The organism is Peribacillus sp. FSL K6-5616, assembly GCF_038008245.1.
GTDB lineage: Bacteria > Bacillota > Bacilli > Bacillales > DSM-1321 > Peribacillus > Peribacillus frigoritolerans.
This window is the reverse complement of sequence record NZ_JBBOYT010000001.1, coordinates 3736375-4197747: the sequence shown is the minus strand read 5'-3', so window position 1 is coordinate 4197747 and position 461373 is coordinate 3736375. Positions and strand designations below refer to the sequence as shown.

Sequence of the window (461373 nt, the reverse complement as noted above, 5' to 3'; positions counted from 1 at the left end):
ATTTTTAAAGTTCATATGTGAAGTCTTCCTTGATAAGTATAGCCACATAGATGCAGTGGAACTGACAGCAACTGAAGTTCCCTTCGATCATGTACTCGTTCCAAAAGGGGAAGGACATGAAAATAGTGATGTTGTCTATCGATGTTCCAGAAATGAAAGGGCTACCACTACAATCGAAGTCAAAAGGACACCTACCGGAAGCAAAATCGTTAAGCATTCAAGTGGAATAGTCGATGTCCATTTAATCAAGGTTAAAGGAAGCTCTTTTTATGGATTTATTCAAGATGAATACACCACACTGCCAGAAGCTCAGGATCGTCCACTATTTATCTACTTGGATTTCGATTGGGAATATAGCCGCTGGGAGGATGGCACTGGAGCGGATCCAGAAAAATATGTAGCAGCGGAACAAATTTGTGATATTGCAAACACAGTGTTTCATGAACTGAATAACCGTTCGATTCAGCAGCTCATTTATCATATTGGCATTAGGATTCTGGAACGTTTCCCTCAGCTGGCGAATGTTCAATTTAAAACCAATAACCGTACCTGGGAAACCGTTGTGGAAACCATTCCGAATTCAGAAGGAAGTGTTTATCAGGAACCACGTCCTCCGTATGGCTTCCAAGGCTTTGTCGTTACGCAAGAAGACGTTAAACAAAAAAAGGCAGCTGATTCAACGGTAGGGGCTTCCCGATAATGGACAGTAAGCTGACCACACATGTTTTGGACCTGTCTAAAGGTCTGCCGGCAAAAGGGATGAAGATAGAACTTTGGGCCATAGCAGAACAGGGAGACCATTCTTTCATTAAAGAGGTCTGTACAAACAAAGATGGAAGAGTTGATGATCCGCTTCTTCAAGGGGATGATCTCAAACCAGGTGAGTATGAGCTTGTCTTTTATGTTGGGGAATATTTCAATGATGGAGCGAATGATCCCAATATAAGGCCATTTTTAAATAAGGTCCCACTTCGTTTTGGAATAAGAAGTAATGAAGAACATTATCATGTTCCTCTGCTTGTTGCTCCGGGAGGATATAGCACCTATCGAGGAAGCTAGTAAATCAGTAAGAGAGTTGGAGGGTTCAATTTGGCACATGAACGTACTGGTGCAGTGACTTTAGGCGGTAATCCAGTGACCTTGATTGGTCCCGAACTAAGAGTAGGGGATAAGGCACCTGACTTCGCACTATTAACAAATGACCGCCGTAAAGCACATTTAACAGACTATAAAAATAAGACATGCATCATCACGACTGTTCCTTCGCTTGATACTGGTGTATGTGATTTACAAACAAGGGTCTTAAATGAAGAAGCAAGCAAAATGGGTGATGATGTAGCGGTGTTGGCTATCAGCGCAGACCTTCCCTTTGCTCAAGCAAGATGGTGTAAAGAAAGTAATGTCGAAGCTATAACCATTCTCTCCGACCATTTTGATTTGTCATTTGGTACTGCATATGGAACGTATATGAAAGAACAACGATTGGAATGCAGGGCAGTATTTGTAATCAATCAAGAAGGAACCATTGAGTATGTGGAATATGTACCGGAAGTCACGGATCACGCAGATTATGAATCCGCATTGCAGGTAGCGAAGGAAGTGATAAATAAAGCTGGTGCAGCTAAATAAACATTTTCCCTTACGAAGGAAAGTAAAAGTACATTCCATTATCCGCAAGACCGTCCGATTTACAAAAAGCTGGACGGTCTTTTGGTGATACTGAATTAAATTAGTAGTTTTCCAGTGACTTATCCATGTCTCTTTCTAATGTAAAATATAATTACTAAAATTAAACATTAATTACTTTTATTTGAAGTAAAATCATGCTATAATGAAAGTCCAATAGCTTTATATAAGATAGAAGCGCTTCCTTATCAGAGGAAGCGCCCTTTTTATGTTTTCACTTACTAATTAACATAACAATGCTAGAAACACCTGAAATAGAAATAAGTATACGTGTAAACTCCTGAAATCCGTCATCTCTGCTCCTTCCACTTCAATTTCTTGATGATAAACAGCCCCTGCAATGATATTTTCTCCCCCAGCGAATGGTAAAATCTATCGAGGGTACTATTTTCTTTTTAAAACCAACTTTTCTGGTCATATCCATTCCCACTTAAGAATGAGCAGTGGTTTAATACAATAAAAGTTTAAAAGCCCTTGCCTTCTTTTATTTCTTGTTGAAAGTGAGAGCTTTACATTATTCCCATTTTATTTATCAATGTAAGCATCTTTAGCATCATATATACTCTACAAAAATCCCTTCAGAAAAAAATCTGAAGGTTCTTTTATGTTCATATAACCTATTGGAAGTTGAGGATTTTAAACTAATATCCTCGATTTTGCTTAAAAAGTTAGAGATGCAATCAACACTAGCATGACTGAGCCTTTTTAGCCTTTTTACTGATTCCCCCAAACACAGTGTTTAGAACATAAATTAACAGGGAGGAGTTTAATTTGAAGAATTTCCAAATTTTCAAAGGTATTCAAATTATTATGTCCTGAAATAATAAGAAAAAATGCAGGAGAGGCCAAATGAAAAACAATAAATTATATCATGTAATTATCGCTATTTTTATATTTGTCTTAATGGTCGATCAGTCGGTCTATGCAATGGAATGGGAAGATGAAGAAGGACCCATAAGCTTTAAAATTGAGATGTTACCTTGGGAGATTGTAAACAACATTATTCCTGATAAAACAAATTTCACCATAATCGATATTGAAACTGGTTTATCATTTAAGGTACAACGAAGAGCAGGTAGCCATCATGCCGATGTACAGCCATTAAGTAAAGAAGATACTCAAATCATGAAGAAAATTTATAATAATAAATGGAGTTGGAATAGAAGAGCCATTATTGTATTAATCAATAATCAAATGATTGCTGCATCTATGCACGGAATGCCACATGGTGCTGGCGCTCTTCCAAATGGTTTTTCAGGTCATTTTTGTGTCCATTTCTCTGGAAGTATTACGCATCGTTTGAAAAACGAAGATCTTTCTCATAAATTAATGATATTGAAAGCTGCTGGTAAGCTTGATGATTATATACAAACGGTAAATCCTTATGAACTTATACGTATTTTTACCATTGCCATTAATCAAGGAAATCAGGAATTATTAGCAATGACCTTATCAAATCCTAGTCACCCTAACCGTGTCAATAAACTTGTTAAAGATATTATATATTTTGGAGTAGTTGACCCTTTAAGACAACCGCCTGAACAGCTAAATGGTCTATTTCTCGTGGATGTACCCGTTCAAGTAGCTATACATAAGAAGAAAGATGGCAAAGAAATAAAGGTTATGCATTTTATGATCCGCAAGGAGAGTTTGTCCGATCGTTGGTTTATTGATCAAGATGCAATTTATGAAGATTTGAAGTGAAAATTGTGAATGTTCAAAGAAACTAACCCAGGAGGTGCATTCAATTGAGATTAACATGGATTGCCGGACTTTTGCTATTCGTTCAACCAGTGAATATTTCTGAAAGCTTATCGGTAACCCACCAAGGACAAACGATTGCCAGTGTAAACCATGCTGATATTACAATGCCCTACCTGGATAGTCCTATGGTGGACGTGGATAAATACAATCAATTTGTCGAAAAAATAGACCGGCAAGTTTACCAAAAACCTGTAAATGCCACAATGGACAAACAAGGTAATATTCTACCTGGGCGGGCAGGTTACAAGCTATACCATCAAGCCTTTAAAGAACAATTTCATTCCTTTTTTACAGTAATAGATCATACAAACTAGAAGTACCTTTGCTTGCTATTCATCCAAAGGTTGACAGCGAAATACTTGCGGAAATTCGTGAAAAAAAGATAGGTGAATATAGAACCTATTTTAATGTCAACAATAAAAATCGTTCAAATAATATCTCACTTGCCGCAGAAGCCATTAATAATTATGTCGTGTTTCCAGGAGAGGTCTTTTCTTTTAACCAAGCTGTTGGCAAGAGATCTGTAGAAAAAGGATATATGCTCGCTCGGGTTATCGTTAAAGGAGAGTTTTCTGAAGGGATTGGCGGAGGGATTTGCCAGGTTTCATCCACCTTGTTTAATGCTATCGACAATGCAGGGTTGCAAACGGTTCAACGCTATTCCCATACAAGGAGCGTTCCGTATGTTCCATCTGGCCGCGATGCTACAGTAAGCTGGTATGGGCCTGATTTTAGTTTTAAAAACAAGTATAATCAACCGGATCCTGATCCGTGCTACGATCCAAGGAGGAATGGTGAGTATCATGGTTTACTCTTCAGATATGATTAATTATAAAATACGAAAGATTCCCGATGCTTCAAAGCAGATATCCAAAGAACAGATTATTCGTTCGTAAAAGTACACGTATACGAATGGGGGCACCTTAGGCAAACTTGGTTATATATAGAGAAGATACTCGTAAAAAACGGCCTTTGCTCATTGGAGCAAGGGCTTGTTTAGAGATGGGGAGGAACCAGCTTTTTGATTACTTGAACAAGCCAATCAATGTCTATGCTACAATCATTACAAGCATGGCCATTAATATAAGTTGATGTTTGGGAGATCACTATGGGAAAAATAAAAATAGCTTTGCTGCACCTATTGCCCATCGCTGGTGATGTGGAGCATAACCAGAAACTAATTGAACAAGCCATTCATATTGCAGCAAATAATAATGCCGAATGGATTATAACACCCGAACTATGTGTCAGCGGACTTCAATTCAATCATAAGATTGGGACTGGATGGATTATCAAGCAACCTGATGCTTGGATGAATAATTTGAGCCGTAAACTAAAGAATTTGAAAAGCACTGTATTTTTGGGCTGCCCTGAAAAAGGCAGGAACGGAGAGTTGTATAATTCTGTGTTTGTCATAGATAAAAAAGGTCATTTAATAGGTAAACAGTGTAAAATCAGTGTTATTGATGATTGGTCAGCTCCAGGGGAAGTATTAGAGCCAATAAAAACAGACAATGTTGAGGTTGGTATTATGATTTGTGCAGATGCATATAACAAAGATATTGCTTGCACCTTATCTGAAAAAGGAGCAGAAATATTACTTGCACCGTCTTCCTGGGGTCCCGGATTACATGGTCCGGAGGGAGAATGGGAACAAAGGTCACTAGAAACAGGGCTGCCCGTAATAGTCTGTAATCGTACTGGCGAAGACGAAACGGTCCGTTTTTGGGATGCAGAAAGCATGATCATAAAAAATGGTGTACCCCTCTTGACTCATAAATCAAAACAATCAGCCATACTTACCTTTGAATGGGATTTACAAAGCATGGAATTACTATCCCCCTCATTTCGACATCGATTACATATAATGGGAACATACACGAACTCTTGTTGAAAGAAAGGGTGCGCTAGTGAAGAAACGGAGCTGTCATTAAGGCAGCTTTTTCTTATTGCTAGAGGCGGTTAGTTCAACAGTGCCGTTTGGACTTTGTTCTACAATCGGGACATTTTCTTGAAAAAGAAAAGGGTTTATTCGTAGGTAAATCGAAGTTAATCAAAGGAATATATGTTCAAACCACTTTTGATGAAATATTCACCTACACTGACATACTGTTGTCAGCATAGACGTTTACACTAGCTATCGGAACAGCAACTAGGAAATCACCCGGTGACCCTAAATATTGAAGTATAGTTACTTACTCAACATTGAGGAGGAAATCGATTATGAGCGAAACAAAGACATTAAGAGGACTCACCACCGTCAGTTTTTGGGCGGATGATCTAGTGGCGGCAAAGAAGTGGTACGCAGAGCTGCTGGGTACCGACCCATACTTCGAACGCCCGGGATATGCCGAGTTTCGCCTCGGGGACTACCAGCACGAACTGGGCCTAATCGATAGCCGCTACGCGCCCGGTGGTTCGTCGACCGGCGCGGCCGGTGGTGCTGTCGTGTACTGGCACGTCGACGATGTGACAGCAACTTTCGAGAAGCTGCTGTCCATGGGAGCGAAAGAACACGAGGCACCCACAGTTCGCGGTCAGGGGTTCATTACTGCATCCGTGGTTGATCCCTTTGGGAATATCCTAGGCATTATGTACAATCAGCACTATTTGGATGTTCTGGATTCGAACAGAAAAGCTTGATCCGCGCTGCCGGCATCCAAAGCATGTCCAGTTTGTACTGCTCGCATCACTAGTTTGTTTATACAATTTATAGAATCGTTACTGATCGCAGCTGTCATTTAAGGCAGCTTTTTCTCTTGGTTAAATGGATAGTACCCTTGCGTTATCTCCATCGAAAAAAAGCCTATCTCTTATGAGGGGCTTTTTGATTTGTAAGAGGAATATAAAGCTAAATAAATGTAAGCCGCATTCCTCCGATGAAAAATGCGGCTGTTTGAAATATTATTTAAGGGTTTAATACCCTCGATTCCGATCTACCATTCCACTTAAGGGTTGTTCACTTGAAAATCGCTTTAGATTTTCTATGAAAAAGTTGCTCACTTCGTTAATCGTACTTGGCCCTGACAGGTGGGAAGTGACAAACACATTGGGCATGGACCAGAAGGCATGTTCTTTTGGCAACGGTTCTGTCTCAAATACATCGAGGACTGCTCCCTGAAGATGTCCTTCCCTCATGACAGATAGTAAATCCCCTTCATCTATCAATGCACCGCGGCCAACGTTGATAAGGTAAGCGTTGGGTTTCATGGCTAAAAGAAGGTCCTGGTTAATGATATGATAAGTGGAATTTGTTAAAGGAAGGGTTAGGACCAAATAATCCAGATCTTTTACAAATTCACCCCATTGATCTGGAGTAAAGTGGAGATCCACGAGTGTTGCTTGTTTTCCACTAAAGCTTAACCCATGTACATACATATCAAATGCTCGAGCTTTACGTACAAGTTCAGCGCCAATCGATCCAAGTCCGGCGATCCCGATTGTTTTCCCTTTTAGGGTTTCAGAAATGAAAGGATCCCACCTCCGCTCCAATTGCGATTGTTTCATCCGAGGACCGTCTTTCACTATGTCCAAGAGAAACAAAAATACATATTCAGAGATGTAAGCACCAAATTGGTCCATAATTCGAGTTAATGTAATGTTTTGAGGTATCGATTGGTCTGCAATCAAATCATTGACCCCTGCTCCCATTGATTGAAACCAGCGAACGGATGAGGCAATTGGCTTACATAGTAATTGTGTCGGGAAATTCCACCCCAAAATAACTTCAGTGCCTGGTAAATATTTTTCTGCTTCCTCCAAAGTTTTCGCTGTCTTTACCGATATGAACCCACTATTGCGGATACGATCAGCATAAGCATCGACCTCTGTCTGAATAGGACTAAATACAAGAATGTTTGGTTTGTGTGTACCCCCCATTGGCTCTCTCCTTATTGATTCTTTAAATATAGTATAAATTCTTCCACCTGAGTCGTACATGGATAAAAAAGCAGTGCATTACTTTCGAGTATGCACTGCTTTTTAAAATTTCTCCAGAATCATTCGTTTTATTTATTTAACAAAATGGCTTCTGCGTTACCAGGCTGCAGAGCTGTTTGCAGTGTTCTTTTTTCTTCATCGTTTAAAGGGACCATTGGTAAGCGGACACCTCCAACATTTAATCCCCGCATATTTAATGCTGATTTTACTGGTGCCGGGCTTGGTGCAGCAAATAATGCTTTCATGATTGGAAGAAGGGTACGATGTGCAGCGGCAGCACCATGGACATCACCATTTTTAAAGCTATTGATCATTTCTTGCATTTCATTACCAATTATGTGTGAAGAAACCGAAACGATGCCTGCTCCACCGATGGCTAAAACCGGTAATGTTAACCCATCATCGCCGCTGTATAAAGTAAAATCACTAGTTGTTTTGCTTATGATTTGTGCCATGGCATCCAAGTCACCGCTTGCTTCTTTTACTGCCACGATATTGTTAATTTTTGAGAGACTAACAATCGTCTCCACTGACATGTTTACAACGCTTCGTCCTGGAATATTATATAGCATTACCGGTAATGATGTGGAATGGGCAATAGCGCTAAAGTGCTGAAATAATCCTTCTTGAGACGGCTTGTTATAGTAGGGGGTAACGAGCATGATTCCGTCGACTCCTGCTGCCTCCGCTTGCCTTGTTAAGCTGATGGAAGCTCTCGTGTTATTTGAGCCGGTTCCAGCTATGACTGGAACTCTTCCATCAACAACTTCTACAACAAATTTGAATAAATCCACTTTCTCTTCTTGAGTTAATGTAGGGGACTCTCCAGTAGTACCGGTTATTACTAATCCATCAGAACCATTAGCAATTAAATAGTTTACTAAAGTTCTCGTAGCATTAAAATCAACCTCTTCATTATGATTGAACGGGGTAACCATTGCGGTTAAAACTTGGCCAAAATTCATAACTTCACACCCTTTAGTATAATTTTTAAAAATATTCAGAGGTGGTTAGGGCCATTCAGGAGTAAACGCAAAAAAGCAACAACGAGGATTCGCTGCTGCAGTAGAAACAATATTTACCAAAAAAATGTTTCCGCGCATAAGATAGCCCTCCATATAGTTTCCTATATGACAGTCCTGTATTTATTCAATAGCAGAACCAGCTTCAAGAACATGAGATTCTTTCCGCTTCGGCAAATTCCCCTTTCCACAATAGTCATAGGATCTCATTCTCCTCAAAATGTGTACTAATGGTCTTTGCTCCTCTATCCTCACTTCAAAAGATTCCGAAGTAAGAAAATATTTAATTGATTGTAATATAACAGGGAATCCATTCTGTTGCAAGCCTAATTATGAAGTTTTTTAAGAATGCTAGAAATCTATGGAAATGGCTAGAGTATTGGGGTGGATTCATCTTTATTAGTTATTATGTAAAACTCAATATAATAGTTTTATAAAACAAACTGTATGAAAAGTTTTACCCTTTTATAGTCAGTTTTTACAATTGATATATCTTATAGAAGGAATTAGTATTTATCTTATGAATACCTAGAATAATGATCAAGGAGGAGGATAACATGACTAATGCAAAACTAACAAAGGATAGAAAAGATATGAAAATTCGTGATGTTTGGGAAGCAAGAAAACGAATAGCTTCAATTGTAAGTAGAACTCCATTGATTCAATCTACTATACTATCAGAAAAAACTGGCCGTCCTGTTTTCTTAAAGCTTGAAAATGTCCATGAGGTTGGAGCATTTAAAGTAAGGGGAGCTGCCAATAAGATACTCAGCTTGAGTGAAGAAGCAAAGAAACGTGGGGTTGCAACGTTTTCAACTGGAAACCATGGTATGGCTGTAGCATATGTAGCAAAAAAAATAGGGATTGATGCTGTTGTATGCATTTCAAATCGAGTACCAAAAGCAAAAGTTGATTCATTAAAAAGACTGGGAGCTCAAATTGAGATAGTTGGTGATAGCCAAGATGCCGCAGGAGAGCGTTGCTATGAGCTGGAAAGAGGGAAAGGATTAACGGTGATTCAACCATTTGATGATCCTCACGTCATAGCTGGACAAGGAACAATTGGCTTGGAATTGTTAGAGGATCTTCCTAATCTAACAGATGTAATTGTTCCCCTTTCAGGTGGTGGGCTTCTCTCCGGAATTGGCTTGGCATTAAAGTCATGTGATCGTGACATAAGAGTAACTGGTGTTTCAATGGAACAATCAGCCGTCATGTATGAAAGTTTGAAAGCTGGTAAACCAGTAAAACTAGAGGAAAGCGAGACACTCGCTGATAGTTTATTAGGTGGAATTGGCCTTGATAATCAATACACGTTTGAAATGGTCCGGCAATATATAGATGATGTGGTACTCATACCTGAAGATGAGATTGCATTTAGTATGGCTTTGATGATGGATAAACACCGAATCATTATGGAGGGCGCGGCAGCAACGGGAATTGCGGCTGTTTTAGGAAACAAAATTCCTCAGCAAGATGGTGATATCGCCGTTATTATAAGTGGACAAAACGTTGATCTTTCGATACTGCTTAAGTTAATCCAAAATTATACCTGTGAAAATAAAGGGTGAGCTTATCTCCAATAGCAGTGACATCAGTCTTGATAATTTGAAAATTAAAAGCGGTTTTTTAGGATTGAGAGAAGGGCCAGGGAAGCATAATATGGCATCCAAACATTACGTGCCATTGAACTTCTCTATTTACATGAAATCGATTCATGAGGAATTTAATTAAATCATAATCAAGTGATAAATGGCAGCAGCAATTACAGGGACATGGTAATTTCGATTGTTAAATCAGCAATGAATGGTACGAGTATTTCATTGGTGAACGAGTTGCCAAACTGGCGAAAGGGGATACATGCAATTAAGTTCTAACAGCCATGTAAATATGTACAATCAACTAGCGATGACCTTCTAACTGAGATCCATATTACAAACCCTAACCCCGAAAAATTACTACAGACGAAGCAAAAGATGCAGGCTGTATTTAAGAAAAACCACACCAATTCAATCATGTGATAAAAATGGGAGAGAACAAACTTCAAGACGCAATCCCTATCCGTCTTGGCCAAGAATTTGAAACACATAGACTTGTAGTAGAACGTAATTTTAAAAATATTACCTCAATAAAAAGCGGAGTACAGTAGACGGTATCCTGATAATATGGTTTCCTATAAATAGTAGTTTTTTATCTTTTTTAATCTTTAGATGGTCAGAGGGGGACAACATGAGATTAACTATAAAGGATGTTTTAAATTACGAGATTATGAAAAAGGCAAGAATTATAACTGGAAAAGACTTTGAAAACGAACGATATATTCAATGGATTTCTGTGATAGAGATGCCCGTGGAAAATTTTGTTCGTAAAAATGAGGTTGTACTAACGACTGCTATTGGATGTAACAACGATGTTGAAACATTAAAAACGTTTGTACAAGATGTTATAGACTCTGAAGCATCAGCACTGTTAATCGCAACGGGAAGGCATATATTCGATATTCCAAAAGAAGTAATTGATTTAGCAGAGAAGCATAATTTCATGATTATAGAACTCCCATGGGAACTCCGTTTTTCCAGGATTATTGAAAAGGTTATGAAAGAGATTAACGATATTCATTACAAAGAACGGGAAAAATCAGAGAAGGTACAGCAAGAGCTGTTGAAGTTAATTCTTAAAGAAACAGACCTTAACCATATTACAAAATTCATCCAAAGACTTATTGGCTGTTCAATCATCATTACCGACCGATCAGGATCAATTCAAGAAATAAGTAGCCATACTCAAAGCTTTATTAAAGAGTGGAAGAGTTATGTTTTACAGGGAATTCTTCCTTTAAGGAAAGAAACATACATAGAAACGCATGATCCTATGTTTCAGAAGTTTCAAATGATTGAAATAAAAGATCAGACAATACTACAGCTTCCAGTGCTGCAGGTTTTAGGGGATGCACAAGGCTATATATTTGTGTTGTTACCTCGTAAGACATCTGTAGATTCCTATTTAACCCAATATCGCGTGAATGTGTTAGAGCACTCAGCTACAACAATCGCTCTTTGGCTTTCAAGAAAAAATGCCGTTGAGGATACGAAAATGCGTCTTCGCAGTGATTTTGTACAAGAGCTTGCCAAAGGTGAATTTGTTTCAAGTGATCAGGCAAGTTCAAGAGCCAAATTACTCGGATACAATATAAAGCTGCCTTACGTTTCCATTGTAGGGTACCCTGAAAATCTAGAGGTGCTTTTTCGGAAGCGAAAACAAGATGATGATTCATTTGAGCATTGGCTTGAAAATATGATTCGCTATATTGAAGAAGAAATTTATTACGCAGCACAATCTCTTAAACGAGAAGTAATGATGACATACCAAGGGGAACAGCTCCTTATTTTTCTTGAAATCCCTAGCAAAACTGAAAATGAAAACGCTACAAATTTCTTAGACCTAGTAGAACGCCGCTTAGGAAATTTACTTCCAGAGGTTATCATATCTTGGGGAATAGGAAACTACAGTGAAGATTTTAATGGATTTGCAGAAAGCTATCAACATGCAAACGTTGCTTTAAATATTGGAAGACGTAAAAAGGGAACAGGGAATCGTATGATGTACGAGAAAACACGGGTTGACCGAGTGCTCTTAAATCTTGCTCAGAATAACGAAATGAAAGAAGTCATAATGTCAACGATTGAACCACTTGTTCAATATGACAATCAGCGTAATATGGATTTAATTGAGACCTTTAGTGTATATAATCAGTTTCAAGGTAATGTAAGCCAGACGGCAAGGTCATTGAATTTACATAGACAGTCCTTGTTGTACCGCCTAAGAAAGATTGAATCATTGACAGGACTTTCTCTTATAGATCCAGAGGATTTATTTTTATTGGATTTAAGTATTAAGACTTGGAAATTGGGTGTAACTGAAAAAATAACACAACAAAGATAAAATTCGGAGATAGAAACATACGGTAAGTAAAGGTCCTAATGTATAAAACCGGTAAGGTGAAATGCTAAAAGGTGACTCAATCAATGCTGAACAGGCAAAAATTGCTGAAGAATCAAGTACGGTAGCTGTATTGCACTAGAACGTGTACCGGCTGATGAAGAATATCATCTTGTTAAACGTAAATACGTTGTACCGTTTGTAGGTGGTTGGCGGACTGCTTCGATAATATTTCCTATTTTCAGACTCTCCCTTTGTCCAAAGCATAAATGCATACCCCATCACCGATACCCTTACCAAGATTATGAATTATTGTCTCAAAAGGGCTTTTTACAATCCTATGAATTTATTGAGATATTTACTTATTATTCACAGTATTTCCAGGAGGATGACCAGTAGTCTATTATTCTCAAGGATCCGAAAAAGTTAGACCGTCATGAAAATCTAGTAACAAAGATTTTCATGACGGTCTATTTTGTTTTTCTAGGTGAAGTAGTATTGGGACGAATAACCTAGTTTCATGATTAATCGTCTTTTTTGAACTTCGTAGTTAGAATGCATTCCTTATAAATAGAAAGTCTTGTTGAAAGGATAAAATGTATGGTTTTTTGGTCAGCTTTTTCGATTTTATTAAATTTTATAATTTGTCTACAAACTTGTTTGAATCTTCATACATTTTTGCGGATGATAGAATTTTCGTTCTACCATTATAATGAACCCATAGAGTTAAAAAAATTAAAAACTTAGTTGAACGAGGAGGGAATGTTCCATGTCATTTGGAACTGCAGAGTATAAAGAGAGAATTCGTAAAACAAAAGAGAGAATGGCATCAAAAGGGATTGAAGTATTACTTATTACAGATCCGGCAAATATGAACTATTTATCCGGTTATGACGGTTGGTCCTTCTATGTACATCAAATGTTAGTGATTATTAGTGACGAAGATCAACCGATTTGGATTGGAAGGGGGCAAGATGCAAACGGGGCCAAAGTAACAACATGGCTTTACCACGAAAACATCATTCCGTACCCAGACGATTATGTACAATCTGATACAAAGCACCCAATGGACTTTGTAGCCGATATTGTAAAACAAATTGGCCAAGATAAACGTTCCATCGGTGTTGAGATGGAAAACTATTATTTCACCGCAAAATGCTATGAACAGCTGAAAAAGGGACTACCAAATGCCTCGTTTCAAGATGCAACGCTTTTAGTAAACTGGGTTCGTAATGTGAAATCAGATCTAGAGATTGAGTACATGAAGCGTGCTGCAATAATTGTTGAAAAAGCAATGATGGATGGAATTGGACTAATCAATGAAGGTGTTCGTGAATGCGATGTAGCTGCAAAAATTTTCCATTCTCAAATCACTGGAACAGAAGAATTCGGTGGTGATTATCCAGCAATTATGCCACTGCTTCCATCAGGAGAGAAAACATCAACTCCACACTTAACGTGGACAGATGAACGCTATAAACAAGGAGATACAGTGATTCTAGAATTGGCTGGTTGCTATAAGCGCTATCACTCACCACTCGCAAGAACAGTGAATATCGGTCAACCTTCCGAAAAAATAAAAGCGCTTTCAGAAGTGGTTGTCGAGGGATTGAACACGTGTCTTGACATGATTAAGCCAGGCATTGCATGTGAAGAAATTGAAGAAACCTGGAGAAAATCAATCAAGAAAAGCGGGATCATAAAAGAGTCACGACTTGGATACGCAATGGGACTTAACTATCCTCCTGATTGGGGTGAGCATACGGCTAGTATCCGTAAAGGAGATAAAACGATTCTTCAGCCGAATATGACATTCCATCTCATTCCAGGGATTTGGTTAGATCAGTATGGATTTGAAGCGAGTGAATCATTTCGTGTAACAGAAACTGGCTGTGAAACATTTGCATCACTTCCAAGACATTTGTTCATCAAAGATGGAGTCCTTACAAAAAACTAGACACCATTAAAGGAGTTGAATCGGCACCATGCTTATATATACTGAGCAGGAGCTTAAACAATATGTGCCATTAAATCTTGAAGCAATCAGCATCGTAGAAGAAGGATTTTCTAAACTAGCCAAAAAAGAAGTGGAAATGCCACCGATTATGCGTGTTGATGTTCACGATCAAAATGGCGAAGTAGATGTAAAAACAGCATATGTCAAGGGCAAAGACATGTTTGCGATAAAGGTTTCTTCGGGATTCTTTAATAACTATAAGCTAGGTCTTCCTAGTGGGAATGGACTAATGATGTTGATTAGTACACAAACTGGTATTCCACAGTCGCTTCTTTTAGATAATGGCTATTTAACTGAGGTTAGAACTGCTGCAGCGGGAGCGATTGCTGCCAAGTACCTTTCACGGGAAAATATTGCAACAGTTGGCGTGATTGGCGCTGGAAGTCAAGCAAGATTCCAGGTTAGGGCTTTAAAATTGATACGCGATTTTAAGAAAATACTAGTGTATGCTCGTTCGACTGATCGTGCAAAAAAGTATGCAGAAGATATGGCAGCAGAAATAGGCATTGAAGTCCAAGTGATGGACAATGCTGAACAAGTTGTTCGGAACAGTGATTTGATTATAACCACAACCCCATCAAAAGAGCCGATTATCAAAGCCGAATGGCTGCATCCAGGCCTTCATATTACAGCAATGGGATCTGATGCTGAACATAAGCAAGAGTTAGAAGCTGAAGTGCTGGTACGAGCGGATAAGCTTGTGTGTGATACGAAAGCACAATGTTCCAGACTTGGAGAATTGCATCATGCGCTTGATAGTGGTTTGTTAACAAAAGAATCATCCATTATTGAACTTGGTCAATTAACATTGAAAGAGTTGAGAGGCCGTGAAAATGACGGAGAAATTACCGTTTGTGATTTAACGGGAACAGGAGTTCAAGATACAGCGATTGCACTTTTTGCTTATAACGAAATGGCGAAACGGAATTTAGGAATAAAGGTTGAAAATAAAACGTTATCATTAAAAAATTAATGAGGAGTGTTTATATGACAAACAATAACGCTAAATTGGGTACAAAAGCAGTATGGGGCGGGGAAAAAGAGTATTTAGTTCACGGAGCAACACAAGTACCGGTCGTGCTAAGCGTAGCTTACGGTTATGATGATATGGATGAATGGTATGATGTGGCAATCGGAAAGAAAAAAGGCCATATTTACGGACGTAACACAAATCCAACAGTTCAAGCATTTGAAGATAAACTGAAAATTCTAGAAGGTGCCGAAGCAGCAACAAGCTTTTCAACTGGAATGGCAGCTATTAGCAATACATTGTCCACCTTTTTATTGCCGGGTGATCGGATTGTGTCGATAAAAGATACTTACGGCGGTACGAATAAAATCTTTACAGAATTCCTTCCACGTCAACAAATAGAAGTTTCACTTTGCGAAACAGGAAACCATGAGCAAATTGAGGTGGAAGTTGCAAAAGGATGCAAAATCTTATACTTAGAAACACCGACAAACCCAACCGTGAAAATTACGGACATTGAGCGCATGGCAAAAGCGGGTCGTGATGCAGGTGCACTTGTGATTGTTGACAATACATTTGCGACGCCAATCAATCAGAACCCCCTCTCACTAGGTGTAGACTTGGTAATCCATAGTGCAACAAAATTCCTTGGTGGTCACGCAGATGCATTAGGTGGTGTTGTGTGCGGTTCTAAAGAGCTTGTTGAAAAAATCTATCACTTCCGTGAAATTAATGGGGCAACAATGGACCCAATGGCGGCATACCTAATGTTGCGCGGTATGAAAACACTTCACCTTCGCGTTCGTGAGCAATGTAAAAATGCAATGGCTCTTGCTAAATACTTACAATCAAAAGAAATGGTAGAGAACGTCTACTATCCAGGACTAGAATCGCATCCACATCACGATATTGCGAAAAAGCAAATGAAGGATTTTGGTGGAATGCTTAGTTTTGCAGTAAAAGGCGGAGTAGATACAGTAAGAGACCTTCTTCCGAAATTACAATTTGCAAACCGCGCTGCGAATCTCGGTGCTGTTGAAACAACAGTAGGACCTGCTCGTACTACAAGCCATGTTGAATGTACTCCAGAAGAGCGTGCAGCAATGGGAATTCCTGAAGGGTTAATTCGCGTTTCTTGTGGAATTGAAGATATTGAAGATTTAATTGCAGATTTTGAGCAAGCATTTAATCACGTTGAGAGCGTTTTGCAAGTCTAATAGATACCTAGTTTACTATAGGAGTTGAGAGGTGAATGTCAAATAATCATCCTATGGTTAAACAAGCTAATTACTTGTTTAACCAACTGATTGAATGGCGCCGCACGTTTCATCAACATCCCGAGCTTAGCTTTCAAGAGTTCGGGACCTCCCAATTGATTGCTGAAACGTTACAAAAAATCGACGGAATGAAAGTAGAAAGAGGAATTGCAGTTGAAACAAGCGTTGTCGGTATATTAACTTCTGGTGAAGGTCCGACGATTGCAATCAGGGCTGATATTGATGCTCTGCCCATTACAGAAGAAAATACTACAAGTTATTGCTCAAAAAATGATGGTATTATGCATGCATGCGGACATGACGCCCATACAGCTATTTTACTAGGTGTCGCTATCATACTTGCTGATCTCTTTAAAAAGGGTGAAGTAACAGGAACAGTTAAATTCATATTTCAGCCGGCAGAGGAAAGTACTGATGAAAGCGGACTTTCTGGATCGCCTTATATGGTGCAAGCAGGTGTTTATGACAAGGTAGATGCTGCTATCGCCCTTCATATGTGTCCATGGCTTCCAGTCGGTGACGTACAAATGAGTGATGGTTACAGTATGGCAAATGTCGATGTATTTGAAGCGAAGATTTATGGAACAGGTGGCCACGGAGCGTATCCTGAACTTGGAACTGATCCAATATGGATGCTCGGACCTGTTATGCAAGCGTTACACGGTATTGTTGCTCGCAAGATATCAGCATTGGATGCAGCGGTGATTAGCATAGGTCAAATCCATGCAGGAACAGCAAGTAATATCATCCCAACAGAGGTCTTAATTGAAGGTACGATTCGCAGTTATACACCCGAAACCCGAGATTTATTAGCTTTAGAATTAAAGAAAGCGATTTCAATTGTTGAACATCTAGGTGGGAGTTTTTCCTTGAATATCGAAAGAGGAGAACCAGCCTTAAATAATAGTGCTTTGGTCAATCAATTGATTACCGAAGTCATGCTTGAGATCTATCCTGAAATACAAATCACGAAACGTCCATTCGGACTAGGAGGAGAAGACTTCGGCTATGTGACACAAAAAATTCCGGGTTCTATGTTTTTTCTAGGATGTGCACAAAAAGAAGGAGTTCAAAGAGATTTGCACACACCGATTTTTGATATCGACGAAACATGCTTACCTATAGGAACAGCAATTCTCGCGCATACAGCTGTAAGGTTTTTAAATGGAGAGGTATACTTACCGATCAATCATAATTTGGAGGCGCAAAAACATGGCACATAAACTAGCATTTATTGGATTTGGTGTAGTTGGTCAAGGATTAGCTGAAATCCTGCGTGATAAAAAAGAAGAATTAAAACAAGGTGAAGGCTTTCAAGGTGTAATTGTCGCAATTTCGGATTTAATGAAAGGCTCAATCTATCATCCGAGCGGTCTTGACATCGATACAGCTTTACGAGTATTAAAAGAAACGGGAAGTCTAGAAAACTACCCAAAAACGCCAGGCCTTGTGACGGGGTGGGATAGCCTAAAAACGATTCGTGAAACAAATGCAGATACAATTATTGAGGTTTCATACACAGATGTAAAAACAGGTCAACCCGCCATTAACCATTGTAAGGCTGCATTTGAAAGTGGAAAAAATGTTGTCATGACAAATAAAGGTCCTGTTGCTCTAGCTTACAAATTGCTTTCTGAAATTGCTAGTAAACATGGCGTATACTGGGGATTTGAAGGAACGGTCATGAGCGGAACACCTGCTTTACGTATGCCAATTGCAACGTTGGCAGGAAATGATATCACCGAAATACGCGGAATTTTAAATGGTACAACAAACTACATTTTAACCAAAATGGAAGTAGAGGGTGTGTCTTATGAGGAAGCGTTAAAAGAGGCACAAGAGCTAGGGTTTGCAGAAGCAGATCCTACTAGTGATGTTGAAGGCTATGATGCAAGATATAAAATTGTCATTTTATCAAACTATGTCATGAACGCACCACTAACAGTGGAAGAAGTATCATGCAAAGGGATTACTGACATTACATTAAAAGATATTGAAGATGCGAAAACAGAAGGAAAGCGTTGGAAGCTATTAGCCAAGGCACGTAAAGAAGGCGACAAGGTCATTGCCTCAATTGCTCCAGAAAAAGTCGATGTTACAGATCCTCTTGCCTCAATCAGCGGTGCCACTAACGCGATTGCGTACGAATGTGATCTTTTAGGCACAGTGACTTTAAGCGGTGCAGGTGCCGGGAAAGTTGAAACAGGATTCTCCCTCTTAATAGACTTAATTACCATTGATCGTGAAAGGAAATTAGTAAATATCTAATCGAAGAAGGGTGGTAATGTTATGGCAACTCAAGTTGCTGGTCGAAAGATGTTTCTTGCGGGTGAATGGGTGAATAGTGACCGAATTATTGAAGTGAGGGATCCACAGGATAACAGTATTATTGATACAGTGCCTGCTGCTTCAGCCGAAGATATGCTTAAATGCATCGAGGCAGCGAAAGAAGGGGCAAAAATTGCTGCTGCTATGTCTGTACATGAACGAATGGAAGTCATTAATAAAGCAGCCGATTATATCGAAGCGAATAAAGAAAAATATGCAAGAACCATTGCGCAGGAAGGAAGTAAAACAATCCGTGAAGCGACAAAAGAAGTTGCAAGATGCATTCAGACACTTCGAATTAGTGGAGAAGAAGCAAGAAGGATTCATGGAGAGACGATACCATTTGATCAAATGCCAGGAAATGAGAATCGGGTCGGGTATTATTATCGAGTTCCAATCGGTATTATCGGCGCCATTACCCCTTTTAATGACCCATTAAACCTTGTTGCCCATAAAGTAGGGCCGGCGATTGCATCAGGAAATGCCATTATCGTAAAACCGGCAACTGTCACTCCATTAAGTGCTCTTTTACTTGCAGAAGCATTCGCTAAAGCGGGACTTCCTCCAAAAGTGTTAGCCGTGATAACTGGTTACGGACATGAGATTGGTGACGTTCTTGTGACACATCCAGCGATACGAATGATCTCATTTACAGGTGGGATTGAGGCAGGAGAAGGAATCGTTCGTAAAGCAGGATTGAAAAAAATCGGTATGGAGCTAGGTTCCAATTCCCCTGTTATCGTATTGGAGGATGCCGATGTAGAAGAAGCCGTAGAATCAACGGTTTCCGGTGCTTTTTGGGCAGCTGGTCAAAACTGCCTTGGTGTCCAGCGGATATACGTTCAAGAAGATATTATTAATCAATTTGAAGCAGCATTTGTGAAACGTACCAACCAATATAAGATTGGTGATAAACAATCAGAATCTACCGATATGGGGCCACTTATTACAGAAAAAGAAGCGATACGTGTCGAGAATCTGGTAAATGAAGCCCTTCAAAAAGGTGCTGTATTATTGACAGGCGGAACGCGTAACGGGGCATTCTATTCGCCGACCGTTTTGAAAAATATACCAGAAGATTCTACGATTGCAAAAGAGGAAATCTTCGGACCTGTTGTTTTGCTTTTCCCGGTTTCGAATCTTGATGAAGCAATTGAAAAATCAAATGGAGTAAATTACGGATTACAGGCAGGTATCTTTACAAAAAATATCGACAAAGCCCATAAAGCCATTGCAAAGATGGATGTTGGTGGCATTATGATTAATGACAGCAGTGACTACCGAATAGATGCGATGCCGTTCGGTGGTATGAAAAATTCAGGGCTAGGACGTGAAGGGATCAAATTTGCGATTCATGAAATGACAGAACCAAAACTTGTTTGTTATAAATTGTCGAACTCAACGTTCTCATCCTGAAAACAGACTGAAGCCTTTGGTAAGTAAATCAATAAGTTCAGCCATTATGCAATTCATCTATTAGAATAGACAGTTTAATAAATTTTAATAATGCTGAACAAGACCACTTATATAACATTCTATTATCATTTATGACAAGTTTTGAATCTGTGGTTGGGTGAAACATTGAAATAATTATCACGTTGAGTAATTACTAAAGGAGGTAATTTATGGATCATGAACAAAAGTTTAAAAAAGAGGATGTCACTGTTGTAGATACTAATATTGCTAAAAAAACCGTTTTTGCGACCTCGCTTGGTAACGCCATGGAATGGTTTGACTTTGGTATCTATGCATATTTAGCTGTTACGATTGGTAAAGTTTTTTTTTCAGAAATCGATCCTTCTCATCAGTTAATCTATTCTCTTGCGACTTTTGCTATTGCATTTATAGCACGTCCGATTGGCGGTCTGGTTTTTGGTATGATGGGAGATCGAATCGGGCGTAAGAAGATCCTATCTATAACATTAATAATGATGGCTATAGCTACTTTAAGCATCGGTCTCATTCCAAGCTACTCCTCTATCGGTATTTATGCTCCTATCTTGTTAATTATCGCTAGACTAATCCAAGGATTTTCAACAGGAGGAGAATATGCAGGTGCAATGACTTTTATCGCAGAATCAACCCCAGATAAAAAACGTGGTTTCATGGCGAGTGGTTTAGAAGTTGGAACGCTCGCAGGCTTCTCTGCTGGTGCTGGGTTAGTCACTTTTATCACATTCCTTCTCGGTCCTGAAAAGATGGTCGAATGGGGTTGGCGGATTCCATTTTTAATTGCTGGTCCTTTAGGATTTATCGGTTTATATTTTCGGACTCGCTTAGAAGAAACACCTGCCTTTGAAGCGATGATAAAAGAAGAAGAAAAAAAACACCATACTTCCCTTAAAGAAATTGTTATAAATCACTGGAAACCACTTTTAATTTGCATAGGTATAGTTCTCTTTTATAACACGATGTCCTATATGGTACTCACTTATATGCCAGCTTATTTAACGCAAGAACTTGGTTATGGTGAAACTAAAGGATTAGTTTTGATGATTATCGTTATGATTATCATGATGCCTATTATCTTAACAATGGGCCATTTGAGTGATCGTATTGGTCGTAATCGCATTATTAAGGGAGCTTTAATCGGTGTCATTTTACTCAGTGTACCAGCATTTATGATGATTGGTAACGGCAATAATTATATTGTCTTTTGCGGCTTGCTCCTTCTTAGTAGTCTACTCGCTGCTTTCCAAGGAGCACTTCCAGCAACGCTACCTTCATTATTTTTTACGAAAGTACGTTACGGGTCACTTGCGATTACCTATAATATTTCAACATCATTATTCGGAGGGACTACCCCCCTTGTAATCGCTTGGCTCGTTGGTATCACTAAGAATAGTATGTTCCCAGCTTATTACCTAATGACTGTTTGTCTATTCGGACTTATCATTGTTTCTTTATTTGTCAAAGAAACAGCTGGTAAATCGTTACGTGGATCTCCACCAGTTGTTAAGGAGCAAAGCGAAATCCAAGAATTATTGAAAAATCCAGATAAAGCACTATGGTGGAAAGAGGAAGTGCAAGAAATGAAAGAGAAGGGTATGAATAAGCAGGGCATAATTTAACCTATACAAAAATAAATATAGAAGGATCATACATATTAGGCAGGTTAATATGTATGATCCTTTATTTGTGTTATTAACACAAAGTAAGGATTAAAAAAGCGCAAAAATATAAAAGTTATAGCGAATGGGAAAAAAGTAACAAACAAAAATTATATATTCAGGAATAGACCCTCTTTTTCGGTATTGGCCTCGCCTATTTGACCATACTTGACACCTTGAGGTTTATTTTAATGTAACCGGATTTAGCTTGAAAAAATTCCGTAAATCAGAACAAATGATGCCAGAGTTCATATAAGGGAGAAATCGCTAAACAACTAGATTTATAGGTTCTAAACGAGGGAGTAGTAGAAAATACAACTCCCCTTTTATGATTCTTTTTTATTTATTCGATTAAAACTCAAATTACAGTTGGCCACTAATTTTAATCGGTAATTTCAACTAAGTATTCGTGCGTATAAAATCCTACCATTCGTTAATAATATCCATATCTTACAATCAAAGGAGTGGAGTCTATTGAAAAGATATTCATTCTTTAAAAAGCAAGAAAATCATAAATCTACAGACTTCACTGATGTACTCGAACATCTGCAAAAGTCCAAGGACTTCACAAGCTTTACACTCGATTTTGAAAATGAAATATACTGTGTATCTTTTTTTGATACATTAATTGATAAAGATATAATGCATAGGGACCTCCTTCCTTTTTTACATACAAATTCTTCAACTCTGGAAGAGCTTGTACACAACTTGCCAATAGAGGGGCTTGTTTTTACAAAAAATCCTGCTGAACTACAAAGTCAGCTGTTAATGGGTTATATAGCCATTACATTAAATAATCAATCTGATCAAGCAGTTTTAGTTAAAGCCGCAAATAACACTTCGAGGCAAGTTACACTGCCAGAGGTAGAGTTCAGTGTTGTCGGTCCGAAAGAGGCACTGGTCGAATCACTTGATACGAATTTATATTTAATCCGAAAACGGCTTCCAATTGCAGAACTTGCTGTTGAAGAAATTATTGTTGGGAAGTTATCCAAAACAAGAGTAGCTGTGATTCATATAGAAGGAATTGCAAATAGCGAGAATGTAGAAACCGTCATACAGCGCATATCTGATTTAAGGGTTAACCAAATAATTGATAGCTCCTATATTTCACAAATGATTGAAGATAATAAAAATTCTCCTTTTCCTCAATTTATCGATACGGAACGACCTGATCGATTGGCTGCAGTACTTGGAGAAGGCAAAGTAGTGATCTTGGTGGATGGAGCTCCACATGGCTTACTTGGGCCCTCTACATTCTTTGAATACTTTGCGGCATTCGAAGATTATTTTCTCAACTGGACAATTGCCTCATTCTTTAGGCTTATTCGTTTTTTTGCTGTATTGTTTTCCATCTTAATGACCCCCATATATGTCGCAGTTCTCACCTATCATTATGAGTTGATCCCAAAGGATTTAGTCAGTACGCTTGTGATTTCTCGTAGCGGAATTCCATTTCCACCGATTTTAGAAGCATTAATCTTGGAATTAGCCATCGAACTTCTCAGGGAGGCAGGAGCTAGACTGCCGACTAAAGTAGGTCAAACAATAGGTATCGTAGGTGGTATTGTTATTGGGACGGCATCTGTTGAAGCAGGGCTGACGAGTAATGTATTGTTAATTCTTGTTGCATTGTCGGCTCTTGGTTCTTTTACTACACCTGTTTATCAAATGGGTAATACCATTCGCTTAATTCGATTTCCTCTCCTACTTATGGCTTATTTTTTAGGATTATTGGGTATAGCTATCAGTTTTTGTTTTTTGCTTGTGCATTTACTGAGGATAACTTCCTTAGGGAGGCCATTTCTTGAACCGTTATATCCGCCAAGGATTTATGATATGCGGGATGCCTTGATTCGTTTACCATTTTTTCTTCAGGCTAAACGTCCAATTGAGGTTCAGACGGAAGACACTGTTAGGTTAGAACCCAAGGAGGATTCTAAAGAGTAAGTGAGAGTGGAGGTTTCTTACATGAACGATAAAAGTGATCAAATCTCGCCATTTCTAGTCTTTTTTTTAATCGTTAAAATTCAGGTGGGTGTAGGGGTCCTGGGATTTCAAAGGATAATTATTCAATCTGCTGGCCATGATGCTTGGATGGCGGTCATTATAAGTGGTGTAGTCTTTTCATTGGGTATTTGGGGTATGTACAACCTATTAAATCGGCACGATATGGACTTAATAGGCATACAGAAACGACTTTTTGGAAAGTGGCTTGGCGGTTTACTAAATATCATTTGGATACTGTATTGGCTGATGGTGGGTATTTCTGTTTTAAGATCCTATCTTGAAATCGTTCAATCATGGGTATTCCCCCAAATTAACACATGGTTGGTGACCTCCATATTTGCTTTATTAATTTATTATGTGGTTTTAGGTGGGTTTAGAGTGGTCGCCGGTTTTTGTTTTTTAGGGATCAGTATCCCTTCTTATTTAATTCTAACTTTTTATTTCCCGCTGGAATTTACACATTTTCGCAACCTATTACCCATATGGGATCATTCTCTTAAAGACATGGCCCTTGCATCTAAGCAAATGTCATATAGCTATTTAGGCGTTTCCACTTTAATGATGTATTATCCATTAGTTAAGCATCGTAAAAGTTCACAAAAGTGGGCGCAACTAGGAAATCTTACTTCTGTTTTCCTTTATTTATGCCTAACGATCCTGACAATAGGGTATTACAGTGAAGGCCAAATCAGTAGATATATTTGGGCAACTTTGTCCTTTTGGGGAATTGTACAAATGCCTTTTGTTGAACGGTTTGAGTACATAGGAATCGCTACATGGGTCTTAGTTTTAGTACCTAGTGTAAGTCTTTATATGTGGGTTTCGGCAAGGGGGATTTCACAATACTTTAAAATGAAGCAGAAAACAATTTATGCTCTACTATTAATTTTATTGGTTGTGATGACAAATCTAATTAAAGGCAGAGGAATGATTAATCAATTTGTGGATTACATTTCAAATTTAGGATTGATTTTGGAAATTCCTTATGTCTTATTTCTGGTTTGTTTATCTACTGTCATGTCAAATAAAAAGGAAGATAAAAAATGAGAATTTTATTCGCGAAATTGGCCCTGATACTTCTTTTAATTAGTGTTCTCTCAGGCTGCATAGGGGTGGAAAGCAAAGTTCTCGATGAAATAAATTTGGCAACAGCCATCGGATATGATTATGTCGATAAGACTCATTTCGAGGCTATCGCTGTAACACCTCTTTATTATCCTGATAAAACCATTAAAAATATTACCTTTAGTTCGAAATCATCACTTAGTAAAGACGTGCGAGATGAGATGAATCAGCAATCTGAAAGACCCATATTTAGTGGGAAATTAGAGGTGGTCTTATACGAAAAAAGGCTTGCGAAACAAGGAATATTCTATCTAATTGATACATTAATCAGAGACCCTTCAATTGGAACTACTTTAAAACTCGGCATTGTCGAAGGGAGTTCAAAGGGTGTGTTAAGCCCGCAGTTTGGCAACATAGATAAAGGAATTTATTTATCTAATACAATTGAACAAAATATAAAAATGGGTATGTTGCCTAAAACTAACCTCCATCTTTTTTTGTATGCTCATTACTCTGAAGGAATGGACCCATTCTTACCTATCGTAAAAGCATTGGATGGGAAAGTTTATATTAAAGGAAATGCCATGTTTAATAGTAAAGGGGAATACGTGTATCAGACTAAGAGCCGTGAAAATGTTATTTTCAAAATGTTATATGAAAATACAACAAGCAAGGAAGGGTTCTCTACAAAAATTGAAGGGAGAGAATTTGCTTCCGTCAACAATATAAAAACAAAAAGGTCTTATAAGATTTCAAAGCCGATGACAGATACCCCAATAACGATCAATCTCGAGATAAAGGCAATATTACGAGAATATACCGGTGATGAAGTAACTCCTAAAATGATTAAAATTATAGAAGATAAAATGTCCAAAGATGTGAAGGAACGCTCGGAAAATTTAGTGCGGAATTTTCAAAAACTACATGTTGATCCCCTGGGGATTGGCGAACAAGTACGAACGAGGACTAGAAGCTGGGATAAGAAAAAATGGGATGAAATTTATACTTCTATCCCGATAAATGTGGACGCTAAAGTTAAAATTTTAGAATCGGGCGTTGTAGAATAAGAGTAAACTGAGTTGTGGTTTATTAGGGGAAATAAAGCGGTAGGAGTTCATCTTAGGGAGTTGATTTTTAAAATATCAGCATCATTTACAGGATGCTTTTTTTGTGTTGAAAATTATTTTACTTTAGTATTAGTCTCAATTGAGCCTGAAAATGAACGTTCAAATTAAATTGTTTGGAACGAGTATCAAAAGTGTAGTCATACCATTCGAGGCAAGCTTTACATCAAGGAGATTTACAATCCCCCTGATGTTCTCTTTTTGCTATCATGTTTCTTATTTATTCCTTCATATTCTTCTCCATTCCAAGCAGGATAAAAAAAGGCAATTAATTTATTAATTGTCTCAGACTGTAGACAAACTCGATGAAAATCGAGTTTGTCTATTTTTATGGCTTGTACAATTTGAACGTTGATTTCCACTCCAGGCACTCTCTTTCCGCGGGCGGTCGGGGAGCCTCCTCGGCTTTCGCCTTGCGGGGTCTCCCCTAGACGCGCTTTTCCCGCAGGAGTCTCGTACCTTCCGTTCCAATCAACTTTGTCTTACCTTTTAGATAGAACACTTTTGCCTGGAGTCATGTTTGTTTTAAAATAGAAGTATTAAAACTTGAGGTGATGAGGATGCTTTCTAAACATGATTCTATTCAGCGAGATCAACTTGAAATGATTACTTTAGATCAATTGGTGCCACCGAACCATTTGGTTCGTAAAATGGAGGCTGCCATTGACTTCACTTTCATTTATGACTTGGTGAAAGATATGTATTCAGAGGTAGGACGCCCAAGTATTGATCCAGTTATTTTAGTTAAACTGACTTTCATTCAATATACCTTCGGTATTCGTTCCATGCGTAAAACGATTGAAGAAGTTGAAACCAATATGGCTTACCGTTGGTTCTTAGGCTATGGTTTCCATGATAAAGTACCTCATTTCTCTACGTTCGGGAAAAATTATGAGCGACGCTTCAAAGATACAGATCTGTTTGAACAGATTTTCTATCGCATTTTAATGACAGCTGCTAATAAAAAGTTAATAAGTGCTGAACACGTTTTCGTGGATTCCACACATGTGAAAGCCAGTGCGAATAAACGGAAATTTGAAAAGAAAATCGTTCGTAAAGAAACACGAGCGTATCAAGGACGTCTTCAAGAAGAAATCAATCAAGATCGTGAAAACCATGGAAAAAAGCCTTTTCCACCAGATAAATTTGATAAAGAAGAGACCAAAGAGATTAAAGAAAGTACAACGGATTCTGAGAGTGGCTACTATGTGAAAGATGAACGAACAAAACAGTTTGCCTATTCATTCCACGCGGCCGCAGACCGCAACGGTTTTGTATTGGGAACGATTGTAACACCTGGAAATACACATGACAGTCAGATCTTAGAGCCACTAGTTGAACAAGTGATTGAGAAAGTTGGAAAACCGGAAGCCGTTGCCGCAGATGCAGCTTATAAAACACCAGCGATTACAAGCTACCTATTTAACAAAGAAATCATACCGGCTTTACCTTATACACGTCCTCGCACCAAAGAAGGATTTTTCCGCAAACAGGACTATGTATACGATGAACATTTTGATTGTTACCTTTGCCCTTCGGGCGAAACTTTAAAGTACTCAACAACAAATAAAGAGGGCTATCGCGAGTACAAATCGCCAAAACAAATTTGTACAACATGCTCATTTTTATCTCGGTGTACAGAAAGCAAAGACTGTCAAAAAGTGGTGACACGGCATATCTGGCAAACACATGTGGAAGAAGCAGATCATCTGCGTCATCATCAAGATGTAAAACCTATATATGCAAAACGTAAAGAAACGATTGAGCGTGTATTCGCAGATGCAAAAGAAAAGCATGGTATGCGTTGGACTACTTTAAGGGGACTTAAAAAATTGTCGATGCAGGCGATGCTTACTTTCGCTGCCATTAATTTAAAGAAGATGGCCAATTGGACATGGCAAGGTCCAAAAATGGCCTAACATAGTGGGCTCGTAGAGCCCCAATCTCTAAACTTCAGGCGAAAATTCAAAGGGAATTTCAAAAGGGGTTCAGAATTTTTTAATTCCGAACCCCTTTTGTCTACAAACTGAGGCAATTAATTTATTAATTGTCTTTTTGCTGTTTTGTTAGTGTCATAAACGCACGCCCCCTACTTAGCCTGCTCCAGGGTCATTCAGAACTTCCTGACCCCCGTCTCCCATAGGGGAGTTTTTAATTTTTTCCCAATCCTCTATAAAGTCTTAAGCATTAAACATCGGTTGCGTTGTAGCGGGACAAATAGTTTTAACGGAACAAATAGATGAAAGGCTAATAGTGAAATTACCCATTGCTCTGTCAGTAACTATCACTTGTCCGGTAACAGCATCAAAACTGTGTAACTCTACAAATATAGGTTTAAATGGTTCAGCGGTTGTAGTGAATCCAATGATTGAACCTATGGTAGAATTTCTTAAAAACTCACTTATTTGTTGTCGGGTCTGACATGCTTGTCCAATTGGCGAAAATCTTTTTTGTTTATGCCCTTTGTCCTTTGCTTTATCACAGCAGATGAGTTATCATGGCTGGATGAATTATGACCGCAGAATGGATTATGACGGCATAAAAAATCATTACTTAAATTCATAAATATCACTCCTTTTTCTACTATATATAAGAAAAAACAAAACATACTTGTACAAATTTACTAAATTCCCTGCCTTTATCGGATCCGAGTGTTTCGTAATCGTTACAAAGTTGGAAAAGAGTTTGTGAAAGAATATCCTTAAACTAACGGGTGGATTTTGGAACAAACAGGAATTGTTTTACGTGTGATAGAAAGTCATATTAGGGAGGGATCCATAGATGTCAAACCTTGATAATGAAGAAATGCTAACAGGAGGGAATGTTTCTGATGTTTATCGTTCAGGAGATACTGTGCGACGGGAATTAAAGCCTGATAGTCCCAAAATTCATAAGCTATTGAAGCATTTGGAGAATAAAGGTTTCAGTTATGCACCAAAGTTTTTAGGTATTGATGAAAAAGGAAGAGAAATATTATCATTTATTGAAGGAGAAGCTGGTAATTATCCTTTAGAGGAATACATGCGGTCAGACGATGTCTTAATGGAAATAGCGAAAATGCTCCGTCTTTATCATGATTCTGTCAGTGATTTTTCATTTGATGACAGCTGGCAACCGATAGATAACACCCCACAACAACCTGAGGTGCTGTGCCATAATGATTTTGCCATGTACAACATTATTTTTAATCATAAAAAACCAATGGGTATTATTGATTTTGATGTTGCTGGACCTGGTCCAAGACTTTGGGACATAGCTTACACACTGTATACTTGCGTTCCCTTAAGCAGATTTCATCTTTCTGAAGCAGGTGAGAAAGTTTATTACCATTCATTACAGCATGGCACCCGTATAAAACAAAGAGTCAGATTGTTTCTTGAATCTTACGGTGAGGGAATAGAAGCAAACTATTTGGAAATGGTATTGCTGCGATTAGAAGGGTTATGTAAAACAATTACAAGAAAAGCCAGTGAAGGGGACATTGCTTTTCAAAAGATGATAAAGGAAGGGCATGTTGAACATTATCAAAACGATATTAATTTCATTCGGAAACATGGAGAGGATTGGATGTAAGGGTGGGCTATTGTTGAATTAACGGGTGCTTTACTTCAATAAGGGTTTTAATCACAAGAAAAGAATCCATTTCGATCAAACTTTTTTCAAAATGGATTCTTTTTATTTACGTTAATATGTGGTTCAGGAGAGGATTTTGATCAGTCTTGATTCTAAAATTACACATGGATCTTAATTAGTTCTAAATTTTTATAAATGGACTTATGATCATTAATCAGCACCTATATATTCAACTCTTAGGGGATTTTTCACCTGATAATTATCCTCATGATTCATCGCATCTTTGAAAACTTCATGCCTTTGCCCTTTCCTAGTTTCTTCAGAAAAGAGAGTTCGAGCTACAGAACCATATTCTCATATTTTCTTCATCCGTATCATATCTTTTTTGTGATACACACTTAAAACCAGACCAAACAAGAAGGCGTTGATCATCGCTGATAAAGCACCATAACTCATAAATGGCAGGGATACGCTTATTATTGGTAATAAGCCGAGAGACATTCCGATACTGACAGTTACCTGTGCAGTGAATATGGCAAAACTGCCAGAAACAAGCATTTTCCCAAATGGGTCTTTCACCGTTCGGAATATAAGGGAAATTCGCCAGATCATCCATAAAAACAGCAGACCAATGAACAATGCCCCGGTCCAGCCAAGCGTATAGGTAATGGTTACAAAGATGAAATCCGTCATCATTTCATTAGAAAAATCAAATGCTCCAAGGGAACCAAAATGGCCAAACCATCCGGCATCCTCAATTAGCCTTTCTAGTTTCAAATATATATACCCCGATGTCTCACTGAATTTTTCAGGCGTAACGAAGGCAAAAAGTCTCTCAAATTGATAGGCCCTTATATTTTTCAAGGATATAAGCAGAAGTGAAACACATGTAGTAAGCAGGACCGTTGCAGTGATAATGATTTTCCTTTTATTTAGTCCGCTCTTCCAGACCATGACAGCGACCATCAATGAATAAAGCGCCACCGCCTGCAAGTTGACTGTAACCATAAATAAAAAGGCGGAACAAATGTATAAAATGGCAGCCAAATAAACATTCATCTTTTTTGATTGCAGCATTCCGGCCCAGGCAAGCAGTAAAAGCGGCAGAACCACAATAGAATCGACCGAAAATAAACCCATAATATTAATACGAGGACTGCCGTTCACTAAAACATTGGAATAATGGAACTGAACAAGAATCAGACAACCTATCGTAAAGAAAGCCCAGCCCCATCTCTGAAGTTTCCGATAATCGAAAAAAAGAAGGACACAGGCCAAAATGACACTTCCTGTGATAGAATATACCTGCTTCAGCACGGAAAAGGAATGACCATTCTTAAATAAGAACCAAAACAAAAACAGACCCGAAGCTGACATGAATAGAAACATGCTCATTAGCTTCCAATCAATCTTCGGCCTGTGCAGCTTGTCCATCTTCTGTCCAATGACAGCGGGACTTCCCATTTTTCGGACAGCCAGTTCCTCTGCTTCATCCTCTGTATATCCTTTTTTGACCAGTTCAGTTTTAGCTTGATGCAAATGGGCCTTTAATTCAGCTTCTATATATTTTTTTGCTTCTTTTGATCGGATATATGACGAAACCTCATCTAAAAAATGATTGCTTCTCAATTGGTTCCTCCTCCTTCAAACGCTGTCCGCCAACGAGCAGAGGCGGAATCACTTTTAGATTCCTTTTTCTTTAGCCACTTTTTCGCACGTTCATCCAAGGAATAGAGCTTTCTTTCTTCCGTTTCCCAACAAGACTGGATCCAGCCTTCCTTCTCAAGCTCATGCAAGACAGCATATAAGGAGCCTTCGTTATTTTCAAATTTCCGGATGCCTTTCTGGTAAATAGATTCGTTAATCTGATAGCCACTTTTTTCCTCATCTAATGATCTAAAAATACCAATCAAAATGTCTTCCCTACTCACATCCTGCTTTTCTATAACAGTATGGATGGAGTGTCTATGGTTTTCCGTGAATTTTAAATCACGAAATGTATGCTTTTTCATAGCCGATTTCAAACGCGCTAATTTATCTTCCATCGGTGGATTCCTCCCAATAGGTTTTTAACCTTCTTTTCGCCTGGCGCATCCTGGTCTTTACCGTTCCAAGTTTGACTCCGGTAATTTCAGAAATTTCCTTGAGCTTCATTTCCTGAAAATAGTGGAGATAAATAAGCTCACGATACTGGATAGGCAGCTCCATAACTGCAACAGCAAGCTGCCTGTCTTCATCCTGCTGAATGACCTCTTCTTCCACATTATCGGTAGAAGTCCAATCTTGCTCCTCTTCCGCAGTCGAAACTTTTCGGAAGTACCAGCTTTTCCTATAATCCTTACAATGGTTAATAGCAATTCTCCAAAGCCACGTCCTTATATTTGATTGTTGGTTATACGTGGGCAGAGCCTTATAGCATTTGATGAAAATCTCCTGTGTCAGGTCCTCTGCAACAACTGCATCTTTTACATAGGAATAGACCAATTGCAGAATATCCTGGCCATAAAGGGACATCATTTCATCAAGTAAGGATTCGTCATCTTTCATTTGAGACCATTTCAACACAAACTCCTCCAAAACAGTTCACACTTCCTTCCCTAGATATATAGACGATAGTACTTATATGAAGGTTTTCTTTTTTTAAAAATTATCCCTTTGTTACTATGGAGTACAACTGAAAATCTTGAAAACATTTTAAGAATCAGAACAGGAATAGTAGAATATATCCTTCCCTGACAAAATGCAATCAGAAAAGTTAAACCATTTATAAACATGATAAATCGAAATCACTACTTTCTTGAATAGGAGAGAAGGGATTATTTGTAAGTGAGTCGAAGTTAATTACATTAAGGAGAAAGAAAATTATAAAGAAAGCGGGAGATCTATTGGATACAAAAGAGGTATTGGGGCGATTCGAACAGGTGTCTGCATACTATATTGAAGAGATAAGTAAATATTCGCTGGATGAGTTTACGAGAAAGCCTTCTGAGGATGAATGGTCATTAGGTCAAATGTACACTCATTTAATAAAGAGTACCCTTCATCTTCATTTGAAAGCCATTGAGCAATGTGTTAATGGCACTACTTCCGATGGCGGTGAAAAAACGGAAATAGGCGAATTGATTTTCAAAGAAGGGACGTTTCCTCCAATCAGGTTAAAAGGTCCAGATACACCGGATTTCACACCGCCAAATCCTACAGGAAAGGAAGAAGTAAAGGAAGGACTGCTTCAAATCGTTGAGAAAATGCAAGAGATAGAAAGAAAGCTCTCCGACATTCCGGCCAGCCAGAAAGTTCAGCACCGGAGAATGGGATATTTAAATGCAAAGGAATATTTTCAGCTAATCGAAATGCATTTCCGGCACCACTTCCGGCAAAAAGAACGTATCGATCAGTTTCTTTTAAAAGTAAGTAAGTAAGTAAGAGTAACGAAAAAAGCCCAATTTCTCAATTTTAATGCTGAGAAATTGGGCTTTTTAATATGTTTATTGAGAGGGGCAGGATAGTGGAATAAATATATCAAATATAAGTATTAGGGGGAGTTGAATGAAAATGAATGACGAAAAAATGGGTTCGGCCAGTGGAGTGGTTATCGCTGTAAGTAAAAGTGATAAACACACATTCAGTAAGGAAAATTGCAATAGCATAAAACTGTTGAAAGGTTTGGGCGTTGAAGGAGATGCCCATTTAGGTAAAACCGTTAAGCATCGTTCACGTGTAGCGGCTAACCCCAATCAACCTAATCTCAGGCAAGTTCACCTAATTCACTCAGAATTATTAGATGAATTAAAGGATAGGTTTAATGTTGCAGCTGGACAAATGGGTGAAAATATTACGACAAAAGGTATCGATCTGCTTGAATTACCGAAGGATTCGTTACTATATATTGGGGAAACGGCAGTTATTAAAGTAACAGGCCTGCGAAATCCTTGTGCCCAAATTGATCAATTTAAATCTGGACTAATGAACGCTGTTTTAGACCGGGATCAGCAGGGGAACTTGATACGTAAAGCAGGTATCAAGAGCATAGTTTTGGAAAGTGGTGAGGTTTACCCCGGAGACCAGGTTAGAATTCAATTACCGCCCTTACCTCATGCACCACTTGAGAGGGTTTAATGTTTTCTTATAAAACTGTTTTTATTTTATATAAAACCATTAGGGGGTTGAAGAGGCAGCCTTTTTCTTATGCCATTGAAAGTACGTAAGCGGCAATAAAATTCAACAAGAAATTCGTTTGAATTACAGGTAAATTATGGTATTGTGAAATTAGAGGTGATTATTTGAGGAAATGCTTTCTTTTTATAAGCCTATTTTTTGTTTTATTCTTTTTAAACGCTTGTTCATCAAATCCTTCTCTGGAACTAGTAGATGCGAAAGTTGATATTGTTAAAGATGAAAATTTGCTTGGGGCAATTGGGATAACTGAAGGGGAAAAAAAGGGAGATAAGCTGATCCCGACAGCTTTATTTTATGAATTCACCATTAAAAATACAGGTAATAAAACAGCAGGTATTGAAGAAGTTGATAAAGGAATTGAAATCAAGATTGAGCCTAAGGATAAATTAAAAGCAGTGTCAGAGGACGTCATGGGCTTCAATATTTATAATCCTGAAGATTATAACGGGAGTGGTGTAGGGTTCGGTCATTCTTTTTTCTCAGTTCTTAAGCCTGACGAAAAGGGTGAGTATACTCTTAACTATGATTTAGGTGTAAGCGAAAAAAATTCCCAAGTTCCATTGCTTGTACCTTCAAAAGAAGAATTAGAGAAACTAAGGGAGTATGCATTTGATGCTTTTTTAGTTGTAACAATTGAAAATGAAGAAATAGTAAGAGTCGACCTGAATAAATATAAAAACTAACAGGTGCTTTTTGAAGATCGGAGCTGTCTTTAAGATAGCTTTTTCTTTATGCAACTAAGAGAATGGAGGTTTTAGATGGACACTAAAATATTATATTATAAGAAATTTGAAGGTAGTGTAAAATCTATCGATTATGTTAATTGGGCTATTCATATGCTGGAGAAAGATTTTTCAACACAGTCTTTAAATGTTCTATCTTCCTTTAGGGAACCATTAAATGTTTTTGAAGTTGAAGATTACTTTTCGAGAATTATAAGGGAATTGAGTTTGCAGGAACCATTACACGAAGAATGTGCAAAGTATTATCTTTATGATTTATTAAGTAAAATAATAAATGGTGAAGAGGATGTTCTTGAAATTGCTTATGAGATATACTACGTAACCCGTGAACATTTCACTAATGAAGAATTATCGGTATGGTATGATATCAGTGAAAAAATTGATGACTATCGATATGGTGATAACATTACAAAAATAACCAAGGGCGATTTAATTACCGCAATCGTGTCAGAAGCTAAGAAACAATTAAATAGCAATTTGAATTTAAACTAACAAAAAAAGAATTTCCACTATACTTCAAAATTCATAATCAATCAATAACGAGTGCTTTATTTTCAATAAGGGAGTTGCTTTGGCAGCTCCTTTTCGTTTGTAACAAACGGGGGGAGTTAGATCAAGAAGGAACTATGGTAAAATAAAACAATATATTAGAAAACTATAAAAGCTTTAACACATGGGGGATTTTATTTTAATAGTCATAGTTGCAAAACTACAATACTAAAACCAATGAGGATTTATGCAAGAAACAATTAATCAATTTTTAGGAAGTGATTTCAATGGGCAATGTTATTTGGCAAGAAGACAGTGATTATTACAAATTAGCACCATTAACTGATGAGATGGTTAAAAAAGCAGAAGAAAAACTGAAAATAAAATTACCACAATCGTACATAAATATCCTCAAAGATCAGAACGGGGGATATATAAAATTCAACTCGTATCCTACTGACGTTCCAACATCGTGGGCTGATGACCATATTAACGTTGACCATATTTTTGGCATAAGTCAAGAAGACGGTATATTAAAAAGCGAATATTTTATAGAAGAATGGGAAATGCCACAAGGGCTGGTTTTGTTTAATGGTGATGGCCATACTTGGATTGCTTTTGACTATCGCCATGTTTCTTCTGAACCTCCGATTGTTTATATAGATAATGAAGAAGAAAAGATTATAAAAATAGCGAACCATTTTGATGAATTTTTAGAAGGACTATATACGGAAGAATCCGAACCGTTTGATGAGGTTGAGCCTCAGATGGAGGGATATAGCAAAGAGGATTTTGAAACCCTTATACAAAAAGATAATGTAGAGGAAATAAGTAGTGTAATTACATATCTGTCGCAATTTGAGTCTGATGTAGATTGGGTAAGTAAGCAATTTATGATATTGAGTAAACATCCTGATAAATACTTAAGAAGTGATATTGCTAACACTGTATGGAATTTTTTAACTTATCGGTTAGATAATGAAACAATCCATGAATTTATTGAGGTTTTCAAAAATGATACAGATATTGATGTGCGAATGTACGCTGAGATGATTATCGAAAAACTTAACTATTCATATGAAGATTTGAAAAAGGATTTAGGTTTTGATAATAGAGTCAGTTTTTCTTATCAAGACCACATTTATCACATTAATGATCATTCTGGCCAATGGCATCTCTCAGATTATGAATTCGATTTACAATCGTTTAGTACAACGGAGGAGCTTCTACAACAGGCAACATTGGATGGAAAGTCTTTAGAGGAAATATGGGGTAATGTGAAAATATTATAGTGTTGGCTAATTAACTGACAAGCTGGAAATCGGAGCTGTCTTTAGACAGCTTTTTTTAAAATTCAATAAGAATTGGAGTTTAATGATGTTTCAGATAAGTACATTTCTAGTTGAAATGAGTGATGGTGAAGAGCATTATATATCCTTAGATGACTCTTTGAAATTAAGAGGGATTTTTGAACATCGAAAATTTACTCCGGAGTATATTCACATGCATATAATGATTCAGTTTAATAATCAAATTGTTGTCGGAAATGATATTCCTAGTGGTTTAGATTTATGGAATGATTATATATTGGGTTTAGAGAAATTTTTAAACGGAGAAAACGTGGAAATACCTTATGGGATCGATCCATATCTTATGAAGTTAACCTCCATAAACAGCAATTCATTGGATTTTTCTATTGTGGGAGATTGGGAACCTGTTAAGGTGTTTGCAGAAGCTATATTACCGAAAAGAGAATTCTTTGAAGCCATTTTAGATGGAGCAGCACAATTTTGGAATACTTTGATTGATTATAAAGTATTTGAAGAAAAAGAGATAAAGGACACAACAGCTAAAGAATATCCGAAACTAATGATTAAAGAAATTGAAAAATTGAGTGGGAAGGTAAAAACTTTGTTCAAGTAACAGGAGTTTTACTAGAGCCAACCTTTTCAAGGGATATCTCGGCAGGTTAGTTAAAGAGGAAATTGCCAATTCATATAATTAAAAGGCTCTAAGACTCTGAAGGTAATAGAATGTATGGGGTGGACATGTTGAAAAAATGGGAAAATGTTGCTTGGGGTAGTACAATTTTTATTGTATTGACTTTCCTTCCTCCGTTTCTAGATATAATTGGTTTTTCATTTTGGCTTAAATCAGTATGTATATTGGCAGTACTTTTTGGAGTTCTTTCAATTGTATCTAAAATCAAAATCCTTCAGAAACAGATAACAAATAAAGTTTGCTGGTTGTCTTTGATATCAGCTTTCATTTTCGTAACTGTATTGTCTGAATTTATTCAATAAACATCGATAAGGAAGGTTGCTGAGGCAGCCTTTTTCTTATGGAACTATAGGTGCAGTTGAGTTGAATGAATATATCCTTCATAGTTAATGGCTCATTTCGTGTGTAACTCTACACTTGTTTTTTTATTTTATGTCTAACTTGCGTAGTATTTACAGAGAAGAAAGCTTTTCCTTTAAATATGTCCCCCGCCATTTCGATTTCGACCGAAAAAAACCGATTTGGAAAAATTCCAAATCGACTTTTTTAATAGGATTACTTTTTGGGTTTTTTATTTAAAATAGTGCGCAGTTCATTGATATCATCATCAGATAGGGTATCTTCGTGAATGAATTGGACAAGCATGGATTTCATGGTTCCACCATAGATACGTTTGATAAATGATTCGGTCTCGGCACGCTGGCACTCTTCCTGTGAATAGAGCGGGTAAAAGGTGTAAACTCTTTGATCTTTATTGACACCTACTACATCTTTTTGAACCAATCGATCGAGAAGGGTCCGTATGGTTTTCGGTTTCCAATCGGTACTTTCCTGTAAGGAAAGTATGATGTCATTCGCTGTTTGAGGGGCTTTATCCCAAAGTACGTTCATGATTTCCCATTCTGATTCTGATATACTAGGAATGTTTTTTTCCATATTTCTCCCCTTCATTTTCATTATAGATTCCTAACTCCTTTAAAATTGATAAAGTGATTTCTCCCGCTTTGCTTCCAGAAGAATCATCTTCATTTTGTATATTGGTAGCAAAGAAATAAGTGTTGTTCTTCGTCTCTACATACCCGATAAACCAACCATTGATGTTTTTTCCATTCACTGCTCCTGTGCCTGTTTTTCCTGATAGGCGAGCTTCTTCATTCTTTTCTAAGAGTAGTGCTTCCTTCACGGCTTGGATATGCCTTTCCTTATATCCAAATTGATTGTTATAAAAGGCTTGCAGCAGTTGGACTTGTTCGACAGGAGAAATTTTTAATGAGGATTCGTTCCAGAATTCACTAAATTCCCCGGATACATCGGAATTTCCATAGTTTATCTCTTGTAGATTGGATTGAATGGTTTTAAATCCTGTTCTACGATCTAATTCTTGAAAATACCAGTTTACAGATTTTTGTAAAGCAGATGAGACATCCTGATCCATATTCCAAGCTTCATAGGGTTGCTCCGTCCCATCCCATGAAAGTTTGGATTCTTCGGGTGATATCACATTTGATTCTAGAGCAAATAAGGCACTATAGATTTTGTATGTGGAATCAGGTGATATCCGCAAAGTGCTTTTCTCTTCATTATAAATGCGATATTGCTGTGCGTTATGATCATATAAAACAAAGCTTCCTTCATACCCTTTAAAGAATTGATGTAAATCCTCATGAACTACTCCGTCATTTTTAAAATAGTATCGGTCGTTTTCCGTCGCAAATGCGGAAACGAAAGGTAATTGGATTGTCAAAATGATACTGGCCAACACATAAATGAAGACGCTTTTTCTTATTGATTTTTTTGCGGAATGCTTATAGGCAGAAATTTGTTCAATTCGTTTTTTGATTTGAAGCTTCGAACCGTTTAATTGTGTCACCAACTGTAGATTACTTGATCGTTTTGAAAGATCCAAAAAATTAATGATAGTATTTCCATAATCACTAATGGAATGGTCATCCAGTAACTGTAAAACAGATGTATCACATGCGATTTCCCGATCCAATCTCATTTCTCTAAAAGCAAGCCAAACAAGGGGATTAAACCAATATATGATTTGATAGAACAATATCACGTAATTTGTCAGCAAATCCTTGTTTTTATAGTGATTCAGTTCATGAAGAAAGATATACTCGTAATTTTTCAAGCTAAGCCAGTTTTCATGCTGAGAAGGTAAGACGATATATGTTTGAAAAAGCCCGAATATCATTGGAGATTGGACTTTATTCGAAATAACAATCTCTATTGGTTTTTTTATCTGCAGTCTTTTCTTGCATTCTTCGAAAAGCACGAGAACTTCTTGATTGGAAAACGGAGAAGAATAATTCTTTATCCTTCTGATTGTGAGCCATCCACGAACCATAGTAAAGGTAAATAAAAGCATCCCTGACAACCATAAACCCATCACTCCCCTATTTAGTAAGGACAGGTCTGGCCGATTGACCGATACAGAAAAGTCTTGTATGAGGTGTAGGCCCTGTATCATATCAGTCCCAGTTTTTTTCATATTAGAGCTGGGTACATTAATCTGATTTATATCGCCGCTGCCAAAGAGAGAACTAAAATTATATAAATCAGTAGGTATGAATGGAAGTGCTAAAGCGATAAAAAGAAACATCCACAAATGATAGTGCCATTTTGCTGTTAATTGTCTTCCAAACCATTTTCGTATAAGCAGGATAACAGTAACGGAAAATGAAGACACCAATAGACCTAATATAAAGTAGGTTAAAAACATGTCCTTCAATACCACCTCTCTTGACTTTTAAATTAACAAAAACAGGTATATAGCAAATTTATAGTGGCTTGATGGTAAAAAAATAAAGAATTGACTTTGTTTGATTACATATGTAATACTATACTACAGATGTAATCAGACTACAAACGTAATCTGTTAAAACTCCTTTCATGAGGTTGTTTTTTCAATACGTACATAAGAGTCTAATCAAATAATTAGGAGGTTTACATTATGAACAAAAGATGGTTTTATCAAATACTGGCACCAATAGGCTTGGTGCTTATGGTTGCTGGCTGCTCAGATGAGGAAAAACAGGTTGTACAACAATCGGAAACAGAACAAACCGGGGGAACTAACCAAACATCGGAAAATATTACGGCAAAAGAAGCCACAATCAAGAAATTTGAACAACTTGAGAAGGAATATGATGCAAAGCTTGGGGTCTATGCCATTGATACAGGAACGAAAGAAACCGTGGAATTTCATGAGAACGAACGATTTGCGTTTACATCTACTCATAAGGCTCTGGCTGTAGGAGCACTTTTACAACAGAAATCAATAGAAGAACTTAATCAAAGAATTACCTATACAAGTGAGGATCTTGTTAATTATAATCCGATTACCGAAAAGCATGTTGATACGGGGATGACTCTTAAGGAGCTTTCTGATGCTTCGCTTCGATACAGTGACAATACTGCTGGAAACCTTATCCTTGAACAGCTGGGGGGACCGGCTGGATTTAAAAAAGTACTGGAGGGAATTGGAGATAATGTTACCAACCCTGAGCGAATTGAGCCAGATTTAAATGTAGTTAATCCTGGTGAAACGCATGATACGAGTACACCAATAGCACTTGCTACTAGTCTTCAGGCTTTTACATTGGGAGATGCACTTCCAACTGAGAAACGTGAACTTTTAATAGATTGGATGAAGAGAAATACTACTGGAGATGCGTTAATTCGTGCTGGAGTGCCGAAAGGTTGGGTAGTGGCTGATAAGACTGGAGCAGGATCATATGGTACGCGAAATGACATTGCGATCATTTGGCCATCAAAAGGAGATCCTATTGTTCTTGCTGTACTTTCAAGTCGTGATGAAAAAGAGGCTGATTATAACGACGAGCTTATTGCTGAGGCGACAGAAGAAGTAATTAAGGCCCTTAAAGTCAAAGGTAAATAGAATATGATTGTACTAAAAAAGGTTACGTTAAGTAGCCTTTTTTAGTGGATTAATTCCTATAATGAATACCCTTCTTCAACTCCCTTTAATGAACGAAAGCCTTTCATCATCTGTATTGCTATGAAGACATAACGAAGCGACGCTTTTTTATAGAGCTAAAGGGGCAGGATGGAGGAGGGAAATAATGGTATGATATGGTATGTAGACTAAGGAGGTTGTTATATGAGTTATAAGAACACACTTATTACCATTTCAGAGGATTCAAAAGTTTCTTCAGCAAAGGTACCTGTCATCAAAAACAGTAAACTCACTATTGCTTATATCGAGCATGATTTAATTAACAATAACCCCTATAAATTTACACAAGAAGACGTCCAATTCAAAACATATTTAATCAAAAATCAATTGGAATCGGAAAATGCAGCTGAACTTCGAGAACAGTTCTTTTCAAAATCCAAGGCTTGTTTCAGGGCTTCTCCTTTAGTGAAAAATTATGGTTGGGGAATTCATTATAATAATCAAGGGAAAGTTGCGATATATGATGTTAACAGTGAAATGTATAACCAGTTGCTTAAGCAAGATGACATTACAAAACTTAAAGGCATGCGCTCCAAAAGAAAATAGATGCAGGATCGTTCAAAACGTAGTGACTAGAAATATAAAACGATGAAGATGACGCAACCAAAAGATGTTGAAGCTAAGAAGGTATAGTCATTTTTAATCATTTTAATAATCAGTTTATTCTGATATCATAAAAGGGATAAAATGGGAGGAGGAAATAACATAAAAAACTTATTTTCAATCTTAAGTATGTTTGTGTTAGTTCTGGTAGGTGGAATGGTATTAGGTAATTCTTCTGCACAAGCAAGTGTTCCTCAGTATTCTTTTCAAACAGAAGATGGAAAATGGGATGGTGAAATTGGAAATCCTAACAGAGGTAGTGACTTACAGGTAGAACTGGTTTCCCCAATCTATTTAAAGACTTCTTCCGGTAGTAAGTTGTTGACTAATTATAGTAACATATGGTCCCGTCTCTGCAATGCCAGTACTGGAAAGTGCACAGGCTATCATAGCTTAGCTGGTGGAAAGACATTATTCACAGATATGAGAGTTGGTAAATTTTATGTAGATGTGAAAGATGGATACTCTTCTGGAAGAGTATCTGGAAAACTACAAATTGTTTTCAAATAATATGTAATACTAGCTACCCACTCTTAATGGGTAGCTTTTTATCATGAAAAAAATTGAGATCGGACTGAAGGGCTTTTGTGGATTGTTTGGTGGCAATATACAAAAAGGTACACTTTAAACTGAGTGCACCTTTTTGTTTTATGAATTATATATTTCTCTGTTCATATTCACAATATCTTTATTTGCGAGGGAGGTGAAGTTAGAAGCTGATAACTTCTCTATAACCTTATCCCGTAGGAATGGGGCTTTTTCTTTATTGGCTTTTTCCAATGCTTTTGTTAGTTCTTCTTTTGTTAGTTCTGTGCAGTATGCAGGAGTTCCCGGCTGTTGTCTCCACGAATCACTTAAAGAACCACTATCCACTGTGTCGAAGCCTAGCTGGTTTACTACATCCATGATTATTTGTTTTTGTGATACGTCATTACCAGCAATCGCCATGGCAATGCGTCCACTAGTACCTTCGGGGGTTCCCTCATTTTCTAAAGTATGGGCTAACAAGTTGTTGAAAGCTTTGATGATAGGTTTACCTAATTGATTGGAAACCCAAACACTTTCAATCATCCCGTTTTCAATTTCTGCAATTTTTTGGTCTCTGCTAGGGTAATAATTTGAAGTATCTACGATGATTACTTCCTCCCCAACTTGCTCGATAATATTCCGAATGCTTGGCAGTGCTGTTAAAGGGAGAGATATTATAAGAACTTCAATATTGGTCATTACATCTTCTATAAGGACAGGTGTTCCAGCAAGCTCTTTTCCTTCTAAATGTTCAATTCCTCGTGCATCTGCAATTTTGACATCATGTCCAGTCTTAACTAATTTTTTAGAAATAATCGACCCGATTGTTCCAGCACCTATAATTCCAAATTTCATCATTGCACCTCCTAAAGAATTTGTATATCAAAGATTCTGCTTAAAGTTAACAATGATATTTTTATCTGAATCAATATCACCACTTTATCAATCCGTAAACATATCTCATTAGATATAAAAAATATTGAGTGTTTTTATTACATATACTAGAATATAACCAATTCTCATTTTTTTGAAGAAGGCAATAAAAATTGCCATAGTACATTTTTTTGTACCTAATAGTAGAAAGCAGGTGAATGGGTGTCTAGAATATGTAAGGATGGATTTGACAAAAAGTGTATAAAGGAACAGAGAGAAGTATATGGCATTGCCTATACCCAAAACATACTATCTGGACGTTGGAAATATCTCATTCTTTGGTTTATAAAGTCCAAAGAGCGCCGTTATAGTGAAATCAAAGCTTTTTTAGGGGATATTTCACAAGGTTCTCTTACAAAGCAACTTCGAGAACTAGAAACAGCTGGTTTAATTAATCGCAAAATTTATCCAGAGGTTCCTCCTCGTGTTGAGTATTCATTATCCTCAAAAGGGGAAGAACTCATTCCTATTATTGATTTAATGGAAGAATTCGGGAAGAAGTTTGGGGAGCAGGTAGACTAACCAAAGCTAACACATCGTTAACCCCAGATTTCAAAAACTAAATTTGTAGATAAAGTAAAAGTTGCGGGAGAAATCGTTCTAACGCAGCTTTTTCTTTTACGATAAACATTTTGGGGAAATGTACTTAAAGTAACGGGTGCTTTGTTTCTTATGGAACTAAAGGGGTGGGATAGTTGAAGAGTGCTCTTTGCCTTTCTTCAACAAGAAGGATATTTTCTGTTTTTCGAGAATTGGAAGGTAAGAATACAGGATGGATATTGCAAAATAACAGGAACAAAGGAGGTATGAAATATGAAGATCCACAGAATAGATCATGTAGGTGTAATCGTAAATGATCTCTCTGCTGCTAAAGATTTTTTTCTCGATTTTGGACTAGAAGTGCAAGGGGAATGGGAGATGGAAGGAGAATTGATGGATAAGATGAGTGGGCTTAATGACGTTAAAGTAGCATGTGTAGGATTGGGGAAGCCAGACGGCCAGGCATGGATAGAGCTAATTAAATTTTATTCGCCGTCAGATGAAAAAGATAGTCAGCAACCTTTTGCAAATACCCTGGGTATCCGGCATATTGCATTTGCTGTTGAAGATATTGAAGCCCTTGTTGCCAAATTGAAAAAGAAAGGTACGGAAATCTTTAGTGAAATACAACAATATGAAGATAGTTATAAGTTATGCTACTGTCGTGGACCAGAGGGAATTATTTTAGAGTTGGCGGAGCAAATCAAATAAATTAAGGGTAATTAATGGTTGATGTGCTTATGAAATCATGCATAAATGGTAAAAAACGAACAGATGCCAAATCAATATCTGGATATATATGGCTATACATCACCCGGAATTGTTTCAATTTGCAACTGAAATTGAATGAATAAATAAGGACTTCTTTATTGCAAAGGGGGTCTATTTTTTGTTCATTTCTCTTGTTGAACTATGGGGCAGGTTAGTTCAGTTTAGTTCAGTAAGGGTTATGAAATGGTCTGTTACTAGTTAATTATTTCCCCGAATTAATTCACGCAATATACACTTACAATAACTAATTCGAAAGCTAGCGCCATTACTTCGTAATCAAAACGGTGCGGCTTCTTTAACTTACATAAAACAATTACGCTAAGAGTGAATAAGTATATTATTTACTTTCTTTGTTGACCATAGTTAAGAGTGTTAACAGTATTAGAATTTAGGAGGGCCCACATTTATGAAGGCTGTAACTTATCAAGGACCAAATCATGTACAGGTTAACCAAGTAGAGGATGCAAAATTAGAAAAAAAAGACGATATTATAGTTAAGATTACTTCTACTGCTATTTGTGGATCTGATTTGCATTTATATCAAGGTAACATGCCATTACCCCCAGGATATATTATTGGCCACGAACCAATGGGTATTGTAGAAGAAGTTGGACCTGAAGTAACAAAAGTAAAAAAGGGAGACCGTGTTGTCGTTCCCTTTAATGTTTCATGCGGCCATTGCTTTTATTGCCAACATGAAATGGAAAGCCAATGCGATAACTCAAACCCTCATTATGATTCTGGCGGATACTTTGGTTATACTGAGAAGTTCGGTAACCATCCAGGTGGTCAGGCTGAATATTTAAAAGTCCCTTTTGGAAACTTCACTCCCTTTGTTATCCCCGAGTCATGCGAATTGGAGGATGAGTCACTGCTCTTTTTATCGGATGTTCTGCCAACAGCTTATTGGAGTGTAAAAAATGCAGGTGTAAAATCAGGCGATACAGTTATTGTTCTTGGATGCGGACCTGTTGGGTTGATGGTACAAAAATTTGCCTGGATGGAAGGTGCAAAGCGTGTAATAGCAGTTGATTACTTGGATTACCGAATCAATCATGCGAAAAAGATGAACAATGTTGAGGTATTTGAGTTCACAAAATACCCTGATATGGGGGAACATTTAAAAGAGATCACACATGGTGGGGCAGATGTCGTCATCGATTGTGTAGGTATGGATGGAAAGAAATCACCCCTAGAGTTTCTGGAACAAAAATTCAAACTGCAGGGCGGAACCCTTGGGCCTATTCAAATTTCTACTAAAGCTGTCCGAAAGTATGGGACAGTGCAAATGACTGGTGTTTACGGAGGTAACTATAATCTATTTCCATTAGGTGCATTTTGGGTTAGAAATATTAATCTTAGAATGGGACAGGCTCCAGTCATTCATTTTATGCCAGAATTGTTTAAAAAAATAACAAATAACGAAATTGACCCAAGAGAAATTATCACACACAAAATGTCCCTTGAAGAAGCAAGTCATGGTTATCGAATTTTTAATAATCGTGAGGATGAATGTATAAAAGTCGTTTTAAAACCGTAATACTCTTCTCTTTCCAAAAAGACTTCATACTGTGTATGGAAGTCTTTTTTTCTGTAAAATTTTTTATGGATAGGCGAAAAGTGGAAGTCTGAGTCCCATCTTTGACATTGGCAGGAATCATTCATCATTAAGTAATCAATCTTTAAATAGGTGCAAATAAGGTAGGTTGCTGCTGCAACTCTTTTTCTTAATGAACGAACGGGGCAGTTAGTTGAACAATCGTCATTAGTCTGGTTCAACATTCGGGCCATTTATGGAGTAAGAGGTTGGATATTACTTCACTTTTTTATGTAGCTAACATTGTTCTAAAGTAGCCGAAAACGCTGATTTACCAGCGATGTATAGAATCCTACATAAAAAAGTTCCATTTACTCCTTGACTCCAAAATTCAACCTATATCACGACTTAATTAGTTATGATGCAGTTAATTATTCTTTCTATATTATTGATTTATTTAACAATACCATGTTGGATAATCTCCACATCTACCTTTGATTTGAATTTAACATCTTTAAAATAGTTTGTCTTATCTTTTTCTTTCCAGGTATCATGATGAAAAGCGATCAGTCTTCTTCCAATACCAAACGCATCACAGTTGGCTTCTTGTAGTTTTTTAATTACTTCTTCAGCATTATTAGTAAAGGTATTTGATAATTTATTGTTTAGTTGATCAACTTTATTAGGTACATTCCCTATAGGATATTCTTCTACTATTACTTTTAAATGTAAGTTTAAATTCACAAAAACTTCTCCTCTGTCATTCACAGAAACATTTAACTTCCGTTTAATATGATCGACATTCAGAGAAATAAAATTATTCATGTTTAATTCTTTATTTCCATTTACATATGTTGTGAAACGCGTATATTTACTTTGCTTATTATTTAGTAAAAGAAATAGAGTGGATTCTTCTTGGGATAGAGCTCCTGATAATTTCCTTTCATCAAATAATGCTACACCTGCCACATCTATAGTAGTACCATTACGACCTATCTTTAATAAGGGAAGGACAATATCTTCACCTGGATCAAGTATCTCTGAAGCCAGAGTCTGGATGCTTTCATCAGGAATGATTGTATTTGTTTCGGTACTTCGGATTAGATATAAGATGTTTTGACTAATGTTTGATTCTACTCTACTCTAGGTTGAATACTGAGTGTATCAAATGCTTTTCCTTTTACAACTGCTAATTTAGCACTTAAGGAACTTCGGGGATCGCGCCAAATTACATCTAAAGAAGGATAAATGTCACCTTTTGCAAATTGTTCACCGAATAATACAAGTTTATTTTTCGAAGAATCTAAATTACCGGGTATCTCTGTATTTAATTTCATGCGGCCTTCTCTTGGAGTATTTGCCACTGTAGATAAATTTTCACTATTAATAGCTTCAGTTTCTTGTCCTGAATCCATTGAGTTTCTATATATATTTGGTATTGCAAATCCTAATAAAAATTCCCCTTCATCAGTCTGATCAAAAGTTATAGTTTGTATTAAAGTAGCATCTTTCATTAAATTTTGATCCCAGCATCCTGTTATTAACAATAAACATATACTAATCATAAAAAACCTTTTGATTTTCATACATTATAATCTCCATGTCTTTTATTAGGAAGGAAAAATGAAAGCAAAAATAAACATAATGGTATGACCACAATAAAGCTAAAATGTGCAGGTTCCATAAGCTTATTAAATTTTTCAAGGTCAGTTTCATTGTCGGGAAGAAGAGCAATAATAAAAATAATCCCGGCAGTGTATGGAAGGAATGCAGCATGATTGGCACGTTCAAAAAGGTATTTAAGGCCATGTGAAGAAAGAAAAGCCAGGTAGCAATAGATGTAGCAACAGATATGATCCAGATAGATAAGAAAAATAAATCGATTCGTTCGATGATTTGAAAGGAATAGGCTTTGATCATATACAATAAAGGCTGTGGAGTAAGATATAGATCTTGCCTAGTTTCGAAAAAGACCAGACTAGCAAACACCAGATATGTATAAAATAGAGTTACGAAAAGATGGGCAGATGAAATCGCAATTAGTTTACGGGTATCAGATGCTTTTACATAAGGGTAGAGAAAAAGCATAAACTCAAACCCTAACATCGAAAATGTTGCTTCTTTAGAACCCTTTATCATATTTGATATGCCGGATTGACCAATTGGCAATAGATATAGAAAATTAGCATCTTTTAGCGAATATGTAATTAGACCAAATAGAATAATTAACATTGGAGTAACGAGGACATAAAAACGAGCCATGCTTCGTAAATTATCTTTCACAAGATATACGCAAACCCCTAACATTAATAAAATTAATATCCAGTTTGGCGTCCTTTGTAAAATCCATATATCGATGATTTGACTAAAACGGGATAAAACTAAACTGCCTGTAACAACAAAGTACAGGATGTAACATAAAATGATGGCCTTTCCTAGCCTTTTCCCTAGTACATGAGGGATGATTTCATAAATTGTTAAAGTTGGAAATCTTCTGCAAAGCCCCCATAAGACCAAAATAATGGCTTGGACGATTAGTCCTGCAATTAAAGTAGATATCCACCCATCATTCTTAGAAATTAACGAGACATCATGAGGTAATGATAAAATTCAAAAGCTGTGTTTTTGAAATACTACTTTCTTTTGTTATCATTGGATTTCCATCCCCTTGAAAGTTTTTGTTGTTTAATGTGTGTAGGATGTGAATCTAACGGTCGTGTATTCAATTTCCAAATTGGAAGACGCAAAAAAGTATCCTTGATGTCTTTTATTCTAAGTGGAGCAAGTGGAGCAAAGTAGGGTGTACCAAATGACTCTAACTTGCATAAATGAGCTAAAAGCACAATAAAACCAAAGACTATTCCAACGAATCCAAACGAGGCAGCCAGAAACATAAACGGATAACGTAACAATCGAACTGCGTCGCTCATTCCGTGTGATGGAACACAAAAAGAAGAAATAGCAGTTAAGGCAACAACGACAATCATTGTAGTCGAGATAAGCCCTGCTTGAACGATGGCGTCCCCAATAACAAGGCCTCCAACTATCCCAATTGTTTGGCCAATTCTTGAGGGAAGACGTATTCCAGCTTCGCGAATCAACTCAATGGTTAATTCCATCAGTAATGCTTCGATTAATGGAGGAAAAGGAATTTTATTAATTGAACTTCCGACAGGGTTTACAAGTTCGTCAGGCAGCACTTCAAAGTGAAATGCAATAACAGCAATATAAAAAGCTGGCAATAGAATCGAGATCAAAAAACTTGCATGTCGAATTGAACGGATAAACGTACCAATCATCCATCGAGAATTATAATCGTCAGGTGATTGATAAAAAGCAAAAAATGTAACCGGCAAAAGTAAAGCAGTTGGGTTTCCATCCATCAAGACAGCAACTCTGCCTTCATTTAAATGTCCAATTACACGATCTACTCTTTCAGTATTTAATAATTGAGGAAAAGGTGATATTGTAGAATCTTCTATTAATTCCTCCAAGAATCCAATATTTAAAACGTTATCCATCGAAATGGATTTTATTCTGCGTTCAAATTCATAGATTACTTCTTCATTTGCAAGATTATTTAAATACACAAGTGCTATTTTTGATTTAACTTGTATTCCGACTGGGAAATATTTCATGCTCAGATTAGGACTTTTCATTGTTTTTCTAAGTAAATGAAGGTTCGTTAAAAGGTTTTCAATAAATCCATCATGAGAACCCTGAACAATCTTTTCGTTTTCTGGTTCTGTAACAGAACGGTCCTTAGACATAGAGACATCAACCAAAAAAAGCTTTTCATAACCATCTAAACTCAAAACACAAGAGCCTTTTAAAAGTGCATCCTCGACCTGATTGAAAACTGTTGAAGCCTGAAAATTAGTATTAAGCATCTTTTGAATTGTTTCTGAATTCGATAGTAAACAAGGCTTCAAAGCGTCTCTTTGTATTTTTTCCTTATCTACCATAGTTTCGAGATAAATAAGTACACCTCGTACTGTTTCCGTTTTGAATTCCTTTACAACTAAATCTTCTGTGTTAGAAAAGATTTGTTTTATTGTGGAGATATTTTCATTAACTTTAGAGAAAACTTCTTTAGAGGGTTGAGGTACTTGCTTTGAAGGAAGATAGTCATTATTTACCTTGTTATATTTTAATAAATGTTTAATGAACTTCATTAAAGTTAAGCTCCTATATTTATTTATAGGATATTTTCTCCAATAATTATTAATGTATGTACCAAATAATAATATTGAATGAATAATCTAATTAAATATTATAAGGGCCTATTTTTATTAATTTTTACTCAAGGTAATAGCATTATTTGATTAAACTTTATTTTACAGATACAAATAAAACCCCTTGGCCATCAAGGGGTTTTATTTTTGTATAAGAGATCGCTTGCAAGTGTGTTAAACTTTTTGCACCACAACCTCTTTAATTAATTTTTCGGGGGACAACCTGGAGTAATTTTAAATAATTAGAATAAAATGTATCCTTCCGTCAAAAAGATTGTTTTTAAACCATTTAACTTTAAGATCCATTTCGGGAAATCTTTATTTACATAGAATTAAAACTCAATTCTAATTTTTTGCGCTTCGCTAATTTTTTTCTGGTCTTTATCAAATACATCACTTGTTGTTATTTCAATCCACTTAATGTCCTTTACTTCTTTATGATCTGACTCATTGTGCCCCTCTTTATGCGCATGATTACCTGTTGCATTTACAATAAAACCAAGGTTTCCAAACTTTGTACCGTTGCCTTCAATTTCACCGTTTAATTCTTCAAGGTAAATATCTTTCTGCCAATCAAAAGTTTCGCCTGTATTCGTTTCTAGTAATGCGATTGGTGCGAAATTCACTTTCTCTGAAGATTTATTTTTAATCTCAACGAAAACTTTAACAAAATCAAACTCCTCATCATGTGTTAATACATGAAAATAATCGATCATACCATAATCAGGTCTTAAGTGAATCAATTTCATCTCTCTTATTGTTAATTCGATCGATCCCATTTCATACGTTTTATTAACATTTTTAATCGCTTTTAAAGTGGCTTCCCCTTTTTGGTCTGTAAATGTTTGACCAACCTTTTGCAATGAACGGTCATCCGTTACTTGAGGATTAGGCTGATACTCGTCCATTTTGCTCTCACTTTGCTCCTGATTCTTTTGCTGTTTCGTTTCATCGTTTTTTTCGTTGGCGTTATTATCTGTTTGGTTTTCGTTCCCTGTATTTTTTTCATTGTTTTCAGGACTGGCATTTGATGAACAGCCAACAAGCAGCAAGATTAAAAAAAATATAGAAAGCGTCTTTTTCATGATGATTCCTCCGTATCATTCTATATTCAAAAAAAGTTCCCGTTGCTTGTACTATAGCAACGGGATACTTTTAGCTTGCCCATTTATTTCTTACTTATCTTGAATTTTAATATCGTAATCTAAGACATCAAAAACATTTTTTGCAATTTCAGTGTTGTCGATTTGTCCAGCAAATTTTTCACTTGATGGGCCGAATGCATACACAGGAACATCTTCACCTGTATGTCCGCCTGTTGTCCAACCAGTGTGAGACCGCTTATTGAAAATGTTCTCAATCGCATTATCGATATCAAGAACTTTCTTTGTTTTAGCTGCATCTTCAACTGATTGAATTTCTTTTTCTGTCAATGCTAGAATATTTTGATCAATATACTTTTTCAATGTTGCTTCAACTCCTGCGCCGTCAGCAATTTCTTGCGCCATGAAGTCAGGTGTACGCTTCGCAGCTTTGATTGGTTCGCTGAACCAGTTGTAAATACCGTCCGCACCAATCGAGTATCCGCCAGTTGAGTGGTCAGCTGTTGCTACAACTAATGTATGCTTGTCTTTTTTTGCAAACTCAATTGCTGCTTTATATGCTTGTTCAAAGTCATCCATCTCACTCATAGCGCCAACAATATCATTGTCATGTCCTGCCCAGTCAACCTGGCTTCCTTCTACCATTAGGAAGAACCCGTCTTTATCTTTGTTTAATTTTGAAAGAGCAGTGTTTGTCATTTCTTTTAATGAAGGAACTTCTTCTGTACGGTCAATTTTCTTTGGAAGTCCGCCATCAGCGAATAAACCAAGCACTTTGCCATTTTTATCTTTTAACATGTCTTCACGGTTTTCCACATAGCTGTATCCAGCTTTTTTGAATTCTTCTGTTAGATTGCGGTCTTTACGTTCGAAGTTGCTCTTACCGCCACCAAGAAGAACGTCAATTTTATGTTGGCCATTCACCATTTCATCAAAATAATCATCAGCAATTGAGTTCATGTTTTTACGGCTGTGATCATGTGATCCGAAAGAAGCGGGTGTTGCATGTGTAATTTCAGAAGTTGCAACAAGACCTGTTGCTTTTCCTTTTTCTCTAGCAGCTTCAAGAACCGTTTTTGCTTCTGAACCATCATTGTCAACTGCAATCGCGCTGTTATAAGTTTTAATACCTGCAGACATGGCAGTTGCTGCAGAAGCAGAGTCCGTTACATTTTGTTCAGGGTCTTCCGGATAAGTTGTTTGTTGACCAACAAGGTATTGATCAAAAGTCGTTGATTCTACAACTTTTGTTGATGGATCGTCTTTTAAATAGCGATGAGCAGAAGTATAAGAAACTCCCATGCCATCACCGATTAAAACAATGACGTTTTTGATTTCCCCATTATTCTTTGCTTTCTTATTCACAGAATCCTCTGCGCTTACATGCGAGAAACCACCAATTAAACCACTAAAGGCAACTGTCGAAAGAACAGCTACTGGTAATAACTTTTTCTTTAACGTCTTTTTGAACAATGTTGTTACCTCCAAATGTTGTCGTATCCTTACAAGGAGAATTATAGGGGGAGTATATTAATGTAATTTTAATTGGTTGTAAATTAAACGTTAAAAATACCAATATTTATTTTTACAAATAAGAAATAACCTCAATATTAACAAATAAGGATTATTATTCATGTAAATTTTTTGTAAACATTATTAGGAGGAAACTGATTTAATTCTAGGAATGTTAGAGTTTCGTATAAGAGGGAAACCATTGAAGATTTAAATCGATTTGGTGAAATTTCTATAATTAATGTCGATTCAAATGTGCGCCATAAAGGTGTTGTCCGGAGTTAATGGATTTTACCGAGAATTTAGCACCAAACATAAATATATAGATACATGGTTAGCTAGTGGAATAGGACTTAAAAATGAAGCACATCAATGTTATAAAGAATTGGGTTATGAAATAACAGGATTCCGTTTTGTGAACCTTTTCTAATAAACGCTACTAAGTTTTTACACCATACAACTGTTTTATCATTAAAGTTTCCTTAATAAACTATCGGGGCAGGATAGTTCATCAAGCATATTGTATTCGAACTATGCAATAAATACTAAACCATGAATAGAAAAATGATATTTAAATCTAATTATTTGGTTTTATGGTAAAATTATGTAAAAGAAATGGAGCAATTCCTTATAAAAAAAGAACATTGAAAATCAATATGAGAATGATGAGTATCAAGATGAAAACGAGGATAGTCATTTTATGCAAAGTATAGCTGTGTGATTCATATGGAACAAAAAGCAACCACCCATACAATATTAATAGAAAGAGAGGAATGCCTTATGAAAATTCGTAGTCAAATTACATTTGCAAGTCTTGCCCTTTTAATGGCTGGAAGTTCTCTGTTATACACAACACCAACCTCAATTATAAAAGCAGAGCCCACTCAAAATGTATCTAGTTCGTTACAAACAAGCACTCAACGAGGTCATAATTCCGTCAAGCAAGCAATGCGGGATACATTGCAACTTGGATTCCCAGGGATACTTGCTAAAACTTCCGAGGATGGAAAAACGTGGGGTTATGCCGCAGGGGTAGCGGATCTGAGAACCAAGAAACCAATGAAAACAGAATTTCGCTTTCGCATTGGCAGCGTGACGAAGACGTTCACCGCAACGGTTGTACTTCAATTAGCTGGAGAGAACCGCTTGAGTCTAGACGACTCCATCGAAAAATGGTTGCCTGGTGTCATTCAAGGAAACGGATATAATGATAAACAGATTACCATCCGGCAGATATTGAACCATACAAGTGGTATCGCTGAATACTCAAGGTCAAAAGACGCTAATTTTATGGATACAAAAAAATCGTATACGGCTGAAGAACTAGTGAAGATGGGGATTTCGCTGCCCCCAGACTTTGACCCTGGAAAGGGCTGGTCCTATTCAAACACAGGATACGTATTACTGGGTATTCTTATTGAAAAAGTAACCGGAAACAGCTACGCGGAAGAGATTGAAAATCGGATTATTGAACCGCTTGAATTGTCGGAGACATTCCTACCTGGAAATTCAAGCGTTATTCCAGGCACCAAGCACGCTCGGGGATATTCCCAACCAGACGAAGCAAGTGAGATAAAAGACGTTACCTATTATAACCCAAGTGCAGGTAGCTCGGCTGGAGATATGATTTCTACTGCTGACGACTTAAATAAATTCTTCTCTTCCTTGCTTGGTGGCAAATTACTGAAGGAACAGCAACTAAAGCAAATGCTTACTACAGTTCCTACAGGAAGAGCAGGAATTGATGGATATGGTCTTGGAATATTTGAAACCAAGCTTCCAAACGGTGTCTCGATATGGGGACACACAGGTGGCATTCTAGGGTTTTCTACTATTGCTGGAGGTACACTTGGAGGCAAGCATACGATGGTCGTCAGTTTGAACAGTTTGGGTAGGGATAACAGTCCTAATCCTTTTAAAAATATTTTACTTGCTGAATTTAGCAAGTAGGCAAAAATAAAAATACACCTCATCAACCATAGTGGTAAGCTTTGTTATTGACCTAACGGTTGCGTTAACTGAAGATCAGAGCTGTCTTTTAAGGCAGCTCTTTTCTTATGGCACTAACGGGGCAGGTTAGTTGCATAACGGTTCTGGAAAATATAGGTTAGTAAAGTTATACTCTTAAACATAAACTGAATTCATCGGAGGATTAATATGGAATTATTTGTTGGAATAGCTCTTATACTTATTGTATTTTTCTCTTCAAGTATTATTGAAAAAAGATTAAAGAATATAGAAAAACAAAACAATCGTGTAATAGAAATTTTAGAAGAAATTAGAGATAAGAAATAAACGTTCTTTAACTAACAGTTTTCTCTTATGGGACTAAAGGGGCAGGTTAGTGGTAGTAGAAGGTAATCAGGTGTTAATTAGAGAAAAAGGTAGTAATAAATATAAAATTAAATACTTGAGGAGAAAAGGATGGCTCATAATGGGATAGTTTTAGTAGTTAGTGTATCAATATTCAGAGATGATGAAGTCTTAATAATTAGAGAAAATAAACCAACTGCTATTGATAAGTGGAACTTTCCAAGTGGACGCATTGAATATGGTGAAGACATTCTCTATTCAGCTCGTAGGGAGGTAAAAGAGGAAACAGGCTTTGATGTAAAACTTAATGGTACAACGGGTGTATATAATTTTATCAGTAGTACAAACAATCAAGTTATTCTATTTCATTTTACTGGTGAGGTTAATGGTGGTTCATTAAATCTTGAAGAAGATGAAATTTTAGACAGTAGATGGATTAAGGTGAATGACCTTGTGAAATTTGATAATGAAGAACTACGTGAACCCAGGGTACTAAAGCAAATAATAGATAACTTATTAAAAGAGAAGGTACATTCAATTAGTATTTATAATGAACAACTAAGTAAATAATTCATATTAAGCTAACAGTCCTTTACTTCATTACCAGGAGCTGATCATCAGCTCCTTTTCTTATGGCACTAACGGGGCAGTTTAGTTTAATAACAATTGAATAAACCAGTATGAAATCCTTACTTCTATGCAGGAAGTAAGGGTTTTTTTGTTGAATGATTAAATTAGAATATTATGGAACATCTATATAATTGAGTAGGAGAGATTAAAATGTCTTTTAAGAAGGTTAAAAAAGAATTTAAGCTTGTTGGATTAAAAGGTAGTGGGGAGTTTGTTAACTTTGGTAATGAAGTCCCATTGCTTGCAAAGCAACTTTTAAGTCGCTCAAACGAAATCCTAAATTCAAAGGAAACTGAAATTGCATTATTTGAACCTAAAAAGAATGAGGAACATAGGATAGGTCATTATTATGTAGGGCTAGTCGTAAGTGAGAAATTAAATGAAGTACCATCAGGAATGGATTATATTGAAACGGTTAAAAGTTACGTAACAACAAGAGGAAATATTTCGAATTTGGGAGTACTTCATTTGAATTTATTGAATTGGGCAGAAGAACAAGATTATCAGAGAGATCTTGATTCTTATATAATAGAGACCTATCACCCTATGGTGGAAGGAGGAGAAGAGGTACAGATTTACTTACCAATTCAAGCTTAAAAGTGATAAATCAAAAACTTCTTCAACATAAAGAGAGTTTAGTTGAATAAAGTAGCATTAATAAAAACGGGAAATATGTATAAGGTATAGAAAGAAATAATGAAAGTTATTGAAGGGAGAAAAATAAGATGAGTGAAAAACTAATAAGAGTAGGAACTACTTATATCCCAGTCACCAATGTTGAACTTTCTACTGAATGGTATGTAATTAATTTAGGTGCTGAGTTAAGTTATATGGATGATGATAAAGCTATTCTTAACCTTGCAAATCAGAGCATCTTCTTAGTTAAATCAAATATGGGCCAAACCTCAAATTTCTATGATGTTTATGGTCAAGAACATTTCTTGATGACATTTGAAGTTAATGGATTAAGTGCATTAGAATCGTTACATAATGAATTTGTTAATAAAGAAATGAGAGTTGGAGAAATTGAAGATAGGGGACACTCAGGAAGGAACTTTGTTTTCTTCGATCTAGATGGAAACAAATTCGATGTTTGGAGTGAATTAAGTCCAAGTTTCAAAGACAAATCTTAATTGACCAATAAAAATATCTTGGCGGAATAATCAAAAAAGATTATTGCATTTTTTTCTTTTTATGGTGGTATTCCTATATTAATGGAAGTGAATTTAAAAGATAATTCTTTGAAACATTTCACTTAAGCTAACGGTTTTTTTTTTTAGGGTTGCTGCGGTAGCCTTTTTTCTTATGGCACTAACGGGGCAGCATTCCTGTAATAACTGAAAATGAGGTTTGAACGAAAAAAGACCTCTTGATAAGATGAATGTGTCCTGAGCTGGCCAGCTAAAAAGGACAAAAACATCTATCGGAGGCCTCACAATGAATTATAACCAAAATCATAAAATCACTCAAATTACTTCTGAAACCTTAATTGTCGGAGTTGACATCGCCAAACACAATCATGTCGCAAGAGCACAAGATTTTAGAGGGTTGGAACTGGGGAAAACGTGTTTCTTTGAAAATACGAAAGCAGGATTTCATTCGTTTCTAGATTGGATTACCCAACTTGTTAAAGGGTGTAAGTTAAATCAAGTGATTGTAGGCATGGAGCCAACCGGTCATTATTGGTTAAATCTAGCTCATCTTCTAAAAGAGAATAATATTAAGTTCGTATCTGTCAATCCACTACATGTTAAACGAAGTAAAGAATTAGACGATAATTCACCTACAAAGAATGATGTAAAGATGCAAAGGTCATCGCACAGTTAGTCAAGGACGGAAGATACGCCGAACCAACAATTCCATAAGGAATTTATGCAGAACTCCGAGTGGCAAAAAAACTTCGTGATCTTCTCAACGTTGACTTACAGGTCGTTCAGGGACAAGTTCATAACTGGCTTGATCGTTACTTTCCCGAATTTTTGACGGTGTTCAAAAGTTGGGAAGGCAAGGCAGCTATTCATTTTCTAAAGCTAGAAGCCTTGCCATATGAACTTGTTAAGTATACGGATGAAGAACTCTTACTTTCCTTAAGACAAGTGGTAAAACGCAGTATAGGCTTAAAGAAGATACGAGCACTTAAAGAAGCAGCCAATCGTTCGATTGGTATTCTTCAAGGGGCAGCTATGGCGAAATTAGAGTTGAGAGCTTTATTAGAGAAGTATGATTTTATTCAAATGAAATTCAAAGAATTAGACTATCAATTAGATCAGTTATTAGACCATATCCCAGGTGTCACACAAATGTTAGAGGTGTCAGGGATTGGTCGAGATACTGTAGCAGGGTTTTTCGCAGAGGTCGGCGACCTCAGAGACTATCAACATCCTCGCCAAATCGTAAAATTAGCAGGTTTAAGTTTAAAAGAAAACACATCAGGAAAGCACAAAGGTCAGACCAAGATTACCAAACGGGGACGAAAGAAATTGAGGGCCCTCTTATTCCGGGCAGCCATGATACTGGTGGCAAAGAACAAGGCTTTTAAAGCTCTTCATCTATATTACACAACACGTGCTCAGAATCCATTAAAAAAATGCAATCTCTGATAGCCTTGTGTAACAAGCTTATTCGAATTCTGTTTTTAATCGGTAAAAAACAATTTACGTTTCAAGAAGACAAGATGTTAAAGGATATCCCTCATATGGCAACATTTGTAGCACATGAAACAGTCGCATAGTTCATCGGATTTTTATGGTTACACGGTCATTTAATTAACACTCATTTAAAAGTGAAGCACGGATTAGTCGGCAAAGCAACTAACGTGAGGACTTAGATCCTGTGGGGCAGCGTGACCGACATCCACCTCATGGAAAGGTTGAACGAAGGAATGTAGGAGCATCGACTCTGTGAGATATGGGAGGGTTGACCTCCATGAGACATGTGGATATCCTAAAGTGCGATCATAACATTGCTTAAACCAATTTTTTCCTATGATTGGCTAGTTTAGCATACACTTTTTTCGATAAATCCCTATCCTAGAGGAGTAATGCCGAGCTTACATAGATAACGGTTAATGATATGACTATGAAATCCTAAGAATTTTAAAGCAATCGTGAGATTGTGTTTAGTTTATTGAGGGAGGTTAGTGGAATGAAAAATTTTCAAACGAAACCAAAATGAAAACCTTTAAATGGTAAAATTGAAAAAAATTCATTTTTATCATTAAGGAGGATATAATTTGAAGGAAATTTTTACTGTATTATTTTTAATGATGGTTTTAACAGCTTGTGGATCTAACAGCACTAACAAGGATTTTAATTCGGATACCACTAATTTGGAAACCACTAAAAAAGATACTAATTCGGAGGAAATGACTGAACATAATTATCAATTTACAGGAGAAAGCGAACATTGGGAAGCTGTATATTTTTATGAAGGAACTGAATTATGGGGAGAGAAAAACGAACAAACCACTCATTCTAGCAAAGATAGCTATGAACTTGTATTAAAATATAAGGGGGCTTTGAAAGAATTATCTTCCATGAAAAACCTGGAATACACTTATGAAATAACCACTTCAAGCGGAACTAAAACTGAGGCATACAAAGAACCACCTAGTGAAAAAGTATTTACAATTAGAGGTGGATCAGAAAATGGAGCAATAATAGGTGAAGGCGAAGTTATAAAAGTAAATGTAAAATGGGATGGTTCTGAAGAGTCATTTCAATTGCATAATAAGGCTAAGTGATTTTGTTGAACTAACGGGTGCATTACCAGGAGCTGTTCAGCAGCTCCTTTTCTTATTCAACAAACGAGTTGTTTGATTGAGTGCCGGCTCATGTTATAATGAATAACTTACGAAAATTACTATTTTTGAACGGATGCCTAGAAAAGCCTCCGCATAGCGATAAAATATGGAGGTGTATGAGAATGAATAAACAATGGACGATTGGTCAAATTAAAGAATTTGTTGAGAAGAATTCGGAAAGTAAGTTACTGACGACGGAATATCATGGTTTTTCTCAAAAGTTACTATTTAAATGTACATGTGGAAGCAACTTTGAAAAAACATTTAAGAAATTTAAAAATAATAACCAACGTAAATGTGATGTGTGCCAACCGCCTAAAGCGACTCGATAACGTATACAAAGAAACGAAGTGCTGAATCTCTATACTACCTTATCAGGAGCAAAAGATCAGGGTTAAAGGTGAAGCCACCCATTTGATCCAACAGACAAAAAGGTTGCTGAGGCAGCCTTTTTTTTATGGCACTAACAAGGCAGGTTGGCTGAAAAGGGACGAATTACCAGTACAAAAGTTTTGATATTTTGAGATAATCAATAAGCAACAAGTCTTTAATAGACTGGATTTGTTTAGAAAATATTATACAAGATTGGGTGGTAAACATTTCATGGGGAATGTACTACTGAGGCTGCCAATCGGAATATGTATTGCAGCCTATATAAGGCAATGCACAGATAAAATTATAAAAAAATGATAGGGTTCCATAAAATACATAGTTAAATAATTTTCTTATTGAACTAAAGGTCGGTTTAGTAGAAGATGGAGTCGCGACGAGAGCTCTTTTTTCCCGTAAAAGAACAGGCATGTTATAGTATAGTAGAACCGGATTATATAATATCTGTGGTAATCTTAATCATCAAAGGAGTTTATTCATAATGCATGTGCTACAAAAAACACAAAAAATAGTTCGCTATCAGAATCAACAGGGCAATATACATTACGGTATTGTTGAGGATGACATGATATTACAACTGTCTAGCAGTTTTGCTGAACTTGTCAACAAGGAAATAAAGTATGACGGGGTCGAGCTGAAATATAGTGACGTGAAAATCTTGGAACCTGTAAAACCTTCGAAAGTGGTTAATTTCGGCTGGACATATGCAGGTCATGCGAAGGAAACGGGTGGAGAGGCAAACCTTGTTGAACCATTCCTATTTTTAAAGCCATTATCTTCGCTTATTGCAGACAAGGAGAATATTATCCTTCCTCCAAACGAGCTATCCAATCAAGTGGAACTTGAAGGGGAAGTGGCCCTTGTCATTGGAAAGCGCGGAAAAAACATTAAAGAAGAAGATGCGCTTGATTATGTATTCGGCTGCACGATATTTAATGACGTGACAGCAAGAGATCTTACAAAAAAAGATCCACAGTTTACGCGGGGCAAAGGATTTGATACTTTCGGACCTTTGGGACCATGCATCGTTACCGGGGTAGATCCTACAAACTTAAGGATTGTGACCACTTTAAACGGCCGCGTTGTCCAAGACGGAAATACCAATGAAATGTCTCTGAGCATTCCATTTTTGATCAGCTGGCTTTCACAGGTAATGACACTGGAGCCCGGTGATATTTTGGCCACGGGTTCACCATCTGGCAGCTGCATGATCAAGTCGGGGGATGAAGTCGTTGTTGAAGTCGAGAATATCGGTCGGTTATGTAATGGTGTCCAGTAGGATTTGCTGGAATTCTTAATACGTTAAAAAAGATCAGAGCTGCCTTTAAGGCAGCTTTTTCTTATGCATCGGGCAGGTTAGTTTAATAAAGAATGGATAAAGTATCTATGTAGATAAACATTTGGGGTGTGATTGAGACGAATAACAGGCTATTAGAAATATAAGTGTTGGATGGGAAGATACACTAGATAATGACGACTGGTATTTTGGTAATTCGAAAAGTCTATTATTTCGATGAAGAGCCAAGTAATCCTTCATGTTAGCGGAATGCTTGACCCTTCAGTTTCGTTTACCTGCAAGCTCTTCTGGGAAAAGCAAAGAAGTCACGAGATTGTACTTATTTAGCATTGCGCGGGGGCTTATTAGTTGGATAAATTGCTTTTTCCAAGTCTTCTGCTGCAATCACGGGGTCTACTGTATTGCTTTTAGCCTTTCCCTTCTGAGCATTGCCTTTATCACGCTTTTGGCTCATGCCTAGAACCTCCCTCCATGTAGCTTCATTTGTTAAGATGGACTATTAGATGGCGACTTATTCACCAAACGAGTGAAGGGCCTCGTTTTGATTTGAAAACATCCATATAGCATTTAATATGTAATGGTGTCAGCTATTGTTGATAGACGATAATGAATATTAAAGTCCATACTTTGTTATCTTTTTATAAAGAGTAACTCTTGAAAAGCCTAATAAGGAGAAGCAAAGCAGCGGAACATATATGATGATTGTCCGGTTATGTATAATGAATTCATATCTTTCAAATGTGATCACACTGAAACCGAGATTTTATTTTGAAAGAAAGCCCTTTTTATCCTGTAGAAGTCTACTATGGCAATCTGTCTTAAAGTTGCCAATTCCGATTACTATGTCCTATTGGTGCTTTACGGCAATTAAAAATAAAAGCAGACGGTACAGCGGGAAGCTTAGAGATTTTCACTGTACCGTCTATAAAATTTCTTCAAGTTTTTTATTGTATATGAGAATTTTTTTTTGGATACGGCTGTATATAGAATCCATCCGTTTCTGACCATTCTCCATATAGGATATCCTCAATTTTTTTATAATTCCTCTTCTGAAGCCCTTCCAGAAGCCATTCTTTTGATTTTTTCACGGATCGAAGTTCTTCCTCTTTTATTTGGCCTTCTTCAATTACTAAGATAGAAGGTGCTTCATCCCTAGGATTGAGGTCAAGCATATCTGGTGTGACGCTTCCCGCCTTAGAATGAAGCTTTACACTGATGTCGCCGCCAGGCTCAAGATATAAATCTCGCACTTCCCGGAGAGTGAACACCCCCTGTTTCCGTAGCATGGTTCGAACCTGTTCAATTTCCAAGTGATTTTTTTTCATTTGTTTTATATCCAATTCGCCATTACGAATAATCAAAGAAGGATGTCCTTTGAGCAATTTTTTCATGCGATCACTTTTTTGAGCGCAAATCTCAATGATATAAACGGAAATCCCCCAAAGGCAAATGGCAAATAGAATCTGCCAAATCGACACTTTTTCATCGTAAATGCCTTCTTCTAAAATGCCGCCTAATACTAAAGCGTAAATAAAATCAAAAGGGGTCACTTGAGACATTTCTTTTTTTCCAAGAAGTCTTGTCACTGCCAGGAGTCCAGCCAGCCCAATCACCAGCTTCGTTGCTATTTCCAGATAAATCATTTTATCACCTCATCTTTTTTTCCCTTTCTCCCTTTTAACAATCATTTAAACCAAATTGTACCTGGTATTTATTTCACACGGCAGAGTAACGTTTTCTGCAATTCTATTAAATAAGAATACTCAACATCAGACCGCGGTATTGTCCTATTAAATAAAAGAAGACGGTACAGCGAGAATCTATAGAGATTTTCACCGTACCGCCTATTTTTAAATGAACATAAAGTTGTTAATCTGCCTATTCATTACCAATCATTTTTCAAAACAATTTTTCCTATCGCCTTGCCTGACTCCATGTATTCATGAGCTTTTGAGACTTCATCAAAGGTGAACATGTTTGGATCCACAAGCGGGCGCAGCTTACCTTCCTCAACCACCTTGGCAACCTTCTTCAAAATCTCTCCATATTGCTTATGCATGTCCTTATTTAATATCTTCAACAACATAAAGGTAACATGCAGAGAAAGTCCCTTTGAATGCACTTGGGAGAGGTCATGAGTTGAACGGGCTGCAATGGCAGCCACCGTTCCATGTACCGCAGCCGCCTCAAAAGAGCGATCAAGGTTTTCTCCCCCTACCGTGTCAAACACAACGTCAAATCCTTTTCCGTCTGTATATTTTTGTACATAGTCATGAACGCTTTCTTCCCGATAATTGATCGTTACATCTGCCCCAAGGTGCGTGCCAATCTCCAGCTTCTCTTGCGAAGAGGCAGTTGTATAGACTGTCGCGCCTTTCCATTTGGCTAGCTGAATGGCAATGTGGCCTACACCGCCGGTTGCTGCATGGATCAGTATATCTTGACCAGGGACTAGATGTGCCCGATTGAATAATGCTTCCCAAGCGGTAATGGCAACCAGTGGTAAAGCAGCGGCTTCTTCCATCGTCAAATTTTTCGGCTTGTGAGCAAGTAAATCAGCATCTGCAAGCATGAACTCTGCAAGTGCACCGCCAGTCCCTTTAAAACCACCCGCGCATCCAAACACTTCATCGCCAACTTTAAACTCAGTCACTCCTTCACCCACTGCAGATACCAAACCTGCGACATCACCATGTAAAACGGCTGGAAACTCGGGGGAAACGGCTGGAACTGCACCAGCACGGACTTTCGTATCAATAGGATTTACACTTGAAGCCTTGACTTGAATAAGTACATATCCAGGTTTTAATTCGGGTTTTGAAACCTCTTCAAGCTGAAATACGGATGGATCGCCAAAAGATTGAATGATTTGTGCTTTCACTTTAGTCACTCCTAGTTATTTTATGGGGAATTTTTCATTGCCTATGCCTGTTAAGGATTGCAGGGAATAGGATGAAATGTAAGAATATTTAGTCTTTGTAAAATCAATGATACTGTATCTACTATAAAATTAAAAGTTACACACATTTTTAAAAGGGAATTTAAGAGATGTCTCTTAAATCATTAAAATATTAATATGAGTAGGGGCTATCAAGGTATTTGGCGAAGGCGGAGCCATACTTACGTGCAGTTTTAAGCATTATATCTATATTGATTGAAGAGGGAGCTGCCATGAAGGCGGCTTATTTTTATTGATACAGACGGTTTTTAATCTTCATAAATGAGCTGAAAGTCCGATATAAATGGTGAGTGAATGTTAAAAATCTATAGATTTTAGGAGATTACAGAATTGAAAATTAAAACGAGGCTGATAACTACAGTATCCATTCTTATTGGAACCATTCTAATACTGGGGAGTTTTGCTGTTTATGTAATAGATGCATCATCTGAAAGGAATTCAATACTTCAGGATAAGTTGGAAATTCAAAAGATTGTTATTGGGATTCAGTATCACCTGGCAGGTTTATCGAATGATGAAAGGGCATTTATCATAACTGGGGATAAACAATTTGCCGAAGGGATGGAAGAAAAAGCAAATGATGTACATAAGAAAATCGAAAAAATCAAGGAGCTTAATAAGGAAAAGAAATACGGTGAGAATATAAATAAGCTAGAAGAGAACTTTAATGATTCTTGGGATATGAACCAGCAGGTGATTAGCATCTATAAGGAAGATCATGAAGGAGCTAAAGACTTGCACTTTGGAGAAGAAAGAACCCTTAGGAAAGAGGTGCTGGATCCTTCAGTAAATGAATTGGTGGAAGCCCTTCATACTGATGTTTCCAACATCCAATCGTTAAATGACCGCTATGCTCAGTTGAGCAGGGGAGCCTTTCTCTTCCTGGCTATTGCTACATCGATAGTTGGACTTGTGTTATGTATTTTGCTGTTAAGGTCAATTCTGCTGCCACTTGGAAAGTTAAACCGCCAATTAGAGGAAATAGCCACAGGTGATGCTGATTTAACTAAGCATATGGAGGTTACAGGCAATAATGAATTTGGTCAACTGGCTAAATCGTTCAATATCTTCGTGGACTCGCTTAGACAAATGATTTCGCAAATTGGCATATCATCTGAACAAGTGGCAGCTGCTTCTGAAGAACTTTCGGCCAGTACCGAACAGTCTATAGTAACATCGGATCACATCTCGGAAACGATGCAAGCGATAACCCAAAACAATAGTGAACAAAGCCGATTGACAGTTAATAGCCTTAAGGCGGTTACTGATTCACTAAACAGCATCATTTCGGTAGCTTCGAATACATCAAAGGTAGCAGAAGTTTCATCAAATATGAGAGGTCAAGCTGAAAGTGGTGAAAGCTCAGTAAATGAAATGCTCGAGCAGATGAAATCCATCAATCTGTCTGTTGACAGGGCGGATAAAGGAGTCACCTCATTAGTATTTAGCGCGACACAAATTAAAGAAATTTCCACTCTAATTACTGATATTTCAGGTCAGACGAATTTACTTGCATTAAACGCTGCAATCGAGGCTGCTAGAGCCGGGGAGCATGGCAAAGGATTCGCAGTTGTTGCAGAAGAGGTCAGGAAATTAGCCGATCAAACCAGTCAATCTGCAAATAATATCCATAAGCTTGTTTCAACCATCCAAAATGAATCAAACGAGACCGTTAATAATATTCAAATTGTAAGAGATAATGTGGACTCTGGAATAAAGCTTTCAGAAGAAACGGTTACAAACTTTGAAGAAATTTTAATTTTAATAGAGCAGGTAACATCCCAGATTCAAGAAGTGGCAGCAGCTACCCAGTTTATAAAGAATGGTTTTGAAGAACTGCAGCAAACCATAGAAATAATTGCTGAAGGGTCACAGGAAACACTTGCTGGCACTGAAACGGCAGCAGCTGCCAGTCAGCAGCAATTGGCCTCGATTGAGGAGGTTTCGAAAGCAACCATTTCCTTGACCAGATTGGCGGAGGAATTGCAGGAGATGATTTCTCGTTTCAAAGCTTAACTAAAAAAATGCCCCGAAGCGATTAGGCTTTGGGGCATTTTTAGATTCCATAGTCCAACTTTAAACTTTAATCTGAATAAAAATCGCTAAACCCATAGTTGAACAAAGACTGGAAGGGATAAGGTGAAAAAATCCTTTAGGTGGTTAAAAAATTGAAGTGGCAACATGTTGCCTACAGAATGACAATATTCAGTGTCATACTCTTTCTAAGTCCTTATCTTGATAGAATGGGTAACTCTTATTGGATTAATTTATTGTATATTGTCGTTCTAGTTTTGGGCATTGATTTTACTTTATCTAAAATCAAAATCCTTCAAAAATCTGTAACAAAAAAAGCAGGCTGGTCGATTTTAATCACAGGATGTATTTTCGTAGGTGTTTTACATAATTTAATATTTAGTTGAAAATCGGGCTGTCTTTAAGGCAGCTTTTTCTTTTTGCAAGGGGTAGGATAGTGAAAGTTGTTGAATCAGTATTTACCCTTGACATTTGTTTTGAAACAGATTAACATGAAATCAACTTCACATGAAGTTAACTTCATGTGAAGAAAACTTCACTCTATGTGAATAAGTTGGTTAGGAGAGGTATGATTGAAAAATCTATTCATACAGCGTTTTTTAGTCTCAACGGTGATAATAATATTGGGAATCATTCAAATAATTCTCGATACATCACAAAGATTTAATTTTGGCTATATCATAGTATTTCTGGGTGGAATTATTTGTTGTACTCAACAATTTCATACATAACATCCGGTAAGAATAAATCACTAGAAAAGGAACTATCGAAGGAGTACGACGAAAGAGATGCTTTAATTGATGGTAAAGTTGCTCGCTTTTCCTTGCAAATTCTGATGTGCGAAATTTTTATTCTTATGTTTATAACTAATTTTGTCGCTATCCCAACAAAAACTGCATTATTTGTTATCTTAGTCTCATTAATAATTAGCGAAATTGGGTCTAGAAAGTATTACAATATTTTCCTTTAATTCGGAGGATTTATGAAAAATAGAGTAAAAGAATTGCGAATAGAATATGGAATAACGCAACAAGAATTAGCTGATAAAGTAAGTGTATCTTCTAGAACTATCATCTCATTAGAAAAACAAAAGTATAATCCATCTGTGCTACTTGCGTATAAAATAGCTTCAGTTTTTAATTTATCAATTGAAGAAACTTTTATTTTTGATGAGGATGACAAATAGTATATTTCACAAAGATGCACATATTAAACAAACAACGGAGGAACATAAATGGTTAATGTATTATTTATTTTTGGGGCTGTTTTAATAGTTTGGGGTATTTATCGTATGAAAACAGATGATGGCTTATTTGGGAAAAACCGAAAAAGTAAAAACATATTCAATTTAATGCTAATGGGAGAAGCTTCAGGATTAGGGCAATTTTTGAGTGGAATTCTGTGTATTATTATAGCGATTATTGCAGTTATTATGAAGTGATGATCGGAGCTGCCTATAAGGCAGCTCTTTCTTTATGCATTGGGCAAGGATAGTTATAGAATGAATTACGTGAAAATGACCTTAATGATAAAATTAGTTAAATTGACTTTTACATCATTAAGGGGGGATAAGGATGGAAATACGTTCAGTGAAAGGGTCAGATTACTATGCCATATCACCGCTAATCAATGAATGGTGGGGAGGAAGGCCAATGTCTGATATGCTACCGAAATTATTCTTTGAACATTTTACAAATACAAGTTTCATAGCCGAAAAGGAAGGGGAAATAGTCGGTTTCCTAATAGGGATTTTATCTCAATCTCAGCCTGACGAGGCATATATTCACTTTGTCGGAGTGCATCCTGAATACAGAAAAAATGATATCGGCAGACAGTTATATAATCAATTTTTCGATGTCGTTAATCAAAATGGCCGTAATGTTGTCCGTTGTGTAACGTCTCCGGTCAACAAATCTTCAATCGCCTATCATACTAAGATGGGATTTGAAATGGAAGAGGGTGATACATTCATTGATGGTATTTCAGTCCACTCTGACTATGACGGACCTAATCAAGATAGAGTTTTATTCATTAAACAGTTATCAATGAACTAAGGTTGACCAGTAAAAATCCGGTCGCCCTTTTTTTTATAGAATCCACTAAGGCAGGACTGTCAGCTGAAGCGGGTTTTATTCATTGCTAATGCACCCTGGAATAGCATATTTCTCTTTAGAACCTCATAATTATCTAATCTGCTCATTGTATGCCCCCTTCATTTCTTCTTAAGCAGCACTTCTTTTATGGTCCTATAGGGACAGGATAGTTCAACAAGGATAAGATATAATTTGGATTAATATACTAAAATTTAATGAAAATAGAAAGGAAGCTTGAATATGACAGAAATGATACCACTGACATCGGAGAATTTGGAGCTATGCATCGAACTCTACATGAACGTTTTTAATCGTGAACCATGGAATGAAAGATGGACCTATGAAACGGCTAAAGAGAGACTTTCCGACTTATTGCATACACCTAAATTTCTTGGGTTTTTATTTCATATTGATCATAAACCAGTGGGTTTCATTGCCGGAAACAGTAAAGTGTCCGATCAAGGTTTAACGTATTATTTGGCAGAACTTTGTGTGAATAATCAAATGCAAGGCAAAGGGCATGGCTCAAAAATGCTTCGAGCTTTAGAAGCTGAACTGCAGAAGAGAGAGATTAAAAGTCTATATCTATTAACGGCCAATGACGGGCTTGCAGAAGCATTTTATCTGAAAAATGATTATGTTGTAAATGAAGATAGGGTGGTCATGAAGAAAAATTTTTTTGAAAAATAGTCAAGGGACGTGATGGAACATTGTCGAAATCTGTAAAGTTGTATCAATTAAGCCGAAAAGTACATAAATGGACTGGATTGATTTTATCCATCTTTTTCATGTTCATCGCAGTAACGGGCCTCGTGCTTGTTTATATGATACCCCTTGGAGTGGCTGATGAGTTAAGGACGGGGGAAGAGGCGAGTCCAGATCAAGCGATACCCATGGAGAAGGTCGTGTCCATTGCTGTGTCTCAGGATCTACCAGGTGCGGATTCGGTTGAAGATATCTTTAGAATCGAATATAGACCAAGTGCAAATGTGTACCAGGTTCGCTTTAATAACGGTCAAGGTGTTCAAATGGATGTGAGTACGGGAAAAGTGTTATCCACAAATCCAGATTACTCGACTTTCCTCATTACATTACATGATGGAACCTTCTTTGGTGATTGGTATAGATACAGTATCCTGACAATGACGGGTTTATCCTTAATCCTGCTGTCGTTTTCCGGGTATTACATGTTCGGGTATCCTCTCTATAAGCGTCTAATGGCGAATAAAAGGAAATCTTAATATGAGGTGGTAATGTGTCTATAAAAGGTTTGAATCACTTTTTATTTTCAGTTTCTGATTTAGACAGTTCCATAGAATTTTATCAAAAGGTTTTTGATGCGAAATTATTAGTTAAGGGCAGAACCACAGCCTATTTTGATTTGAATGGAATGTGGATTGCCCTGAATGAAGAAAAAGATATTCCCCGTAATGAAATAAGCCAATCATACACACATATCGCCTTTTCCATAGAAGAAGCCGGCTTCATGAACATGTATGAGAAACTGATCGGATTGAATGTAAACATTCTGTCAGGACGTCCAAGAGATGAAAAGGATAAGAAGTCCATTTATTTCACTGATCCAGATGGTCATAAGTTTGAGTTTCATACAGGGACTTTACAAAATAGAATAGATTACTATAAACAAGAAAAAGCACATATGGAGTTTTTCGACAAATAGTAAGCTATTTTCAAATGAAAAGGGGAATGTTCATGAAAACTATTGGCCTTATTGGCGGCATGAGCTGGGAGTCATCGTTGGAATATTATCGAATCATCAATGAAGAGGTAAAAGCCAAATTAGGAGGATTACATTCAGCCAAGTGCATTTTATATAGCGTGGACTTTGAGGAAATCGAACGCTGCCAAGCTGAAGGGGATTGGGAAAGCTCCGGCAAATTATTAGGCGATGCAGCTCTGTCTTTGGAAAAGGCAGGTGCCGAAATGATACTAATTTGTACAAATACGATGCATAAAGTGATTGGATATATTGAAGAAAAAGTCAGTTTACCGATTTTGCACATTGCTGATTCAACGGCAAAACAAATTCAAAAGTCCAAAATCAGTACGGTTGGTTTACTTGGCACTAAATATACGATGGAGCAAGACTTTTATAAAACACGAATTGAGACTAATGGTATCAAGGTCCTGATACCAAGCGAAGAGGATAGAAAAGTCATCAATAAAGTGATTTATGAAGAATTATGTTTAGGTGAAATTCAAAAATCATCAAGGGAATATTACAAAAACGTTATCAAGGGGTTAGTTGATGATGGAGCGGAAGGCATAATACTAGGCTGCACAGAAATTGGATTACTAGTAAAACCCGAGGATTCCGAAGTGCCATTATTCGATACAGCTGTCATACATGCCATCGAATCCGTCAATATGGCAATGGAAAAATGAATTGATCACATTGTGCTTTAAAAAGGAGGTTGCTGCGGCGGCCTTTTTCTTACGGAACTAACAGGGCAGGATAGTTCAAGAGTTCTATTTGAACTTTGTTCAACAATGGCGCCAGTTTGTTTAGGAACATTTTTTAATAATTTTAAGGTGTCACGAAAAGGTGACACCCTCATTATTTATACAGTTTTCATCATATTTTTTAAAATATCATAAACCAATGGGAAAGTAATGAAACCATCATCTTCTAGAAAATGACCACCCTTTTCAACAGGATAAAATGATGTATCCAATTGTTTTGATAAATTTTGACTTAATTGAAAAGGAACAATATAGTCATCTTTTGCAGAAATAACAGCACGTGAATTAGTTGCAGAAATTATTTTATTATAATCCACTTTTTTAACTGTAAAAGGATTTAGTGAAGGTAAGGATGATAATGGTTCAGAAAAGCCAGAAACAAGAATAAAGCCTCCAAAGCTTGGTAACGGATCTAATTGTTCTAGATAGTTCAATAGTGTGATAGACCCTAAGCTATGTGTTACAAAATAAGTGTTGTTATCTAAATTCTTTATTTTATTAGCTAATGTTTCCAACCATTCTTCTTTCTTGGGGTCAGACGAATTTGGCATGTGAAGAACCAAAACTTGATTATCATCTGCTATTAATTTTTCTTTTAACCATGGGAACCAATGATTGGCTGGTGAAGCTCCGTATCCATGGATAATATATACTTGTTTTCCCATTACTACACTCCCTTTCTTTTTTATAGATACAAAAACAGTATATTACTGACCCAAACCTATATGGTAGGAGAAACACTTGAAGAAGCTGCTATTCGAGCAGTAAGAGAAGAAATGGGCTTAGATGTAGAGATAGATGGTGTTTTTATGTAAGTGAAGCATTTTTCTAAGAAAGACATCATGCTATTTTCTTTACTTTTAGAGAGAAAATAATCGGTGGAAATTAATATTTCAATGCCAGAAGAAATTACTTGGAGGGATTCTCAGAAAGCAGAAGATTACATACATATAACCGATTCAAAGGGATTAATAAAAAGTAAATCATCAGTAACATATTTACTTAGAAAAAGAGTTATTCGTAAGTCCTAATTATTTTTTTTATGAAAACGGGTACTTTTATTTAATAATTATTGCTGATCTACCACGATCGGGCGCGATTCTTTAATAAGAAATGCTTTTCTTAATGAACTAACGGGGTAGGATAGTTCTACAAGCACAGTGTATTCGTACTCGCAGTAACCAATTAACCTGTTATAATAAAATTAGAATTATAATTAAAATCAAATTGGTGGTGTATAGGTTGAATAAAGTCCTTTTACATCTCTCCAAAATATTTTTAGGTTTTATCTTTCTTATTGCAGGTCTAAACGGTTATTTTGTCATTTTTGACTTTGAACCATTTATTGCTACTAGCCCTGAAGCAATGGCATTATTCAAATTTGAATATCTGTTAATATTTGAAAAGTTTTTAGAAATCGTTTGTGGAGTTTTACTTTTAAGTAATCGATTTGTCCCATTAGCACTTGCAATATTGTCTCCAATTATAGCCAACATTTTTTTACTTCATTTGTTCCTTGATCATTCGTTACTTGTTTTAGCAGTAATACTTGTAATCATGTATAGTTATTTGTTGTTTTGTTATAGAAAAAGCTTTAAAAGTATTTTGGAGAAAAAGCCTTCTAATTAATACTTCTTTGTGTTACACATTTTGCGTATGATCTTCCTTATAATTTCTTCGTACTGTGAATAACTGCATCCAACCTAATTTAGTTACATAGTAACGCATTTTTTCGATATGGATATTAAACAGCTTTTCGTATTTACTGCCATTTTGAAACTGAATACTTCACCTTGATACTTTTTTGAAATTTTCCGATGCCGATAATATCTCCCTTTATAAAACCATTTCATCAAATCACCTTCCTTCATAGTCTGTGTAACTCTGCGATTAGTCTTAATGAACTAACCGGTGCTTTACATTAATAACAGAGTTGCTGTGGCAGCTCTTTTTTGTATGAAAACACTTTAGTGAAAGGCCATACTTAAATAAGCCCACCATATTCTAATTTTTTTGAAGGACGTAAATGTACTATGTCGTTATTTTAACTGGTTATGCAGTTTGTTGTTCAGATGGATCGATTGTATAGCCTTTCTTTTTTAGGTATTCGATCATTTTTAACTCTTTGTTATTTTGTTTTTCTTCAAGGTAATTTGAGCCTAGTTCTTGATAGGGTTCCCCTGTTTTTAAGATGTTGTAAGCAATCGTTAGTAGTAAATGAGCAGAAGCGATTCGTCCCTTCATTTTTCCCTGCCTTTTGGTAATCCTTTTTCGATGTGAAGCAATTCGATTATTTTGCCTTGATGTCGCTAGTACACACTCTACAGCCATCGTTTTCAAAGCTTTGTTACCTTGTGTGGTTTTACTCGTTTTTTTTTACCAGCACTTTCGTAATTTCCAGGACTCACACCAGCCCAAGAGGCAAGATGTTTAGCTGACTTAAATACGGACATATCAACGCCCATCTCTGCAATAAAAGTAGCTGCGGCAGCTTTGTTCACACCAGGTATTCCATCCAATAATTCTACTTCCTTACGATAGGGGGACAGGAGTTGATCGATTTGTTTTTCCAATTCTTCTATGGCTTTTTCTAAATAACTCATATGCTCCCAATGGTAACGCAACATATCACGATGATGACGGCGAATACGACCATTAATTGCACTGGCAATGTCAGTAATACTTGCCTTTGTTCGCCAATCCACCATTTTTCGAAGACCATCGGTCTCTATTTTTTCACCGTTTAGAATCGCTTCAAGGATACGGCGTCCCGATACACCAAAAATGTCTGATAATACGGATGTTAGCTTGATATTAGCATCTTGAAGAATTTTGTGAATGCGATTCTGTTCTGATGTGCGATGATGAATCAATTTTTTTCGATAACGAGTAAGATCTCGTAAATCACGAATATCCTCCGGTGGTACAAAATTGCTTTCAATAAGTCCACATCTTAGAAGCTTGGCAAGCCATTCGGCATCTTTCACATCAGTTTTACGTCCTGGAACATTTTTGACATGTCTTGCATTGGCAAGAACAAGGTGAAAAGAACCTTCGAGTATATTCCATATTGGTTTCCAGTAGACTCCGGTACTTTCCATCACAACATCGGATACCTGAAGGGTAGCGAGCCAATCACTTAAAGCCAAGAGTCCTGTTGTTGTAGTTGAAAATGTTTCAATAGAGGTCTTTGGCTTTTGATCTAATGGACCAAATAATACACAGGCTACTACTGTTTCTTGGTGTACATCTAGGCCAGCACACCGTTCAATCATTGCTTCCATAGGAGAAATCACCTCAAAAAAAGATTAACAATACATATGACAGGAGATTTGTTACAAAAATTTTTGTATACGTACTAGCAGTACACTAAATGGTTCTTCCATACTGTCACAACCAGTTTCTTATACAGGGTATCTTCCTTAAGATCCACCAAAAAAAGTTCAGCCTGGTTGTATTGTTATCATCCATTATTGTCAAGGGGTTAATGGGTTAGACTCTATTTTGAGTTTAGATTTTCGTAGTAGATGGTGGCGGCGAGGAGCGCCGCCATAGAAGTTTCTTATGGAACAAATGGGGCGGGTAAGTTCAACAAGAGATTCCATAAAACCTCATTTTCCTATACAGCTCCTGGGCTTCTTTAGAAGCTTGTTTTTTATAAGTTGCCTTCCTATATGAATAAAGGCAGCTTTTCAGTTTCTTGCTGAAAGCTGCCTTGTTAATATTTTTATTTCACTATATAGGGATATATCTACATTAGTCTAACTATCATAGCTCTTTGCTTGGACTTTTCCGAGACCAAACAACTACAGGAATAAGCACTAGTGACAGAATGGCTCCAGAAAGTGATAATGCTGCAAAACTAGAATGAGCGACTACCATTCCTGATACCCCCCCACCAGCTGCTCCTGAAAGTGCAAATAGTACATCGACTGATCCTTGTGTTTTTGCACGCACAGATGGGTGTGTTGAATCTATAATGAGAGCAGTCCCGCTTATTAAACCAAAGTTCCAGCCCAAACCTAGCAGTACTAACGCCAGGGTAAGCAGTGGCATTGATCCTACCGGTGTAAAAGCTGCCACCAATCCAGAGGCTAGGAGTGTAGCACCAGAAGCAACAGCCATAGTAATACGGCCAAGCTTATCTACCAATATACCTGTCAATGGTGAAGGAAGGTACATAGCTGCTATATGGAAACCTATAACTAATCCTACTTCTCCCAAACCATGACCATGATGTCCCATATGAATTGGTGTCATTGTCATAATGGCTGCCATGACAAATTGAGTCAAAATCATAATTACAGCCCCAACAACAACACCCTTTTTGTTTATGGTAGCATTCTTAAAGTTTGTCCCTGTCTGTACGCTATCGTCTTTTTTCTTAGCATTCGCAATAGCTGTGGACACAACCAAAGGGTCTGGACGAAGTAAAATTAAGATAAATAATCCGGCAATAATAAAAGCAGCTGCTGACAAGATAAAGGGGCCAGCCAAGGTTGGAACACCAATTGAATCCGCAAATGCTCCCATTCTATTGACCAAGTTAGGACCAACAACAGCACCCAAGGTAGTGGAAACCATGGCCATGCTTGCAGCAGTTGCCCTTTGTTTATCTGTTGCAAGGTCTGTCCCTGCATAACGCGCTTGTAGATTAGACGCTGTACCAGCTCCATAAATAAAAAGAGAAATAAATAAAAGTGGGATGCTGTTGGTTAAGGCTGCAATTATAACACCAATAGCACCTAACCCACCTGCAAGGAAACCACCTGCAAGTCCTGCTCTACGGCCAAAACGTTGTGAAGACCGGCCTATAAGCAGGGCAGCTCCTGCAGAACCTAAAGTAAATAGGGCAGTTGGAATTCCAGCCGCATTTTCAGTCCCTAGCATGTCTTGTGCAAGAAGCGCTCCTACTGTTATACCGGCTCCAAGTCCTGCTCCCCCAAAGATTTGTGAAAGAATCAAAATTCTTAATGTTTTTTTATAAAGGTGTATTTGTCTTTCTGGTGAATCAATATATTCTTGCAGCCATATAGGCTGGTGTGTTGAGGCATTTGTATCTTTTGCTGACATTGTCATGAACTTTACCTCCTAACGAAATATCCTTGTAGCTTTTCATGTTTGGATGTCATCCTTGGAACATTTCATATCGTCATTAGAAGAAGCTCATAATTAAATTTCGATAATTATGAGCTTCTTTTATTTCTTATTTTTAAATAGGAACGTGACACTATTTGTCGGTGGTCATATTAAAATTTGTAGGATTCACCATCTTCTGGTACTGACATATTACTTGAGAATCCTTTTTCATTACTAAAGTTTTTTAATTCTTCTCTAGATAGTGTCCAATGGTTAACAGCTTCCATATGAACGGAAATAATCTTAGCATTAGGAGCCGCCTTGTGTACTTCATAGATGTCTTCTTTTCCCATAATGAGAGAACCATATTCTATCAATTGATTATCTCCGCCATTGACAACAATAATATCTGGTTTATGGGTATCCAATTCATCCTGTAAGCCTTCATACCAGACTGTATCACCAGCTACGTACAATGTTTTTTCACTTGGATGTTTAAAGACAACGCCACATACTTCCCCCATACGCTTTAATAGTTCTTCTCCTCTTCCATGCTCGCCTCTTGTTTTAACTAATTGGATGCCTTCAAAGACAGTGTCCTTTGTTAATACCTCTACATTCTGGAATCCTGTATTTTGGACTTCCTTTGCATCTTCTTCATTTTGAACGAACATTTTAATATCTTTTGGTAATAGTCTTTGCGCTGCCTCGTCAAAATGGTCTAAATGTAAATGAGTCACAATGACTGCATCAACTCCACTAATAATATCGTCAGCAGAGGTTGGTAAACTCACTGAAGGATTGTTTTGATCTTGCCTAATCGTACCAGGGAAAGACGGGTACGTACCTTTCTCTGCTAACATCGGATCAATTAAAAACTTTCTATTTGCATATTCTGCAACTATCGTTGCATTTCGAATTTGTGTAATCTTCATCTTTACAACTCCCTTTCTTTTCATGTGTTCCCTAACAGTGTTAAGTGTATAATATGAGCAGGATTCAAATACACAGATAAATTAAAGTATTTTAGGCGTTTGACTTTATTTTTGAAAGGAGTTGACGTTCAGATGGACCAAACAGATAAGCGAATTATAGAGGAGTTATGTAGCAATAGCCGGATTACGATGAAAGAATTAGGGGAGAGAGTTCACTTAACAGGACCGGCAGCCGCAGCTAGAGTGGAGAAATTAGAGGACAATGGGGTTATTGAGGGGTATAGCATTAAAGTGAATCAAGCGAAATTAGGGTGCTTTACGTATGCCTTTATCAATATCTATATAGAAGGTACACATCATCAACCTTATCTCTCATTTATCCAAACAAAAGAGGGGTATGTCATCAATAATTATAAAATCAGTGGAGATAGCTGTTATCTTTTGGAGTGCAGGTTTCCAAGTAATGAAGCGTTAAATCAATTTTTATTAGAGTTAAACAAGTATGCAAACTATAAATTATCGATCGTTATAAGTAAATAGGGCATGAATAAACATGGATGTTTGTGAATAGTCACATTTAAACTATAAGGTGCTTGAATTGAACAACGGAGGCAGCAGGGACACCTCTTTTTCTTATTCAGTATATGAAGAACTGTACTTAAACTAATGGGTGGTTTAGCTGAAGATCGGAGCTGTCTTTGAGGCAGCTTTTTCTTATGGAACCATAGGACAGGTTAGTTGAAGAAGAAAACGAATTGATTGGTGTTGAATTAAATGCCTAACTATATTTTTTATACAAAGATGTAACTGCTAGGCAGGAAAAATATTTAGACAGTTGGTCAGAATATATTGAATAAGGAAAAAGAGTCGGCAAAGCGACCCTCCTCTAAGATTCTCCGTATTTAACATATTAAGTATTTATTCAACGCTTGTTGTAAAGTTCCTAATGTTTGTGCTTTTTCATTTAATCTCATTCCTAAGCGTATCATATTGCTAGCCACTTCAGCTCTTAACCCGGTAATCACAGTGGTACATCCCATTAATGAAGTGCCGTCAATAATCCTCATTAAATGATCAATTACCTCAGTCTCCATTTCCATAATTCCAGATAAGTCCATAATCAATGTTTGAATACGTAATTTTCCAATCTCTATTAAAACTTTTTCCTCTAGAATATTCGTTCGGTAAAGATCCACCGCACCAATTAAAGGCAAAATACATATAGTGGGTGTTATTGGGATTATTGGCACAGAAAGATTTTCGACCAATTCTCTTTGAGCCGTTATCAATGAATCTTTGTATTGAGAATATGTGATAAAAAAAACATTTAAAAACCTGTCTACTTGATTATTTATTTGTTTTTCTACAGAAAAAAAGTCTTCATTTATAACGTGATTCGTTACCTCGTTATATCCTTGTAGGAACTTCCACAAAGTTCTTCGAATGGCTTGCACCCACTCTAATTTGAAAGTTAATGGTATCTCGTGTGTCGCCCAAGCTATACCTTCTTGTTTAGCAAATGATTGAAGCTCTTGTTCTTCACCCTCAATAATGTATCGAACCAGCTTACGGGCATTATTTATCAGGTCAATATTACCGACCATTAATATTTCTTCAATTTTGTCTTTCACATTAGATGCTTCGTTTAATAATGAATCTTCAAAATCCTCGTTATTTTCTTCGATGAATTTCATTAATTTATATATATCAAGTGACAAATCCATAATTTAATCTCCTTTTTTTAAATATGCCAAATCATAAATACCCTATTATTATAATTACTAAACCCATTTACACAAAAAACTTCTAATTTAAAGGAAAATGGATGATATTTATGTAAATTAATATTGTGAAGATTTCTACTTAAACTAACGGTGCTTTACTTCAATAAGGAAGGTTGCCGAGGCAGCCTTTTTCGTATGGCACTAACGGGGCAGGTTAGTTGAACAAGGGTAATTCATAATTTGTATAGAATATGTAGAGTGTAGATTCATTTGAGGATAATGAGGTGGCTATCATAAAGAAAATTCTTAGTTTATTGTTTTTGGTTGTATTGTTTATTAGTGCAGTTGCTTGTAACAAAGATGTGATCAAAGAAAACAGTGAAGAAAAACCCCTAAAAGAGGAAAATGTGGTCAAAGTAGAAGAGGCAGAAATACTATTTAATAACTATAGTAAAGAACTATATACTATTAAAGATCCATCCAATCCCCCAACTTTTGATGAAATCGCAGAAAAGATTAAATTATATTTAACAGAAGAACAATATAATGCTGAAATCGCTAACCGGAAATTTCAAATACCAGAATTGGTATCCAAACAAATTAATAAAAGTATAGAAGTACAAGATGTGAAACTTGAAGAACAAAGAAAAAATGGTGATGGCAAAATAGATTACTTATATACAACAACATTTAAAGTTTATGACGAGAATTCATCTAAAATTTATGAAAAAGAAGGAGAATTAACCATATCCACTACAAATAATGAATTAAAAATCGATCGTGAATGGAGTAGAGGGGTGAAAATTGACGGTTTAGATGGTGGCCTATAAGAGCTTATAAATGAAGAGTCATATTATGCAAGTGTGCTCTCGTTTTATTTAATTAAAGCGCCATGTTTGTTGAGGACTATAAAGATTTAACGCATTGGATTTTGCACTAAATCAATTCATTAAAGTAAGGAATGGAAAATTTATTTCATAATGGTTGTTGCAGTACATTTTCTCTATATTTTGCCATTCCAACAAATTCAATCGGAGCCTATGTTATCCTCGGATAGAGTTTCAGGTTCGCAGGTTTTACTTCAATCATGATAATCCGGAATCAAAAACGCTGTGACTATTTTTAGACTTGGCGTAATGTAACGTTTCTTCATGGTAAGTTTTATCATAGCTAAGCCTTGTAAGGATGCAAAATAATAAAATGCCATTTCCGAAGCATTTCCTTGTTTAAACTGGCCTAGGTTCTGACCTTTTTCGATTAATCGGGCAGTTTGGTTTAACATTGCTTCACTCTGTTCATTAAGATATTGAATTTGAAGAGATGGATGTTCCAGCGTTGAGGATTGGTTCATTAGCATGAGGAGTTCTGCAAATGCATCATCTTTTTCAAGATTATTCAATATTTCCAGAGTAAACTTTCGAATTAATTCAATTGGAGACTCATCGCTTTGAAACTTTTCCGCTATTTTTTCCAATCCTGTTGCAGCATAGGAAACTAGCTCATTAAATAAATCTTCTTTGGTTTTATAGTGTCGGTACATTAACCCGATGCTGATTCCTGCACCCTCTGCAATATCCTGAACATTTGTAGCTGCAAACCCTTTTTTTGCGAATAGTTTTATTGCAGCCGAATGAATTTTATTTTTCGTTGCAGTTCTCATTGCCTCATATTGTCCTTTTGTTCTCGGCAAGAATTCTTCCTCCATTTCGTTCTTTCCTTACTTTTTCATATACTTCAAAGACAAAAGATTATTGATTCCATTTTTCTTGGACATCTTTTCTGGAAGGGGCTTTCTTTTGTATTCTTCAAAACCCAACTTTTTATATAATTTCATCGCCGGAATATTCGTATCGGCAACCTCTTCAATGACGTAATCGTCATACGGCGTATTTTCAAAAATATGGTGGATGATTTGAGATGCTACACCCTGTCCTTTGAATTCGTGAGCAGTTCCGACAAATTCAATCGAGCCTGTATTTGAAGGGAAATTTTCATAAGGGGCTTCAAATTCCCTCTTTAAAAAGATCCCTGCCATGCTTCCCTTGAAGAAGCCTAAGTGCTTTCTCAGCTCTTTTTTATTTAATTTTACCGAGAAGGTTTTCCCATCCGTACATGCTGTCATGCCGGCAACTTTATCATTTGCTATAGCTACATAAAATTGATCTAAAACGAACATGTGGGCAAATGCCTTTGCAATGATGTTTTTATCCTTGGAAAAATAGCCAAGCCATTGTGTAAAGCCTTCAGCAAAAATTTCAGAAATTTGCATCCTTACATCCATATCAACTTTATCCGCTTTTGCAACTATAAACTTTAAACCTCCAGATTGCATATATCATTCCCTTTCCGGTTTTTAAATGAATATATTTTCATTATAAACTCCATAACAATGAATTGTAAAAATTTAGAATTAAGTACTTCATATTCTCTGAGGAAGGTGAACTTACGGGTTAGGATACTTGAATAAGGAAGCAGGTGATTTAATGTTGTTTTATACCTTAATGTCTCTTTAACGCAGAAAAAGTTTTACTCTCGTTTATGTTATAATTTCGATTGAAGAATATCGATTTATACTATGACTATTAGATTGGTTGTTGAAGATGAAAAGGAAAAAAAACAAGAAAAACGAATCAAATATAATTAATATGACATTTGGAAAGAATTCTTATGTTAAGGACGATGAAACAGATTTTATATTTGCGTGGTTACATCCTATTATTTCGTGTAGGTTATGTATCAAGTATTTTATAAAATGGATGACATCTGTGGATTCTTCTTTAGCACCTAATGTTCATCGTTACTACATTTTATTCTTTACATTGATATTGAGGTCATTTTTGTGGATTTATATTGGAATGGGAATTGGAGTAATCTCAAATGATAAGTCAGATGGCATGAGGTTAGTGACAGAGATTCCAATGGCTTTCGGGATGTCATTTTTATGTATATTTGGACTATTGTTGGTTTTACGGATTGTAATTTCTTTCTTTGAACTGATCAGACTATTTAAAAAAGATAACTTAATTTTGTATGGTTTGGGAGTTACCGTTGTATATGGATTTATTGGCATGGTTATGTTGGGAAGTGCAATGAGGTAGTATTATACAATGTTATTCTGCAGGTAACGGGTGCGTTTGCTGGAGATCGGAGCTGTCTTTAAGGCAGCTTTTTCTTATGGAATCTAGGGTAGGATATTTATAGAAGTAATTTCCATTTTTAATACAAATGAAAAGGTGCAAATGGTATGATTGTAAAAGAATTTAATTTTTAGGGGGAAATATATTTTTGAAAATGGTTAGAATTATTTTAGCGATAGTGGTTATTGTCCTATCAGGTTATAGTCTAATAGCTCAAACCTTGGAGTTAATGCCCTATTATATGTTTTTCCTTGGGGCATTTATGTTGGTGACAGGATTTGTCGAAATTCAAAAAGACAGAAAAGGATTTTGGGGGTATATGAATATTGTTATCTCTTTATTTCTCTTCTTTTTTTACATACCGTATTTCTTATAGAACTAACAGGTGCTTTAGCTGAAGATCGGAGCTGTCTTTAAAGGCAGCTTTTTCTTATGGAATCATCGGGGCAGGTTAGTTCCTTGATCTAACGAGGGCCTTATTTCTTAGACAACTGATAAACATCAGTTCTATAAAAACAAAAAGATCTCTAATCTAAACTTTTAGAGCTTTTTTTATGCAAAAACACAACTTTTATTTAGTTATTACGTCTAAGTATTGAAAATTTAAGAAAAGGAGGGGTGGAGACTTGTCGGAGTACAGAAAATTAGAAATTGCAGATTGGTATGACCAACATAGTAAATCCATTTTAAGCTTTATTTTATTGATGGTTAAGGATTATCAACAAGCAGAGGACTTGACCCACGATACCTTTGTAAAAGCGTACTTATATCATAATTCATTTAATCAGCATTCCAGTGAAAGAACATGGCTATTCAGTATCGCTCACAACTTAACGGTTGATTTTTTAAGAAAACGGAAACCCAGCAGGTTCTTTAAAGAAGTATTTCTTTTGCAAAAGGACAATACCTCATTGCCTGAAGAAATGATTCGAATAAAAGAGGAATCATCTGAACTATATAAAGCGTTAGGGGAAATCAAAGATACATATCGAATGGTGATCGTTTTAAGAAAAATCAAAGGTTTTTCCATTGAGGATACAGCAAAGATATTGAGTTGGTCTGAGAGTAAAGTTAAATCAACTCTTTTTAGAGCTATTCCAGCATTAAAAAAACAACTAATAAAGGAGGGGTATTTGGATGAAAAAACAATATGAAGATACTGATTTAGATATCTCCTTAAAGAAGTTAAATGCCGATCTAATGTGGAAAACAAAGCAAAAACAAGAACTGAAAAAACGAATCATTTCTGATATTGAAAAGTTGGAGTCCCAAGAGAGAAATAAGCACCCTATCAAATTAAGTTGGATCAGGAAGTTAACATACTCTGGTATCGCGTTGGTCATATTATTTAGTTTATTTATTGGCGCAGCTTTTATCTCCCCTGCAATGGCAGAGGTTATGTCAAAAATCCCTTATTTAAATAAAGTGTTACATACAAAAGATATTTTTATATCGATACAAGAAAGATTAGAGAACGAGGGTTATAAAACTAGAATAGGTACTAATGGAGATAACAAAATAGAAATAAGAGTAGATGGGTCAGAGGAATATTTTCAGGATGTACGTAAAGATGTAGAAGAAACTGCCTTGGAGGTATTAAGGTCGAGAGAATATGACGGTTATACAATCAAGGTAATTAAAAACAAGGTCATGGATGAAGAAAAACCAAGTCCAGAAACAATAAAGAAATATGAAGAAGCTTCAAAAGTTCAAAGAGCTTTGGATCAAGAATTGAAAAAACATAATTATCATGATGTTACTACCCAAGTGGGTACACTGAATAATTCAGGTGATTTAATTATTAATATTGGGATACCTACTACTGAAAAAGATGCTGAAAATATAAAAGAACTGGTTCAAAATGTAATAACGAAAGAAACGGATCAGAAATATACATTAAAGTTCAACAAAATTAACTTAAAAATAAGAGAGCAGGAGAATAGGTGGGGCAGAGTCATAAGTACAATTATTGATGGGCTGTATAGCAAAAAAGAATATCAGGTAAACGGTTTTTCTTTTTCAGCGCATCCTCAGCCGATGACCTTATATATTAAAACCACTATATCTTCTTCTAATCCGGATAGTAAACAACTTGGATCTAAAGTTGAAAATACAATTAGGGACTTTTTAGAATCGGAAGAGGTTAAAAAGACCATAAAAGATGATGAATATAAAATCATTGTCTATAGTAAAGATAAGCAGCAAATAAATTATTAACACCATACTAATGTAAACTAGCATGCTTATTTTTTAAAAAGCTAACCTGGTGCGTTAGCTGAGGATCGGAGCTGTCTTTAAGGCAGCTTTTTCTTATGGAACCATCGGGGCAGGTTAGTTAATTGTGAATACATTCCATTTTTATAAATAATTGTTATAATGAAATAGAATATTTTTTAGGAAGGTTGTTGTTCAAGGTGGAGTATAGTTATGAAATCTAAAAAGACAGTATTAATTATAGCTTTGGGTATTATTTGTATAGCTATCTTTATAAATCTATTAAAGAAAGATTTATGGGATGTAAACGAAGAGTTGTTAAAAGAAGAAGTGTTATCAATTGGACATTCCGTTGAAACAATAAATTTATTAGAAGTAACACCGTTTGACTGGGATGTAGTATATTCCTTTGAACCATATACCCCGTCAGAACATATATATGAAACGGTAGGTTATAAATGGGATACTATTAACGCAACTGTAAATGAAGGAATGAATCAAATTGTATTCTTGAACGATGGAAAAGTGGTCTGCTATTTATATGGTTATCCTGAGAATAATGGATACGGTATATCTTTTGAATCTGAGAATTATAAAGATGCAGTTTATATGCTTAATAGTAAGGATGATTTAAATTTTCAAGTAGAACGAAGAAACAGTGTTGTTTATTTGAGAAGCTAAGCAAGGATATGATTTCTTCAACTAACAGGTGCTTTACTCAAATAAGGGAGTTGCATTGGCAGCTCTTGTTCTTATATTTGTGAAGAAATGTACTAAAACTAAACCAGCCAATAGTTTGTCAACATTTTTCAATAAACACTTAAAATGTTTCATGTTATACTAAAATTGCGTATGCCAAATAACCTTCCAAGGTTCTCTGTTTGGAAAGTCTTGGACTGTTTAGTTATACTTTAAAACTAGGCTAGATCTTGGAAAGTTGATTTGCTTTTTAAAAGTGCATAAATCCAATGTAAGAATTTATTGGCACATGCTATCACAGCTACTTTAAAGGGCTTTCCTTCCTCACGTTTCTTATCATAAAACTCTCGTAATCTCTTGTTACGAGGAATGATTTCATCTGTCGTTTTCTTTTTGCGACAATCACGAATGGCACATTTTACAGCGATATACAAGGCGTGTCGTAGCCTACTAGAACCTCTTTTGGTAATCCGATTTAAAGTACCTTTGAATGTACCAGATTCAAAAACACTTGGATCGATTCCGGCAAATGCAACCAGTTTCTTAGGGTGATTAAACCGATCAATTTCCCCAATTTCAGAAATTATCGTGGCAGCAATTTTTTCACCGATACCAGGGATCGATTGGATAATCTTACACTCTTCAATACCTTTTGCTAAAGCATCTATCTCATCTTCAAGCTTGGATAGATGCTTTTTGTATTCAAGAAGCATATTAATATACATATCCAGGCTTAAGGTCAGACTATGATATAAGTTTTTCTGAAATGGATTTTGAGCTGCGGCGGCCATCAATTTTTCTGCCTGACTGTCTGCCCATTTTTGCGAACGACTTTTACATAATTCCTTTATTTTTTTGGCGACTGTCTCTTCACCAGTACCCAAGATTTCTTCGGATGTAGGAAATGCTTGTAAAGTTAATAAAGAAACATATGAATGTAAGTCCCCAAAAACCCCACGGTATTCAGGAAACACTTGATCCAGAACTGCTTGAAATTGTAATTTAGTTTGTACCAACAGGCCTGTAATATTTTCGTGCTGTCTTGTAAGGTTACGTAGGTTTAAGAGCTGGATTCCTCGCTGTTTATAAGGCTCTAAGTCCTCTTTATAATACAGCTCACAGAGATGACGAGCGTCAATAACATCTGTCTTTACCTTGCGTAAACTAGAACTCTTAGCTCGATACGATATGAGTGGATTTACGATAATCAATAAGTACCCTATATCCTCGAAAAACTGGACAACTGGTGTATGATAATGTCCAGTGGATTCTAATACAATGGGAGGCCGTCCCCCGGATACATTTTCTACTTCTCTAATAAAGTCTAGAAGACTAGCTAACCCTTCAAGAGTATGTGCTACTTTAAAGCTTTTTTTGTAAGGCTGCTTTTTATCCAAGAAAGCTTGAACCTGACTTTCCCCTTTTGCCACATCCAGACCAACAACTGGATTCATAAATTATCTCCTCCTAATATAAAGTCACCGGTACCCCAATTCCTTCTTGTAGTATCATAGCTTCGCTTGTTATACGAGATCATAGTCCCAACCAGCCTCAATCATGTTTCTACAAGTAGGGGGCGAACTGTTTAGTTGACGGGATCTAGTCCCACAGGTGCGGACGTTCTACCCCGGCTACGGTTATCATATATCGATATAAAAAATGGTCAACCAGAAATATTTTCTGGATGACCTTATAATACGAACGGGTGCGTTAGCTGAAGATCGGAGCTGTCTTTAAGGCAGCTTTTTTTATGGAACTAACGGGGCAGGTTAGTTGAACAAGGTTCTTAATAAACCTTAATAGGGTTTAGAGTTATGATACCTCAGTTTTTATTCTTTTAAAGGTTTTATTAAAGTTGAATTGAATTATTAATATGGATAAATAAAACAAAGTTGAGGTGTTATCTTGCAGATACTATTAATTCGACATGGTGAGTCAGAAGACGATTTTCTAGAAGAAAATTATGAAGGAACTACAGATTTACCATTAACTATTAAGGGAGTTGAACAAGTAGAAAAAATGTGTCGGCGTGTATCAGAAGAGTTTCCACCAGAATTCATATGGTCAAGTACTTTGCTTCGTGCTAGTGAAACTGCTGAAACTTTAGCAAATACTATCCAATGCCCAGTAACATTCTTAGATGATTTACGAGAGATGCAAGATATGGAGAGTGAATTTAATTTTAGATTACGAGCTCAAAATGTCCTTTCTTATATTAGAGAGAACAGTGCAAATTATAAAAGAATTGCTATAATATCCCATGGGGGGATGATTACTAAAATAATTGAAAGCTTTCTTCAATTACCACCCGAAATTAATGATGTGTGGTTCAATTCTAATAATACAGGTATACATCTTCTTGAGTATACCGATCATCCATACAAACTTATAAGATTTTCAAATAGTACTACGCATTTGAATTAACTTACTTTCGTGCTGAATAATTTTAACTTTTTTAATATCAGGAGCTGATCAGTAGCTCCTTTTCTTATAGAACTACCGGGCAGTTTAGTTGCATAAGGATAATGGTTTTTTGTGGTAAATTAATAGGAAAAGGATAGTAAGGGGGATGACTATGGAAGGGTTGGAAATATACGATTTCCTAAGATTAGTTTTTATTACTTTTATAATTAGTTTAATTGTTATTACCATTATTTTATTGGTTCAAAAGAAACGGAGCAACCTCGTTAATGGATTCACAGTTAGTATTACTTCAATAATTTCAATAATTGTTTCTGGTATTAATCTTATTATTATAGGATACATAGCTGATGAATTAAATTTAGGAGGAGATGTTATTTCCTCATATTTGTTTCTTATAATTTTAGGGTTAAGCATCTTTAATTTTTTTATTTACTTTAAAAATAAAAACAGGATTATTAGTGATTAATAAATAAATTTTGTTCTTAAAGGGGTTGTTAGGGCAACTCCTTTAACGGGTGCGTAAGCTGAAGATCGGATCTGTCTTAAGGCAGTTTTTCTTCTTTAACTAACAGGTGTTATTGTTTAATGAAAAATCTACTAATCTAGTATAATAGTTCTTCTTTTGTCTATACTGTCTATTAATAGGGTATAGATTGGAGTGAAACAGGTATGATCTTAACTGATGTATGGGGGTTATATAAGGCAGATAAGCAAATCCAATTTATCGAGAATAACGGGATAGTATATCCGTTAGTTCTTGCTTGGCTGTTTCTACACTTTCCTTTTGGAAATGTTTGTATTGCACTCGGATCTTGGATTCATCCATTCCTGCTGCACTTTCCAAAAAACCAGAAAGTCCTCTTGCTTTTCTATCCACTTCGATGAATAAATCTACGGATTGAGCGTCCGCGACGAATCCGATTTCAACCTCATCAAGGCTTCTTTGGAATGGACCGCCCTTTGGCTTGTATTCGAATTCCTGAAAGACACCCGTTTTGCTGCGTTTGAAGGGTACATTTTTCACTTTGTTCAAGTAAAACCCTAATGATTCGATTGCTTTTAGGAAGCTACTGACTGTTTCATTTTCCAATACGTTTATATAATCTTTATCTTTAGGGTCCAATGCGAACGTCACATCCATTTCCGTCTTCATCCACACAGACACGTCCCCTACCGTGATTGGCGTTTCGTACGGAAGCTGCAAGGAAAACGGAATCACCTTTTCTTCGCCTTTTTCAATGACGAATGCATCCGAAACCTTTATTTTGTAAAGGGTAACATCATCTAAATACTTACGGTCATCCTGTTCCCTCAAAACCTGTGTCATCACATGGATGTACAGCCCATTGATTTCCTGTTTGGTGTTTCCGCCAAGGACAAACACGTTCCCTTTTACCGTTTCTCCTTGTTTGTATGAATCTTTTTCTAATTTTGTATCCACTTTCGCCGCACCGATTCCGATGCTTGCTTTCATTTTATCAAAAAATGACATGTACATAATTCCCCCTTTGTAAGTCTATAAATAGCATAGCATAATAGGTCCATGAGCGCCTCTAGAAGGGGGTCAAAGTTTAATGGGCCATGAAAAAGTGAAACCACAAAAATTTATGCATATCTAAGTGGTGCAATGCGGAGAGACTTGTAAAGAAAGTATTTTTTTAGGGGTAAATATAATTTTTGAAAATGGTTAGAATTATTTTAGCGATAGTGGTTATTGTCCTATCAGGTTATAGTCTAATAGCTCAAACCTTGGAGTTAATGCCCTATTATATGTTTTCCCTTGGGGCATTTATGTTGGTGACAGGATTTGTCGAAATTCAAAAAGACAGAAAAGGATTTTGGGGGTATATGAATATTGTTATCTTTATTTCTCTTCTTTTTTTTACATACCGTATTTCTTCTAGAACTAACAGGGGCGTTAGCTGAAAATCGGAGCTGCCTTAAGGCAGCTTTTTCTTATGGAACTATCAGGACAGGATTGTTGAAAAAGGAATTCAACCTATGTTTGTATAAATAGTAATATTTAACGATTTTGGCATTGCTCTAATGGTATTTAAACAGTTACATTATTTTCTAAATAGGGAGGGGCATTTTTGCAAACTTTTTTTAGATATAACTGGATGGTAAGAGAAGACTGGTATCGTTGGTGTGAAGAGTTAAGTGAAGAAGAACTTCTGCGGAACCGAACGGGTGGAATGGGAAGTATATTGCATACACTTTTCCATATTGTTGATGTCGAATGGAGCTGGATACGTCTCTTACAAGGTAAAACTGACTTTCAGGAGAGTTTCGATAGTTATAAAAGCTTGAACAAAGTTCGAAAATTGGACGCTGAATTTCATTTAGAAGTGGAAAACTTTGTGAACAACTGGGATGCTAGTATGGAAAATCAATTATTTTATGATACCTTGCAAGATGGAAGAATTGTGACGGATACTTGGGGTGAAATAATGCGACATACTATTGCTCACGAAATTCACCATATAGGGCAATTATCAATTTGGGCAAGGGAATTAGGGAAAAAGCCTGTTTCTGCAAACCTTATAGGTCGGGGTCTTTCCTCCCATTCCAATAAATATTTCAAATAGATATTATTTAGTCGGTTTCTTTATATATTGGGGGTAATCCTTCAATTAGAAATCGCCTTTTCGATGTTCTGCTGGAGGTCAGTTTTGTTAAGCAAAATCAGTTTGTGAAGAATTGTACTTAAAGAAAGGGTGCGTTAGCTGAAAATCAGAACTGTCTTTAAGGCAGCTCTTCCTTTATGCAACTAAAGGGGCAGGATAGGGAAGGAAACAATTAGCTTCAGGGAGAATAATATTTTGAGGTGACTTTAGATTGAAAAAATATGGTGTAGCCATTCTTTATCTAGTAGGAGGAGGATTATTTTTAGCAATTGGTTATTCAAGTTTTGCTCAAGATCTGCTAGAAGAGCTTACTACTCAAATGAATAATCCTGAATTGTTAATTGGATTTGGTTATATTTTTCTGATTGTTGGCATTATTCATTTCTTAATAAATAGTTTAAAAAGGCAATAACTGGTTATTATCTGATAACTAACAAGCTCATAATGAAACAAAAGGGTGCACTACTTCTCTATGGGGCTGGAAACAGCTCCATTTCTTATGGGAACTATCGGGACAGGTTAGTTCCATAAGAAGAGCGAACTTAGATATTATTAAGACTTACCAAAATTAATCGAGAGGATTAAATTAATGGAGAAAATAAATGAAATTATTTTTAGTCTTGTAAACCAGGCATAATAAAAAGTGATGACACGAGCCTTCTCCACATGGAGAGGGCTTATTTTTGTTATATCGAACTTTTGTTTTATATCTCCTTATCATTGTTATAGTCCTGATTTCTCATTTGTTTGAGTATAAAGAATGCTATTTAGTAGGAAAGGATGGGAAAGTTGCTATATAATGTAAGTGTGGATGAAATTATTTATAATTGACGGGAGAAAGATAATGAATGCAACAATGTTTTTTTTATTAAGTTCTTTGGATGTTCAACGGGGAGGATTAACGAAGGCCTCGTTAGCTCAGGCCAATACATTTGCAGATATGGGCTATGATACTCATATACTCACATTTAATTTTGATACGAGGTACGAGAGAATACGAGAAAAATTAATAGAGCTTGGACAACTAAACGAAAAAGTTAAAGTTATAAATCTCTATGAAGAGCTTTGTGGAAGTGAAGAAGATTTAACGGTTACACAAGCTACACCCGAGGCCGGATATTTAGATCCTCATGTTGGACATAATGCTTTTAGGGTTTACGAAAATGGACTTTACACTAAATATAAAAAATTCCATGAAGATGGTTCTTTAGATTTCATTGATTATTTTAATGAACAAAGATATCGAATCAAAAAAGAAGTGTATGATGAGTTTGGCTTGATAAGAAAAGTTTCTTTTATGGATTTTGCTTCAAATAAACCAAGACAAATGAATTTTTACAATAGCAGCTCTCAAGCTTACTTATCAAAGTGGGTAAATCCCGAAAACGGCAAGGCCATTCGAGTAAATTGGTTTGAGAAAAATGGAGATATTAAAGCTATTTATAGCAATGATGATCAACTAAAATTGGATTGGATCGAACGAGTAATAAAAGACGTAGCTAACCCAGTATTAGTTGCAGATGCTCGGAAAACTGACTTATTAATGATAAATGTAAAGAATAAGAAGGCTGCGAAAATCTGGCGGTTACACAGCAGTCACCTTACGGCACCATGGGAAGCTGATTCTGACATCGCTTCAACTGTCCAAACAGGAATCAATCATTTAGATAATATTGATGCTGCTTTAGTTCTTACAGAACAGCAAAAGACGGATATTGAAAATAGATTTGGGAAAAGGACGAATTTGCATGTTATTCCTCATGCGTCGAGGACAAATTTAAAAACTGGCTGGTTTGGCCGCCCTGGTTTAGTTAAAGACGAAAGGCTAGCGGTAGTTATTAGTAGGTACTCAGCCATTAAAAATATAGATCATATTATTAAGGCATTTGAAATCGTTGTAAAGAAAGTGCCGGATGCGAAGTTAGAGTTTTGGGGAGACGGTCCGGAAAAAGAGAAGTTACAAAAGATTATTCATGATGTCAATCTTACAGATCACATAAAATTGAATGGATACACCCAGGAACCATCTAACATTTATCAAAGTGCTCTTTTCAGTATCTTGGCTTCAAAAACGGAAGGGTTTTCTCTTTCTGTATTAGAGAGCATGTCTAATGCTACAGCTGTAGTGAGTTATGATATTAGATATGGCCCTAATGAATTAATTGACAATGGGGAAAATGGAGTTTTAGTTCAAAAAAATAATATAGATATGCTAGCAGAAGCGATGATTTCAATGTTCAATCATCCGAATACAGCCATAAAAATGGGTAAGGCTGCTTTAAAAAAGGTAGAAAGAAAATTCAACCAAGAAATTTATGCAAATTCTTGGGAACATGTTGTTAGGGTAGCAATTGAAAATCGTCAAATGAAAAATGAAGACATACCATTAGCGAAAAAGTAATAGAACATATTCAATACATAAATGCGCATCACAGCGAATGATGATGAGTAGTTTCAATTGGCTTAAACTATTTAACAGGATATAGAAGCAATAAAGGAAACATCTTATCGTTTAATGGAATGTAACCTATGCTTATGTAAAACAGCAGATTTTAAAGAATGAAATCCAATATTCTTAAAAGAGATTGAGGTATGACGGAAATCTGGGAATCAAGTTTTAGAAAATCATATGATGCGGGGATTTGAACCTTCAGACTCCGCAATCTTGACAAAGGACTTTTTCATTGAAAAGAAAGTTAAGGATTTATTGATTCCAGGTATTGGATATGGCAGAAATGCCAAGGTTTTTACTGACAACGGAATACATGAAACAGGCATCGAAATTTCAGAAACAGCGATAGAATTGGCGAGGCAAAATGGGCTTAATCTTAATGTTTTTCATGGTTCAGTAACCGATATGCCTTGATAATAAACTTTATGATGGGATATTTTGTTATGCCCTTATTCACTTATTGAATAATCGTGAGAGAGAGAAGTTTATTAAAGCTTGCTATAATCAGTTAAAGCCAAACGGATATATGATTTTTACTACTATTTCAAAAGAGGCCCCAATGTTCGGTAAGGGCTAACAACTGGGTAAAGACTATTTCGAGATAATGGAAGGGATGAAAATGTTTTTTTATGATTCCGACTCGATTAAACAAGAATTTGGAAATTATGGACTGGTAGAGTTTTCTGAAGTTGTTGAGCCGCATAAGAATGCGGAAAATAAACCTCCATTTAAATTTATAATGGTAAAATGTCAAAAAGGACTATGATACAAAATCATAAGATTGGGCTCCAGAAGATCGTCAATAGTGGCGATCTTTTTCTTTTCACCTATTTGAAAGCGCACTGTAACCAAATTAATAGTAATAATATTTTATGAATTAGAAAAAAATAGGGTAAGGGAAGGAGGGAATGCGAATGTCTGTGAAAAAGTGGGTAACAGGATTGATCGTTGTGCTTGCAACGGTTGTCGTTGTGACAACTCTAGGATCATTCGGCGTATCTGCCGAATCCCGTGTTGTAACTCAGCCTGCGGTGAAATCGATTGAGGTCGAGTTGAACGATGATTTCTTTAATCCGGAAGTCATCACTATTCCGAATGGAACAGCCACAACGTTGATTTTGAAAAACAAAGGTAAGAAAGAGCACACCTTTACAGTGGAAAAGCTCGGAATTGACGCAGAGGTCCAGGCAGGTAAAGAAAAAACCATTACCGTGCAACCGAAACAGCCGGGTACATATGAACTGATATGCCGGTACCATTTCCAGGAAGGAATGGTTGGGAAAGTGATCGTCGAATAAAAGGCAGGGCCAAATATGGCCTTGTTTTTTTATTAGGCAAAGGAAAATCATTTTTCATTTCAGGATATGGGTGTTGGATCATTAATAATGGTTCCACCTCTAATGAATGGCAAATATAATGTATGGTAACGTATAAACCATTTAGAATGAGGTGGAAAGGTGTATTTTTTTAAACCAATTTCTGATGAGGTCCGTTTATCTCAAATCATATTCAATAAACATAAAAAAACGATGAAGCTCATTTTAGTGTCCATTTTTGCTTGTGTCGCTGCCATTCTACAGGCTGCTCCAGGCTTTTTACCAGGTATCGGATATTTTATAAGTCCGCTAGCCACTGCACCTATTCTGTTAGGTTCCATGTTTTCCATTCCATTTGGAGTGATGACCTACCTTTTGACAATTATGTTGTTATTCATCCTACAGCCAACTGAACTCATTGTATTTCCTTTTACCACTGGATTATTGGGTCTTGGCATAGGGACCTCTTTTTCCTTTTTTAGGAAGAGATTAAGTGTTATTGCTGTTGGTGCCATTCTTTTAATGTCAGGCATTATGAGTCTACTATTTATTTTTCACTTTCCGGTTTTAGGTCCAGCCGTGTCTGTTTCCTTTTCAGTTCTTATAACTGGCTTTTTATTAGCTTTGATTTATAGCTGGTTTTGGGTTGAAATGGCTTTAATCATTTTTAAACGATTAAAAATGATTAAAGTTCAGTGAGTCCCCATCACTCGGTTTTAATTTTGATTCATTACATCCAATGAACATGATTAAGTAGAATTTGAAAGTTAGGGTTCAACGATTTCAAAAATCGTACCTTGGTTAAAATCAGTCACTTTCATAGAGCCATAAACCCCTAAATATAGTCTGGTTTGATCCAGGTTCGTTCCCAAATTAACATAATAAGCTGATTGAGACCCAAAATCATAATCGGTTTGTATTACACTAAAATCATTTTGTTGACCATTTGGTCTTATGGTGGTATAAGCTAAAGCCCCTCTTACCTTAGGTTGAGTTTCTTTCCGGGCAAGATCGGTAAACACAACGCTTCCTGTCAAAGCAGGGATTCTTTCCCCCATATAGGCTTGCACTCCTGTAATTGCAGTTCCACTAAACTTATCGGGTCTGGTATCTTCATGAAAATAACTAGTCAAAGGCTGAAGACGGATACCTGAAAGCGCAGCTGCTTCATTGTAATATGCAGTTGTTTTCTCATTCAAATCCGGATTTTCCGTGCACTTTCTTATAATCGAAGCAGGAAAAGCACCTTCCCAACCTCGCCAGCCAAAGTTAATAAATCCTTCTTTGTCAGGTTCGGAATTCATGGAATAAGCTTGAATAAGCTGAGTAACCGGTATTGGTTTATACTGAACGAATGAATAAATCGACTCGACCAAACGCTGTCCGACATTTCCCGCATACTTAATATACTGATTATAAAATCTTTGAAATGAAATGCCTGGTATATTGCGCACCCCTTTGGCCATTACCATGAGCGTTTCCTGAATGGGTGTGGGAAGTTCGTTAAAACGTGTGACAATGGGTGGATTATTGATGTATAGATTCTTGCCTACATCCATTTCGATTATTTTACCGGCGATTTCGAGATCATCCTGGCTTAAGTTAAATGGATCATAGCCTGATCCGCCATCTCCGGTTGTTAAAACAAGTTTTCCTGTTTCAGGTGAAAAGTTTAAACTATTGAACCCATTATGATTTTTAAATGGCCGTCTTAAGTTAAGTAATGTCCGTCGTTTTTGAGGTTGACCATTCGATTGTAAAATCCATTCTTCAATTGTATCAATATGATCATATTTAGTTTCTCTATCCCTCCACCTTAGGTTTAACGTTTTGGGATCACACGGGTCAGGCTTAAAAGATTCAGAAAGAGCACCTGGACCTTGTGTTCCTGCCACTGAATAATGAAGGTAAAACAGGCCGTTATAATAAAATTCGGGATGAAACGCTAGCCCCAGCAATCCCCGTTCATCATATCCGCCGCCAGAAGCACCTAGTTTTAGGATTCGCGGGCGAATATCTAAAAAAGTCCTTATATCTCCGTTTCCTATGTAAAAGATCTCTCCTACCTGGGTTGCAATAAATAATCTTTCAATGGAGTCACCCGGAAGTATAGTCGTTTTCAAAACAGTAGGTAAATTTATCTTACTTACAATGGGCCGTAAACCAACCTTCACTTTTATCAACTGATTTTGCCCCCCTTCTTATTGTTTTCTTTAATAAGAATATGATTAGAACTGTCCATTAGTACCAAATAAGGCAGGGGGAATCTGATGAGGCAATGCACTAATTTCGCACGAGCGTAAGTAATCTAAAGGGGTGCGTTACTTAACGGGGCTGTTTAAGATGAAAAACTAAAACCGATACTAAAATTGTCTGCAATTATTGGAGATGAATGAGTGTTGGGGCTATTCATGATGGAGCCTGATGATGGAAATAATAGAACAACATATGTATTTTTGGCTTTCCCGATCAGGAATAGGTGCGATTGACAAGCAACCATAAAGTTGCTTATACTTATTGACATGCAACTGTAGAGTTGCTTATAATTGATGTATGTGGGATAAAGACGCTATATTCAAAGCACTCGGCGATTCGACTCGACGGCTGATATTGGACGAACTATCTGAACGCAACGAGCTGACGTTGTATGAACTTACGGTACGTCTCATTACGAAGCACGACCTTGCCATTTCGCGACAGGCAATCGCTAAACATCTAGCTGCATTGGAAGATGCAGGACTCGTAAAATCAAAACGAAAGGGAAAATATCGAGTACTAATGTTCAACAACGAACCACTTAAAAACTTGCTGAAAGGATGGATAGAGTAATTTTATAAAATCGGAACAGGCTTCTGAAGAATGTGTGGGTTTTTCGGCTTGGAGCCAAATTGTTTGCAGAGCACCAACGTGGTAAATATTAAAGGAGGCAAAAGATTATGAAAATCATTGTTACCAGTTTATTCGTACAAGACCAAGACAAGGCACTGGAATTTTATTCAGAAAAGCTGGGATTTGTAAAAAAGCATGACGTTCCCATGGGGAAATTCAGGTGGATTACGCTTGTTTCTCCCGATGCTCTTGACGGTACCGAGCTTTTACTCGAACCGAATGAGCATCCTGCCGCAAAGGAATATCAAAAGAAGATAGTAGCCGAAGGCATCCCAGCAACAATGTTTGGCGTTGCAGATATTCATCAAGAGTACAAACGGCTATTGGAAAACGGCGTGAAGTTTACGATGGAGCCGACAAAAATGGGCGAAAGCACAATAGCTGTCTTCGATGATACATGCGGCAACCTTATTCAGATAGTGCAGCAGTAACTTTATGTGAAATAGAGGTAAATTTGCCATCTTATAACCCTGTCCTAATTTTAAGACAGGGTTTTATATTTTTGGGGTGTAAAAATAAATGCCAATGTTGTCATTCTCCAATAGAAATGTAACATTTTAAAAAGTTCATAAATCGAAAAAATAACCCCGAAAGATCGGGGTTATTTCAGTTTGTAGACAAAAGGGGTTCGGAATTAAAAAATTCTGAACCCCTTTTGAAATTCCCTTGAATTTTCGCCTAAAGTTTAGAGATTGGGGCTCTACGAGCCCACTATGTTAGGCCATTTTTGGACCTTGCCATGTCCAATTGGCCATCTTCTTTAAATTAATGGCAGCGAAAGTAAGCATCGCCTGCATCGACAATTTTTTAAGTCCCCTTAAAGTAGTCCAACGCATACCATGCTTTTCTTTTGCATCTGCGAATACACGCTCAATCGTTTCTTTACGTTTTACATCTTGATGATGACGCAGATGATCTGCTTCTTCCACATGTGTTTGCCAGATATGCCGTGTCACCACTTTTTGACAGTCTTTGCTTTCTGTACACCGAGATAAAAATGAGCATGTTGTACAAATTTGTTTTGGCGATTTGTACTCGCGATAGCCCTCTTTATTTGTTGTTGAGTACTTTAAAGTTTCGCCCGAAGGGCAAAGGTAACAATCAAAATGTTCATCGTATACATAGTCCTGTTTGCGGAAAAATCCTTCTTTGGTGCGAGGACGTGTATAAGGTAAAGCCGGTATGATTTCTTTGTTAAATAGGTAGCTTGTAATCGCTGGTGTTTTATAAGCTGCATCTGCGGCAACGGCTTCCGGTTTTCCAACTTTCTCAATCACTTGTTCAACTAGTGGCTCTAAGATCTGACTGTCATGTGTATTTCCAGGTGTTACAATCGTTCCCAATACAAAACCGTTGCGGTCTGCGGCCGCGTGGAATGAATAGGCAAACTGTTTTGTTCGTTCATCTTTCACATAGTAGCCACTCTCAGAATCCGTTGTACTTTCTTTAATCTCTTTGGTCTCTTCTTTATCAAATTTATCTGGTGGAAAAGGCTTTTTTCCATGGTTTTCACGATCTTGATTGATTTCTTCTTGAAGACGTCCTTGATACGCTCGTGTTTCTTTACGAACGATTTTCTTTTCAAATTTCCGTTTATTCGCACTGGCTTTCACATGTGTGGAATCCACGAAAACGTGTTCAGCACTTATTAACTTTTTATTAGCAGCTGTCATTAAAATGCGATAGAAAATCTGTTCAAACAGATCTGTATCTTTGAAGCGTCGCTCATAATTTTTCCCGAACGTAGAGAAATGAGGTACTTTATCATGGAAACCATAGCCTAAGAACCAACGGTAAGCCATATTGGTTTCAACTTCTTCAATCGTTTTACGCATGGAACGAATACCGAAGGTATATTGAATGAAAGTCAGTTTAACTAAAATAACTGGATCAATACTTGGGCGTCCTACCTCTGAATACATATCTTTCACCAAGTCATAAATGAAAGTGAAGTCAATGGCAGCCTCCATTTTACGAACCAAATGGTTCGGTGGCACCAATTGATCTAAAGTAATCATTTCAAGTTGATCTCGCTGAATAGAATCATGTTTAGAAAGCATCCTCATCACCTCAAGTTTTAATACTTCTATTTTAAAACAAACATGACTCCAGGCAAAAGTGTTCTATCTAAAAGGTAAGACAAAGTTGATTGGAACGGAAGGTACGAGACTCCTGCGGGAAAAGCGCGTCTAGGGGAGACCCCGCAAGGCGAAAGCCGAGGAGGCTCCCCGACCGCCCGCGGAAAGCGAGTGCCTGGAGTGGAAATCAACGTCCAAATTGTACAAGCCATAAAAATAGACAAACTCGATTTTCATCGAGTTTGTCTACAGTCTGAAATAACCCCGAAAGATCGGGGTTATTTTTTATTTACTTGACGTCCACTTTTTTTTGAGCTCTGTGAACTTGTGTTTCCAATTTGAAATTCATTACCTAGTTCAACATCATTTCTTTTATCCTGTTTCTCGATTTGCTTTCTCGTTTGATCCTTGTTTTGCATCCCTTGTTTAGACAATACGTATCCAACTCGCTTTCAATGTTATTGTTTTTAATATGCGCAAGTATAAGGAAAATACGTATTATTATTTAAAAAATAATTCTTTTAATAAGAAGAAATTAGTTCAAGTCTGTTAATTATTGTACTTAAACTAAAGGGTGCTTTAGCGCCATAGAGGGCCGCAATTGGCGGCCAGAAAAAACCACAACAGACCCAGTAAAAAGGCTTTTTAAAAAAGGGCTGGGCCTTATGAGTGATCTGATTGAGTTTGGTAAATCGTTAAACAAAAACCTCCAATTATAGCCAATTAAGTAGAGGCTAGCGCGACGACCAAAAAAGGATTAATCTCCCATGAGTGCTACCCATAAAGGGCGCGACAGTCGGTGGTACACCGTGGTCGTCGGAGTCAGACTAACGGATGGGCTCAAAGGTACCATAGTTCAACACCTTCTTCGCCAGTCATTAAACATAATTGACCCCGAACCCCATTTTGATTCTCTGTGGTGCAGCACCGATTTTGCGCAGCATGGATGGCTAACGGGGCAGGATCGTTGAAAAAAGTAATCTCTGTAGGTTGATTTTAGACTGGGAATATTTAATAATGTTGGGGTATGAATTCGTTTATAAAAGGATGACTGTCATGAAAAAAGCAGAGGAAATAGCCTCCTAAATCAATAAAACATATTAGGAGGCGTTGTATATGAAATTCAATATAATTGATCGTGAAAATTGGGTTCGAAAAGAGTACTTTGAACACTATTTACAACAACAAACAACATTCAGTATAACGAATGAAATGAATATTACTGTTCTTATGGAAAACTTAAAAAAGCAGAATTATAAGTTATATCCCGCGTTTATTTTTATGGTTACAAAAATAGTTAATTCCCATCAAGAATTTAGAACCAGTTTTAACGAAGAAGGGAATTTAGGTTATTGGTCAGAAGTTTTGCCTTCTTATACAATTTTCGATAAGAAGACATCCACATTTTCTAGCATCTGGTCACCAAATGGAAGTAGGTTTTCTGAATTCCATTCCCAGTATAAAAAAGATGTAGAAGAATACAATGGTACGGGTAGTTTATTTCCAAAGACCCCTATACCAGATAATCATATTCCGATATCCATGATCCCTTGGAGTTCTTTTACAGCATTTAATTTAAATATTAATAATGGTGGCGATTTTTTCTTACCCATTATAACTGGGGGGAAATATTCACAAATAAAAGATGAATGGTTCTTGCCTGTTTCTTTGCAAATTCATCATGCAGTTTGTGATGGTTATCATGCAAGTGTTTTTATGAATGACTTCCAAAGGTTTGCTGATGAAAGTGCAGACTGGCTCTAGTTGTACATTGGGAAATTCTAAAAGAGTTCCTCAGAATGTAGACAAACTCGATCGTTGATTTCCACTTTAGGCACTCGCTTTCCGCGGGCGGTCCGGGAGCCTCCTCGGCGCACTTGCGCCTGTGGGGTCTCCCTTGGACTCGCTATTCCCGCAGGAGTCTCGCACCTTCCGTTCCAATCAACTATGTTTAAAAATTTGGATAGAACTCCTTTTGCCTAAAGTCTTAGGAACTGTGAAAAGCGGTTCCTTTTTTTTATAGAATTAAAAACAAAGGTTTGTGTAAAGGGTGCGTTAGTTCAATAAGTAGATATTCCTGATGTGGTATTATATGGATATAATAATGACTTAGGTCTCATAATTCTTTGCGGCTCTGGAATTTTCAAGATTGCCAAAATCATAAAAAGTTGAGGCTAGCCGGCGGTCATTCCTTATGAAAATAAAGGGGAAGGATAACTCTATAACACAAATTGGGAAATATGTATTTACTTGGACTGGAAATTGTAATTAAGCGATAAAACAAAAAAATCCCAACAATTAAGTTGGGGATGAATTTTAACTGGTGAGTTCTGTTAATTAGAATATGGCCTCACGCATTTTATGTGTTTCCGTTTTTTATATTTAGTCTTTTTTTTATGGATATATTTTTCCTAATTACTGTTCGGGTTACACAGGTTCTTATCAAGAACCCTTCCTTGTACTATTAATATTTCAGAAATATAAGCTACTTCTTTATATTTTCTAATGCTCTATAAGCATTTGCTTCTCCTGAACCAAATAAAGCATCTTGTCCTTTCTTTCCATAGTCAAGAGTTGTTTGCTTAATGCGTGCGGTTACTTGGGCCGGTGTATATTCCGGATGAGCTGCCTTAATAACCCCTGCAATTCCAGCTACTTGAGGAGTGGCCATGGAAGTACCAGCATTAAACTCATATGAAGTACCTAAATAGGTAGGCCAAGTACTAAGGATTAAGTTACTTGGATCAGCCGCCGCAGGGTCATTGGTTTCTGCATATTCAGGCCCGTAATCCCCTCCGGGAGCTGCAACGTCAATGGCACTGTTTCCATAATTAGAGTAGAAAGCAAGCTGTTGAGTTGACCATTTTGTGGTGGCAGACACATTAATGACTCCTGGCAGCTGTGCTGGTACCACGGTTGCAGGCCCTTTCACGCTCATTCCATATGGTTCATACAATTTATTTAAAAATTCGTTAACTTCCTTCTTGTCATCTAAATTTAAACTTTCATTACCACTGCCGGCCACTACAGTTACTCCATTCTTTACTGCATATTGAATGGCTCTCTTCCAAAGTAACGTTTCAGCGATTGATTTATAACTTTCTCCTTCAATTGTCATTTTGTTATTATTATAGAAACGTAGAGACATATTAATAACATCTACCTTGTCATTTGTTGCTGCAATGATTCCATCTATAATCCAAGTTGGTAATCCAAGGGCTTGCTCTGAGTATAATGCGCGATAGGATCTGATTCCTAAATCAGGTCCTACACCCTTTACTTTACCATTTGCTCCAATGATCCCGGCAACGTGAGTGCCATGCCCATTGCGATCTTTAATATCAGTGGGATCACCTGTTTCAGATTCATCCATTCCAGCAGGAACAAGGTTACGTCCGCCTAAATTATTATTCTTTAAGTCAGGATGAGACTCATCAATTCCGGTATCAATCACTCCCACCACTGCTTTATGAGTAATGCTTCCATCTTTATTTTTATATCCGCCTGTTTCTAAATCATATGATTTCCCGTCGTTGGTCACCCTTTGTATATCCCATTGGGAGTCCCAATAACTCTCAGAATTTTGCTGGCTGATGATACTGGATCCATAGTTATAAGGGCTGACCGCTGTTTTGTCTAAGGTTAGGGGAATTTCCCTGTTAGCAGCTTCTATTGAAGAATTAGCTTTTAGGTTTTTAAGAAAAGAAGGCTCGTCAGATTGAGCTTCTATTCCTCCAACTTCGGGAAGGACTTTGGTTACTTTACCACCGGCTTTCCGTATTACCTCTTGATAATTCGCTGGTAATCCACCTTTAAAAGCTATTGCGTATGAGTCATTCATCTCTTGATTTTGACTCTTAGCTTGGGCAGGAACAACACCAACGGAAAGTATCCCTGCTCCTACAGCAATCGAAAGTACCGTATGTAGAATTCTCTTTTTCATATGTCTCCTCCTATATAATGGAAAATATTAACCATATACTATCTTAATATACAACAACTCAAATTCCAAGTTTTTCTAATGAATCTATTGGCAGCTCTTTTTATTTATGAAATGATCCGGGCAGTCAGTTGAAGAAGGGAAAGGTTTTTTTGTCTAGAATATGTCTAGTGGGAACTATGAAAGGTTTAAAAACCCTGTGTCGCCAAAAGGTTTATATATTAATGCAATTCCAGTATCAATCAATCTATGAGGAGGGTTCAAATGGATAAAAGAGTTCAATTTGACTTTGAAATCAAGTTTACTAATGGCGGTGGGCTTCAAGGGCAGGAATTCCGAATTGATATTGATGGAGATGACATCACTGACCAAGAGTTAGCCAAGTATATTGTAGAGGATATGAGGTTACTAATGGTTGGAGAAGTTAAGATATTTAATAAAAAGATCATTAATGAAAAACATAAACGAAAACCTGTTGATGAGAACTCCGGAAAGTAACAGGCTCTTCAGCTATCAAGTGAGTTTGTGATGATCGGAGCTGTCTTTAAGGCAGCTTTTTCTTTTGGAGATAAAGGGGCAGGATCGTTCAAGAAGGTATTGGTAAATCATTGACGAAAATATAAAGAGCTTAGTAAGAATTGCTTCTGATGAAAAACAGGAAAAATCTAGCTGCCAATAACTTTAGGGGGGAAAGTATTGAAACAAACATTACTGATAATCGATGCTCAACAGGAATTAATAGAAGGCAATAAGGTGGAACAAGGAGTCTTTGAAAAAGAAAAAATCGTTACTAACATTAATACTGTCATTGAAAAAGCGATAAAGGAAGATATCCCTGTTGTTTTTATAAGAGATTTAGATGTTTCACATGGTGAAGGACCTGGATTCCAGATACACAGGGATATTAAGGTGCCATCAACTGCTATCATATTTGATAAAGCTGCCACAAATTCGTTTTATGGCACTCCATTACACGAACATTTAAGTGAAAACAATGTAGACCATATTGTAATAATGGGATGTAAGACGGAACATTGTATTGATTCAGCCGTTAGAACAGCAACAATCAATCATTTTGATGTAACATTAGTTGGTGATGGTCATTCCACTTCTGATTCCAAGAACTTATCTGCAAATCAAATAATCCTTCATCACAATGAAATCCTTCACGGTCACTATAATGTAGACAATTTTTCACTTGTTAGAAATTCTAATGAAGATTTGTTTACACCCGTTCACAATAATTATCGATAATCATCTTCAACTGATATGGCATATCTTTTGATTTGGAGAATAATAAAGATGTTGGTTATATGTTTAATAGTAAGGATGATTTAAATTTTCAAGTAGAACGAAGAAACAGTGTTGTTTATTTGAGAAGCTAAGCAAGGATATGCTTTCTTCAATGAGTGGGGTTGCTTCGGCAGCCTTTTTTTCTTGCGGAACTGACGAACGATTAACCCCCTTGAGGTCCTTAAGGGGGTTTAGCTTTTATGCAAACTAGATTTGTATAACGCAGTCATTCGATCCTATGAGGTCTTCTTTAACGGGGTAGTTTATTTTTTTAATTTAATGGACAAATTAATATAAGTTGAAGTTATGCAATGGTACGTTCAAATCAGGTATATGTTTGTCAAAAAACATATAGAAGTTGGAGAGAAATGAATAGTAAAATAGAGAATTTAACAAAACGGCTATCTGCTGCTCAAATCATTGTTTTTTATTACCTGGTAGCTGTAGTGGTTTCAACCATTTTATTGCTGCTTCCTATTACTCAAACGCAGAATGCAGAGCTCTCATTTATTGATGGAGTATTCATTTCTATTAGTGCGGTGACTGTAACGGGATTATCCACGGCAGATGTAAGCCAGCTGCTCAGTGTTCCCGGTACGTTTATTTTTGCCATCATCCTCCAGTTTGGTGGAATTGGGGTCATGGCTTTCGGAACCATACTATGGCTTGTATCAGGAAGGAAAATAGGACTCAGGGCAAGAATACTCATGACGACAGAACAAAACAGCCCCACTTTTTCCGGGATTGTTCGGTTCATACGAATGATCTTCTTTTTCTTTGTCATGATTGAGCTATTAGGGGCTATTGTCTTCGGTACATATTTTTTGAAGTATTTCCCAACATGGCAAGAGGCTTTTTTGCAGGGTTTCTTCGCTTCTGTGTCTGCTACGACAAATGCCGGTTTTGATATCACAGGAAAATCACTGATTCCGTTTGCACACGATTATTTTGTCCTGACCTTGAATATAGTACTCTTTATTATCGGATCCCTTGGGTTTCCTGTTTTAATGGAGGTAAGTCAGTGGCTCAGGCATAAGGGAAAGATGCCATTCCGGTTCTCCTTGTTCACAAAAATTACAACCGCAACTTTTTTCATACTGATCGTAATTGGAGCCATTCTCATTTATCTGTTTGAGTACAGTCATTTCTATGTGGAAACGACTTGGCATCAATCCTTTGTCCATTCTTTGTTTTATTCGACATCTTCAAGGACTGGCGGAATGGCGATCAGCGACGTCAATCAATTTTCAGTACCTACCATTTTGTTACTGTGTATTTTTATGTTCATAGGGGCATCCCCCAGCAGTGCTGGGGGTGGGATACGAACCACCACGTTTGCTGTGATGCTGCTTACCATTTACAACTATGCGAAAGGGAACAGAACAATAAAAATATTCAAAAGGGAGATCGATGAGGAAGATATCATCAAGTCATTCATCGTTTTCACAACAGGTATGATCCTGTGCAGTGTGGCAGTTGTCATTCTTGAATGCATTGAATCTGCCTTTTCCCTAACGGAAATTTTATTCGAAGTTTCCTCTGCTTTTGGCACTGTAGGCCTTTCGCTTGGCATTACACCGGAATTGAGTACTGCCGGGAAGGTCGTAATCATGACTTTAATGTTTATAGGGAAAATCGGGATGTTTACCTTCTTATTCAGTATGGGGGGCAAACCATTAAAACATGCGTATCATTATCCTAAAGAGCGCATCATTATAGGATAAAAAAAGGTACTGCTGCAAATGTTGTTGTCTTTTTCTTGATCGAGGAAAAATTCAAGCTGAGGGGCATCGTACCCAATTATGTACATTGCTTTTATTTTTCGCTAAAATAAAAGGTATAATGAATGCTTATATAGTTTATTGATGATAAAAGATAATGAGGTAGAAAAAAAATGATTGCAAAAACAGAAGATGATTTTAATGGTTTGAAGGAAATTGGCAAAATTATTGCCTCCATTAGAGATGAATTGGTACAAAGAACAATTCCGGGCATAACGACCAAAGAACTTGATGATATAGCCGGGGAACGTTTAGAACAAGCGGGTGCAGTTTCAGCTCCAAAAGGTGTATATGATTTTCCTGGCTATACTTGCATCAGCCTAAATGATGAAGTGGCGCATGGCATTCCGGGTGATCGGGTTATTCGTGAAGGGGATATAGTAAATATAGATGTATCCGCTTCAAAGAACGGTTATTTCGCAGATACAGGAATCTCATTTGTAGTAGGCGAAGGAGAAGAAGTATTAGCGAAATTATGCGACGTCGCCAAAAAGGCATTTGAAGCGGGCCTTAAGAAAGCAAAACCCGGTTCCAAAAAAAGCAGAATCGGAAAAGCGGTGTTCGAAACAGCGAGACAGCATGGGTTCACGGTTATCAAAAACCTTACAGGACATGGTGTTGGACGTAGAATACACGAAGCACCTGACCATATTTGTAATTATTATGATCCATGGGATAATGAAATATTAAAGGAAGGGATGGTTATCGCATTCGAACCATTTATCTCAACCTTTGAAGAAGAAGTATTCCAAAAAGAAGACGGTTGGACCTATGCTACAGAAAAAAGCTTTGTAGCTCAAGTGGAACATACGATTATCCTTACTAAAAATGGACCGATCATTGTCACGCTTTAATTCAAGCATAGACAGAAAAGACGATATAAGTAGTTCGCCCTGAAGTAACATATAAACTCGTAACAGTTTAAAAGAATGTTTCTCGCATCTAAAGGAGTTGCTTTTGCAGCTCCTTTTCTTATCGAACTAAAGGGGCAGGTTAAGCAAAGTTTCTTCAAACTGTTTCTCTAACAGATAATTTATTCACCTTGTAATCGTTACTCCATATAATGAAAGTGGATAGGACAACTCTCTCCTGTCCTATTTTATTCCCATCCGGTTCATTTGAAGTAACTATTCTTAGCGGCGAATAGTTACTCTTTTTAGTTACAAAGAATCTTCACCAAACAAGTCAATTAACTGATTTCCCTACCCGGTTTTTTTATTAAGGATAATCCACTCCACTATGACAAAGTTGAGAGCGAGCCCTGCCCAAATGTTCACATTCAATACTTCCTCGATCATCTTATCTCTTCCTTCTGGAAGCATAAATCCATTTTAAAAGTGTAATAAGTAATGAGAAGTACGGGTACTAGTACACGTGCTCTGACTGCTACTAGAGTTATACCAAAACTGCGCATCATCCATATTCGGTGTGCATTAAAATGTCCTTTAGCAGCTGTACGGTAACCCTTCCAACATGTGAATAACCACAGAATGGCCAGAGTGAGAAAAGCTGTTGCTTTTGTGAAGATTTCTATATAGAAGACAACTGCTAGAGCAAGAATTCCACTAATAAAAACACTGACAACAACCCCTACATAGCGATGAACCATTGGATTTTTCAAACGAATACGATCCATAAACTGAAGAAAACCTGTTATTAAGGCAATGAAGGCGCAACCAATACGTGTAACCAGTATAGAATATTGTGTTGTCGAAGTAATATCTACACGGCTGTTAGCAGGATTTAAAGTTAGATGGGGGATCATGAAAGGAATCATAATCCCAACCGAGACTATAACTAAAATCCACCAACCCTTTTTTTGCATCCTACCTTTTTTAACTCCTTTATTATGTTTGTACGTAACAGGCAGAATTTTAGGTGGTTTTAGAGTCATTCGATAATTTTTTCCCTAATGGTGTCAGAATGCCATCAATGGTGGATGAATTCTTTTCACGCAAATAATTTTCCAGTTCAGCTTCACCCTTTTTCATGTTGGACCGATTCAATGTTTCACGTTCTCTGGAGTAGGTCATGAAGGGGACACTATATCCGCAAGAGGTTTGGACTTTATGAATTTTGGCTAAAATGATTTGTCTTGCACCGGGCATCATTTCAAAATGACCTATCATCCGATCCCATTCTTCTGTTTCAGGCAGAATCACCTTGCCTGAACCATATAAGCGCAAGATCATCGGTGGACCTTCAAATGCACAAAACATAAAGGTGATCCGGGCATTTTCATTAATATGTCCGCTTGTTTCGTTACCACTCCCGGTTAGATCCAAATACGCAATTTCGGTAGATGATAGGATGCGAAGGGTATCATACCCTTTTGGAGAAAGGTTTACATGCCCCGCCGCATCCAAAGGTGCCGTTGCAATAAAAAACAAATGCTGTTTCTTTATGAAGTTTTGATGCTCAGCTAACATTTCCGGAAAATACTTTGCCATCATTATCCCTCCAAAGAAATCCATTTTAAAATATAAGTTCTCTATTAATGAGTGGATTACCTTTTTCAGCTTTACTCCCCTGATGAAAAAAGCGATAGCTACATACATCGCTCTTTTCCCTTTGAGAATCCGGCTGACCTTTATGAACGATATTAATTTTAGATTACAAGGGTGATTAAGAATTTGAGATTTTCCAGTATTGTACTATGATAAATTTATATTGTTTGAATTTGGAAGGGGATGGGACAATGACCAGACTCTTACAGAATCATCTAAGGAGTGGTAAAATGGCACGTGTTTTATTTATTAATGCTGGATCAGAAGGACATATCAATCCAACTATTGGAGTTGTGCAAGAGCTTATTTCGCGTGGAGAAGAGGTAGTGTACTTTACGATAGAAGCTTTTCGAGAACGTATTGAGAAGACGGGAGCTACTGTACGAACAATTGACGGTGAAAAATTTATAGAAGCTTTTCTCTCAGGGGGAAGAAATTATTTACTCGAAAGAATCAACGGTCTTTTACATACGGTAGATATCGTCATACCTAGCGTGCTTGAACAGATCAAAGGAGAGCATTTCGATTACATCATCCATGATTCCATGTTTGGCTGTGGACGTATGCTTGCCCAAATCCTTAAGCTTCCCTCAATCAATTCTTGTACTTCTTTTGGACAGACAAAAGCAACATTCGATAAAATGCTGGAACAGCTTTCTAAAGAAATCACTCCAGAAATAGGTAAACCTATACAAGATGAATTTCAAAGACTGACGGCAATGGTGAAGGAAAAATATGATGTGGAGATCCATTCTGCTTACGAAGTTTTTTGTAATCCTGCACCACTTTCAATCGTTTATACAACTAGGGAGTTTCAACCTTTTAAAGAAGCATTCGACCAAACTTACAAATTTGTAGGTCCGTCCATCTCTTCACGAATAAAGCAGGATAACTTTGACCTTGCTGATATCAAAGGAAAAAGTCCCCTTTACATTTCGCTTGGGACGGTTTTTAACCGGTCTCTTGATTTTTATAAGCTTTGTTTTGAAGCATTTGGAAATAGCGATCACACGGTGGTCATGTCGGTCGGTCAACAAACCCCGCTAATTGAATTAGGAGAGATCCCCAAAAACTTCATTGTGAAAAAATACGTTCCACAAACGGACGTGCTAAAATACACTAAATTATTTATCACACATGGCGGAATGAATAGTACAAATGAGGGTCTCTACTATGGAGTTCCGCTAATTGTCATCCCGCAAAGCGCGGATCAGCCGATGATTGCAGGGCAAGTTGCCAATATTGGAGCCGGTATTACATTACAAATGCAAAGCTTGACTGCAAAACAACTGCGTAAGGCCGCAGATCATGTATTAAACGACCCAACTTTTCATAAAACTGTTTCAAGTTTAAAAGAATCGTTTCAAAAATCGGGTGGATATCACCAAGCTGTTGATGAGATTTTTAAATTTAAAAGACAATACGATATTTAAAAATGAATGATCGGCGGCATTTTCTTAGTGGGTATGGAAATCTTTTTTCTTATGCCACTCTTTGGGCATGAAGAGCGTTGACCTAAAAAGGTATTGCCCTTTTTACATAGAAAATAAAATGGGGGACATATATGGAAATTTGTTTAATTGGTGGCGGAAATCACACGAATAATGAATTACGTGAAGTGTTCCTGGAACTTTCAAAAATGATTAAACCTGAAGCTAAGATTTTAATAATCCCTTTTGCAACCGACAATTCCAGGTATGAAAGTTGGAAGGCAAGTATTAAACAAGCCTTTTCAATCATGGAGAATGTAAGTATTGAATTATTAAATGAAGACCTTTCAGACAAAGAAATGGAAAAGTCTATAATAGAACATGATATTCTTTATTTTATAGGTGGAAAGCCAGAACGGTTAATCCATGTAATTGAAGAAAAAGGACTTACATCAATTATCAAAAACTTTCAAGGTTTAATCATTGGATATAGTGCGGGCTCATTAGCTTTCGGCAATGATTGCATAATCACAAAAGATAAAGACTATCCAGAAACGATAGTGATCAAGGGCTTAGGATTAGTGGGGTTTAGCGTTGAGGTCCATTACGAGGATAATATAGATGGAGAATTATTTCCCCTATCAAATGAACGAAAGATATATGCAATACCAAATGGAAGTGCAGTTTTCTCCAAGAAAGGGGAACTATATAAAGGTATAAATGATATCTATTCGTTTCAAAATTTGAAAAAGGAAATAGTGAATTCCAAAGTCTTATAAAACTGGCAGGCGCTTTATCCCAATAAGCCGCGGCAGCATTTTTCATATGCGGGAGCATGGTCGCAGGAAGCTAAGGATAGAGAAAAGGAGACTGCAATGAAAGTAAATTTAATGATCTTCATTACATCAATAAAAGAACAAGAAAAGAATAGGTTAATGATGAAAACATTTGAATCTGATATTCGTCCTGTTACAGGGGATATAATTGATGATCCCGGGTTCGATCCACGATTTCATAATGGATATGAAGTTGTAAAGGTTACCATAAATTATGCTTCGGATGAATGTTTGGTATCCCTGCACCCGCTTGCGATCGAAATCGAGGAAATCAGGATGGAAACTTATTTGGAGAAACTGGAAGCCCACGGTTGGCGTGCTGTCTCAAAAGAAGAATTGAAAAGTATGTAAAAATGATATATGGAGGGAGTATGTAAATGGAAAAATACTCGACAACCACTTTAAAGATGATTAGAAATTTTGATGTAATGCCTGAAAGGGTATTTGATGCATGGGTGAACCCTGGGATGATGAGAAAATGGTTTTTTACATTGGAGGGGACAAATAAAGTGGCACAAAATGATCCTCAAGTGGGAGGAGCTTGGGAGATTATTGATCATCGCGATGGAAAAGATTATCGGGCGATAGGGGAATACCTTGTAATGGACCGGCCCAATAAATTAGTGTTCACGTTTAAAATGCCGCAATTCAGTGAAGCGGCAGATACGATTACAGTTGAGCTGCAAGAACATCAAAAGGGCTGTGAAATGACATTTTCACAAAACATCACCGTTCCTCATGAAGAAAATTGGGCAGAATCCGATATCGAAAAAGCTCTCGAAGAGTACCACGATGGATCTGAACATGGCTGGAATTTAATGTTTATGGGACTGAAAGAATTGGTTGAAACTGGACAAGTCAGCTATAAAGGTTAATGGACGTTGGCCACAGTTTTTAGACAAAAGGGAATCGGAATCACATCCCGAACCCTGAAGGTTGGAATGGATTGAAGAAATTTGCGACACTCCTGCCGAAAAACTGGCTAGCCGAGACCCCACAGGCACTTGTGCCAACGAGGCTTGACAGACAGTCGGCTGTAAGGGAGCGGATTTCCTGAAAGCAGCTGAAGTTTTCTTGAAGAAACTATAGGCTGATCACACACCGAATTATGTTTTTAAGTTTTTTTCCTGTACTCCTTATTGGATTGAACAAATTGGCGACACTTCTGCCGAAAAACTGGCTAGCCGAGACCCCACAGGCGCTTGTGTCGACGAGGCTTGGCAGACAGTCGGCTGTAAGGGAGCGGATTTCCTGAAAGCAGCTGAAGTTTTCTTGAAGAAACTATAGGCTTATCACACACCGAATTATGAATAAGACTAGGTCCTTTAAGTTTTTTTCCTGTACTCCTTATTGGCGACACTCCTGCCGAAAAACTGGCTAGCCGAGACCCCACAGGCGCTTGTGCCGCGGAGGCTTGGCAGACAGTCGGCGGAAAGGGAGCGGATTTCTGAAATCGACTGGAACGTCTTCTTGAAAAAACTGTAGGCTGATCACACACCGAATATGTTTAAGACTAAGTTTTTTTTCCTGTACTCCTTTATTGGATTTCTGAAATCAACTGGAATGTTTTCGAAACTCAATTACCGAGTTTGTGCTAATAGTCGTTTACCAATGAAAAGCTTTCCAAATTAACTGGAGGGCTTTTCGAAATGTAGTTTTATATATTGACAATGCCCTTTGGATTGGTAATATTTACTTTATTACTACATAAGTGATTTTTAATAGAAGGCGGTTTAATTATGGATGGGAAAATCAGTTACGACGAGGTTCATAAACTGATAGAAAGTGGGCAATATCGCAAATTGGTCATGTCATTATGACTAACTTTATGTACATATTTTGTTTATTAGTATGGGGACTTAATTTTATTGCCGTTAAGATTCAAGGTACACCTGTGAGTTTAGAATTATCTTTAACCTATCGTTTAGGTTTGACGGCCATCCTATTTTTCATTCTATTGTGCATGCTTAGACCTAAAGGAAAACCTAAGAAAAAGGATGTTCCATTCATTATTGTGTTTGGAATTTGTAATTTTGCTTTAAGCTATTTATGCCTTTATTACGCCACTATCTTAAGTTCAGCAGCAATGGTTACGTTAATTTTTTCATTGAAAGTCATTTTAACGCCCATTGCCCTTCGTGTTTTTTTGAAGGAACCATTGCATTCACGTATCTTACTTGGCGGGATAATTGGTGTGCTGGCTGTTTGTATTGTTATTTATCCGAGTTTACATGATATTCATGGATTCGATGATATAAAGGGCATCATGATGGCTGTTCTTGGTACCATCCTCACTGCATTGGGCGATGCAAGCTCTGCTAGAAATGCCAGGGAGAAAGTGAACCCAATCTATGCCAATGTACTTGGATTTGCAGCAGGAGGAATTCTTTTGGCGGCCATTGTGTTCATCCAAGGACAAGCAGTCACTATACCGACATCCATTACATATTTATCTGCTTTGTTCTATTTAACTATATTCGCTTCCTTTGGAGCTTGGCTTTTCTACCTCAAGCTTGTAGAAAAGATAGGCGGGGCGAAAAGTGGATACATGGTTGCCCTTTTTCCGGCAATTGGAGGTATAGCTTCAGTGATGATTGGTGAATCAGATCCAACCATTTTCTTGGGAGCTGGCTGTCTTTTCAGTTGTTTAGGTGCGGCGATTGCATTAGGCTTTGGCATGAATATTGGTAAAAGTAATTTGAAAGAAGAAATGTAATTCGATTTACAGAGAGGGATGGGACAATGGAAAGTAAATGGCCAACTGAAATGAAAGTAGCGCAGATCCGGGTTGCACGTCCTACTGATCAACTAAAAAAAGTAGTAAGCTTCTATTGTGAAGGATTAGGATTGAAAAAAATCGGTTCTTTCGAAGGGCACGAGGGATATGACGGCATCATGATCGGGCTTCCGGATTCCAGCTATCATTTAGAGTTTACTCAACATAAAGATGGCAGTCCTTGTCCTGCCCCATCAAAAGATAATCTGCTTGTCTTTTATATTCCTGAACGTAAAACCATTGAGGAAATCACGAATAGGTTGAAAGGTATGGGCTATGAACCGGTTTCTCCGGAGAATCCATATTGGGAAAAATCAGGTGTTACCATTGAGGATCCGGATGGTTGGAGAATTGTATTGATGAATTCGCCTGGCATAGGAAATTAAATTTCACAAAGGAAACGACCGAAAAGCACCATGCTTTTCGGTCGTTTTGGGTTTATGAGGACATGGTGATCCCGCCATTGATGTGAATGCACTGTCCTGTTATATAAGCACCTTCATCAGATGCTAGCAGCACATAGGCGCCTGCATGATCTGCCGGCTGCCCAGGACGGCCAAGCGGTGCCTCGGTGCCGAACTCGGCAACGGATTGTTCGTCGAACGTCGCCGGGATGAGCGGAGTCCAAATCGGTCCTGGTGCCACCATATTGACGCGGATCCCTTTTTTAGCCACATTCTGTGCAAGGCTCCGTGTGAATCCGACGATTGCCCCTTTTGTCGCTGTATAATCCATCAAAGTTGCATGTCCTCTGTACGGATTGATCGATGTTGTGTTGATGACCGAGTTGCCTTGTTTCATATGAGGAACCGCGTGCTTGCTCATGTAAAATACTGAATAAATATTGGTGCGGAACGTTTTGTCCCATTGCTCGTCCGTGATATCCTCAATGTTTTCCGTCGGGAATTGCACCGCTGCATTATTTACGAGGATGTCCAGCTTTCCGAACTCGTCCAGCGTCTTCGTAATCAATTCCTTACAATTCGCCTCCACGGAAACGTCACTTGGAAGCAAGAGGCAGCGAACGCCTTCCGCTTCAATCAGCTGCTTCGTTTCTTCGGCATCACCATGCTCATCAAAATAGTTCACGACCACATGGGCGCCTTCCTTTGCGTAAGCAATGGCGACCGCACGTCCGATCCCGCTATCTCCGCCCGTAATCAAGGCAACGCGGTCTTTTAGCTTACCGCTTCCTATGTAATCCTTTGGCTGAATCGGAAGTGGATTCATCTCAGACTCGATGCCAGGCTGTCTGTCCTGTGTTTGTCCGGGCTGTCCATTTTTTTGCTGTTCATAAATATTCAAAGAAAATCTCCTCCTCTTAAACTATTGATTTAGTCATACTTTAGCCGTTAGCATGTTCGGTTAAACATCTGATTACTTCTGAAACGATTACTCGAAGCAATTCGGTAAGGAAGGAAATACGGCGTTCCAAGTTGAATTACATTTTTATAAAACTTTCAGGGGTGTTAACGTGAATTCGATAGAAACGATACAAGAATTAACAAATAAAGAACAATGGTTAGAAGCCTTTCCAATCATGAATCAGTTGCGTACGGACTTAACACAAAAAACATATCTGGAGTTACTGGAAGAAATGAGGAAAGACGGGTACTGTCTGTATGCTTTATATAAGGATAACCAAGTTGTATCCTTGGCCGGCTTAAGCTGGAGAGTCAACTTTTATAATAAACGTCATGTATTCATTTATGACCTTGTAACAGATTCTGCACACCGCTCATTTGGATATGGAGAGAAGTTATTAAGTTATATTCATAACTGGGCAAAAGAAAACGGAGCTGCATATGTTGCCTTGGAATCAGGGATCCAGCGAAACGAAGCCCACCGTTTCTATGAAGAGAAATTAGATTATGATAAATGGTGCTACTCATTTAGAAAAACGCTGTGAGTGGAAGAGGCGATGTAAAAAAGCTGAGCATTCAGCTTTTTTTTCATTATATGGCAAAACGGAGGGGATGTAAGACGCATTGTCCACTATGTGTATCGGATTATAAACATTTTTAGTAAGAAAAGATCAATACAAAATAAACTCACGAGTAAAAGCGTGAAACTCACGAGTAAATCGCTGAAACTCACGAGTAAATCGGCTAAACTCACGAGTAAATCGCTGAAACTCACGAGTAAATGGCTAAAACGCACGAGTAAACGCCGATTCGACAAATAAAAGCGTGAAAAATTCACGAGTATATGCCCCAATTCACGCATAATAGCCCGAAACTTACTGGAAATGCTCCAAAACTGGTTTGTTTCAATACAATTGGCTGTATAAAGGTGTAAAGGAGATTGAAGAAGGCAATGATTTTCCTTTCGTAAGCAGTTATTGGTTTTGGCGGATTTTGTTTATCGTAATCAGTTTATTCATCATTTTTACGACTGTAAATTCATTCTTTCAATGAAAAACCCAAATTTTTGTAATGATTTATTTAGCCTTGGACATACTTAATGAAGATATCAATAAGTAACATTTAATAAAGGAGGAAACCCAATGGCTAATGAAAATATCCAAATGAAAATGGAACATATTTGGCAGGATACATGTGGATCATGGGAAAATTGTACGGAAACCACAATTCAGTCATTTTTGGCAAAATCTCAAGAAAGCAATATTGACCCGCAATATTGCATGAGCTGGGTGGAACAACATAAAGCCCAAATACCTGAATGGGATGCCGTTTCAAAAGTATCGCTCGACTGGGTCAATCAACATACCTCAACGGGTTCACCCATTTCAATCAAGGATGATTATTGAAAAGATATATTCTTTCTGCTTATGAATGGTTCGAACTCCACTATGGTTAAGAGGTGAAGATAGTTGTCAAATAATGAGGAACAAAACGGTAAATCAAATCGTCGGGATCCAGATTACAGAGTTAATGCTTGGGATGAAATGAATGGTGATGAGGATAAATTTGTACAATCAGCCATCCAAGAGGAATTCAATAATCCGGTAATCGAAGAAACGATCTTGAAGTTCAATAAAATAGCGAATGAAGAAGAAAAGGAAACTTGATTTTTGGACGCCCTATAGGGCGTTTTTTTTTTGAATTATGAGAGTGTAGGTGCTTTTCTGGAAACCTCTTTCATCCGGATGCCGCTTCATAAGAAGAGGGATGAAATAGCCTTAGAACTTCAGGATTTGTTTTGTGAAAGCAGTGAAATCACTGAGATGATTCACTACGATTTGTTCTAAAATGTCTAAATTAATGTTTTGGTAATCATGTACAGCAATGTTTCTAAATCCTACCATAGCTTTTAAACGCCTGGCTATATCTTCATCAATAACCGAATGATCCTTCAGCATATCAAAAGCATCCCTGCTTGACTGAGGCAGCCCAAGTCTTTGGTCAGCTACAATATGCATGGCCAAGTCAATCGAGGATTCGCATGCACGTTGTATATTAAGGATTATGGAATCTTGTTTCGTATAGTCCTTTAGGTTTTCTGGATTATTTGCAAATACAACCTTAACGCGGTTCATGCAACGCTCGATTATACTGATCTTGTTCAGAATTACATCATTCTCCATAAATGGACCCACTTTCCCCTATTTTTTTAAAGATGATTTTACGTTCCTCATTCAATTTAGCGTACATGCTAAGAGCAATCATTTGTTGGTTTTTTAGGAGTGTGTCGTCTTTTGAATAAATCACAATACCGGTTGTGTAAATTTGTGCCTGAAAAACGGTTGATGCGGTCCTTAGATTAATCAGGTCCACATCTATGTTAAGGATATCTGCCAGATCCTGGGCCAATAAAAATAACTCATAGGTAGTATGTGATGAATCTTGACTGTAGAACGCCACATCTATGTCACTTTCCCTATGTGTAGTGTTTTTTGCGTAAGAACCAAACACGATGATAAAGGAAGGGTCAATTTTGTCTATTAGGAACTTTTGGATACTTTGAAACATCTCTGTTTTCATAAGACACGCTCCCTAATGATTATACGAATAGTATACCAAAAATAGTTTTCCTTTGTACTGGCCACAAAGAATCCTATGAAAAATATGGATTCATTTTAGGATGGATTGGCTAAAAGAGCGAGCTTTGCTTTAGGGAAGGGAGCAAGGTCCAAAGAGTTATAAAAAACAATAATATACAAATAAAGGGAAATGGCATCTTAGTATCGTATAAAGCATAGTATAAATCGTTTTCATTAATAATGTTGGCAATGGGAGTGAAGATCATGGAAGCAGCGGTAGAACGAATTTTTTCTAATGAATTGGTGAAATTGGCTGGGGATTTCTTTCAAGTGAATGCTGGGAATTCGGTTAAACTTGGAGATGCAGAGAACTACGTATTTGAGGTTTACAGGGATGGAACGCCATATATCTTAAGAATGACCCATCAATCACATCGTACAAAAGATCAAGTGCTTGCAGAGTTAAAGTGGATTGAGCATTTACAGAATAATGGGAGTGAAATTCCTAAAGTTCTCTTTTCGAAAGAAAAGAATTTAGTTGAAATTGTAAAGGGCTCGGATGGTACGGAATTTTATTGTTGCCTGTTTGAAAAAGCTCCTGGTGTTAGGATGAAAGTCACTGATGAAAATTTCGATGGACCTTTATTTTTTGAATGGGGAAGAACCATTGGCCAAATGCATAAACAAACAAAAAGCTATAAGCCCGAAGCGAAATATAAACGGCTGGATTGGTTTGAAGAGGAATTATTGAATGTCCAGCTTTATCAATCCGATGTACCGGAGCAAGTGATCCGCCAACAAGAAATAATCAACAAGCATTTAAATGCACTTTCCGTTCATCAAGATAATTTTGGCTTGATTCATTCTGATATACATAATGGCAATTTCCATTATCATGAGGGGCGGATTCATGTTTTTGACTTTGATGACTGTTCATATCACTGGTTTGCCAGCGATTTGGCGATCCCTCTGTACTATCTGATGTGGAGTTTGGAACGTGAAGGGATAAAAGGGCTCGATGAATATGCTGCCAAGTTCATGAGGGAATTCATAAAAGGGTATGAGACGGAAAATATCCTGGCACCTGTGGAATACGAAACGATTCCTCTATTTTTAAAGCTAAGGGATTTAACGTTATATAACTTTTTTCATAAAAAGTATGATTTGAAGAATGCTGATCGTTCATTATCCAACACCGTTCAAAAAATCGAACAAAGAATCATGGAAGGCCGGACTATTGTTCACTTCGATCCGAACATGGTTCATTAAGGGGGATTGGAATGCCAGGAATGAAAAATAATCGGCTTGCATATATGATCCGGACTGGTGTATTGGAAGATGCGGAAGCGGTTTTGGATGTACAGAATTCCGTTATTTCCGAAGGTGAGTATTTTATTGCCGTATCGGAGGAATTCAATAAAACACCTGAACAGCAACGAGATTGGATACGAAGGTTATTGGAAAATGAACGGGAAACCATCATCGTGGCCGAAATGGATGAAGAAGTGGTTGGATGGATAGCCTTCCAATCGGAAAATAGGAAGAGAATGTTCCACAAGGGCTCATTTGGGGTGATGATCAGAAAAAATTTCAGAGGGATGGGAATTGGAAAAGAGCTTATTGAGGCGTTATTGGATTGGGCAGAAGCCAATCCGTTGATTGAAAAGGTGAGTTTAGGGGTTTTTTCAACGAATCATCGGGCAATATCATTGTATAAACGGCTGGGGTTTGTTGAAGAAGGCCGTAAAATCAAAGAATTCAAGATGAGCGAAAGTGAATACATCGATGATATTATCATGTACAAAATGGTTTGATCAGACCGAAAGAGCATGAATGGATACATTACATGCTCTTTGCGGTTTGGTTATGTATCTATTTTTATAGTAAATCGATATTTATGTCATGCATTATCTAATTACTCTTACCTTCACTTGCTTTCTTCCCCACGTTAGAGCATCCGCTTCTTTCGCGATGAATACATCGATTCTGTTTCCTTTGATCGCACCGCCCGTGTCTGCAGCGATGGCTTGTCCATAGCCTTCGACTTCCACGATGGAGCCTAGCGGAATCACGTTCGGATCGACTGCTATCAGTTTGGCATCATCATATTTTTCTAAATCGACACCCATTCTTGTAGTGCCTGAACATCCTTCGCAGCTTGCTGTATAAGCTGTACTTGTAACCGTCAGTTCTTTAACGGCTGAGCTTGCTGAACTGGCTCTTTCTTCTAATTTACTGAAGGTCCGTGCACCGGCTATGCCGTCAGCGGATAATCCCTTTTGCTTTTGAAAGTTCATGACTGCTTGTTTTGTACCTGTTCCATAAATGCCATCGACCGTTGATGAGTAAACATCCCAGGCTTTCAATAGCCTTTGCAGTTCAGCTACAGGTCTTCCCATATCCCCGCTTTTCAGTGTCTGTATTTTCTTATTCGTTTGTGTTCCTGATATTCCATCGACTTTCAGCCCTGATTTTTCCTGAAACTTCTTTACGGATTCCTTTGTAATCGGTCCGTAGTAACCTGTTGCTTCATGATAGGGAAAAACCCCTTTTGTCAGTAATAATTCTTGTAATTCTTTAACATCACTATTACTCATTCCAAATGAAAGTGTGCGATCCAAAGCTGCGGCTTCGCCTTTAGTTGGCATGCAAACTCCTAGAATGAATACAGAAGCCGTTAGGATCGTTAATAAGATTTTCTTCATGTTTATCCTCCTCGTTGTTTCCTGCAATTAAACTATTCGTTAAACTATCACTCTTTTAGGCGCAGTTAAGGAAAAACACCGCGAAGGCACTAAGTAATTGTTAAAACATGTAACAGAAAGAAAAGAAATGAGGCAGAGATCGGGTTACCATATCCTTATCAATTGTCGAATTATGGGAAAAAATCAAGTTTCATATGAAACTAACGGAATCGTTTGGTTGAACAGGGGCATTCATTCATGTACGTTTAAGTTAATAGAATTTCTATTGTAAGATTAAAGGAGGAAATCATATGATTAAGGCAGTTATTTTCGACTTTGATGGCTTAATTTTAGACACGGAAACGGTTTGGTATGAGGCCTATAGAGAAACGATGGCTTTTTATAAATCTGATTTGCCTCTCGAACATTTTGTTACATGTATCGGAACCGATAACACTGAGCTAAATCAGTACTTCAAAGATCAGCTGGGGGAAAGGTGTAATATTGAAGAAATTGAATCCAGAGCAAAAAGCCTCCATGAAGTAAAGATGAAAACAGCACAGGCACGTGAAGGTGTGAAGGATTATCTAGAAGAAGCAAAGAGAAATGGATATAAAATCGCCCTCGCTTCAAGCTCGACAAAAGAGTGGGTCACTCATCATTTGGGGGAACTCGGACTGTTACACTATTTTGAAATTATCATCACAGGGGATGATGTCGAGAAAGTTAAACCAGCGCCTGATTTGTATGTAAAGGCAATTGAAGTCTTAGGCATTCAGCGTGCAGAAGCCGTAGCATTTGAAGATTCGTTAAATGGGCTTCAAGCGGCCCTGACTGCTGGGTTAAAGTGTGTGATCGTACCAAATCCCGTGACGGACGCTTTAGCTTTTGAAAACTATCATTTACGCCTCCGATCCATGGCGGATAAGAGCTTGTCTGACGTTATCAAGCATATTGAGCAATAACAGTTCAACGGTAATTATAGTAAGATGAAAGAATGAAACCGCGCCGAAGATGGCAGAGTCTTCGGTTTTTCTGGTTTTAATGAATGTTATATTCTGGTGTGGGGGATTTGTTTATGGGATTGCAAACGAATGACGAAGGAGTCCGGCTGCGGGAGGTCAAGGAGAGTGATCTTCCTATCCTTTTCGAGCAGCAATTGGATCCTGACGCAAACTATATGGCTGCTTTCACTTCTAAGGATCCATCAGACAAGGCGGCTTTTTTGACACACTGGAAGAACATCTTATCGAACCGGGATATTCAAAAAATGACCATACTCTGCAACGGGTGTGTGGCAGGCAGCATTCTCAAGTTTGAACAGTTTGGTAACCCGGAAGTGAGTTATTGGATCGGGAAGCAATTTTGGGGTAAAGGAATCGCTACATGTGCATTGCTCCATTTTTTGCCGAAAATAGAAGTCCGCCCTGTTTATGCCCGTGCAGCCAAGGATAACCTTGCATCCATCCGGGTGCTGGAAAAATGCGGGTTTGAAAGATTCGATGAGGACAAAGGATATTCACATGCAAGAGGCAAAGAGGTTGAAGAATTCATTTTGAAACTTGAAAGTTAAGATAATAATAACAATATCGTTTAGCCTATGAGGAAACGGGTGACATTCAATGGGATATAAGATTTTTTCCATCATTTTTATTTTATGCGGTCTTTTTATAATGTGGTTCGCCCTATTTGGCAAAAAGAAAGAAATCAAAGAGTTCGGCTCCGGAGTACCTACGAATTTCATCGATGTAATTGTAATAATGATATATAAGCTCTTACCTTCCATTATTAGAAAAATCCTTCTATTTGCATTGGGTCTGGCCATTTCTATCGGATTTTCCTATATATTGTATAAATTATGGTGAATTTTCCTTATCAAATAAAATAATCCTGAAACTTTCTCCTTACGTAATCGTATAAAATGGTAACGATATATAGGGGTTGTTGCTATTTCGAAGAAAAAAAGTGAAGGCAGTGTTTAGGATAATGGGGACGGGAAGTTGACGCCGGCGGAGGTATTGGTTCAATATACCCAATTAGAAGAATATCAGTATAGTAATAATATGCATAATATGGTAATGTTGAATTTGTGTGATTTTGGAAATTCATAAAAAAGGAAGGTATTATATGTCTGAAGCAGTTCTTAAGGTTCAATCCTTAACTAAAAAAATTGGAAAAGCAACCATCGTAGACAATGTTAGCTTTGAAATAAAAAGCAATGAAATATTTGGTTTACTTGGTCCGAATGGTGCTGGGAAGACCACGATCATCCGTATGATCACAGGGCTCATCAATCGTACGGGCGGTACGGTCATGATCAATGGCAGTGACCTCGATCATGATTTCGAAGGTGCGATGAATGAATTGGGGGCCATTGTTGAAAATCCGGAGTTCTATAAATATATGACAGGCAGAAAGAATATCCTGCATTATGCCCGGATGTCATCCAATTACATATCCAATGAGAGAATAGAAGAGGTCATTAAGCTTGTCAAACTGGATCATGCCATCGATAAGAAGGTTAAAACCTATTCATTGGGAATGCGCCAGCGCCTTGGCGTGGCACAGGCCATTTTACATAAACCATCATTATTGATTTTTGATGAACCGACGAATGGCTTGGATCCGCAAGGGATTCGCGAGTTTCGTGATTATTTGAAAGTACTGGCAAGTGAAGGCGTCGGGATATTGATTTCATCCCATTTACTATCGGAAATGCAATTGATGTGTGATAGTTTTGCGGTTATCGAAAAGGGAAAACTGATTCATACGAAAGAACATATTGTTGATGAAAAAACCGAAACGATCAATGAAGTGTCATTCACCGTCAGTGATGGGAAGCTAGCTAAAAAAATACTTCAAGAAAAGTTTGCGGATATCACGATCCTAAAAAATGGTGCGAAGAAAATCTCCGTATCGGCCACCCGAGAACAAACGGCCGATATAAACAGGAGTTTTAATGCAAATGATCTGGATGTCTTTGAAATTGGCATAACCAGAAAATCGCTGGAAGATAAATTCTTCGAAATCACTGAGCAGGAAATGAGGGAGTCTGTATGATGTCCTTAGTAAAAAATGAATGGATGAAAATCTTTTCAAAAGTATCAACTTATATATTCATCGCTTTTCTATTATTGGCAGCATTAGGGGCTGCGGTCATCGATTATAAACTAAGTCCTGACGAAACGGATAAAGATTGGAAGCAAGAGTTAAACGCCGATATCCAAGAACAGGAAAAGGCTTTGGAAGCTAAGGAAATCAGTGAAGAAGAAAAAGCCGCCATCACGGAGGACATTAATTACAACAAGCAACTGTTGGCTGATAATATAAACCCTGACTTAAACACGAATTGGACCTATATGGCTGAATGGACTACATCATTAACATCATTTGTCACTTTATTCGTCGTTATTGTTTGCAGCTCGCTCGTTTCCTCGGAATTTTCCGATGGCACCATTAAACAACTGTTGATCAGGCCTTATAAACGTTGGAAGATCCTTCTTTCCAAATATATTACTTCCTTGTTATTTGCAGCGTTACTACTTGCGAGCCTGCTTCTATTCAGTTATCTAATCGGAATCATATTCTTTGGCAATGGTTCGTATTCAGACAAAATCATGGATCCTGCATCTTTCGAATTCAGTCCGGTGGTAGTCGGCGAATATTTCGTGGACATGATCATTTACTGGATACCAGGATTCCTGGTCATCACGACCATCGCTTTCATGTTAAGCACATTATTTAAGAACCAAGCACTAGCAGTAGGTATATCCATTTTCATCCTATTTGCCTCTTCGACATTAAATATGGTCATTCAATCATTCATCGGAAAATACGAGTGGTTAAAATTCGTCCTATTCCCCCATCTCGATTTAAGGGGCTATATATCCGGAACCATAGACATGTTCGATGGAGCTACACTTGGATTCTCGATGGGTGTACTCGGAATCTATTATCTTATCTTTTTAGCGCTAACTTTCTTCTTCTTCCAGAAAAAAGATATCACTAATTAAATAGAGCGAAAAACCGAAATCAGTGGCTGATTTCGGTTTTTTTATGCAAAAGGAATGTTGCTGCTTGGAATCTGGCATAAAATGAAACCTTTATCCATAATTATCCGTATAAGATAATATGAGGATATTCAGTTGGGTATAGGGGTGTAAAATGAATAAAAACAAGGTTCTAGTAATTGGAATTATAGGATTTTCTTTATTTCCAATGGGCATGATGATATCACAATGGACAGTTGCTGGCGTAGTGATCGGGATAGGCGGAGGGCTCGTAATGGGGATCAGTTCCTACCTGTTTGCCAGTCAGTAGCTCCATGTACATATGAACAATACACTAGTTAATTGCGGACTTCGCAGAAATAATCTGATAGAGATGGAGCAGATTTAAAGATGGGGAAAATGCATTATAAACGAAAGTTAGTCATTATATTTACAATTATTGGAATATTGTTAGGGCTCTATGTGTACTCGGCATTCTCTCAAAAATTGACAAAATCAACAGATTTGTCTGATGAATCCATCGGAGGATTTAAAGTGTTTGATAACATATCGAGTCCAGAATTCATCAGGGAATATGGAGAGCCCATCGATCAAGATAATAATAAGGCTTATGATTATTATTATTGGAAGGGAGGGTTGAAAACGGCCTCTATCAATACAGACGAGGATAAAGGGAAAATCATGCGGTTGATCATTTCAAGTACGGACGACGCCCAATTTGAAAACACCCTTCAAACAAGCAAAGGCATTAAATTAGGAAGTAAGAAAGCGGACGTCCTTTCGAAGTACGGAGATCATTATTATAAAAGTTATGAACAGGGAGCCGATATTATCGGATACATTGACCATAAACGAAATATTACCTTGGAATTCTGGTGTGTACCAGGTGGAAGGGTCGCAGAAATCCGATTGGATGATGCAGATGTGATTTAATGATTTTTCACCAGTGTCCCCGATTATCGGTTTACTTTGGTTAACACGCACAGAAATTCGGCAACGTGTTGGAAATTCGATCTATACATCAGGGGAACGTACGATACAATGTTATATCCATTCTCTATATTAAAGGAGCGATACTTCTCAGATGAAGTGTCGTTTTTGTTTTTGCATTAGGCGATTAAAAAAACTTCATCGTTCATAAGACATCAGAACTCTTTCAGGAGATTACTATTATAGAAATCGAATGTGTTAATCCCCTCAAACCCCCACTCTAAAGTTAGTCATGCGAATCTCCATATTGATTGAAAATTGAAAAGTTCTTCCGAATTTATCGTTTATTTCCAATAATTTTGCATACCTGGTAAGTATATAAATTGAGTTATTTAACCGGAAATAGGTATTTTAACTTAAACACTTATGATTATATAAAATTCATTATATATAAAAGATTCTTTTGTAATGGTTAATAAGTATGTGTGTTTTGATATATTTTGTTAATATTCTGATATTTTTACTAATTTACTAGATATATTTACTGATGTATAATCTGTTAGAGTTAATTGGAATTGGAGGAAATATATTGTTTAAATTCAGGAAGTACATTGCATCGATTTTGATTTTGGCTTTGCTATGTAGCTTGTTGCCTAGTTATACAGGTGCTTCAAGTGATAATACGAGTCAGACAATACAAAATGAAAAGGAAACAATCAATACTGACAATTTGGATGAAGTGGTGAAAGAAAGAACGGAAAGTTCAAAAACATTCACTGATGGAGAAGGAAACTTTGTTAAAGAGATTTATCCAGAAGAAATACATAACAAAGTAGACGGAAAGTACAAGACCATTTCCGAGGAGTTAGTGGAAAGCGATAATAAGGGCTACATAGAGACAGAAACAACAAACTTGGAATTTATGTTTCCTGAAAAATTAGGGCAAGATAAGCCTTTAATTTATCAATCTGGTGAACACAAGTTATCATTTGAGTTAACACATGCCTCTGATGGAGAGAAGCAAACTGAACCAACTTATACATCGGGTTCAGTAAAAGAAGATAATTCAATAACTCATAAATCTTTATACCCGAATATTGATTTACGGCATGTTGCCTTAAATAATGAGGTAAAAGAAGATTGGATTATGAATGAATATAATGGAATCAATGAATTTCACTATACCATTCAAACGGATTTATACGGTCAAGTTGAAAAGGACGGATCAATAGGATTCTATGAAAATGAATCTAAAGAGAAATCAGTTTTCACCTTACCAAAGCCTGTAATGGTGGATTCAAACTATAACGACACGTTAGGCGACGGTGTACGATCAACAGATATCCATTATGATTTAAATAAAAAGTCGGACGATAGTTATGAGTTAGTTTTAAATGCTAGTAAAGAATGGCTATCTTCGTCTAAGCGAGTCTTCCCTATTTATATTGACCCTTCTGTATCGATTGATGCATTGGGAGATACATTCGTGATGAGTGCCTATCCGAATAACAATTACAATAAAGAATGGGATCCATCACAAGGGGAATATGTATTAAAAACAGGATATTATGATAGCACTACAGGAACCAATTACCCATTTATTAAATTTAGTGTTATTGGGGATTTAAAGGGTGCAGCCATTGATTCTGCTGAATTAGCTGCCTACGTTACCCATTCTTATTATGTCGATACAAAAACGGATATATGGGTAGATGAGGTAAAAGCAAAATGGTATGTAGATGAATTAACTTGGAACAATAAGCCATCATCCACCAAAATAACGAGTACGTCTGTTGCTAGGGATCAGTGGGCTTATTTTGATGTTAAGAATACGATCCAGGCTTGGGTGAACGGTACAAGAGAAAACTATGGATTTAAATTCCATACGAACGGAAATGGCAAAACACATTGGAAAAAAATCACGGCAGCAGAAAGTGCGAAAAAAGCTAAATTGGTCATTAGTTACCACTATGAAAAGATGAAGAATCCTACAGTCAGTTCTTACTCTTATGGTGAGGGGAAGGCTGATGGATATATTGATGTTAAGTGGGGTTCCGTTCATGGAGCAAAGTCTTATGATTTGCAAATGTATGATGGTAAGAGTTATCAGACCATTTATTCTGGTACATCTACAAGTTGGTCATCAAAGGGAAAAAAGATTTTCCCTAAAGCTCCTTATTCAACAAGTACCACGTATAAAACGGATAGTACGGGTGTTGAATTACCGGTAGATCCAAGTGCTTTTTATAGCGCGAAAAGTGGAACGACAACTACGAAAAAAGATTACGGATTTCGTGTTATAGCAAAATTTGCAAATGGAAATAGCCCGGCTTCAACAGCGATTTACAAATCCATACCAGTTGTGCAAGTGGGAATTCCGGATATTCCAACAGTAAAACCATATGCGTACCCGGAAACAGATACAGTAAATAAAGGGCGTGGTTGGCTTGATATTTCCTGGAAACCAGTGACTAATGCAACGGGTTATAAAGTTCTTATTTGGAATGGTACAAAATATAAAGAATTTTCGGTAGGTAAAGTAACCAGTGTCAGTACAAAGGGGAAAAAGATCTGGCCTACGGATGCGGATTTGAAAAATGAGATTAAAGAACTTTATCCAGTCGAATTAGACAAATCGACAAGTATAGGTAAAGGAACAGAATTACCAATTGACCCTAGTATTACTTATGGAAATGGTTCAAATCGTTATAGTATTCGAGTCAAAGCAATTTCTGCAGCAGGGGATTCTGCTTCATCTGATGTTAACTATGGATACATTCCACTATATGCACCTAAAAATGCAAAGCTAACTAGTAATTTAGTGGATATGGTCAATAACAAAAGTAGTTTGACAGTGAAGTGGGATGCGACACCTTCAGCAAAATATTACGAGGTACAGATTTCAGATGATAAAACAAGTAAAATATATCAAGTAAAAGGCAATACGTCTTTCACATCAGAACCTATTTATGGTGTTTTATCAAATTATTCCGCAACGGTTAAAGCCTATTTTGTGGACGACGATAATGCTTCAGAAACAGAACAGGGTAAAGTTACAGGAAATCGTGGTTTAAGTCCTGCTTCGAATAAAGCAACCGCATCAGTTGATCCTAGAGAAGATTTAAACGGGTTAGAAGATTATTTCACTTATGAAGACCACTCATTTGGAAATGCAACAGCTTCCGTCAATGTAACGACGGGGAATATGGTCATGGAGTTCACGGATCAATCCCTATTCACTCAAGGACTCTTGGGGTTTGATTTTACCCGTTACTATAATTCACGGTCCACTCGTACTTCTGCGCTTGGGCAAGGGTGGACATTTGCAGGAAATGAAAATCTTGTAGAAGCAGATGCTACAAGCACAGAACCAGCAAAAGTCATCTATTATGATGAAGATGGAACCAAACATGAATTTAGCTATGATTCTAGCAATAAAAAATATATCTCTCCAAAAGGGAAATATTTAACACTAACAAAGGAAACGGTTAATGGTGCACAAGGATTTATCCTGAAAGAAAAAGATGGATTATCAAAAATCTTCGAGGGGAATTCGAGTAAAAATAGAGAATATCGATTATATGCCTACAAGGATAACAATCAAAATACAATCCGCTTTTTTTACACTCTAGATAAGTTATCCGAAATCTCTGAAGTCAATCAACAAGGCGATAAAATTCGGACTAGTATTCAATTAACCTATAACACTGATGGACTAATCAATAAAGTAGGATACGGAAGTAATTGGAAGGAAATTGGATATCAGAATAAGCAGTTGGCATCCATAGTAACGAAGGATTCGCGCACAACGGAAAGTATCACAGAAAGGCTTTCCTATAATTCACTAGGCCAACTAGCATCTTATGTAGATGGCAAGGGGAATGAAACCAAATATCTTTATGATGAAAATGAATTGAAAGTATTCGACAAACAAGAAAAAGATGCATCCATATCCGTCTCTACTACGTACCGTTATGATCAGGCAAAAAATGAATTTACGGTGACAGATACAGACGACAATGAGACGGTTTATAAACGAGATATGAAAAAAGGAACGTTTGCCGTTAGCGAAATCATGAATAGTGATGAAACAACGTCCAGCTTCCAATATGATGATCAATACAACGTATTACAATCTGTTGATGAAGAAGGACTAAACAGCACTAACAGCTATGATTCTAACGGGAATTTGAAAACCACCTCAGACCCTAACGGAACGACTTCGTATGAATATGATAGTAAAAACCGGGTAACCAAAACCACCGATCCAAAGGGCACTCTGACGATTAACACATACGAAGGGGAAAATCTGTCTAGCACGAAGATTGGTGAAGAAACAACAAAGTACGAATATGACTCATTTGGTAGGAAAACAAAAGTAATCTATCCGAATAAGACGTATTTGGAAACCAATTATGATGATCTAAAACAAAAGATAACGATAAAAGATCCTAAAGGACAGTACACAAGTACCTCTTATGACCAGTTCGGAAACATAAAGAGTAAAACAGATGCTGGAGAAAGAACTGTTTCTTACGAGTATCATCCACTACAGCCAAACGTGATTTCGGGAGTAACAGACGGAAAGGGAAAAACCACTAATTATAAATATGATAAAAATGGGAATATAACAAATCTTTCCGATGCTTTGGGCCGAAACAAAACCTACGAATATAATGATAATGATCAACTCAATAAAGCAACCTTTCCTGGTATGATCTTTACTTACGATTATAATTCAAATGGAAATATAGCCAATGAATTACAACCATCTGGAAATAAGTTGCATTATTCTTATGATGAAATGAATCAAGTAGAAAGTGTAACAGCTTCAACCCCATCTAAAGGTGAATTGTTACAGTCGATTCATACGTATACTGATGGAGGACAAGTAGAAAGTTTAACCTATAAGGACTTAGAATCTGATCAAACACTCCTTCAAAAGGACTTTACCTATTATGATACGGATCTACTGAAGTCATATAAACAAGGGAAATACAATATTGGATATACGTATGATGAGAATGAACGGCCACTTAATTCAACCATAAGTTATGCTCAAAATAACACACCATGGATGGTGGAACAATCCCTCAAATATACAGATGATGGTAAAAAAGATAGACGAACTGTTGGAGTAGGCGAACAAAATTGGATGATGGTTGATTACGATTATGATCTAGTGAATAATCAAAATAAAGTGACAGTCAATGACAATCTATTTCAGAGAACCAATACTTTTAATCAAAGTAACCTATTAGAAAGTATTGACTACACGCAAGGAAATGACACAAGTATAAGATATGATTATAAGTATGATGGTTCAGGTAACATCAAAGAAGAAAGAAGTGAACAAGGCGTTGTAAGTTTTACTTTTGATGAAAATAGCCAATTGACTCAAGAGGAACTACCAGATGGCACGATTAATAAATATAGCTACGATGAAGTAGGGAATCGCAAAGAAAGTACACACGGGGACAAAACTGATACCTTTACTTATAACGCAGGTAATCAGATTGAAACTAAAAATGGTAAAGGCTATCAGTATGACGATGATGGGAACTTGCTACAGGATGAAAAATTTAAATATGAGTACAATGCCCTTGGTTATCAAACAAGAGTCACTGATTTACAAGGGAATGAAGTGGCACGTTACGACTATGATGAAGCAGGATTACGGACGAAAAAAATTATCGGCAAAAAAACCCATGAATATTATTACGATGGAAATCAATTGACATTAGAAGTTCTATGGAATGGTGAATCTATCGAACAGTATCGTAATTATCAGTGGGAAGGATATACTCCTATAGGTATGATTATTCGTGAAAAAGATGAAAGTGGTAACTGGAAGGAACAAGTGTATCACTATTGGACAAATCATCGCGGCGATGTTGTATCTATACGTGATAACAAAGGAAAAGAAGTAGGTTCTTATACGTACGATACCTACGGAAATGTATTAACGGAAGACGGCGGACTGGCTCAAGTTAACCCAATTCGTTATGCGGGATATTATTACGATGTAGAAACAAAAAATTACTATCTTCAAGCACGTTATTATAATCCAGAGAACGGTAGCTTCCTAGCTTTAGATCCGCAACCTGGTGACGAGGATGACCCAATTTCACAGAATGGGTATACGTATGCTGATAATAATCCGGTGAATTATATAGATCCAGATGGTAATGATGCTATGTGGATTACCGCATCAAATGGAGCAAGTGGTTTTGGACATACATCATTAGTTCTTTATGGAAAAGGGAATCAAGGGAAAGGATGGTATTATTTTTATTTTGGTAATGATGGTAATATTGCTTTGTCTAAACCAAAGGTGGTAGTTAAATTTATGAAGAAAAGTAAACCTTCTCTGAAGTATATTTCGGACCATGACGGTTATAAATATAAGTTTGATAAATCTGTATATATTAAAGGGAGTTTCCAAAAATCTTTAGATTATGCATATTATGTTAAAAGCCATAAAACATATTATAGTGTGGGACTTAGAAATTGTTTAATGTTATCGGGGAAAGTTTTAAACAAGTCAATAAGTTGGAAAAATAAATGGAAAGTAGACAACGCGGTTGCTCTTAAAACTCCAAATATGGCCCATAAGGCAATGGCCCGTTATTTTTAATGAGAGGGTAGGTAAAATGAAAAAATACTTCGTTGTTTTAGTGCTGATAGTTTTAGTAATGGGTTGTGAAAATGAACAAACGAAAGGATTGGAAGCGCCTGAAATGCCTAATGTAACCGGGAATTCATATAGTAATATGATCAATCACGGATTTGTCGCTAAGCAGGACAACCTTTTAATTTATATGAAATTTAATGATTCCACTATTCCTTTTAGCAATAATGCCATTATGGCAAAAAAAGAAGATGGGAGAAATGAGGTAAAACTCACTTCAAAAGGCTTTGGTGATATAAATGTAATCAAGGAATGGGTTTATTATACAGTAATGCCTTTTTCAGATGTACCGATGTTATATCGAGTAAAATTGGATGGATCGGAAAGAGAAAAATTAGTCAAAGGTGCTGACTATGTTCAAGTAAAAAATGATCAGGTTTACTATTATGATTCGATTAAGAATGGTATTTATAAAATGAACTTGGACGGGACGGATAAGGTTCAAATATATTCACCAAAATCGGAAGTTACAATGAATTTCTACGTTGATCGTGAACAGATTTACTTTTATAAACCTATAGATGAAGATAGTGATGAAGGAAAACTATATTCGATGTCACTAAACGGAGAAAATATAAAGAAATTAAATGATACAGTTTCGTATACTCAGATTATTGATGATGCAGATGAGCATTTTCTCTATTATACAGATACAGAAGAGCACTTGTATAAAGTCGATAAACAAAATGGTAAGGAAATAAAAATAACCGATCAGAAGTTTTCATCCTTAATCGTTGATGAAAATTGGATTTATTACTTGAATCCAAGTGATAAGTACCATATCTATAAGATGAAAAAAAATGGCGAACAAAATCAATTAGTACTAGATAAAGAAGTATCAGATATAAATATGCTGGATAATTTGATCTACTACAAAATAGATGGTCAAGAAGACATCTTCCGAGTTAAAACAGATGGGACAGGAAATACATTATTTTCAAAGCGTAAATAAAGCGCCTGTCACTACTCTATCTTTGTAAAATACTAATAGATTTGAAGAAAGCTTTGTGGAAGGGGATTTTCTACAGAGCTTTTCTTTTTTTGAGGAAGACAGTTTCTACCTGTGGAGGGATCAAATATATAATAATAAGAAAAACACCCCTTTTTTCGTAAATGATGTAATGATAGATGAAATTTTTTATGAACATATTCTTTATCGCATCGTCATATTTGTTGGGGTATATGCATTATTTGCTATTTTTAAGCTTGATGATACCCCCGTTCCTATAAGAGATGCTATGCATATGATTTTAATCTATTATTTTGCAATTAGTGTGTATAATGCTTTGCCTACCATAAAATCTAACCGTAATAAAAAAGGCAGCCAATAAAAAGAGTACTCAATGGAATTTACATATTTTTGCATGAATTCCGAAACCATTTATCCACGTTATCCGTATATGTAAGTATGAACGGTGCCGGGAAGCTCCGGTATTTATAAGCATTTATCATTTTAATAAATTTGGGAGATGAAGGATCATGAGCGAAAAGGGTTGTATGAAATGCGGAAGCAATGATGCTGCTAAGAAGGATGTAGCCATGACAGGAACTGGCTTGTCAAAAATGTTCGATGTCCAGAATAATCAATTTACGGTTGTGTATTGCAAGCAGTGCGGTTAATTCGGAGTTTTATAATAGGCAATCATCTGCAGGCAGTAATCTGCTGGATCTATTCTTGGGATGATCATTGGCACGACAAGAATCCCCTTTTACATGAAAAGGGGATTCTTGTTTTTTTCATACTGCCCATTACCCGATGAAGTGATCTTGAACGACTTTTGTAAATTCCTTGGCGACGGGTGATAGGTGTTTAGCTGATTTCATGACCAATCCGATCTCCCGTGAAAGTTCCGGGTTCAAGGGCAGGCTTTTGATGCGTTCGGGTTTTTCCGGTAAGGCCAGTTCTGGCATAATCGTGATGCCTAATTTTCCTGCTACCATTGAGAGCACCGTTTGATTGTCTTTAATGTCATATGAAATTTTTGGTTTTATCTTGGCTTCCAGGAATCTATCTTCTATGAGTGTTTCACAGCCAGATCTCAGCATGATGAATGGTTGATCAACGAAGTCTTCCAGGTTCAATGAGGTTTTCCCTGAAAGCGGATGGCCTTCGTATACGACAGCTGATAGAGGATCTGTTAGCAGAGGGATGAATTCCACGTTCTTTACTGGTTTTGCTGCAAAGCCGATGTCCACTGTTCCTTCTTCGATCCATGTTAAGATTTCCTCATATCCACCTTCATGAATCAGCAAATCGGTATTAGGGTACTTTTCTTTAAAGATAGAGAATAGCCTTGGTATGTATCTGGCAGTGAAGCTTGGAAAACTGCCAATCGTTATTTTACCGATTTCCATTCCATTCACAGCTGCAATCTTTTGTTCGATATGTGCAAGGTTGGCAGCAATGGCCCGCATATGTGGAATGACTTGTTCTCCCGCAGTCGTGAGTGCTATTCCTTTTCGGTCACGCTTCAGTAAAGTCACACCAAGTTCTGTTTCAAGTGCTGTAATGTTATGGCTCACGCCTGATTGAGTCAGTCCGATCCGGTCTCCCGCTTTCGTAAAACTTCCGTGTTCAACAACATGTAAAAAGACTTCCACTTGAAAAAAATTCAAATGCCCCACACCCTTCTTCTATGAATTATACATGAGAAACTCTAATCCAAGTAATGAAAAACATTCATTTTACTTATGATGTGGTCGAGAATACAATAAAATTACAAATTAAAATACGAATGGGTGATGGAAAATGATGAAACGGAAATACGGGCAAATGTTTTCACCGTACACGCTTTCTAATGGAACGGTTCTTAAAAACAGGATTGTAGTTGCGCCGATGACCACTTATTCAGGTCAAGAGGATGGCTTGGTTTCTGACGAGGAATTAGCCTACTATAAAAGAAGGGCAGATGGACCTGCCATGTTCATTACTGCCGCTGCCGCCATTTCCCCTGTTGCGACAAGCTTTCCCCGGCAAATGAAAGTATATGATGAACAGAGCATCGCTGGACTCACTGAGCTTTCAAAAACAATCAAATCCAAAGGTGCAAAAGCCATTCTCCAGCTTCATCATGGCGGAAGCGAGAGCCTTCCAAGCTGTACAGGCGGAGAAAAAATGGTTAGTCCGAGCGGAATCATTGCAAGCGTTTATAAAGGAATGGGCGAAGAGTACATTCCAAGGTCAATGAGCCACACTGAAATTCTATCCACTATTCAAGACTTTGGAAGAGCCACCCGCCATGCCATTCGTTCAGGATTCGACGGTGTGGAAATCCATGGAGCGAATGGCTATCTCCTGCAGCAGTTTTTCTCACCCCACTCCAACAGACGGAGAGATCATTGGGGAGGGATTTTGAAGAATAGAATGCATTTTCCACTTGCCGTCATCGCGGAGGTGAAGCGGATCCGTGATCTTTATGCAGACAAGGAATTCGTTATTGGGTATCGCTTCTCCCCCGAAGAACCGGAAGAAGGCGGATTGAAAATGGATGATACAGCGGCATGGGTAGATGAATTGGCAACTCAGGGGCTTTCCTATTTACATCTTTCTGTTAAAAATGTCTGGTCCATGCCTAGAAGCGGATTGAACAGGGAATTGACAAGGACCGAAATTCTCCGCGATGTCATCGCTGGCAGGACCAGTTTCGTATCACTTGGATCGATCCATACTCCAGAGGAAGCAAATGCTGTGCTTGAGAAAAATATACCGCTTTTCGCATTGGGAAGGGAATTGCTGATGGAACCGGACTGGGCCGCCAAAATAATGGAAGGCAGGGAAGACGAGATCAAGACGACCTTACCGCGCGATAGCAGGTGTACATTAAGTATTCCGGATCAAATGTGGGCGAATATCATTACTCGTGACGGCATGCCCGAGAAATGATAGTATGAATGTAAAAATTGGAAATTTCATGAGGGGAAATTAAATGAATAAAATAGCACTTCTTCAACTGTCTCTAGCCATGACAATCTTTGGTTCTGTCGGTTTCTTTTCGGAACTATCGGGACTTCCTGCATTGGAATTGGTTTTTGTTCGCTGCATTTGTGCTGCCGTATTCTTATGTGCAGCCTGGATGATTACCGGACATTTCAAGAACGAAATATGGAATGGCAGGGAGGTAATGCTGATCATTTTCTGCGCGGTGGCCAACTTGTTAAACTGGATATTCCTCTTTAAATCTTTTGAGCTGATATCGGTGACAATCGCCATTTCGCTTTATCATTTAGCGCCGATCCTTGTACTCATTATAGGGAGCCTCATTTTTAGGGAGAAAATGAATGTATTCTCCATCTTGGCCATTTCCCTTTGCTTCATTGGCACATTACTCATTATGGGAACAGATGGATTTCGATCATCTTCTCCTGAATGGGAGGGCATTGTGTATGGAATCATTGCTGCCTTCTTCTATGCGGCAACCATGCTTTTAGGAAAGAGCATTACAAAGACGAGTGTATATGCGACCACATTTCTGCAAATGTTCATTGGATTTCTATTACTGATTCCTTTTGTCGATTATTCCGTATATACAACGTTAAAATCTTCCGAATGGTTTTATACGGTGCTTACCGGCATCATCCATACAGGCGTCGTGTATTTGCTGTTTTTTAATAGTATTCGCCATTTGCCTACAAATGTAGTATCTTTCATGATTTTTGTCGATCCGGCAGTTGCCATCCTTTTGGATATTCTGCTTTCAGGATTTAAACCGGACGGTATTCAAATTCTGGGTATTTCCTTGATATTTATTGGGGTGGTCTATTCACTTAAGACGACTGGACCCACTGAAAATGATGTCATGCAGAAAAGGCCGCACACAATGTGAGGCCTTTTCCCTTTATGCATGTACCTATTGATTAAAATGATAGACATCCCAAATGTCAGGGGTTTCTGATCCAATGTACCAAGCAGCTGCACCGCCTAGATGATTTTGTTTAACCAGGTCAATACGGAGCTTCATCGATTTCTTATCTTCTATCCAAATTTGATGCTTTTTCCCTTTGGAAGTGTACACCACGTAATTTTGTTGCGTCTGTTTATCCCATACCTTTTTAAGTTTTTGAGTTGAAATGATTTTGTTGACCTCAGCCATGGTACGGTCATGACTTTTCACTTTTTTGGTCGACAAATCGGTTTCCCATTCTCTCGTATAAAATGGTACAGCCAATATGATCTTGTGAGCTGGTACTTCTTTCATTAAAAGCTTGGTTCCTTCTTTGATCCAAGGTAACGAGGAAACGGACCCGGCTACCGGGCTCCCTCCCCAATGCTCGTCATAACCCATTATGATTATATGGTCCGCTATTTTGCCAAGTGCTTTCCTATCTAGGCTTTTTGACCAATAAGGGTCTTCGTTTTCTCGGGTGACATCCACAGACACTTTAATTCCATGCGGTTTTAGTGCCTTTTTTAGTTCGCCGATGAAAAGTACAAAGTCCTTCTTATTTTTTGGGTCGATGTTTTCGAAATCCACATTTATTCCATCACTTTTCGTTTTAACAAGTGAATCGCGTAAAGCTGAAACTAATTTTTGGCGCTTTTTTGTATTGCCTAGTACAGAACCAGTTAATACAGGGTCAAATTTATTCCCGATAAGCTGCCAAACTTGTTTTCCTTGTTTATGGGCAGCTTGGATGTATTTTGTATCTACAGAAACGGAAACGTAATTACCGGTATCCGTCAGCGTATAAGAACGGGGAGATACTACATTCAAATTGGGGTGTTTAAGTTGCTGGGTATAGCTTTCTTTCGATCCATTATGCTTCCAGCCCATGACGATACGATTTTGCGTCTTTTTTTGAAGCTGGGATTTCTTTATCCAGCCCTTTTTTCCGCCAAGCAATTGAACCTGGTAGTAATAATCCGGAACCTTCAATTTTTGGCCCACTTTAAGGGTAACCGTGTGTAAGTTATTTAATTTCGTCAAATCACTTGTTGTTACCTTGTATTTATTAGAGATCTTCCACAATGTATCGCCCGATACAACCTTATGGATCTTATATTTCTGGGGGATCTTCAGGTTTTGGCCAACAGTTATTTCGGAAGAGGTTAATTTATTTACTTTTTGCAGCTCACTTACTGAAACACCATATTGATTTGCTATTTTCCATAGTGTGTTTCCAGACTTCACTTTATGAATGACGGGCCCCGCGGAATCCCCAACGGAAGTAGAAATGATGGGAAACTCTTCTCCCTTCTTTAAGGTCTTTAATAGAGTGGAACCTAATTTAGGAGAACTAAAAACTTTTGTATTGTCCAATTTAACAGAACCTATGGATTGGGTTTTACTTGATGAATGACCACTGGTTGGAAAGAGACACATACAAAGAAGGCTTAACATAATAAAACATCCAAAGAATTTTTTCACAATGATTTTATTCCCCTTTGTAAAATTTAACTTTACTAGTTTACTATGGAGAATAGCCATATAAATAGAGGTACATTGTGGAAAGGCATTACTAACCTTCGTGTGGGACGAATTATTCCGTATGAAGGGCAATTGATTTGTAAATAGAAGGGGAGAGTTTATATGTCAAATTTTTCATTACAGTTTTATGATTTCAACATTTGGGCAAATAATCAGATTTTCAACCGTTTAAAAGAGCTTCCAAAGGATGTTTACCATCAGGAAGTTCAAAGTGTGTTTTCATCGATATCGAGTGTGATGGCCCATGTGTATCTTTCCGATCTGGGGTGGGCGGAGGTTTTTTCCGGTAAAAGCATGAAACATGCATTGGAGCTGGCTGAACAACTGAAGGAACAAATGGAGTCAAAGGAATTAGAGGAAATGGAGGCCATGTTTATTGAGTTGTCCGAGCGGTACAAATCGCTGCTTGGCCAAAAAGAAAATATACATAAACCTCTTATAATTGAGAATCCAGCTGGAGGACAAATGAAAACAAGTGCAGCCGAATTGGTACCGCATGTCGTGAATCATGGAACCTATCATCGCGGCAATATCACGGCCATGTTGCGCCAAATGGGGTATGCCTCAACTTCGACGGATTATGGTCTTTATTTATTTTTAAAAGGGGAGTAACGGGCCTTCATTTGCTTACTGATGGGACTGTAAGCATTGACAGTCCTGTTCTTAAAGTAAGGCCGCCTGTTATTTTGAAGATAACGAAATCCTATATATGTGTACAGGTTAACCGGTTCTTCCTGGTTGGCCTTTTTTACGTTTGTCACTGGAAATGACTTGTACATGACATTTGTCATCTTCTAGTCATGACACCTGGTACTAATAAAATCAGGTTGGATTCTTTATACTATGGATAACGACAAATAAAAGGAAGTGCAATTGAAATATGAGCTTGCAAAATACGAAATCCCTGAGAAAACAAATTGCTCCTTTTGAACAATCAACGACAAAGCAAAGTATATGGCAGATCATCAATACCCTGGGGCCGTTCATCATTCTATGGTACCTAGCATATATAAGTCTTTCCGTTTCTTATTGGTTAGCCTTAATCCCAGCTGTGTTTGCTGCAGGATTCTTGACGAGAATATTCATCATTTTTCATGATTGTACGCATCATTCATTTTTCAAAGACCGCCGTGCGAATAGAATAGTCGGTACGATCATGGGTGTTTTGACTTTATTCCCGTTTGATCAATGGGGACATGAGCATTCTGTGCATCACGCAACAAGCGGTAATTTGGATAAGCGGGGTACAGGTGATATTTGGACCCTTACGGTAGATGAGTATTTGGCTGCACCGTTTAAACTTCGTTTTGCTTATCGTTTTTATCGTAATCCATTGGTCATGTTTGGTTTGGGGCCGATTTATGTTTTCCTTCTTAAAAATAGATTTAACCGTAAAGGCGCTAGAAAGAAGGAAAAAAATAATACGTATTTGACGAATGTATTAATCGTCGTTTTTGCGGCATTGCTTTGCCTGGCAGTCGGCTGGCAGTCGTTCCTTCTGGTACAAGGTTCCATTTTCATGATTTCTGGTTCAATCGGCATTTGGCTGTTTTACGTCCAGCACACATTCGAGGACTCTTATTTTGAAGAAAATGAAGAGTGGGAATATGTATTGGCAGCAGTGGAGGGAAGTTCTTTTTATAAGCTTCCAAAACTGATGCAGTTCCTTACTGGTAATATCGGTTACCATCATGTTCATCATTTAAGTCCAAGGGTGCCTAACTATAAATTGGAAATGGCACATAATAATACGCAGCCTTTAGAGAACGTTCCGACGATCACTCTTGCAACAAGCTTGCGCTCACTCCGTTTCCGTTTATGGGATGAGGAATCCAAGAATTTCGTCAGTTTCAAGGACATAAAGTATTTAACGAAAAAAAGTGTTCCCACTCAAGTGAAATCTGAACTGTAACGTTCATGTATCATTCCAGACTCCCTTAATAATCCTCGGATTTGGGGAGTCTTTGCTTCATATAAGGAACTCGATAAAGGAGAGAACTTAAAAATGATTCGAATTGTCATTGCAGAGAATCAGCAAATGCTGTTAGAGGCAATAAGTTCTCTACTCAATCTTGAAGAAGATATAGAAATTGTCGGGCAAGCCAGTAATGGAGAAGAAGCGATGGCTCTTGTAAACCAATTACGGCCTGATGTGTGTATCATGGATATGGAGATGCCTGTAATGAGCGGACTTGAGGCAGCAGAAGCATTAAGGTCATTTGAATGCAAAGTGGTCATTTTAACGACATTTCGAAGGACTGGTTATTTTCAACTCGCATTAAAGGCTGATGTAAGTGGTTATTTATTGAAGGATAACCCGGGTGAAGAGTTAGCCTGCTCGATTCGCTGCATAATGGATGGCAAGCGAATATACTCCCCAGAGCTTATTGATGGGCCTTCCAGCCATAATGGCCGGGAAATGGGAGTGTTAGGGCTGTTAGCCGATGGTCCATCCAATATTGAGCCGTCCAATCAAAGCGGCACAATTGGGACAGTAAGAAAATATTTTTCGAACATCAAGGATAAAATGAAGTTACCGGCTGGTTAGGATTTGTTTCTTAAATTCTGTTGACACGTTTTTTTAAATTGTGTACGATGGATTAAATTATAATATTGAAAATTCTGTGATGAAGAGAGTAGTTCATTTTGAAATGGAAAGCGAGTTAGGGATGGTGGGAGCCTAATGCAGGTCGGATGAATGAAGCGCACTTTGGAGAAATTTCTTGAAACGTTCAGTAGGGAATATCGGGGAGTCACCTCGTTAACAATGGAAAGTGGCCGCAATTTGTGGCAACTAGAGTGGTACCACGGGAATTCATGCTCTCGTCTCTTATTTAGAGGCGGGGGCTTTTTTGTTTAGGAGGGAAAATGTCGATGAATAAACCAATTGCAGAATTGATTTCAACTGCTTTGAACAATGAAATGCCAGCAAGTGAAATAGAAAAATTAATGGAAAAGCCGAAAATGATGGAGTTAGGTGATGTCGCCTTTCCGTGCTTTACTCTTGCGAAAAAATTCAAAAAATCGCCTCAGGTGATTGCGTCGGAAATAGCCCAACAATTAAACAGTACGTTGATTCAAGAAGTGAACGTAGTGGGAGGTTATCTGAATATCTTCGTCAATCAACAGATGGTGACGGAAAATGTGCTGCAAACGATATTAAGGGAAAAGGATCAGTATGGTTCGATGCAGACTGGAAAGGGAAATGTCGTGATTGATTATTCCTCCCCGAATATTGCCAAGCCTTTTTCCATGGGGCACTTACGCTCTACGGTCATAGGGAATGCACTGGCCAACATTGCCGAAAAAAATGGCTACAATGCCGTGCGTATCAATCATTTAGGAGATTGGGGCACGCAATTCGGTAAGTTGATTGTCGCGTATAAGCTGTGGGGGGACAAAGAGGCAATCGAAGCTTCGCCGATTGGGGAATTATTGAAAATCTATGTGAAGTTCCATGAAAGGGCAGAAACCGATGAATCATTGAATGAACAAGCACGCGTAAGCTTCAAGTCGCTTGAAGACGGGGACGAGGAAGCACTGGCATTGTGGAAATGGTTCAGGGATGCGTCTTTAAAAGAATTCGAGACGATTTATGATTTATTGGGCATCCGTTTTGATTCCTATGCCGGCGAAGCATTTTACAATGATAAAATGGATGCGGTTGTCGGGGAACTAAAAGAAAAAGGCCTGCTTGCCCTTTCAGATGGTGCCTATGTCGTGCAATTGGAAGATATGCCGCCGTGTTTGATTACGAAAACGGATGGTGCGACACTTTATGCCACACGTGATTTAGCTGCAGCCATGTATCGTAAAAAACAGTATGAGGCAAAGAAAACATTTTATGTGGTCGGAAACGAACAATCCCTGCACTTTATACAACTCTTTAACGTCATTGAAAAAATGGGGTATGAGTGGTCAAAAGACTTACAGCACGTAGCATTTGGCATGATGCTAAAAGACGGTAAGAAAATGTCGACCCGTAAAGGGAAAGTCGTGCTGCTTGCGGATGTATTGGCAGAGGCGATCGAAACTGCGAAGCGCAATATTGAAGAAAAAAATCAAGCGCTTGAACAGAAAGAACTGGTTGCAAGACAAGTCGGTGTCGGAGCGGTAATCTTTAATGATTTAAAAAATAACCGTATGAACGATATTGATTTTTCATTAGAGCAAATGATGAACTTTGAGGGAGAAACAGGTCCATATGTACAGTACACATATGCGCGAATTTCCTCCTTGCTTGAAAAAGGTGATTTTAAAGAGCAGGCCATCCAATATGATGCTTTAGGCGAATATGCGTGGCCAGTCATCCAGCTGCTGGAGCAATACCCGATCATTGTCCAAAAATCATTTGAACAAGCCGATCCATCACAAATCGCGAAATTCAGCTTGCATGTATCGCGTGCATTCAATAAGTATTATGCACATTCAAAAATCCTAGTGGAAGATGAATGGAAACAAATGAAGCTCTCATTCGCTTTTTCCGTTGCGATCGTATTAAAGGATGCGCTAAGTTTATTGGGAATTTCAGCGCCGAATAAAATGTAATGCATGTCTAAAAGGAGCCATTTTGATCTTTTCAAAATGGCTCCATAATTTATCAGATAAATCCTGGCATGAACGTAAGCTCTTTTATTTTAGAAGAAAGGTATCTGTCATGGGCTGTCCTTTTTTCTCCCATGTAATATGCAACTTGTACACATGCTCTTTTTTTGGAGGATCTCCCAAATAAAAATCCGTTGATAATGGATTTAATTTTGTAATAGAGCCATCTTCACTTTTTCCTTCTGTAAATCCCTTATGTTCCACTAATGTTTTTCCATTATCAGTAAAGCTTACTTCTTTTATCTTGACCTTGCCACCAGACTTTTGTTGAACATGTCCAATCCATCCGCCAACTGTTTCATCAGAGTTTTTTTTATAATTTGCTTTCCACATACCATTATCAGATGTGCCCCCAATTGCAATACTGGAATAATACATATAACCTCCGATAGCAACACCCATACATATAGCTACAACAAGTAACCATTTTGAATATTTATTTTTCATCAAAAAAAGCCTTCCCCTCTCTGTAACTGTTTATATTATACAATTTTGTTAATGTATTTTAATATGGGGAAATGAAGGAGGCGGGCTGTCAGCTTGGTATTTGAAGTTGGCGTCGATCCATGGGCTATCCATTTTCAGCGGAGAAAAAGAATTTGAATAAAATGGATTGACATTCATTGGTAATGTGTTAATATTTATAAAAATGGAACCGGTTCCAAAATTCGCGAATGGATGAATGTAATGGTTAAACAAGAAAACGCAAAGGTTACAATTTACGATGTTGCTAGAGAAGCAGGTGTTTCAAAGACCTCTGTTTCCCGGTATTTAGGGGGGAGATTTGATGAACTCTCTGACAAAACCCGTAAGAAAATCGAGCTGGCGATCAACAAAATGGAGTACCGCCCAAACACGATGGCAAGAGGGCTCAAAAGCAATAAGAGTTATTTGATTGGAATCATCGTGGCGGACATCAACAATCCATATACGACGGCCATCCTTCGGGGGGCTGAGGATATATGCAGCCAGAATGGATATAATCTGATGATTTGCAATTCGGATAATAACCCCGAGAAGGAAAGAGGCTATTTTGATATGCTTTTATCCCATCGCATCGACGGGCTTATTATTCATACGACTGGCGGTAATCACGATATGCTAAAACAGATGCAAGAGCAAAAGACCCCGGTCATCCTTTTGGATCGGAAGGTGCCGGATCTTGAAATCGATACGGTAGGATTGGATAATTTTCAGGCTACTTCACAAGCTGTCAATTATTTGGTTGGCCAAAATTATGAACGAATTGCATTTTTCAGTGAACCTGCCAGCAATGTCAGTACTAGGCATGAGCGGCGGCTATCCTTTCAGCAAACGTTGATGAGCCACAGTCATCCGAGTTCAGAAGATGTTTATGAGGTCAATGTCGATGATTTAAAAGATGTCGAGTCCAAGCTCCAGCATTTTTTAGATGACTCAAAAGGTGTATCAAGAGCTATATTGACGGCAAATAGTGTCGTGCTATTAAAATTAATTTTACTTTTACAAGAAAAGAAACTGTCGGTCCCGGAAGATTTAGCAATGATGGGATTTGATAATCCGGATTGGAGCACCATTGTTTATTCGGGCATTACAACGATTGAACAGCCCACATACCAAATCGGGGTCGCTGCTATGGAAATGATCCTGCGGCGCATTGATGGACAGGCTTCCCCAGCGCAGACAATGGCGTATCAAGCGAAATTGAATATAAGGGAAACGACTCCATTTATAAAAAAATCATAAGTCTTCTAAACTTGAAGACTTTATTAACTCCCAAAATGGTACCGATACCATTTTGGGGTCAGGAGGATTAATATGAAAGTCTTTGTATGCATGAATTCAATACCGGCCGAAAGGCTTCAAGCGCTCGGACATCTTGAAATCATAAAACTCGTAGCAGCCGCTGGAGCTGATGGAATCGAAATCAGAAAGGAATTGTTGACGCCGGATGATTCTCTGGAAGAATTGGGTGCCTTATGCAGGGAACTTAACTTGGCCATTTATTATTCCGCTCCTGATTTCCTGATCGGTTCAAACCATCAAATGAATGAAATAGGTTTTAAATGCTTGGCAAGGGAAGCGGATGAATTGGGAGCGGAATTGCTGAAGATGCCTCTAGGAAACTACGATTTTTTTGAAACAGATATGTTTCGAATGAATGAAGCCTTGGTGGAAAATCTGCAAAACCGTGAAATGAAAATCACCATCGAGAACGATCAGACGCTTGGCGGTGGAAATGTAAATCGGATCGCTCATTTCCTGAGTTGCTCCGAAAAGTTCGATATCCCGATTAGACTGACATTTGATACGGGCAATTGGCTGTATACAGAAGAAGTTCCAATGGAAGCTGCGAAGGATTTAGCGGGATATGTGGACTATATTCATTTGAAGCAAGTGAAGCGCGAGAAAGAGGGTTGGGTGACTGAGCCGGTATCGATGCCGCTGCTGCCTGAGGTAATGGAGTTATTGGAAAAGTTTAATGGCGCTTGTCCGGTAGCGATTGAGTTCCCGGTAACATTGGAAAATGCAGCGACTTATATTTCACTTATGAAAATGGAACAGGAGGTCAGCCATGAAGGAGCTTAAAGTACTGACGATGGGAGAGGCAATGGCGATGTTCATTGCTGAGGATTCGGGCAGCCTCGATGATTGCATGCGTTATAAGCGTTATGTGGCAGGGGCCGAAACCAATGTGGCAATCGGCCTGTCAAGGTTAGGGATTAAAACTGCATGGATGAGCAAGGTGGGGGATGATTCGTTCGGGCGCATGGTTATGAAAACGCTCACAAATGAGGGGGTGGATGTCTCCAATGTTTTGATGGATCCACTCAATCCAACTGGGTTCCAGTTAAAATCCAAAGTCGAACAAGGAGATCCGGTCGTTGAATACTTTAGGAAGAATTCAAGCGCCAGCAAGATTTCCCTGGAGGACTTTCCCTTGGAGAAACTCCCTTCAACACAGCACCTGCATTTAACGGGGATACCTCCTGCCATTTCCGGCAGTTTCAGAGAGCTGTCATGGCAAGTCTTGAAGCATCTGAAACAAAAGGGTGTAACCGTTTCATTCGATCCAAATCTGCGTCCATCACTCTGGCCGAATGAAAGGGAGATGATCAGCATCGTCAATATGTTTGCGGAAGAGGCGGATTGGCTGCTTCCTGGAATACAGGAAGGTGAAATTCTTACAGGATACAGCAACAAGGAGGATATCGCCAGTTACTACCTCGAACTCGGTGTTAAGCTTGTGGTGATTAAACTCGGGGAAGAAGGGGCCTACTTTGTAACCCAAAATGAAAGGAAGGAGGTACCTGGTTTTACCGTAACGGAAGTCGTGGATACCGTAGGGGCAGGAGACGGGTTTGCTGTCGGGGTAATCAGCGCTTTACTGGAAGGGGCATCGAATGAAGAAGCAGTTTTACGCGGAAATGCGATAGGGGCCAAGGCCGTGATGTCTTCCGGAGATCACGATGGCCTTCCTAATATGGAAGAGCTAGAACACTTTATGAAAAAAGGAGTGCTTCAATCATGTCTCAATTACAAGTAGCTTCGAGAAAAAGGTGGATGAGATTGATCCCCTTAGTGTTCATCACATACAGTCTCGCCTATCTCGACCGTGCCAACTATGGGTTTGGCGTAGCGGGAGGAATGGGGGAAGACCTTAATATCACAGCGGGGGTATCCTCCTTTCTGGCCGCGCTGTTTTTCCTTGGTTATTTCTTCTTTCAAGTTCCAGGTGCACATTACGCAGAAAAGAAAAGTGCCAAAATCCTGATTTTTTGGAGCTTGATTCTCTGGGGAGGACTGGCGACATTGACGGGGATGGCGACAAGTGTGGCATGGCTCTATCCGATTCGCTTCTTGCTTGGTGTTGTTGAAAGCGCTGTTATGCCCGCGATGCTCGTTTTCCTAAGCCATTGGTTTCTAAAAGAAGAACGCTCCCGGGCCAACACCTTTTTGATTCTGGGTAATCCAGTTACTGTATTGTGGATGTCGATCCTTTCCGGCTACCTATTGAAGGCATTCGACTGGAGATGGCTGTTCATCATTGAAGGACTTCCGGCTGTCCTTTGGGCGTTTATCTGGTATAAGCTCGTCAATGACCGTCCCAAAGATGCCAAGTGGCTTACAGATCAGGAAAAGCTAGATATGGAAGCGACCCTCCAGAAAGAACAGGCTGCATTAAAACCTGTTAAAAATTATAGGGAAGCTTTTAAGTCAAAGCAGGTCATCGTGCTCAGTATCCAATACTTCATGTGGAGCATCGGGGTTTATGGGTTCGTCATGTGGCTGCCGTCCATTATTAAACAAGCGTCGAGCATGGATATAGTGGCAACGGGCTGGCTTTCATCCGGACCTTATTTATTAGCGGTCATTTCGATGCTGGCACTATCCTATTTTTCGGATAAAACATTAAATCGAAAAACGTTCGTTTGGACATCGCTGCTTGTGGGGGCAATCGCATTCTTCGGGTCCTTCATGCTCGGCACATCGAATTTCTGGCTTTCATATGCCCTGTTGGTTATTGCAGGTGGTGCGATGTATGCACCGTATGGACCGTTCTTTGCCATCATTCCTGAAATCCTCCCAAGGAATGTGGCTGGCGGGGCAATGGCCTTGATTAATAGTATGGGGGCGCTTGGCTCATTTGTAGGTGCCTATTTCGTCGGATATTTAAACGGATTGACCGGCGGGCCCGGAGCATCCTATATTTTCATGGCGGGATCTTTATTGATTTCAGCGTTACTCACATTGATGGTTAAAAAGCCTGCGGTTACGTCAGTCAAGCAAATGGAGGCGGTTTCGTCATGAAAATTCAGCTGGCGTTGGATCGCATGAATATGGAGGAAGCCATTGAAATGGCACGAAGCGTGGAAGCCTCGATTGATTGGATTGAGGTGGGGACTTCCCTGATTAAAGAATTCGGAGTGAATAGCATCAAAGAAATGAAAAATCACTTTCCGGATAAAAAAATCGTTGCCGACATGAAGACGATGGACAATGCGGTTTATGAAATGGATCTTTGCTTTCAAAGCGGGGCTGATGTAGCTACGGTAATGGGGGCTGCTTCAGATGTAACCATTCAAAAATGCCTGGAAAAAGCGTGTGAATACAAGGGGCAGATCATGATTGATTTATTGAATGTATCCGATACCCGGCTTGAGCAATTACGGATTTACCGTCAGGCGATATTCTGTGAGCATGTAAGCAAGGACAGCCAGGAAAATTCGGGTCATGCCATGATCAATATGAGAAATCATGCTGGATCCATGAGGGCTGCAGCAGGAGGGATCGCTCTTTCGTCCTTGCCTGTAATGGTCAGGAAGGGACTGGATGTCATCATCATTGGCTCGGCGATTACAAAAGCAAAGGATCCAGCAGAAGCTGCCCGTCTATTTAAGGAAACGGTGAATGGGAAGAAAGGTGTGAAGGAAGTTTGAAGATGGAAATTGGGGTTATTTTAGAAGAAATGAACGGTGTATTTCACAAAATGGACGAAGGGGTAACGGATGCGCTCCTAAAACATTTACGGTCCGACACCAGGATCTTCATCGTGGGTGAAGGCAGATCGGGCTTCATGGCCAAAGCCTTTGCGATGAGATTGATGCACCTTGGCTTAAGCGTCTATGCAGTCGGGGAAACGATTACTCCTTCTATTTCGAAAGGCGATCTGATCATAGCCATTAGCGGGAGCGGCTCGACCAAAAGTGTGATATCCGTTGCAGCAAAAGGCAGGGAAGTGGGCTGCAAGGTGTTTTCGATCACGACGAATGACCAATCGGAATTAGCGAATGTCTCTCATGAGGTCTTGGTCATACCGGCAGCAACGAAGAATCGCTTGGAACATGAAACGAAAAGCATCCAGCCGTTAAGTTCTTTGTTTGATCAATGTGTACATGTTTTATGTGATGCAGTATGCTTGGACTATTCATTAAGGGAGTCCATTAGCCACGAGCTTACTTATTCCAAACATAGTAATGTAGAGTGAAATATGGCGGGACCCCTTCAGCGGGTTCCCGCCTTTTTTTGATATGAAAAATGCCCTTACTCCCAAACGGGAATAAAGGGCATGCACCGTGAACATGTCACGGTGATAATGAATTAATAAGCCAGGCTGAATAGGGCTTTGATGTGTGATAGGTAGCGAACATTACTTGCTTCTTTCATCAATGTAGCCGGCAGGCCTTTAAGGGACGTGTTATTGGCCCCAACGGTTGCCACTGCATCCTTACGGCCAAGGCTCGCAAGTGTACCTGAGTTTACAGGTGAGAATACTTCAAGTTTCTTGCCTTCAAAGGCTGCATATAGGTTGTATCCAACAAGCTCACCCATTTGCCAAGCATTTTGTGCAGTAGGAGCATATGGACGGCCGCCTTCTGGAGGGAACGCAACGGCACTGTCGCCGACAACGAATACGTCTTTATGGGATTTGGATTGCAAATACTCATTGACGGTTGCTTTGCCGCGATCCACTTCAAGGCCTGATTCGCCTACGATAGGAAGAGCCGCAACTCCGCCTGTCCAAACAAGCGTATTGGCCGTTATCGTTTGTCCATCTTTCAATTCGATTCGATTTCCTTTAACACCCGTTACAGGCAGACCTGTCAAGAATTCAACGCCGCGTGCTTCCAAGCTTGTCATGGCACGTTCGATTAAGTGATCAGGCAGGACCGGAAGGATTTTTGGACCAGCTTCCACAAGCTTGATTTTCAAGTCCTTGAAGTCCACTCCGAACTTTTTGGCGATTTTAGGGAAATGGTCCACGATTTCACCGATTAACTCAACGCCCGTCAATCCGCCGCCGCCGATCACGATGGTTGCGTCCGCTTCATTATTCGTTTGAGAATATTCGCGGATGCGATCTTCGATATGTTTGTAAATCTTGTTAGCATCATTTACGGATTTCAAGACCATGCTGTTTTCCTCAAGTCCCGGAATGCCGAAGAATCCTGTTTGGCTTCCCAAAGCAACAACCAGGGCATCATAAGATAATGTGGAACCATTGGCAAGTTTCACTTCTTTATTATCAACCGAGAATGACTCCACTTTGGAAATGACAAGGTCGATATCTTTTCCTTTGAAAAGCTTTTCCAACGGAATGGAAACGGCTTGTTCAGAAATGGATCCGCCTGCAAGACGGTGCAATTCGGTGATGATTTGGTGCGTTGGAAATTGGTTCACCACCGTAACCTGCACTTCATCTTTATTGTAATATTCACGTACGGATAAAGCAGATAGTAATCCTGCGTAACCTGCACCTAAGATGACGATTTGTTTTGACATAGTTAATCCCCCGTCCTTACTGATTGAAAGTTTATCAAATTATTTTTGGTTTTTACGTTCTGCAGAGACTTCAAGAAAAGCTTGGGCGAAACGGAAAAGCTTTTGTGCTTCCGGATCTTTCATCATCCTTAACAGACCAAAAAGACCGATCACATCATTATTCGCTTCTGCACGATCCTTAGCTTCGATGGCATTTGCTGCAAGTCCTTTCACTGAATGGACCACAGGTGTCGCGATCTCCGAAATGGCGCTGACCGTATCATTTTTCAACACATCATCAGTCGCAACCGATTGAGCGAAATCATAAGACTTTGTTAAAATATTCACTAACTCAGTTAGTTTTGGTAACTGCTCGACTAAAGTGTTCAATGATTCCTGAACCTCAGGCTTCAATAATTGGTCCAGTACATCTAATTGTTTTTGGCGGGCATTAAGTTGTTCAGTTTGTGATTGGGTAATCGTTTCTGACATATCCAATTCTCCTTTGCAATAAGCATTTTGTTGATGTAATAAGAAAAACTTGTAAAATATTACACAATGTGAGACAAGAAAAAATACTAACAAAAATGTAATAAAAGCTAAACTATAGTATATCCCTTTAGTGGCTTGAAAACAGCTGATTTTTTAAAAAAGATTCATAAAATCATCTTTTCCTGCTTATTTGAAGTACAGATTTTAACGAAAATTACCTGTTTTTTCCTAAAGTGCACTTTAAGAGGGTGTCTGCCATCGACGCCTTTCATACATATTTCCATCTTGATTTGCCATCCTAAATGATGGAGGTGAATAAATGTGACTGATTCAGAATCTAAACTTACAGAAGAGAATAATGATAAGAAGCTTCATAAACTGGTTGGCAGTATGGAATATACTAAAGCGCAACTAATGGAAGGTATGAATGGAATTTCTGAAGTTTACCTCAAAAACAGCGAGGAAGGCACATCGGAAACACCTGATAAATAATATTGTTGTGTAAGCATAGCCAAACAGTTATGCTTACTTATTTTTGTAATAAATCGACTCTTCATTCTCAAACTGGAGTTATTTCAATATTCTAAAAATGGCCTTGACTTTATCATGAATTGACGTAAGATAAGGTATATAGCCATGGTGTAAACAGGTAGTTTTCTACTCTGCCATCGCCTAAAATGGACTCGGTGACTTAAAAAGATGAATCTATAAATAACTGTCGAATCTAATAGACTTCGCTGGCCAGCGAAGCTAATCCTAGATCAAAAACCAGTTATATCAATTATTTCTTATTGATATGACTGGTTTTTTTTATTTCATCATTCACCTTGTCCCGTTTTTGGCCTGAGAAAATCCAGCGGCTGGCTGCTACTCATTCACACAGTTGTATTTAGCGATGCAAATGGCGCGAGAGAATGTCAAAAGGTAAAAAGTATCTTAAATCTTGTAGCAGGGGTGGGAATTATATGATAGGTACGAAGCAAACTAGGCTCGCAATTGATGTAGGCGGAACATTTACGGATGTTTTCGTTTTTGATGAAAGCACGAAGGAAATTTCGATCACGAAAACGTCGTCGACTCCTCTGAATCCAGAGGTCGGTATTTTGGATGGAATTGCGAAAGCGGAAATCGATTGTGAAAATATTAAAGTTTTTTCCCATGGGACAACAGTGGGCACCAATGCCTTGATTGAAAGGAAGTTGCCAAAGACAGCATTGATCACATCCGCTGGATTTCGGGATGTATCGGAAATCCGCCGAGGAACCAAGCTTGAGTTATGGGATACATATGATGATGTAGCCAAACCGTACATTCAAGGAAGAGACCGTTTTGAAGTGGAAGAGCGCATCGATTTTGCAGGGAATGTCTTGACGGAAATCAATGAAGAGGAAGTACGGTCACTGGCAAGGAAATTAAAACGACGCGGTACCGAATCTATTGCGGTTTGCTTCATGAACTCGTATGTAAATGGAAGCAATGAGGCGAAAGTGAAACGAATCATCCAGGAGGAATTCCCGGATGTCTATATATGCATTTCAAGTGAAGTCCTTCCTGAGATTTTTGAGCATGAGCGCATGAGTACGACGATTGTCAATGCCGTTTTAGGACCGACTGTCAGCAACTATATTAAAACCCTTGAAGGTGAAATGAATAAACGGGGATATGAAGATGACATATTAGTGCTTCACTCAGGCGGAGGGGTGATGACATCCCAAACCGTTCCTCGTTATGCGGCAAGGCTTGCAAGCTCCGGAATCGCTGCAGGTGCGATTGCCAGTAAACATATCGCCCAGCTTTGCGGCTTTAATAATGCCATTGGTCTGGATATGGGAGGAACAAGCACTGATATTTCCTTGATGCATGAAGGGGATTTGCGGATTACTAAAGATTGGTATATCGAGTATGGATATCCGATTGGGTTCCCAAGTATCGAGATCTTGACGATAGGAGCAGGAGGCGGAAGCTTAGCTTGGGTGGATGAAGGCGGTTCTTTACGCAATGGCCCTCAAAGTGCAGGCGCGGTTCCTGGACCTGCTTGCTATAGCAGGGGCGGCGTGGAACCGACCAATTCCGATGCCAATATTGTTTTGGGACGACTTGGCACAAAGCTATTGGATGGACAAATGGAACTGGATAAACAAAAAGCGATTGAAGCCGTGGATAAGATCGCCAAGAAATTCAATTATACGATTGAAGAAGCGGCGAATGCTATCACACGTGTGGCCAATGCCAATATGTGTGATGCGTTAAGGCTGATTTCAGTCAGAAGGGGATACGACCCCCGCGACTTTGCACTTGTGGCTTTCGGTGGGGCTGGACCCTTGCATGGGGCATACTTGGCCAAGGAAATGGAAATCCCAACAGTCATCATCCCGCCGCATCCCGGTGTAGCCGCGGCAATGGGATGCCTGCTGGTAGATGTTCGTCATGATATATCCAAAACCTATGTAAAAAACGTCAAGGATGTATCGGTAAAGGATTTAGAGAAAGAATTCATCGGAATGGAAAAAGAGGCCGCTAAATTATTGCAGGAAGAAGGGGTCGCTAAAGAAGCTTCCACATTGATGCGCTATATTGACATGAGGTATATGGGACAGTGGCGTTCATTGGCGATAGAAGTCGATTGCCCGATTTCTTCATTGGAAGAGACCCTTGACCGTTTCCATAAAGAGCATGAGCGCGAATTTTCATTCTCCGATAAAGAACAGGCCGTGGAAATCTACGGGCTGCTCGTTACCGCTATCGGAACTGTGCCAAAACCTGAATTTCCGACTTATGAACCTGGGGGGACACTTGCTGATGCCTTGAAGGAAACGCGTGATGTCTATTTTGAAGAGGAAGGGTATGTGAATACGAACGTGTATAACCGGGAACTCATTCCGGCCTTCTCTGAAATAACGGGACCTGCCATCATAGATCAGCTTGATACAACGACTGTCATTCCACCAAATTTCAGGGCTAAAGTTGATAAATACAGAAACTTGATTCTTTCCCAAAATAAATAAAAAGAGGTGGATTTCATTGTCGAATAAACAATTGATTGACCAATCTGGAGTTGGAACAGGTTTAGATCCGGTGGCATTTGAAGTGATAAAAAATGGCTTCGTTAACCTTGTAGATCAGATGGCTGAACAAATCCTTCGTACATGCTATTCCTTCGTCATTTATAATCGGGATTTCAGCTGTGCGCTTTGTGATGCAGAAGGAAATACAGTCATGCAAGGAACGCAGGATATTTCGGTCCATGTAGGCACACTGCATCTAACGGCAAAGGCGGTGCTAGAGGACTTCGAGGGTGATATCCATCCTGGGGACGTATTCTTGGTCAATGATCCGTATCGGGGCGGTACTCATTTCAATGACACCCGGGTTCTCTTGCCTGTTTTTCATGAGAACAAGCTCATTGCGTTCATGCAGACGAACGGACACTGGGCCGACATGGGTGGCTCGACACCCGGCTCCTTTGATATCAATGCCAAGGAACATTTCGGCGAGGGAGTAAGGATTCCGCCGCTCAGGATATATAGTAAAGGAACATTTTTAAAAGATGTGGTCAATGTGCTCGTTTCGAACATGCGCGTTCCTGAAGAACGTGTCGGCGATCTGCGTGCTCAAGTGGAAGCGGCCAAAGTAGGCGAGCGCCAGTTGTTTGCCATCATCGAGAAGTATGGAATCGATACGACTTTGTCTGCCTTTGCGGAAGTGCAGAATTATGTGGAGCGTTTGGCAAGGGCCAAGGTTGCAGCTTTACCGAATGGAACATGGGAGACCGTTGATTATATTGATATGGACCCGGAAGCCGGAGACGGTCTGATCCCGATCCGGGTTAAGATGACAATCACGGAAGACGAGATCCTTTATGATCTTTCTGGATCGCATTCTTATATCGGCTGCTTTTTGAATGCTGGTTTCGGAGCTTCTTTATCAGCGGCATACTCAGGAACCAAGACATTCTTTCCTGAAATACCCCTGAACTCCGGTTTTTACAGAGTGGTGAAGATCGAATTGCCGGAAAACTCCGTCGTCAATGCCCCGGCACCGATTGCCGTAACCGGTTTTTGTTCAGGGGCCTATGAAAAAATCATGAGTGCGTGCTTCGAACTCTGGTCCAACATCATGCCGGAAAGAGCGATAGCATGCTCATTTAACCTGGAGTATTTACTGATCGGCGGTTGGGACCAACGCCAGGAGCAGGATAAATACTTCATGTGGTACGACTGGATGGCAGGCGGACATGGAGGCCGCTATGATCGGGACGGTGTGAACGCCACTTCGCCAACATTCGGTTTGGGGCTCAGCGTACAGCCTTGCGAAGGGCAAGAAAGATTGTCGCCTGTCGTGACGATGAAGCATGAAATCATTACCGACTCTGCCGGGCCGGGTAAATACCGCGGCGGGTGCGGTGTAGAAAAGGGCGGTACACTAACAAATGTCAAAAACGCCGTTATGTCCTATTGCTGTGACCGTTCCCGTTCAATAACATGGGGAATTTTTGGAGGGCTTCCTTCATCCCCGCATGGAGCATGGCTTAATCCGGGCAAGGAAGATGAACGATATTTAGGTGCGATTTTCTCAAATGTAAAAGTACAGCAAGGAGATTCCTTTGTACGCCCATCAGCTGGGGGAGGGGGACTGGGAGATCCGCTTGAAAGAAGTCCCGAAGCTGTTTTGGAAGATGTTATCGATGAATATGTTTCAATCGAGCGGGCTAAAAAAGATTATGGAGTCGTGATCAAGGAAATCGATAAAGATCTTGATTTATTCGAAATAGATTTGGAAGCAACGGAACAAGCTAGGTCTTATATCAGGAACAATCGCAAACAATGGCTTGAGGAAAACATCCAAAGCGTGGAAGATAAATTCGCCAATGGTGAGCTGGATAGTCTCGATGTCATTCGCCAGTATGGTGTCATCATCGATTATGCAACGAATAAAGCCCTGCCGGAATCAACAAAACAGTTCCGTGCATCCATGAAAACCCGTTCATTGGCTTATTGGAAATAACGTGAAACAGGTTCCGAATTCACTCGGAACCCCAGACTGCAGATCAAACTCGAAGAATAGTGAGTTTGGTCTGCATTTTTTAGTTGAAAAACGTTCCAGATGATTGGAATGGAAGGTTCTAGACTCCTGCGGCAAAGCGCGTCTAAAGGAGGCTCCACGACCGCCTCTGGATAAGTGAGTGCCTGGAGCGGTAATCAATATCCCTATCGTATCATTCCTTAATGGAAGCCCATCAATTCCTTCACATGTTCACAATTAGCTTGTGAAGTGAGCATTTCCAAGAGCGTAAAGGCAACATCGAAAGCTGTGGATGGATTGTAGGATGTAATGATATTGTCCGTGACGACAATCGGTTCGTTCACGACAATCGCACCAAAATCTTTTAGCTGCCCCTGTCTCTTACTGGTTGGATGGTTGTATGTTGTGGCTTTTCTTCCATTCAATATTCCGCTTTTTCCTAGTGGGAGGGAGCCTACACAAATGGTGGCGATGATTTTGTTCTTATTATGAAAATGCTTGATTACATCAAGAAACCTCTGATCATAGGCATCTTCATAGAAACCGGCTTCTTCAAAGCCTCCTGGAATGGCCAAAGCATCGTAGTCATCAAGGTTCACTTGATCGAGGGTCAGTTCGGGCTGCACGATGAAATTCCAGGTGCATTTCAATCGTTCGTGAAGTCCCACCGTAACCAGGTCAGTGGTGCCATCACCCTCTAATTTATTCCACCCCAATACATCTGTAAACACACTTGCTTCAACCGCTTCGAATCCATTGGATAGCAGCATCAATACTTTTTTCATAACAGCATCCCCTTATTTATATTTGAATTAATTATATAAAAAGCAAATTCCCTAATACATACGATTAATTACGTATTCATCACATTTCTTTTTATTTTATAATGTATTTGAAAGGATTCTGTTAATAATAAAAAGTGGGGGCGATTGAGTCGGATCGAACGGATAAAAAAATACTTTCCTTGCTGGAGAATAATGGGCGCATGTCCATGAAAGAACTGGCACAAGAAGTGTCCTTAACGGCTCCAGCAACGAAAGAACGTGTGAAAAAATTAGAGGAAAGCGGAGTGATAAAGGGATATAAAACGGAAATATCACTTGAAAAACTTGATAGGAGCATTACGGCATTCATATTATTCGAAACGGATAGATGCAAGGATTTTTATCAATTTAGCTTGAGCCATCCGGAGGTTCTGGAATGCCACCGGTTAGCCGGTCAATACAGTTATCTTATTAAAATAAGTACATATTCGATGGAAACGCTGGAAGACTTCGTCGATGAAGCCATTAAATACGGGAAATCTTCCACTCATCTGATCTTTTCTTCCGCATCGAAAAAGTTTTTTCAGGAGGAGATTTAACCGGCTTCAACACATTTACTTTCCTTCTCTTTAATATATGAGCGATTAGCAGGAAATAACTCCACCAATATAGAAAGTAAATAGTAACAAAAATCACAGTTGATGTTCAAAAAGGGAGTGGAGAAGAGTGAGTTTTGTTTATGATGAAGATAAAATAATGGAATTCCTTTTGCAGAATAAGAGTGAGTTTGAAGAATATCTTTTATCAGCAGCGGTCAATGTCAGGGATAAAATCGAAGAAATCCTCCTGATTGGAAATGTCGATCTTTTGAATAATGCACATAAGCTCGTCCGTTATATAGTGGAGCAGAATGAAACGGATTTGATTGCCTTTGCCGAACAAGAAGGAGTTACGTGGGCAACCCACTCCATGACGCTTTCATTCAAGCTGGAGTGGATTCAGGCCCTCCGCAGAACGCTTTGGACCTTTCTTTATAAGTTCGAACAAGAAAAGAAAGCGTTTATTGAGGATTCCAAGGTCTTTTTTGATTTAGAGAAAATAGTGAATGAAAAGGTTGATGAATTTCTTAAATCCTTTTTCGTAAGTTACTCCGATTACAAAGACAAATTGATTCTCGCACAGCAAAACTTGGTGGAAAATCTATCCGTCCCGATCATTCCCATCACTTCCACCACCTGTGTCCTTCCGTTAATTGGGACAATCGATTATTCACGGATACAGATAATCGAAGAAAAGGTATTGATGGAGATAGGCAAACTGCGGATACAGACCTTGATCTTGGATTTGTCCGGTATCATCGAAATCGAAGTTGAAATGATCACTGATTTGATGAAAATCCTCGATGGAACGGCAATGATGGGGTGTAAAGCTGTTGTGACTGGATTACGCCCAGAGGTTGTTACGAAAATGATCCGTTCAGGGATTCAGCTCGATAATAAAGCAGAAACAAAGGGTACGCTGCAGCAGGCATTGAAGGACTATCTTGTAGGCACCTAAATCGTGAAGTGGGAGTCGCCATGTTTTGGTGACTTTTTTTTGTAGGTAATTTGGAATATAAAGGAATATTTTTTTGCGATTTTATCCTGTCAAAATAAGTAAATGGAATGGGGAAGGGATGCTCCGGACAGAACCGAATCTTCGCACCCTTTCCGCCGACTGTCGCGAATTACTTCAGGTCCAACCTTCCAGAGGTTTCACTTCAGCAAGGAATAGACATATGTATCATGAGGAATCCCGTTTTGGTAAATATAACTCCTTAATACTCCTTCCTGGATGAAACCCAGCTTAAGCAAGAGCTCACTTGATGGCTGATTTTCCAGAAAAACGACCGCGCCGATACGGGTTAAATCAAGGTCCGTGAAACCGTAGGCGATTGCTTCCTTAAGCGCTTCTGACGCAAATCCTTTGCGCCAATGTGCTGGATGGATTTCATAACCGATTTCCGCCCGCCTGTATTTGGGACTGTGGGCATGAAAACCGATGGTGCCAATCAATTCCTGTGTATCTTTTCTTTCAATTCCCCATCGAACGGCTCGTTTTTCATGATAGTTTTTCGCAAAGGCTGCTACAATATCCTTGGCCTGTCCGACATTCTCCAATGAATCCTGTCCATAAAAGCGGGTGACTTCATCTTTTGATAAGCATTGGAAAAGAGCTTCCGCATCACTTTCACGAATTTCCCGTAAGCGTAACCTTTCCGTGTTCAATTCAGGAAACATTTTTTTCCCTCCTCATAAATCAGTTTTCTATCTATTCGGTCCCCACAAAGGTTTTTCCTTTATTATGAAGTGCTTATTTTGCCGGTATTTTCGGTGGTAATCGGACAAGCTAACATTAGTTCAATTTAAAGGGGAGATAGATCATGGGAAAAAAACATCGCAACCGCATCGCTTCACCAAAAAAGAATAACCATATACCGAAAGCGGATATCATTGCAGAACATGAAGCACACGGTAAGGAATATTCTGCAAATAAACGAAAGAACGGTCCTGGTTCCAATACAGATTGAGTAAACGTGGTGACCGCTCCTGCCTTTAATGGGCAGGGCGGTCTTTTGTGTTTCTTGCCATCAAAGGGTCCATCCTATATCTTAAAGAATGAAGAAGCATTGAAGGGAGTTAGGATGATGAAAGCACTTGTCTTTGATGATTTCGGCGGTCCGGAAGTTCTGTCTGTAAGGGAAATTGCAGAACCTGAACGTTCAAAATCAGCCGTGATCGTTCGAATGAAAGCAATTGGACTGAATTTTGCTGATGTATATAGAAGGAAAGGGAATTATCATTTGGTGGGTGATCCCCCCTTCATTCTAGGGTATGAAGGGGCAGGGGTCATCGAATATGCCGGGGAAGATGTCCATCATGTGAAAGCAGGAGACCGTGTCGGGTTCGCTGATGTTCCCCATGCCAATGCGGAGCTGGTTTCAGTTCCAGCTGATAAGCTGTTGCCTCTGCCTGAGGGCATTTCCTTTGAAACGGCCGCTTCCGTTTTACTTCAAGGATTGACTGCCCAATATTTAACGCATGACAGCCATCCGGTTAAAGAAGGGGAAACCATTCTGGTCCATGCCGCTGCAGGCGGAGTCGGTCAATTACTGACACAGATGATCAGGATGAAGGGCGGTCAGGTCATTGGCTTGACCTCAACAAATGATAAAGCGGCTGTTGCCAAACAAATGGGTGCGGATCATGTTTTCCTTTACAGATCGGACTGGGTGGATTCCATTAAGGATGTTACCGGTGGTAAAGGCGTTGATGTCGTTTATGAATCAGTAGGCCAAACCTTGATGGATAGTTTCCGTGCGACCAAGACTGGAGGAACTGTCGTATTCTTTGGGATGGCAGGCGGTGATCCAGAGAAAATCGATCCCAGAATGCTAATGGATACATCCAAGGCATTGATAGGCGGAGACCTTTGGAACGTCCTGACTACCCATGAAGAACGGACAAGAAGGACAGCAGAGCTGTTCCAATGGATTCTGTCAGGGGAAATCCACATCAAAGAACCGACTCTTTTTTCGTTGGAAAATGGGGCGGATGCACATCGGCTTCTTGAGAGCCGGAAAAGTTCGGGGAAACTATTATTAATACCATAGCAAATCATGAGGGCTTTCCATTCTAAATGGGGGCCTGTTTTTTTTGTCTGCTGAGATTCAACCCCTTATTCATACTGATGATTAAAACCTTTTTAAGTTCCTTTATATAAACCCATGCTTAGACCCTTGGAATAACTCCATAATAAATGCCCCTGCCCTTACAGGTGTTATGGCCTGCCGTCAAAACAACTTGCTGCCCAAGTCCCCTTATCCACAAGAGCCATATGCAACACACGAATTCAGAGGAGAAATCCACAGTGCGCCAATCACCAAACCACAATCGTCATTCTGCAATTCACAGTCGGCATTTGTTACAAGCAAAAAAAAGAGAACGGATCCGTTCTCTTGGAAAACATATTAAAACCGTGTGATTTTAAGAGGAAATGGTGAGAACATCGAGACGCTCCTTTTGGATTGCGAAATAGGATTGGAGGGTTTCCTTTTTCTTTGTGAGAGGGAAGTACCTGACGTCCGGGGCCACTGCATGATTGCCGAATTGGAGAAGCAAGGTCAACAGCCTGTCCAACTGACCATATGTATCGTTTCTAATGCGGGCCATATATTCGGCCGCGACCCGTTTATCATCGGTACTTTTCCTTTTTCCTTCCGCCCGGAATTCATCGGTCACTGTCTTTACACGGGAAATGAGCCATGTTTCGCACCAGTCGTTCAGCACATGGCGGATGAAGTCCGCTTGATGGTATTTACGGAGAATGGGCTCGATGTGTTCATCCATTTCCAAATCATTCACTTCCCGGCGGAGAGCTTTCTCGGAGATGTTTCTATGAAAATGGTCGCGTTCAAGCAGACTTTTGATGGATTCTGCCTGGTGGGCATACTTGACCATTTGTTCCAATGCTTCATTGTACATGATTTTGCTTAAATAAGCAGAGGCTTGTTTTGGGGCATGAAGCAACTGCTTATTGGCGGGGAGAGCCTGGCCAAATTTCTTAAGGGAATGAGAATAGATGAAACGGGCTAACTTCTGCAGTTCCTTTTGGATATCATGGGAGATGTTCGTCGCTTCTTGCAGAAATGAACGGAAAATATATTTGCCGACCCGTTCCAATTCCCTGCATACAGAATCATTGATATGCCCAAGGTAGCCAGAGTTAAAAATCGTTCTCCGCAACAATGTCCGTTCCGACCTATTTTCCTTATACTCCTCCAAGACGCCTTCGGTAAAGGTGAATACCAGAACTTCTTTTTTTGAAAAAGCCCTGCTCGCAAAAGAAATCGTCACGATATGGCCTAAAGCGTCATGGATTGCAGCGACTGCATCCAATAAGCGCTGCCTTGTGAATGGCGAGCTGGAATCAGGAACGATTTCATGATAATCGAACAGTACTTCTTCAGACTTCAAAACGGACATTCGGAAGGCACCCATAAGCAGCAGCCGTTTTCCATGAATCGTTAAGGCTTTGAAAGCAGCGCTATAAAAGAAACGGTACTTTTTGCAATAACGGTCCGTCTTCCTGTTATAGCCAAGATTACTTGCAGGACCAAGGTTAAACTTGTACAAAACATCTTCACCTTGATGAACAGGCACAAACACTTTTTTTAGTGATCCTTGTGGTGCGGTGAATTTATGGATGATCTGCCTTAAGTACTTTTCTGTCGTTCCGACTCCCCGGGCCATCATATGAAGCGGGCTCTGAATGACCCCGTCCCAATCACTGTGGAGCAAGGCGTACAAACACGTATCGAATTCAGTGGAGGATACATTTCTTAATAGGTATTGGTATGTTTCTTCATAAATCATAAGGCTTCGCCCCTTTGGCATCGATTCTTTTCTAAAGTCTATATAAACATTGAATCGGTAAAAGTAGCATCGTTGGAGCAAATAGTTTTTGACGTAATTTCGCTAGATTTAAAAAATAGTAAATTAGTTGCACAAGAGTGGTAAAATGGGTAAATAGGAACATACATGACAAGGAGAGATTTTTCAAACCATGATACTTTCACTACTCGGTTTCATCTTAAAAGGAATTTTAATGAAAATACCATTTGCCATATTGGGGCTTTCCTTTATTCCGCAGAGATGGACAAACGCCATCACCAAAAAAGATATACCTTTTTTCATAGAACAAGGACTGAGACTTTTAGTTTCTGCTTCCGTATTGTTTTTCGTTATCGATATCATGCTGCTGGATCTTACTGCCGCAGCATTCTTTTCGAGTTTTGCCATTATTCTTGGGTTCATTCTCATCATCGATTCAAGAATGTATATGTACAGTGCCAGTGAATCTTCAAGCACCCGACGGAATCGGAGGGGAAATGATGCGGCAAAGCAGCCAAAAACACCTTGGAACGTACATTTCAACAGTTTGATGGGTGTCGTGTTGATTGCCGCATGGGTCATCATGCTGTTTTACCCGCTCACTTTTGCCGCGGAGCTGCATGGATTGGCGAAGGTCGATAAGAAAAAAGAGCTGGAAGAAGTTCAAGATATAAAAACCATGCCGCTCGTTACAGTGAAAATGGCTGACGCAAAAGGCGATGCGGCAATTAATAAAATAGAAAATGCTTCATATTTCACTGAAGGAGAATACCGTCTGACCAATATCAATGATGAATTGGCTTATACATCACCCATTGAAATGGACGGGTTTTTAAAAGCCGGGAAAGCGGAATACACGCCAGGTTATAATCTGATTTCCGCCGTATCAACGGATAAAGGGGCAAGTACTGTCAAAGGGAAGATGCTGTATGCTCCATCACAGTACCTTGATCATGATTTGGAAAGGACCATCCGCAAGGCATATCCGAATAAAATCATCCATGCTTCATATTTGGAACCGAACGAAGATGGAAAGCCCTTCTTCGTAGCTTCAGTCGGACATTATTTGAAATACCGCAGCGGTCCCGTGGTGGACGGGGTGGTATTGGTGAATCCGGAAACGGGGGACACGAAATACTATCCAAAAGGAAAAGAACCTAAATGGGTAGATCGGACATTCACATTGGAAACAGCCCTGGAATATTGGACTTACTGGGGAAAATATATTCACGGGTGGAAAAACCAGTCCCTGATTGGACCGAAGAAAGATGTCCTGATTCCTAATGAGGATAATATGCAGGTTACGTTTAACGAAAAAGGCCAATTGATTTATGTAGTGGACTTTACCCGGGCTAAATCAAAAGGCAACTCCAAAACCCTTGTAGGTTATGGTGTTTTCAATGCCAAAACCGGTGAAATGACGTACTACAAAGGCGTCACGTCCGTTCTGACCGGAAAGGAAGCAAAATCCAACGCCAATGCGAGTGAGTTTTTGTCCAAATATCCAGGCTGGAAAGCCACTAATGGAATTTTCTATACGATCTACGGTGCTCCCACATATGTGATTCCGGTTACAAAGGGCAGCAAGTTCCAAGGTGTGGCGATCGTTTACGCCAATAGCGATAATCCCCAAGTGGTCTTTGGGAAAACGAAAGACGAAGCTTTCCGCAATTATAAAAAGCTGATTGCCTCATTAGGGAAAGTAAGCGGTGTGACGCCTCAAAAAGGATTTGAGATGAAAGAAATAAAGGGGAAGGTAATGAGGATCAATGATGCCAATCTCTCGAATGGATACGTATTCCATTTAATCGTCGAAGGCAATGCCAAGAGGTTCTCGGTGGACCCAGGTGTCAATGCGCTATCTGATGTGGTGTTGACGAATGTAGGAGACCGGGTTGTGCTGAAGGTGATGGATATGGAAGAAGACATCGTTCCAGTCGATGAATTCACTAATCTGGATTTGCCAAAGAAATGATAATGGACCGTGGACATATACACTTTCCATCTCCAATATAAGCATGAAAAAAAAGCATTGTTATCCACAATGCTTTTTTTCATGTTTTTGAATGATTGTCATGATAAGTCCGATAAATTGAATGAATGGATGGATTCCATATAATATCCCTTTTGAATGACGGCTTTTATGGCAAAGTGCCCATTTAACCGTTTCCGTACGCGGTACAGAAGTGAAGCGATTTCCTCTGCCGTCACAATTTGCTCGGGATCTCCGACTCGCTCTGGCCAGACTTGCTGGACAATTTCTTCCTTTGAAATAAGGTTGTCCAAATTTTCATATAGCAGCTTAAAGCAATTGAATTCCTTGGTCGGCATTTTAATGGGTGCTTCTTCATTGATGATCACGGTCTGAAGGTGCTCATTGATAGCGACGGTTTGCAGGAATTCGGGGTTCACCGGCGTGAAATCCATTGTTAAATCGTTGTCGATGGAGATTATGAATTCAATCAATCCATTGACCAAAGCAATCGAATCCCCCGGTTCAATGTGACATGGATTGCCCGGTACGAGCGGCATCTGGTTCACGGAGGTGCCGTGTTTACTTGCCAAATCCTCAATGAGGAGCTGCCCTTCCTCCATATAAATCCGGCAATGTTCCCTGGAAACAAAGTCATTGTAAAGCCTGAAATCAGCTTTGGAGTGCTGGCTTGCCCGGCCGATCAGCAGGCTATTCCCTTCATATACATAGGCGAATTCCTCGGTTTGGCCTTTGTGCATGGTCCTCAATACAACCTTGAAAGTTTTATAGATCATTCACTTCATACCCCTTAAAAAATCTGAAAATTTAAATTATTTTCATGAATTTATCATTTTGGCTACATGGCTGTTTAGTGGGTTCAATTTTATAATTATAAATTATCAGTCGCTTACTTACTAACGAAAAATGAAAAAAGCCCAAATTAGACACACAGCCATTATAACAAAGAGGAACGAAGGATGAAGAAGAAACTCAATTTTTGCTGATGTTCGCTTTGACTGTGGGAGAAGTGGTTCCTCAAAGCCGGCCAAGCAGCACCGGAAGAAGTTTGCGATGAAAATGTACCTTACGCTTGTGGAAAAGGAGTTGACCAAAGGTGAGTATGTGGAGAGATAGGATAAATGCCTTCAGCATCCTGCTGATGATCATCAGTATGATCGTATATATTATTTTTCCCCAGCCCTTTACCCTCATTCTGTACTGTATATTTGGCATTGCCTTTATCAGCCTGACTTTACTGAATTAAGACTACCTTTGAATGGGTGGAGGATGGAACCAATAAGAAAAGAAGAAAAAAGCCTGCCGAATCAATGGCAGGCTTTTTTGATGCAAAAAATTATAACTATTGGCATATGTAATTGTTATTTTTATTATAAAAAATAGTTTTTATAATAAAATATACCTATATCGGCCGTAATTGTAGTAATATTGATTGAGGCCACTAAAGTGAGTATTTATATCATGATTGGAAAAATGAGATAGGAGATTTTAATTATGAAAAAATTAATAGTGCTAATAGGATCCTTGCTGTTTGGACTAATCTTAATGAATGTTTATACGGATTCAGGAAAAATGAAACCTGATGGACTTGAAATTAATACATCCTATATTAAAAACTCGAAAGAATCAGTGGCTGATATGAGTGTCTCTGGCTATATTCATAAAAAGAAAACGCTAGAAATGAAAACTGCTTTAAAAGAAAAAAATACAATTTCCATAGATCAAACTGGCAGTGAATCAGAGTATATAATAATAGATTCAACGGGGGAAAAGGTTTTCTCTGAAAAAATAAAAGGAGATACAATTCGTTCATTTGAATCAATATCCGGAGAAGGAATCATAAAAATAGAACTAAATAGCGGGAACCATGATGCAATGATTCGTATAAATGAAGATGAACTTAAAAATCAATAGAGCAAGAACCTTAAATCTTGAACCAATTCCGTACGGGACCGTAAACCGTATCACCATCGCAAAAGCGGAACGATGATTGACAAAGGTATTCTTAGGAAAAGAAGCAGGAACCCATTAAGGGTACCTGCTTTCTTTCTTTCATTCTAAGGACCGCAATCGTTTTATGAAATCCTGGGGCGTCATGGATTTAACACGACTTTAAAAGAGCCATTTTTATGCAAAAAAGGTATAATTAATTGTTAGAAGCAGACATTAAAAAATGGACTGCAACTTAGTTTTATCGCGTGTTTTAACTGAATCTTGAGCGAAATATCTTTTATAAAAAAGTCAAAATAAGAAAAGGAGAAACCATGACTAATGAAACAGGATGGAATTTAGACAATAGCTATGCACGTCTACCGGAAAAGTTTTTCACGAGCACGAACCCGACTCCTGTACGTTCACCGGAGTTGATCATTCTCAATGAGAGTTTGGCGGATTCTCTTGGTTTGGATGTGAAGTCGCTGAATAGCGAAGATGGTGTGGCGGTGTTTGCCGGAAACGAGATCCCGCAAGGTGCTTCGCCTCTTGCCCAAGCATATGCTGGGCATCAATTCGGTCATTTTAACATGTTAGGGGACGGCCGGGCGATATTGCTTGGCGAGCAGGTGTTGCCAGAAGGCGGGAGGGTCGATATCCAGCTGAAGGGTCCAGGAAGAACGCCATATTCCCGCGGGGGCGATGGCCGGGCTGCACTTGGACCGATGCTGCGCGAATACATCATCAGCGAGGCGATGCACGGGCTCGGCATTCCTACCACCCGAAGTCTGGCAGTGGTGACGACCGGTGAAACGGTAATCCGTGAAACCGGGCTGCCTGGTGCCATCATGACCCGTGTGGCTTCGAGTCATCTTCGTGTCGGAACTTTTCAATTCGCTGCAAAATGGGGCACGATCGAGGAGCTTCGGACACTTGCCGACTATGCCATTGAGCGTCATTTTCCAGACATTGAAGCAGATGAAAGCCGTTATCTTTCGCTGCTGCAGGAAGTGGTCAAGCGTCAGGCTGAGCTCATTGCCCAATGGCAGCTGGTCGGCTTCATTCATGGAGTGATGAACACCGACAACATGACGATCAGCGGGGAAACCATCGATTATGGTCCTTGCGCCTTCATGGATGCCTATGATCCTGCAACCGTATTCAGTTCAATTGATAGGCAAGGCCGCTATGCCTATGGTAACCAGCCGGTAATTGGGGGGTGGAATCTTGCGCGATTCGCTGAATCCCTATTGCCGCTGTTGCATGATGACGAGGATCAGGCCGTTACACTGGCCCAAGATAAGATTTCCGTTTTTAATGATCTGTATCACTCCAATTGGTTAGCGGGAATGAGGGCGAAACTGGGGATATTCAACGAAGAGACTCAGGATGAAGCCCTTATTAATGGCATCCTCAGTATGATGAAGAAGCATGGTGCCGACTATACCAATACTTTCCGGGCTCTGACCTTTGATAAAAAGGAGGATACGGTCCTTTTCGGGACACCGGAATTCGCCCAGTGGCAGGAGCTTTGGCAGGCTAGGCTAGGGAGGCAGAAGGAATCGAAGGAGTCTTCGAATCAGTTGATGCAGAACAGCAATCCTGCAGTGATTCCGCGGAACCACCGGGTTGAAGAGGCGTTGGAGGCGGCAGTGGAAAAAGAGGACTACAGCGTGATGGAACGGCTGTTGGATGTTCTTGCAAATCCTTATGCACACTGCGAAAAACAAGCAGAATACGCCGCACTGCCTGAGTCAACAAAACCTTACCGGACTTTTTGCGGTACCTGATCATAAAACATGCATGGAGGTAATGTAAGAGCTCTCGCGATTGAAGTCGATTCTTCGTCAACTTCAATTGCGGGAGCCCTTTTTGTGTTGATCAGTAAAAAAGTTTTGTTTGAAGAATGTCCAAGGCACGGTCAATCTCCGCTAAATCTTCCTTTGATGCATGTTGCAGCCGGCTTTGGAAACGGGATTCCACGATTGCAAAAGCCTCGTTCATCATCATTTCCTTTTAGGGAGGCGGGGATTTCCATCGTCACCAGTGTCCCGATCAACAGGCAGATGCCCCCTGTTGATTTATTACATGAAAGAGGGGTTGAAGTATCAGTAGGAAATGATAATATCTTTGATGTATGGTCACCTCTCGGGAATGGTGACATCTTGGAGAGGGCAGGAAGGCTCGCAGAACGTTTCAAATGGATTGATGAAGTCTCGCTTTCCCGTTCACTCGGATATATAACTGGCGGAAAAACCCCATTGGATGATAAGGGTAACCAGGTATGGCCGAAAGTTGGGGATGCCGGAAGTCTGGTGTTAATTGACGCAAGCTGTTCTGCAGAGGCAGTTGCCAGGCGTTCGGAGAGTAAAGCGGTCATTTACAAGGGGAGCTTGGTTTCCGGTTCACTATATAAACAAAAGCAGTCCATTGAACGGTAGGACTGAACCAAAAAAGGATTTCTGGATATTTCCGGATTTCCTTTTTCGTTTTTGGCGGCTTCCGTGTACTTTTATTTACATATGTTATATGCTGTGGAAGTGATTTTTTGGGCTATATGGGTTGCCCTCGCATGTCTTTATATCATAAAATGTCCCGCTTTTGCTTGCCGGCCTTGCAACCTTAATCAAGCCAACAAATTAGCGGGGAGCCGCAGTCTTTGTTACTATTAATGGGAACGTTATCATTACTCATGCGTCTGAAAAGGTCCAGCGACATAAATTATGTGTCCAGTAATGCAGCAGCGGACCATCCGGGACCGCGTTTATTAACATGGTGATGTCCTATCGCCTTTTTCAAGGGAAGGACAAGTGAAATTCACCATAAGTTTGAAAAGTATCATGTTCAAAGGAGATGGAATCTATGAAAAGTTGGAGATCTTCTGTGACTCTATTTTCTTCTTTTCAATGGTTGTTTTTTATTTTTGCAAATACGGTAGTTGTGCCCATATCGATTGGCGCAGCTTTTGATCTTCCTCCCAATGTTACGGAAATGACCATGAGAAGCTCGCTCATTTTCACCGGGATCGCTTGCGTGTTTCAGGGGTGGAAGGGGCATAAGTATCCGCTTATGGAAGGGCACTCCGGTCTATTGTGGGGAGTGATGCTGAATTTAGGGTTATCTGCACCGTCCATAGGGCTCGGTTATGCTGAGATAGGAGGGGGAATTGCTACTGGTCTCATTGCCGCTGGTGTCGTGACCCTCATTATTTCGGCCTTCAACCTGATTTCTCATGTCCAGAAGATTTTCACTCCCATGGTCATGACGGTTTATTTATTCCTTCTGACGTTCCAGCTCATTTTTGTCTTTTTTAAGGGGATGCTGGGGATTACGGAGAATGGCGAAATTAACATCCCGGTCAGTTTCCTATCTGTGGGGATTGTACTTCTAGTCAGTATATTAAAAATAAAAGGACCAAGGACAATAAGCAATTTCTCCATATTGATCGGGATTATAGTGGGATGGATTTTTTACGAGCTGCTATTTCCGGAGGCCGGGGGAGAAATGGGATCGACGGGTGCCGCTTTTTCATTTTTCCCATTAGGTGCTCCAAACCTTCAATTCGGGATCATAGCGATTTCCTTTTTTGCAGGATTGCTGAATTTGTGCAACACGTTCGCATCCATTCAGGCTGCATCGGAATTAATCGGTGATGAAGCTGAACACAAGCAGTATCGAAATTCTTTATTCATGACTGGCGGATTTACCATTTTCGCTCCGCTGCTTGGCCTTGTTCCGTATACACCTTTTACTTCATCGATTGGATTTTTGCAGAGCACTCAAATCTATGAGCGGAAGCCCTTCTTGCTTGGAGGCATGTTATTGACCATAATCGGGCTCATTCCCCCTTTCATCTCTTTCCTGGCCACGATGCCGATAACAGTCGGAAATGCAGTATTGTTCGTTGCCTACCTTCAGCTGTTCGGTACGGCTTTCAACAGCGTCAAAGGTCAGCAATTCACTTCAGACACGATATTCAGGCTTGCCGTACCCGTATTGATTGGCGTGAGTTTGATGAATGTCCTGCCTACTGCATTTTCGAACCTGCCCGCGCTATTACAGCCCTTTTTGACGAATGGGCTCATAATGGGAGTATTGATATCAATCGTGCTGGAAAAATCGGTCAACTGGACTCGTTATGAACAACTGCATAACTAATGGGACTTTGATTGAAAGAGTTATACATAAAGGGAAACGACAATGCTGATTGAAGAGGCGATCATGAAAACCGGAAGGGTATTACCCTTCCGGTTTTCTGTTTTTTCATGGGTCTTTTAATGGGAAATGGGCGTTGTAATCAGTAGCATTACCCAATCCCCTTACATATTTTGTTGGAGGGAGTATTTGATGTGCTGTTCATTCCCTGACCATTTCGTTTCGAATACCTGTTTTAAGATTTGCCTAATTAATTAATACACGGAGGTTATATAAGATGTATGAATTTCAAAATCAATTGCAAAATCTGAATGTCGATGATTTCCAGGTGACACAGCCAGTTCCTTGGGAGCAAAACCAGTACAATTTGGATGATTCGTCTCGGCAATTCATTGGTGTGGGCGGCTTTGGTTGTTTTGGCTGTTTCTTGTGCTTTGGCTGCTTTGGCTGCGGCGGTCGCTGTGGTGGATGCGGTCGCTGTGGCGGATGCGGACGCTGCGGCGGATGCGGTGGTCGTTGCGGCCGTTGCGGCCGTTAAGGTTTCAGGTACTAAAGAAAAGTCCCTGCGGTGCAGCAGGGACTTTTCTTTATGGTATTAGACATAAGAGACAAATTGTCTTACATAGGATTAAAGTGAAGTGCTGTGCTAAAAGCAGTACTTAGAATGCATCGGGTTAGGAGGAACGGAATGGTGAATTTAACCCCTTCTATGCGTTTGAAAGTGAAAAGGGATACGTTTTTTCTTCCGGAACCAAACAGAGGTGTGTATTTCAGGAATAACATAAGTTCGTTCCGTATGGAGGGCGCCTCGATCGTTCAGTGGATTGAAAAGTTATTACCGATGTTCAACGGGAACCATACATTAAGCGAGTTGACCGATGGATTGCCTGGCCCATACCGGAACCGGGTGATGGAAATTGCCGAGGTTTTGTACGGGAATGGGTTTGTTCGGGATGTAAGCCAGGATAGCCCCCATCAATTAAGGGAACAAGTTCTTGAAAGGTATGCTTCGCAAATCGAGTTCCTGGAAAGCTGCGGCGATTCCGGGGCTCACCGTTTTGAAACTTATCGAAAGAAAAAGGCGTTGGCTATCGGCTCTGGCCCCTTGTTCCTTTCATTGGTGTCCTCACTGATGGAATCCGGATTGCCTGCCTTCCATATCCTCATTACGGACACGGTACCGACCAATAGAAAAAGATTGAATGAAATCGTGGCACATGCGCGTAAGACGGACGACGAGGTTGCCATAGAGGAGGTCATGCTTGAAAAGGGAGCAGGGATTGAATGGCAGGAGATCGTGCGGCCTTTTGACTCGATCTTATATGTGTCACAGGAGGGTGATATAGAGGAATTAAGAGAACTTCATTCGGTTTGCAGGCAAGGGGGAAAAATCCTGTTTCCTGCGTTGATCATCAATCAAGTAGGGATGGCTGGACCGCTCGTCCATCCGGATTCCAAGGGGTGCTGGGAGTCAGCGTGGCATCGTTTACACCAAGCTGAGCTGGAAAAGAATCAGGAACCATCTTCCTTTTCCGCCACAGCCGGAGCGATGTTAGCCAATATAATGGTATTCGAATGGTTTAAAGAGGCTGCAGGCGTTACGACAGCAGAACAAGCCAATCAATTTTATCTGCTGGATATGGATACATTGGAGGGAAAATGGCATCCGTTCATTCCCCACCCTGGCGTGACGGGTAAAGGGGCTGCTGCATGGATTGAAGATTTTGAACGGCGGCTTGAACTGAAAGCGGACCCGGGTGATCCGGGGAAGGTGTTTATGTACTTCAGCCGTTTGACATCCTCGGAAACCGGAATCTTTCATAGATGGGATGAGGGGGATTTAAAACAGCTGCCGTTGGCTCAATGCCGCGTTCAGGTCGTTGATCCGCTGTCGTCCGGTCCGGCCGGACTCCTGCCCGAAATCATCCGTTCAGATCTGACGCATGAGGAAGCGAGGCGGGAAACCGGTCTTGCAGGAGTCGAAGCATATGCATCCCGAACACTCAGCCAGCTCGTGGCGACTCTTCCGAAACTTCAGGGAGCAGACGAAATAAAGGAATCGATCGGTGTCGGAGCAGGGGAAACATTTGCTGAATGTGTTTGCCGTGGACTGCAAAGCAGTTTGGATACAGAGTTTTTAAATAAGCGATTCAACCAGGAGAAACTTCTGACGGTGCAGTTGTCTCAAGTGGAAGATGAGCGCTGCAGGTATTATTTACAAGCGCTGACCCGGCTGCAAGGAGATCCGATCATCGCATTGGGTGAGGAAGTGTCCGGTTTCCCGGTAGTTTGGGCAGGAACGAGCGATGGCTGGTCCGGGGCTGTCGGTTTGAATGTAACGATCGCATTACGGAACGCGTTGCAAAAGGCTGTCATGAAAGTCCAAAACCAGACCGTTTGCCTCACAGCTCCCGGTTTAGTGGCATCGCCTGTTCTTGAGGAAGAAAAGGTGAATCTTGTGATTCCTTCATGCGGGGTGAAAGGGAATTCCGAACTAGTACAGTCAGCCATTCAAGTCTTGAAGAAGAACAGTAAGCGAATCTGTGTTTTCGAATTAAATCTGGAACCTCTCTTGAAGGAAGGAATGGCAGGAGTGTTCGGGGTGTTTTTGCGAGAGGAGGAATCAGGGTGAAAACTGACGTATTGGTTGTCGGGGTAGGAGTGTTGGCCGACCATGTTCATGGGGACCTGTCCGGCCAATATCAGGTGAATCGCCAAACCGATTTCGAGGCAGGAATCCCGCAAACCACGGCGATGGTCCTCCTGCTGCAAGATGCTTGGAATCCCGCTGTCCATGTAAAGGCAGAAGAGGTGTTAGGGCAAGCGGGAATTCCATGGCTGCGGGGGTTCGTATCATTTGGAGAGGGAGTGGTAGGGCCGTTGGTGCGCCCGGGTGTTCCTGGCTGCTCACAGTGTGCGGACCAAAGGCATCTCATGGCCGGGCGTGATCGAAAAGAAATGTGGGGAATCCGCCAGCAGCTCGAGGAAAAGGGGGGGATGGAGCGTGATCCGGCGGCATCCCGCACTGGCCTTTTACAGATGGCCCACTTGATTTGTGCAGAGGTAAGGAAGGTGATGAAAGGAGAGCGCGCCCGTTCGGAGGGGCATGTATCTTTAATCAGCCTGAAAACGCTGAATGGTTCTTGGCATTCCTTTTTACCAGATCCATTGTGTCCGGTTTGCTCAACATTACCTGATGACTCGAAGGAGCGTGCTAGGATTTCGTTGCAGCCAAGTCCGAAAATCAGTCCCGACAGTTACCGAACCCGTTCAATGGATGAGCTGAATGAAGTGCTGGCCAAGGATTACTTGGACCACCGCACAGGATTCCTGAATAATAAAATGATAGACCTTGTGCCGCCATTTGCCGATGTGAGTGTTAATTTGCCTTTGTTCATAGGCGATGAGGGGGCGGCTGGAAGGACTCTCTCATATGCGGTCAGTGAGATGACGGCCATATTGGAGGGATTGGAAAGGTATTGCGGAATGGAGCCCCGCGGTAAACGGACAGTCATACATGACAGCTACAACAACCTGAAAGATTCTGCGCTCGACCCCGCCAGGATCGGGGTGCACTCGAAGGAAAATTATGCACAGCATGATTTCCCGTTTCAACCATTTAATCCCGACCGCTCGATAGATTGGGTATGGGGCCACTCATTCTTGCAAGAGAGGCCGATCTTGGTCCCGGAGTTGCTTTCCTATTATAGCTTGGGCTGCGGTCATGGATTTGTCTATGAAACTTCCAATGGCTGTGCATTAGGGGGAAGTTTGGAGGAGGCCATTTTCTACGGCATCATGGAAGTGGTCGAACGTGATTCGTTCCTGCTGACCTGGTATGCGCAGCTGCCGCTCACACGCCTTGACCCTTATTCTGCAAATGACAAAGAACTTGAGCTGATGATTGACAGGGCGAGGGCTGCAGCGGGATATGATATCCATTTGTTTAATGCGACAATGGAACATGGTATACCGAGCGTATGGGCGCTGGCGAAAAACAGGAAACAAAAAGGATTGAATATCATTTGTGCGGCAGGGGCCCATCTCGACCCGGTCCGGGCTGTGAAAAGCGCTGTCTTCGAGTTGGCCGGCATGATGCTGACACTTGACGATAAATTGGAAGAGAACCGGGATGAGGTTGAGAAAATGCTGCAGGATTCCTCACTGGTACGGAAAATGGATGATCATGGCATGCTGTACGGTTTACCCCAAGCTGAAGAGCGACTGCAGTTTCTGCTGGATGATGACCGCCCGATGCGAACTTTCGCTGAAGAATACGGGGAAAAGGCGAACCATCCGGACTTGACGGAAGATTTGCAGGAAATCCTTCAGGCGTTTCGCCGGTTGCAACTCGAGGTGATTGTGGTGGATCAGACGACACCGGAGATTGCACGGAATGGATTACATTGCGTGAAAGTCCTGATCCCGGGGATGCTGCCGATGACATTCGGCCATCATCTTACCCGCATAACGGGGCTGGAGAGAATACTGAGGGTTCCGATGGAACTTGGATATGCTGAGCGGCCGCTTGATTTCGAACAGCTCAATCCGCATCCGCATCCTTTTCCATAAGCGGTTACGTAGGAGGTTGGAGGATGAGTCTAGAGGCATTTTTGCACAATTTACATTTTGATATTGAAAAGGCAAGTCCGCCTAATTGGGAAGTGGATTGGGATGATGCACCGTTAACGTATAAGCTTTACCGTGACTTGCCTGTTTATCCACTATCACTGGAGGTGCCGCTGACGCTCGAGGGGGAGAGCGGGCCTTCAAAGCAGGACCTCGAAGGAATCGGTCATTTCCTCTGGTATGCCTATGGCCTGACCCAAGTCAGCCAGGTACCGAGATCCTCGGAATCTGAGGACCTCATGCAGTCATTCCGGCGTTTTCCGCCATCAGGGGGAGCTTTGTATCCAAGCGAATTATACGTTTATTTGAAGATCGAGGGATTACCTGCTGGCGTATACCATTATGATGCGGCACACCACCGGCTGGTTTTGCTGCGGGAAGGGAATTTCGATTCATATGTAACAAAGGCTCTTGGTGGAACCATTGATATGTCCGCTTGCTTTGGCACGGTTTTCGTATCGACGATGTTTTGGAAAAACTTCTATAAATATAATAACTTTTCATACCGTCTGCAAGGTCTTGATGCAGGCGTGCTTCTTGGACAATTGCTCGAAGTGGCGAAACGCTTTGGAATCGCTGCCGGGGTGTGCTTCCAATTCCTTGATCGGGCCATCAATCATCTGCTCGGGCTTTCGGAGGAGGAAGAGAGCACGTATGCGGCGATCCCCTTATCGGCAGAACCTTCTTGGAGATTCAGGGAAGAAAGGAGTATGGACCGACCTGTCACTTCGACGGAATTATTGCTGGAATTGAAGGGAATTCAGCCTGAACACTATGTTCGGTCGCAAAGGATCAGGGAATTTCCGATGCTGACTAAAATGAATGAAGCATCCATGATCGAATCGACCCAATCATTCCGGCGGATCCATCCAAAGAATGGGACGGAATCAGAAGGGAAAATTGTAGCCCTTCCTATCGTGAAGCGGTTGTCCTATGACTTGGCAACAGTTTGCCGGAAGCGATTTTCACCTGAAATGGACTTTATACTCGGGAAAGTCAGTCAATCGCAACTGGCCGCTCTCCTGCAGGAGGCAACCGCTTCGTTCTCCTATCGAAATGACTTGGATGGAACATACGGAAACAACGGAAATCGCGTTTCCCTCTATGCTTGTTTATATAATGTGGAAGACATACAAGATGGTGCCTACCATTATGACAGCATGACACATTCATTACGGCAGATACAACCAGGAGATCATCGGCTCCTATTGCAATACGGAATGTCCCTCGATATCATGAATTTTCAGCAAGTGCCGATCTGCATACATGTAGTTGGTGAGCGGGACCATTCCAAAACGCAACTTGGATATAGAGGATACCGCATCCAGCAAATGGAGGCGGGGATGCTCGTTCAGAAATTACTGCTGGCATCGTCAGCCCTCGGAATGAATGGGCACCCGCTGCTCGGCTTTGATGTGAATATGTGTGATGAACTTTATAAGATAGACGGTCCGCAAAGGAAAACGAGCCTGATTCAAATCCCGATCGGACACTATCTGAGTCGCCCTTGGCTGAAGGGGAGTCTGCATAGTTGAAGAAGATGAAACGAAAGTCTCCATTTGATTTAAGGAATGGAGGCTTTCGTTTTTATATTGTAGTATGGCAGAGTGCAATAATCTCTGCTGAAGATTATACTGAATGAATAAGTAGATAAAGTAATTAATGCAGTACGCTTTTAACTAAACATTTTAAAGGATGTAGCTTATGGAATGGAAAACGGACAGAAAATCCAAGAGGCCTTTATATAAACAAATAGCCGCTTACATCGAGAGTGGCATTGCTGATGGAACATTCCTAGTGGATAAGCCGTTACCGTCTGAACGCTTCCTGGCAAGTGAACTGGGAGTTAACAGAAGCACAGTTGTTGCGGCTTATGATGAATTGGAAGCAAATGGGCTGGTAGAACGAAAAAAAGGAAGCGGAACGATGATCAGCAAGGATATCTGGGGAATTACCCGAAAACGTATCCCTAGCTGGAATAGATATATCGAAGCGGGTTCTTGTTTGCCCAATATGCCAGTAACCCAAAAAATACGTAAAGAGACGGAAGGGCATAACCTCATTAACTTAGCTAGCGGGGAGCTTTCAGAAGACTTATTTCCAGTCCAATCCTTACGTGAAATCATTTCCAATCGATCCTTCATTGGTAGCTTAGGTTATGATCACCCTCAAGGCAATGCGAATTTAAGGGAAACGATAGCCAATCATGTTAAACAGTATAGGAGAATAGACACGGATCCATCTTCTATACTCATTACTTCTGGTGCACAGCAAGCCCTGCATCTGGTGGTCCAATGCTTGTTAAAGCCAGGGGATGCCGTTGTATTGGAAGACCCATCATATAGTTACAACCTTCCCATCTTTCAATCCGCGGGACTAAGAACCTTTCCTTTGCCGGTTGATAAAGATGGCATCAACCCAGAGGATTTACTGGAACTCCATAAAAAACATCGGATCAGGATGATTTTTTTGAACCCTATATTTCAAAACCCTACAGGGACTGTCCTGCATATCAACCGCCGTAAAAGGATTCTTGAGCTTTCATCCGAATATGGAATACCGGTCATAGAAGACGATCCTTATAGTTTAACTTCCTTTGCCGGGGAAGAAATTTCCACTCTTAAATCGATGGACGACAACGGAAATGTTTTATACATAAGCTCTTTGTCAAAAATTGTTGCTTCCGGTTTAAGAATTGGGTGGATCATTGGACCGAAATCAGTCATAGATAGACTATCGGATGCTAAGCAGCAGGTTGACTTCGGTCATGGCTCATTCACTCAATGGATAGCGAATGATTTTTTGGATTCAGAGTATTTTCCTGCCCATCTTGCCGGCTTAAGGGGGCAACTGGAAAAAAGAAGGGATGCAATGGTTTCGAGTCTTCAACAATTCCTGCCAAAAAAAGTTGATTATTATTCGCCAAATGGCGGAATTCATTTGTGGTGTAAGCTGAAAGTGCCATTGAACGAAATAAAGTTACTGGAGGAATCCATCAAAAGAGGAGTCATATATGTTCCGGGTTCAACTCTAGGTACAAATAAGGAATACGTACGCTTTACATTTGGAAGGGAAAAGGAGGATTCCATTCACGAAGGCATCAAAAGGTTTGCAGAGGCGGTAAAAAGTTTATAATCATATGATTCCAGACTGTAGACAAACTTGATGAAAACTCAGTTTGCCTGCAGCTTTTTTTTATTAAAAAGTGTTGATTTCAGAAATCCGCTCCCTTTCCGCCGACTGTCTGCCAAGCCTCCTCGACGCAAGCGTCTGTGGTGTCTCGGCTAGCCAGTTATTCGGCAGGAGTGTCGCAAATTTCTTCCATCCATTAAGGAGTACAGGAGAAACAACATGAAGGATAAACTAGTCTTAAAGAGGGTTTGGAATAAGACGAGCCAGCAGTTTCTTCTTTTAAAACACAAAGTTGATTGGAACGGAAGGAACGAGACTCCTGCGGGGAAAGCGTGGCATGGGAGACCCCGCAGGCGTTCCGAGGAGGCTCCCGGACCGCCCACGGTAAGCGAGTGCCTGAAGTGGAAATCAACGTTCCCATTTTACAAACCCACAAAAAAGCTGTCGGCAAACAATTATTATCTAGTTTGTGAACAAAAGGGTTTTAAATAAAACAAAGTTGATTGGAACGGAAGGAACGAGACTCCTGCGGGAAAAGCGTGGCATGGGAGACCCCGCAGGCGTTCCGAGGGCGGACCGCCCGCGGAAAGCGAGTGCCTGAAGTGGAAATCAACATCTAAAAATTGTAACCATATCCGAGGAGTTGAAGGTCTTCTTTATGGATACAAGTTAGGCATTAGTTCCTGCAATCCGCGGTATCTTAGCTCTATGGATATTAATGAGAGAATTCAACAAGTGGATGGTGGAAATTTTACTTGATTGGATGGTCCTAAAAATGGTTGTTCTTTTATTATAGAGGGGAAGGGTTTTACTAATATATGTACTCAGTAAACACAAAGAGCGATCTACCTGTAATTTTGCAATCTCTTTATGTAGTTACACTGTGAAATGCGATGAGAAGCGGAATGATTTTAAATGGTTCAAGGAAATAGATAATAATATTGGGAGGCGTTGATTCATGACGGTAAGTGTAATAGCAGTAGTGGCCATTAGTATAGTTGCCCTGGTTGGCACCCTTTCGTTAACGGGGAAAAGTGATAGTGATTATTCTGCAGCAACGAGAGGGAATTTGTTGAACCTTAGTTATATTTATATCGGTCTCGCCCTAGTATTAACTGTGGGCATCATCTACTTCGTAATAAAATCAGCCTAAGATATGAATGATTATTATAATAGTCAAAATGAATGGAAAAATTGCCTTGATTCATAAGACATAATCTATTTGTATAAAAATGTTAATTTTTTCACAAAAGTGGCAAAAATATGAACGAAAAGAATCTGATCGATACCTTGAAACAATCACCTTTGTAAACTGAGTGAACAATCCTTTCGACATAATTATGGATGAAAAATATATAGATGAATCATTAAATAATAGCGGAGATGATCAAATATGACATGGCCTGTATTGATTTTGACAATTATCTTAAGTTTGCTTAAATTATTAGTTACCTGTCTTCCAACCGATGCCGTGAATTGGATTATGAGTAAATTTAAAATACATTCTGAAATTAGTGATGCGGATGCAATCGTTACCTTTGATGGAAAGCGTTTGGAAGGTAAAGATAAAATTCAAGTGCTTAATTATTTTAACGAAGCTAAGTTTTTGAAAAAAAATCATATATTTCCTGGGAACGAGAAATTGTTTTTACATCCAGAGAACAGTGGGACTCCCATTATAATTGATGTAAAAAGAGGAAAAAACGATGTTAGGTTATATGTGTACATGTACAACGACCATGTGGACGTAGTCAAACAGTACAAGAATAAAGTAGTCGCGTATAGTCTTCTATCCGAGAGCCTTCAAGAACGTTCCATGCCAGTAATAAGGAATTTAGTTTAAAAGGAATAAAAGTGAACTGCACCCCAAATTGGAGATGCAGTTTTTTTTATGAAGAATAACGAAAAGGACTATCGCACAGGTTCAGCTGAGCAAACTGATAACTTTCAGATGCCGAAAGTCAGTCGTTCTCGGTTAATACCTTTAAAGTCTTTTCCCTGATGCTTATCCGGTTTTTATAATCTTTAGCTACCAACTCTGTATATAATAAATCAAAAAGCAATAGGAGCGGAAGCAATGGAGAAATGTTTTGTCCCATATGCATGCTGTTTTTGCTTGTGACCAATAGTGTTAGATCGCCAAGCTGGGAGAGGTCGGAATTCTTATCTCCAGTAAAGACCAAGATGCATGCGCCTTGCTTCTTTGCGATTTTAACTGCAGAAATCACTTCTTTCGTCGTTCCGGAAATGGAAATGCCGATGACAACACTATTCTCGTTACTTAAAGCTGCATCCATCATGGACTGATGGGGGTCTGTAATGGCTTCGACAGTTAAGCCGATACGAAAGAACTTGGACTTGAATTCCTGGGCCGCTATACCGGAACTCCCTATTCCATATACATGAATCTTATTTGCCTTTGTAAGGAAAGAGACAGCTTTTTGGATATTGTCATATGTCGTTATATGAAAGGTATTATCGATGATACCTAAGTGATCTTGATACAGTTTAGCGAAATAATCCACCTGCTTGATGTTCTGGTCGACGAACCTTTTTAACTCATGCCTGAACTCATTAAACCCAGAAAAGGCTAATTTCTGGCAGAAACGCGTAATGGTTGCAGGTGAAATATGGAGCTTTTTAGCTATTCGACTGATCGTTAACTGACTTACTTCTTCAGGGCGCTGCAGAATATAATGGGCCAATTCTTCCTCTGTTTTGGTGAACTTGTCCATGCTGCATTCTATGCCATATATGAGGTTTTCTGCTAGGTATTCCATATGATCACCCGTTTCGGATTTCTTATCTGTATTTATAGTTTAATGTATCCAGTAGGGACGTCAATAACCGGAGGGGACGGAAACAGGAATATGAAAAAGAAAAGACCCAAACCGTTGTCAGTCTGGGTCTTTTCATTACCATGTGCCATTTTCTATTCTTGGATGGCATCCACGAATCTTTTGGTGATTTGCTGCGGCCTGGTAATGGCACCGCCCACCACTACTGCATGGACGTTCATATCCAATACAGAGCGGGCGATTTCTGGTGTGATGACATTTCCTTCCGCGATCACTTTCGCTTTGTTCACTGCTTTTACTATTTCTTTGAGTACAGCATAGTCATCCTGATATATTTTCTCGCCGAGAGTTTCGTTCGTATAGCCGTATAAAGTGGGCGCCACAATATCGAATCCTAAATCGTCAGCGTATTTGGCTTCCTCAATGGTGGATACATCCGCCATTAGCAGGACTTCCGGATATTTTGCCCTTATTTCACCATAAAACTGCTTTAACGTTTTACCGTCCGGCCTTACCCGGGATGTAGCATCCGTCGCAATGATTTCCGCTTTGGTTTCCATCAATGCATCAATTTCGGCCATGGTGGGAGTGATATAGACATCGTTTTGTCCATACACCTGTTTAATGATCCCTATGACTGGAAGGTCCACATTTTTCTTGATTTCCATTATGTCAGCTACAGAGTTTGCGCGAATGCACTTCGCACCGCCTTCTTTGGCAGCAATGGCCATGCGTCCCATAATAAAAGAGCTGTGCAGCGGCTCATTCTCCAATGCTTGACATGATACAATTAAGCCCTTGTGAATTTTATCCAGCACCTGTTGCATGTTAACACGTCCTTATCGTTGTCTATATTCTCAATGACCCAAGAATTCTTCCACTTCATTTTTGATGATCGTCACTTGGGGACCGTAAACTATTTGAATGCCATTTCCTTTTTTTACGACACCTTTTGAACCGGTTTGTTTAATGACGTCTTCTTTCACCAATGTTTCATCCTTTACCGTGACACGGAGACGGGTTGCACAGCAATCGACGATTTCGATATTTTCCTGTCCGCCCAATCCGTTAACGATGGTCTGGGTTCTCTCTGATGCCGTTACTTGTGTAACAGCGGCCTGTTCATCATCTTCACGGCCAACCACTTTCAAATTCTTCTTCCTGATCAAGAATTTAAAAGTGAAGTAGTATAGGAAAAACCACGGAATGCCGACGAGAAGTACATAAATCCAGTTTGTTTTACTGATGCCCTGGAGTATCCCGAATAAAGTGAAATCAATAAATCCTCCAGAGAAGGTTTGACCGATCGTTATATTGAATATATCTGCCATCATGAAGGCAAGTCCGTCAAACAAGGCATGAAAAACATAAAGGATCGGTGCGACAAATAAGAAACTGAATTCAAGCGGTTCGGTGATGCCCGTTAAGAAAGAGGTCAAGGCAGCTGAAAGCAGCAAACCGGCCACGACTTTCTTATTTTTAGGTTTAGCGCAATGGTATATGGCCAATGCCGCGCCAGGCAGACCGAACATCATCGTTATGAACCGCCCCGACATGAACCGGGAAACACCCTCATAATACTTGACGGTAGTCGGGTCGGCCAATTGTGCAAAGAAGATGTTCTGGGTCCCGCTGACAAGCTGCCCTTTAATCTCCATCGTTCCGCCTAAAGCTGTTTGCCAGAAGGGAAGGTAGAAAATATGGTGCAGCCCTAACGGCCCGAGCATCCGTAATATGAATCCGTAAAAGAAAGTCCCGATCGTACCTGTGCTCGTTACCAGCGCACCTAATTGGTTTATGAAAAGTTGGAAATACGGCCATACGATAAAAAGCACGGCTCCAACCAAGATGGACGCGAAGGAAACGATGATGGGAATGAAACGGGAACCCCCGAAAAACCCTAACACTTGCGGAAGCTGAATTTTATTATATTTATTGTGCAAAAGTGCGGCAACGATCCCTACTACGATACCGCCGAACACACCGGTCTCCAGTGTCTGGATCCCGACCGCCATTCCTTGTCCGGCACCTGCCAAATTGTCTTTGGCAAGTTCCCCGGTTATTTGAAGCAGTGCATTTATTGAACTGTTCATGACGAAATAGCCAATCATGGCAGCCAGTGCAGCGGTACCTTTATCCGAACGTGCCAATCCTACTGCAACACCTACGGCAAAAATAACCGGCAAGTTGCCGAATACGATGCTTCCTGCAGAACTCATGATCGTGAATATGGCCTGCAGCCAAGCAAAGTCTAAAAATGGATAGGCTTCAACTGTATTTGGATTAGAAAGAGCACCGCCAATTCCCAGCAATAAACCGGCCGCTGGCAAAACGGCAATCGGGAGCATAAAGGATTTACCGAACTGCTGCGCTTTCTCGAAAGCTTTCTTCATAATGATTCCTCCCTCATTTAACGAGCCTTTGATACTCTTTATTTTTTATCGCTCTATACTAGCTATATTAAATCCCTTTGAGAGCGTTTTCAATGCGGTGCAAGGTTATATCAACTGTTTTCAATCTTGTGCTTATTTCTCTGAAAAAGTTTTCATTAATAGAAGGTGCTGGATGGGATAAAAAAGTTATATGAATATATTGAAATCTTTATTGCTTATTTTTATAATTCGTGTATTGGTGAGTAAACGTACTATTTAATAAGAAAAAACATTTTTTTTATCCAAAATCCGAATATTATCTTGTGCAATCAAGAAAAAGTATATATAATTACCTCAAACGATAGTTTGGCAGGTGATAGTCATCTTACCGATAAACGCTAACGAAACGAAGAAATTGCTTTCTCATATGTATAATGAGGTATCGAAGGAATTGTTCGGCTTTGGTACGACGCTGCTGAAGGTTACTGTTGAGCAGAATGTGATTACATTTCAAGCCAAACATCGACGTGCCCCGCGCTCTGAAGCTTTAGAAGGGGAAGTTCCCAGCCTGAAGCAGGAGGTTGACTTCCATATGTCCCTGCTTTATAAAAAGAAACTGAAACAAAAGCTGGAAACGCAAACGAATTGGGATATCGAAGCTGTCCTGAGGGATTATGACTCAGCGACGCAGCTGGCATTCACCAATATAGTATTGAAGGAAAAAAATATATAATCATATAAATGGATTTCCCTTCGGATTTATCTGGAGGGGACGCCGCTAGAGAACCAAATGATAAGTTTTATCTTTGTTTACAAAGAAAAGACAATCTTGGGTAGAATTTCAATTCTATTTAAGATTGTCTTTTTTTACATGTAAATCAGTAAAAAGGAAATTTTAAACAATATGAACTTGGAGGTTTGGATGATGAAAAAAATATTGATGATGTTATCACTGTTCACATTAGTTTTAGCGGCATGCTCTTCAAAGGACAATGGAAAGGAAAAACCAGCGAAATTGGTCGTTTCCACTTGGGGATTCTCCGATGATTTCTTCCGTCCTGAAGTCTATGAGCCATTTGAAAAGAAGCATAATGTCGAGATTGTCGTTGATTCAGGAAATAATGCAGATCGATTGAACAAAGTGCGCCAAGCGAATAGCGATGTGGATGTTATCTATTTATCCGACTATTATGCACAGCAGGGCATCGATGAAGGGTTATTTGAGAAAGTTGACCATAGCAAAATTCCGAATATTGATAATATCTACGATAAAGCAAAAGCTCCGAATGGCGCTGAGTATGGACCAGCCTATACCATTGCACAATTTGGGATTGCCTATAATCCCGATGAATTGAGTAAACCGATCACCTCTTGGAAGGATCTTTGGAGCAAGGATATGGCAGGGAAGATCACGATTCCATCCATCACTTCGACAACTGGACCGATGTTTTTGGATGCCGCTTCAAAAGTTAGCGGAAGTGAAGAGTTCAATGAGGATAAAGCCTTCGATCAAATGAAAAAGATCATGCCGAATGCGGTGAAGGAATATGGGCAAACATCAGAGTTCGTCAACATGTTCTCGCAAGGGGAAATCGTTGCAGGCCCGATCATGGAAATGTATTTTGGCGATTTACAGGAAGCCGTTCCCAATGCTAAGTTCATTTCCCCTCAAGAAGGCGGCTACGCCGTGATGAATACAGTGAATATTGTTAAAGCCAGCGATCAAAAAGAATTGGCCGGCGAATTCATGAATTACATTTTAAGCAAGGAAGTTCAGGAAAAATCAGCGAAAGCGAAAGTGGATTCTCCTGTCAATACGGAAGTCAAGCTCTCTGAAACGGAAGCGAAAGGCTTAACCTACGGAGATGACGTCATTGACAGCCTGCGTGTATTGGACATGAAGTTTGTTAATGAAAACTCGAAACAATGGATCGATCGTTGGAATCGTGAGCTTACACACTAAGAAAGAAAAATGAGGTGTGCTTGATGAAGAAAAAAATGATTCTTGATGTGGATACTGGAATAGATGATGCGATCGGGATCATTCTTGCTGTTAAAAGCCGTCAATTCGACATATTGGCGGTCACAACGGTGAACGGGAATGTATCACTTGATACGGCCACATTGAATACATGCAAAATATTGGATTTATTGAATGAACAGGACATTTCAGTCATAAAGGGGGCAGATAGCCCAATTATCAGGAGCCCCTTTTTTGAACACCGGATCCATGGCGAAGACGGGATTGGCGGAGCCTTGAAGGATGTACCAGTCAAAAAGCGGCCTGATGATGGATTTGCTTCTGATTTCATCATCAATTCCATTTTGAATTTTCCTGGTGAAGTGACGCTTGTCATGACGGGACCTCTTACGAATTTGGCATTGGCGGTGAAAAAATGTCCGCAAATCACCAAGCTCGTTAAAGAAGTCATTTTCATGGGCGGAGTGATCAAAGGGGTTGGCAATGTCACGCCGACCTCTGAATATAACACGTATGTCGATCCTGAAGCAGCCAAAATCGTATTACAGGCGGGATTCGCATCCATCACGCAGGTTGGTCTTGATGTCACGAGAAAGGTTCTATTGGGTGAAGAGCATATCCAATTGATTCAAAACGATGAACTTGCTGACTATATAAGGCAAAGTACATCAGATTACCGGAAAAGGTATTTTGAACGTAACGGCATATGGGCATGTGCGATGCATGATCCATTAGCAGTAGCCATCGCTTTGCAAGAAGATCTTGTCACCAGAGAAGAATATTATGTGGATGTTGAAACAAAAAGCGAGCTTTGTGACGGACAGATGGTTTGCGACTTTCAAAATAGGCTGATGAAGCAGCCGAATGCGCAAGTTTGTCTGGACGTCGATGCGGAAGCGTTTTTCGACCTGTTCATTCGCATAATCAATTCATAAATAATACGAACAGGGGGTTCCGAGGTGAAGAAACGCTATCTATACCTGTTGCTGTTACCAGGCGTACTATTTTTAACGATTTTCATGATCATTCCAATCCTAATGACGATTGGCACGACCTTTTTTCATGAAGGCGGCGGTTTTTCCGTACAAGGATATCTTGATTTTTTCCAAGACCGATACTTTATTGAAATTCTGCTGACGACACTTAGGGTGAGTCTGTTCACGACAATCATTTGCATTCTATTGGGATTTCCAGCAGCTTATTATATTTCAAAACTGAAACAACGAAAAAAAGCCATCATGCTTTTGCTGACGATCTTCCCGCTATTAACAAGCCCTGTTGTCCGCTCATTCAGCTGGATGGTGATCATCGGTAAAAACGGTGTCGTGAATAAATTGCTGATGGGCATGGGCTTGATTGAGAAGCCGCTTGATATATTGTACACGCCCACTGCCATCATCATCGGATTGGTCCATTTATTCCTGCCATTGATCATCGTGACGCTGGTTGGTGTGATGGAGAACATCGAGACGGACTTATTAAAAGCGGCGGAAAGCCTTGGAGCATCAAGATTGGCCGTATTCTCAAAAGTGATCATTCCGCTTTCGGTTCCAGGTTTGGTCATTGGCAGCATCCTTGTTTTCATAGGGAGCTTCACGGCTTATACTACGCCTGCTTTATTAGGCGGGAAACAGCGGGTCATTTCGACCTTTCTTTATCAAAACGCGATTACATTGAACGAATGGCAAGTGGCATCGATAGTCGCTACGATAATGATTGCCGTGACTGTTCTGATCATATCGATCATGAATGGTTTGGCAAAAAAATTAAATCCAAAGGGGTAGAGGTGTATGCAGGAAAAAAATCGAGGATTGGCCCTGTTTACATTCCTGGTGTTCCTTTTTTTACTAGGGCCTTTGCTTATCATATCCGTTACGTCATTTGAAGGCGGAAATATTTTGAAGTTCCCGCCAGAAGAGTTTTCTTTCAGATGGTACGAAAATATTTTTAATGTGGACATGTTTTTGGTCGCTTTTAAAACGTCCATCCTTGTTTCACTGGGTGGCAACCTTTTGGCACTGTTACTGGGAGTGCCGGCCGCCTATGCATTAAGCCGGTTTGATTTCAAAGGGAAAAGCGTGATAAATGCCTTTTTCGTATCGCCAATATTAATACCGGGAATTGTGCTGGGCTTTGCGTTTTTACGTTACATTGTGGGGACTTATCAGCTTCCGATATATGCGGCCCTGTTTGTGGGACATACTGTTATCATGCTGCCTTTCATCATCCGTGTGATTTCTTCAAGCTTATCAAACTTTGACTTTTCCATTGAAGAAGCGGCCGAGAGTCTCGGGGCGAGTAAATTGGGCACATTCTTTACAGTCGTCCTCCCGAATATAAAATCAGGAATTCTGGCGGCAGTCATGATCGCCTTCTTGGAATCCTTCAATAATGTAGACATTTCAGTTTATATGACAGGTCCTGGGGTAAGTACGTTTCCGATTCAGATGCTGACGTATGTGGAGAACTACTTCGATCCCACCATTTCGGCCATTTCCGTATTGCTCATGTTCATAACCGCTTTCTTCATGTTTATAGTGGAACGGCTCATGGGATTGTCTTATTTCACAAAACGATAAAGGAGGTAATGATGGGTGGCTTTATTCACTTTACAAGATATATCTGTAGCATATAACAAACAGAATATATTAAAGGATTTCAATCTTGAGATTGAAAAAGGGAAACTGGTATCCCTTCTTGGCCCGAGCGGCTGTGGGAAAACGACGACCCTCCGTTTAATTGCCGGGTTTTTACAGGCGAATGAAGGGAAGTTTTTATTCAAGGAAAAGGACTATACTAAAGTGCCCGTCAACAAGCGGAACTTTGGCTTTGTGTTCCAAAACTATGCATTATTTCCGCATTTGTCGATATTCGATAATATTGCATTCGGTCTCCGTCTGAGAAAGAATTCAAAAAGTGAAATCGAAAAAAAAGTAATGAATGTGCTTGAGATCGTTAATTTGAAAGGTTTTGAAAAACGATATCCCCAAGAGCTTTCCGGAGGGCAAAAGCAGCGGGTCGCGATTGCCAGGGCGCTGGTGATTGAGCCGGACATCCTCTTATTTGACGAGCCATTGAGTAATCTTGATGCCAACTTAAGGGTGAATATGAGAGTCGAGATTCGCCGTATCCAACAAGAGCTGGGGATTACCACGGTTTACGTTTCCCATGACCAGGAAGAATGCTTTTCGATATCCGACCAGGTGGCGATCATGAACAAAGGAATCATCGAACAGCTTAGTGACCCTGCGACCATTTACAAATATCCTGAAACCAAATTTGTCGCGGACTTCATCGGCTTCAAGAACTTCATTGACTTCGATAAGCGGACAGATCATGACGGTAAAATCGAACTGAACAAATCTGGATACTCATTTGTGCTGCACAAGGATCCGCAGATGAGCAATTCAACGGGAAAAATAGGCGCCATCAGGCCGGACGATCTGTTGATCAGGGAAAAAGATAACACGGGAGCTGTTCAGGAAAATAGTTTACCTGGCCGAGTCAAGGTAAGTACGTATCTTGGAAGAAGCTATCAATATGTCGTTGAAACTCCAATAGGGGATTTCACTGTGAACAAGGAAATGGCGGAATCCTATCGGACGGGTCAGGAAATCATCCTTGAAATTCCGAGAAACCAGATGGTGCTTGTTGACTAGCTTAGGAGGGTAAGTTATGCGAATGGATATGCTTGTAAGGGATATCAACGTGTTTAACAGCTATTTTAAAAGATTCATTAAAGGGAATGCAGCCATCAAGGATGGAAAGTTCTATTATATTGGAGAACGTGAATTGGATGCCTTCGAGCCGGATACAATCGTCGATGGACAGGGGAAGTATATGGTTCCAGGTCTGATCGATATCCATCTCCACATTGAAAGTACGATGGTGACGCCTGCGACTTTTTCCTACGGGTTAATCAAAAATGGCGTGACGACAATCGTGCCGGAACCACATGAAATGGCCAATGTTTTCGGCATTTCCGGTGTGAAGGAAATGATCAAAGCAAGTCAGGATTGCGTAGCGGATATGTTTTATGCCATCCCGAGTTCCGTTCCAGCCACATCGATGGAAACAACAGGCGGTTCGATCGAAATAGATGATATAGACGAATTGATGCAAACGGAGGACATTATATGTCTCGGCGAGATCATGAATTACTATGAGGTCATAACCGATCCGGATTGCAAAACGAATAAGATCTTGTCCCATATCCGTTCCCGTTATCCAGATCTGATCATAGAGGGGCACGTTCCAAAGCTGCTCGACTTAGACTTGCAAAAGATTATTAATGCCGGAGTGAATTCAGATCATACACACCAGACCGTGGAAGGGATGGATGCGAGGATCGCAGCCGGGATGTTCATTGAGATTCAAGAGAAATCAATGACTGAAGAAGTGATAGATTACTTGAAGGAAAATCAGGTGGATGAACATTTCTGCTTTGTCACCGATGATGTCATGACCGACTCTTTCCAAAACAGAGGACATCTGAACGTCCTTTTAAAGAAAGCCATCCAAATGGGGATGACTCCGGAAAAAGCCATTTATGCATGCACCTATACACCTGCACAGCGGATGCGGATGTATGACCGCGGCGCCATTGCACCTGGAAAAACAGCAGATTTCCTGCTGCTATCGGATTTGGAAACATTTGAAATTGAACAAGTATACAAAAAAGGTGAGCTAGTTTATGAATCTTCACGCCCATATGTCCAAGAAGTGAAGGAAGAACAATTTCCTAAGCATTTCTATCAAAGTGTGAAGCTTGCGGAACTTACCGAAAACGATTTTAACATCACGATCCCGGATAGTCTTGAAAGCAGCAAGTGCCGAATCATAAACGTGCAGAACGGTTCTACTTTCACATCTGAAACCCATGATCGTATCGAAGGGAAGGATGGTCAATTAAGCTGGGAAGAAAGCCCTTATGGTTTAATCGCCACATTCGAACGATACGGGAAAAACGGTAATCGGGCGCACGGGTTGATCACCGGCGATGTATTGAAGCGTGGAGCAGTCGCCACAACCTATTCGCATGATAACCATAATCTTCTGGTGATTGGCCATAATAAGCAGGATATGATGATTGCCGCTAACGAAGTGATAAGGAAGCAAGGCGGTGTCTGCTGCGTCCACGATGGCAAGGTCCTATCGATGATTCCCCTGCCGGTTGGAGGAATTCTTTCCGAAGAGCCGATGGACATCGTATCAAAGCAGGTTCAGCACCTGACAGATGCACTTAAATCGTTAGGCTACGAACATTATAATGTCATCATGTCATTAAGCACCTTATCGCTTCCTGTCAGCCCGGCTCTGAAAATAACCGACCATGGATTGATCAACGTGAACGAAGGGAAAACAGTCCCTCTCATGATGAGTGATGAAGCTTAAACCGAAAAGGGGATTATCCAATGGATAATCCCCTTTTCTTAATGCATCAAATGTTAGCTGGACTTGTTTATTTTCATATAATTACCATTAGGGTAAAAATATGATAAAATAGAGGGACAACTGAGGATAGAGTGGTAGGTCACGCTTTGCTTTTCCATCTAATGATAGATTGGAAAGGAGGTGACCGCTTGATTCATTTCTTATTGAACTTGATTACAGATATGGGTAAAGAGATATTTGTTGCTGTAGCAACCAGTCTTATCCTGTCTATGTTCGCCAAGAAACGGAAAAAGAACCACTCATCCTCCCAAGATGGCAATGGTTCTTCTTCTGACGATTAATTAAGTTAGTTGTGACCAACCACTCTTGCTAGTTGTCAGCCTCATGTTAGCGCATGAGGCTGTTTTTAGTTTATGTCAATATAAGGATAACATACCCCGATTTTAAAGTAAATATTCAGACAATGAAATGGGGAGTACCATGGGCTTCGCTGTATTTTTTTCTTGAATCTTTTAATGAAACTTTGGTAAAAGGCAAAAAATGAATTGACTCTTTCTTACTGATATGGTATGTTAATTCCAATCTAAGAAAAGGTGTGGTGTTTTATGTCGGGAGTAGGTATCAACTAATTTAGTTGAATAAGGTATTTAATCACTGTTATGTCAGTGGATTACGTATGCCTTTTTTTACAATGCAATTCTGCATTGTGAATACCTACCTTAAGACTGCTTCCTTTTCCATAATTCGTGTAACATGCAGGTGTTACGGCGAAAAGCATGGTGGGATTTGTCCTATCATGCTTTTTTGTGTACGCAGGTCTATTCGAGCTGCCCTATTTGTTATCGATTTTAGGTACTTATCCATGGATAAGGCCGATGCCCGCAGGAGCTTTCTACTCAAATGGCTTGTTCATTTGTAAAGGTAGGGGGACCATTGCGGGCATTTTTTGGATTCGGGAATTTCATTCACTCACTCATTCAAGGAGGATCATTAGATGAATACAATGACTCATGAAAAATTACAATATATCCAACTCAAGGAAATGGTCAAAAACCATTGCGTAAGCGGTTTAGGAAAAGCGTTATTGGATCAGCTTAAGCCGAGCAGCACCTTGAAGGTCGTTAAAAATCGTTTGAACGAGACCACGGAGGCAAGGAACTTACTGAATGCGGAAAACCATATTCCCTTAAAGGGCATATCACATATTGGCCTCCATATCGACAAACTGGAAAAAGGAATGATTTTGGAGCCGTCAGAGTTAGTGGCGATAGCAGACTTCTTAAGAGGCTGCAGGAATATTAAGAAATTCATGACCGATAAAGAGTTCTTTGCACCGACACTGCATTCCTACGCCCGCTCCATGACTGAGTTCAGGAGCATCGAAGAGGAAATCCAATTCACGATAAAGGGAAATGCTGTCGTTTCCGAAGCAAGCAAGGACCTGAAACGGATCAGGAACCAAATCATCAAGACAGAAGGTAAAATAGAGGAAAGGCTGAATAAGTTCTTGAAGAGCGGAGCCAATAAAGAGTTCATTCAGGAATTTTTCATCAGTAAAAAGGATGATCGCTACACCATCCCGATCAAAGCCTCCTATAAAAATCAAGTGGCCGGAACAATCGTGGAAGTATCGGCAAAAGGGGCTACCGTGTTCATTGAACCTGCCTCTGTTACGAAATTGAATGTAGAATTGGCAAGCTTAAAAGCGGAGGAATCGATGGAAGAGTATCAGCTTTTGGCCACATTATCCGGAACGGTTTTCGAACAGCTGAAACCGATCAAGATAAACATCGAGTTGATCAGTCAATATGACATGATCTTCGCGAAAGCCAAGTTCAGTAAAAGCATGGATGCCATCGAACCGAAAATCAATGATCACGGTTATATTAAATTAACGGGCTGTAAGCATCCACTATTGCCGCAAGACAGCGTACCTTTGAATTTTGAAATCGGTAAGGACTATCGCAGCTTGATTATCACAGGCCCTAATGCCGGGGGTAAAACTGTCGTCCTGAAAACGATCGGCATCCTTACATTGGCTGTCATGTCAGGACTGCATGTTGCCGGGAAAGAGGGGACGGAGCTTGCCGTCTTTGACCAGGTATTCGTCGATATCGGTGATAATCAAAGCATGGAAAATGCCCTGAGCACGTTTTCGTCGCATATGAAAAACATCTCGGAAATCATGGGGGCATTAACAAATAACTCCTTGCTGCTGTTCGATGAAATCGGGAGCGGAACGGAACCGAATGAAGGAGCCGCATTGGCGATTAGCATCCTTGAGGAATTTTATCAAAGAGGGTGCATAACCGTTGCGACGACCCATTATGGTGAAATCAAGCGCTATTCGGAAATACACAGTGATTTCATGAATGCGGCCATGCAATTCAACAGCGAAACACTTGAGCCAAAATACAAGCTGTTGATCGGTCAATCCGGGGAAAGCAATGCCCTTTGGATAGCCAAAAAAATGAATGTCCGTGAAAAGGTTCTGCAAAAGGCAAAGCTCTATATCGAAAATAAAGACTACGACTTGGAGCGTGTCCAGGAAAGTAAAATCAAAAAAGCGAAGCCAGCGGCCGTTCCTTTAGAATCAGCTTATGAATATGAAGTCGGCGACAAAGTGAAGGTAAGCGAACTGAATGGGCACGCGATCGTTTATAAGAAAAAGGACTCCTTCAATAATGTCGTCGTACTTTTCGAAGATACCTTCAAGGAAGTTCATGCCAATAGGCTCGAGCTTGATATAAAGGCCGTCGATTTATATCCTGAAGGCTATGATCTTAATACTTTATTTGTCGGCTACAAGGAAAGGAAATTGAACCATGACTTAGAACGGGGATCGAAAAAGGCGCTAAAGAACGTAGCAGCGGATATCCGGAAGAAGCTTGGTGAATAAACAGGGTTGGATTTTGAACGGAAAAACCAAATCCTGATGATTATTGAAATTGTAAAATATATCGGTTGTAAAAACCGACACTGGCAGGGTATGAGTTCTGTTTTAACAGGGCTCATACTTTTTTGATTATTTTCTTGTGTGGATATACCCGTTCAAAAAGGAATACATAATATGAGCGTACTGTTGTTTAAAAAATGTAAGTTCAGATTATTACAAGAAAAAATTTTAGCAGTATGATCATTGTTAGGTGAGATGAAAAAGTTTGCGGTTTTTTGCAGCTTGAGTTACAATCAATTACAGATATTAAAAGTCTGTAATAGTTTTAATTATGAGGTGCATCAATGAAGTATTCAAAGGCAACCAATTATGCACTACATACAATGGTGCATTTAACGATGGAACCAAAAGGTCATACGGTAAGCGTGGATCAGCTGGCGTGTATGCAGGATTTGTCCCCGACGTACTTGTCGAAGATTTTGACGAAGCTTGTGAAGGCTGGATTAATTGAATCAGTGCCAGGGGCAAAAGGCGGCTACAGTATTTCACGCCGCGCGCAGGACATTTCGTTTCTGGATGTTATTGAAGCGGTGGAGGGTCAGTCGGTGCTTTTCAACTGTGCGTTTGACCATGAAGAAAGCGATTGTTTAATTGAGCGCGTGATGATCGAGGCGGAAGGCAACATGAAGAAAGAACTTGCTGGAAGGACCATTCAGAGCATTGCGGAGCAGAGTAAGGAGACAAAAAAAGAAAAATAAATTTTTTTACACAAATTAAGGATATCAAGGGTCTCTAATGGATTTTATAAAGAAGGAGTGTTGCATGTGTTGGATTGTGTAATTATTGGCGGAGGACCTGCAGGACTGAATGCCGCATTGGTCATGGGGCGTGCTGGACGGAAAACAATTTTGTTCGATGAGGATAAACCCCGTAACCGGGTGACGCAGGAGTCGCACGGATTTATCACACAGGATGGCGTAAAGCCGTCAGAGTTCAAGAAGCGGGCAAGAACGGATGTCCAGAAATATCGGTCCGTCTCCATTAAGGAGGAGCGGGTGGAGATTATTGAAAAAGCCAGTGGTGTGTTCCGGATTCAAACGAAAGGCGGAACGGATTACATGGCGAAAAAAGTGCTTCTCGCAACAGGTCTTCGGGATGTCTTGCCGGAGATTCCAGGCATACAGAATGTATACGGAACGAGTGTTTTCAGCTGTCCTTTTTGTGACGGCTGGGAAATGCGCGGCAAAGCATTGGCGGTGATTGCAGAAAATGAACGGGCCTTTCATATGGGAAAACTGCTGTCAAACTGGAGCGGTGATGTAATGGTGTTTACAAATGGCTATCAGGTGCTTGATGAGGAGAAGGCTATCTTGGCTAGGCAGCAAGTGACAGTCGTGGAAGAAAAAATTGAAGATCTTAAATCGAACGGAGGGCAGCTGACATCAATCCGGCTGCAAAACGGACAGGAAACCAAAAGGGAGGCAGGTATTGTGGTGACAGACTTGGTGCAATCCGCTTCTTTTGCGGAACAGCTCGGCTGCGAAATCACTCCGAACGGCGGGATTAAAGTGGATTCATTTGGACGAACATCGGTTGAAGGGGTATATGCATGCGGGGATACGTCCCTCAGCACGCCTTCTCAGCTAGTGATTGCGGCGGCGAAGGGCAATAAAGCGGCGGCTGGAGTCATCATGGATTTAGTTGAAGCGGCATTTCTATTGGAGGCATAAATTCCTTTTTTAAAGAAAGAGACCATTTGTAAAGGAGATTGAAGTATGACGGAAATCTGGGAATCAAGTTTTATAGAAAATCAAATGATGTGGGGATTTGAACCTTCAGACTCAGCAATCTTGACAAAGGATTTTTTTCTTGAAAAGAAAGTTAAGGATCTATTGATTCCTGGTATAGGATATGGCAGAAATGCAAAGGTTTTTACTGACAACGGAATACATGTAACAGGTATCGAAATTTCAAAAACAGCAATTGAATTGGCAAGGCAAAATGATCTTAATCTTAATATTTTTCATGGTTCAGTAACCGATATGCCTTTTGATAACAAACTTTATGATGGTATATTTTGTTATGCCCTTATTCACTTATTGAATAATCGTGAGAGAGAAAAGTTTATTAAAGATTGCTTTAATCAGTTAAAGCCAAATGGATATATGATTTTCACCACTATTTCAAAAGGTGCCCCAATGTTCGGTAAGGGCAAACAACTGGGTAAAGACTATTTCGAGATAATGGAAGGGATGAAAATGTTTTTTTACGATTCCGACTCGATTAAACAAGAATTTGGGAATTATGGACTGATAGAGTTTTCAGAAATTGTTGAGCCCCATAAGAATATGGAGAATAAACCTCCATTTAAATTTATAATGGTAAAATGTCAAAAGGACTAGAATGGCTTTATCCATAAAAAGGGCATGTTTTGATCAATCATTTTTTCAACACATGCTCTTTTCTATTTGCTCTCGTCCGCCGACAAAGTGAAGGCTGAGCTTGAATATAGGGCCGACGATTAAGCTTGGTGAAAAGTACGATCATCAAAAATGCAAAAAAGCCTCTCTAAATGAGAGGCTTTTTTACATTGTATTGCCAAAATTCTATTTTATTGAATTCTTTTCCTTCTTTCATTATACAGATTGATCAATTCTGCATTTTGCTCATTCATCTTTTTCACATTCTTATTAATCGTTGCCAATTCCCAAAGTATAGCCAATCCAAAGATTAGCATAAGCGTTAATAAATCCATTGTTGCCCTCCTATTGATGTTGTGTACCTTTAATTAAATGATTCTTTTCACTTGGATTCATTTCCTTAACCCGGGAAGGCAAGTTCTTTCTTTGAAAGTAATTGTTTTGAATCAAAGCATATATCACTAAAAAAGTTCCGAGTATTTCGTAGGATGATAGTGATCCTCCTTGGATGAAAACGATGGCCAACGTGGTGATTGGAACTAAATTGATAAATAGGATTCCATTGATCGGCGTTAAAAGTTTAATGCCTAAATTCCAGCTTAAAAGGGCTATGGCACCAGGGAAAATAATCATGAAAATCATCTCGCCATAAATGGATTGCATAACCTCTGCCGTAGGGACGGACAGGCCCATTGCCGTTGCGAGGAAGGTTATGATGGCTGATACGGCTGTTCCTAAAATGCACGTTAAAGTCGAATAGCGAAGTGTTGACCATCCGTTAAATTGGTTGCCGCCCATCGTATAAATAACCCACCCTATAACCCCGATAAGAATGAAAAGGATAGGGATGATACTATCTTTCAATAAAAATACGAATGATAAGCTGCCATTGGTAATGACAAGAATGGCCCCTATCAAGGCAAGGAACATGCTGGCGATTGTGTACTTCATGGGTCTGGCACTTTTGAAAACCCACAGAATTAAAATTGAAATCATGGGCATTAATGATTCCATGATGGAAGCAACAATCACCCCGTTATGCCCCAGTAAATCTTGACCTGCGAAAATGAGAAAATTGTAGACAGTGAAAGCCATCGTCCCAAAAAACAATAATTTCTTTCCTTGCCCTTCCAGGCTAAAAGACTTCTTACCCTCTTTCATTAAAAGCAATATCCCTAAAATGACGCTAACAGCTAAATATCGCAAAAAAGCGAAATAAAAAGGATCAATATACATTAAGGCCCTTTCTGCAACTGGAAACATCGCTCCCCAAGAAATGCTGGCAGTCAAACATAAAAGTGCACCGATTAAAACTTGATTTTTTTTCATAAAAGCTTCCCCTCAAAAATAATGATTGATTTAATTCCTATACACACCTTATGATAAAGTCATTATCATGTAAAATGACTTAAAATGAATATAATCATCATTATTAATGATAGTTGAGAAAGGGGGGGGCACTTTGATGGAAATGAGGGATTTGCAAATATTCCAGTGCGTCGCCAAATATGGCAGCGTAAGTAAGGCGGCTGTTGAGTTGAATTACGTCCAATCCAATGTAACGGCGAGGATTAAGCATTTAGAGCAGGAGTTACGGACGCCTTTATTCAATAGGCATAAACGTGGCATGTCACTAACTGCGGAGGCCAGAAAAATGCTGGAGTATGTAAACAAAATTTTGCTTGATGTGGAAGAACTCAAGCAAGTATTCCTGGATAGTGAAACACCTACAGGGATATTGAATATCGGTACAGTTGAAACGGTCAGCGATCTTCCCAAGATTCTAGCCGCCTATCATAAACAGTATCCAAATGTCGATTTATCCATAAAGGCGGGGTTAACGGAAGACTTAATCAAAGATGTCATTGAACACAGGCTGGATGGCGCTTTTGTTACAGGACCGATCAAACATCCGCTCATTCAGCCATACGATGTCTGTACAGAAAAGCTTGTATTAGTTACAAGAAATGAAACATTTAACCTTGAAGAAATCATAACGGAACCATTTTTAGTATTCAGTCAGGGGTGTGGCTATCGCTCCAAACTGGAACAATGGCTGAGGGAAGAAGAAGTGATGCCCAAAAGGATCATGGAGTTCAATGTATTGGAAACGATCTTGACCAGCGTCACACTCGGCCTTGGCATTACCCTTGTACCACAATCGGCGGTGAATCACCTAACAGCCAATGAAAAAGTCCACGTGCATCCAATTCCGGAAGAATACCGCAATATCTCGACAGTCTTCATTCACCGTAAAGATGCTTATATGACAAACTCCATGAAAAGCTTCCTGCACACGATTGAAGCTCATCATGAAGACCGGTTCAAGCAAAATCCAGAAACAGCTCCTGAGCTGATATGACGGGGAAGCAGCAAATCGCTTTGCATAGAATGATAGAGGATTGCTGAATAGGCTGCGAAACTATTCATAAAAAGTAAAACATAAAAAACATGGCGAAACTGGGACAGCGATATAGCATGGTATGGCATTTATTATTGCTTCGGTTCCTTATGCTTGTCGCATGTTACTAGAAAGTATTTTGGGAATTATTTAGACAAAAGCCAACGATTTCGTTGGCTTCAGTTTGTAGACAAAAGGGGTTCGGAATTTAAAAATTCTGAACCCCTTTTGAAATTCCCTTTGAATTTTCGCCTAAAGTTTAGAGATTGGGGCTCTACGAGCCCACTATGTTAGGCCATTTTTGGACCTTGCCATGTCCAATTGGCCATCTTCTTTAAATTAATGGCAGCGAAAGTAAGCATCGCCTGCATCGACAATTTTTTAAGTCCCCTTAAAGTAGTCCAACGCATACCATGCTTTTCTTTTGCATCTGCGAATACACGCTCAATCGTTTCTTTACGTTTTGCATATATAGGTTTTACATCTTGATGATGACGCAGATGATCTGCTTCTTCCACATGTGTTTGCCAGATATGCCGTGTCACCACTTTTTGACAGTCTTTGCTTTCTGTACACCGAGATAAAAATGAGCATGTTGTACAAATTTGTTTTGGCGATTTGTACTCGCGATAGCCCTCTTTATTTGTTGTTGAGTACTTTAAAGTTTCGCCCGAAGGGCAAAGGTAACAATCAAAATGTTCATCGTATACATAGTCCTGTTTGCGGAAAAATCCTTCTTTGGTGCGAGGACGTGTATAAGGTAAAGCCGGTATGATTTCTTTGTTAAATAGGTAGCTTGTAATCGCTGGTGTTTTATAAGCTGCATCTGCGGCAACGGCTTCCGGTTTTCCAACTTTCTCAATCACTTGTTCAACTAGTGGCTCTAAGATCTGACTGTCATGTGTATTTCCAGGTGTTACAATCGTTCCCAATACAAAACCGTTGCGGTCTGCGGCCGCGTGGAATGAATAGGCAAACTGTTTTGTTCGTTCATCTTTCACATAGTAGCCACTCTCAGAATCCGTTGTACTTTCTTTAATCTCTTTGGTCTCTTCTTTATCAAATTTATCTGGTGGAAAAGGCTTTTTTCCATGGTTTTCACGATCTTGATTGATTTCTTCTTGAAGACGTCCTTGATACGCTCGTGTTTCTTTACGAACGATTTTCTTTTCAAATTTCCGTTTATTCGCACTGGCTTTCACATGTGTGGAATCCACGAAAACGTGTTCAGCACTTATTAACTTTTTATTAGCAGCTGTCATTAAAATGCGATAGAAAATCTGTTCAAACAGATCTGTATCTTTGAAGCGTCGCTCATAATTTTTCCCGAACGTAGAGAAATGAGGTACTTTATCATGGAAACCATAGCCTAAGAACCAACGGTAAGCCATATTGGTTTCAACTTCTTCAATCGTTTTACGCATGGAACGAATACCGAAGGTATATTGAATGAAAGTCAGTTTAACTAAAATAACTGGATCAATACTTGGGCGTCCTACCTCTGAATACATATCTTTCACCAAGTCATAAATGAAAGTGAAGTCAATGGCAGCCTCCATTTTACGAACCAAATGGTTCGGTGGCACCAATTGATCTAAAGTAATCATTTCAAGTTGATCTCGCTGAATAGAATCATGTTTAGAAAGCATCCTCATCACCTCAAGTTTTAATACTTCTATTTTAAAACAAACATGACTCCAGGCAAAAGTGTTCTATCTAAAAGGTAAGACAAAGTTGATTGGAGCGGGTGTTCGAGACTCCTGCGGGAAAAGCGCGTCTAGGGGAGACCCCGCAGGCGAAAGCCGAGGAGGCTCCCCGACCGCCCGCGGAAAGCGAGTGCCTGGAGTGGAAATCAACGTCCAAATTGTACAAGCCATAAAAATAGACAAACTCGATTTTCATCGAGTTTGTCTACAGTCTGAAGCCAACGATTTCGTTGGCTTTTTGTCTGTAGGATCCTTTCAATTATCATACATTCAAGTAACCTTCTTAAACTAAACTGGTAGTTTAGCTACAGAAAAATTGTATTACTTTTCATCTATTGGGAAAAAATATAAATAAGAACAAGAAGGAGGGAACAGAGATGGAAGTAAATATGAGTGTTGAAGAAGTCGTGAATCAAATTTCTGACTTAGTAGAAAAAGAAGGAAAGCTACCTCGAAAGAAAGAGGTAAAGAAGTCAGATCCGGAGTTAATGAAGAATGCATTGTATTATTTTCCTAATTGGGATACTGCAGTAGAACATAGCATTGGATCTTAACCAAAACATTTATTTTTCAATTAGTACATATGAGGCAAGGGAAGTTATGAAGGCCGCCAATTGGCGGCCTTTTGAACGTGCGATTCTTTACATTATCATACATTCAAGCACTCCTATTCAAACTATCTATCGAATAGTTTAGTTAAATAAAGATATGGACGCATCAAAGTGAATCAATCTCATATTTTCTTTTCGGAACGAGTGGAGTATCGATCCTTTTTTGTCGATAAAGTCTGATATTTCAATGAAGCATAGTGTAACTTTTTTCCATATGGGACCGTATAATAATTTGTTAAAACACAAGAAAAGAGGGTTCCAATGAAAAAGATATTGTTGATTTTGGCAGCCGTTTTTTTGGTAACAGGAGTTAGTGCTTGTAAAGGAGTCCAGGAGGGAAATGAGGAATCTCCGCCAATTTCAGAAAAGCCAAGTGATAGTCCTAAGCAAACCGACGGGCAAGATGAAGATCCTTCAGGTGAATCGGTTGAAAATCCGACAAAAGATCGGCCAAATACGAAAACGGATACGATCATATTAGAAGGTATGGAAGAACCATTCCAATTCACGCTTCATCACAGTCAGGCATTGGGATTCTCAACCTACATCGTGGATGATATGGTCGTTGAAGAGGCTAGTTCTGGTGAAGGAGATGGAATGATTGTTTTTGCAAATTTTGCAGGCAAGAGAAATGAGGATGCCAAAGTTCAGATATTTTCCAAAAGTGAGGGTACGAATGCGACAATAGAAGAAAAGAAGGAGTTTGCGAGGGAAGTTGTGATAAGCAACGGCTTTGAGATAAAACAGCGATCTGATAACTCGCCTAACCGATTTGATTGGTCTGAGATGGAATTTGACATTAGTCAGAAGGGCAGTAATTATTCCATATTGGGTACAGTGTCGGTTTTTCAACATGGCGACCGTGTTTACTATGCAATCGTTCAATACCCGGAAGATTATGAAGAAGGCTTCATACCGCGGGTTGTAAAAATGTTTGATGATATCGTATGGTATGAAGCAACTTGATAAATGAGTATCCGGAATTGGGTACACCATTTTAACAGAGAGTGGTACTATATTTGTCCGGTAAGGAATCCTGTTGAACGGTAGGGAGCTAGTTTGTCTACAGTCTGAGAGCAGCTCTTTTGCTGCTCTTTTTAAGTTGTTTGAATTATAGGATGGACTGCTGAAGGATAAATGATTGGGTTAGAGAATAATTAGTGATAGGATTTCGAAAACGAATTTGATAGAAAATAGGTGAAGCAAGTGGAGTTGGATTCATTATATAAGACATATCGACCTTTTCTTTTTTCCATCGCATACCGGATGCTTGGATCGGTTACCGATGCAGAAGATATCGTTCATGATTTATTCCTGCAGCTTAAGCTTGATACCGACGAAATTAAGGACATGAAAGCATATCTTGCGAAAATGACGACAAACCGCTGTCTGAATTACTTGAAATCAGCCCGTAAGAGAAGAGAGGTTTACACAGGTCCTTGGCTGCCAGAACCTCGGGTAAACGAAACAGATCAGCCTCTAGATAAGGTCGTAACGGATGAAACGGTTGCATATGCCTTCCTCGTTTTGCTGGAACAGCTTTCACCTGTTGAAAGAGCGGTTTTCGTGCTTAGGGAAGCATTCACTTACAGCTATGAAGATATCGCCGAGATGCTGGAAAAGAATGAAGTGAACTGCAGAAAGATCTACAGCCGGGCTAAGCGGAAATTACAGAATGATAGGCCCGTCCATCCGGAGGATACGAAACATGTCGATCTGTTGGCAAAAAAATTCATAAAAGCATCTGCGACAGGAAACTTTGAGGAGTTTTTGGATCTTCTTACAGAAGATGTTGTCCTTGTTACTGACGGCGGAGGTAAAGTGATTTCTGCATTAAACCCAATTGTAACCAGACAGCGCGTATCCGCCTTTCTTAAAGGCGTTTCTGCTAAAGGAGGCTTCATAGGAGAACTTCTTCCGGTGATGGTCAATGGCCAGGAAGGAATTTTGCAAATGAAAGAAGGAAAGCCTATCAAAGTCATCTGCTTTGAATTAGATCCAAAACAAAAAAATATCCGCAAAATCTTCATTGTCACCAATCCCGATAAATTAAATCATATTCCTGTGATAGATTGAGGGGTCTTTTTTTTGGATGTCACAAATCAAACCTCTATTTTGTCTTATAAGTGGAACCTAAAAAGATTTAATGGAGGAGATTGACATGGAACAACGGATTAACTACATGAAAACAAATCGTGAAGTGGTCAAATTAATGATGGGTTTGGAGGAGTACAAGAAAACAACGGAAATCGAAAGCGCATTAATCGAATTGATTAAAATTCGCGCGTCTCAAATCAATGGCTGTGCGTACTGCTTGGATATGCATACAAAGGATGCCCGGGCAATGGGTGAAACGGAACAAAGAATTTACTGTTTGAGTGCTTGGCGTGAAACACCATTCTATTCTGATTCGGAAAGGGCAGCGCTGGAATTGACGGAAGCGGTCACGGCCATTTCTGCCAACGGTGTACCTGATGAACTGTATGAGAGGGTCCGCCTTCATTTTGATGAAAAACAATATATCGATCTCGTTACCATAATCATCACCATCAACGGCTGGAACCGATTGGCCATTTCAGCCCAAAACATACCAGGGCACTATAAGCCTGTAATGGAAAAATAATGTCGTTATTAAAACCCCTTGTATGGTTACAAGGGGTTTTAATTGTAAAAATCGTGGCTTTTTAATTATTTTTCTTTTTTATAAAAGCGTTCACCCGTATCAGGATTATAATACACCCTTGTTTTTTCTCCTGTCACGGGGTCTATATTTATTTCATCTGTCGATTGAAATCCATCAGGAATTTTTACACCGTGATTGCGTTTAAACCGTTTATCATAGATAAAGTATCCAAGTAAAATGCATAAGATAACTATAATAATTTGTAATATATAGTACCCTATGATGAATTTCATTATATTTTCTCCACAATGACGGCAGTTCCATATGCAACAATTTCGCTCATATTCGTACCGATTTCCCCAGAATCATATCTCATCATAATAATTGCGTTTGCACCCATTTCATTGGCATTTTTTATCATACGGTCCATAGCTTCTTTTCTTGAATCTTCAAGCATCGCTGTATATTGCTTGATTTCTCCGCCTACCAGGGACTTTAACCCTGCCATGATATCGCCGCCAATCCCTCTGCTTCTAACAATTAGACCGAAGGCAGGCCCTTTTACCTCTACAATTTTGTACCCTTCAATCTTTTCTGTGGTAACAACCAACACATTAATCGCCTCCGACTTATTTACTTTATTATGAAATTTTCCTGAACTGAAAGCATGAACGAATGATCCAAGTTCGCATGAAGTTTAAACATTCCCTTTAGTTCCTTTTTTATCAAGCGCAATGATCATACCTTTAAATTTTACCATAATATAAGCTTTATCCCCCTTATATAATAGGTCAGGAACAGGGGACGTTTACTTTCCTATGTACACACCTCAAATGAGGGGTGCTAAGGGTGACGGAATCAGATATTGCTAAAACTAGAGGGGCTTTTTTTAAGTTTGATTCTACAGACTGAGAGTATTAACTACTTTTGACACCAATTAAAATTAGTGCAACTCCTGAAAAAACACATGTTATTTTAAATAAGGATAGTTTTTCAGAGACCCCGATTAACCCAACTGTGGTTGTAATAATAAGAATAATAGGTCCGATTAAGGCCAATGAGCTATTAACTAATAATGCTTTTTCTATGTTGTTTAGCTTAAACATCAGCGCAGCTGCCAAGATTTCAACACTGCCGGAAAATAGGCGAAGTAAAACCATAATAAGAACGGCTTTTTCAATAGCTAAAAACATAGTACCCTCCTCAGTGAAAATACACAGTATATGAATATTTATGTTTTAAATTTGAGGTTAGGACTAGCCATTTTATTTTTTTATTATCATTATCTGAAATGAAGATTGACCACTACATGGACATACACCTATTTATCACAATTGTATAAAATACTGAGTATTGAGCTTTATATAAAAACTTGGGGTGATTACATGTTTTATCATGTTAAAGAATTGCAATACCATGCTAAACCTGATAGACCTGATCCGTTATTCGCTAAACAATTACAAGAGGTTTTAGGTGGTCAATTCGGTGAAATTTCAGTTGCCTTACAATATTTATTCCAAGGGTGGAGTGTAAGAGGGAACGGAAAATATAAGGATTTATTAATGGATACCGGTACAGAAGAATTGGCGCATATAGAAATGTTGGCTACGATGATTGCCAGGTTATTGGATGGTGCTCCTGTAGGGGACTTGGAAACGGCAGCAAAAGATCCTATTATTGGGGCGATCCTTGGGGGAATGAACCCTCAACATGCAATTGTTTCAGGTCTAGGAGCAATGCCTGCAGACAGCGTTGGAAATAGGTGGACAGCTGACTATATAATCGCAAGCGGTAATTTGTTGGCAGATTTTAGAGCCAACCTTAATGCTGAGTCTCAAGGCCGCCTCCAAGTTGTTAGACTATACGAGGCCACTAACGACCGGGGCGTGAAAGACATGTTATCTTGGCTGATTGCCCGTGATACTATGCATCAAAATCAATGGATCGCAGCTATCAAAGAACTAGAGGCTGCAGAATGTGGCATAGTTGTACCAACTACGTTTCCTAAAGATCTTGAGAAAAGAGAAGTAGCCTATACACTATTCAATTTCTCTCAGGGAAATCAAAGTGCAGAGGGTCGATGGGCTCATGGTACAAGTATGGATTGCGAAGGCACCTTTAACTATGTAGAACATCCAATCCCATTTGCAAATAAACCAAAATTAAATCCAGCACCACCATATATTTATGATACTCCCCCTAATGCATTGAAAGCTAATCCTGGGAATATCCCTCCAAGTATGTGTTAATGAAAGACATAATATAATTACTTATTAAGGGTGAATGAAAGTAAGTACCTTTTCGAGGCAAAATAATCAAACGGATTGCAAATGCCCCCCCATCAAGCCTGAAAATTTGATGGGGTATTTTTTTGGTTAGGACCTCGAGCTGTTTCTCACTTTGAGTAGGGGCTTTTTATAGGCTCAAGCATAAGGTTTTTGGTTTCCCTATGCGCTTTCATTCCAATAACAGTTTCTACGAAGTTCAAGGAAGTGTACATATTTCGGGTAAGCATAAAAAATCCCTTTTTGCAGAAAAGAAATGGGATTAAATTTGTTTGTTATATGGGTGTAGATTTATGATGCTCATTGTATACCTTCAAAATGAATTTCGCTTTTTATTTCTAAAAGTACTATAAGATGCGGTTTTCCATCTTCACTTCATGAAGAATTTCATGCAATTTATTTTCATAATGCAAGCTGATTAATTGTGATCTGGAGGATACGCCTAATTCTTCAAACAATTTATTTATATGGTTACGAACTGTAGAAACACTAATATGAAGATTATCAGCTATTTCTTTATCTTTGAGACCTTGCGTTATATTCTGGATGATCCGCAAATCAACTTTATGTTGCGATTCCCTGGTGAATAAAGATGATCTATCTGTTTTTATTATTTCTTCAATTGATAATTTCTCACGGTACACATGTAATTCGTAGGAGATTTGATTAGCGAGCATTTCAGAAATCATTTTGAAATTTTCACTATCATCCGTTGTGAATATACCTACATAGCCTTGCAATTCCTTATTTTTATTTTCATGGAACGGGGAAGATATGACACTAAAATCCTTTCCGGAAAGTTTATTTTTAGTTTTTACAGTAGTATTTTGCAATGAACTTAAAATAAATGCATTATTTTCAACAGATTCTTCTATAACCAGTTTACATAAATCTTGATTTTCATCATTACTTTTGGCGTATAAAACATTTAGCTCTTTATCAAAGATACATATAGTAGTTTCAAAATTAAATTCGAAATTCTTAATACTATTCAATACTTTTTTACTGATATAAATGATTTGATTTCTCAATTCCATATTCATACCTCATACTCGTTCCTAAAATGAAATAACCTGTTTACTTTCCTCGTTTAACAATAAACTATTTTTGGGTGTGAAGGGTTCCAAAAATGACAACTGCTATTTCAGAAATGATACCATCATAAACCTTCCAATCAGGTAGAGCAGAAGAGAGCGGGACAGAAGCTTTAAGGAATTCATGACAAATTATTTCATTTAAATGGATATATTTACATCCAAGGTGAAAACATAACCGTAACGTTCATATGTCTGCCCGGCTGTTGGAGCGGCAATGAGTTGAATGAACTTGCCATCGTTACTGCCTTGGGAATGAAACAGAAGGTGGATATGCATTCGGAAGTGAATGTAACCGTTAAAGGATTCGCCATTTAGGCACCATAACAGAATCCTTTCAAAAAGAAGTCGAGGAGTAAAGATCTATGTGGGCAATCATAGGAACCGTGTTTACTGGAGCAATTATTTCATATTTTGAAATACCTCAACTTTTTAAAAATAAATGCTGGAGGGAAATCTCCGTCTTTATTCTATTGCTTTTAGTTGGTATGACGTTGAGCATTTTATTAATTAAAGATGTTACCATTCCTAATCCCTTAGACTGGATAACAAACATTTATAATCCCTTCACATCTTTCATGGAACGGATTCTGTCTTAGGGGGGATTTATTGATTATGCTCGAGAAAGGTAAAATTAGCTCAGGAGAATTTCTTATATTGGTCATCATATTTACGATAGGAGGTTCGATACTCAATGTACCTGCGCTGCTTGTCCATTTAGCCAAGCAGGATGCCTGGATTTCCTATATAATAACTACTCTCGTCAGTTTGTGTTTTGTTTTCTTATATAATAAATTAGCCTCGATTTATCCTTCTAAGACTTATGTCGAAGTTAATGAAAAAATATTGGGAAAATGGGTTGGGAAAGTTACGGCACTGCTCTTTCTTTTTTATATTTTGTACCTTTTGTCCGCTTTATTGTATGAAATTGGAAGTTTTTCAACAACACAAATTTTGGTTGGAACACCTATTGAAATGATTATGATTCTATTTTTATTGACATGCATAATCGGTGTACGATTAGGATTGGAAGTCATCAGTCGAACTGCATTGATCTTTTTTCCTTGGATTGTCTTTATGCTTTTCATGTTATTTTTACTTCTTATCCCTGAAATCAAAGTAGAACATATTCAACCTATTTTTGAAGAAGGCATGAAACCAATTATTAAGGGCTCCTATCACACTTTAGCGCTCCCGTATGTACAGCTCGTTTTCTTTTTAATGATCATGCCCTATGTAAATGAAAAGGCTGAAATGAAAAAGAACTTTTATCGAGGAACATTATTGGGAGGCTTCGTTCTATTCTTAGTGATCATTTTCTCTATCCTCGTATTGGGTATTGATATAACCGCACTGCAAAACCATCCTTCCTATAGATTGGGAAAGAGGATGAGTGTTGGTGATTTTTTGGAGCGTATTGAAGTCACTGTAGCCTTCATTTGGATTCTATCCGTGTATTTCAAGCTAACGATCTGTTATTATGGACTGTCTCTCGGGTTAGCTCAAGTTTTGGGATTGAAAAATCACAAACTTCTTCATTTCCCATTAGCATTTTTAATTTTTGCCTTCTCCATCATTACACATCCAAATACAGTACATAGTCAAAACTTTACTGTAAAAGCATGGACGCCCTTTTCCTTAACCATTTGTTTTCTTCTCCCGGTGTTATTGTTGGTGATCGGAATATTGAAAAAAAAGCGTTCTGATTCAAAGGTGGCCAAAGGATGTTAATAAATAATTCAATTACTGCCTCTGGTCCCTGATGTCCGATTCCGCGATAAACGACTCTGAAAAGATGATTTCTTTCTATTGAAAAAACCTTGGTATTTATAGGCTTTTTTTTAGATTGAATCTAGCTTTTTCTCCGATATGGTCCCTCATTTTTTCCATGTTTTTGGAATCGTAAAAACAAAATTCGACAAGGATTTCATGGCTGGTGTAAGATGAATGAAAAAGCCAGAAATGGGGTGAATGCTTTGGTTGATTTATTACCGTCGCTGTTTGAAAAAGTGGGGATCATCGTGATTGCTGCCTTCCTGCTTTCTTATATGAAACACTTTCGGCAAATGATAGGCCATGAACATGAAATGTCGAAGAAAATCATGTTTATCGCACTTTTTGGAACATTCGGCATCATAAGTAACTATACAGGAATCGAAATCGGAACTCATGCCATGCCGGAGGGTGATTGGCATGCTGAGATTGCTCCCGATAACGCGATTGCCAACACAAGAATTATGGGCGTGGCTATCGGCGGTCTGCTGGGAGGACCCTTTGTTGGGTTGGGAGTAGGTTTGATTGCGGGGCTTCACCGTTATTTTCTCGGGGGCTTTACGGCGGGGGCTTGTGCGATCGCTGCAATTTTGGCTGGGGTCTTATCGGGTCTTTTGGGGAAAAGGCGGCGAAAGCATGGGACGATCACCCCTTGGTTTGCCCTTCCCATATGCATGGCATTGGAAGCAATCCAAATGGGCATCATCCTGGTGACGGCCAACCCCTTTGAAAGGGCATGGGAGCTCGTACAAGTAATCGGGATTCCCATGATCATCATCAATGGATTCGGGACTTTACTTTTCATGCTCATCATTCAGTCGATCACAAGGGACGAAGCACGGACACGGGCCGTACAAACCAATCTTGCGTTCCTGATTGCGGATCAGACTTTGCCCTTTTTCCGGCAAGGTTTGAATCAAACTTCATGCAAGAGAATAGCCCAAATCATCTTGGGGCTGACTGAAGCCGATGCCGTGGCCATTACCAATGAACATAGCGTGCTTGCCCATGTTGGTGCTGCGTCAGATCACCATGTCCCTAAGGTGGGGATAGCGACAGGCTTAACGAAACAAGCCCTTGAACAAGGGAAAATCATCGTGGCCAAAACAAAAAAGGACATTTATTGCTTTCATGATCAATGTCCATTGCAAGCGGCCGTAGTCCTGCCGTTGCAGGTCCAACAGAAAACGGTCGGGACTTTGAAGATGTATTTCAAGCATCCGGATAAATTAAGCCAAGTGGAACAAGAGTTAGCTGAAGGATTGGCCAAGCTATTTTCCACTCAACTGGAACTGGCAAAAGCGGAAATGCAAACGAAATTATTGAAAGATGCTGAAATTAAAGCATTGCAGGCACAGGTCCATCCTCATTTTTTATTCAATGCAATCAATACGATATCCGTTCTATGCCGGACGGATGTAGAGAAGGCAAGAAGTTTATTGCAGGAGCTCAGTGCCTTCTTTCGCTCTAATTTACAAGGGGCCCGACAAATACTGGTGCCGCTAGAAAAGGAATTAGAGCATGTTAACGCATATTTATCACTGGAGCAGGCGCGTTTTCCAGATAAATATCATATCGATTATCGCATTGAGCCAAGGCTTAAGGAAGTTCTCATCCCTCCATTCACATTGCAGCCACTTGTTGAGAATGCGATACACCATGCATTTCCACATGTGAAAAACAAAGGTCAAATCATCATCCGCGCATACTTTAAAGACGATGCGATGCACATTGTTGTGGAGGATGACGGAAAAGGGATTCCGGGCGGGAGAATAGATGAATTGGGCAAGCAGGCTGTAGAATCGGCTAAGGGAACAGGAACGGCGCTTCATAATATCAGTGAACGGCTGGAAGGGATCTATAAAGGTCAGGCCAGCCTCTCGATTGAAAGTGAAGCGGGACACGGAACCAAAGTGAACATATCAATACCACTCAACGAGAAAGGAGTATGGCAACGATGATGAAAGCATTTATCGTAGAGGATGAACCACTGGCTAGGGATGAATTGAAATATCTATTGAAGAGAAGCAGGCAAGTTGAAGTCGTGGGTGAGGCCGAGGGGATAGAAGATGCCATGAGGGATATCTCCCGCCTTAAACCTGAGCTTGTCTTTTTGGACATTGAGCTTGCAGATGGCAATGGTTTGCAGTTGGCTAAGCAATTGGCGGAACTTGACCCCGCACCTTCGCTCATTTTTGCGACCGCTTATGATGAGTTTGCCCTCCAAGCCTTCGAGTTATATGCATTTGATTATTTATTAAAGCCCTTTAATGAAAAAAGGATACGTCGAACTTTGGATAAGCTCATGAAGCAGCGTCAAATCGGGAAAGACGAATCCGGAACAGCAGCTCCCGCCAGCCGAATGTCGGTGGAACAGACAGGTAAGTTGGCTGTGGTGATAGATGATCGGATCGTTTTGATCGACCGGGATCATATTTTGTTCATAGGACTCGTTGAAGGGAAGACGGTCATTAAAACCGGGGAAAATGAATATAAAATCGGCGACCCTCTCATCGTGCTTGAAAAGAAGCTCGATAAGCGCTCATTTTTACGGGTGCATCGCAGTTTTATCGTGAATGTCATCCATATATCCGAAATACAGCCTTGGTTCAACTCGACTTATAATCTCATTATGAGTGACGGGTCAAACATCCCGGTAAGCCGGACGTATGTGAAGGAGCTAAAGCAGCTGATCGGTTTTTAAAAATTTTCATAATTCTGCATTTTAGCTTTATCATAATGCAGTCCATCCCTCGATATCTGCATTATAACTTGAAAACCCATTGAATTCGCTTTCATTGTGATATCATTTTTTTACGATGTAAGTAATAGAGGGGGTTCAAATATGAATGCGGTTACAATTGTCATAGGCTCCATTTGTATATTAATGATTGCCTACCGTTTATACGGGACATTCATAGCACTTAAAGTATTAAAACTTGATGATTCCAAGCCGACTCCGGCCCATAAATTAGAAGATGGAAAAGATTATGTTCCAACAAATAAATGGGTGGCATTCGGCCACCATTTTGCAGCCATTGCAGCGGCTGGTCCTTTGGTGGGACCCATCCTTGCTGCACAATTCGGGTATTTGCCAAGTTTATTATGGCTACTGATCGGGGCTGTAATCGGGGGAGCCGTCCATGATGCCGTCGTGCTTTTCGCGTCGATGCGTAAAGACGGCAAATCCCTTTCGGAAGTTGCGAAAGAAGAACTTGGACCTGTAGCAGGCTTCTGTACAGGACTCGCGATGCTTTTTATCATCACGATCACGATGGCAGGACTTTCAATGGTCGTTCTGCATGCTCTGGAAAACAATCCATGGGGGACGTTCGCTGTCGGGATCACCATTCCGATCGCCATGGGTGTAGGGCTTTACCATAAAAAAACCGGGAACCTGAAAGGGGCGACCATCGTCGGGTTCGGGCTCATCATGGCCGCAATTTTACTTGGGCCGAACATTCAAGGAACGGCATTTGGCGACTTATTGACACTTGAGGCGAGCACACTTGCCATCATTTTGCCGATCTATGCTTTCTTCGCTGCCGCCTTGCCTGTTTGGCTGCTGCTGGCACCTCGTGATTACCTTAGTACATTTATGAAAATCGGTGTATTTGCCGCATTGATCATCGGCGTTTTCGTAGTGAATCCAGAAATCCAGTTTCCTGCGTTTACCGAATTCATTAATGGCGGGGGCCCGATTGTAGCCGGTCCGGTTTGGCCATTCATTTCAATCACCATCGCCTGTGGCGCGATTTCAGGATTCCATGCATTTGTCGGATCCGGCACAACTCCAAAAATGTTAAACCGTTGGAGTGATATCAAATCCGTTGGTTTCGGAGCCATGCTAGTGGAATGTGTCGTTGCCATCATGGCATTGATTGCTGCGGTTTCACTGCAGCCAGGAGATTATTTTGCGATTAACTCCACACCTGAAGTATTTCAAACATTAGGGATGGAAACCGTACATCTTGACGAACTCAGTGAAGAAATCGGCATTAATCTGGAGGGACGGACAGGCGGGGCAGTTACACTTGCTGTCGGCATGACCTATATTTTCACCGAAATACCCTTCTTTGACAAACTGGCATCGTTTTTCTTCCAATTCGTCATCATGTTCGAGGCGGTGTTCATATTGACTGCCATCGATTCTGGGACACGTGTTGCCCGTTACTTAATCCAGGACTTCTTCGGGGAGTTCTATAAACCATTAAAACGAGTCGACTGGCTGCCGGGGAACATATTCGCCAGCGCATTAGCCTGCTTTATCTGGGGATACCTGCTTTACTCTGGGGACATCGGTTCGATCTGGGCACTCTTTGGCGTATCCAACCAGCTCATGGCTTCGATTGGACTCATCATCGGTGCGACCGTCGTATTGAAAATCGCAGACAAACGCTGGTATATCTGGACATGCCTCGTACCCCTTGCCTACTTATATGTAACAGTCAATGTAGCAGGGTACTGGATGGTGAAAAACGTATACCTGAACCCGGACTCTGTAGGATTCAGCATATTGAACGGAATACTATCGATCACCATGTTAATCCTAGGCTTGATCATCCTGGTTGCCGCCTTGAAAAAATGGCGGGAGCTTTGGAAAATCCCTCAAGCAGAACTATTGAAAAGATCCGCATAAGCATATAAAAAATCCGGGCGGAAACTGCCCGGATTTTTGTAAGTTATGACGCCCGCAATTAAAATTAAGACACCAAAACCTGAAAAAGGAAAGTATCAATAACCCCAACTTTGTTAATGATAGCAAATGAGGAGGTGTGATAAGATGGCAAAAGATGTACTATGTGAAGTGAATAATTGTAAATATTGGGATTCTGGAAACAAATGCAGTGCAGATGCTATTTATGTTGTCAGCCATAAAGGGAAGCAAGCATCAAATAGCAAAGAAACGGATTGCAAAACATTTGATCCAGAAATTTAAAACATCGGGGGTAACCATCAACTGGTTACCCTTCTTTCATTTTATTATTGATAATAAAAATCATTTTCATTCAAGAATATAGAAATTCATTTTAATTTTCTTCATGAAAAGGATATTTGGGTGACAATATCGTGATTTTGATGGATATAATCGAAAGTTTGATCGATAAAATCGAGAATTTTGTGCGATATCCCCGAGACTTCGTGCGATATCCCCGTGAATTCGCAGTTTACTCGTGAGTTTAGGCCGTTTACTCGTGAGTTTGGGCGGTTTACTCGTGAGTTTGGGCAGTTTATTCGTGAGTTTGGGCGGTTTACTCGTGAGTTTGGGCAGTTTACTCGTGAGTTTAGGCCGTTTACTCGTGAATTCGCACATTACTCGAGAGATTGTGCGTTAAACTCCTGTTTGAGCGATATAAACTCAAGTTTGGTCGATAAAATCAAAAATTTGATCGATATCCACGAGAATTCGTGCGATAACCCCGTGAATTCGCACATTACTCGAGAGGTTGAGCGTTAAACTCCTGTTTGAGCGATATAAACTCAAGTTTGATCGATAAAATCAAAAATTTGATCGATATCCACGTGAATTCGTGCGATAACCCCGTGAATTCGCACATTACTCGAGAGGTTGACCGTTAAACTCCTGTTTGAGCGATATAAACTCAAGTTTGATCGATAAAATCGAGAATTTTGTGCGATATCCCCGAGACTTCGTGCGATATCCCCGTGAATTCGCAGTTTACTCGTGAGTTTAGGCCGTTTACTCGTGAGTTTGCGCAGTTTACTCGTGAGTTTGGGCGGTTTACTCGTGAGTTTGGGCAGTTTACTCGTGAGTTTAGGCCGTTTACTCGTGAATTCGCACATTACTCGAGAGATTGTGCGTTAAACTCCTGTTTGAGCGATATAAACTCAAGTTTGATCGATAAAATCGAGAATTTTGTGCGATGTCCCCGTGAATTCGCAGTTTACTCGTGAATTTGAGCAGTTTACTCGTGAGTTTGGGCGGTTTACTCGTGTATTTAGGCCGTTTACTCGTGAGTTTGGGCGGTTTACTCGTGAGTTTGGGCAGTTTACTCGTGAGTTTGGGCAGTTTACTCGTGAGTTTAGGCCGTTTACTCGTGAGTTTGGGCGGTTTACTCGTGAGTTTGGGCGGTTTACTCGTGAGTTTGGGCAGTTTACTCGTGTATTTCAGCAGTTTACTCGTGAATTCGCACATTACTCGAGAGATTGTGCGTTAAACTCCTGTTTGAGCGATATAAACTAAGTTTGATCGATATCCACGAGAATTCGTGCGATAACCCCGTGAATTCGCACATTACTCGAGAGGTTGAGCGTTAAACTCCTGTTTGAGCGATATAAACTCAAGTTTGATCGATAAAATCGAGAATTTTGTGCGATGTCCCCGTGAATTCGCACATTTCTCGTGTATTTCAGCAGTTTACTCGTGAATTTAGGCCATTTACTCGTGAATTTGAGCAATTTACTCGTGAGTTTGGGCGGTTTACTCGTGAATTCGCATTATTTACTCGTGAGTTTGATCGATTACTTTTGAAAGGGTCAGTCCATCACCGATTGGGATTAGCATGGATTCCAGTTGAGGATGTTTGGCCACCGTTTCATTGAATGACTTCATAAAGGCAGTGTGACGTTTAGGTTCAGCATCCGGATCAGCGACACTGCCCCTTGCAAGTACGTTATCCATGACGATTAAAGCACCCGGCTCTGCCAGTTTAATGCAATATTGCAGGTAATTTTCATAATTGTCCTTATCAGCATCTATAAAGAAGAAATCAAATTTCTTGTTATCACGAGCGAGTTTTTCAAGGCTTTGCAGGGCTTCTCCGGTCATATAGGATACTTGATCGCCAAAGCCAGCTTTGGTTAGATTGCGATAAGCCAATTTTGCGTATTCCTCCTTTAATTCAAGGGAGGTTAATTTACCTTCGCTGCCGAATCCTCTGGCAAGGCAAATCCCGCTATAGCCTCCAAGAGCGCCTATTTCCAACACATTTTTAGCTCCTGAAATGGATATAAGCATGGTAAGAAGTTTGCCAGATGAGGGAGATACCGAAATGGACGGCATTCCGTTTTCTAGTATGGACGCAATGACTTCTTCCAAAAGATCATCTTTAGTATAAAATAATGAATCGATATAACTGTTAATTTGTTTCATTCATTTCCATTCCTTTCTCATTGGAAGTTTCCTTTTCTTCATTGCCCTTTTCGGCTGCTTCTTCATTTTCTTGTATTTCAAATAATTGAATGAATTCGTTGATTAACATATCAATCGCTTTTAATTCACCGACTAAGATTTGCTGAATGGATTGAAATTCTGGTTGATCTAACTGTTCCTTAATGGTTGAACGTTTAAGGTTCATCATGTCTAAAAAAGCGATGGCTCTTCCGCGGCGAAACGTTTTTGGGCCACGATGGTGTGCAGCATGGTCTTTTCCTCTGTGATGTCCATCTTTTTTGGATTTTTCATTTCTCATGTAAACAACCTCTTTCTGTGTATACATACGTATACATTTTTCTCTCTTATGTTAAATGTATACGTATGTATACAAAATGTCAAATGGCAATCAAATAGAAAAATTAAATTAAAAGTTTGTCTAAATTGTGAATTCGTTATTTTGAGGGGTAAAAAAGTACTTACATTCAAAGATTGGCATGGTACTTGCTTCCGTACAAACGAATACATTGAATGCATTGCCAAAACAATTCTATCCGGATGGCATTGCGATTACGCAAACATCTCAACAAGTATCAGGGGCAATTGGGATAACGGTCATGGTGTCTCTATTCTCTGCGAAGCAAAATGGCTACTTGAATGATGTGGCAAATGATTTACCGGCAGCTGCTGCCTCTGGTTCATCACTTGTATTTAAAATTAGTTTGATTTTCGCCATCGTGAATGTGGTGCTTTCATTGTTCATGAAAAAACCGAAGTAACAAAAATAAAAAAACAGATCACCTTTCAAACGGGTGATCTGTTTTTCTTATTTTTGAACTTTACTTAGTAAATCCAAAAGCTGCTGTTTTTCCGTCTCATTCAAGTTGGCAAACTGTGACGCCTGAAAATGCTCTTGTTTTGGAACGACTTCATGAAAGAACTCTTTACCTTGCTCAGTCAATGACAAGTATTTTGTCTTCCATTCCTGCTCCCGTTTAATCAATCCCAAATCTTCCATTTTCCTTAATAGTTGAGTGATATTGCCTTTCGTCACAAAAAGCTTGTTTGCCAGTTCTTGCTGAGACAATCGTTCATGGGAACCCACTTGAACCAAGATATCGAATTGGGCTGCCGATAGATTCCATTTCTTTAAATGTTGATTGGATTCCCGGATACTCTGGTTATATATCCGTGTGATCCGGAACCATAACATTAAACCTAGTCTTTCCTCATTATTAGATGTGGAGGGATGCATGAATGTCACCTCATACTTTCTTTGTTCCAATCAGTTTATGAATAAACCAATTGTGTGTCAAATGCAAAAAATTCCAACTTCCATATAAAGAAACCAGTATGATCGTATGATACTGGTTCTTTGATTCCTTTATTATGTAGTCGTTAATTTAGCATAGATGATAAAGAACAGAGTTAATTCGGCTATTATCACAATATTCGGTACCCCGACAAACAAATTAAAATAAAAAAGACGGCTAAAATCCCTAAAAATAACCCTAAATGATATATTTGCAACCGCTGGTGCTTATGTCTATATTGGTGGAAAACAAACGTGGCTGACATGAAATAGAGCAATACGGAACCAAAAACAAAATAGAGGATAAATGAATAATGGACCTCATGTAAAAACAATAACCTGATGGCTGCTGCAATCATGCTTATAGACATTAAAATAAACAGATGACCGTAAATGATGATTTGGCCGGAAGATTGTACAGACTTGTCGACTTTCTTGTCCATATTATCGAAATATTGCCACCACATGGCTATTATAAGGGCAAATGAAATGATGGAAAAGGCTATCGAATCCCAATTTCCTTGTTTAGGTTGAATGACCGCAAGCGTGCTGACAAGAGCTTCCCCAAAGAGAATGATGGTAAATAGGCCAAAGCGCTCCAACAGGTGGGCCGTATTTGTAGGAACCTTTTCTAAGCACTTTCTTCCAAGGATCGGGACAATGATATCGACCAGGATGCCCAAATACAACACAGCATACCGAAGCCAAGAATCAAAAAGGACGGAGAATAATGAAATGGCGATTCCAATCCAAAAATACCTTCCCAAAAAGAGTGCTGCCTTTTTTCGAAATCCCTCTTCTATCCGCTGTACAACGAGATATTGGATAGCAGTAACGGCTCTTAAACCAATATAACCAATTAAAAAAGAAAGGTAATAAGGATCAAAATCAGCAGATAAGCTTGAGGTCATGATCAGGACAAAAAACATTTGCAATATCAAAAATAGCCGTTGATGAAATACATCCTTCCCAAACCGGTTAATAAATATGGTTTGCCCTACCCAAGCCCACCAGATAGGGATAAAAATCAGCACGAACTTTAATAAATACTCTGGATGGATATATCCATCTTCAACATGCAGTAAAACATGAGTTGCGCCTGCAACGGCCGCCACAAATAACAAATCATAAAAGAGCTCTAACCATGTAACTTTCTTTTCATCCATTTCTGTACTCCTCCCAACGCCTTATAGGTTATAGTATGTTGGAAATATTCAGAAAATGGAAGGGGCCAATATAACTTTGGGGTAAGATATGAAGTTCTTTTAACCCAATATTAAGTTAAGCCAAATTTAGTACATACAAGCGTGTAATTAGGAATAACGTCACTTTTTACATTTGGTATATTATGGTACTATAGGATATGATTTCAAAACAGGGAGGGAAGTACATGACCAGAACCATCGGCCTTATTTGCGGCAGTTTACGGGAAAATTCTTATAATCGAATCATCGCTCAATCATTGACGGATATGGTTGATTCGTATCAATTTCGCTGGATCGAAATTAATGATCTTCCGTTGTTTAACGAAGACCTAGAAATAAGTGGGGTTCCAGAAACAGTGGCATCATTTAAATCCGCCATCCAGGACGTCGACGGTATCATTATCGTAAGTCCAGAGTACAATTCTGGAATGCCAGGCGTATTAAAAAATGCATTGGACTGGGCATCAAGACCTCGGGAGTCCGCCGTTCTTACCCAAAAACCAGTTGGCCTGATTGGAGCTACTCCAGGTGGAATGGGTACTGCATTTGCTCAAATGCAAATCAGGCAAGTACTGGAAGCCATGCAAGTACATGTCCTTCCATTTCAAAAAATGCTGATTTCGCAAGTACATAAAAAGATTGATTCTGATCGGAAAGTGCTTACCGACGATCAAACAAAACGTTATCTTGAACGTTATTTACAACAATTCATTCATTGGATCGATTACACTCCAGCTATAGATTAATCAATAATCAATGATTCTTAGTATATATATGATTGACAGGCTATAAGTTTATAGATAAACTTAGAACAACATTCAGTTAAGTCATAAACTGATTGGAACCAACGGAGGAGTTGGGGGATTTCCCTACATATGAACTTTCTTCGATAGCTTTTAATAAAAGGAGGACTTTAAAAATGTCTGATCTCTATTCCCGTCTTTCCAAGGATGATGCTGCCGTTCTTCTGGTGGATCATCAAACCGGTCTTATTTCCGGGCTAGTGCGTGATTATGGTGTTGATGAATTCAAGAACAATGTCATGGCCCTTGCCAACACAGCAAAGTTTTTTGATTTACCAGTCATTTTGACGACAAGCTTTGAAAACGGACCAAACGGACCGCTCATGCAAGAATTGGAAGAACTTTTTCCTCACGCACCAAAAATAGCCCGGCCTGGACAAATTAACGCATGGGATAATGAAGATTTTGTTAAAGCAATCGAAGAAACTGGAAAAAAACAACTAATCATCGCGGGCGTGGTTACAGATGTCTGCGTCGCTTTCCCGGCACTATCCGCTTTGAACGCCGGTTATGAAGTATTTGCTGTCACTGATGCGTCTGGAACAGTCAGCAAACAAGTAGCTGATGCAGCATTAGCGCGTATGGCCCATGGCGGTGTGCAGCTTATGAACTGGTTTAGCGTAGCATGCGAATTACAACGTGATTGGCGCAACGACGTCGAAGGTTTTGGTGCTTTACTTTCCAGCCAGCTTCCTGGTTATCAAAATATCATCGGGAGCTATAGGGGAGCGCAGCGCGACTTCAGCAAGCAGATCTAGATTGTGTCTTTATCCAAGTTGAATAAGGGAGGGGACATTATGTCCTTCCCAGTTTGTATACAAAAAGGTTTCGGAATGTTCTCATTCCGAAACCTTTTTAATTTTGGCTGTTTTCGTAAAGATTGTTGCTTTATAAAAAAGGGTGATTTATATCCATTTTTTGGTACAGTTAGATTAAAGTATCTTATTGAACAAACGGAGCAGGTTAGTTGAATAGGAAATAGACTTTTGGTTAAATATGGTATACAATTATCCCTGAAGGAACGTATGTTCTTTTAGGTGAGATTGCTTTTGATGTGTAAAAAAATAAACTATAAAATTTATGATTGGAGTGTTATTGGATGCAAACAAAAAAAGTTTTTCTATATGTATTTAATACAATGTCGGACTGGGAATATGGATATTTAATTGCTGAACTAAACTCAGGAAGATATTTCAAAAAAGATTTAGTACCTTTAAAAGTAATTACAGTAGGAGCTAATAAAGAAATGATTACTACTATGGGAGGACTGAGCATAAAACCAGATATTTCCCTTGATGAATGTACTCTTGAGAGTAAAGATCTTTTAATTTTACCAGGAGGGACTACTTGGAATGAAGAAATTCATCAACCTATCTTGGAAAGAATTGGCCAAGCTTTAAAGCTTGGCACTATTGTTGCTGCAATTTGTGGTGCAACTGAGGCCCTTGCGAATATGGGATACTTAGATACTAGAAAGCATACAAGTAATAATTTAGAATACACTAAAATGATATGTCCTAACTATAAAGGAGAAAAGTTCTATGAGGTGGAATCTACGGTATCTGATGCGAATTTAGTTACTGCATCAGGAATAGCTCCTCTGGAATTTGCGATGGAAGTTCTGAAAAAATTAGATGTATTTGCACCAGATACATTACATTCTTGGTATAACCTAAATAAGACTCATAAACCTGAATACTTCTTCCAGTTAATGAACTCAATGAATAAATGAGTTAAAATATCAAATGGCATTTTTATTTTACTTGAAATAATCTCCATACTTTGTACGATGTCAATGTATAATTTTTACACATAATCAAAGTTTTTAGATAAGTTAACAGAGGTTGTTGATAATTGTAAACTATCGGGGGTGTTGAAAAACACCTTCTTATACTAACCTGCCCCGTTTCGAATATTTTATTTAAAAGGTTGCTGATTATGAGGAAGTCTGGGGTTTAAATGACTATGGTTGGGCAACAGCACAGGATGATGATGGAAATAGGTTGATCCCTTTCTTTCCTAAAAAGGAATTTGCAAAATACTATGCCGTTAATGAGTGGAATAAATTCAAAGCTAAACAATTGACTTATATTAGTTTATTGACGGGGGCTTTAGTCCAATAACAAGTCGGCCACTTTCTTATGAATGTGGCTGTTTTTTATACTTCTCGTAAAAATTTAACCGGGATCAAATTCGTTTTCTTACACGCACTTAATAGCATTTGATTTACTCGTTCCTTAGTCGCCATCTTTTTACTCTGTTGAAGAAAGTTGAACCAATAAAGATAGTTGTCCAGATACTTTGTGGCCACACCTTGAAACCGTCGCATCCAGTCTTTCAATCGCTTGTGATAACTGTTGACGTGCTGAAGATGGAATATTCCTTTTTTGACATATCCCTCTTTACTCAGATTAATCTTCTCGTGAAGCATAGCCTCAGCTAATGCATGCAAGTATAAAAGTCTGGGGACGTATTATGGAAGTTCAGCTGTACCTAAAATAGGTGTTTCAGCATTTGCAGCATATCTATCTACTATTACGAAAGCTCCTTACAGTTCAGCTTTAGCAGCTGCAAGTGTTGTTGTTGGCGCTGTTCCAAATATATATTACTCTTTGAATGATGCTCAATGCACATCTGGTAAGTACTTATACAACAAAAGAACTGTGAAATTCTTTAAAGACAAGGCACGTAAAATACAAGTAGGAAAAACAAGTGTGAGTTATCAAAAAAGAGCTAAGTAAAATAGTAATCTGGAACATTACTTGTGATTTATAAGCAGGTCCTGTTGGCATATTTCTTAATAGTTATAAAAAAGTGGTGGACGTTTAATCTCAAAACTTTAACCACTTTTTTTGTTTGTTTTAAAGAGTGTGTGCAATTTCATTTTAATACTGCATAATGCACTTTTAATTCATTCGCTTTTCTACAAGGCAGAATGGTAATTGACCTAGCAAGGATGCAGTATTGTGCACAAATGTTTAAAGAGTATATTATTGTGCAGTACCTATGACAACATTCGGACTGAGAAACGCTACATTTTTAATAAGAAGTGAGATATCGTAGAAGCAGGGAGAGGGATTGAGAATGTTTTTAGATGAAAGAAGCGCCAATTTACTAAAACTATTACAGCATTCGCCCATTTCAAAAATGAAAGAACTTGAAGCCCAAACAGGTTTGACGAGAAGGCAGATTCAATATGGATTGAGCAAAGCGAATGACTGGCTCCAATTTCATGGATATCAACCGATTCAATATAATCGTGAAATGGGCTACTCCTTTTCTGAAACAATCAGGGATGAAGAATTGAATGTAAAACTGACAAAACGCAATTATATATTTTCAGAGACAGATAGGGAAAAGGTTTTTTACCTCATGATCCTGTTAAGCCAAGAAGAATTGTCCGTCTATCATTTCCAGACGATCACCGGGGTTTCGCGAAATACGGTGCTAAAGGATTTAAAAAGACTTAAAGAGAAAAACAGGGACATATCGCTCAAGATCCAGTATTCCAAACAAGATGGCTATGTGGTGATTGGGGAAAGCCGAACAAAGAGATATATCATTGAACGCCTCGTGCATGATGTACTGAACAGTCCCAATAGTGATTGGATCATGGAGTGCATATGGGGAAATCATGAAAAGCAAATCAGCTCGATCCGGTTACAGCTTGAAAGGGCCGAACGTAAATTGGGCATCACCTTTACGGATGAACGGCTTCATGAACTGAGCTATTTATTTCTATGTACAGATCAGCTCATAGGAAAAGGGGAAGAGTTACAGGCCGACCAGAGCTGGGCGCCGTTTGTTGCGACGGAGGAATACAAACTGGTTGAGGAGATGACCAGGACGAATGCGTTTCAATCAGTATGGAGCGAAACGGAAAACTTATACGCAGCCTTACATTTATTGAGCATGAATCGAACGAAGGATATTTCCCCTCTTAAGGATGATGAAGTCATTCAACACCTTTTGCAGGAAATCGTGGAAGAGTTCGAGAGGCTTGCATTTGTTCACCTGAAAGACAAAGAGCAGCTATGCCAGCAATTATACGTTCATTTTAAACCGGCATATTATCGCCTGCGGTATGGCCTCCCGCAAATGAATCCGATGACGGGACGGGTGCAGAAGGTATATCCCGAACTGCATCATTTGACAAAAAAATCCCTGTGGGTATTGGAGAAAGAGGTTGGCTGTCCAGTATCGGAAGAAGAAGTGGCCTATTTCACGATCTATTTTGGCGGCTGGCTGCGCAGGCAAGGAACAACATTGGATGATCGAAAACGGGCGATTGTCGTATGCCCGAATGGTATCGGCATCAGCAATATCCTCATTTATACATTGAGGGAATTATTTCCTGATATTTTGTTCCTGGATGTTTTGTCCGTTAGAAATGCGGCTGAATACCCGCTGTCGTACGATCTTGTTTTCTCGACGGTGCATATGAGAACAAAAGCGGCATTATTCGTTGTACCGCCGATTTTGGAAATGCAGGACAAACATACATTGCGCCAGCAGGTCATGCAGGAATTGTATGGATATACGACGGAAAGTGTGGATGTTGCAGCTTTATTAAAGATCATTTCCAAGTATGCAACCATCCATGAACAGGATCAGCTTGAAAAGGCTTTGAAGTCGAATGTGTATACCCATACACCAATAATAACCCAATTTTCTTTAAAGGAGGCAGAGAAGCCCGTGTTAGAAGAACTGCTCAATATGCAAACGATCCAATTACAGCAGCAAGTTTCCGATTGGAAAGAAGCCATTCAAGTCGCGGCCAAGCCTCTCGTGGACTTAGGTACCGTCGAAGAACGATATGTGGATGCCATGATCGAGGCCATAGAAACGAATGGACCATATGTAGTGATAACGCCTGGAGTGGCGATTCCCCATGCACGTCCGGAGCAGGGGGTCAGGTCTTTATCCATGAGTTTGCTGAAATTGGATGAGGCCGTGGACTTTGCGCCGGATAAACCGGTCCGCCTGATTATCATTTTGGCGGCCGTAGATAACGATTCGCATCTGCGGGCATTGATCCAGCTCACTCAATTATTGAATGAGCCGGCCAATATAGAAGAAATCTTAAGCACTTCAGATAAATCGGTCCTTATGGAGTACGTTCATAAATATTCGAAGGAGGAAGCGGAATGAAAATCATGGTAGTATGCGGAAACGGATTGGGAAGCAGCTTCATCATGGAGATGAATGTGAAGAAAGCATTGACGGAAATGGGGAAGACGGCCGAGGTGGATCATACGGATCTCGCATCCGCAAAAACGGTTCAGGCTGATATTTTCCTGGGAGCAGCGGATATTGTCGGTCAGCTGGATGATGGAACCCGGACGATCGTCACACTGGAGAACATGATGAGCATCCCTGAAATCAAATCTAAATTGGAAATGCACGTAGGATAAAAAAAGGAGAGATTTATATGAAGAAAATCATGGTAGTGTGCGGAAATGGATTGGGAAGCAGCTTCATCATGGAGATGAATGTGAAGAAAGCATTGACGGAAATGGGGAAGACAGCCGAGGTGGATCATACGGATTTGGCATCAGCAAAAACGGTTCAGGCCGATATTTTCCTGGGAGCGGCGGATATTGTCGGTCAGCTGGATGATGGAACCCGGACGATCGTCACACTGGAAAACATGATGAGCATTCCTGAAATCACATCGAAATTGGCTTCACATCTATAAGAAGAAAACATAAAGAAGAGGGGGAGAGGCAATGCTGGAACTTATCATGAATGACATCTTGGGCACACCTTCCATACTTGTGGGGCTGTTTGCCCTCATCGGACTGCTGTTACAGCGGAAATCCAGTGCGGATGTCGTATCTGGAACGCTAAAAACCGTCATGGGCTTCATTATCATCGGAGCGGGAGCGGCAGTGCTCATTGGCGCCCTTGATATATTCAGTAAAATGTTCGATCATGCATTCCACGTACAAGGCGTCATACCGAATAACGAAGCCATTGTCGCAGCCGCCCAAAGTGATTTTGGGACTTCGACTGCACTTATCATGGTATTTGGGATGGTTGTCAATGTTTTGCTTGCTCGTTTCACGCCATTTAAATATATATTTTTAACGGGACACCATACCTTATTCATGGCTTGTTTACTTGCAGTCACCTTATCCGTCGGCGGGCTCAGCGGATTTCCGCTAATCTTGGTCGGCTCCATTCTATTAGGAGTATGCATGGTGTTGTTCCCAGCCCTCCTTCAGCCATACGTACGGAAGATTACCGGCAGCGATGATTTTGCCATCGGCCATTTCGGGACAATCGGATATTTCGTATCCGCGACTGTGGGAAAATGGTTTGGAAATAAGGAAAAAACGACAGAGCAAATCAAGGTTCCAAAGTCTTTAGGATTCCTGAGGGACACATCGGTCGCTGTATCGCTTACGATGACGATGTTCTTCGTGATCGTCGCATTGTTTGCCGGGCAGAACTATATTGAAACGGAATTATCCGGCGGTTCGAACTTCATCGTATTCTCTTTCATCCAGGCGATAACATTTGCTGCAGGAGTCTACATCATCCTTGCAGGAGTACGGATGTTAATTGCTGAAATCGTCCCTGCATTCAAAGGGATTGCCGATAAAGTGGCACCGAATACAAAACCTGCATTGGACTGTCCGACCATCTTTCCATTCGCTCCAAATGCAGTGATCATCGGGTTTCTATTCAGTTTCCTGGCTGGACTATTATCCATGTTCCTCCTTCCGGCACTTGGATTGAAAGTAATCGTGCCGGGGCTCGTACCGCATTTCTTCACCGGAGCTGCAGCAGGTGTTTTCGGAAATGCCACGGGAGGCAGACGCGGAGCGATGCTTGGATCGTTTGCCAACGGACTCATCATCAGTTTCCTGCCGGCAATACTCCTGGTCTTCTTGGGGGATGTAGGGTTTGAAGGCACCACATTTGGTGATTCGGACTTCGGTGTGGTAGGTCTCTTGATCCTGAGTGTCATGAAACTTTTAGGATTATCCTAAACTGTTATACTGATAAGGTACAGAAATAAAAATATATGAATGAAACCAACAGCCTAAGATCTTATAGATAATGGGCTGTTGGCATTTTCATCATCATTCTGATTTTTGAGGTGATTGGCATGGCCAACAAAGCAATTGTGCTCGATTTGGATGGCACGACATTGAACGAAAGAAATACTGTGAATGAGACGCTGGAACAATACATAGGCGAACTTAGGGAAAGCGGTAAGCTGATTTTCATTGCAACAGGAAGAACGCTGGAAGAGGTGAGGGACGTTTTGCCGGCCGGCATGGAGGCCGATGGAATGGTCACCGCCAATGGAATGTCCGTATTCATCGGAAAGGAACAGATTGTCGAACACGCCCTGTCGACGGAACTTGTCGAAGAATTGGTCGCCAAAGCAGGAGCGGAAGAGATTTTTTACGAAGTTCATCCGAACGAAGGAACACGGATGGCATTACTTAAAGATAAAGACTATATGGTTAAACAAGGTTTGATACCAAAACCTGAGACAGTCGATGAAAATGAATGGCTATCAAGACAGGATGCAGTCGAAGACAAAATAAGATGGTCAGAACAACTGGATATAAGCAGCGTCGCCAAGATTTACTTTTTCAGCAATGAAATGGATACGATTCGAAAATGGAAAGCGGAGTTGGGGAAAATCAAGCAGTACAATGCCTTTACCACAGCTTCCTCCACCCATCATAATGTAGAAGTGACCGTGGAAGGCATCACAAAAGCAACAGGCGTTCAACTGCTGCTGAAACATTTTCAGCTAGCACCCGAAAATATCCTGGCAGTAGGCGATGGCGAAAATGACCTCCCGCTATTTAAACTCGCCGGACATTGCGTTGCCATGAAAAACGCCACTGACCTTGTCAAAGAACAAGCCGATGAAGTGACGGAGTATTCATATCGAGAAGATGGACTGTATCGCTTTTTAAAGGCTAAGTTTCACTGAAACCTGGAAGAGCGAGTGTCTTACGTTCCAAACAACGTGTAAGTTTTGACAACTTAATTATGTCTACAAAAGGGGTCCGGAATGGTATCATTCCGGACCTTGATATTAAACAAGATTCCTTAATGGTTTTAAACTGTTTGGAACCCTCAAAGGATTGAAGAAATTTGCGACACTCCTGCCGAATAACTGGCTAGCCGGGACCCCACAGACGCTTGCTTTGATGCGGCTTGGCAGACAGCCGGCGGAAAGGGAGCGGATTTCTGAAATGACTCCGACCGTTATTTAAAATTACAGGCAACTCAATTAATATCGAGCTTATCTCCAGTCTGGAGCCCATCTATAAAGATCGGCTCTTTTTCCTATAGGATAAGATAAGCAACAAACGCTTACTTTAAATCCTCATATTTTCCGAAAAGTACAACCTGATGCAATCCAAAACCCAAAACAGTTCCATAACTGGAAGTAAAATTTTAAATATTATGATATATTAAAGGGAAATCATAATGTTTATATTGATATAAATACGTTATTTTAGTTTCCTAGGATAACAATTACTAGACGTAGAAAGGATTTATGAAGCATGAAGAGAGTGACGACAGAAGATGTGGCCAAAATAGCGGGTGTTTCACAATCAACCGTTTCCAGGGTGCTGAATGATTACCCCTATATTAAGAAAAATACGCGTGACAAGGTTCTTGCTGTAATCAATGAACTGGGATTTACAAGGGATGAAATAGCCAGAAGCCTCGTTGAAAAAAGAACCAAATCAATAGGGTTGATATTGGGGAGCATTTCAAATCCATTCTTTGCCGAAACGGCGGAAGTCATCATAGAAAGGGCACAAGAATTAAAATATGATGTCATCGTTTACAACACGGGGCATAAAGATGAAAACTTGGAACAAGCCATTAATTTGCTGATTGGCAAAAGGGTAGAGGGAATCATCCTTACAAGCGTTAGTAAAAATTATACTGAAAAAATTAAGAAGTTACATGATAATGGATTTCCCGTATTATTATATAATAGTTTCCTCGATATCAAGGACGTTAATTTTATCGTAATGGACAATAATAAAGGTGCCAGGCTCGCTGTTCAGCATCTAATAAAATTAGGACATAAAAAAATAGCGAAAATATCCGGCCCATCCAAATACTTGGCAACATATGAGCGAACGGTGGGTTATAAAGAAGAGATGATGGAGAACGGGTATGAAATTGATGAAGGCTTGATTTTCAATAGCGAATTTTCCTATGACAAGATTTATTCATTTACAAAAAAACTGCTGAAAAAGAAGGACAGGCCGACTGCAATCATAGCCGCATCCGATCAGATGGCTCTCGCAGTCCTAGATGCAGCTTCAAGCCTGAATTTGAAAATCCCTGCTGATTTATCGGTTGTTGGGTTTGATAATATAAGATTGTCCGCTAATGAATTCATAGGGCTGACCACAATATCCCAACAAATGGATCAAATGTCTTTAACAGCTCTGGAAAAATTAATCTATCTCATTGAAAATAAAGAAACATCATCTTCATCCATACAAATTTTCCTTAAGCCTGAACTGATGGTCCGTAAAACAACAGGGCCAGCCCCCGTACAAGATTAAGGGGAATGGCCGGTTTTGGATCGGACCTTATGTGTATTCACTTTCATAAAAATCGGGAATTTTTAAAATTTTACTATTTACAAAAGTCAGAAAGTTGTTTATATTTTAATTTGTAATCGCTAACAAGTATTTTGCATCATTTTGAATACGTATTCAAAATCAAAATGCAAAATGAAAAATCGCCTCGTTGAGGTAAAGATAGGTGATAGATTGGATATAAATCATTTATTTAATTTAAGCGGTAAAGTGGCCGTCATAACAGGTGCAAGTAAAGGAATCGGTAAAGACTTAGCCCATTTGCTTGCGCAGGCCGGTACCGATATAGCGATAGTTGCCCGCAATAAACAGCAACTTGAAGAAGCAGCACATGAAATCGGGCAAACCGGTGTAAATGTTTTACCCGTTGCATTTGACTTAACAAAGGTTGAAGAAACGGCACAAGTAATGGAAGGGATATACAAACACTTCGGTAAGATTGATATTTTAATAAATAATGCAGGAATAAACGTGGCAAAGCCAGCTGAAGTGTTGACATCGCAAGAGTGGGACACCGTCCTGGACATTAATTTAAAAAGTGTATTTTTTACGAGCCAAGCGGCAGGGAAGTATATGATCGACCAAAAAAAAGGCAAGATCATAAACATGTCTTCGCAAATGGCATTCGTCGGTTATTACAAACGGGCTGCATACTCCTCCAGTAAAGGAGGAATTACACAGCTGACGAAAGCGCTTGCGATAGAATGGGCACCGCATCAAGTCAAGGTCAATGCCATTGCTCCAACCTTCATTGAAACACCTATGACCAAGCAGATGTTTGAAGATGAAACGTTCAAAGCTGAAGTATTGAGCAGGATTCCGCTTGGCAGACTTGCTAAAACGGAGGATTTATTTGGCGGCTTGGTCTATCTGGCATCAGATTGTTCAGATATGATGACAGGTCAAACATTGGTGGTCGATGGCGGTTGGACTGTCTGGTGAGTTTTTTGAATACGTATTCAAAAGGAGGGTGAATGATGTCTATAGCTCAAAATATAATCCAGGATTTTCGAATGCCGACAGTTTTCCGGGTTGGTGTTGGGGCATTTACGACGTTAGTAAAGGAAATCGAAGAGCTGGGAGCCAAGAAGGTTGCGATTGTAAGTGACAAGGGTCTGGAAAAAGTTGGAGTTGTTCAAAAAGTGTTGGATCATATTAAGCCTCTATCCGTACCAACCATTACATATACGGAGATCTCGGGAGAGCCGACGTTTCAGCTATTGAAGGAGGCTGTACGAACGCTGGATGCCGAAAAATGTGATGTAATCATCGGAATCGGCGGGGGTAGTGCACTGGATGTAGCAAAAGCAACAGCAGCTTTATGCGGGAAAGAAGATATAACAAGTTATCTAAACGGTGAAAAAGTGGTGAAATCGAGAGCGGTTAAATGCATTCTTTTGCCGACAACTTCAGGAACAGGTTCGGAAGTGACGATGAATGCCATTTTTGGTGATGAAGAGCAGCAAGTAAAAAGAGGGATCGTAAGCCCGGTATTCCTTCCGGATGTAGCGATCATCGATCCGGAATTGACCATTTCCTGCCCGGCACGAGTTACTGCGGCATCAGGGGTGGACGCCTTTACACATGCCATTGAATCTTATATTGCCACCAAGGCTACACCGCTTACGAAAGTTTATTCAGAGAAAGCAATGAAACTATTTCCTTCGAACATTACGAAAGCTGTCCATAACGGAAATGATTTGGATGCACGGACAGGAATGAGCTGGGTTAGTTCATTAGCGGGTGTGGCTCTAGCAAATGCAGGGGTTGGGGCGGTTCATGCACTGGCCTATCCGCTAGGCGGTAAATATCATATTGAGCATGGTGTCGCAAATGCCCTTTTAATGCCTTTCGTTTTCGAAGTGATTGGGAAAACATGCACGGAAGAAATGATGGAGGTAGCGTCCTTTTTACAGCTGGGTGATTTCAAATCACAGCCAAGCGAAGCATTGAAGGCAGTTGTTGATTATATGTATCAGCTTCTGGAGGATCTTGATTTACCTACATCGTTATCAGAACTTGGGATTGAAGAGGACTCATTACCGATGCTGGCGGAACAGGCGGCCAAAATTGATCGCTTGCTATCGAACACTCCTTATAAGCTAAATGAACAAAAGATTCTCGGAATCTATCAAAGTTCCTTTAAAGGAAGGGTGGGAAACTGACTTGATCACGACAAATTCCGATAAAAAGAGATTATACATCGGCGGCGAGTGGCTGGAAGGAAATGATCATTACGATCTTCGGTCTCCTTATTCCGGAAAAGTGATCGCGCAAGTGCCTTTGGCAGAAAAGGAGACGGTACTAAAAGCGATAGAATGTGCGGAACAAGGTGCAAAAGAAATGAAAAAGCTAACAGCCCTTGAGCGCTCCAATATCTTGGAACGTGCAGCCGAAATTTTCAAGGAAAGACTTGAGGAATGTGCATTAATACTCGCTAAGGAAAATGCTAAGCCATTAAAGGCGGCAAGGGGCGAAATTTTACGCACGATTGAAACATACAAGTTTGCAGCAGAAGAGGCAAAACGGATTCATGGTGAAACGATTCCGATGGATGCCGCTAAAAATGGCAAAGGCCGCTTTGCTTATACAAAGCGTGAACCGCTCGGCGTCATTGCTGCCATCACACCATTTAACTTTCCATTTAATTTAGCTGCACATAAGCTTGGTCCCGCGTTTGCTGCAGGCAACTCGGTCATTTTAAAACCGGCTTCACAGACACCGCTTAGTGCATTGGCCGCAGCCGGAATTTTTGAAGAAGCAGGTTTACCTAAAGGCGCCCTGAATGTTGTCACAGGTAAAGGAAGCGTCGTCGGCAACGTATTGGTCACTGATCCGAGAATTAAAATGGTCACATTTACAGGAAGTGTCGAAGTCGGTTTGGGGATCAAAGAAAGAGCTGGCTTGAAAAAGGTGACATTGGAGCTTGGTTCCAATTCTGCTGTCATCATCGACAGTGCTGCTGACTTGGATGCCGTTGCACAGCGCTGTGTCGAAGGTTCCTTTGCCTATTCAGGTCAGGTTTGCATCTCTGTCCAACGAATTTATGTACAGGAAGATTTATATGAGTCATTTTTGCAAAAGTTTACCGAAAAGACGAAGCAGCTAAAATTTGGAGATCCGGAATCAGAAGATACAGATCTTTCCGCGTTAATCAGTATAAATGAAGCAAAACGAGTGGAAGGGTGGATCGAATCGGCTAGAAACGCTGGAACGGAAATCGCATATGGCGGTCAAAGAACAGGTGCAATCCTTCACCCAACCATTATCAAAAATGCGGGGTCAACACAGGAAGTAAGCTGCCAAGAAGCATTTGCCCCCATCGTTTCAGTCAATTCCTATAAAACATGGGATGAAGCCATTGACCTTGTGAATGATTCTTTATACGGCCTCCAAGCAGGCGTCTATACGACTTCGATGCCAAAAGCTTTTGATGCTGTTGAACGGCTTGAGGTCGGAGGTGTCATCGTGAATGACATACCATCATTCAGGGTGGATCACATGCCATATGGCGGAGTGAAAAACAGCGGGACTGGCAGGGAAGGGATTAAGTATTCAGTCGAGGAAATGACTGAATTAAAACTAGCCGTCTTTACTCTCTAATTAGCGCGGTCATGAAAATAAAAAAATTAACGAACACGGAAGGGGAAATTAAAATGTCAGTACAAGAACCTAAAGTAAAAAAAGCGGTAACGAATGAGGAAATGGAAAACAATTGGATCGTCCGTTTTGATCAAATGAAATCAAAAGGAATACCGTTAATGTTCATTGATAGTATCATTCCGGGTCATCAACGTATCAACTATACATTGATTGGGGATACAGCAAGCGAAAATGATAATTTCACACCTGAAATTACCGAGCCGCATGGTTTTCAAATCGGAATGGTGAAGGCCCAGAAAGGAAACGGTCCTGCTTACCATACGCATGATTACATTGAATCCTTCCTTCCTCTCTCAGGAAAATGGCGTTTCTACTGGGGGAAGGGTCCTGATGAAATTGATGGCGAAACGATCATCGATCAATGGGACTTAATTTCATTACCGCCAGGCTTATGGAGAGGTTTCGAAAACATCAGTGAAGAAGATGCTTGGATCTTCGCCGTTCTTGAACAACATAAAGTATTTGATGGAAAAGACCCTTACTGGTCTCCAAAAGTGATCAAGGATGCAGCTGAATACGGATTCTTTGCCAATGATTTAGGCAAAATGATTAAACCGGATAACTTTGAAGAACTTGAAAAGGAAATTGCCGATAAATTGAAAATGGGTGAAAAATAAGGATGGATAAAGTACCGCTCATTTTGCTTCCGGGTACGCTTTGTGATGAGCGTCTATGGGAAATGGTGAACCTATCAGATCTAGCAGATGTGAAAGTCTGTAATGTATCGAAGGCTGATACTATAGAAGGAATCGCAAAGTCGGTATTGGAAGAGGCACCTGATAAGTTTGCACTTGCAGGCTTATCCCTGGGTGGCATCATTTCTCTGGAAATCATGCGAATAGCACCGGAACGGGTCATAAAGCTAGCGTTGCTTGATACGAATCCAAACCCTCCCCAGCCTGAACAAATAACAGGCTGGGAGAGGTTCATCGAAATGGCGAATAATGGCCAATTTCTCGATATTACACGCAATTATCTTCTCCCGGTGTTAATCCATCCAGACCGGAGAAATGATGAAGCATTAGTTTCAAAGATCATCGATATGGCTGAAATAGTCGGCAAAGAAGGGTATATCAATCAGTTAAAAGCCGTGATGACGCGCTCTGACCAACGTCCCATCCTTGCTGCTATTGAATGCCCGACCATGATTTTGGCAGGAAAGGAAGACAGGGTATGTCCTGTTCACATGTCTGAATTTCTAAAAGAGAACATCCCGGCGGCGAGTCTTGAAATCATTAGTCATTCGGGTCATTTAAGTACGTTAGAACAGCCTGAAAAAGTGAGCGCTGCAATGAGGAAATGGTTGTCAGGTAATTGAAGTGCCGGGCACTGGACGTGATTTTGCAGCATGGCACGAGATGCAGTCTGCAGAAAGAGAGGGAAGACGATGAAGAATAATGCCATAAAGGACAAAATCAAACGCGGGGAACAAGTTCTTGGTGCATTTTTAGGGCTAAATTCCCCGCCAATAGTCGAAATGCTCGGTTATGCCGGCTTTGATTTCGTCGTAATAGATGACGAGCATGGTGCATTCAGTGCTTCAGAGCTTGAAAACATTATCCGTACGGCAGATTCTGTTGGGGTTGTCCCGATCGTCCGGGTTTCATATGACCCTTCCAGTATTCAAAAGGCTTTAGATCGCGGAGCAAAAGGTGTACAAGTACCGATGGTCAATACAAAAGAAGAGGCACTTGAGGTAGTTAAGCGGGCTAAATTCCCTCCATATGGAAATAGAGGAGTATCGTATTCCACCAGACCGGCGCGTTACGGAAAAGATGGCGGAAAACCCTATTTAGATGAGAGTAATGAAAATGTTATGATAATTGTGCATATTGAAACGCAAGCTGCAGCAAACAATTTTGAAGACATTGCAACAGTTCCTGGTATTGATTTGGCATTTATCGGTTCTACAGACCTCTCGGTGAACATGGGATACCAACTAGAAGGCGCAAAACATCCTGAAGTGCAAAAGGTCATCGATGAACTGTTCATAAAAGGGAAAGAGCTCGATATGCCAATTGGTACCGTAGCCAGTAACAGCGCTGCCGCTAATGCGGCTTTTGACAAAGGCGCCCAATATGTCGGGGTCATATTGAATAATGTGATTACGTCTGCGTTAAATGATGTTGTCTCAGCAAGCAAGGCCACTCAATCTGTTAAATGACTTTACAAGAAGTACAGCATTTTGACGAAACTACTTTATACGAAAAGGATGGTAATAATGGCAGAAAAAAAGACAGGTTCAGTGCAAGTAGCTCCAAAAGAAGAAAAAACAACAATGAATGCAAGCCAACCGGTCAAGAAAACACCGAACTTCATCTTCTATGCGGATGCTGAAGACGTTAATATGCTCGATACAAAAGATGACTATGATTACATTAATATAGAAGAAACGAATCAAAAGAAACAGAGAATGAACGGCTTTGACCCGGAATACAACAACATCGTTGATTATATTGTGAAAATCACACGGCAAATCTGGAAAGAGAAAGACATCGGACTTATTTACGATACGTATAGCACAAGCATATCCGTTCATAAAGGGTTGATCAATAGCCATGGGGTTAACGAAGTCATCTCAGGTACGCTGCAAACACTGCATGCTTTTCCGGATCGGAAGGGGCTTGGATGGAGTGTAATCTGGTCAGGGGATGATGAAGCAGGATTTTTCACTTCACACCGGGGCCGTTCTGTTGCAACGAACCTTGGAGATAGTTTATACGGTCCTGCCACTGGAAAGAAAGTGATGTTCAGAACAAGCGCTGATTGTATGATCTTAAATAATAAGATTTACGAAGAATGGCTTGTGATGGATACATATCATCTGGTCCTGCAACTTGGCTTGGATCCGGTCGAGTTTGCTAAAAAAATGGCTAAAAGTACGCAGAAGCTTGCTCCTGCTATACAGTTTGGATTTAAAGAGACAGCAGAAACAGGGCTACCTCCAAAACTATTCACGCCATCCTCTGATGAGTTCGAGATAGGGGAGTTCATGCAGCTTGTATTCAATCGAATTTGGGCTCGGCGCTCATTTAACTTTGTTCGGGAATATTATGAGGAAAATGCAGTCGTTCATTATGTCTGCAACAAGGATGTAATCGGCGTAAGTGAAATTCAAGGTATGTTCATGAGCCTCTTTGCCTCCATACCGAATGGGAAGGTGATTCTTGAGAGGGTAACTTGTAATAGACGCGGCTCTGACAGTGATTGGGATGTAGCGGTTCGCTGGAGAATACAAGGCGTGCACGAAGGAACGGGATACTTCGGAGCCCCTAGCGGAAAAGCCATTGATATTGCCGGCATCAGCCACTATAAAATCCGTAATGAAAAAATCTCGGAGGAATGGCTATTGTTTGATGGAATGGAAGTGTTGCGTCAAATCTATTTGCCAGATGAAAACGAATCACAACAAGATGGGGAAACCACAATGGATGATGGGAATTTTACCGGCGTATCATGATTGCCAGTTGACGGCTGTGCTGCAGCCGTCTCTTCACTAAACAACGATTAGGGGGAAAATAAGATGGAATATATGAAAAAAGCGGACGTATTTGAACAGACCTCTTCACATGACGTGGAACAAACGGTGAAGTCGATTATTGAACATGTAAAAGCAGGCGGGGATGATGCCGTACGGGAATATGAAAAAAAATTCGGTGATTCCGATCGTCCGGTCCGGGTTAGTGAAGAGGAGATCGAGCATTGTATCAGGACTCTTCCAGAAGAGGTAAAGGTGCTGATCGATCGAGTCGTGGAAAGAGTATCCGATTTTGCTAAAGCACAGTTGAGCTGCCTCACTCCATTCGAAAAGGATTTTGGCGAGGGTATTAAGATGGGGCATAGAATCGTACCGATCGAAAAGGTGGGGGCTTATGTTCCAGGAGGGAGATTCCCGTTATTATCATCAGGACCCATGGTCGTTGCACCGGCAAAGGTAGCAGGAGCAAAAAGAATCGTTGCAGCAAGCCCGGCCAATTATGAAGGCGGTATCCATCCGGCCGTTTTATATGGCTTGATCCGCTCCGGTGCTACAGACATTTTTGCAATTGGCGGGGCGCAGGCCATCGCTGCCATGGCATATGGAACCGAATCCATCCCGGAAGTGGATATCATCGCTGGACCAGGAAACCGGTTTGTAGCAGAAGCAAAACGTCAAGTGTTCGGTAAAGTAGGCATAGACCTTATTGCAGGACCAAGTGAAGTGATGGTTTTTGCTGATGATTCGGCTTCACCTCAGAAAATAGCGGCCGATTTACTTGCGCAGGCAGAACACGATCCGTACGCACGGGCCATTCTTGTCACAACGTCCAGAACGGTTGCCGAAGAAACGGAAAAAGCAATCGAAGGCTTTTTGAAAACCTTCTCACCATCTTCCCCTGCACACGAATCATGGGAAAAAAGAGGGGAAATCATTTATGCAGATTCATTACAAGAAGGACTGGATATTTGCAATGATTATGCCATTGAACATCTGCATTTGCATATCAAAAATAGCCGCGAATTGATGGATAAACTAAATAATTATGGATCATTATTCCTTGATGAAGGCAGTTCCGTCGTCTTCTCTGACAAAGTCTCTGGAACGAACCATACATTGCCGACTCAAAAGGCAGCAAGATATACAGGGGGACTTTGGGCAGGAAGTTATGTGAAGGTCATGACACATCAGGAAATCACAGGTCAGGGCATTCAATTCCTGGCATCCCATGCGGAAGATCAATCCGAAATCGAAGGCTTGGAAGGCCATAAATTATCTGCCACTGTCAGGTTGACAGAATGTGCTTCTAAATGATTATGATTGCTGAAAACGCATTCAATTAAGGACATGCTGCAGCCCTTGAAGAAATGGATACTCCCACTCTGCCTGAAATGAGTGCCAGGTGGATGGGCTGTATCTGCAGATTAGATTTTAACCCTGGAAAATATACGAGAATATGTGTAAATACTAATAGCATCGCCTTTCTGTCCAGTGGGACGAGAGGGAGGGGAATGAAAGGGTGGAATATATGGACAAAACTAATAAAATTAATAATCGGAAAGAAACCATCTTATTCTTTATCATTAGCTTGTTGTTCTTTGTCACCATTACCGCATTTGATCCATTTATCTCCTCTTATGCTAAAGATCTGGGGTTCGATTCAGTTATTATAGGCAGTATAATCGGAATTTCAGGGATTGTGGCCTTATTGACACGACTTCCGATAGGTGTATTTTCGGATATGCTGCATAAACGAAGATTGTTTATCCAAATGGGGTTGCTGATAACGATTGTAATGTGGACACTAGCCTTTTTTATACCAAATGCTACCACATTGTACCTTGGGAAAATTTCGGATGGTTTAACTGGTTCCACCTGGGTTATTTACAATGTTATGTTCGCTTCTTATTTTGGTGTGAAGGAAGCTGCAAAAGCAGTGGCGATATTGGGTGTTGCATCGCCGGTTGGCTCCATACTAGGGACAACAATCGGTGCATTAGTGGCCAATAGTTATGGGTATCGGTATAGCTTTTTAGTAGCGGTGGCCGCCGCCATACTTGCGTTTGTTATAACATTTTTCACAAAAGACCTCAGCATTAAAGGGGTAAAGGTAAAATACGATAAAAAAATACTTGTCGAGCAAATCACCGATAAAAAAATCTGGGTCATTTCCGTTTTGGCAACGATTGCTTTGATGGTCACCATTGGAACAAGGGATACGTTCACACCTTTAGTTGCAACCGACCTTGGAGCAAATCCGCTATTGATTGGCATGCTGGCAAACACACACCTGATCATATATGGCTTAGCCGCAGGATTATGCGGAGCCCTTTTTTATAAAAAAATCGGTTTAATGAATACGGCGATTTTGGGAGCGGTATTACAAGGGGTCATCATCATATTGATTCCTTATGCTGAAAATTTAACGATGCTTTTTCTATTGCAGGCATTCCAAGGTTTTGGTTACGGGCTGATCTTTACGGTCGTCACTTCCTGGGCTGTTGAAAATATCCCGGAGATTAAACAATCTACGAGAATGGGCCTGTTCCAAAGTTTATATTCGGCTGGAATGTTTTTGGGACCCGTCCTAATTGGCATCTTGATTGAAGTGTTTTCAAGATCCACAGGTTACCTGATCATGGGGGCATTATCAATTGCTTCAACCATTCTTATCAAAACCTCCATAAAACGCTCAAAAAAAGAAGCTTCCAATGAAGAATTTCCTCTTGAAGAGATGCTGATTAATAGAAAATGATTCTTTGAAACAGGAAAGAGCAGACCTTAACGGGTTTGCTCTTTTTTAGTTTGAGTCGGATCCTATATTAAATAAAACCAATTAGTTAATATTTGAGTTTATAGACAAAAAATGTTTTACCTGAAATTTCAAAACAAAGTTGATGGGAGCGAGTGCCCTACGTTCCAATCGACGCTGGTAAATCTTGATAATCTAAGACTATCATAGGGTCCAATTTACTTCACGTTATCAATAAAATGCATGCAGATTGTCTTAATGGCCATAATGATTTTTATTCACAAAATTTCATTAATATTGACCGTATCAATCTATGACTTTATCATAACAGCAGGATAATGATAATCATTTTCAATTATGATTAACTCGTGAAGAAGGTATAGATGACGGGAAGGGTGCAAATATGAGGGAATCTAGAAAAGTAAGAACGTTTGGGGGAGGAGCATTCATTCTGTTACTTGCGATTATGGTGATGTTATCAGGATGTAATAATTCTCAAAAAACAACGGAAGCAGAGAAGACTTCTGCTGAAACAAGTAATCAAGAAATAAGGACAATTAAGCATGAAATGGGAGAAACGGAAATCAAAGATACTCCGAAAAAAATAGTTACGCTTGAGCTATCTTTCGTTGATTCTTTAAATGCCCTAGGGATAAAACCTATCGGGATTTCAGATGACAACAAAAAAGAGATGATAGTAAAACTTGTAGGTCAAGAGATGGATTATACTTCTGTAGGAACACGTGAGCAGCCTAATTTAGAGGTGATCAGTTCTTTACAGCCGGATTTAATCATTGCAGATGCTGAGCGGCATAAAGGGATTTATAAGGATTTACAGCAGATTGCACCTACCATCGTTTTAAAAAGCCGGGAATCTACCTATCAAGAAAATCTGGATTCATTTAAAACGATTGCAAAGGCAGTAAACCAGGAAGATGCTGCAGCAAAAAGATTGAACGAGCATGAAAAAACGATTAAGGAACTTAAATCAAAGCTTACTGTTGATTCAAATATGACGGTTTTACCAGCAGTTGTACGAGATACTTCATTCCAAGCCCATACTTCATCTTCTTATGATGGAGAATTGCTTGAGCGCATGGGATTGAAAAATGCCATTCAGCAGGAACTGCCACATGCCGAGATGAATCTGGAACAGCTTGTCGAGATTGATCCGGATGTGCTGCTTTTAGCGAACAATGAGGGTAAGTTACTTACTGATGAGTGGAAAGACAATCCTCTTTGGAAAGACTTGAAGGCTGTAAAAAACGGACAAGTATATAGTGTTGATCGAGATTTATGGACGAGATACCGCGGTGTTGTATCCGCAGTGGCCATTGCTAAAGACACTTTAAAAATGCTTGGAGAAGAATAGACGAACAAAAGCGAAGTAAGAGATCCCATTCTTACTTCGCTTTCCATTAGGTTTAAATTTTGTCAGGAAGTGTGTTGTATGGTCAATGGAAACTGTAGGTAGAAGTAAACTGAAAGTATTATGTACGGCTATAGCTGGAATCGTTTTGTTAATTTTAGGCATCCTGGCGAGTATTTCTGTGGGAGCGGCCGATATTGATGCATCAATGGTTTTGAAGTCCTTTTTTGATGCCGACTCGTCCAAGGAACAGACTATTATCAGGACTCTTCGATTGCCACGAGCTTTAGTTGGGGCGTTGGTCGGTGCTAATTTAGCGGTAGCGGGTGCTCTCATGCAGGCTATTACCCGGAATTCATTAGCTTCTCCGCAAGTGTTTGGTGTTAATGCCGGTGCCTCATTTTTTATTGTGTCAGCTTTTGTTTTCTTTCCTAACCTTTCTTCCGTGTCTCTAGTTTGCGTTGCATTCATTGGTGCAGCAATGGGAGGGATGGCAGTCTATTCTTTTGCTTCGGGAGGAGGAATGTCCCAAGTGAAGCTGGCATTGGCTGGAATGGCTGTTCACTTTTTTTTATCTTCTTTAACGCAAGGCATGATCATATTTAGTGAACAAGCGAAAGATGTGCTCTATTGGTTAGTCGGGTCTATTAATGGAAAAACATGGGCGCACGTGAACATGATCCTTCCTTGGTCTCTTTTCGGTCTGCTTGCTGCTGCCATGTTCTCTCGCTCAGTTTCCATCCTTGTCTTAGGAGAAAATATGGCGCAGGGACTTGGGCAGCGGGTGTACCGAATCCGTATTTTGGCAGGAATATTGGTGATCATTTTGGCAGGATCTTCGGTTGCCGTCGCAGGCCCAGTGGGATTTGTGGGATTGATCATTCCTCATATCGTCAGGAGACTGGTGGGCGGGGATTATCGAAGGATCATCCCTTTTTCTGCATTATTCGGCGCTTTACTCTTGGTTTACGCAGATATTCTCGCACGTTTCATCGCTTATCCTTTTGAGTCGCCGGTAGGCATCGTAACCGCTATGATCGGTGCGCCATTCTTCCTTTATTTAGCGAAGAGAGGGAGGAATATTAAGCAATGAAACTAAAACGGACATTTGGGTTGAAATCAACTTTGCCCCCTTATTCCATTATCCTGTTGCTGACGGTTACCGTGCTGATTTTAGCAATCGTGAGCCTGGGCTTAGGGGCCATTTATATTTCACCTTTAGAAATTCTTCAAAATTTCCTTGGAAATGGCATGCAAAGCCAGACATTCATTCTGCATAACTATCGCATACCGCGCATTCTAATTGCCGTGATAGTGGGGGCCGGATTGGCAACGGCCGGGGCCATTCTGCAAGGAGTCCTTCGAAATCCGCTGGCTTCTCCAGATGTGATTGGGGTAACAAAAGGGGCCGGATTGGCAGCAGTTATCGTCATTGTTTTATTTCCGCAATCGCCCATTTTCATACTGCCTCTTTCAGCATTTATCGGAGCGGCGGTCATGGCGGCCATTTTGATGATATTTGTTTATAAAAAAGGAGCACAACCAAATACGATAGCTTTGGTCGGAATCGCTTTAGGGGCCATATGTCAAGCTGGCATAGAGTATTTCATGGTCAAGTTCCCGGATGATGTAAACACGACACTGCTGTGGTTGACTGGCAGTCTATGGGGAAGAGGATGGGATCAAGTATTCATTTTGCTTCCATGTCTTGTGCTTGTACCGGTATTGATTGCATTAACTTCTAAAATGGATGTACTGAGCCTTGGAGATGATATAGCTACAGGTCTCGGTGAAAGGTCAAAATTACTGCGTTATATATTGATAAGCGTTTCTGTCATATTGATCGGAGTCTGTGTAGCTACGGTTGGTTCGATCGGGTTCATTGGTTTGATCGCCCCCCATATTGCAAGGAGAGTGGTAGGGTCAAAATTCAAGGTTTTACTTCCCGCTTCAGCTCTTTTTGGTTCGATCTTTCTACTTGTTGCCGATAGCCTAGGAAGAGGATTATTCCCTCCAATAGAAATCCCCGCCGGAATTATCACTGCGGTGATTGGTGTACCATATTTTTTATATCTATTGCGCCGTGAAAGAAAAATAACATAAGGAAGGCTGAATATCATGACAACATTATCAGCAGAGCATCTTTCGCTCTCTTATGGGGCAACTCAAATCATTGATAATATCGATTTGGAAATTCCTGAAGGTAAGATCAGTATAATCATTGGTTCCAATGGTTGTGGCAAATCTACGATTCTGCGGTCTCTAGCTAGATTATTGATGCCGCAGCAAGGCACGATCTATTTAGATGGAAAGGCCATTCATCAGCAATCTTCCAAAGAAGTGGCCAAGAAATTGGCCATCTTGCCCCAAGCTCCGGAAGCTCCGGAAGATATAACCGTTAAAGAACTATGCTATTATGGCAGGCATCCGCACAAAGGCTTATTTTCCAGACAAACCCCAGAAGATCATAGGATTGTCGACCGTGCCTTATCAGCAACAAAAATGACGGAGTTCGCTGATCGGACATTGGATGCATTATCTGGAGGACAAAGGCAAAGAGCATGGATTTCGATGGCCTTGGTACAGGATACCGACCTTTTACTGTTAGATGAACCGACAACCTATCTGGATTTAGCGCACCAAATTGAAATATTGGAATTACTGCGCGATTTAAACGAAACGTATGGACGCACGATTGTCATGGTTCTGCATGATTTGAATCAAGCGGCACAGTATGCCGATCATCTGATTAGCATCAAGCAGGGAAAAATCTATAAAGAGGGACCGCCTGAAACGGTATTCACAAAAGAGATGATCAAGGACGTTTTCAGACTGGAATGCTGTATTATTGAAAACCCTGTTGAGCAAACGCCTCTATGCATTCCCATTGGTTTATCTCAGGATTAGAAAAACTAGCGCCGGCCGTGCAGAAGTAATTAAGTCAACATATTCATTGTTGGCTTTTTTGCTAATATACGAAGGAATGTTGGATAGGGGTTGTTAAGATATTTTAGATCAAGAGGTTAAATGTTAAAATGGAAAGACTTATATATTAAAGGAGACAACTATTTTGGAAGCCAAATGTATTACATTCTATGAATTTGGGGATCCGCAAACGGTTTTAAAAGTTGAAAATAAATGTATTCAAAAACCTTTCGAGGGGGAAGTCCTTGTTCGGATGATCACACGTCCCATTAATCCGTCTGACTTGCTGCCCATTCGCGGTGCCTATTCCCACAGAATCCCCTTGCCTTCCATACCTGGTTATGAAGGGGTCGGCATTGTTGAAGAGGTGGGTCCAGCAGTTTCGAAAGAGCTGATAGGCAAGCGTGTTCTGCCTTTGCGCGGTGAAGGGACCTGGCAGGATTATGTTAAAACATCAGCGGAGCTGGCGATCGTCATTCCGGATTCGATTGAAGATCATATAGCAGCGCAATTATATATAAACCCGATAACCGCATGGCTTATCAGTACAGAAGTATTAACTTTGAAACCGGATGATGTATTACTCGTAAATGCTTGCGGATCTTCCATTGGCCGTATACTCGCCCAGTTATCCAAGATTCTTGGATTTAAGCTGATTGCTGTAACGAGAAACGATAAGTATACGGAAGAACTGCTTGAACTTGGTGCGTCATATGTGATCGATACGTCCCGATCATCATTGCAGGATACAGTGATGGAAATGACGAATGGGCGCGGCGCGAAAGCGGCCATAGATTCAGTGGGCGGCATCGATGGTTCAGAACTGGCTTTTTGTGTACGGCCTAATGGCATCTTATTAACGATTGGCCTTTTATCAGGACAGTCTGTGAATTGGGCGAAAATTTCACAAAGGACAAAAGTGGATGTTAGAATGTTTCATCTTCGGCATTGGAATCAGCAGGCTTCCGTTCGAACTTGGCATGAAACATTTAACCTTTTGATGGGGTTCATTGCAGATGAAAAGTTGAAGTTCATGATGCCGGATTCCCACTACAGCCTTCAAGATGTTCAAGAAGCGATTATTGTCACGAGCAATAAAGGGAAGATATTTTTAAGCAGCTGATTTCGCAAAGGATAACCACTTAATTGAAGGAAGCATTCATCTTGGTGCTCTTCCAATAGGTTCCTAAGGTAAAGTGAAATGGCCCCTGATAATATGGAATTACTTGATTACCTGTAAGGTGCTAGTTTAGAATGCGGAATAGGACATGTTGATACTGATACGACTTTGGAGGAAATACTTATGAAAACAATATATGTGGATGCTACATTTTTTACGATGGACAAGGAAAACCAAATCATTGAAAACGGCATGATGATTGTACAAGATCATACCATATCCTACATCGGCCAGCATGATGAACAACAATTGGCAGATGCAGATCAAGTGGTCAACCTTGGCGGGAAATGGATCATGCCAGGCCTTGTGAATGCCCATTCGCATATTGTAATGACCCTTTTACGCGGTATCGGGGACGATATGCTGCTGAAGCCATGGCTTGAAACGAAAATATGGCCGATCGAAAGCCAGTTTACAACGGAAATCGCCTCTGTAAGTTCACAGCTAGGCATTATGGAAATGATGAAATCAGGAACCACGACATTTTCGGATATGTTCAATCCTAAGGGAATAGATGCCGGTGCTGTCATGGAGACGATAGGCGAAACAGGAATGCGCGGAGCCTTTTCCTATACAATCTTCAGCTTGGGTACCGAAAATGACCAGAAAGCGAACCTCATGGGGGCTGAGCAGTTTTCAAAAAACTATAAAGCATTTGCCGATGGCCGCCTGACTACCATGGTCGCACCGCATAGCCCATACGCCTGCACACCTGAAGCGATCATGGAAAGTGCACGAATTGCAAAAGAGAATGATTTGATGGTGCACATCCACGTATCGGAAACGGACTTTGAAATCCTCGACATCGAAAAACGGTACGGATCCCGTCCTGTCGAGCACCTTCGCCGTCTAGGCCTGTTCGATCAGCCTACAGTGATGGCACATGGAGTGGTCCTTAATGATGAAGAGCGGGCGATCCTAAAACAGCATGATGTTCGCGTTGCCCATAATCCGATCAGTAATCTGAAGCTCGGATCTGGGATAGCCGATGTCGTCAGCCTTCTTGATGCAGGCATTAAAGTGGGAGTGGCAACAGATGGCGTCGCCTCCAATAACAACTTCGATATGTTCGAAGAAATGAGGACAGCCGCATTGCTGCAAAAAGGAATGTATAAGGATGCCACAAAATTCCCTGCCCAAACAGCACTCGCCATGGCCACAAGAATGGGCGCCGAAGCGATAGGCATGGGTCACACAGGATTACTGGAAGCTGGTAAAAAAGCGGATTTCATCACCATTTACCCATATAACAAAGAACACCTGCAGCCACTGAGTGAAGCCTATTCGCACCTGCTTTATGCAGCACGCGGAAATGACGTATGTGATGTATACATTGATGGCAAAATGGTCGTGAAAGATGGCCGCTGCTTAACGATCGATGAAGAAAAAGTAATCGCCGAAACCAATCGTCTGCAAGGAACCCTATCACGATAACACTGATGGGAGAACAACCGGATGCACAGAAGAAAGGAGCTGCCATTTGCAGCTCCTTTTTTTTATTGGGGTGGGAGTAATATGGCAGTAAAAAAGGAATGGCCGCTAGTATCGTGGAATAAATTATTTTTAACACTTAGAAATCCGTTGTGAGTCCAGTTACGAAGTAAGCCAGCTAAAAATAGTAATATAATGGGGACGGCAAAAACGGTTAAAAACGAGATAATGCCGCTGACCGCAAGATGAGCCAACTGCTAATCAGCAAGCAGCTGGATAAAAAAACTTAAATCGCATGGTTCATGAATTACTGAAAATCTACGTATTAATTATTCACGATTTTCCTATTTGGTTTCTTCGAGGGAAATGGTTGAAAAAGGAGGATAAGATGAATGGACAGGGAATCTTCATTATTAAAAGAGCATTTGTATCAGCTGGAGGAGAAATTGTTAAAATCTGAAGTTCGTACATCTCCAGAAGTACTTTCATCATTATTGAAAGATGATTTCTTTGAGTTCGGCAGTTCAGGTAACATATGGACAAAAAGTGATTTTATGGGGCAAGAGGGAGCCGGAGCGGTGAACATGACACTAAGTCAATTTGAGATGCATCCATTGTCTGATGATACCGTGCTAACTACATACCGGATTTTTGATGAAGATAAGCTGGAACATACCTTAAGAAGTTCAATTTGGAAGTGTGCGAATGGAAGATGGCAAATGTTTTTTCATCAAGGCACAAAAACAAAAGGGCTCCTTTATGCCCTTTTTTTTTATGAAAAAGAAAGTTTTCCCTGCTTGAAAACTATTTCACTAAAATGATAGGGGTGGATGAAGTTGATCTTTCGGACCATTGATACGGACAAAGATAAAGATACTATCATTAATTTCCGGAAAGATTCCTTTGTTGTAAGTTTTGGAACTGATGCTGGTTTGGGAGATGAACATGCATATCTGCAACGAATGGAAGAAAGGGTCCGCAAATTTCCGGATGGACAGGTGATCATTGAAAAGGACCAAGAACCGATTGGACAAATGGAACTTCAAATTCGGGAGTATGAAGGAACTGAAATTGGCTATGTGAATCTATTTTATCTTATTCCCGAATACCGCAGTAAAGGCCTTGGCAAGGAATTGGTTCGCTACGCAGAAAACTTTTTCAGGCAATTTAATGTATCCGAATATCACTTAAGGGTTTCTCCGGATAATCAAAGGGCGATTTCTTTATATACGAATTCAGGCATGGTGAAGATAAGGGAAGAAAATGAAAAATACCCTGTATGGAGAATGAGTAAATCATTATATTAATATAATTAAAAAGTATCGATTCACTATACTATGAAACTATTTATCGCGATGAAAAATATGGTTGACTTTAGTGGAATTAGAATATATAGTGAAGGACATAATTAAATATAACGTTAATTCTTATCAAGAGATGTGGAGGGACTTGGCCCTATGATACCTCGGCAGCGGGTTTTTACTTTTGTAAAAATACTGTGCTAATTCCAACGGACGAAAGTTTGAAAGATAAGAAGGAGCTTTTCTTAGATAATTAATTTTAAGAGTTTACTCTTTTTTATGTCTAAAAGAGGCCTCTTCTGTCTGATGACGGAAGAGGCCTCTTTTGTTAATTCAAAATGTATATGGTTATTTGGAGAATTGGTGCAATTACTCGTGAATTTCGCAGATTTACTCGTGAGTTTGGTGCAATTACTCGTGAATTTCGCAGATTTACTCGTGAGTTTGGTGCATTTACTCGTGAATTTTGCAGATTTACTCGTGAGTTTGACAGAATTTAACCCTATCATTATGAAGCGTTGCAAAGCTCTTCTCTCTGGATAAGGAATTCGTACAAATAAACAGCATGGGGGGAGATTGGATGATTGAGTTTCAAGGTGTTAAAAAGGTTTATCAAACAAAGAAACAGACTGTCGAGGCTTTGAAGGGCATTGATTTGACAGTGGAAAAGGGGGATATATTCGGGGTAGTCGGTTATAGCGGGGCCGGAAAGAGTACGTTGATCAGGTTGGTCAATTTGCTTGAACATCCTTCAGATGGTTCGGTGGTTGTTGGGGGCAAGGATTTAACCAAATTAAGCCCGAAGGAATTACGGGCAGAAAAGAAAAAAATCGGGATGATCTTTCAGCATTTCAACTTACTAAACTCAAAAACTGTTTTTGATAATATTGCCATGCCGCTGGTTTTATCGGGAACTCCGGCTAAGGAAATCAAAGAACGTGTAGGCGAGCTATTGGAGTTCGTTGGCTTATCGAGCAAAGCAAAGAGTTATCCGGAACAATTATCCGGCGGGCAAAAGCAGCGGATCGGCATTGCGAGGGCATTGGCTACGAATCCATCGATCTTATTGTGTGATGAAGCTACGTCGGCATTGGATCCACAAACAACGAGTGCAGTTCTGCAGCTCTTAAAAAAAATTAATAAAGAATACAATATCACCATTTTGCTAATCACTCATGAGATGTCTGTCATTCGGGAAATTTGCAATAAGGTAGCGGTCATGGAGGGCGGCTGCGTCGTTGAACAAGGTTCGGTTTTCGAAGTTTTTGCCAAGCCGCAAACGGATATTGCAAAAAACTTCGTGAGAACGGTCATACATGACGAAATTCCACAAAGTTTCTTAAAAAGCATAGGGTCCCATATCCCGATTATTTGGAAAATTAATTTTATTGGAACTACTTCGGGTACTCCTTTACTTTCAACCATCTCGAAGAAATATGATGTTCATTTAAGTGTCTTATCAGCCAATATTTCTGAAATCCAAGAAACGCCTTTCGGGAATTTGATCATCGAAGTAACGGGGAGCAAAAATGAGGTCGACAAGGCTTATCAATATATTAAAGATGAGGGGATTCTCGTCCAGGAGGTGCAAGTATAAATGGGTAATACGCTTTGGGGAATGGAAATAACGGCAGACCAGCTGTCGACAGCTTTCGGTGACACACTTTATATGGTAGCCATCTCATTGATATTTTCCGGATTGATCGGGCTTCCGCTCGGTATCCTGCTTGTCATTACAAGAAAGGGTCACATCCTGGAGAATAAATGGATTTTTAATGTATTGAACCCGATCATCAATATCCTGCGGTCCGTTCCTTTCATCATCTTGCTTGTAGCACTCATTCCGTTTACAAGAATGATTGTCGGCAGTGCAATCGGAACGAATGCGGCCATTGTTCCGCTAATCTTTTACGCGGCTCCTTATATTGCACGGCTTGTGGAAAACTCGCTGTTGGAAGTGGACAAAGGGATCATCGAGGCAGCTCAGGCGATGGGGGCGACAACATGGCAAATCATTTACCGCTTTTTGATTCCCGAGGGACTTAGTTCGTTAATCCTGACATTTACAACAGCGACAATCGGGCTTGTTGGATCTACGGCGATGGCAGGTGCCGTCGGTGCAGGCGGGGTCGGGGATTTAGCCTTGGCTTACGGTTACCAAAGGTTCGATACGATGACGATGATCGTCACAGTGGCGGCGCTCGTGATCATCGTTCAATTATTGCAATCCACCGGGAATTTTGTTTCAAGAAAAATCAGAAGAAGATAAAACTAACAGGAGGCAGGAAAAATGAAAAAAATCTTATTAACGATCATGGTATTGGCATTGGCCATCGTGGCTGCAGCATGCGGGAACAAAGAGGGTGCTTCAGGGAGTTCGGATGATGTGAAAACAGTGAAAGTCGGTGTCAGTAGCGGGGATACGAGAACATGGGAATACATTGTCGATTTGGCGAAAGAGGACGGACTTAATATCGAACTGGTCACTTTCAATGATTATATCCAACCAAACCTTGCGTTAAGCGAAGGTGAAATTGATGCCAATTCATTCCAAACGGTCGCCTATTTTGATGAATTCGTTCAAGATCAAAATCTGAAATTGGAGGCCATCGGGTCGACTGTCATTGCACCTATGGGCCTTTATTCGAAAAAACATAAAAGTCTCAAAGATCTTCCGGATGATGCTACGGTAGCCGTTCCGAATGAAGCAACAAACTTTGGCCGTGCACTGCTCCTGCTTCAGGAAGCTGGATTGATTACATTGAAAGAAGAATTCAATGGATCGGGATCATTGGAAATCATTAAGGAAAATCCGAAAAACCTGAAAATCCAGCCTGTTGCTGCCGGCAATACACCGCGTCTATTGGATGATGCCGATGCTTCAGCCATCAATAATAACTTTGCCGTCGAAGCAGGCCTTACATTAAAAGATTCTTTATTCCATGAAAGTAAAACGGCGAAACCATATATTAATATCATTGCAGTTAAAAAGGGTAATGCCGATCGTCCTGAGCTGCAAAAATTAGTGGAGCTTTATCAATCGAAAGAAGTGGAAGCGTTCATTGAAAAAACGTTTAAAGGAAACACCATTCCTGCCTATGTTTCTGTAGATGAATTAGTGAATTACCAGGATGCATGGACAAAACCAGCTAATGAAAAGTAATGGATGTATTCAAGAAAAAGGGGAGATTAAGACATGGCGAGAGAATCAGTGCTGAAGCAGCATAAGCAAATCATTGAAGACCATATCGACCTTCATTCCGAATTATATATCGAAACGAGCCAAGCCATTCATGCCAAACCTGAAATTGGGAATCAAGAGTTCTTCGCTTCGGATACATTAACCGGAATACTTCAAAATGAAGGATTTGAAGTGACCCGCAATATTGCCGGGCATGAAACAGGGTTCATCGCCAAAAAAAACTCTTCAAAGAAAGGACCTACAATTGCCTTTTTAGCCGAGTATGATGCATTGCCGGGTTTAGGCCATGCTTGCGGCCATAATATCATCGGCACAACGAGTGTGGCGGCAGGCATTTCCCTGGCTCAAGTGCTGGAGGAAACGGGCGGAGAGGTGATCGTTTTCGGAACACCGGCTGAAGAGGGCGGGCCGAATGGAAGTGCAAAAGGAAGCTTTGTGAAGCACGGTCTATTTGATGGGGTGGATGCGGCCATCCTTATCCATCCTGCAGGAAAAACGGGTGTAACAAGTCCGTTTTTGGCTGTCGACCCCCTTGATTTTCATTTTTACGGGAAGTCAGCACATGCAGCAGCTGCACCTGAAGAAGGCGTGAATGCACTTGACGGGGTGATTCAGCTGTTCAATGGCATTAATGCTTTGCGCCAGCAGCTCCCGGCCGAGGTCAAAATTCACGGAATCATCACCAATGGCGGGGAAGCGCCTAACATCATTCCTGATTATGCTTCCGCCAGATTTTACATTAGGGCAACAACATGGAAACTTTGCCAAGAAGTATCCAATAAAATACGTGCTGTTGCTGAAGGGGCAGCACTTGCCACCGGAAGCACGGTTAAAGTGGAACGTTTCCAAAATGAAGTACTCGATTTTGTCATCAATCCAGTTCTAGATGAACTGCTAAAAGAAGAACTGACTCAATTAGGGGAAGCGGTGGCTCCTCGAAAAGAGAGTGGCTTTGGCTCGACGGATGCAGGTAATGTAAGCCATGCAGTGCCGACAGCACATCCTTATATAAAAATTGGACATGATGAGTTGATTGCCCATACGAATGAATTCCGCGACTGTGCCAAATCTCCTGCTGGAGACAAAGCCATCCTGACCGGAGCAAAAGCTCTAGCACTTACAGGGTATAAATTGCTTTCGGATATAGACCTGTTGGATCAAGTGAAAGCGGCATTTCATGAGGCGAAGCAAACGGAAAAATTTTGAGTAGCAGCCATTATTTTTTCGATTCTTGTATAATCACCTAATAACCTTATTATCTCGTTAATCCCTGTGATTCTTGCGTTATACATTATTGTCACGAACAGTTATAAGTAAAGGAATGAATTTTATTTGTTTCTTTCTTATTCTGTTCTTTTTATTTCCCGTCACTTTCTGCATAAAATCCTTCAAATTCTTACTTAATTGAGTAACTTCTTTCCTGACATTTCAGATTCCCCCTACAATTTTTCACTCTATAACAATTGGTATAGCAGGTTTAGCCTTTACTTGTTGACATTTTAGTACGGTCGTACTAAAATGTGGGTATGGTGAAAACAAAAGATAAAATCATTCGAAAATCAGTAGAACTTATCTCTCTATATGGTTATGTTAATTTTTCCATCGGAAATGTTGCTAAGGAGGTTCAGGTAAGTAAAGGTGTTGTAAATTACCATTTCCCTCAGAAAGAATTATTATTGGAAGCAATAATTACTCAATATTATGAAAAAGCGGCCATTTATATGGGAGAGCACATGATCTTGGAGGAAGATGCAAAAAGGATGTTAGAATCATACATCGAGTCTAACTTAAGATTCGTGTCGGAAAATAAAGCAGAAACATTGGCAATAACGGAAATAGTACTTAACGGAAGAAATGAAAACGGAGAATTGATCTTTGTGGATGAAAATAACAGCATATTAAATCCACTAATCGAGATTTTTCAATACGGGCAGGATGTTGACAGGAGTTTTAGAAAATTTCCTCCTGAAATAATGGCTAGAGCAGTTAGAAACGTAATTGATAGCTTTAGTTCAACGATCGCAAAAGAAGAAATGACTGATATTGATTCTGTAATAATGGAAATAAAAACCATATTTGATAAAGCCACCGAAAGAAGTGATTAATAATGTCTAAAATTACGAATGAAGTACTAAGATTTATAGGGATTGTCCTATTTATATTTGCAGTTCAGGGATTGATAAGACCATTGTTCAACATGTTTTTTGGTCATTCGTTAACTTTTAACTTATTCTCTCTTCCAAGTACAGCTTCACTCGTCCTCTATGTGATCATTTTAGTATTAGGAATATGGTTAGTTAAAAAGACAAAACCATTCGACAGTGAAAAAAAATAATGGCTTTATAAAACATTGCCTTTTTCCCCAGGAAAAAAATAGTTGACTACGGAGCATGTAGTTAGTATTATAATAATACCAAGTAATTAAATAGGAATTATGGGTTAATTGACCGGAAAACCGGAGACTTTTCTTTCATGTAAAGAGGTGTCTCCGGTTTTTTTGTGAATGGGCAAGTCAATACGTATTAAAAAGGAGGATTTATCATGGGTTCATTATTGCGTAAAGCCATTGAGAAAAAAAGGAACTTCCTGATCAACAAGTTGATTAACAAGGGAGTTTACAAAAAGAATGACATCCATCTATTTGAATTGACCTTAACCGATTTAGAGAATGAATATATTAAAATAAGTAAAATTGAGGAGAAGGAATCCGACGATCATTCCCCCTGTCTAAGGAAACATTTCATATTCTATGAGAATAGAAGGAGAGGGTGAAATGGGGAAGGGCTTGGAAGAAAGGCGGAAGGAATTAATCTATAAACTTATGATCCATACTGTAAATAAAACGGTGGAACAGCTTATGAAGTTAACCTTGAAAGAATTGGAAAAAGAATATAAAAAGGTTCAAAATGACTGTCACCCCCATAGTGATGCGGGTTCTATACATTGGGTCCATACAAAACGGCAGTAGGGTGAATGTGGAACATTAATTCACCATAAAAAATTTCATCATTTTACTAACGGCTGCTTGTGCTGATTCTGCATGATATTTTGAATGGTAAGGGTCGCTGAATCCGTGTTCCCCCATGAATTTATGAACTTCGACATCCTTACTTTCTAAAGCTGAAATTAACTCATCGACATTAAATGATGGCTCTTCTAGTGGGAAAAATAGCAGTGCAGGGCATCGTGGCGCCAATTCTGCATAATTCCTAATACGCGAACCGTAGTAACCAACAATTCCATCGACACCCTCTTCCTCACTGCACAGCCAAGCTACAGTTGCCCCTGCACTGAATCCAAGAATGAAAATCTTTTGGTATTCATCTTTAATATCCGATATTATATCCTTTATCTTATATAAAGCATCCATGAAACCTACGTTCTCCATAAAATGTCGATAAGCAGCATCCTCTTGGGAATAATCAAATGGCATCCCACGTCCTAACAAATCCGGACAGATCACATCAAAACCTTGATTTGATAATAACTCACAATAACCCTGCATATGTTGATTCAGTCCATATATTTCGTGAATGACAATGATGACAGTATCGGATTTTTTCTGTATGTGCAGCATTTTTTACCTCCTTATGCGAATTTCTTCTATTATAAATACAGCCGTCTCCCTTCAGACGCTATATACGAAGGGGCATAGCAGTGATTTTTTAATAAACATGGAAATGAACTAGGTTCTCTTTCAAATGAATGATTAGGTATAGGGAAGTTCTTTTCCTTCTAAACATGCCTTTAAGTTAGCCAAACTAAGTTCATATCCGTCCATGTTAATGGATACTCTAGTGCCTTCGGATTCTGGGAATATTTCAAAAGTGAAAACGAGTTTATCCGTATCCGAAGAATAAGAAAACCTTTCGTAAGGGATTATCTCTTGGATTGTAAAGCTCATTGGGATGCTTTCATTCTCTTTAAGATTGTTATGTGCACTAGGCATTAATACGAAGATTGCCTTCTCTCCAACCTGGAGTTTAGGAATATTCCATTTTGAACCCGGGGCATACCATTTAGAAATGATTTCATCATTCGTGATCGCATTCCAAACCGTTTCCTGGTTTTCATGAATTAGAACAGAGTTCCTATCATTATTCATTTGACTAACCTCCGTATTTTTCCTTGGATTATATAGAAAGTTCAGGAAATATACAAGACCCCGCTAAGATTCTTTAACCGCGTGACAATATTGTAAGACGGCAGCTTAAACTGTTAGGAAGAACGATGGCGATATATTTCCTTTCTCTTTAATATGTAAGAAAAAGAGGAAGGTTGGGTATGAAATGGACTTTTTTGAGTTGAATACCAATGTATTCAGAATGATCAATGACTTAGGGAAACAGTACGATTATTTAAACCCTTCTGCCATTTTCATTGCCGAGTACATGGTATTTTTATTAGCTTTGGCAGTCATCGTAATATGGTTCACTCGAAATGAACAGAGTAGGATGATGGTTGTTTGTGGGATGATTACGTTTGTAATGGCTGAAATGATGGGAAAAATGGCAGGGAGGTTACATTCGAACAATCAGCCATTTGCCGAATTGGACAATGTTCATAAGTTAATTGAAAAAGCAGTGGATAATTCATTTCCAAGCGACCATACCATCTTGTTTTTCTCGTTTTGTGTATCTTTTTGGCTTTTCAAAAGAGGATGGTGGTTGTTATGGATCATGTTGGCTTTCCTTGTTGGCATTTCCCGTATTTGGGTAGGTGTCCACTTTCCGGCGGATGTGCTGGCAGGAGCAATACTGAGCACCATTTCAGGATTGGCGGTTTACCTTGTTGTTCCTAAAATAAGCTTGATTCACAAATTATTAGGGGGATATGAGAGGTATGAAGAAATGGTTCTATCCCCGTTAACTAAATCGAAGGAAAAAAAATCAAAGGATTTGTAAGCGAAAACAGGGTTGCTCAGGCAGCCTTTTTTTATAATACAAAAATATCCATATGGTGATTCTGATGGTAAAATTAAGTGAAAGCAATCCATCGCAATGGGGGGATTAATATTGATTGATATCCAAGAAATCAAAGACATTATCAGGCATCGCTATCCATTTCTTTTAGTTGATAGAGTTTTGGAACTGGAAGAAGGAAAGAGGGCGGTGGCCATTAAAAACGTTACGGCAAATGAAGAGTTTTTTTCTGGTCACTTTCCCGATTACCCAGTGATGCCAGGTGTGTTGATCGTAGAGGCATTAGCACAGGTAAGTGCTGTTGTCATGCTTACAAAAGAAGAAAATAAAGGACGGATCGGGCTTTTGGCCGGGATCGATGGATGCCGTTTTAAAAGGCAAGTAAAACCAGGGGACCAATTACGTTTAGAAGTGGAGATTACTCGCTTGAAAGGTCCTATCGGTAAAGGAACAGGCAGGGTTACTGTCGAGGGGGAAACTGTATGCGAGACAGAGCTCATTTTTGCTTTTGGTGATTGATGGTGATACCGATAAAAAAAGCTTACGGGTATGTGACAAGAATCAATAATGGAGAAACACAGGTATTGGTTTTTCAACATCCCATTAAGGAAGCCGGTATACAGATACCCAAGGGAACGGTGAAGCCTCAAGAAGATGCTTACCAAGCAGTGATCAGGGAAATGAAAGAAGAAACAGGTCTGGAAAATTTTCATGTGGAGAAATTAATAACAGAAGATTTTTGGGAGAACGTCGATGGTGCCATACATAATAGATATTTTTATCAAATAAGGGTATCGAATGTTCCTGATGAATGGGACCATCAGCCGACGGGTGGAGGAGATGAAGCGGGGCTGACATTTCATTTCTTCTGGATTTCATCCGAACATGAAGTGCAACTTATCAAAGGGCATGGAGATTATTTAGACCGGATATTTACCTAACCTGCAGTTTATCACAGCCGGCCAAGATCATTATTGATCTTGGCCGGCTGTTTTTTAATGATCAGGTTTGTTTCTCGGTCATGAAAGTTTTTACGGTTGGCGGTTCATATGTAATGAATTGATCAAGAAGCCCATTTGGTTCAACATCCACCAGCGCCATGGAACGGAATTTTTCATGCAGGAACTGTTCGTCGGACATATGGTTGAATAAAGCGACCAAAGGATCATAATAGTGATTGATATTTAAGAGTCCGCAAGGTTTTTGATGAAGACCAAGCTGAGCCCAAGTGAAAATTTCAAAGAATTCTTCCAATGTTCCTGGCCCGCCTGGCAAAGCCATGAACCCATCTGCAAGCTCAGCCATTTTTGCTTTTCTTTCATGCATGGATTCCACGACGATCAGCTCGGTTAAGTTCTTATGTGCTATTTCCTTTTTTTCCAGGAAATCTGGCATTACGCCAATTACATTTCCGCCTGCTTCCAAGACGGAATCTGCAACTGCACCCATGATTCCTACACTTGAGCCTCCATAAACAAGGGTAATCTTACGTTTTGCCAATTCCTTACCCAGTTTTTTAGCCTCTTCTACATAGACAGCAGATGCACCTTTGCTTGATCCACAAAATACAGCTAGACTTTTCAAAATTTCACATCTCCCATTTAGTAATCTTCCTTTCTTATCATACAAAATTAAAGGGGATTTGTTAAACTTGAATGATAAAAAAGAAGGGTGGATGGATATGAACGTCACTGAATTTCAACAATGGATAAAAGATTATTATGAAGCACGGGGATGGTCAGAATTGGACATTTTCATTCGCATTGGCTTTTTGGCAGAAGAAACTGGCGAGGTTGCACGAGCCATCCGCTCCCTTGAGATCGGCAGAGATAGACCTGATGAAGTTATTGGTTCGTTTGAGGAGAACATACAGGAGCTAACCGAAGAATTGGGAGATGTGTTAGGAAACTTGATTGTGATTGCGAACAAATACAATATCCCCTTGGAGGAAGTGTTCAATGCCCATAAAAAGAAACTATCTGAACGTTATAATCAAGCATAAGTTTCTTCTCGTTTAATAGGTGAACAAGAAGTTAATTTCAGTAAACCTGTGAAAGAGCTGTGACTATCAGCTCTTTTTCTTATGGGGCAAACGATAGTTTATCATTCCATTTTATTCCTTAAAAAGAAATACTTTCAGTCTTTTATCCCCCTCCATTAATAAAGAATTCACAAAATATGGGTAGTATGCGCGATTGAGATTGGATTTTATTGGGTATACACTTGGATTAAAGGAATGAACGTTCATTCCGCATCTTTTGAAAAAAGGGGGGATCATTATGATCACGGCAGCAAATAAACGAGACAGTATAGTAAAAAGCGCTTTAGTGCTTTTCGCAGAACGGGGTTATGATGCGACGACGATTCCGATGATTGCTGCATCGGCAGGAGTTGGAGCGGGTACCATTTATCGTTATTTCGAGAATAAGGAAGTGCTGGGCAACAAGATCTTTCAAGAGTACTTGGATATTTTCACTGAAACGGTCAAGAATGGATTTCCTCATGATGATTCAATTCGCACGCAGTTTCACCATATTTTTAAAACGATGGTTCACTTTACAACCGAGCAGGACCAAGCTCTTTATTTTATTAAAATCCATAGTGGGGCCCATTTTTTAAATGAAGATAGTCATGCCAGCTTTCAAGGGCTATTGAATATATTCAAAAACTTCTTTGATTCAGGAAAAGAGAAAAAAGAAATTAAGGAGCTTCCTTCCTCAGCTTTGATTGCCATCATTTACGGAGCTTTTCTTGAGCTTGAGCGACTTGTTCGCATCGGGGAGTTAGAACCTGACCCAAAACTTTTGGCGGATGTGGAAGAAAGCTTTTGGGATGCAGTGCGATTGCATGTTTAAGACACTTTCAATATAAACGGAATGAACGTTCATTCCGCAATCTAACTATCGTAAAGAGGTGCTAATAAAATGGAAAATACTACTCAGTTTCCACAGCCAAAGACATATGGCCCCCTAGGCAGCCTGCCTATCATTGATAAGGATAAGCCGCTTCAGTCTTTCATGAAGCTGGCACGAGAATTTGGGCCGGTTTTTCAGTTTCAATTTCCAGGTCGAATCACTACATTCGTATCCAGTGCTGCCCTCGCTAAAGAAATATGTGATGAAACAAGGTTTGATAAGAAAGTCGGTCCAGCCCTGCAGAAAGTGAGGGCGTTTGGCGGTGATGGTCTCTTCACAAGTGAAACGAAGGAACCGAATTGGAAAAAGGCCCATAACATCCTGCTGCCCAGCTTTAGCCAGCAGGCAATGAAGGGCTATCATACTAAAATGGTGGATCTTGCTACCCAACTCATTCAAAAATGGGCTCGCCTGAATCCGGCTGATGAGATAGATGTTCCTGAAGATATGACACGATTGACCTTGGATACGATCGGACTATGCGGGTTCAATTACCGCTTTAACAGTTTTTATCGGGAGACCACCCATCCATTCGTCAACAGTATGGTGCGTGCGTTGGATGAAGCGATGAGCCAAACGCAGCGGCTTGGAATCCAAGATAAACTGATGATCAAATCTAAAAAACAATTCAGGGAAGACATTCAATATATGTTCTCTCTAGTGGATGAATTGATTGCTGAACGAAAACAAAATGGCGATCACGGAGAGGATGACCTTCTTTCCCATATGTTGAAAGGAGTCGATCCTGAAACGGGTGCATCACTGGATGATGAAAATATTCGTTTCCAAATCATTACCTTTTTAATAGCTGGGCATGAAACGACGAGCGGTCTCCTATCGTTCGCCATCTATTTCCTCATGAATAACAGAGACAAGTTAAAAAAAGCGCAGCAGGAAGTCGATGAAGTGCTGGGTGATGATGTTCCTGATTATAAACAAGTGAAAAAACTGAAATATGTCCGGATGGTACTGAATGAAACGCTTCGTCTGTGGCCGACAGCTCCGTCGTTTTCCGTTTATGCGAAAGAAGATACCATCCTGGATGGAAAATACAATGTGAAGAAAGATGATGTGTTCTCACTGCTCATTCCCGAGCTTCACCGTGATCCATCCGTTTGGGGTGATGACGTTGAATCGTTCATTCCTGAGCGGTTCGAGGATTTGGATTCCATCCCTTATCATGCGTATAAACCGTTTGGAAACGGGCAGCGCGCCTGTATCGGACAGCAGTTTGCCCTTCATGAAGCGACACTGGTACTTGGCATGGTTTTACAGCACTTTGACCTGATCGATCATGAAGAATATCAATTGGAAGTTAAAGAAACATTGACTCTTAAACCGGACGGATTGACCATGCGCGTTTCACCGAGGAAGCCGGCGATGTCGTTTACCGTTGCTTCTTCAGAACCAAAGTCTCCGGAAAAAGGTGCCGCGGTATCTCCAACCGAATCAGTACATGGAACACCATTACTCGTCCTGTTTGGATCAAACATGGGAACAGCGGAAGGTATTGCTCGCGACCTTGCCGAAACAGGGAAGCGGCAAGGCTTCCATGCCGAAGTTGCCCCTTTAAATGATTACACCGATCGGCTTCCCCAAGAAGGAGCTGTTCTCATAGTCTCGGCATCTTATAATGGAAATCCCCCTGATAATGCAGGTGACTTCGTTTCATGGCTGAAGGAAAACCATGGTGGCACATTGGATGGTGTTCACTATGCGGTCTTCGGCTGCGGGGACCGCAATTGGGCCAATACGTACCAACGCATTCCAATCTTCATTGATGAGCGGCTGGAACAAAAAGGAGCAGTGCGGCTGACAGAAACAGGCTATGGGGATGCAAGCGATGACTTTGAAGGGGATTACGAGAAATGGTCAGAAGCCCTTTGGCCGAATCTTGCCGAAACCCTGAACATTGAAGTGAATAAGAATGATAGGGAAGTCAGCTCGATTACGATGAACTTCGTAAGTGATGTGAGCGGCACACCGCTTGCCCGCACCCATCATGCGTTTACATCCATTGTAAAAAGGAATACTGAATTACAGCATGAAGATAGCGGAAGAAGTACACGTCATATCGAATTAACGCTGCCAGAGGGAATACACTATCAGGAAGGCGATCATCTCGGGGTGCTTCCGCAAAATCCAGCGGAACTTGTCGAGCGAGTGCTCAGTCGATTTAACCTAAACGGCCAAGATTACGTGAATCTGACTGGGGATTCCGGAAAGGCTGCGCATCTTCCTACAGGAAAACCGGTAAAACTGGAAGAGTTACTATCAAACCATGTGGAGTTCCAAGAACCCGCCACCCGATCTCAAATACGGGCGCTTGCCACACATACGGTATGTCCTCCACATGTAAAAGAACTTGAAGATCTTCTATTGGATAATACCTATAAAAAAGAAATCCTGAACAAGCGCATAACCATGCTTGACCTAATCGAAAAGTATCTTGCATGTGAAATCCCGTTTGAACGTTTCCTGGCTTTACTGCCACCTTTAAAAGCAAGATACTACTCCATCTCAAGCTCACCACTCCACAACGAAGGAGAAGCAAGCATCACCGTAAGCGTCGTCCGTGGAGAAGCCTTGAGCGGCAACGGGGAATACAAAGGAATTGCATCGAATTATTTGGCAGAACGCTCCCAAGGAGACAAAATAGCCTGCTTTATCAATACGCCGCAATCCAACTTCCAGCTGCCGAAGCAAACAGAAAAACCAATCATCATGATCGGCCCTGGAACAGGCATTGCACCATTCAGGGGATTCATACAATCACGTCGCGCCTTGAAAGAAAAAGGTGAAACCCTAGGGACGGCCCACCTCTACTTTGGATGCCGTAATCCGGAACACGATTTCCTCTATCAAGAAGAACTCGTCCAAGCCGAACAAGAGGGCCTTGTAACACTGCACACCGCTTACTCCAGATGTCCCGGTCAAGAAAAAACATATGTCCAGAACCGATTGGCGGAAAACGCCCAAGACATCCTTCCTTTATTAAAAGAAGAAGGAGGACACCTATACATCTGCGGAGACGGAAGCAAAATGGCGCCAGATGTTGAACGAACCATAATTGACAGCTATATGCATATCTATCAAACACACAGAGAAGAAGCCACAGAATGGCTGCAATCATTAGAGGAGAATGGCAGATATGCGAAAGATGTTTGGGCAGGAGCATAAATAAGAAAAGCAGCGATCCTTAAAGGAATCGCTGCTTTCTTATGAAAATACGAACTCATGAGTAAAATAGCGAAACTCACGAGTAAATTGCAAATTCACGAGTAAAATAGCAAAACTCACGAGTAAATCGCTCAAACTCACGAGTAAATAGTGCAAATTCACGAGTAAAACAGCAAAACTCACGAGTAAATTGCTCAAACTTACGAGTAAAATAGCGAAACTCACGAGTAAATTGCGAATACACGAGTAAAACAGCGAAAATCTCGAGTATATCGCTCAAACTCACGAGTAAATCGCTCAAACTCACGAGTAAAGTGCGAATACACGAGTAAAATAGCGAAACTCACGAGTAAAATAGCAAAACTCACGAGTATATCGCTCAAACTCACGAGTAAAATAGCAAAACTCACGAGTAAATCGCTCAAACTCACGAGTAAAGTGCGAATACACGAGTAAAACAGCGAAAATCTCGAGTATATCGCTCAAACTTTCGAATATATCACTCAAACTCTTGAATATATCGCCCAAACTCACAAATATATCAATCAAACTCACGAATATATCACTCAAACCCTCGAGTGATGACGGAGAGCGTTTACGGATTCCATTTTCATTGTTAGAATTTGAGAATGTGTTAATACATTGGAGGCAGTGGAAGTGCGGGATGTTTGGTCATGATCCTTCTTATTTATATGTGTTAAGTATTTTTTACTTCACTCCCATTAACCAGCTTAGCCATGATGTGGCACGAACTAACGATAAAGGGGTTCTTTTTTTAATGTTTAAGTATACTGTTTGTTTTGTAAAGAAGAATAATGAACTTCTCATGCTTAACCGGGAGAAAGCTCCAATTATGGGTGTCTGGAATGGGGTGGGGGGCAAAATCGAGAAAGGTGAAACACCTGATATGGGTGCGCAGCGTGAGGTATTTGAGGAAACGGGGATAGAGGTAGAGTCCTTTTTTTCTAAAGGAACCGTAAGCTGGGAGACTCCAGAAGGTGAATTGGATGGAATATATGTATATTTGTATATGGCGGATGAGGATTTAACTTATGAAACACCGAAAAAAACGCGGGAAGGCATTCTTGATTGGATACTCCATCCGCTTAATCTCGGAATTGCTGAGATGGTTTCACAGTACTTGCCGATTTTATTGAAAAAAGAAGGAAACTATACATTCACTTACAAAAATGGTCAAATGCATAGATCTTGAAACCGCCTTACTCATTCTGAAATCTCGTATCCTTTTGAAACTTGAATCCTTAAAGGCGAACTTCATCAGAATAATAGTGCTTTATATGCCTATCTGCTAATTACCGGAAGTGTTCGATTTTGTTAATAACTGGAATAGAGGAACCTCAAAAAGATATAAAAGGAGTTTTTTTGAGGTACGCTGTTGTCTCATTATTTCTTTGCGTTGTTTCCATACTGGGTTTCTTAATGGACTAACAACGTTAGTTCAATAAATGTTTTCGGCACCCTTGCAATTAATAAATAGTTGAAGAATATATAGAATAAAACGGGAGGTGTGTGGGAGGAAAATGAAGATAATGGAACTGCCAATTGAATTTGAATTTAATGGACAAAAAAATCACATTAATCCTAGCTTGATTATTTCAAAGAATGAACTAACCTTGGTCGATACAGGGTATCCAAATTTTTTACCTTTCATTGAAAATGAAATTTTTAAAAATGGTTATGACATGAAGAATTTAAGGAATATAATCATTACTCATTATGATATTGATCATATAGGCTCCTTATATGATTTCAAGGAAAGGTATCCTCACATTAACTTGATCGCCAGTGAAGTGGAGGCAAAATATATTAGTGGTGAAATGAAGTCAGAGAGATTGGTTCAAGCCGAAGAAATGCTGGAAAATATGCCAATTCAAGAAATCGAATTCGGGAAATGGTTTATCCAACAATTAAAGAATTTAAAGCATGTTTCAATTGATGAAAAGGTACATGATGGTGATTGGATTTTGGATAACGAATGTAGAGTAGTAACAACACCGGGACATACTTCAGGTCATATTTCATTATATTTTCCACGTTTAAAAACTGTAATAGCAGGTGATGCAGCTGTTATAGAGAATCATGAATTGCTCATTGCCAATCCGCACTTTTGTTTAAATGTCGAGAAAGCAGAACAGTCTTTAAGAAAGATTAAGGATCTACAAGCTGAAAACTACTATTGTTATCATGGTGGGACATTCACTTTATAATGGAGTTTTGCTTATGATTGGAGCTGTCTTTAAAGGCAGCTTTTTCAATTGTGTTTGAAGTATTTATTGCGGGTGGTGTCAGCTTGGCTTATACAGAAAAAACCGAACTTCTTACAGTTCGGTCAAGCGAAGGTGTGGGATATAACCCTTGAATGAATTTTTGTAGAATCATAATATCTTAATAATTCTGCTGTTCACTTCCAACAGGAAATGAAACCCCCATAGATCGTAAAGCTTCTTTTGCTTGATTTAAATAGGATTCTGCTTGTTCTTGCCATTTGATAATCACTTTAATGAAGGCTATATAATTAGGGCTTGCATTTTCCTCCATTATCTTTAATCCTTCACGTACTTTTTTATCTTGGGTTTCAGCATTCACTATACAAGTTGTCATTGTTTCTACAATGGTTTGCTGTTGCTCACCATTTTTTAGCCTTTGGGCTGACCCCACTGCGGTTACACGGTGATAGGATGCTGGGATTAGATGGTTATGCATCTCGCGACTTCCTTTTAAATCTTTGGTTTCAGGTATATGGAAAAGCTCACTGCTCATAGCACATACCATTTCTTCAGCATATAAACTTTGGTGCAACATATATAAAATAGGTTCCCAGTTGTTTACTCGATAATAATAATCATTCGGATACAAAAAAACATCTCCTCTTTCAGTACAGTTTATAGTTATCATTTAGGATCGAAATGAATGAAATTGTATTTTCCATCTTATGTTTATGAATGTTGTCCAGTTCAAATAATATTGCATAGGTTAAACTTGGATATCTGATTCGTGAATGTCAAATTAAAAATGTAACTTTACCACCTTGGAGATGGGAACTGTTGCTGTCATTTTCCTGATTGGAGCATAAGATGATATAGCCCATTTATTCCTCATTAAAAATAAGGAGATGTTTCTATATGTCAGGTTGTGAACAGGGTTTTGACAGCGGGTTTGGATTTGGTGGAGGTTTCGCCTTAATAGTCGTTTTGTTTATACTCTTAATCATTATTGGAAGTAGTTGTTTTTAAGGCGGGAAAGAGCGGCTTCTGCTAAAAAAAGCATAAAATAGCCCGACCATTATTGGTCGGGCTCGAACTGTAGATAATTGGGTCTGTCTGCAATTATTAAAAAACGTTCGGAGTTGATTTCAGAAATCCGCTCCCTTTCCGCCGATTGTCTGCCAAGCCTCATTACCGCAAGCGGCTGTGGGATCTCGGCTAGCCAGTTATTCGGCAGGAGTGTCGCAAATTCTTCAATCTAATAAGGTTTCATTCCATATCGAAAAGTGAAAATTAATGAAGGATAAGCGGGTCTTCATTTATATGGTCCGGGGTGAGAACATTCCGGAGATTTGCAGACTAACTCGATAATAATTAAGTTGTCAAAACTTGAACATTTATTTCCACTCTAGGCATTCGCTTTCGGCGGGGGGCTCGCCCTCGGCACTTTTGCGGCTGGGGGATCTCTCGCAGGAGTCTCGCACCTTCCAATCGAATCAACTAGAATGTTTTTTTACTAGACTTAAATCAGCTTAGATACTGCTTTAATATACCTAATCCTATTTTTAACTCATCGAATGAGTTTGTGGAAGAAAGTGCAATGCGCAAATACATATCAGGGGTGGTCTGCCCGCTTTGAAAACGATTGGAATGAAAAACCCGAATGCCGCGCCTTTTTAAATCGGTTTCCAGCTGTAACGCATCGTTATGCCCTTTAATTGGAAGCCAGCGATATAGACTGAGAGGATGTCCGACATCGTTTCTTAAGGGGAAATATTCCGAATAAATATCATTTGCAGTCTGTGCAAGCCGTTTCTTATGAGAAACAATTTCATGGGCCTTTCCTGATAGGATTAGCTCTGTTATAACCTCTGCATCAAAAGAAGAGGTCTTTACATTTATGTTGAAAATGGCCTGGGAAATTTTCTCGCGTAATGTTTCTCCATAAACCATATAGGCAACTCTTAATCCGGAACATATGGACTTAGAGGTGCCGCAAATATAAACACTCTGTTCCGGAAGCAACTGGAACATCGGCTGCCGGTAGTCGGGGATAATGCCTGCCGTCAGAAATGCATGAATATCATCCTCAATCAAAATTAAACGATGCTTTCGGATGACCGCTGCCAATTCTTGCTTTCGAATATCCGACATCATGATTGTGGTTGGATTGTTGCAAGAGGGCATCAGAAATATGCCGTCAATATTTGTTTGACAACATTGCTTTTCAAGTTCATCTGGCAGCATTCCAAACTGGTCCCCGGAAATGGGCACTAATTTAATATGAAACATCTTTGCCAGTTCGATAAAGTTTGAATAGGTGTATAAGTCGGTTGCAATTCTATTACCAGGCTCAAACAAGGCAGCGAGGGCAATAGCCAATGCATTTTGGGCACCGGAAACGATGGCTATATGCTCCTGATCCGCGTGAATGCCGAAAGATTCCATCCAGTTTAGAGCTGCTGTTTTTTGATGTGGAATACCAGTCGGATCATTGTAATTCAGCAGCTGCTCCAAATAACTTTTGTTGACGGTTTTTTGTAAAGTTTCTGAAACGATATCATTGGTTTGCTCAAAAGATGCCACAAAACCAAGATCGATGCTGTTTGCCGTTTTATCCGCGGAAATGGTTATCGAACGAGTGGCATTGGGAGCCACGAAGGTTCCGCTTCCCGTAACGGCATATATCAATCCCTTTACCTCGCATAATTTGTAGGATCGGGTAATCGTGGTGAAGTTTAAGTCAAGAAAATCTGCCAATTCTCGTTGAGGGGGCAACTTTGTTCCAGGTGCTAAAAAACCATTTATTATATCTTGTTCAAGTAATGATGCAAGAGATTTATAAAAGGGACGCTTTAATGCATTCTTATCAGGTTTCCAGGACATTGGATAATTGTCAAATGAATTTACTGGCATACTTCACCTCTCCTAGTCTTATTCCATACAATCATATCATTTTTTGTATGGAATTCTAATATTGAAACGGTCGGCTTTTAAAGAATATAAGGTGATTAGCCTATCAGACTCCCCCATTTTGATAAAATGGGGGAATTTTATTTTAATTGTAATCCATACAATTAACTTGTTTTTTGTACGGATTTTGTATGTTAAGTTTAAATAAATTTAGCCATCAGGATGTGATATATATGAATAAACGAACTCAACTGATACCAGCATTTCGTGCGGCTTTTCCGTACACAGTGCCCATTTTGGCAGGCTTTTTATTTTTAGGCATCGCTTATGGGATCTTTATGAATTCATTAGGATTCAGCGCGATTTACCCGATATTGATGAGTCTAACGATATTTGCAGGATCGATGGAGTTTATTGCAGCCAATTTATTGCTTGTCGCGTTCAATCCGATTAACGCCCTTTTTCTAACCTTAATGGTGAATGCACGGCATTTGTTTTATGGCATATCCATGCTTGATAAATATAGGGGGACCGGTAAGAAAAAGCTGTATCTGATTTTTGGGCTTTGCGATGAGTCTTTTTCCATCAATTGTACCGTTGATGTACCGAAGGATGTTGATAAGGGCTGGTTCATGTTCTTCGTGACACTGCTCAATCATTGCTATTGGGTAATAGGAGCAGCGATTGGCGGCATTTTTGGCTCTTTTGTCAAATTCAATACAGAAGGACTCGATTTTGTTATGACGGCTCTCTTTGTCGTGATTTTCATTGAACAATGGATGAAAGAGAAAAACCATCATAGTGCCCTTGCTGGGCTTGGCCTTTCAGCTGTCTGCCTTATTATATTTGGCGGAAGCAACTTCATTATCCCTGCCATGTTTGCCATTTTGGGGGTACTTTCCTTACTTAGAAAGCCGTTAGAGAAAGTTGAGGTGAGAACCATATGACAATGACTTTAACGCAGCAAATCATTACAATCGCGATGGTTGTTTTAGGCACAATGCTTACAAGGTTTCTTCCGTTCATCATTTTCCCATCAGGTAAACCCACACCGAAGTATGTACAGTATCTCGGTAAAATGCTGCCATCCGCGGTAATTGGACTTTTAATCATTTATTGTTTAAAGGATGTAAGCCTGCAATCCGGAAGTCATGGCATCCCTGAATTCATTGGGGTGGCGGTAGTTGCCCTGCTTCACGTTTGGAAGAAAATGATGCTCCTCTCGATAGCGGGGGGAACGGTTGTCTATATGATGCTGATTCAATTGGTTTTTTAAATGGATAATAATTCCGTAAGGTCGATAAGTGGTAGTGGTTCAATGAATTTGATGAACAAGATTAATCAGTTTAATAGTTTACGAGCAGAGCTGTCTTTAAGGCAGCTTTTTCTTATGGCATTTTAGGGCAGGGTAGTTACATGCATTTCTAAAGTTATTGAAACATCAATCAATCCTCTTTCCAGCAATCCTGAAATGATTCGGTTATTCTTAATCGCTGAAAAGGCTAGGCAGTGTGCATACCTAGCCTTTTCATACTCAGGAAAGTTGTTGTGTAGGAGTAAATTTGTAGTTTCTTAGGAAAATCATTACCGAACTTAATAACAATGATAGTAAACCCACGAATACCACGTATTGTGTACCCAGCTCTGATATGAATAATCCACCTGCTGCAGCTCCAATTGTCGTTCCCAGGTTAACCGCTGTTAAAAATAGTCCATTAGCGAAATCAGGAGATTCGGGGGCTGAAGACATGATCCAGTATTGATTGATATTACCCCCTATACCAGCTAAAATCCCCCAAATTAATGTAAGGATGGCCATAGGTATGGTGAACTGTCCAAATAAGAATAATATGATGTAAACTGCTCCCAATGCAAAAGGGAAAATCACTACAGACTTGTTCGCATTTTTAGTAAGCAGCTTCCCTGCCGCGATGTTTCCAATAATATTGGCACCACCGTAAATGAGCAACATTAAACTGATTGTGTTCGAAGACATATTCGTAACAGTTTTCAGATACTCAGTAAGGTAGCTATAAACTCCAAATACGGCTGAGTTCAATAAAATGACAGCCACAATGGAAAGCCATGTAATCGATTTTTTTAATACGGATAATTGCGCTCCGTAAGAAAGTTTTTCCTCAACAGGCATGGATGGTACAAAAATCAATGTAGCAAGAAATACAATCGCATTAACAATAGCAAAGAATGCCATCGCCATTTCAATCGAAGCGGCATTAGCAATAAAACTTACGATGGGTACACCGACTACCATTCCAGCGGATACTCCGATAAAAACTTTAGAAACAGCTTTTGGTGCTTCCTCCTTGCTGACGGAGTCTGCCGCTACGGTAAAAGCCAGTGAACAGTAAATCGGATGAAAAAAGGCTGGAACTATACGGGCAACTAATGCAAGGGTAAAGTTAGTTGTAAATATGGATACGATGTTCCCCAAAACGAAAACACCTAGCACAAGTAGCATGACCTTCTTCCGGTTCATCCCCGAAAATAATAACGGCATGGTTGGACCGGATACAGCTACAGCAAGGGCAAAAAGACTCACAAGCAATCCTGCTTTTGAGATGCTGACATGAAAGTGATCGGCAATGGAAGGCAAGATGCCGATTACCCCCATTTCAGTATTGATGATTCCGAAAACACCGATGGTTAATATAAAGATGAGTAAATTATTTTGTTTTTGCAAAAAAGTTCCTCCAAACCTCTTCCTTTAATCGACTTTTTCAATATGAACTGTGAAATCACCATGAACATTTTCAAAGTTTTCTTTTCCAGATTCAATTTTCCCTAGTTTAATAAGCCCATTTGAATATCCAAAGTCCTTATAAAATATAGCTAAATTCCCCCATGGAGCAAAATAAGTGAAGTCTCCAATTGTAGGGTCCATTCCTGATGGCGCCTCTTTAGTAGATAATTTATTTGATGGGTAACTAATTTTTTCCGTTCCTGCATAATCTTCAAATGTTAATGTAAGGGGGAGTAATGATAAAAAATCCTTACTTGTTGGATTATCATACATGTTGACAATGACTTCTCCGTTGTTAAATGTTAATTTTATTCTTATATCTTCCATACCATCTAACCCTTCATTATCACGTGTAGAATCTTGGCTATCCCCATTGTTTGATTCATCAGCTGTCACTTCTTGTTTGCTACTATGGATAGTCAAATTTTTTTCGTTGCTTGTGTTTTCTTCATTGGTCCTACTATTGCAAGCCGTTAAAAACAATGAAGATACTATGAATGTTAACAATATCCGTTGAACGGTCTTCTTCATTAAAATCCCAACCCTTCACTTCTAAAGTTATTTCAGTTTTTTTGAACTGCTTTTCTCTCCTGCCTCTGAATGAATTTCAAAGCATAATGTGTCCCAGCAATATAGATTCCCATGATAGATAGGTGGTCAATCAAGAACCTTATAGTGGAATCATCATTGAACCACCCAAATGGGTTGTAAGTGAATAGCTTAGAACCCATTTCTCCCTCGATGGAAGAATGCACCCCGTAGGCAACAATTAATACCGCCAAAATACGCAACGCAATGGTGCGAATATGGCTAGTACCGGTGATTCCCGTCATCCTCCGTACTGAATTGATAATCATTCCCCATGATAATCCTATGTGTACTGCCATGATGATAAATCCCCAATAAGCAGTCTGAACATGTATTTGCCGTAGCGTCATGTCGTTATTTATAGGAATAAAGGGAAATAAATCACTGGAAATCAACACAGCACTTATCATCATCAAAACCATGGTTACAAGAAATAGTAGGTTGATTCCTATTTGTAGAATGCGCGGTATATTATGTTTTCCCTTTAAAATCGCTTTATACCAACGTCGATTTAAAAGGTTATGGGCGATAAATAATATAAGCACAACAACTCCAACGACTTCATGGATCATATTTCCGGTAATATAGTAAGCCATTGCTATTAACATAAGAACTGTCATCGCAAGGTCATTTACTAACTTGAATAACATCTTTCGATTCAATGCATGCACCTCTTTCCATCGAATGTTTACTTCTGGATAATATTTCCTATATGTGTATGGAAATATCTTTTAATGAAACAAATCCCTTAGCTTTTATATTGTTGTAAATACATCTTCAAAAGAACGGCCTGAATTTTTTTCGCTTTTTCTTCATTTTTTAAATTACTTTCTTCTTTATTTACATCCTTAGAATCATTCAAATGATCAGATATCTCACTTACCTTCCAATGCTCTGTAGGGATAGCTGCGATTGGGGTTTCTGAACTGCTATTTTTTGATTGTGAAATGTCTCCTAAATCAAACTCTTTCATCTGATCCATCGAATTCATATAGTCATCTCTTTCCTGATTTGCGTGGCAGGAAAAGCAACGGCCAATATTATCTGGCCTCACTTCTTTGTCAGGAGTGAATGCCTGGTATTCCCATTCCCCATTATGTTCTTCCGGCGAGTACTGGGAACCCCACCCGGTACGCTTTTCCATCACTAAATATTGATCGAGCTCTCCATCCTTATATCCCACAAGAGTAATAACGGTGCCGCTCGGAAGCTCCTCTCCATTCTGTGCAGCTTCAATCGCTTCCTTACTATTTACATAGATGTCTTCATGAATATCTCCTCGATCGTAAGTAGCAAACACGATCCCTTTTTCAAGGTCTTCAGGGAATTTAACAAGGTTAGCACCAGATCCAATCTCAGCGTATTCCCCAGACTTAGCCCCAGAGGAATCCTCTTCTTGATGAGAAGTGTCCATTGTTCCAGTATCATTGTTGTTGCAAGCAGTTAGGGTGAGGGCAAGCAACAACGCAAGTGAATGAAATAATCGTTTTTTCATTCGTTTTCCTCCTCCAGTTTCGTTTTATTGTCTCGTAAATCCATCCTAACTTGGCTTCTCTGACTATTAATCCAAGTTGAATATCATTGTCTTTAGATGGAAAGAGAATTACTTTCATACTAAAAATCCAGTATATGGTAAGGGTTAACAACATCCTTCAAATCTACATACGTATGGAATTCCATTCAGACAAAAAAATGTGAGTCCCGACAAGATTTGTAGGACTCACACAGTGGTTTCACTCAAAGTAACATTGCACGCAAAGCTCGCTGCGATTCATACAGGCCTTATTTCTTCTTCAGATTTTCTTTGAAGAAGGACTCAAGCTTATCAAAGGGGATTAAATTCACCCGGTCGTATAGATCTACATGACCTGCGCCAGGAACAATGTAGAGTTCCTTCGGTTCGGCCGCCAGCTTGTAGGCGTCTTCGCTGAACTCTCTGGAATGAGCGTTTTCACCCGTGATGAAAAGCATCGGACGAGGGGAAATCGTCTCTATGTCTTCGAACGGGTAAAAATTCATGAATTTGACGTTACTGGTCAGAGTAGGGTGTGTCGTCAGTTCCGGCGATGTGCCCTTGGGAGTGAATTCACCTCTTGGAGTGCGGTAGAAGTCATAAAACTCACGTTCAATCGCCGTTGAGTTTTCATTCAGTTCATGTACTGTCCCACTGGTGTATTTGGTTTTACCGCCTGTGAACTCCACATAGCGTTGCTCTGCTGCCTCTTCGAGAATCCTCTTTCTCTGCTCAAGAGTCTGCGAGTGTTTAAGCCCGTTACGGTTGGCGGCACCCATGTCGTACATACTGACTGTCGCAATGGCTTTCATGCGCGGGTCGATCTTGGCTGCGCTGATGGCAAAGCTCCCGCTGCCGCAAACCCCGAGAACACCAATCCGATCTCTGTCAACAAATGGCCGGGTGCCTAGGAAATCCACCGCAGCACTGAAATCCTCGGCATAGATATCCGGCGAAACAGCGTTGCGGGGCTGACCCTCACTCTCTCCCCAGAAAGACAAATCCAAGGACAAAGTAACAAATCCCCGTTCAGCCATTTTAGTGGCATACAAATTCGCACTCTGTTCTTTTACTGCGCCCATAGGATGCCCGACAATGATCGCGGGATTTTTGGTGTTCTTCTTCAAACCTTTAGGTATGAAAAGGTTCCCTGCGACATTCATGTTGTATTGGTTTTTAAACTCAACCTTCTTCATGGTTACCTTGTTGCTTTTGTAAAAATTGTCTGCCCCATTGGACATATCCGGCGTATATGCAGCGCCAACGCCGGTCTTGGATGCAATGATGGTCATGGATAAAAGTAAGCCCAGTGCTATCATTGTGAGTACACGCCTGATAATCGTTTTTTTCTTCATTTTTAAAACAACACCCTTTCTTATTTTTGTTTTGAAAAAAATTCTTTTGTGACTATCATGGTGTACATTGCCCTCGTTCAAAAAGAAATCCTCATTGATTGATTAATCAACATCTGTTTATAATTATTAAATAGAAACAGGATGCTCTCAATGGTTAAATGAACGCAATTCGTTGATTACTCAACAAATCAATAAAAATTGTTGATTATTTTTAGGAAAGTTTGGTGACCAAACAATGCCGAAAGTAGACAGAAGAATAACCAAAAGCCAAGAAGCCATTAAAAAGGCTCTCATTGAACTGATGTCCGAAAAAAGTTTTGATGACATTACCATTCAGGATATTGCAGACAGAGCGAATGTTAATCGAGGAACCATCTATCTTCATTACTTAGATAAATTTGATCTATTAGATAAAATCATGGAAGAACATATAAACAACATGAGTCATTTTTGTGAATCGGCAACTGAAATGGATTATATAGAATCGACTGTACACTGTATGGAATACTTTAAGAGCAATTATTTATTCTTTTCAACGATGTTAGCGAGTGAAGGAGCTCCATATTTTCGCAGTCAGTTCCTTAAGTTCAATATCGAAGAGTTCAAGAAAGATGTTGACATAACAAAAGGGAAAAATTCCGACCAAAATGAAGATGTAATTGTTCAATTTGTTGCAAATGCTTACGTAGGCGTAGTGGAATGGTGGTTAAAGAATGGAATGCCTTATCCACCACGTGTCATGGCAGAAAAAGTGGGGGATTTGTTAGAGAGGATTGTATAACCATCTAATGAGAAACGTTCCTGGGATAGTGGTCTCTGGAGCAAAGGGGTGTCTTTAGGGCATCTCTTTTCTTCTAGGAAGGGTGTAGAAGGACTATTACAGGAATGGTGGAATTATAATAAATGGAATATATTTTTAACTGTAGTCCAAGGTTCCTTAAAAGTTGCTTGATTTTAAATCAATTGCATAGTAAGGAGAATTTTAGTATGAAAATAAAATGGTTTGGACATTCTGCCTTTTTACTAACATCCGAAAGAGGAACCAGGATTCTTATTGATCCATATTATCGCTTCATCCGTTACCGTATGCCAAGCGTTGAACCAGATATAGTGGCTGTTACCCATAATCATTTCGATCACAATAAAATTAAAGCTGCAACGGGTGATTACTTTCTTGTGAATGAGCCGAAGGAATACATCCGCGAAGATGTAAGAATTAAAGGATTTAAGACATTTCACGACAAGGTAAATGGCGAGAAGAGAGGCCCCAATATCATATATCGTTTCCAAATGGACGATCTGACCATCTGTCACTGCGGAGATTTAGGGCATCTATTATCAGAAGAACAAATAAATGAAATTGGAAAAGTGGATATTCTCATCATTCCTGTAGGAGGTACAGTCACGATTAATGCCTTGGAAGCCACTCAGGTAATGCGTCAATTGAAATCTACTATTACGATTCCCATGCATTACAGAACAAAGTCATTGTCGGTTGTTGGCTTGATGTTTTCAAAGGTAGATAAGTTTCTTCAGATTTCCGGACAGCGAATAACCGAAGTTAAGACATTGGATATTTCCAAAGAAAATTTGTCGGAATATGCTGGTGTCGTTACCATGCGCTATGAATGAATATAAGGCTGCGATGTCTAAAAAATGGATAAGAAATCCTGTTAATAACGAAAGGGCAGGTTAGTTCAAGAACTAAAAGGGAAGATACTAATCAATGAATTGAATCAATTAAGCTTCCTCTTTACGTTAGAAGGGGATAGAATATAAATAAAAAGGTGATGACAATAAAAAAAGTAAAAAGTATCCTATTCTTTCTTCTTGGGGCCATATCTCTTTTGATTGGTATCGCAGGGACTGTTTTACCAGTTCTGCCAGGCGGTCCGTTTTACTTATTTGCTGCCTTTTGCTTTGCTAAAAGCTCCAAGTCGATTGAAAACTGGTTCAAGAGCACCTCATTATATGAAAAATACGTTGAAGCATTCCTGCAAAAAAAAGGGATGACCCGAAGAGAGAAAATAAGAATCAATTTAATTGCCGATTTCTTCATCGTGATTTCTGTATTTTATGTGGACATCCTATTGGTGAAAATCTTATTGGTCGTACTCGCCCTCTACAAACATTATTATTTCATTAAAAAAATTAAGACAATTGATCGAAACGGTACGGAAAAAAGAGCGTTTTGAACCTTCAAATAACGGAGTTGCTTCGGCAGCTCTTTTTCTCATGGAGCTAAAGAAGTAGGATATTTCAATAATAAAAAAATACATATATATAAATTTGGAAAAGAAGGGTGGGGAATCATGAAAAAATATTTAGGGGTTATATCGTTTGCTTTAATGAGAATGGTATTCCAGGGTAATGGATTTTAAAAAGTTTATTCAACAAACAGGTACATAAGTTAGAATCAGAGCGCCGAATGGTGGTTTTTTTGCTAATAATGGGTGCGTTAGCTGAAGGTTAGAGCGTCTTTAAGGCAGCTTTTTCTTATGGGACTATCGCGGCAGGTTAGTTAAACAAGCTATGATGAACCAACTGAATACTTAATGGAAAAAGGAATTTTTGACAGTTGTGTGAACAGGTAGGATTAGCAACTAAACATAAAGAATACCTATTTATAAAAGGGGGCTTCTTTAATGGAAAAAGAAAAATTACTAGCTGTGAAATGTTCGTGCTGCAAAAAAGAATTAGACGCAATAGACTTGGTCATCATAAATGAATCACTTCAACTGACGCATATTCAATGCCCTTATAAAGGTGAAAAAGCAATTATTGATGTAGGATATTTTAATGATGTATTCCGAAAATACCTGACCTGTACTCATGAAAAAGCTCCTTTAAGTGGGGGGATATAAAGTCCATGGCTTTGCATTTTTAGCAAAAACCTAGTTAATTCGGTTCTATAAAGAGCTATGGGCAGGATAGTTCAACAAACGTAGTGGCTGGAACCGTTTTCTTCTGGGGTACCGCCAAAAAGGGCGGGCAATTACTGCCCGACCTTTCAACTATACTCCACGACATAGATAATGGGATATTAATAATTCGAAACTATAAATATCATTCCTCAATATGTATGTAGATTAGTATTACTTTGCAAATAAGTGGTTGCCTATTCTAATGACTGTTTCCCTTGTGAAAATCCATTCATCTGTTGCCGACATCGGATTATAATAATAAACAGAACCATGAGTAGGATCCCAACCTTGTAATGCATCAATAACAGCTCGATAAGAATGGCTATTTGGGGTCAAATAATATTGCCCATCATGTACAGCTGTAAAAGCATTTGTCTGGAAAATAACATCGTAAGTATTTTTAGGAAAACCTGACGCTGACATTCGGTTCAAAATTACTGCAGCGACAGCTACTTTTCCTTCATAAGTTTCTCCTCGAGCTTCTCCATGAACAACCCTGGCCATCATTTCAATACTATTTAATTTTTGTTGTGTTTGGTATCCAAAAACTCCATCTGGCAATATTCCAGAATCTAGTTGAAGTTGTTTCACTGCATGATCAGTAATTGAACCATAATACCCTGTTGGTTGCCTGTTAAAGTAACCCATTTCCTTTAAATTTTCTTGTAAGTCATAAACTGCTTGTCCTTGACTTCCATTGTGTAAAACTTCTTGAGCAAAGATTGAATTGGGTATAAGAAACATGAAACAAATAAAAATAACAAACGACATTTTTTTTAAATTTACCATCAAGTAATACCACCCTTCGATTCATTTTCCTACTATTCTACCTTATCATACAAGAAAAATAGATTTATATTACATTATTACTATTTTAAACCAAATTTTTAGGGGGTCTTCAGACAAATTCATCTGTTTTTTGGGTACCGCCTATCGCCATCAAGCTTAGTAAAAGGATTATACCCAAAACGAAAAATTAAGCTATATGCTGCTGAAGATAGCTTTTTTCGTTTTGGGGCGTAAAGAAATTTTAACTTGATGAGGTGCTACAAGACCCCCTTATGGAACTATCGAGGCAGGATAGTTCAACAAAATATCGAGAGTTATAAAGTTTACAAGTGGAACCCTGCGTAACATTCATGTGCTTAGACGGTGCTGACAAATGGCAGTCTGTTATAGGATAATGGTTATATATTTGATGGGCAAAATATTTAGGGGGAAACTCCATAAAGAAGGATGTGCTGTACGATGAATGTAGAAATGGTCATGCAGGAGCTTGAAGCCCTTGGCAAGGAACGAACTAAAAAAATGTACATATCCAATGGTGCACATGAGCCGCTTTTTGGCGTGGCGACAGGTGCCATGAAACCAATTGTAAGGAAAATAAAAATAAATCAGGATTTAGCTGAAGAGCTTTATTCGACAGGCAACTATGATGCCATGTACTTTGCAGGCATCATTGCAGACCCAAAAGCCATGACTGAGTCTGATTATGATCGCTGGATGGATGCTGCGTATTTTTATATGCTGTCCGATTATGTAGTGGCTGTAACTTTATCGGAGTCAGATATTGCACAAGAAGTATCCGATAAATGGATTGCAAGCGGTGAAGAGCTGAGAATGTCAGCGGGCTGGAGTTGCTACTGTTGGCTTTTAGGGAATCGAAAAGACGTTGAATTTTCACAAAGCAAAATTTCCGATATGCTGGACCTTGTGAAACATACGATTCACGATTCTCCAGAACGAACGAAATCCGCCATGAATAATTTTCTTTACACCGTGGGGATTTCCTATTTGCCGCTCCATGAAAAGGCAGTCGAGACCGCAAAGGCAATAGGAATCGTAGAAGTCAAACGGGACAAGAAAAAAACCAGTTTTCTAAATGCATACGAAAGTATTCAAAAAGAAGTCGGTAAAGGAAAGCTCGGTTTTAAACGCAAGCATGTAAGATGTTAAAATTGGTTTTGCAAAATTGAAGGGTAATTTCAATAAAGGGGGTTGCTTCGGCAGCCTTTTTCTTTGTTGATGAACCAATACACTTAAAGTGGGGTGAATGATACTTGAAGTCATTTCAACTAAACGAAAAAACAAGATCCTTTTTATCGGAATATCAATTATTTGAAGATGATTTGATACAACAAGTGCAGTTGCAGCACCGTTTGGAATTAGTAGCGGCATTTGGGATTCAAAAAGGAATGCGTGTATTGGAAATAGGTTGTGGTCAAGGGGATACAACCGTTGCAATAGCAGACGCAGTAGGGGAAAGCGGGTATGTTGTCGCAATAGATATTGCTAGTCCCGATTACGGAGCACCGTTAACATTAGATCAAGCAACAGGAAGTATAAAGAAATCTTCATTAGGAGAACGGATTGACTTCCATTTTGAAATGGATTTTGATTTTTTTGAATCACCCATACCATTTGATATGGCGGTATTATCCCAATGTTCATGGTATTACAAGCAACCAGAGGATTTATTGAAATACTTTAAAAAGGTTCGTGGATTGGCAAAACAAATATGTTTTGCAGAATGGGACCTCGACTTCACCTGCCTTTCTCAACGTTCCCACTTTTGTGCAGTTTCCATTCTGGCACTGCATTCAAACTTCGTAAAGAATGAAGGAAATATCCAAAACATATTTCATAAAACTCAAATTCTCCAGCTACTCCAGCAAGCAAATTTTGAAGTGGTAAAACAACTTACCGTCGATGCAACATTTTTACAGGACGGTCAATGGGAAAAAGATTATGCAAATAGTATCCGTGCAGAATTTATTAAAGTCCCTAACATGATACAAACGTTAATAACTGGTTATTATGAACTGATGAACACTTCGAATGGTAAGGAGAATTCATTAAATAGTTTCATTGTTTGTGCAAAGTAATAATCGTATTTAAATGAATTCAAGATCCAGGGCTGCCTAATGGGTTGCTTTTTTGCATAAGCTGTAAAAGGAGGAAAAACATCAAATGAAAATTTGATGTTTTTGACTTTATCTAATAAAAATTTGAACCAGCAGCTGACCCTGTTCGAGTGCAGGGATTTATTTTTTCAACCCGGCTGCAAAGAAGGGCCCATTAACTGTGATGGTCGATAGGATACGAGCCATTTCTTGAGGGGATTCTTTCCTTTCGCTATCCAACCATTGTTGGATCACTCCTATATGTGCGGATGCAATATACGAAATTAAAAAGTGTCCTGGAACGAGTAAATTTTCCTCTTTAATAAGGGAGTTTTGATCATTTTCAAACAGTGTTTTCAACATGAAATCCTTAATTTTGGTTTGGAATGATAAATCTCCTTTGGGACCTAACGCTGCTTTCATAAATTCACTATTTACATTTAGATATTCAAATATTGAAACAAAAACGGTAAATGGTTTGTTTAATGGAGAGTCAGTACCAAGTTCGGCAATAACATCCGGAATATTCTGTTTTGCTATATCCGACATCCCTTGCATGATTTCTTCTTGGCATTTGGTCATTAAATCAAATTTGTCCTGATAGTGAGCATAAAAAGTCCCTCTATTTATTTTCGCTTTCGTTGTAATATCTTTAACTGTAATCGTTTCAAAGCCTTTTTCTTCAATTAATTCTACTAATGCATTTCGAATCGAGTTTTTTGTTCGAATGACACGCAAATCCATGTTAATTTCTCGCAAGATACTCCCTCCTTAATTTTATCCAACACATTTATAAAAAGTGTTTTATAACCAACACTTCTGCGATTTTTGATTATTGAATAGGACTTAAGCTACCCTTATAATTCAGAAAGATAACGAACATCGTGTTGTTTATTATAATAACTTAAATTGAAGGAGGAACAAATAAATGTTAAAAAATAAACTTTTGCTTTTATCACCAATTATTGCACTAGCCGTCATTTTCATTTTTTCCCTAACATTAATTCCATCGGTCCAACCTCAACCGAAAAATTTGCCTATTGCTATTGTGAATGAGGATGAAGGGATGGAAATTGCGAATCAACCAAAAGTGAATATGGGGGAAAGCATTGTCAATATGATACAAAAATCAGCAAAGACCCAAGAAGGGAATATCGTTAATTGGGTTGAAGTGAAGAGTATAGAAGCAGTACAAAAGGGCTTAGACAAGAAAAAGTATTACGCGTCGTTAGTGATTCCCAAAGATTTTAGTGCCAAGCAGGCATCTTTACGGACTCCAAGACCTTCTTCACCAGAAGTGGAAATATGGATCAATCAAGGAATGAATACTGCAGCATCAGCTATGGCAGGACAAATATTGAACGGAGTAGTTGACAATATGAATGACAATGTTCGTAAACAACTACTGGACGGATTTGAACAGCAAGGAGCAACATTAACAGCTAAGCAAGCTGCAAGCCTTGCGACTCCTATTACAAAAAAAGTCACGAATGTTAATGAAATTGGTACCAATAGTGCTAACGGTAATGCTCCTGTTTCTTTATTCCAGCCACTTTGGATGGCAAGTATAGCGAGTGCTGCCATTATCTTTTTGGCTGTTAGAAAATTATCCATTACTAATCGAAAAGAGAACTTTGCCATTAAATCCGTACAAATTTTAATGGGTGCGATTGTCGCTCTTGTCGTTGGATTTGGTTTAACTTGGCTAGCAGATGGGATGGTTGGCCTTCATATCCCACAATTCACAGATACAGCATTATTTTTATCCATTACATCCTTTAGCTTTTTTCTAATGATATTAGCTGTACTTTCACTATTGGGGCTTAAAGGTATGCCCATCTTTATCTTAATGCTTTTCTTTGGTGCACCATTGCTTGCCATGGCTCCAGAAATGATGTCTCCATTTTATCTCGACTGGATTTATTCTTGGCTGCCAATGCGATTCATGGTAGATGGACTCCGAGGATTATTCTTCTTTGGGGAAGGATTAACCTGGAATACACCTGTTTCCGTTCTTGTTTGGATTGGAATGGTGAGCATGTTCATCATATTAGGTACTGCTTTAAAGAGGAGTACAGCAAAGGAACAAATTACTGAAGCAAGCGTGAAATGAATAACGAGAGGATAGAGCCATTTCAATATAAAAGGAACGGCTCTTTCTTGTGCAGTATGTGAAAGATTATGCCTGAACTAACTGGGCGTTTAGAGAAACAATAAAAAGAAAATAAGCTCTAAAAGTGAAATTTTTGAAATTGGTCAAACTAGTGATATCGATTGATGGATTTATAAAAATGTTGACAAAGTCCACTAATGACAATAAAGTATTAGTGGATAAAGTCCACTAAAAGGAAGTAAATAATGAATATAAATAAAAATACCATGGCTGATATCCGGCAATTCAATCGATTTTATACAAATATACTTGGTGTGTTGGATAAGCATATATTGGATACCGGATATTCTTTCACTGAGGCACGGGTCATTATGGAAATCGGTTTGATGGAGCAGTGTATAGCAAACAACTTGGTTGATAAACTGGAAATTGATCGCAGCTATATGAGCAGAATAATTAACAAGTTAAGAAAAGATGGACTGGTTATGAAGGAAAACTCGACCTTGGATAACAGAACGATTCTGATTCGGTTGACTCCTGAAGGGATGACTCTTTTTAACCAGCTTAATGAAAGATCTGATGAACAATTAGTGAGATTATTCCAAGGATTATCACAAAATGAAATTAAAGAAATCCATGCTTCTATGATGTTCATTCAGAAGAAATTGGATGGTTTGGGGAGATTAAAGGATGATACGTTTTGAAAATGATTATACAGAAGGTGCTCATAAGCGAATTCTGAACCGATTAATAGAAACCAATGAAGAACAGACACCTGGATATGGAGTGGATGAACACTGTGAAAAAGCGAGAGCTTACATTCGAAAAGAGTGTGATGCCGCGAATGCGGATATTCACTTTTTAGTGGGAGGAACACAGACGAATACAACTATCATCGCTTCAATTTTGCGGCCGCATCAAGGGGCGATTGCTGCAATCACCGGGCATATCGCGGTACATGAAACAGGCGCAATTGAAGCCACTGGCCATAAAGTGCTTACTTTGCCGAGTGATGATGGAAAAATTCAACCTGAACAGGTGAAAGAATTATATGATGCCCACTGGAATGACGTTACCCATGAGCATATGGTACAGCCAGGCTTGGTTTACATTTCCAACCCTACAGAAAATGGAACGACTTATAGTAAAGCCGAATTGGAAGCATTAAGTGAAGTTTGCCGGGAATGCGGTTTGCCATTGGTATTGGATGGCGCCAGATTAGGGTATGGCTTGGCTTCGAAGGACAGCGATTTAACCTTGGCTGATGTTGCAAGGCTATGTGATGTGTTCTATATAGGGGGAACGAAGGTTGGGGCAATGTTTGGTGAAGCGGCAATCATCATGAATGATGCCCTGAAAAAGGACTTCCGCTATTTCATCAAGCAAAGGGGAGGAATGCTCGCTAAAGGGAGACTATTGGGGATCCAGTTTGAAACATTATTTGAAGACGGCCTATACTATGAAATTTCTAAACATGCCGTGGAAATGTCAATGATGATTCGAGAAGCATTTGTTGAAAATGGATTTTCATTACGATATGATTCCACATCAAATCAGCAATTTCCCATCTTGCCGGAAGATGTAATGCAGGAATTAGGTAAAAAGTATTCATTCTCCTTCTGGGAAAAAGTCGATGCTACACACAGTGCTGTGAGATTTTGTACCAGTTGGGCTACGAAAAAAGAACATGTTGACATGCTTGTAGAGGATATCAAGGCAATAAAAGGAGAAAAAAATAGCCACGATCGAGTTATATTTAGAGGATAGTTATCTAAAAGAATGTTCAGCAAATATCGTTTCCATACAAGACCGGTTTGTTGTGTTCGATCAAACCATTTTTTATCCAGGCGGCGGTGGGCAGCCTTGTGACCGGGGAATCATTAAACAAGGTGATGAAACCTATAATATATGAACAGTAAAAAAAGTGGATGGTGAAATCATTCATGAACTGGAACGACCATTACAGGACATTAATCAAAAGGCAGACATGCAGATTGACTGGACTTGGCGGTATCAGAATATGCAGTATCACACATTATTGCATGTCATTTCAGGTTATTTATATGAACATTACAATGCTTTAGCTACAAGCAGTCAAATTGAAAAAGAACATGCGAGATTAGAGCTGTCTTTTTCTCCTGAAATAATGGAAGAAATACCATTCGATCAATTGGAACAATCGATAAAGAAGATACTGGCACAACCCCATAATGTTTATACGAAAACAATTAGCAGAGCTGAAGCAGAGCTAAAAAAAGCAGGGGTAATTAAAACGGTCATTCACTTACTTCCAGCTTCGCTTAACGAAATTCGAATCGTTCAAATAAATGATATTGATGAGCAAACATGTGGCGGAACCCACGTCAACAACACGAATGAAATTAAAGACTTTTCCATAATGAAAATTCAACAAAAAGGGCCCGCGAAAAAAAGGATTAAGATTCAACTTTTGGATTAAGTTCTGCTATGTAATCCTTCTTCAAAACGGTGTGGTAGTGCCCTTTTACAGAGCGGTTTAATAGAAGAATTATATGGCTGACCATTGCACAGTTTTGATCATTAAAATAGGATTAGCGGAGATGTTAGGGTGAATATTAAGAGGGAAAAGTCTTTTATACTATGTTTTATAGTCCTGTCATTTACTGCAATTGCTATCATCTCAAACTTTAATCCACTCGAAAGCACAAAAAACAATAAAACACCTATCGTTAAAAAGGACTTCTCAGCCATGAACTGGTCTATCATGTGAATAATACTACTTCACTAAGGGAGTTGCTGCGGCAGCTCTTGTTTTTTTAGAGCTAAATCGGCAGGATCGTGCTGTTTGATCATTGGTTAACGATTGTGCTAGATAATTGAATGGGAGTTCCGTAAAATGCAGGAGATGTTTTGGAGGGGGATGCTCATGAGTATTAGGAACTCAGCAAAAGCCATTATAATTAGTGGAGATAAGATTTTATTAACAAAAAATCAAGATGATGAGGGGTATTTTTATCTTTTCCCCGGCGGTGGACAAGAACATGGCGAAACCATTCATGACGCATTATTAAGAGAGTGCATGGAAGAGGTTGGAGAAGAAGTGGAGATTGGAGAGTTGCTTCATATTCGTGAGTATATAGGAAAAAACCACGAGCATTCTTCATTCGATTTTCATGTTCACCAAGTTGAATACTATTTTGTTTGCAACCTGGTAAAGGAAAAAAATAATAAAGCGCCAACCAATCCAGATAGTCACCAAGTAGGGGTAGAATGGATACATATTAATGATTTACTTCAGTATAGGATATATCCTAAAGAACTAAGGAAATATATCATACAGCATGTTAATCATCAAAAGTCTCCAGTTTATTTAGGGGATATCAATTGAAGCCTTGTTCAACGAACGGGCGCGATGAATCAGCTAAAAGAGTGAATAAATTAAGCCATATTCTTTCGAAAAGAATATGGCTATTTAAATTGATTCGGTAGTTTTGAAAGATTTTTTTGAAGGATTACCTTTAGCGGGACACTTCGACGGAAGCAAATCATACACGTATTAATCTCGTTATAATACACTATTTTCATCTTATTCCATCTGTAGTATCTTTATTTCACAGAATACATAAATGGGGAGAGCCCCACACAAGAGGAGGTCTTCCAAATGAATAAAGAATCAGTACTGATCGTGGAAGACGAAGAAAAGATCTTAAGACTGCTTGAATTGGAGCTTGAAATCGAAGGCTATCAAGTCGGAAAGGCAATGGACGGCAAGGAGGCCCTTGAAGCATATCAATCAAGAAAGTGGGATTTGATCTTATTGGATGTGATGCTTCCTGGCATAAGCGGGATCGAGCTGCTTCGGAAAATTCGAACGAAGAATACTATCACTCCTGTCATCCTGTTAACGGCAAAAGGCTCGGTTGAAGATAAAGTTTCCGGTCTTGATCTCGGCGCGAATGACTATATCACCAAACCTTTCCAAATTGAGGAATTGCTTGCCCGAATTCGTGCGGTTTTAAGAATGCGGCCTGCTGCACCTTCAATGGAAGCTAAAATCGGTGGATGGCTAAATACTGCCGATTTAAAAGTGAATGTCAAAACACGCGAGGTCATTAGAGGTGATAGTCATATTGAACTAACGCCAAAGGAGTATGATTTACTTCTTTATTTACTGAAGAATAAGCGTCAGGTGCTAAGCCGTGATCAAATTCTGGGAGCTGTTTGGGGGTATGATTTCCAGGGAGAAACAAACGTGGTGGATGTGTATATCCGATATGTTCGCAAAAAGCTCGAACATGGCTTTGAAACGCCGCTCATTCATACCGTAAGAGGCGTTGGCTACGTCATGAAGGAAGCAAAATGAGACTTCGCAAGAAAATAAACTTATATACAGCGGTGTTATTCATTTTCCTGCTGCTTTTGATGAATGTTTCTATTTATTTTGTTTTCAGTAATCTGATGATGGTGAATGAAATGAATCGTGCGAAAGCGGAGACAGGGAAAATTGCCTTTGATGTTAGTGAAAATGTTAATAATATATCTCCAAATGATTTACTTCGAGCCTATCTGCCTATAGATGGCATGATTGGTATCGTAATCGAAGGTCAACGAAAAGGAACAGCTGTTACATCCAATTCCGAAAAACAATTAAGCAATCGAAATAGCAGCTTTTACCCCGGTGAGAAGAGCGAGATCATCACTTATCAGCAGAAAAAGTATGTATTCGTTTCAAACCCGATCGTTTGGGGGGATGGAAGTGTAGTTAATCTTCAAATCACCAAAAGCATGTCAGCAACCGAAGAAATGCTCGCTGTTCTGCGCATCGTATTAATCGCTGTAACCATCATTGCCATGATACCTGTTCTGATATCAAGCACTATTCTTAGTAACTTCATCGCCCGTCCGATTCGATCGATGATCGATACGATGAAGGAAATTCAAACTAGCGGCCAATTTAAGCGACTTAGCCTAGAAGAAAAATCAAAGGATGAGCTTGTGGAAATGGGGAAAACATTTAATCACATGATCGATTTACTGCAGGCCAACTTCGAAAAACAGGAGCAATTCGTATCGAATGCTTCACATGAATTAAAAACACCGCTAACTGTCATCGAAAGCTATGCAAGCCTTTTGAAGAGAAAAGGGTTGGAGCGTCCTGATTTGTTTGATGAATCCATAGAAGCCATTCATTCTGAAGCCATTAGAATGAGAGAGATGACAGAGCAAATGCTCCTGCTTGCAAAGCATCAGGAAAAATGGAATATAGAGAAGGAAAACGTCAATCTGACCGATATCATGACAGAGTTAGCGAAAGTATATAAAAATGCGTACAATCGGACAGTGGAGATTTATAGCGGCGATGCAATTGAAGCAGTAACGGATGTTCAAAAGTTAAAACAGCTTTTGTTTATTTTTTTAGACAATGCCAGAAAGTATAGTGACGAGCTAATCTCCGTCTACATAGGACAAACAAGTAATGAAGCATATATCCGCATCGAAGACAGAGGGGATGGAATTCCAAAGGCTGAATTGCCAAAAGTGTTCGATCGTTTTTATCGTGTAGACAAAGCTAGAAACAGAAAGCAAGGCGGATCAGGATTGGGGCTTTCCGTGGCAAAGGAAATTGCTGATGCAATAGATGTGCGGATTGAAATGGACAGTCTCGAAGGCAGGGGAACGATCGTTACTCTTTTATTTAATTAAGCCAGAATGATGTTGGATGGGGGATACGATGAAGATTAGAAAAGTGCTGATAACAGCCGGATCGACTCTCGTTTTTGGTCTGCTATCATTCGTCGGATTTCAATGGTGGGCTCCATCATTATCCGCGGAAAGTTTGACGAAAGAAGAAGTGAACCAGACAGCAAAGGATAAATTTCCTGGGACCATTATAAAGACAACGAAAAGTGAAAGTGAAGAATATAAGATTGAAATGCAGCTTGAAACCGGGGTATATCAAATTAGGATGGATGCGAAAAGCGGGGAAGTCCATTCTATAAAAAAAGAAACCATAGGTCATACAGCTGAAGCGACTACGGAAAAAATACCTCAAAAGCAACTGACCCAAAACGAAATAAAGGCGCGAATTTCCTCACAAGGTGACCTGGAACAAATTGATTTTGTACAGGAGAAAGACAACTCCTTTTATAAAGCAGTGGTAAATAAGAATAACGAAAAAATCACCTTAATACTCGATCCATATACAGGAGCTATAATTGACTCGACAATGGTGGCAGATAGTATCATTACAGAAAGTGAAGCAATTGCGATTGCCGAAAAACATGTAAAAGGAACAGGTGACGATACAGAATTTTATCAACCTCTAGATCAGACACCTTATTATTTGGTCGAAGTTGAATTGGAGAACGATCGAGACGCAGTCGTTCAAGTGGACGGCTACACGAAGGAGGTAAAAACAATCACATGGGAAGATGACGAAGAGAACGATAATGATGGCCCTGAATAAAATAGTGGCTCATAAGGGTTTACTAATCTAGACGGAAATTGAATAAAGCATAAAAAGGGTGATGCTATTAGCTGTCTAATACGCATCACCCTTTTTGGCTTTAGTGAGTAAGAGAAATGCAAAAAAAAAGAGAAGGAACTGTAATAATTCTCACCAATTTCTAATCCTTCTATCATTTAACTCTAATTAACTATCTCTAACATGGAATAAAGCACCAAATGATAAAACAGAGCCAAAGAAGTGAGTGGATGAAAGGCATCTGGATTATTGTACATAAAACATTCCATCATATTTCTACACCTTAACAAAGTTTTGCAAAGAGAAAGGAGAATCAGTAATGTCAGTTATTTCTAGCATTCTGGATTACAACAAGACGTTTGTCGATCAAAACAAATATGAAAGGTTTCAAACGACAAAGTATCCAGATAAAAAGATCGTCATCATAACGTGCATGGATACCCGTCTGTTGGAATTGCTTCCAAAGGCGATGGGGTTAAGAAATGGAGATGCGAAAATCATTAAAAACGCCGGTGCTATTGTTTCTCATCCATTTGGCAGCATTATGCGCAGTATCCTTGTCGCCATTTATGAGCTGAAAGTGGAGGAAGTGTGTGTGATCGGACATCACGGATGCGGTATGGTGGGGCTTCAATCCTCTTCACTGCTTGATGCCGCAAAGGAGAAGAAAATCAGCCAGGAGCAAATTGATATCCTTACAAACTCTGGTATTGATTTATCAAAGTGGCTGACAGGCTTTCAATGCGTTGAGGAGAGTGTAAGGAATAGTGTCCATTTGATCAAAAACCATCCATTATTACCGGATTCCATTGCCGTCCACGGTATGGTCATCCATCCCGAAACGGGTAAACTGGATCGAATCATAGATGGATATAGCAATATTGTCAGCAAGGACGAAATGCATATTCAATAAAAGAAGGAGCGATAAAATGAAGGGTTCTAGCAGGTTTGAAGGATATAACTTAGGCCATTTTCAGAAAGACCTGGTTGCCGGGGTGGTAGTTGGGATAGTAGCGATTCCTTTAGCGATGGCTTTTGCCATTGCATCTGGAGTAAGGCCGGAATACGGACTGTACACATCGATTATTGCAGGAATCATGGTCTCCCTTTTTGGCGGATCGAAATATCAAATTGCAGGCCCGACTGGAGCCTTTGTCCCGGTCTTGTTAGGGGTGGTCATGCAGTACGGATATGAAAAACTCTTAATCGCCGGTTTCCTGGCAGGTATCATGATTTTTCTTTTAGGTGTCTTCAAACTGGGAAGATTCATCAAGTTTATTCCGCGTCCAGTTACCATCGGCTTTACAGCAGGAATTGCCGTGATCATCTTCTCGGGGCAGATTGCCAATTTCTTTGGACTCAGTAACTTAAAAAAAGAAGAAGTCTTTCTTTTAAATATGAAAGAAATCTTAGTGAACTTCAATACAGTGAATATCTATAGTGTCCTGGTAGCTAGCATAAGTCTGACTCTCGTCATATTAACTCCCAAATATTTACCGAAAATCCCTGGAGCATTGCTGGGATTGATTGTATCAACCCTAGTCGCCAGCTTATTCTTTCCAGGTCAGGTAGCGACCATAGGATCGGCATATGGCGCCATTCCTAATGAATTGCCCCATTTTCAGTTTCCCCATATCACTGGCGGTCTGGTGATTGAACTCCTTCCGGCTGCTTTGGTCATTGCCATGCTTGGAGGAATTGAATCACTCTTATCCGCTGTAGTGGCAGACGGCATGACCAACAGTAAACATAACAGCAATAAAGAGCTGATGGGACAAGGATTGACCAATATGATTACGCCTTTATTTGGAGGCATTCCGGCTACAGGTGCCATCGCCCGTACCGCGACGAATATTAAAAACGGTGCAGTCTCCCCGATATCAGGCGTGATTCATGGGTTGGTGGTATTGCTGGTGTTAGTCAGCTTGGCGCCTTATGCTTCGGCCATTCCTTTGGCCAGCATGGCCCCGATTCTTATGTTTGTCGCATGGAACATGAGCGAGCGCAAAGAATTTTCGCATATCTTAAAAGCCAAAACCATGGACTCGGTCGTATTGCTCGTTACCTTCGTGTTAACCGTAGTGATTGACCTGACAACAGGCGTCGGGATCGGATTACTATTAGCCATTCTATCGTTCGTTAAACTGATGAGCGGTACATTGAAATTATCAAAGGTATTACCAGATCCAGCTGATAAACTAGTTAAACCAGAAATGGTGCAACAAGGTTCAAGCTGCCCGCAGATTAACATTTATACGATAGAAGGACCTTTATTCTTTGGCACAATCGAAAGGCTGCAAGAAGAAATCGAGGAAATAATGCGATCAAAACCAAAAGTCCTCCTATTAAGAATGAGCAATGTGTCATTTATCGATACATCGGGGGAAGCACTGCTAACCGACATCGTGAAGCAATTCAAGTTTCATAACCTGCAAGTGCTGATTTCAGGAATTCAACAGGAACCTAAAGAAATGCTGAGAAAAACCGGATTTATTGAACTGGTTGGTGAGGAACAGTTCTTTTCGAGTACGGGTGATGCCATCAATAAAGCTTTATCCAAACTGGATGAGAACCGTTGTAAAGGGTGTCAACAGTTTTCATTTGCTGAATGTACCGCACTCTCACAGCAAGTTCAAAAGCCTGCGTTATTAAAACAGAGCAGAAAACGGGAGATAGGGTTAACTTGACTCCTGTCAAGAAGAAAAGGCATCTGCTTTTGGCGGATGCCTTTCTCTTCAACTTCTTTTATTTTCGCTGCAAGATGGCGGATTATTGAAATCATTAACACATCGAGCTTGTTCGCTCAGGGATTTATCCTGACTATGCATGCGTGAACGTTTATTCTTCTATGATATCCAACTCTTTCAGGGCTTCAAGCGTAATCGTTTTGGCTTTGCTTCCGCTTCCGTCCATGTTCGTTGCGAAGGCCCATTTCCCTTTGTCCGTTTCGATGTACCCCACATACCAGCCCAATCCCATATCAGAAAGGCGTGTACCGGTTTTTCCATGGAGGACATATGAGTCCGCTTCTTCATTGATCATGATTCTCTTTACGGTTCTCATATGCTGCTTGTCGATAGGCAGCTTTTCCTCTACAAGCTTTTCGATGAATTGGACTTGTTCCCGGGCAGAAATCTTTATGCTGCTGTCCAGCCAGAACTGATCGATCCCGCCGGATATATCACGATTGCCGTAATCGAGCAGGTTTACATACTGCTGCATGTTTTCCGCCCCGATATCGCGGGCCATTGCTTGAAAATACCAAATCACGGAATGCCGCATGGCTGAAGCAAGCGTATGATCTCTGTTCCAATCTTCAAATTCCCTGATTACGCCATCCCAGCGCTTCACTTCATATTCATCACTTACCGCTTTTGTCTGTAAACCAATTAATGCATTCGCCACTTTGAATGTCGATTCTGGAGTGTAGCGTACTTTACTTCTCTGTTTATTATAGATGAATACCTTATCATTTTTTAAGTTTTGGAGTACCATCGTGCCTTCCGCACCATCGAAGGAATCCCCGATATCCAGTTCTTTCACCTTTTGATCGTTAGCACTTGCATGAATCGTGCCCATGGAACCAGTGACTAGCAGGACAAGAATGAAACATAACGTTTTGATTTTCATTACACACTCTCCTTTAAGGCATGGATTGATTGATCATCAAAAAATTTCCATAAAATAGGTTGATAGCTAAAGTATACCTATTCCTGATAAAAAACAAAACCTTAATCTTGGATTCTATCTAGATAGTATCGATTAAGGAGGAATGCAGCGGGTAGCTAATGAATATATAGAGCAAACGATAGAATGGGAGGAATCTATCATGGAGGTTAACAAAAGAAAAATAAATAGTAATGAAAAAGAAATTACATACACACATATTGAAACCGGAAGTCCGGCCGTTTGTTTTATGTTTTCAGGTGCGGGGTACACGTATGAGAAACCGCTATTCTATTATTCGACAATGATCATGCTTCAAAATCAGTATGATGTCGTGCATATTCATTACGCCTACGACCAGGATATATTCAAGCATCCATTGGTAGATATCACAAAAGTGATCGTTAATGATATCAATCCCGTCATTGCGGAAGTGCTTCAAAATCATGAATATCAAGGAACTGTGTTTCTAGGCAAATCACTTGGCACCATCCCCATCATCAACGGAATCATGAAAAGTGAGCAGTTTACGAATGCCAAAATGATTTTGCTGACGCCTCTATTGAAGTTCGATTCGATTTTTGATGGGTTATTGAGCAGCAATCATTCAGCACATATAGTTATTGGTGAAAAGGATCATCATTATATTCCAGATAAAATTCAAGCGATTGAAAATAAACCGAACATAAGCATGAATAAAATCCCGCATGCCAATCATTCCTTGGATATTGAACCTTTCGATACTTCAAGGACGATCATCGTGCTGGAAAGTGTAATGAATAGAATGGAAGAGTTTTTAAAAAATATAGGTTAGCGAAATGCAAAAGGGATTCAATCCAGGGCGTAGCAGGTGAAGAATGTGATAATAAGAGTATTGTAGTTTGGAGTTCTGAAAGGAGAAATGATGGTGGGAACCAATACATTTCATTCAATTGATGAATATATCATACAATTTCCCGAGGAAGTTCAGGAGATATTAAAAAAGTTAAGAAAAGTCATAAAGGATGCAGCACCGGATTCAGAAGAGAAGATAAGCTATCAAATGCCTACCTTTGTTTTATATGGAAATCTGGTACATTTCGCTGCCTATAAAAAACATATAGGATTCTATCCAACTCCAAGCGCGATCTCTGCGTTTGAATCTGCCTTATCTGAATATAAATGTTCAAAAGGGGCCGTTCAGTTTCCACTAAACAAGCCAATTCCTTATGAATTAATAACCGAGATGGTTATATTTAGAGTGGAAGCGAACAAAAAGAAAAAAGCAGAAGGCAAATCTCAAAAGAAAAAATAACATCGATTATTATCAGAATTCACAAAATGCTTAATATATGAGAGTATGAGCTGCAAGGATTTAAGGACCGAAAGAGAAAGGTGGAAATAATATGTTCAAAAAATTATTCAGTAAAAAAGAAAGTGTGGAACAACTGCTTGCTCCTATAAACGGACAAGTAATAAAAATAGAAGATGTTCCGGATCCGGTGTTTTCCGGGAAAATGATGGGGGACGGAATAGCGATTCTTCCTGAGGAAGGGTTGGTCGTATCTCCAATCGATGCAGAAGTGATCCAGGTTTTTCATACTAAACATGCTCTAGGCCTCCGTACGAAGAATGGCATAGAATTGTTGATTCATATTGGATTGGAAACAGTTAACCTTAAAGGCGAGGGATTTGAAGTTCATGTCGCAGAAGGGCAAAGGGTAAAAGCAGGAGACAAGCTTGTGACATTTGATATCGATTTTCTAAAATCCAACGCTCCAAGCATCGTAACTCCGATCGTTGTCACGAATGGCGAGCTGGTTGAAAAACTGGAAAAAACAAATAATACCCAAGCAACTATTAACGATACGGAGATTATGAGTGTTTATTTGAAATGAAAAGAAAGATTCCATGCTGATCTCTCCTTTTAGGCTGCAAGCAGGAAAATCGAAAGTTGCAGCGAATAGTAGGTGAGTGAACAAATAAAATCAAGCGAGGGTGAATTGGATGGGAGTTCAAGCAGAAAAGATTTTTGTAAACTTGCCTGTTAAAGATTTGGATGCCTCAGTAGAATTTTTCACAAAGGTCGGTTTTGAGTTTAACGAGCAAATGACCAATGAAAATGCAACATGCATGGTTATCAGCGAGTCCATATATGTCATGTTGTTGGTGGAAGACTACTTTAAAACGTTTACCAAGAAGGAAATCCCTGATTCTGCAGCGAATACGGCAACCATCGTCGCCCTGTCCGTTAAAAGCAAGGAAGAAGTCGATGAGATCGTGAATAGGGCACTGGATGTTGGCGGAAAGCCTTTCAATGAAGCCATTGATCATGGTTTCATGTACGGTTGGAGTTTTCTGGATATCGACGGCCATTCTTGGGAAGTATTTTACATGGACGAAAGCGGATTTAATCAAGAATAAAAAGCAAGGCACAATCCTTCACGAAGGACTGTGCCTTTTTAGCAATCTTAGCTGAATTTCATTCATAACAATACGGGGCTAATGTCTTTCCACTCATAAACCAATAGATTCAATTCAGAACCAGCTATTTTGATTTTTTCGGTTTTAAGCAATTCAGTACCAAATGCCTCATAGAAGTATCGAGATTTATTATCTTCAAGCACTTCTACGAAAATTGTCTTGAATCCCAGTTCTTCGAATTTAAAGAATAATTCTTTGATGAGTTTCTTACCTATCCCCATTCTTTGTGCATTTTCGAGAATATATATCGCAGTTAAATCGCCCGAATCCTCAACTTGATTCGTCTCCCTTTTCCCTCCACATATAAATCCTACTATTTTTCCTTCGTTATTCTCTGCGACATAAACATAATTTCCATTACTAGTTATATTCTTTATCCATATTCCTTTCCTTTTCTCATAAGAAAGTTTATCTAAAAAATCACTCGGCATTATATCTTTATAAGTGGTTCGCCAGCAATCCACATGGACTTTCGCTATCCCTTCCGCATCAGCCAACGTCGCCTCTCTTATTAGCATAGTGGTTCCTCCTTTTTTAAGTTTGCTATACTTCTTATTTTTTACTAATATTATCCAATTAGCAACTAATTGGCCCAGTATATTCTAATAATTAACTTTATGTGTTACTATTTCCAATAGTTTGTTTAATGTGGGAGAAGGAATGGGATGAAACAGATTTTCCGTAGTAAAATATTTTATTTAATAATCTTCTTGGTTATCTTGGGGGTTGTGCTGGTTTTTAATAATGACGAAGAACCGACTGAGAAATTAACTGCCGATGATTTTTTTACAACTTTAGCGGATGGAAAAGTGACATTTAGAGAGGTGGAGCAGCGAAAAAGTGTGATTGAAATAAGCGGTCGGCTGGCAGGGTATGAAAAGGATCAATACTTTGTCGCGTCTGTCCCAAATAGTGAAACTTCGCTAGATAGAATGAATAATGCTGCAGAGGAACATGATATAGAAAAAATGGAGTTTACACCATACAAAGAGGCAAGCGGATGGGTCACCCTGTTTACAACGACCATGCCGTTCATAATCCTTTCCATCCTGTTTTTAGGCTTATTACTATTTAGAGTTATAATAAAAAGATAGTATTCGACGATATATTCCCATTTTCGGAGATAAAACCCTAGTTTTCGACGATATATTTCTATTTTCGTCGATAAAACTGCAAGTTTCGTCGATATTTCTAGTGAGTTGTGGTTTCTGCAAAAAAATATTGAAGATTGCTGAATAGTTTGATAGAATAAAATAAATGAAAAAGACTATGTGCAACTGGCGAAACACGGATAACCGTGAGGGAACACATAGTGTCGTAGCCGTTCGCCTGGGCAGAGGTAAGGGATTTTATCCCTTGCCTCTTTCTGTATATTAACAGATAGTGAAGCTTTAAAGTCAATATTTTGAAATTTCAAAACTATTATATTCAAAAGAGGAGCAAACAAAATGAGCACAATACTTTTAGAAAAAGTCAAAACGATCAAAGCGTTAAATAATATTGCCGAAAGCGGGCTGAATGTTTTCAATAAAGGCGATTTTAAAGTCGACAATGATAGTGACAACCCTGATGCGATCGTTCTTCGCAGCTTTAACATGCATACTATGGAATTCGGCGATCAGTTAAAAGCAATCGCAAGGGCAGGGGCTGGAGTCAATAATATTCCGGTCGACAAATGCACTGAGCAAGGAATTGTCGTTTTCAATACACCTGGGGCTAACGCAAATGCTGTAAAAGAAATGGTGCTGACGACATTGATGGCTTCATCTCGTAACCTTTTTGCCGGTGTGGCTTGGACAAAGACGCTTGAAGGCGAAGGGGAACAAATTCCGAAGCTTGTCGAAGCAGGAAAGAAACAATTCGTTGGTAAAGAAATCAAGGGAAAAACTCTTGGCGTAATCGGTTTAGGAGCAATCGGTGCACTTGTAGCGAATGACGCGCTTGATTTGGACATGGATGTCATTGGCTTTGACCCGTTCATCTCTGTTGATACAGCTTGGAACTTATCACGCAATGTACAGCGCGCCATGACAATTGAAGAATTGTTTGCAGAATCTGATTATATTACAGTACACGTTCCATTAACTGACGACACAAAAGGAATGTTTAACCAAGAAACTTTCAGCATCATGAAGCCGGGCGTACATATCTTGAATTTCTCACGCGGCGAGCTAGTGAATGAAAATGATATGCAAGCTGCACTTGAAAGCGGAAAAGTAGGCAAGTTCATTACTGACTTCCCGAATGAAAACGTGTTGAAAATGAAAAATGTCGTTCCAATTCCGCATCTTGGTGCCTCTACGCTAGAATCAGAGGAAAACTGTGCCATCATGGCAGCTCGTCAGTTGAAGAACTTTTTAGAAACAGGGAACATCAAGAACTCTGTGAATTTCCCAAACACTTCGCTTCCTTTTACAGGAAACCGTCGTGTGGCAACTTTCCACGAAAACGTTCCGAACATGGTTGGGCAAATCACGCTGGCTGTATCAAGCTTTAATTTGAACATCGCTGACATGGTTAACAGAAGCCGTGGGGGATATGCATATACGATCATCGACATTGATGGAGAAGTAAACGGCGATATCATTCCTGCCTTGGAAGAACAAATCAAACAAATCGAAGGCATCGTTACAACTCGAATTATCTAATTGGAACAAAAAGAAAGCTGATAAATAGTGAAAGCCTCAATTCCTTTAAGGAGTTGAGGCTTTTTTAGGCTTCATTAATGATTTTGGAATAAATATTGGGGTGGTCATAATAAACTGGCTCACGTGTTAACAACCTAGGGATTACAACGGACTCAGCCTGCGGACAGCTCGATACATTCAGTTTAAGTCAAAACTTCTTAGTATCGAAATTCTCAAAATCTATCATGGTTTCCTTCTGTGTTATCTTCATAATGTACAAAAAACATCAAGTAGATTGCGAATAGGAGATGCAAATAAAGTGGAACATCTTCATCACTTTGAATGACAACAAATATGTAAATTCCATATAGCAAAATGGGAATGCTTAAAAGGATTCTGTGCTTAGTCACATGTCATCCCCCCATACATCCTCAAATATTAATACATGAGCTGCTTGAAAATCCTTTTCTGCTAGAACATCTGCTAATTTCATAGCTTCATCCTCCTAATTAACCAAATATTCTGTCACTTCCATTAATACAATAGTATGAAGTACAGAGAAAATGCTGTCAATCTATATTCCATCTGTACTCATTTTAAGTTAACGGATTCATAAGTTATCAGCCAAAATAACCATCTCATATATAGACAAAACGGTACCAAAACGGGGAAGCAATGCGATCAACTGAACGCCAGGGAGCAACGTGTTGCGAACGTTCACTTCAGCGCATCTAAGTAAAAGAATCGCCCCTATTCCAGAGACGATTCCCTATCTTAAACACCCTTTCTACAAAAAAAGGATGGCCCTATATTGTTCTTCCCCCAAAATTCTGGTGCTGATGAAGGATATTCGATGTTAAAAAAGCTCCAACAGGAGGCAATTGCCCGGTATACGCATTACCGCTAACAGGAAATTGATTCAGGGCTATATCTGTAGTGGCAATCCACGATCCAGACTCACCTGCTTGCAGAGAGGGAGGCTTCATAAGAAAACGTCCTTGAAGAATGAAATGCCGAATTCCGCTCTGTTGATCATCAATTATGGTTAAGTTGCCAGAGAACGTGGCATAAGGTGAATCAAATGCGATTTGTTTGGTGTTTTCATTCCAAAATCCATTAATCGGAATGGGCCTGCCACGAAAATTAACCGTACCAACCACCCTATTATCTATAATGGAATGAATGGAAAGTGTGCCCCAAATAATCGTTCTGCCAGCTATTGAAGAGTGGATACCCCATACAGATGGGAATGGAAAGCTAACCGACGCAGTTCCCTGTGAAGTTACCAATGCTATGCCCTCCCTTAATGGTTGTTTATGTTCCGAGGAAGATTCCTTGTTTAAAGCAGTATATGCAGCACGAGCAGAATAATTTAATAAAGAAAGGTGAACTCTTACATCCCCTGCCTGAAATTGCATGATGAGTTACCAGTACTGCTGGAAAATAGGATGGAATGGATCAGAGGAAGGAATGGAGGGAAATGAGGTAGAAGCGGCGAAAGTAGTCTATAGAAATGTGTTGAAGATAGGAAGAGCAGCAAATGTGAACGGATCAGATAAACAGCTAAGGAGCATGAAGAACGGTTTGAAAAACGAAATGATAATAGATCGTAAAAAAACATGAAGGAGTGACGCATATGCATAAAAAAGGTTGTACCAAATTGAAGTGTCAGTGTTTCATCGTACCTAACTATATTCTTGAGAACTTGGCACAAAATGAAGTGGAAGAAGCACGGATCAGTTTAGCGAAAAGCCGTCAAATGCGCAGGCGCAGAATATTGAAAGAATACGATATTGACGGTGTTGTCGCACTGACGGATGCAGGATCTGGACGTCAAGGTGAATCTGCCCGTCATGTTTACGATTGCAAGGGAGGGACGAAACTCAGGGAGAATGAGGCTAGGAAAGAAGGAGACCGATCAAGTGCAGATCCCATTGTTAACGCTGCATATGATTATAGCGGAGTTGTGCGTGATTATTTCAAGGATGTTTTGCACCGTAATTCAATTGATAACCAAGGTCTTGATCTCATTCTGAACGTTCATTATGGCAATAAATTCACGAATGCTTATTGGGACGGAGATGAAATGGTATTTGGTGACGGCGATGGGGTCATCTTTAGCAATTTTGCCAATTCACTCGATGTAATTGGACATGAATTGACACATGGGGTTACGCAGTTCACAAGTGGATTGGAGTATGAAGGTCAGTCCGGGGCATTGAACGAACATCTTTCAGATGTGTTTGGAGTTGCCATAAAACAATTTCACTTAAAGCAAACAGCAGGAGATGCCGATTGGCTGATCGGTGCTGATATTATGGGACCGACATTGAAAGGGCAGGCCCTCCGTTCGATGAAGGCACCAGGTACGGCATTCGACAATAAGTTAATGGGTAAAGATATTCAGCCTGATCATATGAAGAACTTCTATAAGGGAGAACGCGATAATCATGGTGTCCATATCAATAGCGGCATACCAAACAAAGCCTTTTATCTAGTATCCATGGAAATTGGAACGGACAAAGCGGCCTTGATCTGGTTCAATGCGATGCAGAATTTATTTGCGACGGCAAATTTCAATCAATTCGTTCAAATCGTCATAAAAGCAGCGCAAAAACTTGTTGATAGAGGCGATGTTACGAAAACAGCCATCAAGACGATTGAAAATGCTTTTAAAGCGGTTGGACTGCCTGAGTAGTCATATTCCATGAATAGGAGGCTTCATCTACCATGCATATCAAATTTAGCTGCATAGGGGGATTTGCCAACCTCGACTTGAATTTCGAAATAGATACGGATGAATTGCCGAAAGAGAAGTATGAGGAATTGCAGAACTTAATGAAACAAGCTGACCTTCCTAATGCTGCCCAAAGTAAAATGGTAAAAACGCAAGGGTTCGACTCGTTTTCATACCAGCTGGATATAGCCGATGAAAAGAAGAAGCAGTCTTTCTCATTTACTGACATTTCAGCTCCAGAGGAAGTCCGGCCCTTATTGGATTATTTACGGAACATAGCAATTGAAATAAAGATGGCAGAATAACCACGTCAAAAAAGTCTATCATCTTGATAGACTTTTTTGTTTGTCTTAAAACTTCACAAAAATGTCATTTCGTTTCACTTTTATCTGGATTTTGGCTGTTTGTTCTCTAAATGGACACAAAATAGCGATCTGCAGTAGCAAATTTGAAACGGAAATTAGAGAGTATAGCCCTTTGATGAGATTTTGTAAAGAGTTAGTCAATCAAACAGGTAAAGCAGTCACAAAAGGGAACTAATTTTGAAAGAGGTAATACAAGAGCGGTTTTACAAAAAAAGCATAAAATAGGATAATGGTCGCAGAGAGGTGAAGTGAATGACATACCAGGAAATGAAAGTGACGATAGCCGGAAACAGCCTTACCCAATTCGGGAAAAGAATATTAATCTCGCAGATTCAATTCTCGACATTGGAGGCGATATTCGAAGTCGATGAGGCGGTTCAAAGAAAGCTTGATCTCAATCGAAGGACTGAAATCAGGGAGTTCATCATAGATTCTGTATCGGAAGGGGACTTTTACTTTTCCCCATTCATCTTCTCGAGCAGGGGAGCGATCCAAGAAGTGCCCGTGGGCGGGGAACTGCCACCAGGAAGTAAAATATACATACTTGACGGTCAGCATAGGACCTACGCCCTCATTTCAGCCATCAGTCACCTAAGGGCACGGAAGGAAACGGAAGAAGAGATCGGTAACTTTCCCGAAGCGGCAAAGCTCCAAAATCAAATTGATAAGTTGAAAACCTATCCAGTCACGATTCAAATCTATTTAAATCTGGAAACGCATGAAGAAAGGCAGCTATTCAATGATATTAATACGAAGCGAAAAGAGCCGCATAACGGCTTGGTGATGAAGTATGACCAGCGCGATGAATATGCAGAACTAACACGGAACATTGCCAGGATATTAGAAAGTAAGATGGAGATAGAGACCACCCTTTCGAGGATCACCGTGAGCTGTACGGCGCTGACTACGCTGACGATCATGAGGCGCTGCCTTATTGCTTTATTTGAAGGAAACGTCACCGCGAAAACGGGTAAAGCCAATTATGGTGAGATAACCAAAACCGAAATCATCAACACCGCGACCGCGTTTTTCGAGTCATGGCTGGAAATCTTCCCGAAGAAGATGACAGACCGGACCACATTCACATCAGGGTATTCCGGCATCCAAATAGCCCTTGCCCAAGCGATCCACCAACTCCACAAACATCATGAAATCCCCTATGAAGAAGCAATAAATCATATGCTGCATTTGAAGAAAGCCTGTACTTGGAAGCATGATGATGCCCTTTATTCACACATTTACGACCCCTTGAAAAAAAGAGTCAAAAACCATTCGACTACAAATGCCATCCAGAAAACGGCTCTGGCGTTCAAACGAAAAATAGAACAAGAAGGAGGATGGCTGCATGATTCTAAGTGAATTGGACCGGAAAAGAAGGACGTTGGTTTCCTGCTCCATCATCGAGCTGGTCCATATGTATCGCAACGGTCAGATCGCCACGAGGGAAATCAACCAACTGCGGGTCCGATCGATCAAAAACTATCTTTTGGACAATGCGTTAACGAAAAATATCTACCTGCCGCCGCTTGTTGCCAGCAGCAGGGAAGGAACCGCCCCTAATGGAGATCCCATCGAACTTTCGATCATCGACGGAACACAACGAATAGCGGCCTTCGCGCAATTGGAGGACAGTATCCTTAAAGCGTTAAAGAAGGATGAAGAAAAGGTGAAACAAGCATACGAACTGGATTCACTCATGAAGGACAGCTCGATTGCGATCCAAGTATTTGAAGGGCTAACAAGAGCGGAAGAATCCCAGCTCTACCTGGATCTCAATCTAAAAGGCAAGAAAGTGGCCCTTTCCAAACGGATATCATTCGACTCGCGAAACAACCTTAACGTCATTACCAATCAGGTGCTCCATACCCATCAATCGCTAAAAACAGCCGGTGTCGAACTTGAAAAGCGGTCCATCAATCGTCCAGCCAATAAAAACCTCTTATCGCTATCGCAATTGAGGCAGGTCATCGGCATCTTCATGACTGGGAAGGCACACGTAAACATCGAAGAAAAAGTATCACAAAGTCCGCTTTCGAACAGTGAATACATCACACTCATTCATCTCTATCTTAATGAACTATTCGACATATACCCGGCAGGACAGATGGGTGATTACACAAAGTGCATGCTTGCCAGTTACCCGCTTTTCATTGCCGTTGCCCTTTATGTCAATGACAAAATGGAAAACCAGCCTATCGAACAAAGACAACAGCTGATTGCCACGAGAATGTCAAAATTGAAAGAGGTGGACTGGAGTCCTGATAATCCGATTTGGAAAGAGTTTAAAGGAACATACAAAGGGCGGCCGCCATTATTTCACCTAAGCAAAGATAAAAACAATATCGAAGAGCTAGTACGCTGGCTGTATAGCTGTTGAGGAGGTGAGGGGAAATGTGATAATGAAAAAGTGAAAAACCCCTAGGTGAGGACGTCCGGTCAGACAATCACCTAAGGGCTTGTGAGCAGGAGTATACCTGCCTCTATGTCCAGTATACTCCATAAAAAGGAATAGTGAAATGGGGAGTGAATGGAATGATGATACGAAAAAACTATTTATTGAATATGGAAACGGTAGGAATGATGGAGCGATACGACGCCAATGGTGTCGAGATGACTACGGTAGTGGAGGGAGAAAACACATTCCATGTTAGGCAACCGCGCCAGGAAATCCTGAATAACACGTTAAACCACTTTGGATTGGATCTGGATGGCGGACTAGCAGCAGCCAAATCCGTACTGGGCGGTAAATACAGACTGCCCGTCTGCATAAATGCCCAGCTGGGGATGGTCTGGTTCTCCTCCCGCTCATTCCGGAAAAGAGGAGGAGTCTGGTTTTCCTACATCCACATTCGTGACTTAGAGGAAATGAACGAAAAGGAAACACTCGTCCACACAAACTATGGTCATTGCCTACCAGTAAACTTAAGCAAAAATCAGCTCGCCTTCAAAAGGGACCAAGCATCATATCTGCATACGACCTTCCATGAACGCTCATTGGGTAAAAAGACCTTTTATTACGAACCGGGAAGCGGAATCACCTTTTGCAAAGAACCCGGGGAGGTCCATTACAGGGTGAAAGAAAAGGAATAATATAATCTATGAGACCGCTGAATTGGCGGTCTTTTCTTTGGAATGGATTAAGTGAGAGCAGGTTTTATTTAAAATCCAGAAATATAGTTATTGTAAAAAATGGAATGATACATTATGATTAGTAAAAAGTTAATTATTAGGAAATGGAGTACATATTTTGAAAAGAATATTTGCTATTATACTATCTTTTGGACTAGTTTTAGGTCTCTCGTTTGGTGCGAATGACATTGCCAGTGCCAAAACAAAAGTGAAGACTTATAAAAACTGTACAGCATTGAATAAAGACTACAAAGGAGGCGTAGCCCGTACATCTTCCGTTAAAAATAAAGGAGGAAAAACGAAATACAAGCCTCACGTTTCAAAGGCGCTTTATGATGCCAATAAAAAAAGCGATCGCGACAAAGACTTTATCGCTTGTGAAAAATAAGGATTATTCAAAGAGACCTCCTATAGGAAGGTCTCTTTAGTTTGTAGATAAAAGGTCTTCCATCTGAATTATTAAACAAAGTTGATTGGAACGGGTGTGAGAGACTCCTGCGGAAAGCGAGTGCCTGGAGAGGGCAGTTCATTTTTGTACAATACTAAAAAGGCGGAAGCTAAAGCCTATACAGGTCTTTAGCTTTTTTCTCGTGGGTTATCTTTCAAACCGTCCAAAATGTGTATTTTCCCGATTTATAAGTGCATCCCCAAGATTGATTCTGCTCATAAGTCTTTCATGGTCCGAAGGAAAACGTTCTTTAACATTTGCAACACCCTCTGTTGTTGGGATATTACCATTAGGCATAGGACGTTCTTCTCTTTGAAACCCGGGGTTCAAACTATCATTATTAGTAGGGTCTCTACGTGCATCAAGGTTCCCGGCATTGTTATTTGGATCATTGTTATTATCTTGTGGCATATATTTCACTCCTTCGCTTATATTATCCGCTGATGACAGTAATCTATTCGCACGCTGTACTTATCCTTTATTTATCCTGTTTTCCCCAATTTGCAACCACGCCAATTCTCTTGAATGGTCAACAAGTACGAAGGGTCTTTTTTTGCCCTTTAAAAAAACTTCTAATATTATGATTGACTTACATTTTAATTTGTCTTACAATTTCAATGTAAATAGTCGAAAGATTCAATCAAATGGAAGGAGAACTTACTTAAGAGCTAATTCACTTCAACATGAAGCATGACAACATACTGCGCGTTAACTTTATGTCAATTCCGGAAATGACGTAAAGTTCTGTCATAATTTCAATATCTGAATGTCTAGAGTTATCTAAGTATTATTGCTTTAGAAAAAATGAAAGCGAATACATACTCTTTGGAATGGAGTGAATAACTTGAAAAATCAATCAAATCTTGCTGAATCCACTGTGATTGCTCCGGAGGTCGTAAGTAAGAAAACAAATTTCTTCACGAAATTTAAAACATCCTATGGTCCGGGAATCCTTGCCGTGTTAACGTGGCTTGGGGCCGGTGATCTGGTGACGTCTTCTGTTGCCGGGGCGGATTATGGATATAGTTTAATGTGGATTTTAGCACTGTCATTAATCCTTCGTTTTCTTATCGTTAATGTTATCGCCCGGTTCCAGCTTTGTAACACAGAGGGCTTAACCATACTTGAAGGCTATGGACGTATCCACCCATTTTTCGGTTACTTCATGTTTGGTTATGCATTAATCATGGGCCATCTGTTTAATGCCTATATGATTAAGGGAGCGGGAGAGGTATTATCGACCCTATTCCAAGTTAATCAGCCATTCTTAGCTTCATTGGTAGTTGTAGGATTAGTTTTTATGCTTATTGGCAGGAATATTTATAATAGAATTGAAAGTGTAATGAAAGTGCTTTTGGCATTATTGACCATTGCCTTCTTGTTCCTGGCCATTCAAGCTACACCGGATGTGGGGCAAATCATTAAAGGAACAGTTGGTTTTAGCATTCCAAGTGATACTGGCGTTCATGGAGCATTATTGGTGGCCATTTCAATTATCGGTGCAGTGGCAGGATCGATTTCGAACTTTGTACACCCATATTTCATGAAGGAAAAGGGCTGGACGAAGCCGAGTCATGTCAAGGTTCAAAGAAATGACTTACTGTTTGCCATCGGAGTTTGCATCGTGATCAATTTAGCCATTTGGGTGGTTGGGGCAGAAATTTTAAAACCGAATGGAATTCATGTCGAAACGATTGATGACTTGGCAATGGCATTACAAATGTCGTTAGGACAATTTGGCTGGTACATTTTTTATCTTGGGGTATTTGGCGTATTGTTCGCGAGTATAGTAGGGAAGTCAACTGGTTTTCCAAGATTGATAGTAGATGCCTTTTACGTAATAAATAAAAACCGACGCGAAAAGTATAATGGTAAATATGAAAAAGATCCAATGTTTAAATGGATTATGATTTTTGTATTAGTTACGCCGCTTATTTGGTCCATTCCCGGCATGCCTGGTTTCATTGCCTTAACAATTGGCGTAAATGCAATTAATATAATCGGCTTTCCGGTAATCGCAATTGGCATGCTCGTGCTTTCAAATAAAAAAAGCTTGATGGGAAAATATAAAAACAATTGGTTCGAAAATATTATTCTTACGTTAGCTTCCGTTTTAGCGATTTGGTCCGCCGTTCAATTAGCTACTACCTTTTTTTAAAATAATGGTAGATTATAGATAGAGGCGTAAAACATAAAGGTTATGTCAACATTTGAACCTGATGGGGTCCTACTTTATTGGAAGTGAGGTATCAATGATGAAACCGAAAGTAATCGTTTATAAGAAAGTGGATCAAAAGGTGTTGGATTATATTCAAGAGACTTGTGATGTCGTTTATTTTGAGGGTCTTCATTCACAAAACTATCCTGAATTTCTTCAGGAGCTGAAGAACGCACAAGGTATATTAGGTTCAGGATTAAAGGTGGATAAAACTTTACTGGATCAAGCACCTCAATTAAAAATCGTCTGTAATTCATCGGTTGGTTACGACAATTTGGATGTAACCGAGTTGTCCAATCGAGGAATCATGGCTACAAACACTCCCGAGGTATTGAATGAGACAGTCGCCGATACGATCATGGGTTTGATTCTCTCCACAGCGAGAAGAATGCCTGAGTTGGATCAAATGGTAAAGTCAGGGCAATGGACATCGAATATCGGAGAAAAATCGTTTGGGTTGGACGTCCATCATAAAGTATTAGGTATTATCGGAATGGGCGGAATCGGATCTGCCGTTTCAAAAAGGGCCCGTTTTGGGTTCGATATGAACATCTTATATCACAACAGATCCAGAAACGAAGACGCGGAACAAAAGTATGGAGCTACATACTGTTCTCTGGAAGATCTGTTAAAGCAATCTGATTTTGTCTGCTTGATGACACCGCTGACTCCTCAAACCGAAAAGATGATGGGGGAAAAAGAATTCAAGCTCATGAAAGAGTCCGCCATCTTCATCAATTGTTCAAGAGGGAAAACAGTGGATGAAGAAGCGTTGATCGATGCGCTAAAAACCGGAGAAATTCACGCGGCAGGACTGGATGTCTTTGTACAGGAGCCCGTCCAGGAAGACAACCCGCTGCTTTCCATGAAGAATGTCGTCACTTTGCCTCATATCGGTTCCGCAACATATGAAACCCGCCTGAAAATGGCGATGCTGGCCGCAACAAACCTTGTCGCCGGATTACAGGGGGAAACTCCGCCTACGTTGATTAAAGCTGGCGTAAAGGTGAAGTGATCTTTTATAAATTAAGCTGGATAGCCTTATTTGGGGCTATCCATTTTTTTGTTTCGGATTATTATTTTTACTCATCCTGCAAAACAAATAAGCCCTCCCATAAAGGAGGGCTTTTATATCAATTCCCCAGACTTTTGTTATTCATCAACCACATCTGCCATTTCATCAAAATCGGAAATTACGATCCAGCACTAGAAATACCTGGGTTTGTCATCTCGAAAGGATAACTTGTATCGGAAAGTTTTCGACTGCACGCAATGTTTGGATATATAGTATGCATGCACTGGTACTTGTTTTGATCCCAAGAAGTCTTTCTCAATACGTTCGTCATGATTTATTTGGATTGTTGACACCGCGTTTCCTCCTTTATAAGGTTATGCTACGTCTGATTGTTTAATTGAATCAACGTAATGGTTTGCTTTATCCTGGTCAAATTCCCCTTCCCATTTCGACATGACAATCGCCGCCAATGAGTTCCCTATGACATTAACCGCTGATCTTCCCATATCCAAAATTCGGTCGATACCGGCAATGAACGCAACACCTTCCACTGGCAGTCCCATAGAACCAAGTGTTGTTAAAACAACAACAAATGAGGCACCCGGAACGCCAGCCATTCCTTTTGACGTTAACATCAAGACTAGTAACATAGTGATCTGTTGTGTAATGGATAAATCTATACCATACATTTGTGCCACGAAAAGTGAAGCAAGTGCTTGATAAATCGATGAGCCGTCTAGATTAAACGTATAGCCTGTTGGAATAACAAAGGAAGTAATGGATTTCGAGCAGCCAAACTTTTCCATTTTATCCATAAGCCTTGGTAATACCGACTCTGAACTTGCTGTTGTAAATGCCAAAATCAATTCATCCTTTAACACTTTCAGGATAACGAAAATGCTTGTCCCTGACATTTTCGCTATAATTCCAAGAATGGCGAATACAAAGAATACCATCGTCACATAAACAGCAATTACTAGGTTCCCTAAAGGAATTAATGTTGCGATACCAAATTTTGCAACGGTTACACCAATCAGCGCAAACACACCAAAGGGGGCAAATTTCATGACTAGATTCGTCACCCAAAACATTACTTCCAACACACCTTCAAAGAATCCAAGAATAGGCTTTCCTTTTTCGCCTATCGCAGCGACACCTAAGCCGAATAAAACAGAAAAGAAGATAATCGGTAATAAATCCGCTTGAGCCATTGATTCAAATACATTTGAAGGAACAATATGAGAAATTGTTTCTCCAAAGCCACTGCTACCAGCGGTATTTGTTGTTTCTTCATATTTTGAAATATCACTTTTTTCAAGATTGCTTGTATCTAAGCCAGACCCTGGGTGGAACAAGTTTGCCGCCAGTAATCCAATAACAATGGCAATTGTGGTGACAATCTCAAAATAAAGAAGAGTCTTCCCGCCTAATTTTCCTAGTTTCTTTATATCGCCGACTCCCGCTATGGAGACGATTAATGCAGCCATGACGATCGGGATGACGATCATTTTAATTAAATGAATGAAAATATCCCCGATAGGCACCAAAATGGCCATGACTGTTTCATTACCATGGAATAAAGCACCGACAACGATACCTAGTACAAGTGCAATAAAAATTTGAGTAGCTAAGCCAAACCTTTTCATTTGAATTCCTCCTTTGATAGTTGCCCTTTTGTTAACGCTTTCATTTTTTGGATTATTTCAAGTTTATGCTCATCCTACTGGAACCTACTGAATCCTACTGATACTTACAAGGGACAGAAAAAATAATAATTTCAGTCAAAACCCTTCTCACTTTTTTACCTTTTCATATGTTATGTTTTTAATATAGTAACTGGGAGGGACCGTATTGAAAAAGAGTATAAGGATATTACTATTGATTATGATTGCGGTGCCTCTTGCGGGCGAATTCAAGTTTTACCCCTTCGATGATACATTCAGAGTCAGTTTGGGAACCCCCGTCTTCTTCTTGTTTTTACTATGGGGGAGAAGCATCCACCCGATTATTGCAGGCATAGTGACGGGAATGAGTGTGTTTTTTTTACGTTTTTCACTGGCTGTCGGGATACGGGACATATCCGTTGAGGATGCGATGTATCTTCATGTTCCCGCCTTTTTCTACTACTTCATTTACGCGTTGGCCTTTCATAAAACGAAATTGAACGAACGGCATGATCAGCCGTTTATGATCGGGCTTTTAGGGGTATTGATCGAGCTTTTTGCAAGTGTATCGGAGATGACGATCCGATCCATCCTGGCGAATCAGGACACACCCTTGCTAGCCATTGACCAACTTGTTTTAATCGCCTTTATTCGAAGCTTTTTCGTTCTCGGCTTTTTTAATATATTAAAGCTGAGAGAAGCGAAATCCGCAGAAGCGGAGCAGCGCATGCAAAAGGAACAAATGTTGCTTTTCATTTCAAGTTTGTATGAGGAATCGGTTCAACTGAAGAAAACGATGCAAAATGCGGAAGAAATCACCCGCACTTGTTATGATTTTTACCGTCGGATAAAAACAAGGGGAACTAATGGAAGCGATGCGCAAACTGCGTTGCAGATTGCCGGTCTCGTGCATGAAATCAAAAAAGATAACCAGCGGATTTATGCCGGGCTATCGAAACTTATGTCATCCGAAAACCTGCAGGAATATATGAAGATCGAAGACCTTGGTAACATCATGATCGTGTCCAATAGACGATATGCAGAGTCCCTTCGCAAAGTTATTACATTTACCTTGCATATAGATGATGACCATCCCCGCTATCATGTATATATGGTATTATCATTAATAAATAATTTATTGGCCAATGCAGTGGAAGCCATTGAAGAAGAAGGATACGTATCACTGCATGTGAAAAGGAAAGATAAATTCGTGGAGTTTTGCATCTGTGATAATGGCCCCGGCATTGCGCCGAAGCAGAAGGAAATCGTTTTTACAGCAGGATATACAAAGAAATTCGATGAGGCGGGAAACCCTTCGACGGGAATTGGCTTATCGTATGTGAAACAAACAGTTGAAAAATTTGGAGGACATATCAGGCTAATGGATACCTATAAAGAAACCGTATTCATCGTAGGAATTCCGATTGATGCTATTATGGAGAAAGGGTTAACGAGATGAATTATTTCATTATAGATGACGATCCTGCCATTCGAGGAATGTTGACAGAGATAATTGAAGACGAAGATTTAGGCAAAGTGGTGGGAGAAGCAGAAGACGGAGCTTTAGTTAATAATGGCTTGTTGCTTTTAAAAAAAGCAGACGTTGTCTTAATTGATTTGCTCATGCCATTAAGGGATGGAATTGAAACGATCAGGTCTCTTGCTGATGGATTTCAAGGGAGATTTGTTATGATTTCGCAAGTGGAATCGAAAGAACTGATTGGAGAGGCGTATAGATTAGGAGCGGAATACTACATTACAAAACCGCTGAACCAAGTTGAAATTTCATGCATATTAAACAAAGTGAACGAGCGAATACTGGTAGATCAATCGATCCAGGGCATTCAAAAGTCGTTGAACGTGTTTACGGGCCGCCCGAAGTCTTCGAAAGTGCCCTCCATTCATACAAAAAGTATCATGGAAGCCGGACGGTCCTTAATTTCTGATTTAGGTATGATTGGCGAAGGGGGAAGCGAGGATTTATTAAACATTTTAGGATTCCTCCAAAATGAAAAGCAAAGACTCGGTCCTGCCTACACATTTCCATATTTAAAGGAGATATTTGCTGGGATTGCTGCTGAAAAGCTGGGAGGTCAAGCGAAAGAGGCCGAAATCCAGAAAGAAATGAAAGCTTCTGAGCAGCGTGTCCGTCGCGCACTTAACCAGGCACTCATCCATATCGCTTCATTAGGATTGACGGATTATATGAATCCAAAATTCGAAGCCTATTCATCCACATTTTTTGATTTCTCGGAAGTCCGCAAAAAAATGCTGGAGCTAGAAGACAAAAGCAAAAAAGTAAGCAGTCAGAGCCGCAATAATATGAAAAAGTTTATCCAAGTGCTGTTTATGGAAGCAAGGCAGATGATGAAATAATAAACCAGTAACACAAGTTGAATAGATTGAAAATTCACAAAAACATTTTATATTTTTCGATGGAAGAAACATAAAGACAAATCCGTTTATATGGATTTGTCTTTATCGCTATTTCCTCCGTATTTTTTTATAAACAGTATGACATTGTTTCAAGTCTATAGAAAAAAGAACTAGCAATGAGGCTTTCTAATATGTAGGCATAAAAATAACCAGCCAAGCTATTGCTCAACTGGTTACTGGCTTTACATGTTAAATTAAAGTTTAAAATGAAGATTCATTATGGCAACTGTTGTGCAAAAATACATTGATATCATTCAGAATTTATGATAAATTAGTATAGAAACACATTTAATTATATACAAAAACAGTTTACCCCTTACTATAAGTATAAGGTAAAACTCACCTCTAGTCAACCCCTAATTTCTCATTTTTTAAAGGAGTGTCCGTTATGAACAATGAAATTCGGCAGGAGCAAGAACGTTTGAATGAGGTGATAGATACAATCACGAAACAAATCAGCAAAATAGAAGGAGAAACTTCAAAGCGTAAAAAAGAAGTTGTTAATATCCGTAAACACTTTTGGGATGACCTCAAGGTTAATATTGATACCTTCGATGATTACCTCGAGACGATCATTGGATTGAGGCAGCAGGCTCAAGACTTGTCACAAAGCGAAGGCGCACATAGATATGCGTTCAAGAGGCTGTCAACACTGCGCCGCATGCAGGAAGTGCCTTATTTCGGCCGGATTGATATCACTGAAGAAGGGTCTCCCCAGACGGAACAAATTTATATTGGGACTTCCACTCTTACTGATGCAACAGGAGAAAACTTCATTATCTACGATTGGAGGGCCCCGGTTTCGAGTGTTTATTATGACTATCCTCCCGGTCCTGTAGAATACTCCACTCCCGGAGGCGTAATTCGGGGAATGCTGGAGAACAAGTGGCAATACACCATCAAAGGAGGCGTTATCGAATCGATGTTCGACACGAGTCTCACCATTGGGGATGAGATCCTGCAGCAGGTACTGGGCAAGGGAACGGATAAGCATATGCACAGTATCGTGTCCACCATTCAACGTGAGCAAAATAGGATCATCCGGAACGATCGCGGACGTCTGCTCATTGTTCAAGGTGCCGCTGGCAGCGGGAAGACATCAGCTGCCCTTCAACGGATCGCTTACTTGCTCTACAAGAATCGAGAAAGGCTGAAAGCCGATCAAATCATTCTATTCTCTCCTAACTCCATGTTTAATAACTACGTATCCAATGTGTTACCCGAACTTGGCGAAGAGAATATGCAGCAGGTAACATTCCAGGAATACCTGGATCATCGTCTGACTGACTCTTTTCAAGTTGAGGATCCTTATGAGCAATTGGAATATTTGCTGACTGCAGCGGATGATCCTTCCTATAGCACCAGGACAGCGAGTATCCAATTTAAGGCATCCATTCGCTTCTTTGAAATCATCAAGACCTACAGACAATCACTTGAGCCATCCGGAATGATCTTTAGAGGGTTAAAGTTCCGAGGGGAAACGCTCGTCTCCGCCAAACAAATCTCGGAAAGATTTTATAACACAGACACCACATTAAGATTTCACAATAGGATTGAAAAGCTGAAAGAGTGGTTATGTGAGCTACTTGATGAAAGGGAAAAGTTTGAGTTGAAACAACCTTGGGTCGAGGAGGAAATCGAGTATCTCAGCAAAGAAGACTACCAAAAGGTATACACCTATTTAGAGAAAAAACGCGGTGATGATGAAGATTCCTTTGACGATTATGAGATAGAGAATAAAATGCTTGCGCGTATGATTGTTCGAAAGAAATTGAAGTCGTTACGCAAACGGATAAAAGCACTTCATTTTATCAATATTAAGGGAATATACAAGCAACTTTTTGACGAACAAATACGGCTCGAACTGTGGAATGAAGGTGAAACACCTGCCGAAAGGGAAATTTGCTTATCAACCCAAAAAATGCTGGAAGAAGGTAAACTGTATTACGAAGACGCGACTCCATTTTTGCTGCTGAAGGAGTTAATTCAAGGATTCCAGTCGAATACTTCTATAAAATATGTGCTTGTTGACGAAGCACAGGATTATTCCCCATTTCAATTCGAGTTTTTGAAACGATTGTTTCCTTCTGCCAGGATGACCGTGCTCGGTGACTTTAACCAGGCAATATTTGCTCATGCCAGCGAACGGGTGGATTTCCAGACTCTTACCAGTTTATACGGGATAAGTGAAACCGAGAGCATAACCTTGGATCAAAGCTACAGATCCACAAAGCAGATTATAGAATTCACACGTGAACTAATTCCAGAAGGCCATCGAATTAAGGCGTTCAATCGTGAAGGCGAGAAGCCTGTACTCACTCAAGTGTCCAGCCGTGATGAATTGCACCGCAAAATCATGTCTAAAGTCAAAGACTTCCAAAGCCATGAGTACAATACAATCGCAATAATCTGTAAATCTGCTGCCGAAAGTGCCGCCGCATACGATGCCCTTAGTGTCCACGGTGAAATTAAACTCGTACAGAAAGGCACAAATGAATATGAACAGGGTGTAGTCGTTATACCGGCTTATTTGGCCAAAGGCATCGAATTCGATGCAGTCATCATTTATGATGCATCCATGCAAACATACGGTGATGAGAGCCTGCGTAGATTGTTCTACACCGCATGTACCAGGGCTATGCATGACTTGCAAATTTATACGGTTGGCGAACCCAGTCCCTTCTTGAAAAACGGTGCAACGGAGAGTTTCCTTCTGACCTCCAAATAACAAAGAATGGAGTCATTATTAGTGCTTCCTTTTTTCTCCTTTCATTTTATTGCTCTTTTATCGAAATACTATAAAAGAAAAGCTTTAGAAAAGGAGGAGATGGATTGACTAAAGATAAAGAAAATGGCGCGGAAACGGGAGCAAATCATGCTGCTGGTGAAGCAACAACTCAATCAGTTAATGATGGTCATTATCATTATCCAGGGCCCATGGAAGAAGGCTATAGCGGAAATACAGGAAGAGCAGTACAGCCTGCCGGGAAAAAAGATCCTGATGTTCCTCAGAACAAAGACACATTTAATTACACCCGTAATGTAAAGTAGATCTGTCCAACATCATATACTTGGAGGTGAAGGAAATGAGTAAAAAGACAGGAAGAGGTCGCATTGCACCAAGTGTTAACCCGCAGGGACATGGAAAAGATGTGGAATTCTCCACCGAGCCTAAAAGCGATCTTGAAAACAAGGCAAAAAAGTCCAATACAAAATAAGCGTATTGGATAAAAATGTGGTCATGCTTTATAAGGAATGCCCTTCTCTTAGTCGAGAGGGGCTTTTATAATCTAAAAGAAGGTTTAATCATCTTAAAAATCCCATCCTTACTCCCCGTTTTTTGTCGATGGATCATACGTTTTTGAAGGAGCGGAATGTGAAAGAATAAAAGGATGGGGTTACCGATAAAAAAATACCAAATACATATACTGCTGTGCTAATATGAAAGACTGAGCTTAAAAAATGAGAGGAGTTACAAATGAAAATAAATCGATTAATAGCGAACAATATAAGCCATTTAGATTCATCACTTCCAGACGACCAATCATTAGGAATTGCTGGTTTATCAGGTTCAGGGAAGACGACTTTTTGTCAAACCATTGGCGAAGAATCCAAGAAGCGTCTCGTTTCCTTATTGCCGAAGTCTGAATATCAGTATTTATTCCCTAATATTATGGAAACCAACTTCAGTGCCATCAAGATGGAGGAAATGCCGCTGGTCCTTTTTCTCGGCAAATCATCCATTTCAGCTAATCCCCGTTCGACCATTGGCACACATACTGGTGTGTTTAAAGAGATTCGTGTTTGTCTTGCAGAAAAATTCAATCTTTCTCCGGAAGTTTTTTCATTTAATAATGCCTTAGGCTGGTGCCCCACTTGTAAAGGACGCGGTACGACGAAAAATGTCGAATGTCCAAAGTGTGAGGGGAAACGCTACAATCAAGAAGTCGAGCAATATACCATTGAATTATTAGATCGCCCGCATACTATATCCGATATCAACAACTTAAGCATCGAAACGATCCTTTCACTCGCAGAGACCTTACATATTAGTGAAGCTAAACAGCATATTCTCCAAAATATAATCAATATGAATATTGGTTATTTAGGCTTGAACCGTATTATGGGGACAGTGTCAGGAGGGGAATTAACCCGGCTTTATTTGGCCGAATTCATGGCTACAAGTGAAAATACCGTGATCATCATCGATGAAATCTCCGTCGGTCTTGATCATCAAACCCTTTTGAAAATTTTAGAGCAGATTAAGCAATTAGGTTATAAAAATCAAATTTGGCTCATTGATCACTCAGATACGGTGTTGGATAGCACTGATGACCAATTGTTCTTTGGACCCGGCAGCGGAAAATATGGCGGGAAAATCGTTGAGGAATCACCGCGGCCCAAACCAATCAGCTGGAAGCGAAATGAAGCAGCGCCTACTGAATACTATCAATTTCAGGATCTTTACTGCCGTAATATTCAAATGGAAGAAATCCGCATTCCCAAGAATAGACTCGTTACCTTTACGGGTGAGTCAGGCTGCGGTAAATCTACACTAGTCAATGAATGCATCTCCAAAGATTTTCAGAAGCGGTATCCAAAGGATAAGCTGGTCATGGTCGGGCAGGACCGAAATAAATCGATCACCAGCCGGTCAACCGTTGCGACGTTTCTTGATATTAAAAAGAAGCTAACCAAATACAGTGATGAAATTGATGATATTTTTCAGCGTTCGATCGAAGATATCATCGAAGAGTTGCCATCTGAAGACATCGCACATAAACGTTTGAGCTTATTGATCAAACTTGGGCTTGGTTATTTGACGTTAGAAAGAAAAACACAAACACTATCGACGGGTGAATTTCAATGTGTCCACTTAGTTTCCGAGCTGTTTGCGAAGACAAGGAACCCGCACACGCTGTTCATTTTTGACGAGCCTTCAAAAGGGTTATCGCAAAATATTTTAAACCAATTCATTGACAGTGTCAGGGTCATTCTGGATGATGAATCCGTCTCCATCATCATGATTGAACATAATGCCTATATGCTGGAAAGCTCGGATTATATCGTGGATTTTGGTAAAAGACAGCTAACGCCTGTCCAGCATCTTGACGTTGTCAGTCATGATGATTATTACAGTCACAAAGACAGTGACGAACGGGTGGAGCCATTGCATATCTCTTCCACGCTCCGGTCAAAAACTGGTATCGATTATTTACAGGAAAATCATCTGGACTATTTCAAAAACGCAGAGAACGTCTATAAGGGCGGAATTTTAAAAAGCCTATCACCAATCGCTCGCGTGATATATGGGGAGTACGAGTCCGACACGATAGCCCCTGTGATCGCCATTGATCTTGAACGCCACTTGTACAGCCAATATACGTTTCTTTATGAATTGGGCGGAATGATCAACCATATAGTGGCTGCACATCCGACCAATAAAGATACAAGAAGCTTCGATTTCTATTCAGCAGAAAATCATTGTCCAAGCTGTTCGGGACGCCGGGTCATTGAAAAATTCGATTTCGATGTAGTCATACAAGACAAAAACGTGCCATTCTGGGATGGTTTATTACATCCGGACGTGATGGAAGTATTAAAATATTATCAGCATTCCAAACTGCAATTCCTGTTTGATGAGATCAAGAATGAACTCGGTCACGACATTAGTAAAAGCTATAATGAGATGACAGATGCCGAAAAGCATACCTTCTTATATGGGTATTGGGAAAAGTCCTTTTACGATAAAGCAGGCAAGGCATCGCGAATTTGGGAAGGGTTCAATTTCATCATTGGGCGCTATATCTTCGTATCGAAATCAATCATTAAAGAGCAGATGAAAGAAACAAAAGAGATGATCGACTGTCCAGTCTGCCAAGGAACGGTTCTCAAACATCATAAAAAGCTGATGTTTGGTGATACGGACATTCGCGAGATCATCCAACAGCCAATTGATCAAGTCATCAAAATTGTAGGAAAGCTGCCGGAACTGGAAAAACTAAAAGCGATTGTGGGCGGCGATATCGCACTCACTGATGATGTCTCATTCCTTCCACGTGAAACAAAAGCGGCGTTGAAAATGCTCGAGCTCGAGCTAGCAAGCTTCGTCGGCTATGAAGTGGTTTTACAAAATACCCAACCATTCTGGGACAGCATTAAAGGCAATATCGAAGCAATCAGCAGCAAAAATCAGATTACCATCTGTGACTTTTCCAATATTAACGAAACAAGAGAAACCATTATTGATAAATATTTCACCAATGGCAAATACAAAAAACTAACCTATGTCTATGAAGCATTCGGCTACAAAAAAATCGTTACCCAAATCAATAAAATTAAAGCAAGTCATAAATGCCCGTTCTGTAATGGCAAGAAAGTCATTTCAGAAGACAACATCCATGACGGTGTGTATAAATTAACGATCCCTTGTGTGAGCTGTCATGCCAGTGGCATCGATGATGAAGGGCGTAAAGAAATCGTCGAAAGCATCGACGTCCAGACCTGGCTGACAGGGAAAGTGAAGGATGTCGTGGCTGAAAGTGAACGTACCGAGGCCGTTGCCGATATCCCCATATTCGCCCGGATTCGTGAATTGAACAAACGAGACATGATGGCGGTTTATCAATGCCTTGACGAGAAAAAATAAAGTGAAAAGTCCGCCGGAAATGGCGGACTTTTATTTTGGGGACATAAGGGATCGGAGTCCGAATAGTGAGGTGAAGGTCGAAAAAAATTCGCGGGCGGTCGAATACTATGTGGTTCAGGACGATAAACTGGTCAATGACCAAGACAGTGCAGACAGTCGGCGAAAAGTGATTAAAAACAAAGTTGATAGGAGTGGGTGAGCGAGACTCCTGCGGGAAAAGCGTGTCCAAGGGAGATCCCACAGGTGCAAAAGCGCCGAGGGCGGACCGCCCGCGGAAAGCGAGTGCCTGGAGGGAGATCGGCGTTCCATGTTTTATAAACCCTCATAAAAACTGTAGACAGAAGGGGTTTTATCTAAATTCCAAAACGGAGTTGATTGGAACGGAAGGTACGAGACTCCTGCGGGAAAAGCGCGTCTAGGGGAGACCCCGCAGGCGAAAGCCGAGGAGGCTCCCCCCGACCGCCCGCGGAAAGCGAGTGCCTGGAGTGGAAATCAACGTCCAAATACAAGCCATAAAAATAGACAAACTCGATTTTCATCGAGTTTGTCTACTGTCTGAAAGTCCGCCGGTAATGGCGGACTTTTTTATTATTTTGCAGAATGATCTTCATGATAAACGGGAAGTGTTATTGAAATCGTTGTTCCCTTATTCAAAGCGCTAGTTAAATGAAGTGTACCATTCATCGTTTGGATGGTCTTGACAGCCACCATTGATCCCAACCCAGTCCCTTTTTCTTTGGAACTGTAATAAGGCTCGCCAAAACGATTTATTTGTTCCTTGTTCATTCCCACTCCATTGTCACTGATTTCGATAATGATATCGAAATTATTTACATAAGAAACAATATTAAGTTCCCCGCCATGTGGCATTGCCTCTATACCATTCTTGATGAGGTTTAGGAAGCATTGCTTGAAATGTTGAATATTCCCCCGGGTAATGGCTGGAGCCAACTGATTAGAAATAGTAACTAAATTCATGCTAGCCAATGGTTTGATCATTTCAATTACATACCCTATTTCACGGTTAATTGAAATATTATCCACTTTCTCAAGTGCAGGTTTTGCAAATGCTAAGTATTCACTAATTATGGATTCTGCACTATTAAGCTCCCTGACAACATGCTCTATATATTGTTCTTTTACATCCTGAGTCAGATCAGGGGTCTTTAGCAGTTGAACAAATCCTTTCACAACCGTTAAAGGATTTCTAACCTCATGTGAAATGCTGGCTGCAAGCTGACTGACTACCTCCATTTTTTCAAGCCTTATCATCTGTGTCCGGATTAAAATGGCATCCTTTAAAATTTCCATGATATAAACAGCTAAACCAATAATGAAAGGAGGGAGGATGATAAAGTAAAATACATACGCCTCCGTTATTCGAAAATAATCAGACATAGCGAGTGAAATGAAGCTCGTTAGTATTCCAAGAAATAAAATTAATAGTATCGAGCTATTAAGCTTATTTTTCCGATTGAAATTTTTGAATTTGGAAGAAAATAGAGCCGTTATAATAAAGATTACGATATATACAATTAACGTAAGTAAATTAAAGCCATAAAAAGCAAACCTAAAAGATAATATGATGACTAACAGAGCTGCTCCTACAGGCCAACCACCATAAAGGGTCCCTATTATAAAAGGAATTTGCCTGAGATCGTGGACACAATATTCATCGATATAAATAGGAAACTTCATACTTAATATAATAGGAATGCTCATGCATGCAGTAATAAGGGTCTTGCCATACTGACTTAACCTTTTGCCATGATCTATTAAAATGTAATAAATCAAAATACTTACTAAGATATAAAAAAGATTATCTAATATGTTTTGATTGATATAAATAAAATTCATAGGATTCTCCTGAAAAAGTAACCGTTTGGTTCATTATACAAGAATAACACCAAAAAAGAGAATCTTAATAAGTAATTTATTTACAGAACGGCATTTAAATTCAAAAAGAATTGGTTAATGTATCTAATGTAACTTGAATTATTTGCCGATTAATCAGTTCGGAATTTGGTTTTACATAATAAAGGAAATATAATAGAGGTAGAGGTGATTTTCATTGAAAAAGTGGACAAGGGAAATAGAAATAAACGCCCCAATTGAACAGGTATGGAAGTTTCTTGATGGTTCTGTAGAAAATATGCAAAAAATCATGCCTCAAGTAGTTGAACAAAAGCCGGTTAAAATAACGGAAGAAGTGGTTGGAAGCGTATATCGTCAAACATATAGAGAAGGAAAACGAACAGAAGAGTATGATATAGAAACATTGGAATATTTGAATGAGACAAATGAGAAAAAGCTTAAAGTAGGCTTCATACTTGCAAAAATGTTTGATATTACGGCTTTATATGAACTAAATAAAATCAATGACAATAGAACTTCCTTTACATATACAGTCACCAGTCGCCCATTAAAGTGGTTTTTGAAATTACTTTTAGTATTTGCCACCGATAAAGTGGTCGTTGAATTTTTAGATCGTGTCAAAAAGGTAGCTGAAGCGGAAACAAGTGGATCAGTATGAATTAAGTCAATCTTACGGAATCGAAAGAACAACACAAAAAAAGAATCCATCCTTTTTCATGATGGATTCTTTTTTATTTCTCGTGAAAGATTAGGGTGTAGGATACTTGACTGAACTTAGAGGTGGTTGCCCCAAAAAGGGAGTTGCTTCGGACGTTATTTTTTTAATGGTGGGACTGAACGACGTTTTAAGAAATACGAGAATAATAAGGTATGGTATCGGAGTAAGAGTAAAGGTAGGATTAGAAGAAGATAAGTAATTCTAAAAAACAGTGGTTAAACCAAAAATAAAATTTAGGTGGTGAATTTTGATATTGATGTCTACATATAAAGAGAGTTTTAAAAAGGCTTTAAATTTTGGATTATTATTTTATGCGATATTCATTGGATTAAGTGGAACAATAACTTTTTCAGTTCTATTACTTTGGGTTGTCCCAAAAGATCAAATATCAACAATATTAGTACCTTTACTTTTCATAGCCTTATTCCTCTACGGTTCTTGTGCCATATCTATACTTATTCGTTCAAAAATCAATAAAATATGAATGATTTTGAATTAAAACTTTTACTCTCGAGAAATGTTGGAAATGCAAACTATATGTATAAATTCTTAATCTTTCAAACCCTTGGCACTTCTAGTGTCAGGGGCTTTTTATTTGTGGGGGAAAGGTATCACATGAGAGGTGTAACGGGTTCACAGCTTTTTATCCCTCTTACTAATTTAATTGAGTAATAAATTTTTAAACTCTTTTTCGGTGAATCACAGAAAAGATGCCATATGTGAAAATCGTGAATTCAATTTTGGGACCTATCATTCTGAATTTATGGTTATTATGCCATTATGATAGAGCATCTATACGGCTGCTCATAAGAAATACTAACAGGAAGAGGAGGGGTGAAAAAATGGGTAAGGAAAAAGTTCGGTTACTTGCTTCACTATTATTTATAGTTAGTCTTTCTTTGATAGTTTCAGCTTGTTTTAATTTCAAGAAAGATATAAATTCGGAGGATAAAAAAAACCTAAAGGTAATTCAAATGGATGGTACTTTTGCTGTAGATGTGGATGATCCAAATGAAACTGTAGGTGATGCAGATTACGTTTTTATAGGCCGGGTTGATGAAGATGTTGACACTCTATACAAAGATCCTGTAACAATTGAAACTAGTGACGGTGCTAAAGAGGTTTCAATACCATATACAAATTACCAAGTTACTGTCCTGCCTGGGTGATCTAGTAACAGATACTTCCATACCTATTCAAAAGGCTGGAGGGATAAATGAAGACGGCTCTTTTGTTGTTTTGTATGAAGATGATACATTACCGGAAGAAGGAAAATCATATGTGTTTTTAGCGTATGCACAAGATGATGGTTCATTATTAGTATCAGGTCCAAATTCGAATGAATACGTTGAAGGTATTAAGCGAGATGTGACTAGTGAAAAAATGGAAAAAGGTAAAGCTTCTTTGAACGAGGAAGCCGCAGAGGTAGTTTCTGAGTATGAAAATGAAATACCTACGGATAGAGACCGTTCAGAATCTGAATTTGATGATAAGCAATAAAAATTAATATATTGTGTCCTTCTTTCATAAAACAACCCCTTTTTCTCCAACAATTCTTTGGGAAAAGGGGGTTGTTTACACTCTGAAAGGCTACTTACTAAAGAGAGGTATAAGTTTTCATGAATAATACAACTTTTAAAATAATTCTTTTAATATTACTAAGCATTTTAATAGTGGTTCAAATATTTATGACGACAGCAATATTTGATGTTGTCGACCAACTGATAGATATTGCTCAGACATTACCTGGTTTATTGAATCAATAAGGGGATCACGAAAACGACACTGCTATTTTAATTGGTAGTGTTTTTTATTTAGAGGATAGTCATAATAAAAAAAGCGGCCGTGATAAAGACTTGATCGCTTGTAAAAGATAAGGGTTATTTAAAAGGCCTTTCCGAAAGAAGGGTCTCTTATTTTAAAGATGAAATGTTACTGCAAGCTAAGGCAAATAAATAGGGTTGTTATTACATTCAGCGATAGCGAAATGTACAAGCTTCTGCTAAACCTCAATCTCCATCCCGATGTTCCGTTCTTTCGATTGGCGATAAACGCCTTTTGCCACAGCGAGGTCAAAGTAAGCGGCACCGACTGATTTAAAGAAGGTAATTTCCTCTTCATTTTCCCTGCCTGTTTTGGTTCGCATGACAAGTTCATAAAGCTCCCCGTGTATATCATTAAACGACCAATTTCCCTGATTGGCTGCAGAAATGAGTTCTCCTGCTTCAGCCTTCACGCCCGCCAAATCATCGACGATAATTTTAGCAGCGCGTGAAACGGTGGTATTATCCACTTCTTTCATATCCGGTAAGTAAGACCCGACCCCGTTAATGTGTGTGCCCGGCTTTAAATCTAGTCCATTAAATACTGGCTCGTTCGAGCGGGTTGCACAGCAAATGATATCTGCTTGACGAACAGCTGCTGAAACATCTTCGCCAACTTCAAAAGGAACGGTTATTCCGAATGCCTGCAGCTTTTCACCGAATTTCTGCGCTTTCTCTGGTGTGCGATTCACTAATAAAATACGCTCAATGTCCCTTACGGCCAACACACCGATTGCTTGTTCAAATCCCATAGCTCCTGTCCCGATGATTGTGAGAACCCTGGCGTCTTTACGAGCAAGAAAGTCTGTGGCAATGCCGCTCAATGCCCCCGTTCTGAGACGTGTTAAATAGGAGGCATTCAACAATGCTAGGTGTTCGCCATTTTCTGCATCTGACAGCAAGATGACCCCTTGTGTTGTGGCCATCCCCCTTGAAGGATTCTTTGGAAAAATGGTAACAACTTTGACCGCCGAAACTTCTTCCGATAAATCAGCACTTGGCATGTAAAGGGCCGATGCCTCGTGTTGAGGAAAAGCAAGAACTGTGCGATGAGGGTTGTCTATTTGTTGAGCACCATGTGCACGTAATACGGCCGTTACATCCGCTATTGCGTCTTTCATTCCATAAGATTGTTGAATTTCCTTCTCACTTATTACCAACATTCAATTGTCCTCCTTGAAGTAAAAGATCCATAGATTACATGGCACTAGTATCATGCGTTTCGTCTAATTTCTGATTGCTGCGATCCTTAACTGCCCAAATCGCTGCTAGTGACAGGACAGATGCAAATATAATATAAATGGCGACAGGAACATAGGAGTTATTAAATTTATCAAGTAAAGCCGTTGCAACTAGCGGCGCTGTTCCTCCTGCCAGTGCTGCTCCGATTTGATATCCAAGCGTGATGCCGGTATAACGGATCCTTGCATCGAAAATTTCCGAGAACATCGTTCCAAGAACAGCTGTGATGGGAGCCCAAATAACACCTAAACCTATCACTGTTGCAACGATCAATAGCAGTACCGATTTTTGCTGCAGCAACCAGAAGTATGGGAACGCAAACAGTGCCATCCCAATCGTTCCCCCTATAAACAGCTTTTTGCGGCCAATCTTATCAGATAAATTCCCCATGATAGGTATTAAAATCGTCGTTATAATTGTCGCAATCATGACTGCAGTTAATGTAGCTGTCCGGGAGAAACCGAGATTTGCAGTAGCATATGATACGACAAACGTGCTGAAAATATAAAATGGAGCTGTTTCTACCACTTTGGCTCCCACGGCGATAAGCACTTCACGCCAATAATTCTTAAGAGTTTCTACAATCGGCAGCTTTGGAACTTCTCCGGATTCCTTCACTTTTTTGAAAGACGGTGTTTCATCAATTCCTTTACGAATCCAAAGGCCGAAAAATACTAGCAGAGCACTAAAAATGAATGGTATACGCCATCCCCAAGTCATGAATGCGTTTTCAGGCAGCAGTGTCATAATAGATAAGGCAACGGTTCCAAGCAGCATTCCTATCGTAACACCCATCTGGGGAATGGCCCCGAACAAGCCCCGTTTCTCAGCGGGAGCATATTCAACGGCCAATAAAAGCGCGCCTCCCCATTCACCGCCAATTCCCAGACCTTGTACTAAGCGTAACGTGATTAATAGTATCGGCGCCCAAATCCCAACGGCTTGATACGTGGGAAGAAGCCCCATCCCAAAGGTTGCGACCCCCATTAAACTAAGTGTTATAACAAGTGTTTTCTTTCTCCCGATACGATCGCCAATATGGCTGAAGATCACTCCGCCAAAGGGGCGGATGAAGAATGCTAACGCAAAGGATGCATAGGAAAGCAACAGACCTATTGTCGGATCCTCATTCACGAAGAATAGCTGGTTAAACACGAGAGCTGCAACGGTCCCATATAAAAAATAGTCAAACCACTCAATTGAACTTCCGACTAAACTCGCAATTAAAATTCGCCGCATTTGTTTCTTCTCCATCATGAGTCACCCCGTTAAAATTGAAGTGTCACTTCAATTATTATTTCCTTTATTGTAAATAATTTATAATTTTCTGTCAATTATTTTATTAATGACGGAACATTCATCAAAATTTGTACTGTATAATGTAGCTAGATACTATGTAAAAAAAGGGGGCATCTCCATGCCTTTTGATTCAATCGGGGAAAAAATGAAATCATTGAGGAAAGAGCGAAAACTAACATTAAAGAGCCTTGCTGAACAAACAGGCGTTTCGATCAGCTTTTTATCACAAGTAGAACGGGGTAAATCAAGCGTCACATTAGAGTCATTAAAAAAAATCGCTGATACATTGGATGTCAACCCAAGTTTCTTTTTCTCTGAGGACCGTTCCCAAGAAAATTCAGATTATAATCATGAACAATTTCACTATCAGAATTTATCCAGCGGCATTCGTGATGCTGTTTTTTCGCCCATTCTTGTCACCTTAAAGCCAGGTGAAAATAAAGGAAGCGCCTTTTCCCATAGCGGACATGAATTCTTATTCATTATCGAAGGGAAGTTAACAGTGGAAATAGAGGGAGAAAGAATGGAACTCCATGAACAGCAGTCATTCATGTTCGATGCTAGAAAAGCCCATTACTGGTTTAACTTCTCGGATCAAAATGTCCGGTTTTTGGTGGTGTCGTCGAAATAACGTCACGGTGCTGTGTAATAAAAGTATATCCAGTTAACGAAACATGTCTACAAAAGGATAGATGTTAAACAGCAAGGAATATGAGAACACAATGTCGAATAAGAAAAATCTGTTGTCGCCTCTTGTCTGTTTACTGTAAATGTAACAAACAGTAAGCTTCGACGAACGGCTTCGGTAAAATCATGAAATTTTATATAGGATATATTGAGTTCTGGAGGGAGCTGTATTATGCAAAAGGCAATCGTAGTTTATTATCTTACCGAAAAGAAGAATAACTTAAGTGATTTAAATCAACTTTTGCAAGAGGGATGGAAGGTTGTCTCTCAGAGTGCTATGTCAGGTGCAGGTGGCGGTGGAGCAGTTTATTCACTTGTTATAATAGAGAAAGATTAGGAAACAAAGCTTCGGGATTCATTGCCACTAACCGGAAATGATAGTTCAATTAACCGCCTATTCAAAGGGCGGTTTTCTTCCCCCAAGAGTGGAGGGAAATCACCACATTCTTGGGGGCTATTGTGATGCAGTCGATTAAGACTAATCATCGATCCATCGTTTCGTTCCTAGTTTCTATGCCATATAACCAGTGAAGTGACTGAATGAAGTAGTTAGTAAAGAATAGGTCATCATGAGTTCCTTTTGGATCTGACGCAAATAATAGGTTAGATTCCGAATAGCCTTCCTTGGTAAATTCAAGGTGGGCTTTCTTCGTGTAGTCAACCATATGCTTTTGTATCGTTTCTTTATAAATTCCCTCTAATTCCCCGACATAAAAATAGAGCCGATGATTTTGACGATTCACAGTTGGTTTGAGATGGATATTTCCTTGCCGTTCAATCTTTTCCCCTTGAAGATAGCGAAGAACGTCCTCGTACCAAAAGGAAGCTGATAATGAGATATATTGATGGAATACCTCTGGATAATAATAGGAGGCGAAAATCGAAACAAGTCCTCCAAGTGAGCAGCCGGAAATAGCTGTATGTGAAGGCTCGGGATTGGTAGCATAATGGGCATCTATATATGGCTTTATTTCGGTTACGACAGTATGTAAATAAACCTGCGCTCGCCCTTCAAAGGTGGAAGCATGCGGTGCAAGTGATGGTGCTTCCCACGGCGTATAGTCATTTTTGCGATCAATGGGTTCAATTCCAATAACGATAAGCGGTTCAATTTGCCCTGAAAGAATTAAATGATCGATATAGTTTGAAGCTTGTTTGGCAGTTTCTCCACCATCATGCATATAGATCGTTCGGTATTTCTTGGTTTGATCGTAACCTGAGGGCAAGATGACACATACCTCATAGTTGGCAATTTTCTCATCAAGGTATCGAATCATGTATTTTCCACCACGTCCTTTAGAACATTCGTATTTTTGAAGTTTAGAAAAAATAAATGATAATGATAACCATTATCATTTATAATTATAATACACTCTCAGTTATTTTGAAAGGAATAATCCGATTATCTAAGAATGGCAGCCAATAGAAAGAGGGAGCTTAATAGGGTTGGAAGTCTTTAACTGTTAATTTGTGTCTTTGCATTAGGTCCTCATTAGTTGATAAAATGATTTATCAGCTGTGTTTCTTTGATGAAACGATAATGAGGGGCGGTATGCTTACCTTTCAACAAATAGAAAGTGGGATTTTATGATTAACCTGGATCAAGTGAGTAAAAGATTTTCACAATTTCAGGCTATTAAGTCTGTTACTTTAACAATACCTAAAGGTGAAATTCATGGAATAATCGGAGCAAGCGGAGCAGGGAAGTCAACGTTGCTGCGGCTAATGAATTTGTTGGAGACCCCAGATGCGGGCGAAGTGGAGGTAAATGGCCAAAGGCTGACAACATTGAACAATAAAGCACTTCGAGGGGCACGGAAGTCGATTGGCATGATCTTTCAGCATTTTAATCTTGTGGCAAATAAAACGGTTTATGACAATGTTGCAGCCTCTTTAGAGCTGGCAAATTACCCAAAGAAGGAACGTCGGAGCCGTGTTGTAGAGTGTCTCCAATTTGTCGGATTGGAGGGTGAGTTGGAGAGATATCCGGCACAATTAAGCGGGGGACAAAAGCAGCGTGTTGCCATTGCAAGGGCATTGGCAAATAACCCGCAAGTGTTGTTATGTGATGAACCGACCTCTTCCCTTGATCCAAATACAACGGCTGAAATATTAGACGTGCTAGAAAACATCAACAAACGCTTCGGGGTGACGATCGTCATCGTTAGTCATGAGCTGGATGTCATTAAAAGTATATGCAATCGTGTATCGATCATGGCAGAGGGAGAGATTTATGACACGGTCATAATCGAACCAACCGGGATTCAAAAAAAGGATAATCGTCCAGAATATTTTATCGAACAATTAGCAAAGAATGGTGGGCTGGGCCATGCCTGAGATTTTAGTTCAATATGAGGCAGAAATTTGGCAGTCGATTGGAGAAACCATTACCATGGTTGGTGTGTCCATTTTTGCTGCGATTTTGATAGGATTGCCTGTGGGGACCTTGCTATTTCTTTCTAGGAAGGGTCATTTGCTTGAAAACCCGTGGGCTTTCTCGATTTTAAATTTACTTGTGAATATTATCCGTTCATTCCCATTTTTATTATTGGTTGTTTTTTTAATCCCGTTTACAAGACTCATAATCGGCACAGCCATTGGTACAGCAGCTGCTTGCGTTCCATTAGCAATCATCGCCATTGCCCATTATTCGCGATTGGTCGAGCAATCTTTATTGGACGTGCCAAAGGGTGTGATCGAGGCAGCCATTTCCATGGGGGCTTCGGTTAAGGATGTCATATTTAAATTTCTTTACGTGGAGGCTCGTTCAGGGCTTGTCCTCGGACTAACAACATCGATTATCAGCTTTATTTCCTATTCAACGATCATGGGAGTGGTCGGAGGCGGCGGTATCGGCGACTTTGCCATCAGGTATGGCTATCAGCAGTTTAAAACAGAGCTAATGATTTATATGATTATCATTATGATTATTCTAGTACAGCTTATCCAATTCATTGGAACGACAATAGCTAGAATGATTGATAAAAGATAAATAATGGAGGGAAACATCATGAAAAAAATACTCTTTCTCATGGCAGCAATTATGTTGTTTTTAGTAGGATGTGGAAAGACGAATGAAGTAAAAGAGAAAGAAAATGCGCAGAATCAGGAAAAGGAAGAGGTTACATTGAAAGTGGCCTCACTCATTCCCCCAATGACGGAAATCCTTGAGCTTGTTAAACCAAAGCTGGCAGAGGAGGGCATTAACCTGGAAATGGTCGTATTAAGTGATAATGTCCAGCCTAACACCGCATTAGCGGCAAAAGAAGTGGATGTGAACTTCTTCCAACACGTTCCATATATGGAGGAATTCAATCGAAACAAAAATGCCGAGCTAGTACCAGTGAAACCCATTTATTTTGCCAATTATGGTGTGTATTCCAAAGAATACGATTCAATGGATAAATTGCCAGAGGGTGCCGTTATTGCCATTGCAAATGATGTGTCGAATATCGATCGCTCATTGGCCTTGCTGGCACAGCATAAAGTTATCACTTTAAAGGAAAAAAAGGGTCCATACTATACAATGTCTGATATCACTGAGAACCCTAAAAACTATAAGTTCAAAGAAGTCGATTTATTAATGCTAGCGAGAACGTATGATGAAGCAGATGCGATAGTAATAACACCTGCTTACGCTGCACCGCTTGGTTTGACACCAAAAAATGACGCCCTTCTCACAGAAGGTGTTGAAAATGACTTTGCGATTACATTAGTGGCACGCAAGGATAACGTGGATTCCGAGCCAGTCCAAAAGTTGGCCAAGGCCATGACAAGCCCGGAGGTACGCAAATTTTTAGAAGAGAAATATAGTGAAACGGCCATTCCGGCATTTTGACTTTGATACAAAAAAAGGGCTATTCCTTCAACAGGAATAGCCCTTATTTGCGTTTCAGTGTAACTTTGTGATCACCCATCGTCTAGCTGGCTCCTGGACAGCATATTTTTGTTCGATATTACAAAGCTTAAGGAAATATTCTAATATCCTACCTTCTTTATACTATAAATCCGTTTAATAAAAAGTCCCTTCATTTCTTGAATAAATATAGAAACTCTTCTAAAATATATTTAGTCCATAATTTTACAGTGAATAAAAATATTACATAGAAATGAATAAGAAAAGAAGTTGAAAGGACTTTCCATTATGTCGATGACTTACGAATCTCAAACACTAGTTTCTGCCATGCAAACGCGTGTCGGACAATATAAGGACCTGAAAGAACAGCTCACGGAATTGAAAAAAGGATTTGAGAGCATCGTTCATTTGGATGATGAGCTGCAGGGGCAAGGTGCAGAGGCCATTAAAGGGTTTTACAAAGCACAGATCGATGTCGTGGATTCTTGGCTGCGCCTGATCAATCGGCATGTTGCCTTTTTAAGCGGAATTCAAGGAGATACAATCGAAGCGAACCTTAGCGAAACCGTGGTTACGGTCCCATTTTTAGAGGAAGAGCTGACAAATGCGACTCGAAATTCCAAGGAAATGGTCACAGCCCAGAAAAATGATCTGAAAAAAATATTGGCTGGAATTGATGATCTCATTCAGTTAGAGCCTTTTTCCGATGATGCGTTCTTTGAAAATATCGAGAAAGCTGAAACAAAACGGACCCAAACGATAGACAAGGTAAACGAAATCGACCATAAGTGGACGGCTGAATATGCCAAATCCGAAGAGGACCAAGCGGCAGTGATGGCACTCATGGAGCAACTGAAAATATCCAGTACAAGGGGAGGAGTAGTATCCCCGCTATATTTTAATGCAGCAGCCTATAAAAATAGTGAAGCCTATAAAAACCTGGAAGTAAGGAAAAAAGAAACCGCGCAATATCTCAAAGTTAAGAAAGAAGAGGCGGAGAATCGCCTGATCAAAGACTTGAAGGCACAACTCGATCATGTAACAGATCCTGATGAGTTCCTCAAAATCGCCAAGCAGATCGGGTACGAAAACTTAGCGCCCACCCAGCAGCAATATGTCATGCAGCTAGAAGCGGCTAAGCAAACCGCAGACATTGCAAAAGGAATCGGCGTAGGCCTTTATGATGTAGGTAAAGACTTTGTGACAGGAGTTTGGGACTTTGTCACAGATCCCGGGGAAACAGTTGAAGGTGTAGCAAACTCAATCATGCACCCGGTTCAAACCTATAAATATATATCCAAGTCCATCTCCGACTCATATGAAAGAGATATGGTAAATGGCGATGCCTATTCGCGGTCTCATTGGGTAACCTATGCCCTCGGAACAGTCGTCACATCTGTAGTCGGAACAAAAGGCGCGGGTGCTGTAGCGAAGACTGGGGTAGCAACTACAAAAGCCGCTGCAGTAAAAGGTGCAACGAAGGCAAAAGAACTAGTTTCCATCCCTAACCTATTGCCATACAATCCTAAAAACCAACTGTCGTTGGCAGGTGGAGTACCTTATAATGTGGTTAATGGTGCGGGATTGAAGGATCAGTTAATTTCAATGGCGAAAGTGGAGTCTGAAGTTAGTGGTAGGGGTAGGTTAAATGTAGAAGATGTCACTAAAGAGATTTTGAGGACTAAACCAATGAACTCTCCTATACCTGAAAAGTGGTATAAAAAGGGCGGGAAAATCTCTATCGATGATAACGGCACTTGGACTTATATTAACAAGTCTGGAATATCAGTAAGTTATCCAAATGGTTATCCTGATTTTACACCCTATGTACATCCAAATGTTGAGCCGGTTAAAATCGAGGTACATTCGCCTAAGAATAATCCAAAAGACTTTGAAAATGCAAATATAGCGGCTAAACTTAGTAAAGATACTGATCCTCCAATAATTGATATTAGGAAACCACCAGAAGGGTATACATGGCATCATCATCAAGATGGAAAAACGATGATGCTAGTAGATGAAGATATTCATAGAGAGTTTAGACACATTGGTGGTCAATCTAAAGTTAATGGAAAAAATAAGTAAGATTAGAGGAGTGCGAATATGACAAAAATGAGTAGCAAAAATCCAAAGATTTCCCTACAAGATATAAAACAATTTGAACAAGAGTACGATGTTACGCTACCTAATCAATATGTTGATTTTCTACTAGAATACAATGGGGGATATCCTGAAGAATCTAACTTCAAAATATCTGATGATGAAGGAGAAAGTTTAGTTAATAAGTTTTATGGAATTGGGGATATGAAGAGTAATTTATCTAAAGTTTTTGAGGTTTTAGAAGGAGAAATACCGGAAGATTTTATTTCAATTGCTAATGACCCAGGAGGGAATGAAATTTTATTAGGAGTTAGTGGAGAATACCAAGGAAAGATCTATTTTTGGATTCATGATATAGAACCAGAGGAAGAAATGGGCAATATGTTTATCCTTGCAGATAGTTTTGATGAGTTCTTTAATAACCTATATTTATCTAAATAATGATACTAATGGGAAGCTACATTTATCCGTTTTGAGCAAACCTAGAGTTTTTAACAATATAAGTTATGACAATTGCGAAAGATAGCTAGGCGAGATGACATTTTAAGTTTACGAATTATCGTTACAAGGAACAAACTTTAAACCTACGATTTAAGCAAGCTCGTTGGTTTAAAGATAAGGTTTGTAATGAATTACTTTATATAGCTAACGATAAAGCATTTGATTGTCTTTGAGGCAACAGGTGCTTTTTGTTTTATTTTTTGAATTTTAATTAAAGGAAAACATAATATTAAATTTTTAGATAATTTTAAAAATCAATTGAAAGCAGTCTTTACGGCGGGTTCAGACTTAGATGATACTATTGATATTCTAGAAGACGTTGGAAATAAAGGAGAAACTAAATGGATAAAACTCAAATTTCGAAAGACATTAGAGGTGCGATAAAAAGTGGCCAAACGGATACGGTAAGAGATTTACTCGAGAAAGAACCAGAAATGTTAACATGGATGACGCCCTTTGGTACATGGTTACATATAGCAGCAACTCATGGGCATTTAGAAATGATAAAATATCTTATTAATGCCGGGATAGATGCTAATGCACAGCGGGGAACTTTTTCTACAAATGCCCTTGAAAGAGCAGCTACAAAAGGCCATTTAGATATTGCCGAATATCTCATTAACCAGAATGTTGAGATGGATACTAGTGAACCAGATAGAAATCCACTGTTTGCTGCAATATATGGTGGTCATTTTGAGATTGTTAAATTGTTAGTTGAGAATAATATAGATATAACCATAAAATACTCTGGTGACAACATGAAAGATATGGATGCTTATGCATTTGCCATTGATAGAGGACAAACAGAAATTGCTGACTATTTAAAGCAGAAGATGGATTTGAAGGGGACTTCAAGTTAGTCTATGAAAAATTAATGAAAGCCAAAGGGTTTTGTAGTCAAAATCAGGCGAAAAACTGGCTGAGAGAAAAAGGTCTAACACCACACCATGCAGATGACGTTACTATACAGTTAATACCTACAAAGTTACATGAAAATATACCACACATTGGTGCTGCATCAGGTTTAAGAGGAGGGATTTGAATTTTTGGGTAACAATTATATAAATCAAATAGAAAATAAATTAAACACCTTAAATATTAAGAAACAAGAAGTCTTTTCTTTAAATTCAAGAGAAAATCAGATTAAGAAAATAGAGACGATGTATGATATTTTCATTCCAAAGGATTATAAGGAGTTTCTTCTTAACTATGATGAAACTTTTTTTGAAAATGAGGTAACGTATAAACCGATTGAGACATCACCTTGGACATCTAAGGAGGGCACTCAAGTATTTGAAGGTCTTTATGGATTAGCTGGTGAAAATAATTTATTCGACCAAATAGAAGGTTATTTAAATCGGATGCCAAATTGTATGATTCCAATTGGGGAAAGCCCGGGAGGAAATTTAATCTGCTTAGGAGTAAAGGAAAGCATTATAAGTAAAGTTTATTTCTGGAACCATGAAAATGAACGCGAAGCTAAAATAATGGTAGGAATAGAAGATGCTTCGGATGAGATTAACTCATATTGGGATAATATACATCTTGTATCGAAAACATTTTTAGGTTTTTTAAGTGGATTAGAATTAATTAATGAAACTGAGAATATTGATGTTGATGACGTAGAGCTGTGGCTAGATGATGAATTATTAGATGATTAAATTGTTCGCATTTTTAAGCGGTATGGAAAAGATGATGATTTTACAGGTGGAGTAAGTGATGAAAAAGTTAGAGAAACTGAACTAAAACTACAGGTCTCTTTACCGGAAAGTTACAAGTGGTTTTTAAGAAACTATGGTTTTGGTGGACTCTTTGGAGTGAGAATAATTGGATATGGTTATACGGGTCCAGCAGTAGTAGATGCTACCAGAGGTCATCAAAAGTATTATGATTTAATAGATGGACTTGTGGTTATAGAAGATATTGATGAATTTGCCTATTGCCTCGATACTAATAAAATGAAAAATGGAGAATGTCCAGTTATTATGTGGGATAACCAAGAGGGATATGGTTTTACCGCAGCTGATAATTTCCTAGACTATTTGATCGAAAGTCTTGAAGAGGCAAAAGAAAACTGGGATGAAGATGAAGAAGATTGGTAATAAAGTAAGAAATGTTTTTATAAAAGAAGAAGTGGATAGAGCCTTTCGAAATCAAAGGGACTATCCATTTTTTATTCATTTCGAGGGCACCCAATGCCGTAATAAGACAACATAGTATTGATGATTTGGGGAATGTTTTGTACCGTAAAATGCTGTTGAAGCTCTTGAAGAATTAGGTGAATTAACCAGTAGAAGAAAATTGAAAGTAAGGAGAATATGTTTTGGATAAAAAAAGTATGAACAAAGCAATAAGGAATGCAATTAAACTTGGTGATATTAATGAAGTAAAGCGTTTAATAGGCGATAATCTAGAATCTTTACATACAATGACCCCATTTGGTACGTGGTTACATGTTGCAGCAAAGAAAGGGCATTTTGATATAGTAGAATATCTGATCCATAAAGGAATCGATGTCAATACAAAAGGTGATATATTTGATGCTTCTCCTTTAAATGTGGCTGCAGGAGCGGGGCATTTGGAGATAGTAAAGTATTTATTAGAGGCTGGAGCAGAATTAGATGAGAGCTTAGCGAAAAGAAATCCATTATTTGGAGCGATTTATGGTGGGCATAAAGAAGTAGTTGAGCTTCTAGTTGAAAAAGGAATAGATTTTTCAATTAGATATACGGGAGAGAGTATTAAGAATATGGATGCATATGAATATGCTAGAGAATTTGGTCAAACGGAAATTGCTGAATATTTAAAGCAGAAGATGGATGAATAGGAATAGAAAAGAAAAGAGACTAATTATTTAATTGTCATGATATATAAAGGGTGTCATACTGCTACTTTTAAAAAAAACAGATAAACTTAGATTATTAATATACATCCTGCCAAATTTCCTGATGAACATCAGGCAGGCATTCATGGTAAAGGATCTCCAACAAATAAATTTTTTCCAAGGAGGTAATTGATGGTGGCTAAATTTGATTATATAAAAAATAATCATAAGTTTTTTCCATTAAAAGAAAAAGAACTTATAGAAGCAGAGCAAAGACTCGGATTTAAATTTCCCCCTGAACTAAGGGAGTTATACTTAGAAGTTGGTTATGGTTTTTTTAAAGGCAATAATGAGAATTCAATAAGTAGATTAATGGATCCTGATACTATTGCAGATATTACACTAAGGGAAGGTATCTATGAGTATGACCCTGACTTAGAGGGGATTTATGAAGAAGCAGACAAACTTGTTTTTTATGAAGTAAACGAGGGTGTATATTTAACACTTGATTTAAATGATACTCAAAGGAACTCTGTACACTTCTTTGACAATAAAATAGCTGTTTCATTAGAGAGTTTTATAAAAAAAGTTGATGAAGACAATGAATACTTTTTTGATATGATGGAGTAATAACTATTGAAACTTATCCTTGATTGGCAAAATGCCTTTCAAAGTTCCTTTTTTTGTAGGGCTTCCCAGTGAACCGTTTATTATTTTAAGAATAGAAATAACTCTACTACTGAATGTTAATATCTATCACTTAGGTGGATTGAAACTCAATAGGAGGTAGCTTATGCAAAAAGAAGGATTTGTATCATTTTGGGTAGGGAATATTAACTCATCAGAGGAATTAGACAATTTACTTGAAATTTCTTATACAGAGGATGGGGATTTTATTCCATCAATGTTTGCTCAAAGCTTTGGAATCGATAGATATGACGATGCTGTTAGAGAAGCGGATTTTTATGATGAAGCTGATAACTCGCTTAGTCGATTATTAGAAGGATTCTCTTACGATGATGACATTATTCCTAAATTTTCTTCATTGTGCGGGGCACAGTTGCCAAGACAGTATAATGTTGTAATTCTTTTATACAACTTTAAATATGAGGGAATAAAAAAGAAAACTACAATTAATTATAGTAATTTAGAGTTTTTAGGTGCAATAGAATACTTGTAATTTAGATAAAAAACCTTGATTAGCTTAAGCTTTTCAAGGTTTTTTATGTCAATGCTGTAATAGGACGACATAGTATTGATGCTCTAGGAAGTAGTGAATCGGTTAAGGAATGTTGAAGCTCTTGAAGATTTAGGAGACATAGCTAGTTCAAGATAGTAGAAATACAGGAGGTAATGTAATGGATGAAAAAAGTCTAAATAAAACTATAAGAAATGCTATTAAGCTCGGTGATATTAATGAAGTAAAGCGTTTAATAGGCGATAATCCAGAAACTTTACATACAATGACACCATTTGGTACGTGGTTACTTACATGTTGCAGCAAAGAAAGGACATTTTGGAATAGTAGAATATCTAATCAATAAAGGAATTGATGTCAATACAAAAGGTGATATATTTGATGCTTCTCCTTTAAGAGTGGCTGCAGGAGCGGGGCATTTGGAGATAGTAAAGTATTTAATAGAGGCAGGCGCAGAATTAGATGTAAGCTTAGCAAAAAGAAATCCATTATTTGGAGCGATTTATGGTGGGCATAAAGAAGTTGTGGAGTTTCTAGTTGAAAAAGGAATAGATATTTCAATTAGATATACGGGAGAGAGTATTAAGAATATGGATGCATATGAATATGCTAGAGAATTTGGGCAAACAGAAATTGCTGAATATTTAAAGCAGAAAATGGATGAAAAAGAATAGAAAAGAAAAGAGCCTAATTTTTTAATTGACATGCTGTTACTATAAAAAAACAGATAAACTTAGATTATTTTAGAAATGTAGAGACAACAACAGGATTAAAAATTCATAAAGCGCAAATGGAACAATTAATATATATCCTGCCAAATTGCCTGATGAACATCAGGCAGGCATTCATGGTATAGGATCTCCATCAAATAAATTGTTTCCAAGGAGGTAATTGATGGTGGCTAAATTTGATTATATTAAAAATAGTAATCATAATTTTTTTCCATTAAAAGAAAATGACCTTATAAAAGCAGAGGAAAGACTCGGATTTAAATTTCCCCCTGAACTAAGGGAGTTATACTTAGAAGTTGGTTATGGTTTTTTTAAAGGCAATAATGAGAATTCAATAAGTAGATTAATGGATCCTGATACTATTGCAGATATTACACTAAGGGAAGGTATCTATGAGTATGACCCTGACTTAGAGGGGATTTATGAAGAAGCAGACAAAATTGTTTTTTATGAAGTAAACGAGGGTGTATATTTAACACTTGATTTAAATGATACTCAAAAGACCTCTGTACACTACTTTGACAATAAAATAGCTGATTCATTAGAGAATTTTATAAAAAAAGTTGATGAAGACAATGAATACTTTTTTGATATTTGAGGATGAAGTTTACCAAAACGGCTTTAAAGAAAGGAAGAGTAGATATGCCCCAGTGGAAAGAATTATTGATAGAAGTAGAAAAAATTGAAATTAAATATGATAGTTCACTTAGGAATCCTGTATCAAATTCAGAAATTATTAAAATGAAACAAACCATTCAGAAGAGACTAGGAAACATTATTATTCCTGAGTCGTATATTGACTTTCTAAAGAATGTAAATGGATTAGACTTTAACGGATTAGTAATCTATGGTGTTGATGAAACGCTACTTGATAACGAAGGAGATGAAGAGGTTCAGGGGTTTATTGAAACAAACGAGCTTTGGTATGAAAATGATTGGCAAAAGCAATACATATTTTTGGGGGATTCTGATACTGCATGGTTTTGTTACGACCTAAATGAGAGAGTATATGTAGAACTTGATAAACCCTCTGGAACTTTAATTCAGTTCTTTTATAGTTTCGATTCTATGTTGAGTGATGCACTTGAAGCAAGCCTTCTGTAATTCTATAAGTCGAAAGTTATAAAGAAGGATCATATAATGCTGGGATTGGGTGACTAGAACAAAGAAAAGCATTTAATTGTCCAATATAGGCAACAAATGCTTTTTTGTTAATAAACCAAAACACCATTCACAACAAAAAGCATTGGGCTATCAATTAGGTATCATACATAAGTGGATAACAAGGGGACGAGAAGCTTTAGGAGGGAATTTAAAATGAGTATTTTGCCTGAGAAATTAGATCAAGTTCTAGGAGAGGACATTTATAAACGTGAAGATAAAAGTAAAGTAAATGAGGCTTTAAATAGTTTAGAAGTAGATGTATCAGTTACATTCCGTGAATTCTATTATTATTATGCTGGACCTTTTTGGGAAGAGTTTGTACCTTTTGAGTTACTTGATATCGTAGATGAAGAGAATAATATTGAGTCGTATACATTTATTTCCCGAGAAGAGCGTGGCTTTACGAAAAAGTATTTAATTTTAAGGCGAAATTTCAGCAAATGCTGTATTAGTCCTTGATACTGTAACGGATAAAGTCTTTATGGTGAATTTTGAGGACGGGGATGAGCTGCTTTTAAAAGGAGAATTAAAAGAAACGTGGCCTACATTTTATGAATTTTTAAAAGCATATTTTAACTGTTAGTAGAAGAAGAAGTTCTGCCGATTATCTAAGACATGCCTTCAGGTTTAAGTGAAAATTAAATGGGAAGATAAAATGTATTGGGAAACGTTGGTAGTTTGCCTGAAATGTGCATAAAAGGATGTGGTTATAAATGAATAATGAAAGACATCTTAAATCAGAAACTCCAATATTAGGAACAGACCATACTATTTTAGATTTCTGGAAATGGGGATTTTCAAATATTCTAACAAACAACCTAAGGGGAATTTTTGCTGAGTTTTTAATTGGAACTGCTCTTGGCTGTTTAAATCAATTACGAGTTGAATGGGATGCATATGATTTAGTTTATAAAGGCATGAAAATCGAGGTGAAATCTTCTGCATATATCCAAGCATGGCATAAGGAAAAATATTCAAACATCAGTTTTAGTATTGGGGCAAAAAAAGAATATGATTATACAACAAATAAATATAACCCGACCGTAAAACGGAATGCTGATATATATGTCTTTTGTTTACTAAAAGAGAAAAACTTAGAATTAATTGAACCATTAAATACGGCACAATGGGAATTTTATTTAGCATTAACTAAAGACTTAGATATATATTTTCCTAATCAAAAAACAATATCTTTAAATTCACTAAAAAAAATAGCTCACTCAAGTACATATGAAGAATTAAAACAGATAATAGATGGTCTATTGTAAGAGTTTTTTTACGATTCTTGGTGTTTTGGAATAATAACAATTAAGGATAATTAAGATAAATAATATATCAGCATAAATGGTCTTTTAAGAAATATGTATTATAAAAGATAAAGACTTACTAAAACTACTTGATGAAGTAAGAATAGAATATATTTTCCTATCTGATAAAATAGTTGAAGAGAAAACTATCGCCTATAGAAACAAGCCAGAGTAATGTATTATTGTTCAACGATTTATTGAATATTTAATTTAGATCTAAAGAATTCTCTTATTTATATAAGCACAGTCAGGAGCAAATCATGGACATCGAGAAAAAGCTAATTGTCAATTCAGACAAGGGTAATTTATTAAATGAATTAATCTCTTCTATAAAGGAGTGTGAAAAGTTTTATTTCAGCGTGGCCTTTATTAATTATAGTGGTCTTCAGTTGTTGTTGGATACTTTCAAAAACGCGGAAAAAAGGGGCGTTAAGGGGAAGATTATTACTTCTACTTATCTGAATTTTACTGAAGCGAAGGCTTTAAAGAAAATAAATGAGTTTAGTAATATCCATTTGAAGGTTTTTGAAACAGATAAGGCGATTGGTTTTCATACGAAAGCGTATATTTTTGAATTTAAGGATAGTTATAAGGTGATTATTGGTTCTTCTAATATTACTCAAAGTGCACTTAAGAGTAATATTGAGTGGAACGTTGAGATCATTGCTAAAGAGGATGCTCAATTTCTGAAAGATGTTTTAAAGGAATATGATGGCTTATGGAATAGTAGTGTTGTAGCCGATGACAATTTCATTAGTAAGTATGAAGAGTTTTTGAGTAAATTAAAGGGCTTTACGAATACTCAGCAATTTATTTATGAAAGCTCTGAATATATTATTCCTAATAACATGCAAAAACGTGCAGTTGAAAACCTTGAGAGAATTAGATCGTTTGGGGAAAAGAAGGCCTTAGTTATAGCAGCAACAGGGACGGGTAAAACGTATATGTCTGCTTTTGACGTAAAGGGATTCAAGCCTAAAAGATTGTTGTTCATTGTACATAGAGAAGAAATATTAAAAAAAGCAAAAGAGACCTTTGAAAAGCTCCTTCCGAATGAAAAACTGACATTTGGATTACTGACTGGGAATCAAAAGCAAAAAAATGCTGATTATATTTTTTCTACCATACAAACTTTGTCTAAATGCTACGAGGAATTTAAACGAGACGAATTTGATTATATTATTTTTGATGAGGCTCATCATGCGACAAGCCCTAGCTATCAAGCAGTGCTAGAATATTTCGACCCACATTTCACATTAGGGATGACAGCTACTCCAGAGAGAAGCGATCAACAAAATGTTTTTGACCTATTTGATAATAATGTTGCGTTGGAAGTTCGTTTACATGAAGCTTTAGAGGATGAACTGGTTATTCCATTTCATTATTTTGGTATTACCGACATTGAGGGAATTGATTTAAGTGATGTAGATATTGACGATGTAGCGGAGATAACGAAGCGATTAAAGGTTAACGAGAGAGTCGACTTTATTATTAAGAATATGAATTTCTATGGCCATGACGGGGACAAAAGAAAAGGTCTAGGTTTTTGCGTAACCGTTGAACATGCACAATATATGGCACAAGAATTTAATAGTAGGGGTATTCGAAGTATTTGTTTATCTGGAAATGACTCAGTTGAACTAAGATCACATTATATAAATAGATTAGAAGATGATCAGGATGACTTAGAATTTATTTTTACGGTTGATATTTTTAATGAGGGTGTTGATATTCCTTCTGTAAATACCGTATTAATGTTAAGACCTACTAATTCTCCGATCGTTTTTATTCAACAGCTAGGACGAGGGCTTCGTAAACATAAAGAAAAGAGTTTCCTAACAGTCCTTGATTTTATCGGGAATCATAGTAAATCGTTCTTAATTGCCATCGCTTTGAATGGTAGTCGATATTATGATAAAGAGAGTTTGAAGGTTGCTATTGCAACTGGCTTTGCAAATATTCCAGGGTGTACGCATATTCAAATGGATAAAATTTCTGAAGAACGGATATTAGCGCAAATTGATAAGGAAAACTTTAATTCTTTGAAGTATTTGAAGGAAGAGTACTTTGAGTTTAAGAAAATGAATCAAGGTAAAACTCCTTTATTATTAATGGATTATATGAAATTTGATGGAGCTCCAGATCCGATTAAGTTTATTAATCGCGAAAAAACATATTTGCAATTTGTAGCAAAAGTAGAAAAAGAAGATTCCTTGAAAAGGCTATTACTAGACGAAGCTTTTGAAGGAGTATTAAGGGAATTATCGAGTAAGCTACCTTTAAAGCGAGTGTATGAATTTGCGATTGCTAAATATCTATTGGACCATAATGAGATTTCTTTAGAAACCGCAAAATGTGAGATATTGAAGTTGGTTAAAGAGGTAGATGAAGATAGTATATTGCATGCCTTGCAGTGTCTAAATCAGGATTTTTATGATCCTGGTCAGAAAAAGAGGAACTTGAAGTTATTTGCTCTTGAAAATGGTCATTTAACTAAGACAGCTTCTTATCAAAAGGTTCTACAGAATGATGAATATAGAACGTATATCGAAGATCTTATTATTTATGGGATCTTTAGATATGAAAAGGAATTTAAAGAAGACTACTATGGTGTGCCACATTTGAAGCTGTATGAGCAATATCAAATGGGTGATGCCGCATTACTATCAAATTATCGCAAAAGCCACAGTGCTTTTAGGGGTTCTGGTCTACTTTCAAATGGAAATGACTATTTCTTATTTATTGATTTGCACAAGGAAGAAGATATTAAAGAGAGCATTAATTACCACGATGAATTTATAAACGAACGCATTTTTCAATGGCAGACACCAAATAGTACAGCCCCAAGTTCTGAGAGAGGAAAGAATATTGTTTTCAATCAGGATAGAGGGATACATTTACATTTATTTATTAGAAAGTATAAAGAAATAGATGGTAAGACAGAGCCTTATATTTACATCGGGAAGGGTAACACCGTGGAATATGAAGGGGAAAAGCCGATTACCGTTACAATGGAATTAGACAATGAAGTTCCAGCTAGTTTATATACGGAGTTCACTAAAAGAGTATAGTCTTCTCATTTGAGAAGACTATTTTTTTCATTTATTAATTGTTCCACAGCTGGAATGTCAGCAGGAGCCCATTTTAGAGAACTTAAATTCTCTCGCTTTAACCATATCAGTTTAGAATGCTCATTGGCAGTTGGGGTACCTCCAATGATTCTACATTTTATAGACAGTAGGTTAATGATGAAGGTTTCATATTCATGCGTATTATCATTAAAGATTGAAGCATCTGTTTCAACCTGACATTGTAATTCCTCATCAATCTCTCTTTTTAAAGCAGTAAAAATATCTTCCCCCTTTTCTACTTTTCCACCTGGAAATTCCCACATGTTCGGGATGCTCATTTCTGGAGAGCGTAACGCACATAGTATTTCATCATTTTCATTTTCAATAATGGCTGCAACTACTTTAACTTGCTTTTTCATGTTATCCTCCTATAGGTTTTGCTATGATTAAATAATATCATGATTAAGTGAGGTTTGTGTTAAATACAAAATTTGGGTAAGTGTTATAATTGTAAGATAAACTTTGAAGGAGGCCACTTTATGCCAGTCCACAATAAATTAGTCCGTGATCGGATTCCAGAAGTGATTGAAGCTACAGGTAAGAAGTTTACAACAAAAGTGTTAAATGAGAAGGAATACATAGAAGAATTGAAAAAGAAGAGCTTTGAAGAGTTACAGGAATATGTAGAGACTGAAAGTAAAGAAGATGCAATTGAAGAGTTGGCTGATGTGTTAGAAATCCTTCATGCGCTCGCTGAGTATCATGGCTCCTCAATTGATGAAGTGGAGGAAGTACGAAAGAGTAAATCGGCTAAACGCGGAGGATTTAAGGAAAAGATCTATCTGATTGAGGTTGAAGATGAGTAAGGTTCAATTAATTACCAGTCAATTAGGGACACACCTATTGAAGCAGATTGATTCTGCTTCTTCTATTTGTATTTTGACCTCTTTTGTGATGAAATCTGGTGTTCAATATTTGAGAGAAGCATTAAAAGCGGCTGCTGAACGTGGAGCGGAAATTAAAGTGTGTACTGGCGATTATTTGTTTGTGACCCAGCCAGAAGCATTAAGGACATTGTTAGAGATTGATTCAAGGATTGAGATCAGATTATGGAAGAGTAATGGGGTGTCCTTTCATCCTAAAGCTTATCTTTTCCAAAAAGAAAACCAAGATAGTCTGTTTGTTGGCTCGTCCAATCTTTCACGTTCTGCTTTAAGTAATGGAGTGGAATGGAGTCTTTCTGTTAGTGATGATGAAGAAGTATTTTCTCAAGGACTGCATCTATTTTTAGAAACGTTTTATAGTGACCATACGATTTCTTTAAATCATGAAACGTTGAAGAATTATGAAAAAAGCTATGAGAAGTTTCATATAACTAATCCAAATCTTCCTCAAAAGTGGACAGAAACAGAGGAAATGGAGTTAATGCTTCCAAGTGAAGTTGATGAGTCTATTCCAACAACGGAGATCATTCATGAACCATCTGCACCATATGGGGAAATTTATCCTCGCTTTGCACAAATAGAAGCATTAGAAGAGTTAAATAAAACAATGGAAGAAGATTATGATAAGGCGTTAGTTGTGATGGCCACCGGATTAGGAAAGACATATTTAGCCGGCTTCTTTGCCCGCAATTTTAAACGGGTGCTGTTTATTGCCCATCTTGAAGAAATTCTATATCAGGCTAAGAAGTCTTTCCAAACGGTTATGCCGGAAGAGAGCTTTTCTATTTATAATGGCAAGGTGAAGGAGAGGCATGGACATACTATTTTTGCTTCAATTTACACGTTAAGCATGCAGCGGCATCTTCAAGTTTTTGATCCTGAAGAATTTGACTTGATTATCGTCGATGAGTTTCATCATGCAGCGGCTGAATCTTATCAACGAGTACTAGATTACTTCAAACCGAAATTTTTGCTTGGAATTACGGCCACACCGGATCGGAATGATAACAGAGATGTATATGCTATCTGCGGTGGAAATGTAGCGTTCCGGTTGGATTTCCTTGAGGCTATTCAACGGAACTGGTTAGCGCCGTTTAAATATTTTGGTGTGTATGATGATACAGATTATAGTCAGATAACTTGGCTAGGAAATCGGTATGATGAAAAGGAGTTGTTACAGCTTCAATTACGGGATGAGATGGCTCAAAAAGTATTGAATGCGTGGAAGGACAAAAGAAAAACACGTACGATTGGTTTCTGTTCATCCATTAGGCAAGCAGATTTTCTTTCTGACTTTTTTAATCAAAAGGGCTATAGGGCAATTAGTCTGCATTCAAGGCAAAAAGACATGAATAGAGATGATGCAATAAGTCAGCTTACAGCTGGAGCCCTCGATATTATCTTTACTGTCAATCTATTCAATGAGGGAGTCGATATCCCGGCTGTTGATACGCTTTTATTTGTTAGGCCAACAGAATCTTTAACGGTTTTTACCCAGCAGATTGGCAGAGGGCTAAGACTACATGACTCCAAGGATCATTGCGTTATTATTGATTTAATCGGTAATTATCGAAATGCAGATATTAAATTAAGTTTGTTTGATACCGATTTGAGCAAGCAGAAGAAGAAAACCATTGAGCCTATTGTTCCTAAGTTATGCGAAATAAAATTGGATATCCAGGTTATAAACCTCTTAAAGGAAATGGCGAAGAAGAAGCAACCTAGACGAGATAAATTAGTAAATGATTATCACATATTAAAGCAGGAATTAGGAAGAAGGCCTTCTTATTTGGAATTGCATTTAAAAGGTGCCTCTGATTCCCCACAGTATCGTCAGGAATTCTCTTCATATTATGGATTCTTGGAATATGCTAAAGAGCTTTCAGAAAATGAATCAGAAATCTTTCATCGATATGAACAATGGCTAGTTGAAGTAGAGAAAACAGGTATGGCGAAGAGCTATAAAATGGTCGTTCTGCTAGCGATGCTAGAGCGTGGGGAGTATAGTTGGTTCAAGCCAATCACCTCTGAGGAAGCAGCACCATTCTTTCATAGCTACTTAACAGAAACAGAGTATCGAAAACAAATTGACTTTGCTGACAAATCATCTAAAAAGCTATGGAACTACGATGAAGATGCGGTTAGCAAGTTGATTGCAACTATGCCTATGTCTAAGTGGAGTGGCAGCTCTAAAGGATTGATTTCTTACGAAGAAGATATTTTCAAGCTGAACTTTGATGTCAGTTCAGAAGACCAGAGGGTTTTGTTTGATATGACCAAGGATATTTGTGAATATCGACTTCATTATCACTTTGAGCGCAAGGCTAAGTAAAAGAACCCATCCTCAAAAAGAGACATTCCCAAAAGGAATGTCTCCAACTCCTTATTGTTGGTTTTAATAATTGGTGTAGTAAACCGTATTCCTAATATCAAAAGGTACTGCGGCTTAATGACCATCTCTAAACTTAGTCTTATATTTTTATTTATTTTCGGATTGTAGGCCAAGGACCTTCAGCAGTTAGGAGCCCAAAATGAAAAACATCTATTAAAAAAGGTTCGAAACTTCATTTCGCATTAATATGGGAGCTTATTTTTGTGGTTCCCAAGGGGAATGTGGTTGCAGGCAAAATGAGGGGACAAGCAACTATTTTTCTTGAAGGAGGTTCCTTAATTTATTAATTGCTAGTTTGTGGTTTTTAGAAACTGCCTGCTGCGAAACGTTCATTATTACTGCTATTTCTTTAAATGCCAAATTATCAACATATTTTAACTTTAGTGTTTTCTTTTGAGTATTGGTTAATTGGGAAAGAGCGTTGACGATTTCCTTATCTGAGGTAATATCTTCGATGGTTTCGGCATCTTCATTATAAATCTTTTCATATCCTTCTTCTTTAACTTCAATCGTGTTTAATAAGGGGATAGACTCATCATTTTCAGCATTTAGAATGATAGGAAAATTTTTATTTTGATCGTTAATACTTATATCGTATTTAACTGCTGTAAAATGTATAGTTTTGGATATGAGCGATACAAAACGAATATAAAATAAATGTTTTTTGAATTCTTCATCTAATTTATTCTTATTTTTGATTGAAGGAGTACATATGGCTTTTTTATACAGTGCATAATTTTTTTCTTCTTTTAAAAAGGATTTTATAATCTTACTATTTATAAACTTTCTATTGTTATCTTCAAACTCGAAAAGTTGATTGCTGCAACAATCAGATTTAATCATTTTCATCACCTCCTTTTTGTGGATAATACTGTACTATTTTATTAGAGATTTTTGATGTCCGTTGAACTAAATCAATCAGAAAATCTCTGTCTTCATTGGAGAGTGAGTTGTCATCTAAACATTTTGTGATAAATGTTTGTGTATTTCTTACTTCGCAAAAACACTTGAAAATATTAGGATTCATTTCCTCTCACCTCGAATATTATTTCCTAATTCCACAATAGCTTTTTCAAGCTTTTCCAACTTTTTTTCGAACCTAATAAAAAGATATAAGGCAACAAAGATTGGAAATCCGAAATTACCAATTATATTAACAAGGGTCGTGTAAGTCTCCATATAAGATCCCCTCCATTTTATTTCTTTTTGTGATATTTAGTTTGAAACTCAAAAAATCCTGGAGTTTTATCAACGTCGTATCTATTAATGATTTTAATAATCAAAATAACTAATTCTTGAGTTAAATCTTCTCTTTCTTGTTGTTTTGTTTGAAATAATGATTTTAGAATCTTAGGTTGAAATAAAAAGATAACCGGCTCTAAATTATGAGGTTTAGACTTAGCTTCACTCACCAATTCATATAAATCTTTATTCATTTTATATCCTCCTTAACATCTATAACATTGTTTGTTATTTATTTAAATAATACTTTAATTGGTTATTTGCTCCTATTTTATAGAAAGAAATAATTGGAGCATATGTTTGTTAATGTTCCTTTTTTAACCTAAGGATAATAGGATAGTTAACAGCTCAAATGGGTAGTAATCGGGATTTGAAAATATAACTATCCACATTTCCATTGTTTCCTGCAGTATAACCAGAATATTAGGATTTCCCCCTTCTCTTCTTAAAGTCCGAAAGTCTCAAATAAAACAACCATTTTAGTGATTTTCTTAATTTAGTTTTTTAGTATTTTAAAATAGAAAAAGAGACTGCCTAAACTAGACAGTCTCTGAAATTTATTTTGTTGGACATTCTTTTGGTCTTGCAGCACCTGGAACACACATTCTGCAGGTCCATGCAGCACCTACAACCGCAACTGCACATACTGCACATACAATACAAGAAAGTGGATTAAAACAAGTACAGCACCCACCAATACAACTTCCATATATAATTAAACAACTATTCCAAGTTCCACAATCTAATTGTTTATTCATACATTTTGTCCATGATAGACTACAAGAATCGGCCTGGATTGTAACGATTTCTCCATTTTCATGAACGAATGTTCTCTCATTACCAATTAATATAACTGGTTTCATATTACTTTCATCAAAAAATAGCATACCAACTAAATTTTCCTTTTGGTATAAAGGAAGAGAAAACATATTTAGGGACTCTGAAAGTACTTTACCTTCTTTATCTTCTAAATACTTGGTGTTCTGAAGGACATACTCTTCATCATTGTTTAGAGTATAACCATCTTTAATAAGGTGCTTTGATAGTTTGTTAAATTCCTCATTTGAATTAGCAAGTTTACTTAGATCTGCTAATAGCTTTCTATTTGTCGTTTTAGTTGCAACGTTATAAAGGTAGGCCCCATTTACTTCGGTGTAATGTACTTCACCATCTAATCCTTCGTGTGTTTTCACGGGAATAGTAAATTGCTTACCAATGGTACTTTTCATTTTTGCAACTTTGCCTTCATTTAACACAGAATAATCAATTTCGTTTGCCTGCAACTTACCAAAGTCAGCTGCAAGATTAAATTGGGATGTTACTTTTTCCTGAATTTTCTCTTTAAACGATTGTTTTTCTAGCGCATTTAAAGATAATGGTTTAATGATTGTCATTTAAAATCCTCCTTATAATTTTTACCTTACAATTCTATAAGGGAGGATTTACTAACTTTTTTACAACCTATTTAGATTAGTTTACAAAACTTTGAACAATTTGGGAAATCATAAAAACTAACAAACTTAGAATAATAGCTCCGACCAAAATATTATAGCCTGAAATGAAGTCATTATAGAATCCAATTGTTCCAATCAATAAAAAAATCAGAATAAAAACATATGATATAGAGAGAGAAACTAGAATTCTACGAAAAATACGTTGATCTGCAACAACGTAACTACTGTTCCACGTATCATTTTTTTTCTTGATTAAGAAATTAATTACTTGATAACCAATAACGAGAGAAGCTATTCCCCACAAGAACCATAAGTTACCATCATTTATAAAATTTAAATAACATGAATATCCAAAGGAAAAGAATAAGTACATATAACCAACTAAAATCATCCACTTTTTAAAACGCATAAAGATCCCTCCTGAATTTATTCTTTTTTTTCTTCTAAAAAGAATAATTTATCGATTGGTTCATTTAATACAGCAGAGAGCATCAAGACAATTCCTATTGAGGGTTCGTATTTTTGTTTTTCCAAAGCAACAATGGTTTGTCTGTGTACACCTATTCGATCCGAAAGTTCTTCTTGAGTAAAATTATGTAATCTTCGAAAATATCTCACGTTGTTTTTTACTTTTCCTCTTTTCAAATTCTCCACCTCTTATGTATAGTATTATATACAAAATGGATTGAAAATAATACATTTAAAAAGAATAAAAGGAATTGAATTGGAGATAAAGAGAAAAAATAGAGTATATAATAGTTGGTTTAAAGTGTTAGACAAGAAGATAAAAATAATAAGCAGGTCGTGCCAGACCTATATGATCAAAAAGAGAGACATCCCCCAAAGGAATGTCTCTTCCACCTATAAACCTAACACACTCATCATCCCCTCATGCGTCGCTTCCTCTATCGTCCGCGGACCAAGACAATCCCCAATCTGTTTCACAATAGGCGCATGGCCTTTCATTTCTTCGAATAGCTCTGTGTTGGGGATGCGGCCAAGGGAGAGGACGATAAAATCCCAATTGGTTAGTTCTTCTTTTTGTTGGGTGAATAGGTTCCGGATGATGACGTGATCTTTTTTGATTGCCCCGATGTCGTAATGGGGTAGGAGTGTGACGTTTAGATTGTATAGTTTTTTTAGGTATTCGTTCCTGAGATATTGGTGGACGGTTTCACCGATGTGCAGGCGTGATGATATGAGTGTGACGTGGTGTCCTTTTTCGGCTAGGTAGATGGCTGCTTCCATGCCGGGCCAGTCACCGCCAAAGTCGAATACCAATACGTTGTCCCCAACTTTTTTAGTTGAGCTGTAGAGGTCATCACTCATGATGATCCGTGGGTCACCGATTCCTTCGATGGCTGGTGTATAGGGACGTGAGCCTGTTGCACAGATGATGGCGTCCGGTTTTGATTCGGATATTTCTTGGGCGGTTGCTTTTTTGCCTAATTGCACATTTATATTGCTTCTCATCAGTTTCCGGGAGTAGTTATCGAGCATCGACTCTGCAAGTTCATGCCGCATCGGTGCTTTGCGCATGGTGCGAAGCAGGCCGCCGATTGATTTGCTTTGATCGATCAGTGTAACAGAGTGACCTAGTGAATCCGCGGTTATGGCTGCCTGTAATCCGCCAGGTCCTGCGCCGATGACGAGGACATTTTGTTTGCTTCTCTTTTTCTTCAATTCTGGTAAAATCCATGCTTCTTTACCTGTTGTCGGGTTTTGGACACAGCCAATCGGCAGTCCTTTATGATAGTGACCGATACAGGCTTGTAAACAGCCGATGCATGCATCGATTGCCTGCAGGTCGCCACTTTTTGCTTTGTTGGGCATGTCTGGGTCGACGATTAAGGCCCTGGTCATTCCGACGACATCGGCTTTTCCGGTTGATACGATCTGCTCCGCTTCAACGGGGTCGACGATTCTATTACCGACAAAGACCGGTACGGCTCCTGCCATCCTGATTTTGAATCCATGTGGTGATAAGTAAGCGTGCTTTATCGGTGATGGCGGCACGATATGTGTTGATCCCTCGAAGGTACTTGAATCTCCGGCAGTGACATTAATGAAATCCAATCGGACTTTTTCCGCGAGATATTCGACGATTTGCACGGAATCCTTCATCGTCGTCCCGTCCATCGTCAGTTCATCTGAACTCATGCGAATGCCGACGGTAAAGTCTTCCCCGACTCTTTCCCATACCTTCTCCAATATTTCCACGATGAATCGCATCCGATTTTCAAATGATCCGCCATAGATATCCTTACGCTTATTTGTATGCTGTGACCAAAACTGGGCAGGAAGATATCCGTGTGAACAGCAAATTTCCACTCCATCCAGTCCGCCTTCCTTTGCCAGATGTGCTGAATGGGCGAACCCTTCAATCACGCCTTCAATATCCTCCAAACTCATTGGTTTTGGCATCACGCCAAAGCGCAGGCTGGGAACGGCCGATGGCGCCCATGCCGCATTTCGGTAGTCGCTCGATACGACTTCCCGTCCGCCATGGAATAGCTGCGAGAAAACCTTCGTTCCATACTTATGGAGCGTTTCGGAAAGCTCTTTGTAGGCATCGACAATTCTTTGGTCATATCCTGCGATCGTTTTGGACGTAAGCATGCCGGATGGATGTACGGATGCCGCTTCAAGGATGATTAATCCGACGCCCCCTTTAGCACGGGCTTCATGATAGGCGACCATATCCGAAGTGGGGATTCCGTCCGTGACATGATTTGTTTGATGTGCTGTACTTAAGATCCGGTTTTTTAATTCAGTAGCACCAATCGTTAATTGGGTAAACAGATTCTTGAATTGAGCCATATACATGACCACTCCCTAATGTTAGATAGAATGAGAGTATAGAGAGCATCCATTCGCCCCCTAGCTATCCCTATACAGGTTCAATATGCAATAACCATGCCGTTTGGGGGAATGTGGTTTCATAATCGTTTATTTACTTGGATAAAGAGGGGTATGGCTCATGGGTATCGTATTTTATAGATAGATAACTGAACCTTTTTTGAAAAGTGGTGATTCATAAAAGGTTCAGTTCTGAATTTGTTGATTTAGAGACATTCGTCGCTTACGAAAATGACACTTAGCTATTTTCGTATCAAAAAGTGTAACAAAATCGGTTCGTAATCAAAATATGGGGTGATGTGATGGAAGTGAAAAAGGAATCACTAATTGTATTTTCCGATATTTCTATTTTGGATGTAAAATCCTTGCTGAAAATTAATTCTTCACCTTTTATTGTCATGAAAAATCACTTGGAAATCCTCGGCATATTGGATGAAGGTTTCTTTTTGAAGAGATTGGATAGCGATGGCGATAATCAGGAAATCACGGCTTATCTCAATACATCGTTTGTCGTCGTTGATGAATTAGATAAGCTAGGTGAAGAGGATATGAGCACCTATGATTTTGTGATTCAACATGGCGATAACCAATATAGCTGCCATCCGATTTCCGAAGTCAGGGAAATGCTGCTTAAAAAGAAGATGAAGAGCTTAATCAGTCTAAATGAATCACTAAAGAAAGAGCTGGAGGTGACAAGAAAGAAGGTAAAGGAGCTCACGCAAATCCTGCATTCCAGCTATGATGAAATTTTCGTGACGGATGCGAACGGGGACACGCTATTCGTGAGTGAAGCGTGCAAGAAGCTTACAGGGCTGCCGCCGGAGGCCTTTATTAATAAGAACATTAATGAGTTAGTTGAAAAGGGATTGATCGTCAATTCAGTTACATTAAAAACGATGAAAACGAAAGCGATCCATTCGGCGGAGCAAACCTATCCGCATGGATTGACGGTATTCAGCACAGCGAAGCCGATTTTTGATGAAGAGGGGAACTTATATAGAATCGTTTCGAATTCCAGGGATATCACGGAATTGGTTGAGATGAAGAGTCAATTGAACAGAGTGAACCTTAGGAACCAGCGGGCCCAGCATGAAAATTCGAGAACCGTTTCGTTCAATAACTTCATTACAAATTCGGATAAGATGGTAAAGGTTTTGGAATTAGCTGAAAAAGTCGCCCCGATGGATTCTTCCATCTTCATTCATGGAGAAACCGGAGTCGGAAAAGGGGTTTTAGCAAGGGTCATTCATGATCTCAGCAGCAGAAAGGATAAGAATTTCATTCAAGTGAATTGCGGCGCGATTCCATCGGCTTTAATTGAGTCCGAGCTATTTGGCTACGAAAGCGGTGCATTTACGGGAGCTAATAAGCACGGGAAAAAGGGGCTTGTTGAGAGTGCTGATGGCGGCACATTGTTTCTTGATGAAATCGGGGAAATGCCGCTCGACATTCAAGTGAAAATCCTGCATTTGGTCCAGGATCGAACATTCATGAAGGTGGGAGGAACGAAGGAGAAAAAGGTGAATATCCGCATCATCTCCGCCACGAATAAAGACTTGAAGCAAATGATCAAGAATAATCAGTTCCGCGAAGATTTATATTATCGGCTGCATGTCGTTCCAATGGAAATACCGCAGCTGCGTGAGCGGAAGGAAGATATCTTATTATTAACCAATTATTTTCTGAAGAAATTCAATGAAAAATACGGTCAATCCATCACGATCGATGATCATTCCAAGTTAATTCTGCAGCTGCAGGATTACCCGGGCAATGTTCGGGAGTTGGAAAATGTAATTGAACAAATCGTCGTGACGGCTAGAAAGCCTATCGTAACGATAGAGGATTTGCCTTCCGATTTAACCTACAAAGATACGGCGCTGGTCAATTTAACAGGAATCATTCCCTTGAAAAAAGCATTAGAGGAAACGGAAAAGCAATTATTGTCACAGGCCCTTTCCACCTATAAATCAACCAGAAAAATGGCCAAGGCCCTGGGGGTCAGCCAAACGACGATCATGCGCAAACTGGGCAAATACCAATTTAGCTATCAGGACGATTAATAATAAATTAACCTCTATTGAAATCTGAATATTCAAAAACTTGGTATGGATATTGCATATTTAATGATTGATTATTTCTATTATGATAAGGGGGTCAAGAAATGGGCGAGCTGATTTTCTCTTTAAGCTATGGGGGTTCCTTAATTGTCATGGGGTGGATCACGAAGGTTTTCCTAGTAAGAATGAAAAGAAATCAAGAAGAAATAAAAGCAAAAGATCCGATTGAAAAGGTGGGGATGTAAGTGGCCTTTCTCCTTGGTATCATTATTTCCTTTTGTGTTTACGTCTCGATTGGCATCTTTTTATTCAGGAAAGTGAAAAGCTCAGAGGAATACTATGTTTCTGGTCGAAGCGGAAACACATTGATGATTACGGGTACGCTTGTTGCCTCTTTCCTAAGTACGGTATCCTTCATGGGGGAAGCGGGATTTTCCTATGAAGGGTATCCGATCCTGCTGCTTATCCTCGTGATTTTTAATGCAAGCGGCTATATATTCGGAGTGTTCCTGTTTGGCAGGTATTTAAGAAGAAGCAAATCATTGACCGTTCCTGAATTTTTTGGTAATCGCTTTCATTCAAAGAAGGTAAGGCTGGCAGCTGCGATCACGACGATTCTCGGTATCGCTGCATACTTAGTTGCCGTTACTCAAGGGGCAGCCGTTTTATTGGCCGAGGTTTCTGGTGTTTCCTATCCAATGGCCCTGGTGATCATGTGGGTCGTGTATTCATCCTTCACCATTCTCTCAGGGGCGAAGGGGGTCATGGTCAATGATACCGTGATGTTCTTTTTATTCTCAATCGCAACATATCTAAGTTTTCCTTATATCATCAAATCCGCAGGCGGTTTTCCTGATGCCGTTATGAAAGCGGCAAACCTGGCTGAACGGCCTGATTTATTAAGCTGGCATGGCATTACCGGACCTGCCGCAACGATGGGCACTCCTTGGGAAGCATTGGCCTGGGCCGTCATCATGGGCTTGGTCTGGGGCATTGTCATCGCCGTGAGTCCATGGCAAAGCAGCCGATATTTAATGGCAAAAAATGAACACGTAGCCATCCGGGCCGGCGTTTGGGCAACGATATCCATTTTGACCGTCTATTTGTTTCTTCATATCAGCATATCGACAATCACCACCATTAAAGCGGATATCGCCCCGACGGAAAAGGTATTCATTTGGGCAGCGATGAATATTGTCCCGACATGGCTTGGAGTCATCATTGTCAGCGGCATCATGGCTGCGGCATTATCATCCTGTTCGAGCTTCCTTCAGATTATAGGAAGCAGCATTACACGGGATATCATGGAACAATCGCGTAAAAAGGAATACACAGATCATCATCTATTACGGGCCAGCCGCATTTCCATGGTTGTGATCAGCTTGATCATCTTATTGATTGGATTGTTCCAGCCGCCTGCCGTCATGTGGATCGGCTACTTTGCGGCTACATTATTTGCGGCATCATGGGGACCGATTGCCATATCAAGCGTATTTTCAAAGAAGGTAACGAAGGAAGGCGCATTTTGGAGCATCGTATTCGGCTTCGTTGGCGTGATACTTGGAGAAAGTCTCGGCATGTTCGGAATCAGCCTTCCCGTTTACCTCAATCCTGTCATCATAGGTTTAATCTTAAGCATAGGCGCACTTATCATTGGCTCCAAGTATGGAACGATCACCATCGAAGAAAGGGAGTTTCAAGCAAATATCCTTCAAACCCCGATTGAAATAGACGAGCAAAAAGAAATGAACATCACCCGCAGATACCCAGCCTATTTAATGATCAGCGGCGTCATGATCATCATGGTTACACTGGTGTTTTATTATTGGCCGATCAATATGAATTGATTGAGATGGCAGGGGAGATTCCCTGTCATTTTTTTTGTAACTAGCTAAATTTCAAACTATGTATCACTATTACTATCTTCCTGAGAATATTCACTTAAAAATTGGAGTATGATATCCTTATATTAACATAAACCAAAAACAGCCCCATGCTGGAACATGAGGCTGACCACTAGCAAGAGTGGTTGGTCACAACTAATAACTTTTAATCAGAAGAATCAGAAGAAGAACCATTGCCATCTTCGTGGGATGTGTGGTTCTTTTTCCGTTTCTTGACGAACGCAGATAGGATAAGATTGGTTGCTACCAAGCGCTCCTTCCGGAATACTCTCTAATCTTAGGTATTCACTTCAGCTGTTCGAGTACAACAACTTTGTCCCATTCTTTGTTTTCATAATCGGACTCTTCCCAACCCACGCGGAATATGTCGCCATAGTTTGGATGGAATCCCATGGTAGTAAATACCTCTGTTTGATAGTAAATGCCTTCGCCCTTGCCCTCTATTTTCTCGCCACGGATATGCCCATTTTCGATTTCACTGATTTCAAATGTCTCGGTAATGATATTCTCTTCACCCTCATTAGCCATACGCCTTTCTTTACCCATATATACCTCTGATGTTTGCTTGTCCAGTTGTATTACTGGCATTTCCTTGATTTTCGCTAGACGGTTTATTTCAGCAATAATCTTTTGGTCTTGCTTTTTATCTTGCATTTCGTCCGCATTATGAAAACCAATTGCGTATCCCCCACCTAAACCTACTAATGCCCCTGCTACTGTAAAAGCTAATACTGTCTTCTTCATATGTATTTCCACCTTTTCTATTGCTCTTACCTACTTAATTATTAATAATATCATGCAAAACTTGATTAAGATAATTACTTTTTAGGGAGTGGAATTTTGAAATCAAAACAAGAAAGAACAGCCGACGTCAGGCTGTCCTCTTCAGTCTCCCCATTACCTTCATGATACGTGCCTACCAACCTCTGATAAAAAAACTCAAGAGTTATTAATCATCCATTATATAAAACAAAAAATCATTGACTATTGGAAATATCCTGGTTAGAATAGGGGCAAGATTTGAAAGGAGCGATAAACGTGGCATTTTTACAATTATACTGATATACACATATATTATGGAAAAAACCACTTTTTATAAGGGGTTATTTGCTGTGTGTATAGGATGGATATGTTGTAGAGGGTTTGTCGTTCTGCCGGATATCTATGCCATTTTTCCGTACACAGAGCCCTTCTGTGTACTTTTTTGTTTTGGAGGGATTTAACTTGATGATGTTACTTTTTTATTGATGCGAGTTTGGGAGTTGAGCTCATATTAGAAGATCGTTCAGCGGTGACTATAAAATAGGGGGAATGTACATTGCAATTTCTATTATTCTTTTGATGCGGGCTTGAAATAGAAGCTCGTATCGATCCAAGCTATCGATACGAAATCACAAATTTCGGAGGTAGCGAATATGGAACAAATATGTTTTGAATTAGAAAATGTCGAAGTGACTTATTTAGATAAAGAGATATTGAAGATTGATCGGTTGGCTGTACATCAATTTGACCGCATCGGCATCGTCGGGAAAAATGGTACAGGGAAAAGTACGTTATTGAAGTTGCTTGCTGGAGAAATTCAACCGACAAGCGGAAAAGTAAAGGGTTATGTTGATCGCGGCTATTTTGAGCAAGTTGAAGCGCCTGTTGTTGCAGAAGCTGATCCAGCGTTACTGGGAAAATTGGCAGTTCCGCGAAATTCAGGGTCGCTTAGCGGCGGTGAGCAAACGAGGCTGAAGCTTGCCCAATTGTTTACCCACTATAATGAAGCGTTGCTTATCGATGAGCCGACAACCCACTTGGATCAAGACGGCCTTTCGTTTTTACTTGATGAGTTACGCTATTACTATGGGGCGCTTGTCTTGATTAGTCATGACAGGGCTGTACTGGATGAACTCGTAACGACGATCTGGGAAGTGCATGAAGGCGAGGTACATGTATATTCAGGGAATTACAGCGAGTACATGGCACAGAAGCAGTTAAAACGTGAACAACAGACGCAGGCTCATGAACAATTCCTTAAAGAAAAGAGCCGGCTTGAAAAAGCGGCGCAGGAAAAAATGAAAAAGGCTGAAAAAATTGCTCAAGCTGGAAGATTGTCGAAAAAAGAGGCGAATGCAAAACCGAATAAAACGTTTATGACAAAATCGAAAGGCACAAGCCAAAAAGCCGCACAACGCGCAGCGAAGGCAATTGAGCAGCGAGCGGAAAAACTTCAGGAAGTGGAAGCTGTACAAGAGGAAAGGCAAATCGTATTTCGCCAGTCAAAGCAATTGGAATTGCATAATAAGTTCCCGATAATGGCGGACCGGCTGACTCTTCAAGTGGCGGGGAACGTATTATTGGATGAAGTGAGTTTCCAGCTGCCGCACGGTAAAAAAATAGCGATCACTGGCAGCAACGGCAGCGGTAAAAGTACTTTGCTGCACCATATTGCGAAAAATGGTGCCGGTTTAACGGTTTCTCCTAAAGCAAAAATGGGTTACTTCCGTCAAATGAGCTATAGATTTGCTGAAGATGAAACGGTACTTCAATTCCTGGGGAACCGCTCAGAATATGATGAAGGATTTTTAAGAAGTGTCCTGCATTCGATGCAGTTTACCGGGACGGATATACTGAAAAGCGTTCAGTCCTTAAGTGGCGGAGAAGCGATTCGCCTCCAGCTTTGTCAGTTGTTCTTAGGGGAATACAACATTCTGCTATTGGATGAACCGACTAATTTTCTGGATATTACTGCCATTGAAGCGTTGGAACGATTCATGGCTGGATATGAAGGCACGATCATATTTGTATCCCATGATTCAGCGTTCATAAAGCAGGTTGCCGATATTCAGTATCAACTTGAGGAGAAAAAATTGGTTCAAGTGTGATTTTTAACGTTTACGGAAAAATAAGCCGATGGGATAATTCTGTCGGCTTATTTATATAAGAGTAAACAAACACATTAAGGATGAATCGAAACCAATGTCCCGATTGGAACAATCCTTGATAATTCCTCCACGTCCCGATTATGCATGCGAATACAGCCTTTTGAGACGGCTTTACCAATCGAGCTGGGATCATTCGTTCCATGAATGCCATAATGTTCTTTTGATAAACTCATCCACATCGTCCCGAATGGGCCTCCAGGGTTAGGGGCTTTATTGATAATGATGAACTGTCCTACTGGTGTACCGGACAGCATTCTTCCAACGGCAATCGGATATTGTTTTTGCAGTACTCCATTTTTAAGCAGCCTTAACTTACGATTATTAACGGACACATCGATCTGAAATGGAATGGTATCAGGAGGGGGAAAACCAGGGATCATAATGGGCTGGCCAATATAAATGACATTTGGATTTATGGTCGGGTTAGCAGCGATGATTTCAGATAGCGGTTTCCGGTAGTCCCTGGATATCTGTGTCAGTGTTTCACCTGGTTTAACTGTATGAATCAGTCTGAACACCTCCATAGGTTATAGTTGTCATGTTCCATTCTATGTGATTTTTCAAAAGTGTTTCGTAACTCGTCATTAGCTGTTATCTGTTTTTAATAAAACTTATTTGTTAAGTAACTAAGCCGAAAAGAAACCGAAATGAACTTTTGATAAAATAAGTTTTTATCGAGATGGATTTTTGTTAGTTAAAGAGGGGGAATAAAGGTGGAGGAACATGTGAAAAAGGCTTTAGTAGAATGGAATGAAGAAATCAGTGATGTGTTAAATGGGATAGAAAAAGAGTATGATGAAGTTAAGCGTGAACTTCAGGTTTATTCCTATAAATTCAATATTACCAAACAGGTTGTACAATCCACTATAAATGATGAAATTATACGAAACATCCGCGAGCTCTATCATAAACCTTTTGAACAAAAATTGAATGAACTGAAAGAATCGATAAAAGAGCTGGAAGAAAAGAGAAAGGTTTTTCAAATGTTTGTCGATAAAATCGAAAAGGTTAGTGAAAGAGAAGAAGGAAAACCGCAAATATCAGTCATATAAGGCAGCGAAGAGCAGGATACTCTACCATTCTATACACAAAAACCCTGGCAGCGAATATACCTGCTTTTTTTTGCTGGAATAGCAAAAAGCGGCCCCTTGTTTACCCCAACATCAACCCGGGTACACTATCCTATAAAAAGGAAATGGGGGAATTCTATGTGGAATGCGGTCTTTTGGGGAGGGATTTCGGGTTCTGCCGTCCTGCTTGGCGCACTTGCCGCCATCCTCATTCCGATCAAGAAAAACATCATTGGCTATATCATGGCCTTTGGTACGGGTGTATTGATTGGCGCCGCGGCATATGAGCTGCTTGCTGATTCGGTGAGTGATGGTGGAATCTGGGCGACGGGGATCGGATTCATAGCAGGGGCCGGCGTGTTTACAGCCTTGGATTTTCTTATTTCCAAAAAAGGTGCGGATAAAAGGAAACGGTCCAATAATAGCTCTTCGAAGGAAGCGGGCCTAGCCATTTTCATCGGAACCGTGATGGATGCCATACCGGAGTCGATCATGATCGGCGCCAGCTTAATAAGCGGCGGCTCGGTAAGCTGGCTATTGGTCATTGCCATCTTCATCAGTAATATTCCGGAGGGGCTCTCAAGTACAACCGGTCTGCTCAAAAGTGACTATTCCAAGAAGAAAATCATGCTGCTGTGGTTTTCCGTCCTGATCATTTCGGCACTCTCCTCGATGTCGGGCTATCTATTCCTCGATCATGCCCCGGACTATGTCCTGGCAGCGATGGCAGCCTTTGCAGGCGGTGGGATCATTGCCATGATCGCCTCAACGATGATGCCTGAAGCATTTGAAGACGGAGGGCCGATCACGGGCATATTCACCGCTGCGGGCCTGCTTATCTCTTTAGTTCTGGATTCGATGTGAGATTGTCCCCTTGGAAGGAAGGGGGGCAATTTTTTTTGTGGGGAATTTAATAATGTAGAATGAGAAAGTTGTGGTGAAAATGGAAAAAGCTAATTAATAAACCTAATCTACAAAAGAAAGAGTTTGACATTAATTTTCTTTTACAATTAAGACTTTTGATTTTTAATTTTAGATAAAAGTTCATCCCAATTGGTGGGGAACCCTATGTGGGAAAATTCCAAGCTATCTTCATACTCTAATATAAGTGCTTGTAAATCAGTAATGAATCTTTGCCCTTCGTCTTTAGTCAATAATCTTTGAATAATGTATATTGCAGCAAATGCAAATCCGTTATCAAATTGTTTCATTTCTTCTTTAAACAAACGTGGCTTAAAAGTTAACTTTTTATTGTATAAGCGTCCATAATGAGCACAGACATTTCGAACATTGGATAATGTTTGCAACCAACTTTCTAAGTATAGATATGGAACGTTATAATATATTTTTGCTATATGTTTTTTTACATCTTCGCTTAAATTTCTATATAGTTTAGACAGGAAACCAAACGGAGTCACTTCTATTGCCACCCAAATTGGAATTGTTACCATCATAATTTTTGTAATGATGTTCAATAAATAGTTCACCTTTACGACTTTTTTTTATTAAGTTGTTCAATTCATCCAGAGATTCTTTATGATATTTTTCATTTATAAAGTTTTCTTTATCTTTATAGCCCAGAGGACCAAATCTATGGGCAATCTCATAAGAAGTATGAGTTCTGAAGGCTATTTCAATAGTTTCTAATACACTTATAAGCAATACTCTTAATTTACGATCAAATTCATATAATGATAGTAATTTATTAAATGATGCTCCGTTTACATATTGCTCATTATTAATTGGATTTTAAAGTAAGTCCGTAAGCAGATAGACGATAATAATTAATCCTTTGTAATGATTTTTCTGTATTTTCAGAATTCTCAACATGCAAATTTTTGTTTCTAAATAATTCTACCTGTTCTTTATACGTAGTGGGGAGTTTTCCAGTCGGCTTATCTTTTTCAGGATTCATGCCTACATTTCTCCTTGAATAAATAAGATGACCCACCTTGGTCCGCATTGTTAAGAGGCGTGGTGGGTTCTGTTACTTTTAACCTATCATTCACTTTATCTAATGTCAAGGAACCAATAAGTAAAATAAGGAAATATTAAATAAACCATCCTAATTACAAATGAATGTTAGGTTTATATGGATGCAATATTTTGGTGATCAAGATTGGCGCAGCTTAATAAGGATCGGTAAGCTGGGGCTATTGGTCATTGCCATCATCAGCAGTCAAATTCCAGAAAGACTTTAAAGTATAGCGAAGGAATCTATCTCGAAAAAGGAATTGTTGGTGTTAAAATATCATTTCAAATCATACACTCTTCATATAGATTTTGGACATTGAGGAGCTGTTGGAAATGAACTTCGAGATGCAAATAGCGAATATGTTAGCTGATAATTTAAAAGGTTTCATAACATTCGTCCGGGAAAATCATGAAAATGAAAACAACTGCTTTTGTTTAAATAAAGATAAATTGTATCAATTGAAGCTTCTTGTTGAGGAGTTTAAGTTTCAAGTGTTGGCCGATGAACTTAAACGGATCAACCGGTTTACCTGGGATGAAAACTATACGCACTTATTAGTTGATAGATTCAGAAAAGGGATGGCAATCATTGAAGAGTACGTTGAAAATAACTACAGCGATTTATTCATTTTCACCGCTAGACTTTACACGTTGAATAGCCTCAGCTTAACCTTTTGCAAGGAGGAAGAATCAATAGTCAGCTAATTAGGGCACCCGCGAAAAAAAGAAGAGCACATAATCTGTGCTCTTCTTTTTTTCATTATAGGGATAGTTGACCAAAAAGATTCTAATTCTATATGTTCCTAGCCCGATCTTATTTGCTTGGCATCGAAGAGATATATTTTTTGACCACATCATACACATATTCTTGATTGGCTGCTGCTGTATTAGGGTTATATTTACCGCCATTCACTTTGTTATTGGATAGCACTCGTATACCTAGGAAGGGCACATCGTAAGCTTTGGCGATTTGTGCTGCCGAAGCTCCTTCCATTTCTTCCACGGATGTACCATATTTCGTATGGAACCATTTAATCCGATCCACTTCATTATTCCAAACATCCGCAGAACCGATAGTACCATCGACAACCTTACCTTTTGTGTAGGTATCTTTAACTGCATGAGCAGCTGCGAGTAAATCCTTATCTCCTTCGTAGAAGCGTGGTTTTTCAGCGTTAGGATCTTCTCCTGCACTTCCTTCAGAAGCCATTAGGTCCATTGGTTTCCATATGGTTGGATCGATTCCCTCGTTTACAGCTTTATCGGCCGTTTTTAATGAACCTAGGTTTACCGTTCTTTCTCCTAAAACAATATCAAAAACGTTTAAGCTTGGATCATGTCCACCTGATGTCCCTTGATTGATGATGGCAATAGGGTTATATCTTTCCATTGCCACTGCTGTAGCGGCAGCCGTATTTTCCATCCCTTTACCTGTTTTTGCAACGATTACAGGATAATTGTCTAAAGTTCCAATGTAAAATACAAAATCCCCTGATTTTTCTTCTTTAACATTTTCTAGCTTTTTAGCGAAATTTTCAGCTTCGATTGGCATTGGACCTTGAACCATAATAGGCCTTTGTGTCTTTTTCTCGACCGTTTCATTTTTGGAAGCAGAACTGCAAGCTGCAATCACCGACACGAAAAGTAAAGTAATGATTCCTAATAGAGTGTACTTTTTTAACATGTTTTTTCTCTCCTTAAAAACAAATTATCCGATTGTTTGAAACACTCGCAGTTGTGGTCAAAGAAAAAGGTCCAGAACGGCAGAATGAATGCTGCCTTCTAGACCTACGATAGTCAAAGTATAGATGATCAAGCAAAAATGAAGCGATTGCTAAATCATTAGCTGCTCAAAAAGCGGGCGGCCGAATACTTTAACTCGTAGTCTAGTTCTTTAACTGGGAACCAGGTAGAAACGCTCAGACCATATTTCCGAGCATATACGAGTAATTACGATTATTACTTTGCTAATATAACAAACAAATGCTAGATAATCAATGAAAAAGTGAACATTAAAATGTAAAAATAATATAATGTTCGTGTTTTGAGTGGTGTGGTTCGTTGGAAAAGCTATTTCTTACAAGGTAAATGGGTTTTAGTGGGATTTGGACACAATCATAATGTGGGTGATTTTCGAATCGTATAATTTAAAGGCCAAGTCAGAGATAGAAGATTCGGAAGTGTCTCAACCCGAACATAACTTTAAAACAAGACTATGGTTTAGATGTAAATCTGATCGTTGATTTCCACTCCAGTTACTCGCTTTCCGCGGGCGGTCGTGGAGCCTCCTCGGCTTGCGCCTGCGGGGTCTCCCCTAGACGCGCTTTTCCCGCAGGAGTCTCGTACCTTCCGTTCCAATCAACTTTGTTTTAAAAGATAGAAATCTTTTTTGTCTACAGTTTTGTCAGTGTATCCACTCCAGGCACTCGCTTTCCGCGGGCGGTCCTGAAGCCTCCTCGGCTCTCGCCTGCGGGGTCTCCATTGGCCACGCTTTTCCCGCAGGAGTCTCGCACCTTCCGTTCCAATCAACTTTGTGTTTTAAAAGAAAAAACTGCTGGCTCGTCTTATTCCGAACCCTATTTTAAGACTAGTTTATCCTTCATGTTTTTTTCTTGTAATCCTCAATGGATGGAAGAAATTTGCGACACTCCTGCCGAATAACTGGCTAGCCGAGACCCCACAGACGCTTGCGTCGAGGAGGCTTGGCAGACAGTCGGCGGAAAGGGAGCGGATTTCTGAAATCAACTGGAACGTTTTTCAAATAAAAACACTATGGGTTTTGTCAGGGTCGATCATCATCAACCAAAGTTATCACGACATTTCCCTTTTTATGTCCTAGCTCTACGTATCGATGAGCTTCGGGAATCTGTTCCAGCGGGTAGCGTTTATCAATGACCGATTTTAATTCTCCAGTTTCGATGAGCTCTTTGAGAAATAGTAAATCTTCCGTACGTTCCTTTGCTATGCCCTGTCCTTCAACGGACACGTATCGCCCGTTCAGGGTTAGTGCTTTTTTGCATGTGGCTTTCGAACTTTTCCCGACTGCATCAAAGATGATATCATATCGCTCTTGTCTTTCCGTAAAATCCTCTTCCGTATAATCAATTACTTTATCGGCTCCCAATGATTTCACCAATTCAAAATTAGCTGCACTGCATACTCCGGTAACTTCTGTTCCAAAGTATTTGGCCAGCTGTACCGCGGAAGTGCCTACCGAACCGGATGCGCCATAGATGAGGACTTTTTGTCCGTCCTGGATATTGGCTTTTCTGAAAAAATGCAGAGCTGTCGTTCCGCCAAAAGAAACGGCGGCGGCTTCTTCATAGGTCATATTGGCAGGCTTCATTGCGATTGGGCCGTCTTCGGGTAAGCATGTGTATTCGGCATGGGCCCCGAAATTCATTCCAGTCATGGCAAAAACCTGGTCGCCTTTTTTGAATTTCGTCACATTCCTCCCCGTGTCTTCTATCTCCCCGGACAACTCCACTCCGAGTATCGGTTTTCGCGGTTTTCTAAGGCCCAGGAAGAGTCGCATCGGCAGCCATAATAAGAAAGGGCTATTGAAACTCCTGACTCGTACGTCCCCGGAAGCCACTGTTGCCGCGTGAACCTTTACCAGTATTTCGTTTTCCTTTGGGGTTGGCTTTACTACCTCTTTGAGTTCCAGTACATCGGGTGAGCCGTATTTCGTGCATACCATTGCTTTCATCGCAAGTCTCCTTAGTTTTTGATACAATCTTTTAATACTATGATAGAAGCTGTAAGATAAAACTAACGTAACTGAAGTAACTTCTGATGAAATGTTGAAAAGCAGTGAGCTTCATGGGGGATTCCCTGAGGCAATCAAGAGTACGTTCATTCGGATAATGCCGCGAAGCCTTTGGCTTTGCTGATACACGACAGAAGGAGATTAAAGAATGACCATGAACGAAAGACCAAGAAGAATAATTTTAGATTTAGCAGTTACATTAGATGGATTTATTGAAGGGCCGAAAGGAGAAATCGACTGGTGCATTATGGACTCTGAAATGGGGTTCATTGATTTCTTGAATCAAATTGATACTATTTTTTATGGAAGAAAAAGCTATGATTTATGGGGGCAATATACGCCAGAAAATGAGGTATCCGATACTGAGAAAGAAATGTGGAATATCGTTCATGGCAAAGAAAAATTCATGTTTTCTAAAACGAAAAAAAGCACTGATAATAACGTAACGATCATAAATGATGATATTGTTGAAGAAGTAAATAAAATAAAGAATACGCCTGGTAAAGACATCTGGCTTTATGGAGGGTCAAGTCTTATTACTTCTTTTATAAGATTGGGGCTGGTTGATGAATTCAGGTTATCTGTTCACCCTGTTATTTTAGGGGAAGGAAAACCTTTGTTTATAGACATAAAGGAGAGATTGAACCTAAATCTGGTTAATACAAAAAGCTTTTCCTCTGGCGTCGTCCAACTTTGCTATCATCTTAATGAAGAGTAATGGTTAAGCATGATGATATATACTTGTAAAATGATGAATTCACGAGTAAAACCCAAAAACTCACGAGTAAATGCTTAGAATTCACGAGTAAATCCCCAAAACTTATGAGTAAAACCCTAAATAAGGCTAGCGAGGTATCCGGACTTGATGTGTGGATACCTTTTTTTATACATATTGCAATTTATAAATTATAAAATGTAATATATATGTTGCAAAAAGTAAAATGAATCATATAATAAGGGTAAGCGTTGGAATTAAATGGAGGTCGATTAAAGATGAATCTATTTAAACGAACGAAAAAGATCACGGATGAGCGGATTGAGAATGTTAGAAATAAAATTTATAAAGAAATGTATTATGTCATCTTGGTCATTTGCCTGGCGAGTGCACTTTTCAAATTATATAAATATGGTGCAGGCAGCGGGGAGTTATATCTGGAATTCGCGATTCTTGTTGGTGGGGGGCTGTATTACTTAGCTCGTTCGATTTTCTTAGGTGTATTCTGGGATGAAGTGGAGATGCATGACCGCAACAGCAAAACACCGATGAGCAAGAAGACGATTCTTGGGACGGTTGCTTTAGCACTTATCATCGCTATATTCATGGGCGTGAATAGTGCTGTATCCTATGCCGATGGCAGTTCCCAGGGCGTATGGTATTTTGTATTGGTATCATTTGTATCCGTTATGATCTATTTGCCGATTTTACTTCTGTTTTTTGGCGGTATATACTTGCTGGCGAAGAAAATCGGAATGAAAAATAGCTAAGATAATAAGAAATAGTAGGTGCTGTCCCTTGAAAAATATAAAACTGAAGCTTGCGAGAGTAGAAAAGGACTTGTCACAAGAAGAACTGGCCAAGATTGTCGGCGTATCCAGGCAAACGATAGGATTGATTGAATCCGGAAAGTATAATCCCTCATTAAGTTTATGTGTCGGGATTTGTAAAGCATTATCCCGTACATTGGATGATTTGTTTTGGGAAGAAGACTAATTGGGTATCCATTGACTTGGATATCTTTTTTTTCAGGAATTTATCATCAAAAAATGGGGGAAGGTATAGCATGTAAGCAAAAATCTAACATTCGAGAGGGATGGTTTGATGGATCGTACGATTGGTTACTTACGTGAGATATTGTCTAACTATACGGACCAATATCCTGAAGCGCAGGAAATATATAATAAAATCAAAAGCGGACACTTTCATTCGGAAGAAGAACTCGTCAATAAGCTATCCGGTAAAGAGGCCAGTCTCCTTAACCATATTCTTCCTCAGGAAATCAAGCATGCAAAGGAAGCGAGTGATTCGGAACGGGTCACGCAATTATCAGAGGTATATGAACTGATCATTATATGATGAAACCTTGTCCATGATGATCATGGACAAGGTTTTGTTGGTTTTATTCCATTTCACTAAGTGAATCCATATGACTGGCTATCATGGCGATGATCGTGCTTGCTTCTTCCTTGCTGAAAATGAAATTCGTTTCATCCTTTATCAGATCATCATCCGCTGTCCGAATCCGATTGATCCGTTTCAGCACACCATCACCCGTCTCCTGAACGATACCGAACTGATAGGTGACCTCCACTTCATTATCCTGGATATAGGCAGTCACTTCAGGCGTTTCCCAATCTACATCGATTTCGTATATATCGGAATTTTCGCCGTCAGGATCATACAAATCATCATTTTCATCATCCATATCCATTTCATATGCATAATCGTAATCATCATCATCCTCATCTTCTTCCAAATAGTTATGGAAGCTCTCGTGGACAGCATCGATGATATCTTCAATATCCGAAAGAATGACTTTGCTGATCTGCCCTAAATCCGGATCGAACGATTCCATATAAAATTCTTCATTATACGGATCAAAAAACAGCGAGGAAAAATAATCCCGCTCATCGTCTTCCAGCTCTGTATAAAACTCGATGCGTGGATGCTTAGACCCGCGCTCCACGATCATACTGCCATTGCGATCGTATTTCTCACAAATTGATTTAAGATGATCCTGCAATTCCCCGCTTACTCTGTCAAACCATTCTAATGACATCAACATCCACTTCCTTTCGAGATTATTATTTCCCAGAAAAGCCGAACATGACATGCCATTTAAAGGCAACTGCAATTTAACTTCACATCAGGAATGTAAGTTATAAAAAAAGAATGTAAAGGGAAAATAAGATAAAAGCAAGGACGTTAGATTTCCCTATACCTTTCAATGATGAAGTCAATAAAATACCTGCTGGCGATTGGCAATACCCTTTTATCCTTATACGCCAAAGTAATGGTTCGGATAATAGAAGGAGAGATGCTTTTCGTTACAATATTATAAGGACATTTATGTAAGAGCAGTTTCGGTAAAATCGAAATGCCAAGCCCTTGTTCAATCATGGACATAATCGCATAAGGATCATATACCCGGAATTGTGTATCAGGTTCAAAATTGTACTGTTTAAAAATCATTAATGGTTCATGTATCACTCCTTCATCCAACAGAATATAAGGATCTTTTAGCAATCCCTCCAAGGAGACTACTGTGGATGATGCTAAAGGGTGATTTACTGGCATTACAGCCACCATTTCATCTTTTTGCAAGGGAATCGTAGTTAAATCCGAAACATTTGAATTCACAAAGCCAAAGTCTACGCTGCCTTCTTTAATCCAGTTTGAGATTTCCGTATAATTTCCTTGATGTAATTCGAAATGTACAGTTGGATAAAGTTCCTTAAAATCCTTGATCAATCCTGGTATCCAATGGCATGTAACACTGGAAAAGGTGCCAATTCGAATAAGGCCGCTTTGCAGTCCCTCCATCTCTTTATGCTTTTCAGTCAGTTCCCTATGTGAATTGCAAATCTTCCTGATATATGGCAAAAATTCCTCGCCATCTGGTGTCAGTGTAATACCCTTTCGAGAACGTAAGATAAGAGTGGTGGAAAGCTCTTCCTCTAATGAATGCACCATTTGGCTAATGGCGGACTGCGTATAGCCAAGTTCTTCAGCCGCTTTTGTAAAACTGCCTGTTTCTATGGTTTTGATAAAAGCATAATACGAATTCAACCCTACTAACCCCTTTGTATTAGTAATTCTAATAGATCTATTATAAAAATTGGTTTTACTAATGTAAATGGAAGAAATAAAATATAGTTGGGAAATATCAAGGAATCTAAAATTAAATCATGGAGTTGAAGCAGAAAATAATGAAGATTAACGTTAAATACAGAAATATTATTTATGCATGTATAATGGCTTTTTGTATGTCCTTTTTTATTTCATTCATATTAGTCTCAATAAATAGGGGGTATGATCATCAATTCTTATCTGCATGGTTAAAAACTTGGTCACAGGCTTTTACTTGTGCTTTCTTTGGAGCTTACTTCTTTCCGAGAGTCATACAACAAATAATGAGAAGAATTAATTTTGTAGAAGAACCGCTCATGATTGAGAAGGATTTATTAGTGAGAGAAGAAGACAATGGATGATGACAGTAGATAATTAAAAGGATCTCCTGATTTTAGAGCTGCCCAAATGATGGGGAGCTTTTTTGCTATTTCCCTGCAAAATTTCAGGATCATGCTACTTTCATTCTGTAAAAGTTTATATAGAGTGTGAAAGGGGGTGAGTGGCATGGCAAACCAGATTCCAGTTTCAAGTACGTTGCGGATCGATTTTGAGACGGGGTTAAATGAAAAAGGGGCTCTCGTTTTCAAGCGGAAAACCTTTTCGAACATCAAGGTCGAGGCGACGGCGGATCAGTTGTTTTCGACGGCTGTTGCAATCACAAGTGTGCAGAATTATCCAATGGGTGAAGTGACCCGGGTGGATATGTATTCATTGATTGGCTAAACGGTATTTGGAAAGAGGCCGAAAGCGGGGGAGGTGATTTGAAATGGCTAAAGTACTGGAATTGATTTTCGTTACGGAGGAAGGAAAGTCAGCGACGATTTCCGTTGATAATCCGAAGGAGCCGGTCGAAGTGAATACGGTTAAACTGGCAATGGAAAAAATCATTGCGGGGAACATGTTCGTTACATCTTCAGGGGATTTCGTCGATTTGAAAGCGGCACGCCTTGTCGAGCGGAATGTCGAGGAAGTGGAACTCATCTAAGAGCGGGTCTTGTTGGTCACCCTGGAAGAGAGGTGAAAAAATTGGATCAAATCCTGCCGTTTGTCAGTGATATTGGGTTCCCGATCATTGTTACCCTTTATTTGCTTCATAGGATTGAAACGAAATTGGATACTTTGAATGAAACCCTTATGGAGCTGCCAGAACGCCTGCGAGAAGGGATTCCGAAGCCAGGTTAAGGATAAGCGGGGAGCCTCATGGGTGATAGCATCCATGAGGCTTTTCCTTTTAAAATGGAAAAGTTTTAATAGATTCTAGTTTTATATCAAAACTATCGGGTATACATAAAACTGTAGCTAGTTCATCAAAAATCCCAATAATAAGGAGGAGTTTTAATGGCTAACAACAATGAAAAAATGAGCAGGGAAGAAGCTGGCCGCAAAGGCGGGGAAGCTACAGCAAAAAATCATGATAAGGAATTTTTCCAAGAGATTGGTCAAAAAGGCGGAGAGGCCACTTCCGAAAATCATGATAAGGAATTCTATCAGGAAATCGGCAAAAAAGGCGGAGAGGCTAGAGCCGATCAACGTGATTCCGATGATTGAAAAATGAGCAGGAAAAAGCAGGACTTAATGGCGGGGAAAAAAGCCGCCGCTAAAAAAACAATCTGAAGTTTTTAGCTGAATCTAGTTTTCTGGCTGTTCAAGCGGGTACATGACAAATGTAGCTAGTACATGGAAAATCCAATTAATAAGGAGGAATTTTTAATGGCTAACAACAATGAGAAAATGAGTCGTGAAGAAGCAGGACGTAAAGGTGGAGAAACAACAGCGAAAAATCATGATAAGGAATTCTATCAAGAGATTGGCCAAAAAGGCGGAGAGGCCACTTCCGAAAATCATGATAAGGAATTCTATCAAGAGATTGGCCAAAAAGGCGGAGAAGCAACCTCCGAAAATCATGATAAGGAATTCTATCAAGAGATTGGCCAAAAAGGCGGAGAAGCGACATCCGAAAATCATGATAAGGAATTCTATCAAGAGATTGGTAAAAAAGGCGGAGAAGCGACATCCGAAAGTCATGGCAAGGAATTCTATCAGGAAATCGGCGAAAAAGGCGGAGAGGCACGGGCCAATCAACGTGATGATTCCGATGATGGAAAAATGAGCCGTGAAGAAGCAGGACGCAAAGGCGGGGAAAAAAGCCGCCGTTAAAATATAATCCAGTGAAACATATAAATGACCGAGGGATTAAACATTCCCTCGGTTTTTTTATGCCAGCACAGCACATTGCAAAGTGTTCTCAGGGATTAAAGTGGGTAAAGAATAACACCTATAAAAGAAGAGGTGATGAAGAAGTTGATTGTCCATTATTCATTTCCCCGTTTAAAAGTAGGCGGAGTTACATTCACTGCACGGCATTCATTGCTTGCTCTTGGACTTGCGGGAATCGCTTATCTGGTTTCCAATAAGAGGAAGCATCAAGCGGTATTCAAAACGGCTTCATTGATGTGCAAAATTGAACGGAAAGTGGATTCCATCAAGCTTATTTGGCCTGATGAAGGTGGTTACTATAGGGTATTCAGGGGGCGAGAGCTGATTTACAGCGGCTCGGAGCCAAAGATGGCAGATCGGGGCCTGGCTCCAGGAACCATCTATACGTACACGATAGATAGCTTGAATGAAAAAGAACAGGCAGTGAACAGGATGAAAATACAGACATCAACGACCGCCGAAAATAAAAAAGAGGATAATATCCTTTTGGATTTGGTATTCACGACAATTGTCGCAAAAGGCCAAGCCAGCCTGGAATGGGAGCCCATCAAGGGAATAAAAGAATATACGATTTATAGAAACGGCGTGGATATTGGGAAAGTGAATGGATGTTCCTTCAATGATCGGAGTATTAGTGAAGATCAGGAATACACATATACCATTAAAGCGAAGCGGCCCCTACCGCGTTCAGAGCAGGGATCCTATGCCGTGAAATCCCTTGTAGCAAGTATTGTCGGAGCCGTAAAAAAAGGTTCATCACAAGCAAAGGCGGCGATCGAGGAAATAACGAATACCAAAAAGATAGGACCTGTAAAACAGCTTTTGCAGTCGGTTGAAAACGATATGGATGGTCAAAGGAAAAGAAATTGGCAGCTGCGCTATTCCACTTTTTTACCGGAAGAGTGGCTGAAAAACCCCAATCTGGCCTCAAAGGTTCCCTATTTTAAAGGAGACAACCGCGGGTTTGATCCTGAATCATTCCGTTTCCGGACCAGGGTCGATGTGTACATTCTCGAAAAGGAAAGGGAAGCCGAGATTGAATTCTCTAAAGCGGTCGGGAAAAGTGAGGCTTACAACCATGATGGGGATTTCCTTGAGGAGGGAGTGGCCTCGGATGAAGGTGTTATAGTGAAGCGCATATTATCAAATCATGAGAAAACGACAATCCAGCTGACACACTCTGTAGGCAATCCGATCATCATTTCACCTGCCGTGGATTATAAAGTGGTCGGGACCTTTTACCGAAATGGTGAAATCAATATCGCCGGCTATCATGATCAGGCCCCGAATCACGAAGTCTACCTAAAGGAGACAGACGACCAAAACTGGGAACCGCTGCACCTAGCGGAAAACAAAGGGCTCGAAATGATGGCGCACCCTACGGCCAATCATTTATGGAGATACTCCACATTCACACAATGAAAAGGACGAAAAGCCAAGAGCGCTTATCGTCCTTTTTTTTTGTTGAGGTCCAATTTCAATCCAACCACTACATTTTCTTATAAAAACCGCTTTCGAACACTTGGCGACGGCAGCATACAGCTTTCTTCTTTCTTTCCGAACCATTTGTAACGGTTCCTGGCAATGAAATCATAAACGGAGTTCCGGATGAAGCTTGGGACGATGATGAAACCGTAAAGCAATTTCCATGCCCCTTGTAAGCGGCGGCAAATCCTCAAGGCTGCAGAGGATTTATAGTAGGCCTTATCCTTTTCGATCAGCACCATGCTATCTATATCTGCAGGAACATCATACTTCTTCAGCAACTCTTGTCCTGCCTCACTTTGAAGCGAAGCGTAATGAAAAAGCCCCTGCGGATCCCGCTTTATAATGAACTGGACACTCGAATCGCAAAAGTTGCATTCACCATCAAACAAAATGACCGGATTCATGAACATTCCTCCTATAGAGAGACGTTATCATACTCATGCTTATATAATACACTACCCGTTTTGAAAAGGCGAAAACGTCTGGAACTGCCTGGAGTTTCGATGATGGAAGGGATTGTCGTTCCGGCAAGTCACTAACAGGTACGTAAGCGCCGTAAGCCAATTGGCGGGTGGACCCATGATATAGGCAGTTTTTTGACTGTTATCAAACTGTTATTTTCCATTAACTAAACTGTAAACAAGCTGTGATATGGTAGATACTCCAATGAAGTTCCAAGCCGGCAATCCTATATTAGAGGAACGCCGGCTTTTTCATTCAAACCATAAATGAGGATTAGAAAATATAACTGGCAGTTTCTTTATAGGGGGTAAGATTTCATGAAACGTGATCCGTATTTTGACAATGCGAAAGCTGTCTTAATCGTACTAGTTGTTTTGGGGCACACATTAGCTAGAATGGTGGAAGAAAACCAATGGATTTTAACTATTTATCTGTTCATTTTTTCATTCCATATGCCAGCTTTTATTTTAGTATCCGGTTATTTTTCCAGAAAGATAAAAAGTAAAAAGGACCTCTGGGGGCTCATTAAGAAAATCTTAATTCCCTATGTAATATTCCAGGTGATATATACCTTCTATTATCAGAAGGTATTTGATGAACCAATAGACTTCACAATATTGACTCCAAGATGGGCTTTATGGTTCTTAATAAGCTTATTCTGCTGGAATATACTATTGTTTATATTTTCCTCGAGGAAATATGGAATCGTCCTTTCAATCATTGTCTCTCTAATTATCGGTTACTTTGGTGAAGTGAATGAATGGTTAAGTTTATCGAGAACCTTCTTTTTCTTTCCTTTCTTTTTAATTGGACATTTTTTAGAAAAAAATCATTTTGAATGGGTTAAAAAGAAAAGTAATGCCCTTATCGGCTGGGCTGTACTAGGGTTAATCTTTATCGGTATTTATTTCTATGGGGAAATGACTTGGAGGGAATGGTTTTATGGCCGCTTAGGTTATCAGGAATTAATGGAAGGCTCCATTGCCCTCGGCTTTATATATAAGTTACTCGTATATTTAATTATGGGAGCAGCAACTTACTGTTTTTTATGTATAGTTCCTAAAAAACAAATGTTTTTTACTGAAATAGGATCCATTACATTAGGTATTTATCTTTTTCATATGTTTTTCCTGGAATATGTTTACAATTCATTTATTTATGATTGGATCAAAGAAAGTGGCCAATACTATGTTTTATTAGTCATACCTGTAACCATAATATTTATATTATCAAGAAAACCGATAGTAAAAGTGGAATGTGCGTTAATAGGAATGAAAATGAAAACATAACAGAATTTTAACACCTATAAAGCAACTTAAAGCAACTAGCCCATTAGTTTGAAGGGCTCAGGCTGTAGACAAACTCGATGAAAAACAAGTTTGCTCAATTTTTATTTAGTAAAAACATGGAACGTCGATTGGAACGTAGGGCACTCGCTTTCCGCGGGCGGTCCGCCCTCGTCGCTTTTGCGCCTGCGGGGTCTCCCCTCGACGCGCTTTTCCCGCAGGATTCTCGCACCTTCCGTTCCAATCAACTCTGTGTTGAAATTTAGATAAAACCCCTTTTGTCTACAGTTTTTATGAGGGTTTATAAAACTTATAACGTAGGGCACTCGCTTTCCGCGGGCGGGAACGGTCTCATCTCGAACCATGATTTTAATACAAGACTAGTTTATCCTTCATTTTTTTTCCTGTACTCCTTAATGGATGGAAGAAATTTGCGACACTCCTGCCGAATAACTGGCTAGCCGAGACCCCACAGACGCTTGCGTCGAGGAGGCTTGGCAGACAGTCGGCGGAAAGGGAGCGGATTTCTGAAATCAACTGGAATTTTTAAAAGAAAAAACTGCAGTCAAACTCGCTTTTCTTAGAATTTATCTACAGCCAGATCCCTTCCGTTTGAAGGGTTTTTTTCTTGAAAATTAATTGCCAGATATTTAGTGATTTACAGAAAATTTCATTTAATGAGGATTAAATGGAGGATCCACTAAAAGGGTTACAAACCTTTTAAAGTTATTTCAGGAAATAAAATGAAGGTGATTACCCGAAATGTTTCCAAAATTATTAAGGGGTAATTACTTTTGTATTTCACTTTCAATAAAACAACTTTAAACATTCAGATTTATTTTATTATGACTATATAAGATTTAACTATCATCAAAGGAGCGGCATATGAAAAAGTTTTTCATCATCTTCATTTTGGCTTTAATCCCTTTCGCCTCTACGAAGGTAAGTGCAGAATCTGACTTACCTCTCAATAGTGAAGCCGGGATCATTATTGACGCGAAAAGTGGAAAAGTATTATATGGAAAAAACATGGATAAACGTATGTATCCAGCCAGTCTAACGAAAGTTGCCACGGCGATATATGCTATAGAACACGGGGATAAGAACGAACTAGTGACTGTTAGCAAGAAAGCAGCGAAGGCAGACGGGTCTTCGGTATTTATTGAACCTGGGGAGGAAATAGAGCTTTCCGAATTAATTGCAGGCATGCTGATCAACTCCGGAAATGATGCAGCCATCGCAATTGCCGAGCATATGTCTGGCAGTGAAGAATTGTTCATGGAAGATTTGAATGAGTTTTTAAGAAAAGAAGTAAACATCACCGATACTCATTTTACGAACCCCCATGGATTGTTTGACAAAGACCATTTAACTACAGCCAGTGACCTTGCGAAAATTACCCAATATGCAATGAAAAATGAAACGTTCCGTGAGTATTTTGGGAAGAAGGAGTTACCATGGGAAGTGGAAACCTGGGATACAACTCTAATTACCCATCATAAAATGTTAAAAGGTGAACTGCCCTATAAGGGAATAACCGGCGGGAAAACCGGTTTCGTCAGTCAATCCGGCTACACCCTGATTTCTACTGCCACTAGAGGAGAACAGGAATTGATTGCTGTCACTCTAAAAGCTCCTTCAGACAAAATTGCCTACTCTGATACCAAGCTTTTATTCAACTATGGCTTTGAAAACTTTAAATCAGGCAAAATTGATAAAAAAAGCAAACTTTATTCAGCGGACTATTCTAATTCCTACACGCTGAACGAAGACTTATACTATACTCATTTAATCAGTGATCAACCTAATCTTAAAACGAGTAATGATGGAATTCTCTCAATCATGAACCAAGAAGGGGAAGCAATAAAATCCTTTGACCTTAACACGGTCGCTGTTGTTAGGAACACAGTATTACCTGCCCCGATTAAACAAGAAACAATCAATGATAATCTAATAAAATTTTCTGTCCCATCTCTAGGATTGGGAGGGTTTTAGAACCCGTTACTATACATACCCCAGATTATAAAAAATAAAAGTGTGCCCTTATCATCCACGACTGATAGGGGTACTCTTTTATTATTAGGTCTTGATCATCCAGGACAGGAAACAAGATCATGAATTCGGTATAATTCCCTGCCTACAATAGCCAACTGAATTGGAAATGGAGTATATGACCATAATAGTATTAAAAAAACTATTAGGGATGATTTCATGATTTATATCTATAATGATTATGGGGGTACACATACCACGTCTTTGGCTGCCGCCTATCATTTAAAACAATTACCTCAATCGGAAAGAAAACTAACTTCGGAAGAAATATTAAATGTAAAATATTTTAATAAATTAACGAAAAAAGAATTTGGAAAGCTGATTTTTCGCGGGATCGATGAAGATGGCAACTCCGTTTATACAATGGGACATAAAAGAGAGAAACTCGTTGTTCCGGCATTAAAAGAATTGACTTTACTACTGGAAGAGAAATTTCACTTTAACGAAAAAATAGTATTCTCCAATACATCCCCTACTGTCCCAATTGCCATGTCTATAGGGGGATATTTATCAAGAGCATTAAAAATTGATTTCATAGGTGTGCCATTATTAATTATAGGCACCAAACAATGCTGTGATAATATTTTTCGCTTGGTTGAAAACACGAAACAAATAGGAAAAGCAGCGAATGGGGAAAAAGTGATTATAATAGAAAATGAAAAATATAAGTAATCCTATTAAAAACTTACTTAGCCCATCAAAATTCGTTTTTGAAAGTACAGGTTGTGGAATTCAAGTCAACAATTGATGTTGGCTTTTTTTGTTACGCTTCTGGATGGGTACATGCTATACAAGAGGTGGTGCTTGCACTTAATCGAACAATAAACCACCACCCGGAAGTGGAGGTTTATTAATGAATCGAGGAAATTACTGTTCTTGCAGGCTGGTTACAGAAACACTTTGTTTTTTATTTGGATCATCAAGGGGATGGATTGTAGCTGTTCCATTTTGTTTATCCACGTGCTCAATGTAGATACTTTCCTCATTATAGGTTACAGTAACCATATTTGGTGAAGAAGCAATTTCTTCTGCTCGTTGTGCGTTCATTTTAACCACCTCCTTTAAATTTGCAACATGTTTAATATTTGTTCCGATTTACTTAGATATACTAGTTGTAATTAAAATTCTTCCAAGAATCCCTTACTTAACGAACTTGTGGGTGAATTATTTGTATGGCAGTTTTTAAATATTTCGATAACGCAGGATAGTTCAAGATAAAATCAGTTGATATAATTACAGAAAATTAAGAAAGTATAGGGGGGATAAAATGAATAGTAATGGATTTTCGATTTCTACTAATAAAAAGTATTTAGATGTAGATGTAATACATGATTTTTTGAATCAAGAAGCTTACTGGTCAAAGGGAATAACAAAGGAAACAGTAATAAAGTCAATTGAAAATACGACCTTATGTTTTGGGGTTTATAAGGGGGAAATAGGAAATGAAGGTTGTGATCAAGTTGGGTTTGCAAGGGTAATAACCGATTTAACAACCCATGCGTATCTTTGCGATGTGTTTATATTACCTGACTATCGTAAATTAGGATTATCAAAATGGTTAATGGACGTTATCACCAACCATTCCGAACTAAAAGAGGTTCGCAGGTTTATGTTAGCAACGAATGATGCACATTCACTATATGAAAAATACGGTTTTAATCCGATTGATAAACCAGAGCTATTTATGCAAAAAGTCGGTAAAACCCCATTTCAACAATAAGTACTTTTGACACAAAGGGATTAGACCCTGCATAATCGTGCACAGAAAGTCGGATGTTTCATTTCAACTCCTGCTATTCTGTTGATATAAGGGAGGTCATTGAATGGATTCGCTCAAAAATATGAATGGTGCCATTAAATTCATTGAAGAAAATCTTACGAACGAAATTGACTTTAAAGAAGTTGCAAGGCTCGCTCATTGCTCGGAATATCATTTTAAAAGGATGTTTTCCTTCCTTGCCGGTATTTCACTATCCGAGTATATCCGCCGAAGACGACTTACACTTGCAGCGTTTGAGCTTAAAAATAGCAACATGAAGGTCATTGATATTGCGATAAAGTACGGGTACAGTTCACCAGACTCGTTTGCAAGGGCATTTCAGCATTTGCATGGCATCACGCCATCAGAAGCGAGAAGTAATGGCCATTCACTTAAAGCCTTTCCACCGATGTCCTTCCAATTATCCATTAAAGGAGGCAGTGAAATGAACTACCGAGTTGAAGAAAAAGAGGCATTTCGCATAATTGGAATTAAAAAAAGGGTTCCAATCATTTTTAACGGGGTCAATCCAGAGATTGCATCTATGTGGAAAAGTTTAGACGAGAAAACGATAAATGAACTTAAAAACCTATCGAATGTCGAGCCATTAGGGCTGCTTAGTGCATCCGCGAACTTTTCCGAAGGCCGGTTGGAGGAAAAAGGGGAGCTTGATCATTATATCGGCGCAGCAACAACAAGGGAATGTCCAGATAACTTAACGCAGCTGAAAGTTGATGCATCTACATGGGCGGTATTTGAAGCAGTCGGCCCCTTTCCTGAAACACTGCAAAATGTTTGGGGACGCATTTATTCCGAATGGTTTCCATCCTCTAACTATGAACAAAGAGAAGGGCCGGAAATCCTTTGGAATGAAAATAAAGACATAACCTCACCAACATTTAGAAGTGAAATATGGATCCCCGTTATGAAAAAGTAAGTTTAGCAGGCGAAGAATTTATCGGAAAAGCTGTCTTATGGCAGCTTTTTCTTATGGAGCAGACAGGGAAGGATAAGGGAATGATAGCTAGGTATAATTTGCTTTAACGAGCTATAATGATGGATAGAAAGTGCTTATATAAGGAGATTGAAAAATGCCTGTTATAGAGTATCAACAATTTATTAAAGCCCCAGTTGAATTATGTTTTGACCTAGCGAGGAGTGTGGATATCCATACCAAAACGACAGCGAACACAAAGGAAATGGCTGTTGATGGTGTGACAGAAGGGCTATTAGAGGAGGGAGATACTGTTACTTGGGAAGCCATTCACTTTGGTATTAAACAAAGGCTGAAAGCCAAAGTGACACTAATGGAAAAACCAAATAAGTTTGTAGATATTATGGTGAAGGGTGCCTTCCATTCCTTCGTACACACACATCAGTTTATAGAAGAACCAGGCGGAACTATAATGATGGATACATTTCAATATAAGTCACCGTTCGGTCCAATTGGAGTATTAGCTGATAAGTTGTTTTTAGAAAAGTATATGAGAGCATTTATCGTTTCTCGTGCAAAGGCACTGAAAAAGATTGCCGAGAATATGCAATAACCTTGTTTAATGCCTTACTCTAAATATCATGGGTTGCTACGGCAGCCTTTTTATGTCCCCTAGTACCAAGAAGAACTAATTCACTGATTAAGAAGGAAGGAGATGATGGATAATGAAATTATTCCCTAAAAAATTCCCTAACGATGAAGATGGGCAAGTGTTAAAAATGCTATATAAACAAGGTGTTGATTTTAATGAGCCACAAGATGTAGAATTTTTTATTGCGGTTCCAGACAAACAGAGTGGTGAAGCTGTATTAAAATCATTCAAAGATGACGGGCTTATTTGTGAATTAGAACAAGATGATGAAACAGAAGAGTGGACTTGTTATTGTTTAATGAAAATGCTTTTAAATTACGAAGAAATTATTGATATACAAAAACGACTTGATGGACTAAGTATACCTTATGGTGGGCAAACAGATGGATGGGGAGTAATGATTGATTAATAGCTGTACTTTGTTAAAAAAATATCAGTTCAAATAGAACTAATGGGTGCTTAGCTGAAGTTCGGAGCTGTCTTTATAACCGGCACCCTAAAGATTAGCAAATGGCTCGGCTCAGCGGTACAACCGTGTTAGGCCCGCGGATACAACCGACCTTTAATTATAATTACGGATCAAACCGTTTGCAGCGATCAGATCTTTTCTTTTGTTTTTATAAGAATAACACAAGTAGAACAAATGTTCCAGTTTAAATGTGTAAAATTATTACTTTTTTTTGAATGTCACTCTTGTAGTTATTTCTCATAAAGACTAAGGTGCCAGGGGAGCAAGAAAGCCTATGTATTATCGGGCTGTGCACTTATGCTATAATTATCCAATAAAGGAGCAATCTTATGACGGCGTTAATTATATCAATATATATAACTATTACACTTGTATCGCTCTTTACCTTCGCTGGACCTTATTCTCCATTGTGGTACTTGCAGTCGGTATCCCTATACATATCCTAATAGTACTTACACAAATATATAAAGAAATAATAGTGATATCTAAAAACCTATAGTAATAGTTTTTGTCGACTCCATGTCCTGACCAGTAGATATAAGTTATAGTTAATCCGAAAAAAGGAAAGGAGTGGGTTCTTTGGGTTTCAATATCGGTGATTTAGTATATCAACTTATTATGTTTATTTTGTTGTTTGGTATGATTTTTGCGGTTTACTTTTTTGTTCGTTCTCTTCTTGCAAGGTCAAACAAAACCAATAGCATAGAACAAAAACTTGATAGAGTAATTGAGCTGCTTGAAAAGGATAAAAGAGAGTAATTTCTTTTTATCCTTTTCATTTTTTTGTTTCCTGGTTAGGTCCATAAGAAGTCGAATATAACTTAGTGATTTCATCTAGTGCAAAAAAGATTATGGAGCATATAACCGCAAAGATAAAGAAACCTCCCGGGTCAATAAAGTATGTAGCCAATCCGAAACCAATATGTATGAATCCAGATAACCAGAAACGTATATTGGAAAACTTCATTGAGATGAATTCAGAAATTAGTGATACTGGTAAACCATAAAAGAAATTTCCAATCAAACTATAAAAAAGCACAACCATAATGATCAGGAGATCTCCATCCAATTTAAAGGATGGTTCTTCAAAAAACGAGACTAGAAATAAACCAATTGTAAAGATCACTGATGAGTAGAAGGCCACTTTAATTTTTCTGAATTTGTCTTTAAACAGAAATTTCCTAATGACAGGAAATACGAACGCAATCGTTATAAAAGCGAGTAACGTTTTAATTATTATTGGAGTAGTTGAAACAAGTATGATTGTAAACAGAACAGCCATGGAAAAAACAAGAATATAAGAATTTCCTTTTATCATAAATACCCCGGACCTTTTTACCTTCATTGTACAATAAGCTTGAATTAGTGGGAATTGGATGTCGCAAACAATCATTAATTTCAATGAGTGAATAAGGTGTCAGGCGGAGCTGTATGAAATCTCCAAACAGTAAAATAGGCGCTGATAAACTGTTAATTTTAGGTCGTGCGGGTGGTTGAAAAAAGTTTCTGGTGATTTTTGTGTCATTATCCTATTTAGAACATAAGTTGAATTAACCCATTTAATTTTTTCCTCCTAAAACAAATAAGGAGATGTTTCTATTGTCAAATTGTGGTCATGATTCAAATTGCGGTAACGATGTTGGTGGATTTGGTGGCGGTTTCGCTTTTATAGTCGTATTGTTTATCCTCTTAATCATCGTTGGAGCTGCTTGTTTCGGCGGCGATAGAGGTAACGATTGCTGTTATCCCGTTCAAGGATATGGCGGTTTCTGCTAACAAATGTATAAAGAAAAGCCGACCTTTATTGGTCGGCTTCCTTTATGCTGATTTATTGGCTTATTCCTTTATCGTGAAGTAAGCTTTATGACTGAATCGATAATCATATCCCAGTCTTCACTATGAATTTCATGCCCTGATCCATCAAGTGTCACTAATTCAGCTTGAGGGATGGCTTTCGCAAGAGCAAGTCCGTGCTCGTATGGCAAGGCTGGATCTTCTGTGCCGTGAATGATGAGGACAGGTACGGAAATCTCACCCATTCGATCGAAATATTCGTCTCCTCCAGCAAGCATGGCATGATTGAATCTGCTCGGTATCTGCTTGGCACGGTCTGCCTCTCTTTTTGCCAGTTTATACATTCTTTCCTGCTCATAAGGTTTGGTACCGGCTAAAGTTTTCCATCCATCCGCAAGATAAGCGATGACCGTCTCCCGATTTGACCAATCAATGGAAGCACTTTTTGCATGATGATCCAATATGCTCTGATCCATTGGAGGCAGTTTTTCCATTACAGTCCCGAACACGCTTGATGCAATTAGCGTAAGCGTATTTACGCGTTCCGGATATCTTAAAGCAAGAATCTGTCCGATCATACCGCCTAGGGACATCCCAACGATAGAAGCACGTTCTATGGAATAAGCGTCCAGGACACCCGCGGCATCGTCAGCCAAATCCGTTATTGTATAGTTGGAGGTACCGGGTTCATAAACGGTAGACCGTCCCAGATCCCGATGGTCGTAGCGAATCACAAATCTCCCCGAATCGGCAAGGCGGAGACAGAAATCATCATCCCACCAATCTAATGAAGACATCGCTCCCATGATCAAAAGCACGGCAGGGTCCTTAGGGTTTCCAAAACTTTCAGTACATATATCGACTTTATTAATTTTCAGTATCTGTTCACTCATGTTTTTTACCTCCGTATTAAATATTATCCAATAGCCGTTACGATGGCGCAGATCAATATATACTTACCGGAGCATGATGATTGGCCTGCGCTTTTCATTATCGCAGTCTAACCCACTTAATAATCATGACGCGGCCTCCTTTTAATAGTGTGAAATGGGAGGTATCCCTATATTACTTTAACATGGGGGATATCTTTTCGTCACCAAATTTTCCCACATTTCCATACAGAAAACCCCGAATACAGGGCACTTTTTGGTGCCATTTATTCGGGGTTTTTAACATGCATTTTATTGAGCGGTATATCCGCCATCTAATACGACTGCCTGGCCTGTGATGCCCCGAGCTTTGTCGCTTGCAAGGAAAATGGCGTAGTCGGCAATTTCACTTACATCGAGTAAGCGGTTTTGTGGGACAAGTGGATAGATGACCTCTTCCAAAACACTTTCTAACGGTACCTGTCTTGTTTTTGCCAGGTCCTCCAATTGACCGCGGACGAGAGGCGTGTCTACGTATCCTGGGCAAAGGGCATTGACGGTTATGCCAAAAGAGGCGCTTTCCAGGGCGGCGACTTTCGTCAAGCCGATTACACCGTGTTTGGCACTATTGTATGCTGCTTTGTTGGCGAATCCAATCAGGCCGTTAATGGAAGAGATGTTGATGATTCTGCCGAAGCCTTGTTCTTTCATGATTGGCAAAACGTTCTTAATTGAAATGAATGGAGCGGTCAGCATGATTTTGATCATCAGTTCAAATTTTTCAGTTGGAAACTCTTCAATTGGTGCAACATGCTGAAGGCCGGCGTTATTGATGAAAATATCGATTCGTCCATATTTGTCTTTAGCTTGTTTGATTAGTTGGATAATATCCTCTTCACTTGTTACGTCAGCTTTTAAACCGATAACCTCCAAGCCGTTGTTCCTTAGGTCTTGAGCAGCTTTTTCAACAGTGTCTTGATCAAGGTCGGACAAAACGACCTTTGCTCCATTTTCAGCAAATATCTTTCCGATCTCAAAGCCGATTCCTCTAGCAGATCCGGTAATTATCGCCACTTTATCTTTAACCATATTACATTCCTCCAATAAAAAATGTAATGGTCCAAGTCTGTCATTTTATGTCGTGAACAGGGAAGTATTCCGTAGAGTAAATATAAAAAGGGAAGGTTATAAAAATATGGTTTAGGTTAATGAGTAAGAGTCTATCATGATTTTCAAGATAAAAAAAGAATTTTATTTCCCCTTATCGTTGGCATAGATATTGCATATATAAAAAGGTGAGTAAATAAAGGTAATTGAAACGGAAAGGGGAAGCTGGATGATTAAAAAAATAGCCATTATCGGTTCAGGTGTAATGGGTAGTGGGATCGCTCAGTCTTTTGCAGTTAGCGGGTATTTCGTCACCATTAACGATATAAAGGAAGAGCTGCTATACTATGCCCAAAATCGAATTTCTGAGAATCTATCACTGCTCATGGAAGAAGGGGCTTTGACTGATCGGGAAAAGCAAGGTGCATTAGCGAATATTACATACAGCGTGGACTTGAAAGGGGCAGTAAGGGATGCTGATTTTATCATTGAGGCGATTCCGGAAGTCATCGAGCTGAAATTAAATCTATATCAGCAACTGGAGGAAATAATCAAACCGGATGCAATTGTTGCTTCAAATACATCGACCTTTCCGATTTCCCAATTGATGGAAAAGGCTTCGTTTGCGGAGCGAATGGTCATCACGCATTTCTTTAATCCTGGCCATTTGGTTCCATTGGTTGAAATTGTTCAGCATGACGAAACGAAGCCGGAAATCGTCAAGACAACCATGGATTTAATGCGTAAAATCGGCAAGTCTCCGATTCTCTTGAAAAAAGAAATAGCAGGATTCATTGCCAATCGTCTCCAGACTGCCTTGATGCGTGAAGCCTTTTATCTATTAAAAGAGGGCGTTGCCGATGCCGAGGATATCGATACGGCGATAACGGCTGGACCAGGTTTCCGCTGGGCATTTACCGGGCCGATCGAGATTGCCGATTTTGGCGGACTTGATACATGGCAGCGTGTTTTCGATAATGTTTCACCGGTTTTGGACCAGAGTAAGGAAGCGCCTGAGTTGATTCGTGATTTGGTGGCTGAGGGAAAGCTTGGGACGAAGTCGGGAGAAGGCATTTTTACGTATGAAGAATCTACCGTTTCTCAGAAAATCAATGAGAGGGACCGTAATTTTATTAAACTGGGAAAATTAAAAATGGAGAAGGAGGAAGTATTATGAGAGAAGTAGTGATTGTAGGGGCAGCAAGAACACCGGTTGGTGCGTTTGGAGGCAGTCTTGCCAATGTTTCGGCGGTTGACTTGGGAGTTGTGGCAGCTAAGGAAGCGATTAAGCGGGCAAATATTTCGGCTGACATGATCGATGAGGTATTGGTTGGGAATATTCTATCTGCTGGATTAGGGCAAAATGTGGCACGTCAGGTTGCGATTCATGCAGGGATTCCGGAAACGACGCCGGCCATGGCCATTAATAAACTTTGCGGATCTGGCCTCCGTACGGTCATAATGGGAGCGCAATTCATTGCCCTTGGAGATGCAGATGTGATTCTTGCCGGGGGGATTGAAAGCATGAGCAATGCTCCGTATTTACTTCCAAATTATCGTTTTGGGCAGAAAATGGGTAATGCCGAAGCGGTGGATTCAATGACTTATGACGCCTTAACGGATGTATTTAATCAATATCATATGGGCGTGACTGCAGAGAATATTGCCGAGCAGTGGGAAATCAGCCGTGAAAAGCAGGATGAATTTGCTTTAGATAGTCAAATGAAGGCTGAAAAGGCGCAGCTTGAAGGACGATTTGCAGAGGAAATCGCACCTGTTGAATATAAACGGAGAGGAAAGACGATCTTGGTGGACCAAGATGAACACCCGCGTCATGGGCTGACGATAGATCAGCTAACGAAGCTGCGTCCTGCATTTAAGGAAAATGGAACGGTTACGGCAGGTAATGCCTCCGGAATCAATGATGGGGGTGCGATGTTAGTCCTGATGTCTAAAGAAAAAGCGGACGAGCTGGGACTGGAAGCATTAGCGACAATCAAGTCATATGCAAACGCCGCGCTTGATCCGAAAATCATGGGATATGGTCCAGTTCCTGCGACAAGGAAAGCTTTGGCAAAAGCGGGATTGACAATAGATGATATTGAATTGATGGAAGTGAATGAAGCCTTTGCGGCACAGTCACTCGCCGTGCTTAATGACCTTGAATTGAAGCCGGAGAAAGTGAATGTGAATGGCGGGGCGATTGCCCTTGGTCATCCGGTAGGCGCTTCCGGTGCCCGCATCTTAGTGACGTTATTGTATGAAATGAAGCGCCGGGATGCAAAAACCGGCCTTGCCACCTTATGTATCGGCGGCGGACAGGGAACTGCGCTGATTGTGGAACGGTAATGACTTGGCCTCATTTTCCTATGATATAATGGAGGAAACTTCAGACGGTTTAAGGAGAGTAGGAATGGCCAGCGATAATGAAACTATTCAATTGGAATTAGTGAAAGCGATATTGGAAGAATTGCCTTTTGGTGTTTTGGTAACGAAAAACGAAAAAGAAATCGTTCTATGCAATCGCGTATTATCCGAGGCTTTTGCTGAGAATCAATTTGATCAGCAAATACATTTGATTTTAGAAAAAAACCTTGTACCAGCTGTAAATACTCCGATCCGTTTGAATGAGAATAATGGGATTGTCAGAAAAGCCATCATTCAAATGGGTGAAGGGGAGTATCAGATTTACCTCCTATTATTTACAAATAATAAAAGTGATTTTCTTAATATCGATAATCATGAAGAACTTCTGTTTAAGGATATTATCGAGTTTGCCTATGACGGCTTGGTGATGGTCGATACGGAAGGGTATGTCCAAATGCTGAGCCACGCTTATGCGGATTTTCTTGGGGTCGATCAGGAAAGCTCCATAGGGAAACATGTAACGGAGGTCATTGAAAACACCCGTATGCATGTGGTCGCCAAAACTGGCAAGCAAGAGGTCGCCGAATTACAAAAAATTAAAGATAATTATATAATTGCGACCCGTTCCCCGATAAGGAAACAAGGCAAGATAATAGGGGCGGTCGGGAAGATTCTTTTTAAGAATGTCGGGCAATTCACCGCTCTTTCCAAGCGGATAAATTCACTTGAAGTAGAGCTGAAAAAGTACAAAGGCGATTTTCGCGAGAGAAATAAGGCCTCATATACGTTTGATCATTTGATGGGCAGAAGTCCCGCTTTCATGGAAGTGAAAGGTCAGGCCAAAATTGCCGCTAAAAGCGACTCGAATGTTTTGATTTTGGGTGAAAGCGGAACAGGTAAGGAGCTGTTTGCCCATTCCATTCATAATGACAGCAGACGGGCGATGGGTGTGTTTGTCAAAGTGAACTGTGCCGCTATCCCGGCGGAGCTGCTGGAGTCAGAGCTATTTGGCTATGAAGAGGGATCCTTCACTGGTGCAAAAAAAGGCGGAAAAGCAGGTAAGTTCGAAGCGGCTGAAGGCGGTACGATTTTTTTGGATGAAATCGGTGAGCTGCCACTGCATATGCAGGTGAAGCTGCTCCGTGTTTTACAAGAGAAAGAGATTGAGAGGGTCGGTTCGACGGGAAGTATTCCGATTGATGTACGGGTAATCGCTGCAACGAACCGTAATCTGGAGGAAATGGTCTCGAAAGGGGAGTTCCGGCTTGATATGTATTACCGGTTGAAGGTCCTGCAAATCCATGTTCCTTCCTTAAGGGAGCGACCGGAGGACATTGAAATACTGGTAAATCATCTTGTTGAAAAGTACCAGAATCTCATGAAGAAACGCGTAAAAGGGATGAGCGATCAAGCATTGCGTCTGCTTCGTCTTTATAAATGGCCGGGGAATATTCGTGAGTTGGAGAATATCATTGAACGCGCAATGAATATAGTTGAAGAAGGGGAAATGATACGTTCCAAGCATCTCCCTATAGAAATAACGGGTCATAAAGAAGCTGTCTCGATCCGCACCTTGGCTGAAGTAATGGATGAAACCGAACGGGATGCAATCGTTTCCTGTTTGGAAATGACTTCAGGCAATAAATCAGAAACGGCAAAGAGACTCGGAGTGAGCCGAACAACACTGTATGAAAAAATGAATAAATATGGTTTATGATTGAAGAAAGGACCCTTTTGCCAAAGGGTTCAGACTGCAGGCAAATTCGAAGAAAATCGAGTTTGCCTGCAGTTTTTTCATTTTAAAAACGTGCAAGGTGCTTTCAGAATTCCGCTCCCTTTCCGCCGAATGTAAGCGAATGCCTGAATCCCCCTCCCCATGCTTTTACTAGCAAATATTCGAGTGTGTTAGGAAATCCGTACATAAAACGAGAGCGAATGTAAATGTTGTAAGAAAAGGCTTACACTTTTTTGGGGTTTATCCTTGAGTGTGCAGAAACCTTGACAGTTTTAAGGGATTTTAGGGAAGGAAATGTTTGAAAAAGCTTTAAAAGATGAGATTTTTCCTTGTATTTAAGTTGGCACAATAATTGCATAATTACTTAGTGAATGGCCCATCTGTCATTTTATATTGAGTTTCCACGTAAAATGAAAAGGGATTATTGAAAGCGTTATCAATATTTAGGGAAATCATTCAGCTTGACTTGGGGAAGGCAGGCTTGGATGGTAAAGCGCAAAAATTAAAAATATGGAATTTAGGAGATTACTAGTTCTATTTAACGGCTTCCGAATTATTTTGGGGCAAGGGAGAAAAGGGGGAATTGAATTGGTGATTCAAATTTTAGCCATTGTGGTGGCGCTGGGACTTTTAATCTTTTTAGCCTACCGGGGCTATCCGGTCATTATCATAGCGCCGATTGTTACTTTATTGGCGGTCATTTTATCCGGCGGACATTTGCTGCCAAGTTATACAGAGACATATATGACGTTTGCGGCTAACTATATAAAAGCGTTTTTCCCGATATTTTTATTAGGGGCCGTATTTGGAAAGGTCATGGAGATGAGCGGTGCAGCTGCATCCATTGCCAAGACCATCGTAAAATCACTAGGCTCGAAGCAGGCCATTCTTGCTGTAGTGCTGGCGTGCTCGGCGCTGACATACGGCGGGGTTTCATTGTTTGTAGTGGCATTCGCCGTTTATCCATTTGCAGCGGCAATTTTCAAAGAAGCAGACATTCCAAAAAGACTATTGCCGGGAACGATAGCATTGGGCGCCTTCACATATACGATGGATGCCCTTCCTGGAACACCTCAAATTCAAAATATCATTCCAACGAATTATTTCGGAACAGATACTTATGCAGCTCCAATCATGGGGATTATTGGCGCAATCATGGTATTCACTGGAGGAATGATCTGGTTAGAGCGTCGCCGTAAACAAGCGGTGGCAAATGGTGAAGGCTACGGGGAAGGACATATCAATGAACCAGAAAGTGCAGAACAGCAAAACCTGCCTAACTTTTGGCTGTCCATCGTACCGCTCATCCTTGTCGTAGCGTTTAATTTTGCTTTCAGCCGCAGTGCCATTTCGGTTAAGCACTAGTATGATGCTTCGATGCTGAAGGAAACTTTCAACATTGCCGATGTAAGCACAGTCACTTCATCCTGGTCTTTGATTGTTGCATTGGCCATCGGTATCATTGCAGCGATGCTTCTGAATGTTGGACGCATCAAGGTCAAATTGGCAAGTGGATTAACAGCTGCGGCAATGGGATCATTGCTTGCCATATTCAATACTGCATCTGAAGTTGGTTTTGGGAATGTGGTGAAAACACTTCCTGGATTCTCGGTCATTCAAAACTGGGTGTTCAATGCAAGCGGTAATCCGCTCGTATCCGAAGCTATTGCCGTCAATGTGTTGGCAGGGATTACCGGATCCGCATCAGGTGGACTATCGATTGCGCTAGAAGTGATGGGAAGTCACTATTTGCAGGTGGCCCAAAGTGTCGGAATCACCCCGGAAATGCTTCATCGAATAGCATCCATGGCATCTGGCGGAATGGATACGCTGCCGCATAATGGTGCCGTCATTACCTTGCTTGCCATTACTGGACTGACACATCGCCAATCTTACAAGGATATTTTTGCGATTACGATTTTAAAAACAGTGACCGTGTTCATCATAGCTTTTGCAACATCACTGTTTATTTAATAGAATAGTATTAAGAATGGAGATGATGGAAAATGAGTAAATTATTAACATCTTTTGATAGCGCTATTCAACAAATCGAGGATGGAGCAACCATTATCGTAGGCGGGTTCGGATTAAGCGGAATACCAGAAAAACTAATCATTGCTTTGCGTAACAAAGGTGTAAAGGATTTGACGATTGTCAGCAACAATTGCGGTGTCGATGACTGGGGTCTCGGTCTATTGCTTGAAAACAAACAAATCAAAAAAATGATCGCTTCTTATGTTGGGGAAAATAAGTTATTTGAACAGCAATTTTTAAGCGGCGAGCTGGAGGTCGAACTAGTTCCCCAAGGAACGCTGGCCGAGCGTTTAAGAGCGGGTGGAGCGGGAATTCCTGCCTTTTATACAGCTACAGGAGTAGGGACGGAAGTCGCAAAAGGTAAAGAACATAAAGAGTTTGATGGCCGCACATACATTATGGAAAAAGGAATAGTCGGAGATTTTGCCTTTGTAAAAGCCTGGAAAGCAGATCATTTCGGTAATCTTGTATACCGGAAAACGGCAAGGAATTTTAACCCTGTCGTTGCCACCGCAGGGAAAGTCACGCTTGTCGAAGTGGAGGAGCTTGTGGGCACAGGGGAGCTCGATCCAGATGAAATTCATACTTCAGGGGTTTATGTACAAAAAGTGCTTGTAGGAAATGACTATGAAAAACGAATTGAAAGACTTACAACTGCTAACGCATAAAAAGGAGGAGTATCGAATGACTAGACAACTAATTTTAGAACGGGCCGTTAAAGAAATCAAAGATGGGATGTGTGTGAATTTAGGGATTGGAATGCCGACCTTGATTGCCAACATGATACCAAATGACTTTAATGTCATGCTTCAATCGGAAAATGGCTTACTCGGAATCGGGCCTTATCCCCAAAAGGATCAAGTTGATCCGGATTTGATCAATGCAGGAAAAGAAACGGTAACGGCAAAAGCGGGGGCATCATTTTTTGATAGCGCTGAATCATTCGCGATGATTCGCGGCGGCCACATTGATCTAGCCATTTTAGGCGGGATGGAAGTTTCCGAGAATGGGGACTTGGCAAACTGGATGATTCCAGGGAAGATGGTAAAAGGGATGGGAGGAGCGATGGACCTCGTCCAAGGCGCAAAACGAATTGTTGTCATCATGGACCATGTGAACAAGCACGGGGAATCCAAAGTGAAAAAAAGCTGTACATTGCCATTGACGGGAGAAAAAGTCGTCCATTGCCTGATTACCGAACTGGCCGTTTTTCAATTTACAGACGCTGGCATGGAATTGATTGAATTGCAAAATGGCGTAACACTTGATGAAGTGAAAAGTAAAACAGAGGCTGACTTTACAATAAGCCCCTCTATTGAAATCAAAGCGTAAGGTTAAGAGATTAATAAAATAATACATGATTAGACGGCTTTCATTCGCAAACGGGCGAACGGAAGCCGTCTAATTTTTTTGGGGAAATTCCATTTCTATTAATGAAGGAACGACAGGCCTTTTCACCTCAGTTATCAATACTTGGCAGACAGTCGGCGGAAAGGGAGCGGATTTCTGAAGGAGGGGATGTGTAAGGATTTCCACTCCAGGCACTCGCTTTCCGCGGGCGGTCTGGGAGCCTCCTCGGCTCTCGCCTGCGGGGTCTCCCTTGGCCACGCCTTTCCCGCAGGAGTCTCGTACCTTCCGTTCCAATCAACTGGAACTTCTAATATTCAAATCACTTTACAGTATAAATGTTAAGGTGTCCTTATATTTCATTATTAGGTTCATATTTGTTGCTTCCAGGAAGTTTTTTGATCTTATTCCAGGCTTCAATTGCTTCTGCACGACTTTTACCTTGATTTTCCGGATCAGCAAAGAAGTCACTAGTGAATGGATTGTATTCAATTGAGGTGCAATCTTTTTCTTGAATGTGGGGTCTTTCTTTCGTTCTTCTTCCTCATATCAAGCATCTACAACATCACGATACGTTTTTCCTTCGTTACTTTTAAAGTAGTTTTGAATATATGTTGAAAAATGAAATTTAGGGATAACAGTCTTGAAAAAGGCTCTCACATCTTGACTACAACGATGGTTTTCTGTAATGACTGTATCAAGGCTTAAATGTACTTGAGGTTCAACCGTCCTATTGATTTTTGTTTTTCTAATAGGATTTTTTATCTCTCCTGACCGAAGAAATGTTTCAATCCTATGGGAAATTTCTATCTTTGAACCAGTAGAACTTATCCCGTTTTCCCTGCAAAACGTTTGCAATTCCTCTTTCAACCAATAGAAATCTTTGAAACTCTCAATGCTAGTATCTTTTGATAGATTAGGTCTCAAACAAAACACTTCCTTAAATTCTATTATATACCATTATAGAACGGATGTTCTTGTTATTCAAAACAACAAATTCCAAAACAACAATTTACGAAAAAAAAGCCTTTAGAAAAAAACACAGTCGGCTCATCTTGAAACATGTTGAAGACTAGATTATTCTTCATGTTTTTATACTGTAACCCTTAATGGATGGAAGAAATTTGCGACACTCCTGCCGAGTAACTGGCTAGCCGAGACCCCGGAGACGCTTGCGTCGAGGAGGCTTGGCAGGCAGTCGGCGGAAAGGGAGCGGATTTCTGAAATCAGCAGGAACGTTTATTAAGAAAAAACTGTAGGTTACTCTGAACTGCCCCGTAAATGTTAGACACCAAACTAACATTTACGGGGTGTTTTTTATGGCTAATTTTTCTGCCGAAAAACTGGCTAGCCGAGACCCCGCAGCCGTTTACCTGCTAGGAGGCTTGGCAGACAGTCGGCGGAAAAAGGATCGGATAAATAACATATCACTTCTATTCTCTAATAAATGAGAACGAACAAACTTTTCCAATTCTGCTACTTTTCCGTTAAAAAGTCTTATATAAACTTTGATGGGAACTTAAAAGGAGGGATGACAGTGAAAGTAGCATTACGGACATTATTGGAGCGATCAGTGAAAAAGATGGGCAAAGGGATGAATCCTGTTGTGAAGGCAGCAGCATTGGAAATGGTGGAACGTGCTTATAATGAAGGAATCACGGTACAGATAAGTGCAGGTTACCGCTCTTTGGAAGAACAAGCCACCCTTTTTGGTCAAGGACGAGTTTACAGCTACAAAGGAAAAAACTATAGTAATCTAGCTAAACCGATTGTGACGAACGCTAAGCCAGGGCAATCCTATCATAATTATGGACTGGCTATTGACTTCTTCATTGTGAGTGATGATGGCAGGAGAGCGATATGGACAGTTAATTCAAAATGGCAGCGAGTGGCTGCCATAGGTAAGGGGTTAGGATTTAAATGGGGCGGGGATTGGAGTTCATTCAAGGATTACCCCCACTTGGAGATGACAGGCGGGTTATCTTATACACAGTTACAAGCTGGAAATGAACCCCGCCTACCCTTCAAATTAGAAAAAAGGGAAATGCAGAAAACCGGCAAAGGAGATAATCCTATCATTTCGATTCAACAAACGTTAAATGGCCGATATGAAACGAATATTGAGTGTGATGGGTTTTATGGCCCCAAAACTCGAACGGCCCTTATAATAGGTTTACAAATAGAATTGAATAAGCAATTCAATAAAAAGCTTGTTGTCGATGGAAAATGGGGGCCTAAAACGAAGAATGCCACCATCACAATAAAAAAAGGAGCTAGCTGCAATATCACATGGATCCTGCAAGCAGCGTTATATATGGAAGGTTTTAACCCCGGTACTCTTGACGGAGAATTCGGGGGAAAAACCGAGGCGGCATTATTCAAATACCAGAAAGCAAGTAAGATTTCCGCTGATAAGCTTGCAGGCAAAGTAACATGGAATGAATTGTTTGCTTGATGGAAAATCCATACCGTTAGCGGAAAGTAAAGCTGTGCAGGAGCGCATCAACTACCTTTTCCTCATTACTTATACTTCCACTCAAATAGTAATGATGGATTGCAAAGTTCTTAATATTCCTTTGGAGTACGTACCTGTCGCTATTTTAGTATGAGCTTCCTTTGCTTCTTGGGTTGCATTCCCTACAAGGTAACCATGTTTAACACTTTTTAACATGAGCAGATCATTGCCGCTATCCCCGAAAGCAAAGGCATGCTCCCGATTCAGCCCGAATTTGTCTAGCATAAAACGGACAATCTCATTTTTTCCAGTGCCTAATGGAATGAAGTCTATATCATAACTATCTTCAGGATCGCCGGCAAGGGGATTGCAACGATTGATATTTACCCCTATCCCGTACTCTTTGGCCACCCTCTGGATGGTAGCTAAATTCTTCTTGTCGACGGATTCATGTTGTATTTGATAATAATAATTTCTTTTGTAGCGTGAACTTCCCATTTGAGTCTGAGGAATCAAGGGTATATTGCCGTTAAGTAGAACATTATAAATTTTATCGACTTTCCCCTTATTAAATTCTTCGATATTAATCTGCGAATGCCAATCAGGATCACTTTCCAAAAAGTTATTTTCCGAGAAATAGGTGATTTCGGTGCCTAAGTCGCTGGCAATAAAATGCGGGAAAAACCTGAATCCACCTTGTTCCATTTTATGTAATATTGATTCGATACTACTCCCAGTGACCCAGCCAAAGACAAGTCCTTCATCCATGCTTTTTGCTTCTAAGTAATTTTCAAGCTCATATACATCTTCCTGTCTCTCGTGACTCATGGAATGAGGATAATAGGTCTCATCGAAATCACAGAATACAATATATTTTGGGTCTTCAACCTTTGGCAATAACTGAAACCCGCCCTTTTTATTCAAAAACATAACAATCCCTCCATTCGCTAAAATATAACTTTTTAAAAATACAACTCAGAAAAATTTTGTTAATATATTAGGAACGGTTTAATCATAACTTCTGAAATCGATAACATGTCAACCACTTATTACAAGGATGGGATTAAATGACGAGAATTAGCGAGATAGCCAAGATATGTAATGTCTCTAAAACAACGGTATCCAGAGTCTTAAATAATCATCCATATGTATCGAAAGAAAAAAGGGAACAAATCTTAAAGGTCATGGAAGAGCTTGATTATGCACCAAGTTCACTAGCCCGGAATTTTAGGACAAATAAAACCCAAACCATTGCAATATCAGTCCCAAGTTTCGATCATCCATTCTTTGCCCAATTGGTTAAAGGAGTATCTCTAGCAGCATTGGAAAATGATTATAAGGTTCTTATTTTTCAAACCTTTTATGATGCGAAAAATGAATTGGATGTTATGGGGAAATTAAAGAATAGAGAAGTAGATGGGGTTATTTTAGGAGCGTTAGAAAATGAATGGAATGTAATCAAGCCTTATTTGAAATACGGCCCAATTTTACTGTGTAATGAATACCATCATTCCGCTTCTATACCGATTATCGGATATGACGAATTCGAAGCGACATACAAAGCTGTTAATCATTTAATAGAAAAAGGCCATAGGAAAATAGGTTTCTGCTACGATACTTCTTATAGTCAGGCCCAGGGTCAAAGAAAAGAGGGGTTTTTAAAAGCTTTAGCGGATCATGATTTACTGCATAATGACGATTGGATATTTGGACATGGATTTAGTATTGAAGATGGATTCCGTATTTGTGATGAAATAGTAAAATTAAAAGAAAAACCTACTGCCTTATTTACTGGAAATGACCAGGTAGCAGCAGGAATTATCAAAAAGGCAACTGCGTTGGGCTACAAAATTCCGGAATGCCTAGCCATAGTTGGTTATGATAATCAATCTATTTGCCAAGTCACAACCCCTACCATAACCACAATCGATATACCGATTATGGAACTAGGGCAACGCACTGTAATAGAATTGATAAAATATTTAAATGAAGATTTGAAATTAAAGCGCGACATTATTAAATTGCCTACAGAACTTAAAATCAGAGAATCGACCTAACCTTCATAAAGATATAAAAGCTCCATATTCAGTTCATTATCCTTTCAGACAGACACTAAAGAAATTCTAAGGGATGCAATCGGCCCTGCCTCGGGAATAATTCTTCCTACCCCGGGAATAATCTGACCAACCCCCAGAATGATTCGACTTTCCCGGGAAATAATTCACCTAAACCCAACATAATTCGACTTACCACGGTATGATCCTACCTGTACACAAATCCGCTATTCATCTAAAGTATTCATCCTAGTTCCAGGCACCAATCATTGCATTTCATAAAGCTCCCTGGCGGGTATTCGAATTCACATTCGGAGATGAGATTGAAGCCGAGCTTGCGGCAAATTGCGTTAGATGCAGGATTAGTGATCGAAGGGAATGCGTGAATGTATTTGTAATTTCGTTCGGCTTTGATTTTCTCTATCACTGCCTTCACGGCATGAGATGCGATTCCTTTTCCTTGAAAGGAAGGGAGGACGCTCCAACCGATTTCGTAAACGAATTCATCGTTCCGCACTTTTTGCCAGTAGCCAACGGAACCGGCTGCCTTTGCCTCTGGAAACGGGATGATGCTAAACATGCATCCCTTATCACCAATCTGTAGATACCGCTGATGACGCTTCAGGATTTGTTCATTACTTTCTGGTCCGCCAAGATGTTCCATCATTTCTGGAGCATTTAGTTGAAATAGTAATGGAAGGTCTTTATCTTCCCACGGTTTAATTTCCAATCTAGTTTCCGAAATCCGACTCACCCCTGAATTTTATATTTTCTCTTATAATCTTCTTGGCTTAATGCGAGATTCCTTTATTTGACCTTATTATTCTATTACCTTTGTACTGAAGTTTGATTTAAATTAGAATAAAGAGATGAATGTTTCCCATTAAATGCTATAATTTACAGGTGATTCTATCAAATGACAGAGAACGGAGATGAAGAAATGAAATCTTCAGTAAATCAGTTTTCCACTCAATTTGAATGGATATTGAATGTGATCAATGTGGGTGTCCATATTGTGAATAAAGATGGGGATACGGTTTTTTACAATGAAATGATGGCGCATATCGACGGGCTGGATCGGGAGCAGGTGCTGGGGGAGAATATTTTTCAGCTTTATCCTTCATTGACTGATGAATCCAGTACGCTGCATGTAGCCTTGGAAAAAGGCAATGAAACGATTGAGTCCATTCAAACATATGTCAATTTAAAGGAGAAAAAAATAACGTCGATCAATAGTACGTATCCTTTGTATGAGGATGGTGAAATTATTGGGGCAGTGGAAATCGCAAAGGATATTACGAAGGTCATGAATATGTATGACCAAATTGTCGATTTGCGTTCCCAGCTGGCCGAGACGCATAGGAAAAATAAGTTTTCTGAAGGGACGGCGACCTATCATTTTAGTGATTTGATCGGCAATAGCCCTGCTTTTAAGCAAGCGATTTCCTTGGCGAAAAAAGCGGCCCGTACACATTCCCCAGTCATGATTTATGGACCAACAGGGACAGGGAAGGAACTGGTCGCGCAAAGTATACATAATGTAAGTGCTCAGCGAAATCAGCCTTTCATCGCGCAAAACTGTGCGGCCGTTCCAAAGGAATTGATGGAGGGGCTGCTGTTCGGCACGACGAAAGGGGCTTTTACCGGAGCGATGGATCGCATGGGCATTTTTGAGCAGGCAAATGGCGGTACTCTTTTCCTTGATGAGCTGAATAGCCTCGACCTCGGTCTGCAGGCAAAATTGCTGCGGGTGCTTCAGGAAGGTGAAGTGCGCCGTGTTGGAGGTTCGAAGGAGCAAAAGATTAATGTGAAGATCATTGCTGCGATGAACATTTCTCCGGAAGAGGCGTTGGAGCGGGGAATCATTCGTTCGGATTTGTTTTTTCGCCTCAATGTCGTAACGATCCAGATGCCTTCTCTTTCCGAGCGTAAAACGGATATTCCGGAAATCGTCAATCACTTTATTCAAAAATTCAACAAATCATTTTTTACGGAAGTGCGCGGGATCAGTCAAAAGGCGATGCAGCGGCTTCTTCAATATCCATGGCCCGGGAACATTCGTGAACTGGGGCATGCCATCGAGTTAACCTTTAACGTCATGGACGCTGGAGAAGATATGATTGATGAACATCATCTTCCTGCTTATCTTTTCCCTTCAGGAAATTATGCTGCAGCAAATGCGCAGAGCCAGCCTTCCCCATTGAAAAACAGGATTGATTTACCTGTCGTTCTTGAAGAAATGGAAAGGGAAATGATCATCAATATGTTCGAGAAATATAACGGGAATATCAGCAAAACGGCAGAAGCCCTCAATATTAAAAGGCAGGGACTGCAATATAAGTTAAACAAGTACGGCATTGAAAAAGTTTATACGGCAGGGTCGAAGGAAACCAAGTGAATTCAGTTTTTTTTGGAAACGCTGTCACTGTCATATCATGATGTAATCTAAAGAGACTTTCAGAATGTAGACAAGCTCGATGAAAATCGAGTTCGTCTACATTTTTTTTGCTTGTACAATTTGGACGTTGATTGGAACGTAGGGCACTCGCTTTCCGCGGGCGGTCCTCCCTCGGCGCACTTGCGCCTGTGGGGACTCCCTTGGACTCGCTATTCCCGCAGGAGTCTCGAACGCCCGCTCCAATCAACTATGTTTAAAAATTTGGATAGAACTCCTTTTGTCTACAAACTGGGGGGCTCTTGTGTAAAGAGAGCCTCTTTTTTTATTGCTTGGCGCAAAGAATCTGGCTGCAAAAAATTATGCATAATGAAAAATATCTTGCGATTTTAAGCTCGGTTTACCCCCTTTTGCTTATGATTTCCTTGTTATCAATGTTGGCATCATTCTTGCGAGAGTATATAGATAAGTTCTAATAATAAGGGGGCATTATTAATGAATTTGATGGGAATGGATGTAAAACATAAAGAATACCTAGGTGGACGCAGGCATTATAATGATATCGAATTGTGGAAGGATGTAACGGAAGAGCAGTGGAATGATTGGATCTGGCAATTGACCAATACGATTAAATCACTGGATGATCTGAAAAAGGTCGTCAACCTGACACCGGAAGAAGAGGAAGGAGTCCGGATTTCGACTCAAACGATTCCGTTGAACATTACGCCTTATTATGCTTCATTGATGAATCCCGATGATCCTCGCTGTCCGATTCGTTTACAGTCTGTACCGCTTTCGGCAGAAATGAACAAGACTAGATATGATTTGGAGGATCCGCTGCATGAGGATGAGGATTCCCCTGTTCCAGGATTGACGCATCGTTATCCGGATCGCGTTCTATTCCTTGTAACGAACCAATGTTCCATGTACTGCAGATATTGTACGCGACGCCGTTTTTCGGGTCAGGTTGGCATGGGTGTTCCCAAGAAGCAGCTTGACGGGGCGATTGAATATATCCGGAACACTCCCGAAGTGAGGGACGTCCTGATCTCTGGCGGTGACGGACTGTTGATCAATGATAAGATCCTTGAATACGTATTGAGTAACCTACGCGCCATCCCGCATGTGGAAATCATCCGGATCGGCACACGTGCACCGGTCGTTTTCCCGCAGAGGATTACAGAAAATTTATGTAATATTCTGAAAAAATACCATCCGGTTTGGCTGAATACGCATTTCAATCATTCACTTGAACTGACGGATGAAGCGAAAAAAGCATGTGATATGCTCTCGATGGCAGGGGTGCCGCTTGGTAATCAGGCAGTCATCCTCGCTGGTATCAACGATAGTGTCCATATCATGAAAAAGCTTATGCATGACTGTGTTAAAGCAAGGGTAAGACCTTATTACATTTATCAATGTGATCTATCTGAAGGGATTGGCCATTTCCGGGCGCCGGTTTCAAAAGGACTGGAAATCATTGAAGCGCTGCGCGGCCATACATCAGGATATGCAGTGCCAACCTTTGTGGTGGATGCTCCTGGCGGCGGCGGAAAGATTGCCTTGACTCCGAATTACCTCCTTTCGCAAAGTCCGGATAAAGTCGTTTTACGGAACTTTGAAGGAGTAATCACAAGCTATCCGGAGCCGAAGAACTATGTTGCCGGCAGTGCGGATGCTTACTTCGATGAAGTGTATGGTACTGCGGATAGGAAAGAAGCCGTCGGGATTTCCGCGCTCATGACGGATGAGAAATTCAACTTGGTGCCAGAGGGCCTTCGTCGTCTTGACAAGAGAAAAGCGTATGAAAGCACTGATGAACATGCTTCCTTGAAGGATCGCCGTGATAAACGGGATGAAATGAAGGAAAAATTAAGGTTGGCCCAAGAAAAAAAGAATGCCTTGGCCGCTAGCGGTTCGGTGAAATCTGATGGCAAGGAGGAATGAAGATGGACTGCTTATGGTGCAATACCCCAAACGTGGAAGAAAGCGAAAAGAAGGATTGTTACTGGATCATGCCTGACGGGAAACGCTCAATAAAAGTCCTTCAAGTTCCGGCCATAAACTGTCCTGAATGCGGAATCTATGTGTCTGATTCGATGAATCAAAAGGTTGATGAAGCCTTATCCATATATGATGTGAGTGAATATCCTGATGAGTTTACGTATGAACAGCTTCTTCAGGCACCTGTCAAAAAATTATTCAATTGGAAATAGAATGCCGGGAGAAGTGGATGATAGGCATCTCTTCTCCCGAATTCTTTAAATAAGGGGGATACATGATGCCTGTTCAAAAGCTGCCTTTTTTCACCCAAATGGAGACCGGGGATTGTTATACGATGGAGCTCTATCATGATCATGCCAATCAGCGCTTACGCATGGATGATTATCGGGGAAATATCAAAAAAGCGATCGATCGGGCCCTTGCCATCGCAAAGGAGCAGGGCTTTACAAAAGTGATACTTAAAGCAAGGAATGAAGATTTATCAGCGGCGTTGGGTCAAGGATTCATGCTGGAAGGAATATTAAGCAAGTATTTCAAAGGGAATGATGCCTATTGCATGGCCTTCTATTTAACGGATGAAAGGCGGACTAGCGACTTTTGGGTCAAGGAAGATATGGTCATCCAAGATGTAACCACAGTTCCTAGACCGATTGCATCCCAGCAAATCCCTGACGGTTATATCCTCCGGTCTGCTACGGAGAAAGATGCACAAGAGCTGGCGAAGCTATATGGTGCCATTTTTGAAACCTACCCTACACCGATGAATGATGAACGATATATCAAGAAAGTGATGGAGGAAGGGACGATCTTTAGTGTTATCGAATATGAAGGAACCATCGTGAGTGCTGCATCCGCTGAAGTGAATGGGATGTATCATAATGCTGAGATAACGGACTGTGCAACAATTCCCCAGCATCGAAAGCATGGTTTCATGAAGGTGCTCATCTCCGCATTGGAACAAGAATTGTACAGGAAAAACATTTATTGCTCTTATTCATTGGCCCGTTCATTGTCAATGGGCATGAACGCCGTCTTTCATCAGCTGGGATATGAATATGGCGGCAGATTAACGAAGAATTGCAATATTTGGGATAAGTATGAGGACATGAATATTTGGGGTAAAGATTTATCCCTCAAGTAGGAGGATTTTCTATGGCTAAATACACATGGGTTGATAAAGAAACGTGCATTGCGTGCGGGGCGTGCGGTTCAACAGGTCCTGAGATTTATGACTATGACGATCAAGGGATCGCTTTCGTCATCCTGGACGATAATCAGGGAATTGCCGAAGTTCCTGAAATCCTGCATGATGACATGCAAGATGCCATGGAAGGCTGCCCTACGGAATCCATCCTGATTCAGGATGAGCCTTTTAGTCTTTTAAGAACGTAATAGATTAATAGATAATGTGTACGAATGTTAAAAGGAGAGATGAAATGGAACGAAATCATTTGATTAAGCCTACTTTAGATCAGGACTATCCCACTATCTCTCATGGGAATGGAATTTATCTTTATGATACAGATGGAAAACAGTATATAGACGGCTCATCAGGAGCGGTCACGGCAAGTATTGGACATGGTGTATTGGATATTGTCGAGGCCATGACGGAGCAGGCCCGCAAGGTTTCTTTTGCATATAGGTCTCATTTTACGAGTGGAGCCGCAGAGGCATTGGCCAAAAAGCTAAGTGAGTTGGCTCCAGGGGATCTGAATTGGTCATTTTTTGTGAACAGTGGATCGGAAGCGACCGAAACGGCAATGAAGATCGCGATTCAACATTGGCAAGAAAAAGGGTTTGAGAGAAAAAATCGCATAATCTCCAGGTGGACCAGTTATCACGGGATCACGATGGGCGCTTTATCGATGTCAGGCCATGTACCAAGAAGAAAACGTTTTGTGCCGCTATTGGAGGATTTTCCTAGCATATCTGCTCCTTATTGCTATCGCTGTCCTCATAATAATGAAACTTCAGGATGCAAGCTTAATTGTGCAGATGAACTGGAGACAGCCATTCAAAGGGTCGGCTCCGAGAATATCGCAGCCTTCATCGCAGAACCGATAATCGGGGCATCCGCTGGTGCTGTAACACCGCCGGATGGCTACTATCAAAGGATTAAGGAAATCTGCGAAACCTATGACATTCTTTTTATCGCCGATGAGGTAATGACGGGAATCGGCAGGACAGGAAAAATGTTCGCAATGGAACACTGGGGAGTCACCCCGGATATCATCGCATTGGGTAAAGGAATGAGCGCCGGGTATACTCCAATCGCAGCCACGATGATTACTGACCGTGTCATGGAGCCGATTTTAAAAGGCTCGAAATCTATCATGGCTGGACACACATATAGTGCAAACCCTCTATCGGCAGCCATTTCACTGGAAGTGCTTTCCTACATTGAGCGCAATGACCTGGTTCGGGCAGCGGAAGAGAAAGGTCAATATCTGTTTAAGAAGCTGCAAGGCTTGGCTGAGAAATTCGACATCATCGGTGATGTTAGAGGGAAAGGGCTTCTCCTTGGACTTGAGTTTGTCTCAGATCGGGTGTCAAAAACGCCATTCGACTTGCAAATCGGCCTGACTCCAAGGCTTGTCAACAAGGCTTTTGCGAAGGGGTTGATAATCTATCCTGCTGCAGGTGCGATTGAAGGAATCGCTGGTGATGCGGTTATCATATCTCCGCCATTAATCATTACGAATGAAGAAATCGATCGCCTCGTCAAGATACTGGAAGCTTCCCTCGAAGAGTTGCAGCAAGAATTGCACGCGGAAGGTTTGATTGAAGACATGCAGGCTATTTAGGAGGAACGGTATGAAGCAGGTCATTACGAAGAAAAACAAAATTGTGACCATGGAAGAAGCGCTGGAGCATATTTCCGATGGATGCACACTCATGTATGGCGGATTTGGCGGAGTGGGGACTCCTCCGACGCTTGTACAGGGTATCCTTGACAAGGGTGTTAAGGAATTGACCTTGATTGGCAATGATACTGGATTCCCTGATATCGGCATTGGCCGGCTTGTGACTGCGGAAAGGGCAAAGAAAGTGATCGCCTCGCATATCGGATCCAATCCTAATGCCGGCAAGCTCATGACTGAAGGTAAGCTGCAAGTCGAATTTTCACCGCAGGGTACATTAGCCGAACGGATTCGTGCCGGCGGTGTAGGCTTAGGCGGGATTTTTGTCGATGTCGGAATTGGTACGATAGCCGGAGAAGGCAAGGGCAAGATTGTGATAGAAGGAAAAGAATATTTGGTGGAAACCGCTTTGACGGCAGAGGTCAGCATCGTCCATGCCAAAAAGGCCGATTCACTTGGGAATTTAGTGTACGACAAGACTGCATGTAATTTCAATCCGCTGGTAGCGATGGCAGGGGCCTTCACGATTGCGGAAGTGGAGGAAATCGTTCCTGCAGGCGAATTGGATCCGGAATGTATTGCCACACCAGGCATTTATGTAGATATGGTGATTCCGACAAAAGGGGTGAATTGGAAATGGGCATGGCAGTAGATGTACGAAATCGCATCGCGAAACGCGCCGCCAAGGAAATCCATGACGGATTGATCGTCAATTTAGGCATCGGCATCCCTACCTTGGTGGCAGATCATATTCTTCAAGATAACCATGTGCTGTTCCATGCGGAAAATGGAGTTCTCGGTACGGGTCCAAGTCCTGATCCCGGAAAAGAAGATCCTGCCCTCTGTAATGCGGGAGGTTTCCCGATCACCACTGTAATGGGAGCTTCTTACTTTGACAGTGCAACGGCATTTGGGATGATCAGGAAAGGATACATCGACATCACCATCCTTGGGGCCCTGGAAGTCAGTGAAAAAGGGGATTTGGCGAATTGGATCGTCCCAGGAAAGCGGGTGCCGGGTATGGGCGGGGCAATGGAGCTTGCCCAGAAAGCCAAAAAGGTGATCGTCCTGATGAATCACGTGAATAAGCAGGGTGAATCTAAGATCTTGAAGACATGTACGCTGCCATTGACGGCAAGAAAGAGTGTGGATTTAATCATTACGGATATGGCTGTCATGGAAGTTACAGAAGAGGGATTGGTGCTTAAGGAAGTCATGGCGCCATATACCGTGGATGATGTGATAAGGAATACAGAGGCATCATTGAAAATCCATGCTGCCGTCAACACCATTGAATAGGTAAGAGGAGGAAAAAAGCTTGAATGAGGTTGTCATCGTTGCTGGGGCGCGAACTGCAGTTGGATCCTTTGGAAAATCACTCAGGAATGTTAAAGCTACCGAATTGGGCCGTCAAGTATTGGAAGGTTTAATGGAGAATTCCGGTTTGGGTAAAGAAAAAGTCAATGAAGTGATTTTCGGACACGGCTATGTCCACGGAGGCGGACTTAACTCGGCAAGAATTTCGTCGCAGCTGGCATGTTTCCCACACAGTGTCCCAGGACACGTTGTAATCAAAGCATGTGGATCAGGTTTAAAGGCCATTACCAACGCCGCTTTAACTATCGCTGCTGGTCAAGAAGACGTCATTATTGCCGGCGGAGTGGAGAGCATGAGCAATGTGCCTTATATCGTGAAAAATAGATGGGGCGGTAAATTTGGAAACTTAACGATGGAGGATGCTCTGCTGGCAGATGGATTAATATGTTCCTTGGAAAATGAACATATGGGAATCACTGCCGAGCGCTTGGCTGAAAAATATGGTATCCGTCGTGAAGAACAGGATCAATTTGCTTATCAAAGCCACAAGAAGGCTTGGAAAGCTATAGAAGAGGGTCGCTTTAATAGAGAAATTATTTCGCTTAAAATCAAGGATCGAAAAGGGTTTCAAATCTTCAACCATGACGAAGGGGTACGCGAGGACATTCATCTAGATCAACTAGCCAATCTTCAGGCAGTATTCAAAAATGAAGGAACCATTACGGCAGGAAATGCCTGTCCTATGAATGATGGGGCTGCAGCTGTACTTTTAATGTCCAAGCAGCAAGCAGAAGAAAAGGGATTAAAACCGCTCTTGAAAATAAAGGCTTTTGCCAGTGCGGGAGTTGAACCTGGAGTTATGGGGATTGGACCAGTACCCGCTACTCGAAAGGCATTGGAAAAAGCAGGTCTATCGTTAGGGGATATCGGACTGATTGAACTTAATGAAGCATTTGCTGCCCAAGCACTTGCAGTGATCAAGGAGTTAGATTTGAATCCGGATATTGTCAATGTCAATGGGGGGGCAATTGCACTTGGTCACCCTGTAGGAGCAACAGGTGCAAAATTGACAGTCACACTGATGCATGAAATGTTGCGTTCACAAGTTAAGTACGGAATGGTAACGTTGTGTATGGCAGGCGGAATGGGACTTTCAGTAATCTATGAGAATATGTGTAATTAAGGAGGATAATCGTGCCGGATATACAAAAACGGATAAACCAATGGATCAAGGATCATCGGGAAGAAGGAACGAACCTATTGCAAAAAATGGTACAAGCCCCGAGTACACAAGGAAATGAAGCGGGGGCACAGGCCATCGTCGCCCAAAAGCTGCAGGAAATGGGTTTGCAGATCGATAGTTGGGAACCAGACGGCAGCGAGCTGAAAAAGCATTCTTATTTCTATTCTCCGCGCAGTGAATTTTCCAACAGCCCCAATGTGGTGGGTATCATGAAAGGGACTGGGGGCGGACGTTCCATCATCTTGAACGGACACATCGATGTCGTTCCGGACGGAGACCGAGATCAGTGGGACGACGACCCATATAGCGGAGCGATTAAGAATGGAAGAATGTTTGGACGCGGCGTAACCGATATGAAGGGTGGAAATGTATCGCTGATCCTGGCGATGCAGGCTTTGAAGGAAAATGGCATCCAATTAAAAGGAGATGTCATATTTCAAAGTGTAATTGAAGAAGAAAGCGGCGGTGCCGGAACATTAGCGGCTGTCCTTAGAGGGTATAAAGCCGATGCCGCCTTGATTCCTGAACCGACGAATATGAGGATCTTCCCGAAACAGCAGGGTTCGATGTGGTTCCGAATCCATGTTAAAGGCCGGTCAGCCCATGGAGGAACAAGGTATGAAGGCGTTAGTGCGATTGAAAAAAGCATGACTGTCATCAATCATATTCGTGCCTTGGAAGAAAAGCGAAATGCACGTATCAGTGATCCGCTATATCAGAATACGCCCATTCCGATTCCAATCAATCTAGGTGTCATTGAAGGCGGTAATTGGCCGTCATCCGTTCCCGACCTTGTGAAAGTCGAAGGAAGGATGGGGGTTGCGCCGGAAGAAACGATGGAGCAGGCGAAAGACGAAATGGCTGCCTGGTTATTGAAGCTCGGGGAAGCGGACCAATGGTTCAAGGAAAACCCGCCCGTATTGGAATGGTTCGGGGCACGCTGGGTTCCAGGGTCAATTGATGTCGAGCACGAACTGATGAATGCACTTGTTCATCAATATCGGCAAGTTGCCGGACAGGACCCGGTCATTGAAGCCTCCCCATGGGGAACGGATGGGGGATTGCTGACACATGTCGGTGAAACGCCAGCTATCGTTTTCGGACCAGGAGTAACCGAGGTTGCCCACTATCCAAATGAATACATCCTGCTTGACAACGTGTTCTCCACAGCCGAAATCATTGCGCTTACTCTAATTCAATGGTGTGGAATGGAGACTGAGCAGGATGGGGTCACCCAATCCGGGACTAGGGAGACGATACTAGGAAATGGCAATTAAACTGGATGGCATCCCAGCAAGTGAAGCGAACGATTAAGTCTTTCACAAAGCGGTTGTTAAAAAACTCTTTTATTCTTGAACTTTTAACTTTAAAAGAAAATGAGGTAGGAACCTTATGGACATGAATCTCATTGATAATGAAGAACCGACAGTTAAAAGGAATCCCATTGATAATCAAGAACCGACAGTTAAAAGGCAACTGAAAGCAAGACATATGACCATGATTGCCATTGGCGGTTCAATAGGAACCGGATTATTCCTGGCGAGCGGGGCAACCATCCAGAGCGCAGGGCCCGGCGGTGCCCTCGCTGCCTATGCCTGCATTGGGATCATGGTTTATTTCCTGATGACGAGCTTAGGGGAAATGGCGACATATATGCCTGTGTCGGGATCCTTTTCCACCTATGCCACACGCTTTGTTGATCCCGCATTCGGCTTTGCACTTGGCTGGAATTATTGGTTTAACTGGGCAGTCACCCTTGCCGTGGAAATAGCTGCAGCAGCCATCATCATGAAATTCTGGCTACCTGATGTACCCAGCCTGATATGGAGTGCCTTATTTCTTGGAATCGTCTTCACCCTCAACGCCCTATCCATTAAAAGCTATGGTGAATCTGAATATTGGTTTGCACTAATAAAAGTCATTGCCATCATTTGCTTCATCATTATTGGTTTATTGACCATATTGGGGATTTTTGGCGGAAAGGTGATCGGATTTGAAAACTTCACCATGGATGAGGCACCATTCAAGGGAGGATTCTTATCGATCATCTCAATCTTTCTAATCGCGGGATTTTCTTTTCAAGGCACAGAACTGGTTGGTATTGCTGCCGGGGAAAGTGAAGAACCCGAAAAAAATGTTCCGAATGCAATCCGCCAAGTATTTTGGCGCATCCTATTATTTTACATCGGGGCCATCCTGATACTTGGTCTCTTAATACCGTATACGAGTCCAAGCTTGTTGAACGGAAATGTCGAAAACATTTCTGTAAGCCCTTTCACGCTTGTCTTTGAACGGGCAGGGCTGGCATTCGCTGCATCCGTCATGAATGCAGTCGTGTTAACCTCCTTACTGTCCGCCGGGAACTCGGGGCTATATGCATCAACGCGGATGTTATGGTCGATGGCAAAAGATCATCAAGCTCCCAAATTCCTGGCCAAAGTCAACCGCAGGGGGATCCCGATGAATGCCTTGATCATGACATCCTTAATTGGAGGATTCGCCTTCTTGACCTCCATTTTCGGGGACCATGTATTTACATGGCTATTGAACGCATCCGGGCTGACTGGCTTCATCGCCTGGATTGGAATCGCCATAAGCCATTATCGCTTTAGACGTGCCTATGTTGCACAGGGTGGTGACCTAAACGAACTGAAATATAAAGCAAAATGGTTTCCATTCGGTCCGATTCTTTCATTCACCCTGTGCATGCTCGTCATAGCAGGACAGAACTATGGCGCATTCCTAAGCGGCAGCATCGACTGGTATGGCGTCGCCGTCTCCTATATCGGATTACCGATATTCCTGGTAGTCTGGTTAGGATACAAGATTTATCACAAGACCAAATTAATAGCATTGAAAGATTGTCAATTCGATAAATCAGATGTGGCTTGATACCAATGGAAAAAACCTGAGCTCCCCTTTGGGGACTCAGGTCAGACTGTAGACAAACTCGATGAAAATCGAGTTTGTCTATTTTTTATGGCTTGTACAATTTGGACGTTGATTTCCACTCCAGGCACTCGCTTTCCGCGGGCGGTCGGGGAGCCTCCTCGGCTTTCGCCTGCGGGGTCTCCCCTAGACGCGCTTTTCCCGCAGGAGTCTCGTACCTTCCGTTCCAATCAACTTTGTCTTACCTTTTAGATAGAACACTTTTGCCTGGAGTCATGTTTGTTTTAAAATAGAAGTATTAAAACTTGAGGTGATGAGGATGCTTTCTAAACATGATTCTATTCAGCGAGATCAACTTGAAATGATTACTTTAGATCAATTGGTGCCACCGAACCATTTGGTTCGTAAAATGGAGGCTGCCATTGACTTCACTTTCATTTATGACTTGGTGAAAGATATGTATTCAGAGGTAGGACGCCCAAGTATTGATCCAGTTATTTTAGTTAAACTGACTTTCATTCAATATACCTTCGGTATTCGTTCCATGCGTAAAACGATTGAAGAAGTTGAAACCAATATGGCTTACCGTTGGTTCTTAGGCTATGGTTTCCATGATAAAGTACCTCATTTCTCTACGTTCGGGAAAAATTATGAGCGACGCTTCAAAGATACAGATCTGTTTGAACAGATTTTCTATCGCATTTTAATGACAGCTGCTAATAAAAAGTTAATAAGTGCTGAACACGTTTTCGTGGATTCCACACATGTGAAAGCCAGTGCGAATAAACGGAAATTTGAAAAGAAAATCGTTCGTAAAGAAACACGAGCGTATCAAGGACGTCTTCAAGAAGAAATCAATCAAGATCGTGAAAACCATGGAAAAAAGCCTTTTCCACCAGATAAATTTGATAAAGAAGAGACCAAAGAGATTAAAGAAAGTACAACGGATTCTGAGAGTGGCTACTATGTGAAAGATGAACGAACAAAACAGTTTGCCTATTCATTCCACGCGGCCGCAGACCGCAACGGTTTTGTATTGGGAACGATTGTAACACCTGGAAATACACATGACAGTCAGATCTTAGAGCCACTAGTTGAACAAGTGATTGAGAAAGTTGGAAAACCGGAAGCCGTTGCCGCAGATGCAGCTTATAAAACACCAGCGATTACAAGCTACCTATTTAACAAAGAAATCATACCGGCTTTACCTTATACACGTCCTCGCACCAAAGAAGGATTTTTCCGCAAACAGGACTATGTATACGATGAACATTTTGATTGTTACCTTTGCCCTTCGGGCGAAACTTTAAAGTACTCAACAACAAATAAAGAGGGCTATCGCGAGTACAAATCGCCAAAACAAATTTGTACAACATGCTCATTTTTATCTCGGTGTACAGAAAGCAAAGACTGTCAAAAAGTGGTGACACGGCATATCTGGCAAACACATGTGGAAGAAGCAGATCATCTGCGTCATCATCAAGATGTAAAACCTATATATGCAAAACGTAAAGAAACGATTGAGCGTGTATTCGCAGATGCAAAAGAAAAGCATGGTATGCGTTGGACTACTTTAAGGGGACTTAAAAAATTGTCGATGCAGGCGATGCTTACTTTCGCTGCCATTAATTTAAAGAAGATGGCCAATTGGACATGGCAAGGTCCAAAAATGGCCTAACATAGTGGGCTCGTAGAGCCCCAATCTCTAAACTTTAGGCGAAAATTCAAAGGGAATTTCAAAAGGGGTTCAGAATTTTTTAATTCCGAACCCCTTTTGTCTACAAACTGACCTGAGCTCCCCTTTGGGGACTCAGGTTTTTTTTATGAAGATTTGTATCGAAATCGAAATATATCTGCGAAAATAGGAATATATCTGCGAAAATAGAAATATATCTTCGAAAACCGGAATATATCTGCGGAAATCGAATTATATCTGCGAAACGGCATTTATTTCATCTTAAATCATTTTTTAAAGCTGAATAATTGGGGAAGTGGTGCAATATTATGCTATGTACGATTATACTGTGGATGAAAGGAAACTGATGATGAAAGAGGCGTTTCGCGGTTCTGGAATTGGAGTCATTTTCATGGCGGTCTTCGGAACACTGTGGGCGGGTACCGGTGTAATGGGATTGCAGGGGTGGGGGTTTCCCTACGTGGAACTCGCAGCCATATTCGTGGGAATCATCATGGTTATCGTTGGCATTTCATTAATACATGCATCACAAAAAATGTCCAATCAAGTTTCAGATGATGGGGCAAGACGTCTTAAGCGTATCGGATTTTTGTTTAATATGGTCTTCATTGCCGAAGGTTTACTGATTGGGATTGCCATTGCCATCTGTAACTTGATCAATCAGACCGATCTTATACCGGGAGTCATCGCCATTATTGTAGGGATTCATTTTTTACCATTGGCGTCACTTTTCCAAATCAAGGTTTATTATGCAACAGGTGTGCTTCTCTGTTTATTGGCGCTTATTACATGGCTGATAGTGCCAGATACCGTCATGGTTGGGGAGCATCAAATCCTTGCACCGTTATCATTGCTCGGCTTTGGATGCGCGCTAATACTCTGGACCACTGGACTTACGCTATGGCTTGGAATAAAGAATTCAAGCCGAAGGATAACCGATGAAGAATGAATCAATGAAAAAACCCGTCATGGTGAACGGGTTTTTTTCATTTAATTTTTCATCCAGGTCAAGAGCCTGACAATTTGAAATGGTTCATTCCAAACGAGAATGAAACTAAAAAGAAAGAATGCAGCCACAGCCAAAAATTTCGACATTCCTCTTTCATTTTTATACATGGCCCCTAAGCTGCATAACAAACCAATTAGCAACGCACCGAATCCTGAAATCATAAGCAGCTCGGACGCTTTTGAAAAAGCTAGGGAACAGGAAAATGATAGGATACCAATCACTGCAAATACGATTGACCAATTGCTTAAACGTTTCATAGAGACTCCTTTTTTACTAATTATACCAATTTGGTGTTGGTGATGAAATGAAAAAAATTGAGGTTGTCACTTATGGGAATATATTGTAATATATATAACAATATAAAATTTTAGAAGCATTGATAAGGACATGAATCATTTTTACGGTCTGCAGAGAGGGAAGGGCAGCTGCGAACTTCCTGGCTTAGGAAACTGATTTACCGCCTTTGAGCCATATCGGTGAACAAGAGTAACTGATATCGTCTAAGCTGCGTTACAGCTCCAGAGCCATGAGTGTTTTTTGCTTATGGGAAATTGGGTGGAATCACGGGTAAACGCACTCGTCCCTTACATAGGGATGGGTGCGTTTTTTATTATTATAATTATTGCCATGATAAGGACATGAATCATTTTTACGGTCTGCAGAGAGGGAAGGGTAGCTGCGAACTTCCTGGCTTAGGAAACTGATTTACCGCCTTTGAGCTATATCGGTGAACAAAAGTAACCGATATCGTCTAAGCTGCGTTACAAGCACCAGAGCCATGAGTGCTTTTTGCTTATGGGAAATTGGGTGGAACCACGGGTAAACGCACTCGTCCCTTGCATAGGGATGTGTGCGTTTTTTTCTATATAAAAATATGGCGATGATAAGGACATGAATCATTTTTACGGTCTGCAGAGAGGGAGGCAGCTGCGAACTTCCTGGCTTAGGAAACTGATTTACCGCCTTTGAGCTATATCGGTGAACAAAAAGTAACTGATATCGTCTAAGCTGCGTTACAAGCTCCAGAGCCATGAGTGTTTTTTGCTTATGGGAAATTGGGTGGAACCACGGGTAAACGCACTCGTCCCTTGCATAGGGATGTGTGCGTTTTTTTATTATTAAAAAGGGGTGTTTATGTGATGGGTGAAAAAATGATTAAAGTACAATTCCCGGATGGGCAGCAAAAGGAGTATCCGCAAGGGATCACAGTGGAAAGTGTGGCAAGCTCAATCAGCTCAAGTTTAAGGAAAAAGGCAGTAGTTGGAAAACTGGATAAGCAACTGGTTGATCTAAGTCACAAGCTTAATAAGGATGGCGAACTGTCGATCTTGACTCTCGATTCGGATGAAGGATTACAAGTATTACGGCATACAGTGGCGCATGTTTTGGCACAGGCTGTAAAAAGATTATACAAAAATGTGGAATTAGGGATGGGACCAGTCGTGGAAGACGGTTTTTACTATGACTTTAAGTTAGACCATCCTTTGAGCTCAGAAGATCTGCAAGCCATTGAAAAAGAGATGGAACATATCATAAGTGAAAATCTGGAGATTAAAAGGATCGAAGTGTCATATGAAGAAGCTGTGAAGTTATTCGAGGGCAGAGGGGAGTCATTCAAGTTGGATATAGCCAAGAACATCCCCAATGGTGAAAAATTAACGCTCTATCAACAGGGGGAATTCATCGATCTTTGCAGAGGGCCGCACCTTCCATCCACATCATTTGTAAAATCATTCAGATTGACTCGTGTATCTGGTGCCTATTGGCGGGGAGACAATCAAAATGAAGTTCTCCAAAGGGTGTATGGCGTGGCTTTTCGAAAGAACAAGGATTTACAGGATCATTTTAAATTCCTGGAAGAAGCGGCCAAACGCGATCACCGTAAATTAGGGAAGCAGTTGGAGTTATTCATGTTTTCGGAGGAAGCCCCTGGAATGCCATTTTATTTACCGAAAGGACAAATCGTTAGAAATGAATTGGAGAATTTCTCGCGGGAGATTCAGACTGAAGCTGATTACGACGAAGTTCGGACTCCTTTCATGATGAACCAGCGGTTATGGGAACAATCGGGCCACTGGGATCATTATCACGAGAATATGTACTTCACTGAGGTGGATCAAACAAAATTCGCGATGAAGCCAATGAACTGTCCGGGTCATATGCTTATATTCAAAAACAGTCTTTATTCTTACAGGGATTTACCCATCCGGATGGCCGAATTCGGTCAAGTCCACCGGCATGAATATAGCGGTGCATTGAACGGGATGCTGCGTGTCCGTACATTTTGTCAGGATGATGCCCACATCTATGTACGGCAGGATCAAATCGAAAGTGAAATTAAACAAGTGTTTCATCTGATCGATAAGGTGTATCGCACTTTTGGATTCGAGTATTCCGTGGAGCTCTCGACTCGTCCGGAGGATTCAATGGGCGATGAATCCCTTTGGGAAGCTTCTGAAACAGCCCTGAAAAATGTTCTGGAAAGCATCGGGATACAATATCAAGTAAATGAAGGGGACGGGGCATTTTATGGACCGAAAATTGATTTTCATATTAAAGATGCATTAAAACGAAGCCACCAATGTGCAACAATCCAACTTGATTTTCAAATGCCCGACAAATTTGATCTGACTTACATCGATGAAAATAATGAAAAAGTCCGTCCGGTCGTCATTCATCGTGCCATCTTTGGATCGATCGATCGATTTTTTGGAATCCTCATAGAACATTTTGGCGGTGCTTTCCCAGTATGGCTCGCCCCGGTGCAAGTACAGATCATCCCTGTCTCACAAGTTCATCTGGATTATTGTTTACAGGTTCAAAAAGCACTGAAGAATCAAGGCATAAGAGTGAAAATCGATGATCGGAATGAAAAGCTGGGGTATAAAGTCAGGGAAGCACAGATGGGGAAAATCCCATATATGCTGGTCCTCGGAGATAAAGAAGAAAAAGAAAATGAAGTAAATGTCCGGAAATACGGGGAACAAGAAGTTGAAAATGTCGCGATAGAAACATTCATCAAGAAAATGGTCCAGCAAATAAAAGAACGCAGCATCTAACAAGAAAGCAGCTTAAATTGGAACTCACTAGTAAAAGGCCGGAATTCACGAGTAAAAGCGAGAAAATCACGAGTAAAGAGCAATTCACGAGTAAAAGCGAGAAAATCACGAGTAAAAGGCCGGAATTCACGAGTAAAAGCGAGAAATTCACGAGTAAAAGCGAGAAACTCACGAGTAAAAGGCCGGAACTCACGAGTAAAAGCGAGAAACTCACGAGTAAAAGCCTGAAACTCACGAGTAAATGGAATAAAAAAATGACAGCCGAATAAATCGGCTGTTTCTTTTTATCTACAAATCCATACCCAGCCAACACCCGGAATGAACTGCTGAAAACAGTTACCCCCCGGGCCGCCTTGTCCACCGCCTTGACCGCACCCTGTCCGCTGCCATCGGCAGGGCAGGTTAATCCTAGGTATTGTAATCCAACTATATCTGTATGATGTACCTCATTTGGTATGCCATCTTCGAGTATCTGTACCATTCCAGTTAGTATTATTTATCCCCATTAAAATAAAGGTGTGCTGGGTGTTACCCCAAAAACCTCTGAAGCAATGACCTTGCCGGCCTGCGTTTAAATGGCTCTAAATAGTGGCTACTGGAACCAGTGTTTGTACTGGCAGCCTGTCATCATAATAAGGCAAATTAGCAAAAGAATTATCGTAATAATATGGAGCAGTATAATATGGAACTTTATAAGGGTAATAGCCGTAATTATACATTCAAGAAATCCTCCCTTTGTGTTTACCCTTACAGGCTATGAACAATGAGGGTTAAGTGTCCGACATGGACAAAGAAGGATAATAAAATAGGCGACTTATTTTATATGAAAATTTATTCAAATTCACGAGTTAATGCTCGACTTCTTATGTAAATAAAACCTTGGCTGCCTGGATGGCAAAGTATAGGCCGATCCCTATAAGGGATATCCCCGAAATGATCGAGATGCCCATTAGAATGGGTTTGGATAAAAAGCGTCTGAAGGTGCTGGCGATGATGGCCATTATGAAATCCCAGGTTAAGAGGCCGATAAGGATTCCTGAGCTGTACAAAAGTAAATCATCCATATCATATTTGGAAGCGGAGTTTGCGAGAATGGATCCGTAAATCCCCAGCCAAAACAATATGGATAAGGGATTCGAAAGGGACATGATGAATCCTGTCAGGAATGAAGAAAAAAGGGAATCTTTCGCTTTTCGTGCATTCACTTCAATCTTGCCTGCACTTAGCAGACTTTCGATTCCGGTATAGGTCAGGACGAAAAATCCAAAAAGCCATAAAAATGTCTTCATGAAGGAGTTGTCCAAAAAGTGGACGACACCGAAAAAGACGAGGGCTATAAAAACAAAATCCGCTAAAATGGCACCCCAGCCAAATACCCAGGCATGCCAAAAACCCTTCTTGATTCCTTTGTCCAATTGAGCAGCGTTTATGGGACCGATAGGAGCCGCCAGTGATAAACCTAATAATACAAAGCTGAAAAAAACACCCAATTCATCACCTCATCGTTTATACATCTTCGCTTATTTGAATGTATTCAAACATTTGGACTTGTACCACCTTTTTAGTCCTATTTTTTAAGTTTAGTCCGCCTTGTCTGACCTGGTATTTTTGTAACAACACAGAAAACTCCTTCATAATGTAATTTAGTCAAATGGAAAACGCCTATTTTAGTGCATGCGCTATTCAAAGCGGAATTGGAGGAGAATTATGCCTGAATTATCAATGCCGAATAAATATAAAACAATTCTTGATATCATGCATACTGATATTGCAATAAATGAAATGAAGGATCATTTTGAAGAAGGACTTTCAAATGCGTTAAACCTTATTAAAGTATCAGCCCCTTTCGTTTTACATGAAGGTAATGGTATCAATGACAATTTAAATGGTGTGGAGCGGATTCTTACCTTTGATGCTCTGGATATTAAGAATAAACATATAGAAGTGGTTCAATCTTTGGCAAAGTGGAAAAGAATCACTCTTTCAAGGTATGGTTTGGCTTGTGATGAAGGCATTTACACAAATATGAATGCAATAAGACGTGATGAAAAACTGGATAATTTACACTCGTTATTTGTGGATCAATGGGACTGGGAGAAAGTCATAACGAAAGAACAACGTAACGTGGATACATTAATATCCGAAGTGAAAAAAATATATAGTGCCATTAAATCGACCGAACGTTATATGTTTGAATTCCATCATCTGCTTACGCCTGTGTTACCTGAGGACATTCACTTCATTACGACCCAGGAGTTGGAGGATTTATACCCGGATCTTACTCCGAAGGAAAGAGAGAACGTGACAGCGAAGAAATATGGTGCAATTTTCATTATGAAAATTGGCGGAGCGTTACATTCGGGAGAAAAGCATGATGGACGTTCACCGGATTATGATGATTGGGATCTAAATGGAGATATCGTTTTATGGAACCCACTCTTGGAATGTGCTTTTGAGGTTTCTTCAATGGGCATTCGAGTAGATGAAAAGTCATTGTTAAAACAATTAAGATTATCCAAAAACGAAAATCGTAAGGTACTCAATTATCATAAGGCCGTATTGGAAGGAAAGCTTCCGTATTCAATAGGCGGGGGAATAGGGCAATCCAGATTATGCATGTTTTTGTTGAAGAAAGCACATATTGGCGAGGTTCAAGTTTCGGTATGGAATGACCAAATAATAGAGGAATGTGAAAAAAGGAATATTATTCTTTTATAAAGCCGAAAGCGGGAAACCCATTTTTAAACAGAATGGTTAGACTGTAGGCAAAAGGAGTTCCAACATAGTTGATTGGAGCGGGTGTGCGAGAATCCTGCGGGAATAGCGAGTGCCCTACGTTCCAATCAACGTCCAAATTTGTACAAGCAAAAAAAGATAGACCATTCTTAAACAGAATGGTCAGTTTGTAGACAAAAGGGGTTCGGAATTAAAAAATTCTGAACCCCTTTTGAAATTCCCTTTGAATTTTCGCCTAAAGTTTAGAGATTGGGGCTCTACGAGCCCACTATGTTAGGCCATTTTTGGACCTTGCCATGTCCAATTGGCCATCTTCTTTAAATTAATGGCAGCGAAAGTAAGCATCGCCTGCATCGACAATTTTTTAAGTCCCCTTAAAGTAGTCCAACGCATACCATGCTTTTCTTTTGCATCTGCGAATACACGCTCAATCGTTTCTTTACGTTTTGCATATATAGGTTTTACATCTTGATGATGACGCAGATGATCTGCTTCTTCCACATGTGTTTGCCAGATATGCCGTGTCACCACTTTTTGACAGTCTTTGCTTTCTGTACACCGAGATAAAAATGAGCATGTTGTACAAATTTGTTTTGGCGATTTGTACTCGCGATAGCCCTCTTTATTTGTTGTTGAGTACTTTAAAGTTTCGCCCGAAGGGCAAAGGTAACAATCAAAATGTTCATCGTATACATAGTCCTGTTTGCGGAAAAATCCTTCTTTGGTGCGAGGACGTGTATAAGGTAAAGCCGGTATGATTTCTTTGTTAAATAGGTAGCTTGTAATCGCTGGTGTTTTATAAGCTGCATCTGCGGCAACGGCTTCCGGTTTTCCAACTTTCTCAATCACTTGTTCAACTAGTGGCTCTAAGATCTGACTGTCATGTGTATTTCCAGGTGTTACAATCGTTCCCAATACAAAACCGTTGCGGTCTGCGGCCGCGTGGAATGAATAGGCAAACTGTTTTGTTCGTTCATCTTTCACATAGTAGCCACTCTCAGAATCCGTTGTACTTTCTTTAATCTCTTTGGTCTCTTCTTTATCAAATTTATCTGGTGGAAAAGGCTTTTTTCCATGGTTTTCACGATCTTGATTGATTTCTTCTTGAAGACGTCCTTGATACGCTCGTGTTTCTTTACGAACGATTTTCTTTTCAAATTTCCGTTTATTCGCACTGGCTTTCACATGTGTGGAATCCACGAAAACGTGTTCAGCACTTATTAACTTTTTATTAGCAGCTGTCATTAAAATGCGATAGAAAATCTGTTCAAACAGATCTGTATCTTTGAAGCGTCGCTCATAATTTTTCCCGAACGTAGAGAAATGAGGTACTTTATCATGGAAACCATAGCCTAAGAACCAACGGTAAGCCATATTGGTTTCAACTTCTTCAATCGTTTTACGCATGGAACGAATACCGAAGGTATATTGAATGAAAGTCAGTTTAACTAAAATAACTGGATCAATACTTGGGCGTCCTACCTCTGAATACATATCTTTCACCAAGTCATAAATGAAAGTGAAGTCAATGGCAGCCTCCATTTTACGAACCAAATGGTTCGGTGGCACCAATTGATCTAAAGTAATCATTTCAAGTTGATCTCGCTGAATAGAATCATGTTTAGAAAGCATCCTCATCACCTCAAGTTTTAATACTTCTATTTTAAAACAAACATGACTCCAGGCAAAAGTGTTCTATCTAAAAGGTAAGACAAAGTTGATTGGAACGGAAGGTACGAGACTCCTGCGGGAAAAGCGCGTCTAGGGGAGACCCCGCAGGCGAAAGCCGAGGAGGCTCCCCGACCGCCCGCGGAAAGCGAGTGCCTGGAGTGGAAATCAACGTCCAAATTGTACAAGCCATAAAAATAGACAAACTCGATTTTCATCGAGTTTGTCTACAGTCTGACCATTCTTAAACAGAATGGTTTTTTTGTTTTAAAGGGAATAGGGGTAATTTTGGGAGAAGCGTAACTGAATAAATGTTTCTGCACTATAACATAATAATTTAAGACATCTAATATATGATGCAAAACAAATTGGTTTCACAAATGGTTACCTTTTATGCAATAAATTGCTTTTATAATGGATGAGGAGTGTAAGTATGGAAGGTCATGAGAAGCAAAATAAAGATGTAAGCGTGTGGTGCTTGATCAGTATGGCATCGATTCCATTGGTTATGACACTTGGAAATTCAATGCTTATCCCGGTTTTGCCCATTTTCGAGGAAAAGGTGGGGATATCTTCATTTCAATCAAGCATGGTGATAACAAGCTATTCCGTTGCATCCATCTTTTTAATTCCCATTGCTGGTTATTTATCAGATCGATTCGGACGGAAAATGGTCATTCTGCCAAGCTTGATCCTAGCCCTTATCGGTGGTTTGATAGCTGGTTATGCGTCATGGAAAATGGAAAATCCCTATACATGGATCATCATTGGGAGGGTATTGCAAGGGATTGGGGCGTCTGGGGCCTCGCCCATCATTTTGCCTTTGGTGGGGGATTTATACAAAGATGATGATGAAAAAACGAGTTCTTGTTTGGGAATCATAGAAACCTCGAATACGTTTGGGAAAGTGCTTAGTCCAATATTAGGTTCCCTGTTTGCTGCATTTATCTGGTTTTTACCATTCTTCTCGATTTCATTCTTCAGTTTAATATCTATTGTTTTGGTCTTTTTCTTTATAAAGGTACCAAAGGAGAAGGATGAGCCGAAGAAATTCAAGGATTTCTGGCATGATACGAAAAAAATATTCAAGAAGGAAGGAAAATGGTTATATACGGTTTTCCTGATTGGTGTCTTTGTCATGTTGGTTTTGTTCGGTGTTCTTTTCTTTTTGTCTGATAATCTGGAAAAAATCCATGATTTGCATGGAATCAAAAAAGGTTTAGTGATAGCGATCCCGCTATTTTTTCTTTGCGTATCTTCTTATGTTGCAGGGAAAAAAATCAAGGGGGAATTACCGATCATGAAAAAGATCATCATGATCAGTTTAGCTGTCCTTTCAATCAGCCTTGTATTTGTCGGTTTTACTAAAAACAGGGTCGTCCTTCTATTGGTAATAACAAGCTTGGTGGGCATAGCAATTGGTGCTTTATTGCCGACACTCGACGCAATCATCACTCAAAATATAGAAAAGGAACAGCGGGGGACGATAACCTCCTTCTACATGTCATCAAGGTTCATCGGCGTTGCGGCAGGCCCTCCGGTCATGTCCCTTGTCATGAAAAATCATATCAATATGACCTATATCATTTCTGGGATCATTGGTATAGGCATCGTATTGATTGTTATGAAATTCATTAGTTCAGACAAAAAAGAAGCTGCTGCCTAATCGGCTTCAATACATCTCAAAAAAGCCGGGCTTTCCCACGGCTTTTTTTTGTGAATTGGGAAATTTTTTTGGCATGTGGTTATAGGGAGAGGGTTGTCACATAAAATGTACAAGTCATGAACTAGCTCGAAGGAGTGATGCTTTTTGAGTGTACATTTACTGCTAAGTTACTTTTTCTTAGGACTTACCCTTGCAGCACCGATCGGTCCGGTGAACTCCGCTCGCATCGATAAAGGAATCAAGAACGGGTTTTGGCATGCCTGGATCGTTGGGGCAGGGTCGATGATCGCAGATGCCTTGTTCATGATTTTAGTATATGTAGGAATGGTGCGGTTTTTAGAAATCCCGATCGTCCAGATATTTCTTTGGCTTTTTGGCGGATTTGTGCTTATTTATTCCGGGGTCGAAAGTATATTACGGGTCAATACGATATTATTAAATGAATACAGGAATAGAGATTCTTTAATTTCCTGTTTTTTTACTGGGTTCATCATGTCCGTGACCAGTCCATTGTCCATTTTATTTTGGTTGGGGATATATGGATCTGTTTTAGCTAAAACGGCTTCAAGTTATGGGACATCCCAACTCTTCATTTATAGCGGGATGATCTTTCTAGGTCTTACTTGCTGGGATTTTTTTGTAGCGGCATTAACGAATGGATTTCGCAGGTTCTTAAATGAAAAAAGCTTAATGGCCATTTCGATCATCTCTGGATTATCATTGGTCGGCTTTGGGGTTTATTTTGCTTATCAAGGCATTTCTGCCACCCTATCTTAAAGGAGAATGCTTCAGGTTATTACATAGGGTATTTGAAAACTTCTTCCTTGCATAATTCATTGTGTCATTATCAACACTATGAATGATGGAAGGGGGTAATGTTATGACAACAAAAGCCAATTGCAGTTCAGCGAAAGGAAAGGCTGGTCAAGATTCCAATGCATCCGGTGAACAACAGGGCGACATGAAATGGTGGCAGCTATCATTGGTCGGGGTTGGCTGTACGATCGGGACAGGGTATTTCCTCGGATCGACCATAGGGATTAAAACGACGGGGCCATCCATTGTATTTTCATTTGTATTGGCTGCACTGGGTACCTATATCGTTTATAATCTGCTTGCCAAGATGACGGCTGCCGATCCTCAAGAAGGTTCTTTTTGTTATTATGCCAATAAAGCATTTGGACGATGGGCGGGCTTTAGCTGTGGCTGGAATTATTGGTCCTCCAATATATTGATCATGGGAAGCCAGCTTACTGCGCTTTCGCTATTATCTCAATTTTGGTTCCCGAAAGTGCCGCTTTGGCTATTTGCATCCGGTTTTGCCATTGTTTCAATCGTGGTGGTATTGCTGGGAACAAAAGGGTTCGACAGGGTGGAAAACATCCTTGCTGTAATTAAGACAGCAGCAATCGTAATGTTTATCATCATTGCAATATGTGCCGTTTGCGGCTGGTTCGGTCTTGCTGGAGCGAAACCGCCATCATTTCCGAATACGTTCGATGAATTATTCCCAAAAGGGCTAAAGGGGTTTTGGACATCCCTTATCTATGCCTTTTATGCGTTTGGCGGCATTGAGGTCATTGGATTGATGGCGATGCAGCTTAAAAAGAAAGAAGATGCACCAAAGGCAGGGACGATCATGCTCTTGGTCCTTACCATCATATATGTGGTTTCATTGGGATTAGCCGTAACCATGATTTCGTTAGGGGCATTCAGTGAAAAAGAAAGCCCATTCGTTTCGGCATTGGACAGTTATCACCTGACATTTTTCCCGCACGTTTTTAATGGTGCGATCATCATTGCCGGTTTCTCGACGATGACCGCTTCACTATTTGGTGTAACCAATTTATTGGTAACGCTATCCAATGATGGGAATGCACCCGCATTATTCATGCAAAAGATCAAGAAATTCAAAGATCTTCCGCTGCCGTCACTGGGGCTTGGGGCCTTAGGTCTTTTAGGATCGATCATCACTGCCTTGCTCCTGCCAGGAAAGATTTATGAATACATTACAACATCTGCTGGTATATTGCTTTTGTATAACTGGGCATTCATCATTCTTTCTTCATTCAAAATCTTGGAAAATAAGATGTGGAGTAAGATTACTGCCGTTTTCGGACTGCTTTTAATTTTAGCGGCAGTAAGTGGAACACTTCTTGAAAAAGAGATACGTCCAGGATTTTTCATCAGCCTTTTATTCATCGTGATCATCGGTCTTGCCGCTGTTTTCATGAAGTTCAAGGTATGGAATAAGAACAAGGCAATGGCCGCAAAAGCGAGTAAATCAGGACTCGATTAAAAAAGGAACTCGACTATTCAAAGTCGAGTTCCTTTCGATTTGGCGCTAAATTTCAATGATTATTGGAAGGATCATTGGTTTTTTCTTAGTTTGATTAAAGAGATATTGCCCCAGTTCCTTCTTAATGGTTTGTTTAATGATGTTCCACCGGTATATTTTTTCACTTTGTAAGTCGTTGACCGTTTTCGTGACAAGACGATTCACATTTTTAAGGAGGTCCTCGGAATTTTGAACATATACAAATCCACGGGAAATGGTATCGGGTCCTGATACTATTTTTCTTTCTGTCTTGCTTAGTGTTATGACGATGACGAGCATTCCATCTTCGGAAAGCTGCTTACGGTCCCGCAGAACGATTTCTCCTACATCCCCGACGCCAACACCGTCGACAAAGGTATTGCCGGCAGCCACCTTTCTTGTTTGACGGGCAACGGAGTTTTCAATATCCACCACATCACCATTATTGATGATGAAAGTATGATCCTTCTCCACCCCGACAGACTCAGCTAACAATCGATGCTGGTGCAGCATCCGATACTCACCGTGAATCGGGATGAAATACTTAGGTTTCATCAGGGTTAGCATGAGCTTTAACTCTTCCTGATAAGCATGTCCTGATACATGCATGCCCGTCACAGTCCCAGAACCGTAAATGACCTTGGCACCCAGTTGAAACAGGTTGTCGATGATACGTGAAACATCCCGTTCATTTCCGGGTATTGGTGTGGAGGCAAGAATCACTGTGTCATCAGGCAATATGCTCATATCCCGATAATTCGAACTGGAAAGGCGGGAAAGGGCGGCAAACGGCTCTCCTTGACTTCCTGTACATAAAACCGCGACCCTTTCAGGAGCATAACTATCGACCTCTTGTGGTTGGATAAGCATCCCATCAGGAACCTCGAGATAGCCGCGTTCAATGGCAACGGTTACGACGTTCACCATGCTTCGTCCAATCAGGGCCAGTTTCCGGTTTGTCTTCAGTGCAGCGTTCACAACTTGTTGAACACGATTGACATTTGAAGCGAATGTCGAAAGGATGACTTTCTGTTTTGCCTGCATGAAGGCCTCTTCAATATGGCTGCCAACCAGATGCTCCGAAGGACTTGAGCCGGGACGCTCTGCGTTCGTGCTTTCCGATAGTAAAACGAGGACACCTTCACTCCCAATTTTGGCCATTTTATGAATATCGGGATACTGATCATTCATCGGAGTCAAGTCAAACTTGAAGTCCCCTGTATGAACGACCGTGCCTTCCGGCGTATGCATGGTGACTCCGAGGCAATCGGGAATACTATGATTCGTTTTGAAAAAGTCCAGAACCATTTCCCCGAATTCCAGCTTTGAATCCGAATTGATCTGGATTAATTCCGTATCACCCAAAAGGTTATGTTCTTTTAACTTCAATTCAATCAAACCAAGTGTTAAACGTGTGGCATAAATGGGCACATTCAATTTTTTCAAGAAATAAGGGATACCGCCAATATGATCTTCATGCCCATGAGTCACAATCAAAGCGCGTATCTTCTCCTTATTCTCCTGAAGAAAGGAAATATCAGGAATGATCAAATCGACTCCTAATAAACTTTCATCAGGAAACTTTGCACCACAATCAATAATGACGATATCGTTAGAATATTGAATCACATACATGTTTTTACCGATTTCATTCACTCCGCCCAGAGCCAATATGGACAAAGCATTCTCTTTCACACTCAAGTAGATAGACCTCCCTTTATTATGATAAGGATAGTGTTTCCTTAGGTCGCTTTTATAAAACCAACTCTTTTTTAAAATCAGGGGCAATTCAAAAAGCCATAAAAAAAACACCTGCCGCTTTCGGTAGGTGCGTATCTTCAATCTTATCGGCTCAAGCAAGAATGGATGCTTTCTTCAAAAGCCTCCATGTATGCTTGGATCTGTGAAGCATATCCAGTTTTCAAAGTGGAAAGCAGACTTTCTATCAAGAATTCTCGCGGTTTGTCTGACTGCATCAGCTCATCTTGGATGAAGTCGACCAATTCAATGGCTCTTCTTCGATCTTCATCGCAAGGAATAGCTTTGTTTATCGCTTTTTTCAATTCCGTGGTGGAATGAAGCAAATCATTATGGCAAGCATCAAGCTGGTTTGTGAATTTTGGAAACCACGTATCCATTAATTCCGGATCAATGATCTGTTCCCCGCTTTCAGCCACTTCATTGACTAAATGGACAATGCGATTCATGCAATATCGGATAATTTGTATGTCCGGTGTACCGGCGGGATTAGCACGGTAACTAAAATGGCTCATGTGGGTCATCATCGAATGAAAGATAATGACGCTATCTAAAAGATAGGGTTTTTTACTTTCACCGAAGATATCGATAAAACGGTTATACATCCAGCGTAAGCTCAACAATAGCGTCTTATTGATGAATTGTTTTAACTCTTCATCATTGGAAACACGGACTTCTTCGATCAGGATAAGCAATTTGCTTTGCTTGTTCACCATCAATTGCAGTTCGAGCTGCCTGATGAAAATTTCAATATCGGCGGAATCTTGACCAATCAACAGTTTTTCCCGTTCATGGCGGATCTTTGTATAAAAGGAGCGGAAAATGGCTATAAATAATTCACCCTTCGAAGGGAAATAATTATAAAATGTACCTTTTGATATACCGCTGCCGTCTAAAATGTCCTGAATGGACGTCGCTTGGTAGCCTTTGTCAATAAACAGCTTATGAGCCGTATCGATGACATTCTGCCTTCGGTTGTTCATCATATCACCTTATTTTCATTATACTGCTTGTATAAATTTAATCGTACTCTATTTTTCATCACAGCACAAACCCTTATTTAAACCAGTAAATTTTTATTGCAAAAAATGAACTAGGGGTATATTATTGATTTTGTGAGATTGGAATATACCGCTCGTATAATTAAATGAACCAATAGTTTGAATGGAGGAATAGATAAAAAGTGAGTACTGCACAAATAAATGAGAAAAAGGGTTCGTATGGCATTTTGGCCATACTGATGGTCGGTGCGTTCATATCGATACTGAATTCAACCCTTTTAAATATTGCACTGCCATCAATCCAAATAGACCTGGGAATCGAGACTTCCACAGTCCAATGGCTGACAACGGGCTACATGCTCGTGAACGGAATCATGATTCCGACAACTGCCTTCTTAATAAGAAAATATTCGGTGCGTAATCTGTTCCTGACAGCCATGCTCCTATTCTCAATCGGGACGATCGTTGCAGGTGTAGCGCATGTATTCCCGCTATTATTGAGCGCACGTATGGTTCAGGCTGCCGGTTCGGCAATCATGATGCCATTATTAATGAACGTACTTTTAACTTCTTTCCCTGTTGAAAAACGGGGCTCGGCAATGGGACTATTCGGTTTGGTCATGATGTTTGCCCCTGCAATCGGGCCGACGCTTTCAGGCTGGATCATCGAACATTATGATTGGAGAATGCTATTCCATTTCATTACTCCGCTAGCTTTACTAGTGCTTATTTTCGGCTTCTTTAAACTTAAAGACCACAAGGAAAAAGTCGATATCTCAATTGATAAAATATCGGTCATCCTTTCAAGCTTAGGCTTCGGCGGTTTGCTTTACGGATTCAGTTCGGCAGGCAGCAAGGGTTGGGATAGCCTAGAGGTATACGGAACACTGATTGTCGGTGCCATCTCCCTGATCCTTTTCATAACACGCCAGCTTAAAATGGAAACACCAATGCTTGAGTTCAAGATCTTCAAGCACCCGATGTTTGCTTTATCCGCAACGATCTCAATCGTACTGAACATGGCGATGTTCTCGGGGATGATCTTAATTCCGATGTACACACAAACAGTACGTGGCATTTCACCATTCGATTCTGGATTACTGATGCTTCCAGGTGCGTTATTAATGGCCCTCATGTCACCGGTTACCGGTAAGCTTTTCGATAAGTTCGGTGCCCGCATCCTTGCTTCAATCGGTTTGCTTATCACCGTGGTAACTACGTATTTGCTAAGTAAATTATCAATGGAAACTACGTATACAGAAATTATAATCCTGTTTTCCGTTCGCTCCTTCGGGATGTCAATGTCCATGATGCCGATCATGACAAATGGTTTGAACTCGCTGCCAGCCCGCATGAACCCGCACGGTACAGCCATGAATAACACACTGAACCAAATTTCCGGTGCGATCGGTACGGCATTGCTCGTTACGGTCATGTCTAACCGTGCAGCTTCTACTGCCGAAGATTTAATGACGAAAGCGATGAGCAAATTAACAAGCCAGCCCACCGCTGAGATGATGGGCCAAATGAAAGCCCAAATCGGGATGCAGGCAATGCTGGATGGAATTAACTTCTCCTTCTTTGTATCTACCTTCATTGCCGGTGTGGCGTTGATTCTGGCATTATTCATTAAGCGTGCTTGGCCGGCTGAAGAAAAACCAGCTGTGAAAAAAGATCAAACCGCTTAAATGAAACAATAAAAGGCCCTATGCCACCTGAATCGTTCAGGCAGCATAGGGTTTTTCTATGATTTAAGGCCCGTAACGGAATGTAATGCAGGCTGCTGCGGAATGAAGCCAAAGGATGAATAAATGGATGAAGGCAGGAATAAAAGGTGTGAAGGCAGAAATGATCAGATGCAGGATGAAAAAATGGGTGAAGGCATAAAACGTATAATTTACTTATAGTCAACATAGTATTTTAGAGGTTTTTTTAAAAAATAGATCGGGGTTCAAAATGACGAATCCGATCCTGGGAGTGAACGGAGATGGAAATTCGGATTAATCAAATTGAGTTGAATGGACTCACGTTTCAATATCGGGAGTGCGGGGATGTTTCTGCACCACCGCTTGTTGTTCTTCATGCGCTGGGAAAAAGTTCGGAATCATGGGACCAAGCGGCTGCCGCATTAGGAGAAAGTTATCGTGTTTTAGCTTTAGATCAACGGGGCCACGGTGGGAGTGCGAGAACGAATACATATACTTTTGAATCGATGCGTGATGATTTGCTTCATTTTGCGGATGCGCTTGATTTGGGAAGGTTTTCGCTAATGGGGCATTCCATGGGGGGGACGGTTTCCTATCTTTTCTCGCAAAATTTTCCTTCGAGGATAGAAAGGTTGATTGTCGAAGACACGCCGCCTCCTTTCTCGGATAAACCAATGGAGGTTCCTTCCAGGCCTTCTGTTCCACTGCCGTTTGATTGGCAGGTAGTGCCTTCGATTCTACAGCAGCTTAATGAACCCGATCCCGAATGGTGGGCACGCCTCACCGATATTATGATGCCGACGCTTGTTATCGGGGGCGGGGCCAGCCATATTCCCCAAAATAAATTGCAGGAGGTATCCGAGCTTATCCCCAATTGCGAATTGGTGACGATAGAGGATGCCGGACACTTTGTCCATGAAGATGATTTACCTGCTTTCTTGTCTGTCGTAAAAAGGTTTCTTTCCAAAGGGCAGGCGCTTTAAGGCGATAGGAGGGTTGCCGGTGCAGCCCTCTTATTTCTGCTTAAAATGGTTTATTTTAAAGACGGCATTCACCGATTTATTATTAAGGATTTCCAGCAGCTGTTCAGCCATATAGTCAGCGCTATATTTAAAGCCAGTGTTGACCCATTCGATGATCATGCCCAATATCGCATATGCTTGGTAAATGGAGGCAAGTTCTTTATTGATCTTAGGGTTCGGCCGGTAATCTTCCAGGTCCTCCACTGGAAGTTTCCTCAACTCATTACAAATCCGTTCCAATAATGTAGGCCATGCATTCGACTTTAGGATGAGGGTATAAATGTTTGCATGGTTAGCTACATGTTCAAATATTTTGATGACCGAAGCCGTTAGTTCATTGATGGTGAAAGTTTTGGCGTTCTTATAAGGTTCCCGGTAAGATATGATCAAATCGGCAATTACATCCTCCATGACCTCTTCAAGCAGTTCCTCTTTGTACTGATAGTGTTTATAAAATGTACCCCGATTAAGGTCGGCGAGTTCTACAATATCAGTAATCGATATCTCCCTGAAATCCTTACTTTGCATTAAAGAAATGAGGGATTCTTTCAAAGCCATTTTGGATTTCCTGATCCTTCTATCAATACCAGTATTATTATCAGTCATTTTCTTCATCCTTTGTTCGTTATTGTGCTTTTAATAAACATAATGATCACTTTCTGTTCATTAACCAACATTGAGGACAGCATTTGCTGATTGTATAAGCCTACTGAAACTAATTATACTATAAAGGAAGGTAGATAATGAACATCTGTACAATAAGTAATGCTTCACTAGAATGAATGGGGGAGTTCAAATGAAATTACAAGACAAAGTTGCCGTTGTGACAGGAGCAGCATCAGGCATGGGGAAACAAATTGCCATAGATTATGCTCGAGAAGGAGCTAAAGTCGTCGTATCGGATTTAAACCTTGATGGTGCGAACGATACGGTGGAAGAAATAAAAGCGAATGGCGGAATGGCCTTTGCCATCAAAACGAACGTAGCGGTGGAGGAAGATATTCAACATTTGATCGATACCACGGTCAGTACGTATGGAACGGTGGATATTTTGGTGAATAACGCGGGTATCATGGATGGCATGGAACCTGCTGGAGACATTGAAGATTCTAAATGGGATCGGATTTTTGCCATTAACACGACAAGCGTCATGCGTTCGACTAGAAAGGTGATGCCGATCTTTTTAGAAAAACAAAAAGGGGTCATCATCAATATTGCTTCTGCTGGCGGTTTGTACGGTGCCCGGGCTGGTGCGGCTTACACTGCCTCTAAACATGCAGTCGTTGGTTTCACTAAAAACACGGGCTACATGTATGCCAATAAAGGGATTCGCTGCAATGCTATAGCACCAGGCGGAGTAGAAACCAATATTGGTTCCAGCATGACGAATATCAATGAGTTTGGCTTCTCTCGCCAACAACTGGGTATGGCTATCAATCCACGAAACGGCAAACCTGAAGAAATCGCTAAAGTGGCATTATTCCTTGCTTCAGACGATTCCAGTTTTGTTAATGGTACTGTCATCACGGCAGATGCTGGTTGGAGTGCATATTAAGCCATGAATTAAAAAAGAATCCATGCATTCCTGCCAGTAAGCAGGGATGCATGTTTTTCTGAGTGGAGCCTTGGCAGGATATTTGGAGGGGGATTGTGGTTAGCCAGCAATTTCCATGAGGGAGGTTTTGACTTCATCGGGTGATTTCAATCGAAAGTGGATTAGTGGGGGCTGGATAGTTCCGCTACTATCCAGTTTTTCTCAAAAAGAATTATGCTATCAATTGGATTTAAAAGATAAGTTGAACTCTGAAATCTCGGAAGCAAAATAGGTTCCCTGAAAAAATCCACTTTCCTTATGAAATAGAATCATTGAGTGATCCATTAGTTTGCTGCGGTACCTCGCAAACAATCTATTAATGTTCGTGAGAATATTGAAGGACTTTCTGACGGACGTAATCAAGGTGCTTGTACATTTGGCTGAATGCTTCATGTGGATCATGTGCTGCAAGTGCAGCATAGATGGCTTTATGATACTTCACAGTCAGTTCCCGTTCCCTGAATTGAATCAAGCTATTTATTTTATTATGAGTGATCAATAAGGAATCGATCATGCCTTCAATGATGGGATTGTTCGCACTTAAAGCGATGATCTTATGGAATTCTTTATCGGCCTCTCCATAATCGTTGTCTTCACTATTGGCAATCGTGTCAATCGTAACTTGCAGTTTCTCCAGTTGCTCGTCTGTGATCTTCTCGGCAGCCATTGTTACCAATCCCAACTCCAAAGCCATTCGCGCTTCGATGATCGCTGGTAAATTATCCGTAGCCAGCGCAAGCATGACAGAGAATGGATGTGTACCGATTTTATCGTTAAAAAAGGTTCCTTCACGCGTTTTCCGTGTAATGACCCCTAGTGTATCAAGGGCACTGAGCGCCTCACGTAAAACAGGCCGGCTTACTTCAAGTTCTTTCATAAGCTCCATTTCAGGAGGCAGTTTGTCGCCCGCTTTCATTTGGCCAGTAACGAGCAGATGCACGATTTGATCCACGACTTGTTGTGAAAGAGTGTTGCGATGTACCGATTGTACGCCTAATTTCTTTGACGATTCTTCCATTGTGTAACCCCTTTTCTGTAACTTCCTATATGTATTCCTACTGTAAGACTAATTATATAATATAATACACTTATTTGCATGTAGACCTATGTCCAAAAAAAGTAAAATGCGCCGCTCTAAAGAGAGGGACGCACGCATTGTTGGTAAAAAATCATCTGACAAGGCAAGGTGATTTTGGATTGAACTTCCATCCGGAAACCAAGTATTGCATAGCCATCGAATCATCACGGGCACCAAGTCCTTTTTGTTTATAAAGCTGATGTGCCTTCTCGATTTGTTCCATATCCACTTCAATTCCAAGTCCGGGTTTGGAAGGGACATCGACCATTCCGCCGACAATTTTAAAAGGTTCTTTCGTCAAACGCTGCCCATCCTGCCAAATCCAGTGGGTATCGATCGCAGTGATTTTTCCAGGTGCGGCTGCAGCAACGTGTGTAAACATGGCAAGTGAAATATCAAAGTGATTATTCGAGTGTGATCCCCAAGTCAAGCCCCAGTCGTTACACATTTGAGCGACACGGACGGAGCCTTGCATCGTCCAAAAATGCGGATCGGCAAGAGGAATGTCCACGGATTGAAGTTGAATGGAGTGCCCCATTTGCCTCCAGTCCGTTGCAATCATATTCGTAGCGGTTGGAAGGCCCGTTGCGCGCCTGAATTCCGTCATGATTTCCCGGGCGGAAAAACCATTTTCCGCTCCGCATGGATCTTCCGCATAAGCCAAAACATGATGTTGATCCCGGCAAAGTTTAATCGCATCCTCAAGCAGCCAGCCGCCATTTGGGTCAAGGGTGATCCTGGCTTCAGGGAAGCGTTCCGCAAGTGCCGTCACCGCTTCGATTTCTTCTTCCCCGCGCAAAACCCCGCCTTTCAATTTAAAATCATTGAAACCATAGCGAGAGTGGGCGGCTTCTGCCAAGCGGACAATCGATTCGGGTGTCAGCGCTTCTTCATGACGGAGGCGAAGCCAGTCATCTTCCGCTTCAGGTTCGCTTAAATAACCAAGATCTGTTTTATTGCGGTCACCTACATAAAATAAGTAGCCCAGCATTTCCACTTTATCACGCTGCTGTCCTTCGCCGAGAAGGGCTGCGACCGGAACACCTAAATGTTGGCCAACTAAATCAAGAAGTGCCGCTTCCAATGCTGTTACGGCATGAATGGCAATCCGAAGATCGAACGTCTGAAGGCCGCGCCCTCCAGCATCCCGGTCCGCAAACTGCTTGCGGATGGTATTTAGAATGTTGTTGTATGTCCCGATGGACTGGCCGACAACCAATTCTTTAGCATCTTCGAGTGTCTGGCGGATTTTTTCGCCTCCAGGAACTTCACCTACACCCGTATTACCCGCATTGTCTTTTAGAATGACGATGTTCCGGGTGAAATAAGGAGCATGGGCACCACTCAAGTTCAGAAGCATGCCGTCATGGCCCGCAACTGGAATGACGCTCATTTCTGAAATTACCGGTGTGCCAATTTTTACATTATCTTTTAGCAATTGATTGTTCATGATTTTTTCCCCCTGCCAGAATATTTAGTTTACTATGACTTTAACTCTACACGTTTAATTTCACCAACTAGGAATAAATAACTTAAAATCGCGACAAGAGCATTAGCACAAACGAAGACTAGCGCACCATTGAACGACCCTGTCGTGGCAATGATATATCCGATGATAATCGGTGTTGTAATGCCGGCAATGTTACCGAATGTGTTGAAAAGCCCGCCGCTGACACCTGACATTTCCTTTGGAGAGGTATCGGCCACTACCGCCCAGCCGAGTGCCCCGAATCCTTTACCGAAAAACGCAAGGGCCATAACGAAAATGACAACCCATTCCGTATCTACATAATTTGCTGCCACCAAGCTCATCGATAGAATCATCCCAACAACAATTGGCAACTTTCTGGCGACAGTCAATGAGAATCCCTTCCGTAACAAGAAATCCGAGAATGTCCCTCCGAGAATGCCGCCAAAAAACCCACAAATGGCCGGAAGGGAAGCGACGAATCCAACTTCAAGAATGGTCATGCCCCTTTCTTGTACTAGGTACACAGGAAACCATGTCAGGAAAAAGTACGTTAACGTCGTAATGCAATATTGTCCGAGATAAACACCTAACAGCATGCGATTTGATAATAGCTGCTTTATATGATTCCAGTTGACGCCTTTCTTTTCCTCCTTATTTGTACTGGTTTGATCCATATTGATCAAAGCGCCGCCCGCTTCGATATATTCAAGCTCAGCTTGGTTGATGCGTGGATGTTCCTTTGGGCCATAAATCGTTTTCAGCCAGATGAAAGCAACGATGATTCCTAAAGCCCCCATAAAGAAGAAGACGTATTCCCAACCGAATTTATACGTAATGTAACCCATGATCGGTGCAAAGAGAACGGTTGCAAAATACTGGGCCGAATTGAAAGTGGCAGCCGCGGTTCCGCGTTCATGGCTTGGGAACCAGGTGGCAACGATGCGGCTGTTGGCCGGAAAGGAAGGGGCTTCTGCCAATCCAACTAAGAAGCGCAGTCCGAACAATACCATGACAGCCGTTCCCGCAGAACCGAAAAAACCGAGAAACCCTTGTAAAAGCGTAAAGGTAGACCATAACGTGATACTCCAAAAATAAACTTTTTTCGAGCCAAAACGGTCTAAAAGCCATCCGCCTGGAATTTGTCCAGCTACATAAGACCAAGCGAAAGCGGAGAAAACATAGCCCATCATGACTGAATCGAGGCCAAGCTGACCAGACATGTCCGTACCCGCAATGGATAGCGTCGCACGATCCGCATAATTCAGGGCTGTAACCAAAAAGAGCATAAAGACAATGAACCATCGTGTGCGTGTTTTTTTCTGGGCACTTGGCAGTTTAGGAGATGGTTGGAAAACTTTTTCTTCAGCGTTCATATACTCACTTCCTTAATCGTATTTTATTATATTTTCTAATTGATACCGCTTACAATGTTAACTGTTTCCTCCTTCGTGAAAATTCTTAATATTTAGTTTTGTCCAATGGTAAGACAAATAAAATTGTTTGTCAATGGCTTTTTTTCTTAAAAGTTTTTTCATTTTAGCTCCTTCATTATCGTGTTTTTTTGTATATATTAGAAGCGAAATTATCGAAGGATGAAGTAGTGCTTCATTTTTCAGAAAATAAAAAAAATACGATTGACCAGATGGTGTATTTGTCTTACAATAAAACAATAATACACAAGGGGGAATAAAAAATGAATAAGATTCGCAAGGCACCTAAAGGAATTCTTGGATTTCCCGTGGCACCATTCACAACGAGTAATAAGCTTGATGAACAAGCACTCGCCCAAAATATCCAATTTTTATTAGATGGGGGACTAGAAGCTATTTTCGTGGCATGTGCAGCAGCGGAATATCCATCGTTAAGTAAAGAGGAATATGAAGCGATGGTCGAGGTAGCCGTATCCGTCACCGCTGGAAAAGTACCTGTATACACAGGGGTAGGCGGGAATATCCAAACTTCCCTCGAACTTGCCAGAATATCTGCGGAAAAAGGGGCAGATGGTTATTTAATATTACCTCCATATCTCGTTACTGGAGAACAGGCAGGTCTGTCGGCTTATTTCAAAGCCATCGCAGAGAGTACAGACTTGAATTCCATCGTATATCAGCGTGATAATGTGGCATTTTCACTTTCAACTTTGGAAGCGCTTGCTGAGGTCCCGCAGGTGGTCGGCGTCAAAGACGGTCTGGGCAATATGGAGTTGAATGGACTCCTTACACAAACCTTCGGAAAACGTTTCGGCTGGCTGAACGGAATGCCGCTTGCGGAAGTTACCATGTCGGCCTACGTTCCACTTGGCTTTGATTCCTATTCATCGGCGATATCCAATTACATCCCGCATATCTCACGAAAGTTCTATAATGGCATCTTGAGCGGAGATCAAGAAACGGTCAATGAAATTTACCAGCAGGTCATCATGCCGATCAACAATATTCGCCGTCAGCGAAAAGGGTATGCCGTTTCTCTCATTAAAGCAGGTATGGAGATTATGGGAATGCCGGTTGGGCAAACAGTCAGATTACCGATTCTTCCGGTGGAAAAAGAACATTATGCAGAAATGCAAACGATATTAGAGAATGCCTTAGATCGTTTTCCAAAAGAAACACCAATTCTATCAATCTAATAAGGGTGGGGATTATATATGATAACTACAGTTCAAACAAAAACGTATCTTAACTATATTAATGGTGAATGGGTTGCTTCCATTTCAAATGAAGTTGAAAAAAGTTTAAACCCGGCAGATAAACAGGCAATTGTCGGTTATGTACAAAAATCCACTAAGGATGACTTGAACCTGGCAGTGGAAGCAGCGAAAAAGGCGAAAGATAAATGGCGCAAACTAGCTGGTTCAGAGCGCGGGGAGTATCTGTATAAAGCAGCGCAAATTCTTGAAAAGCGGATTGATGAAATCGCAGAATGTGCAACACGGGAAATGGGCAAGACATTTGCTGAAACAAAAGGGGAAACGGCACGCGGTATTGCAATCCTGAAATACTATGCAGGAGAAGGGATGCGTAAGGTGGGGGATGTCATTCCATCCACCGACAGTTCAGCACTTATGTTCACGACGCGCGTTCCGCTTGGTGTAGTCGGCGTCATTACACCTTGGAATTTCCCGATCGCCATCCCAATCTGGAAGATGGCTCCTGCCCTCGTATATGGGAATACGATTGTGGTGAAGCCAGCCACCGAGACGGCGATCACCTGTGCGAAAATCATGGAGTGTTTTGAAGAAGCCGGTTTCCCGGCGGGTGTTGTCAATATGGTTACAGGGCCGGGCAGTGTCATAGGGCAGGGCATCGCCGATCACGAAGATATAAACGGGATTACCTTTACCGGCTCAAACGGAGTCGGAAAAAGGATTGGACAAGCGGCGTTAGCACGCGGAGCGAAATACCAGCTTGAAATGGGCGGGAAAAACCCGGTAATCGTTGCAGCGGATGCGGATCTTAACCTGGCTGTAGAAGCAGTCATTACAGGTGCGTTCCGTTCAACGGGGCAAAAATGTACCGCTACAAGCCGTGTCATCGTTGCAGCTGAAGTTTATGAAGAGTTCAAGCAGCTGCTGGTGAAAGAAACGAAAGGCATTTCCATCGGGGATGGATTGGACAGCGGGACATGGATGGGACCATGTGCTAGCGAAAGTCAATTGAATACGGTTCTTTCCTATATCGAAAAAGGAGTGGAAGAAGGTGCTGCACTTCTAATTGGCGGGAAGCGTGCTGAAGAAGGCCCTCAGGCAAATGGCTTTTATGTAGAACCGACGATTTTTGATAATTGTACGTCAGATATGACAATTGTACAGGAAGAGATTTTTGGTCCGGTGATTGCCTTATTGAAAGCTGATTCAGTTGAAGAAGCCCTGCAACTTGCGAACAGCGTGGAATATGGCCTTAGTGCTTCGATTTTCACAGCCAATATCAAACATTTACTTTCATTTGTTAATGATATGGAAGCGGGATTGATCAGGGTCAACGCCGAGAGCGCAGGCGTTGAATTACAGGCGCCATTTGGCGGCATGAAAAACTCCAGCTCCCACTCCAGGGAACAAGGAGAAGCCGCAAAAGAGTTTTTTACTTCCATTAAAACGGTGTTTGTCAAATAAGGGAAAAAAACAGTATTTCTGAAAATTACCGACACGTGTATGTTTAGTGATGTCTGTTTGCTTTTTTAGAATGAAGGAGTGGTAAAGTGGATACGAAAACGCAACTGACGGAGGTACCGCTTTATATTAAGGTGAATGGGATCGACAATGTCGCCATCGTGGTTAATACGGGAGGCTTGGATCAAGGAACCGTATTCCCTTGTGGGCTTGAATTGAAAGAAAGAGTGCCACAAGGCCACAAGGTGGCTTTAATGGACATAGTCGAGAATGAAGCCATCATACGCTATGGGGAAGTTATCGGTTATGCGGCTAAATCAATCAGTAAGGGCTGTTGGATTGACGAATCACTGGTGATACTTCCGTCTTCTCCGGATTTAAAGGAATTGCCGGTAGCAAATGATATTCCGAAAACTTTACCCCCGCTTGAAGGGTATACATTCCAAGGATTCCGCAATGAAGATGGCAGTGTTGGAACCAAGAATATATTGGGCATTACAACAAGCGTCCAATGTGTAGTGGGCGTGCTGGATTTCGTCGTGAACCGGATAAAAAAAGAGCTACTCCCGAAGTATCCCAATGTTGATGATGTTTTCGCCATAAATCACAACTATGGATGCGGAGTCGCTATCAATGCACCGGAAGCGGTCATTCCCATTCGCACGATACAGAACCTTGCGAAACACCCGAATTTCGGCGGGGAAGCCTTGGTAGTTGGATTGGGGTGTGAAAAACTGTCTCCAATTAGAATAAACCCAAGCGGGGACGATTCAGATATCATATCGCTTCAGGACCAGCAGGGATTTACGGGAATGGTCCAATCCATTATGGAAATGGCCGAGGAACGTTTAATCAAGTTGAACCGCCGGCAGCGGGAGACATTTCCGGTTTCCGAATTAGTCATCGGTACCCAGTGCGGTGGAAGTGATGCATTCTCTGGTGTCACAGCTAACCCTGCCGTAGGATATGCTACAGATCTGTTAGTCAGGGCAGGGGCAACCGTTCTATTCTCTGAAGTCACAGAAGTACGGGATGCGATTCATCTATTAACGCCTCGTGCAGTGAATGAAGAAGTGGGGAGAGCTTTAATAAAGGAAATGGATTGGTATGATAACTATCTTGCATTGGGTGATGCCGATCGAAGTGCCAATCCGTCGCCTGGAAACAAAAAGGGCGGGTTGGCCAATGTAGTGGAAAAATCATTAGGCTCCATTGCCAAATCCGGAGGCAGCCCCATTTCAGGCGTTTTGGCTCCAGGTGAAAAAGCAACGGAAAAAGGGCTGATTTTTGCCGCTACACCAGCTAGTGACTTTGTTTGCGGAACACTGCAGCTTGCTTCCGGCATGCACCTTCAAGTTTTTTCAACTGGAAGAGGCACACCTTATAATCTCGCAATGGCTCCCGTCATCAAAGTATCTACACGAAATACATTGACCGAGCAATGGAAAGATCTGATCGATATAAATGCTGGAACGATCGCTACTGGTGAAGCAACCATAGAGGAAGTCGGGTGGGAAATATTTCACCTTATTCTGGAAGTGGCCAGCGGTAAAAAGAAAACCTGGGCAGAGCATTGGGGCCTGCATAATGATTTGGCACTGTTCAATCCTGCGCCAATTACCTAATAATGAATGAATTGAAGGACTTCCTTTTAGAGGGGGTCCTTTTCTTGTTGGTCCAAATTTTACAGTTGCATTATTTTTCCTCCAGAAAAGAGGACCGCCGGACTATTGGAAGAAGTTATTAATGAAGGAATGATTTACATCAGGTTGATACTGAAGTAAATATGAGGGGGAATCGCATGGTCACATTCAGGAATGCGACGGCAGAAGACTTAAGTGAAATCGTACGGATGCTTGCGGATGATGCATTGGGGAGGGAGAGGGAGCGGTATGAAAACCCGCTTCCTGACAGCTATCTAAAAGCATTTGAATCCATAGATGCAGATGAAAATAATGAATTGATCGTTGCTTGTCTTGGTGAGGAAATCATTGGGGTGCAGCAAATCACGTTCACGCCTCATATTACCCATCAAGGCGGCTGGAGGGCTACGATCGAAGGGGTTCGGACGGCATCTGCAGAACGGGGGAAAGGCATTGGCAGCAAGTTGATTCAATATGCGATTGACCGTGCAAAGAAGCGGGGCTGCCATCTCATTCAACTCACGACCGATAAACAGCGGGAAGAAGCGCTGCGATTTTATGAACGGTTAGGATTCAAAGCCACTCATGAAGGCATGAAAATGAAGCTTTAATTCACGGTCTTTTATCCCCTTTTTTTGTGCACGACAATTCGGCTGGCATTATATGTTAAAATTATTTGTGAGATAGTAATAGATGTATATAGGAGTTAAAAACTGATGAAAGGGTGAGCTCGATGGAAAACGAAGCATGTATTCAGAAGAGGTACGGTGTAATTAGTTTTACTTCATTCATCATTGGAATCATTTGCTTTTTTACTGTTTTTATTACACCTATCAGAATGGCCAATATCGGGGGCATGACTGGTGGTTATATCACATTTTTCCTTACGATTGCCGGCATCGTCCTCTCTGTCATAGGAATTTTGAAGAAAACGGAGAAAAAAATGATTTCCATCATATCATTGGTTTTCTCTTCATCATTCTTTATATTTTGGGTAATCATCATCACTTTGTTGTTAACTGGTGAAATAGAATGGCCACGCAGAATAATAAGATAAAGGGATTGAATCAGGATGGTGGATATAGTTCTGACTAAAAGGGGATTATTCAATGATAAGAGGTTTATATGAAGCACATTTACCGGTTAGTAATTTGAATCGTTCCATTGAATTCTATGAAGGGCTTGGTTTGCAGTTGGATCATAAGGTTGAAGACAACCTGGCTTTTCTATGGATTGATAAGGATAAAAGTTGGCTGGGGCTTTGGGAAACGGAAAAAGTAGAGGTTGAGTATCATCCCTCCCTACGGCATATCGCTTTTCAAGTATCATTGGCAGATCTAAAGAGCTCAGTCGCATGGCTTGAAGATAGAGGCTATGCGCCAAGGGAGGCTTTTGGATTTCTGCCAGTTGAACCTTTCGTGATGCCTCACGGGGAATATGCCCACGCTAAAATTCACTTTAATGATCCTGACGGAAACAGTTTGGAGTTTATTAGTAAACTAGTGAATCCAAAAAAAATCAAGAACCGTATGTATTTAAGTGAATGGGAACAGCTAAATGAATGCAGAAGTGAAAATAGTAAATGACAGATGAACGAAAATTTTAAGAATAATAATCATTCAAATATGCTTTATGTCAGAACAGAATGGAGAATCATAGAATGAATGTCAAAGCGGAATTATATTGGAATGAATATTGGCAAGGGAAAGAAGATAAACCCCAGTCAGTCAGTGCATGGCAATTCGGGGCCGATCCCGATGATTTGGCTCAGTTAGTGATGGATGGGATAAAAACGGCTACATGCTCTGGGCATGTTTTTTACGGAGTGGAAAATGAACCATTACCATCCGTGGGTGATTACAGCATTATCTTAAGCAGTGAGGATTTGCCCTTAGCCATCATAAAAACAGTGAAAGTCGAAGTATTGCCCATGAACGAAGTGAGTGAAGAGTTTGCGATTGCAGAAGGGGAAGGAGATCGAACCTATACATACTGGTGGGATGCTCATGAGAAATTTTTTAAAGAAGAACTGGACAAAATAGGTCACACCTTTAAAGAAGATATGCTGCTGGTGTGTGAGCGTTTTGAGTTGATACATGTAAAGTGGGTGTAGACGGCTCGGTCTGAGAGAGCAATAAGTGTTTTTGTTCAGTGATTTGCTATAATAGGTCATTGAATTAAAAAACTTATAGAAAGATAGGTATTTGCATGAAAAAGAAACTGATATTCATTGGATTGGGAATCCTGGTTGTTTTCCTGCTGATGCTTGGTACGTATAAATTAATGAATTCGAGAACCTATCAGGTGTTCGGTGGATTAACGGATAATGTCGAGACGAATGAAAAAGTGGTCGCTTTGACTTTTGATGATGGCCCATCGAAGAATGTAAATGAGATCCTGCCGTTGTTGGATAAATATGATGTGAAAGCTACGTTCTTCCTGATCGGAAATGAAATCGAAAAGTACCCGGAGGAAGCTGGGAAAATAGCGGAAGCGGGACATCAGATTGGAAATCATACGTATTCCCACAGGCGGATGGTGTTTAAATCGCCTTCTTATATCAAGGCGGAAATCGAGAAAACGGATAAATTGATTCAGAACGCCGGATATAAGGGGGAAATTGATGTCCGTCCTCCAAACGGGAAAAAAATCATAGGTTTGCCTTATTATTTAAATAAAAATGATAGAGAGACCATTACCTGGGATCTGGAACCAGATAGCTATTACACTACCGCTTCTGACAAAGTGAAGTATGTGAAGGAAAATATAAAACCAGGTTCGATCATTCTGATGCATCCGATGTATGATGATACGGGTAAAGAGCTTCAAGCGATTGAAGGGATCTTACGAGAGTTAACGAACGAAGGGTATACGTTTGTGACGGTCAATGAACTTCAGGAAATGTAGTTTTTGGTCCAGACGATTTTCGAAGAATCGGGTTGCTGCGGCAGCCCTTTTTTATTTGATATAAAGAATAGTACAAAACATGGGCTGCATATTGTTTCTTAACGGAAGGTTGTTGTTAGGGCTTGGATTCGCATGAATTTTTCCTTAGTGGAAATAAAGCTTTTAAAATGGGGCTGGTTACTTGTATCGGAATAAAAACACCGCTCTGATCATGATTTTGTGTTTCCTGTTATTCCTATTTCTTGTGGTGCTCATTTTTCGCCACATCACGGTATACTTCGTGTATAGCTCGGGCATCGGCCCGTTATTACTTATTGGGGTAATGGTTTTGGCTATCGTTATGCTTTTTATCAGAGGGTATAAATAATCGAGTTTCTTCATTTATTTAGGTTTGTGCATTTTGAACGTTGATTTCCACTCCAGGCACTCGCTTTCCGCGGGCGGTCCGCCCTCAGCGCCTTTGCGCCTGCGGAGTCTCCCCTGGACACGTTTTCCCGCAGGAGTCCCGTACCTTACGTTCCAATCAACTTTGTTTTGAAATTTAGAACCCCTTTTGTCTAAAAACTGGAGGCTGCTGCGCAGCCTTTTTTTATGGAAAAAGTTCTTCACATCAAGGGACATAAAAAAATATAAAAATCAATAAAAAATTAACACTCCAACATTAGTAATATATGGTAAGATTTGAAATGGAATTATTTTCTTCTAAATTTTATTCAGGGGTGATTAGTGCGTGGAGTTTTTTACTAAGTGGTCGTTTAAGAACAAGGCTGCCGTTTCATTGGTAACCATATTTATTTTGATGATAGGAGTTGTCAGTTATTTTAAACTGCCGATGGAATTTTTACCATCTGCTGATAATCCACAAGTTACGATTATCACAATGGGGCAGGGCACCGATTCGAAAACGATGGAAGCACAAGTTACAGATCCGATTGAAAGGGCAGTTACGGGCGTTAAAGGAAAGAGTTCCATATACTCCACCACTGGAGATGGTTTTTCTAAAGTAGATCTATTCTTTGAAGCCGGATCGGATATGAAACAAGCGAAACTGGATGTTCAGGAAGCATTAGGCAGTGTAGCATTGCCGCAAAGCATGGCAAAGCCTACTGTTACACAGTTAAATACGTCAATGATTCCCATTTCATTTGTATCAGTTACATTTAAGGATGGGTTAACAGCTGAAAATATAGACTTTGCCAAGAAAGAATTAGAGCCTATGTATAAAGATATTAAAGGCGTTTCGGATGTACAGACATTTGGGGTTTCACAATCCATTCTTTCAGTCAAAGTGGATAATGAAGAATTGGCTAAAAAGAAAGTCTCCATTCAAGATGTCATGAGCGTCCTTAACGGTCAGAATGCAGCTCTGGCCGTAGGCGAAAAAGTGATTGATGGGAAGGCAAGTAACATCAAGGTCATTGGTGATTTAACAAGTATTGAAAAATTAGAAGCGCTGAAGGTCACTCCGGATGTCGCACTTGGAGAGATAGCAAAAGTTGAAGAAGCGAATGATGGCAACCTCATCAGTCGTTTTAATGGAAAGGAAAGCATTGATTTAAGCATTATCAAGGACAGTCAATCAAATGCTGTCACAATCAGTAAAGAGGTTGAAAAAGTAGCAAAAGAAATTAATGAAAAGTATAGTGACCAGAAATCGACCATTTATTTATCTACAGCTGATATGGTGGAGACGTCCGTTCAGACGATGGTAAAAGAAGTTCTGTTAGGTGCGCTATTCGCTACGATTGTAATCATGGTCTTTTTACGGAATGTACGATCTACATTCATTACAATCGTATCCATACCGCTATCTCTTGGCTTTACGTTATTTTTGCTGTCATTGTCGGGAGTGACGCTGAATATTTTGACGCTGGGCGGTGTCGCTGTAGCGATCGGGCGCTTGGTGGACGATAGTATTGTCGTTATTGAAAACATTTTCCGGAAAATGCAGCAGGAGAAGATTTCAGTCGAATTGGTGATGGATGCAACGAAAGAAGTGGGAGTGGCAATCACAGCTTCAACCCTTACGACTGTAGCCGTTTTCTTGCCGGTTGCTTTATTGAATGGAGGGCTTCAGGAGTTTCTTCTTCCTTTCGCTTTGACTGTCACTTATTCTTTGCTGGCTTCATTAATTGTGGCATTGACGGTTGTTCCGTTAATGAGCGCAGGATTGCTGAAAAGGACGGAGCTGCCAAAACATCGACCCGCCAAGCGTTTTACGAAGCTGGTTACTTGGTCACTAAACCATAAATGGGTTGTCCTGATTGTTGCGATGCTGTTGTTTGTCGGTTCCATTGGTACATATTTTGCCATGCCAAAAGGGGCGATTGATAATTCTTCAGCAGACTATGTCTCCGTGACATTAACTTATCCAAATGATCAGCCCTATGAGAAAGTAAAGGAAAAAGCGATTAAACTTGAAGAAACGATGCAGGGTATGAGTGAAGTGGATAATATTTTCATGCAATTAGGAAACTCGCCCGAAACAGCACAATATGGCGAAGTCGCATCACCTACAGAAGCGATTTTCGGCATCCTGGTAAAGGATAAAGCAAATGTAGATGCAATCCTGAAAAAAATGGAAAAGGAACAAGAATACTATCCGGATGCGAAGCTTACGGCCCAAGCCTCTTCCTTTATGATGGGAGCATCAAAGACGAACATTACGATAGATGTGATCGGCAGTAATGTTGAAGATTTGGAACGGACGGCCAATAATGTCAAAGAAAGAATTCAGGATATTAAAGGAATCGAAGAAATTACAACGAACCAGGATGAAAAGAAAACCATTTATTCATTCACGGTAGATCCAGCTAAAGGCAATACAGAACAAATAGGTCAACAATTGGGTATCATGCTTAATAAAACGCCTATCGGCCATATAACTTTACAGGATAAGCAAACACCTGTCGTCCTTGAACCAATCTTGGATCCTAAAAAACCAGAGGATTTAAAAAGCATTCCGATCATGACAGACGGGGGCCTAGCCCCAGTGTCAAAAGTTGCTTCTTTAAAGAGCGAAGAGAGCGCAACAACGCAGTTCCATAAAGATGGAGAAACATATCTCCAATTAACGGCAACGGTCGATCCGGCTAAGCTTTCCGATATTGCAAGCAAAATAAATCTTGAGGTATTTGGAGATAAAGAGAACAAAGGCCTTGATATTCCGGATGATGTAGAGATTTTAGTCGGCGGAGCCAGTGCTCAGCAGACAGATGATTTTTCCGATTTATTCCTTACGATGTTAATATCGATCGGCATTGTCTTTTTAATCATGGTTATAACCTTTAAATCGATCAAAGCACCGATTGCCATTCTATTCTCCTTGCCATTCGCTGCCATTGGAGCGGTATTAGGATTGGTTATCAGTCGAATTCCAGTGGATATTACAGCACTGCTGGGTGCTCTCATGTTAATAGGAATTGTTGTGACAAACGCGATTGTGCTTCTGGATCGAGTCAAACAAAACGAAGAAAAAATGATCATCCGTGATGCGATCGTCGAAGCGACAGCCACAAGATTCCGTCCAATCATAATGACGGCTGTAGCAACGATTTGTGCCATGCTGCCGCTTTTATATAAAAAGGCGGAAACAGGAAGCTTGGTTTCACAAAGCTTGGCGATCGTTGTCATTGGAGGGCTAGCTGTTTCCACACTGCTCACACTGATCGTCATTCCATGTATATACGAATTGCTGTACTATAAAAAATCGAAAAAACAGAGAAGGAAAAAGAGAGAACCCGTTAACGAACAAATCGAGATGTAAGAAGTTTTAATAAAAAAGTTTGTAGAGAAAAGCAACATTTTCTTTACAAACTTTTTTTTATTTAAAATAATGGTTGACTTCCCTCTAACCTGTAACTAAAATGATTACAGCGGGCGATGAACAATCGCAGGGAGCAATCGACTGTACAGGTACTGAATGCCATGTAATTATATTGATTTTTTTTGCTCTATATTGTAACTGGTTTGGTTACAAGTTTAGCTGATATTGAAAAGTGAGGGAATTTATAATGACAGTGAAAATTAAAGCGTATTCTGATTTTATTTGTCCATTTTGTTTTTTAGGTAAAGGGCCTTTGGACGAAATCATGAAGGAAAAGGATGTAGAAGTGGAATGGATGCCATTTGAATTGCGTCCTAGTCCATATACGAAAATTGATCCATGGAAGGAACCCGATAAGCTGAATTCATGGGATTCTTACATTCTTCCTGCTGCGAAAAAGCTAGGGGTTGATATGCGTTTACCCCGTGTCTCCCCGCATCCATATACACATTTGGCATTCGAAGGCTGCCATTTTGCAAAGGAGCACGGAAAAGGGAACGAATTCCACAACAGAGTATTTACAGCGTTTTTTCAAGAGGAACAAAATATTGAAGATATAGAAGTGTTGACAAAATTAGCGGGTGAAGTTGAGCTTCCTATAGATGCCTTTAGAGAAGCGTTAGTGTCACGAAAGTATCGGGAAGTGCACCAGCAAGCACTCAAACATGCTTATGAAGAAGCAGATATCAGGGCCGTCCCGACGTTTATTATTGGTGATGAAGTCATTCAAGGACTAGCTAGCAAAGAAAGGCTAGCGCAAGTCATTGAGAAGGAAGAAGCAAAAAATAAACAGAATGAATTTGATGGCTTGCAATGTGATGTTAGGGGGAATTGCTAATAACGTTTTTACTGTCAGGGAAATGAGAATTTACAACAGTAAGGTCATTTCAAGCTACTTAAAATAGGGCTTGATTAGAATACTTACAGAAGAACCCCTTTTATCAAACAATAAAACCTTTTCTTTTACTGTTTTATAAAAGGGGTATTTTAATGTACTTCTAGTTGAATTGTAGAAACAAAATTAGAATCATCAACCCATATATAAGCATCTTTACACTTATACGTGAAATATCTAATGGCAAAAGTATCTTTTAAACAATCTTTTAAAGACCAATTGTATAAGGAGAGTGAGATTATTGGCCCCTTTGATGTGTTTTTTAAATAAGCTAACACCTTATCGAACTCCATATCTTCGTATTTCTCGATAAATTCAGGTATTATCTTGTATGATTTTTGTGGTTTCCATTCATATTGTGATTTGCTAATTGTCCCATATAGATTTTTTATTATTGGATTTATGTGACTCGACCTGATCAAGGAGAGAGATTCTTGATTCGGCTTATTTAACATTATTTCTGATGGTACTTCGTTTTCTAATAAAATCTTGGTGTTGTCAAAATGCATAATGATTTCTTCGATGACTTGATTATCAATTCTATCGACAAATAACGAAGTAACACTATTTTCATCTTGGCAACCCAACAGTAAAAAGAATTGAGTTAATAGTGAATATTTTTTTTCGAAATTGGATTAGGGGTAAATTCCCTGATCTTGAAATCTGAAAAACTGTCTGTATTGTTTTCGAACTGATTATTAGCTTCAGAAGGTTTCAACCATTCCATTAGTAGCCCTCCTAGTATGTTTTTTATTAGCTCTTTTCGTAAAGATTGTTGTTTTTAAAACGAAACTATTTAAGGTTGATTGAGCGGAAGTGCGAGACTCCTGCGGGAGCACCGCCCGCCCCGCGGAAAGCGAGCATCTGGAGGGGAAATCAACCACACCGCACTACTTGGTAAATAGCAACATAGTATGCGAGAACAGCCTTTTTATTTAACCTCAAAATAACTTAAACCTATATAGTTAAATTATTACATAGTGTATCATGGTTTTTTGTAAAAACATAGGTTTTTTTACCTATACATTTTGACTTTTTCACTTAATTTTTAGGACATTTATATTATTTTTAAGATGAAGAAGGACTGTTTAATATAATTAACGGAGGTAAATAATTGACAATGAGAATCATTTTCATTTATAGTGAAGTGTGTAATGAAATTAATTCTCAATTAGGAAGGTGATATAGATGAAGGTATTCATTGGTTATGTCAGTTTATCCGGTAATACCGAGAAAATGGCTATAAGCATAAAGAATAGAATGAAGGCCGTCGGCTGTGAAGTATATATGGAAAGATTGGATACTGTTGAAGTTGATGCTTTAAAGGATTTTGATTTGGCCTTTATTGGTTTATATACATGGAATCTTGAAGATGTACCGTATGAAGCAAACGAGTTTTATGAAGAAATTGACCAAGTGGGCTTTGCTGGAGTGAAAGTTGCACTCTTTGGTGCCGGCGACCTGACCCATTCGAAACCCTGCGCCGCGTTAGATATCCTTTCCGATAAAATGAAGCGATTTGGATTTGATGTTTATGATCGAGTATTGAAAATACACCATGAAAGCAGTACATACGAACAACTGAGGAAATGCGAAGACTTTGCTGAGCATGCCCTTATATGGGGAAGCAATAGGAAAAAGTGGAGATTCTTCATGTGGGATCGGTTGCTAGGCAGCCCCAAATACCAAAAGTCTGTATTTTTGTTAAGGAGGGTCCTTGATGATTACCCAATTAAGTGCAAAGGGAGAAGCAAAAAAAGAAGAACTTATACAAGAACTTCTGAAATTCGGGATTTTTAAAAAATATAATAAACAACTATACGAGCTTCCGATCGTAGTTTTACAGAAGGAATTCAATCACTTGAGAGGTGAATTAAAAAATGTCTAGGAGAAGGAAATCTTATACTCAACTGCTAAAAGAAAACCGCGAGCTTCTGTTGCATGACAAAATCGAAGTGGAACGCATCTATACAAAAATCGATCAAAAAGCCATCAATGAAAAAAAGGGCAGTAAGCAAGTACAATCATGATTGGTCAAAATTTGAACGTTGCCTCCAGTCACTAGTATTCCGAGGGCAATCCGCCCGCGGAGCTCTTTGCGCCTGTGGGGTCACGGCTTGGATACGCTTTCCCCGCTGGAGTCTCGAACATCGTTCCAATCAACTTTGTTTAAAAAGATAGAAATCATTTTTTCCACAGTTTTTTTGGCGGTGTAAAATTTAGATTTCCACTTTCAGGCACTCGCTTTCCGCGGGCGGTCAGGGAGCCTCCTCGGCTCGCCTGCGGGGTCTCCCTTGCCACGCTTTTCCCGCAGGGGTCCCGTACCTTCCGTTCCAATCAACTTTGTGTTTTAAAAGAAAAAACTGATGGCTCGTCTTATTCCAAACCCTATTTAAGACAAGGTTATCCTTCATATTTTTTTCTGTAATCCTTAATGGATGGAAGAAATATGCGACACTCCTGCCGAAAAACTGGCTAGCCGAGACCCCGGAGACGCTTGCGTCGAGGAGGCTTGGCAGGCAGTCGGCGGAAAGGGAGCGGATTTCTGAAATCAACTGGAACTTATATAAAACTTCAGGCAAACTGACTTTTCTTCAAGTTTGCCTGAAGTCTGAACCGAAATCCATTTTTGATTTCGGTTTTTTCTTTTGGGCTGTTATTTGCCATATTCAACAAACCGTGCAGTTAGTTGAAGAAGGAGGTATTATCCGGTTAGTTGCCGAATAAAAATCCTTTAGGTAAAACTTAGGGGGAGTGCAAATTGAAAAAAGTAATAAATGGAATCAATCATTGGATAGATTTTATACCTGAAGAGTTCAACCGGATGACAGAAAAAGAATTAAATCATCGACCAATGCCACACAAATGGTCCAAAAAAGAGATTTTAGGACATCTATGCGATTCCGCATTGAACAATATGAATAGGTTTATCAAGATTCAGTACGAAGTACAGCCATATGTTATACAATCATATAATCAAGACCAATGGGTATTAGTCCAGAATTACCAAGAGCGGCCATTGGATGAGATCGTTAACCTTTTTTGTACTTTAAATAAGCAAATCATTCATATAATAACGAATACACCAAATGATAGATTTTCTAATCTTTGTGATATAGGAAATAATCAAATAAAAACAATGGAGTGGCTAATAAAAGACTATCTCGATCATATGGAACATCATATTAACAATCAAATCCTGATTAAAAAAGAGTGATCTATATAGGTCACTCTTTTTAATTCAATTTTTCACTTTTCGCAACAGCTTGTCATGAAGTTTGGACAAGGTCAACAATACAAGGATAGAGCCGATCAAGGTTAACGCCATATCCCATTGTGCGTCCCAAATATCACCTTGTGTTCCTAAAAAGTCCTTTGAAGCTTTTCTGCCTTTTGAAATGATGGCAGCTATCCATTCGATGATTTCATAGAGTGCTCCAATGGCAAGCGCAAAACTTACTGTGACAGCAAATAACCACGGTCCTTTTGTTAGGGGGGTTTTACGGATTACTATTTCCCTAATCACAATCGCAAGTAAACCTTTTATGAAATGCCCGAACCGGTCATAGTGGTTCCGGTTTAGATCGTAATGATCTTTTATCCAATTAAATAGAGGCACTTTTGTGTACGTATAATGGGCACCGATGAACATGGTAATTGAAAGAACGGCAATAACGAAATAGGATAATGTAGTAAGGCGGAATTTATTATATGTGGCCATTACATAAATCAGAAACACTACGGCAGGAAGGACTTCCATTGTCCATATCAAGTATCCTTCAGGCTTAATCACTGACCAAATAAACACTGCAGTGACTAGCAATAGAAATAATAAATGAATCAGTCTACTTTTATCTCTTCCCAATTTTTTCACTCCATAAATTTATGATATGTACATAGCAAAAGATTGAAATTCACAATCGGAAAAATCAATCGGATTGTGAATGGATAAAATGCTTAATACTTTCATTTAAATGATTAGCCGCTTTTGTAGGGATTTGATGCTTTACATGATCAATGAATCTTAATTCCGTATAGGGCAATTTTTCATGCAATAAATGGGCATAGCGATACATTGGTTTATCTTGTTTGCCATAGATCAGTAAAGTGGGAAGATTGATTTTCTCAAGCTGATGGGTACAGTTATAATGCAAACTATAATGGTAATACTGCTCGATATTTCGGGCATCTCCTTTTAGGGCTTCATTAAACATTTTGTTGAACAGCTTAATGGTATTTGAATTGCTCCATGAGATGGAAAGCGCAAGAATGGGAACTGCGTCTTTCTGGGCAAGTGATATGCCTAAAGAAATCTTTTGCTTTAAAGAGGTATCCCTCACTTCAGACATTCCGCCTATTACAATGCCACCCAGAGCCCTATCGGCACAACTCAGCAAGAATTCCAATACGATGGAGCCGCCTGTCGAGTATCCGCATATGAATGCTTTATTAATTTTCAAATGATCCAACAGATGTTTGATATCTTCTATAATCAGGGGATAAGTTACTGGCTGTCTTGAATACTGACTTCCTCCATGACCCCTAATATCAAAAGTGATGACTTTGAATTCTTCGGATAATTTCTCCAATTGGTATTCGAAATTCACACTGGTCAGTACAGGAGGATGGATAAAAACAATAGGAACCCCTTTTCCCCTAACAGAATAATGCAAGCTGATACCGTCCACATCTAACATTGGCATGAATATTCACCTCATTCGAAGAGTACTTGCATAATATCCCTCCTGAAAGAATTTTCCCTATTTAACATGTTTTTATTACTAATTGTTTTGGTAACGAACTAATTGAATTTTTAGGGTTCTTTTGAACAAGATATAAGAGTTCAGGCAATGAACAAAAATATAAAAAATAAGGTGATGTAAATGAGAGCAAACATGGATAAAATTTTACCAGTTGTCGCTTCGGTCGGAGTAGGTATAGCCACTTATCAAATGTTGAGTGGAAATGGCGGGAAAATGAAAAATATGGTGCCGCTTGCCACGAACTTGATGGGAATGGGGACTGGGATGCCAGGGCAGAATCAACAACAGCCAGAAAATCAATAAAAACATCTCCTATAGGGGATGATTTCAGACTGTAGACAAACTCGATGAAAATCGAGTATGTCTACAGGTTTTTTTTGCGGTACAATTTGAACGTTGATTTCCGATCCAGGCACTCGCTTTCCGCGGGCGGTCAGGGAGCCTCCTCGGCTTGCGCCTGCGGGGTCTCCCTAGACGCGCTTTTCCCGCAGGAGTCTCGCACCTTCCTCTCCAATTAACTATGTTATAACGTTTAGTTAGAAACTATACCTAAGGAGTTGAAGGTGTTGGTTTGGGAACATCCTCATGTGATGAAAGATATGTTTTCCGAACCCCTTTTGTATACAAACTGAATGGGGTGATATTCTTCAGACTGTAGACAAACTCGATATAAATTAAGATTGCCTAGTTTTTTTGAGGGAGTTTAAAATATGAACGTAATTTCCCAATCCAGGCGCTCGCTTTCCGCGGGCGGTCAGGGAGCCTCCTCGGCTTGGGCCTGCGGGGTCTCCCTAGACGCGCTTTTCCCGCAGGAGTCTCGCACCTTCCTCTCCAATTAACTATGTTTTTTGTTTTATTCAAAAAAACGGGACTTCCATCATATGCTGGCTTTTGGAAATGACACGATGAATCATATTTACCATTTTTTATAATTAAAGTAATAAAACACCAATAAAATAACTCCTTGCGTTATAATGAATGGGCTCCAAGGGAAGTGTCAGAAACCTGCAGGAGTGATCATTTGAATGGAGGTTATATGTGTTGAAGAAAAAATTATTGGTCATGATTCCAACAGTTGCCTTGATGTTGGCCCCTTTAGGAACGGGGACTTCAAATACCGAAGCTGCATCAAAGGGAAGTCAAATCCAGAAAATCGAAACGAAGGCGGAAACACGCCCGACCCTCAAGAAAGGCTCACGTTCGAGTTATGTAAGAGACTTACAGCAAAGCCTTAAAGATGTTAAATATCATGTAGGTGTTGATGGGATTTTCGGTACCCAAACACAAAATGTGGTAAGGGAGTTCCAAGTGGATCATAACTTAGCTTCAGATGGTATCGTCGGACCGAAGACATGGGCTGCTTTAGATGAAAATAAGGTGGAAAGAAGACAGTTCACGGAGAAAGACGCGATCGCGTTAGGGAAGAAGAAGCTGGGTAACAACATCGTATTCAGCGGTGATGGCAGATTGCTGAAAGATGGCAAGGGAAAATCATATTACAACTTTAAAGCAGCTAATAAAGATTGGATCGATCAAGGCGGCACAGGAACGATTGGGTGGTTCCACATTTATAAAGATGGCCGTGTAGTGGAACAATAAAGGATATACATGCAAAAATGGTTCTCACTTTACGTGGGATTTTTTTTATGTGAAGCATCAAGAAGACTAAATGCATCTATTTTTGGCTATAAATAACAAGTAAATACAGATATAATAGTAAATGGACAGCATTTTGGTATAGTGGGCAGCGGTCACTCCTTTTCAGAAAGGGGGTGTCGCTGGTGATTTCTATTATGGACGGACTGATGCTAATGATTTCATTCGCCTCTTTAATCGTCGCAGTAATCGCGGTTACATTAAAAAAGTAACCCCCTCCATACCATCCGGCCAGATGTTTGTAGGAAAAGGGTTACTTTCATGATCGAGTAGCAACTGACTTACCACAGAAAGCCGCTGCTCTTTATGCAGTTTGCTGTTCATTGAGACGCTGGTTTAACCAGTGTCTTTTTTTTATATTTATTATTATATCCTCATTTTCCCTATACATTCAACTAAAAAACCTGGATGAAATCTTGAATAAAAGTAAAATCATTTAGATTTTCGTTAAATTCCTGCCGTTTTCCAGTTTGAATGATTTCATCCCTTTATAAGAAACAATCGCAGGAATCATACAAAGCAAGGCCATCGGTAAACAATAAAGCAGATAGAAATGCCCTCCGTTATCAAGCAAGGGAATGAAAGCTAAAGCAACAAAAAGTAAAGTGAAAAAAATGATCGTGAAAATCCCGAATGATTGATGATAGAATGCATGAATTTCCCTTCTTCGTTCATCTTGGTTGGGTAAGGTCTTTACTGCATTGTGCGTTCGAAGGAATAGGTACAAGGAGAACATTAGAAATAACGCGGAAAATGGCAAAGCGATCGCAAATAATGAAACGTCAAGAATGGAAAGATAAAAGCTGGATAAAAAGAAAACCTCTGATACCCCTAATGCAAAACAATAATTGAAGATACTTATTCTATCAGGTTGTTTAAGCATGAAATCCCTCCTTCTATATCATATTATGCAACTGCTTTCATGTTCACCACTTTGTCACATTTAAAAGGTGAAAAATCCTCCCGGTTGTATCAAGCCTGCAGATGTTGAATAGAGTCTTTGCATATTACGAATAGTAATAAAATATCGCTTAAGGGGGGAGTGCTCAATGACTGTAAAAACGGCAATCAAAGGATTTTTGCTTGTTCTTCTATTATATTTCCTTTATGTAGTTGTGACGGCTGTTGTTCTTTTCCCCAAAGCAGAAAAAGAAGAAAACAGGCCGATAAAACAGGTAAGTGAATATATGGGAGAGAAGGAAGCCGCCGTGGATCGTGTCCTGCTTTTCGAAGACGGTTATGAGTCGGGACTCGCCAGAATGCGAATGATCCAGGAAGCCCAGCATTCAATCGATATTGCCTACTATGCTTTTGGAAAAGGCGAATCAACCGAGCTTTTTCTTGGAGCCTTGATCGATGCGGCTGACCGAGGTGTCAAAGTCCGAATCCTTCTGGATGGAATATCTCATGGACTCAGAGGTCAATTAAGCAGTGCCCGTTATGCATTGGCTTCACATGAAAACATTGAATTAAGATATTACGAAACCTTTAAGCCATTTAAGCCGTGGACCTGGCATAATCGCCTTCATGACAAGATCATCACGGTAGATGGAAAGTTAGGCATCATCGGAGGGAGGAATATTGCCGATAAGTACTTAGCAAGCAAGCCGCCGAGGAATTTTGTCTATGACAGGGATGTACTCATTTTCAATGCTAAAGAGGAGAAAGATAGTGTAATCGTTGAAATGAAGGGCTATTTGAATGAATTATGGACCCATCCTTATACGAGCGATGTTTTTTCGGACCTGTCGAAAAGGCAAACGGAAAAAGGAAAACGCGAAAGAGGTGCATTAGCGAAAAAATACAGCAAAGCTTTGCGCACTGAAACCGATTTCGTGAACCCAGTCGTCGATTGGGATAAGGCTACTACACCTACTAAAAAAGTGTCCTTCATTCATAATCCGATCGAACGGTTCAACAAATACCCTATTGTGTGGAGATCTTTATTGGATATTGCTGCGAACGCCAATCAATCGGTATACATCCAAAGCCCCTATATTGTCCCTGCGGATGCCTTGAAGGAATATGTACCGAAGCAGTTGGATTCAAAGGCTGATTGGACCATACTTACCAACTCGGCTGCATCAACCCCGAATATGATCGCTTTTTCCGGTTACTTGGCTCGTAGGGATAGCGTCGTGGAGACGGGGGCAAGGCTTTATGAATATTCAAAGCCTTATTCTTTGCATGGTAAATCGGTTGTCTATGATCGACGATTAAGTGCAGTGGGTTCCTACAATTTGGATTCTCGATCTGCCTTTTTAAATACGGAATCGATGGTGGTCATCGATAGTGAAAGATTTGCAGCGCAGTTGATAGGAGCCATGGATTCAAAAATCAAAAATAGTACACTCATTGCGGACAATAAAAAATATAGACAACTCCCAGAAGATCGGAAAAGGGAAGAGTCCTTTTTTAAGGCCACCTTTTTAAATGCCCTCTCGAAAATTACGGTATATTGGAATAGGTTCATTTGAAACATGACTAAAAAGACAGCAATCTCAGTGATTGTTGTCTTTTTAGCCTTTTGCGGAGATTATCTTATGAATACATATGTAATTTGCTATACTTGAGCAAGCTATTCACAATAATCGTAAGGAGAACAGAAACATGCAAACATTACAGCACCTATCGAAACATATTGTCTACCTGCCGCCAGTTCAGGAAACGGATCGCCCGGTTCTTGCCGCCGTGACGGGAAACAAGAAAACGCTCATCATCGATGCCGGTAACTCTGTCAGGCATGCGCAGCTCTTTGAGGACGAATTGCTTCGGAATGATATAAGCGGGAATTTCCTCGTTCTTACCCATTCACACTGGGACCATGTATTCGGACTGGAGAATATCGGGATTCCGGTGATTTGTCAGGAAAAAACATACACGAACATTAAAGATATGCAGCAGCTTTCATGGGAAGATCGGGCCCTTGATCAACGTGTCGAAGAAGGGACGGAGATTGCCTTTTGTGCCGATGCAATCAAATTGGAACATGGGACGAATAGAGAGATTTCCCTCCCCCTGCCCGATATCATCTTTGAAAAAACGATGACGATCGATCTCGGCGAGATAACCTGTGTCATCGAACATGTTGGCGGCGACCATGCCAAAGATTCCTGCATCATTTATATACAGGAGGAAAAAACCTTATTTCTGGGAGACTGCCTGTATGCCAATCTTTATGCGGAAAAATGGAATTATACAGCTGAACAAGCTTTGCTGCTTGTTAAGAAAATTGAAGCCTATGATGCCGAAACATATATACTTTCCCATCATGATCAGCCTCGCACGAGACTTGAGATGGAGGCGGAGCTTAAGCTAATGAAAGAATGTGCCAGAGCGGTGGTCGAACATCGGGGAAACCGGGCTTTAATGGAGCAGGAATTGGCTAAAGGATTAAAGCGGGATTTAACTGAGGACGAGCTCGAAACGATTGGATTTTTCGTGAATGGGTATGTTGAGTGACTGAACTCTAAAGTGGGGTATGAGCTCGGCATTATTGGGCTCATACCCAGGCCTCAAAAGAGATAATAAACGTTATTAGTGCTGAAAGGATAAGAACTGATAGGATGCCTGATATGATTTTCCCTGCTTTTGCTCTATTATCGGGATATATATGACCAATAATAAAGGAGGGGATGAAAAAGATAGCCGAATAGAACACTGTATAATGAATACCTGAATCTCCATTTGACCAGCCGCTAATTCCGATAGTATGTTAAATATGATCTCCCATGCAAGATTTATCGCCAAATTCAAACGTAAACAATATTCCCAATAAGCATAGCACGAAAGAAAGTGAACCTAATCCGATATCTTTTGTTTTCTTAACTTCAATGGTTGTCATGTACTTTTTGCTCCTTGCAATAAAAACCATATTATGGTTTTCATTGTAACATAACTCAGCAAGTACTTAAATCCCTACGCCTGTACCAGAACCCCAATATATTAAAAACTGCACCTCCAATTGTCTAACAATTAGGGTGCAGTTCAAATTAATTATGAGCTTTTTCTAGAGCTAGCTTTATCCCGAAACCAATCAAGACTGTCCCGGTTATCCCCTCGAATATCGCTTGGGTTCTAGGCTTTTTCATAAAAGCACTGATTTGGTTCAGCAGATAGATATAAAATACAAACCACAACGCAGTTAAAACGGTATACGTCATGCCCATGATCAGGAATGGTAAAAACGTATCATTCCCCGGATTCACGAACTGAGGCAGAAACGTTAAAAAGAAGACGGCCACTTTAGGGTTCAGCAGATTGGTAAGGAACCCTTGCTTAAAGCATGACTGGTTTTCGTACTTACTTTTGACCGTCGTTTCCGCCGCTGCGGCCACTTGCTTATTCCTTAATCCCCATAGTGTCTTGAAGCCTAGATATACCAAGTAAACGGCACCGACATATTTGAAGATGGAAAATAATAAAGCGGATTTCACAATGATTGCTGAAAGCCCGAACACGGCAGCAGATGTATGAATGAGCAGGGCACAGCATGTGCCGAACATCGTTTTAAAACCTCCCGACGTCCCAACGGTAACGGTGTTCCTTGTGGCTATTGCTGTATCTGGACCAGGTAAGATGATGAGAAGGATGCACATGATGATGAACAGATAAAAGTTTTCCATATTCGGACCTCCACTCTTAGCGATGAATTCTGAAAATTATAACATAGATGCACGTGGTTTAGGGAGATAAATTTGATAGTTAATGATTACAAAAAAACAAGCCAAATCAGTTTTTGATCTGGCTCGTTTTTTTGAAAACATTTGTCAGGGTGACTTTTTCAACACAGCACGTACCGGACTTCCATCTGCTTCAACCAAAGGAAGAGGGAGGGCTGCCAACTCATAATTACCCGGTCCGATGCCGTCCAATACAAGTCCTTCCAAAATGTGAATGCCATGATCGGCAAGTTCATGGTGGGCAGACAGCTCTTTACTATCCAGTGGATCTACTGATGGTAAATCAAGTCCAATTAGACGGACTCCGTGTTCTGATAGATATGCCGCTAATTCTGGCTGGATATGTGGAATGGTTTGTGGAAACACACTTCGATCCTTCCATGCATCCGTGCGAATTAACAGACGGGTAACGCCTTGTAGATCTATATGGGATAATTCATCGACTCCGATGCTTGTCTTGTTTGGTAAATGGATAACTCGGGCATTTCCCATATATAAGTCGAGATCCAAATCAATCACTCTTTTTCCATCATCATCGAAATGAAAAGGTGCATCAATATGGGTACCGGTATGGATACTCATTTTGATTTGACCGACATTGACAGATCCGCTCTGTTCTTTACTCCAATTGACTTTATAAGAGAAAGGTGTATCTCCAGGCCAGACTGCAACGTTATCATCCAGACGTTGTGAAATATCAATCCATGTCCCCATGCATTTACCTCCGTCTCTACTAGCTGTTTCTTGAATATCTTATAGCTTCGTTCTTAGACTCCATAGCTCTGGGAAAAAGTGTTGATCCAGTGCTCTTTTTAAATACGTTACACCTGATGATCCGCCAGTACCTTGTTTATTACCAATGATTCTTTCCACTGTAGTCATATGATTAAAACGCCATAATTGCTGTTGGTGGCCAATGTCCACTAACTTTTCGCCCAGCTCATATAAGTCCCAATATTGCTCTACATCGCGGTAAACTGTCAGCCAAGCCTCTTCAACACTGGCATTTGGTTCATACCTTTGTGACCAATCCCTGCTGATGGCTTCTTGATCAATAGGTAATCCGCGCGTCACAAGAGCATTGATCGCCGCGTCATAAATACTTGGCTCATGAAGGGCCTGCTGCATTTGCTCGTATAAATCCGTTTGGTGCTGATAGACGGATAGCGTATGGACATTTTTGTTTCCTAATGCAAATTCAATCAAGCGATTCTGATAAGATTGGAATCCGGAAGATTGTCCCAGTTTATCCCTGAACTCCATGTATTCAGCCGGCGTTAAAGTTGAAAGGACATTCCATGACTGGATCAATTGCTGCTGGATCCTCGAAACGCGGGACAGCATTTTAAACGAAGGTTCCAACCTGTTTTGGCGGATGGACTCAGTTGCTGCTGTCAATTCATGCAAAATGAGCTTCATCCATAGCTCACTCGCTTGATGGATAACGATAAATAGCATTTCATCATGATGATCGGAACATCTATGCTGACTGGTTAAAATCTTATCAAGGTGGAGGTAATCTCCATAGGACATCGATTTTTGAAAGTCGGTTTGAATTTCTTTCTCTAAACCCGTTATTGTTTGTTCATTTTTATCTGTATTCTTCATTCCGCAATCTCCTCACTTTTCGCAAAAAACTATTTATTCCGTCATTCTATTCTATCTTCTTTTCCAAAGGTTCTTCCATTACATTATGGTTAATATTTCTTCTTTTTGAAACAAAATAAGCAACAGCTAAAAATAGTAACCAAGGAATCCCGAATTGAAGCATGATTTTGAAATCCGTAAACCATGACGTAATCATCAAGCTGAATAGAAGAACGGCTCCTAGTATCGTTAAATAGGGGAAACCGATCATCCTAACAGGTAATTTGCGTCCTCCGGTTTTCTCCCATTTCACCCTGAAAAACAAATGGGAAATGAAGATCATGAGCCATGTGAACATGGCACCGAACATGGAAATCCCCATCATGAAAGCATAGGATGAACCAGGAAGTAACGCATGAACGCCTGCAGCGATGAAAATCCCCGTTGAAGAGACAGCAAGGGCTTTCGTAGGAACACCGCTTTTGTTTAACTTTCCTAAAAAGGTAGGTGCATGTTTTCCGCGTGCCAATGAAAACATCATCCGTGTTGAAGCATAGAGCTGAGCGTTCATGGCAGATATGGCAGCCGTTAGAATAATAAAGTTCATGATCCCGGATGCACCTGGAATGTTCAGGATTTCCATCACTTTTACGAATGGGCTTACCTCGATCCCGGCCGTTTTCCAAGGAACGATCATCAGCATGATGCCGATTGTCAGCACATAGAAAGTGGATAAACGGAACACAGTCGCTTTTAATGCTTTTGGGACGGCTGCATCCGGATCTTTTGCCTCCCCTGATGTAACCGCTATCAATTCAGTTCCAAGAAAGCTGAATAAAGAAATAAATACGGCTATCCACATCCCCTTCAAACCAAATGGGAAAAAACCGCCTTCATTCACGAAGTTTTCCGGTCCTATATGCGGCTGTTCGGATGAACCGAACAGTACATAGGCTCCAAGTAGGATAAAACCAACAATGGCACTTATTTTAATAAAGGAGAACCAATACTCAAATGTCGCGAATGTATTCACGCTGGTAGCATTTACATAAATCAGGACACCTGCAAACAACAAAATCCATACGATTCCCGGCACGGTCGGAAACCAATAATTCATATATACGCTGACTGCACTTACTTCAACCCCAACGGCCAAAACATTGCCAATCCAATAGGAATAGCGGACAAGATAGCCTGCCATTGGACTCATGTACTTTTCCGCAATGGCCCCAAAAGATCCGGAAGTAGGGTGGGCAACCGTCATTTCGGCTAAACAGCCCATCAATAGTAAGACAATGAACGCCCCAAGAGCATAACTGAGCAATACACTTGGCCCTGCCGCTTGAATCGCAAGTCCGCTGCCAAGAAATAGCCCCGTCCCGATGGCACAGCCCATCGCGATCATGGAAAGCTGACTTGTTTTCAGCTCTCGCTTTAATCCTTTTTCTGGCTCATCTTTAAAGTTCAATTGAGTATTGTTTTTCTCCATAGTTCATCTCCTTTTTATCAAAAAGATTTTATCCTGCCCTAATTAATTAACCATTTGAGAGATGAGCCCCATCTGGCGGAACTCCGGGTTATGCGACCACTTCACGCTCATTCTTGTATTTTTCATATTGTTTTTCTGACATGATTTTCTTGAGTATTTGTACAACTTCCCAAACTTCCGCATAAGAAGTATAGAGTGCAACCGGGGCGAGGCGAATGATGTTAGGTGCACGGAAATCTGGAATGACACCGTTCTCTTTCAATGCCTTGCATATCCGTGCAGCTTCTTTATGCTCGAGGCTTACATGACCACCGCGGCGGATGTCTTCTCTGGGAGTTCCAATGAAAAAGCCCATGTCTTCCAATTCGAATTCGACTAAATCCATTAAATATTGATTGATTTTCAGGGATTTTTCACGAATATTTTCAATTCCAGCTTCTATAAAAATGTCCAAAGACCCAATCAAAGGTGCACAACTTAACACATGCGGCGTGCCAATTTGATACGCTCCAGCTGATTCAGCTGGTGTTAAGGTATGTTCCATATCGAATTGTTTATCTTTTTTGGAGCCGAACCATCCAGCCAATCCAGGCATCGTCCCAAAATGTTTTCGATTTACATATAAACCGCCAACACCGCCAGGGCCGCCATTTAAATGTTTATAATTGCACCAATAAGCAAAATCCACATCCCATTCGCTGAAGGAATGCGGGATGGCACCGATGGAATGACATCCGTCAAATCCGATTACAATTCCTCTTTTATGGGCTTCATCAGTCAATCGTTTCATATCCAGTATTTGACCGCTGCGATACAGGACCGTTGGCAAGATGATCAAAGCGATGTCATCGGTCATTGCTTCGATGATGTCATCTTCTTCAAGAAATCGGCCATCACGGCTTTTCACGCGGATGAGATCGGTTTCCGGATCGTATCCATGTGTACGCAGCTGACTTTGAAGAGCATAAATATCAGTCGGGAAGGTTAATTCATCAGCCAAAATCTTTCTGCGCATTCCTTCAGGCTTATAAAAAGTAGCTACAAGCTGATGCAGATTTACTGTTGTGGAGCCGGTTACAATAACTTCCTCGGGAGAAGCTCCGACCAATTGGGACATCTTTGCGCCCAATTTCTCAGCCATGAAAAACCATGGGTGATTCCCTTGCGTCCATCCATCAATCCCATGCTCTTTCCAATCTTCCAAAGATTCCAGAAGAGTGCGTTCAGCCCTTTTCGAAAGAAGCCCCAATGAGTTTCCATCCATATAGATGGAATCCGGCTTTAAATAAAACTCTTCCCGAAAATCTTTAAGCGTATCATTCTCATCCATTTGTTTAGCGTGATCCAATGTATATTCAGAAACCATAATCATCCTCCTATATTAGTTTTTTTAAATTCTAGGAGAATCGTACCAAAGAATATGACACGGTGTCAATAAGTTAATTCAGAAAATTATAAACATTAAAACTGACATTCCAACAAATGTTTTTTATTTTATGGAAATCCTTTATGCTAGAAGATAAAGGGAGGAATAAGCATGGAGAATGGCAAAGTAGGAGATAAACGGCATTTACGCTCGATCATGACACGACAAAAGCTATTGGAAGCTGCAAAGGAAATATTTCTTGAAGAAGGTTATCAAGCTGCGCTTATTTCCCAAATGATCAAAAGAGCAAACATCGGATACGGGACGGCCTATGTTCATTTTAAAGGGAAAGAGGATCTGTTAATTGTATTAATGGAGAATGTAATGGAGCAATTCTATGAAATTGCCGAGACCTCTTTCTTCCCAAAATCAAAAGACGAAGCAAAACATATCATCAACAGACAAGCTAATGCATTTTTGAAAATGGCAGAAGCTGAACGCAATATGATGCAAGTTTTCGAACAGGCCATTGGCATATCAACCATTATTTCAGATAAATGGAAAGCGATCCGCATGAAGTTCATTCAGCGAATTTCACAGGACGTCGCCTATGCACAGCAAAATGGGCTGGCAAGAACGGAACTAAACCATGAGCTTGTCGCAAGAGGATGGTTTTTCACAAATGAAATGTATCTGTGGGAAATCGTTCGAAACGAACATCGAAGTTCAGTAGAAGAAATCGCTCAAACCATCACCTCAGTTTACGTCGAAGGCTTATATGTATAATGATGATGGCAGCTCACCAATCTTCCGGTTATATACAATCGGAAGATTTTTTTATTTTAAAACTCACGAGTAAAGCCGTAGAATTCACGAGTAAAGTGCCCAAACTCACGAGTAAAGCCGTAGAATTCACGAGTAAAGTGCTCAAACTCACGAGTAAAGCCGTAGAATTCACGAGTAAACTGCTCAAACTCACGAGTAAAGCCGCAGAATTCACGAGTAAAGTGCAAATTCACGTGTAAACTGCTCAAACTCTCGAGTAAATAGCGCAAATTTACGAGTAAAACAGCAAAATTCACGAGCATATCACTCAAACCCACGAATATATCACTCAAACTTACAAGTAAGTGCAAATTCACGAGTAAACTGCTCAAACTCACGAGTAAAGCCGTAGAATTCACGAGTAAACTGCTCAAACTCACGAGTAAAGCCGCAGAATTCACGAGTAAACTGCAAATTCACGAGTAAACTGCTCAAACTCTCGAGTAAATAGCGCAAATTTACGAGTAAAACAGCAAAATTCACGAGCATATCACTCAAACCCACGAATATATCACTCAAACTTACAAGTAAGTGCAAATTCACGAGTAAACTGCTCAAACTCACGAGTAAAGCCGTAGAATTCACGAGTAAACTGCTCAAACTCACGAGTAAAGCCGCAGAATTCACGAGTAAACTGCAAATTCACGAGTAAACTGCTCAAACTCACGAGTAAACTGCTCAAACTCACGAGTAAAGCCGTAGAATTCACGAGTAAAGTGCTCAAACTCACGAGTAAAGCCGTAGAATTCACGAGTAAAGTGCAAATTCACGAGTAAACTGCTCAAACTCACGAGTAAATAGCGCAAATTCACGAGTAAAACAGCAAAATTCACGAGCATATAGCTCAAACCCACGAATATATCACTCAATCTTACAAGTAAGGTGCAAATTCCCGAGTAAACCGCCAAAACACTCTCATTAGCATCGGACTTACAGCGTCTACGCCTTAAGTCTTACTAGAAAATATAGCTAAGGCTCATTATACGAACTTGTAAAAGTAGATAAGATATAAACATAGAAAGGAGGACGAAAACAATGAAGAAATTTGGTTTATTTATTGTAGGACTGATCGCACTTTTCCTGTTGCTGGCGAACGTTGGTCCACTGATCAGCCTGGCGATTTGCTTGGCGATCCTATACTTTGGGTTCAAGCAGTTCATGAAGTCCGAATCGACAGGGGCGAAGATTGCGTGGGGGTCAGTCTCCATTATCGTGCTGATCGTTTCTATTTCCCATATCCCGGCAATATTGGGACTGGTGGCAGCTTATGTTCTTTACCTGGTTTATAAAAAATGGAATGAAAATGATGAAAGTGCATCATCGAAAGAAAGTGACCCATTCTCAAATTTTGAAAGAGAGTGGAAAGAGTTGAATAAGAACTAATAGAAGGGATGTAATTGGAATGGGTAATTTATTTTCAAGAATGAAACAAACGATTTCGGCTGATTTTCACGATCTATTGGATAAAAAGGAGCAAAAAAATCCAATAGGGATGTTAAATCAATATTTGCGTCAATGTGAGCAGGAGACGGAAAAGGTCGGTAAGTTGCTTGAACGTCAATATCTTTTGAAAGAAGAGTTTACGCGTGAATATAATCAAGCGCAAAATCTGGCTGAAAAACGTAAGCATCAGGCTGAGATTGCCAAGCAGTCGGGAGAAACCGATTTGATGGAATTTGCTGTCAAGGAAAGCCTGCACTATGAAGAGCGGGCGCAAAGTTTGAAAGAGGCGCATAAAAGTGCAGAGGTTCAGTTGGCTGAGCTGGAGCGGAAATATGAAGAAATGAAACATAAGCTGAAGGATATGCATCTAAAGCGGTTGGAACTGATGGGCAGGGAAAATATTGCCCGGGCAAACAACCGGATTAATCGGGTTTTGGACGGAGGCAGTTCCGAAGCCAAACCGGTAGCGATGTTTGAAGAAATGGAGCATTATATCGATCGCATCGAGCACCAGGTCCATACGGATTATAATCGGCATACGATCGATGCCAGGATTGTCCAGCTTGAAAAAGAATTGGAACAGAAAGAAGCGTAAAGTTTTTTAAGGCATCGCTGTCATCCCCTGGCCTTTTGGAATGGAGGGCGGGGGAAAACAGGCTGTCAGAACGTGATAATTTCATGGTATTCT

General features: G+C 39.8%; 463 protein-coding genes, 16 pseudogenes, 4 riboswitches and 4 other annotated features (1 of these 487 only partly in view). Of the genes and pseudogenes, 345 read left to right on the top strand and 134 right to left on the bottom strand.

The features are described from left to right. The 8 genes and pseudogenes from pucL to MHB45_RS20305 form a co-directional block, all read left to right on the top strand. Positions 1 to 700, top strand: the 3' portion of a protein-coding gene (gene pucL, locus MHB45_RS20340) for a factor-independent urate hydroxylase (protein WP_048678400.1). Its footprint begins 284 nt before the window's first position; the window shows 700 of its 984 coding nt (coding positions 285-984); its start codon lies beyond the left edge, outside the window; it ends in the stop codon at positions 698 to 700. Next, on the top strand, positions 700 to 1059 hold the full coding sequence (gene uraH, locus MHB45_RS20335; RefSeq protein WP_034304629.1) for a hydroxyisourate hydrolase: 360 nt from the start codon (positions 700 to 702) through the stop codon (positions 1057 to 1059). Before pucL ends, uraH begins: the two co-directional genes overlap by 1 nt. 30 nt (positions 1060 to 1089) lie before the next feature. After that, positions 1090 to 1629, top strand: a complete 540-nt coding sequence (gene tpx / locus MHB45_RS20330) for a thiol peroxidase (RefSeq protein WP_048678402.1) — start codon at positions 1090 to 1092, stop codon at positions 1627 to 1629. A gap of 906 nt (positions 1630 to 2535) precedes the next feature. Continuing rightward, positions 2536 to 3390: a hypothetical protein gene (locus MHB45_RS20325; protein WP_053087354.1), complete on the top strand. Its 855-nt coding sequence runs from the start codon at positions 2536 to 2538 to the stop codon at positions 3388 to 3390. A gap of 44 nt (positions 3391 to 3434) precedes the next feature. Beyond that, positions 3435 to 4346 (top strand): annotated as a pseudogene (locus MHB45_RS20320) (VanW family protein). Between the two features lie 37 nt (positions 4347 to 4383). Next, positions 4384 to 4542 (top strand): hypothetical protein, encoded by a 159-nt coding sequence (locus MHB45_RS20315; RefSeq protein ID WP_153246084.1) that lies wholly within the window; start codon positions 4384 to 4386, stop codon positions 4540 to 4542. A gap of 16 nt (positions 4543 to 4558) precedes the next feature. Continuing rightward, a complete protein-coding gene (locus MHB45_RS20310) occupies positions 4559 to 5344 on the top strand; it encodes a carbon-nitrogen hydrolase family protein (protein ID WP_048678405.1) in 786 nt (261 codons plus the stop codon). A gap of 329 nt (positions 5345 to 5673) precedes the next feature. Beyond that, complete coding sequence (locus MHB45_RS20305; protein WP_048678408.1) at positions 5674 to 6093, top strand: VOC family protein; 420 nt, start codon at positions 5674 to 5676, stop codon at positions 6091 to 6093. A gap of 273 nt (positions 6094 to 6366) precedes the next feature. Here MHB45_RS20305 and MHB45_RS20300 read toward each other — a convergent pair whose 3' ends face one another. Both MHB45_RS20300 and dapA read right to left on the bottom strand, forming a co-directional pair. Continuing rightward, positions 6367 to 7329, bottom strand: a complete 963-nt coding sequence (locus MHB45_RS20300) for a D-2-hydroxyacid dehydrogenase (protein ID WP_048678409.1) — start codon at positions 7327 to 7329, stop codon at positions 6367 to 6369. Between the two features lie 128 nt (positions 7330 to 7457). After that, positions 7458 to 8354: a 4-hydroxy-tetrahydrodipicolinate synthase gene (gene dapA, locus MHB45_RS20295; RefSeq protein WP_048678412.1), complete on the bottom strand. Its 897-nt coding sequence runs from the start codon at positions 8352 to 8354 to the stop codon at positions 7458 to 7460. A 134-nt stretch (positions 8355 to 8488) separates the two neighbouring features. Further along, a riboswitch (Lysine riboswitch) is annotated at positions 8489 to 8667 on the bottom strand. Positions 8668 to 8968: 301 nt separating this feature from the next. On the opposite strand from dapA, the gene eutB reads away from it, so the two are divergent. The 13 genes and pseudogenes from eutB (at position 8969) to MHB45_RS20235 (ending at position 26194) form a co-directional block, all read left to right on the top strand. Continuing rightward, entirely contained in the window at positions 8969 to 9982 is a 1014-nt protein-coding gene (eutB, locus tag MHB45_RS20290; protein WP_048678415.1) for a hydroxyectoine utilization dehydratase EutB, read from the top strand. Between the two features lie 434 nt (positions 9983 to 10416). Then, positions 10417 to 10560, top strand: a pseudogene (locus tag MHB45_RS28370) (lyase family protein); the annotation flags it as partial. Positions 10561 to 10640: 80 nt separating this feature from the next. After that, a complete protein-coding gene (locus tag MHB45_RS20285; RefSeq protein WP_048678417.1) occupies positions 10641 to 12353 on the top strand; it encodes a PucR family transcriptional regulator in 1713 nt (570 codons plus the stop codon). A 766-nt stretch (positions 12354 to 13119) separates the two neighbouring features. Beyond that, a complete protein-coding gene (locus tag MHB45_RS20280; RefSeq protein WP_048678419.1) occupies positions 13120 to 14307 on the top strand; it encodes a M24 family metallopeptidase in 1188 nt (395 codons plus the stop codon). A gap of 28 nt (positions 14308 to 14335) precedes the next feature. Further along, positions 14336 to 15340: a cyclodeaminase gene (locus MHB45_RS20275; RefSeq protein WP_202186642.1), complete on the top strand. Its 1005-nt coding sequence runs from the start codon at positions 14336 to 14338 to the stop codon at positions 15338 to 15340. 14 nt (positions 15341 to 15354) lie between these two features. Further along, complete coding sequence (locus MHB45_RS20270) at positions 15355 to 16554, top strand: cystathionine gamma-synthase family protein (RefSeq protein ID WP_202186643.1); 1200 nt, start codon at positions 15355 to 15357, stop codon at positions 16552 to 16554. Between the two features lie 35 nt (positions 16555 to 16589). Next, a complete protein-coding gene (locus MHB45_RS20265; protein WP_340908067.1) occupies positions 16590 to 17837 on the top strand; it encodes a M20 metallopeptidase family protein in 1248 nt (415 codons plus the stop codon). Then, positions 17827 to 18882, top strand: a complete 1056-nt coding sequence (locus tag MHB45_RS20260) for a homoserine dehydrogenase (RefSeq protein WP_048883013.1) — start codon at positions 17827 to 17829, stop codon at positions 18880 to 18882. Before MHB45_RS20265 ends, MHB45_RS20260 begins: the two co-directional genes overlap by 11 nt. Positions 18883 to 18903: 21 nt before the next feature. Further along, positions 18904 to 20358, top strand: a complete 1455-nt coding sequence (locus MHB45_RS20255; protein WP_072273626.1) for an aldehyde dehydrogenase family protein — start codon at positions 18904 to 18906, stop codon at positions 20356 to 20358. Positions 20359 to 20567: 209 nt separating this feature from the next. Beyond that, on the top strand, positions 20568 to 22013 hold the full coding sequence (locus MHB45_RS20250; protein WP_072273625.1) for an MFS transporter: 1446 nt from the start codon (positions 20568 to 20570) through the stop codon (positions 22011 to 22013). A gap of 513 nt (positions 22014 to 22526) precedes the next feature. Continuing rightward, a complete protein-coding gene (locus MHB45_RS20245; protein WP_081088727.1) occupies positions 22527 to 24002 on the top strand; it encodes a spore germination protein in 1476 nt (491 codons plus the stop codon). A 21-nt stretch (positions 24003 to 24023) separates the two neighbouring features. After that, positions 24024 to 25109, top strand: coding sequence for a GerAB/ArcD/ProY family transporter (locus MHB45_RS20240; RefSeq protein ID WP_072273624.1), 1086 nt, complete (start codon positions 24024 to 24026; stop codon positions 25107 to 25109). Continuing rightward, positions 25106 to 26194, top strand: a complete 1089-nt coding sequence (locus tag MHB45_RS20235; protein ID WP_202186645.1) for a Ger(x)C family spore germination protein — start codon at positions 25106 to 25108, stop codon at positions 26192 to 26194. The genes MHB45_RS20240 and MHB45_RS20235 overlap by 4 nt, the downstream gene beginning before the upstream one ends. A gap of 233 nt (positions 26195 to 26427) precedes the next feature. On the opposite strand, the gene MHB45_RS20230 is transcribed toward MHB45_RS20235, so the two are convergent. Then, complete coding sequence (locus tag MHB45_RS20230) at positions 26428 to 26613, bottom strand: hypothetical protein (protein WP_340908066.1); 186 nt, start codon at positions 26611 to 26613, stop codon at positions 26428 to 26430. 198 nt (positions 26614 to 26811) lie between these two features. On the opposite strand from MHB45_RS20230, the gene MHB45_RS20225 reads away from it, so the two are divergent. Both MHB45_RS20225 and MHB45_RS20220 read left to right on the top strand, forming a co-directional pair. Continuing rightward, on the top strand, positions 26812 to 28170 hold the full coding sequence (locus tag MHB45_RS20225) for an IS1182 family transposase (RefSeq protein ID WP_072272405.1): 1359 nt from the start codon (positions 26812 to 26814) through the stop codon (positions 28168 to 28170). An 862-nt stretch (positions 28171 to 29032) separates the two neighbouring features. Then, positions 29033 to 29824 (top strand): phosphotransferase, encoded by a 792-nt coding sequence (locus tag MHB45_RS20220; protein WP_202187472.1) that lies wholly within the window; start codon positions 29033 to 29035, stop codon positions 29822 to 29824. A 354-nt stretch (positions 29825 to 30178) separates the two neighbouring features. Here the strand turns inward: MHB45_RS20220 and MHB45_RS20215 are convergent, their stop codons facing one another. From MHB45_RS20215 to MHB45_RS20205, 3 genes are read right to left on the bottom strand one after another with little or no spacing between them, the layout of a single operon-like run. After that, complete coding sequence (locus MHB45_RS20215; protein WP_340908065.1) at positions 30179 to 31453, bottom strand: FtsW/RodA/SpoVE family cell cycle protein; 1275 nt, start codon at positions 31451 to 31453, stop codon at positions 30179 to 30181. Beyond that, a complete protein-coding gene (locus tag MHB45_RS20210; protein ID WP_048678177.1) occupies positions 31450 to 31869 on the bottom strand; it encodes a PadR family transcriptional regulator in 420 nt (139 codons plus the stop codon). The genes MHB45_RS20215 and MHB45_RS20210 overlap by 4 nt, the downstream gene beginning before the upstream one ends. Further along, the gene (locus tag MHB45_RS20205) at positions 31859 to 32401 is read right to left on the bottom strand and encodes a sigma-70 family RNA polymerase sigma factor (RefSeq protein WP_053536395.1); all 543 of its coding nucleotides are present in this window, start codon (positions 32399 to 32401) and stop codon (positions 31859 to 31861) included. The genes MHB45_RS20210 and MHB45_RS20205 overlap by 11 nt, the downstream gene beginning before the upstream one ends. A gap of 308 nt (positions 32402 to 32709) precedes the next feature. On the opposite strand from MHB45_RS20205, the gene MHB45_RS20200 reads away from it, so the two are divergent. The 6 genes and pseudogenes from MHB45_RS20200 (at position 32710) to MHB45_RS20175 (ending at position 37155) form a co-directional block, all read left to right on the top strand. After that, the gene (locus MHB45_RS20200; protein ID WP_323066759.1) at positions 32710 to 33243 is read left to right on the top strand and encodes a DinB family protein; all 534 of its coding nucleotides are present in this window, start codon (positions 32710 to 32712) and stop codon (positions 33241 to 33243) included. A gap of 133 nt (positions 33244 to 33376) precedes the next feature. Beyond that, the gene (locus tag MHB45_RS20195) at positions 33377 to 33940 is read left to right on the top strand and encodes an MOSC domain-containing protein (protein ID WP_323066764.1); all 564 of its coding nucleotides are present in this window, start codon (positions 33377 to 33379) and stop codon (positions 33938 to 33940) included. Between the two features lie 164 nt (positions 33941 to 34104). Continuing rightward, on the top strand, positions 34105 to 34683 hold the full coding sequence (locus tag MHB45_RS20190) for a hypothetical protein (protein WP_048678171.1): 579 nt from the start codon (positions 34105 to 34107) through the stop codon (positions 34681 to 34683). A gap of 75 nt (positions 34684 to 34758) precedes the next feature. Continuing rightward, positions 34759 to 35235, top strand: a complete 477-nt coding sequence (locus MHB45_RS20185) for a hypothetical protein (protein ID WP_340908064.1) — start codon at positions 34759 to 34761, stop codon at positions 35233 to 35235. A 284-nt stretch (positions 35236 to 35519) separates the two neighbouring features. Then, a pseudogene (locus MHB45_RS20180) lies at positions 35520 to 35963 on the top strand (SMI1/KNR4 family protein); the annotation flags it as partial. Between the two features lie 646 nt (positions 35964 to 36609). Next, positions 36610 to 37155 carry a hypothetical protein gene (locus MHB45_RS20175; protein ID WP_202187483.1) on the top strand — a complete coding sequence of 182 codons (546 nt, stop codon included), beginning with the start codon at positions 36610 to 36612 and terminating at the stop codon, positions 37153 to 37155. A 633-nt stretch (positions 37156 to 37788) separates the two neighbouring features. Here MHB45_RS20175 and blaI read toward each other — a convergent pair. Then, positions 37789 to 38169 carry a penicillinase repressor BlaI gene (blaI, locus tag MHB45_RS20170; RefSeq protein WP_034304552.1) on the bottom strand — a complete coding sequence of 127 codons (381 nt, stop codon included), beginning with the start codon at positions 38167 to 38169 and terminating at the stop codon, positions 37789 to 37791. Further along, on the bottom strand, positions 38150 to 39961 hold the full coding sequence (locus MHB45_RS20165) for a BlaR1 family beta-lactam sensor/signal transducer (protein ID WP_048678161.1): 1812 nt from the start codon (positions 39959 to 39961) through the stop codon (positions 38150 to 38152). Before MHB45_RS20165 ends, blaI begins: the two co-directional genes overlap by 20 nt. A gap of 231 nt (positions 39962 to 40192) precedes the next feature. Here MHB45_RS20165 and bla point away from each other — a divergent pair, with 231 nt between their 5' ends. From bla to MHB45_RS20150, 3 genes are all read left to right on the top strand, one after another. Next, positions 40193 to 41140: a class A beta-lactamase gene (bla, locus tag MHB45_RS20160; protein WP_048678158.1), complete on the top strand. Its 948-nt coding sequence runs from the start codon at positions 40193 to 40195 to the stop codon at positions 41138 to 41140. Positions 41141 to 41362: 222 nt separating this feature from the next. Further along, positions 41363 to 41764: a DUF6157 family protein gene (locus MHB45_RS20155; RefSeq protein ID WP_072273615.1), complete on the top strand. Its 402-nt coding sequence runs from the start codon at positions 41363 to 41365 to the stop codon at positions 41762 to 41764. 141 nt (positions 41765 to 41905) lie between these two features. Then, complete coding sequence (locus MHB45_RS20150) at positions 41906 to 42331, top strand: hypothetical protein (RefSeq protein WP_207118140.1); 426 nt, start codon at positions 41906 to 41908, stop codon at positions 42329 to 42331. A gap of 138 nt (positions 42332 to 42469) precedes the next feature. Here MHB45_RS20150 and MHB45_RS20145 read toward each other — a convergent pair whose 3' ends face one another. Further along, positions 42470 to 43204, bottom strand: a complete 735-nt coding sequence (locus MHB45_RS20145; protein ID WP_048678151.1) for an NADPH-dependent F420 reductase — start codon at positions 43202 to 43204, stop codon at positions 42470 to 42472. 240 nt (positions 43205 to 43444) lie between these two features. On the opposite strand from MHB45_RS20145, the gene MHB45_RS20140 reads away from it, so the two are divergent. The 3 genes from MHB45_RS20140 (at position 43445) to MHB45_RS20130 (ending at position 46133) form a co-directional block, all read left to right on the top strand. Then, positions 43445 to 43804: a winged helix-turn-helix transcriptional regulator gene (locus MHB45_RS20140; RefSeq protein ID WP_034304541.1), complete on the top strand. Its 360-nt coding sequence runs from the start codon at positions 43445 to 43447 to the stop codon at positions 43802 to 43804. Positions 43805 to 44095: 291 nt separating this feature from the next. Next, on the top strand, positions 44096 to 44533 hold the full coding sequence (locus tag MHB45_RS20135) for a VOC family protein (RefSeq protein WP_048678149.1): 438 nt from the start codon (positions 44096 to 44098) through the stop codon (positions 44531 to 44533). 466 nt (positions 44534 to 44999) lie between these two features. Beyond that, positions 45000 to 46133 carry a zinc-dependent alcohol dehydrogenase gene (locus tag MHB45_RS20130; RefSeq protein WP_048678145.1) on the top strand — a complete coding sequence of 378 codons (1134 nt, stop codon included), beginning with the start codon at positions 45000 to 45002 and terminating at the stop codon, positions 46131 to 46133. A gap of 450 nt (positions 46134 to 46583) precedes the next feature. On the opposite strand, the gene MHB45_RS20125 is transcribed toward MHB45_RS20130, so the two are convergent. The 6 genes from MHB45_RS20125 to MHB45_RS20100 form a co-directional block, all read right to left on the bottom strand. Continuing rightward, positions 46584 to 47099, bottom strand: a complete 516-nt coding sequence (locus MHB45_RS20125; protein WP_048678142.1) for a Ger(x)C family spore germination C-terminal domain-containing protein — start codon at positions 47097 to 47099, stop codon at positions 46584 to 46586. A gap of 164 nt (positions 47100 to 47263) precedes the next feature. Beyond that, positions 47264 to 47716 carry a Ger(x)C family spore germination protein gene (locus tag MHB45_RS20120; protein ID WP_340908063.1) on the bottom strand — a complete coding sequence of 151 codons (453 nt, stop codon included), beginning with the start codon at positions 47714 to 47716 and terminating at the stop codon, positions 47264 to 47266. Beyond that, positions 47688 to 48740: a GerAB/ArcD/ProY family transporter gene (locus tag MHB45_RS20115; RefSeq protein ID WP_340908163.1), complete on the bottom strand. Its 1053-nt coding sequence runs from the start codon at positions 48738 to 48740 to the stop codon at positions 47688 to 47690. Before MHB45_RS20115 ends, MHB45_RS20120 begins: the two co-directional genes overlap by 29 nt. A gap of 23 nt (positions 48741 to 48763) precedes the next feature. Then, positions 48764 to 50305: a spore germination protein gene (locus tag MHB45_RS20110; RefSeq protein ID WP_048678137.1), complete on the bottom strand. Its 1542-nt coding sequence runs from the start codon at positions 50303 to 50305 to the stop codon at positions 48764 to 48766. Between the two features lie 392 nt (positions 50306 to 50697). After that, a complete protein-coding gene (locus MHB45_RS20105) occupies positions 50698 to 51450 on the bottom strand; it encodes a hypothetical protein (RefSeq protein ID WP_048678134.1) in 753 nt (250 codons plus the stop codon). A gap of 90 nt (positions 51451 to 51540) precedes the next feature. Continuing rightward, a complete protein-coding gene (locus tag MHB45_RS20100) occupies positions 51541 to 52941 on the bottom strand; it encodes an alkaline phosphatase (RefSeq protein ID WP_048678132.1) in 1401 nt (466 codons plus the stop codon). Positions 52942 to 53760: 819 nt separating this feature from the next. Between MHB45_RS20100 and MHB45_RS20095 the strand changes: the two genes are divergently transcribed. From MHB45_RS20095 to MHB45_RS20055, 9 genes and pseudogenes are all read left to right on the top strand, one after another. Then, complete coding sequence (locus MHB45_RS20095) at positions 53761 to 54930, top strand: serine hydrolase domain-containing protein (protein ID WP_072273608.1); 1170 nt, start codon at positions 53761 to 53763, stop codon at positions 54928 to 54930. Positions 54931 to 55137: 207 nt separating this feature from the next. Further along, a complete protein-coding gene (locus MHB45_RS20090; RefSeq protein WP_167555975.1) occupies positions 55138 to 55275 on the top strand; it encodes a hypothetical protein in 138 nt (45 codons plus the stop codon). Positions 55276 to 55404: 129 nt separating this feature from the next. After that, complete coding sequence (locus tag MHB45_RS20085; protein ID WP_048678128.1) at positions 55405 to 55863, top strand: NUDIX hydrolase; 459 nt, start codon at positions 55405 to 55407, stop codon at positions 55861 to 55863. 210 nt (positions 55864 to 56073) lie between these two features. Continuing rightward, positions 56074 to 56520: a GyrI-like domain-containing protein gene (locus tag MHB45_RS20080; RefSeq protein ID WP_072273606.1), complete on the top strand. Its 447-nt coding sequence runs from the start codon at positions 56074 to 56076 to the stop codon at positions 56518 to 56520. 128 nt (positions 56521 to 56648) lie between these two features. Continuing rightward, positions 56649 to 57056 carry a VOC family protein gene (locus MHB45_RS20075; protein WP_048678123.1) on the top strand — a complete coding sequence of 136 codons (408 nt, stop codon included), beginning with the start codon at positions 56649 to 56651 and terminating at the stop codon, positions 57054 to 57056. 304 nt (positions 57057 to 57360) lie between these two features. Continuing rightward, a pseudogene (locus tag MHB45_RS20070) lies at positions 57361 to 58654 on the top strand (IS110 family transposase). A 501-nt stretch (positions 58655 to 59155) separates the two neighbouring features. After that, positions 59156 to 59665 (top strand): hypothetical protein, encoded by a 510-nt coding sequence (locus MHB45_RS20065; RefSeq protein WP_081088724.1) that lies wholly within the window; start codon positions 59156 to 59158, stop codon positions 59663 to 59665. Positions 59666 to 59847: 182 nt separating this feature from the next. Further along, positions 59848 to 60057, top strand: a complete 210-nt coding sequence (locus MHB45_RS20060; RefSeq protein ID WP_034304456.1) for a hypothetical protein — start codon at positions 59848 to 59850, stop codon at positions 60055 to 60057. 539 nt (positions 60058 to 60596) lie between these two features. After that, positions 60597 to 61394 (top strand): fumarylacetoacetate hydrolase family protein, encoded by a 798-nt coding sequence (locus MHB45_RS20055; protein WP_034304454.1) that lies wholly within the window; start codon positions 60597 to 60599, stop codon positions 61392 to 61394. 337 nt (positions 61395 to 61731) lie between these two features. Here the strand turns inward: MHB45_RS20055 and MHB45_RS20050 are convergent, their stop codons facing one another. The 3 genes from MHB45_RS20050 to MHB45_RS20040 all read right to left on the bottom strand — a co-directional run bounded on the left by MHB45_RS20050 (position 61732) and on the right by MHB45_RS20040 (position 64293). Next, a complete protein-coding gene (locus MHB45_RS20050; protein ID WP_340908062.1) occupies positions 61732 to 61866 on the bottom strand; it encodes a hypothetical protein in 135 nt (44 codons plus the stop codon). 490 nt (positions 61867 to 62356) lie between these two features. Next, positions 62357 to 63055: a DUF421 domain-containing protein gene (locus tag MHB45_RS20045; protein ID WP_048682705.1), complete on the bottom strand. Its 699-nt coding sequence runs from the start codon at positions 63053 to 63055 to the stop codon at positions 62357 to 62359. 242 nt (positions 63056 to 63297) lie between these two features. Continuing rightward, positions 63298 to 64293 (bottom strand): zinc-dependent alcohol dehydrogenase family protein, encoded by a 996-nt coding sequence (locus tag MHB45_RS20040; protein ID WP_340908061.1) that lies wholly within the window; start codon positions 64291 to 64293, stop codon positions 63298 to 63300. 408 nt (positions 64294 to 64701) lie between these two features. Here MHB45_RS20040 and MHB45_RS20035 point away from each other — a divergent pair, with 408 nt between their 5' ends. The 9 genes from MHB45_RS20035 (at position 64702) to MHB45_RS19995 (ending at position 70904) form a co-directional block, all read left to right on the top strand. Next, on the top strand, positions 64702 to 66387 hold the full coding sequence (locus MHB45_RS20035; protein WP_340908060.1) for a methyl-accepting chemotaxis protein: 1686 nt from the start codon (positions 64702 to 64704) through the stop codon (positions 66385 to 66387). Between the two features lie 152 nt (positions 66388 to 66539). Continuing rightward, positions 66540 to 66791 carry a hypothetical protein gene (locus tag MHB45_RS20030; protein ID WP_048682717.1) on the top strand — a complete coding sequence of 84 codons (252 nt, stop codon included), beginning with the start codon at positions 66540 to 66542 and terminating at the stop codon, positions 66789 to 66791. A gap of 596 nt (positions 66792 to 67387) precedes the next feature. Beyond that, on the top strand, positions 67388 to 67591 hold the full coding sequence (locus MHB45_RS20025; RefSeq protein WP_063235833.1) for a helix-turn-helix transcriptional regulator: 204 nt from the start codon (positions 67388 to 67390) through the stop codon (positions 67589 to 67591). 48 nt (positions 67592 to 67639) lie between these two features. Beyond that, a complete protein-coding gene (locus MHB45_RS20020; protein ID WP_072273604.1) occupies positions 67640 to 67846 on the top strand; it encodes a hypothetical protein in 207 nt (68 codons plus the stop codon). Between the two features lie 133 nt (positions 67847 to 67979). Next, positions 67980 to 68459, top strand: coding sequence for a GNAT family N-acetyltransferase (locus MHB45_RS20015; RefSeq protein ID WP_340908059.1), 480 nt, complete (start codon positions 67980 to 67982; stop codon positions 68457 to 68459). 279 nt (positions 68460 to 68738) lie between these two features. Beyond that, positions 68739 to 69188 (top strand): GNAT family N-acetyltransferase, encoded by a 450-nt coding sequence (locus tag MHB45_RS20010; RefSeq protein ID WP_048682730.1) that lies wholly within the window; start codon positions 68739 to 68741, stop codon positions 69186 to 69188. Positions 69189 to 69208: 20 nt separating this feature from the next. Further along, entirely contained in the window at positions 69209 to 69739 is a 531-nt protein-coding gene (locus tag MHB45_RS20005) for a PepSY-associated TM helix domain-containing protein (protein WP_048682732.1), read from the top strand. Positions 69740 to 69753: 14 nt separating this feature from the next. Then, a complete protein-coding gene (fosM, locus tag MHB45_RS20000; protein ID WP_340908058.1) occupies positions 69754 to 70179 on the top strand; it encodes a FosM family fosfomycin resistance protein in 426 nt (141 codons plus the stop codon). 32 nt (positions 70180 to 70211) lie between these two features. Next, the gene (locus tag MHB45_RS19995) at positions 70212 to 70904 is read left to right on the top strand and encodes an aspartate/glutamate racemase family protein (RefSeq protein ID WP_072273600.1); all 693 of its coding nucleotides are present in this window, start codon (positions 70212 to 70214) and stop codon (positions 70902 to 70904) included. Positions 70905 to 71080: 176 nt separating this feature from the next. Here MHB45_RS19995 and MHB45_RS19990 read toward each other — a convergent pair whose 3' ends face one another. After that, on the bottom strand, positions 71081 to 71647 hold the full coding sequence (locus tag MHB45_RS19990; RefSeq protein WP_072273599.1) for an RBBP9/YdeN family alpha/beta hydrolase: 567 nt from the start codon (positions 71645 to 71647) through the stop codon (positions 71081 to 71083). A gap of 577 nt (positions 71648 to 72224) precedes the next feature. On the opposite strand from MHB45_RS19990, the gene MHB45_RS19985 reads away from it, so the two are divergent. Next, positions 72225 to 72611 carry a hypothetical protein gene (locus tag MHB45_RS19985; protein WP_048682746.1) on the top strand — a complete coding sequence of 129 codons (387 nt, stop codon included), beginning with the start codon at positions 72225 to 72227 and terminating at the stop codon, positions 72609 to 72611. A 423-nt stretch (positions 72612 to 73034) separates the two neighbouring features. On the opposite strand, the gene MHB45_RS19980 is transcribed toward MHB45_RS19985, so the two are convergent. From MHB45_RS19980 to MHB45_RS19965, 4 genes are all read right to left on the bottom strand, one after another. Next, on the bottom strand, positions 73035 to 73226 hold the full coding sequence (locus MHB45_RS19980) for a hypothetical protein (RefSeq protein WP_199777166.1): 192 nt from the start codon (positions 73224 to 73226) through the stop codon (positions 73035 to 73037). 92 nt (positions 73227 to 73318) lie between these two features. Continuing rightward, positions 73319 to 74266 carry an IS110 family transposase gene (locus MHB45_RS19975; protein WP_213068208.1) on the bottom strand — a complete coding sequence of 316 codons (948 nt, stop codon included), beginning with the start codon at positions 74264 to 74266 and terminating at the stop codon, positions 73319 to 73321. Positions 74267 to 74750: 484 nt separating this feature from the next. Further along, on the bottom strand, positions 74751 to 76061 hold the full coding sequence (locus MHB45_RS19970) for an MFS transporter (protein ID WP_072273598.1): 1311 nt from the start codon (positions 76059 to 76061) through the stop codon (positions 74751 to 74753). Between the two features lie 170 nt (positions 76062 to 76231). Beyond that, positions 76232 to 76996 carry an MBL fold metallo-hydrolase gene (locus MHB45_RS19965; RefSeq protein WP_253349905.1) on the bottom strand — a complete coding sequence of 255 codons (765 nt, stop codon included), beginning with the start codon at positions 76994 to 76996 and terminating at the stop codon, positions 76232 to 76234. A 132-nt stretch (positions 76997 to 77128) separates the two neighbouring features. Between MHB45_RS19965 and MHB45_RS19960 the strand changes: the two genes are divergently transcribed. Next, on the top strand, positions 77129 to 77536 hold the full coding sequence (locus MHB45_RS19960) for an Lrp/AsnC family transcriptional regulator (RefSeq protein WP_034304420.1): 408 nt from the start codon (positions 77129 to 77131) through the stop codon (positions 77534 to 77536). Between the two features lie 362 nt (positions 77537 to 77898). On the opposite strand, the gene MHB45_RS19955 is transcribed toward MHB45_RS19960, so the two are convergent. Continuing rightward, positions 77899 to 78720, bottom strand: a complete 822-nt coding sequence (locus MHB45_RS19955; protein WP_048685423.1) for an STAS domain-containing protein — start codon at positions 78718 to 78720, stop codon at positions 77899 to 77901. A 284-nt stretch (positions 78721 to 79004) separates the two neighbouring features. Here MHB45_RS19955 and MHB45_RS19950 point away from each other — a divergent pair, with 284 nt between their 5' ends. Next, positions 79005 to 79550, top strand: a complete 546-nt coding sequence (locus tag MHB45_RS19950; RefSeq protein WP_253349903.1) for a hypothetical protein — start codon at positions 79005 to 79007, stop codon at positions 79548 to 79550. Positions 79551 to 79801: 251 nt separating this feature from the next. Here MHB45_RS19950 and MHB45_RS19945 read toward each other — a convergent pair whose 3' ends face one another. Together MHB45_RS19945 and MHB45_RS19940 are read right to left on the bottom strand one after the other, a co-directional pair. Continuing rightward, complete coding sequence (locus MHB45_RS19945) at positions 79802 to 80410, bottom strand: TetR/AcrR family transcriptional regulator (protein ID WP_253349901.1); 609 nt, start codon at positions 80408 to 80410, stop codon at positions 79802 to 79804. A 27-nt stretch (positions 80411 to 80437) separates the two neighbouring features. Next, positions 80438 to 81052, bottom strand: coding sequence for a GNAT family N-acetyltransferase (locus MHB45_RS19940; protein WP_072273595.1), 615 nt, complete (start codon positions 81050 to 81052; stop codon positions 80438 to 80440). A gap of 268 nt (positions 81053 to 81320) precedes the next feature. Here MHB45_RS19940 and MHB45_RS19935 point away from each other — a divergent pair, with 268 nt between their 5' ends. The 5 genes from MHB45_RS19935 (at position 81321) to MHB45_RS19915 (ending at position 84752) form a co-directional block, all read left to right on the top strand. Further along, the gene (locus MHB45_RS19935; RefSeq protein ID WP_253349900.1) at positions 81321 to 81818 is read left to right on the top strand and encodes a hypothetical protein; all 498 of its coding nucleotides are present in this window, start codon (positions 81321 to 81323) and stop codon (positions 81816 to 81818) included. Positions 81819 to 82011: 193 nt separating this feature from the next. Further along, on the top strand, positions 82012 to 82233 hold the full coding sequence (locus tag MHB45_RS19930) for a DUF3953 domain-containing protein (protein ID WP_235443580.1): 222 nt from the start codon (positions 82012 to 82014) through the stop codon (positions 82231 to 82233). A gap of 250 nt (positions 82234 to 82483) precedes the next feature. After that, the gene (locus MHB45_RS19925) at positions 82484 to 83011 is read left to right on the top strand and encodes an RNA polymerase sigma factor (protein WP_048883502.1); all 528 of its coding nucleotides are present in this window, start codon (positions 82484 to 82486) and stop codon (positions 83009 to 83011) included. Then, complete coding sequence (locus MHB45_RS19920; RefSeq protein WP_048682911.1) at positions 82995 to 84074, top strand: DUF4030 domain-containing protein; 1080 nt, start codon at positions 82995 to 82997, stop codon at positions 84072 to 84074. The genes MHB45_RS19925 and MHB45_RS19920 overlap by 17 nt, the downstream gene beginning before the upstream one ends. A gap of 210 nt (positions 84075 to 84284) precedes the next feature. Then, a complete protein-coding gene (locus MHB45_RS19915) occupies positions 84285 to 84752 on the top strand; it encodes a hypothetical protein (RefSeq protein ID WP_048682914.1) in 468 nt (155 codons plus the stop codon). Positions 84753 to 84988: 236 nt separating this feature from the next. Here the strand turns inward: MHB45_RS19915 and MHB45_RS19910 are convergent, their stop codons facing one another. After that, positions 84989 to 86224 (bottom strand): IS110 family transposase, encoded by a 1236-nt coding sequence (locus tag MHB45_RS19910; protein WP_253349373.1) that lies wholly within the window; start codon positions 86222 to 86224, stop codon positions 84989 to 84991. Between the two features lie 451 nt (positions 86225 to 86675). On the opposite strand from MHB45_RS19910, the gene MHB45_RS19905 reads away from it, so the two are divergent. Next, positions 86676 to 87194: a histidine phosphatase family protein gene (locus MHB45_RS19905; RefSeq protein ID WP_048682689.1), complete on the top strand. Its 519-nt coding sequence runs from the start codon at positions 86676 to 86678 to the stop codon at positions 87192 to 87194. Positions 87195 to 87345: 151 nt separating this feature from the next. Then, on the top strand, positions 87346 to 87660 hold the full coding sequence (locus tag MHB45_RS19900; protein ID WP_048682692.1) for a hypothetical protein: 315 nt from the start codon (positions 87346 to 87348) through the stop codon (positions 87658 to 87660). A 255-nt stretch (positions 87661 to 87915) separates the two neighbouring features. Here MHB45_RS19900 and MHB45_RS19895 read toward each other — a convergent pair whose 3' ends face one another. Then, positions 87916 to 88686 (bottom strand): sporulation protein, encoded by a 771-nt coding sequence (locus MHB45_RS19895; protein WP_072273594.1) that lies wholly within the window; start codon positions 88684 to 88686, stop codon positions 87916 to 87918. Positions 88687 to 88877: 191 nt separating this feature from the next. Between MHB45_RS19895 and MHB45_RS19890 the strand changes: the two genes are divergently transcribed. The 7 genes and pseudogenes from MHB45_RS19890 (at position 88878) to MHB45_RS19860 (ending at position 94288) form a co-directional block, all read left to right on the top strand. After that, positions 88878 to 89120: a DUF3953 domain-containing protein gene (locus MHB45_RS19890; RefSeq protein ID WP_340908162.1), complete on the top strand. Its 243-nt coding sequence runs from the start codon at positions 88878 to 88880 to the stop codon at positions 89118 to 89120. A gap of 167 nt (positions 89121 to 89287) precedes the next feature. Continuing rightward, positions 89288 to 89782 carry a DinB family protein gene (locus MHB45_RS19885; protein WP_161922184.1) on the top strand — a complete coding sequence of 165 codons (495 nt, stop codon included), beginning with the start codon at positions 89288 to 89290 and terminating at the stop codon, positions 89780 to 89782. Between the two features lie 250 nt (positions 89783 to 90032). Next, complete coding sequence (locus tag MHB45_RS19880) at positions 90033 to 90233, top strand: hypothetical protein (protein ID WP_072273592.1); 201 nt, start codon at positions 90033 to 90035, stop codon at positions 90231 to 90233. A gap of 432 nt (positions 90234 to 90665) precedes the next feature. Continuing rightward, positions 90666 to 92222 carry a glycosyltransferase gene (locus MHB45_RS19875; RefSeq protein WP_072273591.1) on the top strand — a complete coding sequence of 519 codons (1557 nt, stop codon included), beginning with the start codon at positions 90666 to 90668 and terminating at the stop codon, positions 92220 to 92222. A 191-nt stretch (positions 92223 to 92413) separates the two neighbouring features. Continuing rightward, a pseudogene (locus tag MHB45_RS19870) lies at positions 92414 to 93039 on the top strand (class I SAM-dependent methyltransferase). Between the two features lie 148 nt (positions 93040 to 93187). Further along, positions 93188 to 93571, top strand: coding sequence for a cupredoxin domain-containing protein (locus MHB45_RS19865; protein ID WP_048679564.1), 384 nt, complete (start codon positions 93188 to 93190; stop codon positions 93569 to 93571). A 159-nt stretch (positions 93572 to 93730) separates the two neighbouring features. Continuing rightward, positions 93731 to 94288 carry a hypothetical protein gene (locus MHB45_RS19860; RefSeq protein ID WP_048679562.1) on the top strand — a complete coding sequence of 186 codons (558 nt, stop codon included), beginning with the start codon at positions 93731 to 93733 and terminating at the stop codon, positions 94286 to 94288. A gap of 68 nt (positions 94289 to 94356) precedes the next feature. Here MHB45_RS19860 and MHB45_RS19855 read toward each other — a convergent pair whose 3' ends face one another. Beyond that, the gene (locus MHB45_RS19855) at positions 94357 to 95772 is read right to left on the bottom strand and encodes a PQQ-dependent sugar dehydrogenase (RefSeq protein WP_048679559.1); all 1416 of its coding nucleotides are present in this window, start codon (positions 95770 to 95772) and stop codon (positions 94357 to 94359) included. 370 nt (positions 95773 to 96142) lie between these two features. Here MHB45_RS19855 and MHB45_RS19850 point away from each other — a divergent pair, with 370 nt between their 5' ends. Both MHB45_RS19850 and MHB45_RS19845 read left to right on the top strand, forming a co-directional pair. Continuing rightward, a complete protein-coding gene (locus tag MHB45_RS19850; RefSeq protein ID WP_048679554.1) occupies positions 96143 to 96418 on the top strand; it encodes an ArsR/SmtB family transcription factor in 276 nt (91 codons plus the stop codon). 107 nt (positions 96419 to 96525) lie between these two features. Next, positions 96526 to 96909, top strand: a complete 384-nt coding sequence (locus MHB45_RS19845; protein ID WP_048679548.1) for a VOC family protein — start codon at positions 96526 to 96528, stop codon at positions 96907 to 96909. Between the two features lie 285 nt (positions 96910 to 97194). Here the strand turns inward: MHB45_RS19845 and MHB45_RS19840 are convergent, their stop codons facing one another. Continuing rightward, complete coding sequence (locus MHB45_RS19840) at positions 97195 to 98538, bottom strand: IS1182 family transposase (RefSeq protein ID WP_253349897.1); 1344 nt, start codon at positions 98536 to 98538, stop codon at positions 97195 to 97197. 1134 nt (positions 98539 to 99672) lie between these two features. Here MHB45_RS19840 and catA point away from each other — a divergent pair. Next, positions 99673 to 100320, top strand: coding sequence for a type A chloramphenicol O-acetyltransferase (gene catA / locus MHB45_RS19835; RefSeq protein ID WP_340908057.1), 648 nt, complete (start codon positions 99673 to 99675; stop codon positions 100318 to 100320). A 721-nt stretch (positions 100321 to 101041) separates the two neighbouring features. On the opposite strand, the gene MHB45_RS19830 is transcribed toward catA, so the two are convergent. Next, a complete protein-coding gene (locus MHB45_RS19830; RefSeq protein ID WP_340908056.1) occupies positions 101042 to 102499 on the bottom strand; it encodes a S8 family serine peptidase in 1458 nt (485 codons plus the stop codon). 261 nt (positions 102500 to 102760) lie between these two features. Here MHB45_RS19830 and MHB45_RS19825 point away from each other — a divergent pair, with 261 nt between their 5' ends. The 4 genes from MHB45_RS19825 (at position 102761) to map (ending at position 106424) form a co-directional block, all read left to right on the top strand. After that, positions 102761 to 102994 (top strand): cyclase, encoded by a 234-nt coding sequence (locus MHB45_RS19825; RefSeq protein WP_202186877.1) that lies wholly within the window; start codon positions 102761 to 102763, stop codon positions 102992 to 102994. A gap of 198 nt (positions 102995 to 103192) precedes the next feature. Next, on the top strand, positions 103193 to 103750 hold the full coding sequence (locus MHB45_RS19820) for a cysteine hydrolase family protein (RefSeq protein WP_048687641.1): 558 nt from the start codon (positions 103193 to 103195) through the stop codon (positions 103748 to 103750). 407 nt (positions 103751 to 104157) lie between these two features. Then, the gene (locus MHB45_RS19815; RefSeq protein WP_048687640.1) at positions 104158 to 105513 is read left to right on the top strand and encodes a TrkH family potassium uptake protein; all 1356 of its coding nucleotides are present in this window, start codon (positions 104158 to 104160) and stop codon (positions 105511 to 105513) included. Positions 105514 to 105683: 170 nt separating this feature from the next. Next, positions 105684 to 106424 (top strand): type I methionyl aminopeptidase, encoded by a 741-nt coding sequence (gene map, locus MHB45_RS19810; protein ID WP_048687639.1) that lies wholly within the window; start codon positions 105684 to 105686, stop codon positions 106422 to 106424. 440 nt (positions 106425 to 106864) lie between these two features. On the opposite strand, the gene MHB45_RS19805 is transcribed toward map, so the two are convergent. Further along, positions 106865 to 107395: a DUF2306 domain-containing protein gene (locus tag MHB45_RS19805; RefSeq protein WP_340908055.1), complete on the bottom strand. Its 531-nt coding sequence runs from the start codon at positions 107393 to 107395 to the stop codon at positions 106865 to 106867. Positions 107396 to 107444: 49 nt separating this feature from the next. Then, a complete protein-coding gene (locus MHB45_RS19800; RefSeq protein WP_048687643.1) occupies positions 107445 to 108020 on the bottom strand; it encodes a pyridoxamine 5'-phosphate oxidase family protein in 576 nt (191 codons plus the stop codon). A 287-nt stretch (positions 108021 to 108307) separates the two neighbouring features. On the opposite strand from MHB45_RS19800, the gene MHB45_RS19795 reads away from it, so the two are divergent. From MHB45_RS19795 to MHB45_RS19770, 6 genes are all read left to right on the top strand, one after another. Next, the gene (locus tag MHB45_RS19795) at positions 108308 to 109510 is read left to right on the top strand and encodes a macrolide family glycosyltransferase (RefSeq protein ID WP_048687638.1); all 1203 of its coding nucleotides are present in this window, start codon (positions 108308 to 108310) and stop codon (positions 109508 to 109510) included. 131 nt (positions 109511 to 109641) lie between these two features. Continuing rightward, complete coding sequence (locus MHB45_RS19790) at positions 109642 to 110286, top strand: Type 1 glutamine amidotransferase-like domain-containing protein (protein WP_340908054.1); 645 nt, start codon at positions 109642 to 109644, stop codon at positions 110284 to 110286. A gap of 96 nt (positions 110287 to 110382) precedes the next feature. After that, positions 110383 to 110694, top strand: coding sequence for a hypothetical protein (locus MHB45_RS19785; RefSeq protein ID WP_048687636.1), 312 nt, complete (start codon positions 110383 to 110385; stop codon positions 110692 to 110694). A gap of 26 nt (positions 110695 to 110720) precedes the next feature. Further along, entirely contained in the window at positions 110721 to 111218 is a 498-nt protein-coding gene (locus MHB45_RS19780) for an SRPBCC family protein (protein ID WP_048687635.1), read from the top strand. A 941-nt stretch (positions 111219 to 112159) separates the two neighbouring features. Further along, a complete protein-coding gene (locus MHB45_RS19775) occupies positions 112160 to 113059 on the top strand; it encodes a DMT family transporter (RefSeq protein WP_048683890.1) in 900 nt (299 codons plus the stop codon). A gap of 26 nt (positions 113060 to 113085) precedes the next feature. Next, positions 113086 to 113505: a VOC family protein gene (locus MHB45_RS19770; protein WP_105718865.1), complete on the top strand. Its 420-nt coding sequence runs from the start codon at positions 113086 to 113088 to the stop codon at positions 113503 to 113505. A 52-nt stretch (positions 113506 to 113557) separates the two neighbouring features. Here MHB45_RS19770 and MHB45_RS19765 read toward each other — a convergent pair whose 3' ends face one another. Continuing rightward, the gene (locus tag MHB45_RS19765) at positions 113558 to 114424 is read right to left on the bottom strand and encodes an SDR family oxidoreductase (protein WP_048683893.1); all 867 of its coding nucleotides are present in this window, start codon (positions 114422 to 114424) and stop codon (positions 113558 to 113560) included. A gap of 169 nt (positions 114425 to 114593) precedes the next feature. Here MHB45_RS19765 and MHB45_RS19760 point away from each other — a divergent pair, with 169 nt between their 5' ends. Continuing rightward, positions 114594 to 115028, top strand: coding sequence for a GNAT family N-acetyltransferase (locus tag MHB45_RS19760; protein ID WP_048683896.1), 435 nt, complete (start codon positions 114594 to 114596; stop codon positions 115026 to 115028). Between the two features lie 86 nt (positions 115029 to 115114). Here the strand turns inward: MHB45_RS19760 and MHB45_RS19755 are convergent, their stop codons facing one another. Beyond that, positions 115115 to 115321 carry a hypothetical protein gene (locus tag MHB45_RS19755; protein WP_340908053.1) on the bottom strand — a complete coding sequence of 69 codons (207 nt, stop codon included), beginning with the start codon at positions 115319 to 115321 and terminating at the stop codon, positions 115115 to 115117. 304 nt (positions 115322 to 115625) lie between these two features. On the opposite strand from MHB45_RS19755, the gene MHB45_RS19750 reads away from it, so the two are divergent. Beyond that, on the top strand, positions 115626 to 115889 hold the full coding sequence (locus tag MHB45_RS19750; RefSeq protein ID WP_048683899.1) for a hypothetical protein: 264 nt from the start codon (positions 115626 to 115628) through the stop codon (positions 115887 to 115889). A 63-nt stretch (positions 115890 to 115952) separates the two neighbouring features. Next, the gene (locus MHB45_RS19745; protein WP_048683902.1) at positions 115953 to 116150 is read left to right on the top strand and encodes a hypothetical protein; all 198 of its coding nucleotides are present in this window, start codon (positions 115953 to 115955) and stop codon (positions 116148 to 116150) included. Between the two features lie 111 nt (positions 116151 to 116261). Here the strand turns inward: MHB45_RS19745 and hepT are convergent, their stop codons facing one another. After that, complete coding sequence (hepT, locus tag MHB45_RS19740; RefSeq protein ID WP_048683905.1) at positions 116262 to 116666, bottom strand: type VII toxin-antitoxin system HepT family RNase toxin; 405 nt, start codon at positions 116664 to 116666, stop codon at positions 116262 to 116264. Further along, entirely contained in the window at positions 116656 to 117063 is a 408-nt protein-coding gene (gene mntA, locus MHB45_RS19735) for a type VII toxin-antitoxin system MntA family adenylyltransferase antitoxin (protein WP_048683908.1), read from the bottom strand. Before mntA ends, hepT begins: the two co-directional genes overlap by 11 nt. A gap of 263 nt (positions 117064 to 117326) precedes the next feature. Here mntA and MHB45_RS19730 point away from each other — a divergent pair, with 263 nt between their 5' ends. Then, complete coding sequence (locus MHB45_RS19730; protein ID WP_048683910.1) at positions 117327 to 118331, top strand: phosphotransferase enzyme family protein; 1005 nt, start codon at positions 117327 to 117329, stop codon at positions 118329 to 118331. 11 nt (positions 118332 to 118342) lie between these two features. Further along, positions 118343 to 118876 carry a GNAT family N-acetyltransferase gene (locus tag MHB45_RS19725; RefSeq protein WP_048683912.1) on the top strand — a complete coding sequence of 178 codons (534 nt, stop codon included), beginning with the start codon at positions 118343 to 118345 and terminating at the stop codon, positions 118874 to 118876. Between the two features lie 93 nt (positions 118877 to 118969). Here the strand turns inward: MHB45_RS19725 and MHB45_RS19720 are convergent, their stop codons facing one another. Next, on the bottom strand, positions 118970 to 119767 hold the full coding sequence (locus tag MHB45_RS19720; RefSeq protein WP_048683918.1) for a peptidoglycan-binding protein: 798 nt from the start codon (positions 119765 to 119767) through the stop codon (positions 118970 to 118972). Between the two features lie 290 nt (positions 119768 to 120057). On the opposite strand from MHB45_RS19720, the gene MHB45_RS19715 reads away from it, so the two are divergent. The 11 genes and pseudogenes from MHB45_RS19715 to MHB45_RS19665 all read left to right on the top strand — a co-directional run bounded on the left by MHB45_RS19715 (position 120058) and on the right by MHB45_RS19665 (position 133061). Further along, positions 120058 to 120711: an HAD family hydrolase gene (locus MHB45_RS19715; protein ID WP_072273580.1), complete on the top strand. Its 654-nt coding sequence runs from the start codon at positions 120058 to 120060 to the stop codon at positions 120709 to 120711. Positions 120712 to 120824: 113 nt separating this feature from the next. Next, positions 120825 to 121319 (top strand): GNAT family N-acetyltransferase, encoded by a 495-nt coding sequence (locus tag MHB45_RS19710; RefSeq protein ID WP_340908052.1) that lies wholly within the window; start codon positions 120825 to 120827, stop codon positions 121317 to 121319. 49 nt (positions 121320 to 121368) lie between these two features. Then, on the top strand, positions 121369 to 121611 hold the full coding sequence (locus MHB45_RS19705; protein WP_340908051.1) for a hypothetical protein: 243 nt from the start codon (positions 121369 to 121371) through the stop codon (positions 121609 to 121611). A 262-nt stretch (positions 121612 to 121873) separates the two neighbouring features. After that, positions 121874 to 122806, top strand: a complete 933-nt coding sequence (locus tag MHB45_RS19700) for an ABC transporter ATP-binding protein (RefSeq protein WP_048683932.1) — start codon at positions 121874 to 121876, stop codon at positions 122804 to 122806. Further along, positions 122806 to 123759, top strand: coding sequence for an ABC transporter permease (locus MHB45_RS19695; RefSeq protein WP_048683935.1), 954 nt, complete (start codon positions 122806 to 122808; stop codon positions 123757 to 123759). Before MHB45_RS19700 ends, MHB45_RS19695 begins: the two co-directional genes overlap by 1 nt. Before the next feature lie 151 nt (positions 123760 to 123910). Continuing rightward, entirely contained in the window at positions 123911 to 124066 is a 156-nt protein-coding gene (locus tag MHB45_RS19690; protein ID WP_153246121.1) for a hypothetical protein, read from the top strand. Positions 124067 to 124146: 80 nt separating this feature from the next. Then, positions 124147 to 124689, top strand: a complete 543-nt coding sequence (locus MHB45_RS19685; RefSeq protein WP_053087394.1) for a hypothetical protein — start codon at positions 124147 to 124149, stop codon at positions 124687 to 124689. A gap of 586 nt (positions 124690 to 125275) precedes the next feature. After that, a complete protein-coding gene (locus tag MHB45_RS19680; RefSeq protein WP_340908050.1) occupies positions 125276 to 131323 on the top strand; it encodes a DNRLRE domain-containing protein in 6048 nt (2015 codons plus the stop codon). 16 nt (positions 131324 to 131339) lie between these two features. Next, the gene (locus MHB45_RS19675; RefSeq protein WP_340908049.1) at positions 131340 to 132329 is read left to right on the top strand and encodes a DUF5050 domain-containing protein; all 990 of its coding nucleotides are present in this window, start codon (positions 131340 to 131342) and stop codon (positions 132327 to 132329) included. Between the two features lie 55 nt (positions 132330 to 132384). Continuing rightward, positions 132385 to 132708 carry a hypothetical protein gene (locus MHB45_RS19670; RefSeq protein WP_048683944.1) on the top strand — a complete coding sequence of 108 codons (324 nt, stop codon included), beginning with the start codon at positions 132385 to 132387 and terminating at the stop codon, positions 132706 to 132708. Positions 132709 to 132856: 148 nt separating this feature from the next. After that, positions 132857 to 133061 (top strand): annotated as a pseudogene (locus MHB45_RS19665) (zinc ribbon domain-containing protein). A 65-nt stretch (positions 133062 to 133126) separates the two neighbouring features. Here MHB45_RS19665 and MHB45_RS19660 read toward each other — a convergent pair. Beyond that, on the bottom strand, positions 133127 to 133993 hold the full coding sequence (locus MHB45_RS19660) for a LysR family transcriptional regulator (protein ID WP_161922194.1): 867 nt from the start codon (positions 133991 to 133993) through the stop codon (positions 133127 to 133129). Positions 133994 to 134126: 133 nt separating this feature from the next. On the opposite strand from MHB45_RS19660, the gene MHB45_RS19655 reads away from it, so the two are divergent. After that, positions 134127 to 135260: an NADH-dependent flavin oxidoreductase gene (locus MHB45_RS19655; protein ID WP_202186883.1), complete on the top strand. Its 1134-nt coding sequence runs from the start codon at positions 134127 to 134129 to the stop codon at positions 135258 to 135260. Positions 135261 to 135303: 43 nt separating this feature from the next. After that, positions 135304 to 136200: a DMT family transporter gene (locus tag MHB45_RS19650; protein ID WP_048683956.1), complete on the top strand. Its 897-nt coding sequence runs from the start codon at positions 135304 to 135306 to the stop codon at positions 136198 to 136200. Between the two features lie 24 nt (positions 136201 to 136224). Here MHB45_RS19650 and MHB45_RS19645 read toward each other — a convergent pair whose 3' ends face one another. Next, positions 136225 to 137634, bottom strand: a complete 1410-nt coding sequence (locus MHB45_RS19645) for a LysM peptidoglycan-binding domain-containing protein (RefSeq protein ID WP_237766624.1) — start codon at positions 137632 to 137634, stop codon at positions 136225 to 136227. 270 nt (positions 137635 to 137904) lie between these two features. Here MHB45_RS19645 and MHB45_RS19640 point away from each other — a divergent pair, with 270 nt between their 5' ends. The 4 genes from MHB45_RS19640 (at position 137905) to argS (ending at position 142350) form a co-directional block, all read left to right on the top strand. Further along, positions 137905 to 138414 (top strand): DinB family protein, encoded by a 510-nt coding sequence (locus MHB45_RS19640; RefSeq protein ID WP_048683959.1) that lies wholly within the window; start codon positions 137905 to 137907, stop codon positions 138412 to 138414. Between the two features lie 268 nt (positions 138415 to 138682). Beyond that, entirely contained in the window at positions 138683 to 139714 is a 1032-nt protein-coding gene (locus tag MHB45_RS19635) for a fatty acid desaturase (RefSeq protein ID WP_161922195.1), read from the top strand. A 93-nt stretch (positions 139715 to 139807) separates the two neighbouring features. Continuing rightward, entirely contained in the window at positions 139808 to 140350 is a 543-nt protein-coding gene (locus tag MHB45_RS19630; protein ID WP_048683965.1) for a response regulator transcription factor, read from the top strand. Between the two features lie 67 nt (positions 140351 to 140417). Next, positions 140418 to 140636 (top strand) — a binding site (T-box leader). Between the two features lie 40 nt (positions 140637 to 140676). Beyond that, complete coding sequence (argS, locus tag MHB45_RS19625; protein WP_340908048.1) at positions 140677 to 142350, top strand: arginine--tRNA ligase; 1674 nt, start codon at positions 140677 to 140679, stop codon at positions 142348 to 142350. An 84-nt stretch (positions 142351 to 142434) separates the two neighbouring features. Here the strand turns inward: argS and MHB45_RS19620 are convergent, their stop codons facing one another. Beyond that, the gene (locus tag MHB45_RS19620; RefSeq protein ID WP_202186886.1) at positions 142435 to 142857 is read right to left on the bottom strand and encodes a DUF4179 domain-containing protein; all 423 of its coding nucleotides are present in this window, start codon (positions 142855 to 142857) and stop codon (positions 142435 to 142437) included. 237 nt (positions 142858 to 143094) lie between these two features. Between MHB45_RS19620 and MHB45_RS19615 the strand changes: the two genes are divergently transcribed. The 6 genes from MHB45_RS19615 to hxlB all read left to right on the top strand — a co-directional run bounded on the left by MHB45_RS19615 (position 143095) and on the right by hxlB (position 148375). Continuing rightward, positions 143095 to 144132 (top strand): LacI family DNA-binding transcriptional regulator, encoded by a 1038-nt coding sequence (locus MHB45_RS19615; RefSeq protein WP_048683973.1) that lies wholly within the window; start codon positions 143095 to 143097, stop codon positions 144130 to 144132. Between the two features lie 72 nt (positions 144133 to 144204). Beyond that, positions 144205 to 144975: a sugar phosphate isomerase/epimerase family protein gene (locus MHB45_RS19610; protein ID WP_072273567.1), complete on the top strand. Its 771-nt coding sequence runs from the start codon at positions 144205 to 144207 to the stop codon at positions 144973 to 144975. Beyond that, entirely contained in the window at positions 144962 to 145933 is a 972-nt protein-coding gene (locus MHB45_RS19605) for a sugar kinase (RefSeq protein WP_340908047.1), read from the top strand. Before MHB45_RS19610 ends, MHB45_RS19605 begins: the two co-directional genes overlap by 14 nt. After that, positions 145915 to 147198 carry an MFS transporter gene (locus MHB45_RS19600; RefSeq protein WP_048683980.1) on the top strand — a complete coding sequence of 428 codons (1284 nt, stop codon included), beginning with the start codon at positions 145915 to 145917 and terminating at the stop codon, positions 147196 to 147198. Before MHB45_RS19605 ends, MHB45_RS19600 begins: the two co-directional genes overlap by 19 nt. Continuing rightward, the gene (gene hxlA / locus MHB45_RS19595) at positions 147195 to 147827 is read left to right on the top strand and encodes a 3-hexulose-6-phosphate synthase (protein WP_048683983.1); all 633 of its coding nucleotides are present in this window, start codon (positions 147195 to 147197) and stop codon (positions 147825 to 147827) included. Before MHB45_RS19600 ends, hxlA begins: the two co-directional genes overlap by 4 nt. Before the next feature lie 2 nt (positions 147828 to 147829). After that, the gene (gene hxlB, locus MHB45_RS19590) at positions 147830 to 148375 is read left to right on the top strand and encodes a 6-phospho-3-hexuloisomerase (RefSeq protein ID WP_048683986.1); all 546 of its coding nucleotides are present in this window, start codon (positions 147830 to 147832) and stop codon (positions 148373 to 148375) included. A gap of 113 nt (positions 148376 to 148488) precedes the next feature. Here hxlB and MHB45_RS19585 read toward each other — a convergent pair whose 3' ends face one another. Both MHB45_RS19585 and MHB45_RS19580 read right to left on the bottom strand, forming a co-directional pair. Next, positions 148489 to 149670 (bottom strand): NAD(P)/FAD-dependent oxidoreductase, encoded by a 1182-nt coding sequence (locus tag MHB45_RS19585; protein ID WP_048683989.1) that lies wholly within the window; start codon positions 149668 to 149670, stop codon positions 148489 to 148491. A gap of 39 nt (positions 149671 to 149709) precedes the next feature. After that, entirely contained in the window at positions 149710 to 150141 is a 432-nt protein-coding gene (locus MHB45_RS19580) for a DUF1641 domain-containing protein (RefSeq protein ID WP_048687523.1), read from the bottom strand. A gap of 321 nt (positions 150142 to 150462) precedes the next feature. Between MHB45_RS19580 and MHB45_RS19575 the strand changes: the two genes are divergently transcribed. The 3 genes from MHB45_RS19575 to MHB45_RS19565 all read left to right on the top strand — a co-directional run bounded on the left by MHB45_RS19575 (position 150463) and on the right by MHB45_RS19565 (position 155145). Continuing rightward, entirely contained in the window at positions 150463 to 150633 is a 171-nt protein-coding gene (locus tag MHB45_RS19575) for a hypothetical protein (RefSeq protein ID WP_153246157.1), read from the top strand. A gap of 473 nt (positions 150634 to 151106) precedes the next feature. Further along, complete coding sequence (locus tag MHB45_RS19570; protein WP_340908046.1) at positions 151107 to 153146, top strand: hydantoinase/oxoprolinase family protein; 2040 nt, start codon at positions 151107 to 151109, stop codon at positions 153144 to 153146. A 16-nt stretch (positions 153147 to 153162) separates the two neighbouring features. After that, a complete protein-coding gene (locus MHB45_RS19565; RefSeq protein WP_340908045.1) occupies positions 153163 to 155145 on the top strand; it encodes a hydantoinase B/oxoprolinase family protein in 1983 nt (660 codons plus the stop codon). 218 nt (positions 155146 to 155363) lie between these two features. Here the strand turns inward: MHB45_RS19565 and MHB45_RS19560 are convergent, their stop codons facing one another. Beyond that, positions 155364 to 155948 (bottom strand): DJ-1/PfpI family protein, encoded by a 585-nt coding sequence (locus tag MHB45_RS19560; protein ID WP_048687521.1) that lies wholly within the window; start codon positions 155946 to 155948, stop codon positions 155364 to 155366. A gap of 134 nt (positions 155949 to 156082) precedes the next feature. On the opposite strand from MHB45_RS19560, the gene MHB45_RS19555 reads away from it, so the two are divergent. Both MHB45_RS19555 and MHB45_RS19550 read left to right on the top strand, forming a co-directional pair. Continuing rightward, complete coding sequence (locus MHB45_RS19555; protein ID WP_226990523.1) at positions 156083 to 156526, top strand: Lrp/AsnC family transcriptional regulator; 444 nt, start codon at positions 156083 to 156085, stop codon at positions 156524 to 156526. Positions 156527 to 156653: 127 nt separating this feature from the next. Beyond that, positions 156654 to 157484 (top strand): STAS domain-containing protein, encoded by an 831-nt coding sequence (locus tag MHB45_RS19550; RefSeq protein ID WP_105718870.1) that lies wholly within the window; start codon positions 156654 to 156656, stop codon positions 157482 to 157484. A gap of 197 nt (positions 157485 to 157681) precedes the next feature. Here the strand turns inward: MHB45_RS19550 and MHB45_RS19545 are convergent, their stop codons facing one another. Further along, a complete protein-coding gene (locus MHB45_RS19545; RefSeq protein WP_048687519.1) occupies positions 157682 to 158206 on the bottom strand; it encodes a GNAT family N-acetyltransferase in 525 nt (174 codons plus the stop codon). A gap of 143 nt (positions 158207 to 158349) precedes the next feature. Here MHB45_RS19545 and MHB45_RS19540 point away from each other — a divergent pair, with 143 nt between their 5' ends. Then, positions 158350 to 158496, top strand: coding sequence for a hypothetical protein (locus MHB45_RS19540; RefSeq protein WP_100298038.1), 147 nt, complete (start codon positions 158350 to 158352; stop codon positions 158494 to 158496). Between the two features lie 117 nt (positions 158497 to 158613). Continuing rightward, positions 158614 to 159579 (top strand): quinone oxidoreductase family protein, encoded by a 966-nt coding sequence (locus tag MHB45_RS19535; protein ID WP_338566430.1) that lies wholly within the window; start codon positions 158614 to 158616, stop codon positions 159577 to 159579. A gap of 373 nt (positions 159580 to 159952) precedes the next feature. On the opposite strand, the gene MHB45_RS19530 is transcribed toward MHB45_RS19535, so the two are convergent. After that, the gene (locus MHB45_RS19530) at positions 159953 to 161341 is read right to left on the bottom strand and encodes a hypothetical protein (RefSeq protein ID WP_338566429.1); all 1389 of its coding nucleotides are present in this window, start codon (positions 161339 to 161341) and stop codon (positions 159953 to 159955) included. A gap of 190 nt (positions 161342 to 161531) precedes the next feature. Here MHB45_RS19530 and MHB45_RS19525 point away from each other — a divergent pair, with 190 nt between their 5' ends. After that, complete coding sequence (locus MHB45_RS19525; protein WP_338566427.1) at positions 161532 to 163334, top strand: hypothetical protein; 1803 nt, start codon at positions 161532 to 161534, stop codon at positions 163332 to 163334. A gap of 98 nt (positions 163335 to 163432) precedes the next feature. Here the strand turns inward: MHB45_RS19525 and MHB45_RS19520 are convergent, their stop codons facing one another. Next, the gene (locus MHB45_RS19520; RefSeq protein ID WP_048687515.1) at positions 163433 to 164128 is read right to left on the bottom strand and encodes an FHA domain-containing protein; all 696 of its coding nucleotides are present in this window, start codon (positions 164126 to 164128) and stop codon (positions 163433 to 163435) included. A gap of 718 nt (positions 164129 to 164846) precedes the next feature. On the opposite strand from MHB45_RS19520, the gene MHB45_RS19515 reads away from it, so the two are divergent. The 12 genes and pseudogenes from MHB45_RS19515 (at position 164847) to MHB45_RS19460 (ending at position 179043) form a co-directional block, all read left to right on the top strand. After that, positions 164847 to 165266: a hypothetical protein gene (locus tag MHB45_RS19515; protein WP_048687514.1), complete on the top strand. Its 420-nt coding sequence runs from the start codon at positions 164847 to 164849 to the stop codon at positions 165264 to 165266. 350 nt (positions 165267 to 165616) lie between these two features. After that, on the top strand, positions 165617 to 167074 hold the full coding sequence (locus MHB45_RS19510; RefSeq protein WP_072273560.1) for a protein adenylyltransferase SelO: 1458 nt from the start codon (positions 165617 to 165619) through the stop codon (positions 167072 to 167074). A 231-nt stretch (positions 167075 to 167305) separates the two neighbouring features. After that, positions 167306 to 167725 (top strand): annotated as a pseudogene (locus MHB45_RS19505) (deaminase); the annotation flags it as partial. A 421-nt stretch (positions 167726 to 168146) separates the two neighbouring features. Beyond that, positions 168147 to 169442: a uracil/xanthine transporter gene (locus MHB45_RS19500; protein ID WP_260089062.1), complete on the top strand. Its 1296-nt coding sequence runs from the start codon at positions 168147 to 168149 to the stop codon at positions 169440 to 169442. A 461-nt stretch (positions 169443 to 169903) separates the two neighbouring features. Next, the gene (locus MHB45_RS28365) at positions 169904 to 170038 is read left to right on the top strand and encodes a hypothetical protein (RefSeq protein WP_373689815.1); all 135 of its coding nucleotides are present in this window, start codon (positions 169904 to 169906) and stop codon (positions 170036 to 170038) included. An 89-nt stretch (positions 170039 to 170127) separates the two neighbouring features. After that, positions 170128 to 172071, top strand: a complete 1944-nt coding sequence (locus MHB45_RS19490) for a putative thiazole-containing bacteriocin maturation protein (protein ID WP_072273557.1) — start codon at positions 170128 to 170130, stop codon at positions 172069 to 172071. Continuing rightward, entirely contained in the window at positions 172068 to 174011 is a 1944-nt protein-coding gene (locus tag MHB45_RS19485; protein WP_072273556.1) for a TOMM precursor leader peptide-binding protein, read from the top strand. The genes MHB45_RS19490 and MHB45_RS19485 overlap by 4 nt, the downstream gene beginning before the upstream one ends. Positions 174012 to 174034: 23 nt before the next feature. Continuing rightward, positions 174035 to 175603 (top strand): SagB family peptide dehydrogenase, encoded by a 1569-nt coding sequence (locus MHB45_RS19480; protein ID WP_072273555.1) that lies wholly within the window; start codon positions 174035 to 174037, stop codon positions 175601 to 175603. A gap of 169 nt (positions 175604 to 175772) precedes the next feature. Continuing rightward, positions 175773 to 177203: a MocR-like pyridoxine biosynthesis transcription factor PdxR gene (gene pdxR, locus MHB45_RS19475; RefSeq protein WP_048687507.1), complete on the top strand. Its 1431-nt coding sequence runs from the start codon at positions 175773 to 175775 to the stop codon at positions 177201 to 177203. Between the two features lie 216 nt (positions 177204 to 177419). Further along, entirely contained in the window at positions 177420 to 177692 is a 273-nt protein-coding gene (locus MHB45_RS19470) for a hypothetical protein (RefSeq protein WP_048687506.1), read from the top strand. Positions 177693 to 178158: 466 nt separating this feature from the next. Further along, entirely contained in the window at positions 178159 to 178353 is a 195-nt protein-coding gene (locus MHB45_RS19465) for a hypothetical protein (protein ID WP_048687505.1), read from the top strand. Positions 178354 to 178593: 240 nt separating this feature from the next. Next, positions 178594 to 179043, top strand: coding sequence for a YfmQ family protein (locus MHB45_RS19460; protein ID WP_072273553.1), 450 nt, complete (start codon positions 178594 to 178596; stop codon positions 179041 to 179043). A 118-nt stretch (positions 179044 to 179161) separates the two neighbouring features. On the opposite strand, the gene MHB45_RS19455 is transcribed toward MHB45_RS19460, so the two are convergent. The 3 genes from MHB45_RS19455 to MHB45_RS19445 form a co-directional block, all read right to left on the bottom strand. After that, positions 179162 to 179980: a MurR/RpiR family transcriptional regulator gene (locus MHB45_RS19455; protein ID WP_072273552.1), complete on the bottom strand. Its 819-nt coding sequence runs from the start codon at positions 179978 to 179980 to the stop codon at positions 179162 to 179164. Positions 179981 to 180132: 152 nt separating this feature from the next. Continuing rightward, on the bottom strand, positions 180133 to 180825 hold the full coding sequence (locus tag MHB45_RS19450) for an N-acetylmannosamine-6-phosphate 2-epimerase (RefSeq protein WP_072273551.1): 693 nt from the start codon (positions 180823 to 180825) through the stop codon (positions 180133 to 180135). Between the two features lie 30 nt (positions 180826 to 180855). After that, a complete protein-coding gene (locus MHB45_RS19445; RefSeq protein ID WP_048687501.1) occupies positions 180856 to 182391 on the bottom strand; it encodes a maltose/glucose-specific PTS transporter subunit IIC in 1536 nt (511 codons plus the stop codon). Positions 182392 to 182752: 361 nt separating this feature from the next. Between MHB45_RS19445 and MHB45_RS19440 the strand changes: the two genes are divergently transcribed. The 12 genes from MHB45_RS19440 to MHB45_RS19385 all read left to right on the top strand — a co-directional run bounded on the left by MHB45_RS19440 (position 182753) and on the right by MHB45_RS19385 (position 195043). After that, entirely contained in the window at positions 182753 to 183103 is a 351-nt protein-coding gene (locus MHB45_RS19440) for a DUF2294 domain-containing protein (RefSeq protein WP_105718871.1), read from the top strand. A 192-nt stretch (positions 183104 to 183295) separates the two neighbouring features. Next, positions 183296 to 184333 carry an ABC transporter substrate-binding protein gene (locus tag MHB45_RS19435; protein ID WP_340908044.1) on the top strand — a complete coding sequence of 346 codons (1038 nt, stop codon included), beginning with the start codon at positions 183296 to 183298 and terminating at the stop codon, positions 184331 to 184333. Between the two features lie 23 nt (positions 184334 to 184356). Beyond that, positions 184357 to 185286 (top strand): nucleoside hydrolase, encoded by a 930-nt coding sequence (locus MHB45_RS19430; protein WP_048687498.1) that lies wholly within the window; start codon positions 184357 to 184359, stop codon positions 185284 to 185286. 24 nt (positions 185287 to 185310) lie between these two features. Then, positions 185311 to 186135, top strand: coding sequence for an ABC transporter permease (locus MHB45_RS19425; protein WP_072273548.1), 825 nt, complete (start codon positions 185311 to 185313; stop codon positions 186133 to 186135). A 6-nt stretch (positions 186136 to 186141) separates the two neighbouring features. Beyond that, positions 186142 to 186930, top strand: coding sequence for an ABC transporter permease (locus MHB45_RS19420; protein WP_048687496.1), 789 nt, complete (start codon positions 186142 to 186144; stop codon positions 186928 to 186930). Between the two features lie 15 nt (positions 186931 to 186945). After that, entirely contained in the window at positions 186946 to 188010 is a 1065-nt protein-coding gene (locus MHB45_RS19415) for an ABC transporter ATP-binding protein (RefSeq protein ID WP_048687495.1), read from the top strand. A 16-nt stretch (positions 188011 to 188026) separates the two neighbouring features. Then, the gene (locus MHB45_RS19410) at positions 188027 to 189745 is read left to right on the top strand and encodes an adenine deaminase (protein WP_048687494.1); all 1719 of its coding nucleotides are present in this window, start codon (positions 188027 to 188029) and stop codon (positions 189743 to 189745) included. Between the two features lie 188 nt (positions 189746 to 189933). Continuing rightward, positions 189934 to 190086: a hypothetical protein gene (locus MHB45_RS19405; RefSeq protein ID WP_153246156.1), complete on the top strand. Its 153-nt coding sequence runs from the start codon at positions 189934 to 189936 to the stop codon at positions 190084 to 190086. A gap of 653 nt (positions 190087 to 190739) precedes the next feature. After that, positions 190740 to 192644, top strand: coding sequence for an endonuclease MutS2 (locus tag MHB45_RS19400; protein ID WP_340908043.1), 1905 nt, complete (start codon positions 190740 to 190742; stop codon positions 192642 to 192644). 341 nt (positions 192645 to 192985) lie between these two features. Further along, positions 192986 to 193399, top strand: a complete 414-nt coding sequence (locus tag MHB45_RS19395; RefSeq protein WP_048687492.1) for an RrF2 family transcriptional regulator — start codon at positions 192986 to 192988, stop codon at positions 193397 to 193399. A 66-nt stretch (positions 193400 to 193465) separates the two neighbouring features. After that, complete coding sequence (locus MHB45_RS19390) at positions 193466 to 194371, top strand: NAD(P)/FAD-dependent oxidoreductase (protein WP_340908042.1); 906 nt, start codon at positions 193466 to 193468, stop codon at positions 194369 to 194371. A 45-nt stretch (positions 194372 to 194416) separates the two neighbouring features. Next, positions 194417 to 195043, top strand: a complete 627-nt coding sequence (locus MHB45_RS19385) for a class I SAM-dependent methyltransferase (RefSeq protein ID WP_340908041.1) — start codon at positions 194417 to 194419, stop codon at positions 195041 to 195043. Between the two features lie 209 nt (positions 195044 to 195252). Here MHB45_RS19385 and MHB45_RS19380 read toward each other — a convergent pair whose 3' ends face one another. Together MHB45_RS19380 and MHB45_RS19375 are read right to left on the bottom strand one after the other, a co-directional pair. Beyond that, on the bottom strand, positions 195253 to 195396 hold the full coding sequence (locus MHB45_RS19380) for a YrzO family protein (protein WP_264639427.1): 144 nt from the start codon (positions 195394 to 195396) through the stop codon (positions 195253 to 195255). A 10-nt stretch (positions 195397 to 195406) separates the two neighbouring features. Continuing rightward, positions 195407 to 196390 (bottom strand): DMT family transporter, encoded by a 984-nt coding sequence (locus MHB45_RS19375; protein ID WP_048678277.1) that lies wholly within the window; start codon positions 196388 to 196390, stop codon positions 195407 to 195409. 136 nt (positions 196391 to 196526) lie between these two features. Here MHB45_RS19375 and MHB45_RS19370 point away from each other — a divergent pair, with 136 nt between their 5' ends. Continuing rightward, positions 196527 to 197423: a LysR family transcriptional regulator gene (locus tag MHB45_RS19370; RefSeq protein WP_048678278.1), complete on the top strand. Its 897-nt coding sequence runs from the start codon at positions 196527 to 196529 to the stop codon at positions 197421 to 197423. Between the two features lie 329 nt (positions 197424 to 197752). Here the strand turns inward: MHB45_RS19370 and MHB45_RS19365 are convergent, their stop codons facing one another. Continuing rightward, positions 197753 to 199111 (bottom strand): IS1182 family transposase, encoded by a 1359-nt coding sequence (locus MHB45_RS19365; RefSeq protein ID WP_072272405.1) that lies wholly within the window; start codon positions 199109 to 199111, stop codon positions 197753 to 197755. 434 nt (positions 199112 to 199545) lie between these two features. Between MHB45_RS19365 and MHB45_RS19360 the strand changes: the two genes are divergently transcribed. From MHB45_RS19360 to MHB45_RS19345, 4 genes are all read left to right on the top strand, one after another. Continuing rightward, positions 199546 to 199722: a hypothetical protein gene (locus MHB45_RS19360; RefSeq protein WP_164468801.1), complete on the top strand. Its 177-nt coding sequence runs from the start codon at positions 199546 to 199548 to the stop codon at positions 199720 to 199722. Between the two features lie 318 nt (positions 199723 to 200040). After that, positions 200041 to 200745, top strand: coding sequence for a hypothetical protein (locus MHB45_RS19355; protein ID WP_072273542.1), 705 nt, complete (start codon positions 200041 to 200043; stop codon positions 200743 to 200745). 240 nt (positions 200746 to 200985) lie between these two features. Continuing rightward, the gene (locus MHB45_RS19350; protein ID WP_340908040.1) at positions 200986 to 201855 is read left to right on the top strand and encodes an RNA polymerase sigma-70 factor; all 870 of its coding nucleotides are present in this window, start codon (positions 200986 to 200988) and stop codon (positions 201853 to 201855) included. An 85-nt stretch (positions 201856 to 201940) separates the two neighbouring features. After that, entirely contained in the window at positions 201941 to 202402 is a 462-nt protein-coding gene (locus tag MHB45_RS19345; RefSeq protein ID WP_202186625.1) for a carboxymuconolactone decarboxylase family protein, read from the top strand. 65 nt (positions 202403 to 202467) lie between these two features. Here MHB45_RS19345 and MHB45_RS19340 read toward each other — a convergent pair whose 3' ends face one another. The 3 genes from MHB45_RS19340 to MHB45_RS19330 form a co-directional block, all read right to left on the bottom strand. Continuing rightward, a complete protein-coding gene (locus tag MHB45_RS19340) occupies positions 202468 to 202695 on the bottom strand; it encodes a hypothetical protein (protein ID WP_048683493.1) in 228 nt (75 codons plus the stop codon). Then, a complete protein-coding gene (locus MHB45_RS19335) occupies positions 202695 to 203015 on the bottom strand; it encodes a YbjQ family protein (protein ID WP_034304199.1) in 321 nt (106 codons plus the stop codon). The genes MHB45_RS19340 and MHB45_RS19335 overlap by 1 nt, the downstream gene beginning before the upstream one ends. Before the next feature lie 304 nt (positions 203016 to 203319). Further along, entirely contained in the window at positions 203320 to 203595 is a 276-nt protein-coding gene (locus tag MHB45_RS19330) for a YqhV family protein (protein WP_048683488.1), read from the bottom strand. A gap of 192 nt (positions 203596 to 203787) precedes the next feature. On the opposite strand from MHB45_RS19330, the gene MHB45_RS19325 reads away from it, so the two are divergent. Continuing rightward, positions 203788 to 204651: a manganese catalase family protein gene (locus MHB45_RS19325; RefSeq protein WP_048683485.1), complete on the top strand. Its 864-nt coding sequence runs from the start codon at positions 203788 to 203790 to the stop codon at positions 204649 to 204651. Positions 204652 to 205034: 383 nt separating this feature from the next. Here MHB45_RS19325 and MHB45_RS19320 read toward each other — a convergent pair whose 3' ends face one another. Then, positions 205035 to 205724, bottom strand: a complete 690-nt coding sequence (locus MHB45_RS19320) for a response regulator transcription factor (protein WP_048679253.1) — start codon at positions 205722 to 205724, stop codon at positions 205035 to 205037. A 672-nt stretch (positions 205725 to 206396) separates the two neighbouring features. Here MHB45_RS19320 and MHB45_RS19315 point away from each other — a divergent pair. The 8 genes from MHB45_RS19315 to MHB45_RS19280 all read left to right on the top strand — a co-directional run bounded on the left by MHB45_RS19315 (position 206397) and on the right by MHB45_RS19280 (position 213733). After that, on the top strand, positions 206397 to 207512 hold the full coding sequence (locus tag MHB45_RS19315; protein WP_318285139.1) for a GerAB/ArcD/ProY family transporter: 1116 nt from the start codon (positions 206397 to 206399) through the stop codon (positions 207510 to 207512). Positions 207513 to 207757: 245 nt separating this feature from the next. Continuing rightward, complete coding sequence (locus MHB45_RS19310; protein ID WP_340908161.1) at positions 207758 to 209515, top strand: sensor histidine kinase; 1758 nt, start codon at positions 207758 to 207760, stop codon at positions 209513 to 209515. Further along, the gene (locus tag MHB45_RS19305; RefSeq protein ID WP_072273539.1) at positions 209512 to 210258 is read left to right on the top strand and encodes a LytR/AlgR family response regulator transcription factor; all 747 of its coding nucleotides are present in this window, start codon (positions 209512 to 209514) and stop codon (positions 210256 to 210258) included. The genes MHB45_RS19310 and MHB45_RS19305 overlap by 4 nt, the downstream gene beginning before the upstream one ends. Before the next feature lie 141 nt (positions 210259 to 210399). Beyond that, positions 210400 to 212193 carry a carbon starvation protein CstA gene (gene cstA, locus MHB45_RS19300; protein ID WP_323066667.1) on the top strand — a complete coding sequence of 598 codons (1794 nt, stop codon included), beginning with the start codon at positions 210400 to 210402 and terminating at the stop codon, positions 212191 to 212193. 144 nt (positions 212194 to 212337) lie between these two features. Continuing rightward, complete coding sequence (locus MHB45_RS19295) at positions 212338 to 212493, top strand: DUF1540 domain-containing protein (RefSeq protein ID WP_065421101.1); 156 nt, start codon at positions 212338 to 212340, stop codon at positions 212491 to 212493. 235 nt (positions 212494 to 212728) lie between these two features. After that, positions 212729 to 212890 (top strand): hypothetical protein, encoded by a 162-nt coding sequence (locus tag MHB45_RS19290; RefSeq protein WP_161802081.1) that lies wholly within the window; start codon positions 212729 to 212731, stop codon positions 212888 to 212890. A gap of 350 nt (positions 212891 to 213240) precedes the next feature. After that, on the top strand, positions 213241 to 213381 hold the full coding sequence (locus MHB45_RS19285; RefSeq protein WP_340908039.1) for a hypothetical protein: 141 nt from the start codon (positions 213241 to 213243) through the stop codon (positions 213379 to 213381). An 85-nt stretch (positions 213382 to 213466) separates the two neighbouring features. Beyond that, entirely contained in the window at positions 213467 to 213733 is a 267-nt protein-coding gene (locus tag MHB45_RS19280; RefSeq protein ID WP_340908038.1) for a hypothetical protein, read from the top strand. Positions 213734 to 214017: 284 nt separating this feature from the next. Here MHB45_RS19280 and MHB45_RS19275 read toward each other — a convergent pair whose 3' ends face one another. Both MHB45_RS19275 and MHB45_RS19270 read right to left on the bottom strand, forming a co-directional pair. Then, the gene (locus MHB45_RS19275; RefSeq protein ID WP_048681520.1) at positions 214018 to 214668 is read right to left on the bottom strand and encodes an O-methyltransferase; all 651 of its coding nucleotides are present in this window, start codon (positions 214666 to 214668) and stop codon (positions 214018 to 214020) included. Continuing rightward, positions 214655 to 214987, bottom strand: a complete 333-nt coding sequence (locus MHB45_RS19270; RefSeq protein WP_048681517.1) for a hypothetical protein — start codon at positions 214985 to 214987, stop codon at positions 214655 to 214657. The genes MHB45_RS19275 and MHB45_RS19270 overlap by 14 nt, the downstream gene beginning before the upstream one ends. A gap of 178 nt (positions 214988 to 215165) precedes the next feature. On the opposite strand from MHB45_RS19270, the gene MHB45_RS19265 reads away from it, so the two are divergent. Then, the gene (locus MHB45_RS19265; protein ID WP_048681514.1) at positions 215166 to 215447 is read left to right on the top strand and encodes a hypothetical protein; all 282 of its coding nucleotides are present in this window, start codon (positions 215166 to 215168) and stop codon (positions 215445 to 215447) included. 47 nt (positions 215448 to 215494) lie between these two features. Here MHB45_RS19265 and MHB45_RS19260 read toward each other — a convergent pair whose 3' ends face one another. After that, a complete protein-coding gene (locus MHB45_RS19260; RefSeq protein ID WP_048681510.1) occupies positions 215495 to 215923 on the bottom strand; it encodes a MarR family winged helix-turn-helix transcriptional regulator in 429 nt (142 codons plus the stop codon). 132 nt (positions 215924 to 216055) lie between these two features. Next, positions 216056 to 217146 (bottom strand): annotated as a pseudogene (locus MHB45_RS19255) (low temperature requirement protein A). Between the two features lie 224 nt (positions 217147 to 217370). On the opposite strand from MHB45_RS19255, the gene MHB45_RS19250 reads away from it, so the two are divergent. The 4 genes and pseudogenes from MHB45_RS19250 to MHB45_RS28360 form a co-directional block, all read left to right on the top strand. After that, entirely contained in the window at positions 217371 to 217931 is a 561-nt protein-coding gene (locus tag MHB45_RS19250) for an NADPH-dependent FMN reductase (protein ID WP_048681503.1), read from the top strand. A 173-nt stretch (positions 217932 to 218104) separates the two neighbouring features. After that, complete coding sequence (ycaC, locus tag MHB45_RS19245; protein WP_048681500.1) at positions 218105 to 218746, top strand: isochorismate family cysteine hydrolase YcaC; 642 nt, start codon at positions 218105 to 218107, stop codon at positions 218744 to 218746. Positions 218747 to 219087: 341 nt separating this feature from the next. Continuing rightward, positions 219088 to 219720 carry a type 1 glutamine amidotransferase family protein gene (locus MHB45_RS19240; RefSeq protein ID WP_202186618.1) on the top strand — a complete coding sequence of 211 codons (633 nt, stop codon included), beginning with the start codon at positions 219088 to 219090 and terminating at the stop codon, positions 219718 to 219720. Between the two features lie 205 nt (positions 219721 to 219925). Beyond that, positions 219926 to 220111, top strand: a pseudogene (locus MHB45_RS28360) (DUF2750 domain-containing protein); the annotation flags it as partial. Positions 220112 to 220146: 35 nt separating this feature from the next. On the opposite strand, the pseudogene MHB45_RS19235 reads toward MHB45_RS28360, so the two are convergent. Further along, positions 220147 to 220422 (bottom strand): annotated as a pseudogene (locus MHB45_RS19235) (IS1595 family transposase); the annotation flags it as partial. Positions 220423 to 221072: 650 nt separating this feature from the next. On the opposite strand from MHB45_RS19235, the gene MHB45_RS19230 reads away from it, so the two are divergent. The 31 genes from MHB45_RS19230 (at position 221073) to MHB45_RS19080 (ending at position 251862) form a co-directional block, all read left to right on the top strand. Further along, positions 221073 to 223139, top strand: a complete 2067-nt coding sequence (locus tag MHB45_RS19230) for a BglG family transcription antiterminator (protein ID WP_072273538.1) — start codon at positions 221073 to 221075, stop codon at positions 223137 to 223139. Further along, the gene (locus MHB45_RS19225) at positions 223136 to 223402 is read left to right on the top strand and encodes a PTS sugar transporter subunit IIB (protein WP_048883162.1); all 267 of its coding nucleotides are present in this window, start codon (positions 223136 to 223138) and stop codon (positions 223400 to 223402) included. Before MHB45_RS19230 ends, MHB45_RS19225 begins: the two co-directional genes overlap by 4 nt. A gap of 17 nt (positions 223403 to 223419) precedes the next feature. Next, a complete protein-coding gene (locus tag MHB45_RS19220; RefSeq protein ID WP_048883161.1) occupies positions 223420 to 223686 on the top strand; it encodes a PTS sugar transporter subunit IIB in 267 nt (88 codons plus the stop codon). A 31-nt stretch (positions 223687 to 223717) separates the two neighbouring features. Continuing rightward, positions 223718 to 224986, top strand: coding sequence for a PTS ascorbate transporter subunit IIC (locus MHB45_RS19215; RefSeq protein WP_072273537.1), 1269 nt, complete (start codon positions 223718 to 223720; stop codon positions 224984 to 224986). Positions 224987 to 225105: 119 nt separating this feature from the next. Beyond that, positions 225106 to 225951, top strand: a complete 846-nt coding sequence (locus tag MHB45_RS19210) for an HAD family hydrolase (RefSeq protein ID WP_065421238.1) — start codon at positions 225106 to 225108, stop codon at positions 225949 to 225951. A gap of 580 nt (positions 225952 to 226531) precedes the next feature. Beyond that, entirely contained in the window at positions 226532 to 227557 is a 1026-nt protein-coding gene (locus MHB45_RS19205; RefSeq protein ID WP_048689428.1) for a LacI family DNA-binding transcriptional regulator, read from the top strand. Between the two features lie 210 nt (positions 227558 to 227767). Then, positions 227768 to 228535 carry an SDR family NAD(P)-dependent oxidoreductase gene (locus MHB45_RS19200; RefSeq protein WP_081088713.1) on the top strand — a complete coding sequence of 256 codons (768 nt, stop codon included), beginning with the start codon at positions 227768 to 227770 and terminating at the stop codon, positions 228533 to 228535. A gap of 35 nt (positions 228536 to 228570) precedes the next feature. Continuing rightward, positions 228571 to 229758 (top strand): iron-containing alcohol dehydrogenase, encoded by a 1188-nt coding sequence (locus MHB45_RS19195; RefSeq protein ID WP_072273536.1) that lies wholly within the window; start codon positions 228571 to 228573, stop codon positions 229756 to 229758. 4 nt (positions 229759 to 229762) lie between these two features. Beyond that, entirely contained in the window at positions 229763 to 231196 is a 1434-nt protein-coding gene (locus MHB45_RS19190) for an aldehyde dehydrogenase family protein (protein WP_072273851.1), read from the top strand. Between the two features lie 53 nt (positions 231197 to 231249). After that, positions 231250 to 231873: a hypothetical protein gene (locus tag MHB45_RS19185; RefSeq protein ID WP_063594732.1), complete on the top strand. Its 624-nt coding sequence runs from the start codon at positions 231250 to 231252 to the stop codon at positions 231871 to 231873. A gap of 2 nt (positions 231874 to 231875) precedes the next feature. Continuing rightward, positions 231876 to 232574, top strand: coding sequence for an alpha/beta fold hydrolase (locus MHB45_RS19180; protein ID WP_048689433.1), 699 nt, complete (start codon positions 231876 to 231878; stop codon positions 232572 to 232574). Between the two features lie 69 nt (positions 232575 to 232643). Further along, positions 232644 to 233420: an HpcH/HpaI aldolase family protein gene (locus MHB45_RS19175; RefSeq protein WP_072273535.1), complete on the top strand. Its 777-nt coding sequence runs from the start codon at positions 232644 to 232646 to the stop codon at positions 233418 to 233420. A 57-nt stretch (positions 233421 to 233477) separates the two neighbouring features. Then, entirely contained in the window at positions 233478 to 234716 is a 1239-nt protein-coding gene (locus tag MHB45_RS19170) for an ester cyclase (protein WP_048689438.1), read from the top strand. Positions 234717 to 234779: 63 nt separating this feature from the next. Then, a complete protein-coding gene (gene hisD / locus MHB45_RS19165; RefSeq protein ID WP_048689441.1) occupies positions 234780 to 236048 on the top strand; it encodes a histidinol dehydrogenase in 1269 nt (422 codons plus the stop codon). Positions 236049 to 236262: 214 nt separating this feature from the next. Further along, the gene (locus tag MHB45_RS19160) at positions 236263 to 237489 is read left to right on the top strand and encodes an MFS transporter (RefSeq protein WP_260089140.1); all 1227 of its coding nucleotides are present in this window, start codon (positions 236263 to 236265) and stop codon (positions 237487 to 237489) included. 400 nt (positions 237490 to 237889) lie between these two features. Further along, positions 237890 to 238858, top strand: coding sequence for an ABC transporter substrate-binding protein (locus MHB45_RS19155; RefSeq protein WP_340908037.1), 969 nt, complete (start codon positions 237890 to 237892; stop codon positions 238856 to 238858). Positions 238859 to 238943: 85 nt separating this feature from the next. Beyond that, positions 238944 to 239948 carry a FecCD family ABC transporter permease gene (locus MHB45_RS19150; RefSeq protein ID WP_202186612.1) on the top strand — a complete coding sequence of 335 codons (1005 nt, stop codon included), beginning with the start codon at positions 238944 to 238946 and terminating at the stop codon, positions 239946 to 239948. Next, positions 239945 to 240958, top strand: coding sequence for a FecCD family ABC transporter permease (locus tag MHB45_RS19145; RefSeq protein WP_072273532.1), 1014 nt, complete (start codon positions 239945 to 239947; stop codon positions 240956 to 240958). Before MHB45_RS19150 ends, MHB45_RS19145 begins: the two co-directional genes overlap by 4 nt. A gap of 15 nt (positions 240959 to 240973) precedes the next feature. Beyond that, positions 240974 to 241762: an ABC transporter ATP-binding protein gene (locus MHB45_RS19140; protein ID WP_072273531.1), complete on the top strand. Its 789-nt coding sequence runs from the start codon at positions 240974 to 240976 to the stop codon at positions 241760 to 241762. Between the two features lie 163 nt (positions 241763 to 241925). Next, positions 241926 to 242903: a zinc-dependent alcohol dehydrogenase family protein gene (locus tag MHB45_RS19135; RefSeq protein WP_072273530.1), complete on the top strand. Its 978-nt coding sequence runs from the start codon at positions 241926 to 241928 to the stop codon at positions 242901 to 242903. Positions 242904 to 243083: 180 nt separating this feature from the next. Further along, the gene (locus MHB45_RS19130; RefSeq protein WP_072273529.1) at positions 243084 to 244394 is read left to right on the top strand and encodes an amidohydrolase family protein; all 1311 of its coding nucleotides are present in this window, start codon (positions 243084 to 243086) and stop codon (positions 244392 to 244394) included. A gap of 389 nt (positions 244395 to 244783) precedes the next feature. Next, complete coding sequence (locus MHB45_RS19125) at positions 244784 to 245212, top strand: nuclear transport factor 2 family protein (RefSeq protein WP_072273528.1); 429 nt, start codon at positions 244784 to 244786, stop codon at positions 245210 to 245212. Positions 245213 to 245221: 9 nt separating this feature from the next. Then, positions 245222 to 245698, top strand: coding sequence for a GNAT family N-acetyltransferase (locus tag MHB45_RS19120; protein WP_065421239.1), 477 nt, complete (start codon positions 245222 to 245224; stop codon positions 245696 to 245698). 117 nt (positions 245699 to 245815) lie between these two features. Further along, positions 245816 to 245927: riboswitch (SAM riboswitch) on the top strand. 44 nt (positions 245928 to 245971) lie between these two features. Next, positions 245972 to 246235: a hypothetical protein gene (locus tag MHB45_RS19115; protein ID WP_202186610.1), complete on the top strand. Its 264-nt coding sequence runs from the start codon at positions 245972 to 245974 to the stop codon at positions 246233 to 246235. Positions 246236 to 246272: 37 nt separating this feature from the next. Beyond that, positions 246273 to 247289 (top strand): methionine ABC transporter ATP-binding protein, encoded by a 1017-nt coding sequence (locus MHB45_RS19110; RefSeq protein ID WP_072273526.1) that lies wholly within the window; start codon positions 246273 to 246275, stop codon positions 247287 to 247289. Between the two features lie 21 nt (positions 247290 to 247310). Continuing rightward, positions 247311 to 247961 carry a methionine ABC transporter permease gene (locus MHB45_RS19105; RefSeq protein ID WP_048687362.1) on the top strand — a complete coding sequence of 217 codons (651 nt, stop codon included), beginning with the start codon at positions 247311 to 247313 and terminating at the stop codon, positions 247959 to 247961. 21 nt (positions 247962 to 247982) lie between these two features. Then, entirely contained in the window at positions 247983 to 248855 is an 873-nt protein-coding gene (locus MHB45_RS19100; RefSeq protein ID WP_048687354.1) for a MetQ/NlpA family ABC transporter substrate-binding protein, read from the top strand. A 33-nt stretch (positions 248856 to 248888) separates the two neighbouring features. Next, a complete protein-coding gene (locus MHB45_RS19095) occupies positions 248889 to 250100 on the top strand; it encodes a M20 family metallopeptidase (RefSeq protein WP_340908036.1) in 1212 nt (403 codons plus the stop codon). 323 nt (positions 250101 to 250423) lie between these two features. Further along, entirely contained in the window at positions 250424 to 250999 is a 576-nt protein-coding gene (locus tag MHB45_RS19090; RefSeq protein WP_048687351.1) for a TetR/AcrR family transcriptional regulator, read from the top strand. Between the two features lie 436 nt (positions 251000 to 251435). Next, positions 251436 to 251666, top strand: coding sequence for a Fur-regulated basic protein FbpA (locus MHB45_RS19085; RefSeq protein WP_048883158.1), 231 nt, complete (start codon positions 251436 to 251438; stop codon positions 251664 to 251666). A gap of 1 nt (position 251667) precedes the next feature. After that, positions 251668 to 251862 carry a hypothetical protein gene (locus MHB45_RS19080; protein WP_081088710.1) on the top strand — a complete coding sequence of 65 codons (195 nt, stop codon included), beginning with the start codon at positions 251668 to 251670 and terminating at the stop codon, positions 251860 to 251862. Positions 251863 to 251877: 15 nt separating this feature from the next. On the opposite strand, the gene MHB45_RS19075 is transcribed toward MHB45_RS19080, so the two are convergent. Further along, the gene (locus MHB45_RS19075; RefSeq protein WP_048687344.1) at positions 251878 to 252471 is read right to left on the bottom strand and encodes a dienelactone hydrolase family protein; all 594 of its coding nucleotides are present in this window, start codon (positions 252469 to 252471) and stop codon (positions 251878 to 251880) included. Between the two features lie 132 nt (positions 252472 to 252603). Next, on the bottom strand, positions 252604 to 252999 hold the full coding sequence (locus MHB45_RS19070) for an SRPBCC family protein (RefSeq protein WP_048687342.1): 396 nt from the start codon (positions 252997 to 252999) through the stop codon (positions 252604 to 252606). 184 nt (positions 253000 to 253183) lie between these two features. On the opposite strand from MHB45_RS19070, the gene MHB45_RS19065 reads away from it, so the two are divergent. The 3 genes from MHB45_RS19065 (at position 253184) to MHB45_RS19055 (ending at position 254757) form a co-directional block, all read left to right on the top strand. Continuing rightward, entirely contained in the window at positions 253184 to 253798 is a 615-nt protein-coding gene (locus MHB45_RS19065; protein ID WP_048687339.1) for an undecaprenyl-diphosphatase, read from the top strand. A 111-nt stretch (positions 253799 to 253909) separates the two neighbouring features. Next, on the top strand, positions 253910 to 254335 hold the full coding sequence (gene fabZ, locus MHB45_RS19060; protein ID WP_048687337.1) for a 3-hydroxyacyl-ACP dehydratase FabZ: 426 nt from the start codon (positions 253910 to 253912) through the stop codon (positions 254333 to 254335). 2 nt (positions 254336 to 254337) lie between these two features. Next, positions 254338 to 254757, top strand: a complete 420-nt coding sequence (locus MHB45_RS19055; RefSeq protein WP_375792920.1) for an NUDIX hydrolase — start codon at positions 254338 to 254340, stop codon at positions 254755 to 254757. A gap of 61 nt (positions 254758 to 254818) precedes the next feature. Here MHB45_RS19055 and MHB45_RS19050 read toward each other — a convergent pair whose 3' ends face one another. Further along, positions 254819 to 255400 (bottom strand): LOG family protein, encoded by a 582-nt coding sequence (locus MHB45_RS19050; RefSeq protein ID WP_048687334.1) that lies wholly within the window; start codon positions 255398 to 255400, stop codon positions 254819 to 254821. Between the two features lie 97 nt (positions 255401 to 255497). Between MHB45_RS19050 and MHB45_RS19045 the strand changes: the two genes are divergently transcribed. From MHB45_RS19045 to MHB45_RS19035, 3 genes are all read left to right on the top strand, one after another. After that, complete coding sequence (locus MHB45_RS19045; protein ID WP_072273849.1) at positions 255498 to 255818, top strand: MazG nucleotide pyrophosphohydrolase domain-containing protein; 321 nt, start codon at positions 255498 to 255500, stop codon at positions 255816 to 255818. A gap of 277 nt (positions 255819 to 256095) precedes the next feature. After that, positions 256096 to 256671 (top strand): TetR/AcrR family transcriptional regulator, encoded by a 576-nt coding sequence (locus MHB45_RS19040; RefSeq protein ID WP_034304153.1) that lies wholly within the window; start codon positions 256096 to 256098, stop codon positions 256669 to 256671. A gap of 69 nt (positions 256672 to 256740) precedes the next feature. Beyond that, entirely contained in the window at positions 256741 to 259911 is a 3171-nt protein-coding gene (locus MHB45_RS19035) for a bifunctional cytochrome P450/NADPH--P450 reductase (RefSeq protein WP_072273523.1), read from the top strand. Positions 259912 to 259987: 76 nt separating this feature from the next. On the opposite strand, the gene MHB45_RS19030 is transcribed toward MHB45_RS19035, so the two are convergent. Further along, positions 259988 to 260197 carry a hypothetical protein gene (locus MHB45_RS19030; protein WP_142953124.1) on the bottom strand — a complete coding sequence of 70 codons (210 nt, stop codon included), beginning with the start codon at positions 260195 to 260197 and terminating at the stop codon, positions 259988 to 259990. A gap of 17 nt (positions 260198 to 260214) precedes the next feature. After that, complete coding sequence (locus MHB45_RS19025; protein WP_142953123.1) at positions 260215 to 260466, bottom strand: hypothetical protein; 252 nt, start codon at positions 260464 to 260466, stop codon at positions 260215 to 260217. Between the two features lie 223 nt (positions 260467 to 260689). Between MHB45_RS19025 and MHB45_RS19020 the strand changes: the two genes are divergently transcribed. After that, the gene (locus tag MHB45_RS19020) at positions 260690 to 261124 is read left to right on the top strand and encodes an NUDIX hydrolase (RefSeq protein WP_340908035.1); all 435 of its coding nucleotides are present in this window, start codon (positions 260690 to 260692) and stop codon (positions 261122 to 261124) included. A gap of 328 nt (positions 261125 to 261452) precedes the next feature. Continuing rightward, the gene (locus tag MHB45_RS19015) at positions 261453 to 262139 is read left to right on the top strand and encodes an MBL fold metallo-hydrolase (protein ID WP_048687130.1); all 687 of its coding nucleotides are present in this window, start codon (positions 261453 to 261455) and stop codon (positions 262137 to 262139) included. 178 nt (positions 262140 to 262317) lie between these two features. Here the strand turns inward: MHB45_RS19015 and MHB45_RS19010 are convergent, their stop codons facing one another. Continuing rightward, the gene (locus tag MHB45_RS19010; protein WP_237766623.1) at positions 262318 to 262788 is read right to left on the bottom strand and encodes a hypothetical protein; all 471 of its coding nucleotides are present in this window, start codon (positions 262786 to 262788) and stop codon (positions 262318 to 262320) included. Between the two features lie 266 nt (positions 262789 to 263054). Here MHB45_RS19010 and MHB45_RS19005 point away from each other — a divergent pair, with 266 nt between their 5' ends. Further along, entirely contained in the window at positions 263055 to 263165 is a 111-nt protein-coding gene (locus tag MHB45_RS19005) for a YjcZ family sporulation protein (RefSeq protein ID WP_072273522.1), read from the top strand. 498 nt (positions 263166 to 263663) lie between these two features. Here MHB45_RS19005 and MHB45_RS19000 read toward each other — a convergent pair whose 3' ends face one another. Further along, entirely contained in the window at positions 263664 to 265052 is a 1389-nt protein-coding gene (locus tag MHB45_RS19000) for an aminotransferase-like domain-containing protein (protein ID WP_048687132.1), read from the bottom strand. A gap of 188 nt (positions 265053 to 265240) precedes the next feature. Here MHB45_RS19000 and azlC point away from each other — a divergent pair, with 188 nt between their 5' ends. Together azlC and MHB45_RS18990 are read left to right on the top strand one after the other, a co-directional pair. Beyond that, entirely contained in the window at positions 265241 to 265996 is a 756-nt protein-coding gene (azlC, locus tag MHB45_RS18995; protein ID WP_105718822.1) for an azaleucine resistance protein AzlC, read from the top strand. Next, positions 265993 to 266325, top strand: a complete 333-nt coding sequence (locus tag MHB45_RS18990) for a branched-chain amino acid transporter permease (protein ID WP_048687136.1) — start codon at positions 265993 to 265995, stop codon at positions 266323 to 266325. Before azlC ends, MHB45_RS18990 begins: the two co-directional genes overlap by 4 nt. A 258-nt stretch (positions 266326 to 266583) precedes the next feature. Here MHB45_RS18990 and MHB45_RS18985 read toward each other — a convergent pair whose 3' ends face one another. From MHB45_RS18985 to MHB45_RS18965, 5 genes are all read right to left on the bottom strand, one after another. Next, entirely contained in the window at positions 266584 to 267750 is a 1167-nt protein-coding gene (locus MHB45_RS18985; RefSeq protein WP_048687137.1) for an MFS transporter, read from the bottom strand. Between the two features lie 24 nt (positions 267751 to 267774). Next, complete coding sequence (locus MHB45_RS18980; RefSeq protein ID WP_202186601.1) at positions 267775 to 268341, bottom strand: cyclophilin-like fold protein; 567 nt, start codon at positions 268339 to 268341, stop codon at positions 267775 to 267777. 32 nt (positions 268342 to 268373) lie between these two features. After that, positions 268374 to 269060, bottom strand: a complete 687-nt coding sequence (locus MHB45_RS18975) for a DUF4405 domain-containing protein (protein WP_105718823.1) — start codon at positions 269058 to 269060, stop codon at positions 268374 to 268376. An 86-nt stretch (positions 269061 to 269146) separates the two neighbouring features. After that, positions 269147 to 269893 carry a cytochrome P460 family protein gene (locus MHB45_RS18970; protein WP_072273520.1) on the bottom strand — a complete coding sequence of 249 codons (747 nt, stop codon included), beginning with the start codon at positions 269891 to 269893 and terminating at the stop codon, positions 269147 to 269149. 287 nt (positions 269894 to 270180) lie between these two features. Next, the gene (locus MHB45_RS18965) at positions 270181 to 271266 is read right to left on the bottom strand and encodes an alpha/beta hydrolase (protein ID WP_072273846.1); all 1086 of its coding nucleotides are present in this window, start codon (positions 271264 to 271266) and stop codon (positions 270181 to 270183) included. Between the two features lie 235 nt (positions 271267 to 271501). Here MHB45_RS18965 and MHB45_RS18960 point away from each other — a divergent pair, with 235 nt between their 5' ends. From MHB45_RS18960 to MHB45_RS18945, 4 genes are all read left to right on the top strand, one after another. Further along, positions 271502 to 272047, top strand: coding sequence for a TetR/AcrR family transcriptional regulator (locus MHB45_RS18960; RefSeq protein ID WP_048687139.1), 546 nt, complete (start codon positions 271502 to 271504; stop codon positions 272045 to 272047). 206 nt (positions 272048 to 272253) lie between these two features. After that, the gene (locus tag MHB45_RS18955) at positions 272254 to 272898 is read left to right on the top strand and encodes an MBL fold metallo-hydrolase (RefSeq protein WP_072273519.1); all 645 of its coding nucleotides are present in this window, start codon (positions 272254 to 272256) and stop codon (positions 272896 to 272898) included. Between the two features lie 158 nt (positions 272899 to 273056). Beyond that, entirely contained in the window at positions 273057 to 273461 is a 405-nt protein-coding gene (locus MHB45_RS18950; protein WP_048687144.1) for a YbaN family protein, read from the top strand. Positions 273462 to 273911: 450 nt separating this feature from the next. Continuing rightward, positions 273912 to 274130, top strand: a complete 219-nt coding sequence (locus MHB45_RS18945) for a hypothetical protein (RefSeq protein ID WP_048687146.1) — start codon at positions 273912 to 273914, stop codon at positions 274128 to 274130. 231 nt (positions 274131 to 274361) lie between these two features. On the opposite strand, the gene MHB45_RS18940 is transcribed toward MHB45_RS18945, so the two are convergent. Then, positions 274362 to 274979, bottom strand: coding sequence for a cell wall hydrolase (locus MHB45_RS18940; RefSeq protein ID WP_072273518.1), 618 nt, complete (start codon positions 274977 to 274979; stop codon positions 274362 to 274364). 459 nt (positions 274980 to 275438) lie between these two features. Between MHB45_RS18940 and MHB45_RS18935 the strand changes: the two genes are divergently transcribed. Then, positions 275439 to 276146, top strand: coding sequence for a DNA alkylation repair protein (locus tag MHB45_RS18935; protein WP_048687147.1), 708 nt, complete (start codon positions 275439 to 275441; stop codon positions 276144 to 276146). A gap of 104 nt (positions 276147 to 276250) precedes the next feature. Then, complete coding sequence (locus tag MHB45_RS18930; RefSeq protein ID WP_055348443.1) at positions 276251 to 277075, top strand: SAM-dependent methyltransferase; 825 nt, start codon at positions 276251 to 276253, stop codon at positions 277073 to 277075. Positions 277076 to 277234: 159 nt separating this feature from the next. On the opposite strand, the gene MHB45_RS18925 is transcribed toward MHB45_RS18930, so the two are convergent. Continuing rightward, positions 277235 to 277852, bottom strand: coding sequence for a TetR/AcrR family transcriptional regulator (locus tag MHB45_RS18925; RefSeq protein ID WP_048687150.1), 618 nt, complete (start codon positions 277850 to 277852; stop codon positions 277235 to 277237). Positions 277853 to 278021: 169 nt separating this feature from the next. Here MHB45_RS18925 and MHB45_RS18920 point away from each other — a divergent pair, with 169 nt between their 5' ends. From MHB45_RS18920 to MHB45_RS18875, 11 genes are all read left to right on the top strand, one after another. After that, positions 278022 to 279206, top strand: a complete 1185-nt coding sequence (locus tag MHB45_RS18920; protein ID WP_072273517.1) for a YhgE/Pip domain-containing protein — start codon at positions 278022 to 278024, stop codon at positions 279204 to 279206. 245 nt (positions 279207 to 279451) lie between these two features. Further along, positions 279452 to 279910, top strand: coding sequence for a MarR family winged helix-turn-helix transcriptional regulator (locus MHB45_RS18915; protein WP_202312227.1), 459 nt, complete (start codon positions 279452 to 279454; stop codon positions 279908 to 279910). After that, entirely contained in the window at positions 279897 to 280973 is a 1077-nt protein-coding gene (locus MHB45_RS18910; protein WP_253349850.1) for a threonine aldolase family protein, read from the top strand. Before MHB45_RS18915 ends, MHB45_RS18910 begins: the two co-directional genes overlap by 14 nt. Beyond that, on the top strand, positions 280942 to 281118 hold the full coding sequence (locus tag MHB45_RS28355; RefSeq protein ID WP_142398494.1) for an alanine--tRNA ligase-related protein: 177 nt from the start codon (positions 280942 to 280944) through the stop codon (positions 281116 to 281118). Before MHB45_RS18910 ends, MHB45_RS28355 begins: the two co-directional genes overlap by 32 nt. A 12-nt stretch (positions 281119 to 281130) precedes the next feature. Next, complete coding sequence (locus MHB45_RS18905) at positions 281131 to 281664, top strand: alanyl-tRNA editing protein (protein WP_048687156.1); 534 nt, start codon at positions 281131 to 281133, stop codon at positions 281662 to 281664. Between the two features lie 417 nt (positions 281665 to 282081). Beyond that, entirely contained in the window at positions 282082 to 282573 is a 492-nt protein-coding gene (locus MHB45_RS18900; protein WP_340908034.1) for an NUDIX domain-containing protein, read from the top strand. A 273-nt stretch (positions 282574 to 282846) separates the two neighbouring features. After that, a complete protein-coding gene (locus MHB45_RS18895) occupies positions 282847 to 283548 on the top strand; it encodes a response regulator transcription factor (RefSeq protein ID WP_072273514.1) in 702 nt (233 codons plus the stop codon). Beyond that, the gene (locus tag MHB45_RS18890) at positions 283545 to 284888 is read left to right on the top strand and encodes a sensor histidine kinase (protein WP_048687163.1); all 1344 of its coding nucleotides are present in this window, start codon (positions 283545 to 283547) and stop codon (positions 284886 to 284888) included. Before MHB45_RS18895 ends, MHB45_RS18890 begins: the two co-directional genes overlap by 4 nt. A 28-nt stretch (positions 284889 to 284916) precedes the next feature. Further along, complete coding sequence (locus MHB45_RS18885; RefSeq protein ID WP_048687165.1) at positions 284917 to 285651, top strand: PepSY domain-containing protein; 735 nt, start codon at positions 284917 to 284919, stop codon at positions 285649 to 285651. Positions 285652 to 285988: 337 nt separating this feature from the next. Further along, a complete protein-coding gene (locus MHB45_RS18880) occupies positions 285989 to 286582 on the top strand; it encodes a beta-class carbonic anhydrase (protein ID WP_048687167.1) in 594 nt (197 codons plus the stop codon). A 16-nt stretch (positions 286583 to 286598) separates the two neighbouring features. Continuing rightward, positions 286599 to 288356: a SulP family inorganic anion transporter gene (locus MHB45_RS18875; protein ID WP_048687169.1), complete on the top strand. Its 1758-nt coding sequence runs from the start codon at positions 286599 to 286601 to the stop codon at positions 288354 to 288356. A gap of 151 nt (positions 288357 to 288507) precedes the next feature. On the opposite strand, the gene blaOXA is transcribed toward MHB45_RS18875, so the two are convergent. Further along, positions 288508 to 289299, bottom strand: coding sequence for a class D beta-lactamase (blaOXA, locus tag MHB45_RS18870; protein ID WP_253349846.1), 792 nt, complete (start codon positions 289297 to 289299; stop codon positions 288508 to 288510). Between the two features lie 199 nt (positions 289300 to 289498). Between blaOXA and MHB45_RS18865 the strand changes: the two genes are divergently transcribed. From MHB45_RS18865 to MHB45_RS18850, 4 genes are all read left to right on the top strand, one after another. Beyond that, positions 289499 to 290149, top strand: coding sequence for an alpha/beta hydrolase (locus MHB45_RS18865; protein WP_072273845.1), 651 nt, complete (start codon positions 289499 to 289501; stop codon positions 290147 to 290149). Between the two features lie 90 nt (positions 290150 to 290239). After that, positions 290240 to 290629 carry an iron chaperone gene (locus MHB45_RS18860; protein ID WP_142953122.1) on the top strand — a complete coding sequence of 130 codons (390 nt, stop codon included), beginning with the start codon at positions 290240 to 290242 and terminating at the stop codon, positions 290627 to 290629. Positions 290630 to 290720: 91 nt separating this feature from the next. Beyond that, entirely contained in the window at positions 290721 to 291212 is a 492-nt protein-coding gene (locus tag MHB45_RS18855; RefSeq protein WP_048687174.1) for a PTS sugar transporter subunit IIA, read from the top strand. 109 nt (positions 291213 to 291321) lie between these two features. Next, entirely contained in the window at positions 291322 to 291738 is a 417-nt protein-coding gene (locus MHB45_RS18850; RefSeq protein WP_048687176.1) for a VOC family protein, read from the top strand. A 62-nt stretch (positions 291739 to 291800) separates the two neighbouring features. Here the strand turns inward: MHB45_RS18850 and MHB45_RS18845 are convergent, their stop codons facing one another. Beyond that, complete coding sequence (locus MHB45_RS18845; protein ID WP_048687178.1) at positions 291801 to 292316, bottom strand: GNAT family N-acetyltransferase; 516 nt, start codon at positions 292314 to 292316, stop codon at positions 291801 to 291803. 147 nt (positions 292317 to 292463) lie between these two features. Here MHB45_RS18845 and MHB45_RS18840 point away from each other — a divergent pair, with 147 nt between their 5' ends. Both MHB45_RS18840 and MHB45_RS18835 read left to right on the top strand, forming a co-directional pair. Next, positions 292464 to 292892: an ATP-dependent metallopeptidase FtsH/Yme1/Tma family protein gene (locus MHB45_RS18840; protein ID WP_048687179.1), complete on the top strand. Its 429-nt coding sequence runs from the start codon at positions 292464 to 292466 to the stop codon at positions 292890 to 292892. Positions 292893 to 293061: 169 nt separating this feature from the next. Beyond that, positions 293062 to 293140: riboswitch (ZMP/ZTP riboswitch) on the top strand. A 106-nt stretch (positions 293141 to 293246) separates the two neighbouring features. Further along, positions 293247 to 294446 carry a phosphoglycerate dehydrogenase gene (locus MHB45_RS18835; RefSeq protein ID WP_072273512.1) on the top strand — a complete coding sequence of 400 codons (1200 nt, stop codon included), beginning with the start codon at positions 293247 to 293249 and terminating at the stop codon, positions 294444 to 294446. Positions 294447 to 294658: 212 nt separating this feature from the next. Here the strand turns inward: MHB45_RS18835 and MHB45_RS18830 are convergent, their stop codons facing one another. After that, positions 294659 to 294835: a hypothetical protein gene (locus tag MHB45_RS18830; protein ID WP_153246150.1), complete on the bottom strand. Its 177-nt coding sequence runs from the start codon at positions 294833 to 294835 to the stop codon at positions 294659 to 294661. Positions 294836 to 295231: 396 nt separating this feature from the next. Further along, positions 295232 to 295714, bottom strand: a complete 483-nt coding sequence (locus MHB45_RS18825; protein ID WP_048687210.1) for a hypothetical protein — start codon at positions 295712 to 295714, stop codon at positions 295232 to 295234. 181 nt (positions 295715 to 295895) lie between these two features. On the opposite strand from MHB45_RS18825, the gene MHB45_RS18820 reads away from it, so the two are divergent. From MHB45_RS18820 to MHB45_RS18790, 7 genes are all read left to right on the top strand, one after another. Continuing rightward, positions 295896 to 296048 (top strand): hypothetical protein, encoded by a 153-nt coding sequence (locus MHB45_RS18820; RefSeq protein ID WP_153246151.1) that lies wholly within the window; start codon positions 295896 to 295898, stop codon positions 296046 to 296048. Positions 296049 to 296061: 13 nt separating this feature from the next. Further along, a complete protein-coding gene (locus tag MHB45_RS18815; RefSeq protein ID WP_048687185.1) occupies positions 296062 to 297123 on the top strand; it encodes a M4 family metallopeptidase in 1062 nt (353 codons plus the stop codon). Positions 297124 to 297155: 32 nt separating this feature from the next. Next, a complete protein-coding gene (locus tag MHB45_RS18810) occupies positions 297156 to 297467 on the top strand; it encodes a protealysin inhibitor emfourin (RefSeq protein ID WP_048687186.1) in 312 nt (103 codons plus the stop codon). A 312-nt stretch (positions 297468 to 297779) separates the two neighbouring features. Continuing rightward, positions 297780 to 298886, top strand: coding sequence for a DNA sulfur modification protein DndB (locus MHB45_RS18805; RefSeq protein ID WP_072273511.1), 1107 nt, complete (start codon positions 297780 to 297782; stop codon positions 298884 to 298886). Then, a complete protein-coding gene (locus MHB45_RS18800) occupies positions 298873 to 299904 on the top strand; it encodes a DNA sulfur modification protein DndB (protein WP_072273510.1) in 1032 nt (343 codons plus the stop codon). The genes MHB45_RS18805 and MHB45_RS18800 overlap by 14 nt, the downstream gene beginning before the upstream one ends. A gap of 155 nt (positions 299905 to 300059) precedes the next feature. Then, positions 300060 to 300617: a competence protein ComK gene (locus MHB45_RS18795; protein WP_048687192.1), complete on the top strand. Its 558-nt coding sequence runs from the start codon at positions 300060 to 300062 to the stop codon at positions 300615 to 300617. A 157-nt stretch (positions 300618 to 300774) separates the two neighbouring features. Then, a complete protein-coding gene (locus tag MHB45_RS18790; protein WP_048687193.1) occupies positions 300775 to 301044 on the top strand; it encodes an excalibur calcium-binding domain-containing protein in 270 nt (89 codons plus the stop codon). A gap of 207 nt (positions 301045 to 301251) precedes the next feature. Here the strand turns inward: MHB45_RS18790 and MHB45_RS18785 are convergent, their stop codons facing one another. After that, a complete protein-coding gene (locus MHB45_RS18785; protein WP_048687195.1) occupies positions 301252 to 301515 on the bottom strand; it encodes a hypothetical protein in 264 nt (87 codons plus the stop codon). Positions 301516 to 301948: 433 nt separating this feature from the next. Here MHB45_RS18785 and MHB45_RS18780 point away from each other — a divergent pair, with 433 nt between their 5' ends. Together MHB45_RS18780 and MHB45_RS18775 are read left to right on the top strand one after the other, a co-directional pair. Continuing rightward, positions 301949 to 303262 carry an Nramp family divalent metal transporter gene (locus tag MHB45_RS18780; RefSeq protein ID WP_072273508.1) on the top strand — a complete coding sequence of 438 codons (1314 nt, stop codon included), beginning with the start codon at positions 301949 to 301951 and terminating at the stop codon, positions 303260 to 303262. Positions 303263 to 303359: 97 nt separating this feature from the next. Further along, positions 303360 to 304337 carry a 2-hydroxyacid dehydrogenase gene (locus tag MHB45_RS18775; RefSeq protein ID WP_048687212.1) on the top strand — a complete coding sequence of 326 codons (978 nt, stop codon included), beginning with the start codon at positions 303360 to 303362 and terminating at the stop codon, positions 304335 to 304337. A 374-nt stretch (positions 304338 to 304711) separates the two neighbouring features. On the opposite strand, the gene MHB45_RS18770 is transcribed toward MHB45_RS18775, so the two are convergent. Then, on the bottom strand, positions 304712 to 305983 hold the full coding sequence (locus MHB45_RS18770) for a cation:dicarboxylate symporter family transporter (protein WP_048681940.1): 1272 nt from the start codon (positions 305981 to 305983) through the stop codon (positions 304712 to 304714). Positions 305984 to 306188: 205 nt separating this feature from the next. Between MHB45_RS18770 and MHB45_RS18765 the strand changes: the two genes are divergently transcribed. The 6 genes from MHB45_RS18765 (at position 306189) to MHB45_RS18740 (ending at position 315086) form a co-directional block, all read left to right on the top strand. Next, positions 306189 to 307460, top strand: a complete 1272-nt coding sequence (locus MHB45_RS18765) for an ATP-binding protein (RefSeq protein ID WP_048681945.1) — start codon at positions 306189 to 306191, stop codon at positions 307458 to 307460. Beyond that, on the top strand, positions 307457 to 308377 hold the full coding sequence (locus tag MHB45_RS18760) for a response regulator (protein WP_048681949.1): 921 nt from the start codon (positions 307457 to 307459) through the stop codon (positions 308375 to 308377). The genes MHB45_RS18765 and MHB45_RS18760 overlap by 4 nt, the downstream gene beginning before the upstream one ends. A gap of 448 nt (positions 308378 to 308825) precedes the next feature. Beyond that, positions 308826 to 311165: an RNA polymerase recycling motor HelD gene (gene helD, locus MHB45_RS18755; RefSeq protein ID WP_340908033.1), complete on the top strand. Its 2340-nt coding sequence runs from the start codon at positions 308826 to 308828 to the stop codon at positions 311163 to 311165. 104 nt (positions 311166 to 311269) lie between these two features. After that, complete coding sequence (locus MHB45_RS18750) at positions 311270 to 311488, top strand: hypothetical protein (RefSeq protein WP_072273506.1); 219 nt, start codon at positions 311270 to 311272, stop codon at positions 311486 to 311488. 35 nt (positions 311489 to 311523) lie between these two features. Continuing rightward, positions 311524 to 311655 (top strand): small, acid-soluble spore protein L, encoded by a 132-nt coding sequence (sspL, locus tag MHB45_RS18745; RefSeq protein WP_034304091.1) that lies wholly within the window; start codon positions 311524 to 311526, stop codon positions 311653 to 311655. Between the two features lie 260 nt (positions 311656 to 311915). Then, the gene (locus MHB45_RS18740; protein ID WP_072273505.1) at positions 311916 to 315086 is read left to right on the top strand and encodes an ATP-binding cassette domain-containing protein; all 3171 of its coding nucleotides are present in this window, start codon (positions 311916 to 311918) and stop codon (positions 315084 to 315086) included. 588 nt (positions 315087 to 315674) lie between these two features. Here MHB45_RS18740 and MHB45_RS18735 read toward each other — a convergent pair. Beyond that, positions 315675 to 316943: an ATP-binding protein gene (locus tag MHB45_RS18735; protein WP_048687764.1), complete on the bottom strand. Its 1269-nt coding sequence runs from the start codon at positions 316941 to 316943 to the stop codon at positions 315675 to 315677. A 214-nt stretch (positions 316944 to 317157) separates the two neighbouring features. On the opposite strand from MHB45_RS18735, the gene MHB45_RS18730 reads away from it, so the two are divergent. The 3 genes from MHB45_RS18730 to MHB45_RS18720 all read left to right on the top strand — a co-directional run bounded on the left by MHB45_RS18730 (position 317158) and on the right by MHB45_RS18720 (position 319179). Further along, complete coding sequence (locus tag MHB45_RS18730) at positions 317158 to 317619, top strand: SRPBCC family protein (RefSeq protein WP_048687762.1); 462 nt, start codon at positions 317158 to 317160, stop codon at positions 317617 to 317619. 902 nt (positions 317620 to 318521) lie between these two features. Continuing rightward, positions 318522 to 318848 carry a hypothetical protein gene (locus MHB45_RS18725; RefSeq protein ID WP_048687757.1) on the top strand — a complete coding sequence of 109 codons (327 nt, stop codon included), beginning with the start codon at positions 318522 to 318524 and terminating at the stop codon, positions 318846 to 318848. A gap of 70 nt (positions 318849 to 318918) precedes the next feature. Further along, positions 318919 to 319179 (top strand): hypothetical protein, encoded by a 261-nt coding sequence (locus MHB45_RS18720; RefSeq protein ID WP_048687754.1) that lies wholly within the window; start codon positions 318919 to 318921, stop codon positions 319177 to 319179. Positions 319180 to 319681: 502 nt separating this feature from the next. Here the strand turns inward: MHB45_RS18720 and MHB45_RS18715 are convergent. Beyond that, complete coding sequence (locus MHB45_RS18715) at positions 319682 to 320665, bottom strand: ornithine cyclodeaminase family protein (protein WP_161922225.1); 984 nt, start codon at positions 320663 to 320665, stop codon at positions 319682 to 319684. A 34-nt stretch (positions 320666 to 320699) separates the two neighbouring features. Continuing rightward, on the bottom strand, positions 320700 to 321998 hold the full coding sequence (locus MHB45_RS18710) for an MFS transporter (protein ID WP_072273503.1): 1299 nt from the start codon (positions 321996 to 321998) through the stop codon (positions 320700 to 320702). Between the two features lie 163 nt (positions 321999 to 322161). Here MHB45_RS18710 and MHB45_RS18705 point away from each other — a divergent pair, with 163 nt between their 5' ends. Both MHB45_RS18705 and MHB45_RS18700 read left to right on the top strand, forming a co-directional pair. After that, the gene (locus MHB45_RS18705; RefSeq protein WP_034309858.1) at positions 322162 to 322674 is read left to right on the top strand and encodes a helix-turn-helix domain-containing protein; all 513 of its coding nucleotides are present in this window, start codon (positions 322162 to 322164) and stop codon (positions 322672 to 322674) included. Between the two features lie 228 nt (positions 322675 to 322902). Continuing rightward, positions 322903 to 323067 (top strand): hypothetical protein, encoded by a 165-nt coding sequence (locus MHB45_RS18700; protein ID WP_153246167.1) that lies wholly within the window; start codon positions 322903 to 322905, stop codon positions 323065 to 323067. A gap of 145 nt (positions 323068 to 323212) precedes the next feature. Here MHB45_RS18700 and MHB45_RS18695 read toward each other — a convergent pair whose 3' ends face one another. Continuing rightward, positions 323213 to 324007 carry an alpha/beta hydrolase gene (locus tag MHB45_RS18695; protein WP_072273502.1) on the bottom strand — a complete coding sequence of 265 codons (795 nt, stop codon included), beginning with the start codon at positions 324005 to 324007 and terminating at the stop codon, positions 323213 to 323215. Between the two features lie 310 nt (positions 324008 to 324317). Between MHB45_RS18695 and MHB45_RS18690 the strand changes: the two genes are divergently transcribed. From MHB45_RS18690 to MHB45_RS18600, 19 genes and pseudogenes are all read left to right on the top strand, one after another. Beyond that, complete coding sequence (locus tag MHB45_RS18690) at positions 324318 to 325067, top strand: methionine ABC transporter ATP-binding protein (RefSeq protein ID WP_072273501.1); 750 nt, start codon at positions 324318 to 324320, stop codon at positions 325065 to 325067. Next, a complete protein-coding gene (locus MHB45_RS18685) occupies positions 325060 to 325722 on the top strand; it encodes a methionine ABC transporter permease (protein WP_072273500.1) in 663 nt (220 codons plus the stop codon). Before MHB45_RS18690 ends, MHB45_RS18685 begins: the two co-directional genes overlap by 8 nt. A gap of 18 nt (positions 325723 to 325740) precedes the next feature. After that, positions 325741 to 326568, top strand: coding sequence for a MetQ/NlpA family ABC transporter substrate-binding protein (locus tag MHB45_RS18680; protein ID WP_063594653.1), 828 nt, complete (start codon positions 325741 to 325743; stop codon positions 326566 to 326568). A gap of 306 nt (positions 326569 to 326874) precedes the next feature. After that, positions 326875 to 328671, top strand: coding sequence for a T7SS effector LXG polymorphic toxin (locus MHB45_RS18675; RefSeq protein WP_048687742.1), 1797 nt, complete (start codon positions 326875 to 326877; stop codon positions 328669 to 328671). Between the two features lie 18 nt (positions 328672 to 328689). After that, on the top strand, positions 328690 to 329127 hold the full coding sequence (locus MHB45_RS18670) for an SMI1/KNR4 family protein (RefSeq protein WP_048687740.1): 438 nt from the start codon (positions 328690 to 328692) through the stop codon (positions 329125 to 329127). Positions 329128 to 329528: 401 nt separating this feature from the next. Then, positions 329529 to 330047, top strand: a complete 519-nt coding sequence (locus MHB45_RS18665) for an ankyrin repeat domain-containing protein (RefSeq protein ID WP_048687739.1) — start codon at positions 329529 to 329531, stop codon at positions 330045 to 330047. A 14-nt stretch (positions 330048 to 330061) separates the two neighbouring features. Further along, the gene (locus tag MHB45_RS18660; RefSeq protein ID WP_081088706.1) at positions 330062 to 330229 is read left to right on the top strand and encodes an HNH endonuclease; all 168 of its coding nucleotides are present in this window, start codon (positions 330062 to 330064) and stop codon (positions 330227 to 330229) included. A gap of 4 nt (positions 330230 to 330233) precedes the next feature. Beyond that, on the top strand, positions 330234 to 330848 hold the full coding sequence (locus tag MHB45_RS18655; RefSeq protein ID WP_048687738.1) for an SMI1/KNR4 family protein: 615 nt from the start codon (positions 330234 to 330236) through the stop codon (positions 330846 to 330848). Continuing rightward, positions 330849 to 331289: an SMI1/KNR4 family protein gene (locus tag MHB45_RS18650; RefSeq protein WP_072273499.1), complete on the top strand. Its 441-nt coding sequence runs from the start codon at positions 330849 to 330851 to the stop codon at positions 331287 to 331289. Between the two features lie 221 nt (positions 331290 to 331510). Beyond that, a complete protein-coding gene (locus tag MHB45_RS18645) occupies positions 331511 to 332014 on the top strand; it encodes an ankyrin repeat domain-containing protein (RefSeq protein WP_048687734.1) in 504 nt (167 codons plus the stop codon). A gap of 96 nt (positions 332015 to 332110) precedes the next feature. Beyond that, positions 332111 to 332200, top strand: a pseudogene (locus MHB45_RS28350) (HNH endonuclease); the annotation flags it as partial. A 6-nt stretch (positions 332201 to 332206) separates the two neighbouring features. Continuing rightward, a complete protein-coding gene (locus MHB45_RS18640) occupies positions 332207 to 332641 on the top strand; it encodes an SMI1/KNR4 family protein (RefSeq protein WP_105718863.1) in 435 nt (144 codons plus the stop codon). Positions 332642 to 332804: 163 nt separating this feature from the next. Beyond that, complete coding sequence (locus MHB45_RS18635; protein ID WP_048684675.1) at positions 332805 to 333191, top strand: immunity 22 family protein; 387 nt, start codon at positions 332805 to 332807, stop codon at positions 333189 to 333191. A gap of 178 nt (positions 333192 to 333369) precedes the next feature. Beyond that, positions 333370 to 333883, top strand: a pseudogene (locus MHB45_RS18625) (ankyrin repeat domain-containing protein). 223 nt (positions 333884 to 334106) lie between these two features. Next, positions 334107 to 334538 carry an SMI1/KNR4 family protein gene (locus MHB45_RS18620; protein WP_340908032.1) on the top strand — a complete coding sequence of 144 codons (432 nt, stop codon included), beginning with the start codon at positions 334107 to 334109 and terminating at the stop codon, positions 334536 to 334538. A 2-nt stretch (positions 334539 to 334540) separates the two neighbouring features. Then, entirely contained in the window at positions 334541 to 335044 is a 504-nt protein-coding gene (locus tag MHB45_RS18615) for a YrhA family protein (protein WP_235443525.1), read from the top strand. Between the two features lie 213 nt (positions 335045 to 335257). Next, positions 335258 to 335687 (top strand): annotated as a pseudogene (locus MHB45_RS18610) (SMI1/KNR4 family protein). 130 nt (positions 335688 to 335817) lie between these two features. After that, entirely contained in the window at positions 335818 to 336372 is a 555-nt protein-coding gene (locus MHB45_RS18605; RefSeq protein WP_048687729.1) for a hypothetical protein, read from the top strand. Between the two features lie 299 nt (positions 336373 to 336671). Next, positions 336672 to 339482: a DEAD/DEAH box helicase gene (locus MHB45_RS18600; RefSeq protein ID WP_048687728.1), complete on the top strand. Its 2811-nt coding sequence runs from the start codon at positions 336672 to 336674 to the stop codon at positions 339480 to 339482. A gap of 5 nt (positions 339483 to 339487) precedes the next feature. On the opposite strand, the gene MHB45_RS18595 is transcribed toward MHB45_RS18600, so the two are convergent. After that, a complete protein-coding gene (locus tag MHB45_RS18595; protein ID WP_048687727.1) occupies positions 339488 to 339901 on the bottom strand; it encodes a (deoxy)nucleoside triphosphate pyrophosphohydrolase in 414 nt (137 codons plus the stop codon). Positions 339902 to 340021: 120 nt separating this feature from the next. Between MHB45_RS18595 and MHB45_RS18590 the strand changes: the two genes are divergently transcribed. Both MHB45_RS18590 and MHB45_RS18585 read left to right on the top strand, forming a co-directional pair. Next, a complete protein-coding gene (locus MHB45_RS18590; RefSeq protein WP_072273498.1) occupies positions 340022 to 340348 on the top strand; it encodes a nucleoside triphosphate pyrophosphohydrolase in 327 nt (108 codons plus the stop codon). After that, positions 340341 to 342758: a DEAD/DEAH box helicase family protein gene (locus MHB45_RS18585; protein WP_072273497.1), complete on the top strand. Its 2418-nt coding sequence runs from the start codon at positions 340341 to 340343 to the stop codon at positions 342756 to 342758. Before MHB45_RS18590 ends, MHB45_RS18585 begins: the two co-directional genes overlap by 8 nt. A gap of 312 nt (positions 342759 to 343070) precedes the next feature. Here the strand turns inward: MHB45_RS18585 and MHB45_RS18580 are convergent, their stop codons facing one another. The 7 genes from MHB45_RS18580 to MHB45_RS18550 form a co-directional block, all read right to left on the bottom strand. Beyond that, positions 343071 to 343661, bottom strand: coding sequence for a sigma-70 family RNA polymerase sigma factor (locus MHB45_RS18580; RefSeq protein WP_340908031.1), 591 nt, complete (start codon positions 343659 to 343661; stop codon positions 343071 to 343073). A 180-nt stretch (positions 343662 to 343841) separates the two neighbouring features. Beyond that, positions 343842 to 343997 carry a YvrJ family protein gene (locus tag MHB45_RS18575; protein ID WP_072273495.1) on the bottom strand — a complete coding sequence of 52 codons (156 nt, stop codon included), beginning with the start codon at positions 343995 to 343997 and terminating at the stop codon, positions 343842 to 343844. 17 nt (positions 343998 to 344014) lie between these two features. Beyond that, positions 344015 to 344254 carry a hypothetical protein gene (locus tag MHB45_RS18570; protein WP_072273494.1) on the bottom strand — a complete coding sequence of 80 codons (240 nt, stop codon included), beginning with the start codon at positions 344252 to 344254 and terminating at the stop codon, positions 344015 to 344017. 363 nt (positions 344255 to 344617) lie between these two features. Further along, positions 344618 to 345454, bottom strand: a complete 837-nt coding sequence (locus tag MHB45_RS18565; RefSeq protein WP_072273493.1) for a hypothetical protein — start codon at positions 345452 to 345454, stop codon at positions 344618 to 344620. Between the two features lie 76 nt (positions 345455 to 345530). Then, entirely contained in the window at positions 345531 to 345923 is a 393-nt protein-coding gene (locus tag MHB45_RS18560) for a hypothetical protein (protein ID WP_054399793.1), read from the bottom strand. A 17-nt stretch (positions 345924 to 345940) separates the two neighbouring features. Then, entirely contained in the window at positions 345941 to 346168 is a 228-nt protein-coding gene (locus tag MHB45_RS18555) for a helix-turn-helix transcriptional regulator (protein ID WP_237766621.1), read from the bottom strand. A gap of 207 nt (positions 346169 to 346375) precedes the next feature. Beyond that, a complete protein-coding gene (locus tag MHB45_RS18550) occupies positions 346376 to 348334 on the bottom strand; it encodes an oxidoreductase (RefSeq protein ID WP_072273491.1) in 1959 nt (652 codons plus the stop codon). Positions 348335 to 348675: 341 nt separating this feature from the next. On the opposite strand from MHB45_RS18550, the gene MHB45_RS18545 reads away from it, so the two are divergent. The 3 genes from MHB45_RS18545 to MHB45_RS18535 all read left to right on the top strand — a co-directional run bounded on the left by MHB45_RS18545 (position 348676) and on the right by MHB45_RS18535 (position 352277). Beyond that, the gene (locus tag MHB45_RS18545; protein ID WP_048687720.1) at positions 348676 to 350433 is read left to right on the top strand and encodes a sigma-54 interaction domain-containing protein; all 1758 of its coding nucleotides are present in this window, start codon (positions 348676 to 348678) and stop codon (positions 350431 to 350433) included. Positions 350434 to 350534: 101 nt separating this feature from the next. Next, entirely contained in the window at positions 350535 to 350675 is a 141-nt protein-coding gene (locus tag MHB45_RS18540) for a hypothetical protein (RefSeq protein WP_153246165.1), read from the top strand. After that, the gene (locus MHB45_RS18535; RefSeq protein ID WP_048687719.1) at positions 350676 to 352277 is read left to right on the top strand and encodes a sodium:solute symporter family protein; all 1602 of its coding nucleotides are present in this window, start codon (positions 350676 to 350678) and stop codon (positions 352275 to 352277) included. 342 nt (positions 352278 to 352619) lie between these two features. Here MHB45_RS18535 and MHB45_RS18530 read toward each other — a convergent pair whose 3' ends face one another. Further along, the gene (locus tag MHB45_RS18530) at positions 352620 to 353078 is read right to left on the bottom strand and encodes a hypothetical protein (protein ID WP_048687718.1); all 459 of its coding nucleotides are present in this window, start codon (positions 353076 to 353078) and stop codon (positions 352620 to 352622) included. Between the two features lie 671 nt (positions 353079 to 353749). Here MHB45_RS18530 and MHB45_RS18525 point away from each other — a divergent pair. Continuing rightward, positions 353750 to 355204, top strand: coding sequence for an Msr family ABC-F type ribosomal protection protein (locus MHB45_RS18525; RefSeq protein ID WP_072273490.1), 1455 nt, complete (start codon positions 353750 to 353752; stop codon positions 355202 to 355204). Between the two features lie 74 nt (positions 355205 to 355278). Here MHB45_RS18525 and MHB45_RS18520 read toward each other — a convergent pair whose 3' ends face one another. Then, positions 355279 to 355773 (bottom strand): L,D-transpeptidase family protein, encoded by a 495-nt coding sequence (locus MHB45_RS18520; protein WP_072273843.1) that lies wholly within the window; start codon positions 355771 to 355773, stop codon positions 355279 to 355281. Between the two features lie 204 nt (positions 355774 to 355977). Here MHB45_RS18520 and MHB45_RS18515 point away from each other — a divergent pair, with 204 nt between their 5' ends. After that, complete coding sequence (locus MHB45_RS18515) at positions 355978 to 356316, top strand: hypothetical protein (RefSeq protein ID WP_072273489.1); 339 nt, start codon at positions 355978 to 355980, stop codon at positions 356314 to 356316. 156 nt (positions 356317 to 356472) lie between these two features. Next, complete coding sequence (locus MHB45_RS18510; RefSeq protein WP_072273488.1) at positions 356473 to 357198, top strand: ZIP family metal transporter; 726 nt, start codon at positions 356473 to 356475, stop codon at positions 357196 to 357198. 146 nt (positions 357199 to 357344) lie between these two features. Here the strand turns inward: MHB45_RS18510 and MHB45_RS18505 are convergent, their stop codons facing one another. The 3 genes from MHB45_RS18505 to MHB45_RS18500 are packed head-to-tail and all read right to left on the bottom strand — an operon-like array spanning position 357345 to position 358249. Continuing rightward, a complete protein-coding gene (locus MHB45_RS18505; RefSeq protein WP_142953121.1) occupies positions 357345 to 357809 on the bottom strand; it encodes an Abi family protein in 465 nt (154 codons plus the stop codon). Next, positions 357727 to 358077, bottom strand: a complete 351-nt coding sequence (locus MHB45_RS28345) for an Abi family protein (protein WP_081088702.1) — start codon at positions 358075 to 358077, stop codon at positions 357727 to 357729. The genes MHB45_RS18505 and MHB45_RS28345 overlap by 83 nt, the downstream gene beginning before the upstream one ends. Further along, entirely contained in the window at positions 358073 to 358249 is a 177-nt protein-coding gene (locus tag MHB45_RS18500) for a hypothetical protein (protein WP_161922230.1), read from the bottom strand. The genes MHB45_RS28345 and MHB45_RS18500 overlap by 5 nt, the downstream gene beginning before the upstream one ends. 392 nt (positions 358250 to 358641) lie before the next feature. On the opposite strand from MHB45_RS18500, the gene MHB45_RS18495 reads away from it, so the two are divergent. Continuing rightward, complete coding sequence (locus MHB45_RS18495; protein WP_034309797.1) at positions 358642 to 359013, top strand: hypothetical protein; 372 nt, start codon at positions 358642 to 358644, stop codon at positions 359011 to 359013. A gap of 109 nt (positions 359014 to 359122) precedes the next feature. On the opposite strand, the gene MHB45_RS18490 is transcribed toward MHB45_RS18495, so the two are convergent. Both MHB45_RS18490 and MHB45_RS18485 read right to left on the bottom strand, forming a co-directional pair. Further along, positions 359123 to 359992 (bottom strand): 5'-methylthioadenosine/S-adenosylhomocysteine nucleosidase, encoded by an 870-nt coding sequence (locus MHB45_RS18490; RefSeq protein WP_048683700.1) that lies wholly within the window; start codon positions 359990 to 359992, stop codon positions 359123 to 359125. Between the two features lie 178 nt (positions 359993 to 360170). Then, positions 360171 to 360274, bottom strand: a riboswitch (purine riboswitch). An 816-nt stretch (positions 360275 to 361090) separates the two neighbouring features. Further along, positions 361091 to 362017: an NAD(P)-dependent alcohol dehydrogenase gene (locus tag MHB45_RS18485; protein ID WP_072273484.1), complete on the bottom strand. Its 927-nt coding sequence runs from the start codon at positions 362015 to 362017 to the stop codon at positions 361091 to 361093. A 208-nt stretch (positions 362018 to 362225) separates the two neighbouring features. Between MHB45_RS18485 and MHB45_RS18480 the strand changes: the two genes are divergently transcribed. The 4 genes from MHB45_RS18480 to MHB45_RS18465 all read left to right on the top strand — a co-directional run bounded on the left by MHB45_RS18480 (position 362226) and on the right by MHB45_RS18465 (position 364151). Further along, the gene (locus tag MHB45_RS18480; RefSeq protein ID WP_048687488.1) at positions 362226 to 362795 is read left to right on the top strand and encodes a dihydrofolate reductase family protein; all 570 of its coding nucleotides are present in this window, start codon (positions 362226 to 362228) and stop codon (positions 362793 to 362795) included. Positions 362796 to 363070: 275 nt separating this feature from the next. Then, entirely contained in the window at positions 363071 to 363562 is a 492-nt protein-coding gene (locus MHB45_RS18475) for a DUF6773 family protein (protein WP_048687487.1), read from the top strand. 28 nt (positions 363563 to 363590) lie between these two features. Next, on the top strand, positions 363591 to 363788 hold the full coding sequence (locus MHB45_RS18470) for a helix-turn-helix transcriptional regulator (protein WP_034309784.1): 198 nt from the start codon (positions 363591 to 363593) through the stop codon (positions 363786 to 363788). A 108-nt stretch (positions 363789 to 363896) separates the two neighbouring features. Next, positions 363897 to 364151 carry a sigma-G-dependent sporulation-specific acid-soluble spore protein CsgA gene (locus MHB45_RS18465; protein ID WP_034309781.1) on the top strand — a complete coding sequence of 85 codons (255 nt, stop codon included), beginning with the start codon at positions 363897 to 363899 and terminating at the stop codon, positions 364149 to 364151. Positions 364152 to 364194: 43 nt separating this feature from the next. Here the strand turns inward: MHB45_RS18465 and MHB45_RS18460 are convergent, their stop codons facing one another. After that, complete coding sequence (locus MHB45_RS18460; protein WP_048687486.1) at positions 364195 to 364854, bottom strand: hypothetical protein; 660 nt, start codon at positions 364852 to 364854, stop codon at positions 364195 to 364197. 146 nt (positions 364855 to 365000) lie between these two features. Further along, positions 365001 to 365864 (bottom strand): LysR family transcriptional regulator, encoded by an 864-nt coding sequence (locus tag MHB45_RS18455; protein WP_072273483.1) that lies wholly within the window; start codon positions 365862 to 365864, stop codon positions 365001 to 365003. A gap of 119 nt (positions 365865 to 365983) precedes the next feature. On the opposite strand from MHB45_RS18455, the gene MHB45_RS18450 reads away from it, so the two are divergent. The 7 genes and pseudogenes from MHB45_RS18450 (at position 365984) to MHB45_RS18420 (ending at position 369566) form a co-directional block, all read left to right on the top strand. Then, complete coding sequence (locus tag MHB45_RS18450) at positions 365984 to 366286, top strand: DUF2798 domain-containing protein (protein WP_309247778.1); 303 nt, start codon at positions 365984 to 365986, stop codon at positions 366284 to 366286. A gap of 145 nt (positions 366287 to 366431) precedes the next feature. Further along, positions 366432 to 366650, top strand: coding sequence for a DUF1659 domain-containing protein (locus tag MHB45_RS18445; RefSeq protein WP_048687484.1), 219 nt, complete (start codon positions 366432 to 366434; stop codon positions 366648 to 366650). A 43-nt stretch (positions 366651 to 366693) separates the two neighbouring features. Continuing rightward, positions 366694 to 366912 carry a DUF2922 domain-containing protein gene (locus tag MHB45_RS18440; RefSeq protein WP_048687483.1) on the top strand — a complete coding sequence of 73 codons (219 nt, stop codon included), beginning with the start codon at positions 366694 to 366696 and terminating at the stop codon, positions 366910 to 366912. 41 nt (positions 366913 to 366953) lie between these two features. Further along, on the top strand, positions 366954 to 367109 hold the full coding sequence (locus tag MHB45_RS18435; RefSeq protein WP_072273482.1) for a YvrJ family protein: 156 nt from the start codon (positions 366954 to 366956) through the stop codon (positions 367107 to 367109). Between the two features lie 156 nt (positions 367110 to 367265). Continuing rightward, positions 367266 to 367469, top strand: a pseudogene (locus MHB45_RS18430) (KGG domain-containing protein); the annotation flags it as partial. A gap of 168 nt (positions 367470 to 367637) precedes the next feature. Beyond that, a complete protein-coding gene (gsiB, locus tag MHB45_RS18425; protein WP_048883183.1) occupies positions 367638 to 368084 on the top strand; it encodes a glucose starvation-inducible protein GsiB in 447 nt (148 codons plus the stop codon). A gap of 135 nt (positions 368085 to 368219) precedes the next feature. Beyond that, complete coding sequence (locus MHB45_RS18420; RefSeq protein ID WP_081088701.1) at positions 368220 to 369566, top strand: DUF3238 domain-containing protein; 1347 nt, start codon at positions 368220 to 368222, stop codon at positions 369564 to 369566. 77 nt (positions 369567 to 369643) lie between these two features. Here MHB45_RS18420 and MHB45_RS18415 read toward each other — a convergent pair whose 3' ends face one another. Beyond that, complete coding sequence (locus MHB45_RS18415; RefSeq protein ID WP_048687479.1) at positions 369644 to 370036, bottom strand: thiol-disulfide oxidoreductase DCC family protein; 393 nt, start codon at positions 370034 to 370036, stop codon at positions 369644 to 369646. A gap of 375 nt (positions 370037 to 370411) precedes the next feature. Between MHB45_RS18415 and MHB45_RS18410 the strand changes: the two genes are divergently transcribed. The 3 genes from MHB45_RS18410 (at position 370412) to MHB45_RS18400 (ending at position 374104) form a co-directional block, all read left to right on the top strand. Continuing rightward, on the top strand, positions 370412 to 371383 hold the full coding sequence (locus MHB45_RS18410; RefSeq protein WP_072273480.1) for an acyltransferase family protein: 972 nt from the start codon (positions 370412 to 370414) through the stop codon (positions 371381 to 371383). 882 nt (positions 371384 to 372265) lie between these two features. Beyond that, entirely contained in the window at positions 372266 to 373375 is a 1110-nt protein-coding gene (locus MHB45_RS18405) for a D-alanyl-D-alanine carboxypeptidase family protein (protein WP_072273479.1), read from the top strand. Positions 373376 to 373591: 216 nt separating this feature from the next. Next, positions 373592 to 374104 carry a DUF3189 family protein gene (locus MHB45_RS18400; protein WP_072273478.1) on the top strand — a complete coding sequence of 171 codons (513 nt, stop codon included), beginning with the start codon at positions 373592 to 373594 and terminating at the stop codon, positions 374102 to 374104. A 195-nt stretch (positions 374105 to 374299) separates the two neighbouring features. Here MHB45_RS18400 and MHB45_RS18395 read toward each other — a convergent pair whose 3' ends face one another. Beyond that, on the bottom strand, positions 374300 to 374479 hold the full coding sequence (locus MHB45_RS18395; protein WP_048686532.1) for a small acid-soluble spore protein H: 180 nt from the start codon (positions 374477 to 374479) through the stop codon (positions 374300 to 374302). A 220-nt stretch (positions 374480 to 374699) separates the two neighbouring features. Here MHB45_RS18395 and MHB45_RS18390 point away from each other — a divergent pair, with 220 nt between their 5' ends. From MHB45_RS18390 to MHB45_RS18370, 5 genes are all read left to right on the top strand, one after another. After that, positions 374700 to 375152, top strand: coding sequence for a GNAT family N-acetyltransferase (locus MHB45_RS18390; protein ID WP_048686535.1), 453 nt, complete (start codon positions 374700 to 374702; stop codon positions 375150 to 375152). 103 nt (positions 375153 to 375255) lie between these two features. After that, the gene (locus MHB45_RS18385; protein ID WP_048686537.1) at positions 375256 to 376128 is read left to right on the top strand and encodes an AraC family transcriptional regulator; all 873 of its coding nucleotides are present in this window, start codon (positions 375256 to 375258) and stop codon (positions 376126 to 376128) included. 154 nt (positions 376129 to 376282) lie between these two features. Further along, the gene (locus tag MHB45_RS18380; protein ID WP_048685347.1) at positions 376283 to 376738 is read left to right on the top strand and encodes an SRPBCC family protein; all 456 of its coding nucleotides are present in this window, start codon (positions 376283 to 376285) and stop codon (positions 376736 to 376738) included. A 112-nt stretch (positions 376739 to 376850) separates the two neighbouring features. Beyond that, positions 376851 to 377186 (top strand): ribonuclease E inhibitor RraB, encoded by a 336-nt coding sequence (locus MHB45_RS18375; protein ID WP_048685351.1) that lies wholly within the window; start codon positions 376851 to 376853, stop codon positions 377184 to 377186. A 630-nt stretch (positions 377187 to 377816) separates the two neighbouring features. Then, the gene (locus MHB45_RS18370) at positions 377817 to 378005 is read left to right on the top strand and encodes a DUF4083 domain-containing protein (RefSeq protein WP_055348348.1); all 189 of its coding nucleotides are present in this window, start codon (positions 377817 to 377819) and stop codon (positions 378003 to 378005) included. Between the two features lie 16 nt (positions 378006 to 378021). Here MHB45_RS18370 and MHB45_RS18365 read toward each other — a convergent pair whose 3' ends face one another. Beyond that, a complete protein-coding gene (locus MHB45_RS18365; protein WP_055348347.1) occupies positions 378022 to 378564 on the bottom strand; it encodes a hypothetical protein in 543 nt (180 codons plus the stop codon). A 281-nt stretch (positions 378565 to 378845) separates the two neighbouring features. Here MHB45_RS18365 and MHB45_RS18360 point away from each other — a divergent pair, with 281 nt between their 5' ends. After that, positions 378846 to 379022 carry a YjcZ family sporulation protein gene (locus MHB45_RS18360; protein WP_226990479.1) on the top strand — a complete coding sequence of 59 codons (177 nt, stop codon included), beginning with the start codon at positions 378846 to 378848 and terminating at the stop codon, positions 379020 to 379022. A 68-nt stretch (positions 379023 to 379090) separates the two neighbouring features. On the opposite strand, the gene MHB45_RS18355 is transcribed toward MHB45_RS18360, so the two are convergent. Together MHB45_RS18355 and MHB45_RS18350 are read right to left on the bottom strand one after the other, a co-directional pair. Then, entirely contained in the window at positions 379091 to 379933 is an 843-nt protein-coding gene (locus MHB45_RS18355) for an alpha/beta fold hydrolase (RefSeq protein WP_048685365.1), read from the bottom strand. 288 nt (positions 379934 to 380221) lie between these two features. Then, positions 380222 to 380998 (bottom strand): 3-hydroxybutyrate dehydrogenase, encoded by a 777-nt coding sequence (locus tag MHB45_RS18350; RefSeq protein WP_048685367.1) that lies wholly within the window; start codon positions 380996 to 380998, stop codon positions 380222 to 380224. A gap of 247 nt (positions 380999 to 381245) precedes the next feature. On the opposite strand from MHB45_RS18350, the gene MHB45_RS18345 reads away from it, so the two are divergent. The 6 genes and pseudogenes from MHB45_RS18345 (at position 381246) to MHB45_RS18320 (ending at position 388484) form a co-directional block, all read left to right on the top strand. After that, on the top strand, positions 381246 to 382193 hold the full coding sequence (locus tag MHB45_RS18345) for a 3-hydroxyacyl-CoA dehydrogenase family protein (RefSeq protein ID WP_072273477.1): 948 nt from the start codon (positions 381246 to 381248) through the stop codon (positions 382191 to 382193). Then, entirely contained in the window at positions 382190 to 383365 is a 1176-nt protein-coding gene (locus MHB45_RS18340) for an acetyl-CoA C-acetyltransferase (RefSeq protein ID WP_048685373.1), read from the top strand. The genes MHB45_RS18345 and MHB45_RS18340 overlap by 4 nt, the downstream gene beginning before the upstream one ends. Before the next feature lie 64 nt (positions 383366 to 383429). Further along, a complete protein-coding gene (locus MHB45_RS18335) occupies positions 383430 to 385100 on the top strand; it encodes a sigma-54 interaction domain-containing protein (protein WP_072273476.1) in 1671 nt (556 codons plus the stop codon). A 606-nt stretch (positions 385101 to 385706) separates the two neighbouring features. Then, positions 385707 to 387092 (top strand): annotated as a pseudogene (locus MHB45_RS18330) (GntP family permease). Positions 387093 to 387124: 32 nt separating this feature from the next. Next, positions 387125 to 387820 carry a CoA transferase subunit A gene (locus MHB45_RS18325; protein WP_034309718.1) on the top strand — a complete coding sequence of 232 codons (696 nt, stop codon included), beginning with the start codon at positions 387125 to 387127 and terminating at the stop codon, positions 387818 to 387820. 16 nt (positions 387821 to 387836) lie between these two features. After that, positions 387837 to 388484, top strand: coding sequence for a 3-oxoacid CoA-transferase subunit B (locus tag MHB45_RS18320; protein ID WP_048685380.1), 648 nt, complete (start codon positions 387837 to 387839; stop codon positions 388482 to 388484). Positions 388485 to 388851: 367 nt separating this feature from the next. Here the strand turns inward: MHB45_RS18320 and MHB45_RS18315 are convergent. Further along, a pseudogene (locus MHB45_RS18315) lies at positions 388852 to 389426 on the bottom strand (DUF6434 domain-containing protein). 610 nt (positions 389427 to 390036) lie between these two features. Between MHB45_RS18315 and MHB45_RS18310 the strand changes: the two are divergent. Then, positions 390037 to 390954: a M15 family metallopeptidase gene (locus tag MHB45_RS18310; RefSeq protein ID WP_072273474.1), complete on the top strand. Its 918-nt coding sequence runs from the start codon at positions 390037 to 390039 to the stop codon at positions 390952 to 390954. Between the two features lie 81 nt (positions 390955 to 391035). On the opposite strand, the gene MHB45_RS18305 is transcribed toward MHB45_RS18310, so the two are convergent. Continuing rightward, the gene (locus MHB45_RS18305) at positions 391036 to 391884 is read right to left on the bottom strand and encodes an HAD-IIB family hydrolase (RefSeq protein ID WP_072273473.1); all 849 of its coding nucleotides are present in this window, start codon (positions 391882 to 391884) and stop codon (positions 391036 to 391038) included. Between the two features lie 137 nt (positions 391885 to 392021). Here MHB45_RS18305 and MHB45_RS18300 point away from each other — a divergent pair, with 137 nt between their 5' ends. After that, positions 392022 to 393011 carry a LacI family DNA-binding transcriptional regulator gene (locus MHB45_RS18300; protein WP_072273472.1) on the top strand — a complete coding sequence of 330 codons (990 nt, stop codon included), beginning with the start codon at positions 392022 to 392024 and terminating at the stop codon, positions 393009 to 393011. Between the two features lie 241 nt (positions 393012 to 393252). Here the strand turns inward: MHB45_RS18300 and MHB45_RS18295 are convergent, their stop codons facing one another. Continuing rightward, positions 393253 to 393738: a GNAT family N-acetyltransferase gene (locus tag MHB45_RS18295; RefSeq protein ID WP_207117981.1), complete on the bottom strand. Its 486-nt coding sequence runs from the start codon at positions 393736 to 393738 to the stop codon at positions 393253 to 393255. 186 nt (positions 393739 to 393924) lie between these two features. Between MHB45_RS18295 and MHB45_RS18290 the strand changes: the two genes are divergently transcribed. The 13 genes from MHB45_RS18290 (at position 393925) to MHB45_RS18230 (ending at position 408362) form a co-directional block, all read left to right on the top strand. Beyond that, entirely contained in the window at positions 393925 to 395406 is a 1482-nt protein-coding gene (locus tag MHB45_RS18290) for a sigma-54 interaction domain-containing protein (protein WP_226990542.1), read from the top strand. Positions 395407 to 395913: 507 nt separating this feature from the next. After that, the gene (gene ablA, locus MHB45_RS18285) at positions 395914 to 397350 is read left to right on the top strand and encodes a lysine 2,3-aminomutase (RefSeq protein ID WP_048688615.1); all 1437 of its coding nucleotides are present in this window, start codon (positions 395914 to 395916) and stop codon (positions 397348 to 397350) included. 2 nt (positions 397351 to 397352) lie between these two features. Beyond that, positions 397353 to 397619, top strand: a complete 267-nt coding sequence (locus MHB45_RS18280) for a YokU family protein (RefSeq protein ID WP_048688594.1) — start codon at positions 397353 to 397355, stop codon at positions 397617 to 397619. Positions 397620 to 397684: 65 nt separating this feature from the next. Further along, a complete protein-coding gene (gene ablB / locus MHB45_RS18275) occupies positions 397685 to 398548 on the top strand; it encodes a putative beta-lysine N-acetyltransferase (protein ID WP_081088698.1) in 864 nt (287 codons plus the stop codon). A gap of 11 nt (positions 398549 to 398559) precedes the next feature. Then, positions 398560 to 398799 (top strand): ferredoxin, encoded by a 240-nt coding sequence (locus MHB45_RS18270; RefSeq protein ID WP_063594590.1) that lies wholly within the window; start codon positions 398560 to 398562, stop codon positions 398797 to 398799. A gap of 44 nt (positions 398800 to 398843) precedes the next feature. After that, the gene (locus MHB45_RS18265) at positions 398844 to 400211 is read left to right on the top strand and encodes an aspartate aminotransferase family protein (protein WP_072273470.1); all 1368 of its coding nucleotides are present in this window, start codon (positions 398844 to 398846) and stop codon (positions 400209 to 400211) included. Positions 400212 to 400221: 10 nt separating this feature from the next. After that, complete coding sequence (locus MHB45_RS18260) at positions 400222 to 400920, top strand: CoA transferase subunit A (protein ID WP_072273469.1); 699 nt, start codon at positions 400222 to 400224, stop codon at positions 400918 to 400920. After that, complete coding sequence (locus MHB45_RS18255; protein ID WP_072273468.1) at positions 400905 to 401567, top strand: 3-oxoacid CoA-transferase subunit B; 663 nt, start codon at positions 400905 to 400907, stop codon at positions 401565 to 401567. Before MHB45_RS18260 ends, MHB45_RS18255 begins: the two co-directional genes overlap by 16 nt. Before the next feature lie 19 nt (positions 401568 to 401586). Next, a complete protein-coding gene (locus MHB45_RS18250) occupies positions 401587 to 402768 on the top strand; it encodes a thiolase family protein (RefSeq protein ID WP_072273467.1) in 1182 nt (393 codons plus the stop codon). Between the two features lie 11 nt (positions 402769 to 402779). Beyond that, complete coding sequence (locus MHB45_RS18245) at positions 402780 to 404105, top strand: peptidase (protein WP_072273466.1); 1326 nt, start codon at positions 402780 to 402782, stop codon at positions 404103 to 404105. Between the two features lie 121 nt (positions 404106 to 404226). After that, positions 404227 to 405720: an amino acid permease gene (locus MHB45_RS18240; protein ID WP_072273840.1), complete on the top strand. Its 1494-nt coding sequence runs from the start codon at positions 404227 to 404229 to the stop codon at positions 405718 to 405720. A 316-nt stretch (positions 405721 to 406036) separates the two neighbouring features. Further along, positions 406037 to 407395 (top strand): IS1182 family transposase, encoded by a 1359-nt coding sequence (locus MHB45_RS18235; RefSeq protein ID WP_072272405.1) that lies wholly within the window; start codon positions 406037 to 406039, stop codon positions 407393 to 407395. Positions 407396 to 407711: 316 nt separating this feature from the next. Then, positions 407712 to 408362: a DUF7010 family protein gene (locus tag MHB45_RS18230; protein ID WP_253349834.1), complete on the top strand. Its 651-nt coding sequence runs from the start codon at positions 407712 to 407714 to the stop codon at positions 408360 to 408362. Positions 408363 to 408403: 41 nt separating this feature from the next. On the opposite strand, the gene MHB45_RS18225 is transcribed toward MHB45_RS18230, so the two are convergent. Further along, positions 408404 to 408679 carry a hypothetical protein gene (locus tag MHB45_RS18225; protein ID WP_048688608.1) on the bottom strand — a complete coding sequence of 92 codons (276 nt, stop codon included), beginning with the start codon at positions 408677 to 408679 and terminating at the stop codon, positions 408404 to 408406. 110 nt (positions 408680 to 408789) lie between these two features. After that, positions 408790 to 409010 (top strand) — a binding site (T-box leader). Between the two features lie 30 nt (positions 409011 to 409040). Continuing rightward, positions 409041 to 409262 (top strand) — a binding site (T-box leader). Positions 409263 to 409293: 31 nt separating this feature from the next. Then, positions 409294 to 409514, top strand: a binding site (T-box leader). Positions 409515 to 409573: 59 nt separating this feature from the next. Here MHB45_RS18225 and thrS point away from each other — a divergent pair. Beyond that, positions 409574 to 411481 (top strand): threonine--tRNA ligase, encoded by a 1908-nt coding sequence (thrS, locus tag MHB45_RS18220; RefSeq protein WP_397330573.1) that lies wholly within the window; start codon positions 409574 to 409576, stop codon positions 411479 to 411481. On the opposite strand, the gene MHB45_RS18215 is transcribed toward thrS, so the two are convergent. Together MHB45_RS18215 and MHB45_RS18210 are read right to left on the bottom strand one after the other, a co-directional pair. Beyond that, positions 411441 to 411962 (bottom strand): hypothetical protein, encoded by a 522-nt coding sequence (locus MHB45_RS18215; protein WP_340908029.1) that lies wholly within the window; start codon positions 411960 to 411962, stop codon positions 411441 to 411443. The two genes, thrS and MHB45_RS18215, sit on opposite strands and share 41 nt — an antisense overlap. A gap of 382 nt (positions 411963 to 412344) precedes the next feature. Beyond that, positions 412345 to 412971: a LysE family transporter gene (locus tag MHB45_RS18210; protein WP_048689402.1), complete on the bottom strand. Its 627-nt coding sequence runs from the start codon at positions 412969 to 412971 to the stop codon at positions 412345 to 412347. 232 nt (positions 412972 to 413203) lie between these two features. Between MHB45_RS18210 and asnA the strand changes: the two genes are divergently transcribed. Continuing rightward, positions 413204 to 414199: an aspartate--ammonia ligase gene (asnA, locus tag MHB45_RS18205; protein ID WP_237766650.1), complete on the top strand. Its 996-nt coding sequence runs from the start codon at positions 413204 to 413206 to the stop codon at positions 414197 to 414199. Positions 414200 to 414490: 291 nt separating this feature from the next. On the opposite strand, the gene MHB45_RS18200 is transcribed toward asnA, so the two are convergent. Then, on the bottom strand, positions 414491 to 415849 hold the full coding sequence (locus tag MHB45_RS18200) for an IS1182 family transposase (protein ID WP_072272405.1): 1359 nt from the start codon (positions 415847 to 415849) through the stop codon (positions 414491 to 414493). Between the two features lie 469 nt (positions 415850 to 416318). Here MHB45_RS18200 and MHB45_RS18195 point away from each other — a divergent pair, with 469 nt between their 5' ends. From MHB45_RS18195 to MHB45_RS18185, 3 genes are all read left to right on the top strand, one after another. Next, positions 416319 to 417551: an MFS transporter gene (locus tag MHB45_RS18195; protein WP_034309678.1), complete on the top strand. Its 1233-nt coding sequence runs from the start codon at positions 416319 to 416321 to the stop codon at positions 417549 to 417551. A 144-nt stretch (positions 417552 to 417695) separates the two neighbouring features. Next, entirely contained in the window at positions 417696 to 418328 is a 633-nt protein-coding gene (locus MHB45_RS18190) for a LysE family transporter (protein ID WP_048683353.1), read from the top strand. A gap of 184 nt (positions 418329 to 418512) precedes the next feature. Then, positions 418513 to 419850 (top strand): amino acid permease, encoded by a 1338-nt coding sequence (locus MHB45_RS18185; protein WP_226990450.1) that lies wholly within the window; start codon positions 418513 to 418515, stop codon positions 419848 to 419850. Between the two features lie 45 nt (positions 419851 to 419895). Here the strand turns inward: MHB45_RS18185 and MHB45_RS18180 are convergent, their stop codons facing one another. Then, positions 419896 to 421569, bottom strand: coding sequence for a ribonuclease J (locus MHB45_RS18180; protein ID WP_048683360.1), 1674 nt, complete (start codon positions 421567 to 421569; stop codon positions 419896 to 419898). Between the two features lie 143 nt (positions 421570 to 421712). Continuing rightward, positions 421713 to 422609: a TetR/AcrR family transcriptional regulator gene (locus MHB45_RS18175; protein WP_053087388.1), complete on the bottom strand. Its 897-nt coding sequence runs from the start codon at positions 422607 to 422609 to the stop codon at positions 421713 to 421715. Between the two features lie 257 nt (positions 422610 to 422866). Between MHB45_RS18175 and MHB45_RS18170 the strand changes: the two genes are divergently transcribed. Both MHB45_RS18170 and MHB45_RS18165 read left to right on the top strand, forming a co-directional pair. Continuing rightward, positions 422867 to 424315, top strand: coding sequence for a DHA2 family efflux MFS transporter permease subunit (locus MHB45_RS18170; protein ID WP_048683419.1), 1449 nt, complete (start codon positions 422867 to 422869; stop codon positions 424313 to 424315). Between the two features lie 299 nt (positions 424316 to 424614). Then, on the top strand, positions 424615 to 425316 hold the full coding sequence (locus MHB45_RS18165; RefSeq protein ID WP_048683364.1) for an alpha/beta fold hydrolase: 702 nt from the start codon (positions 424615 to 424617) through the stop codon (positions 425314 to 425316). 30 nt (positions 425317 to 425346) lie between these two features. Here MHB45_RS18165 and MHB45_RS18160 read toward each other — a convergent pair whose 3' ends face one another. Next, positions 425347 to 425961 (bottom strand): TetR/AcrR family transcriptional regulator, encoded by a 615-nt coding sequence (locus tag MHB45_RS18160; protein WP_161922240.1) that lies wholly within the window; start codon positions 425959 to 425961, stop codon positions 425347 to 425349. 190 nt (positions 425962 to 426151) lie between these two features. Here MHB45_RS18160 and MHB45_RS18155 point away from each other — a divergent pair, with 190 nt between their 5' ends. After that, a complete protein-coding gene (locus MHB45_RS18155) occupies positions 426152 to 426910 on the top strand; it encodes an SDR family oxidoreductase (RefSeq protein WP_202186360.1) in 759 nt (252 codons plus the stop codon). Between the two features lie 355 nt (positions 426911 to 427265). Here MHB45_RS18155 and MHB45_RS18150 read toward each other — a convergent pair whose 3' ends face one another. The 3 genes from MHB45_RS18150 to MHB45_RS18140 form a co-directional block, all read right to left on the bottom strand. Then, positions 427266 to 427967 (bottom strand): FadR/GntR family transcriptional regulator, encoded by a 702-nt coding sequence (locus MHB45_RS18150; RefSeq protein WP_034309657.1) that lies wholly within the window; start codon positions 427965 to 427967, stop codon positions 427266 to 427268. Positions 427968 to 428118: 151 nt separating this feature from the next. Then, a complete protein-coding gene (gene gudD / locus MHB45_RS18145; protein WP_048683375.1) occupies positions 428119 to 429477 on the bottom strand; it encodes a glucarate dehydratase in 1359 nt (452 codons plus the stop codon). A 32-nt stretch (positions 429478 to 429509) separates the two neighbouring features. Next, complete coding sequence (locus MHB45_RS18140) at positions 429510 to 430871, bottom strand: MFS transporter (RefSeq protein ID WP_161922241.1); 1362 nt, start codon at positions 430869 to 430871, stop codon at positions 429510 to 429512. 320 nt (positions 430872 to 431191) lie between these two features. Here MHB45_RS18140 and kdgD point away from each other — a divergent pair, with 320 nt between their 5' ends. The 10 genes from kdgD to MHB45_RS18090 all read left to right on the top strand — a co-directional run bounded on the left by kdgD (position 431192) and on the right by MHB45_RS18090 (position 442817). After that, complete coding sequence (kdgD, locus tag MHB45_RS18135; protein WP_072273459.1) at positions 431192 to 432124, top strand: 5-dehydro-4-deoxyglucarate dehydratase; 933 nt, start codon at positions 431192 to 431194, stop codon at positions 432122 to 432124. 18 nt (positions 432125 to 432142) lie between these two features. Further along, complete coding sequence (gucD, locus tag MHB45_RS18130; protein WP_048683383.1) at positions 432143 to 433606, top strand: alpha-ketoglutaric semialdehyde dehydrogenase GucD; 1464 nt, start codon at positions 432143 to 432145, stop codon at positions 433604 to 433606. 86 nt (positions 433607 to 433692) lie between these two features. Next, positions 433693 to 435228 carry a galactarate dehydratase gene (garD, locus tag MHB45_RS18125; protein ID WP_072273458.1) on the top strand — a complete coding sequence of 512 codons (1536 nt, stop codon included), beginning with the start codon at positions 433693 to 433695 and terminating at the stop codon, positions 435226 to 435228. Between the two features lie 176 nt (positions 435229 to 435404). Further along, positions 435405 to 435857: a GNAT family N-acetyltransferase gene (locus MHB45_RS18120; protein ID WP_048683389.1), complete on the top strand. Its 453-nt coding sequence runs from the start codon at positions 435405 to 435407 to the stop codon at positions 435855 to 435857. Between the two features lie 122 nt (positions 435858 to 435979). Continuing rightward, positions 435980 to 436303, top strand: a complete 324-nt coding sequence (locus MHB45_RS18115; RefSeq protein ID WP_048683423.1) for a hypothetical protein — start codon at positions 435980 to 435982, stop codon at positions 436301 to 436303. A 52-nt stretch (positions 436304 to 436355) separates the two neighbouring features. Beyond that, entirely contained in the window at positions 436356 to 436832 is a 477-nt protein-coding gene (locus MHB45_RS18110; RefSeq protein ID WP_034309643.1) for a VOC family protein, read from the top strand. 74 nt (positions 436833 to 436906) lie between these two features. Next, positions 436907 to 437359 carry an ASCH domain-containing protein gene (locus MHB45_RS18105; protein ID WP_072273457.1) on the top strand — a complete coding sequence of 151 codons (453 nt, stop codon included), beginning with the start codon at positions 436907 to 436909 and terminating at the stop codon, positions 437357 to 437359. A 95-nt stretch (positions 437360 to 437454) separates the two neighbouring features. Beyond that, positions 437455 to 438153, top strand: coding sequence for a polysaccharide deacetylase family protein (locus tag MHB45_RS18100; RefSeq protein WP_048683395.1), 699 nt, complete (start codon positions 437455 to 437457; stop codon positions 438151 to 438153). Between the two features lie 730 nt (positions 438154 to 438883). Further along, positions 438884 to 441919 carry an efflux RND transporter permease subunit gene (locus MHB45_RS18095; protein WP_072273455.1) on the top strand — a complete coding sequence of 1012 codons (3036 nt, stop codon included), beginning with the start codon at positions 438884 to 438886 and terminating at the stop codon, positions 441917 to 441919. Between the two features lie 247 nt (positions 441920 to 442166). After that, a complete protein-coding gene (locus MHB45_RS18090) occupies positions 442167 to 442817 on the top strand; it encodes a DsbA family oxidoreductase (RefSeq protein ID WP_072273454.1) in 651 nt (216 codons plus the stop codon). Positions 442818 to 443478: 661 nt separating this feature from the next. Here MHB45_RS18090 and MHB45_RS18085 read toward each other — a convergent pair. After that, positions 443479 to 443601, bottom strand: a complete 123-nt coding sequence (locus tag MHB45_RS18085; RefSeq protein ID WP_260089093.1) for a hypothetical protein — start codon at positions 443599 to 443601, stop codon at positions 443479 to 443481. 461 nt (positions 443602 to 444062) lie between these two features. Here MHB45_RS18085 and MHB45_RS18080 point away from each other — a divergent pair, with 461 nt between their 5' ends. The 4 genes from MHB45_RS18080 to MHB45_RS18065 all read left to right on the top strand — a co-directional run bounded on the left by MHB45_RS18080 (position 444063) and on the right by MHB45_RS18065 (position 446091). After that, a complete protein-coding gene (locus MHB45_RS18080) occupies positions 444063 to 444674 on the top strand; it encodes a flavodoxin domain-containing protein (RefSeq protein ID WP_072273453.1) in 612 nt (203 codons plus the stop codon). Beyond that, complete coding sequence (locus MHB45_RS18075) at positions 444595 to 444762, top strand: Fur-regulated basic protein FbpA (protein ID WP_081088695.1); 168 nt, start codon at positions 444595 to 444597, stop codon at positions 444760 to 444762. Before MHB45_RS18080 ends, MHB45_RS18075 begins: the two co-directional genes overlap by 80 nt. Beyond that, positions 444755 to 444904, top strand: coding sequence for an FbpB family small basic protein (locus MHB45_RS18070; protein ID WP_095679135.1), 150 nt, complete (start codon positions 444755 to 444757; stop codon positions 444902 to 444904). Before MHB45_RS18075 ends, MHB45_RS18070 begins: the two co-directional genes overlap by 8 nt. 731 nt (positions 444905 to 445635) lie before the next feature. Beyond that, on the top strand, positions 445636 to 446091 hold the full coding sequence (locus MHB45_RS18065; RefSeq protein ID WP_072273451.1) for a DinB family protein: 456 nt from the start codon (positions 445636 to 445638) through the stop codon (positions 446089 to 446091). 24 nt (positions 446092 to 446115) lie between these two features. On the opposite strand, the gene MHB45_RS18060 is transcribed toward MHB45_RS18065, so the two are convergent. Further along, a complete protein-coding gene (locus tag MHB45_RS18060; RefSeq protein ID WP_072273450.1) occupies positions 446116 to 446739 on the bottom strand; it encodes a DUF2238 domain-containing protein in 624 nt (207 codons plus the stop codon). A 64-nt stretch (positions 446740 to 446803) separates the two neighbouring features. Next, positions 446804 to 447577, bottom strand: coding sequence for an alpha/beta fold hydrolase (locus MHB45_RS18055; RefSeq protein ID WP_072273449.1), 774 nt, complete (start codon positions 447575 to 447577; stop codon positions 446804 to 446806). A 192-nt stretch (positions 447578 to 447769) separates the two neighbouring features. Between MHB45_RS18055 and MHB45_RS18050 the strand changes: the two genes are divergently transcribed. Further along, entirely contained in the window at positions 447770 to 447940 is a 171-nt protein-coding gene (locus MHB45_RS18050) for a hypothetical protein (RefSeq protein WP_225989034.1), read from the top strand. A gap of 735 nt (positions 447941 to 448675) precedes the next feature. Next, positions 448676 to 449236, top strand: coding sequence for a peptidoglycan-binding domain-containing protein (locus MHB45_RS18045; RefSeq protein WP_048679538.1), 561 nt, complete (start codon positions 448676 to 448678; stop codon positions 449234 to 449236). Between the two features lie 493 nt (positions 449237 to 449729). On the opposite strand, the gene MHB45_RS18040 is transcribed toward MHB45_RS18045, so the two are convergent. Further along, positions 449730 to 450176, bottom strand: coding sequence for a hypothetical protein (locus MHB45_RS18040; protein WP_048679536.1), 447 nt, complete (start codon positions 450174 to 450176; stop codon positions 449730 to 449732). 166 nt (positions 450177 to 450342) lie between these two features. Between MHB45_RS18040 and MHB45_RS18035 the strand changes: the two genes are divergently transcribed. Both MHB45_RS18035 and MHB45_RS18030 read left to right on the top strand, forming a co-directional pair. After that, positions 450343 to 451770 carry a phospholipase D-like domain-containing protein gene (locus MHB45_RS18035; RefSeq protein WP_048679533.1) on the top strand — a complete coding sequence of 476 codons (1428 nt, stop codon included), beginning with the start codon at positions 450343 to 450345 and terminating at the stop codon, positions 451768 to 451770. Positions 451771 to 451903: 133 nt separating this feature from the next. Continuing rightward, the gene (locus MHB45_RS18030) at positions 451904 to 452755 is read left to right on the top strand and encodes an MBL fold metallo-hydrolase (protein ID WP_048679530.1); all 852 of its coding nucleotides are present in this window, start codon (positions 451904 to 451906) and stop codon (positions 452753 to 452755) included. Positions 452756 to 453008: 253 nt separating this feature from the next. Here MHB45_RS18030 and MHB45_RS18025 read toward each other — a convergent pair whose 3' ends face one another. From MHB45_RS18025 to kynU, 6 genes are all read right to left on the bottom strand, one after another. Continuing rightward, entirely contained in the window at positions 453009 to 453137 is a 129-nt protein-coding gene (locus MHB45_RS18025; RefSeq protein WP_260089087.1) for a hypothetical protein, read from the bottom strand. Positions 453138 to 453285: 148 nt separating this feature from the next. Beyond that, on the bottom strand, positions 453286 to 453918 hold the full coding sequence (locus tag MHB45_RS18020) for a LysE family translocator (RefSeq protein WP_063594553.1): 633 nt from the start codon (positions 453916 to 453918) through the stop codon (positions 453286 to 453288). 144 nt (positions 453919 to 454062) lie between these two features. Beyond that, positions 454063 to 454689, bottom strand: coding sequence for an arylformamidase (kynB, locus tag MHB45_RS18015; protein WP_072273448.1), 627 nt, complete (start codon positions 454687 to 454689; stop codon positions 454063 to 454065). A gap of 39 nt (positions 454690 to 454728) precedes the next feature. Then, positions 454729 to 455583 (bottom strand): tryptophan 2,3-dioxygenase, encoded by an 855-nt coding sequence (gene kynA / locus MHB45_RS18010; protein WP_072273447.1) that lies wholly within the window; start codon positions 455581 to 455583, stop codon positions 454729 to 454731. 46 nt (positions 455584 to 455629) lie between these two features. After that, the gene (locus tag MHB45_RS18005; protein ID WP_048679518.1) at positions 455630 to 457051 is read right to left on the bottom strand and encodes an amino acid permease; all 1422 of its coding nucleotides are present in this window, start codon (positions 457049 to 457051) and stop codon (positions 455630 to 455632) included. Positions 457052 to 457139: 88 nt separating this feature from the next. Further along, on the bottom strand, positions 457140 to 458417 hold the full coding sequence (gene kynU / locus MHB45_RS18000) for a kynureninase (RefSeq protein WP_072273446.1): 1278 nt from the start codon (positions 458415 to 458417) through the stop codon (positions 457140 to 457142). A gap of 171 nt (positions 458418 to 458588) precedes the next feature. On the opposite strand from kynU, the gene MHB45_RS17995 reads away from it, so the two are divergent. After that, the gene (locus tag MHB45_RS17995; RefSeq protein WP_048679510.1) at positions 458589 to 459203 is read left to right on the top strand and encodes a TetR/AcrR family transcriptional regulator; all 615 of its coding nucleotides are present in this window, start codon (positions 458589 to 458591) and stop codon (positions 459201 to 459203) included. A 56-nt stretch (positions 459204 to 459259) separates the two neighbouring features. Here MHB45_RS17995 and MHB45_RS17990 read toward each other — a convergent pair whose 3' ends face one another. From MHB45_RS17990 to MHB45_RS17980, 3 genes are read right to left on the bottom strand one after another with little or no spacing between them, the layout of a single operon-like run. Further along, positions 459260 to 459520 carry a hypothetical protein gene (locus tag MHB45_RS17990; protein WP_340908028.1) on the bottom strand — a complete coding sequence of 87 codons (261 nt, stop codon included), beginning with the start codon at positions 459518 to 459520 and terminating at the stop codon, positions 459260 to 459262. A 7-nt stretch (positions 459521 to 459527) separates the two neighbouring features. Then, complete coding sequence (locus tag MHB45_RS17985; protein WP_142953118.1) at positions 459528 to 459869, bottom strand: hypothetical protein; 342 nt, start codon at positions 459867 to 459869, stop codon at positions 459528 to 459530. Then, complete coding sequence (locus MHB45_RS17980; protein WP_161922243.1) at positions 459866 to 460096, bottom strand: hypothetical protein; 231 nt, start codon at positions 460094 to 460096, stop codon at positions 459866 to 459868. Before MHB45_RS17980 ends, MHB45_RS17985 begins: the two co-directional genes overlap by 4 nt. Before the next feature lie 181 nt (positions 460097 to 460277). Here MHB45_RS17980 and MHB45_RS17975 point away from each other — a divergent pair, with 181 nt between their 5' ends. Together MHB45_RS17975 and MHB45_RS17970 are read left to right on the top strand one after the other, a co-directional pair. Continuing rightward, positions 460278 to 460625 carry a lmo0954 family membrane protein gene (locus tag MHB45_RS17975; protein WP_034309581.1) on the top strand — a complete coding sequence of 116 codons (348 nt, stop codon included), beginning with the start codon at positions 460278 to 460280 and terminating at the stop codon, positions 460623 to 460625. 19 nt (positions 460626 to 460644) lie between these two features. Next, positions 460645 to 461280 carry a PspA/IM30 family protein gene (locus tag MHB45_RS17970; RefSeq protein ID WP_034309579.1) on the top strand — a complete coding sequence of 212 codons (636 nt, stop codon included), beginning with the start codon at positions 460645 to 460647 and terminating at the stop codon, positions 461278 to 461280. Positions 461281 to 461373: the final 93 nt, after the last annotated feature.

What these genes read in the sequence shown, in the direction of transcription:
- uraH (WP_034304629.1), top strand. Translation starts at nt 700, where the DNA reads ATGGACAGTAAGCTGACCACACATGTTTTGGACCTGTCTAAAGGTCTG.
- MHB45_RS20325 (WP_053087354.1), top strand. Translation starts at nt 2,536, where the DNA reads ATGAAAAACAATAAATTATATCATGTAATTATCGCTATTTTTATATTT.
- MHB45_RS20310 (WP_048678405.1), top strand. Translation starts at nt 4,559, where the DNA reads ATGGGAAAAATAAAAATAGCTTTGCTGCACCTATTGCCCATCGCTGGT.
- MHB45_RS20305 (WP_048678408.1), top strand. Translation starts at nt 5,674, where the DNA reads ATGAGCGAAACAAAGACATTAAGAGGACTCACCACCGTCAGTTTTTGG.
- MHB45_RS20300 (WP_048678409.1), bottom strand. Translation starts at nt 7,329, where the DNA reads ATGGGGGGTACACACAAACCAAACATTCTTGTATTTAGTCCTATTCAG.
- dapA (WP_048678412.1), bottom strand. Translation starts at nt 8,354, where the DNA reads ATGAATTTTGGCCAAGTTTTAACCGCAATGGTTACCCCGTTCAATCAT.
- eutB (WP_048678415.1), top strand. Translation starts at nt 8,969, where the DNA reads ATGACTAATGCAAAACTAACAAAGGATAGAAAAGATATGAAAATTCGT.
- MHB45_RS20285 (WP_048678417.1), top strand. Translation starts at nt 10,641, where the DNA reads ATGAGATTAACTATAAAGGATGTTTTAAATTACGAGATTATGAAAAAG.
- MHB45_RS20280 (WP_048678419.1), top strand. Translation starts at nt 13,120, where the DNA reads ATGTCATTTGGAACTGCAGAGTATAAAGAGAGAATTCGTAAAACAAAA.
- MHB45_RS20275 (WP_202186642.1), top strand. Translation starts at nt 14,336, where the DNA reads ATGCTTATATATACTGAGCAGGAGCTTAAACAATATGTGCCATTAAAT.
- MHB45_RS20270 (WP_202186643.1), top strand. Translation starts at nt 15,355, where the DNA reads ATGACAAACAATAACGCTAAATTGGGTACAAAAGCAGTATGGGGCGGG.
- MHB45_RS20265 (WP_340908067.1), top strand. Translation starts at nt 16,590, where the DNA reads ATGTCAAATAATCATCCTATGGTTAAACAAGCTAATTACTTGTTTAAC.
- MHB45_RS20260 (WP_048883013.1), top strand. Translation starts at nt 17,827, where the DNA reads ATGGCACATAAACTAGCATTTATTGGATTTGGTGTAGTTGGTCAAGGA.
- MHB45_RS20255 (WP_072273626.1), top strand. Translation starts at nt 18,904, where the DNA reads ATGGCAACTCAAGTTGCTGGTCGAAAGATGTTTCTTGCGGGTGAATGG.
- MHB45_RS20250 (WP_072273625.1), top strand. Translation starts at nt 20,568, where the DNA reads ATGGATCATGAACAAAAGTTTAAAAAAGAGGATGTCACTGTTGTAGAT.
- MHB45_RS20240 (WP_072273624.1), top strand. Translation starts at nt 24,024, where the DNA reads ATGAACGATAAAAGTGATCAAATCTCGCCATTTCTAGTCTTTTTTTTA.
- MHB45_RS20235 (WP_202186645.1), top strand. Translation starts at nt 25,106, where the DNA reads ATGAGAATTTTATTCGCGAAATTGGCCCTGATACTTCTTTTAATTAGT.
- MHB45_RS20225 (WP_072272405.1), top strand. Translation starts at nt 26,812, where the DNA reads ATGCTTTCTAAACATGATTCTATTCAGCGAGATCAACTTGAAATGATT.
- MHB45_RS20220 (WP_202187472.1), top strand. Translation starts at nt 29,033, where the DNA reads ATGTCAAACCTTGATAATGAAGAAATGCTAACAGGAGGGAATGTTTCT.
- MHB45_RS20210 (WP_048678177.1), bottom strand. Translation starts at nt 31,869, where the DNA reads ATGGAAGATAAATTAGCGCGTTTGAAATCGGCTATGAAAAAGCATACA.
- MHB45_RS20195 (WP_323066764.1), top strand. Translation starts at nt 33,377, where the DNA reads ATGAATGACGAAAAAATGGGTTCGGCCAGTGGAGTGGTTATCGCTGTA.
- MHB45_RS20185 (WP_340908064.1), top strand. Translation starts at nt 34,759, where the DNA reads ATGGACACTAAAATATTATATTATAAGAAATTTGAAGGTAGTGTAAAA.
- MHB45_RS20175 (WP_202187483.1), top strand. Translation starts at nt 36,610, where the DNA reads ATGTTTCAGATAAGTACATTTCTAGTTGAAATGAGTGATGGTGAAGAG.
- blaI (WP_034304552.1), bottom strand. Translation starts at nt 38,169, where the DNA reads ATGGAAAAAAACATTCCTAGTATATCAGAATCAGAATGGGAAATCATG.
- MHB45_RS20165 (WP_048678161.1), bottom strand. Translation starts at nt 39,961, where the DNA reads ATGTTTTTAACCTACTTTATATTAGGTCTATTGGTGTCTTCATTTTCC.
- bla (WP_048678158.1), top strand. Translation starts at nt 40,193, where the DNA reads ATGAACAAAAGATGGTTTTATCAAATACTGGCACCAATAGGCTTGGTG.
- MHB45_RS20155 (WP_072273615.1), top strand. Translation starts at nt 41,363, where the DNA reads ATGAGTTATAAGAACACACTTATTACCATTTCAGAGGATTCAAAAGTT.
- MHB45_RS20150 (WP_207118140.1), top strand. Translation starts at nt 41,906, where the DNA reads ATGGGAGGAGGAAATAACATAAAAAACTTATTTTCAATCTTAAGTATG.
- MHB45_RS20145 (WP_048678151.1), bottom strand. Translation starts at nt 43,204, where the DNA reads ATGAAATTTGGAATTATAGGTGCTGGAACAATCGGGTCGATTATTTCT.
- MHB45_RS20135 (WP_048678149.1), top strand. Translation starts at nt 44,096, where the DNA reads ATGAAGATCCACAGAATAGATCATGTAGGTGTAATCGTAAATGATCTC.
- MHB45_RS20130 (WP_048678145.1), top strand. Translation starts at nt 45,000, where the DNA reads ATGAAGGCTGTAACTTATCAAGGACCAAATCATGTACAGGTTAACCAA.
- MHB45_RS20120 (WP_340908063.1), bottom strand. Translation starts at nt 47,716, where the DNA reads ATGAAAATCAAAAGGTTTTTTATGATTAGTATATGTTTATTGTTAATA.
- MHB45_RS20110 (WP_048678137.1), bottom strand. Translation starts at nt 50,305, where the DNA reads ATGAAGTTCATTAAACATTTATTAAAATATAACAAGGTAAATAATGAC.
- MHB45_RS20105 (WP_048678134.1), bottom strand. Translation starts at nt 51,450, where the DNA reads ATGAAAAAGACGCTTTCTATATTTTTTTTAATCTTGCTGCTTGTTGGC.
- MHB45_RS20095 (WP_072273608.1), top strand. Translation starts at nt 53,761, where the DNA reads ATGAAAATTCGTAGTCAAATTACATTTGCAAGTCTTGCCCTTTTAATG.
- MHB45_RS20090 (WP_167555975.1), top strand. Translation starts at nt 55,138, where the DNA reads ATGGAATTATTTGTTGGAATAGCTCTTATACTTATTGTATTTTTCTCT.
- MHB45_RS20085 (WP_048678128.1), top strand. Translation starts at nt 55,405, where the DNA reads ATGGCTCATAATGGGATAGTTTTAGTAGTTAGTGTATCAATATTCAGA.
- MHB45_RS20080 (WP_072273606.1), top strand. Translation starts at nt 56,074, where the DNA reads ATGTCTTTTAAGAAGGTTAAAAAAGAATTTAAGCTTGTTGGATTAAAA.
- MHB45_RS20075 (WP_048678123.1), top strand. Translation starts at nt 56,649, where the DNA reads ATGAGTGAAAAACTAATAAGAGTAGGAACTACTTATATCCCAGTCACC.
- MHB45_RS20060 (WP_034304456.1), top strand. Translation starts at nt 59,848, where the DNA reads ATGAATAAACAATGGACGATTGGTCAAATTAAAGAATTTGTTGAGAAG.
- MHB45_RS20055 (WP_034304454.1), top strand. Translation starts at nt 60,597, where the DNA reads ATGCATGTGCTACAAAAAACACAAAAAATAGTTCGCTATCAGAATCAA.
- MHB45_RS20050 (WP_340908062.1), bottom strand. Translation starts at nt 61,866, where the DNA reads ATGAGCCAAAAGCGTGATAAAGGCAATGCTCAGAAGGGAAAGGCTAAA.
- MHB45_RS20045 (WP_048682705.1), bottom strand. Translation starts at nt 63,055, where the DNA reads ATGATTTATCTGGAAATAGCAACGAAGCTGGTGATTGGGCTGGCTGGA.
- MHB45_RS20025 (WP_063235833.1), top strand. Translation starts at nt 67,388, where the DNA reads ATGAAAAATAGAGTAAAAGAATTGCGAATAGAATATGGAATAACGCAA.
- MHB45_RS20020 (WP_072273604.1), top strand. Translation starts at nt 67,640, where the DNA reads ATGGTTAATGTATTATTTATTTTTGGGGCTGTTTTAATAGTTTGGGGT.
- MHB45_RS20015 (WP_340908059.1), top strand. Translation starts at nt 67,980, where the DNA reads ATGGAAATACGTTCAGTGAAAGGGTCAGATTACTATGCCATATCACCG.
- MHB45_RS20010 (WP_048682730.1), top strand. Translation starts at nt 68,739, where the DNA reads ATGACAGAAATGATACCACTGACATCGGAGAATTTGGAGCTATGCATC.
- MHB45_RS19995 (WP_072273600.1), top strand. Translation starts at nt 70,212, where the DNA reads ATGAAAACTATTGGCCTTATTGGCGGCATGAGCTGGGAGTCATCGTTG.
- MHB45_RS19990 (WP_072273599.1), bottom strand. Translation starts at nt 71,647, where the DNA reads ATGGGAAAACAAGTATATATTATCCATGGATACGGAGCTTCACCAGCC.
- MHB45_RS19980 (WP_199777166.1), bottom strand. Translation starts at nt 73,226, where the DNA reads ATGAAGGGACGAATCGCTTCTGCTCATTTACTACTAACGATTGCTTAC.
- MHB45_RS19975 (WP_213068208.1), bottom strand. Translation starts at nt 74,266, where the DNA reads ATGGAAGCAATGATTGAACGGTGTGCTGGCCTAGATGTACACCAAGAA.
- MHB45_RS19970 (WP_072273598.1), bottom strand. Translation starts at nt 76,061, where the DNA reads ATGACAATGTCAGCAAAAGATACAAATGCCTCAACACACCAGCCTATA.
- MHB45_RS19965 (WP_253349905.1), bottom strand. Translation starts at nt 76,996, where the DNA reads ATGAAGATTACACAAATTCGAAATGCAACGATAGTTGCAGAATATGCA.
- MHB45_RS19960 (WP_034304420.1), top strand. Translation starts at nt 77,129, where the DNA reads ATGGACCAAACAGATAAGCGAATTATAGAGGAGTTATGTAGCAATAGC.
- MHB45_RS19955 (WP_048685423.1), bottom strand. Translation starts at nt 78,720, where the DNA reads ATGGATTTGTCACTTGATATATATAAATTAATGAAATTCATCGAAGAA.
- MHB45_RS19940 (WP_072273595.1), bottom strand. Translation starts at nt 81,052, where the DNA reads ATGCAATCTGGAGGTTTAAAGTTTATAGTTGCAAAAGCGGATAAAGTT.
- MHB45_RS19935 (WP_253349900.1), top strand. Translation starts at nt 81,321, where the DNA reads ATGAAAAGGAAAAAAAACAAGAAAAACGAATCAAATATAATTAATATG.
- MHB45_RS19930 (WP_235443580.1), top strand. Translation starts at nt 82,012, where the DNA reads ATGGTTAGAATTATTTTAGCGATAGTGGTTATTGTCCTATCAGGTTAT.
- MHB45_RS19920 (WP_048682911.1), top strand. Translation starts at nt 82,995, where the DNA reads ATGAAAAAACAATATGAAGATACTGATTTAGATATCTCCTTAAAGAAG.
- MHB45_RS19915 (WP_048682914.1), top strand. Translation starts at nt 84,285, where the DNA reads ATGAAATCTAAAAAGACAGTATTAATTATAGCTTTGGGTATTATTTGT.
- MHB45_RS19910 (WP_253349373.1), bottom strand. Translation starts at nt 86,224, where the DNA reads ATGAATCCAGTTGTTGGTCTGGATGTGGCAAAAGGGGAAAGTCAGGTT.
- MHB45_RS19900 (WP_048682692.1), top strand. Translation starts at nt 87,346, where the DNA reads ATGGAAGGGTTGGAAATATACGATTTCCTAAGATTAGTTTTTATTACT.
- MHB45_RS19895 (WP_072273594.1), bottom strand. Translation starts at nt 88,686, where the DNA reads ATGTCATTTTTTGATAAAATGAAAGCAAGCATCGGAATCGGTGCGGCG.
- MHB45_RS19890 (WP_340908162.1), top strand. Translation starts at nt 88,878, where the DNA reads ATGGTTAGAATTATTTTAGCGATAGTGGTTATTGTCCTATCAGGTTAT.
- MHB45_RS19875 (WP_072273591.1), top strand. Translation starts at nt 90,666, where the DNA reads ATGAATGCAACAATGTTTTTTTTATTAAGTTCTTTGGATGTTCAACGG.
- MHB45_RS19865 (WP_048679564.1), top strand. Translation starts at nt 93,188, where the DNA reads ATGTCTGTGAAAAAGTGGGTAACAGGATTGATCGTTGTGCTTGCAACG.
- MHB45_RS19850 (WP_048679554.1), top strand. Translation starts at nt 96,143, where the DNA reads ATGTGGGATAAAGACGCTATATTCAAAGCACTCGGCGATTCGACTCGA.
- MHB45_RS19845 (WP_048679548.1), top strand. Translation starts at nt 96,526, where the DNA reads ATGAAAATCATTGTTACCAGTTTATTCGTACAAGACCAAGACAAGGCA.
- MHB45_RS19840 (WP_253349897.1), bottom strand. Translation starts at nt 98,538, where the DNA reads ATGCTTTCTAAACATGATTCTATTCAGCGAGATCAACTTGAAATGATT.
- catA (WP_340908057.1), top strand. Translation starts at nt 99,673, where the DNA reads ATGAAATTCAATATAATTGATCGTGAAAATTGGGTTCGAAAAGAGTAC.
- MHB45_RS19830 (WP_340908056.1), bottom strand. Translation starts at nt 102,499, where the DNA reads ATGAAAAAGAGAATTCTACATACGGTACTTTCGATTGCTGTAGGAGCA.
- MHB45_RS19825 (WP_202186877.1), top strand. Translation starts at nt 102,761, where the DNA reads ATGGATAAAAGAGTTCAATTTGACTTTGAAATCAAGTTTACTAATGGC.
- MHB45_RS19815 (WP_048687640.1), top strand. Translation starts at nt 104,158, where the DNA reads ATGAATAGTAAAATAGAGAATTTAACAAAACGGCTATCTGCTGCTCAA.
- map (WP_048687639.1), top strand. Translation starts at nt 105,684, where the DNA reads ATGATTGCAAAAACAGAAGATGATTTTAATGGTTTGAAGGAAATTGGC.
- MHB45_RS19805 (WP_340908055.1), bottom strand. Translation starts at nt 107,395, where the DNA reads ATGCAAAAAAAGGGTTGGTGGATTTTAGTTATAGTCTCGGTTGGGATT.
- MHB45_RS19800 (WP_048687643.1), bottom strand. Translation starts at nt 108,020, where the DNA reads ATGGCAAAGTATTTTCCGGAAATGTTAGCTGAGCATCAAAACTTCATA.
- MHB45_RS19795 (WP_048687638.1), top strand. Translation starts at nt 108,308, where the DNA reads ATGGCACGTGTTTTATTTATTAATGCTGGATCAGAAGGACATATCAAT.
- MHB45_RS19790 (WP_340908054.1), top strand. Translation starts at nt 109,642, where the DNA reads ATGGAAATTTGTTTAATTGGTGGCGGAAATCACACGAATAATGAATTA.
- MHB45_RS19785 (WP_048687636.1), top strand. Translation starts at nt 110,383, where the DNA reads ATGAAAGTAAATTTAATGATCTTCATTACATCAATAAAAGAACAAGAA.
- MHB45_RS19780 (WP_048687635.1), top strand. Translation starts at nt 110,721, where the DNA reads ATGGAAAAATACTCGACAACCACTTTAAAGATGATTAGAAATTTTGAT.
- MHB45_RS19775 (WP_048683890.1), top strand. Translation starts at nt 112,160, where the DNA reads ATGACTAACTTTATGTACATATTTTGTTTATTAGTATGGGGACTTAAT.
- MHB45_RS19770 (WP_105718865.1), top strand. Translation starts at nt 113,086, where the DNA reads ATGGAAAGTAAATGGCCAACTGAAATGAAAGTAGCGCAGATCCGGGTT.
- MHB45_RS19750 (WP_048683899.1), top strand. Translation starts at nt 115,626, where the DNA reads ATGGCTAATGAAAATATCCAAATGAAAATGGAACATATTTGGCAGGAT.
- hepT (WP_048683905.1), bottom strand. Translation starts at nt 116,666, where the DNA reads ATGGAGAATGATGTAATTCTGAACAAGATCAGTATAATCGAGCGTTGC.
- mntA (WP_048683908.1), bottom strand. Translation starts at nt 117,063, where the DNA reads ATGAAAACAGAGATGTTTCAAAGTATCCAAAAGTTCCTAATAGACAAA.
- MHB45_RS19730 (WP_048683910.1), top strand. Translation starts at nt 117,327, where the DNA reads ATGGAAGCAGCGGTAGAACGAATTTTTTCTAATGAATTGGTGAAATTG.
- MHB45_RS19725 (WP_048683912.1), top strand. Translation starts at nt 118,343, where the DNA reads ATGCCAGGAATGAAAAATAATCGGCTTGCATATATGATCCGGACTGGT.
- MHB45_RS19720 (WP_048683918.1), bottom strand. Translation starts at nt 119,767, where the DNA reads ATGAAGAAAATCTTATTAACGATCCTAACGGCTTCTGTATTCATTCTA.
- MHB45_RS19715 (WP_072273580.1), top strand. Translation starts at nt 120,058, where the DNA reads ATGATTAAGGCAGTTATTTTCGACTTTGATGGCTTAATTTTAGACACG.
- MHB45_RS19710 (WP_340908052.1), top strand. Translation starts at nt 120,825, where the DNA reads ATGGGATTGCAAACGAATGACGAAGGAGTCCGGCTGCGGGAGGTCAAG.
- MHB45_RS19705 (WP_340908051.1), top strand. Translation starts at nt 121,369, where the DNA reads ATGGGATATAAGATTTTTTCCATCATTTTTATTTTATGCGGTCTTTTT.
- MHB45_RS19700 (WP_048683932.1), top strand. Translation starts at nt 121,874, where the DNA reads ATGTCTGAAGCAGTTCTTAAGGTTCAATCCTTAACTAAAAAAATTGGA.
- MHB45_RS19695 (WP_048683935.1), top strand. Translation starts at nt 122,806, where the DNA reads ATGTCCTTAGTAAAAAATGAATGGATGAAAATCTTTTCAAAAGTATCA.
- MHB45_RS19690 (WP_153246121.1), top strand. Translation starts at nt 123,911, where the DNA reads ATGAATAAAAACAAGGTTCTAGTAATTGGAATTATAGGATTTTCTTTA.
- MHB45_RS19685 (WP_053087394.1), top strand. Translation starts at nt 124,147, where the DNA reads ATGGGGAAAATGCATTATAAACGAAAGTTAGTCATTATATTTACAATT.
- MHB45_RS19675 (WP_340908049.1), top strand. Translation starts at nt 131,340, where the DNA reads ATGAAAAAATACTTCGTTGTTTTAGTGCTGATAGTTTTAGTAATGGGT.
- MHB45_RS19655 (WP_202186883.1), top strand. Translation starts at nt 134,127, where the DNA reads ATGATGAAACGGAAATACGGGCAAATGTTTTCACCGTACACGCTTTCT.
- MHB45_RS19650 (WP_048683956.1), top strand. Translation starts at nt 135,304, where the DNA reads ATGAATAAAATAGCACTTCTTCAACTGTCTCTAGCCATGACAATCTTT.
- MHB45_RS19640 (WP_048683959.1), top strand. Translation starts at nt 137,905, where the DNA reads ATGTCAAATTTTTCATTACAGTTTTATGATTTCAACATTTGGGCAAAT.
- MHB45_RS19635 (WP_161922195.1), top strand. Translation starts at nt 138,683, where the DNA reads ATGAGCTTGCAAAATACGAAATCCCTGAGAAAACAAATTGCTCCTTTT.
- MHB45_RS19630 (WP_048683965.1), top strand. Translation starts at nt 139,808, where the DNA reads ATGATTCGAATTGTCATTGCAGAGAATCAGCAAATGCTGTTAGAGGCA.
- argS (WP_340908048.1), top strand. Translation starts at nt 140,677, where the DNA reads ATGAATAAACCAATTGCAGAATTGATTTCAACTGCTTTGAACAATGAA.
- MHB45_RS19615 (WP_048683973.1), top strand. Translation starts at nt 143,095, where the DNA reads ATGGTTAAACAAGAAAACGCAAAGGTTACAATTTACGATGTTGCTAGA.
- MHB45_RS19610 (WP_072273567.1), top strand. Translation starts at nt 144,205, where the DNA reads ATGAAAGTCTTTGTATGCATGAATTCAATACCGGCCGAAAGGCTTCAA.
- MHB45_RS19605 (WP_340908047.1), top strand. Translation starts at nt 144,962, where the DNA reads ATGAAGGAGCTTAAAGTACTGACGATGGGAGAGGCAATGGCGATGTTC.
- MHB45_RS19600 (WP_048683980.1), top strand. Translation starts at nt 145,915, where the DNA reads ATGTCTCAATTACAAGTAGCTTCGAGAAAAAGGTGGATGAGATTGATC.
- hxlA (WP_048683983.1), top strand. Translation starts at nt 147,195, where the DNA reads ATGAAAATTCAGCTGGCGTTGGATCGCATGAATATGGAGGAAGCCATT.
- hxlB (WP_048683986.1), top strand. Translation starts at nt 147,830, where the DNA reads ATGGAAATTGGGGTTATTTTAGAAGAAATGAACGGTGTATTTCACAAA.
- MHB45_RS19585 (WP_048683989.1), bottom strand. Translation starts at nt 149,670, where the DNA reads ATGTCAAAACAAATCGTCATCTTAGGTGCAGGTTACGCAGGATTACTA.
- MHB45_RS19580 (WP_048687523.1), bottom strand. Translation starts at nt 150,141, where the DNA reads ATGTCAGAAACGATTACCCAATCACAAACTGAACAACTTAATGCCCGC.
- MHB45_RS19570 (WP_340908046.1), top strand. Translation starts at nt 151,107, where the DNA reads ATGATAGGTACGAAGCAAACTAGGCTCGCAATTGATGTAGGCGGAACA.
- MHB45_RS19560 (WP_048687521.1), bottom strand. Translation starts at nt 155,948, where the DNA reads ATGAAAAAAGTATTGATGCTGCTATCCAATGGATTCGAAGCGGTTGAA.
- MHB45_RS19545 (WP_048687519.1), bottom strand. Translation starts at nt 158,206, where the DNA reads ATGTTTCCTGAATTGAACACGGAAAGGTTACGCTTACGGGAAATTCGT.
- MHB45_RS19540 (WP_100298038.1), top strand. Translation starts at nt 158,350, where the DNA reads ATGGGAAAAAAACATCGCAACCGCATCGCTTCACCAAAAAAGAATAAC.
- MHB45_RS19535 (WP_338566430.1), top strand. Translation starts at nt 158,614, where the DNA reads ATGAAAGCACTTGTCTTTGATGATTTCGGCGGTCCGGAAGTTCTGTCT.
- MHB45_RS19530 (WP_338566429.1), bottom strand. Translation starts at nt 161,341, where the DNA reads ATGATTTATGAAGAAACATACCAATACCTATTAAGAAATGTATCCTCC.
- MHB45_RS19525 (WP_338566427.1), top strand. Translation starts at nt 161,532, where the DNA reads ATGATACTTTCACTACTCGGTTTCATCTTAAAAGGAATTTTAATGAAA.
- MHB45_RS19520 (WP_048687515.1), bottom strand. Translation starts at nt 164,128, where the DNA reads ATGATCTATAAAACTTTCAAGGTTGTATTGAGGACCATGCACAAAGGC.
- MHB45_RS19515 (WP_048687514.1), top strand. Translation starts at nt 164,847, where the DNA reads ATGAAAAAATTAATAGTGCTAATAGGATCCTTGCTGTTTGGACTAATC.
- MHB45_RS19510 (WP_072273560.1), top strand. Translation starts at nt 165,617, where the DNA reads ATGACTAATGAAACAGGATGGAATTTAGACAATAGCTATGCACGTCTA.
- MHB45_RS19500 (WP_260089062.1), top strand. Translation starts at nt 168,147, where the DNA reads ATGAAAAGTTGGAGATCTTCTGTGACTCTATTTTCTTCTTTTCAATGG.
- MHB45_RS19490 (WP_072273557.1), top strand. Translation starts at nt 170,128, where the DNA reads ATGGTGAATTTAACCCCTTCTATGCGTTTGAAAGTGAAAAGGGATACG.
- MHB45_RS19480 (WP_072273555.1), top strand. Translation starts at nt 174,035, where the DNA reads ATGAGTCTAGAGGCATTTTTGCACAATTTACATTTTGATATTGAAAAG.
- pdxR (WP_048687507.1), top strand. Translation starts at nt 175,773, where the DNA reads ATGGAATGGAAAACGGACAGAAAATCCAAGAGGCCTTTATATAAACAA.
- MHB45_RS19470 (WP_048687506.1), top strand. Translation starts at nt 177,420, where the DNA reads ATGAAGGATAAACTAGTCTTAAAGAGGGTTTGGAATAAGACGAGCCAG.
- MHB45_RS19465 (WP_048687505.1), top strand. Translation starts at nt 178,159, where the DNA reads ATGACGGTAAGTGTAATAGCAGTAGTGGCCATTAGTATAGTTGCCCTG.
- MHB45_RS19460 (WP_072273553.1), top strand. Translation starts at nt 178,594, where the DNA reads ATGACATGGCCTGTATTGATTTTGACAATTATCTTAAGTTTGCTTAAA.
- MHB45_RS19455 (WP_072273552.1), bottom strand. Translation starts at nt 179,980, where the DNA reads ATGGAATACCTAGCAGAAAACCTCATATATGGCATAGAATGCAGCATG.
- MHB45_RS19450 (WP_072273551.1), bottom strand. Translation starts at nt 180,825, where the DNA reads ATGCAACAGGTGCTGGATAAAATTCACAAGGGCTTAATTGTATCATGT.
- MHB45_RS19445 (WP_048687501.1), bottom strand. Translation starts at nt 182,391, where the DNA reads ATGAAGAAAGCTTTCGAGAAAGCGCAGCAGTTCGGTAAATCCTTTATG.
- MHB45_RS19435 (WP_340908044.1), top strand. Translation starts at nt 183,296, where the DNA reads ATGAAAAAAATATTGATGATGTTATCACTGTTCACATTAGTTTTAGCG.
- MHB45_RS19430 (WP_048687498.1), top strand. Translation starts at nt 184,357, where the DNA reads ATGAAGAAAAAAATGATTCTTGATGTGGATACTGGAATAGATGATGCG.
- MHB45_RS19420 (WP_048687496.1), top strand. Translation starts at nt 186,142, where the DNA reads ATGCAGGAAAAAAATCGAGGATTGGCCCTGTTTACATTCCTGGTGTTC.
- MHB45_RS19410 (WP_048687494.1), top strand. Translation starts at nt 188,027, where the DNA reads ATGCGAATGGATATGCTTGTAAGGGATATCAACGTGTTTAACAGCTAT.
- MHB45_RS19400 (WP_340908043.1), top strand. Translation starts at nt 190,740, where the DNA reads ATGAATACAATGACTCATGAAAAATTACAATATATCCAACTCAAGGAA.
- MHB45_RS19395 (WP_048687492.1), top strand. Translation starts at nt 192,986, where the DNA reads ATGAAGTATTCAAAGGCAACCAATTATGCACTACATACAATGGTGCAT.
- MHB45_RS19385 (WP_340908041.1), top strand. Translation starts at nt 194,417, where the DNA reads ATGACGGAAATCTGGGAATCAAGTTTTATAGAAAATCAAATGATGTGG.
- MHB45_RS19380 (WP_264639427.1), bottom strand. Translation starts at nt 195,396, where the DNA reads ATGGATTTATTAACGCTTATGCTAATCTTTGGATTGGCTATACTTTGG.
- MHB45_RS19375 (WP_048678277.1), bottom strand. Translation starts at nt 196,390, where the DNA reads ATGAAAAAAAATCAAGTTTTAATCGGTGCACTTTTATGTTTGACTGCC.
- MHB45_RS19370 (WP_048678278.1), top strand. Translation starts at nt 196,527, where the DNA reads ATGGAAATGAGGGATTTGCAAATATTCCAGTGCGTCGCCAAATATGGC.
- MHB45_RS19365 (WP_072272405.1), bottom strand. Translation starts at nt 199,111, where the DNA reads ATGCTTTCTAAACATGATTCTATTCAGCGAGATCAACTTGAAATGATT.
- MHB45_RS19360 (WP_164468801.1), top strand. Translation starts at nt 199,546, where the DNA reads ATGGAAGTAAATATGAGTGTTGAAGAAGTCGTGAATCAAATTTCTGAC.
- MHB45_RS19355 (WP_072273542.1), top strand. Translation starts at nt 200,041, where the DNA reads ATGAAAAAGATATTGTTGATTTTGGCAGCCGTTTTTTTGGTAACAGGA.
- MHB45_RS19345 (WP_202186625.1), top strand. Translation starts at nt 201,941, where the DNA reads ATGGAACAACGGATTAACTACATGAAAACAAATCGTGAAGTGGTCAAA.
- MHB45_RS19340 (WP_048683493.1), bottom strand. Translation starts at nt 202,695, where the DNA reads ATGAAATTCATCATAGGGTACTATATATTACAAATTATTATAGTTATC.
- MHB45_RS19330 (WP_048683488.1), bottom strand. Translation starts at nt 203,595, where the DNA reads ATGTTTTTAGCTATTGAAAAAGCCGTTCTTATTATGGTTTTACTTCGC.
- MHB45_RS19325 (WP_048683485.1), top strand. Translation starts at nt 203,788, where the DNA reads ATGTTTTATCATGTTAAAGAATTGCAATACCATGCTAAACCTGATAGA.
- MHB45_RS19320 (WP_048679253.1), bottom strand. Translation starts at nt 205,724, where the DNA reads ATGGAATTGAGAAATCAAATCATTTATATCAGTAAAAAAGTATTGAAT.
- MHB45_RS19315 (WP_318285139.1), top strand. Translation starts at nt 206,397, where the DNA reads ATGCTCGAGAAAGGTAAAATTAGCTCAGGAGAATTTCTTATATTGGTC.
- MHB45_RS19305 (WP_072273539.1), top strand. Translation starts at nt 209,512, where the DNA reads ATGATGAAAGCATTTATCGTAGAGGATGAACCACTGGCTAGGGATGAA.
- cstA (WP_323066667.1), top strand. Translation starts at nt 210,400, where the DNA reads ATGAATGCGGTTACAATTGTCATAGGCTCCATTTGTATATTAATGATT.
- MHB45_RS19295 (WP_065421101.1), top strand. Translation starts at nt 212,338, where the DNA reads ATGGCAAAAGATGTACTATGTGAAGTGAATAATTGTAAATATTGGGAT.
- MHB45_RS19275 (WP_048681520.1), bottom strand. Translation starts at nt 214,668, where the DNA reads ATGAAACAAATTAACAGTTATATCGATTCATTATTTTATACTAAAGAT.
- MHB45_RS19270 (WP_048681517.1), bottom strand. Translation starts at nt 214,987, where the DNA reads ATGAGAAATGAAAAATCCAAAAAAGATGGACATCACAGAGGAAAAGAC.
- MHB45_RS19265 (WP_048681514.1), top strand. Translation starts at nt 215,166, where the DNA reads ATGGTACTTGCTTCCGTACAAACGAATACATTGAATGCATTGCCAAAA.
- MHB45_RS19260 (WP_048681510.1), bottom strand. Translation starts at nt 215,923, where the DNA reads ATGCATCCCTCCACATCTAATAATGAGGAAAGACTAGGTTTAATGTTA.
- MHB45_RS19250 (WP_048681503.1), top strand. Translation starts at nt 217,371, where the DNA reads ATGACCAGAACCATCGGCCTTATTTGCGGCAGTTTACGGGAAAATTCT.
- ycaC (WP_048681500.1), top strand. Translation starts at nt 218,105, where the DNA reads ATGTCTGATCTCTATTCCCGTCTTTCCAAGGATGATGCTGCCGTTCTT.
- MHB45_RS19240 (WP_202186618.1), top strand. Translation starts at nt 219,088, where the DNA reads ATGCAAACAAAAAAAGTTTTTCTATATGTATTTAATACAATGTCGGAC.
- MHB45_RS19230 (WP_072273538.1), top strand. Translation starts at nt 221,073, where the DNA reads ATGTTTTTAGATGAAAGAAGCGCCAATTTACTAAAACTATTACAGCAT.
- MHB45_RS19225 (WP_048883162.1), top strand. Translation starts at nt 223,136, where the DNA reads ATGAAAATCATGGTAGTATGCGGAAACGGATTGGGAAGCAGCTTCATC.
- MHB45_RS19220 (WP_048883161.1), top strand. Translation starts at nt 223,420, where the DNA reads ATGAAGAAAATCATGGTAGTGTGCGGAAATGGATTGGGAAGCAGCTTC.
- MHB45_RS19215 (WP_072273537.1), top strand. Translation starts at nt 223,718, where the DNA reads ATGCTGGAACTTATCATGAATGACATCTTGGGCACACCTTCCATACTT.
- MHB45_RS19210 (WP_065421238.1), top strand. Translation starts at nt 225,106, where the DNA reads ATGGCCAACAAAGCAATTGTGCTCGATTTGGATGGCACGACATTGAAC.
- MHB45_RS19205 (WP_048689428.1), top strand. Translation starts at nt 226,532, where the DNA reads ATGAAGAGAGTGACGACAGAAGATGTGGCCAAAATAGCGGGTGTTTCA.
- MHB45_RS19195 (WP_072273536.1), top strand. Translation starts at nt 228,571, where the DNA reads ATGTCTATAGCTCAAAATATAATCCAGGATTTTCGAATGCCGACAGTT.
- MHB45_RS19185 (WP_063594732.1), top strand. Translation starts at nt 231,250, where the DNA reads ATGTCAGTACAAGAACCTAAAGTAAAAAAAGCGGTAACGAATGAGGAA.
- MHB45_RS19180 (WP_048689433.1), top strand. Translation starts at nt 231,876, where the DNA reads ATGGATAAAGTACCGCTCATTTTGCTTCCGGGTACGCTTTGTGATGAG.
- MHB45_RS19175 (WP_072273535.1), top strand. Translation starts at nt 232,644, where the DNA reads ATGAAGAATAATGCCATAAAGGACAAAATCAAACGCGGGGAACAAGTT.
- MHB45_RS19170 (WP_048689438.1), top strand. Translation starts at nt 233,478, where the DNA reads ATGGCAGAAAAAAAGACAGGTTCAGTGCAAGTAGCTCCAAAAGAAGAA.
- hisD (WP_048689441.1), top strand. Translation starts at nt 234,780, where the DNA reads ATGGAATATATGAAAAAAGCGGACGTATTTGAACAGACCTCTTCACAT.
- MHB45_RS19160 (WP_260089140.1), top strand. Translation starts at nt 236,263, where the DNA reads ATGGACAAAACTAATAAAATTAATAATCGGAAAGAAACCATCTTATTC.
- MHB45_RS19155 (WP_340908037.1), top strand. Translation starts at nt 237,890, where the DNA reads ATGAGGGAATCTAGAAAAGTAAGAACGTTTGGGGGAGGAGCATTCATT.
- MHB45_RS19150 (WP_202186612.1), top strand. Translation starts at nt 238,944, where the DNA reads ATGGAAACTGTAGGTAGAAGTAAACTGAAAGTATTATGTACGGCTATA.
- MHB45_RS19145 (WP_072273532.1), top strand. Translation starts at nt 239,945, where the DNA reads ATGAAACTAAAACGGACATTTGGGTTGAAATCAACTTTGCCCCCTTAT.
- MHB45_RS19140 (WP_072273531.1), top strand. Translation starts at nt 240,974, where the DNA reads ATGACAACATTATCAGCAGAGCATCTTTCGCTCTCTTATGGGGCAACT.
- MHB45_RS19130 (WP_072273529.1), top strand. Translation starts at nt 243,084, where the DNA reads ATGAAAACAATATATGTGGATGCTACATTTTTTACGATGGACAAGGAA.
- MHB45_RS19125 (WP_072273528.1), top strand. Translation starts at nt 244,784, where the DNA reads ATGGACAGGGAATCTTCATTATTAAAAGAGCATTTGTATCAGCTGGAG.
- MHB45_RS19120 (WP_065421239.1), top strand. Translation starts at nt 245,222, where the DNA reads ATGAAGTTGATCTTTCGGACCATTGATACGGACAAAGATAAAGATACT.
- MHB45_RS19115 (WP_202186610.1), top strand. Translation starts at nt 245,972, where the DNA reads ATGTCTAAAAGAGGCCTCTTCTGTCTGATGACGGAAGAGGCCTCTTTT.
- MHB45_RS19110 (WP_072273526.1), top strand. Translation starts at nt 246,273, where the DNA reads ATGATTGAGTTTCAAGGTGTTAAAAAGGTTTATCAAACAAAGAAACAG.
- MHB45_RS19105 (WP_048687362.1), top strand. Translation starts at nt 247,311, where the DNA reads ATGGAAATAACGGCAGACCAGCTGTCGACAGCTTTCGGTGACACACTT.
- MHB45_RS19100 (WP_048687354.1), top strand. Translation starts at nt 247,983, where the DNA reads ATGAAAAAAATCTTATTAACGATCATGGTATTGGCATTGGCCATCGTG.
- MHB45_RS19095 (WP_340908036.1), top strand. Translation starts at nt 248,889, where the DNA reads ATGGCGAGAGAATCAGTGCTGAAGCAGCATAAGCAAATCATTGAAGAC.
- MHB45_RS19085 (WP_048883158.1), top strand. Translation starts at nt 251,436, where the DNA reads ATGGGTTCATTATTGCGTAAAGCCATTGAGAAAAAAAGGAACTTCCTG.
- MHB45_RS19080 (WP_081088710.1), top strand. Translation starts at nt 251,668, where the DNA reads ATGGGGAAGGGCTTGGAAGAAAGGCGGAAGGAATTAATCTATAAACTT.
- MHB45_RS19075 (WP_048687344.1), bottom strand. Translation starts at nt 252,471, where the DNA reads ATGCTGCACATACAGAAAAAATCCGATACTGTCATCATTGTCATTCAC.
- MHB45_RS19070 (WP_048687342.1), bottom strand. Translation starts at nt 252,999, where the DNA reads ATGAATAATGATAGGAACTCTGTTCTAATTCATGAAAACCAGGAAACG.
- MHB45_RS19065 (WP_048687339.1), top strand. Translation starts at nt 253,184, where the DNA reads ATGGACTTTTTTGAGTTGAATACCAATGTATTCAGAATGATCAATGAC.
- MHB45_RS19045 (WP_072273849.1), top strand. Translation starts at nt 255,498, where the DNA reads ATGAACGTCACTGAATTTCAACAATGGATAAAAGATTATTATGAAGCA.
- MHB45_RS19040 (WP_034304153.1), top strand. Translation starts at nt 256,096, where the DNA reads ATGATCACGGCAGCAAATAAACGAGACAGTATAGTAAAAAGCGCTTTA.
- MHB45_RS19035 (WP_072273523.1), top strand. Translation starts at nt 256,741, where the DNA reads ATGGAAAATACTACTCAGTTTCCACAGCCAAAGACATATGGCCCCCTA.
- MHB45_RS19020 (WP_340908035.1), top strand. Translation starts at nt 260,690, where the DNA reads ATGTTTAAGTATACTGTTTGTTTTGTAAAGAAGAATAATGAACTTCTC.
- MHB45_RS19015 (WP_048687130.1), top strand. Translation starts at nt 261,453, where the DNA reads ATGAAGATAATGGAACTGCCAATTGAATTTGAATTTAATGGACAAAAA.
- MHB45_RS19005 (WP_072273522.1), top strand. Translation starts at nt 263,055, where the DNA reads ATGTCAGGTTGTGAACAGGGTTTTGACAGCGGGTTTGGATTTGGTGGA.
- MHB45_RS19000 (WP_048687132.1), bottom strand. Translation starts at nt 265,052, where the DNA reads ATGCCAGTAAATTCATTTGACAATTATCCAATGTCCTGGAAACCTGAT.
- azlC (WP_105718822.1), top strand. Translation starts at nt 265,241, where the DNA reads ATGTTAAGTTTAAATAAATTTAGCCATCAGGATGTGATATATATGAAT.
- MHB45_RS18990 (WP_048687136.1), top strand. Translation starts at nt 265,993, where the DNA reads ATGACAATGACTTTAACGCAGCAAATCATTACAATCGCGATGGTTGTT.
- MHB45_RS18980 (WP_202186601.1), bottom strand. Translation starts at nt 268,341, where the DNA reads ATGAAGAAGACCGTTCAACGGATATTGTTAACATTCATAGTATCTTCA.
- MHB45_RS18970 (WP_072273520.1), bottom strand. Translation starts at nt 269,893, where the DNA reads ATGAAAAAACGATTATTTCATTCACTTGCGTTGTTGCTTGCCCTCACC.
- MHB45_RS18965 (WP_072273846.1), bottom strand. Translation starts at nt 271,266, where the DNA reads ATGAAGAAAAAAACGATTATCAGGCGTGTACTCACAATGATAGCACTG.
- MHB45_RS18960 (WP_048687139.1), top strand. Translation starts at nt 271,502, where the DNA reads ATGCCGAAAGTAGACAGAAGAATAACCAAAAGCCAAGAAGCCATTAAA.
- MHB45_RS18955 (WP_072273519.1), top strand. Translation starts at nt 272,254, where the DNA reads ATGAAAATAAAATGGTTTGGACATTCTGCCTTTTTACTAACATCCGAA.
- MHB45_RS18950 (WP_048687144.1), top strand. Translation starts at nt 273,057, where the DNA reads ATGACAATAAAAAAAGTAAAAAGTATCCTATTCTTTCTTCTTGGGGCC.
- MHB45_RS18945 (WP_048687146.1), top strand. Translation starts at nt 273,912, where the DNA reads ATGGAAAAAGAAAAATTACTAGCTGTGAAATGTTCGTGCTGCAAAAAA.
- MHB45_RS18940 (WP_072273518.1), bottom strand. Translation starts at nt 274,979, where the DNA reads ATGGTAAATTTAAAAAAAATGTCGTTTGTTATTTTTATTTGTTTCATG.
- MHB45_RS18935 (WP_048687147.1), top strand. Translation starts at nt 275,439, where the DNA reads ATGAATGTAGAAATGGTCATGCAGGAGCTTGAAGCCCTTGGCAAGGAA.
- MHB45_RS18920 (WP_072273517.1), top strand. Translation starts at nt 278,022, where the DNA reads ATGTTAAAAAATAAACTTTTGCTTTTATCACCAATTATTGCACTAGCC.
- MHB45_RS18915 (WP_202312227.1), top strand. Translation starts at nt 279,452, where the DNA reads ATGAATATAAATAAAAATACCATGGCTGATATCCGGCAATTCAATCGA.
- MHB45_RS18910 (WP_253349850.1), top strand. Translation starts at nt 279,897, where the DNA reads ATGATACGTTTTGAAAATGATTATACAGAAGGTGCTCATAAGCGAATT.
- MHB45_RS18900 (WP_340908034.1), top strand. Translation starts at nt 282,082, where the DNA reads ATGCAGGAGATGTTTTGGAGGGGGATGCTCATGAGTATTAGGAACTCA.
- MHB45_RS18895 (WP_072273514.1), top strand. Translation starts at nt 282,847, where the DNA reads ATGAATAAAGAATCAGTACTGATCGTGGAAGACGAAGAAAAGATCTTA.
- MHB45_RS18890 (WP_048687163.1), top strand. Translation starts at nt 283,545, where the DNA reads ATGAGACTTCGCAAGAAAATAAACTTATATACAGCGGTGTTATTCATT.
- MHB45_RS18885 (WP_048687165.1), top strand. Translation starts at nt 284,917, where the DNA reads ATGAAGATTAGAAAAGTGCTGATAACAGCCGGATCGACTCTCGTTTTT.
- MHB45_RS18880 (WP_048687167.1), top strand. Translation starts at nt 285,989, where the DNA reads ATGTCAGTTATTTCTAGCATTCTGGATTACAACAAGACGTTTGTCGAT.
- MHB45_RS18875 (WP_048687169.1), top strand. Translation starts at nt 286,599, where the DNA reads ATGAAGGGTTCTAGCAGGTTTGAAGGATATAACTTAGGCCATTTTCAG.
- blaOXA (WP_253349846.1), bottom strand. Translation starts at nt 289,299, where the DNA reads ATGAAAATCAAAACGTTATGTTTCATTCTTGTCCTGCTAGTCACTGGT.
- MHB45_RS18865 (WP_072273845.1), top strand. Translation starts at nt 289,499, where the DNA reads ATGGAGGTTAACAAAAGAAAAATAAATAGTAATGAAAAAGAAATTACA.
- MHB45_RS18860 (WP_142953122.1), top strand. Translation starts at nt 290,240, where the DNA reads ATGGTGGGAACCAATACATTTCATTCAATTGATGAATATATCATACAA.
- MHB45_RS18855 (WP_048687174.1), top strand. Translation starts at nt 290,721, where the DNA reads ATGTTCAAAAAATTATTCAGTAAAAAAGAAAGTGTGGAACAACTGCTT.
- MHB45_RS18850 (WP_048687176.1), top strand. Translation starts at nt 291,322, where the DNA reads ATGGGAGTTCAAGCAGAAAAGATTTTTGTAAACTTGCCTGTTAAAGAT.
- MHB45_RS18845 (WP_048687178.1), bottom strand. Translation starts at nt 292,316, where the DNA reads ATGCTAATAAGAGAGGCGACGTTGGCTGATGCGGAAGGGATAGCGAAA.
- MHB45_RS18840 (WP_048687179.1), top strand. Translation starts at nt 292,464, where the DNA reads ATGAAACAGATTTTCCGTAGTAAAATATTTTATTTAATAATCTTCTTG.
- MHB45_RS18835 (WP_072273512.1), top strand. Translation starts at nt 293,247, where the DNA reads ATGAGCACAATACTTTTAGAAAAAGTCAAAACGATCAAAGCGTTAAAT.
- MHB45_RS18820 (WP_153246151.1), top strand. Translation starts at nt 295,896, where the DNA reads ATGGAGGGAAATGAGGTAGAAGCGGCGAAAGTAGTCTATAGAAATGTG.
- MHB45_RS18815 (WP_048687185.1), top strand. Translation starts at nt 296,062, where the DNA reads ATGCATAAAAAAGGTTGTACCAAATTGAAGTGTCAGTGTTTCATCGTA.
- MHB45_RS18810 (WP_048687186.1), top strand. Translation starts at nt 297,156, where the DNA reads ATGCATATCAAATTTAGCTGCATAGGGGGATTTGCCAACCTCGACTTG.
- MHB45_RS18805 (WP_072273511.1), top strand. Translation starts at nt 297,780, where the DNA reads ATGACATACCAGGAAATGAAAGTGACGATAGCCGGAAACAGCCTTACC.
- MHB45_RS18800 (WP_072273510.1), top strand. Translation starts at nt 298,873, where the DNA reads ATGATTCTAAGTGAATTGGACCGGAAAAGAAGGACGTTGGTTTCCTGC.
- MHB45_RS18795 (WP_048687192.1), top strand. Translation starts at nt 300,060, where the DNA reads ATGATGATACGAAAAAACTATTTATTGAATATGGAAACGGTAGGAATG.
- MHB45_RS18785 (WP_048687195.1), bottom strand. Translation starts at nt 301,515, where the DNA reads ATGCCACAAGATAATAACAATGATCCAAATAACAATGCCGGGAACCTT.
- MHB45_RS18775 (WP_048687212.1), top strand. Translation starts at nt 303,360, where the DNA reads ATGAAACCGAAAGTAATCGTTTATAAGAAAGTGGATCAAAAGGTGTTG.
- MHB45_RS18770 (WP_048681940.1), bottom strand. Translation starts at nt 305,983, where the DNA reads ATGAAAAGGTTTGGCTTAGCTACTCAAATTTTTATTGCACTTGTACTA.
- MHB45_RS18760 (WP_048681949.1), top strand. Translation starts at nt 307,457, where the DNA reads ATGAATTATTTCATTATAGATGACGATCCTGCCATTCGAGGAATGTTG.
- helD (WP_340908033.1), top strand. Translation starts at nt 308,826, where the DNA reads ATGAACAATGAAATTCGGCAGGAGCAAGAACGTTTGAATGAGGTGATA.
- sspL (WP_034304091.1), top strand. Translation starts at nt 311,524, where the DNA reads ATGAGTAAAAAGACAGGAAGAGGTCGCATTGCACCAAGTGTTAACCCG.
- MHB45_RS18740 (WP_072273505.1), top strand. Translation starts at nt 311,916, where the DNA reads ATGAAAATAAATCGATTAATAGCGAACAATATAAGCCATTTAGATTCA.
- MHB45_RS18735 (WP_048687764.1), bottom strand. Translation starts at nt 316,943, where the DNA reads ATGAATTTTATTTATATCAATCAAAACATATTAGATAATCTTTTTTAT.
- MHB45_RS18725 (WP_048687757.1), top strand. Translation starts at nt 318,522, where the DNA reads ATGGGTAAGGAAAAAGTTCGGTTACTTGCTTCACTATTATTTATAGTT.
- MHB45_RS18715 (WP_161922225.1), bottom strand. Translation starts at nt 320,665, where the DNA reads ATGTTGGTAATAAGTGAGAAGGAAATTCAACAATCTTATGGAATGAAA.
- MHB45_RS18710 (WP_072273503.1), bottom strand. Translation starts at nt 321,998, where the DNA reads ATGGAGAAGAAACAAATGCGGCGAATTTTAATTGCGAGTTTAGTCGGA.
- MHB45_RS18705 (WP_034309858.1), top strand. Translation starts at nt 322,162, where the DNA reads ATGCCTTTTGATTCAATCGGGGAAAAAATGAAATCATTGAGGAAAGAG.
- MHB45_RS18700 (WP_153246167.1), top strand. Translation starts at nt 322,903, where the DNA reads ATGCAAAAGGCAATCGTAGTTTATTATCTTACCGAAAAGAAGAATAAC.
- MHB45_RS18695 (WP_072273502.1), bottom strand. Translation starts at nt 324,007, where the DNA reads ATGATTCGATACCTTGATGAGAAAATTGCCAACTATGAGGTATGTGTC.
- MHB45_RS18690 (WP_072273501.1), top strand. Translation starts at nt 324,318, where the DNA reads ATGATTAACCTGGATCAAGTGAGTAAAAGATTTTCACAATTTCAGGCT.
- MHB45_RS18685 (WP_072273500.1), top strand. Translation starts at nt 325,060, where the DNA reads ATGCCTGAGATTTTAGTTCAATATGAGGCAGAAATTTGGCAGTCGATT.
- MHB45_RS18680 (WP_063594653.1), top strand. Translation starts at nt 325,741, where the DNA reads ATGAAAAAAATACTCTTTCTCATGGCAGCAATTATGTTGTTTTTAGTA.
- MHB45_RS18675 (WP_048687742.1), top strand. Translation starts at nt 326,875, where the DNA reads ATGTCGATGACTTACGAATCTCAAACACTAGTTTCTGCCATGCAAACG.
- MHB45_RS18670 (WP_048687740.1), top strand. Translation starts at nt 328,690, where the DNA reads ATGACAAAAATGAGTAGCAAAAATCCAAAGATTTCCCTACAAGATATA.
- MHB45_RS18665 (WP_048687739.1), top strand. Translation starts at nt 329,529, where the DNA reads ATGGATAAAACTCAAATTTCGAAAGACATTAGAGGTGCGATAAAAAGT.
- MHB45_RS18660 (WP_081088706.1), top strand. Translation starts at nt 330,062, where the DNA reads ATGAAAGCCAAAGGGTTTTGTAGTCAAAATCAGGCGAAAAACTGGCTG.
- MHB45_RS18635 (WP_048684675.1), top strand. Translation starts at nt 332,805, where the DNA reads ATGCAAAAAGAAGGATTTGTATCATTTTGGGTAGGGAATATTAACTCA.
- MHB45_RS18615 (WP_235443525.1), top strand. Translation starts at nt 334,541, where the DNA reads ATGAAGTTTACCAAAACGGCTTTAAAGAAAGGAAGAGTAGATATGCCC.
- MHB45_RS18605 (WP_048687729.1), top strand. Translation starts at nt 335,818, where the DNA reads ATGAATAATGAAAGACATCTTAAATCAGAAACTCCAATATTAGGAACA.
- MHB45_RS18600 (WP_048687728.1), top strand. Translation starts at nt 336,672, where the DNA reads ATGGACATCGAGAAAAAGCTAATTGTCAATTCAGACAAGGGTAATTTA.
- MHB45_RS18595 (WP_048687727.1), bottom strand. Translation starts at nt 339,901, where the DNA reads ATGAAAAAGCAAGTTAAAGTAGTTGCAGCCATTATTGAAAATGAAAAT.
- MHB45_RS18590 (WP_072273498.1), top strand. Translation starts at nt 340,022, where the DNA reads ATGCCAGTCCACAATAAATTAGTCCGTGATCGGATTCCAGAAGTGATT.
- MHB45_RS18585 (WP_072273497.1), top strand. Translation starts at nt 340,341, where the DNA reads ATGAGTAAGGTTCAATTAATTACCAGTCAATTAGGGACACACCTATTG.
- MHB45_RS18580 (WP_340908031.1), bottom strand. Translation starts at nt 343,661, where the DNA reads ATGATTAAATCTGATTGTTGCAGCAATCAACTTTTCGAGTTTGAAGAT.
- MHB45_RS18575 (WP_072273495.1), bottom strand. Translation starts at nt 343,997, where the DNA reads ATGGAGACTTACACGACCCTTGTTAATATAATTGGTAATTTCGGATTT.
- MHB45_RS18570 (WP_072273494.1), bottom strand. Translation starts at nt 344,254, where the DNA reads ATGAATAAAGATTTATATGAATTGGTGAGTGAAGCTAAGTCTAAACCT.
- MHB45_RS18565 (WP_072273493.1), bottom strand. Translation starts at nt 345,454, where the DNA reads ATGACAATCATTAAACCATTATCTTTAAATGCGCTAGAAAAACAATCG.
- MHB45_RS18560 (WP_054399793.1), bottom strand. Translation starts at nt 345,923, where the DNA reads ATGCGTTTTAAAAAGTGGATGATTTTAGTTGGTTATATGTACTTATTC.
- MHB45_RS18550 (WP_072273491.1), bottom strand. Translation starts at nt 348,334, where the DNA reads ATGGCTCAATTCAAGAATCTGTTTACCCAATTAACGATTGGTGCTACT.
- MHB45_RS18545 (WP_048687720.1), top strand. Translation starts at nt 348,676, where the DNA reads ATGGAAGTGAAAAAGGAATCACTAATTGTATTTTCCGATATTTCTATT.
- MHB45_RS18540 (WP_153246165.1), top strand. Translation starts at nt 350,535, where the DNA reads ATGGGCGAGCTGATTTTCTCTTTAAGCTATGGGGGTTCCTTAATTGTC.
- MHB45_RS18530 (WP_048687718.1), bottom strand. Translation starts at nt 353,078, where the DNA reads ATGAAGAAGACAGTATTAGCTTTTACAGTAGCAGGGGCATTAGTAGGT.
- MHB45_RS18525 (WP_072273490.1), top strand. Translation starts at nt 353,750, where the DNA reads ATGGAACAAATATGTTTTGAATTAGAAAATGTCGAAGTGACTTATTTA.
- MHB45_RS18510 (WP_072273488.1), top strand. Translation starts at nt 356,473, where the DNA reads ATGTGGAATGCGGTCTTTTGGGGAGGGATTTCGGGTTCTGCCGTCCTG.
- MHB45_RS18500 (WP_161922230.1), bottom strand. Translation starts at nt 358,249, where the DNA reads ATGAATCCTGAAAAAGATAAGCCGACTGGAAAACTCCCCACTACGTAT.
- MHB45_RS18495 (WP_034309797.1), top strand. Translation starts at nt 358,642, where the DNA reads ATGAACTTCGAGATGCAAATAGCGAATATGTTAGCTGATAATTTAAAA.
- MHB45_RS18490 (WP_048683700.1), bottom strand. Translation starts at nt 359,992, where the DNA reads ATGTTAAAAAAGTACACTCTATTAGGAATCATTACTTTACTTTTCGTG.
- MHB45_RS18485 (WP_072273484.1), bottom strand. Translation starts at nt 362,017, where the DNA reads ATGAAAGCAATGGTATGCACGAAATACGGCTCACCCGATGTACTGGAA.
- MHB45_RS18480 (WP_048687488.1), top strand. Translation starts at nt 362,226, where the DNA reads ATGACCATGAACGAAAGACCAAGAAGAATAATTTTAGATTTAGCAGTT.
- MHB45_RS18475 (WP_048687487.1), top strand. Translation starts at nt 363,071, where the DNA reads ATGAATCTATTTAAACGAACGAAAAAGATCACGGATGAGCGGATTGAG.
- MHB45_RS18465 (WP_034309781.1), top strand. Translation starts at nt 363,897, where the DNA reads ATGGATCGTACGATTGGTTACTTACGTGAGATATTGTCTAACTATACG.
- MHB45_RS18460 (WP_048687486.1), bottom strand. Translation starts at nt 364,854, where the DNA reads ATGTCATTAGAATGGTTTGACAGAGTAAGCGGGGAATTGCAGGATCAT.
- MHB45_RS18450 (WP_309247778.1), top strand. Translation starts at nt 365,984, where the DNA reads ATGGAGTTGAAGCAGAAAATAATGAAGATTAACGTTAAATACAGAAAT.
- MHB45_RS18445 (WP_048687484.1), top strand. Translation starts at nt 366,432, where the DNA reads ATGGCAAACCAGATTCCAGTTTCAAGTACGTTGCGGATCGATTTTGAG.
- MHB45_RS18440 (WP_048687483.1), top strand. Translation starts at nt 366,694, where the DNA reads ATGGCTAAAGTACTGGAATTGATTTTCGTTACGGAGGAAGGAAAGTCA.
- gsiB (WP_048883183.1), top strand. Translation starts at nt 367,638, where the DNA reads ATGGCTAACAACAATGAGAAAATGAGTCGTGAAGAAGCAGGACGTAAA.
- MHB45_RS18420 (WP_081088701.1), top strand. Translation starts at nt 368,220, where the DNA reads ATGAAGAAGTTGATTGTCCATTATTCATTTCCCCGTTTAAAAGTAGGC.
- MHB45_RS18415 (WP_048687479.1), bottom strand. Translation starts at nt 370,036, where the DNA reads ATGAATCCGGTCATTTTGTTTGATGGTGAATGCAACTTTTGCGATTCG.
- MHB45_RS18410 (WP_072273480.1), top strand. Translation starts at nt 370,412, where the DNA reads ATGAAACGTGATCCGTATTTTGACAATGCGAAAGCTGTCTTAATCGTA.
- MHB45_RS18405 (WP_072273479.1), top strand. Translation starts at nt 372,266, where the DNA reads ATGAAAAAGTTTTTCATCATCTTCATTTTGGCTTTAATCCCTTTCGCC.
- MHB45_RS18400 (WP_072273478.1), top strand. Translation starts at nt 373,592, where the DNA reads ATGATTTATATCTATAATGATTATGGGGGTACACATACCACGTCTTTG.
- MHB45_RS18395 (WP_048686532.1), bottom strand. Translation starts at nt 374,479, where the DNA reads ATGAACGCACAACGAGCAGAAGAAATTGCTTCTTCACCAAATATGGTT.
- MHB45_RS18390 (WP_048686535.1), top strand. Translation starts at nt 374,700, where the DNA reads ATGAATAGTAATGGATTTTCGATTTCTACTAATAAAAAGTATTTAGAT.
- MHB45_RS18385 (WP_048686537.1), top strand. Translation starts at nt 375,256, where the DNA reads ATGGATTCGCTCAAAAATATGAATGGTGCCATTAAATTCATTGAAGAA.
- MHB45_RS18380 (WP_048685347.1), top strand. Translation starts at nt 376,283, where the DNA reads ATGCCTGTTATAGAGTATCAACAATTTATTAAAGCCCCAGTTGAATTA.
- MHB45_RS18375 (WP_048685351.1), top strand. Translation starts at nt 376,851, where the DNA reads ATGAAATTATTCCCTAAAAAATTCCCTAACGATGAAGATGGGCAAGTG.
- MHB45_RS18365 (WP_055348347.1), bottom strand. Translation starts at nt 378,564, where the DNA reads ATGATAAAAGGAAATTCTTATATTCTTGTTTTTTCCATGGCTGTTCTG.
- MHB45_RS18355 (WP_048685365.1), bottom strand. Translation starts at nt 379,933, where the DNA reads ATGAGTGAACAGATACTGAAAATTAATAAAGTCGATATATGTACTGAA.
- MHB45_RS18350 (WP_048685367.1), bottom strand. Translation starts at nt 380,998, where the DNA reads ATGGTTAAAGATAAAGTGGCGATAATTACCGGATCTGCTAGAGGAATC.
- MHB45_RS18345 (WP_072273477.1), top strand. Translation starts at nt 381,246, where the DNA reads ATGATTAAAAAAATAGCCATTATCGGTTCAGGTGTAATGGGTAGTGGG.
- MHB45_RS18340 (WP_048685373.1), top strand. Translation starts at nt 382,190, where the DNA reads ATGAGAGAAGTAGTGATTGTAGGGGCAGCAAGAACACCGGTTGGTGCG.
- MHB45_RS18335 (WP_072273476.1), top strand. Translation starts at nt 383,430, where the DNA reads ATGGCCAGCGATAATGAAACTATTCAATTGGAATTAGTGAAAGCGATA.
- MHB45_RS18325 (WP_034309718.1), top strand. Translation starts at nt 387,125, where the DNA reads ATGAGTAAATTATTAACATCTTTTGATAGCGCTATTCAACAAATCGAG.
- MHB45_RS18320 (WP_048685380.1), top strand. Translation starts at nt 387,837, where the DNA reads ATGACTAGACAACTAATTTTAGAACGGGCCGTTAAAGAAATCAAAGAT.
- MHB45_RS18305 (WP_072273473.1), bottom strand. Translation starts at nt 391,884, where the DNA reads ATGTTTTTGAATAAAAAGGGCGGGTTTCAGTTATTGCCAAAGGTTGAA.
- MHB45_RS18300 (WP_072273472.1), top strand. Translation starts at nt 392,022, where the DNA reads ATGACGAGAATTAGCGAGATAGCCAAGATATGTAATGTCTCTAAAACA.
- MHB45_RS18290 (WP_226990542.1), top strand. Translation starts at nt 393,925, where the DNA reads ATGACAGAGAACGGAGATGAAGAAATGAAATCTTCAGTAAATCAGTTT.
- ablA (WP_048688615.1), top strand. Translation starts at nt 395,914, where the DNA reads ATGGATGTAAAACATAAAGAATACCTAGGTGGACGCAGGCATTATAAT.
- MHB45_RS18280 (WP_048688594.1), top strand. Translation starts at nt 397,353, where the DNA reads ATGGACTGCTTATGGTGCAATACCCCAAACGTGGAAGAAAGCGAAAAG.
- ablB (WP_081088698.1), top strand. Translation starts at nt 397,685, where the DNA reads ATGCCTGTTCAAAAGCTGCCTTTTTTCACCCAAATGGAGACCGGGGAT.
- MHB45_RS18270 (WP_063594590.1), top strand. Translation starts at nt 398,560, where the DNA reads ATGGCTAAATACACATGGGTTGATAAAGAAACGTGCATTGCGTGCGGG.
- MHB45_RS18265 (WP_072273470.1), top strand. Translation starts at nt 398,844, where the DNA reads ATGGAACGAAATCATTTGATTAAGCCTACTTTAGATCAGGACTATCCC.
- MHB45_RS18260 (WP_072273469.1), top strand. Translation starts at nt 400,222, where the DNA reads ATGAAGCAGGTCATTACGAAGAAAAACAAAATTGTGACCATGGAAGAA.
- MHB45_RS18255 (WP_072273468.1), top strand. Translation starts at nt 400,905, where the DNA reads ATGGGCATGGCAGTAGATGTACGAAATCGCATCGCGAAACGCGCCGCC.
- MHB45_RS18240 (WP_072273840.1), top strand. Translation starts at nt 404,227, where the DNA reads ATGAATCTCATTGATAATGAAGAACCGACAGTTAAAAGGAATCCCATT.
- MHB45_RS18235 (WP_072272405.1), top strand. Translation starts at nt 406,037, where the DNA reads ATGCTTTCTAAACATGATTCTATTCAGCGAGATCAACTTGAAATGATT.
- MHB45_RS18225 (WP_048688608.1), bottom strand. Translation starts at nt 408,679, where the DNA reads ATGAAACGTTTAAGCAATTGGTCAATCGTATTTGCAGTGATTGGTATC.
- thrS (WP_397330573.1), top strand. Translation starts at nt 409,574, where the DNA reads ATGATTAAAGTACAATTCCCGGATGGGCAGCAAAAGGAGTATCCGCAA.
- MHB45_RS18215 (WP_340908029.1), bottom strand. Translation starts at nt 411,962, where the DNA reads ATGGTACAGATACTCGAAGATGGCATACCAAATGAGGTACATCATACA.
- asnA (WP_237766650.1), top strand. Translation starts at nt 413,204, where the DNA reads ATGCCGAATAAATATAAAACAATTCTTGATATCATGCATACTGATATT.
- MHB45_RS18200 (WP_072272405.1), bottom strand. Translation starts at nt 415,849, where the DNA reads ATGCTTTCTAAACATGATTCTATTCAGCGAGATCAACTTGAAATGATT.
- MHB45_RS18195 (WP_034309678.1), top strand. Translation starts at nt 416,319, where the DNA reads ATGGAAGGTCATGAGAAGCAAAATAAAGATGTAAGCGTGTGGTGCTTG.
- MHB45_RS18185 (WP_226990450.1), top strand. Translation starts at nt 418,513, where the DNA reads ATGAAATGGTGGCAGCTATCATTGGTCGGGGTTGGCTGTACGATCGGG.
- MHB45_RS18175 (WP_053087388.1), bottom strand. Translation starts at nt 422,609, where the DNA reads ATGAACAACCGAAGGCAGAATGTCATCGATACGGCTCATAAGCTGTTT.
- MHB45_RS18170 (WP_048683419.1), top strand. Translation starts at nt 422,867, where the DNA reads ATGGTCGGTGCGTTCATATCGATACTGAATTCAACCCTTTTAAATATT.
- MHB45_RS18165 (WP_048683364.1), top strand. Translation starts at nt 424,615, where the DNA reads ATGGAAATTCGGATTAATCAAATTGAGTTGAATGGACTCACGTTTCAA.
- MHB45_RS18160 (WP_161922240.1), bottom strand. Translation starts at nt 425,961, where the DNA reads ATGACTGATAATAATACTGGTATTGATAGAAGGATCAGGAAATCCAAA.
- MHB45_RS18155 (WP_202186360.1), top strand. Translation starts at nt 426,152, where the DNA reads ATGAAATTACAAGACAAAGTTGCCGTTGTGACAGGAGCAGCATCAGGC.
- MHB45_RS18150 (WP_034309657.1), bottom strand. Translation starts at nt 427,967, where the DNA reads ATGGAAGAATCGTCAAAGAAATTAGGCGTACAATCGGTACATCGCAAC.
- gudD (WP_048683375.1), bottom strand. Translation starts at nt 429,477, where the DNA reads ATGAACAATCAATTGCTAAAAGATAATGTAAAAATTGGCACACCGGTA.
- MHB45_RS18140 (WP_161922241.1), bottom strand. Translation starts at nt 430,871, where the DNA reads ATGAACGCTGAAGAAAAAGTTTTCCAACCATCTCCTAAACTGCCAAGT.
- kdgD (WP_072273459.1), top strand. Translation starts at nt 431,192, where the DNA reads ATGAATAAGATTCGCAAGGCACCTAAAGGAATTCTTGGATTTCCCGTG.
- gucD (WP_048683383.1), top strand. Translation starts at nt 432,143, where the DNA reads ATGATAACTACAGTTCAAACAAAAACGTATCTTAACTATATTAATGGT.
- MHB45_RS18120 (WP_048683389.1), top strand. Translation starts at nt 435,405, where the DNA reads ATGGTCACATTCAGGAATGCGACGGCAGAAGACTTAAGTGAAATCGTA.
- MHB45_RS18115 (WP_048683423.1), top strand. Translation starts at nt 435,980, where the DNA reads ATGGAAAACGAAGCATGTATTCAGAAGAGGTACGGTGTAATTAGTTTT.
- MHB45_RS18110 (WP_034309643.1), top strand. Translation starts at nt 436,356, where the DNA reads ATGATAAGAGGTTTATATGAAGCACATTTACCGGTTAGTAATTTGAAT.
- MHB45_RS18105 (WP_072273457.1), top strand. Translation starts at nt 436,907, where the DNA reads ATGAATGTCAAAGCGGAATTATATTGGAATGAATATTGGCAAGGGAAA.
- MHB45_RS18100 (WP_048683395.1), top strand. Translation starts at nt 437,455, where the DNA reads ATGAAAAAGAAACTGATATTCATTGGATTGGGAATCCTGGTTGTTTTC.
- MHB45_RS18090 (WP_072273454.1), top strand. Translation starts at nt 442,167, where the DNA reads ATGACAGTGAAAATTAAAGCGTATTCTGATTTTATTTGTCCATTTTGT.
- MHB45_RS18085 (WP_260089093.1), bottom strand. Translation starts at nt 443,601, where the DNA reads ATGGAATGGTTGAAACCTTCTGAAGCTAATAATCAGTTCGAAAACAAT.
- MHB45_RS18080 (WP_072273453.1), top strand. Translation starts at nt 444,063, where the DNA reads ATGAAGGTATTCATTGGTTATGTCAGTTTATCCGGTAATACCGAGAAA.
- MHB45_RS18075 (WP_081088695.1), top strand. Translation starts at nt 444,595, where the DNA reads ATGATTACCCAATTAAGTGCAAAGGGAGAAGCAAAAAAAGAAGAACTT.
- MHB45_RS18070 (WP_095679135.1), top strand. Translation starts at nt 444,755, where the DNA reads ATGTCTAGGAGAAGGAAATCTTATACTCAACTGCTAAAAGAAAACCGC.
- MHB45_RS18055 (WP_072273449.1), bottom strand. Translation starts at nt 447,577, where the DNA reads ATGCCAATGTTAGATGTGGACGGTATCAGCTTGCATTATTCTGTTAGG.
- MHB45_RS18050 (WP_225989034.1), top strand. Translation starts at nt 447,770, where the DNA reads ATGGATAAAATTTTACCAGTTGTCGCTTCGGTCGGAGTAGGTATAGCC.
- MHB45_RS18040 (WP_048679536.1), bottom strand. Translation starts at nt 450,176, where the DNA reads ATGCTTAAACAACCTGATAGAATAAGTATCTTCAATTATTGTTTTGCA.
- MHB45_RS18035 (WP_048679533.1), top strand. Translation starts at nt 450,343, where the DNA reads ATGACTGTAAAAACGGCAATCAAAGGATTTTTGCTTGTTCTTCTATTA.
- MHB45_RS18030 (WP_048679530.1), top strand. Translation starts at nt 451,904, where the DNA reads ATGCAAACATTACAGCACCTATCGAAACATATTGTCTACCTGCCGCCA.
- MHB45_RS18025 (WP_260089087.1), bottom strand. Translation starts at nt 453,137, where the DNA reads ATGACAACCATTGAAGTTAAGAAAACAAAAGATATCGGATTAGGTTCA.
- MHB45_RS18020 (WP_063594553.1), bottom strand. Translation starts at nt 453,918, where the DNA reads ATGGAAAACTTTTATCTGTTCATCATCATGTGCATCCTTCTCATCATC.
- kynB (WP_072273448.1), bottom strand. Translation starts at nt 454,689, where the DNA reads ATGGGGACATGGATTGATATTTCACAACGTCTGGATGATAACGTTGCA.
- kynA (WP_072273447.1), bottom strand. Translation starts at nt 455,583, where the DNA reads ATGAAGAATACAGATAAAAATGAACAAACAATAACGGGTTTAGAGAAA.
- MHB45_RS18005 (WP_048679518.1), bottom strand. Translation starts at nt 457,051, where the DNA reads ATGGAGAAAAACAATACTCAATTGAACTTTAAAGATGAGCCAGAAAAA.
- kynU (WP_072273446.1), bottom strand. Translation starts at nt 458,417, where the DNA reads ATGGTTTCTGAATATACATTGGATCACGCTAAACAAATGGATGAGAAT.
- MHB45_RS17995 (WP_048679510.1), top strand. Translation starts at nt 458,589, where the DNA reads ATGGAGAATGGCAAAGTAGGAGATAAACGGCATTTACGCTCGATCATG.
- MHB45_RS17975 (WP_034309581.1), top strand. Translation starts at nt 460,278, where the DNA reads ATGAAGAAATTTGGTTTATTTATTGTAGGACTGATCGCACTTTTCCTG.
- MHB45_RS17970 (WP_034309579.1), top strand. Translation starts at nt 460,645, where the DNA reads ATGGGTAATTTATTTTCAAGAATGAAACAAACGATTTCGGCTGATTTT.